The organism is Metabacillus sediminilitoris (assembly GCF_009720625.1).
In the GTDB taxonomy this organism is placed as follows: domain Bacteria; phylum Bacillota; class Bacilli; order Bacillales; family Bacillaceae; genus Metabacillus; species Metabacillus sediminilitoris.
In genome coordinates this window covers 567,501-1,028,873 of sequence record NZ_CP046266.1, presented here as the reverse complement: position 1 = coordinate 1,028,873, position 461,373 = coordinate 567,501, and the positions used below count along the sequence as shown (strand labels likewise).

418 protein-coding genes, 48 tRNA genes, 8 rRNA genes, 15 pseudogenes, 3 riboswitches and 1 other annotated feature (1 of these 493 cut by a window edge) are annotated in these 461,373 nt (G+C 36.1%); of the genes and pseudogenes, 141 read left to right on the top strand and 348 right to left on the bottom strand.

Going from position 1 to position 461,373, the window contains the following annotated elements; all coding sequences use genetic code 11:
- Positions 1 to 192: 192 nt before the first annotated feature.
- Genes GMB29_RS05240 through GMB29_RS05230 form a run of 3 tightly spaced genes read left to right on the top strand, consistent with a single transcriptional unit; the run spans position 193 to position 2,384 of the window.
- Entirely contained in the window at positions 193 to 1,179 is a 987-nt protein-coding gene (locus GMB29_RS05240; protein WP_136355076.1) for a polysaccharide biosynthesis protein, read from the top strand.
- Positions 1,180 to 1,485: a hypothetical protein gene (locus tag GMB29_RS05235; protein ID WP_136355078.1), complete on the top strand. Its 306-nt coding sequence runs from the start codon at positions 1,180 to 1,182 to the stop codon at positions 1,483 to 1,485.
- Positions 1,482 to 2,384 carry an NAD-dependent epimerase/dehydratase family protein gene (locus tag GMB29_RS05230; RefSeq protein WP_136355080.1) on the top strand — a complete coding sequence of 301 codons (903 nt, stop codon included), beginning with the start codon at positions 1,482 to 1,484 and terminating at the stop codon, positions 2,382 to 2,384. The genes GMB29_RS05235 and GMB29_RS05230 overlap by 4 nt, the downstream gene beginning before the upstream one ends.
- Before the next feature lie 395 nt (positions 2,385 to 2,779).
- On the opposite strand, the pseudogene GMB29_RS27800 reads toward GMB29_RS05230, so the two are convergent.
- Positions 2,780 to 2,897 (bottom strand): annotated as a pseudogene (locus GMB29_RS27800) (IS4 family transposase); the annotation flags it as partial.
- Between the two features lie 292 nt (positions 2,898 to 3,189).
- Between GMB29_RS27800 and GMB29_RS05225 the strand changes: the two are divergent.
- The 4 genes from GMB29_RS05225 to GMB29_RS05210 all read left to right on the top strand — a co-directional run bounded on the left by GMB29_RS05225 (position 3,190) and on the right by GMB29_RS05210 (position 8,905).
- Positions 3,190 to 4,014 carry a glycosyltransferase gene (locus GMB29_RS05225; RefSeq protein ID WP_136355082.1) on the top strand — a complete coding sequence of 275 codons (825 nt, stop codon included), beginning with the start codon at positions 3,190 to 3,192 and terminating at the stop codon, positions 4,012 to 4,014.
- 709 nt (positions 4,015 to 4,723) lie between these two features.
- Positions 4,724 to 6,073 (top strand): glycosyltransferase family 2 protein, encoded by a 1,350-nt coding sequence (locus tag GMB29_RS05220; RefSeq protein WP_227551706.1) that lies wholly within the window; start codon positions 4,724 to 4,726, stop codon positions 6,071 to 6,073.
- Between the two features lie 1,246 nt (positions 6,074 to 7,319).
- Positions 7,320 to 8,183 (top strand): sulfotransferase family protein, encoded by an 864-nt coding sequence (locus GMB29_RS05215; protein ID WP_168733874.1) that lies wholly within the window; start codon positions 7,320 to 7,322, stop codon positions 8,181 to 8,183.
- A 257-nt stretch (positions 8,184 to 8,440) separates the two neighbouring features.
- Positions 8,441 to 8,905: a hypothetical protein gene (locus tag GMB29_RS05210; RefSeq protein WP_136355088.1), complete on the top strand. Its 465-nt coding sequence runs from the start codon at positions 8,441 to 8,443 to the stop codon at positions 8,903 to 8,905.
- Positions 8,906 to 9,454: 549 nt separating this feature from the next.
- On the opposite strand, the pseudogene GMB29_RS27930 reads toward GMB29_RS05210, so the two are convergent.
- From GMB29_RS27930 to GMB29_RS05190, 5 genes and pseudogenes are all read right to left on the bottom strand, one after another.
- Positions 9,455 to 9,587: pseudogene (locus GMB29_RS27930) on the bottom strand (IS5/IS1182 family transposase); the annotation flags it as partial.
- 29 nt (positions 9,588 to 9,616) lie between these two features.
- Positions 9,617 to 9,883: pseudogene (locus tag GMB29_RS27230) on the bottom strand (transposase); the annotation flags it as partial.
- A 242-nt stretch (positions 9,884 to 10,125) separates the two neighbouring features.
- The gene (locus GMB29_RS05200; protein ID WP_136355092.1) at positions 10,126 to 10,551 is read right to left on the bottom strand and encodes a hypothetical protein; all 426 of its coding nucleotides are present in this window, start codon (positions 10,549 to 10,551) and stop codon (positions 10,126 to 10,128) included.
- A 404-nt stretch (positions 10,552 to 10,955) separates the two neighbouring features.
- The gene (locus tag GMB29_RS05195) at positions 10,956 to 11,378 is read right to left on the bottom strand and encodes a hypothetical protein (RefSeq protein WP_136355094.1); all 423 of its coding nucleotides are present in this window, start codon (positions 11,376 to 11,378) and stop codon (positions 10,956 to 10,958) included.
- A 406-nt stretch (positions 11,379 to 11,784) separates the two neighbouring features.
- Positions 11,785 to 12,210, bottom strand: a complete 426-nt coding sequence (locus GMB29_RS05190) for a hypothetical protein (protein WP_136355096.1) — start codon at positions 12,208 to 12,210, stop codon at positions 11,785 to 11,787.
- A gap of 288 nt (positions 12,211 to 12,498) precedes the next feature.
- On the opposite strand from GMB29_RS05190, the gene GMB29_RS05185 reads away from it, so the two are divergent.
- The 5 genes from GMB29_RS05185 to GMB29_RS05165 all read left to right on the top strand — a co-directional run bounded on the left by GMB29_RS05185 (position 12,499) and on the right by GMB29_RS05165 (position 17,060).
- Positions 12,499 to 13,242: a sulfotransferase domain-containing protein gene (locus GMB29_RS05185; protein ID WP_136355098.1), complete on the top strand. Its 744-nt coding sequence runs from the start codon at positions 12,499 to 12,501 to the stop codon at positions 13,240 to 13,242.
- A gap of 196 nt (positions 13,243 to 13,438) precedes the next feature.
- Positions 13,439 to 14,545 carry a glycosyltransferase WbsX family protein gene (locus GMB29_RS05180; protein ID WP_136355100.1) on the top strand — a complete coding sequence of 369 codons (1,107 nt, stop codon included), beginning with the start codon at positions 13,439 to 13,441 and terminating at the stop codon, positions 14,543 to 14,545.
- Between the two features lie 56 nt (positions 14,546 to 14,601).
- Complete coding sequence (locus tag GMB29_RS05175; RefSeq protein WP_196305225.1) at positions 14,602 to 15,591, top strand: CgeB family protein; 990 nt, start codon at positions 14,602 to 14,604, stop codon at positions 15,589 to 15,591.
- Positions 15,592 to 15,606: 15 nt separating this feature from the next.
- Complete coding sequence (locus GMB29_RS05170; RefSeq protein WP_136355104.1) at positions 15,607 to 16,281, top strand: class I SAM-dependent methyltransferase; 675 nt, start codon at positions 15,607 to 15,609, stop codon at positions 16,279 to 16,281.
- A gap of 209 nt (positions 16,282 to 16,490) precedes the next feature.
- Complete coding sequence (locus GMB29_RS05165; RefSeq protein WP_227551520.1) at positions 16,491 to 17,060, top strand: sulfotransferase family protein; 570 nt, start codon at positions 16,491 to 16,493, stop codon at positions 17,058 to 17,060.
- Between the two features lie 64 nt (positions 17,061 to 17,124).
- Here the strand turns inward: GMB29_RS05165 and GMB29_RS27925 are convergent.
- A pseudogene (locus GMB29_RS27925) lies at positions 17,125 to 18,453 on the bottom strand (IS3 family transposase).
- Positions 18,454 to 18,505: 52 nt separating this feature from the next.
- On the opposite strand from GMB29_RS27925, the gene GMB29_RS27920 reads away from it, so the two are divergent.
- Positions 18,506 to 18,877: a class I SAM-dependent methyltransferase gene (locus tag GMB29_RS27920; RefSeq protein WP_136355108.1), complete on the top strand. Its 372-nt coding sequence runs from the start codon at positions 18,506 to 18,508 to the stop codon at positions 18,875 to 18,877.
- 134 nt (positions 18,878 to 19,011) lie between these two features.
- On the opposite strand, the gene GMB29_RS05150 is transcribed toward GMB29_RS27920, so the two are convergent.
- The 4 genes from GMB29_RS05150 to GMB29_RS05135 all read right to left on the bottom strand — a co-directional run bounded on the left by GMB29_RS05150 (position 19,012) and on the right by GMB29_RS05135 (position 22,189).
- Positions 19,012 to 19,674 (bottom strand): sulfotransferase family protein, encoded by a 663-nt coding sequence (locus GMB29_RS05150; RefSeq protein WP_136355109.1) that lies wholly within the window; start codon positions 19,672 to 19,674, stop codon positions 19,012 to 19,014.
- A gap of 89 nt (positions 19,675 to 19,763) precedes the next feature.
- Positions 19,764 to 20,735: a CgeB family protein gene (locus tag GMB29_RS05145; RefSeq protein WP_168733877.1), complete on the bottom strand. Its 972-nt coding sequence runs from the start codon at positions 20,733 to 20,735 to the stop codon at positions 19,764 to 19,766.
- Between the two features lie 11 nt (positions 20,736 to 20,746).
- Positions 20,747 to 21,238, bottom strand: coding sequence for a hypothetical protein (locus tag GMB29_RS05140; RefSeq protein WP_136355113.1), 492 nt, complete (start codon positions 21,236 to 21,238; stop codon positions 20,747 to 20,749).
- A 189-nt stretch (positions 21,239 to 21,427) separates the two neighbouring features.
- Positions 21,428 to 22,189: a BMQ_0737 family morphogenetic spore coat protein gene (locus GMB29_RS05135; protein ID WP_136355115.1), complete on the bottom strand. Its 762-nt coding sequence runs from the start codon at positions 22,187 to 22,189 to the stop codon at positions 21,428 to 21,430.
- Positions 22,190 to 23,018: 829 nt separating this feature from the next.
- Here GMB29_RS05135 and GMB29_RS05130 point away from each other — a divergent pair.
- The 4 genes and pseudogenes from GMB29_RS05130 to GMB29_RS27210 form a co-directional block, all read left to right on the top strand.
- Positions 23,019 to 26,030 carry a coiled-coil domain-containing protein gene (locus GMB29_RS05130; protein WP_155443838.1) on the top strand — a complete coding sequence of 1,004 codons (3,012 nt, stop codon included), beginning with the start codon at positions 23,019 to 23,021 and terminating at the stop codon, positions 26,028 to 26,030.
- Positions 26,005 to 26,457, top strand: coding sequence for a M67 family metallopeptidase (locus tag GMB29_RS05125; protein WP_136355118.1), 453 nt, complete (start codon positions 26,005 to 26,007; stop codon positions 26,455 to 26,457). The genes GMB29_RS05130 and GMB29_RS05125 overlap by 26 nt, the downstream gene beginning before the upstream one ends.
- A gap of 315 nt (positions 26,458 to 26,772) precedes the next feature.
- Positions 26,773 to 26,955 carry a hypothetical protein gene (locus GMB29_RS05120; protein ID WP_136355120.1) on the top strand — a complete coding sequence of 61 codons (183 nt, stop codon included), beginning with the start codon at positions 26,773 to 26,775 and terminating at the stop codon, positions 26,953 to 26,955.
- A 138-nt stretch (positions 26,956 to 27,093) separates the two neighbouring features.
- Positions 27,094 to 27,248, top strand: a pseudogene (locus tag GMB29_RS27210) (sugar phosphate nucleotidyltransferase); the annotation flags it as partial.
- A 72-nt stretch (positions 27,249 to 27,320) separates the two neighbouring features.
- On the opposite strand, the gene GMB29_RS05115 reads toward GMB29_RS27210, so the two are convergent.
- From GMB29_RS05115 to GMB29_RS05095, 5 genes are all read right to left on the bottom strand, one after another.
- Entirely contained in the window at positions 27,321 to 27,581 is a 261-nt protein-coding gene (locus GMB29_RS05115) for a hypothetical protein (protein WP_136355122.1), read from the bottom strand.
- A 596-nt stretch (positions 27,582 to 28,177) separates the two neighbouring features.
- Positions 28,178 to 28,432 carry a sporulation-specific transcription regulator SpoVIF gene (locus tag GMB29_RS05110; protein ID WP_136355124.1) on the bottom strand — a complete coding sequence of 85 codons (255 nt, stop codon included), beginning with the start codon at positions 28,430 to 28,432 and terminating at the stop codon, positions 28,178 to 28,180.
- 131 nt (positions 28,433 to 28,563) lie between these two features.
- Positions 28,564 to 28,689, bottom strand: coding sequence for a YjcZ family sporulation protein (locus tag GMB29_RS05105; protein ID WP_136355126.1), 126 nt, complete (start codon positions 28,687 to 28,689; stop codon positions 28,564 to 28,566).
- A gap of 537 nt (positions 28,690 to 29,226) precedes the next feature.
- A complete protein-coding gene (locus GMB29_RS27595) occupies positions 29,227 to 29,352 on the bottom strand; it encodes a hypothetical protein (protein WP_264766591.1) in 126 nt (41 codons plus the stop codon).
- Between the two features lie 109 nt (positions 29,353 to 29,461).
- Positions 29,462 to 29,812, bottom strand: a complete 351-nt coding sequence (locus GMB29_RS05095) for a DUF1360 domain-containing protein (protein ID WP_136355128.1) — start codon at positions 29,810 to 29,812, stop codon at positions 29,462 to 29,464.
- A 329-nt stretch (positions 29,813 to 30,141) separates the two neighbouring features.
- Here GMB29_RS05095 and GMB29_RS05090 point away from each other — a divergent pair, with 329 nt between their 5' ends.
- The 3 genes from GMB29_RS05090 (at position 30,142) to GMB29_RS05080 (ending at position 31,696) form a co-directional block, all read left to right on the top strand.
- Entirely contained in the window at positions 30,142 to 30,363 is a 222-nt protein-coding gene (locus GMB29_RS05090; RefSeq protein WP_136355130.1) for a hypothetical protein, read from the top strand.
- 294 nt (positions 30,364 to 30,657) lie between these two features.
- The gene (locus GMB29_RS05085; RefSeq protein ID WP_136355132.1) at positions 30,658 to 31,134 is read left to right on the top strand and encodes a CotY/CotZ family spore coat protein; all 477 of its coding nucleotides are present in this window, start codon (positions 30,658 to 30,660) and stop codon (positions 31,132 to 31,134) included.
- 163 nt (positions 31,135 to 31,297) lie between these two features.
- A complete protein-coding gene (locus GMB29_RS05080) occupies positions 31,298 to 31,696 on the top strand; it encodes a CotY/CotZ family spore coat protein (RefSeq protein WP_155443836.1) in 399 nt (132 codons plus the stop codon).
- A gap of 158 nt (positions 31,697 to 31,854) precedes the next feature.
- Here GMB29_RS05080 and GMB29_RS05075 read toward each other — a convergent pair whose 3' ends face one another.
- Positions 31,855 to 32,358: a CotO family spore coat protein gene (locus GMB29_RS05075; protein WP_136355136.1), complete on the bottom strand. Its 504-nt coding sequence runs from the start codon at positions 32,356 to 32,358 to the stop codon at positions 31,855 to 31,857.
- Positions 32,359 to 32,747: 389 nt separating this feature from the next.
- Here GMB29_RS05075 and GMB29_RS05070 point away from each other — a divergent pair, with 389 nt between their 5' ends.
- Positions 32,748 to 33,701, top strand: a complete 954-nt coding sequence (locus GMB29_RS05070; protein WP_136355138.1) for an EAL domain-containing protein — start codon at positions 32,748 to 32,750, stop codon at positions 33,699 to 33,701.
- Positions 33,702 to 33,764: 63 nt separating this feature from the next.
- On the opposite strand, the gene fabI is transcribed toward GMB29_RS05070, so the two are convergent.
- The 11 genes and pseudogenes from fabI to mgtE form a co-directional block, all read right to left on the bottom strand.
- On the bottom strand, positions 33,765 to 34,538 hold the full coding sequence (gene fabI, locus GMB29_RS05065) for an enoyl-ACP reductase FabI (RefSeq protein WP_136355140.1): 774 nt from the start codon (positions 34,536 to 34,538) through the stop codon (positions 33,765 to 33,767).
- 71 nt (positions 34,539 to 34,609) lie between these two features.
- Positions 34,610 to 34,774 carry a hypothetical protein gene (locus GMB29_RS27590; RefSeq protein ID WP_235883153.1) on the bottom strand — a complete coding sequence of 55 codons (165 nt, stop codon included), beginning with the start codon at positions 34,772 to 34,774 and terminating at the stop codon, positions 34,610 to 34,612.
- On the bottom strand, positions 34,695 to 35,183 hold the full coding sequence (locus tag GMB29_RS05060) for a thiamine phosphate synthase (protein ID WP_319941510.1): 489 nt from the start codon (positions 35,181 to 35,183) through the stop codon (positions 34,695 to 34,697). The genes GMB29_RS27590 and GMB29_RS05060 overlap by 80 nt, the downstream gene beginning before the upstream one ends.
- A 390-nt stretch (positions 35,184 to 35,573) precedes the next feature.
- Positions 35,574 to 35,729 (bottom strand): annotated as a pseudogene (locus tag GMB29_RS27205) (bifunctional hydroxymethylpyrimidine kinase/phosphomethylpyrimidine kinase); the annotation flags it as partial.
- A complete protein-coding gene (locus GMB29_RS05050; protein ID WP_136355142.1) occupies positions 35,719 to 36,735 on the bottom strand; it encodes a thiazole biosynthesis adenylyltransferase ThiF in 1,017 nt (338 codons plus the stop codon). The gene GMB29_RS05050 and the pseudogene GMB29_RS27205, both read right to left, overlap by 11 nt.
- Positions 36,735 to 37,502 carry a thiazole synthase gene (locus GMB29_RS05045; protein WP_136355144.1) on the bottom strand — a complete coding sequence of 256 codons (768 nt, stop codon included), beginning with the start codon at positions 37,500 to 37,502 and terminating at the stop codon, positions 36,735 to 36,737. Before GMB29_RS05045 ends, GMB29_RS05050 begins: the two co-directional genes overlap by 1 nt.
- 4 nt (positions 37,503 to 37,506) lie before the next feature.
- A complete protein-coding gene (gene thiS / locus GMB29_RS05040) occupies positions 37,507 to 37,710 on the bottom strand; it encodes a sulfur carrier protein ThiS (RefSeq protein ID WP_136355146.1) in 204 nt (67 codons plus the stop codon).
- Positions 37,711 to 37,714: 4 nt separating this feature from the next.
- A complete protein-coding gene (gene thiO / locus GMB29_RS05035; RefSeq protein WP_136355148.1) occupies positions 37,715 to 38,833 on the bottom strand; it encodes a glycine oxidase ThiO in 1,119 nt (372 codons plus the stop codon).
- 11 nt (positions 38,834 to 38,844) lie between these two features.
- Positions 38,845 to 39,438, bottom strand: coding sequence for a thiamine phosphate synthase (locus GMB29_RS05030; protein ID WP_196305224.1), 594 nt, complete (start codon positions 39,436 to 39,438; stop codon positions 38,845 to 38,847).
- A gap of 318 nt (positions 39,439 to 39,756) precedes the next feature.
- Positions 39,757 to 39,866: riboswitch (TPP riboswitch) on the bottom strand.
- Positions 39,867 to 40,110: 244 nt separating this feature from the next.
- Entirely contained in the window at positions 40,111 to 41,958 is a 1,848-nt protein-coding gene (locus GMB29_RS05025; RefSeq protein ID WP_136355154.1) for a monovalent cation:proton antiporter family protein, read from the bottom strand.
- Between the two features lie 123 nt (positions 41,959 to 42,081).
- Positions 42,082 to 43,449: a magnesium transporter gene (gene mgtE / locus GMB29_RS05020; RefSeq protein WP_136355156.1), complete on the bottom strand. Its 1,368-nt coding sequence runs from the start codon at positions 43,447 to 43,449 to the stop codon at positions 42,082 to 42,084.
- A gap of 365 nt (positions 43,450 to 43,814) precedes the next feature.
- Between mgtE and GMB29_RS05015 the strand changes: the two genes are divergently transcribed.
- Together GMB29_RS05015 and prpE are read left to right on the top strand one after the other, a co-directional pair.
- Positions 43,815 to 44,990: an FtsW/RodA/SpoVE family cell cycle protein gene (locus tag GMB29_RS05015; RefSeq protein WP_136355277.1), complete on the top strand. Its 1,176-nt coding sequence runs from the start codon at positions 43,815 to 43,817 to the stop codon at positions 44,988 to 44,990.
- A gap of 86 nt (positions 44,991 to 45,076) precedes the next feature.
- Positions 45,077 to 45,805, top strand: a complete 729-nt coding sequence (prpE, locus tag GMB29_RS05010; protein ID WP_136355158.1) for a bis(5'-nucleosyl)-tetraphosphatase PrpE — start codon at positions 45,077 to 45,079, stop codon at positions 45,803 to 45,805.
- 111 nt (positions 45,806 to 45,916) lie between these two features.
- Here the strand turns inward: prpE and GMB29_RS05005 are convergent, their stop codons facing one another.
- The 4 genes from GMB29_RS05005 to GMB29_RS04990 form a co-directional block, all read right to left on the bottom strand.
- Positions 45,917 to 46,822 carry an RluA family pseudouridine synthase gene (locus GMB29_RS05005; protein ID WP_136355159.1) on the bottom strand — a complete coding sequence of 302 codons (906 nt, stop codon included), beginning with the start codon at positions 46,820 to 46,822 and terminating at the stop codon, positions 45,917 to 45,919.
- A gap of 14 nt (positions 46,823 to 46,836) precedes the next feature.
- Entirely contained in the window at positions 46,837 to 47,646 is an 810-nt protein-coding gene (locus tag GMB29_RS05000) for an NAD kinase (RefSeq protein ID WP_136355161.1), read from the bottom strand.
- A 66-nt stretch (positions 47,647 to 47,712) separates the two neighbouring features.
- Entirely contained in the window at positions 47,713 to 48,348 is a 636-nt protein-coding gene (locus GMB29_RS04995) for a GTP diphosphokinase (protein ID WP_136355163.1), read from the bottom strand.
- 367 nt (positions 48,349 to 48,715) lie between these two features.
- On the bottom strand, positions 48,716 to 49,093 hold the full coding sequence (locus tag GMB29_RS04990) for a UPF0738 family protein (protein ID WP_136355165.1): 378 nt from the start codon (positions 49,091 to 49,093) through the stop codon (positions 48,716 to 48,718).
- Positions 49,094 to 49,247: 154 nt separating this feature from the next.
- On the opposite strand from GMB29_RS04990, the gene GMB29_RS04985 reads away from it, so the two are divergent.
- The 4 genes from GMB29_RS04985 to GMB29_RS04970 all read left to right on the top strand — a co-directional run bounded on the left by GMB29_RS04985 (position 49,248) and on the right by GMB29_RS04970 (position 52,078).
- Positions 49,248 to 49,832: a CYTH domain-containing protein gene (locus tag GMB29_RS04985; RefSeq protein ID WP_136355167.1), complete on the top strand. Its 585-nt coding sequence runs from the start codon at positions 49,248 to 49,250 to the stop codon at positions 49,830 to 49,832.
- 11 nt (positions 49,833 to 49,843) lie between these two features.
- Positions 49,844 to 50,479 (top strand): lytic transglycosylase domain-containing protein, encoded by a 636-nt coding sequence (locus GMB29_RS04980; RefSeq protein ID WP_136355279.1) that lies wholly within the window; start codon positions 49,844 to 49,846, stop codon positions 50,477 to 50,479.
- Between the two features lie 293 nt (positions 50,480 to 50,772).
- Complete coding sequence (locus GMB29_RS04975; protein ID WP_136355169.1) at positions 50,773 to 51,207, top strand: globin domain-containing protein; 435 nt, start codon at positions 50,773 to 50,775, stop codon at positions 51,205 to 51,207.
- Complete coding sequence (locus GMB29_RS04970; RefSeq protein WP_136355171.1) at positions 51,191 to 52,078, top strand: ClpXP adapter SpxH family protein; 888 nt, start codon at positions 51,191 to 51,193, stop codon at positions 52,076 to 52,078. The genes GMB29_RS04975 and GMB29_RS04970 overlap by 17 nt, the downstream gene beginning before the upstream one ends.
- Before the next feature lie 549 nt (positions 52,079 to 52,627).
- On the opposite strand, the gene GMB29_RS26890 is transcribed toward GMB29_RS04970, so the two are convergent.
- Together GMB29_RS26890 and GMB29_RS04960 are read right to left on the bottom strand one after the other, a co-directional pair.
- A complete protein-coding gene (locus GMB29_RS26890; RefSeq protein WP_196305223.1) occupies positions 52,628 to 52,981 on the bottom strand; it encodes a hypothetical protein in 354 nt (117 codons plus the stop codon).
- 80 nt (positions 52,982 to 53,061) lie between these two features.
- A complete protein-coding gene (locus GMB29_RS04960; protein WP_136355173.1) occupies positions 53,062 to 53,367 on the bottom strand; it encodes a hypothetical protein in 306 nt (101 codons plus the stop codon).
- A gap of 214 nt (positions 53,368 to 53,581) precedes the next feature.
- Between GMB29_RS04960 and GMB29_RS04955 the strand changes: the two genes are divergently transcribed.
- Entirely contained in the window at positions 53,582 to 53,722 is a 141-nt protein-coding gene (locus GMB29_RS04955) for a hypothetical protein (protein ID WP_227551704.1), read from the top strand.
- A 480-nt stretch (positions 53,723 to 54,202) separates the two neighbouring features.
- Here the strand turns inward: GMB29_RS04955 and pepF are convergent, their stop codons facing one another.
- The 5 genes from pepF to mecA form a co-directional block, all read right to left on the bottom strand.
- Positions 54,203 to 56,029, bottom strand: coding sequence for an oligoendopeptidase F (gene pepF / locus GMB29_RS04950; protein ID WP_136355175.1), 1,827 nt, complete (start codon positions 56,027 to 56,029; stop codon positions 54,203 to 54,205).
- A gap of 137 nt (positions 56,030 to 56,166) precedes the next feature.
- Entirely contained in the window at positions 56,167 to 56,343 is a 177-nt protein-coding gene (locus tag GMB29_RS04945) for a hypothetical protein (protein ID WP_155443834.1), read from the bottom strand.
- A 73-nt stretch (positions 56,344 to 56,416) separates the two neighbouring features.
- Complete coding sequence (locus GMB29_RS04940) at positions 56,417 to 57,604, bottom strand: competence protein CoiA (RefSeq protein ID WP_136355177.1); 1,188 nt, start codon at positions 57,602 to 57,604, stop codon at positions 56,417 to 56,419.
- A 190-nt stretch (positions 57,605 to 57,794) separates the two neighbouring features.
- On the bottom strand, positions 57,795 to 59,306 hold the full coding sequence (gene cls / locus GMB29_RS04935; protein WP_136355179.1) for a cardiolipin synthase: 1,512 nt from the start codon (positions 59,304 to 59,306) through the stop codon (positions 57,795 to 57,797).
- A gap of 180 nt (positions 59,307 to 59,486) precedes the next feature.
- Positions 59,487 to 60,158, bottom strand: a complete 672-nt coding sequence (gene mecA, locus GMB29_RS04930; protein WP_136355181.1) for an adaptor protein MecA — start codon at positions 60,156 to 60,158, stop codon at positions 59,487 to 59,489.
- A 338-nt stretch (positions 60,159 to 60,496) separates the two neighbouring features.
- On the opposite strand from mecA, the gene GMB29_RS04925 reads away from it, so the two are divergent.
- Positions 60,497 to 61,177, top strand: coding sequence for a TerC family protein (locus tag GMB29_RS04925; protein WP_136355182.1), 681 nt, complete (start codon positions 60,497 to 60,499; stop codon positions 61,175 to 61,177).
- Positions 61,178 to 61,283: 106 nt separating this feature from the next.
- Here the strand turns inward: GMB29_RS04925 and spxA (GMB29_RS04920) are convergent, their stop codons facing one another.
- The 7 genes from spxA (GMB29_RS04920) to GMB29_RS04890 form a co-directional block, all read right to left on the bottom strand.
- Positions 61,284 to 61,679, bottom strand: a complete 396-nt coding sequence (gene spxA, locus GMB29_RS04920) for a transcriptional regulator SpxA (protein ID WP_136355184.1) — start codon at positions 61,677 to 61,679, stop codon at positions 61,284 to 61,286.
- A gap of 278 nt (positions 61,680 to 61,957) precedes the next feature.
- On the bottom strand, positions 61,958 to 62,536 hold the full coding sequence (locus GMB29_RS04915) for a GNAT family N-acetyltransferase (protein ID WP_136355186.1): 579 nt from the start codon (positions 62,534 to 62,536) through the stop codon (positions 61,958 to 61,960).
- 149 nt (positions 62,537 to 62,685) lie between these two features.
- Positions 62,686 to 63,624, bottom strand: a complete 939-nt coding sequence (locus tag GMB29_RS04910) for an ABC transporter ATP-binding protein (RefSeq protein WP_136355188.1) — start codon at positions 63,622 to 63,624, stop codon at positions 62,686 to 62,688.
- 1 nt (position 63,625) lies between these two features.
- Positions 63,626 to 64,669 carry an ABC transporter ATP-binding protein gene (locus GMB29_RS04905; protein WP_136355190.1) on the bottom strand — a complete coding sequence of 348 codons (1,044 nt, stop codon included), beginning with the start codon at positions 64,667 to 64,669 and terminating at the stop codon, positions 63,626 to 63,628.
- 20 nt (positions 64,670 to 64,689) lie between these two features.
- Complete coding sequence (opp3C, locus tag GMB29_RS04900; protein ID WP_136355192.1) at positions 64,690 to 65,712, bottom strand: oligopeptide ABC transporter permease; 1,023 nt, start codon at positions 65,710 to 65,712, stop codon at positions 64,690 to 64,692.
- Positions 65,712 to 66,641, bottom strand: coding sequence for an oligopeptide ABC transporter permease (opp3b, locus tag GMB29_RS04895; protein WP_136355193.1), 930 nt, complete (start codon positions 66,639 to 66,641; stop codon positions 65,712 to 65,714). Before opp3b ends, opp3C begins: the two co-directional genes overlap by 1 nt.
- A gap of 223 nt (positions 66,642 to 66,864) precedes the next feature.
- Positions 66,865 to 68,562, bottom strand: coding sequence for a peptide ABC transporter substrate-binding protein (locus tag GMB29_RS04890; protein ID WP_136355196.1), 1,698 nt, complete (start codon positions 68,560 to 68,562; stop codon positions 66,865 to 66,867).
- A 382-nt stretch (positions 68,563 to 68,944) separates the two neighbouring features.
- Between GMB29_RS04890 and GMB29_RS04885 the strand changes: the two genes are divergently transcribed.
- Both GMB29_RS04885 and trpS read left to right on the top strand, forming a co-directional pair.
- Positions 68,945 to 69,304 (top strand): DUF3899 domain-containing protein, encoded by a 360-nt coding sequence (locus GMB29_RS04885; protein ID WP_168733879.1) that lies wholly within the window; start codon positions 68,945 to 68,947, stop codon positions 69,302 to 69,304.
- Between the two features lie 109 nt (positions 69,305 to 69,413).
- Positions 69,414 to 69,621: a binding site (T-box leader), on the top strand.
- Positions 69,622 to 69,687: 66 nt separating this feature from the next.
- The gene (gene trpS / locus GMB29_RS04880; RefSeq protein WP_136355199.1) at positions 69,688 to 70,677 is read left to right on the top strand and encodes a tryptophan--tRNA ligase; all 990 of its coding nucleotides are present in this window, start codon (positions 69,688 to 69,690) and stop codon (positions 70,675 to 70,677) included.
- 159 nt (positions 70,678 to 70,836) lie between these two features.
- Here trpS and GMB29_RS04875 read toward each other — a convergent pair whose 3' ends face one another.
- The 4 genes from GMB29_RS04875 to GMB29_RS04860 all read right to left on the bottom strand — a co-directional run bounded on the left by GMB29_RS04875 (position 70,837) and on the right by GMB29_RS04860 (position 75,238).
- On the bottom strand, positions 70,837 to 71,592 hold the full coding sequence (locus GMB29_RS04875) for a YjbA family protein (RefSeq protein ID WP_136355201.1): 756 nt from the start codon (positions 71,590 to 71,592) through the stop codon (positions 70,837 to 70,839).
- 160 nt (positions 71,593 to 71,752) lie between these two features.
- On the bottom strand, positions 71,753 to 72,532 hold the full coding sequence (locus tag GMB29_RS04870; RefSeq protein ID WP_136355203.1) for a DUF2268 domain-containing putative Zn-dependent protease: 780 nt from the start codon (positions 72,530 to 72,532) through the stop codon (positions 71,753 to 71,755).
- Positions 72,533 to 72,860: 328 nt separating this feature from the next.
- Positions 72,861 to 74,102 (bottom strand): beta-ketoacyl-ACP synthase II, encoded by a 1,242-nt coding sequence (gene fabF / locus GMB29_RS04865; protein ID WP_136355205.1) that lies wholly within the window; start codon positions 74,100 to 74,102, stop codon positions 72,861 to 72,863.
- A 203-nt stretch (positions 74,103 to 74,305) separates the two neighbouring features.
- A complete protein-coding gene (locus GMB29_RS04860; protein WP_136355207.1) occupies positions 74,306 to 75,238 on the bottom strand; it encodes a beta-ketoacyl-ACP synthase III in 933 nt (310 codons plus the stop codon).
- Between the two features lie 307 nt (positions 75,239 to 75,545).
- On the opposite strand from GMB29_RS04860, the gene GMB29_RS04855 reads away from it, so the two are divergent.
- Entirely contained in the window at positions 75,546 to 75,845 is a 300-nt protein-coding gene (locus tag GMB29_RS04855) for a hypothetical protein (protein ID WP_136355209.1), read from the top strand.
- Positions 75,846 to 75,921: 76 nt separating this feature from the next.
- On the opposite strand, the gene GMB29_RS04850 is transcribed toward GMB29_RS04855, so the two are convergent.
- From GMB29_RS04850 to GMB29_RS04835, 4 genes are all read right to left on the bottom strand, one after another.
- Positions 75,922 to 76,104 carry a ComZ family protein gene (locus tag GMB29_RS04850; RefSeq protein ID WP_136355211.1) on the bottom strand — a complete coding sequence of 61 codons (183 nt, stop codon included), beginning with the start codon at positions 76,102 to 76,104 and terminating at the stop codon, positions 75,922 to 75,924.
- Positions 76,105 to 76,124: 20 nt separating this feature from the next.
- Complete coding sequence (locus GMB29_RS04845) at positions 76,125 to 77,078, bottom strand: BMP family ABC transporter substrate-binding protein (protein ID WP_136355213.1); 954 nt, start codon at positions 77,076 to 77,078, stop codon at positions 76,125 to 76,127.
- An 80-nt stretch (positions 77,079 to 77,158) separates the two neighbouring features.
- Positions 77,159 to 77,959, bottom strand: coding sequence for an NAD(P)-dependent oxidoreductase (locus GMB29_RS04840; protein WP_136355214.1), 801 nt, complete (start codon positions 77,957 to 77,959; stop codon positions 77,159 to 77,161).
- Positions 77,960 to 78,046: 87 nt separating this feature from the next.
- Positions 78,047 to 78,781 (bottom strand): lipase family protein, encoded by a 735-nt coding sequence (locus tag GMB29_RS04835; protein ID WP_136355281.1) that lies wholly within the window; start codon positions 78,779 to 78,781, stop codon positions 78,047 to 78,049.
- Positions 78,782 to 79,318: 537 nt separating this feature from the next.
- Here GMB29_RS04835 and GMB29_RS04830 point away from each other — a divergent pair.
- A complete protein-coding gene (locus tag GMB29_RS04830; protein ID WP_136355216.1) occupies positions 79,319 to 79,510 on the top strand; it encodes a YjzD family protein in 192 nt (63 codons plus the stop codon).
- Between the two features lie 122 nt (positions 79,511 to 79,632).
- Here GMB29_RS04830 and GMB29_RS04825 read toward each other — a convergent pair whose 3' ends face one another.
- The 10 genes from GMB29_RS04825 to GMB29_RS04780 all read right to left on the bottom strand — a co-directional run bounded on the left by GMB29_RS04825 (position 79,633) and on the right by GMB29_RS04780 (position 91,871).
- Positions 79,633 to 79,812, bottom strand: a complete 180-nt coding sequence (locus GMB29_RS04825) for a YjzC family protein (protein WP_136355218.1) — start codon at positions 79,810 to 79,812, stop codon at positions 79,633 to 79,635.
- Between the two features lie 451 nt (positions 79,813 to 80,263).
- Complete coding sequence (argF, locus tag GMB29_RS04820) at positions 80,264 to 81,208, bottom strand: ornithine carbamoyltransferase (protein WP_136355220.1); 945 nt, start codon at positions 81,206 to 81,208, stop codon at positions 80,264 to 80,266.
- Entirely contained in the window at positions 81,205 to 84,288 is a 3,084-nt protein-coding gene (locus GMB29_RS04815; RefSeq protein WP_136355222.1) for a carbamoyl-phosphate synthase (glutamine-hydrolyzing) large subunit, read from the bottom strand. The genes argF and GMB29_RS04815 overlap by 4 nt, the downstream gene beginning before the upstream one ends.
- A complete protein-coding gene (locus GMB29_RS04810) occupies positions 84,281 to 85,351 on the bottom strand; it encodes a carbamoyl phosphate synthase small subunit (protein ID WP_136355224.1) in 1,071 nt (356 codons plus the stop codon). Before GMB29_RS04810 ends, GMB29_RS04815 begins: the two co-directional genes overlap by 8 nt.
- A 352-nt stretch (positions 85,352 to 85,703) precedes the next feature.
- A complete protein-coding gene (locus GMB29_RS04805; RefSeq protein WP_136355227.1) occupies positions 85,704 to 86,864 on the bottom strand; it encodes an acetylornithine transaminase in 1,161 nt (386 codons plus the stop codon).
- Positions 86,861 to 87,643, bottom strand: coding sequence for an acetylglutamate kinase (gene argB / locus GMB29_RS04800; RefSeq protein ID WP_136355229.1), 783 nt, complete (start codon positions 87,641 to 87,643; stop codon positions 86,861 to 86,863). The genes GMB29_RS04805 and argB overlap by 4 nt, the downstream gene beginning before the upstream one ends.
- A 14-nt stretch (positions 87,644 to 87,657) precedes the next feature.
- On the bottom strand, positions 87,658 to 88,890 hold the full coding sequence (argJ, locus tag GMB29_RS04795; protein WP_136355231.1) for a bifunctional ornithine acetyltransferase/N-acetylglutamate synthase: 1,233 nt from the start codon (positions 88,888 to 88,890) through the stop codon (positions 87,658 to 87,660).
- A 28-nt stretch (positions 88,891 to 88,918) separates the two neighbouring features.
- On the bottom strand, positions 88,919 to 89,956 hold the full coding sequence (argC, locus tag GMB29_RS04790; RefSeq protein ID WP_136355232.1) for an N-acetyl-gamma-glutamyl-phosphate reductase: 1,038 nt from the start codon (positions 89,954 to 89,956) through the stop codon (positions 88,919 to 88,921).
- A 540-nt stretch (positions 89,957 to 90,496) separates the two neighbouring features.
- A complete protein-coding gene (locus GMB29_RS04785; protein WP_136355234.1) occupies positions 90,497 to 90,805 on the bottom strand; it encodes a metal-sulfur cluster assembly factor in 309 nt (102 codons plus the stop codon).
- Between the two features lie 298 nt (positions 90,806 to 91,103).
- On the bottom strand, positions 91,104 to 91,871 hold the full coding sequence (locus GMB29_RS04780) for a prolyl oligopeptidase family serine peptidase (protein WP_136355236.1): 768 nt from the start codon (positions 91,869 to 91,871) through the stop codon (positions 91,104 to 91,106).
- Between the two features lie 135 nt (positions 91,872 to 92,006).
- On the opposite strand from GMB29_RS04780, the gene GMB29_RS04775 reads away from it, so the two are divergent.
- The 3 genes from GMB29_RS04775 to GMB29_RS04770 all read left to right on the top strand — a co-directional run bounded on the left by GMB29_RS04775 (position 92,007) and on the right by GMB29_RS04770 (position 93,347).
- Positions 92,007 to 92,819, top strand: a complete 813-nt coding sequence (locus tag GMB29_RS04775; RefSeq protein ID WP_136355238.1) for a Cof-type HAD-IIB family hydrolase — start codon at positions 92,007 to 92,009, stop codon at positions 92,817 to 92,819.
- 180 nt (positions 92,820 to 92,999) lie between these two features.
- Positions 93,000 to 93,152, top strand: a complete 153-nt coding sequence (locus tag GMB29_RS26885; protein ID WP_168733880.1) for a hypothetical protein — start codon at positions 93,000 to 93,002, stop codon at positions 93,150 to 93,152.
- Positions 93,153 to 93,347, top strand: coding sequence for a DUF3813 domain-containing protein (locus tag GMB29_RS04770; protein WP_136355240.1), 195 nt, complete (start codon positions 93,153 to 93,155; stop codon positions 93,345 to 93,347).
- A gap of 54 nt (positions 93,348 to 93,401) precedes the next feature.
- Here the strand turns inward: GMB29_RS04770 and GMB29_RS04765 are convergent, their stop codons facing one another.
- Together GMB29_RS04765 and GMB29_RS04760 are read right to left on the bottom strand one after the other, a co-directional pair.
- Positions 93,402 to 93,923, bottom strand: a complete 522-nt coding sequence (locus GMB29_RS04765) for a BsuPI-related putative proteinase inhibitor (RefSeq protein WP_136355242.1) — start codon at positions 93,921 to 93,923, stop codon at positions 93,402 to 93,404.
- 11 nt (positions 93,924 to 93,934) lie between these two features.
- Positions 93,935 to 94,777, bottom strand: coding sequence for a YitT family protein (locus tag GMB29_RS04760; protein ID WP_136355244.1), 843 nt, complete (start codon positions 94,775 to 94,777; stop codon positions 93,935 to 93,937).
- Positions 94,778 to 94,955: 178 nt separating this feature from the next.
- Here GMB29_RS04760 and GMB29_RS04755 point away from each other — a divergent pair, with 178 nt between their 5' ends.
- Together GMB29_RS04755 and GMB29_RS04750 are read left to right on the top strand one after the other, a co-directional pair.
- A complete protein-coding gene (locus GMB29_RS04755; protein WP_136355246.1) occupies positions 94,956 to 95,813 on the top strand; it encodes a DegV family protein in 858 nt (285 codons plus the stop codon).
- A gap of 64 nt (positions 95,814 to 95,877) precedes the next feature.
- Positions 95,878 to 96,009, top strand: coding sequence for a DUF3941 domain-containing protein (locus GMB29_RS04750; protein ID WP_136355248.1), 132 nt, complete (start codon positions 95,878 to 95,880; stop codon positions 96,007 to 96,009).
- Positions 96,010 to 96,966: 957 nt separating this feature from the next.
- Here GMB29_RS04750 and GMB29_RS04745 read toward each other — a convergent pair.
- From GMB29_RS04745 to GMB29_RS04735, 3 genes are all read right to left on the bottom strand, one after another.
- The gene (locus GMB29_RS04745) at positions 96,967 to 98,616 is read right to left on the bottom strand and encodes a methyl-accepting chemotaxis protein (protein WP_155443833.1); all 1,650 of its coding nucleotides are present in this window, start codon (positions 98,614 to 98,616) and stop codon (positions 96,967 to 96,969) included.
- A gap of 9 nt (positions 98,617 to 98,625) precedes the next feature.
- Positions 98,626 to 99,594, bottom strand: a complete 969-nt coding sequence (locus tag GMB29_RS04740) for a BMP family lipoprotein (RefSeq protein ID WP_136355250.1) — start codon at positions 99,592 to 99,594, stop codon at positions 98,626 to 98,628.
- A 484-nt stretch (positions 99,595 to 100,078) separates the two neighbouring features.
- Positions 100,079 to 100,939 (bottom strand): CvfB family protein, encoded by an 861-nt coding sequence (locus tag GMB29_RS04735; protein WP_136355252.1) that lies wholly within the window; start codon positions 100,937 to 100,939, stop codon positions 100,079 to 100,081.
- Positions 100,940 to 101,122: 183 nt separating this feature from the next.
- Here GMB29_RS04735 and GMB29_RS04730 point away from each other — a divergent pair, with 183 nt between their 5' ends.
- The 4 genes from GMB29_RS04730 to GMB29_RS04715 all read left to right on the top strand — a co-directional run bounded on the left by GMB29_RS04730 (position 101,123) and on the right by GMB29_RS04715 (position 108,555).
- Positions 101,123 to 101,614 carry a YajQ family cyclic di-GMP-binding protein gene (locus GMB29_RS04730; protein ID WP_136355254.1) on the top strand — a complete coding sequence of 164 codons (492 nt, stop codon included), beginning with the start codon at positions 101,123 to 101,125 and terminating at the stop codon, positions 101,612 to 101,614.
- A gap of 275 nt (positions 101,615 to 101,889) precedes the next feature.
- Positions 101,890 to 102,053: riboswitch (SAM riboswitch) on the top strand.
- A 178-nt stretch (positions 102,054 to 102,231) separates the two neighbouring features.
- Positions 102,232 to 104,085 carry a bifunctional homocysteine S-methyltransferase/methylenetetrahydrofolate reductase gene (locus GMB29_RS04725; RefSeq protein WP_136355256.1) on the top strand — a complete coding sequence of 618 codons (1,854 nt, stop codon included), beginning with the start codon at positions 102,232 to 102,234 and terminating at the stop codon, positions 104,083 to 104,085.
- Positions 104,078 to 107,500, top strand: coding sequence for a methionine synthase (metH, locus tag GMB29_RS04720; protein WP_136355258.1), 3,423 nt, complete (start codon positions 104,078 to 104,080; stop codon positions 107,498 to 107,500). Before GMB29_RS04725 ends, metH begins: the two co-directional genes overlap by 8 nt.
- Positions 107,501 to 107,682: 182 nt before the next feature.
- The gene (locus GMB29_RS04715; RefSeq protein ID WP_136355260.1) at positions 107,683 to 108,555 is read left to right on the top strand and encodes an SDR family oxidoreductase; all 873 of its coding nucleotides are present in this window, start codon (positions 107,683 to 107,685) and stop codon (positions 108,553 to 108,555) included.
- Between the two features lie 105 nt (positions 108,556 to 108,660).
- Here the strand turns inward: GMB29_RS04715 and GMB29_RS04710 are convergent, their stop codons facing one another.
- The 3 genes from GMB29_RS04710 to GMB29_RS04700 form a co-directional block, all read right to left on the bottom strand.
- Positions 108,661 to 109,584: an IS3 family transposase gene (locus tag GMB29_RS04710; RefSeq protein ID WP_155443832.1), complete on the bottom strand. Its 924-nt coding sequence runs from the start codon at positions 109,582 to 109,584 to the stop codon at positions 108,661 to 108,663.
- Positions 109,485 to 110,051, bottom strand: coding sequence for a helix-turn-helix domain-containing protein (locus GMB29_RS04705; RefSeq protein ID WP_136359324.1), 567 nt, complete (start codon positions 110,049 to 110,051; stop codon positions 109,485 to 109,487). Before GMB29_RS04705 ends, GMB29_RS04710 begins: the two co-directional genes overlap by 100 nt.
- 72 nt (positions 110,052 to 110,123) lie before the next feature.
- On the bottom strand, positions 110,124 to 111,515 hold the full coding sequence (locus GMB29_RS04700) for an alpha-amylase family glycosyl hydrolase (protein ID WP_136353884.1): 1,392 nt from the start codon (positions 111,513 to 111,515) through the stop codon (positions 110,124 to 110,126).
- 484 nt (positions 111,516 to 111,999) lie between these two features.
- On the opposite strand from GMB29_RS04700, the gene GMB29_RS04695 reads away from it, so the two are divergent.
- Entirely contained in the window at positions 112,000 to 113,757 is a 1,758-nt protein-coding gene (locus tag GMB29_RS04695; RefSeq protein ID WP_136353882.1) for an alpha-glycosidase, read from the top strand.
- 80 nt (positions 113,758 to 113,837) lie between these two features.
- Here GMB29_RS04695 and GMB29_RS04690 read toward each other — a convergent pair whose 3' ends face one another.
- Complete coding sequence (locus GMB29_RS04690) at positions 113,838 to 114,710, bottom strand: AraC family transcriptional regulator (RefSeq protein WP_136353880.1); 873 nt, start codon at positions 114,708 to 114,710, stop codon at positions 113,838 to 113,840.
- Between the two features lie 105 nt (positions 114,711 to 114,815).
- Here GMB29_RS04690 and GMB29_RS04685 point away from each other — a divergent pair.
- Positions 114,816 to 115,087, top strand: a pseudogene (locus tag GMB29_RS04685) (MATE family efflux transporter); the annotation flags it as partial.
- 736 nt (positions 115,088 to 115,823) lie between these two features.
- Here the strand turns inward: GMB29_RS04685 and aspA are convergent.
- A complete protein-coding gene (gene aspA, locus GMB29_RS04680) occupies positions 115,824 to 117,263 on the bottom strand; it encodes an aspartate ammonia-lyase (protein WP_136353878.1) in 1,440 nt (479 codons plus the stop codon).
- Between the two features lie 29 nt (positions 117,264 to 117,292).
- On the bottom strand, positions 117,293 to 118,564 hold the full coding sequence (locus GMB29_RS04675; RefSeq protein WP_136353876.1) for a cation:dicarboxylate symporter family transporter: 1,272 nt from the start codon (positions 118,562 to 118,564) through the stop codon (positions 117,293 to 117,295).
- A 214-nt stretch (positions 118,565 to 118,778) separates the two neighbouring features.
- On the opposite strand from GMB29_RS04675, the gene GMB29_RS04670 reads away from it, so the two are divergent.
- A complete protein-coding gene (locus tag GMB29_RS04670; protein ID WP_136353874.1) occupies positions 118,779 to 120,050 on the top strand; it encodes an ATP-binding protein in 1,272 nt (423 codons plus the stop codon).
- Positions 120,050 to 120,970 carry a response regulator gene (locus GMB29_RS04665; RefSeq protein ID WP_136353872.1) on the top strand — a complete coding sequence of 307 codons (921 nt, stop codon included), beginning with the start codon at positions 120,050 to 120,052 and terminating at the stop codon, positions 120,968 to 120,970. The genes GMB29_RS04670 and GMB29_RS04665 overlap by 1 nt, the downstream gene beginning before the upstream one ends.
- 255 nt (positions 120,971 to 121,225) lie before the next feature.
- Here the strand turns inward: GMB29_RS04665 and asnB are convergent, their stop codons facing one another.
- Positions 121,226 to 123,076, bottom strand: a complete 1,851-nt coding sequence (gene asnB / locus GMB29_RS04660) for an asparagine synthase (glutamine-hydrolyzing) (protein ID WP_136353870.1) — start codon at positions 123,074 to 123,076, stop codon at positions 121,226 to 121,228.
- Positions 123,077 to 123,288: 212 nt separating this feature from the next.
- Between asnB and GMB29_RS04655 the strand changes: the two genes are divergently transcribed.
- Entirely contained in the window at positions 123,289 to 123,849 is a 561-nt protein-coding gene (locus GMB29_RS04655; protein ID WP_136353868.1) for a DUF2777 family protein, read from the top strand.
- Between the two features lie 857 nt (positions 123,850 to 124,706).
- On the opposite strand, the gene GMB29_RS04650 is transcribed toward GMB29_RS04655, so the two are convergent.
- From GMB29_RS04650 to GMB29_RS04615, 9 genes are all read right to left on the bottom strand, one after another.
- Positions 124,707 to 126,014 carry a CitMHS family transporter gene (locus GMB29_RS04650; protein WP_136353866.1) on the bottom strand — a complete coding sequence of 436 codons (1,308 nt, stop codon included), beginning with the start codon at positions 126,012 to 126,014 and terminating at the stop codon, positions 124,707 to 124,709.
- Between the two features lie 264 nt (positions 126,015 to 126,278).
- Positions 126,279 to 127,400, bottom strand: a complete 1,122-nt coding sequence (locus GMB29_RS04645) for an AbrB family transcriptional regulator (protein WP_136353864.1) — start codon at positions 127,398 to 127,400, stop codon at positions 126,279 to 126,281.
- 134 nt (positions 127,401 to 127,534) lie between these two features.
- On the bottom strand, positions 127,535 to 127,690 hold the full coding sequence (locus GMB29_RS26880) for a hypothetical protein (protein ID WP_168733840.1): 156 nt from the start codon (positions 127,688 to 127,690) through the stop codon (positions 127,535 to 127,537).
- A gap of 192 nt (positions 127,691 to 127,882) precedes the next feature.
- On the bottom strand, positions 127,883 to 128,854 hold the full coding sequence (locus tag GMB29_RS04640) for a tripartite tricarboxylate transporter substrate binding protein (RefSeq protein ID WP_227551511.1): 972 nt from the start codon (positions 128,852 to 128,854) through the stop codon (positions 127,883 to 127,885).
- A gap of 36 nt (positions 128,855 to 128,890) precedes the next feature.
- Complete coding sequence (locus GMB29_RS04635) at positions 128,891 to 129,568, bottom strand: response regulator (protein ID WP_136353862.1); 678 nt, start codon at positions 129,566 to 129,568, stop codon at positions 128,891 to 128,893.
- A 21-nt stretch (positions 129,569 to 129,589) separates the two neighbouring features.
- Entirely contained in the window at positions 129,590 to 131,188 is a 1,599-nt protein-coding gene (locus GMB29_RS04630) for an ATP-binding protein (RefSeq protein ID WP_136353860.1), read from the bottom strand.
- 141 nt (positions 131,189 to 131,329) lie between these two features.
- Complete coding sequence (locus GMB29_RS04625; RefSeq protein ID WP_136353858.1) at positions 131,330 to 131,686, bottom strand: YisL family protein; 357 nt, start codon at positions 131,684 to 131,686, stop codon at positions 131,330 to 131,332.
- Positions 131,687 to 131,860: 174 nt separating this feature from the next.
- Positions 131,861 to 132,769: a fumarylacetoacetate hydrolase family protein gene (locus GMB29_RS04620; protein WP_136353856.1), complete on the bottom strand. Its 909-nt coding sequence runs from the start codon at positions 132,767 to 132,769 to the stop codon at positions 131,861 to 131,863.
- On the bottom strand, positions 132,766 to 133,551 hold the full coding sequence (locus GMB29_RS04615; protein ID WP_136353854.1) for a TatD family hydrolase: 786 nt from the start codon (positions 133,549 to 133,551) through the stop codon (positions 132,766 to 132,768). Before GMB29_RS04615 ends, GMB29_RS04620 begins: the two co-directional genes overlap by 4 nt.
- A gap of 240 nt (positions 133,552 to 133,791) precedes the next feature.
- Here GMB29_RS04615 and GMB29_RS04610 point away from each other — a divergent pair, with 240 nt between their 5' ends.
- The 7 genes from GMB29_RS04610 (at position 133,792) to GMB29_RS04580 (ending at position 136,619) form a co-directional block, all read left to right on the top strand.
- On the top strand, positions 133,792 to 133,962 hold the full coding sequence (locus tag GMB29_RS04610; protein WP_136353852.1) for an aspartyl-phosphate phosphatase Spo0E family protein: 171 nt from the start codon (positions 133,792 to 133,794) through the stop codon (positions 133,960 to 133,962).
- 205 nt (positions 133,963 to 134,167) lie between these two features.
- Positions 134,168 to 134,389, top strand: coding sequence for a spore germination protein (locus GMB29_RS04605; protein ID WP_136353850.1), 222 nt, complete (start codon positions 134,168 to 134,170; stop codon positions 134,387 to 134,389).
- Positions 134,390 to 134,401: 12 nt separating this feature from the next.
- A complete protein-coding gene (locus tag GMB29_RS04600) occupies positions 134,402 to 134,650 on the top strand; it encodes a spore germination protein GerPB (RefSeq protein ID WP_136353848.1) in 249 nt (82 codons plus the stop codon).
- Between the two features lie 125 nt (positions 134,651 to 134,775).
- Entirely contained in the window at positions 134,776 to 135,378 is a 603-nt protein-coding gene (gerPC, locus tag GMB29_RS04595) for a spore germination protein GerPC (protein ID WP_136353846.1), read from the top strand.
- Between the two features lie 224 nt (positions 135,379 to 135,602).
- Positions 135,603 to 135,779 (top strand): spore gernimation protein GerPD, encoded by a 177-nt coding sequence (locus GMB29_RS04590; protein ID WP_136353844.1) that lies wholly within the window; start codon positions 135,603 to 135,605, stop codon positions 135,777 to 135,779.
- Positions 135,776 to 136,153, top strand: coding sequence for a spore germination protein GerPE (locus GMB29_RS04585; protein ID WP_136353842.1), 378 nt, complete (start codon positions 135,776 to 135,778; stop codon positions 136,151 to 136,153). Before GMB29_RS04590 ends, GMB29_RS04585 begins: the two co-directional genes overlap by 4 nt.
- A gap of 247 nt (positions 136,154 to 136,400) precedes the next feature.
- The gene (locus GMB29_RS04580; protein ID WP_136353840.1) at positions 136,401 to 136,619 is read left to right on the top strand and encodes a spore germination protein; all 219 of its coding nucleotides are present in this window, start codon (positions 136,401 to 136,403) and stop codon (positions 136,617 to 136,619) included.
- 307 nt (positions 136,620 to 136,926) lie between these two features.
- Here the strand turns inward: GMB29_RS04580 and GMB29_RS04575 are convergent, their stop codons facing one another.
- From GMB29_RS04575 to GMB29_RS04550, 6 genes are all read right to left on the bottom strand, one after another.
- Positions 136,927 to 140,328, bottom strand: coding sequence for an AAA family ATPase (locus GMB29_RS04575; protein ID WP_136353838.1), 3,402 nt, complete (start codon positions 140,326 to 140,328; stop codon positions 136,927 to 136,929).
- The gene (locus tag GMB29_RS04570) at positions 140,325 to 141,506 is read right to left on the bottom strand and encodes an exonuclease SbcCD subunit D (protein WP_136353836.1); all 1,182 of its coding nucleotides are present in this window, start codon (positions 141,504 to 141,506) and stop codon (positions 140,325 to 140,327) included. The genes GMB29_RS04575 and GMB29_RS04570 overlap by 4 nt, the downstream gene beginning before the upstream one ends.
- Positions 141,507 to 141,708: 202 nt before the next feature.
- Positions 141,709 to 145,431, bottom strand: coding sequence for a helicase-exonuclease AddAB subunit AddA (addA, locus tag GMB29_RS04565; RefSeq protein ID WP_136353834.1), 3,723 nt, complete (start codon positions 145,429 to 145,431; stop codon positions 141,709 to 141,711).
- Positions 145,424 to 148,912: a helicase-exonuclease AddAB subunit AddB gene (gene addB, locus GMB29_RS04560; protein WP_136353832.1), complete on the bottom strand. Its 3,489-nt coding sequence runs from the start codon at positions 148,910 to 148,912 to the stop codon at positions 145,424 to 145,426. Before addB ends, addA begins: the two co-directional genes overlap by 8 nt.
- A gap of 370 nt (positions 148,913 to 149,282) precedes the next feature.
- A complete protein-coding gene (gene lepB, locus GMB29_RS04555) occupies positions 149,283 to 149,789 on the bottom strand; it encodes a signal peptidase I (RefSeq protein WP_136353831.1) in 507 nt (168 codons plus the stop codon).
- Between the two features lie 17 nt (positions 149,790 to 149,806).
- A complete protein-coding gene (locus tag GMB29_RS04550; RefSeq protein WP_136353829.1) occupies positions 149,807 to 150,424 on the bottom strand; it encodes a TVP38/TMEM64 family protein in 618 nt (205 codons plus the stop codon).
- A gap of 163 nt (positions 150,425 to 150,587) precedes the next feature.
- Here GMB29_RS04550 and GMB29_RS04545 point away from each other — a divergent pair, with 163 nt between their 5' ends.
- Entirely contained in the window at positions 150,588 to 150,947 is a 360-nt protein-coding gene (locus GMB29_RS04545) for a YhjD family protein (RefSeq protein WP_136353827.1), read from the top strand.
- Between the two features lie 94 nt (positions 150,948 to 151,041).
- On the opposite strand, the gene GMB29_RS04540 is transcribed toward GMB29_RS04545, so the two are convergent.
- Entirely contained in the window at positions 151,042 to 151,611 is a 570-nt protein-coding gene (locus GMB29_RS04540) for a competence protein ComK (RefSeq protein ID WP_136353825.1), read from the bottom strand.
- A 525-nt stretch (positions 151,612 to 152,136) separates the two neighbouring features.
- Here GMB29_RS04540 and GMB29_RS04535 point away from each other — a divergent pair.
- The gene (locus GMB29_RS04535) at positions 152,137 to 152,373 is read left to right on the top strand and encodes an IDEAL domain-containing protein (RefSeq protein ID WP_136353823.1); all 237 of its coding nucleotides are present in this window, start codon (positions 152,137 to 152,139) and stop codon (positions 152,371 to 152,373) included.
- Positions 152,374 to 152,725: 352 nt separating this feature from the next.
- A complete protein-coding gene (locus tag GMB29_RS04530; RefSeq protein ID WP_136353821.1) occupies positions 152,726 to 153,340 on the top strand; it encodes a YflT domain-containing protein in 615 nt (204 codons plus the stop codon).
- A gap of 74 nt (positions 153,341 to 153,414) precedes the next feature.
- Here the strand turns inward: GMB29_RS04530 and aceA are convergent, their stop codons facing one another.
- From aceA to GMB29_RS04500, 6 genes are all read right to left on the bottom strand, one after another.
- On the bottom strand, positions 153,415 to 154,695 hold the full coding sequence (gene aceA / locus GMB29_RS04525) for an isocitrate lyase (protein ID WP_136353819.1): 1,281 nt from the start codon (positions 154,693 to 154,695) through the stop codon (positions 153,415 to 153,417).
- Between the two features lie 108 nt (positions 154,696 to 154,803).
- Complete coding sequence (aceB, locus tag GMB29_RS04520; RefSeq protein ID WP_136353817.1) at positions 154,804 to 156,393, bottom strand: malate synthase A; 1,590 nt, start codon at positions 156,391 to 156,393, stop codon at positions 154,804 to 154,806.
- A 209-nt stretch (positions 156,394 to 156,602) separates the two neighbouring features.
- Positions 156,603 to 157,874 carry a M48 family metallopeptidase gene (locus GMB29_RS04515; protein ID WP_136353815.1) on the bottom strand — a complete coding sequence of 424 codons (1,272 nt, stop codon included), beginning with the start codon at positions 157,872 to 157,874 and terminating at the stop codon, positions 156,603 to 156,605.
- 115 nt (positions 157,875 to 157,989) lie between these two features.
- The gene (locus tag GMB29_RS04510; RefSeq protein WP_136353813.1) at positions 157,990 to 158,298 is read right to left on the bottom strand and encodes an AzlD domain-containing protein; all 309 of its coding nucleotides are present in this window, start codon (positions 158,296 to 158,298) and stop codon (positions 157,990 to 157,992) included.
- On the bottom strand, positions 158,291 to 159,016 hold the full coding sequence (locus tag GMB29_RS04505) for an AzlC family ABC transporter permease (RefSeq protein ID WP_136353811.1): 726 nt from the start codon (positions 159,014 to 159,016) through the stop codon (positions 158,291 to 158,293). Before GMB29_RS04505 ends, GMB29_RS04510 begins: the two co-directional genes overlap by 8 nt.
- A 32-nt stretch (positions 159,017 to 159,048) precedes the next feature.
- On the bottom strand, positions 159,049 to 159,600 hold the full coding sequence (locus GMB29_RS04500; protein ID WP_136353809.1) for a helix-turn-helix domain-containing protein: 552 nt from the start codon (positions 159,598 to 159,600) through the stop codon (positions 159,049 to 159,051).
- 156 nt (positions 159,601 to 159,756) lie between these two features.
- Here GMB29_RS04500 and GMB29_RS04495 point away from each other — a divergent pair, with 156 nt between their 5' ends.
- Positions 159,757 to 160,497 carry an SIS domain-containing protein gene (locus GMB29_RS04495; protein ID WP_136353807.1) on the top strand — a complete coding sequence of 247 codons (741 nt, stop codon included), beginning with the start codon at positions 159,757 to 159,759 and terminating at the stop codon, positions 160,495 to 160,497.
- 110 nt (positions 160,498 to 160,607) lie between these two features.
- On the opposite strand, the gene GMB29_RS04490 is transcribed toward GMB29_RS04495, so the two are convergent.
- Entirely contained in the window at positions 160,608 to 161,333 is a 726-nt protein-coding gene (locus GMB29_RS04490; protein ID WP_136353923.1) for a GntR family transcriptional regulator, read from the bottom strand.
- A gap of 161 nt (positions 161,334 to 161,494) precedes the next feature.
- Positions 161,495 to 162,964: an N-acetylglucosamine-specific PTS transporter subunit IIBC gene (gene nagE / locus GMB29_RS04485; protein ID WP_136353805.1), complete on the bottom strand. Its 1,470-nt coding sequence runs from the start codon at positions 162,962 to 162,964 to the stop codon at positions 161,495 to 161,497.
- Between the two features lie 499 nt (positions 162,965 to 163,463).
- Here nagE and nagA point away from each other — a divergent pair, with 499 nt between their 5' ends.
- Positions 163,464 to 164,648, top strand: a complete 1,185-nt coding sequence (nagA, locus tag GMB29_RS04480) for an N-acetylglucosamine-6-phosphate deacetylase (RefSeq protein ID WP_136353803.1) — start codon at positions 163,464 to 163,466, stop codon at positions 164,646 to 164,648.
- Positions 164,649 to 164,712: 64 nt separating this feature from the next.
- Positions 164,713 to 165,459, top strand: a complete 747-nt coding sequence (gene nagB, locus GMB29_RS04475) for a glucosamine-6-phosphate deaminase (RefSeq protein WP_136353801.1) — start codon at positions 164,713 to 164,715, stop codon at positions 165,457 to 165,459.
- A 246-nt stretch (positions 165,460 to 165,705) separates the two neighbouring features.
- On the opposite strand, the gene GMB29_RS04470 is transcribed toward nagB, so the two are convergent.
- Positions 165,706 to 166,062, bottom strand: coding sequence for a hypothetical protein (locus GMB29_RS04470; RefSeq protein ID WP_136353799.1), 357 nt, complete (start codon positions 166,060 to 166,062; stop codon positions 165,706 to 165,708).
- 252 nt (positions 166,063 to 166,314) lie between these two features.
- Here GMB29_RS04470 and GMB29_RS04465 point away from each other — a divergent pair, with 252 nt between their 5' ends.
- The gene (locus GMB29_RS04465) at positions 166,315 to 167,085 is read left to right on the top strand and encodes an STAS domain-containing protein (RefSeq protein WP_136353798.1); all 771 of its coding nucleotides are present in this window, start codon (positions 166,315 to 166,317) and stop codon (positions 167,083 to 167,085) included.
- A gap of 84 nt (positions 167,086 to 167,169) precedes the next feature.
- On the opposite strand, the gene GMB29_RS04460 is transcribed toward GMB29_RS04465, so the two are convergent.
- The 9 genes from GMB29_RS04460 to GMB29_RS04415 all read right to left on the bottom strand — a co-directional run bounded on the left by GMB29_RS04460 (position 167,170) and on the right by GMB29_RS04415 (position 175,661).
- A complete protein-coding gene (locus tag GMB29_RS04460) occupies positions 167,170 to 167,964 on the bottom strand; it encodes an ABC transporter ATP-binding protein (protein ID WP_136353796.1) in 795 nt (264 codons plus the stop codon).
- Positions 167,939 to 168,934, bottom strand: a complete 996-nt coding sequence (locus GMB29_RS04455) for an ABC transporter permease (RefSeq protein ID WP_136353794.1) — start codon at positions 168,932 to 168,934, stop codon at positions 167,939 to 167,941. Before GMB29_RS04455 ends, GMB29_RS04460 begins: the two co-directional genes overlap by 26 nt.
- A 12-nt stretch (positions 168,935 to 168,946) precedes the next feature.
- The gene (locus GMB29_RS04450) at positions 168,947 to 169,954 is read right to left on the bottom strand and encodes an ABC transporter substrate-binding protein (protein ID WP_136353792.1); all 1,008 of its coding nucleotides are present in this window, start codon (positions 169,952 to 169,954) and stop codon (positions 168,947 to 168,949) included.
- 249 nt (positions 169,955 to 170,203) lie between these two features.
- Positions 170,204 to 171,760: a fatty acid--CoA ligase family protein gene (locus tag GMB29_RS04445; protein ID WP_136353790.1), complete on the bottom strand. Its 1,557-nt coding sequence runs from the start codon at positions 171,758 to 171,760 to the stop codon at positions 170,204 to 170,206.
- A gap of 201 nt (positions 171,761 to 171,961) precedes the next feature.
- Positions 171,962 to 172,375 (bottom strand): VOC family protein, encoded by a 414-nt coding sequence (locus GMB29_RS04440; RefSeq protein ID WP_136353788.1) that lies wholly within the window; start codon positions 172,373 to 172,375, stop codon positions 171,962 to 171,964.
- 234 nt (positions 172,376 to 172,609) lie between these two features.
- Positions 172,610 to 172,789, bottom strand: a complete 180-nt coding sequence (locus tag GMB29_RS04435; protein ID WP_136353786.1) for a small acid-soluble spore protein H — start codon at positions 172,787 to 172,789, stop codon at positions 172,610 to 172,612.
- Positions 172,790 to 173,118: 329 nt separating this feature from the next.
- Positions 173,119 to 173,730, bottom strand: a complete 612-nt coding sequence (locus GMB29_RS04425; RefSeq protein ID WP_136353784.1) for a LysE/ArgO family amino acid transporter — start codon at positions 173,728 to 173,730, stop codon at positions 173,119 to 173,121.
- 185 nt (positions 173,731 to 173,915) lie between these two features.
- On the bottom strand, positions 173,916 to 174,908 hold the full coding sequence (locus GMB29_RS04420) for a lipoate--protein ligase (protein WP_136353782.1): 993 nt from the start codon (positions 174,906 to 174,908) through the stop codon (positions 173,916 to 173,918).
- Between the two features lie 15 nt (positions 174,909 to 174,923).
- Entirely contained in the window at positions 174,924 to 175,661 is a 738-nt protein-coding gene (locus tag GMB29_RS04415; RefSeq protein ID WP_136353780.1) for an MBL fold metallo-hydrolase, read from the bottom strand.
- Between the two features lie 271 nt (positions 175,662 to 175,932).
- Here GMB29_RS04415 and yhfH point away from each other — a divergent pair, with 271 nt between their 5' ends.
- The gene (gene yhfH, locus GMB29_RS04410; protein WP_136353779.1) at positions 175,933 to 176,067 is read left to right on the top strand and encodes a protein YhfH; all 135 of its coding nucleotides are present in this window, start codon (positions 175,933 to 175,935) and stop codon (positions 176,065 to 176,067) included.
- A 75-nt stretch (positions 176,068 to 176,142) separates the two neighbouring features.
- On the opposite strand, the gene GMB29_RS04405 is transcribed toward yhfH, so the two are convergent.
- From GMB29_RS04405 to GMB29_RS04375, 7 genes are all read right to left on the bottom strand, one after another.
- A complete protein-coding gene (locus GMB29_RS04405) occupies positions 176,143 to 177,162 on the bottom strand; it encodes a LacI family DNA-binding transcriptional regulator (protein WP_136353777.1) in 1,020 nt (339 codons plus the stop codon).
- Between the two features lie 182 nt (positions 177,163 to 177,344).
- Positions 177,345 to 177,884: a DUF1697 domain-containing protein gene (locus GMB29_RS04400; RefSeq protein WP_136353775.1), complete on the bottom strand. Its 540-nt coding sequence runs from the start codon at positions 177,882 to 177,884 to the stop codon at positions 177,345 to 177,347.
- A 116-nt stretch (positions 177,885 to 178,000) separates the two neighbouring features.
- Positions 178,001 to 178,198: a YwbE family protein gene (locus GMB29_RS04395; protein WP_136353773.1), complete on the bottom strand. Its 198-nt coding sequence runs from the start codon at positions 178,196 to 178,198 to the stop codon at positions 178,001 to 178,003.
- Positions 178,199 to 179,153: 955 nt separating this feature from the next.
- Positions 179,154 to 179,918 (bottom strand): SDR family NAD(P)-dependent oxidoreductase, encoded by a 765-nt coding sequence (locus GMB29_RS04390; RefSeq protein WP_168733839.1) that lies wholly within the window; start codon positions 179,916 to 179,918, stop codon positions 179,154 to 179,156.
- 413 nt (positions 179,919 to 180,331) lie between these two features.
- Positions 180,332 to 182,563 carry a YhgE/Pip domain-containing protein gene (locus tag GMB29_RS04385; RefSeq protein WP_136353769.1) on the bottom strand — a complete coding sequence of 744 codons (2,232 nt, stop codon included), beginning with the start codon at positions 182,561 to 182,563 and terminating at the stop codon, positions 180,332 to 180,334.
- Between the two features lie 81 nt (positions 182,564 to 182,644).
- Positions 182,645 to 183,217, bottom strand: a complete 573-nt coding sequence (locus GMB29_RS04380; RefSeq protein ID WP_136353768.1) for a TetR/AcrR family transcriptional regulator — start codon at positions 183,215 to 183,217, stop codon at positions 182,645 to 182,647.
- A 117-nt stretch (positions 183,218 to 183,334) separates the two neighbouring features.
- Positions 183,335 to 183,841 (bottom strand): DUF3189 family protein, encoded by a 507-nt coding sequence (locus GMB29_RS04375; RefSeq protein WP_136353766.1) that lies wholly within the window; start codon positions 183,839 to 183,841, stop codon positions 183,335 to 183,337.
- 254 nt (positions 183,842 to 184,095) lie between these two features.
- Here GMB29_RS04375 and GMB29_RS04370 point away from each other — a divergent pair, with 254 nt between their 5' ends.
- Both GMB29_RS04370 and GMB29_RS04365 read left to right on the top strand, forming a co-directional pair.
- The gene (locus GMB29_RS04370; RefSeq protein WP_136353764.1) at positions 184,096 to 184,569 is read left to right on the top strand and encodes a hypothetical protein; all 474 of its coding nucleotides are present in this window, start codon (positions 184,096 to 184,098) and stop codon (positions 184,567 to 184,569) included.
- Complete coding sequence (locus GMB29_RS04365; protein ID WP_136353762.1) at positions 184,566 to 185,063, top strand: hypothetical protein; 498 nt, start codon at positions 184,566 to 184,568, stop codon at positions 185,061 to 185,063. Before GMB29_RS04370 ends, GMB29_RS04365 begins: the two co-directional genes overlap by 4 nt.
- A gap of 68 nt (positions 185,064 to 185,131) precedes the next feature.
- On the opposite strand, the gene gnd is transcribed toward GMB29_RS04365, so the two are convergent.
- The 3 genes from gnd to GMB29_RS04350 all read right to left on the bottom strand — a co-directional run bounded on the left by gnd (position 185,132) and on the right by GMB29_RS04350 (position 188,699).
- Positions 185,132 to 186,025 carry a phosphogluconate dehydrogenase (NAD(+)-dependent, decarboxylating) gene (gene gnd, locus GMB29_RS04360; protein WP_136353760.1) on the bottom strand — a complete coding sequence of 298 codons (894 nt, stop codon included), beginning with the start codon at positions 186,023 to 186,025 and terminating at the stop codon, positions 185,132 to 185,134.
- A 196-nt stretch (positions 186,026 to 186,221) separates the two neighbouring features.
- The gene (locus GMB29_RS04355; RefSeq protein ID WP_136353758.1) at positions 186,222 to 187,571 is read right to left on the bottom strand and encodes a GntP family permease; all 1,350 of its coding nucleotides are present in this window, start codon (positions 187,569 to 187,571) and stop codon (positions 186,222 to 186,224) included.
- A gap of 294 nt (positions 187,572 to 187,865) precedes the next feature.
- The gene (locus GMB29_RS04350; protein ID WP_136353756.1) at positions 187,866 to 188,699 is read right to left on the bottom strand and encodes a MurR/RpiR family transcriptional regulator; all 834 of its coding nucleotides are present in this window, start codon (positions 188,697 to 188,699) and stop codon (positions 187,866 to 187,868) included.
- 249 nt (positions 188,700 to 188,948) lie between these two features.
- Between GMB29_RS04350 and GMB29_RS04345 the strand changes: the two genes are divergently transcribed.
- Positions 188,949 to 190,292 carry a GntP family permease gene (locus GMB29_RS04345; RefSeq protein ID WP_136353754.1) on the top strand — a complete coding sequence of 448 codons (1,344 nt, stop codon included), beginning with the start codon at positions 188,949 to 188,951 and terminating at the stop codon, positions 190,290 to 190,292.
- Positions 190,293 to 190,399: 107 nt separating this feature from the next.
- Complete coding sequence (gene gntK, locus GMB29_RS04340; RefSeq protein WP_136353919.1) at positions 190,400 to 191,926, top strand: gluconokinase; 1,527 nt, start codon at positions 190,400 to 190,402, stop codon at positions 191,924 to 191,926.
- A gap of 228 nt (positions 191,927 to 192,154) precedes the next feature.
- On the opposite strand, the gene GMB29_RS04335 is transcribed toward gntK, so the two are convergent.
- Together GMB29_RS04335 and GMB29_RS04330 are read right to left on the bottom strand one after the other, a co-directional pair.
- Positions 192,155 to 192,790, bottom strand: coding sequence for an NAD(P)-dependent oxidoreductase (locus GMB29_RS04335; protein ID WP_136353752.1), 636 nt, complete (start codon positions 192,788 to 192,790; stop codon positions 192,155 to 192,157).
- A 405-nt stretch (positions 192,791 to 193,195) separates the two neighbouring features.
- Positions 193,196 to 194,521, bottom strand: coding sequence for a GntP family permease (locus GMB29_RS04330; protein ID WP_136353750.1), 1,326 nt, complete (start codon positions 194,519 to 194,521; stop codon positions 193,196 to 193,198).
- 467 nt (positions 194,522 to 194,988) lie between these two features.
- Here GMB29_RS04330 and GMB29_RS04325 point away from each other — a divergent pair, with 467 nt between their 5' ends.
- A complete protein-coding gene (locus tag GMB29_RS04325; RefSeq protein ID WP_136353748.1) occupies positions 194,989 to 195,411 on the top strand; it encodes a VOC family protein in 423 nt (140 codons plus the stop codon).
- A 160-nt stretch (positions 195,412 to 195,571) separates the two neighbouring features.
- On the opposite strand, the gene hemH is transcribed toward GMB29_RS04325, so the two are convergent.
- From hemH to GMB29_RS04310, 3 genes are all read right to left on the bottom strand, one after another.
- Positions 195,572 to 196,504: a ferrochelatase gene (gene hemH / locus GMB29_RS04320; RefSeq protein ID WP_136353746.1), complete on the bottom strand. Its 933-nt coding sequence runs from the start codon at positions 196,502 to 196,504 to the stop codon at positions 195,572 to 195,574.
- A gap of 53 nt (positions 196,505 to 196,557) precedes the next feature.
- The gene (hemE, locus tag GMB29_RS04315) at positions 196,558 to 197,610 is read right to left on the bottom strand and encodes a uroporphyrinogen decarboxylase (protein ID WP_136353744.1); all 1,053 of its coding nucleotides are present in this window, start codon (positions 197,608 to 197,610) and stop codon (positions 196,558 to 196,560) included.
- A 306-nt stretch (positions 197,611 to 197,916) separates the two neighbouring features.
- The gene (locus tag GMB29_RS04310; RefSeq protein WP_136353742.1) at positions 197,917 to 200,055 is read right to left on the bottom strand and encodes a transglycosylase domain-containing protein; all 2,139 of its coding nucleotides are present in this window, start codon (positions 200,053 to 200,055) and stop codon (positions 197,917 to 197,919) included.
- Positions 200,056 to 200,194: 139 nt separating this feature from the next.
- Here GMB29_RS04310 and GMB29_RS04305 point away from each other — a divergent pair, with 139 nt between their 5' ends.
- Positions 200,195 to 200,671 (top strand): antibiotic biosynthesis monooxygenase family protein, encoded by a 477-nt coding sequence (locus tag GMB29_RS04305; RefSeq protein WP_136353740.1) that lies wholly within the window; start codon positions 200,195 to 200,197, stop codon positions 200,669 to 200,671.
- 551 nt (positions 200,672 to 201,222) lie between these two features.
- On the top strand, positions 201,223 to 202,611 hold the full coding sequence (locus GMB29_RS04300) for a hypothetical protein (protein WP_136353736.1): 1,389 nt from the start codon (positions 201,223 to 201,225) through the stop codon (positions 202,609 to 202,611).
- 76 nt (positions 202,612 to 202,687) lie between these two features.
- Here GMB29_RS04300 and GMB29_RS04295 read toward each other — a convergent pair whose 3' ends face one another.
- From GMB29_RS04295 to GMB29_RS04250, 10 genes are all read right to left on the bottom strand, one after another.
- The gene (locus GMB29_RS04295) at positions 202,688 to 203,218 is read right to left on the bottom strand and encodes a chromate transporter (RefSeq protein WP_136353734.1); all 531 of its coding nucleotides are present in this window, start codon (positions 203,216 to 203,218) and stop codon (positions 202,688 to 202,690) included.
- Complete coding sequence (locus GMB29_RS04290; RefSeq protein WP_136353732.1) at positions 203,215 to 203,790, bottom strand: chromate transporter; 576 nt, start codon at positions 203,788 to 203,790, stop codon at positions 203,215 to 203,217. The genes GMB29_RS04295 and GMB29_RS04290 overlap by 4 nt, the downstream gene beginning before the upstream one ends.
- Before the next feature lie 436 nt (positions 203,791 to 204,226).
- Positions 204,227 to 204,676 carry an Lrp/AsnC family transcriptional regulator gene (locus GMB29_RS04285; protein WP_136353730.1) on the bottom strand — a complete coding sequence of 150 codons (450 nt, stop codon included), beginning with the start codon at positions 204,674 to 204,676 and terminating at the stop codon, positions 204,227 to 204,229.
- A gap of 169 nt (positions 204,677 to 204,845) precedes the next feature.
- The gene (gene ggt, locus GMB29_RS04280; protein ID WP_136353728.1) at positions 204,846 to 206,426 is read right to left on the bottom strand and encodes a gamma-glutamyltransferase; all 1,581 of its coding nucleotides are present in this window, start codon (positions 206,424 to 206,426) and stop codon (positions 204,846 to 204,848) included.
- 4 nt (positions 206,427 to 206,430) lie between these two features.
- Complete coding sequence (locus tag GMB29_RS04275; RefSeq protein WP_136353726.1) at positions 206,431 to 207,669, bottom strand: MFS transporter; 1,239 nt, start codon at positions 207,667 to 207,669, stop codon at positions 206,431 to 206,433.
- Positions 207,670 to 207,966: 297 nt separating this feature from the next.
- Positions 207,967 to 208,698, bottom strand: a complete 732-nt coding sequence (locus GMB29_RS04270; protein WP_136353724.1) for a hypothetical protein — start codon at positions 208,696 to 208,698, stop codon at positions 207,967 to 207,969.
- Positions 208,695 to 209,441 carry a hypothetical protein gene (locus GMB29_RS04265; RefSeq protein ID WP_136353722.1) on the bottom strand — a complete coding sequence of 249 codons (747 nt, stop codon included), beginning with the start codon at positions 209,439 to 209,441 and terminating at the stop codon, positions 208,695 to 208,697. The genes GMB29_RS04270 and GMB29_RS04265 overlap by 4 nt, the downstream gene beginning before the upstream one ends.
- A complete protein-coding gene (locus GMB29_RS04260) occupies positions 209,428 to 210,324 on the bottom strand; it encodes an ABC transporter ATP-binding protein (protein ID WP_136353720.1) in 897 nt (298 codons plus the stop codon). Before GMB29_RS04260 ends, GMB29_RS04265 begins: the two co-directional genes overlap by 14 nt.
- Positions 210,321 to 210,704 carry a GntR family transcriptional regulator gene (locus GMB29_RS04255; RefSeq protein ID WP_136353718.1) on the bottom strand — a complete coding sequence of 128 codons (384 nt, stop codon included), beginning with the start codon at positions 210,702 to 210,704 and terminating at the stop codon, positions 210,321 to 210,323. Before GMB29_RS04255 ends, GMB29_RS04260 begins: the two co-directional genes overlap by 4 nt.
- A 114-nt stretch (positions 210,705 to 210,818) precedes the next feature.
- Positions 210,819 to 211,463, bottom strand: coding sequence for a phosphatase PAP2 family protein (locus tag GMB29_RS04250; RefSeq protein ID WP_136353716.1), 645 nt, complete (start codon positions 211,461 to 211,463; stop codon positions 210,819 to 210,821).
- 146 nt (positions 211,464 to 211,609) lie between these two features.
- On the opposite strand from GMB29_RS04250, the gene GMB29_RS04245 reads away from it, so the two are divergent.
- A complete protein-coding gene (locus tag GMB29_RS04245) occupies positions 211,610 to 212,815 on the top strand; it encodes a M20 family metallopeptidase (RefSeq protein WP_136353714.1) in 1,206 nt (401 codons plus the stop codon).
- A gap of 62 nt (positions 212,816 to 212,877) precedes the next feature.
- Here the strand turns inward: GMB29_RS04245 and GMB29_RS04240 are convergent, their stop codons facing one another.
- Genes GMB29_RS04240 through GMB29_RS04230 form a run of 3 tightly spaced genes read right to left on the bottom strand, consistent with a single transcriptional unit; the run spans position 212,878 to position 215,554 of the window.
- Positions 212,878 to 213,591, bottom strand: coding sequence for an EcsC family protein (locus tag GMB29_RS04240; protein WP_136353712.1), 714 nt, complete (start codon positions 213,589 to 213,591; stop codon positions 212,878 to 212,880).
- Positions 213,592 to 214,821, bottom strand: a complete 1,230-nt coding sequence (locus GMB29_RS04235; RefSeq protein ID WP_136353710.1) for an ABC transporter permease — start codon at positions 214,819 to 214,821, stop codon at positions 213,592 to 213,594.
- Positions 214,808 to 215,554 (bottom strand): ABC transporter ATP-binding protein, encoded by a 747-nt coding sequence (locus tag GMB29_RS04230; RefSeq protein ID WP_136353708.1) that lies wholly within the window; start codon positions 215,552 to 215,554, stop codon positions 214,808 to 214,810. Before GMB29_RS04230 ends, GMB29_RS04235 begins: the two co-directional genes overlap by 14 nt.
- A gap of 1,277 nt (positions 215,555 to 216,831) precedes the next feature.
- On the opposite strand from GMB29_RS04230, the gene GMB29_RS04225 reads away from it, so the two are divergent.
- From GMB29_RS04225 to GMB29_RS04215, 3 genes are all read left to right on the top strand, one after another.
- The gene (locus GMB29_RS04225; protein ID WP_136353706.1) at positions 216,832 to 217,257 is read left to right on the top strand and encodes an HIT family protein; all 426 of its coding nucleotides are present in this window, start codon (positions 216,832 to 216,834) and stop codon (positions 217,255 to 217,257) included.
- Between the two features lie 93 nt (positions 217,258 to 217,350).
- Positions 217,351 to 218,430, top strand: a complete 1,080-nt coding sequence (gene serC, locus GMB29_RS04220) for a 3-phosphoserine/phosphohydroxythreonine transaminase (protein WP_136353704.1) — start codon at positions 217,351 to 217,353, stop codon at positions 218,428 to 218,430.
- Between the two features lie 148 nt (positions 218,431 to 218,578).
- A complete protein-coding gene (locus GMB29_RS04215; RefSeq protein WP_136353702.1) occupies positions 218,579 to 219,106 on the top strand; it encodes a tryptophan transporter in 528 nt (175 codons plus the stop codon).
- Between the two features lie 305 nt (positions 219,107 to 219,411).
- Here GMB29_RS04215 and GMB29_RS04210 read toward each other — a convergent pair whose 3' ends face one another.
- A complete protein-coding gene (locus GMB29_RS04210) occupies positions 219,412 to 219,603 on the bottom strand; it encodes a membrane protein YhzF (RefSeq protein WP_136353698.1) in 192 nt (63 codons plus the stop codon).
- A 216-nt stretch (positions 219,604 to 219,819) separates the two neighbouring features.
- Between GMB29_RS04210 and GMB29_RS04205 the strand changes: the two genes are divergently transcribed.
- The gene (locus tag GMB29_RS04205) at positions 219,820 to 220,173 is read left to right on the top strand and encodes a YtxH domain-containing protein (protein ID WP_136353696.1); all 354 of its coding nucleotides are present in this window, start codon (positions 219,820 to 219,822) and stop codon (positions 220,171 to 220,173) included.
- A gap of 234 nt (positions 220,174 to 220,407) precedes the next feature.
- Entirely contained in the window at positions 220,408 to 220,995 is a 588-nt protein-coding gene (locus tag GMB29_RS04200) for an HTH-type transcriptional regulator Hpr (RefSeq protein WP_136353695.1), read from the top strand.
- A 10-nt stretch (positions 220,996 to 221,005) separates the two neighbouring features.
- On the opposite strand, the gene GMB29_RS04195 is transcribed toward GMB29_RS04200, so the two are convergent.
- The gene (locus tag GMB29_RS04195; RefSeq protein ID WP_136353693.1) at positions 221,006 to 221,338 is read right to left on the bottom strand and encodes a DUF1878 family protein; all 333 of its coding nucleotides are present in this window, start codon (positions 221,336 to 221,338) and stop codon (positions 221,006 to 221,008) included.
- Between the two features lie 357 nt (positions 221,339 to 221,695).
- On the opposite strand from GMB29_RS04195, the gene GMB29_RS04190 reads away from it, so the two are divergent.
- Both GMB29_RS04190 and GMB29_RS04185 read left to right on the top strand, forming a co-directional pair.
- The gene (locus GMB29_RS04190; RefSeq protein ID WP_168733838.1) at positions 221,696 to 222,232 is read left to right on the top strand and encodes a DUF3267 domain-containing protein; all 537 of its coding nucleotides are present in this window, start codon (positions 221,696 to 221,698) and stop codon (positions 222,230 to 222,232) included.
- A 165-nt stretch (positions 222,233 to 222,397) separates the two neighbouring features.
- Complete coding sequence (locus GMB29_RS04185) at positions 222,398 to 222,583, top strand: hypothetical protein (protein ID WP_136353689.1); 186 nt, start codon at positions 222,398 to 222,400, stop codon at positions 222,581 to 222,583.
- Positions 222,584 to 222,730: 147 nt separating this feature from the next.
- On the opposite strand, the gene GMB29_RS04180 is transcribed toward GMB29_RS04185, so the two are convergent.
- Complete coding sequence (locus GMB29_RS04180; RefSeq protein WP_078435598.1) at positions 222,731 to 222,817, bottom strand: YjcZ family sporulation protein; 87 nt, start codon at positions 222,815 to 222,817, stop codon at positions 222,731 to 222,733.
- A gap of 142 nt (positions 222,818 to 222,959) precedes the next feature.
- Positions 222,960 to 223,046 (bottom strand): YjcZ family sporulation protein, encoded by an 87-nt coding sequence (locus tag GMB29_RS04175; protein WP_136353917.1) that lies wholly within the window; start codon positions 223,044 to 223,046, stop codon positions 222,960 to 222,962.
- Between the two features lie 267 nt (positions 223,047 to 223,313).
- Here GMB29_RS04175 and GMB29_RS04170 point away from each other — a divergent pair, with 267 nt between their 5' ends.
- The gene (locus tag GMB29_RS04170) at positions 223,314 to 224,198 is read left to right on the top strand and encodes a peptidylprolyl isomerase (protein WP_136353687.1); all 885 of its coding nucleotides are present in this window, start codon (positions 223,314 to 223,316) and stop codon (positions 224,196 to 224,198) included.
- A 59-nt stretch (positions 224,199 to 224,257) separates the two neighbouring features.
- Here the strand turns inward: GMB29_RS04170 and GMB29_RS04165 are convergent, their stop codons facing one another.
- From GMB29_RS04165 to GMB29_RS04150, 4 genes are all read right to left on the bottom strand, one after another.
- Positions 224,258 to 224,473, bottom strand: coding sequence for a sporulation YhaL family protein (locus GMB29_RS04165; protein ID WP_136353686.1), 216 nt, complete (start codon positions 224,471 to 224,473; stop codon positions 224,258 to 224,260).
- A gap of 111 nt (positions 224,474 to 224,584) precedes the next feature.
- On the bottom strand, positions 224,585 to 225,529 hold the full coding sequence (gene yhaM, locus GMB29_RS04160) for a 3'-5' exoribonuclease YhaM (protein WP_136353684.1): 945 nt from the start codon (positions 225,527 to 225,529) through the stop codon (positions 224,585 to 224,587).
- Between the two features lie 419 nt (positions 225,530 to 225,948).
- Positions 225,949 to 228,927, bottom strand: coding sequence for an ATP-binding protein (locus tag GMB29_RS04155; RefSeq protein ID WP_136353682.1), 2,979 nt, complete (start codon positions 228,925 to 228,927; stop codon positions 225,949 to 225,951).
- A gap of 11 nt (positions 228,928 to 228,938) precedes the next feature.
- On the bottom strand, positions 228,939 to 230,180 hold the full coding sequence (locus GMB29_RS04150; protein ID WP_168733837.1) for a metallophosphoesterase family protein: 1,242 nt from the start codon (positions 230,178 to 230,180) through the stop codon (positions 228,939 to 228,941).
- Positions 230,181 to 230,414: 234 nt separating this feature from the next.
- Between GMB29_RS04150 and GMB29_RS04145 the strand changes: the two genes are divergently transcribed.
- The gene (locus GMB29_RS04145) at positions 230,415 to 230,765 is read left to right on the top strand and encodes a PadR family transcriptional regulator (protein ID WP_227551508.1); all 351 of its coding nucleotides are present in this window, start codon (positions 230,415 to 230,417) and stop codon (positions 230,763 to 230,765) included.
- 104 nt (positions 230,766 to 230,869) lie between these two features.
- Here the strand turns inward: GMB29_RS04145 and GMB29_RS04140 are convergent, their stop codons facing one another.
- The 3 genes from GMB29_RS04140 to GMB29_RS04130 form a co-directional block, all read right to left on the bottom strand.
- On the bottom strand, positions 230,870 to 231,091 hold the full coding sequence (locus GMB29_RS04140) for a hypothetical protein (RefSeq protein ID WP_136353679.1): 222 nt from the start codon (positions 231,089 to 231,091) through the stop codon (positions 230,870 to 230,872).
- A gap of 852 nt (positions 231,092 to 231,943) precedes the next feature.
- Positions 231,944 to 233,197: an ABC transporter permease gene (locus GMB29_RS04135; RefSeq protein ID WP_136353677.1), complete on the bottom strand. Its 1,254-nt coding sequence runs from the start codon at positions 233,195 to 233,197 to the stop codon at positions 231,944 to 231,946.
- Positions 233,190 to 234,089, bottom strand: coding sequence for an ABC transporter ATP-binding protein (locus GMB29_RS04130; RefSeq protein WP_136353675.1), 900 nt, complete (start codon positions 234,087 to 234,089; stop codon positions 233,190 to 233,192). Before GMB29_RS04130 ends, GMB29_RS04135 begins: the two co-directional genes overlap by 8 nt.
- A gap of 119 nt (positions 234,090 to 234,208) precedes the next feature.
- Here GMB29_RS04130 and GMB29_RS04125 point away from each other — a divergent pair, with 119 nt between their 5' ends.
- A complete protein-coding gene (locus GMB29_RS04125; RefSeq protein ID WP_136353673.1) occupies positions 234,209 to 234,394 on the top strand; it encodes a YhzD family protein in 186 nt (61 codons plus the stop codon).
- Between the two features lie 223 nt (positions 234,395 to 234,617).
- On the opposite strand, the gene GMB29_RS04120 is transcribed toward GMB29_RS04125, so the two are convergent.
- Positions 234,618 to 235,394 (bottom strand): enoyl-CoA hydratase, encoded by a 777-nt coding sequence (locus GMB29_RS04120; RefSeq protein WP_136353671.1) that lies wholly within the window; start codon positions 235,392 to 235,394, stop codon positions 234,618 to 234,620.
- A gap of 222 nt (positions 235,395 to 235,616) precedes the next feature.
- On the opposite strand from GMB29_RS04120, the gene GMB29_RS04115 reads away from it, so the two are divergent.
- The gene (locus tag GMB29_RS04115; RefSeq protein ID WP_136353669.1) at positions 235,617 to 236,849 is read left to right on the top strand and encodes an ATP-binding protein; all 1,233 of its coding nucleotides are present in this window, start codon (positions 235,617 to 235,619) and stop codon (positions 236,847 to 236,849) included.
- A gap of 85 nt (positions 236,850 to 236,934) precedes the next feature.
- On the opposite strand, the gene GMB29_RS04110 is transcribed toward GMB29_RS04115, so the two are convergent.
- Together GMB29_RS04110 and GMB29_RS04105 are read right to left on the bottom strand one after the other, a co-directional pair.
- Positions 236,935 to 237,690, bottom strand: a complete 756-nt coding sequence (locus tag GMB29_RS04110; RefSeq protein ID WP_136353667.1) for an SDR family NAD(P)-dependent oxidoreductase — start codon at positions 237,688 to 237,690, stop codon at positions 236,935 to 236,937.
- A gap of 517 nt (positions 237,691 to 238,207) precedes the next feature.
- The gene (locus tag GMB29_RS04105) at positions 238,208 to 239,704 is read right to left on the bottom strand and encodes a coproporphyrinogen III oxidase (protein ID WP_136353665.1); all 1,497 of its coding nucleotides are present in this window, start codon (positions 239,702 to 239,704) and stop codon (positions 238,208 to 238,210) included.
- 218 nt (positions 239,705 to 239,922) lie between these two features.
- Between GMB29_RS04105 and GMB29_RS04100 the strand changes: the two genes are divergently transcribed.
- Positions 239,923 to 240,252, top strand: a complete 330-nt coding sequence (locus GMB29_RS04100) for a hypothetical protein (protein ID WP_136353663.1) — start codon at positions 239,923 to 239,925, stop codon at positions 240,250 to 240,252.
- A gap of 229 nt (positions 240,253 to 240,481) precedes the next feature.
- Here GMB29_RS04100 and GMB29_RS04095 read toward each other — a convergent pair whose 3' ends face one another.
- From GMB29_RS04095 to GMB29_RS04085, 3 genes are all read right to left on the bottom strand, one after another.
- A complete protein-coding gene (locus tag GMB29_RS04095; RefSeq protein WP_136353913.1) occupies positions 240,482 to 241,831 on the bottom strand; it encodes an amino acid permease in 1,350 nt (449 codons plus the stop codon).
- A 338-nt stretch (positions 241,832 to 242,169) separates the two neighbouring features.
- Positions 242,170 to 243,444, bottom strand: a complete 1,275-nt coding sequence (locus tag GMB29_RS04090; protein ID WP_136353911.1) for an MFS transporter — start codon at positions 243,442 to 243,444, stop codon at positions 242,170 to 242,172.
- A 117-nt stretch (positions 243,445 to 243,561) separates the two neighbouring features.
- Positions 243,562 to 244,479, bottom strand: coding sequence for a phosphatidate cytidylyltransferase (locus GMB29_RS04085; protein ID WP_136353661.1), 918 nt, complete (start codon positions 244,477 to 244,479; stop codon positions 243,562 to 243,564).
- Positions 244,480 to 244,582: 103 nt separating this feature from the next.
- Here GMB29_RS04085 and GMB29_RS04080 point away from each other — a divergent pair, with 103 nt between their 5' ends.
- A complete protein-coding gene (locus GMB29_RS04080) occupies positions 244,583 to 245,137 on the top strand; it encodes a hypothetical protein (protein ID WP_136353659.1) in 555 nt (184 codons plus the stop codon).
- A 39-nt stretch (positions 245,138 to 245,176) separates the two neighbouring features.
- Here GMB29_RS04080 and GMB29_RS04075 read toward each other — a convergent pair whose 3' ends face one another.
- On the bottom strand, positions 245,177 to 246,046 hold the full coding sequence (locus GMB29_RS04075) for a Cof-type HAD-IIB family hydrolase (protein ID WP_136353657.1): 870 nt from the start codon (positions 246,044 to 246,046) through the stop codon (positions 245,177 to 245,179).
- Between the two features lie 298 nt (positions 246,047 to 246,344).
- Positions 246,345 to 246,692, bottom strand: a complete 348-nt coding sequence (locus GMB29_RS04070; protein ID WP_136353655.1) for a YlbF/YmcA family competence regulator — start codon at positions 246,690 to 246,692, stop codon at positions 246,345 to 246,347.
- A gap of 557 nt (positions 246,693 to 247,249) precedes the next feature.
- On the opposite strand from GMB29_RS04070, the gene GMB29_RS04065 reads away from it, so the two are divergent.
- The 8 genes from GMB29_RS04065 to GMB29_RS04035 all read left to right on the top strand — a co-directional run bounded on the left by GMB29_RS04065 (position 247,250) and on the right by GMB29_RS04035 (position 255,037).
- Entirely contained in the window at positions 247,250 to 248,611 is a 1,362-nt protein-coding gene (locus GMB29_RS04065) for a YheC/YheD family endospore coat-associated protein (protein ID WP_136353653.1), read from the top strand.
- A gap of 35 nt (positions 248,612 to 248,646) precedes the next feature.
- On the top strand, positions 248,647 to 249,744 hold the full coding sequence (locus GMB29_RS04060; RefSeq protein ID WP_136353651.1) for a YheC/YheD family endospore coat-associated protein: 1,098 nt from the start codon (positions 248,647 to 248,649) through the stop codon (positions 249,742 to 249,744).
- Positions 249,737 to 251,110: a YheC/YheD family endospore coat-associated protein gene (locus GMB29_RS04055; RefSeq protein WP_136353649.1), complete on the top strand. Its 1,374-nt coding sequence runs from the start codon at positions 249,737 to 249,739 to the stop codon at positions 251,108 to 251,110. Before GMB29_RS04060 ends, GMB29_RS04055 begins: the two co-directional genes overlap by 8 nt.
- On the top strand, positions 251,097 to 252,158 hold the full coding sequence (locus tag GMB29_RS04050) for a YheC/YheD family endospore coat-associated protein (RefSeq protein ID WP_136353647.1): 1,062 nt from the start codon (positions 251,097 to 251,099) through the stop codon (positions 252,156 to 252,158). Before GMB29_RS04055 ends, GMB29_RS04050 begins: the two co-directional genes overlap by 14 nt.
- 47 nt (positions 252,159 to 252,205) lie before the next feature.
- Complete coding sequence (locus tag GMB29_RS26875; RefSeq protein ID WP_136353909.1) at positions 252,206 to 252,415, top strand: YheE family protein; 210 nt, start codon at positions 252,206 to 252,208, stop codon at positions 252,413 to 252,415.
- Between the two features lie 124 nt (positions 252,416 to 252,539).
- Positions 252,540 to 252,731 (top strand): hypothetical protein, encoded by a 192-nt coding sequence (locus GMB29_RS04045; RefSeq protein ID WP_136353645.1) that lies wholly within the window; start codon positions 252,540 to 252,542, stop codon positions 252,729 to 252,731.
- Positions 252,732 to 252,892: 161 nt separating this feature from the next.
- The gene (locus GMB29_RS04040) at positions 252,893 to 253,795 is read left to right on the top strand and encodes a PucR family transcriptional regulator (protein WP_136353643.1); all 903 of its coding nucleotides are present in this window, start codon (positions 252,893 to 252,895) and stop codon (positions 253,793 to 253,795) included.
- A gap of 129 nt (positions 253,796 to 253,924) precedes the next feature.
- Entirely contained in the window at positions 253,925 to 255,037 is a 1,113-nt protein-coding gene (locus GMB29_RS04035) for an ABC transporter ATP-binding protein (protein WP_136353641.1), read from the top strand.
- Between the two features lie 68 nt (positions 255,038 to 255,105).
- Here the strand turns inward: GMB29_RS04035 and GMB29_RS04030 are convergent, their stop codons facing one another.
- Positions 255,106 to 255,348, bottom strand: coding sequence for a hypothetical protein (locus GMB29_RS04030; RefSeq protein WP_136353639.1), 243 nt, complete (start codon positions 255,346 to 255,348; stop codon positions 255,106 to 255,108).
- Between the two features lie 339 nt (positions 255,349 to 255,687).
- Here GMB29_RS04030 and GMB29_RS04025 point away from each other — a divergent pair, with 339 nt between their 5' ends.
- Positions 255,688 to 255,906, top strand: coding sequence for an alpha/beta-type small acid-soluble spore protein (locus GMB29_RS04025; RefSeq protein ID WP_136353637.1), 219 nt, complete (start codon positions 255,688 to 255,690; stop codon positions 255,904 to 255,906).
- 159 nt (positions 255,907 to 256,065) lie between these two features.
- On the opposite strand, the gene GMB29_RS04020 is transcribed toward GMB29_RS04025, so the two are convergent.
- Positions 256,066 to 256,383: a YbjQ family protein gene (locus GMB29_RS04020; protein WP_136353635.1), complete on the bottom strand. Its 318-nt coding sequence runs from the start codon at positions 256,381 to 256,383 to the stop codon at positions 256,066 to 256,068.
- A gap of 249 nt (positions 256,384 to 256,632) precedes the next feature.
- Here GMB29_RS04020 and GMB29_RS04015 point away from each other — a divergent pair, with 249 nt between their 5' ends.
- The 8 genes from GMB29_RS04015 to GMB29_RS03980 all read left to right on the top strand — a co-directional run bounded on the left by GMB29_RS04015 (position 256,633) and on the right by GMB29_RS03980 (position 266,189).
- Positions 256,633 to 256,950: a hypothetical protein gene (locus GMB29_RS04015; protein WP_136353633.1), complete on the top strand. Its 318-nt coding sequence runs from the start codon at positions 256,633 to 256,635 to the stop codon at positions 256,948 to 256,950.
- A gap of 135 nt (positions 256,951 to 257,085) precedes the next feature.
- Positions 257,086 to 257,592: a universal stress protein gene (locus GMB29_RS04010; protein ID WP_168733836.1), complete on the top strand. Its 507-nt coding sequence runs from the start codon at positions 257,086 to 257,088 to the stop codon at positions 257,590 to 257,592.
- Positions 257,593 to 257,826: 234 nt separating this feature from the next.
- Positions 257,827 to 259,203: a Na+/H+ antiporter NhaC gene (gene nhaC / locus GMB29_RS04005; protein WP_136353629.1), complete on the top strand. Its 1,377-nt coding sequence runs from the start codon at positions 257,827 to 257,829 to the stop codon at positions 259,201 to 259,203.
- Positions 259,204 to 259,395: 192 nt separating this feature from the next.
- Positions 259,396 to 259,977: a hypothetical protein gene (locus tag GMB29_RS04000; RefSeq protein WP_136353627.1), complete on the top strand. Its 582-nt coding sequence runs from the start codon at positions 259,396 to 259,398 to the stop codon at positions 259,975 to 259,977.
- A gap of 164 nt (positions 259,978 to 260,141) precedes the next feature.
- A riboswitch (cobalamin riboswitch) is annotated at positions 260,142 to 260,317 on the top strand.
- A 129-nt stretch (positions 260,318 to 260,446) separates the two neighbouring features.
- Positions 260,447 to 262,732, top strand: coding sequence for a ribonucleoside-diphosphate reductase subunit alpha (locus GMB29_RS03995; protein WP_136353625.1), 2,286 nt, complete (start codon positions 260,447 to 260,449; stop codon positions 262,730 to 262,732).
- Between the two features lie 274 nt (positions 262,733 to 263,006).
- The gene (locus tag GMB29_RS03990; RefSeq protein ID WP_136353623.1) at positions 263,007 to 264,053 is read left to right on the top strand and encodes a ribonucleotide-diphosphate reductase subunit beta; all 1,047 of its coding nucleotides are present in this window, start codon (positions 263,007 to 263,009) and stop codon (positions 264,051 to 264,053) included.
- Positions 264,054 to 264,256: 203 nt separating this feature from the next.
- Complete coding sequence (sda, locus tag GMB29_RS03985; protein ID WP_227551505.1) at positions 264,257 to 264,409, top strand: sporulation histidine kinase inhibitor Sda; 153 nt, start codon at positions 264,257 to 264,259, stop codon at positions 264,407 to 264,409.
- A 307-nt stretch (positions 264,410 to 264,716) separates the two neighbouring features.
- Positions 264,717 to 266,189 carry a SulP family inorganic anion transporter gene (locus GMB29_RS03980; protein ID WP_136353621.1) on the top strand — a complete coding sequence of 491 codons (1,473 nt, stop codon included), beginning with the start codon at positions 264,717 to 264,719 and terminating at the stop codon, positions 266,187 to 266,189.
- Between the two features lie 173 nt (positions 266,190 to 266,362).
- Here the strand turns inward: GMB29_RS03980 and GMB29_RS03975 are convergent, their stop codons facing one another.
- The 5 genes from GMB29_RS03975 to GMB29_RS03955 all read right to left on the bottom strand — a co-directional run bounded on the left by GMB29_RS03975 (position 266,363) and on the right by GMB29_RS03955 (position 272,371).
- Positions 266,363 to 267,619 (bottom strand): DUF445 domain-containing protein, encoded by a 1,257-nt coding sequence (locus GMB29_RS03975; protein WP_136353619.1) that lies wholly within the window; start codon positions 267,617 to 267,619, stop codon positions 266,363 to 266,365.
- A 181-nt stretch (positions 267,620 to 267,800) separates the two neighbouring features.
- Positions 267,801 to 268,397: an undecaprenyl phosphate transporter UptA gene (locus GMB29_RS03970; protein ID WP_136353617.1), complete on the bottom strand. Its 597-nt coding sequence runs from the start codon at positions 268,395 to 268,397 to the stop codon at positions 267,801 to 267,803.
- A gap of 175 nt (positions 268,398 to 268,572) precedes the next feature.
- Positions 268,573 to 269,457 (bottom strand): YitT family protein, encoded by an 885-nt coding sequence (locus GMB29_RS03965; protein WP_406600335.1) that lies wholly within the window; start codon positions 269,455 to 269,457, stop codon positions 268,573 to 268,575.
- A 182-nt stretch (positions 269,458 to 269,639) separates the two neighbouring features.
- Positions 269,640 to 271,244 carry a catalase gene (locus GMB29_RS03960; RefSeq protein WP_136353613.1) on the bottom strand — a complete coding sequence of 535 codons (1,605 nt, stop codon included), beginning with the start codon at positions 271,242 to 271,244 and terminating at the stop codon, positions 269,640 to 269,642.
- A 140-nt stretch (positions 271,245 to 271,384) separates the two neighbouring features.
- On the bottom strand, positions 271,385 to 272,371 hold the full coding sequence (locus tag GMB29_RS03955; protein WP_136353611.1) for a Gfo/Idh/MocA family protein: 987 nt from the start codon (positions 272,369 to 272,371) through the stop codon (positions 271,385 to 271,387).
- A gap of 200 nt (positions 272,372 to 272,571) precedes the next feature.
- Between GMB29_RS03955 and GMB29_RS03950 the strand changes: the two genes are divergently transcribed.
- On the top strand, positions 272,572 to 273,432 hold the full coding sequence (locus GMB29_RS03950) for a Cof-type HAD-IIB family hydrolase (RefSeq protein ID WP_136353609.1): 861 nt from the start codon (positions 272,572 to 272,574) through the stop codon (positions 273,430 to 273,432).
- 139 nt (positions 273,433 to 273,571) lie between these two features.
- Here the strand turns inward: GMB29_RS03950 and GMB29_RS03945 are convergent, their stop codons facing one another.
- From GMB29_RS03945 to GMB29_RS03920, 6 genes are all read right to left on the bottom strand, one after another.
- Positions 273,572 to 274,138, bottom strand: coding sequence for a hypothetical protein (locus GMB29_RS03945; protein WP_136353608.1), 567 nt, complete (start codon positions 274,136 to 274,138; stop codon positions 273,572 to 273,574).
- 303 nt (positions 274,139 to 274,441) lie between these two features.
- Positions 274,442 to 275,284: a hypothetical protein gene (locus GMB29_RS03940; protein WP_136353606.1), complete on the bottom strand. Its 843-nt coding sequence runs from the start codon at positions 275,282 to 275,284 to the stop codon at positions 274,442 to 274,444.
- 188 nt (positions 275,285 to 275,472) lie between these two features.
- Positions 275,473 to 276,510: an FUSC family protein gene (locus tag GMB29_RS03935; protein WP_227551502.1), complete on the bottom strand. Its 1,038-nt coding sequence runs from the start codon at positions 276,508 to 276,510 to the stop codon at positions 275,473 to 275,475.
- A 324-nt stretch (positions 276,511 to 276,834) separates the two neighbouring features.
- Positions 276,835 to 278,457: a M20/M25/M40 family metallo-hydrolase gene (locus GMB29_RS03930; protein WP_136353604.1), complete on the bottom strand. Its 1,623-nt coding sequence runs from the start codon at positions 278,455 to 278,457 to the stop codon at positions 276,835 to 276,837.
- Between the two features lie 713 nt (positions 278,458 to 279,170).
- Positions 279,171 to 280,190: an HD domain-containing phosphohydrolase gene (locus GMB29_RS03925; RefSeq protein WP_136353602.1), complete on the bottom strand. Its 1,020-nt coding sequence runs from the start codon at positions 280,188 to 280,190 to the stop codon at positions 279,171 to 279,173.
- An 18-nt stretch (positions 280,191 to 280,208) separates the two neighbouring features.
- Positions 280,209 to 281,501 (bottom strand): globin-coupled sensor protein, encoded by a 1,293-nt coding sequence (locus GMB29_RS03920; RefSeq protein ID WP_136353600.1) that lies wholly within the window; start codon positions 281,499 to 281,501, stop codon positions 280,209 to 280,211.
- Between the two features lie 368 nt (positions 281,502 to 281,869).
- Here GMB29_RS03920 and GMB29_RS03915 point away from each other — a divergent pair, with 368 nt between their 5' ends.
- The 4 genes from GMB29_RS03915 (at position 281,870) to GMB29_RS03900 (ending at position 284,553) form a co-directional block, all read left to right on the top strand.
- The gene (locus GMB29_RS03915; RefSeq protein WP_136353598.1) at positions 281,870 to 282,196 is read left to right on the top strand and encodes a YnfA family protein; all 327 of its coding nucleotides are present in this window, start codon (positions 281,870 to 281,872) and stop codon (positions 282,194 to 282,196) included.
- 37 nt (positions 282,197 to 282,233) lie between these two features.
- A complete protein-coding gene (gene crcB, locus GMB29_RS03910) occupies positions 282,234 to 282,620 on the top strand; it encodes a fluoride efflux transporter CrcB (RefSeq protein WP_136353596.1) in 387 nt (128 codons plus the stop codon).
- The gene (gene crcB, locus GMB29_RS03905; RefSeq protein ID WP_136353594.1) at positions 282,617 to 282,985 is read left to right on the top strand and encodes a fluoride efflux transporter CrcB; all 369 of its coding nucleotides are present in this window, start codon (positions 282,617 to 282,619) and stop codon (positions 282,983 to 282,985) included. Before crcB (GMB29_RS03910) ends, crcB (GMB29_RS03905) begins: the two co-directional genes overlap by 4 nt.
- A gap of 521 nt (positions 282,986 to 283,506) precedes the next feature.
- Complete coding sequence (locus GMB29_RS03900; protein ID WP_136353592.1) at positions 283,507 to 284,553, top strand: flavin-containing monooxygenase; 1,047 nt, start codon at positions 283,507 to 283,509, stop codon at positions 284,551 to 284,553.
- A 114-nt stretch (positions 284,554 to 284,667) separates the two neighbouring features.
- Here GMB29_RS03900 and GMB29_RS03895 read toward each other — a convergent pair whose 3' ends face one another.
- Positions 284,668 to 285,159, bottom strand: coding sequence for a PCYCGC motif-containing (lipo)protein (locus tag GMB29_RS03895; RefSeq protein WP_136353590.1), 492 nt, complete (start codon positions 285,157 to 285,159; stop codon positions 284,668 to 284,670).
- Positions 285,160 to 285,465: 306 nt separating this feature from the next.
- Here GMB29_RS03895 and GMB29_RS03890 point away from each other — a divergent pair, with 306 nt between their 5' ends.
- Positions 285,466 to 286,659 carry a chromate transporter gene (locus tag GMB29_RS03890; RefSeq protein ID WP_136353588.1) on the top strand — a complete coding sequence of 398 codons (1,194 nt, stop codon included), beginning with the start codon at positions 285,466 to 285,468 and terminating at the stop codon, positions 286,657 to 286,659.
- A gap of 138 nt (positions 286,660 to 286,797) precedes the next feature.
- On the opposite strand, the gene GMB29_RS03885 is transcribed toward GMB29_RS03890, so the two are convergent.
- The gene (locus tag GMB29_RS03885; RefSeq protein ID WP_136353586.1) at positions 286,798 to 287,235 is read right to left on the bottom strand and encodes an AbrB/MazE/SpoVT family DNA-binding domain-containing protein; all 438 of its coding nucleotides are present in this window, start codon (positions 287,233 to 287,235) and stop codon (positions 286,798 to 286,800) included.
- Between the two features lie 224 nt (positions 287,236 to 287,459).
- Between GMB29_RS03885 and GMB29_RS03880 the strand changes: the two genes are divergently transcribed.
- The 5 genes from GMB29_RS03880 to GMB29_RS03860 all read left to right on the top strand — a co-directional run bounded on the left by GMB29_RS03880 (position 287,460) and on the right by GMB29_RS03860 (position 291,245).
- Positions 287,460 to 288,665: a sensor histidine kinase gene (locus tag GMB29_RS03880; RefSeq protein ID WP_319941480.1), complete on the top strand. Its 1,206-nt coding sequence runs from the start codon at positions 287,460 to 287,462 to the stop codon at positions 288,663 to 288,665.
- A gap of 1 nt (position 288,666) precedes the next feature.
- Positions 288,667 to 289,356, top strand: coding sequence for a response regulator transcription factor (locus GMB29_RS03875; RefSeq protein ID WP_136353582.1), 690 nt, complete (start codon positions 288,667 to 288,669; stop codon positions 289,354 to 289,356).
- Positions 289,357 to 289,410: 54 nt separating this feature from the next.
- Positions 289,411 to 290,349, top strand: coding sequence for a F510_1955 family glycosylhydrolase (locus tag GMB29_RS03870; protein WP_136353580.1), 939 nt, complete (start codon positions 289,411 to 289,413; stop codon positions 290,347 to 290,349).
- Positions 290,350 to 290,538: 189 nt separating this feature from the next.
- Positions 290,539 to 290,736 (top strand): Sec-independent protein translocase family protein, encoded by a 198-nt coding sequence (locus GMB29_RS03865; protein WP_136353578.1) that lies wholly within the window; start codon positions 290,539 to 290,541, stop codon positions 290,734 to 290,736.
- Positions 290,733 to 291,245, top strand: a complete 513-nt coding sequence (locus GMB29_RS03860) for a hypothetical protein (RefSeq protein WP_136353576.1) — start codon at positions 290,733 to 290,735, stop codon at positions 291,243 to 291,245. The genes GMB29_RS03865 and GMB29_RS03860 overlap by 4 nt, the downstream gene beginning before the upstream one ends.
- Positions 291,246 to 291,466: 221 nt before the next feature.
- On the opposite strand, the gene GMB29_RS03855 is transcribed toward GMB29_RS03860, so the two are convergent.
- The 16 genes from GMB29_RS03855 to phnG form a co-directional block, all read right to left on the bottom strand.
- Positions 291,467 to 292,057 carry a YdhK family protein gene (locus GMB29_RS03855; RefSeq protein WP_136353574.1) on the bottom strand — a complete coding sequence of 197 codons (591 nt, stop codon included), beginning with the start codon at positions 292,055 to 292,057 and terminating at the stop codon, positions 291,467 to 291,469.
- A gap of 175 nt (positions 292,058 to 292,232) precedes the next feature.
- Positions 292,233 to 294,647, bottom strand: a complete 2,415-nt coding sequence (locus GMB29_RS03850; RefSeq protein WP_136353572.1) for a heavy metal translocating P-type ATPase — start codon at positions 294,645 to 294,647, stop codon at positions 292,233 to 292,235.
- 91 nt (positions 294,648 to 294,738) lie between these two features.
- Positions 294,739 to 294,945, bottom strand: a complete 207-nt coding sequence (gene copZ, locus GMB29_RS03845) for a copper chaperone CopZ (protein ID WP_136353570.1) — start codon at positions 294,943 to 294,945, stop codon at positions 294,739 to 294,741.
- 228 nt (positions 294,946 to 295,173) lie between these two features.
- Positions 295,174 to 295,851, bottom strand: a complete 678-nt coding sequence (locus tag GMB29_RS03840) for an urease accessory protein UreH domain-containing protein (protein ID WP_136353568.1) — start codon at positions 295,849 to 295,851, stop codon at positions 295,174 to 295,176.
- Between the two features lie 381 nt (positions 295,852 to 296,232).
- On the bottom strand, positions 296,233 to 297,393 hold the full coding sequence (spoIIP, locus tag GMB29_RS03835; RefSeq protein WP_136353566.1) for a stage II sporulation protein P: 1,161 nt from the start codon (positions 297,391 to 297,393) through the stop codon (positions 296,233 to 296,235).
- A gap of 144 nt (positions 297,394 to 297,537) precedes the next feature.
- On the bottom strand, positions 297,538 to 298,536 hold the full coding sequence (spoIIP, locus tag GMB29_RS03830; RefSeq protein WP_136353564.1) for a stage II sporulation protein P: 999 nt from the start codon (positions 298,534 to 298,536) through the stop codon (positions 297,538 to 297,540).
- Between the two features lie 282 nt (positions 298,537 to 298,818).
- Positions 298,819 to 300,234, bottom strand: a complete 1,416-nt coding sequence (locus tag GMB29_RS03825; protein ID WP_136353562.1) for a SpoVR family protein — start codon at positions 300,232 to 300,234, stop codon at positions 298,819 to 298,821.
- Between the two features lie 249 nt (positions 300,235 to 300,483).
- Complete coding sequence (locus GMB29_RS03820; protein WP_136353560.1) at positions 300,484 to 301,341, bottom strand: PHP domain-containing protein; 858 nt, start codon at positions 301,339 to 301,341, stop codon at positions 300,484 to 300,486.
- Positions 301,342 to 301,364: 23 nt separating this feature from the next.
- The gene (gene phnL, locus GMB29_RS03815) at positions 301,365 to 302,084 is read right to left on the bottom strand and encodes a phosphonate C-P lyase system protein PhnL (protein ID WP_136353558.1); all 720 of its coding nucleotides are present in this window, start codon (positions 302,082 to 302,084) and stop codon (positions 301,365 to 301,367) included.
- A 20-nt stretch (positions 302,085 to 302,104) separates the two neighbouring features.
- Positions 302,105 to 302,716 (bottom strand): DapH/DapD/GlmU-related protein, encoded by a 612-nt coding sequence (locus GMB29_RS03810; RefSeq protein ID WP_136353556.1) that lies wholly within the window; start codon positions 302,714 to 302,716, stop codon positions 302,105 to 302,107.
- A gap of 14 nt (positions 302,717 to 302,730) precedes the next feature.
- Positions 302,731 to 303,921, bottom strand: a complete 1,191-nt coding sequence (gene phnM, locus GMB29_RS03805) for a phosphonate metabolism protein PhnM (protein ID WP_168733834.1) — start codon at positions 303,919 to 303,921, stop codon at positions 302,731 to 302,733.
- Between the two features lie 140 nt (positions 303,922 to 304,061).
- Positions 304,062 to 304,919 (bottom strand): ATP-binding cassette domain-containing protein, encoded by an 858-nt coding sequence (locus GMB29_RS03800; protein ID WP_227551499.1) that lies wholly within the window; start codon positions 304,917 to 304,919, stop codon positions 304,062 to 304,064.
- Positions 304,916 to 305,776: an alpha-D-ribose 1-methylphosphonate 5-phosphate C-P-lyase PhnJ gene (locus tag GMB29_RS03795; RefSeq protein WP_211091256.1), complete on the bottom strand. Its 861-nt coding sequence runs from the start codon at positions 305,774 to 305,776 to the stop codon at positions 304,916 to 304,918. The genes GMB29_RS03800 and GMB29_RS03795 overlap by 4 nt, the downstream gene beginning before the upstream one ends.
- Before the next feature lie 37 nt (positions 305,777 to 305,813).
- The gene (locus tag GMB29_RS03790) at positions 305,814 to 306,935 is read right to left on the bottom strand and encodes a carbon-phosphorus lyase complex subunit PhnI (protein ID WP_136353552.1); all 1,122 of its coding nucleotides are present in this window, start codon (positions 306,933 to 306,935) and stop codon (positions 305,814 to 305,816) included.
- Positions 306,936 to 307,562: a phosphonate C-P lyase system protein PhnH gene (phnH, locus tag GMB29_RS03785; protein WP_168733833.1), complete on the bottom strand. Its 627-nt coding sequence runs from the start codon at positions 307,560 to 307,562 to the stop codon at positions 306,936 to 306,938.
- Positions 307,549 to 307,986: a phosphonate C-P lyase system protein PhnG gene (gene phnG, locus GMB29_RS03780; protein ID WP_136353548.1), complete on the bottom strand. Its 438-nt coding sequence runs from the start codon at positions 307,984 to 307,986 to the stop codon at positions 307,549 to 307,551. Before phnG ends, phnH begins: the two co-directional genes overlap by 14 nt.
- 384 nt (positions 307,987 to 308,370) lie before the next feature.
- On the opposite strand from phnG, the gene GMB29_RS03775 reads away from it, so the two are divergent.
- The 5 genes from GMB29_RS03775 to tatC (GMB29_RS03755) all read left to right on the top strand — a co-directional run bounded on the left by GMB29_RS03775 (position 308,371) and on the right by tatC (GMB29_RS03755) (position 312,747).
- Positions 308,371 to 308,637 carry a hypothetical protein gene (locus tag GMB29_RS03775; protein WP_136353546.1) on the top strand — a complete coding sequence of 89 codons (267 nt, stop codon included), beginning with the start codon at positions 308,371 to 308,373 and terminating at the stop codon, positions 308,635 to 308,637.
- An 840-nt stretch (positions 308,638 to 309,477) separates the two neighbouring features.
- Positions 309,478 to 311,103, top strand: coding sequence for a flavin monoamine oxidase family protein (locus tag GMB29_RS03770; RefSeq protein WP_196305222.1), 1,626 nt, complete (start codon positions 309,478 to 309,480; stop codon positions 311,101 to 311,103).
- Positions 311,104 to 311,156: 53 nt separating this feature from the next.
- Complete coding sequence (locus GMB29_RS03765) at positions 311,157 to 311,699, top strand: RidA family protein (protein WP_136353544.1); 543 nt, start codon at positions 311,157 to 311,159, stop codon at positions 311,697 to 311,699.
- A 29-nt stretch (positions 311,700 to 311,728) separates the two neighbouring features.
- Positions 311,729 to 311,959 carry a twin-arginine translocase TatA/TatE family subunit gene (locus tag GMB29_RS03760; RefSeq protein ID WP_136353542.1) on the top strand — a complete coding sequence of 77 codons (231 nt, stop codon included), beginning with the start codon at positions 311,729 to 311,731 and terminating at the stop codon, positions 311,957 to 311,959.
- A 59-nt stretch (positions 311,960 to 312,018) separates the two neighbouring features.
- The gene (gene tatC / locus GMB29_RS03755) at positions 312,019 to 312,747 is read left to right on the top strand and encodes a twin-arginine translocase subunit TatC (RefSeq protein ID WP_136353540.1); all 729 of its coding nucleotides are present in this window, start codon (positions 312,019 to 312,021) and stop codon (positions 312,745 to 312,747) included.
- 665 nt (positions 312,748 to 313,412) lie between these two features.
- Here the strand turns inward: tatC (GMB29_RS03755) and GMB29_RS03745 are convergent.
- The 17 genes from GMB29_RS03745 to hmpA all read right to left on the bottom strand — a co-directional run bounded on the left by GMB29_RS03745 (position 313,413) and on the right by hmpA (position 325,559).
- Positions 313,413 to 314,279, bottom strand: coding sequence for a PhnE/PtxC family ABC transporter permease (locus GMB29_RS03745; protein ID WP_136353536.1), 867 nt, complete (start codon positions 314,277 to 314,279; stop codon positions 313,413 to 313,415).
- Positions 314,279 to 315,061 (bottom strand): ABC transporter permease subunit, encoded by a 783-nt coding sequence (locus tag GMB29_RS03740; protein ID WP_227551496.1) that lies wholly within the window; start codon positions 315,059 to 315,061, stop codon positions 314,279 to 314,281. Before GMB29_RS03740 ends, GMB29_RS03745 begins: the two co-directional genes overlap by 1 nt.
- Positions 315,054 to 315,842 carry a phosphonate ABC transporter ATP-binding protein gene (phnC, locus tag GMB29_RS03735; protein WP_136353535.1) on the bottom strand — a complete coding sequence of 263 codons (789 nt, stop codon included), beginning with the start codon at positions 315,840 to 315,842 and terminating at the stop codon, positions 315,054 to 315,056. Before phnC ends, GMB29_RS03740 begins: the two co-directional genes overlap by 8 nt.
- A gap of 22 nt (positions 315,843 to 315,864) precedes the next feature.
- On the bottom strand, positions 315,865 to 316,917 hold the full coding sequence (locus GMB29_RS03730) for a PhnD/SsuA/transferrin family substrate-binding protein (protein ID WP_136353532.1): 1,053 nt from the start codon (positions 316,915 to 316,917) through the stop codon (positions 315,865 to 315,867).
- An 87-nt stretch (positions 316,918 to 317,004) separates the two neighbouring features.
- Positions 317,005 to 317,727, bottom strand: a complete 723-nt coding sequence (locus tag GMB29_RS03725) for a GntR family transcriptional regulator (RefSeq protein WP_136353530.1) — start codon at positions 317,725 to 317,727, stop codon at positions 317,005 to 317,007.
- A gap of 335 nt (positions 317,728 to 318,062) precedes the next feature.
- Positions 318,063 to 318,491, bottom strand: a complete 429-nt coding sequence (locus GMB29_RS03720; protein ID WP_136353528.1) for a ferritin-like domain-containing protein — start codon at positions 318,489 to 318,491, stop codon at positions 318,063 to 318,065.
- Between the two features lie 45 nt (positions 318,492 to 318,536).
- Positions 318,537 to 319,043, bottom strand: coding sequence for a hypothetical protein (locus GMB29_RS03715; protein ID WP_136353526.1), 507 nt, complete (start codon positions 319,041 to 319,043; stop codon positions 318,537 to 318,539).
- A 1-nt stretch (position 319,044) separates the two neighbouring features.
- Positions 319,045 to 319,371 (bottom strand): hypothetical protein, encoded by a 327-nt coding sequence (locus GMB29_RS03710; protein ID WP_136353524.1) that lies wholly within the window; start codon positions 319,369 to 319,371, stop codon positions 319,045 to 319,047.
- A gap of 188 nt (positions 319,372 to 319,559) precedes the next feature.
- A complete protein-coding gene (locus GMB29_RS03705; RefSeq protein ID WP_136353522.1) occupies positions 319,560 to 320,336 on the bottom strand; it encodes a sulfite exporter TauE/SafE family protein in 777 nt (258 codons plus the stop codon).
- Between the two features lie 46 nt (positions 320,337 to 320,382).
- On the bottom strand, positions 320,383 to 321,510 hold the full coding sequence (locus tag GMB29_RS03700) for an MBL fold metallo-hydrolase (RefSeq protein WP_136353520.1): 1,128 nt from the start codon (positions 321,508 to 321,510) through the stop codon (positions 320,383 to 320,385).
- 175 nt (positions 321,511 to 321,685) lie between these two features.
- Complete coding sequence (locus tag GMB29_RS03695; RefSeq protein ID WP_136353518.1) at positions 321,686 to 322,255, bottom strand: sulfurtransferase TusA family protein; 570 nt, start codon at positions 322,253 to 322,255, stop codon at positions 321,686 to 321,688.
- Positions 322,256 to 322,306: 51 nt separating this feature from the next.
- The gene (locus tag GMB29_RS03690; RefSeq protein WP_136353516.1) at positions 322,307 to 322,606 is read right to left on the bottom strand and encodes a rhodanese-like domain-containing protein; all 300 of its coding nucleotides are present in this window, start codon (positions 322,604 to 322,606) and stop codon (positions 322,307 to 322,309) included.
- A gap of 26 nt (positions 322,607 to 322,632) precedes the next feature.
- Positions 322,633 to 322,992: a rhodanese-like domain-containing protein gene (locus GMB29_RS03685; RefSeq protein WP_136353514.1), complete on the bottom strand. Its 360-nt coding sequence runs from the start codon at positions 322,990 to 322,992 to the stop codon at positions 322,633 to 322,635.
- Positions 322,993 to 323,004: 12 nt separating this feature from the next.
- Positions 323,005 to 323,484, bottom strand: a complete 480-nt coding sequence (locus GMB29_RS03680) for a DsrE/DsrF/DrsH-like family protein (RefSeq protein ID WP_136353512.1) — start codon at positions 323,482 to 323,484, stop codon at positions 323,005 to 323,007.
- A gap of 66 nt (positions 323,485 to 323,550) precedes the next feature.
- Positions 323,551 to 323,778, bottom strand: a complete 228-nt coding sequence (locus tag GMB29_RS03675; RefSeq protein WP_136353511.1) for a sulfurtransferase TusA family protein — start codon at positions 323,776 to 323,778, stop codon at positions 323,551 to 323,553.
- Between the two features lie 82 nt (positions 323,779 to 323,860).
- Complete coding sequence (locus tag GMB29_RS03670; RefSeq protein WP_136353895.1) at positions 323,861 to 324,121, bottom strand: metal-sensitive transcriptional regulator; 261 nt, start codon at positions 324,119 to 324,121, stop codon at positions 323,861 to 323,863.
- A gap of 214 nt (positions 324,122 to 324,335) precedes the next feature.
- A complete protein-coding gene (hmpA, locus tag GMB29_RS03665; protein WP_136353509.1) occupies positions 324,336 to 325,559 on the bottom strand; it encodes an NO-inducible flavohemoprotein in 1,224 nt (407 codons plus the stop codon).
- Positions 325,560 to 325,779: 220 nt separating this feature from the next.
- Here hmpA and GMB29_RS03660 point away from each other — a divergent pair, with 220 nt between their 5' ends.
- On the top strand, positions 325,780 to 326,220 hold the full coding sequence (locus tag GMB29_RS03660; protein WP_136353507.1) for an RrF2 family transcriptional regulator: 441 nt from the start codon (positions 325,780 to 325,782) through the stop codon (positions 326,218 to 326,220).
- A 9-nt stretch (positions 326,221 to 326,229) separates the two neighbouring features.
- On the opposite strand, the gene GMB29_RS03655 is transcribed toward GMB29_RS03660, so the two are convergent.
- Positions 326,230 to 326,583: a DUF3889 domain-containing protein gene (locus tag GMB29_RS03655; RefSeq protein ID WP_196305221.1), complete on the bottom strand. Its 354-nt coding sequence runs from the start codon at positions 326,581 to 326,583 to the stop codon at positions 326,230 to 326,232.
- 152 nt (positions 326,584 to 326,735) lie between these two features.
- Positions 326,736 to 327,710: a M14 family zinc carboxypeptidase gene (locus GMB29_RS03650; protein WP_136353503.1), complete on the bottom strand. Its 975-nt coding sequence runs from the start codon at positions 327,708 to 327,710 to the stop codon at positions 326,736 to 326,738.
- A gap of 164 nt (positions 327,711 to 327,874) precedes the next feature.
- On the opposite strand from GMB29_RS03650, the gene GMB29_RS03645 reads away from it, so the two are divergent.
- Positions 327,875 to 328,114, top strand: a complete 240-nt coding sequence (locus GMB29_RS03645; RefSeq protein WP_136353501.1) for a YhdB family protein — start codon at positions 327,875 to 327,877, stop codon at positions 328,112 to 328,114.
- A 157-nt stretch (positions 328,115 to 328,271) separates the two neighbouring features.
- Here the strand turns inward: GMB29_RS03645 and GMB29_RS03640 are convergent, their stop codons facing one another.
- The 5 genes from GMB29_RS03640 to GMB29_RS03620 all read right to left on the bottom strand — a co-directional run bounded on the left by GMB29_RS03640 (position 328,272) and on the right by GMB29_RS03620 (position 334,665).
- Positions 328,272 to 330,017, bottom strand: coding sequence for a phospho-sugar mutase (locus GMB29_RS03640; protein ID WP_136353499.1), 1,746 nt, complete (start codon positions 330,015 to 330,017; stop codon positions 328,272 to 328,274).
- Positions 330,018 to 330,283: 266 nt separating this feature from the next.
- Complete coding sequence (gene glpK / locus GMB29_RS03635; RefSeq protein WP_136353497.1) at positions 330,284 to 331,777, bottom strand: glycerol kinase GlpK; 1,494 nt, start codon at positions 331,775 to 331,777, stop codon at positions 330,284 to 330,286.
- An 82-nt stretch (positions 331,778 to 331,859) separates the two neighbouring features.
- Entirely contained in the window at positions 331,860 to 333,401 is a 1,542-nt protein-coding gene (locus tag GMB29_RS03630; protein WP_136353495.1) for a bifunctional GNAT family N-acetyltransferase/carbon-nitrogen hydrolase family protein, read from the bottom strand.
- Between the two features lie 44 nt (positions 333,402 to 333,445).
- Positions 333,446 to 334,105: an HAD family hydrolase gene (locus tag GMB29_RS03625; RefSeq protein WP_136353493.1), complete on the bottom strand. Its 660-nt coding sequence runs from the start codon at positions 334,103 to 334,105 to the stop codon at positions 333,446 to 333,448.
- Positions 334,106 to 334,260: 155 nt separating this feature from the next.
- A complete protein-coding gene (locus tag GMB29_RS03620; RefSeq protein ID WP_406600334.1) occupies positions 334,261 to 334,665 on the bottom strand; it encodes a CBS domain-containing protein in 405 nt (134 codons plus the stop codon).
- Positions 334,666 to 334,893: 228 nt separating this feature from the next.
- Between GMB29_RS03620 and GMB29_RS03615 the strand changes: the two genes are divergently transcribed.
- Entirely contained in the window at positions 334,894 to 335,325 is a 432-nt protein-coding gene (locus GMB29_RS03615) for a disulfide formation protein C (protein ID WP_136353489.1), read from the top strand.
- 1 nt (position 335,326) lies between these two features.
- Entirely contained in the window at positions 335,327 to 335,797 is a 471-nt protein-coding gene (locus GMB29_RS03610; RefSeq protein ID WP_136353487.1) for a thioredoxin family protein, read from the top strand.
- Positions 335,798 to 335,903: 106 nt separating this feature from the next.
- Here GMB29_RS03610 and GMB29_RS03605 read toward each other — a convergent pair whose 3' ends face one another.
- Positions 335,904 to 336,308 carry a DUF5365 family protein gene (locus GMB29_RS03605; RefSeq protein WP_136353485.1) on the bottom strand — a complete coding sequence of 135 codons (405 nt, stop codon included), beginning with the start codon at positions 336,306 to 336,308 and terminating at the stop codon, positions 335,904 to 335,906.
- Between the two features lie 485 nt (positions 336,309 to 336,793).
- On the opposite strand from GMB29_RS03605, the gene GMB29_RS03600 reads away from it, so the two are divergent.
- From GMB29_RS03600 to tatC (GMB29_RS03585), 4 genes are all read left to right on the top strand, one after another.
- Positions 336,794 to 337,702, top strand: coding sequence for an RluA family pseudouridine synthase (locus GMB29_RS03600; protein WP_136353483.1), 909 nt, complete (start codon positions 336,794 to 336,796; stop codon positions 337,700 to 337,702).
- A gap of 206 nt (positions 337,703 to 337,908) precedes the next feature.
- Positions 337,909 to 339,345: an alkaline phosphatase PhoX gene (locus GMB29_RS03595; RefSeq protein ID WP_136353481.1), complete on the top strand. Its 1,437-nt coding sequence runs from the start codon at positions 337,909 to 337,911 to the stop codon at positions 339,343 to 339,345.
- Between the two features lie 102 nt (positions 339,346 to 339,447).
- Positions 339,448 to 339,678: a twin-arginine translocase TatA/TatE family subunit gene (gene tatA / locus GMB29_RS03590; RefSeq protein ID WP_136353479.1), complete on the top strand. Its 231-nt coding sequence runs from the start codon at positions 339,448 to 339,450 to the stop codon at positions 339,676 to 339,678.
- 116 nt (positions 339,679 to 339,794) lie between these two features.
- Positions 339,795 to 340,535, top strand: coding sequence for a twin-arginine translocase subunit TatC (gene tatC, locus GMB29_RS03585; protein ID WP_136353477.1), 741 nt, complete (start codon positions 339,795 to 339,797; stop codon positions 340,533 to 340,535).
- 71 nt (positions 340,536 to 340,606) lie between these two features.
- On the opposite strand, the gene GMB29_RS03580 is transcribed toward tatC (GMB29_RS03585), so the two are convergent.
- The 22 genes from GMB29_RS03580 to GMB29_RS03475 form a co-directional block, all read right to left on the bottom strand.
- Positions 340,607 to 341,185, bottom strand: coding sequence for a class D sortase (locus GMB29_RS03580; protein ID WP_136353475.1), 579 nt, complete (start codon positions 341,183 to 341,185; stop codon positions 340,607 to 340,609).
- Positions 341,186 to 341,311: 126 nt separating this feature from the next.
- Positions 341,312 to 341,890, bottom strand: a complete 579-nt coding sequence (locus tag GMB29_RS03575; RefSeq protein ID WP_136353473.1) for an NAD(P)H-dependent oxidoreductase — start codon at positions 341,888 to 341,890, stop codon at positions 341,312 to 341,314.
- Positions 341,891 to 342,008: 118 nt separating this feature from the next.
- Positions 342,009 to 342,974 carry a magnesium transporter CorA family protein gene (locus GMB29_RS03570; protein WP_136353471.1) on the bottom strand — a complete coding sequence of 322 codons (966 nt, stop codon included), beginning with the start codon at positions 342,972 to 342,974 and terminating at the stop codon, positions 342,009 to 342,011.
- A gap of 308 nt (positions 342,975 to 343,282) precedes the next feature.
- Positions 343,283 to 344,296, bottom strand: coding sequence for a siderophore ABC transporter substrate-binding protein (locus tag GMB29_RS03565; RefSeq protein WP_136353469.1), 1,014 nt, complete (start codon positions 344,294 to 344,296; stop codon positions 343,283 to 343,285).
- Between the two features lie 228 nt (positions 344,297 to 344,524).
- Positions 344,525 to 345,292 (bottom strand): iron ABC transporter ATP-binding protein, encoded by a 768-nt coding sequence (locus GMB29_RS03560; protein ID WP_136353467.1) that lies wholly within the window; start codon positions 345,290 to 345,292, stop codon positions 344,525 to 344,527.
- The gene (locus GMB29_RS03555) at positions 345,289 to 346,245 is read right to left on the bottom strand and encodes an iron chelate uptake ABC transporter family permease subunit (protein WP_136353465.1); all 957 of its coding nucleotides are present in this window, start codon (positions 346,243 to 346,245) and stop codon (positions 345,289 to 345,291) included. The genes GMB29_RS03560 and GMB29_RS03555 overlap by 4 nt, the downstream gene beginning before the upstream one ends.
- Positions 346,232 to 347,188 (bottom strand): ABC transporter permease, encoded by a 957-nt coding sequence (locus tag GMB29_RS03550; protein WP_136353463.1) that lies wholly within the window; start codon positions 347,186 to 347,188, stop codon positions 346,232 to 346,234. The genes GMB29_RS03555 and GMB29_RS03550 overlap by 14 nt, the downstream gene beginning before the upstream one ends.
- 670 nt (positions 347,189 to 347,858) lie before the next feature.
- Complete coding sequence (locus tag GMB29_RS03545; protein ID WP_136353461.1) at positions 347,859 to 348,248, bottom strand: ribbon-helix-helix domain-containing protein; 390 nt, start codon at positions 348,246 to 348,248, stop codon at positions 347,859 to 347,861.
- A 76-nt stretch (positions 348,249 to 348,324) separates the two neighbouring features.
- Positions 348,325 to 349,527, bottom strand: coding sequence for a Bcr/CflA family multidrug efflux MFS transporter (locus GMB29_RS03540; protein WP_136353459.1), 1,203 nt, complete (start codon positions 349,525 to 349,527; stop codon positions 348,325 to 348,327).
- Positions 349,528 to 349,696: 169 nt separating this feature from the next.
- Positions 349,697 to 350,689 carry an L-glyceraldehyde 3-phosphate reductase gene (mgrA, locus tag GMB29_RS03535; protein ID WP_136353457.1) on the bottom strand — a complete coding sequence of 331 codons (993 nt, stop codon included), beginning with the start codon at positions 350,687 to 350,689 and terminating at the stop codon, positions 349,697 to 349,699.
- Positions 350,690 to 350,828: 139 nt separating this feature from the next.
- Positions 350,829 to 353,066: an alpha-galactosidase gene (locus GMB29_RS03530; protein ID WP_136353455.1), complete on the bottom strand. Its 2,238-nt coding sequence runs from the start codon at positions 353,064 to 353,066 to the stop codon at positions 350,829 to 350,831.
- Between the two features lie 97 nt (positions 353,067 to 353,163).
- Positions 353,164 to 356,211, bottom strand: a complete 3,048-nt coding sequence (locus GMB29_RS03525; protein WP_136353453.1) for a beta-galactosidase, LacZ type — start codon at positions 356,209 to 356,211, stop codon at positions 353,164 to 353,166.
- A 28-nt stretch (positions 356,212 to 356,239) separates the two neighbouring features.
- The gene (locus tag GMB29_RS03520) at positions 356,240 to 357,064 is read right to left on the bottom strand and encodes a carbohydrate ABC transporter permease (protein WP_136353451.1); all 825 of its coding nucleotides are present in this window, start codon (positions 357,062 to 357,064) and stop codon (positions 356,240 to 356,242) included.
- Entirely contained in the window at positions 357,061 to 357,954 is an 894-nt protein-coding gene (locus tag GMB29_RS03515; RefSeq protein WP_227551702.1) for a carbohydrate ABC transporter permease, read from the bottom strand. The genes GMB29_RS03520 and GMB29_RS03515 overlap by 4 nt, the downstream gene beginning before the upstream one ends.
- 328 nt (positions 357,955 to 358,282) lie before the next feature.
- Positions 358,283 to 359,569 (bottom strand): ABC transporter substrate-binding protein, encoded by a 1,287-nt coding sequence (locus GMB29_RS03510; protein WP_136353449.1) that lies wholly within the window; start codon positions 359,567 to 359,569, stop codon positions 358,283 to 358,285.
- Between the two features lie 190 nt (positions 359,570 to 359,759).
- Positions 359,760 to 361,523 carry a sensor histidine kinase gene (locus GMB29_RS03505; protein WP_136353447.1) on the bottom strand — a complete coding sequence of 588 codons (1,764 nt, stop codon included), beginning with the start codon at positions 361,521 to 361,523 and terminating at the stop codon, positions 359,760 to 359,762.
- A gap of 20 nt (positions 361,524 to 361,543) precedes the next feature.
- Positions 361,544 to 363,094 (bottom strand): response regulator transcription factor, encoded by a 1,551-nt coding sequence (locus GMB29_RS03500; RefSeq protein WP_136353445.1) that lies wholly within the window; start codon positions 363,092 to 363,094, stop codon positions 361,544 to 361,546.
- A 265-nt stretch (positions 363,095 to 363,359) separates the two neighbouring features.
- Positions 363,360 to 364,691: a hemolysin family protein gene (locus tag GMB29_RS03495; RefSeq protein WP_196305220.1), complete on the bottom strand. Its 1,332-nt coding sequence runs from the start codon at positions 364,689 to 364,691 to the stop codon at positions 363,360 to 363,362.
- 130 nt (positions 364,692 to 364,821) lie between these two features.
- On the bottom strand, positions 364,822 to 365,997 hold the full coding sequence (yhbH, locus tag GMB29_RS03490; protein ID WP_136353441.1) for a sporulation protein YhbH: 1,176 nt from the start codon (positions 365,995 to 365,997) through the stop codon (positions 364,822 to 364,824).
- A 748-nt stretch (positions 365,998 to 366,745) separates the two neighbouring features.
- The gene (locus GMB29_RS03485; protein WP_136353439.1) at positions 366,746 to 368,641 is read right to left on the bottom strand and encodes a PrkA family serine protein kinase; all 1,896 of its coding nucleotides are present in this window, start codon (positions 368,639 to 368,641) and stop codon (positions 366,746 to 366,748) included.
- Between the two features lie 652 nt (positions 368,642 to 369,293).
- Entirely contained in the window at positions 369,294 to 369,776 is a 483-nt protein-coding gene (trmL, locus tag GMB29_RS03480) for a tRNA (uridine(34)/cytosine(34)/5-carboxymethylaminomethyluridine(34)-2'-O)-methyltransferase TrmL (RefSeq protein ID WP_136353437.1), read from the bottom strand.
- A gap of 68 nt (positions 369,777 to 369,844) precedes the next feature.
- The gene (locus GMB29_RS03475; RefSeq protein ID WP_136353435.1) at positions 369,845 to 370,750 is read right to left on the bottom strand and encodes an amidase domain-containing protein; all 906 of its coding nucleotides are present in this window, start codon (positions 370,748 to 370,750) and stop codon (positions 369,845 to 369,847) included.
- 135 nt (positions 370,751 to 370,885) lie between these two features.
- Between GMB29_RS03475 and mscL the strand changes: the two genes are divergently transcribed.
- Complete coding sequence (gene mscL / locus GMB29_RS03470) at positions 370,886 to 371,254, top strand: large-conductance mechanosensitive channel protein MscL (protein ID WP_136353433.1); 369 nt, start codon at positions 370,886 to 370,888, stop codon at positions 371,252 to 371,254.
- Positions 371,255 to 371,417: 163 nt separating this feature from the next.
- Here mscL and queG read toward each other — a convergent pair whose 3' ends face one another.
- On the bottom strand, positions 371,418 to 372,551 hold the full coding sequence (gene queG / locus GMB29_RS03465; protein WP_136353431.1) for a tRNA epoxyqueuosine(34) reductase QueG: 1,134 nt from the start codon (positions 372,549 to 372,551) through the stop codon (positions 371,418 to 371,420).
- Between the two features lie 134 nt (positions 372,552 to 372,685).
- Between queG and GMB29_RS03460 the strand changes: the two genes are divergently transcribed.
- Complete coding sequence (locus GMB29_RS03460; RefSeq protein ID WP_136353429.1) at positions 372,686 to 373,348, top strand: B3/B4 domain-containing protein; 663 nt, start codon at positions 372,686 to 372,688, stop codon at positions 373,346 to 373,348.
- 758 nt (positions 373,349 to 374,106) lie between these two features.
- Here the strand turns inward: GMB29_RS03460 and GMB29_RS03455 are convergent.
- The 6 genes from GMB29_RS03455 to GMB29_RS03430 form a co-directional block, all read right to left on the bottom strand.
- Positions 374,107 to 374,180: transfer RNA gene (locus GMB29_RS03455), tRNA-Gly, on the bottom strand.
- A 615-nt stretch (positions 374,181 to 374,795) separates the two neighbouring features.
- Positions 374,796 to 376,376 carry a response regulator transcription factor gene (locus GMB29_RS03450; RefSeq protein WP_136353427.1) on the bottom strand — a complete coding sequence of 527 codons (1,581 nt, stop codon included), beginning with the start codon at positions 376,374 to 376,376 and terminating at the stop codon, positions 374,796 to 374,798.
- Positions 376,354 to 378,174 (bottom strand): sensor histidine kinase, encoded by a 1,821-nt coding sequence (locus GMB29_RS03445; RefSeq protein ID WP_136353425.1) that lies wholly within the window; start codon positions 378,172 to 378,174, stop codon positions 376,354 to 376,356. The genes GMB29_RS03450 and GMB29_RS03445 overlap by 23 nt, the downstream gene beginning before the upstream one ends.
- Before the next feature lie 168 nt (positions 378,175 to 378,342).
- Positions 378,343 to 379,626 carry an ABC transporter substrate-binding protein gene (locus GMB29_RS03440; protein ID WP_136353423.1) on the bottom strand — a complete coding sequence of 428 codons (1,284 nt, stop codon included), beginning with the start codon at positions 379,624 to 379,626 and terminating at the stop codon, positions 378,343 to 378,345.
- Positions 379,627 to 379,717: 91 nt separating this feature from the next.
- Complete coding sequence (locus tag GMB29_RS03435; RefSeq protein ID WP_136353421.1) at positions 379,718 to 380,545, bottom strand: carbohydrate ABC transporter permease; 828 nt, start codon at positions 380,543 to 380,545, stop codon at positions 379,718 to 379,720.
- Complete coding sequence (locus GMB29_RS03430) at positions 380,545 to 381,447, bottom strand: carbohydrate ABC transporter permease (RefSeq protein WP_406600333.1); 903 nt, start codon at positions 381,445 to 381,447, stop codon at positions 380,545 to 380,547. The genes GMB29_RS03435 and GMB29_RS03430 overlap by 1 nt, the downstream gene beginning before the upstream one ends.
- A 547-nt stretch (positions 381,448 to 381,994) precedes the next feature.
- Here GMB29_RS03430 and GMB29_RS03425 point away from each other — a divergent pair.
- A complete protein-coding gene (locus GMB29_RS03425) occupies positions 381,995 to 382,408 on the top strand; it encodes a DoxX family protein (RefSeq protein ID WP_227551490.1) in 414 nt (137 codons plus the stop codon).
- Positions 382,409 to 382,486: 78 nt separating this feature from the next.
- On the opposite strand, the gene GMB29_RS03420 is transcribed toward GMB29_RS03425, so the two are convergent.
- Both GMB29_RS03420 and GMB29_RS03415 read right to left on the bottom strand, forming a co-directional pair.
- Positions 382,487 to 382,858: a helix-turn-helix transcriptional regulator gene (locus GMB29_RS03420; protein WP_227551487.1), complete on the bottom strand. Its 372-nt coding sequence runs from the start codon at positions 382,856 to 382,858 to the stop codon at positions 382,487 to 382,489.
- A 250-nt stretch (positions 382,859 to 383,108) separates the two neighbouring features.
- Positions 383,109 to 383,606 (bottom strand): annotated as a pseudogene (locus GMB29_RS03415) (ribulose-phosphate 3-epimerase).
- A gap of 112 nt (positions 383,607 to 383,718) precedes the next feature.
- Between GMB29_RS03415 and GMB29_RS03410 the strand changes: the two are divergent.
- Positions 383,719 to 383,906, top strand: a pseudogene (locus GMB29_RS03410) (DDE-type integrase/transposase/recombinase); the annotation flags it as partial.
- 83 nt (positions 383,907 to 383,989) lie between these two features.
- On the opposite strand, the gene GMB29_RS03405 reads toward GMB29_RS03410, so the two are convergent.
- The 14 genes and pseudogenes from GMB29_RS03405 to GMB29_RS03345 form a co-directional block, all read right to left on the bottom strand.
- Positions 383,990 to 384,154: a hotdog family protein gene (locus tag GMB29_RS03405; protein ID WP_155443830.1), complete on the bottom strand. Its 165-nt coding sequence runs from the start codon at positions 384,152 to 384,154 to the stop codon at positions 383,990 to 383,992.
- 44 nt (positions 384,155 to 384,198) lie between these two features.
- On the bottom strand, positions 384,199 to 384,333 hold the full coding sequence (locus GMB29_RS27585) for a hypothetical protein (RefSeq protein WP_264766590.1): 135 nt from the start codon (positions 384,331 to 384,333) through the stop codon (positions 384,199 to 384,201).
- A 261-nt stretch (positions 384,334 to 384,594) separates the two neighbouring features.
- Positions 384,595 to 386,028 (bottom strand): GntP family permease, encoded by a 1,434-nt coding sequence (locus GMB29_RS03400; protein ID WP_136353417.1) that lies wholly within the window; start codon positions 386,026 to 386,028, stop codon positions 384,595 to 384,597.
- A gap of 198 nt (positions 386,029 to 386,226) precedes the next feature.
- On the bottom strand, positions 386,227 to 387,699 hold the full coding sequence (gene gucD, locus GMB29_RS03395; RefSeq protein ID WP_136353415.1) for an alpha-ketoglutaric semialdehyde dehydrogenase GucD: 1,473 nt from the start codon (positions 387,697 to 387,699) through the stop codon (positions 386,227 to 386,229).
- Positions 387,700 to 387,817: 118 nt separating this feature from the next.
- A complete protein-coding gene (locus tag GMB29_RS03390; RefSeq protein ID WP_211091255.1) occupies positions 387,818 to 389,044 on the bottom strand; it encodes an iron-containing alcohol dehydrogenase in 1,227 nt (408 codons plus the stop codon).
- Between the two features lie 282 nt (positions 389,045 to 389,326).
- The gene (locus GMB29_RS03385; protein ID WP_136353413.1) at positions 389,327 to 390,112 is read right to left on the bottom strand and encodes an SDR family oxidoreductase; all 786 of its coding nucleotides are present in this window, start codon (positions 390,110 to 390,112) and stop codon (positions 389,327 to 389,329) included.
- A gap of 52 nt (positions 390,113 to 390,164) precedes the next feature.
- Positions 390,165 to 390,806, bottom strand: a pseudogene (locus GMB29_RS03380) (aldehyde dehydrogenase family protein); the annotation flags it as partial.
- 218 nt (positions 390,807 to 391,024) lie between these two features.
- Positions 391,025 to 391,339, bottom strand: a complete 315-nt coding sequence (locus GMB29_RS03375) for an NIPSNAP family protein (protein ID WP_136353411.1) — start codon at positions 391,337 to 391,339, stop codon at positions 391,025 to 391,027.
- Positions 391,329 to 392,534 carry an iron-containing alcohol dehydrogenase gene (locus GMB29_RS03370; protein WP_136353409.1) on the bottom strand — a complete coding sequence of 402 codons (1,206 nt, stop codon included), beginning with the start codon at positions 392,532 to 392,534 and terminating at the stop codon, positions 391,329 to 391,331. Before GMB29_RS03370 ends, GMB29_RS03375 begins: the two co-directional genes overlap by 11 nt.
- Positions 392,535 to 392,684: 150 nt before the next feature.
- On the bottom strand, positions 392,685 to 394,019 hold the full coding sequence (locus GMB29_RS03365) for an MFS transporter (RefSeq protein ID WP_136353407.1): 1,335 nt from the start codon (positions 394,017 to 394,019) through the stop codon (positions 392,685 to 392,687).
- A 197-nt stretch (positions 394,020 to 394,216) separates the two neighbouring features.
- On the bottom strand, positions 394,217 to 394,930 hold the full coding sequence (locus GMB29_RS03360; RefSeq protein ID WP_136353405.1) for a FadR/GntR family transcriptional regulator: 714 nt from the start codon (positions 394,928 to 394,930) through the stop codon (positions 394,217 to 394,219).
- A 1,578-nt stretch (positions 394,931 to 396,508) separates the two neighbouring features.
- Positions 396,509 to 397,210 carry a FadR/GntR family transcriptional regulator gene (locus GMB29_RS03355; RefSeq protein WP_136353403.1) on the bottom strand — a complete coding sequence of 234 codons (702 nt, stop codon included), beginning with the start codon at positions 397,208 to 397,210 and terminating at the stop codon, positions 396,509 to 396,511.
- 334 nt (positions 397,211 to 397,544) lie between these two features.
- Positions 397,545 to 398,903, bottom strand: coding sequence for a glucarate dehydratase (gene gudD / locus GMB29_RS03350; RefSeq protein WP_136353401.1), 1,359 nt, complete (start codon positions 398,901 to 398,903; stop codon positions 397,545 to 397,547).
- Positions 398,904 to 398,935: 32 nt separating this feature from the next.
- The gene (locus tag GMB29_RS03345) at positions 398,936 to 400,300 is read right to left on the bottom strand and encodes an MFS transporter (RefSeq protein WP_136353399.1); all 1,365 of its coding nucleotides are present in this window, start codon (positions 400,298 to 400,300) and stop codon (positions 398,936 to 398,938) included.
- Positions 400,301 to 400,651: 351 nt separating this feature from the next.
- Here GMB29_RS03345 and kdgD point away from each other — a divergent pair, with 351 nt between their 5' ends.
- The 4 genes from kdgD to GMB29_RS03330 all read left to right on the top strand — a co-directional run bounded on the left by kdgD (position 400,652) and on the right by GMB29_RS03330 (position 403,643).
- On the top strand, positions 400,652 to 401,584 hold the full coding sequence (gene kdgD / locus GMB29_RS03340; protein WP_136353397.1) for a 5-dehydro-4-deoxyglucarate dehydratase: 933 nt from the start codon (positions 400,652 to 400,654) through the stop codon (positions 401,582 to 401,584).
- Positions 401,585 to 401,599: 15 nt separating this feature from the next.
- Positions 401,600 to 403,063 carry an alpha-ketoglutaric semialdehyde dehydrogenase GucD gene (gucD, locus tag GMB29_RS03335; RefSeq protein WP_136353395.1) on the top strand — a complete coding sequence of 488 codons (1,464 nt, stop codon included), beginning with the start codon at positions 401,600 to 401,602 and terminating at the stop codon, positions 403,061 to 403,063.
- Positions 403,064 to 403,223: 160 nt separating this feature from the next.
- Entirely contained in the window at positions 403,224 to 403,370 is a 147-nt protein-coding gene (locus GMB29_RS26870) for a hypothetical protein (RefSeq protein WP_168733832.1), read from the top strand.
- A gap of 24 nt (positions 403,371 to 403,394) precedes the next feature.
- Entirely contained in the window at positions 403,395 to 403,643 is a 249-nt protein-coding gene (locus GMB29_RS03330; RefSeq protein ID WP_155443829.1) for a hypothetical protein, read from the top strand.
- Between the two features lie 121 nt (positions 403,644 to 403,764).
- Here the strand turns inward: GMB29_RS03330 and GMB29_RS03325 are convergent, their stop codons facing one another.
- From GMB29_RS03325 to GMB29_RS03130, 41 genes and pseudogenes are all read right to left on the bottom strand, one after another.
- Positions 403,765 to 404,607 (bottom strand): tyrosine-type recombinase/integrase, encoded by an 843-nt coding sequence (locus GMB29_RS03325; RefSeq protein WP_227551484.1) that lies wholly within the window; start codon positions 404,605 to 404,607, stop codon positions 403,765 to 403,767.
- A 210-nt stretch (positions 404,608 to 404,817) separates the two neighbouring features.
- Positions 404,818 to 404,891: transfer RNA gene (locus tag GMB29_RS03320), tRNA-Arg, on the bottom strand.
- Positions 404,892 to 404,902: 11 nt separating this feature from the next.
- Positions 404,903 to 404,993, bottom strand: a tRNA-Ser gene (locus tag GMB29_RS03315).
- A 3-nt stretch (positions 404,994 to 404,996) separates the two neighbouring features.
- Positions 404,997 to 405,071 (bottom strand) — tRNA-Asn (locus GMB29_RS03310).
- Positions 405,072 to 405,082: 11 nt separating this feature from the next.
- Positions 405,083 to 405,159: transfer RNA gene (locus GMB29_RS03305), tRNA-Ile, on the bottom strand.
- Between the two features lie 130 nt (positions 405,160 to 405,289).
- Positions 405,290 to 405,363 (bottom strand) — tRNA-Gly (locus GMB29_RS03300).
- 12 nt (positions 405,364 to 405,375) lie between these two features.
- Positions 405,376 to 405,449: transfer RNA gene (locus GMB29_RS03295), tRNA-Cys, on the bottom strand.
- Positions 405,450 to 405,458: 9 nt separating this feature from the next.
- Positions 405,459 to 405,533, bottom strand: a tRNA-Gln gene (locus GMB29_RS03290).
- Positions 405,534 to 405,812: 279 nt separating this feature from the next.
- Positions 405,813 to 405,888 (bottom strand) — tRNA-His (locus GMB29_RS03285).
- Positions 405,889 to 405,899: 11 nt separating this feature from the next.
- Positions 405,900 to 405,973, bottom strand: a tRNA-Trp gene (locus GMB29_RS03280).
- A 7-nt stretch (positions 405,974 to 405,980) separates the two neighbouring features.
- Positions 405,981 to 406,064, bottom strand: a tRNA-Tyr gene (locus GMB29_RS03275).
- A gap of 40 nt (positions 406,065 to 406,104) precedes the next feature.
- Positions 406,105 to 406,177: transfer RNA gene (locus GMB29_RS03270), tRNA-Phe, on the bottom strand.
- 53 nt (positions 406,178 to 406,230) lie between these two features.
- Positions 406,231 to 406,307, bottom strand: a tRNA-Asp gene (locus tag GMB29_RS03265).
- 76 nt (positions 406,308 to 406,383) lie between these two features.
- Positions 406,384 to 406,460 (bottom strand) — tRNA-Met (locus GMB29_RS03260).
- 20 nt (positions 406,461 to 406,480) lie between these two features.
- Positions 406,481 to 406,573, bottom strand: a tRNA-Ser gene (locus GMB29_RS03255).
- Between the two features lie 8 nt (positions 406,574 to 406,581).
- Positions 406,582 to 406,654: transfer RNA gene (locus tag GMB29_RS03250), tRNA-Ala, on the bottom strand.
- Between the two features lie 36 nt (positions 406,655 to 406,690).
- Positions 406,691 to 406,766, bottom strand: a tRNA-Thr gene (locus GMB29_RS03245).
- A 42-nt stretch (positions 406,767 to 406,808) separates the two neighbouring features.
- Positions 406,809 to 406,884, bottom strand: a tRNA-Val gene (locus GMB29_RS03240).
- A gap of 15 nt (positions 406,885 to 406,899) precedes the next feature.
- A tRNA-Glu gene (locus GMB29_RS03235) sits at positions 406,900 to 406,974 on the bottom strand.
- A gap of 43 nt (positions 406,975 to 407,017) precedes the next feature.
- Positions 407,018 to 407,133: ribosomal RNA gene (gene rrf, locus GMB29_RS03230) — 5S ribosomal RNA — on the bottom strand.
- A gap of 77 nt (positions 407,134 to 407,210) precedes the next feature.
- Positions 407,211 to 410,140 (bottom strand): 23S ribosomal RNA (locus tag GMB29_RS03225).
- Positions 410,141 to 410,443: 303 nt separating this feature from the next.
- Positions 410,444 to 411,993: ribosomal RNA gene (locus GMB29_RS03220) — 16S ribosomal RNA — on the bottom strand.
- The 16S, 23S and 5S rRNA genes sit together here with 18 tRNA genes alongside, the layout of an rRNA operon.
- A gap of 1,077 nt (positions 411,994 to 413,070) precedes the next feature.
- Positions 413,071 to 413,147, bottom strand: a tRNA-Asp gene (locus GMB29_RS03215).
- 76 nt (positions 413,148 to 413,223) lie between these two features.
- Positions 413,224 to 413,300 (bottom strand) — tRNA-Met (locus GMB29_RS03210).
- A gap of 20 nt (positions 413,301 to 413,320) precedes the next feature.
- Positions 413,321 to 413,413: transfer RNA gene (locus GMB29_RS03205), tRNA-Ser, on the bottom strand.
- A gap of 8 nt (positions 413,414 to 413,421) precedes the next feature.
- Positions 413,422 to 413,494 (bottom strand) — tRNA-Ala (locus GMB29_RS03200).
- Positions 413,495 to 413,511: 17 nt separating this feature from the next.
- Positions 413,512 to 413,588, bottom strand: a tRNA-Pro gene (locus GMB29_RS03195).
- A 6-nt stretch (positions 413,589 to 413,594) separates the two neighbouring features.
- Positions 413,595 to 413,671, bottom strand: a tRNA-Arg gene (locus GMB29_RS03190).
- Positions 413,672 to 413,804: 133 nt separating this feature from the next.
- Positions 413,805 to 413,893 (bottom strand) — tRNA-Leu (locus tag GMB29_RS03185).
- Positions 413,894 to 413,899: 6 nt separating this feature from the next.
- Positions 413,900 to 413,974 (bottom strand) — tRNA-Gly (locus GMB29_RS03180).
- Between the two features lie 13 nt (positions 413,975 to 413,987).
- A tRNA-Leu gene (locus GMB29_RS03175) sits at positions 413,988 to 414,070 on the bottom strand.
- A 12-nt stretch (positions 414,071 to 414,082) separates the two neighbouring features.
- A tRNA-Lys gene (locus GMB29_RS03170) sits at positions 414,083 to 414,158 on the bottom strand.
- Between the two features lie 27 nt (positions 414,159 to 414,185).
- Positions 414,186 to 414,261, bottom strand: a tRNA-Thr gene (locus GMB29_RS03165).
- Positions 414,262 to 414,303: 42 nt separating this feature from the next.
- Positions 414,304 to 414,379, bottom strand: a tRNA-Val gene (locus tag GMB29_RS03160).
- Between the two features lie 15 nt (positions 414,380 to 414,394).
- A tRNA-Glu gene (locus tag GMB29_RS03155) sits at positions 414,395 to 414,469 on the bottom strand.
- A 43-nt stretch (positions 414,470 to 414,512) separates the two neighbouring features.
- Positions 414,513 to 414,628 (bottom strand): 5S ribosomal RNA (rrf, locus tag GMB29_RS03150).
- 77 nt (positions 414,629 to 414,705) lie between these two features.
- Positions 414,706 to 417,635, bottom strand: a 23S ribosomal RNA gene (locus GMB29_RS03145).
- Between the two features lie 304 nt (positions 417,636 to 417,939).
- Positions 417,940 to 419,489 (bottom strand): 16S ribosomal RNA (locus tag GMB29_RS03140).
- A 444-nt stretch (positions 419,490 to 419,933) separates the two neighbouring features.
- On the bottom strand, positions 419,934 to 420,122 hold the full coding sequence (locus GMB29_RS03135; RefSeq protein ID WP_155443828.1) for a hypothetical protein: 189 nt from the start codon (positions 420,120 to 420,122) through the stop codon (positions 419,934 to 419,936).
- 294 nt (positions 420,123 to 420,416) lie between these two features.
- Positions 420,417 to 420,722 (bottom strand): annotated as a pseudogene (locus GMB29_RS27195) (glyoxalase superfamily protein); the annotation flags it as partial.
- An 818-nt stretch (positions 420,723 to 421,540) separates the two neighbouring features.
- Complete coding sequence (locus tag GMB29_RS03130) at positions 421,541 to 422,086, bottom strand: GNAT family N-acetyltransferase (protein ID WP_136359000.1); 546 nt, start codon at positions 422,084 to 422,086, stop codon at positions 421,541 to 421,543.
- Between the two features lie 253 nt (positions 422,087 to 422,339).
- On the opposite strand from GMB29_RS03130, the gene GMB29_RS03125 reads away from it, so the two are divergent.
- The gene (locus GMB29_RS03125; protein WP_227551481.1) at positions 422,340 to 422,606 is read left to right on the top strand and encodes a hypothetical protein; all 267 of its coding nucleotides are present in this window, start codon (positions 422,340 to 422,342) and stop codon (positions 422,604 to 422,606) included.
- Positions 422,607 to 422,766: 160 nt separating this feature from the next.
- Here GMB29_RS03125 and GMB29_RS03120 read toward each other — a convergent pair whose 3' ends face one another.
- The 3 genes from GMB29_RS03120 to GMB29_RS03110 all read right to left on the bottom strand — a co-directional run bounded on the left by GMB29_RS03120 (position 422,767) and on the right by GMB29_RS03110 (position 425,557).
- Complete coding sequence (locus GMB29_RS03120; protein ID WP_136359002.1) at positions 422,767 to 423,621, bottom strand: HAD family hydrolase; 855 nt, start codon at positions 423,619 to 423,621, stop codon at positions 422,767 to 422,769.
- A gap of 226 nt (positions 423,622 to 423,847) precedes the next feature.
- Positions 423,848 to 424,171 (bottom strand): hypothetical protein, encoded by a 324-nt coding sequence (locus GMB29_RS03115; RefSeq protein WP_136359003.1) that lies wholly within the window; start codon positions 424,169 to 424,171, stop codon positions 423,848 to 423,850.
- Positions 424,172 to 424,432: 261 nt separating this feature from the next.
- Complete coding sequence (locus tag GMB29_RS03110; RefSeq protein WP_136359005.1) at positions 424,433 to 425,557, bottom strand: ROK family transcriptional regulator; 1,125 nt, start codon at positions 425,555 to 425,557, stop codon at positions 424,433 to 424,435.
- A 218-nt stretch (positions 425,558 to 425,775) separates the two neighbouring features.
- Here GMB29_RS03110 and GMB29_RS03105 point away from each other — a divergent pair, with 218 nt between their 5' ends.
- The 4 genes from GMB29_RS03105 to GMB29_RS03090 all read left to right on the top strand — a co-directional run bounded on the left by GMB29_RS03105 (position 425,776) and on the right by GMB29_RS03090 (position 430,514).
- A complete protein-coding gene (locus GMB29_RS03105; protein ID WP_136359007.1) occupies positions 425,776 to 426,552 on the top strand; it encodes an SDR family oxidoreductase in 777 nt (258 codons plus the stop codon).
- Between the two features lie 42 nt (positions 426,553 to 426,594).
- Positions 426,595 to 428,124, top strand: coding sequence for an FGGY-family carbohydrate kinase (locus GMB29_RS03100; protein WP_136359009.1), 1,530 nt, complete (start codon positions 426,595 to 426,597; stop codon positions 428,122 to 428,124).
- Between the two features lie 138 nt (positions 428,125 to 428,262).
- Positions 428,263 to 429,615, top strand: coding sequence for an MFS transporter (locus GMB29_RS03095; RefSeq protein WP_136359011.1), 1,353 nt, complete (start codon positions 428,263 to 428,265; stop codon positions 429,613 to 429,615).
- A 425-nt stretch (positions 429,616 to 430,040) separates the two neighbouring features.
- Positions 430,041 to 430,514 carry a hypothetical protein gene (locus GMB29_RS03090; RefSeq protein WP_136359013.1) on the top strand — a complete coding sequence of 158 codons (474 nt, stop codon included), beginning with the start codon at positions 430,041 to 430,043 and terminating at the stop codon, positions 430,512 to 430,514.
- Between the two features lie 538 nt (positions 430,515 to 431,052).
- On the opposite strand, the gene GMB29_RS03085 is transcribed toward GMB29_RS03090, so the two are convergent.
- The 10 genes and pseudogenes from GMB29_RS03085 to GMB29_RS03035 form a co-directional block, all read right to left on the bottom strand.
- Positions 431,053 to 431,388, bottom strand: coding sequence for an IDEAL domain-containing protein (locus GMB29_RS03085; RefSeq protein WP_136359014.1), 336 nt, complete (start codon positions 431,386 to 431,388; stop codon positions 431,053 to 431,055).
- Positions 431,389 to 431,546: 158 nt separating this feature from the next.
- On the bottom strand, positions 431,547 to 431,960 hold the full coding sequence (locus tag GMB29_RS03080; protein WP_136359016.1) for an RrF2 family transcriptional regulator: 414 nt from the start codon (positions 431,958 to 431,960) through the stop codon (positions 431,547 to 431,549).
- Between the two features lie 166 nt (positions 431,961 to 432,126).
- Positions 432,127 to 432,261: a BA3454 family stress response protein gene (locus tag GMB29_RS03075; RefSeq protein ID WP_136359018.1), complete on the bottom strand. Its 135-nt coding sequence runs from the start codon at positions 432,259 to 432,261 to the stop codon at positions 432,127 to 432,129.
- Positions 432,262 to 432,321: 60 nt separating this feature from the next.
- Positions 432,322 to 432,717 carry a transcriptional regulator SpxA gene (gene spxA, locus GMB29_RS03070; RefSeq protein ID WP_136359020.1) on the bottom strand — a complete coding sequence of 132 codons (396 nt, stop codon included), beginning with the start codon at positions 432,715 to 432,717 and terminating at the stop codon, positions 432,322 to 432,324.
- Positions 432,718 to 433,127: 410 nt separating this feature from the next.
- The gene (locus GMB29_RS03065) at positions 433,128 to 433,925 is read right to left on the bottom strand and encodes a peptidoglycan-binding protein (protein WP_136359022.1); all 798 of its coding nucleotides are present in this window, start codon (positions 433,923 to 433,925) and stop codon (positions 433,128 to 433,130) included.
- A 324-nt stretch (positions 433,926 to 434,249) separates the two neighbouring features.
- The gene (locus tag GMB29_RS03060; protein ID WP_136359024.1) at positions 434,250 to 434,708 is read right to left on the bottom strand and encodes an amidohydrolase family protein; all 459 of its coding nucleotides are present in this window, start codon (positions 434,706 to 434,708) and stop codon (positions 434,250 to 434,252) included.
- Between the two features lie 29 nt (positions 434,709 to 434,737).
- Positions 434,738 to 434,908: pseudogene (locus tag GMB29_RS03055) on the bottom strand (transposase); the annotation flags it as partial.
- A 4-nt stretch (positions 434,909 to 434,912) separates the two neighbouring features.
- Positions 434,913 to 436,256 carry a NosD domain-containing protein gene (locus GMB29_RS03050; RefSeq protein WP_136359026.1) on the bottom strand — a complete coding sequence of 448 codons (1,344 nt, stop codon included), beginning with the start codon at positions 436,254 to 436,256 and terminating at the stop codon, positions 434,913 to 434,915.
- Positions 436,257 to 436,805: 549 nt separating this feature from the next.
- Positions 436,806 to 437,024: a PfkB family carbohydrate kinase gene (locus GMB29_RS03040; protein ID WP_136359028.1), complete on the bottom strand. Its 219-nt coding sequence runs from the start codon at positions 437,022 to 437,024 to the stop codon at positions 436,806 to 436,808.
- 30 nt (positions 437,025 to 437,054) lie between these two features.
- Positions 437,055 to 437,534: a GH32 C-terminal domain-containing protein gene (locus GMB29_RS03035; protein WP_136359030.1), complete on the bottom strand. Its 480-nt coding sequence runs from the start codon at positions 437,532 to 437,534 to the stop codon at positions 437,055 to 437,057.
- A gap of 291 nt (positions 437,535 to 437,825) precedes the next feature.
- Here GMB29_RS03035 and GMB29_RS03030 point away from each other — a divergent pair, with 291 nt between their 5' ends.
- A complete protein-coding gene (locus tag GMB29_RS03030) occupies positions 437,826 to 438,026 on the top strand; it encodes a hypothetical protein (RefSeq protein ID WP_136359032.1) in 201 nt (66 codons plus the stop codon).
- 169 nt (positions 438,027 to 438,195) lie between these two features.
- Here the strand turns inward: GMB29_RS03030 and GMB29_RS26865 are convergent.
- The 9 genes and pseudogenes from GMB29_RS26865 to GMB29_RS03000 all read right to left on the bottom strand — a co-directional run.
- Positions 438,196 to 438,328: pseudogene (locus GMB29_RS26865) on the bottom strand (NUDIX hydrolase); the annotation flags it as partial.
- 33 nt (positions 438,329 to 438,361) lie between these two features.
- Complete coding sequence (locus GMB29_RS27790) at positions 438,362 to 440,890, bottom strand: glycoside hydrolase family 32 protein (protein WP_406600332.1); 2,529 nt, start codon at positions 440,888 to 440,890, stop codon at positions 438,362 to 438,364.
- A 30-nt stretch (positions 440,891 to 440,920) separates the two neighbouring features.
- Positions 440,921 to 441,967: pseudogene (locus tag GMB29_RS27915) on the bottom strand (glycoside hydrolase family 32 protein); the annotation flags it as partial.
- Positions 441,968 to 442,015: 48 nt separating this feature from the next.
- Positions 442,016 to 443,002: an ABC transporter permease gene (locus tag GMB29_RS03020; protein WP_155443826.1), complete on the bottom strand. Its 987-nt coding sequence runs from the start codon at positions 443,000 to 443,002 to the stop codon at positions 442,016 to 442,018.
- A 6-nt stretch (positions 443,003 to 443,008) separates the two neighbouring features.
- Entirely contained in the window at positions 443,009 to 444,565 is a 1,557-nt protein-coding gene (locus GMB29_RS03015; protein WP_155443825.1) for a sugar ABC transporter ATP-binding protein, read from the bottom strand.
- Between the two features lie 119 nt (positions 444,566 to 444,684).
- Positions 444,685 to 445,656, bottom strand: a complete 972-nt coding sequence (locus GMB29_RS03010; protein WP_136359219.1) for an ABC transporter substrate-binding protein — start codon at positions 445,654 to 445,656, stop codon at positions 444,685 to 444,687.
- A 197-nt stretch (positions 445,657 to 445,853) separates the two neighbouring features.
- Positions 445,854 to 446,000 (bottom strand): annotated as a pseudogene (locus tag GMB29_RS27910) (hypothetical protein); the annotation flags it as partial.
- Between the two features lie 368 nt (positions 446,001 to 446,368).
- Positions 446,369 to 447,343, bottom strand: a complete 975-nt coding sequence (locus GMB29_RS03005; protein ID WP_136359217.1) for a LacI family DNA-binding transcriptional regulator — start codon at positions 447,341 to 447,343, stop codon at positions 446,369 to 446,371.
- Positions 447,344 to 447,582: 239 nt separating this feature from the next.
- Entirely contained in the window at positions 447,583 to 447,864 is a 282-nt protein-coding gene (locus tag GMB29_RS03000) for a hypothetical protein (RefSeq protein WP_136359215.1), read from the bottom strand.
- Positions 447,865 to 448,122: 258 nt separating this feature from the next.
- Here GMB29_RS03000 and GMB29_RS02995 point away from each other — a divergent pair, with 258 nt between their 5' ends.
- Positions 448,123 to 448,365, top strand: a complete 243-nt coding sequence (locus GMB29_RS02995; protein WP_136359213.1) for a hypothetical protein — start codon at positions 448,123 to 448,125, stop codon at positions 448,363 to 448,365.
- Between the two features lie 334 nt (positions 448,366 to 448,699).
- Here the strand turns inward: GMB29_RS02995 and tatC (GMB29_RS02990) are convergent, their stop codons facing one another.
- The 8 genes from tatC (GMB29_RS02990) to GMB29_RS02955 all read right to left on the bottom strand — a co-directional run bounded on the left by tatC (GMB29_RS02990) (position 448,700) and on the right by GMB29_RS02955 (position 456,961).
- Entirely contained in the window at positions 448,700 to 449,428 is a 729-nt protein-coding gene (gene tatC, locus GMB29_RS02990) for a twin-arginine translocase subunit TatC (RefSeq protein ID WP_406600331.1), read from the bottom strand.
- A gap of 80 nt (positions 449,429 to 449,508) precedes the next feature.
- Positions 449,509 to 449,694: a twin-arginine translocase TatA/TatE family subunit gene (tatA, locus tag GMB29_RS02985; protein ID WP_046514233.1), complete on the bottom strand. Its 186-nt coding sequence runs from the start codon at positions 449,692 to 449,694 to the stop codon at positions 449,509 to 449,511.
- Positions 449,695 to 449,886: 192 nt separating this feature from the next.
- Positions 449,887 to 451,113: a NosD domain-containing protein gene (locus tag GMB29_RS02980; protein ID WP_136359209.1), complete on the bottom strand. Its 1,227-nt coding sequence runs from the start codon at positions 451,111 to 451,113 to the stop codon at positions 449,887 to 449,889.
- 1,023 nt (positions 451,114 to 452,136) lie between these two features.
- On the bottom strand, positions 452,137 to 452,310 hold the full coding sequence (locus GMB29_RS27905) for a hypothetical protein (protein WP_155443824.1): 174 nt from the start codon (positions 452,308 to 452,310) through the stop codon (positions 452,137 to 452,139).
- Positions 452,291 to 453,724, bottom strand: a complete 1,434-nt coding sequence (locus GMB29_RS02970) for a glycoside hydrolase family 32 protein (RefSeq protein WP_136359207.1) — start codon at positions 453,722 to 453,724, stop codon at positions 452,291 to 452,293. Before GMB29_RS02970 ends, GMB29_RS27905 begins: the two co-directional genes overlap by 20 nt.
- Positions 453,725 to 453,736: 12 nt before the next feature.
- On the bottom strand, positions 453,737 to 454,570 hold the full coding sequence (locus GMB29_RS02965; protein ID WP_136359205.1) for a carbohydrate ABC transporter permease: 834 nt from the start codon (positions 454,568 to 454,570) through the stop codon (positions 453,737 to 453,739).
- The gene (locus GMB29_RS02960) at positions 454,567 to 455,508 is read right to left on the bottom strand and encodes a carbohydrate ABC transporter permease (RefSeq protein WP_136359203.1); all 942 of its coding nucleotides are present in this window, start codon (positions 455,506 to 455,508) and stop codon (positions 454,567 to 454,569) included. Before GMB29_RS02960 ends, GMB29_RS02965 begins: the two co-directional genes overlap by 4 nt.
- A gap of 73 nt (positions 455,509 to 455,581) precedes the next feature.
- A complete protein-coding gene (locus tag GMB29_RS02955; RefSeq protein ID WP_136359201.1) occupies positions 455,582 to 456,961 on the bottom strand; it encodes an ABC transporter substrate-binding protein in 1,380 nt (459 codons plus the stop codon).
- Between the two features lie 213 nt (positions 456,962 to 457,174).
- On the opposite strand from GMB29_RS02955, the gene GMB29_RS02950 reads away from it, so the two are divergent.
- Positions 457,175 to 458,161 (top strand): LacI family DNA-binding transcriptional regulator, encoded by a 987-nt coding sequence (locus GMB29_RS02950; protein WP_136359199.1) that lies wholly within the window; start codon positions 457,175 to 457,177, stop codon positions 458,159 to 458,161.
- Between the two features lie 144 nt (positions 458,162 to 458,305).
- The gene (locus GMB29_RS02945) at positions 458,306 to 458,473 is read left to right on the top strand and encodes a phosphate-starvation-inducible PsiE family protein (protein ID WP_136359197.1); all 168 of its coding nucleotides are present in this window, start codon (positions 458,306 to 458,308) and stop codon (positions 458,471 to 458,473) included.
- Between the two features lie 140 nt (positions 458,474 to 458,613).
- On the opposite strand, the gene GMB29_RS27580 is transcribed toward GMB29_RS02945, so the two are convergent.
- From GMB29_RS27580 to GMB29_RS02855, 19 genes are all read right to left on the bottom strand, one after another.
- The gene (locus GMB29_RS27580; protein ID WP_264766589.1) at positions 458,614 to 458,745 is read right to left on the bottom strand and encodes a hypothetical protein; all 132 of its coding nucleotides are present in this window, start codon (positions 458,743 to 458,745) and stop codon (positions 458,614 to 458,616) included.
- Positions 458,746 to 459,039: 294 nt separating this feature from the next.
- Positions 459,040 to 459,121 (bottom strand) — tRNA-Leu (locus GMB29_RS02940).
- Positions 459,122 to 459,140: 19 nt separating this feature from the next.
- Positions 459,141 to 459,229 (bottom strand) — tRNA-Leu (locus GMB29_RS02935).
- A 17-nt stretch (positions 459,230 to 459,246) separates the two neighbouring features.
- Positions 459,247 to 459,320: transfer RNA gene (locus GMB29_RS02930), tRNA-Cys, on the bottom strand.
- Between the two features lie 10 nt (positions 459,321 to 459,330).
- Positions 459,331 to 459,405, bottom strand: a tRNA-Gly gene (locus GMB29_RS02925).
- Between the two features lie 63 nt (positions 459,406 to 459,468).
- A tRNA-Gln gene (locus GMB29_RS02920) sits at positions 459,469 to 459,543 on the bottom strand.
- Between the two features lie 18 nt (positions 459,544 to 459,561).
- A tRNA-His gene (locus GMB29_RS02915) sits at positions 459,562 to 459,637 on the bottom strand.
- A gap of 11 nt (positions 459,638 to 459,648) precedes the next feature.
- Positions 459,649 to 459,722, bottom strand: a tRNA-Trp gene (locus GMB29_RS02910).
- A gap of 5 nt (positions 459,723 to 459,727) precedes the next feature.
- Positions 459,728 to 459,811 (bottom strand) — tRNA-Tyr (locus tag GMB29_RS02905).
- Positions 459,812 to 459,826: 15 nt separating this feature from the next.
- Positions 459,827 to 459,899, bottom strand: a tRNA-Thr gene (locus GMB29_RS02900).
- Between the two features lie 37 nt (positions 459,900 to 459,936).
- Positions 459,937 to 460,009, bottom strand: a tRNA-Phe gene (locus tag GMB29_RS02895).
- A gap of 159 nt (positions 460,010 to 460,168) precedes the next feature.
- Positions 460,169 to 460,245, bottom strand: a tRNA-Asp gene (locus GMB29_RS02890).
- A 2-nt stretch (positions 460,246 to 460,247) separates the two neighbouring features.
- Positions 460,248 to 460,324: transfer RNA gene (locus GMB29_RS02885), tRNA-Met, on the bottom strand.
- A 25-nt stretch (positions 460,325 to 460,349) separates the two neighbouring features.
- Positions 460,350 to 460,425 (bottom strand) — tRNA-Val (locus GMB29_RS02880).
- Between the two features lie 16 nt (positions 460,426 to 460,441).
- Positions 460,442 to 460,516, bottom strand: a tRNA-Glu gene (locus GMB29_RS02875).
- Between the two features lie 17 nt (positions 460,517 to 460,533).
- Positions 460,534 to 460,625: transfer RNA gene (locus tag GMB29_RS02870), tRNA-Ser, on the bottom strand.
- Positions 460,626 to 460,629: 4 nt separating this feature from the next.
- Positions 460,630 to 460,704, bottom strand: a tRNA-Asn gene (locus GMB29_RS02865).
- A gap of 18 nt (positions 460,705 to 460,722) precedes the next feature.
- Positions 460,723 to 460,838, bottom strand: a 5S ribosomal RNA gene (gene rrf, locus GMB29_RS02860).
- 124 nt (positions 460,839 to 460,962) lie between these two features.
- Positions 460,963 to 461,373, bottom strand: a 23S ribosomal RNA gene (locus GMB29_RS02855); it runs 2,519 nt beyond the window's last position.

Here is a 461,373-nt window from a genome sequence, read left to right as displayed (position 1 = left end):
ATTAAAGTCTAGAGATTATTTTTTAAACGAAAAACCCGATAAAGTATTGTATTAAGAGATACAAACAGGGTTGAGTATGATTTTAACAGAAAGAATGGGGATTTCTGTTTTCTATTTAGAAGCTGGTAACCTCTTTTTAATCTCGAAGACCGGCGGATAAAATAATAAAAATAATATTAGGAGGCATGGAAATTGTTTAATAACGAAATCATTTTAGTTACAGGCGGGACAGGTTCATGGGGACATGAACTAGTCAAACAGTTACTACCTTTAAACCCAAAAGAAATTCGTATTTTTTCAAGAAATGAGTCTAATCAATTTGCCATGAAACAAGAGTTTGACCATCATCCAAAATTGCGGTTTATTATTGGAGATATAAAAGAGAAACATGCTTTAATCAATGCTAGTCAAGACGTTGATTATATTTTTCATTTGGCAGCTTTAAAGCATGTACCTGTATGTGAAGAACAACCAATTGAAGCATTAAAAACAAATGTTATTGGAACACAAAATGTCATAGATGCTGCTATTAACGGCAATGTCAAAAAAGTTATTTATGTTTCAACGGACAAAGCTTCAGACCCTTCTAACTTCTATGGGTTATCAAAAGCCATGGGTGAGAAACTAATTATTCATGCTAATACTTTAAACACGAAAACAAGGTTCGTATGTATCAGAGGAGGAAATGTATTAGGTACAAATGGAAGTGTCATACATGTGTTTAAAAAGCAAATTCAAGATAAGAAAAAGGTCGGAATTACAGATTTAAATATGACGCGTTTTTTCTTAACTGTAGAGGATGCTATTAAACTAGTATTTAAAGCAACTTTTGAAAGTATCGGCGGGGAAATCTTCGTTATGAAAATGCCTACATGCAGGATTGTGGATCTTGCCCAGGTATTAATTGAGGCTTCAAATATAAAAAGTGTTGAGATTGAGATTCTTGGTATCCGACCAGGAGAAAAAATTCATGAATTACTTCTTTCAGAATATGAAAGTACAAAGACGGTCGTATTTGACAATGAATATTTCATTATACTTCCAGCTATTTACATTAAAGGTTTAAAGGAGCATTATTCTAAATTTAAATCTGTAAATATAAAAAATTATAATTCCAGTACAGGTTTAATGACTAAAGAAGAAATTAAAGACATGTTAATGAAGGGTGGGTTTATTTAGATGAAAGTATTAATTCTTGGTGGAAAGTGTATGTCTGGACATGTAATGAAAGAATATTTAAAGCAAAAGCCCCAGTATGATATACACTACACATCAAGAGTAATAAATGATAAAAACAGCCTTGTTAATGATCGGTATTATTTAAAATCTGCAACAAACATTTCAAAATATGCGCTTTTAAAAAAGATAAAAGAAATCTTTGTAAAGGACAATGTAAAAATCATTCCTGATGAATGCTCGAATACCCAATTCCCGCTTACCAACAAATGGTTAATATATTTAAAAGATTGGATATACAACCTATGAATCTACAGCCGCCTAAGTTATTAATTACAGGAGCAAGTGGTTTTACAGGTCAGCACGCATGTATACATTTCTTGAAGGCAGGGTTTGATGTGACAGGCGTTACAAGAAAAAGCTCTTTGAATGGTATTGGAATTAATACAGAATATTATGATCTTACCGATAATGAACAAGTTAAACAATTAATTGAAAAGGTCAACCCTCAATACCTCCTTCATTTAGCCGGAAAAAACCATGTAGGGCAAACATGGATAGATCCTATCTATTCATTGGAAGCAAACGCCATGTCCACTGCATATTTACTCGACGCCATTCGTCAAAAGAATCCATCTTGCAAAATCGTTGTAATTGGATCTGCCCTTCAATTTAATCCAACAGTCATGTCTACACTTACCAACCCCTATAGTTTAAGCAAAACTCTTCAAATACTCATTGCTCAATCATGGGCAGTTCTATACAATATGCATATTGTCATCGCCAAACCCTCCAATTTAATAGGACCCGGTTTATCAAACGGGGTTTGTTCAATTTTCGCAAAAAAAATAGTAGACATGGAAGAAAATAAATCTGAAAGGATTCTTGAAGTGAAAAATGCAAAAGCACATCGTGATTTTATTGATGTCAGAGATGCTGTTTCTGCTTACGAAATTCTACTAATGATGGGAGAACCTGGTGAAGTATATGAAATTGCCTCTGAAAAAAGCCGCTCTCTTGAAGAAATCATTAATATGTTTAAATCTTTAACCACAGTAGACTTTGAGATAAAATCAAAAATGAATCAGATAGAACAGCAGGTTAATATTATTTCTGATAAACTAAAGAAATTGGGTTGGAAACCTGCCATTCCATTTGAATCATCTTTAAATGATATTCTTAATTTTTATCGCAGCAATAAAAATTAATCTAACATTCTTAAAAAAAATTACAAATGATTACAACATAAACATAGGGGGGATTTTATTCTAAGAAAAAAATGCAACACTCCAGCCTAATATATAAACTCATAAACGCGAAAGCTAAACATTTTCGTCAAAGCCTTTTTTTAAACTAGAGTTTCAGACTGAATAGTATTTTGGAATGTATGCATACTCTCTCCCTTTTAAAACAGCAAAGTCTGAATCCCCTCATTCTATCATGAATTTACTTTTTTCATTATTCCTTTGTGTTACTTAAAAATTTAAATATAGAAATCAAACATTTTATCCTTTTTGCTTCGTAATTTCTTAAATAGATAGTAGGACACATACTTCTAGGTAACTAAGAAATGTTTAAAAAAACGAGATGAATAATTTGCATAATCTACAAGAATCTCGAGCTGATTTATGTCATGTTCTTTAGCAGTTGTACACTGCTTTTTCTGGATAAACGGTATCCTTATCCATGAAACCGAGTCGTAAATGTAACTTTACAGTGGCATATTCTTCCCACTTTCAGCTGTGCTTTTTTATAAAGAAAAATTAGATCGCTACTTCATAGAAAATGATTAGCGATCTTTTATTATGAAATGGTCCCCATATATACCAAAAAGATGATAACTCCTATAATTGGTACTCGAACCCAAACGGATTAAGCTATACTTATCCGTTTTAGCAAAACTTGGTTATTTCGAGGCATTAAGAAATAATAGGAACGTACTAGCCCGAACATCCGAATTCTATTCCGAATACAATATATTGTATTATCAAAAAATGTTGAAGGAGGTAAAAAATGAATCGAAATTCAGTTGATATCTTAACAATTATGTTAAGCTGGAATAGAGCGGAGTTACTAGAACAAACAATTAAATCTTACATTGAAACTGTTTCGGTTTCCTATACTTTAATTGTTGTTGACAATGCCTCCAATTCTAAGACTATATTAACTCTCAAACGTTTAGCTGAGCTATACAACTTTAAAGCTATTTTTCTAAAAGAAAATAAAGGAGGTCTTGCTTTTAATCATATATTAAATACAGTGAATATTAATAAATACCGATATATACACTTTTCTGAAAATGATTTAGAATACAGACCCGGCTGGGATAAAGAGTTAATAAGCAAATTAGAAACATTTCCGAAATTGGGACAAATTTCACCATATTCATTGACTCCAGAAGTTGAACAAGGGGAAATATGGGGTAAGCGACCTGGAAAGCCATTCCGTAAAGGGGGCAAACTAATATATATTTGTCCAAATACCGGTACAACATGTCTGGTAAAAAAAATCTTAATTAAACGAGGACTTCGTTGGAAGAATATTCAAAAAAATAAATGGAAGTTACCGGCAGATGCAGCATTTTCCGCTGGTGTTAAAAGAATGGGGTATTTTGCGGCTTGGAATGATCGTTATCTAGCAAAAAATTGGGGACACAATATTACTCAGTTTCAAAAGGAAATTGATTATTATGTTAAAAATTATTCGGTAAAGAGTATTAAGTTAAAAGGTTTTATCGATCGTTTAAGAAAACATGGTTATAAATTAATTATAAGTCCTGACAAGACCTATAAAATAAAGCCAATAAATAAAAACTCTGTCAATAAATTGGACACTTAACACAGAGAAAATTCTCAATTTGTTTTACTTTGTTTTTAGTATCTTTTTTATCCAATAAGAGATAAAGAGTTGTTTAATAAATGGATCCTTTTATAATTATTCAACTTACAATATATTCAAAAATGCTGTTTTTTGTTAGTTTGGTTGTTTTCATGAAAAATTAATAATTTCTAAATAACACTGTAAAAAGATTCAATTCATGAGTAGTCATAACAGCTCCTTTTTACTTATACTAGTGATAATCCTATGATCTCTGGGGATCTGTTGATATTCCTTTAATTGATTACGTCGTCAGAATGGTAATTTAAATTTTCTATTGGAGGCTGCTGCCTAATAACTGGTTTTAAAGCAGTAATCACTAACTCTTTGGTCATCCGCTTGTCTATCTGTCAACTATGATTCTTCTTGAAAACAAATCCATGACTATACTAAATAGATCCATCCTTCTCTTGTCAATATAGGGTGATATCTATTACCCAAGAACTTCCCTGGCTCATTGACCTTAAACTGTTGATTTAACAGGTTAGGAAAGATTAGAAGTTTATGTTTAGAATTGGTTGTTGCTTTATATTTTTTATTTTTTTTGAGAGGAATTGTTTTCTTTCAACATACGTGTAATGGTTCTCATCGGTATGAAAACTATTTATAACTGTAAAAATCATCATTGTAGAAATCGCCGGTTTTACCGGAGGAAAGGATTGTGCTTGACATGTCTCTCACAAGTATCATTATTTTGACATTAAATAACTTGGAGAAAACGAAAAAGTGTTTAGTAAGTATTCGTAAATACACGCATCAACCTTATGAATTGATCATTGTTGATAATGGCTCAACAGACGGTACCATTCAGTACCTTAAAAAGTTTCCGGATATTAAACTTATTTGTAATAAACAAAACAAGGGGTTTGCGGGCGGCTGCAACCAAGGGATGAAGTTGGCTAAAGGAGAGCAATTGCTATTGCTGAATAACGATACTATCGTGTCCCATCATTGGTTGGATAACCTGCTAAAGGCCCTTTATATTAGCCCGCGGATAGGAATGGTCGGGCCCTTGACGAATTCTACCAATCCCCCAGGTGTAAAAAAACCTGCAAACGTGAACTATTCTAATGAAGTCCAATATCATCAACTTGCTTCACGATTTAATCAACATGATCCCTCCAAATGGAAAGCTATGCAAGTCTTGTATGGTTTTTGTTTACTGCTAAAACGTGAAGTATTTGATAAAATAGGATTGATGGATGAACGCTTTACTATAGGAACTGCCGAAGATAATGACTTTTGTCTCCGCGCGACAAGAGCCGGTTATACTCTACTTCTTGCCGGGGATACACTGGTTCACCACGATGGACATGCGAGTTTTAAGAGAAATCAGATAAATCTTCGACGGATACAATCAGAAAATATACAGAAATTCGTCCAAAAATGGGGGATCCAGCCCAGTGCCTTGGTACGTTCACAGCTTGATTTTATTCCAGATGGTTTGCTCGTTAAAGGTATAGGACCAGCAATTTATTATATTGATAGGCAGTTGAGACGTCCCATTAAAGATCAGGAAACATTGAATTATTTGAAATTTAAACAGTCCGATGCCATCAGTGTCCCCAATCCAAAAATTCAGAGATATCATGTGGGGGAAAAGATTGATAAAGAAGTTTTTTCCAAAAAAATCCTTAATAACTTCTTGGTTAAGTCCAATGATCGGGACGAAATTTTTCTTATTCAGGATGACTGTAAAAGATTGATTAAGGATAAAATCTCCCTCAATTATTATGGTTTCCTCCCCCAGAAAATTATCACTTTGCCAAATCAAATTATCGAATCAATTCAAAGTGGCAAGAATCTTGAATCAAAAATCGAATTTGAGACGCAACTGCCAAACCTTAAAGTTTTCAAATGTTTTAACACTTTTTATTTATCGATGAACAACTCTTTTTACCCTATTAAAAAAGTAAGTCTGGAGAAGTTAAAATTGGCTCCAAATAAAGCGATTAAAATATCCCCCCAAATCTTATACAAATTCCCTATTGGTAAGGAAATTGTTTATAGCTGGAGATAACATCAAACAGGTTTCCTTTAACAACCTTTTGTGAAGGAAACCTATTTTTCCATCTTGGACCATCCATGAGCAGAAAGAAAGAGATTTTCATGATATGAAAATCCATGAATCGTTTTTCATCTTTTATTATGGAAAAGAAGTGTTTAACTATTATTATCCTCTCTCCTCCCCCATCACAACAAGTCATTTTTTTATTTACCCATATACTTGATTATATTTATCAAAAGTTACTAGGTATTATTTAAGAAACACTTTTCAAAGAAAATCATTTAAAAAAATTATCCTATAAGCTTTTAGTCTATTTTAGGAAACAATTTATAGGGACAGCTTTTGACAGATCCAGTATGGAAAACGTGTTAAAAAAATATATACCTTTATCGAATCAATAGTCACAAGTTTTTAAAGGAATGAGAGGGAAATATGGTATTGTTCTAAGTTAAAAGATTTAAAAGAAATACCGCATGATGTTTTGTCCTATTTTATTGAAAATATACTAGTTTTGGGAATTGGCAAGGGGAAATTTGTAAATTGATAAGTGATTATATGATCAATTCCTATTTTCATTTAAAAATTTTTTATCTAGAAATTCTTGACCTCTCTTAGTCGAGATCGGGCAGTTGCCCCTTTTGTATTTGAACTTCCTAATTATAAATATCAACATTAGAATGTACATTTTTGATTGTTTAAGAATGTAATTCCTTCATATTTCTTTAGAAAGATGGTCTTTAGATTAGTAGGTGATCAAATTGGAAGTGCTGACTTTCACCTGTATATGATCGATTTTATAGAAATCTCTTATTTGCATATTTGGTAGTGGGCATAAGAGATTTTTTCTTTTTTTAAAGCCAAAATTGGTATTTTACCTCCTTGAACATAGCTATTATTGATTCGTTTCTGTTATCAATTTTAATTGGGAAACGAGAAATCGGTAATAAAAAATTTCAAAAAGGGATTGAATAAACAATTGCTTTTTAAACTGCACTTATTTCTTATTCCCGTATTTTTTAAAAGTTGTTTTTTTCATTGCTTGGGTAGAAGCTAACTTTACGTAATTTACGTTTGCCGGCTGCATAGATCTTCCTTGGTACAAACCATTGGGAGAAAATCGCTTTTTATATTCACTGCATAAACACATAAAACCACCTCACCTTTATAGTTCTATCTTATTCTTTTATCGACAGGCTGCTTCTACGCTTGTCTAGTAGGGAATTAAAAAAGTTGGAACCTAAGGGGGAATGACATTAGTTTGAATCTTATCATTTTGCGGCGCTTGTCTTATACAAGACTGCTGGATTTTTCATATCATATTCTATTAGCAACAATAATATTAGAGAAGGAGCGAAAAAAAATTCGAGAAAATAAACATTTAAGAGAGATTTTCCATGGACCAGTCGTCATTGGAGGTGTAGGCGGAAGCGGGACCAGGGTCGTTGCAGAAATAATGAAAGAACTAGGATATTATATAGGCCCTTTAAATAAGGCGAATGACAATCTAGAATTTGCAAAGTTATTTGGGTCCCCTGAATGGTTTAAAAAGAATCATAGAAATAATAAACAAGTTATCTTCAAACGACTAATAAACTTTGAGGAAAGCATGTTGACATCCCTAGAAACGAATCATTCCAATTCTATAGGCTGGGGATGGAAAAATCCGGTAACGCATATTTATATAGAATTCTTGGCGAAATATTTTAAGAAGATAAAATATGTACTTGTTATACGCAACGGGTTGGAAATGGCTTACAGCAGCAATCAAAATCAGTTTTACAAGTGGGGAGACTTATATAACATTAAACCAGGTACCAAAGCGGATCCAAAATCCAGTCTTCAATATTGGTTTGCAGCAAATGAAAAAGCGATACGACTAGGACAGGAACTCTTCAATCACAACTTCTTGGTTATTAACTTTAATGATTTATGCATGAATCCAGAGAAGGAAATCAGGAGCCTTATTTCCTTTTTAGAATTAGATCAATCAAAATATAACATCGATCAATTAGCAAAATTGATTCACCCTCCCCACTCATTGGGAAGACATAAAAAACGTGATTTAAGTAGTTTTACAGAAGGTGAATTTGATTTAATAAGAAAATTAGGATTTACAATATAAAATCTACGAAAAAAATCCTCTGCTAATGAAATAGTAGTTTATACTCTCATTTCCTTTATGTATAGATATTATGTAAAACTACCATCAATGGAGGAGAACTACTGTTTAAATGTAATAAAAGATCAAAGCTAAAAGCGTATGCCATTTAGCTGGTATACGCTTTTTGAATTAAAAGATAAAGACAAACATACACGCAAAAAAAATGAATTCTCATATAGTAGATTGTATTAAAAAAACTACTGGAAAGAAGGTTATTTATGGCTATATTTCGAACTGGACCGTTTCTTGTCCCCTCTCAAACACAAAATGGAAGCCCTATTAATACGGTAGTAGTGATGCTTACAAATCAAACGCAACGGACCCTTAACGCAGTTTTTAAAATCAACCAAGTTGCCTTGAATCCACAGCCGCTTCCGCCTTCTGGCTCGCCTATAACTGTGCTTCATCCACCCCAACGGGTCAGACTTCAGCCGAATCAAGCAAAGTCTTTTGCCGTACCTATCGATGAGCAATCTGAGACCATTTCGATCACTCAGAGTAATCCCGGTTCAACAGCGTTAATCGTCACTGTACGCGGTGATGTTGCGGGAAATGGAAGAGGAATTATTGCCTCGGTTACCGGAGGATTTGCCGCTCCCGGCGAATCACTCACCATTTCAGAACCAACAATGCAAATCCGCCATGATGAATTTGTAAAGGTCCCTATTAGGAAGAGAAAATAAAATAAGTTAATCCAACGCCAATTTCTTATTAAAATAAATTATTAACAAAAAACAACCTCCCGAATTTTAAACATTTCACTGTCACTGTGGTGTTATATCAATAAAATGGACAATACAAACAAGGAGAAACGATCAATATATCCAGGAGTTTTACAAAGGAATCGACAGGAATTAGTACGAATGTAGGACACTCGCTAGACAAAAAAACTGAGCATTGCTCGGTCAGATTGATGAGAAAGTACGTTTTTTTTAAAACCTATACTTTTTTCAATTACTCAATAAGTTATTAGGATAAAAACTGAAATATTTTAACTAAAAAAAGATCGCCTACACCTTATGCTAGTTTTGCTAGGTGAGTAGCGATCTTTTTATATTCTGACAAGCTGCGGTGTTAACTCGCATTCCGTAAACCCAGTAACCTGCAGTAACGAAGCCCGTGCAGTTCTTTTGAATCTGCAAAGCTTCACTCTACTTTTCCCTATCTGAATTTATAAAGTAACTTCCTGATTTTGAAAGAGGATTGAGATGAACCTGATCTCTATGTTCTTACCAAACATATTGTGTAATGACTTTTTGTGTATTCTTCGATCTTGTCCAATCCTTGAGAAGTGGACATTTTACACTTTTTTGTGTCTGATTTGTACTCTCGATACCTTTACCTTGTCGTTGTACTATATAACAATTCTTCTTTGTTTAGACAGATATATTGATTGAATAATCAGGAACAGGATCAGTAAGTTTTAATCTTAAAAACCATCGGTAGGCTACATTTGTCTGAATTTCTTTTTTTAATTGGGCGTTCCAAACGAATGCCATAAAAATAGCCGATAAACATCATTTTGAAAAGCTAAATAGGTCGGAGGGGCACCCATTGTTTACAGGTAAGTATAGGCGGACTTTCTCTCTTATAAATAAAAAGTCTATGTATTGATCCACCTTTCTTAAAAGGTAGTCTTGTTGTACTAAATCATCAATCATTACAAATTCTCCTTCCTTATGAGATTCTCTTTTAGGACTGAACATCCTATTCACCATGTTTAATTATATATTTTCTACCCTATTAACTCGGTGAATAATTGGAAGTAATTAAAGAAAATTAAAGGCTGCCGAGGTTTCTCGGCAGCCTAACCGAGCATTGCTCGGTTTTCTCATATCAAAAAAGCTAGATTTTAAGAATTTGTCTGCCCGGGCAGATCCTATTAGCAGTTAGACAATATACGTTACGCTAATTTTACAGATACCACATCGATTTTCACTGCTGCACTTGTAACAGTGCTGTTTGTGATTGTTAATGTTGAATTGGCAGTAGTAGCTGTGAAGTCGAAATTGTAGAAGGCATATTGTCCACTTATTACGTTTGCCGCTTGGAATGACCGAGTTGGTTGCCCTGTAATATCGACGTCAATTGTTCCGTCTGTAGCTGGTGTCGAAAAAGCTGCTTGGAACGTATAGTTCTCACCTACCTGCAAAGGTAACAAAGGCTGCGAGATTGAATCACCGCTAGCTTGAAGATTAGCATTATTAGCTCCCAACAATTCATCTGTAGTTTCTGTTATAGCAGTGCCAATAGGAGACCAAAAGGGACCTACACCCGGTGGTGTGGATTGTTCAAATCCGCCATTTCGAACACGATTAACATTGGCCATATTTCATCCTCCTTTCTATATGAATTTGGAATAAAAAATGAAAACAGTAATTCTCTGTATCATTCATCAATCTATTCTAATCATGAGAATCCTGTCCATAATAATATATGCCATTATGAAAAAAGAGAGTTAGTCATAGAACTATCTTTAAGAAAAATCAACTATTTTACTAGTATGTTCTTGGAGAAATAGAAACAAAGTTAGCGTTATTCCCACAGGAGCCTATTCAGTAAGATGATTGGTGAAGGCAGGTATCGAGAATACTACAAAGGAATCGATAGGATAGATTCCTAATCATAGGACACTCGGTAGACAAAAAACCGGGCATTGCCCGGTTTTAAAAAAAGCTAGATTCTAAGATTTTTTCTACAAGCACAGTTCCTATTAGCAGTTATCCAAATCCGTTACGCTAATTTTACGGAAACAACATCTATTTGAAGAGGGGTACTGAGTCCAGTGCTTCTGATTGTTAATGTTGGGCTTGAAGTAGTAGCAGTGAAGTCGAAATTGTAGAAAGCATAATCTCCAGATATTACGTTTAACGCTTGGAATGATCGAGTTGGTTGCCCTGTAATTTCGACGTCAATTGTTCCCGCTCCAGAAGCTGTTGAAAAAGCTGCTTGGAACGTATAATTCTCACCAACCTGTAAAGGTAACAAAGGCTGCGAGATAGCATCGCCGGCAACAGCAAGAATAGCGTAATTATCTCCCAACAACTGATCTCCCGTTGCTGTTACAGCAGTCCCAGTAGCCGTCCAAAAAGGACCTACGGTTGGAGGTGAGGATTGTTCAAATCCGCCATTTCGAACACGATTAACATTGGCCATATTTCATCCTCCTTTCTTCATGAATTTGGAATAAAAAGTGAAAACAGTAATTCTCTGTATCATTCATCTATCTATTCTAATCAAGAGAATCCTGTACCTAATAACATATGCCATTATGAAAAAGGAGAGTTAGTCATAGAATCTATCTTTAAGAAAAATCCACTATTTTACTAGTATGTTCTTGGAGAAATAGAAACAAAGTTAGCGCTATTTCCCACAGGATCCGATTTAGTTGGATGATTGGTGAACACAGATATCGAGAGTACTACAGAGGAATCGATAGGATAGAGTCTTAATCATAGAAAACTCGGTAGACAAAAAACCGGGCATTGCCCGGTTTTCGAAAAAGCTAGATTCTAAGATTTTGTCTACAAGCTCAGTTCCTATTAGCAGTTATCCAAATCCGTTACGCTAATTTTACAGATACAACATCGATTTGAACAGGTGTTGCGACTCCTGTATTGTTTGTAATTGTTAATGTTGAATTGGCATCAGTAGCTGTGAAGTCAAAATTGTAGAAAGCATAGTCCCCAACTATTATGTTTACTGCTTGAAATGATCGAGTTGGTTGCCCTGTAATATCGACGTCAATTGTTCCTGTAGAAGCAGCTGTCGAAAAAGCTGCTTGGAACGTATAATTCTCACCAACTTGCAAAGGTAACAAAGGCTGCGAGATAGCATCGCCATCAACAGCAAGAATAGCGTAATTAGCTCCCAACAACTGATCTCCTGTTGCTGTTACAGCAGTCCCAGTAGCCGTCCAAAAAGGACCTACGGTTGGAGGTGAGGATTGTTCAAATCCGCCATTTCGAACACGATTAACATTGGCCATAATTCATCCTCCTTTCTTCATGGATATAGTAGACAGATATACTCTTAGCAACACCAATTATTTCTTCTATCAAGAGCAGCCTGTCTATTAATAAAATATGCAAACATAAAAAATGATTGATAGTAGATAATCCTATCTTTAGAAAAATCCACTCTCTTACTAGATTGATCTTAGATCATTCCAGAATTAATAAAAATTAAAGAATGTTGCATGTATGTTCGTCCAATCAAAGCTTTTTTAATCGAATAAGTTAGATTATCGGAAAAACTGCTTAAAGGAGTGAAAACTATGATCAAAAGCAAAAAAGCGGGTGATTTTCCTGATTTTCTAATTATTGGTGCCCAGAAATGCGGAACGACTTCACTATATAATTACTTGATTAAGCACCCTGAAATTTTAGAAGCGAGCAGAAAAGAGATTCACTTTTTTGATAATAATTATAATAAAGGTATTGAGTGGTATAAAAAGCAATTTCCTTTGGAAACAAGAAGAAAGCAAGGATATATAACCGGTGAGGCGACCCCTAAATATATTTATGATCCTAATGTTCCTCAAAGGGTTTATCATTATATGCCGAATGTAAAGTTAATTGTCTTATTAAGGAACCCAGTAGATCGTGCTTATTCAAACTACCATATGGACATAAATAAAAAATTGCCTGAACTGCTTCGCAATGAATCGATAAATGATTATATTTCATTTGAAGAAGCGTTGGAAGTAGATATTGGACAAATCTATATGAAAAGGGGAATGTATGCGGACCAACTAGAACGGTGGCTAAAATTTTTCCCAAAGAGCCAAATGTTGATCTTACAGAGTGAACAGTTTTTTTCTAATCCATTGAAGACATTAAAAGAAGTTCAACGTTTTTTAGGTGTACCCTATCGAGAAATATATGATTATAAAGTATACATGAAAGGAGATTACAAACCTATCAATACAAATACTCGAAAAAAATTACTATCCTTCTTCAAACCGTATAATGATAGACTCAATCAGCTCCTAAAGGTACATTTTCACTGGGATGAATAAAATTTTTAAATAGTAGTGACATTCTTTGGGATGACGACATTATTATGCCAATAATCCTTCATCTATAAGATAGTAAGAAAAGGAAGAGTATGAAAAAAAAATCCTATTAAATAGCATAGATATATGTACAAATGCACAATCGTTTGAGATACAAATGAATATACAGGTATAAATGAAAATCTGGGAGGATTTTAATTTGAAAATGATTGCATATTACCTTCCACAATTTCACCAAATTCCAGAAAATGATAAATGGTGGGGAGAAGGTTTTACTGAATGGACAAATACTCGTAAAGCAGTACCTTTATTTAAAGGACATAATCAGCCTAGAGAACCATTAAACGATTATTATTATGATTTAACAAATCCTGAAGTTCGTAAATGGCAAGCAGACATTGCAAAGCAACATGGTGTTTATGGATTTTGTTATTACCATTATTGGTTTAAGGGTAAGAAGTTACTAGAAAGGCCATTAGAAGATGTTTTATTGACAGGTGAACCGGAATTCCCATTTTGTCTTTCATGGGCTAATCACGATTGGATAAAAAGGAATCCAAAGGGAAAAAATCAAATATTAATTCCTCAAGTTTATGGAGAGGAAAATGACTGGAAAGAACATTTTTATTATTTATTAAAGGCTTTTTTAGACAAAAGGTATATTTATAAAAATAATAAACCGATTTTTTTGATACATTTTCCAGGACAGATACCAAATTGCAGCAAAATGCTATCTTATTGGAATAAATTAGCGAAAGAAAATGGATTAGATGGAATATATTTTGTAGAGACAATGAGTGGGCAACCCATCACAAACATTAACGGATTTGATGCTCGAGTTAAATTTGAACCTATGTATACGCTTAGTCATGGACTCCGTGCCACAACAAATGTGAAGGCATTACTTCAAGGGAGAAAAAAAGTGTTCAAACGGTTATCGAACAAAAATATAAGAATGAGGATCTTTGATTATGATATGGTCTGGAGAGACATTCTAGAACATACTATAGAAGAAAAGAATTGGGATAAGCCAATTTTTCCAGGTGCTTTTATTGACTGGGATAACACAGCACGAAGAAGATTAACAAATTCTATAGTTTTTGAAGGTGCTTCACCGGAAAAATTCGGGAATTACCTAAAAAAATTAATTCAACTAAACGTCGGAAATGAATTTTTGTTTATTAATGCCTGGAATGAATGGGGCGAAGGAACCTATTTGGAGCCCGATAAAAAAAATAAATATCAGTATCTTGAGCAAATAAAAAAATTAACTCAATGTATAAATAGTACATTTTGTGATTTCTGAAACATTAACGATAAATTAATACGGTTTATAACCAAAAAGTAAGAAGGATGATACTAATGAGATTAATGTTCATATACACAAGCCAAAACACCTTATCACACCTCGATTCAAATATCATCTCGGCTTTTAAAACGCTTGAGAAAAATTTAGAGGATTTCACTTTTGGAAGTGTTTTTTATAACAGTATGCAAGATTTGCTTAAGATCAGTCATAAGGTAAGATCTTTTCGTCCTGATGTTATTCTGAAATGTCACCCGAACGTTCCGGCTTCATTAATTAATATGCTAAAAAAATATGCCACTGTGGGGATATGGGTAGTTAATGATCCCTATAATCTTATGATTCATGAAAAATCAGTAAAGCCATATGATTTTGTTATTTCACAAGATGCCAGTTGTGTTTCCTTTTATAATCAGAAAAATAAGCCTTGTATCCACCTTCCGTTAGCTGTTAATCCCAAAAAATATCATCCAATGAAAGTTCCGGAAAAATATCAATATGATATTAGCTTTATAGGCAATGCATGGCCTGAACGCATTCCAATTATCGATAATTTAGCCCCCTTTCTATTAAAGAAAAAATTCATCATAATAGGTAAAAATTGGAATAAATTAAAAAGTTATAAAAAAATGCAGCCATATATCATAGATACATTGATTCCCCCTAGAGAAGTGGCAAAATACTACAATGGCTCTAAAATCATCTTAAACATTCATAGAGGCCATAATGATGTGAAAATGAATCATAAGAAACTTCCCGCTTTCACCCCGAATAATCGAACATTTGATATTGCTGCCTGTTCAGCTTTTCAGCTTTGTGATTGCAGGCAAGGATTAGACCATCTGTATAAAATAAATGATGAAGTGGTTTGTTATAACAGCTTAGAAGATTTGAAGAGTAAAATAAATGAATATCTTAAAAATGAAAAAGAACGGGAAAGAATATCTAATAATGCACTTCGCCGTACTCTTACTGACCATACGTATGAAAAAAGGCTGCAATATTTACTTCATTGTTTTTCAAAGGGGCAGCATCTTAAAAAATAATAAAAGGACTGATTCATGTTGAAATGGAACAACTACTATGGTCTGAATTTGACTGAACATGAAATTAAAAGCGGAAGTCATCGATTGTATGTAGGAGGAAATTGGGAAATAATTGGAAAATTACAATTTGATTTTTTGGTAAAGCAAGGATTATTACCGAACCATCAACTATTAGACGTAGGCTGCGGGAGTTTGAGAGGCGGTATTCATTTTATCAAGTATTTAAAATCAGGCAACTACTATGGAATGGACATTAATTCTTCTCTCATTAAAGCAGGCAAATTTGAATTAAAACGAGCAAACTTAGTTCATAAACAACCGAACCTACTAGTGGATGATACTTTTTCTTTTAAGAAATTCAATCAAGAATTTGATTTTGCAATTGCTCATTCTTTATTCACACACCTGCCGCTAAATGTAATTAAAGATTGTTTGCTTAATATGGAAAAAGTTCTTAAAAAAGAAGGAACATTTTTTGCCACATTTTTTGAATCAAAAGAAAAAAACAACAAAAAACCCATTAAACAATCCTCTGGGATTATCACCTATCCGAATAAGAACCCTTACCATTACCAATTATTCGACTTTGATCGATTGATTAAGGGCTCTTCATTAGAATTGAAATATATAGGGAACTGGGGGCATTCAAGAAACCAAAAAATGCTCTGTTTCAAGAAGAAAAGTCCCTAAATATGTTCCAAACTATTTTACAGTAGAAGATAGGTTCAAAAGTATGTAATTTAACTTTACTCTCTAACTTGCTATAAAATTATAAAATGAACATCATATTTGCATTGGAGATGATTACGATAAATAAAAGCTTATTATTTCTCATCCTAGGTCTCCATCGATCGGGGACTAGTGCAACAGCAGGTGTTTTGCATCAATTAGGGGTGAATATGGGAAAAAAGCTATTGGGAAGAACAAACGCAAATCCTAAAGGGCATTTTGAAAATCAGGAATTTGTTCTGATTAACAACCGAATCCTAGCAAGCGTCAATGGATCGTGGGATAGACCTCCTTCGCCTTTGAAAATTAAAAATAACAAAATGAACGAAAACCATATACGAAGGTTCATTAGAGAAAATAAATTACCGATCTGGGGCTTAAAAGACCCAAGAACTTTGCTGACTTATGATATCTGGAAACCCTATTTAGAAGAAACATCTGAGATTACTTACATTTTTGTTCATCGCCCTTTTGAAGAATCTATTATGTCTTTAGTACACAGGAACCATTTCAGTATAGAAAAATCGAGAAAAATATTGATTCCTTATTTAAATAATAAAAATAAGCTCAGAACAAGGTTAAAAGATGAAGGGGCAGATATAATAGATGTCAACTTTGAAAATCTATTAAAAAATCCGGAAATTTTTGTTGAAGAAATAAATAAGAGAACAAATCAAAAGCCTGATTACCATTTGCCAGCCGTAAAGAATTTTTTAGATACCAAGCTAAAAAAATTTTAATAACGTAAAAAGAGGTTTCTCTCAATTATGAACTGTTACCCTTAAAATGGACAGTTTAAAAAAGCTAGGCACATATGAGATGACTTCGGTATTGGTCTGGAGTCATCTCATATGTGCCCATTGATAACGATGACAATTGTATTCCACCATATACTCATCAATTCTTATTCTTAAATCCTCAAAAGACTCACAAGTAGATAACTCCAGTTCGTCCTTCATATGACCAAAGAATGATTCTATTGGGGCATTCCTAACAATTGCCTTTCCGAGATATAGCTGCTTTAATCCCATATCTCTTATCTTCTTTTGAAATTCAGGATGAGTATAATGAAATCCTTGATCGAATGTAAATAGCTATCTGGATGGCTCATAATATCAGTAAGACTTTTCAAGTGTTTCAAATTTTCATAGACTAATTCCATTCTTAATGAAGTTGACAAATAATAAGTTAATATTTCTCGTGTGGCCCCATCTTTAATGATAGACAAATAAGCCTTTTGGCCACGTTTATAATACAAATACGTTATGTATGTTAGTAAAACTTTCTGCGGTAAACCTGTGTCAAAATTTCGTTTCACTAAGTTTGGGCATGTTTTATGTTTTTGAGTGGCTTTAGCCACTTTTTTATAAGGATTTGGCAGGAGAACTTTGGTGAACAAATGAAACTTTCTCATGATTCTTCGTATTCGCTTATGGTTCATAACCACACCATAATCACTTTCTAAAATCATCTTTATCTGAAGAGCTCCTACCTTACAACGCTTTTGATTAAATACTTCGTTTATTAGTTAGTAATCAGCTTGATCTCTTTCTTCCTTTTGTTGACGCATTGATTCGGATTTTAGAAATGCATAATATCCCCTACGACTTACGCCAGCTAATCGACAAAAGTACGCAATCATTCGAGGAAAACTAAGCTCTCTGACTACCTGTTCAATTAATATGAAATTCTCTTTAGTATTTAACGTTTTTTCTTCTGACTCGCCTGCCTTTCTAGTTCGTCTAGCTTTTTTAAGAAAGTTAGTTCAGCTTCTAGATAGGCTATACGAGCTTCAGCTTTCTTTAGCTTTTCCTCTGATGAAAGAGCCTTTGTAGAAGGACGTCCTGTACTTCATTTACAACGACGTTCAGTGTAGAACCCTTTCCCACTCTATTCACGATATGTTTTTTTCCAACGATCTAAGCACTGTTGAGGCTTTTCACGACCAATTACATCCACATCAAATCCATTTTCAATGAAGATTTGAAGGGGATCTTTTCCCTCTAGGTTTTCTATGGCTGCCTTAATCTTAAATTCAGGATGATACGTAATCGACCGTTCAGAGACCTTAACTACATTTGGATTTACTTCTAACTGATTCATCTGCATCTCTGTGAAGATAATTTTACTCATAGAAATAACCTCGCTCATGTAAGTCTAATTGATTATAAACACAAATTGATTTATGAAAACAGAAAAACCCGAATATCGGACTTTTTTTTACAGTTCCAATATTCGGGTTATAGTTCATTATTATTTATTTTGTTATGGCCTTGATATTAATCCTTCACTTATAAGAGCAGGTCAGGAAGAAATTAAAAAGGCCAATTTATCTTATAAGAAACCATCTCTTATTGTAAATGACAGCTTTGAATTCAATGTTTTTAATAAAAAGTTTGATTTACAATTGCTCAATCATTGTTTCACATTTACCAATGAACATTATTCAAAGATGCATGATCAATATAAAAAGGTCCTTAAACATGGCGCTAAATTTCATGCCAATAATAGAGGATCGATTCAATGTCAATCCAGTCAACCAGGTAGATTCTGGTAGTGTTATCAGCCATTTAGATAAAGATCTGTATTATTATCATATTTCCATGTTTGAGTATTATCTATCCATTCTAATCGTGTAATAGGGTGGTTTTAACAAATTTTGATTTAGGCTTTGAGCCATTTTATTTTTCTTTAAAAATTTTTTAACTTTGAATCTAAAAATTCCCTCACCTGATTTAGCTGATGATCAGTAGGATTTCCGATTTTTTCATTGAGCTTCCTGACAAATGGCTCTGGATCATTTAAAAGATCCTGATAAGAAATATCAATGATGTTTTTAGAAGGAAGACCATAGGTATGCCGATAAAGATAAAGATTTTTCAAATAGGGGGTCAATATTTGATTCGCACGACTAATACTAATTCGATCCCTTTTTGTAAGGGAACTGACAGATGCTTTAAATGGCCGATGGACAAAAACGTAATAGATATCGGCCACTTCCTCTAAATACGGTTTCCAAACTTCAAAAGTGAACAATGCTCGCGGATCCTTTAGGCCCCATACTGGTTTCACATGGTTGATGAGAAATGCCTTGATCTTTGCATCTGGAAAATGGATTCCTGCTATTTTGTCCCGGCTGGGTGGGTTGTTCCATGTGCTGTGGGCAGCTTGCAGGATTTGTTGATTAATAGAAACAAATTCAGCATTTTCATAATGGCCCTTTGGATTATGGGCGGTAGCCGGAAGGAGTTTATCTCCCATATGTATGCCTAAATGATGCATAACCCCTGCAGTCGCACTTGATCCCGAACGGTGAAGGCATAAAATAAGGAAAAGCTTGCTTTTCTCTTCCAAACGAAACAGCTCCTTCTTACAGTGATGTAAGTTGATAAGTCACTTTATCTGTATACTTAAAAGAGAGCTATCCTGCTTGAATAGCTCACTTATAAGGTAGAATCTTTAATGATATCAATCATTTTTTCTATTCTGTGCTCAAATGTGTGCTCTTCTAATGCACGATTTCTTGCATTGTTTGCAATCCTTTGTCGTTCTTCTTCAAATTGCATATAGTAATCGATTTTTTTGACAAGCTCCTGATAACTTTCAAAAGATACAATTTCCTCATCTTCAATAAAATGATTCGGCAAATCCTCCTTGAATTCAATCAGTTGAAATGCCCCGCAAGCCGCTACATCGAACGTTCTGTTGTTTATGCTCTTGCCTTCAATGCCGAGCCGGTTCTGATTATGCCTTAAGTTAAATGGCCGGTGGGTGTTTAAGACGATTTTAGCGCCGTTATAATAATTTGCGGCAATGGCAGGTTCTACCCACCCTTCGAGGATTTTTAGCTTCGGGTTATTTTGAAACCGAAATAAAGGATTTTTCCATTTGCCGACAACTTGAATCTTGTAAGCTGTGTTCTGCAATAGGAGCTGGATATATTTTACTCGGTCCGGGTAAGGATACCCGACAAGACATATATCACTCCTGTATTTTGCTTCGACTTGCTTTGGTCTGAATACTTCCGGTGCTGCAGCAAGCGGCAAATGATGAGCGTGCTTGTGCCCTTTGTTTTTGTAAAATTCGAGCGCAGCGGAATCAATGGTGAACACAATGTCATAATAACCTGAAAGGCCCTCTGTCCGATTCATAAAATACGGGTCCTCTGTGAACCATACCACCGTTTTGACTTGTTGTTTTTTTAACCATTGAAGCATTTGGATCGGAAACTTGAAGCCTACCAGTGTGAGGGCAGCCTCTGGGTTGAATGATTTCACAAGCGACTGCAAAGCGGGCAAGCCGGCATGAATCTGAAAGAGTTTCACGTTATACTTTTTTTTCAACTCGCTTACTATCCATGCTTCAAAATGGTCATATATCCCTTTATAACTAGAAGTAATCAATAAAATTTTCATCATGTGATCACCTAAAAGTTAACCGTAATGGTATTTAATGCCGCAATTCCATTTTTGATTTCGTCGCAATAAAAAAATCCTTCAACTATGACAAATTTTTCTTCTTTTGATGTTGAAATCCACAGCTCGTTTGCAAATATTAGATTTTCGCCAGGTTCCAATTGCTTGCGATGGTTGGGTTTCAGCCAGTGTTCTCCAGTTTCTAAAGATTTTCCCTTCCAATTATCATCAATATAATGCCACGCTTCGGTATTCGTTCCATCAATCATAAGGGCCGTATGAGTTACTGATCCGATTTTGCCGCCGAGACGGACGTCTTGAGGAGGCTTAATGCGAATGCAGATCATCGGATTATTTAACGTTGCAGTACCTGTATTTTTTATGATCAAGTTCCCGATCACGTTAACTTCCCTCTCGTCTTCATCCATATCCGGAAGCATTACGGCATAGCTGAACCATGACAGCCCCTCGGCATATTCTAGCTCCTTTTTTTTCCAGAACAACGAGATCCCTCCTGATTCTACCGAAGATATTTCCTTACATTCTATGCTGTAAATCGGAGCACATGATAACAAACATATTCTAAAAACAATGAAAATTTATGGATTTCTATTGCTTCTTTCTGATAAAACATAAACAAAAAAGAGGAGCTGGAACTCCTCTGTAGTTTTTCACCTTATGTCCAGCCCTACTTAAGGAGTAGGTGTAGGAGATGGTCCCGGCCCTGGGAAGACTGTTGGACATTGAGGCGGGAATGCCAATGGCGGGCAGACAAACGGCATATCCGGCCGCGGTTGGCAGAAGTCTGCTGTAATTTCAAGTTTTACTAATGCCTCCATCTGTACGTTTTGGCATAAGTTGATTGAAATATCGAGTTGTTGGAACGCGAATTCTCCAGGTGTACCTGGTACTCTTTGGCAGATTAAGTTGGCATCACACTCAAAGTCTGTTATTTCACACTGAAGGAAAGTGCCAGGAGGTGCGCATAAGAAAAACTTCTCGGCAACAGCCCAAGCGATTGGAGCCGATTGACATACTTCACCTTGAGGGTTTGATACACGAACAACAACGAATCCCTTTTTCAGCACTTTCACTTTTTGGAGTGTAACAGTAGATCCATCCGGCAATTGGAACTGCCCAGTTGCACGTCCCTCAGGTTGTGGTATTTCTTGACAAAGTATTGCACCAGGCGCTAATGGATCAATAGGAGTTCCCTCTTCATCGGTAGGGAAACATTCTACTGTAAAAGTGCCGCCTAAAAATGCACAAGGGTCATCAAAACCAGGAGTTGGAGTTGGTGCTATAGCCCCACAATCAAAGCCAAGAGTTGGAAGAGCCGTGGCCCCAGTAAAGGCTAATAGCGGAACATCTACTTGGCGGGTAACCCAGTCATAAACTTTATTAACTTTGATACATAAAGTTTCCTGACCACCGCTAATTGAATTAAAATCCATTAATCTAACATCCTCTCATTTAAATAGTTAATTGGGTAGAGCCTACTGTATTCTATGCGAGTATCATGATGGTGTGCATAGGCTTTTGATTAACTTGAATTCCTTAAAAATAGTTACCGGCACATAAGGAGTGAAATAACGAAGATACAGTTGACCCATAGATAATATATTCCCAATGTAAATAGGTGTGCGCTAATCTTGAGGTGGTACATGCCTAATTTGTTCAGCGTTCCTTCATTAAAGATTAAGAGACAACAAGCAAAACTGGTTTTTTAGTGGAGTTATAGGATTGGATTTCGATTATAGATTTGTTAAGCCTCATGGTGGTTCTATTATATATAGCCAGCAATTAAATGATTTCCTAGAAAGATATTTAATTTTTATACTCGACAGTTACACGTTTTATCTTTACAAGCATAAAATGAAAAGAGATTGAATTGGGCATTTGCCTAAGGGGGGAAAAATAATGCCAAGTAGGAGTAAGTATGAAAAACTATCCCACTTACAGTTGCAGCAGAAAGTCATCCATCTTGAGTCAGAACTATCGATGTACCGAACAGATAATGAGTCGAAACTACGAAAGTACAATGAACGTGTAAACATAATGAATCAAGTCAACGACAGGTTGAGAAAGCAACTTCAGGAAGTATTAAATGACAGTGTGTCGTATAGTAAAGAGAGAGATGAATTGATTAACGATTATAATGAGCTGCTCCTGAAAAATGCTGCTTATCAAAAAAAAATAACACAGCTTGAGAAGAGCACTGGAAAAACGGAGTTTGTTGACGAAATTGAAAGGTTTGCAAGTGAAAATGAGAGGCTCGTCAAATTGACAGAAGAGTTAAGAAAAGAAACGGAATTCCATAAGGAGAACTCAGAAAGATATTTAAAAGAAAAACAGATTAGTGAAGCTGAGATAGAGAAGATGAGAAAGGATTTATCCCGCTTAGAGGAGTATAGTGAAGAGAAACATCAGTTAATTTTAAAAGAACAGGAACTGAAAAAGGAACTTCAACAGCAAAAATCAGCATTAAAGAAAGCTGTTGAAGAGAAGGAACAGTTCTATCAGGAAAAGCAAACGATGGAAAAAAGTATTGATGAACTGCAGAAACAGCTGATCGACAAAGAAGAAAAGGTGGAAAATCTTAAAAGAAAAGAGCTTTCCTTAGAGAGCCAGCTCGCTGAATTTAGTGTAGAACAAGGTCAATTAAATATAACTATTAAAACAATGGAAAATGAAAAACAACAATTGGAACTTACGCTTGCTAGTAAAGTTGAAGAACTGGAGAATGTGCTTCTAAAAAAAGCTGAGGTTGCCAAAGAATTGGAAATTGCGAGATCAGATCATGAACAGCTCCTAAAGAAATTTACGCAGATCGAAAACGAGGGTAAAATGTTTCAACAAAAAGAGGCAGATTTTAACCAGCAAATTGAGAAAATGGCAGCAGGTTTAGCCGAAGCGCATACGAAAATAAACGAGATGAGTAAGGAAAAAACTGAGTTGGAACTGGAACTGGAAAAGAATAATGGTTTTTTGGCCGAAGCGCGTACGAATATAAGCGAGATGAGCAAGGAAAAAAATACATTGGAACTGGAACTGGAAAAGAAAAATGGGGTTTTATCCGAAGCTTATAAGAATATAAGCGAGATGAGCAAGGAAAAAAATACATTGGAACTGGAACTGGAAAAGAAAAATGGGGTTTTAGCCGAAGCGCATACGAAAATAAGCGAGATGAGCAAGGAAAAAAATACGTTGGAACTCGAACTGGAAAAGAATAATGGTTTATTGGTCGAAGCTCATACGAAAATAAGCGAGATGAGCAAGGAAAAAAATACGTTGGAACTCGAGCTGAAAAATAAAAATGGGGTTTTAGACGAAGCGCATACGAAAATAAGCGAGATAAGTAAGGAAAAAAATACGTTGGAACTGGAACTGGAAAAGACTAATGGTTTATTGGTCGAAGCGCATACGAAAATAAGCGAGATGAGCAAGGAAAAAAATACGTTGGAACTCGAACTGGAAAAGACTAATGGGGTTTTAGACGAAGCGCATACGAAAATAAGCGAGATGAGCAAGGAAAAAAATACGTTGGAACTCGAACTGGAAAAGAATAATGGTTTATTGGTCGAAGCACATACGAAAATAAGCGAGATGAGCAAGGAAAAAAATACGTTGGAACTCGAGCTGAAAAATAAAAATGGGGTTTTAGACGAAGCGCATACGAAAATAAGCGAGATAAGTAAGGAAAAAAATACGTTGGAACTCGAACTGGAAAAGACTAATGGGGTTTTAGACGAAGCGCATACGAAAATAAGCGAGATGAGCAAGGAAAAAAATGAGTTGGAACTGGAACTAGAAAAGAATAATGAGGTTTTGAACAATACAACCGAACAAAATAAAAAAATTGCTCAGGAATTGGAAGATTTAAAACAAAAACAGGAACAATTACAACAGAAAAACGTATCCTATCTACAAACGATCACCCAATTGGAATCAGATAAGAATGCCGCTCTTGAGTCAGTTGGTCATCTTCAAACAGATTTAGCGAATGCAAAATCTCAAATAATGGAATTGGAATCGTTAAAAAATGAACTGTCAAATAGTCAGGAAAACCTTGTGGCAGAAGTGAGCAAGCTGGAGGAAGAGAAAAATCAGTTTGTTGAAGAAAAAACAGCACTGCTCAATAAAATTGCCAAACTTGAAGAGGAAAATGCTTCGTTTCATGACAGCATTTCGAAACTCTCTTCTCAAAGGAAATCCGACGAAAAGCGGCTTGATAAAATAACCTCCAACCTTAACGAAGTTTTTACAGAAACAAAACAGTTAGTTCGGATGACATCGTCGTTAAAACACCAATTGGAAGCAAAAACTTTAGAGCTTAATCAAATAAAAAAGGAGAAGGAGATGCTTATGCAAGAGGTAGTTCAGCTTAAAGAAGATTATGAAAGGTCTGAGGCACAGAAGAATGAGCTTGAAAATCAGATTGAAATCATGAGAACTGAGTTGCTGAAAGCTCAGAATTCATTGTCTCGCCTCGAACAATTCGAAACTGAAAAGCTCAAGCTGAAGGAAGATTTAGAATCAAAAATTGAAGAATTCAATATGCTGACTGATCACTATAAGCGTGAAAAAGAATCTTACCTGCATGTTCTTGAACATGTACAGGATCAGGTCAACGTGTATAAAGAAAAGTCCGAGGAATTTGATACGGAAAAAGGGTCGTGGTCCAAACAAATTGATGAATTAAAAACTGAATTAGCCCAAACAAAAGCTACGATTGTGAAAATGGAAGAGATGGAGCAGAATAACGTGAAGCTAGCCCAAGACCTACAAGCGAAAGAGATTGAAATCTATAAATTAAAAAAAGACAATGAACTTGCCCTTCACCGTCAGATGGAACAATTTAGAGATGAGATGAAATTATATCAAGAAAAAATTATACAATATGAGAAAGATCGGGAGATTTGGGAAAAACAAATGAAGCAAATGAAAGCTCAGTTTGCCGGTTTGGAATCAAACTTGGAAGAAAAGGAAAATTTTATTAAGCAGTATATCAAACAACCGCTTTCACAATCGATGCCTGGAATCGAAAAGCCAGCACAGCAAATATTAGCCCAGTCTGAACAGCTGTCACCTATACAAAACAAACCTGCTCCAAATCAAAGTCAACAATCAACTGACTGGTTTCAACGAATCGCGTCCCAACAGCAAGGTTCATACCAGCCTATCCCAAAAAGTCAGAATAACGCTTCCACAACAATGGACTTTTTCACATTACGAAGCAAAACAACTCAGCCCTCAGCTCCCGGACCCTATGGAAACCAATGGAATAAAGAATAACTTAAGCCATAAAGGCGATGCTGCTCAATTTGAGATTAAAAAAACGGTATATGAGGATATGATTTCTTATTGTCAAAAAGCCTTGCCTAATGAAGCATGCGGGTTACTTTCGGGCGTCAAAGCAACAGGGAGCACTGTATGGAAATTATTAAATGAATCCCTTAATCCCAATCGTTTTTATTTGTCTGCAGAGACTGTTAAAACGGCTGTTGAAAAAATGGAGGAAAATGGGGAAAAACTTTCAGGCATTTTTCATTCACACCCGAGTACACCCGCCTTTCCTTCATCACATGATATTAAAAATAATCCTTATCCCCACTTAGCCTATATTATTGTTTCATTTTATAAAGGAAAAGTAGAAGTGAAATGTTTTAAGATGGATGGCAAAACAGTAACACCAATGAAATTACTCGTTATTGATGAGTGAACTAGACGGCGGATCCAGCGGAACGCCGTTTTTTATTTTTATGTACTAAGTCAGGCTTCTGGAAAATAGCAGAACATCAGAGACGCTGTGAAGATCTTAGAGAAACATCACCTCACTCTATCTTTAGTTAAAAGAAATTGAGGTGAAAATGGTGTTGTTTAATAGGGTAGAATTCTCATCCTCCAAACACAGCAAACTTATTTCTAATACTATTTTCTACTCACATTTTTATTTGGGTTTTAGTTTGAACACGACATAACTAATAGAATCATATAATTTAATGTAGTGTACTTAAACGACTAGGAGGAATTCATTTTGCACAAAAAACAGGGCTTGCAAATTGTTAATAGATCCGTTTCAAAACAACATGAAAAAAACCTTTATATAGGGCATAAGACTAGTGACAATTATACTGTGCATGGAGGGGGCTATAAAAGACGGAAATTCGGAAATGGAGGATGCGGATGCGGCAGCAATCCTAAACAGGTGAGACGGTAAGCTAAATAATAACAAGAAATTACATTCAGGCTGCAAAACTGCAGCCTTTATTTATAAAATACACAGCCCTTTTCCAAATGGATATGGAACTGTTGATACAAAAAATGAATAAGCTAATTATGTGACTTAATACAAAGGATAACGGTAAGAAAAGCAATTATACCCGCAGCAGGATTTGGAGCCAGAAGCCTTCCAATTACAAAAGTCATTCCAAAGGAAATGTTTCTATTGGCGGTAAACCTGCTATCCATTATATAGTAGAGGAGGCTGCAGCATTAGGGATTGAAGAAATCTAATGAACGTTTCACGGAACAAAAATCTTCCGGTTGACTTTGGTCTTGGTGATGCTGTACTTCTTGGAAAGTTTACAACTCAATGTTGATTTCGTTTTTATAGCAACAAAACTTAAACTTCCTACCTTTTCCGCATGGACATGGATCGTATAATCTTTCTTTCATTTTAGCTTTTACAGCTTTTTTCAGTTGCGATATGTCAACAAACGGTTTCAATTTGATAAATGATTGAATACCGTAATCCTGACATATTTTAGCGATTTTTGCTGCCTGCAGTTCGGTAATTACTGAACACACAATTGGTTTTTCTTTTGTAAGCTTTAGGTTTGTCATAAATCTATCCCCCTCATCCCTTCAGTTAAATACTCTAATATATGCTATGCAATTTCTCTCTATACGGTACGAAAATTCATTGGGAGATTAAAGCCATCTGTAAATGTCCCTTTTTTTTAGGAATGTTAGTGCCTGTATCTGATCTTGTCACGTTTAATATTTTCCTCCATCCCATTTTTTTTCGGCGATTTTTCCAACAGAAACAGTTAATGTTCCTCAAATGAAGCATGAAGATCGTTAATTCAGACTTAATTTCTTATATGTATTTTGCAATGAGTCCAATACTAAGGATTCGTCCATTTCAGTAAAAAGTTGCTTGAACATATTAACGATCTGACATCAGAACAAAAAGCTCAAAAACAGAAAAAGACCAAAACTAAAAATGGTGTTTTAGCTCATACGATTCACAGTTTACAATTTGTAAATGGCTATATTATCTGAGCTGTTGATGCTTCACTTCCATATGGCTATGCGCTAGATCCTTCGCATATGGGGAAGGATCACCTTACAGATTTATTAAATCACTTATGTGATAAAACATCTTTCAATTCATGTTCAAGAAGGACTGACAGTACGATTGTCAGTCCTCTTTAACGTTATTTCTTATTAATCATATTTGAAATTGTGTTGAAGTCTAATTTTTCATCACCATTTACAATTGAATTCACAATCTTATCTTCTAGTTGTTTAGGTACCTTTTTATTGGCAATCTGTGAAACTTTTTGAATGACACTTCGAACTGTTTTTTCATCTTTAAAATTAGCATTTTGCAATGAATTTGCTAAAGCAAATACATCATTCATTTTGACACCAGTTTTTTGTTCAATGCTTTTAAAAAATTTATTCTCCATCGCTTTCTCCTCCTTCATTCATATGATATTTTATGGAGCTCTGGGCAAAACGTGCATATTTTAGTCTTAAAGGATAAAAAGTACGAGCGGTTACGCTCGTACTTTCTATTCTTTTAACTATGAAGGAAATTTTAGTTGTAGAATGAAGCACCGACAATGATTAAAAGAATAAACAATACAACGATTAAAACGAACGTGCTGCCATAATAACCGTTTCCGTAGTTACCGCCACCGTATCCGTAATATCCGTAACCCATATCCTTAAGCACCTCCCTTATCTTTATCACTTTCATGATATGTTAGGTCAAGCAAAAAGGTTTGGACGGATTAATGATAAAGTGAATTTAAAATTTTTTTTACTGGGGTGAATCCAAAAAAAACTCATTATAAGGACTATCACCTTAATTTTTTTATGTTCAATTATCCATTGTTCCATGTGTCGAGAGGCTTGTTCTATATTACATTAACAGCTTGTGGAAGAACGATCGTCTATGGAAGGAACTAATTATTCAGGCGAAACAAATCCGCCTACAATTGGTGTAGAGCCTTTATCAGTCACTTGGAAGTTATTTTATTTAGGGGGAAAGAGTTTGAATGACTTTACTACTCCTGGAGGAAAAAATCTTAAAATATAAATGGTTAGTTGCCAGACCAATCCAGATGGATAAGAATCTGGCAACCATTCTCTTTACACCAAAACACCCTTCTACTCTTCAGGTCTTTCTAATTTTCTATTAATCACTTTGTTAAAACGATTATATAAACTGACCATTCAATCCATTTTTATATTTATTCTATGAACGTCTTTTTTTCCCGCAGCCACAGCCTCTTTTTTTAACATTTTTTTGTTTCTCTAAACTAGGCTTTGATTGATTTGAATCTGTTTGTCTTTGGGAAGGATTCATGTTTACTCTTTTCATTTCATATCCCACCTTCCAATTATTTCTCTTGTACTTAACCTGGTAAAAGAATATCAGCGTCTTTATCTCATAGTATGTGTAAGATTAAAATTGTTTCTATGTTAATTGCCTAATCTATTAGTTTCATCACAACTGTTTCAATCATTCCAGCAGCACCAGCTATAGCCAAAATAAGGATAAGGGGCTCTGCTCCTTGAGGCCAAAAAATCCATGCTCCATATAAAAATGCTGAGCACCACATTCCTGTACACCAGTAACAGCTTAATAGCTCCCCAATCCATGCTCTTAATCCCTTTCCTTTAATTTCTAAAAACACTACAACAACACCATCATCATCTTTCTGTTCAACTTCTTTATGGAATGGGCTGCGAATAAATGCGGTAATCTTATCAAAAACAATAAGTCTCGTTAAACGAAAAGAAGCGAATGCAAAGATGATGATTTGCAACCAAGTAGTCATCTCCTCCACCCCTCTACATAATCATCCTTATACATTATGAAAAGATTACCGAATTATGATGATGGATATATTTCCTTTAGCAAATTTTTTAGATTTTACATATATGGCTAATCTTTTATCAAGATGGCCTTATTAGACAATTTGCTGAAAAATTAGGTGTAAAATTGTATGTTTGACTTATACAAAAGCTCGTGATTAAGCATTATATACAAGTAAAGGATCCCACATTTTTATCAGATTTATAGTTCCATACTGAATCCCTATTTAATATGATGTTAGTCTTATACAAAATTAGATGTATAGTAGGAAATTTAAAGGAGGACAAAACAATGAAAGCAACACCATATGCTTGGGCTACTATCTTTTTAGACCACGAATCAACTGAAAAAGAACATGTTGAATCACAGGAGAATGCTACAGAATATTTTTCATCTGAAACAGTGACATTAATCGTACAACTAATAGAGAAATTAGTCGATCTAACGATTACAGATAGCAACCGTGCTGCACAAGAAATACATCACCTATTAAAACAAGTAGATACACTTTAATTACCCGATTAAAACTTATAGTTTTTTGTCAATTTTTTAATGATAAGATTTCTTTGCAGGGGGCATGTTCCCCTGCTATTTTATTCCTTTACCCATTCATATGTTTAGAAGCACCGTATAACCTATAGGTTGTCCTACTTCTATTTCTTCTACCTCCCCTTAATCATATACCCAAATTCTTTTTAAATGATTGAACAAGAATAGACATATACCCACACCAACTACCCAATACCCACATAATCTGTTAAGGACTAAAGTCAAATAATTATTAATTATTAAGGAGATGACTTGAAAATGGGTTGCAAAGATAAAAGAGACCGCGACAATAGCTGTGTATGTGATGCAGTTGAACAAATTTTAGCAGAGCAAGAAGCTGTAGAAGAAATCACATGCCCGAATAGTTGCTTTAGTAACTTATTAAATCCTGTTGCAGGTACTAGAGATACAATTCCTTTCATTTTAAGTGACAAAAAAGGCGGACTGTTCAAAGCATTTGGTAATGTTGGCGGATTTGTTGGTGACATGACTTGCTTTAAAACAATCTTCTTCCGTGTAGAAGCAGTTAAAGATTGCTGTGCAACATTATCATTACTTCGTCCGGTTGATATTAATGGAAACACAGAAAGCGTAACAGATCCTTGTGATGAAGACTTCTTTGGTCTTGAAAAATCAGACTTCTGTATTGAAGTAGACCTTGATTGCTTCTGTGCGATTCAATGCTTATCACCAGAATTAGTAGACCGCATTGTTGACAGAAAACATCATAAATAATAACCCTTAAGACTGCTGAAACCGGCAGTCTTTTTTAGTTGTGAAAGGTTACGCTAAATCTAACCATGCACTACTTGTCGTGAAATAGGCAGATTCCCTAACACCTTTTTGCACATTGATACTTATATTAATAGTAAGAATGTTAAATGGGAGGGTAGAAAGAATGAAAAATAAAAATTGTGTATGTGATGCTGTGGAAAATATTTTAGAACAGCAAGAAGCCGTTAAAGACAAATGCCCTACTAGCTGTTATAGCAACCTCCTAAATCCAGTGAAAAGTCTTGGCGATACAATCCCGTTTGTTTTATTCTCTGAAACAGGTAAACTTTTCAAAGCGTTTGGAAATGTAGGAGGAAATTGCTTTGAAACGAACTTCTTTCGAGTAGAACATATCAGTCATTGCTGTGCAACACTACAACTTTTACTTCCACTTGATTGTCATGGTCAACATGCTCATGAAGTATGTGATGTTCACAAGCTAGTAAAAACGCGAAACTGTGTTGAAGTTGATCTAACTTGCTTCTGTGCGATTCAATGCTTATCACCTAAACTTGTCAAATAGCCTGATGACCTAACTAACTCGTTCAGATCTAAAATGGCATAAGCTGCTCATGAATCAAAGGTGTACTTTTCCTTTGATTCATGAGCGGTGCTTATATCCCCGAGGGAGTGGAGCTTACGTAAGGAGGCATTAACCAACTAATTTCTAAGTCTCAGCATTTAAAAGCCTAATAAATTAATTGCTTTAATTTGGTCAATCTTTATTTCTATTGGCTTTGCATGTGTTAAGGAACGAATTGTTACCATTTCATTTTCTTCATTCATAATAACTCCGCGATACGTTTCTTCTGTCGTTACAATCTGGCATAACGTTCGTGGCATGTTTTTCGGCAAATGTGTAAAGAACTCAATTTTCTCTAATACACTCATTTGTGTTAACGGTTTTCTTTGTTTTCGATACTGTTTGACAGATGGTTCTTCCTGAGCGAGTTGTTCCACACCAGCAAATTTATTCTCTTCAACAACTTCTTCTTTTTCAGCAAGATCGAATTCCTTTTGTAAGGTTTTTACTGGTGCATCTGCAATTGCAACTGTTGCAGAAGATTTAGGCTTAGTTTTTTTAACGACAAAAGATTGCATGTTAACATTAATATCTTGATTTTCAGGTTGAACAATATACATAAGAGGTTTCATTTGATACTTTTGTTTTTGCTTATTACTCATTACATAACCTCCAATTACAAAAGAATGTGAACACTCAACATGATATGCAAAGGTTCTAGGTAATGTGCCTATTTGTTTCAATAATGACAAAAACAATCAAATGAAAACGAATGAAAAATGTAACATATCTGCTGTTCCTACTTCAATGAACAAGTTTTTTAGCGCTTTTAGCTAACTATTCAATAAAAATAAGTAATCTTTACATTCAATTTACTCTAACTTAACATTTTCTTGTTATTGTCGAATTACGCATAAAAACTTTATTGACCTACTAAAATTTCCCCCTATATCTACCATATATTTAATAGTAGAAAAAAAGAAATATTTTAATCAACAACACGACAAATGAACACGAACTCTCAGTTTTTTTATATCAAAGGAGAAAAGCGATGAACAATGTTAAGACAGACACAACTAATGAAGGAGCAATTTTAAAGGATGAATTTTTGAATATCCTTGAAAAAAAACAGCTCACCATTCATTTTCAACCAATTGTTCATTTTCATAGTCAGCAAACATATGGGTTTGAGGCACTATCACGAGGACCGCTGCATAGTTTTTTTCATCGTCCTGCACATCTGTTTTCATATGCAGAAAAAGAAGGATTCTTATACTCATTGGAAAAGATTGCAAGAGAGCGTGCTTTTGAGGAAAGCAAAGGCATGTCAAATGGATCAAAATTGTTTATAAATTTAAATTCACAAGTAATATATGATCATCAGTTTAATCCAGGCCACACGATTTCTTTGCTGCATCATTATGGGCTTCAACCTAATAATATTGTTTTTGAAATTACAGAAAGAAACGCCATCCATGACTTTGCCGCTTTTCGGAATGCTTTACATCATTATCGTGAACAAGGATTTCAAATTGCAATTGATGATGCAGGAGCAGGTTACTCATCTTTACAATCAATATCTGAATTAATGCCTGACTACATAAAGATTGATCGTTCATTAATATCAGGAATCGATTCTAACGACGTAAAATCAAATATCTTAGAAGCCTTTGTATCATTTGCCAAGAAAATGAACAGTGAAATCATTGCTGAAGGTATCGAAACAGAAGCTGAACTCAAAAAGGTCATTGACTTAGGCATTGATTACGGACAAGGTTTTTTTATAGCCAAGCCAAATAACCCCATTCCTTCCATAACGAACACTGCGAAACAAAGTATCAGCTTGATTAAAACAAATAGTAAATCGAGATCTGTCATGATTGATATTTCCGATGAAATCATCCTTGTGCAAAATGGAATTGTCCTTAAACGCCAGCCTGCTAGTAGTCTTTTGAATGGAAAGATCATAAAAAGTAAAAATGAGGCAGAGGATTATATCAACTAATGAATATGAAAAAACCTAATCCTTTAAAGGATTAGGTTTTTATTATCGTCATTCCATCATTGGTTAAGCAATAATATGATAGCCAGAATCGACATGGAGATTTTCACCAGTCATACCTCTTGAAAGATCACTAAATAAGAATAAAGCTGTATCTCCAATTTCTTCTGGTGTTGTTGTTCTACGTAAAGGTGCACGTTCTTCGATTTCTTTTAGGATTGTATTGAAATCGCTAATTCCTTTTGCAGATAATGTACGGATTGGACCAGCAGATATTGAATTCACACGAATTCCGTCTTTTCCTAGATCGCTAGCTAAGTATCTTACACTTGCATCTAGAGATGCTTTCGCAACGCCCATTACGTTGTAGTTTGGTAATACTCGCTCTCCGCCAAGGTAAGTTAATGTCACAATGCTGCCACCTTCAGTCATTAGCGGTCTTGCTTCTTTCGCTACAGCAGTTAGTGAATATGAGCTAATGTTATGTGCAAGTAAGAAGCCATCACGTGTTGTATTCATATATTCTCCTTGCAGCTCTTCTTTGTTAGCAAATGCAATACAGTGTGCAACACCATGGATCGCTCCAACTTCTTCTTTAATTGTCCCGAAGCAAGTTTTAATTTCCTCATCATTTGTAACATCACAAGGTAAAACGATCGAATCGTTTCTTTCTAACGAATCTGCTAATTCACGAACAGATTTCTCTAAACGTTCTCCAGCATATGTAAAAATTAATCTTGCTCCAGCAGTATGTAAAGAACGTGCAATCCCCCAGGCGATGCTTCGTTTGTTTGCTACTCCCATAACGACAATATTACGTCCATTAAGTGATAAGTTCATATATATCCTCCTAATATTAATACAAGTTATTAGTACCTGGTTATAATTATAGCATCAAATATAATAAAGTGCTATGTTACATAGGTTTTTCTTAAGAAATTGTTGTGATTACACTTTACGAAACTCTGCTGCTGCTTCCCTAGGTGCCCTTGCTTACTAATTGAACTGATAACCGCTACACCATTTGCACCAGCTTGATAGACGAAACCTGCATTCTCTAAGGTAATCCCGCCAATTCCGATAATGGGTAATTCCGCTAGTCCTGATGCTCTTATTTGTGTTATTAACTGCGTGCGGGCCGACAACTGCTTGTGCATCAGTTTTCGTCTTTGTAGTGAACATTGGACCGACCCCAATATAATCAGCACCATCCTTTACTGCTTGATTTGCTTCAGCAACAGAATGTGTCGATATCCCTAACCAGCGATCATGTCCAAGCTTTTTCCTTACCAAAATGGGATCACCATCATCTTGACCGATATGAACGTCGTCGGCAGAAAGCTCTATGGCAAGCTCAATATCATCATTTACTATAAAAGGAACTTTATACAACTTACAAAGTTTTCTTAAACGTTTTCCTAACTCTATGTACTCCTGGCTTTGTAAACAGACATCACCCTTTTCCCTATATTGAAAAAGAGTAATTCCCCCTTAATCGCCTCAACTAATGTTTTTTCAGGATCAAAATCACGCCAATTCACTAAAACCCATTATAAAATACAGGCGTAATGCCTCAGATATATTCAACAGTACTTCCTCCTTTTACGTTTAAATACTTTCCCGGGCTTAGTGCCGTCCAACCTTTACTCGCTGAATTTACGTATCAAACTCAAATTTTCATCTAAAAAAATAGACTGACACTTTACGTTTTCCTGCCGTACTTTCTGACATAAACCAGTCAGTAATGCAGGCAGGATTGCAAGAGTCAGTCTATTTCATTAACTTGATACTTTCACTTTATTATATGCCCAATGATTTGTTGGACCGTGGCCACTGCCGTTTGGGATAGACACCTTAAACACGAAGCGCATTTTACGCCGTGATAGCGGTAATGGCAGTCATTCCAAATACATCGACCTCTTTAAACGTTTTTATATCCGCTTGAATTCCTGCACCTCCGCCCAAATCAGAGCCTGCAATTGTTAAGGCACAATATACAGCCATTTTACTCCCCAAAACTCTAGCCAACATAACGATGATAAATCTTTTTCGCTTCAGAAATATCCTTTGTTCCATGAATAAGTGCACGACCATCCTTGAAAAGAACGATGCGGTGATCACCGAATGTAAATGACATTAAAAACGGATTTTCTAAAAATGCATCTGCAATGGGTTTAACTCGTTCAGAAATGCTTTCAAATGAAACTTGCATTCCATTCGTTGGCCTAATTTGCACGGTATCTCTTCCACAAAGAACAGCTGCTTTCGTTTCTCTTTCCGCTGTTAAATATGGATAGACTGGGTTAGTACCACATGTCGGACACGCATCATTTTTTAGTCGATCCATATTAATGGATGAATATTGATTTTTCCATAGATCAAATGATACAAGCTTGTTTCGTCTGTTTTCTTCATCACCAACAAGTAGTTTTAGAACTTCTGTTGTTTGATGTGATGTAACCATACTCACAATTGGTGAGATTACCCCTACCGTATCACATGTTAGTCCATTAAAAGGAATATGCTTTAATAGGCAATGCAAACATGGTGTTTTATTCGGAATAACGGTAAAAGAAAGACCATAGCTTCCGACACAGCCTCCATATATCCATGGAATATTGTGCTTTAATGAGACATCATTGATTAAAAGTCTTGTGTCAAAGTTATCAGTAGAATCTACAATGACATCGACACCATTGATCCAGCCTTCAATATTTGCTGATGTTACATCCTCTACAAATGCTTGTACCTCAACTTCAGAATTGATCTCATGTAAATGTGTTTTTGCAGCAATCGCCTTTGGAATCCGATTAATCGCATCATCCTCAATATAAAGCTGCTGTCTTTGCAAATTGCTCCATTCCACATAATCACGGTCAATAATCGTTAATTTCCCGATTCCCGCCCTTGCGATCATTTCTGCATTTGCTGTTCCTAGCGCACCTGCGCCGACAATTAACACATGCTTATTTTTGATCTTTTCTTGACCGCACTCGCCAATTGGAGAAAATAATATTTGTCGTGAATAACGTTCCATTAACTTGTCATCATTCCCTCTGTCGGGCTGCTCGCTGTTGCATATTCTTTTTTAGGAATTCTTCCAGCCTCATAGCCTAATCGACCAGCTTCAATTGCTAGCTTCATCGCAATGGCCATTTTCACTGGATCCTGTGCAGCAGAAACAGCTGTATTTAATAAAACACCATCAGCTCCAAGCTCCATTGCAAGTGCAGCATCTGAAGGCGAGCCAATACCTGCATCTACGATGACAGGAACTTTCGATTGTTCAATGATAAATCTTAGATTTAAAGGATTCAAGATCCCTTGTCCGGATCCAATTGGTGATGCACCAGGCATAATCGCATGGACACCTAATTCTTCTAATCTTCTAGCTAATACAACATCATCCGAAGTGTATGGTAAAACAATAAAGCCTTCTTCTAAAAGCATTTCACTAGCCTTTAATGTTTCAACAGGATCTGGAAGCAAAGATCTGTCATCACCAATGACTTCTACTTTTATCATGTCACATAAGCCGGAAGCTTTTGCAAGCTTTGCAATTCTTACCGCTTCTTCAGCTGTTTTCGCACCTGCAGTATTAGGTAAAAGTGTATATTTTGATACATCCAATTGTTCTAAAAAATTTGGCTGTGTTGGCTCAAAAATATTCATTCTTCGTACTGCAAACGTTAAGATTTCAGACTCAGACTGTGCAACAGCTTCCTTTTGAATATTAAATGAAGGGTATTTTCCTGTACCTAATAATAATCTTGATTGAAATGTTTTGTCAGCTATTTTTAACATAAAATCATCCTCCTCCTACAAAATGTACGAGTTCAACCTCATCACCGTTTTGTAACGGAGTTGACTCGTAATGATCTTTTAATATAATTTCTCGATTATGCTCAACAATGACTAAGCGATCTTCTAATTGATAGAATGCTAGTAATTGTTGAATCGTCCCTACATCAAAACTTAACTCTACTAATTCACCATTTAATTTAATGGTCATACTTTCACCTCATTGCTTGCAATTGTGGTCTAACTATTGAAAACGTATTGATATAATCCTCATTTTGTTGTCTGCCTAGAATAAGATCCCTTACCATCTCACCTGTCTTCGGTGCTAAAAGGATACCATTGCGATAATGGCCTGTTGCAAAATAAATGTGTTCTCCATTCGGATGCTGGCCAATATATGGCTTTCCATCATGTGATTGTGGCCTCAACCCTGACCAAGTTTCATGTAGCTGTGAGGAAGCAATGCTTGGCATGATCGGTGTTATTTTTTCAATAAGCGACTGGATTCCTCCAATTGTCGGTGCTGTACTCCAATCATCTTCAACCATTGTTGCGCCGATAACGATTCTTCCATCCCCTTTCGGGACGATATAACAATGGTCATAAAAGATCGTTTTTTCTAAACTTATTTCGCTGCTTTTAACAGAAAGACATTCTCCCTTTACAGGCTTCATTCCTGCATTTACACCTAATTGCTTGAAGAAATGTCCACTCCACACGCCATTCGCTATCACGACTTTGTTAACACTAAAATCAGCTCGTGGAGTTGATAACGTATAGCCATTCTTTGACGTTTTTTTAATAGCATGTACAGGTGAATTTTCTAAAATTGTTGCTCCTAGTAAACTAGCAGACTTTGAAAATGCTGCACAAACATGTAGTGGTGAGACATGACCATCCTCTTTTATGTATAATGCCCCTTTAATACTCGTTGAAAGGGTTGATTCATGTTCAAGCACCATCTCTTTTTCATGCCATTCTACTGACTTATAGTAGCTTGCTGCTTCTTTTAAAGAATCAGCTTCATCATCATTCATGGCGATTTTATACATCCCTTTATCAACAAGCCCAATATTGATCTGTGATCGTTCTGAAAGTTCATATTGTAAGCTATGATATAGCCGTTGACTTTCTTTCGCAAATTGATAAAAAGCGTCATTTTTTTCAAGCTCAGAATTCGCTCCAAGCATACCAGCTGCAGCACTTGTTGCCCCTGTGCCGATTTTATGACTTTCTAAGACTAGGACAGAAACACCTTCTTTTGCTAAGTGATAGGCAATTGATTGACCAATGATGCCACCGCCGATTATTCCTACCTCATATTGTTTGTTCATGGTATTCCTCCTTAGGCAAAACTCGCTTTTATATTCTGTATGGCACGAGCAGGATGCTCACTTCCAATAACATATGACATAACAGCAACTCCACTCACTTTTATGCCTTTTAACTTTGGAATGGTATCCGGAACGATCCCGCCAATCGCAATCACTGGAATTTGGATATGTTGACATATGTCAGCTAATTGCTTTACTCCGCGTGGCAATAAAGCTGCTTTTGACTCAGTTGCGAACACATGACCAAACAATACATAATCTGCTCCCGCTCTTTCACATTCCATCGCCTCTTCAAGAGAATGAACTGAGCGGCCAATCCTTAATGCAGGTTCAAATTCCCTCACTCTTTCGATTGGAAAGCTATGCCCTGGTAAGTGCACATTAGGAATTTGATTAAGTAATGCGACATCAAGTCGGTCATTGATTACAAGCTTACGTCTTGGCACACCGCCATCAATTAATATTGCGACAATTTTCAGAATTTCAGAAACAGGTTTTGATTTTTCACGAATGTGGATAAAGTCTGCTTGTTTGTGAATCATTAAAATACGGGCAGTCACATCTTCCACTGTCTGTTTTCCATCTGTAATTACATGAATTTCCACTTTTCTCACCTTGATTTAATGATTTTTTTAAAATAAGGCTGTTTTCTCATACTTTGTTGGTATTTACCAAGTAGTGCAGTGTGGTTGATTGCAGCGAGAGATGCACGATGACCGTGGGGCGGGCGGTGAGCCTCCTCGGCGTAAACGCCTGCATGAGTCTCACCTGTCCCGCTGCACCCGCAGGAGTCTCGTAATCTGCTCCAATCAACCTTAAATAGTTTTTTCGTTCTAAAAGCAACAATCTCTTAGAAGAAAGTCTAAACCAAAAACAAAAAACCACTTTCCAAAATAAGAAAGTGGTTTATACACATAGTTATAAATATGCCGTATCCACTTCCCTACGCTGGTATGAACCAGATCAGGTTATAAGGGTCTTAAAGAAGCACTTTAATCTCAGCCCATACTATAGGGCTCCCCTAGCGGTTAATCATTATTAAGTTTTTTGTCTAGCTCCTGCGCCGCAGCCCCGAAGCACAGGACGTGCAAGTGCAGTCAATGCGACAGGATGTCGCGTTATTGACTGCCTCGAGATCATAAGCCACTCATGAATTGAAGGCAAAGAACGCCTTCTATTCATGCGCGTCTTATTTGCCTGAGGCTGAACAAGGCGCATCCGCTTTTCTCATATCTCTATCATACCAAATGATTAATAACTTTCAAGAGTAAAAGTTGTTATCTAAGCTCAAGCTCACGTTTTAACTCCTTCACATACTCTCTTGATCCTGTCACAATGAGACGATCCCCAACTTTCAGATCAGTATCTCCATGCGGGACTATGGAATCCTTTCCACGGAAGATTCGCACAAAAATAATATCGCCTGTAAACGGGAAATTTCGAAGTAAAATGTTGTTATATTTCGCGTTGCTTAAGTTGATTTGATACAGCATTGATTCCTGATTTGTTAAGATCTTCATCACACCTGGAGCTTCAATGAGTGCTCGAAGCATCGTTTTTGTAGAAAGTAATGTAGAAAACACATCAATACCGTGCTCTTTCAGTTTCATATCTAATTCTGGGGAAGCAACGCTTGCAATGATTCGATTCACTTCCTCTTCTTTTGCAAACAAAGCAATATCAGCATTTCTTTGTTCATCACCTGTTGCCACAACGATGAGGTCCACATCAAATGCATGTTGTTCTTTTAATGTTTCCACTTCAAAATCAGTGATTTCTTTTATTTCAAACATAGATTCAGCGATTTGCTTATCGATTTTATCTTGCTGTGTATGAAAGACAATTGTTTCATATAATTCGGGGTTTAGCTCTCTAGTAACAGGTAAGGATGTTTGATTTGCTCCAATAAATGCAACCTTAATTTTCGCCTGTTCTGTTTTATGTTTTGGGAAGAGCTTTTTAAAGAAAATCGGCGTAAAAATACTTGTTATGACTGCAACTAAAATAAGAGCTCCCGAAATTTCAGGAGTAATAATCTCCATACGTTCACCAACCGTTGCGGCGGCAATCACTAATGAAAGTGTTGAAGTTAAGAGAAATCCTGATGCAAGTGTTGTTTTGAGATCATACCAGCGTTTCAAGAAGAATATTGGTATGATTTTAGAAATTAAAAGTGCAATCAATAGTAAAGGAATTAATAAAAAGATTTTCGGATCTTTAAACAATGCCCAAATATCTAAGTCTACTCCAACCATCACAAAGAAAATCGGGATTAAAAACCCATAACCGAACGAATCAAGCTTCTGTACCATTTCCTTATTTGGTGATAATAACGAGACAAGAACACCTGCTAAAAATGCTCCAAGAATATTCTCAGCACCGATTGTTTCAGAGATGGCTACCAAAACAATAATAAGCGTAAATACAGCACGAGTACCGATCTGAATTGTTCCCTTTGACATCGTTTCAATAAACGAGCGATGCTTAAACGATTTTCCTAAGAAATAAAGTAATACACCTGCAGCAAATAGAATTAATAACAGCCATGTATTACTATCTCCTCCACCGTAAATTGATGCAAATACTGCTAGCAAAATCATAGTGACCAAATCAGCAATGACAGCGACTAGTAAAATAATCTGGCCGATATTTGAATTCATGATGCCACCTTCTTTTAAAGTCGGCACCACTACCCCAAGAGAAATAGTTGAGATAATAAGCGTCATTAAAAACGCGTTGTCTATTAACCCAATCAGGACAAAGAGATATGAAAGCAATAAGGAAAGGACAAAAATACCAGCAAAGACGATCGATGCTACAGCAAATGTATTTGGAGCATCTTTTCCAGATGGAAGCTTTTCCTTCTTTTTTCCTTTCGCGAAAGCGGAAAAGTCAATTTCAAGCCCACTCAAAAACATCAAGAAAATAAAGCCGAGCATTGACAATGTTTCAAGCCACATATCCTGTGATACAATATCGAATCCGCTTTTCCCTATAATTAATCCGACAATAATTTCAGCCACAACAACAGGCATAAAATTCATTTTAAAACGATGTAACAAAATCGGAGTAATAAAGGCTGCGAGAATAACAATAACTAATGATGTAACAGATGCTCCATGCATCAAATCCCTCCTCTTAAGAAAAGCTAAATGGCCTTATCGGCGAATTTCAAGATATATCATCGATCTCAAAAAACATATGCTATTCCGGCGAAATCACAGCTATGAAATTTTCCTGGCAATTTCCTAAATCAAGTACTGCATAAACAAAGTAGCCATTCCAAAATAGATTAATATGCTTATAATGTCATTAATAGTTGTAATAAAAGGGCCTGAAGCAACAGCAGGGTCAACTTTTAACCGATGCATAATGAGCGGGATAAAAGCACCTGCAATAGTTGCTACCGTTAATGTGGCTAGAATGGATATGCCTACTAATAATCCTAAAAAAATATCTTCCTGCCAAATAAAAACAATCAATGTAACCACTACCCCGCAGATTGTTCCTGTAATGAGGCCGGTTCCAGCTTCTCTTACAATCATTTTAATCGTACTTTGATCTTCTAAATCACCGACTGCAATTCTTCTAACAGCTACAGCTAATGCCTGGGTACCAGTATTACCTGCCATACCCGCAATTAACGGGATAAAAACAGCTAATATCGCTACTTTATCTAGTGTTTCCTCAAATCTTCCGATTAGACTTGCAGTAAACATCCCTAAAAACAAGAGAATAATCAGCCATGGAAGTCGTTTTTTTGCCGCTGTTAATGGTCCACGATCATTTGAATCTACATCAGAGATCGCTGCAAGCTTCGAGTAATCATCACTCGCTTCTTCATCAATGACGTCAACAATATCATCAACAGTAATGATTCCGAGTAAATGCCCTTGAAAGTCAATAACAGGTACAGCTAAAAAGTTATAGTCCTTCATTTTCCTGGCAACTTCTTCTTGATCCTCCGCTACACTAACAGAATACACACGTTCATTCATTACCTCGGAAATCATTTCATCTGGTTCATTGATGATTAAATCTCTAAGGGAGATCACTCCAACAAGTTTTTTATCCTTGTCAATAACATAGATGTAATAGATGGTTTCAGCATTAGGTGCTTCATTTTTTAATATTTGCATTGCAGAATGAACGGTTTGATTGGCGTGAATGGAGATATACTCGGTCGTCATAATACTTCCTGCCGTATACTCCTCATAATGAAGGAGCTCTCTAATTTCTTCAGCTGCCTCATCATCCATAATCGTTAAATAACTTGCAACCTGGTCCTTATTCAGTTCATTTAAAACATCTACTGCATCATCTGCATACATTTGTCCAAGCATATTTGCGGCAAATGTGGGATCCATTTCAGATAAATACGTCTCATATTGATCATCTTCATCTTTAATATTCTCAAAGACAGCAGCCATTTCTTCTGGAGAGAGGTATGTATACAAGGTTGACCTGTCGTGCTCATCTAGTTTCACAAAAAACTTTGCCTGATCATATGGATGAAGCTCTAAGTAAATCTTACGAAATTCATCCACACTATGACTTGATAAAGCAGAAAGCAATGCTTCCTCTTCCAATTCTAGTTTTTCTCTTTCATCAGACATGTTTAGCCTCCTCCTCTCAGATGTAATAATTTAGTTATTTAAAAAATAACTTATTCATGTAAAATAGAGAAATGTCTATTGCATTCGACAATTTTATCGATCATTCTACATATTGCACAATTCCTTATTTATACGATAATATTCTATATGATAACAGTAGAACTTTACAATTAATTCAATAACATTGGTATGAAAAATTTTGCTTATTTACAAGAACCTAATAAATCCTTTTTAAAAAAGTAATTTGGTGAATGACCAATGAGTATAAATGATTCTTTGCAAATTGTTCACATTTGATTAAGATGGTTAATGATACAATGACAAAGATATTATCTTCAACCTATAAGATTAGAAAGGGATCGAATATGACAAATGAAAAATCCCCTCAACAACAAATAGATTATACATTAATATTTATTATGTTTTTATTAGCAATTGTAAGTACAGTTGCGATTAAAAGTGCAGAATTGACCTTACCAGAAACTCTGCAAAGTATAAATTTCTCACTTAAACAAATACAGTGGTACGTAATAGGTATATTTGCTGTTGCCATGACAATGCTTATTGACTATGATCGCTTTAAACAGCTCTCATGGTATTTATATGGCTTTGGGCTCTTACTGTTACTTGGTCTCGAAATATTACCTGCTCCAATTGTTCAAACGATTAAGGGTGCAACAAGTTGGTATAAACTTGGACCTCTTGGTAACTTCCAGCCATCAGAACTAATGAAGATCTTTATGATTATCGTACTGAGTAAAATTATTGCTGATCATCGTGAAAAATACTCAAGAAATACTGTAAAAGATGATTTTATTTTAATAGGAAAGATAGCAGCAGCTGCAGCTCCTCCGGTCCTTCTTTTAGTAAGACAGCCCGATATGGGGATGACAATGGTATTTTGTGCGATTATTGGTTCACTCATTTTAGTATCAGGAATTAAATGGCGTATTATTTTAACAGCTGTTATTTCCGTTGTTACTGTGATGGGTACTGGTATATTTATTTTTATTAAATTTCCTGATTTTTTCCTTAAATATATATTGGGCGGACAAGAATATCAGCTTAGCAGATTTTATGGCTGGTTAAATCCATTTGAATATGCAGGAGAACAAGGTTTCCAACTTGTAAAATCTTTACTTGCAATTGGCTCAGGTGAACTAATTGGAAAAGGCTATCAAAATCTAGAAGTTTATCTACCAGAGGCACATACTGACTTTATCTTTGCCATTATCTCTGAACAATTTGGATTTATCGGAGGGAGTATTGTTGTTTCACTCTTCTTCTTATTAATTTATCGAATGATTCATATTTCATTAGAAAGCAATGATCCATTTGGCAGCTATTTATGTACGGGTGTAATAGGTATGATTACATTCCAAGTTTTCCAAAACATTGGGATGACAATCGGTTTACTCCCAATCACAGGTCTTCCACTGCCTTTTGTAAGCTATGGAGGCAGCTCGCTCGCAACCTATATGGTCGCTATCGGAATCGTCCTAAATGTCCGATCACGTACAAGAAAATACATGTTTGACTAAAAAGATGGTACCCTATTAAATGGGTACCTTTTTTTGACTGAACCCGTTTAACCGGAGATTAGTCCATTTTATAATGAGGTGAGTCAATGAATATTGATGTTGTTGGTGATATCCATGGATGTTTTGCTGAATTTGAGGCGTTAACGAAAAAGCTTGGGTATGATTGGTCGTCAGGGATTCCGGTTCATCCTAACAATCGAAAACTCTCATTTGTTGGTGATTTAACAGATCGTGGACCTAACTCCTTAAAAGTAATTGAGGTTGTTTATCGTCTGATAAAAGAAAAGAAAGCTTTTTATTCACCAGGAAACCATTGCAACAAACTTTACCGTTATTTTTTAGGAAATAAGGTGCAAGTCACACATGGACTTGAAACAACGGTTGCTGAGTATGATGCACTTACTAACAGTCAGCAAGAAGAGATAAAAAAGAAGTTTATTTGGCTTTACGAGTCAGCACCACTTTACCAAGTTGTTGATAATGGAAAGTTAATTGTAGCACATGCAGGAATTCGCGAAGATTACATAGGAAAGATGGGAAACGCTGTAAAAACATTCGTATTATATGGCGATATTACAGGCAAAACAAATCCAGATGGTACACCTGTACGTCGTGATTGGGCACAGCATTACAAAGGAAAAGCATTTATTGTCTATGGTCATACACCGATCAAAGAACCAAAACGTACAAATCAAACAATAAATATTGATACAGGAGCTGTTTTTGGTAATAAACTGACTGCCTATCGTTATCCAGAAGATGAGCTAATGTCTGTAGATTCCACCTTACCTTATGATGAATCAAGATTTAGATAAGCAACCTTCATGCATTCTGGCTGTACATGCACATCAACTACTTATGGCAGCGGATAACTATAACCCTGAGACTTGCAACTTTAGTTAGGGTTTAAATAGTAAAAAACCCACTTACTTTCGTAGTGGGTCTTCATGAATTAATCTTTTCATATCATTTGGCAGCTGTGCTGAAAACTGAAACTCTTTTTCTAACAATGGATGCAGAAATGAAAGGTGGGAACTATGAAGTGCTTGTCGTTTAATTTCAGTCTCATCTCCACCGTATAATGTATCACCGCATAATGGATGTCCAATTGATGAAAGGTGAACCCGAATTTGGTGTGTTCGGCCAGTTTCGAGAACTAATTTTACATGTGTTTTGTTTTCAAAAGAATTCAGTACTTGAAAATGTGTAACTGCTTCTTGACCATCTTCACAAACTTCCCGCTCAATGATACTGTCTTTTTTACGGCCGATCGGCTTGACAATTGTTCCATTTTGCTGATCGATCACGCCATGAACAATCGCTTCATATGTACGATGAATGTCCTTTTTCTTTTGCTGATCTGAAAACAAGGAATGAGCAAATCGATGCTTTGCAACAAGCATCAAACCTGAAGTATCCTTATCTAATCGATTAACAATATGAATCGTTGAAGGAATTTGCTGTTGTTGATAATAGTTGATTAATCCATTTGCTAACGTACCTTTTTGATGTTCCCGAGACGGGATAGAGGGAACATATGGCGGTTTATCAACTACTAAGCAATGATCATCCTCATACACAATTGTAAAAGGGACATCATCAGCTACAAGTCCTCCTCCTCTTTCTTCTTTTGGAAAAATAACAGTAAGAACATCATCTTCCTTAAGATTGTAACGAACGGTAACATGAACCGCATTAACGAGGATATCTCCACCATTGAATTTAATATCTGTTAATGCTCGTTTCGAGATTTTCTTTTCTTTAATAAAATCCAACACAAGCTTTCCAGCGTCCTTCTTTGTGATCGTCCATTGAAGTTGAAATAATGTCATGATCAAAAACCTTTCTACTTATTACGTTCAAAATCGCCTACAAAGGAGTCACGTACTCTTCGCCAAAATGGAAATGGTTTAAAACGGGCAAACCTTACATTTTCACTAGCGACTCGACATTGAATTGATTTTACATCTTTATGCAAAAGTGTTAAATGATCAATCGTAATCTGAAAATCCACATCATTCACTGGCTTTAACATACATGTATGATGTTCTGGCAAAATTAGCGGTGAACCAATTGTACGAAATACCCGATTATTGATTGATGCCATTTCCGCTATTTGAATTGCACGAATAGAAGGATGAAGAATTGCTCCACCTAATGCTTTATTATAAGCAGTACTTCCTGATGGAGAAGACATACACAGCCCATCGCCTCGGAATGTTTCAAATGGCTGTCCTTTAATTTCAACATCCATCACAAGCGTCCCTTCAATACTTTTAACGGTACACTCGTTCAGTGCTAAATATCTTGCCTCACGCCCGCCGTCATTATGGCGGATGATCACTTCTAAAATTGGGTATTCAACGATAGAGTATGGAGTTTTCGCAATCGCAATTACTAGCTTTTCAATATCATCAGGGACCCAATCTGCATAAAACCCTAGATGCCCTGTATGTACGCCAATAAATGCTGTTTTATCTAATCTGCTCCGATATCGATGAAATGCATATAGAAGGGTACCATCCCCACCAACAGATATAACAATGTCCGGTTGATCTTCATCATATTCTAATTGAAAATCTAATAAATAGGTTTTCATCTTTTGCATAATTGAGTTTGAATTCGAATCAGTCCTTGATGAAATGGCAAACTTCATATATTTATTCCCCTTTATTTTTAGATTCATGTTTTATCCATAAGAATTAACATGACATGACTGCAATTATGTATGTTTCTTATCCGTTTTCATTGAAAAAATAACTTGTGCTTCTTGTATTTCTCCCCTAATTTGAGACATTTCTTCATCTAAAGAATAAGCAGCCTCAGCAGCACGTTTTAATCGAATTTTTATATCATCAGGTATATTACCGCTATATTTATAATTTATCGAATGTTCAATCGTTGCCCAAAAGTTCATTGATAACGTACGAATTTGAATTTCAACAAGTATTTTCTTCTCACCCGTTATTGTTTGCACAGGATAACTGGCCACAACATGATAGGATCGATATCCGCTTTCCTTTTTACTCGTAATATAATCTCGTTCCTCTATGATTTCTAGATCATTTCTACTTTTTAGCATGTTGACGACTACTCGAATATCATCTACAAATTGGCACATCATTCGGATTCCGGCAATATCCTGCATATCTTTTTCTAGGTTTTCCATCAGAATCCCTTTGCGCTTCGCTTTATCTAGTATACTTGCAATTGGTTTTACCCGGCCTGTTACAAATTCGATCGGTGAATGCGAATGTTGTAATTCATATTGAGATCGTATCCCTTTTAATTTTATTTTTAGTTCGTCAACTGCTTGATTGTAAGGAGCTAAAAATGATTTCCAGTGATTGTTTTGCATATAAATCCCCCTTATTCCATCCCACATTGTACACTTACGCAAAAGCAAGCGTACCTTTTTCAGCCCCGATAGGCATATGAAGCATTGGATCAGAGACGAAATGTTAATCGCAGTAACTGTACTAGAATGTCCTGATCTTCGGGGCTAGGAGGTGGAGCTCGACACTAAAGATTGGTATACTTATTGTCCTTTCGTTTTCAAAAATAGATTGATCTATTATTTTGGCTGTTTTCGCAAACTTTGTTGCTATTTACCAAGTAGTGCGGTACGGTTGATTGCAGCGAGAGCTGCTCGCTTTCGCAATCTGCTCCAATCAACCTTAAATAGTTTCTGTTTTAAAAACAACCAATTTCTTAGAAAAGAGCCATTATTTTAAAGAAAATAACTCGACAACTTTCTTCTCCATATCTTCCCCATAGTTGGCATTTCCCTTAATATTTTCTAATAAATATTCTAATTCATCAAAGAAATCAACTAATCGTATTTCTTGTTCGTTTATTTTTGCAATCACATCTAATTGTTTATCTTTTGCTTCCTTTAAGTTTGTCCATATTGTATGTGGTAAACCAGCATAGACAAATTCATCAGCTGTTTCTAAAATATAGATAAAAGCCAATTGATCCGAATCAACCAGCATCTGTCCCTTTGCTACTAAATTTTCAAGACCTGTTGGCAAAGAAACAGGCTTTAAAACAAGCTGATTATTATCAATTACCGCTTCAGTTAATTCAATTCTTTTATTCATAAAAATCTCCTTCCATTACACAATCCAAGATTATTTTACCATATAAAAAACTCCTATGATAACATTGCGAGTTGTTTTAATTCAGGAGATAATAAAGAAAAGCGGAAACGACTGTTCTGCCCCGACAGGCATACAAAACGAGAGGAATTTTATTATGTCACAGGAAATTGAGATAGAATTTAAGAATTTACTTACTGAAGCAGAATTTCATAAAGTGAAAGCTGCTTTTCAAATCGAGGATAAAGAATTTATTTTGCAAGAAAATCATTATTTCGATACTCCGCAGTTTTCTTTAAAAGAACTTGGATCTGCTCTAAGAATTAGAAAAAAAGAAGAACAATTTGTTGTCACGTTAAAAGAACCAGCAAATATTGGGCTATTAGAAACACATCAATTGATTACAGAAGAAGAAACTTTTGCCATGATCAAAACAGGAAAAATAAAAGCTGGACAAATAGTCGAAAGGCTTTTACATTTAGGTGTAGATGCTAACACGTTGTCTTATTTTGGAACACTTACAACATCTCGTGCTGAAAAAAAGTACCGTAACGGTTTACTTGTCCTTGATCATAGCCGATATTTATCAGTAGAGGATTTCGAACTTGAATATGAAGTACAAGACGAAGATACTGGGAAAATTGCTTTTGCTGAACTATTAAAAAATCTAGACATCCCCGTTCGTCATACAAAAAATAAAATCCGCCGGTTTTATGAGCAAAAATACAATGAAATGGGGTGAGATCTGTGGATATAAAAATGAATTACTATAAAACATTATTAGAGCTGCAAGCATTGCAAAATTTTGATAATCAATCAGACGAAAATAAAACGTCTGTTTTCGAAACAGATTTTAAAGACTTATTGCAGTCATTTTTAAACACATCTACTGAGGACAAATTATCTAAACAATCTACACCTTCAATGGATGTTCTTTCAAAAATGATGAGGAATTCCACCTCTACAGTGGAACAATCTTCCTTAGACGTAAAATCAACAGCTCCAATTTCAAATGGAAGCTTGGATGAGATTATAAGCTCTACGGCTGAAAAATATGGAATTGATGAAAAACTAATTCGCGCTGTCATTCAGCAAGAATCCGGATTTAAACCAACAGCAAAAAGCCCTGTAGGCGCTATGGGATTAATGCAGCTCATGCCTGCAACAGCTCGATCTCTCGGAGTCTCGGACCCCCTTGATCCAGCCCAAAACGTTGAAGGCGGGACAAAATACTTAAAACAAATGCTAACTCGTTACAATGGAGATGTTCCACTAGCCTTAGCAGCATACAATGCTGGACCTGGGAATGTTGATAAGTACGGCGGAATTCCTCCATTTAAAGAAACTCAAAACTATGTAAGAAAAATCACATCAACTTATCAAGTATAGCCAATCTATAATGATTGGCTTTTTTGTGAATACAAAACACTGCTTTCTCTGGTAGAATCATGCATCCCTTTTCTTTCATACATACCTGTCGTAAACATATAATAGGACTAAATATGTACTAGTTAGAGCTGTTTGTTTGAGATATATAGTTACGCTTGTTAAAATAAATATACATTGCATGAGCAATGGTGAAAATAAATAATTTTTCTACTAATCAGTCATTATTCTATACACACTAATTGAAATTTTTATAGATCCAGTTCATAATGCAAAACAAAAAAGGAGTTATCAACATGACGAATCAAAACTTAACACCATATGAGGCGATAGGCGAAGAAACACTTTCACACCTTGTTGATTCCTTCTATGGAAAAGTACAAAAACATCCTTTGTTAGCTCCAATCTTTCCCGATGACTTTACAGAAACTGCTCGAAAGCAGAAACAATTTCTCACTCAATATTTAGGTGGACCTCAACTTTATACTGAGGAACATGGTCATCCTATGTTAAGAGCAAGGCATCTTCCGTTCCCGATTACACCCTCAAGGGCAAATGCTTGGATCAGCTGTATGAAAGAAGCTATGAATGAAGTTGGACTACAGGCTGAATTAAAAGAATTTCTTCTTCATCGCCTGCAGCTAACTGCTCATCATATGGTGAATACTGCAGAAGTTGACGATACTAGCAAAGGTAGAAAAGAGGTAAGTGACTATGGTAACCAATCGTGAGAAAAAGGACACTTCTCTATTTTTCTCACATTGTAGCGGGCATCCTAAAAAACCATTAGAAATTTATATGTTTGTGGATCCATTATGCCCGGAATGTTGGGCTTTAGAGCCCATTATTAAAAAACTGCAAATTGAATATGGACGCTTTTTTACATTAAGACATATCATTAGTGGAAATCTTGCTACATTAAATATTACTAAAAGAAAACGTCCTGAAAAGCTTGCACAAGCATGGGAACAAACAGCTGGTCGAACAGGAATGTCTTGTGATGGTGATATTTGGTTGAAAAATCCAATTGCCACTCCATATACGGCATCATTAGCAATAAAATCTGCTGAATTACAAGGCAGACGTGCCGGATTGCTTTATTTACGAAAGTTACAGGAACAATTATTTATTGAGAGCCAAAACGTCTCGGATAAAACAATGTTAATTAACATTGCTGAACAGGTTGGATTGGATGTTGAAGAATTTAAAAAGGATCTTCATTCACAAAGTTCTGCAAAAGCATTACAATGTGACTTAAAAATCACATCGGAAATGGAAGTACAAGAAATCCCAACCCTTGCATTTTTCAGTGAAGATGTTGAAGAGTTAGGATTAAAAATAACCGGTCTTTATTCTTATGAGTTATACGTCCAAGTTTTGCAAGAATTAATTGGAGATACAATGAAACCATCACATACACCTCCATTGGAAATCTTTTTACAACATTATCAATTCGTCTCATCAACTGAAATTGCTACCGTATATAATAAGACACTTGCTGAGGTTGAAAAAGAACTAAAGAAACTTGTCCTTTCACAAACAGTTGAAAGAATTCAAGCTAAGTATGGTACTTTTTGGAGATATATTAAGAATCATTATTGACAGAATTATTACGAGGGCCAATTCAAAATTGAATTGGCCCATTTTACAGCTTTGTTTTCTTTGAGTAGAATATCAATTAACTAATCTAGCTCTATGTGAACTTCATTCTTAACAAAAGAAAAGCACAAAAAGACCTTGTACAAAGTACAAGGTCTTTTTCTTATGTCTTAACGACAACAAAGGGGATGGGAGAAATTTTTCACGGTCAAACAAAGGGGTAAATGTTTGTATGTGATTAATTTCACATCTATAATATATCAAATTATGTCGAGTTTTGACAAGTACTAAATATGCTTTTCACAAAAATGTAACAATGATAAGCGCTTTATTACTGAAATGATTACGTAAGATTATTTACTATTATGCACTCACGAATGTTTTAACATAATGAAATAATGCTTTTTTCAACCCGATATACTAAAATCAATGCTTATTGAAGCATGTTGATACACTAAGTTAGAATCTCTACCTGACTTTAGATAGACTGAATAAAAGTCTTTATTTAGATCTAAAAGTGTATATGTATGCAATAGGAAGAAGATATATTAATTAATATCTTCCCCATATTCTATTACTCTTGTCTTTATTAAATAATTTGACTTTTGATTCTCTCTCAATTTTCCGATCAGATTCTTTGTAACGATTTGTCACCTCAACTAGATTTTCAACTGCCGATTCAAATTCCTGACGAGTTAATTGTTTATTAGCAAATGATAAACATAGCAATGAAAATGCAATTGGCATCGTATCCACTTGAATATTTACATTAACATCTACATCTGAATTTCCACTATGATCAACAGAAGAAGATAGTTTAGATCGATTATTGTTAAAAGAACTTTCCTTTGATCTCATTAAACTATCGAAATAGTTAAATGAGCGATTTTTATTCTCGTTTTCCATTTAACCCCTCTTCTCAAAGACTCAATTAGAGGTATTATTAAGCAATAATACCTCCAGCCATTTAAAAAACTGATAAGAAATTAGTCTTGGTTTTGTTCCTGTTCTTGATCTTGATCAGCTTCAGCACGCGAACGAACTCTAGCTTTTGAATCAGAATCCACATCAATATCAATATCAACATTAGCGTTCCCACTGTTAAAAATCTTAGCATTTGCCTTTGCTTGGTTAAGATTTTTATCAGTGTTTTTTAATTTGTTATCACTATCTACATCCGTATCTACATCATTTTCATTTTCGAAATCAACATCTGCTCTTGCTTTTGAATCACTATCTGCTTTTGAACGGCTATTGTTTTCATTTCTATTTGGAAACCATGGTGAGCTCATATACTCTCCCCCTTTCATTTTGTTACTTGCAGTATATTCAAACTTAAGAATGTGAATTGGACTAGTTTACTGATAAAAACGTTGTTTTTTAAAGCAGTATAATATGAATCCATTTAACCCTATACATAAGCGGACATCCATCTTCATATAAAATAGTAAATAGCCCTAAGGAAGGTGTGCATATAACGTGAAATGGATTTTACTCGGCATAACGATGACATTAGGATTGTTTTTTGTTAATTTACTAGGTTTCATGAATCTTTTACCGCTCTATATTACATCTCCTTTATTATTCATCTCAATTTTCATTACTCTTTACCTTGTCAATCATCGAAAAACATTTAAAGGTTTTTAATTTAAATAAAAGGCTGTTTTCCATACTTTGTTGCTATTTACCAAGTAATGCGGTGTGGTTGATTGCAGCGAGAGATGCTCGCTTTCCGCGGGGCGGGCGGTGAGCGCCTCCTCGGCGTAAACGCCTACGGGGTCTCACCTGTCCCGCTGCACCCGCAGGAGGCTCGTAATCTGCTCCAATCGACCTTAAATAGTTTTCGTTTTAAAAACAACAATCTTTACAAAAAGAGCCAAATAAAAAAAGGAATGCGTTTTATATAAACGCATTCCTTTTTACTTGATTCTTTAGATTAGTTTCAATCTCTAGATACAGACTGGCCCTGAAGCACAAGATGTGCAAGTGCAGTTTCAGTGCGACAGGAGGTCACCTTCGTAACTGCCTCGGGGTCATAAGCCACTCATAAATAGAGGCTAACACGTCTTCAATTTATCCGCGTCTTCTGCCTGTCCGGGCTGATTAAGTTGCTTCCGCTTTTCCAAGTTAATTATTCACTTTTGCTAAAAGCTCTTCCATTTCATTAAGCTTTTCTTCAAATACTTTGCATGCTTCTTCTATTGGTTTTGAAGATGTCATGTCAACTCCAGCTTTTTTGAGAACCTCGATTGGATAATCAGAGCTTCCGGCTTTTAAGAATTCAAGATAACGGTCGACTGCTGGTTGACCTTCTTCAAGAATTTGGTTGCTTAATGCTGTCGCAGCACTGTAGCCTGTCGCATATTGATAGACATAGTAATTGTAGTAAAAGTGAGGAATTCGTGCCCATTCTAATCCAATTTCCTCATCCACGACAATATCTTCACCAAAATATTGTTTATTAAGATCGTAATAAATTTTCGTTAATAACTCAGGTGTTAATGGTTCACCCTCTTGGGCTTTTTGATGGATAATATGCTCGAATTCAGCAAACATTGTTTGACGGAAAACGGTTCCTCTAAAGCCTTCTAAGAAATGATTTAATAAATATAGTCGTTCCTTTTCATCCTCAATGGTATTTAATAAGTAATGATTTAGCAGTGCTTCATTACATGTTGATGCAACCTCTGCTACAAATATAGAATAATTACCATAAGGATATGGTTGATTTTTACGCGTATAGTAGCTGTGTACAGAATGACCAAATTCATGTGCAAGTGTAAAGAGGTTATTTACATTATCCTGCCAATTCATAAGGATATAAGGGTTCGTACCGTACGCACCGGATGAATAGGCACCGCTTCTTTTCCCCTTATTCTCATGGATGTCAACCCATCGATTTTCAAAGCCTTCTTTTAAGATGGAATTGTATTCTTCACCGAGCGGCTGAAGTCCTTTTAAAATATAATCCTTTGCCTCATCGTACGTTACTTCCATTTTTACATCTTTTATAAGTGGTGTGTATAAATCATACATGTGCACTTCTTCAAGCTTTAATACTTCTTTACGAAGCTTTACATAACGCTGTAATAGATCTAGATGGTCATGTACGGTACTTATTAAATTTTCATACACAGATTCAGGTATGTTATCACTGCTTAATGCTGCTTGTCTTGCTGATTCATAATTACGAACCTTTGCACTGAAATTATCTTTTTTCACTGTGCCGCTTAATGTACTTGCAAATGTGTTTTTAAAATCACCATATGTTTTATAAACAGCTTTAAATGCCTCTTCACGTACTCTAGGATCTTCGCTTTCCAAGAAACGAACATATCTTCCATGAGTAATTTCAACCTCTTCCCCATTCTCGTCTTTAATTGTCGGGAATGTAAGGTCAGCATTATTTAGCATACCAAATGTATTACTTGAAGAACCTAACACTTCTGATGCTTGTGCTAATAATTCCTCTTGCTCTGCAGACAGTACATGTGGACGCTGGCGATTGATTTCATCAAGTGAGTGTTCATAAAGCTTTAGCTCATCTTTTTCTTGTAAGAATTGTTTTATTTTTGCTTCATCAACTGACAGAAGCTCTGGGACAATATAAGAGCTTAAGCTTGATGCTTGTGTATATAAATTTCTTGCACGATCATGTAACGCTTGGTACGTTGAATTTGTTGTGTCCTGATCATATTTCATGTGTGCATATGTATACAGTTTACCAAGGCGTTCCATTACTTTGTCTTGATATGTGAGTGCTTCATATAACGTATCTGCGCTTTCAGCAAGTTTGCCTTTATAATCTGCTAACTTAGGCAATGCAGACTTAATTTCTGTAAATTCTTTCTCCCATGCTTCATCAGATGAGAAGATGTCTTCTAATCTCCAGGTATCTTCTTGTTTAATCTCACTTCTTGTCGGTAATTTTTTTACAGCCGTTTGTTCAGACATTGCGTTTCCCCCTTTAGGATAAGTTGCAAATGCGGAGCTTGTGTTAATAGTACTTATTAGCATAAATGCTGTTATAAGGACTATTGTTCTTTTGTGCTTCATCTTTATCCTCCTGACGTCTAAATCTCTGTCATAGCCTACAAGATATCATTGAGATCAAAGTCAAGCGGATTTTCAGATGAGTATGTATGTGCCCCGTTATTTCTATCTTCACCCTGAGTAGCTTCTTTTGTCAAATAGTATGCTGCCGCACCTGCCCCTAACATTGAAACGGTGAACAGAAATGATTTGCCTTTACGTTTCTTATTAAACATATGATCACCTCTCTGCTAATATCTCCCTTTTAATTTGTTCAAAAAATGTCTCGCTATTCATAAGAGGACATGTTTATCGAAATTTATTCATAACTTTATTATCACTAATCAATAATTCTTCAACTCTAGTTGTCCACGTAATTGACCTTTCTTTTATAAATACATTTTTCTGTGTCTGCTTTAAGAAAGAAAAATGACAAAGATTGAGTAAATAATCTTTTATCGCAAAGGAATAATGAACATCTATAAATGGGAGAGAGCGAATAGAGATCGTTCCATCCGTAACTTTTTCAGCGAAATAATGATAGATATCACGAAAGGTAAACGCGCATTTTATAGGGAGAAGATCTATGTATATTAATATCCACCCTTGCCATACATAAACAGGTGATTCAATTAAGTAGGTTGAGTTAAGTGGAAGAAAGGCTAGTGAAGGTAAATAAGAAAGCGGTAATTGCCTTGTTTGGTAAAGAAAATGATTGAAAGATGCCGCATCCTTTGATTTATAACCGATAGTCTTCATGCGAAAACGTCTAATTTTATTTATCCATGCTGGCATTATCCTCGCCTTATGATTATATTGAGTAAATAATTCATGAAAAGATATTGAATGAGTGGGGTATGTTTGATGATTTCCTATAATAGACCGAGGAGAAAAAGGGATGATGGTATGTAAAATGATAAAGGCTTTTAAATCTGGACTATAAGCAATAATTGCAGGCGGTTCACTCAATTTAGTCTTGCGGGCGAAAAGCCATTGAAAGGAAGAAAGCTGAAAAGCATAAGATCCAGTTCTTTTTAATGTTTTTGCTCCTGCTATCCAAAAATTGATTATATTTTGCTCTTTGTACTTTAAAGACCTTTTTAGAAGTATACTTGGTTCTATCACAGAACATTGGTATTCAATCACATTTCGTTTCTCCCCCTTTTTAAACAAAATATCAGGACGTTGCTTTATCCTGCTTAGATATGGTTCAAGCTGTACATCGTCAATACTTGATTGAGTTTGCAGCCATTCATATAATTCAAGCTTCCCTCTCATGTGATACTCACTCTCAGCTTCGCTTTTCAACAAACAGCTTGTTGATTTTTTATGCGCAAAATGAGCCTTAATCACTGAGCCTATTTTCAACTCAACTTGATTTGAACAAACAGGACAGTAAAAATTAACTTGTTGTCTTATTTTTTTCAACCTTTCCTTTGACCACTTATTTTCTGCAACATTAATCATACTCCCATTGTTATCATAGGCAACAAACAAGCGTTCATCACTCCCCCATTATTTAAACCTACTATTTTTCAAATTCATTTCTGGCGTTTTACCTGTTACCACAATAGCCAATTTGTACCATGATTACACTGTTTTATCAAATGGGCAAAATTATCTTTTGTCAAAGGAAAATAAAAAAAGACCAGCTATTCACCATGATGGAATAACCAGCCTCGTTCTATTATAGCATTGGAGATAATAGTCGTGCTGTTGATTCAAAGATCTTTTTATAAAATTGGCGCTTTGCAAATTCCTCTTTAATAATCTCATGTGACTGTTCAATATCGTTCAAATACTCATTAACAAGTGTTTGAGTACTTCCTGTTCGATAAAGAAACGCATTTACCTCAAAATTCAAATGGAAGCTTCTCATATCCATATTTGCTGTCCCAATCGAAGCTAATTCATAATCAACAATGATAATTTTACTGTGTAAAAAACCTTTTTCATATTCATATACTTTTACACCTGCTTCAAGCAATTCAGGGAAATAAGAGCGGGAAGCGTAGTATACTATTTTTTTATCTGGCTTATAAGGTACGATTAACCGAACATCAATGCCGCTAAGTGCTGCTACTTTTAGTGCTGAAAGGATATCTTCATCTGGAACAAAATAGGGTGAGGCAATCCAAATTGACTCTTTTGCTGAAACAATCATTGAGAAAAATAGATTTTTTATAACATCCCATTTATTGTCGGGTCCTCCGGCAATAATTTGAACACCGCCAGTTTGTTCCGGCTTTTCTAATGGAAATGTTAAATATTTATGTGATAATAGTTTTTCATCTGTCATGTAATACCAGTCCTGCAAGAAAATCATTTGCAATGTTCTTACAGCTTCACCCTTTATTAAAAGGTGTGTATCACGCCAATAACCAAAATAACTGTCTTTCCCCAAATATTCATCCCCAATATTTAAACCGCCAACAAATCCAACAGAACCATCGATCACGATTATTTTTCTATGATTGCGAAAGTTGATTTTATTATTTAAGAACGGGATACGTACTGGTAAAAAAGGAATCATATCAATGCCTGCTTTACTCAATTCCTTGCTATAACTCTTTGAGAGCTTCCAGCTGCCGACAGCATCATAAAGAAAGCGAACTTCTACTCCTTCTTGTGCCTTTTTAATTAATGCATTTTTTAATTTTTGTCCAACCTCATCATGTCTCAGTATGTAATATTCAAGATGGATGTGGTGCTTTGCATTTTTTATCTCATGAAAGATATGTTCAAATGTCTCATTTCCATCTGTTAATGCTTTTGTTTTTGTCGCAAATGAGATTGGGCTATGACCTAACCGATGTGCTAACTTAAACAATAACTGCTGATGATCACCCATTATATTTATTTTTTCTTGATAAGATGAATGATTGCCTTCAATTTCTAAAAAAGCTTTTTGATCAGTTAGTGCTTTTTTAGCAAATAAGCGTCTTTTCTTAATATTCCTGCCAAAGAACAAATAGAAAAAGAAACCTAGTAATGGGAACCCTCCAAGTACAACTAACCATGTAATTGTATGTGATGGATGCCTGTTTTCTAAAAAAATAACGATACATATGGAGATAATAGACAGTGTAAAAATAACACTTACTGTCCCGACGATCCAATCTCCCCAGAGGTTTTTCGTCAGCAAAATAATGGAAGCTAAAAATGCAATAAATAAAAATAATCTAAATGTATTTTTCATTGGTTTCACCTTACTTATTTCTTATTCTAACTTCCCATTTTTATCTGAAACAAAACCTATTTATTTCTTGGTTTTAAATAATGTATTCCTTATTGTGTTACTGTAACAATTGTTTTACCCTATTTCACCATTTATTTTTGTAAAAAGAAAGCCGATTTCTATAGAAATCGGCTTTTCTCATTAAGCAAAATGCTTCTTTATTACTTTTAAGGCGTGCTCTTTCGCAATGACCTTTCCGTACTCTTCAAGGCGATGAATCGTTACTCGTGATTCTTGTCCATATTCAAGTATGATACTTAAAGTATTTTCTATTTCTTCATCCAAAACCTCGTCATTAAACTCAATGAATAAATAATAGTTACCATCAAGTGAATATAGATGATTTTTCATTCCAGTTAATAATGAATATTTAGATAGAGAAATTAAATTTTCCAAATCATCAAACTTTATAACAAATTGAAGCTGTTGATCTTCCTCTTCAATTAGTTCATCTTTTGAAGTGCCTGTATGATTAAAATTTTGCTCTAAAATCGCTGATACATTATCATCAACAGGAATTTCTTTTAGTTTATCATCAGAGAATGGGAGTTCAATTTTTTGTCCATCTTTTGCCACTTGTGCTTTTGTTACAATAACTTCCAGCCCTTTATCAAGTGCCTGAATTTGAATCCAAAGTGGCCCTTCAACCATAAACTCCTCTTCTTCATGAACTTCATCCATCATTTCCCAAAAAAGTTCTTCACTGCGTTCGCGATTATACCATATTTCATCACGATCAAATCCACGCTCTTCTATATCTAAATACGAAATATAAAACTTTACAGTATGTTCGTTTATGCGCTCTATCTCCATTTCGCAAACCTTCCCTTCTATATAATATGTTGAAGGGACAACCCCCCTCAAGGGCAGTTGTACTTTACTACACTTTACCCAAAAAATTCTATTTCTAATCGTAGGTAAAATGTTTGTGTAACCTCCATCAGCGAAAAGCCACACCCAATTATGAAAAGAACCTTCCATTTATGAAAGAATCTTGTACTCCTATTTTATGATAAAAAGAGTTGAAAGGAAATAAAAAAACTCTGAATATATAAAAACAGTTAATTTACCTATATGATTCTTTGATCATATTTTATGAATGATTTCATATACTTGTACGAGCAGTCAATAAGCTGAAAGAGGGATAAAATATGGAACAAGAATTTTTTTTATCACTACTCGTAATCATCGGAATTGATCTAGTATTGGGTGCTGATAATGCAGTGGTAATTGCTATGGCATGTCGTAATTTACCCGTTGTTCAGCGAAATAAAGCGATTATATTAGGGACAATGCTTGCAATTGTTATTCGAATTCTCATTACATTAATTGCTGTCTACTTATTAAAAATTCCATTTTTACAACTAATTGGCGGCGTCTTCCTCCTGTACATAGCTTTTCATTTAATTACAGGTCGAGAAGATGACACAAATAAAATAAAAAGCCATGGATCATTATGGAAAGCTATCCAAACAATCGTTATCGCTGATTTATTAATGGGATTTGATAATGTTATTGCGGTAGCCGGTGCTGCACAGGGGCATATGATCCTTGTGGCGATTGGATTATTCATCTCAATTCCTATCATCATATGGGGAAGTAAAATTATTCTTGTCTTATTAACCAAATACCCGTTCCTTATTTATGTTGGTGGCGGATTACTTGCATTTACAGCAGGAAAAATGATTATTGAAGAACATCAACTTCAAACAATTTATATGACACATCCAACAATTGCTCAAAGTTTACCATTCTTAACAACATCGTTCATTCTTTTTGCCGGAATCCTTTATCAACAAATTGTTCAGGTATTTTCCCAACGGAAAACTTAAGTTAGAGGGAAATACATGAAGAGGCATATTCTAATGACTCTCACAAATCTAAGCCTTTGCTTAGATTTATGTTTACATTAAAATTTGCCTCTCTATATCTAAATATTTAGTTAACTAAACGCTGTGCTTCTTGTAGCTGGAAAGTTCGAACACGACGTGGAAGAAAACGACGAATTTCATCCTCATTGTAACCAACCTGAAGTCTCTTTTCATCAATAATAATCGGTCTGCGAAGAAGACCTGGATTATCTTGAATAAGATTATATAAATCTTGTAAAGGCATTGTTTCGAGGTTGACATTTAACTTTTGGAAAACCTTTGAACGAGTTGAAATGATTTCATCTGTTCCATCCTCAGTCATTCTTAAGATTTCTTTAATTTCTTGAATTGTCAAATGCTCTGAGAAAATATTTCGTTCTGTGTATTCAATTTCATGTTCTTCTAACCATGATTTAGCTTTTCTGCAAGATGTACAGCTTGGTGATGTAAATAATGTAACCATTATTATCCTTCACTCCTCTAAGTATAGAATGAGTTAATATCATCCAAATCGTATATGGAAATTGAAATTACTTTAAAATAAGAATTCCTATTCTGATTATACTATAAAAAAGTAAGTATGCATATAGTTATTGTGTGACAAAACCATTACATTCATCATAAGTGCTTAATAGTACTGAATCAATCATATTGTTAGAAAATATGACATATTTCAAATGATGACTTATGTACGAATGATAATAATCATTCTATTCCCTCAATTTACTTTTTCATTCTCAATTACGCTTGTTCATCGAAAATATTTTGGCTTGGGCTATCCTCGTAAAAAGTTAAAACTTCACTTGCTGGATCATATGATTCACCGTAAAGCTCTTTATCTTTAAACGTATGAATCAAATTATATGTTCTTATCATCGCATCATAGATCATCTCTTCTGACTCATTATGCGGAGCCCAATAAAGTATTTCCATTTTATTCACTTCATTTGTTGCAAGGGAACGACGTTCATAACCAATTGATTGTGCGTGTTGAAAGTTCTCTCTTTTATAAAAATTTATTCTTTTTTCAGTATCTGTATCCTCATAATTAATCGGTTCAACTTCCAGAATGATTGGCTTGCCTTTTTTCTTTAGCTTTTCTAAAAGCTTGTGGCCAAGACCTTCACCCCTGGCATTTTTTGAAACAAAGATATAATCAATAAAAATAAAATCATTAAGCTCTGCATACATCATTACATGGTTTTTACCTTCGTCTTTATGATAGATATCACCCTTTTCTTTAAGTAACATCTCCATATGCTTTTTTGACTTCATTTCTTCAATTGGAAAATATTGATTTAATTTTTCATACCAGTTCATCATTCTACTCCTTATTACAACCTTCATTATATTCTTCTGGTTTATATATTCCCTTCTTTCTTAAGAATAAACACCTATTCACCTAAATAAATTTCTTCAATCAAAAAAAAGATTGCCCCGTTTAAAATCGGGGCAATCTTATTCCATCATTATGAATGCTGTTGTTTATATTTCTCAAATTCTGCTTGTGAACACATTACAAAGTGACCTGGTTTCACTTCACGGAATTCAACTACTTCGTCTGGTGTGTAATTGTGCATGCTTGGATCATACGTTTTTCTTACACGAGTCCGTTCATAATCTGGATCTGGAAGCGGGATCGCAGATAATAATGATTGTGTATAAGGATGAATCGGATTATTGTAAAGCTCATCAGCATCTGCAAGTTCAACTAACTTTCCGAAATACATAACACCAATTCGATCACTTATATATTTAACCATTGAAAGGTCATGAGCGATAAATAAATAAGTAAGCCCTTTTTCCTTTTGTAGGTTTTTCATTAAGTTTACAACTTGTGCTTGTATTGATACATCAAGAGCAGAGATTGGTTCATCTGCAATGATAAATTCAGGCTTAACGGCAAGAGCACGTGCAATCCCTATACGTTGGCGTTGTCCACCGCTAAACTCATGTGGGTAACGATTTGCATGTTCTTTGTTTAAACCAACCGTTTCAAGGAGTTCGATGACTCTGTTCATTCTTTCTTTTTTTGACTTTGCAAGACCATGAATATCAATTCCTTCAGCAATGATATCGGAGACCTTCATTCTCGGATTTAATGAAGCTTGAGGATCCTGGAAAATCATTTGCATTTTTCGGTTGAATTCCTTTAGTTGTGCCTTTGACTTTTTGCCGTGGACATTTTCACCGTTAAAAATGACTTCACCGTCAGTAGCATCATATAAGCGAATAATCGTACGACCTGTTGTTGATTTTCCACAACCTGATTCACCTACTAAACCTAAGGTTTCACCTTTGTAAATATCAAACGAAATATTATCGACTGCTTTTACTTCGTTCGCTTTACCAACATTAAAATATTGTTTTAAATTTTTAATTTCAACTAATTTTTCAGTGTTCGCCATTTTAATTTCCCTCCTTTTTTTCAGGGAATTGACGTTGACGTCGTTTTACTGCAGCAGGCGGCTCAACCTTTGGCGCATCCGGATGTAATAACCATGTTGCAGCATAATGTGTATCAGATACTTTAAACATTGGCGGCTGCTGTTCTAAATCGATTTTCATTGCATATTCATTACGTGGTGCAAACGCATCGCCTTTTGGCGGATTTAATAGATCTGGCGGTGTACCTGGAATGGCATATAATTCTTCATCTTCTGCATCAAGACTAGGCATTGAGCTAATCAATCCCCAAGTATAAGGATGTTGTGGATTGTAGAAAACTTCATCAACTGTTCCAATTTCAACAATTTTCCCACCATACATAACTGCAACACGATCAGCAACATTTGCTACAACACCTAAATCATGGGTAATAAAAATAATCGACGTATCAATCTTCTTCTGTAATTCCTTCATTAGCTCAAGAATTTGCGCCTGGATTGTAACATCTAATGCAGTTGTCGGTTCATCTGCAATTAATACCTTTGGATTACATGCAAGAGCAATTGCGATAACAACCCTCTGTCTCATCCCACCTGAAAATTGATGCGGGTATTGATTAAAACGGACTTCAGGTTGTGGAATGCCTACAAGTCTTAATATATCAATCGCACGATCCTTTGCAGCTGCTTTACTTAAATTTTGGTGCTTCACAATTGGCTCAATAATTTGTTTTCCAATTTTCATTGTTGGATTTAACGATGTCATTGGATCCTGGAAAATCATCGAAATGTCTTTTCCACGAATTTTTTGCATCGCTTTGTTGGATAATTTCGCCAAATCCTTACCATCAAAAAGGATCTCACCGTTCTTAATTTCTGAATTTGATTCAGGTAACAGACGCATTATTGTTTTTGTTGTGACTGATTTACCTGAACCAGACTCACCTACAATTGCTAGTGTTTCACCTTTAAATAAATCAAAATTAACTCCACGAATAGCTTGCACTTCCCCTGAATACGTGTGGAATGATATATGCAAGTCTTTCACTTCTAAGATTTTTTCCATTTATTATTCACCTACCTTTTCTAGTCGCGCATTTTCGGATCTAAGGCGTCACGAAGACCATCTGCAATCATGTTAAAACAAATCATAATGACACTAATAACGACTGCAGGAATAATCATTTGATAAGGGTATAACTGTAGTACTTTAAAACCGTCGTCAATTAACGTTCCTAATGACGCTAATGGCGGCTGTAAACCGAGACCAATAAAACTTAAAAATGCTTCAAAGAAAATGGCATTTGGTATTGTAAACATCGTATTAATGATAATAACACCAGCTAAATTTGGAAGCAGATGTTTCCAAATAATTTTACCGTTTGAAAGTCCAAGTGTTCGTGACGCTAAAACATACTCTTGTTGTTTTAATTTCATTACTTGTGCACGAACTACCCTGGCCATACCGACCCAGCCCGTGATTGTTAAGGCGATTGTAATTGATAAGATACCTGGATCTAACACGATAATCATAAGAATAACAACGACAAGGTTAGGTATCCCTACTAATATTTCTGTAATACGTTGCATAACATTATCTGTACGTCCGCCGAAAAAGCCTGAAACAGCTCCGTAAATAACGCCTATTACCATATCAATAACCGCTGCTAACACAGCAATATATAAGGAAACTTGTGTACCAACCCAAACACGAGTAAAGATGTCACGGCCTAAGCTGTCGGTACCAAGCCAATAATATTCATCAACATTCTTTTGCTCATAGGCATTATAGACGTCACCATTTTTCCGTTCTAAATCACCGTCAAATGGCAGCCAGCTAATATTTTCTAATACAGGAATTCTTGGCGGTAAATTATTATGTTTTAAATTTTGGTCACTATAGTTATATCCGCTTAAATGAGGACCAACAAGAGCCATAATTGTTAATAATGCTAATACGACTAAACTAACAATCGCAGCTTTATTCTTTTTAAAACCTAACCATGCATCCTGCCAAAAATTTAAACTTGGTTTAGAAATTTCTTCACTCTTTGATGAATCTATGTGTGCGGGTTCGATCATGTCTTTTGTTAATTTTTCTTGTGTCATTATTTTTTCCCTCCCGCTAAACGAATCCGCGGATCAATTATTCCATATAGAAGGTCAACGATTAAAATAACTACTACAAATAGAACGGCAAATAAAATTGTTGTTCCCATAATGACAGGATAATCATTAACAGTAATAGATTTAACAAATTGCTCTCCAATTCCAGGGATACCGAATATTTTTTCAATAACAAGTGAACCAGTCATTAAACTAACTACCAACGGACCTAAAACGGTAATGACAGGAATTAATGCATTACGAAGCGCATGTTTAAAGGCGATATCAAACCAGCTTGCACCTTTAGCTTTTGCAAGGGTAATATAGTCAGATTCCATAACCTCTACCATTTCTGTTCGTACGAAACGGGCAGTCGTTGCTAATGGAAACATGGCTAAAGCAATCGTAGGTAGAACTGAATATTCCGGCCCGCGCCAGAAGGCAACGGGGAACCACCCTAGTTTTACTCCAATGTAATATTGCAAAAGGCCTGCAAATACAAAGGATGGGATTGATTTTCCAAGGACTGCTATTAATGTAGAACCGTAGTCAACCCATGTATTTTGACGGAGAGCTGAAATCACTCCTAAAATGATACCAAAGATCGATCCAAAAAGAATCGCTTGAAACCCTAGAGTTGCTGAAGGACCAATGCTATTCATTAGGATTTCTGTTACACCAACATTATCAAATTGAAAAGATACCCCTAAATCTCCCTTCAATAAATTTACGATATAGTTCATGTATTGAACTGGAACTGGCTCGTTTAGGCCATACTTGTTTATCATGATAGAAAGCTGTGCTTCTGATAATTTACTAGCATTTGTAAAAGGTGTACCAGGGATTATTTTCATGAGGAAAAAGGTAAAAGTGGCAATTAAAAATAGAGTAATGATCATATAAATAACGCGTTGAGTTAAGTATTTAACCATTTCATTTGCACCTCCTAAAGATTTTGAATTTTCTTCAATATTCGACAATTTCCTTTCAAGGGAAAGAGAGTATATTTTTACAATATACTCTCTTTTAATAGAAAAACTTGGCTTCTTATAAAAGAAGCCATCAAATCGTTTTTCTTATACTTCCCTTAAAAAGTGTTACTTTCAAAGGACAATGAAAGCCATTGTTGCCCTATCAAAAATAACTAAATCAACATTATTTTACAGAAGTCCATTTGTAGCTATACTCAGGACCTACTAAATGATAAGTAAAGTTGTCAATTTTATCATTAACTAATAGGTTAGATGAACGTTGATATAGTGGAGCAATTGCAGCATCTTCTTCAAGTAAGATTTTTTCAGCATCTGCTAAAGCTTCATAACGCTCAACTGGTTTTTGAGCTAGTGTTGTTTGTGCATCTTTCACTAACTGATCATATTTTGCATTTGAGTAATCCATTTTGTTATTACCGCCGCCTGTTAACCAAAGATCAGAGAATGTCATAGGATCTAAATAGTCAGGACCCCAACCAGCTAATTGAAGATCATAATCCTGAGAATTTTCGCGATCTAGACGTACACTGAACGGTACACTTTCAACTTTAATTGTTAAACCAGTAAGATTTGTTTCTAATTGGTTTTTAATGTATTCAGCTGTTTTCTTAGCTGTTTCAGTATCATCTGTTAAATATCTAAGTTCAACTGAATCTGTTCCAATTGCAGCTAAACCTTTTTCCCAAGCTTTTTTCGCTTCGTCAAGGTTGTATGGTAATAGTTCATTTCCATTAATTTCACGGAAGTCTTTACCTGTTTCATCATTCTTAACAAATTCGTTTGGTACTGCATAGTTCGCAACGATTGAACCGTTGTTTAATACACTGTTAACGAAATCTTCTTTATTAATTGCTTGTGCAATTGCTTTACGTACATCTACATTTTGTAAAGCTTCATTATCTTTTTGGTTCATTTTCAACCAGAAAATTGTTGGTTCTAACCATTTAACTAATCTTTCATCACCTTCATATTGAGGTACGATGTCAGATGAAAGTTTAGGAGTGATATCTGCTTCACCTGTTTCAAACGCATTTGCAGCAGCTTGAGATTCTTGTAGCACATTCCATTGAACTTTTTCTAACTTAACTGTTTCTGCATCCCAATACTCTTTATTTTTTGTATATGTCCATGAAGAATCTGTGCTTCCATCCCAGCCACTTAACGCAAATGGACCGTTATATACTAGGTTTTCAGCAGTTTTAGCGTAGTCAGCCCCTTGTTCTTCAACAAATTTTTGGTTTTGCGGATAGAATGTTGGGAACGCCATTAATGATAAGAAGTATGGAATTGGTCTTTCCAAAGTAACTTCAAGAGTTTTCTCATCAATTGCTTTAACGCCTAAAGTGTTAAGATCAACTTCTTTTTTCTCTGCACCAGCAGCAGAAATTTCAGCAGCACCTTTGATTTTTCCATCCATCATATATGGACCATATGGTGATGCATTTTTTGGATCAATTGCACGTTGCCATGCATATACGAAATCGTTAGCGGTTACAGGATCTCCATTTGACCATTTCGCATCTCTTAATTTAAATGTATATACTGTTCCATCTTCACTTACTTCTGGTTCGCCATCAGCCATACCAGGTACAACTTCTTGATTTGGATCAAGACGATATAAACCTTCATTTACGTTATTTAAAGTAGAAAAACTTACAGTATCTTGAGCCATAACACTATCCATCGCTGGAATTAATGCTGATTCCAATGCTTTTATTTCTTGTGCTGCTGCTTTCCCCTCATCAGCACCATTTTCTTTCTCGTCACCAGCTGAATCACCGCCGCCATAATTACATGCAGCTAAAAACATGCTAAGTATGAGTGATAAAGCTAAAAGTAGAAAATATTTTGACTTTTTCATACATTTGACCCCCTTCTATGTATATAAGTTGTACTAACAACTTTATTATACAAGTATTCAAATAATTGTGCATTTATTTTTTTAATAAAATTTACACGAATGCAATAATATTAATATTTCTCACTTAAAAAATAGTTCTTTTTTCCTATTATTTTAGGTTGATTTTTCCCCATTCTCGCTCAAACACTTTACCGCATTGACTTAAAAAAGGGAACAAAATCTGACAAATCACTTTACAATTTTTAATTATTCTTATTAAAATAACTTTTAATCGAATTAATTACTAAAAATCTGTTTTCTAATATAACTTTCTCACGGTTTCTAGCCCCTCCTTTCATTTGTTATAATCAAAACATAAGAAAAATAGAAAAGAGTGATTGTGTTGCCCTATATAAAAATTCTCACATTATTTATTGTTTCTTTAAGTACGACAATATTACTTTCTTTTTGGATTTACCATAAATTAACTTTGCTGTCATTTATTAATATCTCATTTTTCATTGCCGGAGCCTTTCTGTTCCTTTCACTATTAACGATTACAGTTAAGGGAGGCTTTTTCGACGGCATTACATATGGTTTCCGTCGAATGTTTGTAGCAAAAGGAAAAGAGTTATCGAAACAAGAGGTAAATGACATGACACCCGTCTCCGAAATGTTGAATTTCAATCACCTCCCCATGTTGATAAATGGAATCCTAATGGCGATAATCATGATGATCGCTCTGGTTACTTACTATATATAGTTTATATAATGAAAACCGTTTGCAAAAAACAACATCGTTTCTTATAATATAAAGAAATGCTAAAATTCTTAATCTCACATCATGTGAAGATGGCTTATGAAAATTAAATAGTTTAGCGATGATGAAGAATAGTACATATATGATTCAATTAAAGAGAGCCTGTGGCTGCTGTGAACAGGTATTGAACGATATGGAATGGACTTTTGAGCTTCTGTTCAGAATTTAGTACGTGCAGACGTTTTCTTGCGTTAAAGAATGAAGTGATTTCTACTACTATAGAAATAAATAGGGTGGCACCGCGGTCCATCGTCCCTATCAAAGGGATGAGTGGGCTTTTTTGCGTTTATTTAAATATTTACACAACGAATTTAGGAGGATTTTCAATGAAAACAATTTTTTCAGGTATTCAACCGACTGGTTCGGTTACATTAGGTAATTATATTGGAGCTATGAAGCAATTTGTTGAACTTCAGGAAGATTACAACTGTTATTTCTGTATTGTTGATCAACATGCGATTACCGTTGCACAAGATCGTCTTGCTCTCAGAAAAAATATTAGAAGCCTTGCTGCTTTATATCTTGCCGTAGGGTTAGATCCAGAAAAAGCTACACTTTTTATTCAATCTGAGGTACCTGCACATGCCCAAGCAGGATGGATGCTGCAATGTGTTTCATATATCGGAGAGCTTGAGAGAATGACACAATTTAAGGATAAATCTCAAGGAAAAGAGGCCGTATCAGCAGGGTTACTAACATACCCGCCATTAATGGCAGCAGATATTCTTCTCTATAGTACTGATCTTGTCCCTGTTGGCGAAGATCAAAAACAGCATTTAGAGTTAACTCGTGATTTAGCGGAGCGTTTCAATAAAAAGTACAATGACATCTTCACAATTCCTGAAGTACGGATTCCAAAAGTAGGGGCACGTATTATGTCACTTGCAGATCCTACAAAGAAAATGAGTAAATCAGACGCAAACCAAAAAGCGTTTATTACATTATTGGATGAACCAAAACAAATCGAGAAAAAAATTAAAAGTGCTGTAACAGATTCAGATGGCATTGTAAAATTTGATAAAGAAAATAAGCCAGGTGTTTCAAATCTTCTGTCGATCTACTCGATTTTAAATAATGAACCGATTGAACAAATTGAAGCAAGATATGAAGGCAAAGGTTATGGTGATTTTAAACAAGATGTTGCAGATGTTGTAGTCAATGCATTAACACCAGTTCAAGAAAAGTACTATGAGTTAATGGAATCTGATAAACTTGATGAAATTTTAGATCATGGTGCTGAGAAAGCAAATGCTGTTGCAAGTAAAATGGTTAAGAAAATGGAAAATGCAATGGGACTTGGCCGTAAAAGAAAATAATCTAAGAGAAAAATTTTATTTTTCTACTATATAATTTTGTTTTTTGCCCTTGTCTTTCTAAAGATAGGGGCTTTATTTATTTCCATACAAAAACAAAAAAAAACGATGTGAAAAGTTTTGTCTTTCCCTTCACATCGTTTCTTTTTTTACTAGTAAAAACTAATTTACTTTTGATTCGTGTTCCATATCCCAAAGCTTTTCAAAGAAAGGTTGTCCCTTTATTAAATGTTCACATAATTGGATATGCTTTGGTGACCAGCCATGTAATGTTTCTTTATACAATTTTTGCCACACTTCATCAAATTCTCTTTCCTGAATGTCTCCATACATCGTTGGATTCCACTCAGTATACCAGTATTTTACTTCTGCAGCATTTTTCGTTGCTTGCAATTGATCAAGCGCCATGAACAATAGCTGTTTTAACTGTCTTTCTTTCCTTGTTAAGCCGCGCATATGCTCTGGTGATAATGATAAAATATGATATTCCTTATCATCTAGATCCTTCTTGATAAATTCCGTAGAATATTCTTCAGCCTCAACATCTTTCACCATTTCAAAAACAAGCTGTTCCTGCCGTGGAATAATCCGGCTTTTGCGGATCGGAATGGTATAGCCGATTGTATCGACTGCAAGAATTCCAATTCCATCTGTCACAACAAAGCAGTAGTCTAGTTGAATTCTTTCATGGTTCTTTCTTATATAAGCCTTTTGAAAAATATCTTTTAATAGACCAGGCGGTAACTCCGATAAGTTATTTTCTATGTAGTCAAAAAGTAAGGAATTAACCTTTAAAAGGGGGACCTGATCAAGGAGTTCAACACTATCATCTTTTCTCCATTCGTGAAAATGACAGACATTGTACCCGTTCTCTTCACCTTCAAACCAATTTACCCAAACATCATGAAGAAATAACATTTTTTTACCCCTCACTTCAGTACCATTTGTCAAACAGTATAGGCAAAAATTAGATAAATTATTCCATTCATTTCCGACAAAAAATAGATTTTTTAGGACTAAAACCAACAATTAACCTGTCTTTATTCATCACTATGATATTAGCAAGCATAATATGAACTTATTCTTTAAAATCCTTCATAAATGCTTCAGCTGGCAAACCTAAAAGCTCCTTAGTGTTTTTACCAGTATATTTCATATATTTTTTTACAATGTAATATCCAACTGCATACCCAAGCATGTTTGGATAAAATCCTGTTCCAAACATCAATTGAGAGAATTTGTGACTTTCCCTCGATACCTCCCTTTGAGGTGTAATTATTCTTTCAAGAAATCGTTCACACTGGCTGTCTGAATACAATTTTGTCCATGAAGCAACATCATTTTCACCAAGCATCTCTCGAACAGCATTTTCCGCTAATCCTTCCATGATTACTGTATCAATAATCGTAAAATCCTTTTCTTGCTTTTTTACAGCTGCTAAACGGCAAACATGATGATATTCATGAATAAATAATGAACTGATGTCTCTTTTATTTGTATTTAATGAAAGAAATAAAAACAGTTTATTGTTAAAAGCCAATCCAGATCTGCCTTTATACTCCTTTTGAATCCTCCGATTATGATCATCACATGGAAAAATAAAAATTGGAATATCAGGCCCATTCCACTCTTTTTGCAGCTTTTTTTCTTCGTCTTTAATGAAGGTAATAATTTTATCTTTTTCTACTCTTTCAATCCATTTACCCATTCCGTGACTATTTTTATACATACCAAAGAAATGTAAATAGTTAGCTACTTCTTTTTCAGTTAATTTATGAAAATATGGACACAGCTTTTTAAATATCTCCTCTTGTTGTGAAGCATTCTTTAACCAGACAATCGTATCAATTACGCTCATTACGATCACTCCTTCCACTTGCTATCTTATGTAGCAAAAGACAAGGAGGTTCATTATGATATGGCTATGAATTGACTATGTAATAAAAAACCATCCTAAGTGAATGAAAAGTAATGCTTTATGTTTGAAAGAGTGTGTCATTATTTTTTGATAGAAAGTGCTTAAGAAAAGTTCTTCATTCTGTTGAGGATAGGCAAAACCTAACTAAGATTGCTTTGAAGTCTAAACCCATGTTCATTACATAAGAAAAGTCCTTCATTCTATCAATGAAGGACTAAACTCTTTTTATATGCTTGCACCTTATAACGGTACCCCGTTTATCCGTGCATTACGCATCATATTTTTTAAAGATAATTGTTGCGTTATGTCCGCCGAAGCCTAATGAGTTGCTTAATGCTACGTTTACTTGCTGTTTTCTAGCCTCGTTCGGTACGTAATCTAAGTCACAATCAGGATCTGGTGTTTTTAAGTTGATTGTTGGCGGAATAATTCCTTCTTTAATTGCTAATACACTAAAGATTGCTTCAACTCCGCCAGCAGCTCCCAATAGATGTCCTGTCATTGACTTAGTTGAACTGATTGCAAGCTTGTATGCATGCTCCCCAAATACTTCTTTAATTGCTAATGTTTCAAATTTATCATTATAAGGAGTACTTGTTCCATGTGCATTGATATAATCAATGTCTGACACGGTAAGTCCACTACCTTCAACAGCTTGTTTCATCGCTCTTGCACCGCCTTCTCCATTTGGAGCTGGGGCAGTGATATGGTATGCATCACCTGTCGCAGCATATCCAATGATTTCAGCGTAAATTTTTGCTCCTCGAGCTAACGCATGGTCTAATTCCTCAAGAACAATAATTCCCGCACCTTCACCCATAACAAATCCATCACGATCTTTATCAAATGGACGGCTCGCTGAATTCGGATCTGGATTTGTCGATAATGCTTTATTTGCAGAAAATCCAGCAAATGACATTTCTGTTAATGGAGCTTCTGTCCCGCCAGTAACCATAACATCTGCTTCTCCTCGTTGAATAACACGATAAGCATCACCGATTGAATTTGTTCCTGTAGCACAAGCAGTAACCGTACAAGAATTAAAACCCCTTGCTCCTAATGCGATCGATACTTGTCCAGTCGCCATATCAGGAATAAGCATCGGTACAAAAAACGGACTTACTCTGCGAGCCCCTTTTTCTAAAAGCGTTTTATATTGTTGCTCAAAAGTTTCCATTCCACCGATTCCAGAACCGATCCACACTCCAACACGTGGAGCATTTTCATCAGTAATTTCTAAGTTTGAATCTTTTACAGCCATTAAAGCCGCAGCTACAGCATATTGGGTGAAACGATCCATCTTTCTTGCATCTTTTTTATCCATAAATTGTTCAACATCAAAATCCTTTAATTCTGCACAAACTTTAGCTGGGTAATCATCAGGATTCACACGTGTAATTGGCCCTATTCCTGATACTCCTTTTATTGCATTATCCCATGATGTTTGTACATCATTTCCAATTGGAGTTAATGCTCCTAAACCTGTTACAACAACTCGTCTTTTTTCCATGAAGAGTGCACCTCACCTTTAACGTAAGTTTACATATAAATCTAGTATGAACTTATTCAAAGTATTTCCTTTTTCTAAAATCATCGAAGACCATCTTGCACACTCTAGAATAGCACAGACGTGAAAGTGCTTTGAGGGCGAGTAAAGGCCGTTTTGACAGCTTGAGTTTTAGTTATATTTAGGTCCGCCTTGAACTTTTATCCTTAACGTCCCCAACGAAGTGCGATTGCACCCCACGTTAATCCACCACCAAAACCAACCATCACGAGTAAATCGCCATCTTTAATTTTCCCCGCTTCTAATTCTTCTACTATCGAGATTGGAATGGAAGCAGCAGAAGTGTTACCATATTTATTAATTGTTTTAGACATTTTTTCGACAGGTAATTCTAATCGCTCTCTCGATGCTTCCATGATTCGAATATTTGCTTGGTGTGGAATTAAGAAATCAACATCTTCCTTGCTTAGTCCGGCTTTTTCCAGAACATTTACACTTGATTCACCCATTTGTCTAACTGCAAATTTAAATACTTCTCTGCCATTCATAATGATATGTTCATCTTGATATAAATGTTTACCGCCAGTTCCATCAGCTCCAAGCTCAAAGGACAAAATCCCTTTCCCTTCGCTTACTGGTCCAAGCACAACAGCTCCGGCACCATCACCAAATAACACGGCAGTGTTACGATCTTCCCAATTGACTATTTTTGAAAGCTTTTCAACACCTACTACTAAAACGTTCTTATAGGCATTTGTTTGAATAAACTGACCACCAGTGATCACGCCATACATAAAGCCAGCACATGCTGCACTAATATCCATTGCAGCTGCATTTTTTGCTCCCAGCTTTTCTTGAATCATACAAGCTACAGATGGAAATGGTTGATCAGGCGTAACAGTTGCAACTAATATTAAATCCAATTCCTCTGAACTTATCCCTGCATTTTCAAGTGCTTTCTCAGCAGCTAAAAATGCCATATCAGATGTATCCATTGCGTCATCAGCAAAACGGCGTTCTTCTATACCAGTTCTTGTACGAATCCATTCATCAGATGTATCCATTATTTTTTCTAAATCAAAATTTGTAACAATCTTTTCTGGAGTGTATCGTCCGATACCAATTATCCCTGCATTCATATGTAGCAACCCCTTTATAGAAAGATAGGTATTAAAATTTACCCCGCTTTCACTGGCAGTTTGCCTCCGCCTTTACGTTTTCATTTAACAAAAGCAGTGAAGGCGGCTAATAGCTGTCCGTAAAAGTCCGATAAATCTAACTTAATATCAAATATTATGATCTGGTACTAATTCTATCTTATTCACATTTTTTTTTCAATATTAATGTTTTTGTACACATGACTAGAACCGCTAAATAACACGTACATAAATTAGTAGTAAAGCGAGTTTATCAGTGATAAAAAACATGTAACATGGGGGTGAAAAAATGGAATTCAAAGATCAAACTCAAAAAATACATTCAAAAGAAGACACCAAAGGAGTTGATCATATTGAAAATGACAACTCACCACCTATTGATCGTTTCAACCAACTTATGTTTGGATCTAGAGCTTCAAGTAGAATAGAAGAAAGATCTCATATAAAAAAAGATGATAATCCAAATGAAGAAATTGATTATTTCACCTTATTGGAGCAAATTGACGATATTATGGAATCACTAAAGAATTTGAAACCAATTCTCAATCATCTTTCCCCAATAGTAGACTTTATAAAAAAGAAAATATAAAAAGCTGCCAATGGCAGCTTTTACTATCTTTTTCTTCAATTGTAATGACTTGTCATTTATTTATGTTTCTTCATTATTACTGTGCGTCTTTTTTCCCTAATTCATAAGCTTCTCCCATCACTTTCGTGAAAAGCTCCATCATAGGCTGAATCGTTTCCAATGATAATTCAATACCAGATCCTTCAAATTTTTCTTTAGCCTCTGGCAAGTACTTCATTGCGATTTGCATAAATTCCATTGCTTTTGGATGCTGTTCCATTCTCATCACTCCTTTCAATGTTATAACTGATTTGGAAGTAGTCCACTTTTTTTATATTCTTCAATGTGTTCATTCAGGTTTGATTGAAATTCTTGATCAACAAGAGGACTGAACTCTCCCATCGAGATGACACCGTCTTTGAAGTCGAAATAAACCTCACCATTTTCTAACTCGCCTTTATTAAAGGATTTTGCCACATTTACATATAATTCGTCAATATGCTGGACAGTACTTGTTAACACAGTTCTATTGCCTAAATCAGCCTGATCATTGACATATCCGATCGCATATAAACCTTCTTCTTTTAGGCGCTCGATCACTGGTATATTATACCCGTCCCCTGCAACGTACACAATGTCGACATTGTCATCGATCATTTCTTCTAAAAGCGGCAATGCATCTGCTGTGTTATTCCAATCTTGCACATACTTAATATTGACATGAACATTTTCATTTTGAAAATATGCACCTTCAAAAAAGCCATCAATTTCCGGCTGCCACTCGAAAGCAGCTAACACGCCTATTTTTTTTGTATTTGTCATTTCACCTGCAACCATCCCGCCAAAAAAGCCCATTGCATGTGATTCGAAATTAAGACTTGTTATATTTCTACCTGATACATCAGAATTAAATAAAACAAAATGAATATCCGGATAATCTTTACTAATCGCTTGAAATGAACCTGCAAATTCGCTGCCATGACCAAAAATAAGATTTACATCATTTTGTTGAAATTCCTCAATTGCATGACGAATCTTAATGTCTTCGTTCATACCTTCTTTATAAAATACATCTACACCTAGATCTGATTGAATTTTTAATAGCCCTTCATAGCCTTTCATACCCCAAACTTTTTCATCAATTGTTTCCTGAACAAGTAAACCGACCTTTTGAAGATTGCCAGTTGTTGTAGGTTGTCCACAACCATAAAGCGAAAAAAGTAATATGAGGATAAGTCCGAGCTTTTTGTACATCGGCAACCACTTCCCTGCGTTCTTTACTAAGGTACTTATCCATATTTATTTTAGCCTTACCTTCTTGATATGTACAAGGCTTACATTTTAAGAATCTGATTAAACTTTTCTATACAGGTAACCTGATCCATTAGACCTTCTTCAATTGAAGTAGGTTCTTTCATGTATATCGTTTCATTTTCATCGTGCTTGGGAATGTATTCGTTTTTTCGAAACTCTAGTAAAAAAGACGATTCTTTCTCTTGTTTTACGTCTGCATGTATAAAATACGTTGTTCCTGATTTAACATTCTCAAGTAGACCCCAAATCGATTGTATGGCATCTTGAATAAATAGGATAGGTTCATCAATTATCAACCGATTTTTTTTGTTTCTTTCATGATCAACTAAATATTGATGAATTCTTTCTGTTGAAGGTTGAAAGGGACCATATAAACAAGGGAGTTTAATATATGACCGTGTTTTTAAATGCTCATTAAGATAATTCTCACAGTATTTAATATGTTCTATTCTTGTATCCTTTTCATCTTGATTTCTTGAGGCGATATATACGTACGGAATTGAAAATAGTTGCGCAAGTTCTACCGATTTCATTACATTTACTCGATCTTCGTTCATTAATGAATCTTCCCTACTATCGTCACAACAGTGAAGAATCATATCAATCTCATTGTCGTCATCTGTTTTTTCATATACATTCGTGATATGCAATAATGCATTTCTTCCGATCATCAGTAATCGTTCTTCTAACATTTTTCTTTGATATGGATCTTTCGGTTTTGACAAAATAGCTTTTACTTCAACCCCTTCACTTATCAACCGTTCACATAGTCCAAAACCAATATACGAGTGCACGCCAAATACAATAACTCGTTTAAGCATGATGTTCCCCCTTATAGACAGTTATTGTATCGTATGCTTCTTAACATAAAATTAGTCCCTACTACTAAGAATAGGGACTTTTCTCTCCTATAAAACTTTTTCATTTTCTTTATAAAACTTGATGATTGATTGGTTAACCCTGTAAGGATTGTCACCGAGATGATAAATAAGTTGGATCGGGCTTCCCATTTTTTTTCTTAATTCTTCATACTTTTTACTATGATCCTGTGAACGATATGTGCTATTATTCATTTTTTGCCAAATCCTTACTGGCTTCCTTGATGTGGAATTAGACATTGATGGAAGATTTAACGTATTAATTTTTTTCGCATCAATCCCATAAGCTAATGATATTTCTTTCAATAAACGTTTATAAAAAAACTTATTCTCTTTTTCCTTTATAAGATGGGTTTGAAGGTCAAGGCAAGGATTCATCATTGCGACAGAGCGAATCTTATCAGGTATCAATTCCATTAATTGTAAAGCAGTAAGTCCCCCCATGCCATCAGTCAACAGGTGAACACGTTGATTAAGAATTTCCTTTTTCATAATTAGATGATATAGCTGCTTTGCCATTGTAACTGCACGAGGACTGCCCCAATTACTTCCGAATAAATTTGAATGAAACAGCGTGTAGCCTTGATTCATTAATTCTGAAATAAGTTGGTTTCGTCCATAATGCTGATGCCAAAAACTTGAATTTTCTTCTACAAAATCCGAGCGATCACCTAATATTAATATTCCAAACCCATTAGGTTTTTTAGGTAAATGAACGACATTCCATTCTGTTTCAATCTGAAAAAAGCGCTCCGTAATACACATCACTTGCCCACCACCTTTCTTTTGTTGACTTATATCTTCTATATAATGTATGAATTCTCTATTAAAATGGATAGGGAACTGTCACAGTTGTTCAAAATATAGACGTTCAACTTGATAAGAAAAGCGCATGCGCCTCGATCAGCCCCGACATGCATAAGACAGGCCATAATAGAAGGCGCTTTTTGCCTTCAATTATGGAACAGCTTATGACTCGAGGGGCTAGGCGCTGGAGCTAGACACCGAAACTAAGTACAAAACCTTAAACTTTCTTATCCTTTAGGAAACATTGATTTTATTTTAATTACAATTATGCATGATCCCTTTCATTCATTCAGATTCTAGCAGAAAAAAGGAACTTAAATTCTGCATCTCTGCTACAATGATTTAAGAACAATGGCTGCCATTGCAAGCCAGTTATTTATTCATACCCAACAGTGGATGAAAAAGCACCATCTCTGCTTTAAAGTCTCACTTTATTATTGAAATTACATGTGTTAATATATAATTAGAATTCGTCTGGAAAATGAGGTGAATGCTTTGCGTTTCTTTTGGACATTTTTTTGGGGTTTTTTATTAATACATATGGCATCATATGTTATTAATTCAATGACTGGCGGTCATTATGACTTTGGGTCTGCATCAATTTTAGCAGTGATTGCAATCGTTGTCATATTATTTATAACAGCTGTGATCCCAAACGAACCTAATCCTAATCATGATCATCATTAAAAATTAAATGTATTAATAAGTCTTTTCGACTTACATTCAAAAAACCCTACATCAATTTGTAGGGTTTTTTGAATATAAACAGATTTCATTACAAAAATGAGTAGCAAGCTTCTGCTTTCTAATTACGGTTTTCGTTTATATGTCCAATGACGTTCATCGTTTGCGGTTTCAGGGAAGCGATCTCCAGCTTTCAGTCTGATTTGACCAGGATTTTTCACACCATCCCCATTTTCTCCTACTTCTACATAGATCCCGTTATTAGGTGCCTTTTGACCTGATCTAAAGCGATGTTGTTGGCCCATTTAATTCCCCTCCTCTCAATGTTTATCTGTAGTATTTCCATACAAGCCTCTTTCATGAATACACTTAGTGGAAAGTTATCAAGCAGAATTTGATGGTTAACATTACCTAGGAAGAACTAAAAGAATTGTCAATAAATGATTCTTCCTAAATTGTACTTTTCGGCTTAATTTCGTGTAATGATGCATTTTTTAAGACCAACAATAAAATGACCTGATACATGAAGTATCAGGTCTTAACTATTTATTAATTAGGCCGTTTTCGCAAACTTTGTTGCTATTTACTAAGTAGTGTGTTGTGGTTGATTGCAGCGAGAAGATGCTCGCTTTTTAGCGCGGCGGGCGGTGAGCATCCTCGGCGCAAACACTTGGTATGCGTCTCACATGTCACGTTGCTCCAATCAACCCTAAATAGTTTTCATTTTACAACAATGTCTTAGACAAGAGTCATTAATTATAAAAGTAATTCCTTCAAAATCGCCTTTTGAACATGCAAGCGATTTTCAGCTTGATCGAATACGGCAGAATGTTCGCCATCGATAATGGATGCAGTAACTTCCTCTTCGCGATGTGCTGGTAAACAATGAAGGAAACTGTAATCGTCTTTTGCATATTTAACTAACTCATCATTTACTTGGAATTCTTTAAAAGCAACTAAACGTTCCTGTTGTTCACTTTCTTGACCCATACTCGCCCATACATCAGTATAAACAATATCAGCATCTGTCACGGCTGCAATCGGATCATTCGTAACGATAATCGTTGCTCCAGTTTCCTTTGCAATCTCTTGTGCTTTCTCAACAACTGTTTGATTTGGTTCATATCCTTTTGGAGTAGCAATCGTAAAGTCCATACCGACTTTTGCAGCTCCGATCATAAGGGAATGTGCTACATTGTTCCCATCACCTAAATAAGTTGTTTTTACCCCAACAAACTTTCCTTTTAAACTGTAAATTGTTTTTAGATCAGCTAATGCTTGGCATGGATGAAACATATCTGTTAGTCCGTTTATAACTGGTATGCTTGCATTATTCGCTAATTCTTCTATTTTATCATGGCCAAAAGTACGAATCATAATAGCATCAACATATCTAGACATAGACTTTGCTGTATCAGAAACTGGTTCTCCACGTCCTAATTGTAATTCTTGAGTATTTAAATTTAGTGCATGGCCTCCTAATTGGAGCATACCTGCTTCAAAGGATACACGAGTTCTTGTTGATGATTTTTCAAAAATCATTGCTAATGTTTTACCTTGCAACACATTTTGAATTGGATTTTCTTCAAGCTTAAATGCTTCCTCAATTAAGTTAAGGATTTCTTCTTTGCTGTAATCAAGTAATGTTAAAAAATCTCTTTTTGTTGTCGTTTTCTTCACTTTTAGTCCCACGTTATTCATGGTGTGATCACTTCCTTATTAATTAACTTTTGAATTGCTATTACATCTTCGTCTGAAGCATTGATCGATTCTAAACATGCATAAAAAGTATTAAGGTTTGTAAATAAAACCATACCTTTTTCTATTGCTGTTTGGCGATCAAGTTTTGCCTCTTCAAGAAGTGATACAAAAATTACTTTATCTCCTTCAACCCAAGAAGAAAAATCACTTATACTTACTTGAAGTCCTACTTGCTTAGCTGCTTCAATTGCCTTTGTATTTTCATGATCAAAATAAACACTTGATACATTTTGTAAATCTTTTTGAAAAATCTTTTTGTATACACTTTGAAGATTATGTCCTATACACATACCTTCACCAGTTGCTTTCATTTCCGGTCCTAATGTAATATCGACATCTGGATGAGCATGGCTAGAGAATATTGGATATTTTACAGCTACCCAATCCTTTATTTCAGCTTGTTGAATTGAAAGCTCACTTAACGTTTTTCCACATAGTAAGTAGGTTGCATGTTTAATAACTGGTATTCCTGTTACTTTACTAATAATTGGGGCTGTTCTACTTGCGCGTGGATTTACTTCAAGAACAATGATTTTATCTCCATTTATTAAAAATTGAATGTTCATGATTCCACGATAATTCAGTTTTTTCACGAGAGCATTGGCATATTCTTCGATCACAAGTTTATGTTTTTCGGATATGCTTTGTGCTGGAAGTATCGCTAAACTATCTCCAGAATGAACACCGGCTGGTTCAACATGTTCAATATAAATTGGTATAAATGCATTTTTCCCGTCTGCGATCAGATCAATCTCACCTTCAAGACCTTGTACGAACTGATCAATTAATATTGGGTAAATCATCGTCGTATTTTCAGAAAGTAATGCTGTTAACGTTTCTTCATTATGAACAACAACCATCCCTTTACCGCCGATAACATAAGATGGTCTTAACAGGATCGGATAGCCGATTTCGTTGGCACCTTTTCTTGCTTCTTCTGCATTGTTTGCAGTTAAGCCGGCAGCATGTGGAATCGAAAGTTCGTCAAGTAATTGATAAAATTTGTCGCGATCCTCTAATGCATCTAGAGTCTCAGTATTTGTTCCTAATAATGGTACACCTGCAGCTTCTAATTGCTCCGCAAGATTAATGGCTGTTTGACCACCGTATTGAACGATAACTGAATTAATTTTTTCTGAGTCAACGATATTAAGGACATGTTCGAGTGTGATAGGTTCAAAATAAAGTCGATCAGCTGTTTCAAAATCTGTACTTACTGTTTCAGGATTATTGTTAATCATGATCGCTTCGTATCCTAATTGCTTTAGTGCCTTTATTCCGTGAACAGCACTATAATCAAATTCAATCCCTTGACCGATTCGAATCGGACCTGAACCAATGATTAAGATTTTTTTCTTATCAGATAATGTTGGTTGTTCGTTTTCACCGAAATAAGTTGAATAAAAATAATTAGTCCTTGCTTCAAATTCTGCTGCACATGTATCAACATATTTATAGGAAGCTGTAATTCCATTTTCAAGACGAAGCTTTCTAATATCAGCTTCAGGTGCATCGATTAATGCAGCGATCGTTCTGTCTGAGAATCCTTTTTCCTTCACTTTTGCAAGCAATTCACCATTTAATGTGGAAATGGATTGTTTTTTCACTTGTTGCTCAAGGTCGACAATTTGTTTAAAGCATGATAAGAAGTAAAGATCCATTTCTGTCAATCGATGGATTTCTTCAATTGCCATTCCTCGTCTAATCAGCTCCATAACTGCAAAGAAGCGGCGGTCATCTGTTGTTTTCATTAATTCGATTACAGCATCTGACGGTATTTCCTCGAGCTCTGGTAAATGTGTTCCGATATTATCTAATTCTAATGAATCACAAGCTTTTTGAAGAGCTGCCTCTAGATTTCGTTCGATCGCCATAACCTCACCGGTAGCTTTCATCTTGGTACCGAGCTTGCGATCTGCTTTATTAAATTTATCGAACGGCCATCTAGGAAACTTTACGACAACATAATCTAGTGCTGGCTCAAAACTAGCATACGTACTCATTGTTAAAGGATTTTTTAATTCATCTAATGTATACCCAACTGCAAGCTTTGCTGCAATTTTTGCAATTGGATACCCTGTAGCCTTTGATGCTAGAGCAGATGATCTGCTGACCCGTGGATTTACTTCAATGACATAATATTGCTTGCTTTTTGGATCTAAAGCTAATTGAATGTTACATCCACCGACCACACCAAGAGCTGAAACGATTTTTACAGCAGCTGTTCGAAGCATATGATAATCTTGATCTGTCAAGGTTTGAGATGGAGCGACAACGATTGAATCACCTGTGTGAACACCAACTGGATCAATGTTTTCCATATTACATACAGAAATACAAGTACCCTTATGATCACGAATCATCTCATATTCAACTTCCTTGAAGCCAGCGATGCTTTTTTCAATTAAGCATTGTGTGATAGGGCTTGCCTGTAAGCCACTTTTCACAAGCTTTTGAAACTCTACAGCATTTTCTGCAATTCCTCCGCCTTTTCCACCAAGTGTGTATGCTGGACGGATGATAATAGGAAAACCGATCTTTTTTGAAAACTCAACAGCTTCTTCTAAAGTTGTTACAATGGAGCTTTCAGGGATTGGTTCATTTAAATCGTACATTAATTGGCGAAACTCGTTACGGTCCTCACCTTTTTGGATGGATGCAATCGATGTACCGAGCAGTTGTACACCATATTTTTCTAATACACCTGCATGGTGGAGTTCCATCGCTAGATTTAGACCTGTTTGGCCGCCTAATGAAGCAAGTAAACCATCAGGTTTTTCTTTTTCAATGATTTTCGTTACACTTTCAACTGTTAACGGTTCAAAGTAAAGGACATCCGAAAATTCTTCGTCTGTCATAATAGTAGCAGGGTTGTTATTCACTAAAACAACCTTATAGCCCTCTTCTTTCAAAGCTAAACAGCCTTGTGTACCCGCATAATCAAATTCTGCAGCTTGACCGATGATTATCGGTCCAGATCCAATTACTAAGATTTTTTTGATTGAATGATTTTTAGGCATAAAGTATTTCTCCTTTTGCTGCGGCGACAAGATCTAAAAATTCATCAAATATCCATTCACTATCAGAAGGTCCTGGATGCGCCTCTGGGTGAAATTGTGCTGTTAAAATTGGTAATGTTGCATGTGATAATCCTTCAATTGAATCATCATTTATATGATAAAATCGTGTGTTTAAATCCGTTTTCTTTAAGCTTTCATCAATAACTACATAGCTGTGATTTTGTGATGTCATAAATACTTTCTTCTGTTTTAGATCATAAACAGGCTGATTAGCCCCTCTATGTCCGAATAAAAGCTTCTTCGTTTTTGCTCCAAATGATAAGGCAATTAGCTGATGCCCCAAACAAATTCCCAGGGTTGGATAGGATGAAACGATTTCCTTTATTTGTGAAAAATAGCTTTCAAGCTTCTCTGGATCCCCCGGACCATTTGATAGTAAAACACCATCAGGTTTGAGTTCGGAAACTTTGTTCATCATTTTCAATGGGACGGTCGTAACTTTGCAGCCTCGCTTAACTAGGGATGTAAGAATTGATTTTTTATAACCGAAATCGATAAGTGCAATGTGCTTATCCCCGTCTCCATACGTTTGCATGGATGTTGAAGTAACTTCAAACACTCCATCTTCAAATATCGCACTTGGTTGTTCTTCCTTTTGAAAGGTTTGAGAAATAGTTGCAGCCATTGAACCTTGGCTACGAATTTTTTTCACAACAGAACGTGTATCAATATGGTGAATGATTGGTATATTCCACTTTTGCAAATATTCTTTAAAGCTGTATTGTGCTTCATAATGAGAATATTGTGATGTACATTCATACACTACAACAGCTTTAACTTGTGGTTGTTTACTTTCATCATCACTAATATTGATACCGTAATTCCCGATTAGCGGGTAAGTAAACACAACAATTTGATTCTTATATGATGGATCTGTTAACACTTCCTGATATCCAGTCATTCCTGTAAAAAATACAATTTCTCCGTTAATATCTTGAGGTGATCCATGCTCAAGTTCACCGGTATACACTGAACCATCCTCTAAATGGAGATATCCTTTCATCTGTTCACACCTCGTTTGTCTTAAGTGATAACTGTTAGGGATCTACACTTCCTGCCAGTCATTGTTCATCATTGGATAAATATTAATCATTTGGTATTTTTATTCAAAGTACTGTAAAAAAAATAGGTCTTTATTTTATGCTGTTTTTGGAAACTTGTTAGTCGTGCGGTGTGGTTGATTGCAGCGAGCGGATGCACGATGACCACGGGGCGGGCAGTGAGCCTCCTCGGCGTAAACGCCTGTATGAGACTCACCTGTCCTGCTGCTCCCGCAGGAGTCTCGCAATCCGCTCCAATCAACTTTTAAATAGTTCTCGTATTAAAAGCAACAATCTCTTAGAAAAGAGCCTTATTTAATGAGCAATAATAGATTGCTTATTTTCAGCAAATGTTTGGTTCATGATCTCAACTGCTTCATCTATCTCTTTCGTTGAAACAGTTAAAGGTGGAAGTAGCCGAATGACATTGGGTCCTGCTGATAAAACAAGTAGGTTATTTTCTCTTAATTGATCGATCATTTCACTTACTTGTTCATTACATTCTATACCAATTAGCAAACCTTTTCCACGAATATTTTTAATTTTCGGATGATTACCAATTATATTATATAATTTTTCAATTAGGTAATTACTTTTTTCTTCAACTTCATTTAAAAACTCATTATTTAGGATTTTTGTCATTGTTGCTTTCGCTGCTGCCATGGCAATAGGATTACCACCGAAAGTTGAGCCATGGCTGCCTGCTTGAAAGGTTGAAATCAATGACGATTTACCAATCATCGCACCAACTGGAATTCCATTTCCTAACCCTTTTGCCGATGTAATAATATCTGGTGAAATCCCATAATGTTGATATGCAAATGGTTTTCCCGTTCGCCCAATACCTGTTTGAACTTCATCAATAATTAATAATGCACCAATTCGTTTACATGTTTCAGTTACTTTTTGAATAAATTCTTGTTGAGCTGGTATAACTCCGCCCTCACCTTGGACAACTTCAAGCATAATGGCTGCAACGTCTGTTCCAAGATGATCTAATGCTTCTGTATCGTTATAAGGTAAATAAGTGAATGTTTCAAGCAGCGGACCAAAGCCTTGCTGAATTTTCTCCTGCCCGGTTGCAGACATTGTTGCAAAAGTTCTTCCATGAAAGGATTGAAGAAATGTCACAATATTTGTCTTCCCTGTATGCTTTCTGGCAAGTTTAATCGCTGCTTCGTTTGCTTCTGCACCACTATTACAAAAGAAAACGGCATCTCCATCACTATGTTCAATTAGAAGCTTTGCGACTTCTTCCTGGATTGGCTGATGAAAAAGATTTGACATATGCCAGTACTTTGATAATTGCTCTTGAACGGCAGCCATCACATCGTCATTTGCATGACCTAAGTTACAAACCGCAATCCCTGAGACAAAATCCAAATACTTCTTATCATGTATATCGGTTACCCACGAGCCCTTAGCTTCCTTAACGGTAATATTCCATCTTGCATAAGTAGGAAATAAATAACTCACGATGAGATGACCTCCATTTTTTCAACAATTTTAGTCCCTTTAAAACGATCATTTTCTACAAATGCGCTTTGCCCGCTTACAATCATGACTTCCTGACATATGTCAGAAAGTGTTGCAATGGCAGATTGTACTTTTGGAATCATCCCACCTGTAATAACTTCACTCTCAATAAGTGCTTCAATTTCAGTTGGCGTTATGTTTTCGATTAATTGTTTCTTTTCATCAAGAATTCCTGGAACATCTGTTACAAAAAGGAACTTTTCAGCCCCTATTGCATGCGCAATTGCCGCAGCCGCTAAATCTGCATTCACATTTAATGTTTCATGAGTCTCAGTACGAGCCAATGGTGCAATCACAGGTATATACCCATTTTCCATTAGCAATGAAACCACTTTTTCATTAACTTTTGTTACTTTACCAACTAATCCTAATTTTTCTTTATCTAAAAAAGCAGCTTGTAATAGTTCTCCGTCACTACCAGATAATCCAATTGATTTGAGTCCTTTTTGCTGTAAAAGATTTGTTAGATGCTTATTAATCTTTCCAGCTAGTACCATTTCAGCAATTTCTAAAACTTTCTCTGATGTTTTACGCTGACCGTTGACGAACTCTGTTTCAATCTTTAATGCATTTAACATATTTGTGATATCAGGGCCGCCGCCGTGAACAATCACGACCTTCCAGTTACCATCAATCAAATCTTTTAAACTTTGAAAAAATGATTCTGACAATTGATGAACTGTGCTTCCGCCACATTTTAGGACAACTGTTTTTGACATTTCGATCTCTCTCCTTATGTTCGATAACTCGCGTTAATTTTCACATAATCATAAGTTAAATCGCAGCCCCATGCCTTACCAGCTGCCTCTCCAACACCTAAGTTAACTGATATCTTTATTTGATCGTTTTCTAAATATGCTTTTGCTGTTTCCTCTGAAAAAGCTTGTGGACGATTATCTGTGAATAGGCAAATATCCTCAAGATAGATATCAATCTTTTCTAAATTTACCGAAGCATCACTATATCCGATTGCCCCAATGATTCTTCCCCAGTTTGCATCAGCACCATAAACGGCTGTTTTCACCAAGCTTGAACCAACGATTTGCTTTGCAACAGCATTTGCTTCTTGTTTTGTTTTTGCACCTGTTACTTCAACTTCTATAAGCTTTGTTGCTCCTTCACCATCTTTAGCGATTTGTTTCGCAAGCTCTTCACTGACCATTTGGAAAGCTGCTTTAAACTCATTCCATTGTGGATGTTTATTAGTTAATGGCTCGTTACCTGCTTGACCATTTGCCATAACAAGAACCATATCATTCGTTGATGTGTCCCCATCTACCGTGATCTGATTAAATGACTTATCTGTGATTTCCTTTAATACTTCTTGAAGCGAGCCTGAATCAATATTTGCGTCTGTCGTAACAAATCCCAGCATTGTCGCCATATTTGGATGAATCATTCCAGATCCTTTTGCCGCTCCGCCAATCGTTACGATCTTTCCATCAATCTCAACTTCATAGCATGATGTTTTCATAACTAAATCAGTTGTTAAAATGGCTTGTTGAAAGTTTACTGCTGCGTCTTTCGTTGCTTGAGGTTTTAACTCTGTAATTCCTTTATTAATTTTACTCATGTCTAAAAATTCACCAATGACTCCTGTTGAAGCAACTGCTACATAATGATTGTCAAGATTAAATTGATTTGCCGTTTTTTCTCTCATCTCGTATGCATCTTGCAGTCCTTGTTCACCAGTACATGAATTTGCATTTGCACTATTAACTACGATTGCTTGTAGAATTCCTTCTTTTGCAATACTTTCCTGTGTTACTTTTAATGGTGCTGCTTGAAAGTGACTTTGTGTATAAACAGCCGCACAATTTGCTGGGACTTCACTATAAATAATTCCTAAATCATTTTTAGAATATCGTAAACCCGCATGTACCCCATCTGCAGAAAATCCCTTTGGTGTAATAATCGACCCATCATCAATTTTTGTAATCTTTGAGATTTCTATTGTTTGTAACACAGTTTTTTCCTCCTAAGTTAAGTAGTTTTTATGGATAAATAGGTGCAAAATACAATCCTGTTGTTTCTTCGAATCCGTTCATAATATTAAAATTTTGTACCGCTTGCCCTGCAGCACCTTTCATTAAATTGTCTATGACCGATACAATTGTCACTCTATTTGTTCGCTCATCTACTTTTAAGCCAATATCACAGAAGTTTGATCCGTATACTTCCTTTGTAGATGGAAATTCATTCTTATTGCGAATTCGCACAAAAGGTGAATGTTCATAGAAGCTTTTATATACATCTAGTAAAGCTTCGGTAGAATATGAATCTGTTAAACTTGCATATATAGTAGCCATGATTCCACGTGTCATTGGCATTAAGTGTGTATGAAATGAAATACATGTTACCGCATTGTTTAAAACATGCAGCGCTTGTTCAACTTCTGGTATATGTTGGTGTTCATGTACTTTGTATATTTTTACGTTTTCATTGATTTCTGAATAGTGTGTTGCCTGTGAGGCATTTCTACCTGCACCAGATACACCTGTTTTTGCATCAACAATAATTGACTGCTCATTTACAAGCTTTTGCTTTACAACTGGAGCCAATCCCAAGATCGTTGCCGTTGGAAAGCATCCCGGATTTGCAAGCAGTTTAGCTTTTTCAATCTCAGCTTTATTTAATTCTGAAAGACCATATACAGCTTTTTCAAGTACCGATTCATCTACACAAGGTCGTTTATACCAAGCTTCATATTCGCTTTTCTTCTTCAACCTTAAGTCACCTGATAAATCAATGATCTTAACGTTTGATTCGATAAATTGAGGTGATAGGTTCCTTGATACACCTGGAGGAGTCGCAAGAAATAATACATCCACATTATTTTTCATTTCTTCTACATCGATATTTTTCAGCTTATGATCACTTAATTCATTTAAATGTGGAAACGAATTGATATATGGAACATCCACTTCTGAAGATGAATATAATATACATTCATCAACATGAGGATGTTTTGATAATATGCGATATAACTCGACCCCACCATAACCAGTTGCACCAACAATTCCGACTTTCACCAAATCACCTTCTCTTTAAATAGTTCGTTTTCCTAAATTATTTCTCCATTATAAGTATGTATAAAAATAAAATCAAGTGTATAAATAATATTTTTTCTTTTTTCTAAAAACTCCTTTCATGATAAGAACTTTATACTCTCAAAAGCTAAGTGGAAGAATCATAGATATACAACGGATTGCATATAAGATTCAAAAGCTGATTATCAACGAATTCTCCCTACTCATTAATGCTTTTAGTTTCCATTTCTACATATATGAGCAATTTCCTTTTTTAAGTTAAAAAAATTTTTCTTTTTGACAAATTTTTTTTCGTTCGAAAGATTTTTAATCCTCTTGGTTTTTTTGTATGAATGTTTGTTGGAGTTCGGATTTGATCCAAATGCGGGTCTTTATGGAGGAGTTTTTGATTTCCTTTTTACTTACTGAATTACTTTATTCTACACTTTTTTGGTTTAAAGACAGTTTCATTGGCATAAAAAATCTCTAATCTATACGAAAAAAACCATCAATGAAGGATATCTCATTGATGGCCTCAGGTCTTTAGCGAATTCCTAATGCAATTTTGGCAATTCTAGACATTTTGTCCTTTGTCCATGGTGGACTCCAAACAATATTAACTTCTACTTCCTTTACCTCTGGAATATCGTTAAGAACGGTTTTTACTTGATCAACGATTGTACCTGCTAACGGGCACCCCATTGATGTTAATGTCATTGTAATCGTTGTTAGTCCCTGCTCATCCATGTCTACATCATAAACAAGACCAAGATTTACAATATCAACCCCTAATTCAGGGTCTATTACCGTTTCAAGTGCACCATAAATATTTTCTTTTAATAATTCATCCATCTGATAAATCTCTCCTTCCAATCTTCTTCCAATTATTCTATTTTTAACAGTTGATTAGTAAACTTGTGATATGACATGATACATACCTTATTTTATTTTTTATAAGGCTGATATCTCATACTTTGTTGCTAGTTACCAAGTCGTGCGGTGTGGTTGATTGCAGCGGGAGGATGCTCGCATTTTAGCGGGGCGAGCGGTGAGCCTTCTCGGCGTAAACGCCTGCATGAGTCTCGCTATCTACTCCAATCAACCTAAATAGTTTTCGTTTAAATTCAACAATCGCTTAGAAAAGAGCCTTTTATAAATATCGTTCAAACCAATCAGTCAACGCCAATACACCTTCATGTGAAACTTTATGGCCTGCTATTGGATCTGCAATAAACCTTATTTTTTCAGGTTCCTTTTCATACATTGGTCTAATCTCTTTATAAAATTGATACGTAGGAGCAAATGGAACGGTCTTATCACATTCACCATGCCAAAACAAAAGCGGTCTGTTTTGTAATTTGTCTTTATGTAAGCTTAAATCGAATGGTTCTAATAGGGAAAGCTGCTCAGCAATTTCATCATTTGAAAGCGGAAGGTCTACCCCCTTTTCCTTTAAGAAAGATAACTGACCTTTTAAAAGGGTTGTGTAGCATGGACTTCCCATTAGACTAACAGCAGCTTTTATCCAATCATACTGTGTTAATGCACCTAATGTGGAAATCCCCCCCATTGAAGTTCCTGCTAAGCCAATCCTTTCGGCATCAATGAGATGGTTATGTTCAAAATGCTCTTTTATTGTATTAATTTCTTTAATTTCATTTAGGACAATTTTCCAAAAGCGAAAGCTTAATTCCATTGAATCGTATTGCCGGCTTCTTTCACCATGATACAGTGCTTCTGGTAACACAACTCTTATTCCCTTTTCTGCAAGATAATACGCATAATGTAAATTATTTTCCTTTACACTTTCAAAGCCATGGATAAAAATAACAAAAGGTATTTTTTTATCCTTTTCGGAATGATTGACTATATGTAATAGAGGAATATTTGCAATAGTTATTTTTTCAACAATTACCAAATTAAATGGCCTCCTAATTTATTTTGCCTCAAATTAATAGTAACATGTAGACACTAAACTTGGAAAAAAGATACACTGATAAAAGAACATAATCTTCACTTACTATACTAAATCATATGATGAAAAGGAGACTTTATGGAAACGAACCCTTTCTTAATTGCTCTGGACTTAGATGGAACGCTTTTAAAAGATGATAAAACCATTTCAGACTATTCAAAAGAAATTATTGCAAAAGCAAAAGCGGCCGGACATATCGTTTGTATTGCGACAGGAAGACCATTTCGATCGAGCTCCATGTATTATGATGAATTACAGCTTACGACTCCTATTGTTAACTTTAATGGAGCATATGTCCACCATCCGAAAAATGATCAATGGGGAACATACCATACAACATTGGATTTAAAGGTTGTCAAAGAAATTATTGAGGTTGCCGAAAAGCATAACATACATAATATGTTAGCGGAAATCATTGATGATGTGTATTTCCATTATCATGATGAAAAGCTATTAGATGTGTTTAGCATGGGAAATCCTGAAGTAAAAATCGGTGATTTACGAAAAAATTTAGGTAATGATGTCACAAGTATCCTCATTCACGCTGCTGAGGAAGATGTTGAAAAAATTAGAACCTATTTAACAGAAGTACATGCAGAAGTTGTTGATCACAGAAGATGGGCTGCACCTTGGCATGTCATTGAAATTATTAAATCAGGCATGAATAAAGCAATTGGCTTAGATCGAATTGCATCATATTATCACATTCCAGCTGAGCGGGTTATCGCTTTTGGAGACGAGGATAATGACATCGAAATGCTAGCATATGCCGGACATGGTGTTGCAATGGGTAATGCAATTGATAAAGTGAAAGCTGTTGCAAATAAAAAAACACGAACAAATGAAGAAGATGGAGTTGCTCATTATTTAAAAGACGTATTGTCTCTCTAAAAAAACAAGCGTCTGCCATCATTTAACAACACCTATTATGCACATGTCGACATAAAACGGAACTTGAAGCAGATGAAAAGTTAGCAGCAAAGAAAGGAATTGCCATTTATATATTCCCCCTTTTCGCACACAATAAAACAGACGTTAACAAACGTCACCAAAATTAAGGGGGGCTTTTTTATGGGTAAAAGTAACAAATCTAAACGTTTTGTTCAACAAGGCAAAGATACAGTTACTAAGCACGATGAGAGGTTCCCTTACCGATCAACATTATCAGAATCAGAAGACCGCAAAGCGAAGCAAGCATTCGAAACCTCAATTGGAGGGTTTTAAATGGGTAACCAATTGTTTCAACAAGCGAGAGAATCTGTTGCCTATGCACACTCTGTTGCAACAGGTAATGTGCAAGGTGATAAGTATGAAGCTATTATAAAAGCCAAAAATGCCTTATCATCAGCTTTTGTCAATTCGACTGAAGCTGAACGAGAGCAATTACGTGAGTTTCAACAAGTAATCGAATCGATTTAGAATGTAGGATTGCTCAAAAAGGAGCTGACTTTATTAACGAGTCAGCTCCTTTAATTATTTTATTATTTCAATGGACTCTTTTTTAGTCAATTCCTTGTTGTTAGCGGGGATAATCGATATTTGAACCTTATATACACCAGGTGTAATCTCTTCGGTGGAGTAATCCCATATCTCTTCCCATTTGATACTTTCACCTTGTTTAATAATGGCATATTCTAATGCTTGGGTAAACATCTTTCCTTCAGAATAACGATACACTTCTTGATTGTTTTCATCAGTAATAATAATTTCATACTTTTGACTAGTAGGAAACTCAAGTTTTTTAATTTCATTTGAATGATTTGTTAATGTGATGGCAATTTTAGCCTGGCGATCGATTATATCAACATCTACCTGCATGTCCAGCTTGCCATTTTCATTTTCCACCTCTGCATTACCTGATTCTTCTTTGTTTGCTTCTTCTTTGTCAGTTTCTTCTATTACGTTTTGATTGACTGTTTCCTCAGTAGCTGGATTGTTGGAACATCCACATAAGATCATGAATATCAAGCCAAAAATCATGGTGTATCTAGTCATAAAAGCACCTCTTAGTCTTTTCTAAAGAAGCCGAAAATACCTGTTGTTTGAATGATGTTTGTAAATGCATTAGGATCTACTTCTTTAATAATTCTTTCTAAATCATACAATTCATATCGTGTTATGACAATGATCATCATATCTTTAGGTTCATTTGTAAAGCCGCCTTTTGCTGGAACAGTTGTAATACCGCGAACTAATTTCGAGTGGATGGCCTGTTTTAGTGCCTCCGCTTTTTTAGTGACAACCATAGCCGTTAGCTTGACATGTCTCGTATGGATGGTATCAATTACCCTTGTTGTAGCATATAGGGCAACGAGCGTATATAATGCTTTTTCCCATCCATTTAAAAGACCCGCAGTAAAAATAATGATAGCATTCAACAGAAAAATATAGCCGCCAATCGGCTTATCCTTCATTCTTGATAGAACCATTGCGATAATATCCAGGCCTCCCGTCGAAGCACCATATTTCAATGTAAAGCCAACACCGACGGCTAAAATGACTCCTCCAAAAACAGCATTAAGTAAAATATCATCTGAAAGAGATTGTAATGGGATAAAGCCTAAAAAAACGGTTGTTGCTACAACACTAAGAAAGCTGTATAATGTAAAAGTTTTTCCTACCTTTAACCATCCTAAAATAGCTACTGGAATATTTAATAGTAATAATAATATACCTGTAGAGATGGAAAAATCAGTATAATCGATAATGGCACTTGATAGCAATTGAGCTACTCCGGTGAAACCACTTGAATAAACATCTGCAGGAATGAGAAATAAATTCAAACTTACTGCATTTAATAAAGCACCTAAAAGTACTACAATAATCTTTTTCGTTTCAGATTTAACCATCAATCATCATACCTCCCTGCTTACTTACACTCATTACTGTTGTTTTTCCCAATTTTGCCGAAAATGAACACAAAGATTGTATTTTAACTACTTCATGATTAAACTAAAAAATAAAAGGACACTAAGAAAGCTCTTGATCTTTACATATTAAAAAATGAAATTAAATGAGGTGTTTTTTATGAAAGTACACATCATAGCTGATAGTGCTTGTGATTTGCCAATAGACTATTTTGGGGAACGTAATATTTCGTTTCTTCCACTAAGTGTCGAAATGAACGGGGAACAGTTAAAAGATCAAATAGATATAAAACCAAAGCAAATATATGATGCTATGCGAGAAGGCTCCACGATTAAAACATCACAAGCCTCACCACTTCAGTTTAAGGAAGTATTTACTGATCTTGCTAGCAAAGAAGTACCGAGCCTATATGTAGCTTTTTCTTCAGAGCTATCTGGAACATATCAAACGGCAATGATGATCCGAAACGAGGTCCTTGAAGAATATCCAAACTTCGAACTTACCATTGTCGACTCAAAATGTGCTTCACTTGGACATGGTCTTGCAGTTAAATACGCATCAGACTTATCTGAAAGCGGACGTCCATTGGGTGAAATTGAAGCTGCCGTTAAGGATTACTGCAAGAAAATGGAGCATATTTTTACAGTTGATAATTTAGAGTATTTGGCTCGCGGCGGAAGAATTAGCAAAACATCTGCTTTTGTCGGAGGACTGCTAAATATAAAACCATTGCTGCATGTTGAGGATGGAAAACTCATTCCTCTCGAAAAAATTCGCGGGCGCAAAAAAGTCTTTCGACGAATTATTGAGATTATGAAGGAACGTGGTGTTAACCTTCAAAACCAAACGATTGCTATCAGTCATGGTGATGATCAAGATGCTGCAAATGAAATGAAAGCTATGATCGAAGAAGCTTTTTCTCCAAAAGACATTTATATAAACTATGTAGGAGCAGTTGTCGGTGCTCATGCCGGACCTGGTACCCTTGCCATATTCTTTTTAAACGACACGATTTAAATACACATAGTCGCTATTTATTAGGGAAAGCTAGAGCTATAATCGTTTGAAAGGAGCTCTATCAATGCCTCATACTAGTGATAATGATAAAAAAGCAAAAGATAATAATGCGTTACGTCACGAAAAAAATATGATGCGTGAAAAAAATCGACAACAAGGTGCAAATCAATATTCTAAAAAAACCGATCATAAATAATCTGAAAAGAAAAACTGGGATTTAAATCTAAAGGGTTCAGATAATAGGTATTTCACAGTTAAAACTTAATATCACCTGGGATGATAATTCTTTCGTCATAAAACTAAAAATCGCCACAAACTGGCGATTTTTTGCTTTATTTATATAGGTGTTTTGTCTATCATCAGTTGGATGAAGACCTGTTTGGGCGTGCTTTTATCAAGAATGAACATTCAACGGCTTGATGAAGACCTTTTTGGCATTGCTTTTATCAAGATTGGGCCTTCATTGACTTGATGAAGACCTTTTTGAGCACTTTTATCGAGATTGGGTCTTCATCGGCTGAATGAAGACCATTTTGTGCATACTTTTATCGAATTTAGACCTTCATCGGCTGGATGAAGACCTTTTTGTGCATACTTTTATCGAATTTAGACCTTCATCGGCTGAATGAAGACCTTTTTGTGCATACTTTATCGAATTTGGGCCTTCATTGGCTGGATGAAGACCTTTTTGTGCATACTTTTATTGAATTTGGGCCTTCATCGGCTGAATGAAGACCTTTTTGTGCATACTTTATCGAATTTGGGCCTTCATCGGCTGGATGAAGAACTTTTTGTGCATACTTTTATCGAATTTGGGCCTTCATCGGCTGGTTGAAGACCTTTTTGTGCATACTTTTATCGAATTTGGGCCTTCATCGGCTGGTTGAAGACCTTTTTGTGCATACTTTTATCGAATTTGGGCCTTCATCGGCTGGTTGAAAACCTGTTTGAGCGTGCTTTTATCGAATTTGGACCTTCATCGAATTAATGATGACCTTTTCGGGCTTGAGATATACTTTTAGGTCGATCCTTTATGGACAACCAGGTATTTTCCTAAGTGAAACATATTACATTGTATAGTCAATAAAACTTTATCAAAAAAAAGACGAGCATCAATTCACTCATCTTTTCCTTAAAATGTATTTACTTCTTCCTATAATTTAAATCTTCCAAGAGTATTGTTTAAATCATCCGTTAATTCTCTTAAAGAAATGACCTTTTCAACATTTTTTTCAAAGGCAGCTAATTGTTCAGTTGTTGATGCGGATATTTCTTCATTTCCAGCTGCAGTTTCTTCAACTACTGCACTAATGTTTTCAACAGTGTTTAAAACTTGTTCACCAAATTGTTTGGATTGATTGACTCCAGTTGCTAGTAAGGTCATTCCCTTTATCATTTCTTCTACCTTTGTTCCAATGTTTTCGAACGCTTTTGTCGTTGTTTCCATGGAATCCTGTTGATTTTCAGCAATCAATACACCTTTACGTACAGAATCTGAAATGTGAGAGATCCGCTCTTTCATTTTGGCGACCATTTCAAAAATATGTTTCGTTGAAGATGTTGACTCTTCAGCAAGTTTGCGCACTTCATCCGCTACAACTGCAAAGCCTTTTCCTGCTTCACCTGCACGTGCCGCTTCTATCGCTGCATTTAATGCTAGTAAATTTGTCTGATCAGCGATTCTGCTAACTGTTTTCGCCATATTTTCTATTTCTCCAGCATATTCAGTAAACGCCTTTGTTGCTGAATCAATCGTTTGGCTTGTTTGCATATTTTCTAACATTAACGAATGTTGTCTATCCATTGCATTTTTTCCAGATGTGATGGCAGTAACAGCTTCCTCTCCAAATAATACAGATTGCTCTGATCGATTTACATTTTCTCTAAATTCCTTGTCCATGTGTTCAATCAATGAAACGGCATCTTGTAAATCACTTGAGATCGATTGTGTACCAATCGACATTTCGTTTGTAGAGATCGCTACTTGGTTGCTAATTTCTGTTAAGCCTTTATTTTCTGTTTCAAGATCTTTCGCAAATCCTTCTACATCCTTACTCACAGTATCAATTGCAGAGAGTAATGTTCTTAATTGCTCAACCATTTTCATGAAAGATGTATTCAATTGACCTAATTCATCTTTCGCTTGATAATGGATTTCTTCAACTACTAAATGACCAGTTGATATTTGTTCCGCATTGTGTGCTAACTTTTTCAATGGTCGTGTAATGGAATTTGTCATTAAAATGGCAATGAAAGTCGATAACACAATTAATATCAAACACCCAACAATGGAAGAAATGATAACAAATGAGAGTTGTTTTTTTAAGTTTTCCTGTAAGAGAATATATTGTTCATTTGCATACGCATTGACAAGATATAGGTCGTTCCCTATGCCATCAAGTCGAATTGACTGGCGCTTTACTTCAGCACTTGCCTTGCTTTCTAATGCTGAATTCGCTTGTAATTTCCACTGCTCATATTTCGTAACTAATTTATTAAAAACCGTTTTACTTTTAGGATTTGTGATCTTATTCTTTAATTCTCCTATTAATCTATCGCTTTTTTCTATGCTTGTCAGCACCTCTTGCTTTTGAGCATCAGAAGGTGTAATTGAAAAATTGTTTAAGCCTTGTTTTGTTGTTTGGAACTCGCCGGCAAGCTTTTCGATATTTAATAGAACCGGCACTTGGTCTTTGTTCGATGATTGGATCGAAAGCATATTAATAATGATAAATGCAACAATCAAGATAGCCAATACTAATACAGTAACAGAATTAATAAGTAGTTTTTTCTTTATTGTCATAATGCCCTCCTAGCTGCCACTCGATAGTTTTTCTTTCCAGTCTTCAATCATTTGCAATTGTTCTTGTGTGTATTCTTTTACTCTAAGTGGCGCTAAGTCGACTCCATTATCCTGTATACCTAGAATAACGTTGCCCTTAGGTACTTCACCATCTTTGACAAGCTGTTCTGCAAGTTGGTACAATGCCACATCAACATTCTTTAACATTGATGTAATAACTGCTTTTTCTGCATAATAATATTGATCGCTATCAACACCGATTGCAAAGACTTGATTCTTTTGCGCTTCTTTCAGCATACCGACACCTGTAAATCCAGCTGCTGCATATAAAACATCCACGTCATGACGAATCATATCCCTGGCAATTTTAGCTCCTAATTGATCATTTCCAAAATTACCAGCATAGGTAATCTCTATTGAAATATCTGGTTTGACTGCTTTTGCACCTTCAACAAAGCCCTCTTCAAACTTTTTAATTAGCGGAACTTCGTCTCCGCCAATAAATCCAAGCTTATTCGTTTTCGTTGATATTGCGGCAACCACACCTGCTAAATAGCTGCCTTGATCTTCTTTAAATGTAATAGACGTTATGTTATTAAGTTCTGAAACAGCGTCTATGAGAATAAATTGCTGTTTCGGAAATCGTTTTGCCACCTTTTCAAGGTCAGCCTGAACCATAAAACCTAGACCAACAACAATGTCATTGCCATCTTTCACTAAGTCTACTAACCCTTTTTCATATGTACCTGGTTCTTGAAGCTCGCGATAATCAAATACAATGCCTAATTCATCTCTTGCTTTTACAAGTCCATGAAAAGCTGAATCACTAAACGATTGATCTCCTAACCCTACATCTGAGAGCATAATACCTATTTTCACTTTTTCATCTACTTTACTTGCCACTTCTTGTTGTGAGCATCCAGTAATGACAAGGATCAAACAAAAAAATAATATCGATATTATTTTTTTACAATACATTTTAAAACCTCACTTTATATTTCTTTATACTTTCAATGTATTTATCGGCATGATTCTTTTCTATTTCATCATTATGTCAAAATAATTTTTTCAAAAGACTATTTTCGCATACTTTGTTGCTTTTCAATTACATTTACACGAATAACCTGGATTGATTTCCGCCCGCGGGTACTCGCATTCCGCGGGCGGTCTCAGGAGCCTCCTCAGTGCTTTTGCACTTCCAGGGTCTCCTAAGGCACACTTCTCCCGCAGGAGTCTCGCATATTTACAACAATCAACAGCTGTTCGTATTTTTTACTTACCAACAATCTTTACGAAAAGAGCCTCAAAATCATTTTCCAAGGAGACAAAAACCACATAAATATAGTTGTATCATCTACGAATGCCAGGCGAGACCTTGAGAGTTAAATCAGAAATATGTTTCTTAATAAAAAAACGGCCCTCACTTCTTAAGCAGAAATGAAAACCGTTTTGATTTATTTACTTATGAGTCAGACTGTTCATTAAAATACGTCCAGCCCTCTTTTTGATAAACTCTACCTTGCTTCATTAAATGACCAAGTGCTCGTTTAAATGCTGCTTTACTCAATTGAAATCGTTCTTTAATATCTTCTGCATCACTTTTATCGGAAAAAGGCATGGCACCGCCTCTTTCTTGCATGTAAGCATATATTCTTTCTGCATCAACGCTTAATGCCTCATGCTTACGTGGTAGTAGGGATACATTGACAGTACCATCTTCCTTTACATCAATTACACGTCCTGTCACTGTCTCCCCTAATCGCGGTTCAACCGTTCGCTGTGATGAATGAATAAAACCCTTATACCCTTCCTCTGTCAAAATAAAAGATCCGGCAACGATCATTCGGTACACAGTTCCTGTCACTTCTTTATTAAATACTGCTCGATCAGCATCTTTAAAGTATGGTTCAACAATTTCCTCTGTGGCCAGCCTTACAAAGAATCGGCCATTTTTCGATACTTTCAAAGTACAAAAAAGCTTGTCACCTGCTTCAGGCCATACTTCTCTTAAATATGGAAGATGATCTTTCGCAACAAGTGCATCCTTGCTTAACCCAATGTTAACAAATGCCCCCATGTCATCTACTACATCTACTACTTCGACCCAAGCATATGTATCCTCTGTTATAAGCGGTTTTTTCATGGTCGCATATAACCTGTCCTCAGCATCTAATACGAAAAAGACTTCAAGCTTCTCCCCTACCTCTATTTCACCAACGACTTCATTATTATGTAAAAGTACACGTTCATTTCCATCCGTTAAAAAATAGCCATAATCGACTTTTTCATCTATTGTTAATGTTGCAAAAGTTCCTGGCATCATAAAATTGTCATCTATCCTTTCTTCTACCATTCTTTAGTATGTTTCGTTCAAATAAATAGTGTTTAACTATAACATAGTTACCCTCTATTAGCGAATCGCTTAACAATCACGTTGTAAATAGTTGTGATCATTGTTTTATTTTACTATAATCTAACCATATTATATACGTAATGGAGGATGATTATGGCGAAAGATAGTTCATTTGATATCGTTTCAAAAATTGAATTTCCAGAAGTAACAAATGCAATCAGTATTGCCCTGAAAGAAATTGCAACACGTTATGACTTTAAAGGAAGTAAAAGCAATATTTCATTAGAAAAAGAAGAGCTTGTTTTAGTGTCTGATGATGAATATAAGCTTGACCAATTAAAAGACGTCTTACTTTCAAAATTAATTAAACGTAATGTACCAATAAAAAATATTTCGTACAAAAAGATTGAAAATGCTTCAGGCGGTACTGTTCGCCAAAGAGCCGAATTAGTTTCGGGCATTGATAAGGATAATGCGAAAAAAATCAACACGATCATTAAAAATAAAGGATTAAAAGTGAAAACACAAATTCAGGATGATCAAATCCGTGTAACAGGAAAAAGCAGAGATGACCTTCAGGCAGTAATCGCTGCAATTAGGGAAGCAGATTTACCAATAGATGTTCAGTTCATTAACTATCGATAAAGCAAACACGGAGTGCCTTGTTCAGCATGGCCATATATAAGAATCCCTGGACTTCGCTAAACGTCAAAGAACCCAAAGACAGTTTCTACAACACTATTGCAGAAACTGTCTTTTTTAAGATTGCCCTTAAAAAAACGAAAAATGAATGTAAATTTAACCAAAATATCATTTACCTATTGATATTTTTCAAAATATTAGATAAATTAGGTGTAATACATTTTTAGAAATGCGCAAGCGATTTGTTAAAGAACAATTTTAAAATACGTTAATTTCATATCTTATCAAGAGAAGCTGAGGGACTGGCCCAATGACGCTTCAGCAACCGGTCAATTTCGAGTGTAGGTTTGGTGTATTGAGTGTTTTAAACACTGCATCTTCCTCCTCCAAAGGCCAAGGTGCTAATTCCAGTCAAGCATAGTCGATGCTTGAAAGATAAGGAGAAGCTTAGAATCATTCAGCCTTCTTCAAAAGAAGGCTTTTTTATTTGAATGAATAGGAACGGGAACTGCTAACATTTTATGAAGTCGACAAGATTGGTTCATGGCATAAATTCAAGGAAGGCTTGCTCGTTCCACCCTTTAATTACACACATATTTACTCGATCGGAGGCTTTTTTTATGAGCTTTTTAGAAGACCTTAAAAGTAAGATATTAATTGGAGACGGTGCGATGGGAACAATGCTATATTCCCACGGTGTTGATCGTTGCTTTGAAGAATTAAATCTATCTAAACCTGATGATGTAATACACGTGCATGAGGCATATATTCAAGCTGGTGCAAATCTCATCCAAACAAATACTTATGGGGCAAATGATATAAAACTCTCTCGTTATGGGCTAGAGGATGAAATTAGACAAATTAACAAACAAGCTGTTGAAATCGCTAAACGTGCAGCTGCAGGATCAACATATGTTTTCGGAACGATCGGCGGTGTTCGAGCATTTAAGAAAAGTGCTCACACTCTTGAAGAAATAAAACGAAACTTTAGAGAACAGCTATTTGTCTTATTAAATGAAGATGTTGATGGATTATTGCTAGAAACCTATTATGATTTTGACGAACTGAAAACTGTCTTGCAAATAGCTCGTAAAGAAACGAATAAACCAATCATCACAAATGTTTCCCTTCATGAGCCAGGTGTATTACAAGACGGCACAACAGTAAAACAAGCCTTTTTAACACTTGAAGAACTTGGAGCAAATGTTATTGGTTTAAACTGCCGTTTAGGACCGTATCATATGCTTCAAGCTCTAGAGGAGGTACCGCTCCTAGAACATGCTTATCTCTCTGTATTTCCGAATAGCAGTCTGCCAGCATTAAATGAAGGACGACTCGAGTATGAATCAGATGAAGGATATTTTAAGGAGAGTGCTTTAAAGTTTAGAGAGCAAGGTGCTAGACTTATCGGCGGCTGCTGTGGAACAACGCCTAAACATATAAAAGCAATGGCTGAAGCAGTCTCACATTTAGCCCCAATTACAGATAAAAAAGTGAAAATTCCGAAAGAAATTCACATTCAATCGACGTCAGCAGACAAAGACACTCTTGCTCCGCTACAAGAGATTGTTAAGGAAAAACGCTCTGTCATTGTTGAGCTTGATCCGCCAAAAAAGCTTGGAATGAGTATATTTCTCGAAGGTGCACAGGCTCTGCATGATGCTGGTATTGATGCACTCACACTTGCTGATAACTCCCTTGCTTCACCACGTATTAGCAATTTAGCAGCAGGATTGCTTGCAAGGGAAAAAACGAATGCACGAACCTTAATTCATATTACATGTCGTGACCGAAACTTAATTGGCTTACAATCTCATTTAATGGGCTTACACACATTAGGCCTTTCAGATGTATTAGCGATTACTGGTGATCCATCTAAGATTGGAGATTTCCCTGGTGCTACATCTGTTTATGATGTATCATCCTTTGATTTAATCAGTTTAATCAAACAGTTTAATGAGGGTGTTTCCTATTCGGGTAAACCATTAGGTGCAAAAACAAATTTCTCAGTTGCCGCTGCGTTTAATCCAAATGTTCGCCATTTAGACAAGGCTGTTGTACGACTTGAGAAAAAAATTGCCTGTGGTGCTGATTATTTTATTTCACAACCGCTCTATTCAAATGAACAAATTGTTCATGTATATGAAGCAACTCGAAATCTAAAAGCACCGATTTATATCGGAATTATGCCACTAACATCAAGCCGTAATGCTGAATTTATTCATAATGAAATACCTGGTATTAAACTCTCTGATTCGATTAGAGAAAAAATGGCTGAAGCTGGTACTGACAAGGAAAAAGCTCGACAAGAAGGCCTTGCCATCGCCAAGGATTTGATCGATACTGCATTTGATCTATTTAACGGTATTTATCTCATTACCCCATTTTTACAGTATGACCTTACAGTGGAGCTTACAAATTACATCCATGAGAAGGAAAAACAACTGGCTGAAAGGAAGATCACACATGTGTAGCATCAAAGATGAACTAAAAAAACGAATTCTTGTTCTGGACGGAGCTATGGGAACAATGATTCAAGCTGCAGATCTCACACCTGAGGATTTTGGCGGTGAAGATTATGAAGGGTGTAATGAATATTTAACCTTAACTGCACCCGAAACAATTGAAGCCATTCATAAAGCATACCTAGAAGCAGGCTCAGATATTATTTCTACAAACACATTTGGTGCTACTGCGCTTGTATTAGATGAGTATGAGCTTGGTTCTCTTGCACTTGAACTGAATATTGAATCAGCAAAAATCGCTAAAAAAGCAGCCGAACACTTTTCAACTCCAGAAAAACCCAGATTTGTTGCCGGTGCTATGGGACCAACAACAAAAACATTATCTGTTACAGGTGGTACAACATTCGATACATTAGTCAGCAACTATGAAGAGCAAGCAAGAGGATTAATTCTTGGTGGTTCTGATTTACTTTTACTTGAAACAAGTCAAGATATGCTTAATGTAAAGGCTGGATTCATCGGCATCCAAAAGGCCTTCGAAAATACTGGTAAAGAATTGCCTTTGATGGTTTCAGGAACAATTGAGCCAATGGGAACTACCTTAGCTGGTCAAGACATTGAAGCATTTTATATTTCCTTAGAACATATGAAGCCAATATCAGTTGGGCTAAACTGTGCAACAGGTCCAGAATTTATGACAGATCATATTCGTACTTTATCAAGCTTAGCCAATACGGCTGTAAGCTGTTATCCAAATGCAGGATTACCTGATGAAGAAGGAAATTACCATGAATCACCTGAATCTCTTGCGAAAAAGCTCACAGGTTTCGCAGAACAAGGCTGGCTTAATTTTGTTGGTGGCTGCTGTGGTACAACACCAGAACATATTAAAGCAATTTCTCAAGCAGTCGCAAATATTACACCAAGAAGCATCGAAAATGTTTCGCACGGCCACACTGTTTCAGGTATTGATGCTCTGCTTTATGATGACGGTATGCGTCCCCTATTTGTCGGTGAACGTACGAATGTAATAGGTTCCCGTAAATTCAAACGGCTGATTGCTGAACAAAAATTTGAAGAAGCATCAGAAATTGCAAGAGCTCAAGTAAAAAATGGTGCACATGTTATCGATATTTGTTTAGCAGATCCGGACAGAGATGAACTCGAAGACATGGAGGCATTCATTCAGGAGCTCGTTAAAAAAGTGAAAGCACCACTTGTTATTGACTCTACTGATGAAAAAGTAATTGAACGTGCATTAAAATATTCTCAAGGAAAAGCAATCATCAATTCAATCAATCTTGAAGATGGTGAAGAACGGTTCGATGCCATCGTTCCCCTTGTGAAAAAATATGGCGGCGCATTGGTCGTAGGGACAATTGATGAAATAGGTATGGCTCTAACAGCTGAAAAGAAACTTGAGGTTGCAATCCGTTCACATGATCTGCTCGTCAAAAAACACGGACTGAAATCAAGTGATTTAATTTTCGACCCACTCGTCTTCCCTGTTGGAACTGGTGATGAACAGTATATAGGATCTGCAAATGAAACAGTTCGCGGTATTCAATTGATTAAAGAACATTTGCCAGAATGTTTAACAATCCTTGGTGTAAGTAATGTTTCATTCGGTCTTCCACCGGTTGGGCGCGAGGTATTGAATGCTGTTTACTTATACCACTGTACACAGGCCGGACTGGACTACGCTATCGTTAATACTGAAAAATTAGAACGGTTTGCATCCATTCCAAAAGAAGAAATTGAATTAGCAGAAGATTTATTATTTAAAACGACAGATGCATCATTAGCAAAATTCACAGAATTCTACCGCGGTAAGAAAAAGGTTGATAAAAAACCTGTTCAATCACTTCCGTTAGAGGAACGATTAGCACAATACATTATCGATGGAACAAAGGAAGGACTTATTCCTGATCTGGAATTAGCACTTAAAAAGTTCCCTGATCCCCTTTCCATTATTAACGGGCCGCTTATGGCTGGAATGGCTGAGGTTGGTGTGTTATTCAATGACAATCAGTTAATTGTTGCTGAAGTTTTACAAAGTGCCGAAGTGATGAAAGCATCTGTATCATTTTTAGAACAATTTATGGACAAAAAAGATGATAGCGGAAAAGGAAAAATTTTATTAGCAACCGTTAAAGGTGATGTTCATGATATCGGGAAAAACCTTGTCGATATTATCTTAAGCAACAATGGCTATAAAGTAATTGACCTGGGAATTAAGGTAACACCGCAAACACTCATCCAAGCTGTAAAAGCTGAAAACCCTGATATCATCGGACTATCAGGTTTATTAGTAAAATCAGCACAGCAAATGGTTATTACGGCACAAGATTTACATGAAGCAAAATGTAATATCCCAATTTTAGTAGGCGGAGCTGCCCTTTCAAGGAAATTCACGAGAATGAAGATTGCTCCACAATATGATGGTCCTGTAGTATATGCGAAAGATGCGATGGATGGATTATCTTTAGCAAATCAATTGCGGACATCACCAGAGTTATTTGCCGAAAAAGAAGCAGCAGCTACTGAAGAAAGGAAACCAAAAAGCAGTACTTCACAGGCCGTTGTTGAATTATTAGAAAAACGAGGAAACTTAAGTGAAGCACCTATTTTCTCACCTGTTGATACAAAGCGTCACATTTTAAAAGATATTGATTTGCCACAAATCATTCCTTATGTGAATTTGCAAATGTTAATTGGACATCACCTTGGATTAAAAGGAAAAGTTAAGGAATTGTTGAAAAAGAAAGATCCTAAAGCAACAGAATTATTTGAATTAATTCAGGTGCTGCTTAAAGATGGCGCAACGAATCAATGGTTTAAACCAGCTGCTGCCTATCAATTCTTCCCTTCCTACAGTGAAGGAAATAAGCTGCATATTTTAGATCCAAATAACACAAATTCAATTTTGGAAACTTTCGATTTCCCAAGACAGGAAAAACTGCCATATCGCTGTATTTCTGACTATGTTCGTCCTAAGCAAGAGGATGGCTTTGATTATGTAGCGATGTTTGCTGTTACAGCAGGAAGTCAAATCCGCGAGCTTGCACAAGGATTTAAAGAACAAGGCGACTATTTGAAAAGCCATGCTGTTCAAGCCCTTGCATTAGAGCTTGCTGAAGGACTAGCTGAACGGACCCACCAACTGATTCGAGACCGTTGGGGCTTCCCGGATGCACCAGACTTCACAATGGATCAACGCTTCTCAGCAAAATACCAAGGACAGCGTTTTTCATTCGGCTATCCAGCCTGTCCAGATCTAGAGGATCAAGCAAAATTATTCAATCTCTTAAAACCTGAAGATATTGGAATCAAGCTGACTGAAGGGTTTATGATGGAGCCTGAAGCATCTGTAACAGCCATTGTCGTTTCCCATCCGGAAGCAAAATATTTTAATGTTATGTAAAACTTTTTAAAGCTCTGAAACTTCCTGTTTCAGGGCTTTTTGTTTAGGAATCCTCTCAATTCATTCATCTCCTACAATTATTGGCGTACATCACAGCAATTCTCATCTTACGTTTAATCATACCTTCATTCGGGAATAACAAAAACACATCATTACACTTAAAAATAGGAGGTTTTTTTACATTGTCTACAAAGCAAAATCAACCAAAACAAACATTGCCGCCGCAACATCAAGATGTACAGCCAGGTCATGAAGATATGATGAATCCTGCACCAAAATTTGATGACTCTTCCTATAAAGGTAGTGGAAAATTAAAAGATAAAATTGCCATTATCACTGGAGGTGATAGTGGAATTGGTCGAGCTGTGGCCCTCTTTTTTGCAAAAGAAGGTGCAAATGTGGTGATCTCATACTTAGATGAACAAAAAGATGCTGCTGATACGAAAGAACTTGTTGAAGAACAAGGTCAAAAATGTTTACTTATCTCTGGAGATATTGGCGATGAATCTACCTGCCAAAACATTGTTTCAGAGACTATCAACACATTTGGAAAAATCGATATTTTAGTCAACAATGCAGCTGAACAACATCCACAAAAAGGGATTGAGGATATAACAAGTGAACAGCTTGAAAGAACATTTCGCACAAACATATTTTCACAATTCTATTTAACTAAAGCTGCCCTACCGCATATGAAAAAGGGTAGTACAATTGTTAATACTTCATCTGTGACGGCTTATGCAGGTAATGAACAGTTAATTGATTATTCAGCGACAAAAGGAGCTATTACTACTTTCACCCGCTCATTAGCACTGTCTTTAGCAAGTAAAGGCATTCGCGTAAATGCTGTTGCACCAGGACCTATTTGGACACCATTAATCCCATCAACCTTCACAGCAGAACAAGTCAATACATTTGGTGCTGATACAGCATTTAAACGTCCTGGACAGCCTGAAGAATTGGCACCAGCATACGTTTTCCTGGCAAGTGATGACTCATCCTACATGACGGGACAAATGATTCATGTTAATGGCGGAAGAATTGTCAATGGCTAGAAAAGCATAATTGCCTTTAGCACCAATTAGTAAGAAACAGCATACCGCTGTTTCTTCACAAAAAGAGCTGACACTGAAGAGCCCCCCGAAAGTTAGAGTTTTATATTAAGCAACTAATTGGCTGGTATGGATACGGTATTGAACCGGACTCATGCCTGCCAATTTTTGTTTTATACGCTTATTATTATAATAATTGATATATCTCTCAATTTTCTGTTTTAATTCCTCAAATGTGCATAGTGCTTCTCCATAATACATTTCTTGTTTCATTAATCCAAAAAAGTTCTCCATCGGTGAATTATCTAAACAATTTCCTTTTCGTGACATACTCTGGAAAACTTTATTTTCCTTGAGTTTTTTCACCCATTTTTTATGTTGATAATGCCAGCCTTGATCAGAATGCATAGTAGTTCTGTATTTTGAATTTTTCACAATTTCTAGTATTTCTTCTAGAGGTTCTAGGACTAAATCTAGTGTTGGGTGACTACTTATCCCATAAGATAGAATTTCGCTATTGAACATATCCATGAATGGATTAAAAAAAAGTTTTCCATCAGAACACTTAAATTCTGTGATATCTGTTGTTATTTTTTGATGGCATACATTTGTGCGAAAACGGCGATTAATAAGGTTCTTGGCGACAGTTCCAATATTCCCTTTGTAAGAACTATACTTGCGTGATTTTCGTGTAAACTTATTTCCTTTGAGTCCGAGTTTCTTCATAATTCGTTGAACCTTTTTGTGATTTACTTTTAATTGACGGTTTTTCAATTCTAAATGAATACGTCGGTAACCGTAATTGCCGTCATGGTCCTCGAATATGGATTGAATACATTCTTCAAGATTTTGATCGGGATTCTCTTCCTTCATTCGCTTTATATGATAGTGATACGAAGATTCAGGAATATCAACTATCTGTAGAACATCTTTTAATCGGAATTTTTCTTTGAGTTCGAATGATAACGCTGCTTGTGCTTTTCTAGATAGCTTTCCGGATCCATCTGAAAAGCTTGTAACTTTTTTAAGTATTCTACCTCTAAGCGAAGAAGTTCATTTTCTTTCTCCAATTTTTGTTCGTACGTCATTTCTTTTTCTTCTGCAGGAATTTTACTTTTTTGGTTCTTGGATTTATCAGACATGGGCGGTCTCCCTTTCGCTCTATCCAGGGCTTCAGTGCCACCTTCCAAAAAAGCTTTCTTCCATGAAGCTATTATTGGAGGATTTGTTAACCCAAATTGAAGGGCAGTTTCCGTCTCTGAAGAACCTGTACTATTCATAAAGCTTAATACATCCAGCTTGAATTGAACAGGATATGTTTCCTTATACTTCTTCCTCATCAACCCATCTATCCCAAATTTCTCGTATACTTTTACCCACCGCTTAATTGGAGAACTGCTTTTTATATTATGTTTCTTTGCCAAAAGGTCATATCCTAATTTCCCTTCTAGATACTCTTTTACGAGCATTAACTTAAATTGCTCACTATATTTAGTCATAAAAATACACCCCAAATGTTAGATTTCACTCTAACTTTTGGGGTGCATTACACACCTGTCAGCTCTTTTCTGTTATAGATGATTCCGTTGTCCTCGTTTTTTTGCAATAATCAAAAACAAGATAAATAATAATGGAACGAGAACAAACACACTTATAAGTGGTATGTTTATACCCGTTTTATCTTTGATTTCATAAATTTCTGCTTGTTCCCGATCAATGATAAATTCATATTCCCCATTAGCATCTTGTACTGTATTACCTGTTAGTAAACCTCTCAACTCTTTATTACTGACGATTTCAGCAGCTGATACCTTTACTTTTTGTGAAGCTGATGTATTATTTATAACAATAATGACTGTCTCATCTTGAAATGATCGCTTAAAAAGAATCATCCCATCTTTTTCATATAAAACTTCATAATCACCCTTGGTTAAGGACGGGAAACTGTCGCGAATTTTCGCTAGTTTACTAATGTAATCAATTAATTCTTCCTCTGGTTGAAAATTCATTAATGGTCTGTTTTCCGGAGGTTTGCCCCCATCTATGGCAATTTCAGTACCATAATAAACAACAGGTGTGCCTGGAATGGTATACATATAGGAAAATGCTATTTTCAATCGATTTCCAGGATGTTGGTTATTTTCAATCGCATTTCTAGTAAAGCGGACAGTCTTGTTGTTGTCAATAAATGGACTATTCGAATGTGATGATTCTACAACCTTAGTAACATCAGCAAAAGGCTGGTCGACATTTGCAAAAGCAGCTGAAGCTTCTTTATAAAAATGTTCATTTAAAATAGAATCGAAACCTGCTTCTAAGTAATTTGCTATCACTTTCTCTTGATTGTCTCTTAATGAACCTATTAAGTAAAAATTCTCGCTTTTCTTTCCTAATTTAGACTGAAAGTCTTCCCAAAACTCAGTATCAATTGTATCAGCATCGTTTATATAATAACCATCTATCTTCGTTTCTTCCACCCACCACTTTGCCTCTTCAATAAGTACGTCTTTTGAAACAGAATGAGCTGATTCTCCTTGATTGACCATAAAGTCTAACATAATCTTCATATCTCGCTTATGAGCTTCAGCAATCAAGCCCTGCAAATCTTCAAAGCTTCCAAAATGTTCATCAACTTTTCTATAATCCTCTACAAGACCGCCTGAATATGGACTCTCATCAGTTGCAAAAATAGATGATATGATTATTGCTGTAAATCCCATCTCTTTTATGTAGTCTAATCTCTTAATAATCCCTTCAAGATCTCCCCCATGATAGGCAGACGGATTTTCTGGATCCGCATCAACTCCATCATTATGTGGATTCCCATTATTAAATCGATCAATTTCAATGTAATACATTAATTCTTCCTGCCATGTTTTTTCTTCTTTTTCAACTGCGTTTACTGGAATCGCATAAAAAAGAAGAAACGGAATCAGTAATCGTTTAATAGCTTGCTTACACATCTCCGTTCCCCCAACATTCACAATGATATTTAAACCAATCCTATTAAGAGTACGCTTTCAATACAAAAACGTCAAACTGCAATGGGTTAAAATTTTCTAAAAGTGTCGATTATATTAGAAAAGCATAAGCGCCTTGTTCAGCCCCGACTAGCATAAGACGATTAGGAATAGAAGGTGTTCTTTACCTTCAATTCCTAATTGGCTTATGACCTCGAGGGGCTAGGCGCTGGAGCTAGACAAATGAAAAGCATAAGCGCCTTGTTCAGCCCCGACTAGCATAAGACAATCAGGAATATAGAGTAGGTGCTATTTCCTTCAATTCTTGATTGTCTTGTGGCCTCGAGGGGCTAGGCGCTGGAGCTAGACAAATGAAAAGCTCATGCGCCAGGTCTGTGCTTTCTATACGGCGCGATCTCAGGTAGCGTTGCTTAAAAGTAAAACATGGATTTAACTTTAAAAAAACTAGAACTCGAGTGGAGGAACCATGCTTAAAGAAGCCATTTACCATCGACCAAAAAATCAGTTTGCTTATGCATACACTGACAATTCATTGCATATCCAACTACGAACAAAGCGCAATGATATTGACGTTGTTTCTTTAACTTATGGTGACCAGTTTGAATTTGAAAACAATCATTGGAAGCGTCGTTCACTTGACATGCAAAAAAGTGGAAGTGACGAGTTATTTGATTATTGGGTGGTTGAGGTCATCCCTCCACAACGTCGATTGCGATACGCCTTTCATTTAAAAAACAATGAACAAGAGCTTTTTTACACGGAAAGAGGGTTTAGTGATTCGATTCACGATGATTTTTCAGCCTATTTCTGTTTCCCATACCATCACCCTTCAGACCGCTTTGCCGCACCAGACTGGGTTAAAAATACGGTATGGTATCAAATTTTTCCTGATCGCTTTGCAAATGGAAATGTTGAAAATGATCCTAGCGGAACGCTGCAATGGAATAGTACAGAACCAACAACATCTTCTGTATTCGGCGGTGATTTTGAAGGTGTTTTGCAGCATCTCGATTATTTAGTGGATTTAGGAATTACCGGAATCTATTTCACGCCTATTTTTAAGGCTCGCTCCAATCATAAATATGACACGATTGATTATATGGAAATTGATCCACAATTTGGTGATAAAGCTACGTTTAAACGGTTAGTGAATGAATGTCACAAACATGGCATAAAAGTCATGCTAGATGCTGTATTTAATCATTGTGGCGAAGATTTCCCTCCTTTTTTAGATGTCATAAAAAATCGAAACAGTTCAAAATATAAAGATTGGTTTCATCTCATAACAACAGATCAAGATCATCCAACCTATCATACCTTTGCATTTGAAAAAACAATGCCTAAGTTAAATACGCAGAATCCTGAAGTGAAAAAATATTTGGTAGAGGTTGGGCAATATTGGGTCAGAGAATTTGGAATTGACGGCTGGAGATTAGATGTAGCAAATGAAATCGACCATCAATTTTGGCGGGAATTTAGACATGCTGTAAAAGCAATAAACAAAGATGTATATCTTGTAGGAGAAGTATGGCATGATGCAATGCCGTGGCTCCACGGTGATCAATTTGATGCTGTTATGAATTATCCGCTTGCCAACTTACTTCTTCGCTTTTTTGCTTATGATGCGATTGGTGCCGAACAATTTAGTCAAGAACTGCAGGGCTATCTTCACCAATACCCGAGATCTGTTCAAGAGGCGGCTTTTAATTTACTTGGAAGTCATGATACACCCCGTCTTGTAAACCTGGCAAGAATGAATAAACAAAAAGTAAAGCTATTGACAGCCTTTCAACTAAGCTTTACAGGCTCACCTTCGATTTATTATGGTGATGAAATTGGTCTAACTGGTGAGCAAGATCCAGGTTGCAGAAAGTGTATGGTATGGGATAAAAATGCACGTGATCTTGATATGCTCAATTTTTCCAAAAAATTAATTAGCTTGCGAAAAACTTATCCGATTTTAGCCAATGATGGACTCTTTAGCATATTAGAAGCGAGTAATGCACAAAATACGATTTGCTATAGCAGGGAAACAACTAAGCAGCTTTTTATAGCAATCATGAATAATCATCCTGCAAGGCAAACACTTGAATTACCATTAAATTTGATTGATCAACACATTATTAATCTCCTTACGATGGAAGAATTTGCAGCACACTCAACTAAAATTACGATTACTCTTGATTCATATGATTTTGCTTTTTTACTGATCTATAAAAAATAGAACTAGATATAATGCTATAAACGTCCTGAAGTTTTTTGCTCTTCCTAAGGCGGGATATGCTTTTATAAAGGAAGATCCATTTAACCCCTACGATCTTTTCTATGAATGACATTTCGATACTCGAGAGGGCTTATGCCCTCTATCCGTTTAAATAGCTTAGAAAAATAGGTTGAATCTAAAATTCCTACCTCTTTGGAGATACTCGCCACTTTTTCATCGGTTGTTGCTAACAATCTTTTCGCTTGATTTACCCGGTATTGATTTAAATACATATTTGGGGTAATACCAATGATTTTTTGCATACAGCGTGTAATATAGTCAGGATGAAAATGAAGAGCATTTGCAATAGCCTCCATTTTCACTTCCTCTTTATAATGTTCTTGAACATATTTGACTGTTTCTTCTACAACCCGTTTAGCTGCTGTTGGTATTTTACATGCTTCTTTTTGCAAATGAATAAGAAATTCCTGAAAATACAGCTGCTGTCGTAGTTGAAAATCGGATGTTTGATGATTTATTTTCGTTAAATTATCAAAGATTGTTTCAACAAACGTAACATTCTCAATTTCTCCTACACATGGCAAGCAAAAACGATATGTGGCAGGATGAATAAAATCACCCTCCTCAACATAAATTTCAGCCCAATTTTCAATACCTGCTTCAACAAGTTCATAATTATTCGGCATCATAAAGTGAAGCCAATAATATTCTGTTTTTACTTGGCAATCTTTATGACCAAAGTGCTCAAATCCAGGTACTAAAATGATGTATTGTCCCGCCTTAATTGTATAAGGAATATTATCCTCTGTAATAAACAATTCTCCCGATTTTACATAGATCAAGTCAAAGACTGTAAACACCCGTTTAAAGTGTTTTGCCCCTTTTTCAAATATGGCATATCCCCCTTTAATCAAAATAGGGAAGGGTGGAATTTTACATTCAATGTAGGACATATATCTATCTTCCTTCTAGTCGTATTTTCCCAAAACTTATCGTTATCCTCTCTTTCTATTATAATGCAACAACTATAAACTTAATAAGGATTAATAAACGTTCCTATGAAGGAGTTGATTATAATGTCTTTAACGAGACAAGATCGTAAAATGACATTATTCGCTCTAACTTGGCCAATTTTGAAGTATTGCTGCTTATGTTAAGTTAATATTCTGATCATGCTGTCGCTGCCGTTGGTGTATCAAATCAAATCTTATATCTACTTATCGTGAAGTTTGGATTTATTGCAACTGGCACAACAATTCTTGTTGTACAATTTTTAGGTACAAATCTTGATAAAAAAGTAAAAGAGACTTCTTCAGTCTCACTTTCTGCATAACTTCTAATAAGTATGATCATTAGTATATGGGAAGGGTTATTGATTTAGCATCGATCGCGCCTTCATAAATTTTATCGATTCCTGGTATCGGATCCATATCTGTAATCGAATTTGTTAATTAACTCTAAACTGATTAATCATTGCTTTATTAAGAACTCGGATGTATGAATGGAGGTTAAACGAAAAGAAAAAAACGGAAAATTAGAGAGGATTGAAGTTAAAGCAGAAGCCAATATGCAAGACACACACTAAAATAAGCCGACCTAATGAGGCGGGCTATTTTAGTGTGTGCTTTAATCATCTATAAGTTTTTCTACTATTTAATATTTGTAACTATCTACCAGGAAATTGCACCATAAATTCTATCTCATCAACCTTCCATCCTTGCTCTCTAAGAAGGGATATAAGCTTTTCCACTCTTCAACAGAAGAAGAGGACGTTCCATTACTGCCATTTGCATTAATAAATTTTCCATCCCGACATATAAACTGTGAAGCTCCCGACTTATAAGTTTAAAAAAACACAAAGTTACCTGGCTCAGGAACTGGTACTGTTTTATTATGCTGCGATGGAGCTGTCCCATATAAATCAAATCTTATTTGGCCAATATCATACTCTAACAATCCAGAACAATCAATCCCCCTGAAGCTCCCGTCCTCCCTCCCCATACATAAAGGTAATCCAAGGAATTCTTTATGGGAGGTATTTTACACAATAGCTTTTCACCAATAAATTACTCTCTATCAAACAACGCAGCCCCAGAAATGCCTGGATTTGTCATCTCATAAGGATTTAATATAAGATCAAGTTCTTCCTCTGTTAAAACATCATAAAGCAGGCATAGGTCACGTACAGATTTACCTTCTATAACCGCTTCCCTTGCGATACGTGCTGCCACTTCATATCCAATATGCGGATTTACAGCAGTAATAATCCCTACGCTTTTTTCCACATACATTTTTAAACGGTCTTCGTTTGCTTCAATACCTGCCAGACAATAGTCTGTAAAGGCACGGAATGCATTGTTCATAATGCTGATCGATTGAAGCAAGTTGAACACAAGTACAGGTTCCATCACATTTAGTTCAAGCTGGCCTGCTTCAGATGCTAGGCATATTGTATGGTCATTGCCAATGACCTGAAACGCTACTTGGTTGATCATCTCGGGCATAACCGGATTAACTTTTCCCGGCATAATGGATGAGCCTGGCTGACGGGCCGGCAAGCTAATTTCCGCAAGCCCCGCACGAGGGCCTGATGCCATTAATCGTAAGTCATTCGCGATTTTAGACATATTCATCATACATACTTTCAACGCAGCAGAGACTTCTGTATAAGCATCTGTATTTTGTGTCGCATCAACAAGGTGCTCCGCCCCAACAAGCGGCAGGCCGCTAATATCTGCCAAATGCTTAACAACACTTTCGATGTAGCGAGGGTCTGCATTTAATCCTGTTCCCACCGCAGTTGCACCCATATTTATTTCATATAAATGCTGGCGCGATTGTTGGATGCGTTTAATATCACGCTCAACTACACGGCTATATGCTTCAAACTCTTGACCAAGACGGATTGGAACCGCATCTTGGAGATGTGTTCGTCCCATTTTAATGACATGGTCGAATTGTTGCGCCTTTTTCTTAAAAATCGTAAGCATATCTTGCATCGTATTTAACAATTTTTCGAGTAAATGAAGGGTGGCGATATGAATCGCAGTCGGGAATACGTCGTTCGTTGATTGCGACATGTTTACATGGGTGTTTGGACTTAATTGAAGAACATAGTCCCCTTTCTCTTTTCCAAGCATTTCGAGTGCACGGTTAGCAATGACTTCATTCGCATTCATATTCATTGACGTACCTGCACCGCCCTGGATTGGATCCACGATAAACTGATCATGCCATTTTCCTTCGATCACTTCGTCTGCTGCCTCAACGATCACTTTACCAAGACCTTCATACAAACGTTTCGTATCCATATTTGCTAATGCCGCTGCTTTTTTCACAGTAGCCAACGCTTTAATTAAGTCTTCATGAATACGATAGCCTGTAATCGGAAAATTTTCGACAGCACGCAATGTTTGGATCCCATAGTATGCAGTCTCAGGTACTTTTTTTGATCCTAAGAAATCTTTTTCAATACGTACCTTTTGATTAGTATTGATTGTTGACATGGTGTTTCCTCCTTTATTTTCAGGCAAGTTTATGCTACGTTTGATTGTTTAACTGATTCAACGTAATGGTTTGCTTTTTCTTGGTCAAATTCACCTTCCCACTTTGACATGACAATCGCCGCTAATGAGTTCCCCACGACATTAACCGCTGTTCGTACCATATCTAAAATACGGTCGATACCGGCAATAAACGCAACCCCTTCGAGCGGCAGACCCATAGAACCAAGTGTTGTTAAAATGACAACAAATGACGCACCCGGAACGCCGGCCATTCCTTTTGACGTTAACATTAATACTAGTAATAACGTAATCTGTTGTGTAATTGATAGATTAATACCATACATTTGTGCCACGAAAAGTGAAGCTATTGCTTGATAAATCGATGAGCCGTCTAAATTAAATGTATAGCCTGTTGGAATAACAAAAGAAGTAATCGATTTTGGACAGCCAAATTTCTCCATTTTGTCCATTAGCCTTGGTAATACAGCCTCTGAGCTTGCCGTTGTAAATGCCAAAATCAGTTCTTCTTTTAACACTTTCAAGAGAACAAAAATGTTTGTCCCGGACATTTTCGCAATAATACCAAGAACGACGAACACAAAAAATACCATCGTCACATAAACAGCAAGCACTAATTTCCCTAATGGAATTAATGTTACAATGCCAAATTTAGCAACGGTTACACCGATCAGTGCAAACACACCAAACGGGGCAAACTTCATCACTTGGTTTGTCACCCAAAACATTGCTTCTAATACACCTTCAAAAAAGCCAAGGACAGGTTTTCCTTTTTCTCCTACTGCCGCAATTCCTAAACCAAAAAGCACAGAGAAGAAAATAATCGGCAACAAGTCACCTTGGGCCATGGATTCAAATATGTTTTTCGGAACAATATGAACAATCGATTCCGCAAAACCCTTGCTTTCAGCTGTTTTCGTCGTTTCTTCATAATTTGAAATATCACTTTTTTCAAGATTGCTTGTATCTAAACCAGAGCCCGGGTGGAACAGGTTTGCCGCCAGTAATCCAATAGCAATAGCGATTGTGGTGACAATTTCAAAATAAAGTATGGTCTTCCCGCCCATTTTTCCCAGTTTTTTCATATCGCCGACACCTGCGATTGAGACCACTAATGCAGCAATGACAATCGGAACAACAATCATCTTAATTAAATGAATAAAAATGTCTCCAATCGGCACCATAATGGCCATGACTGTTTCATTCCCGTGAAATACTGCACCGACAGAGATACCTAGTATAAGTGCAACAAAAATTTGTGTAGCTAAGCCAAACTTTTTCATTTATATTACCCCCTTATGTTAATCGAATTTGTTAACGCTTTCATTCTGCGATTATCTTTAGTTTATATTAAGACCTACTGAATCCTACTGAAACCTACTAAAACCCACAAGGACAAATGTGAAAATAATAAATTTCAGTTAAAACCCTTTCCTCTTTTTTACCATTTCAGTACAATGTGTTATGTTTTTATATAGTGATTGAGGGGGGACCGTATTGAAAGAGCGTATATGGATTTTACTATTGATGATGATTGCGGTGCCTCTTGCGGGTGAATTCAAGTTTTATCCATTTGACGATACATTCAGAGTCAGTTTGGGGACGCCCGCCTTTTTCTTGTTTTTGTTATGGGGAAGAGGTATTCATCCGAATATTGCAGGTATGTTGACTGGGATGAGCGTGTTTGTTTTTCGTTTCTTGCTGGCTGTTGGGATAAGGGACATATCCGTTGAGGAAGCGATGTATCTTCATTTTCCGGCCTTTTTCTATTACGTTATATACGCGCTCCTATTTCATTGGACGAAAATGAACGAACGGCACGATCAACCGTTTATGATTGGGTTTTTAGGGGTCGGAATTGAGATTATTGCAAGCTTATCGGAAATGGTTTTCCGTTCTTTGCTGGCATATAATCAGGACATATCCTTGCTTGCCATAGAACAACTCGTGATCATCGCCTTTATTCGAAGCTTTTTCGTTCTCGGCTTTTTTAATATTTTCAAGCTGAGAGAGGCAAAATTGGCAGAAGAAGAGCAGCGTATGCAAAAGGAGAAAATGCTGCTTTTTATTTCAAATTTGTATGAAGAATCGGTTCATCTGAAGAAAACAATGCAAAATGCAGAAGAAATCACTCGCATGTGTTATGATTTTTATCGTCGGTTAAAATCAGGGGAGGAAGGCGGCCGTGATGCACAAACAGCGCTGCAAATCGCCGGCCTCGTGCATGAGATTAAAAAAGATAACCAGCGGATTTATGCGGGGGTTTCGGAACTCATTTCTTCTGAAAACATGCAGGATTATATGAATATAAAACAGCTCGGTAACATCATGTTAGTGTCCAATAGACGATATGCAGAGTCCCTTGGCAAAGATGTTTCATTTACCTTACATGTAAATGGAGACCACCCTCCCTACCATGTATTTATGGTCTTATCTATAATCAATAATTTGTTAACTAATGCCGTGGAAGCTATTAGAGAAGAGGGATACGTGTCGCTGCATATTAAAAGAAAAAATCAGTTCGTTGAGTTTAGCGTCAGTGACAATGGTTCTGGCATTCCACCAAGGCTGAAGGAAATCATTTTTACGGAAGGCTTTACAACGAAATTTGATGTGTTTGGAAACCCTTCGACGGGTATCGGTTTATCGTATGTAAAACATACTGTTGAAAAATGGGGAGGACATATCATGCTTATGGATAACGATATAGAAACTGTATTTATCGTAAGAATTCCGATAGAAGCGATGATAGAGAAAGGGTTAGTGTGATGAATTATTTCATAATAGATGACGATCCTGCCATTCGAGCAATGCTTGCAGAGATTATTGAAGACAAAGATTTAGGAAACGTGGTAGGAGAAGCAGAGGACGGATCATTAGTGGATAATGGCTTGTTGACTTTAAAAAAAGCAGACGTTATTTTAATTGATTTGTTAATGCCTATAAGGGACGGAATTGAAACGATCCGGTCTCTTGCTGATGGTTTTCAAGGAAAGATTGTTATGATTTCTCAAGTAGAAGCGAAGGAACTAATTGGAGAGGCGTATAGTTTAGGGGTAGATTACTACATTACAAAACCGCTGAATCAGCTTGAAATTACAGGCATATTAAAAAAAGTAAACAAGCAGGTGTTGTTGGAACAATCGATCCGGGGCATTCAAGAAACGTTGAACTTATTTACAGGCCACCCTCAGTCCCCGTTCGCTCCCTCCTCTCATAAAAAAAATATCATGGAAGTCGGACGTTCCTTAATTTCCGATTTAGGAATGATTGGGGAAAGCGGAAGCGAGGATTTATTAAAAATTTTAAGTTTCCTGCAAAATGAAAAGCAAAGACTCGGTTCTGTCTACACTTTTCCATCTTTAAAGGAAATTTTTGCTGGCATCGCTACTGAAAAGCTGGGAGAGCAAGCGAAAGAGGCTGAAATCCAGAAAGAAATGAAAGCTTCAGAGCAGCGTGTCCGCCGTGCTCTTTACCAGGCGCTCATCCATATCGCTTCATTAGGGTTGACAGATTATACGAATCCAAAATTTGAAGCTTATTCTTCCACATTTTTTGATTTCTCGGAAGTCCGTAAGAAAATGCTGCAGCTAGAAGAAAAAAACGAAAAAGTAAGTAACCAGAGCCGTATTAACATGAAAAAGTTTATCCAAGCGTTGTATATGGAAGCTAGACAGCTGGTGGAATAATAATCCTTATAAAGCGATCCTTCAATTAGTTGGAGTTTTGTTCATTTACTATTAACAGGTAAACCAATGTACATATTACTCCATAAAGTTTCTGTTAACCCAGCTCTTTTCACAGGGACAAGGATTTGTTCAATTGATTCATCAATAAATTATAGAGATCTCAGATGTGGCACTTGGATGTCAAAAAGCTTTGCCAATTTAAAAAAGCTCTATTTGCAAGTATGCAAAATAGAGCTTCTTTTAAATTGCTAGTTCCTACCGTTCATCAATATCAATCGAATATTTCTCAAACCAAACATGGATTTGCGCGAGGTGAGCGAGAAGCTGCGGACCTGACATTAGCTGCCCAAACCATGGTACTTGAAAAGCCTTTCCTTCAGAATCAATAATGTCAGTGAGTTCTTTCTTATTTAATAAAACATGTAAGATTGAATCCTTTTTACTTACTAGTGATTGTAGCCAATTCTTTACTAATCTTGTATACTCTGGATGATGAGTTTTTGGATAAGGACTTTTCTTACGATAAAGAACTTCATTAGGAAGGATCCCCTCAAGCGCCTTCCGTAAGATTCCTTTTTCACGGTCACCATGCATTTTCACTTCCCAAGGAATATTCCAGACATATTCAACAAGACGGTGGTCAGCAAATGGAACACGGACCTCTAAACTAGCCCCCATACTCATTCGATCCTTTCGATCTAAAAGATTCGCCATAAACCAATGCATATTTAAATAAAAAAGCTGCCGTCTTTGTGCTTCGATTTCTGACTCGCCTTCAAGAAGTGGTGTTTCATTGACAGTGTCTTGATACCGCATTTGCACATATTCATGCAAGTTTAATTTTTCCTGCCATTCAGGCTTTAATAATTTGATTCTCTCATCAGTTGAACGCATCCAAGGGAAAGCAGGGCTTGCTAAGTCTTCCGGTCTTCTGAACCAAGGATAACCGCCAAATATTTCATCAGCACACTCTCCTGATAACCCAACAACAAAATCATTTTTGATCTCCCTGCAAAACCAAAGCAGTGATGAATCGACATCAGCCATTCCAGGCAGATCACGAACAACAGTTGCTTCAATTAAATGGTCTACTAATTCTTGTTGAGTAATCACACAGCGGTGATGTACGGTATCAAAGGTTTCATTTACCTTTTTAATCCAAGGACCATCTGAATTAGGTTGAAATTCATTCGCTTTGAAGAATTTTTCATTATCTTGATAATCAATTGAATAAGTATGGAGATTGCCTTTCCCTTCATTTTTAAAATGTTCTGCTGCGACTGCTGTAATTGCACTTGAATCAAGACCACCTGAGAGAAATGTACATAGTGGTACATCTGATACAAGTTGTCTTTTTACAGAATCTGTAAATAAAAAGCGAACCTTTTCAGCCGTTTCTTCTAACGTATCTTCATGTGGTTTACTTTCAACATTCCAGTAGCGCCACTTTTTTAATCCATCCTTTGTATATGTTAATGCATGTGCAGGACGTAATTCATCAATTCCTTTAAAGACACCAATACCAGGTGTTCTTGAAGGTCCAACGCCAAATATTTCAGATAATCCGGTTTTATCCAAAACAGCCGAAACTGATGGATGAGCTAAAATAGCTTTTAGTTCCGATCCAAAAATGAGAGAACCATTTTCTTCTTTAAAAAATAATGGTTTTACTCCTAATCGGTCTCTTCCAATGAATAATTTTTCCTTAGAAGTATCCCAAACTGCAAAGGCAAAAATACCATTTAAATGGTGAACACATTCTTCTTCCCACTCAATATAAGATTGAAGTAACACTTCCGTATCTGAGTGTCCTTTAAACGAGTAGCCTTTAGCTAAAAGTACCTTACGGATATCTTCTGTATTGTAAAGTTCACCGTTATAGCAAATTGTATATAAATTCCCGTCTTTCATCCGTGTCATGGGTTGCTTTCCACCTTCTGGATCGACAACAACTAAGCGTTTATGACCGAATAATACGTGATCTTCTCCCCAAACATTTGTATCATCAGGACCTCTTTTTGCTAATGTTTCAGCCATCTTTCTGATTACACCTTGTTCAGAGCGAATATTCCCCTTAAAGCAAATCCAACCAGTAATCCCACACATTGTAACATCATCTCCCTAGGGTTTTTTTCTTTGTTCTCTCTACTTAGACCCGATAGCCATACCAGATTGTATTGTATGCCCATCGAAAACAATTGTTGATTTGTCCATGATAAATTGCCCATGCATAAACTTTGTTACTTTTGTCTAAAACGTTGATAATAGGAATTTAATTGTCAGCATTGTTATTTGTACATCATTGGAGGGTACGATACATGAGTCCGTACAAACGAACAGACTTATTATTTAAGCAAAAACGATCACATTTAATCGGCTTAATTGAAAAGGCAGAAAATCACTTTGTCATATTTGATGATATGAATGATGAGGTTCATTTATTAGAAGAGATTCAAGATCACCATATTGAGATTCTGAGACCTAATGGTTGGGAAGCTGGAAAATGGATAGGACTTGGAAGGGTAGAAACGCAAATTGGAATGCTATCCCTAAAATGCGGTGACACAGTTCGTATTAAGAAAAAACTTCCACTTGCACTAGATGAAATGCTAAGAGAATTACCTGATGAGACATTTATTCAATTTATTCATAAATTGAACACCCTTTCATTTTCACCGTTTGATTGTATCTATTCTTACAATCAACTTTTATTTCTGGAATCACAAATGAATAAAAAAGGTGTCTCCTTTTATCAATTTGATAATGAAGACGGCATTTGTGCAGTTCAGCATCATTTCGATCGCGGTGTATTTTCCTCTGACCGATTAGAAATAACAACGAGTTTAGGTGATAGAAGCCTTATTTGTTCAATGTATTAGGAAGTGTGGCTATATGATTTAGCTTTTAAATACAGCCTTACATAAAAACACCTAAAACTTCGAAGATCATTCAAATGATTGCATCAGAAAAGTGTTTTTTTTGAAATGATGAGGGACAATTTCACCTAGTTTTTCTGGGGTTTAGGCCTTCATACAGACTATGAAGGACTTTTCCACCTGGTTTCTCTGGAGCTTGGGCATTCATACTGCCTATGAAGGACTTTTCTACCTAGTTTTTCTGGAGTTTGGGCCTTCATACTGCCTATGAAGGACTTTTCCACCTGGTTTCTCTGGAGTTTAGGCCTTCATAATGCCTATGAAGGACTTTTCCACCTGGTTTCTCTGGAGCTTGGGCCTTCATACTGCCTATGAAGGACTTTTCCACCTGGTTTCTCTGGAGTTTGGGCCTTCATACAGACTATGAAGGACTTTTCCACCTGGTTTTTCTGGAGTTTGGGCCTTCATATAGACTATGAAGGACTTTTCCACCTGGTTTCTCTGGAGTTTGGGCCTTCATACAGACTATGAAGGACTTTTCCACCTATAATTACTGGAGTTTAGGTCTTCATAATGCCTATAAAGGCTGTTTCCACTTGGTTTTTCTAGAGTTTAGACCTCCATACAGACCATGTAAAAACGTTTCCCCTTGAATCCGCAAGAGTATTGTTCTCATAAAGAATGAAGGACATTTCCCCATTAAGAATAGTTGGAGAAATGTCCTTAAAGTGACAGTCTTATTCGATTGTCCTAAGAATTAATTGTGGTAATAACCGTGTGTACAAGCTTTTTTTCTAACCTTGCTTTTCCCTTTTCACACCACACAGGTTAACCGGAAGTATTACTCTGACGATAACCTATTAAAATGTAATAACTCCCATCAATAGTGCTGCTGCAATCATAAATAAACTTGATCCTAGTGCCCACTTGAAAATGAACTTTTGGTGATCACCAAACTCTACACCTGCCATTCCAACAAGTAAATAAGCGGAAGCCATGAGCGGACTCATTGCATGTACGGGCTGCCCTAATATTGAAGCACGAGCAATCTCAACCGGATCTACTCCATATGAAGCCGCAGTTTGTGCCAGGATCGGTAATACACCAAAATAATATGGATCATTCGCCATGAAATAAGTAAAGGGAATACTAGTTACTGCTGTAATGACCGCAAAATACGATCCTAATGATTCTGGAATGATATCTACTAAGCTGTTCGCCATTGCATCAACCATTTCAGTACCTGATAATATTCCTGTAAATATCCCTGAAGCGAACACTAATCCTACAACTGCTAGGACATTTCCTGCATGACTCGAAATTCTTTCTTTCTGTTCATCTAATTTTGGATAGTTAATCATTAATGCGATAACAAATGCGATCATAAACAAAATGGATAACGGTAGTAAAGATGTAATCAAACAAACGAGTAATGTAATTGTTAGAGCAAGATTTATCCATAACAGTTTAGGACGTTTAACATTGTCTAATTCTATAGTTGCACTTTGTTGACTAAAAGCAAGTAACTCTTCTTTTGAATATTGAATCTCTGCAACTCCTAACCTTTTACGCTCTTTTTTCCCAAGAACAAATGCTGTGAATAATGTCCATAAGGCCCCACAAATCATTACTGGGATAATTGGTGTAAAGACATCCTCAACATTCAGCTGCAGTGCTGCAACCGCTCGAGCAGTCGGGCCGCCCCAAGGAGTCATATTCATCACTCCAAATGAAAGCATCGCAATACATGTTAAAATGAGCGGATTCATCCCAATTCGTTTATAAAGCGGCAGCATAGCTGATACTGTTATCATATATGTTGTAGTTCCATCTCCATCAAGTGCTACCATCATTGAAAGAATAGCTGTACCTATAACAATCTTTAGTGGATCACCCTTTACTATTCCTAGGATCTTTGAAACAAGCGGATCAAATAATCCTGCATCGATCATAATGCCAAAATAAAGTATAGCAAACATTAACATGACACCAGTTGGTGCGACTTGCTTAACACCTTCAAGCATCATTTCACCGATGCCCTGGCCGAACCCTCCAAATAATGCAAATAAAATTGGAATCGTAATTAATGCAACTAATGCGGACATTCGCTTTGTAATGATTAAATACATAAAGACGACGATCATGGAAAAACCTAAAAATGCTAACATAGTATTCCTCCCCCTATTTCTTAATGTGGTATTTATTTAATCAATCATTTATCACAGAATGACAAACGATTAAATGTTTCGAATATTTAGTTTCATTATAAATGAGAGAAATGATTATGTAACCGTTTACAAATTATTGGTTATTAAATTCTTAATAGCTATTTTGTTCATTTTGTTCATACGTTGAAAGTTTCTCCTAACAAAGAACACTTGAATGATTTCAAGTGTTCTTTGTTAGGACAGGCATTATCTTTTACATCCTAGCTAAACTGACTTTATCGATCTTTCATCAACTTTCTGTTTACCAAATATCTTCCGTAAAAAAATCGGTACAATAAACAAGATGAAAAAAACACGAAATAACTGGTAAGCAGCTACCATTGAAACATCTGCATGAACTGTATGTGCTGTAACCCCCATTTCAGGCAATCCGCCTGGAGCAATACATAAAAAAGCAGTTGTCATGTCGATGTGATATAGCGTATGTAAACAATATGATAAACCGAAAGCAAATCCGACAATCATGATTCCCGATACGAATGAATAGGGAAGTAATTTCCTCCAATTTGTTAACATATTTATTTTTATGCCAAGCCCTAAATAAACACCTAAGCAAAGCTGCGCAATTAGGATAAGAACGGTAGGAAGCTGTGGAATTTCAACACCACTAACAGTTAAAATAGCTGATGTGAGCAAAGGTCCGATGATCCATGGCGTTGGAAACTTTATGGCAACTGAAAGCAATGTAACAGTTAAAACAATGGCAATGATGATCAGTATCTGAAAGAAGCTGCCATATTCCATTTGCGTCCCAATATCATTAGATAGATTACTAGTAGCTGCATCTCTAGAGAAAGCATGAATTGAAAGCGCTGGTACAGTAAAAATAACGGTTAACATTCTAATTGTTTGCATAAAGGTTACAATCGTAGGATCTGCCCCTTTTATCTCCTCACTTAGGACAGCCATCTGTGATAAACCGCCGGGTGTCGTCCCCATTACCGCACTCGGAATGTTGATTCCTGTTACTCTAGAGATAAAATAGGCAACAGCTAGTCCAAAAACAACCATTAAAACAGTCATGATAGCCATAGTTGGGAGATGGTTTACAATTTGTCCAGCACTTTCAAGTGTAAACGATAGTCCCATACTATAACCTAATAACATCTGGCCCCCATTTTTAAAACTTACCGGCCAAAATAACTTTCGATTTGTTTTAAGCTTCCAAATCAAAATAGCTGTTAATGGCCCTAACATCCATGACAATGGTAAATGAAAGAGTGTAAAGAAAACACCTCCTACTAAACCACATAATAAAGTTTCAATAAATTGTCGCTGTATATGTTGTCTCCTCGTCATAAATCTTTTAATGGAAGAAAAAGTCATGTTGCACCCCCTTATGTTTAATCATGAAGTTAATAAGAGGCTCGCTCATCATTGTCTCCCCACTAAACCATCAGTCAAAAGACGGTAAATGTTAGACAATATTCCTGAGCCAGCCTCATTTTAATCGTATGGTACTAACTTATATCTTCAATAACTTGATCGTTAAAATACACAACATGTGAAAGAATTTTAAGACCTTTAATCTTTTGAATCGATTGTTTTGCCTCAATCTCATTATCAAATTCAAACATTTTAATACGTTCCCCTGTATAAACCGTTAATACCCACATTAATAAGTTCCTCCAATAATAAATTAAAAAGTAACGTAGTATAAATTGTAGTTTGGCTTTTAAATCATGAATTATTTTCTGCAATGTTTATACTTTTGCCAATATCATAGTTTTATTAATGGACGAAGTAAATAATACAAATAATTATTTTATTTAATTCAATTACGCATTTTTGTTTATTTTGTTCACGGATTAAGAATCTTGCTGATCTACTCCCATTAGTTGCTTGTACAACTTACTTTGTTCTTCAAGAAATTTCGACGTTTCACTACTATTTTTATAAAAGTCTGTCCACATATTCTCATCGAGCATTGTTTTCCATTTTTCCGTTTTTACCATTTTTTCAATTGTCAGATCCCAAAATTTGATTTCTTCCTTTGTCATATTAGGAGGTCCCATAATGCCGCGCCAATGTTTGAAAACTAAATGAATTCCTTCTTCTGACCAAGTTGGGACATCAGGAAATTCGTCTAATCTCTGTTCAGATGAAATTACAAGCAGTCTTACTTGACCGGAATCAGCATGTTTTTTCGCTTCTAACAATGACATTGTCGCAACATCTGTTTGTCCATTTAATAAAGCCTCAACAACTTGATCACTATTTTCATAAACATAAAAATCTAGCTCTTTGGTTAGTACCCCGGCTTGTTTACTTGCTAATACAAATGAGAGCTGATCGTCATTGCCAAGTCTTGGAGAGACACCTATTTTATATGCATGTGAAGATGCTTTTAATGTTTCCATTAAACTTTTTGCACTTTTAATACTTGAATCCTTTGGTACTACAACTGCTTCCCATTCTGTAGCCAACGTGGCAATTGGGGTAAAATCATTATAAGTCATTTTACTTTGTCCTAATAAATGATTTGTAATGAGCAAACTCGAATTAATGGCCAGTACATGATCTTCTTGTTGTTTTGTGAATTTCCAGCCTACCTCTCCGCCAGCTCCAATTTTATTAATGACACGAATATTTTCTGAAATGACATTTTCACTTTCTAAGGTGCTTTGTACGGCTCTTGCTGTTAAGTCCCAACCACCGCCTCTAGAGCTTGGTGCAATGATTGTTACTTCTTCTGACAGTACATCCTTGTCATTATTTACTGAACATCCAATACATCCAATAACAAAAAGCATGATAACGGCTAACACTTTATTCCTCATTGTACATTCCTCATCCACATTAAAAATCTTAGACGATTATTCTGATAGGTAATATTTTCGCTCAGGTCGACCGACAATACCATATTCATGTTTAGCGGTGCAGACATTTATTGAAACGAGATATTCTAAATATCTTCTTGCCGTTGTTCGCGATGCGCCCATTTTTTCTCCCATTTCCTCGATGGAAACACCAGCTTTCAGCTCATTCATTACTTCCCTCACTTTCTGTAAGGTAAGACGGTCAACACCTGATGGAAGATCTTTTTGATCGATCATTGCCTGATTTGTCATCCCAAAATATCGATCAATTAATGATTGATCAATCTCTTCCCTACTTGAAAGTAATTTTTTCTTCTTTTTATATGCTTCTATTGTTTCAATAAATTTTTCCAATGTTACTGGCTTTAATAAATATGTAAAGACACCATGTCTAATGGCTTTTTCAAGCATCGCTTTTTCTGTAGCGGCCGTTACCATAATAATATCAACTGTAGGATGGTTCTCTCTAATTTCCGATAATATATCTGTTCCAAGTTGATCTGGCATATATATATCTAATAAAAGCAAATCAACTCGATTGTTCCGTAGAATTTCTATCGTTTCCTTTGCATTTAAAGCTTTTCCAATGAGTTTTACACCAGATACTTTTAGTAAAAATTGTTCCTGTACTTGGGCAATTCGAAAGTCATCCTCAGCTATAACTACGTTAATCATGTTGCTCCTCCCTTTCCCATGTTACGAAATCTGTTTTGGAAGATACACAGTAAAAATAGCTCCTCCATTTTCTTTATTCTTCACTTCTATTGTTCCGCCTAATAAATCTATAATGTGCTTTACATTGAAAAGTCCATATCCTCTATTTTGACCTTTAGATGAAATTCCTAAAGAAAACAAGGAATCTATTAAACTTTCAGATACACCTTTCCCATTATCAGAAACTTCAATAATGATATCGTTTCCAAGACTTATTATTGAAAAAAATACCTTCTTTTCATTCTGATTCATAACAGCATCAAATGCATTATCGATAAGATTTCCAATAATTGTTACGAGATCTGTTACCTTTATATAATCAGGTAATGGTTCTATATAACTTTCATCATCAATTTCAAAATTAATTTTCTTTTCCGATGCTTTTCCAAGCTTTCCTAATAAAATAGCTTGAACATTTGGATCATGTATTTGATTAAAAATAATTTGATTTCTGTACATATAGAAGGAAGATTCCTTTTGAATAAATTCGAATGCGTCATTATAACGCTCTAATTGAAGTAACCCTGATAATAAATATAATTTATTTGCATATTCATGTGTTTGAGCGCGAAGTCCCTCTGAATATTCACGAACTTCTGAAATGGTATCAATAAGCTTTTTTAATTCCGTTTTATCGCGAAAGCTAGAGACTGCTCCTACAACCTGCTCATTATCAAAAATAGGGATTACATTAAAAATAAATAATTTTTCATTAATCGGGATCTCAATATTATGAATGTTTTTTCCTCTCTGTACCACATCATATATTTGAATGGTAGGAAGCACAAGATTGACATGCTGGCCTATAAAGTCATCTTCATTAAGATTTAACATTGTTCTTGCCGAATTGTTAATTAAAGTAATTGTTCCATTATGATCAATCGCAATAATTCCTTCTTTAACAGATAACAAAATAGCATTTCGTTCCCGATATAATGAAGCTATTTCATGTGGTTCCAATCCTAGTGTATCTTTTCTTATACTTTTCGTTAAAAAGATACCTCCTATCATTCCTATGAGTAATACAATCAATGATGCGATGACAATGGTTCGAATTCTACTACTTATATTTTTATAAATATCTTTTTCTAAAAACTCTACAGATACTGTTCCAATTACTTTCGTATAATTTCCATAGTCCGCAATAATAGGTACTTTACCTATTAACACTGACTCTCCATCCCGTTCCACCTGGAAATTGTTAGCGCCTCCAAAAACAAGTGCATGATAATTTGTATGATCTGAGCTTTTCTTACCAACTTGAGTTTGATTTGTATGCGAATAAATGATTTCTTCACGATTTTCAATCATGATATTCGCTGCATCAACTTGATCTTTTACTTGCTCAGCAATTGGCCGAAAAAGGTCTTCTAGCTCATTATTTTCAATTGCATCTCTTAATTCAGGCATTAGAGAAATTGCCTTTGCCGATTGTAATGCTAACTGTTCGACTCCATTCCTTGTTTCAACTGATTGAATATAAGCAAAAATACTTGCGAGGAGAATAATGATTAATAGTATTAATGCACAGATTAATCCTAATACTTTTGTTTGTAATGGTATTTTTTTTAGATTATTCATCATTTTAAACCCTTTTTTAGAAGTAAGTTTGTTCATGAAGTTCATTTTTCATATCTACATTAATAGAGTACACCATTTGATTCATCTTAAAAAGAGCAAAAAAAAATGCCTCCTCCATTTGGAGCAGACACTTCTTTACTCTCAAGCAAAAGGGGCAAAGCCAAATGGTAAACGAAGACCTAATGAGATCGTTAAAATAAGGACAACGATAAAAATAATCCAAAACACTTTTGTTGGTTGTCCTTTTTTCGTTTTTGTTAACACCATTTCCATCATACCAATTGTCACAATTCCTAAAATAATCTTTCCAATATACTCACCATTTAGCTGTATACCTGAAGCAATCATAATTCCTGTTACGATAATTAAGATATAAAATAATCTTAACACCATCTGAACAATTTTAGCTGGCTTTTCTTTTTGAGATTTTAATAGTGAATGAGCTACGAAGAAAAGGATGATCGCAACTACCCATGTCGTAATATGTGCATGTGTCATAAATATTTTCCTCCTTAAAAGATCAAAGACAACCCTATCTTAGCATAATTTGCTAAAAAAATTAATGAACGAATCTCGAAGGTTATGGTGATTGTGTCTATTTTTTGAAAACATAGATCCAATGAGGACAAAATGAAAGAGGCTCAGATACCAAGCCTCTGTTTATTCTAACAATCATGATGAAGATTTGATTCGATTTTCTAATACTCCAATACCCTCAACTTCAATTTCAATTATATCACCCTGCTGTAAATACTTAGGTGGATGAAAACCATTACCGACCCCTGCAGGTGTTCCAGTCGCAATAATATCACCTGGTTCAAGAGTTGTCCCTTGAGAAATCGTTGAGATAATATGTTCAATACTAAAAATCATATCCTTTGTATTTCCATCTTGACGAATTTCATTATTTACACTCGTTTTAATTTTAAGGTCATAAGGGTTTTCAATCGCTGATTTATGAACAAGATAAGGACCAATCGGGCATGATGTATCAAGGCTCTTCCCTAGGAAGTACTGCGTATGCTGTTTTTGAAGATTCCTTGCTGTTACATCATTAACGATCGTATAACCAAACACATAATCCATCGCATCTTCCTCGTTAATTTGCTTTCCTTTCTTTCCAATGACAACAGCAAGCTCACCTTCATAATCAAGTTCTTTCGTAATATGTAAATGCGGGTCAATTTCATCCTTGTGGCCAATGACAGAGGTTGGTGCCTTTGTAAATAAAAGAACATGTTTTGGTATATCCTCTTCACTTCCCATTTCGATAACATGGTTTCGATAGTTTTTTCCTACACATAAAATATTTTTAGGTGGATTTGGTATTGGTGAAAGTATTTTCACATCCGCCAAAGGATAAAGATAGCTTTCAGATCCTTCTTTCACATTAATTTTATCAACAATTTGCTTAACATTTTGTACAAATTTGTCTCCCTTTGCGACACATTGCAAAAGAGTATTTGGAAAAGATGAAAGCTCAAATATATCTTTCTCTGCCTTTCTTAAATCGATAATCTTTTCACCGTGTACAAGCCCAATAAATTGTTCATTATGGATCATAGCTGTTACGAATTTCATGTAGCCCCTCCTATTGGTGGATATAGTTCATTTGTATTGTTATCAATCTGCTTTGTTAATTCTTTTATAGGTATTGTAAGAATATTCGATAAACACCTACAAATTTCCTTCAAAAATAATGGTGATGTTTGTCGTTTTGCAAATGGACCACTGTGCTGCCAAGGACCATCTGTTTCTATTAAGAGCTGACCAATTGGTATCTGTTTAACCATTTCTATATCTCTTTTACGATAGCAAACTTCAGGTGTAACTGAAACATAATACCCTAAAGAAATTATTTCGTTAATAACATTACTTGGTGCTTTTAGCCAATGAAAATGTGCTTTTTGAATTCCATGCTTTTTTAAAAATGATAGGGCAATTTCCGATTCTTTATGGACAGCATGGAGTGCTACAGGTAAATTCACCTCTTTTGCAACCTGTAAAAAAGCTTCCAAAACATAGTAAAATTCATCCGCTGAATAGTGCTCTAAAAGTTCATTTTTCTGATAAGTTGGCAGACCAATTTCACCAATTCCTGAAAGCATGTGCTTTTCACTTTTAATTAAAGCTATTAATTCTTCTAATTCCTGTTTAGTTGGTGGCGGTGCTTCTGGGTGGTGTCCAATCGCAGCGCGAACAAAATGTGGAAATTCTTGTTTTAGTTTTAAGATCTCATAGCTTGAACTTAAATTCGTTGCGACTGCTACAACTCCGTCAATTTCACGCTCTTGCCAAATAGAAATAGCATTCTTAATGACATCACGTTTATATTGATCAAGATGAATATGTGCATCAATCATTGGGAATCCTCCTACGAAATTTGTTTGAAGTGTGATGTATAAACACAATTGATTTTTGTCAAATCCCTATGCCTAAACCCTTATATGTAGAATTTTGTATTGTTTTTTGTTATTTTAGCGAATGTGATTTTTTTCAAATGATCCGTTGTATAATAGCCTTGTCCTAAATGAAGGACGATTTTTTGTTCCTTGGTGAATCATATCATGCTTAAAAATTAAATGAGAGATGGAGACAGAAAAATGGTTAGCAATGAAATAGAATTAATGAGAAAGAATTTAATTAATATGGCCATGAAGCATGGTGTAAACGCTATCGAAACGATCGAATGCAGTCAAAAACTCGATATCTTGTTACTAAAAGAAATTAAATGGAATAATGAGCACTATTTTATTAAAAAGGAAAACAAATAATAAAATGATAATAAGCCTAAAAGGAATGGAAAGATTACTCTTTCGCCTTTTTATGATCAATTTTCATAAGCATAAGGATCGAATCCTTCACATTCATACTCCTCTGTTAAACAGATAATTTTTCCACGTTTATCACACATTTACTGATAAGATTCATAAAGTATATCAAAGCAAACTTCAATTTTAGATAAAAGGAATGTTTATTATGCCAGCTATTGTAGGTGCCTTTAAAGTAAATAGTGTAGGTACAAGTAGCATTGTTCATATTGGAGATGTGATAACCATTTCTCCATATAGCGAAGTTAAAACCTTTGCTGGTGCTGGTTCCTTTAACACTGGAAATGGACTTAACATTTACAATCAAAATTCAGTGACAAATACGTATGATAATGATGTTATCGATCAACCGATTGCTGGAAATTTATAAGGAGTGTTGGCGATGAATTTTTATATTAATCAAACCATTTGTATTAATTATTTACGAGTCGATGCTGTCAGCAATTCTTCAGTCTTACAAATTGGTAGTGCTGGTATTATAAAGCCCCTATCAAATCTTTACAACACAGGCGGTTTCACAGAACCTGCACCACAAATTGAAACTGAAGCGCCTAGTGGAGTTGTTTCTGAAGAAGAGGCAGAAGAATCGTTCGTGCCCCTTACCTCACCTGCGATTCCTCCATTTAGGTAACTTCTATTACGGAAGTTTTCTGTCCACTCATGATTAACAAAATAGGCATTCACCCACTTTAAGCTTTTTGCATATCATGTTAGTATCAACTTTTTGTGCTAAGAAATAGAGGTGGGTGATGTAGTTTGTATTATAACGAAATAACGAAATACTTACAGCAACTTCATCAATATGTCCAACAACAGGAACAACAAATCCAACATTTGAATGAAATGATGCGCGGACTAAAAAAAGATATGGAAGAAATGAAGAAACAATCTTACACAAACATTGATAAAATTGAATATAAATTTGATCAATTAAAAGTTGAACATCTTACTGGTACACTGAATATTGGGCTAAATCCTTCTGATCCCGGGCAGATTGATAATTTTGATGTCCATCAAAATGGGATGAATGTAAATGGAGTACAACAACAATTAAGACAACAACTTTTTCAGCAATGCAGTGAAGAAGTGAATCAATTTTTAAATAATGATTGTAAAAGTCTAATTGAACAGGCAGAACAGCATTATGATTTACGACTCGATGATCCGCATCGCAGGCATATAATTGAGGACATTCGCAAACAAATTGATAGTCGCATCCATTACTATATCAATGCGCAACCATTAACAGAGCAAGATTCCCTATTAGATAAAAAACAAGAAATCCTCCTACATGTTAAACAAGATGTTGAAAATTCTATAAAGCACTTTTTAGATCATCTCCCGAAAGATTCGTCATAGAAAACGGCAGCCGCCTTGTTCAGACACGCAAGATTAGGAAGGACATTGATTGATTGATTGATTGATTGATAGTTGTCCCCGAGATTATTACAAAAATGACGTCCTTTTTCAGTTACTGCACTTACACGGCCTGTGCTTCGGGTTTAGCGGTGAAGATAGACTTTAGAAATAGAAAAAGAATACTCTGTCACTAGAGCTAGTCAGACATAAGGAGTTGGTAAAAAATGAATTTCACAGTTGTAAATCGATGCCTGCAAGTTGGAGCGGTCAATATTATCGGAGTATCTAGTTCTTCTGTCTTTTTAATTGGCGATACAAATACTATTACACTTTCATCTACTTTTGATACACCACCTGAATCTCTCATCATCGGTGCTTATGTACCGTTGGCACCACAATGATTAGTCGATACTCAAAAGTCAATACAGCTTACGTTAGTTCGATCGGGATTAGCTCTGTTTTTCAAATTGGCGATTCTATGGAAATAACACCAGAAGTAAATGTATTGGCAGTCCAACGTGAAGAAGAACGGCATTTCGGAACCGAAGGCGATCTATCACAATATCCGATTTTTCAAGAGGAAATTCCTCAACCTATTTTATATGAACGGTTAACAACAAATTTCTTTCATGAAAATCCTTCAATTAATGTAAACAGAATCGATATTTTGGCTATATCCAGTTCATCTATTGTTCATATTGGATCAACAAAAGATATTACATGTGTGAATCGAACAAAACATATCCGTCATTATAAAGAGAATCCCCATCGGTAGACGGAGCTTTATCCACCGCTACTAAGCAGCGAGACTAAACATGCTAAGATAACTCATCCTGTGTCCTTTGCCTGACATGGACGTCCTGCTAATCCATCGTCAGGCATTTTTGGCAGTTATTATGGCTAAAGGCTAGAGGTGGTACTGCGCATTTAGTATATTTTTCACTTTTCAAGTGAAAGACGAACATTCCAAAAAACAGATGCATAAAGTAAAGTACCATTGAATTTAAAAAGGATGTTTTAATATGCCCGCAATTGTAGGTCCGATCAAGATTAATAGTATTGGTGGCGGAGTGGTTAACTTCGGAGATTCCTTTTATCTATCTCCTAAAAGCCAGTCAAAAACAGCCTCAGGCTCTGGCGGGGGAAGTACAGGAGATTTTCATATTATTAATAATGGCATTAGCGTCACAAATATGATTGATCCTGATGTTACAGATCAAAATATGGTGGCTAACAATTAGACATGAAAAAGCGCCTTCACGTATTATCACAACAGGCAGTCAAATACATGACATTCCTCTTTAGCATGTATTTATTATCCCCTGAGTGAGTGATGATGGGCGCTTTTTCTTTGTAAAAATACCTTACATTAGACTTATGAAAGACTGTTCATCTGCATTCTTATCTTGTTTTGGCCTTCTTTTCCGTTCTTTTCAACTTTCGTCTTTTATAGGAATATTAGAATTATAAAATACAAAAAGCCTACCCACATTTAATTGGATAGACCTGAAAACACAATAGCTTGAAATAGACATCCTACGAAACAGCTTATAAAGATTCTAAATAAACTGTTGAGCCTTTTCCTGAAGGCTCGGCCGGTTCAACTATTAATTTTCTTGGCAACCTTGCACGAAGTTCACCGACATGGCTTATGACGCCTACTGATAAGTTTTGAGCTTGGAGCTTTTCAAGAGCTGTGATAACTGTATCTAGCAGATCAACGTCAAGTGTTCCAAATCCTTCGTCAAGGAAGAAGAATTGAAGTGGATATTCTCCACGAAGCTGAATTTGCGTTGATAGTGATAATGCTAACGCAAGTGATGTTAAGAAGGTTTCTCCACCAGATAGTGTTGAAACAGGTCTTCTGACCCCGCCATTTGCATCATCTCTCATGATAAAGCCGCCTTGAGAGTCAACCTCAATCGCATATCGACCGCGTGTTAACATACTAAGCCGTTCTGACGCATCGCGGCTTACTTGTTCTAGCTGTTCTTCTGCAACATATTCAACAAAGCTGTTACCTTTAAAAACGGATTGGAGTTTTTCAAGCTTTTGCATCATATCATCGAGATCTTTTTGCCGATTTTCTATTTCCATAAAACGCTCATGCTTTTCTAACAAAACTTGAAGAGCATTTGCTGCTGCCCCTTTGTTCGCAACCGCTTCGTCAACCTGCTCTTTTAGTTCCATTTTTATTTGTTGAATTTGCTCCCAATCCTCTAATGAAAGCTGGTTTCCTGAAAGTTTTTCTTCAATACGGCGCAGGTCTGTTGTTAGCTGTTTTACTTTATCGGTATATTCCTCTATTTTTGTCTTCATTTCCTGTTTGATCTCAGCAGATAAAATGGAAGCAAGTGTTTCCTCGACCGTTTTGAATGAAGTCTCTTCACATGCTGATTTCCATTTTTCATAAGCCAATTGGAGTTTATGTGATGTTTGATCAAAGGATTTTTCACAAGCAGCAAGCTCGCTTTGCAGCTGATGCAGCTGACTAGACTTCTGTTGCCATGCTTGATACATGTCATTTTCTTTTGAAGTTAATTGCTTTAATTGTGCTTCTGTTTCCTCAATTTGTAAGCTTATTCGGTTTTCTGAATCAACTTCATTTAGCTTATCCTGCTTTTCACTAATAAGCTCCTCCCGATTTTTGATTGAGGCTTGTAATTTTATTTCTTGTTCAGATAGTTGCTGATTTTTATGCTCATGTTCTTTTACAAGCACTTCTTTTTCTTCAATAAATGAAATGCTTTTTTGAATTCGTTCATTTAATAGTTCAAATGCTTCATCTTTTTCTACAATTTCCTTTTGCAGCTGTTCAACCTTTTCAAGTGGAATGGTTGGAAATTGATCAGAATAGGCTGTTCGCACTTCCTCATATTTTTGTTGATTTGCTTGCTGAACCCGAATCCATTCATCCCCATCCTGTGATGCCGTCTTGATGAAATCATTTCTTCTCATTTCTTCCTGCTGTAACTCACGAATTTGTTTCATCATTTTTTCTATTGATGCTCTTATTTGCAGAAAATCTTGCGTTATTGCTTTGAATTCACCTTTAAATGTCTTATATCCTTCTTCAACTGGCAGCTCTTGATTGTTTGAAAACACCTTGTTAATTTGTGCTTCTTTTATTTGTTTAAGCTCATGAAGATATGAAAAATCATTCATTAATTGTTGGGAAAGGCCTTCAAGCTTTATTTTAATGGCATGGCTTTCCTGACTTAAGCTTTGTAAACGCTCAAGCTCTGCCTTTATTGCATCAGATTGCTTGTTGGCAACATCATTATCAACTTGATCAATATGAATAGGGCTTGGATGACTACATGATCCACATACAGGACAAGGCTCTCCATCACTTAGCTGCTTAACTAATTCAATCGCTAGTTTTTGACTTTTCGCTTTTTCTTCCTTCTCTAATAAGGCATCTAATTGATACTTTACCGTTTGAATGTATCCAGCATGTTCCCGTTCCCTTTCAGATGCTAGAAAATAAAGCTGGTTTAGACGAATAAATTGTTCTTGAAGTTGCAGTTTTTCTTTGGTTATTTTTTCCGTTAACACAGTTACCTTTTGTTTTTCTTGCTGAATGGCTGCTGTTTTTTTATTAACTTGTTCTGTTGCTTCCCTTACTTTTTGCTGAATTTGTATAACCATCTGCTTTGCTTCTAAGGCAGCACGAATTTGTTCTCGATCTTTTGCCATTACTGTTTTGGTTTTTTGTTCATCCTTTAATGCTTGCTGTTTAAATTTAGCTTTCTCAACAAAACTCTTTGCTTCTGCTAATTGTGTATTGTTTCTTTCCTGCTGCTTTTTTAGTTCAAGCCTTTTTTCCTGTAGATTATTTAATTGGCTTTTATCAGATTGAAGCTCTTCCTCTACTTTTTGCAATTGTAGAAGTTTTTCTCGTTTTGCTACTAAAATCGGCTCCTGTGTAGCTTTGTTTTGACGGATTTCTTCATATGAACGACTAATCGTCTCATACTGCTCCTTTACGACAACATACTGTTTTTTTGCCGAGGCAAGATTAATTTCTGCTTCTTTTTGCTCTTGCTGCAGCGCTTGAAGAGCCTCAGCATATGGACGCAGTGACTCAGCTTCTTCTGCCTTTTTCAGCTGATTTTGTATGTCGTCGATCGTATCTTCTTTTGCTGCTAGTATAGCTTTTTCCTTTTCAATTTCCGCTTTTTGCTGTTGAAGTTGCCAGATTCCTTGCTTTTTTTCATGATCCTTTGTAACAGTTTCTAGCTCTGTCTGACGTTTTTTCAAAAGCAATTCTGCATCTTTCAGACGATTTTCAGCATCCTTCACAGCCTGTGATGAAGCATCCCCTAAGCCTTTCTTCTCTGCATCAAGCTCGTCACGATTAATTTTTGTTGATGTGACTCTTTTTTTCAATTTTTTCATTAACTGATCGCCATATTGTTCAAGATGAAATAAACGCTGAAGCATTTGGCGTCTTTCCGCACCTTTTAATGAAAGAAATTCAGCAAATTTCCCTTGTGGAAGCACTACTGCACGGGTAAAATCATCGATGGTTAGGCCGAGTAATCCATAAACTTGTTCATTTACATCCACTGCTTTATCTGCAAGAACAACCCTTTCCTCACCAGCTTCGATTAAACGACAAATCGCTGTTTTCACTCTTATTTCATCTGTTCGTTTGAAAACACGTTCAACAGTATAACATTTCCTCCCAGATGCATTTTCAAGCTCAAAAGTAAATGACACCGTCAATTGATCTTCTGCATGATTTAGTATTCCGTACGTATTATTCATCGCTCGTTCCACTTTTCCATACAAAGCAAGTGTCATCGCATCTAAAATGGAAGATTTTCCACTGCCCGTCGGTCCAAAAATCCCGAAAATTCCACCATCACATAATGAATCAAAGTTAATAATCTGTTTTTCTCTGAAACTATGCAATCCGGAAACAGCTAACTCGATCGGTTTCATGTCTCATCACATCCTTCAAGATCATCATCCTGTTGAACTAGCTCTAAGAAAAGCTTCACTAGCTCGGGTTCAGGTTTTGCCCCACCTGTTTGCTTTTCGTAAAACTGTGAAAATAATTGATCAATAGGCAAATTAGCTTGTCGTGTTGCAGCAACCTCAAGCTCTTTTTGAAAAACAGGGCGAATATGAATGAAGCCAGGATGCCATTTACGCAACCGATGGATTTCTTCAATTGATAGAGTCGAAGTTAAATGGATTTCTAGGTCGATCCATGCGGAAGCATCTCTACCTTCCTCTAACCAACTATGCACCTGACTTATTCCTTCAGTTGCCTTCCACTTAACAAGCGGTTTTCCTGAAGATAACGGGATTTCTCTCATCTCAACTGGCTGACCTGGATCTGCCTCTAAAATAGTGACCGACTTCGCATAGCCAATTTCGGAAAAGCTGTAGGCAAGCGGTGAACCAGAATATCTTGTTAACGTGCTTGCACGTTTTATGTTTTGCGGGCGATGTAAGTGCCCTAATGCAACATATTGTGCCGCTTCCGGCATACTTGTTGCAGCAACCGTGTAAGCTCCTCCAACCTCAATTGGACGTTCTGAATCAGATGTGCTTCCACCTGCAACATGTATATGACTCATAGCCATGTTTACAGTATTTGGTTGGAATTGCTTACTCATGATTGAAAAAAGCTCGCGAATTCTTTCATCATATTTATTTCGTAAAAGGACTTCATCATGTGTTTCTGACAGTACTTGCTCAAGTCTAGCTTCTGAAGGGTATGCAAGCGCTGCAACGATCATCTGCTGCTGTGCATGCGGAACATTCACTTTTAAAACCTCATGGCTAGGATAACCGATTAAATGAATTGAATGGTTCCCAGCTAAAGGAGATGCTGCAGACAAGCGATCTGGATTATCATGATTTCCAGCAATCACAATGATCGGACGTTTCCCTTTATCAGATAAACGCGATAGTCCATCATAAAACAACTGCTCAGCAGCTGCAGGTGGATTTACCGTATCAAATGCATCACCAGCCATTAGAATGGCATCTACTTTTTCTTCCTCAACGATCTTAACGAGCTCGTCTATAAATTGTGCTTGCTCTGCTAAACGACTTCGCCCTTCCAGCGATCTGCCTAGGTGCCAGTCAGCTGTGTGCAATATTCGCATTTGTTATAACTTCCTTTCAGACAGTATCTAGGCTTGTTGCAACTGATATCATTCACAACAAGCCTGTTTTTACTAAACAAATATGGAGTACCAGTGCTTGATTGAAAGCAGCGATTCTAAAAATGAAAACAACGGTATTTAAAAGTAGTCAGCAAAAATTTACATATATTGAAAAGTTAACCAAGAGGGTTCCGTCATCTTCCTACATGTCAATTAAATAGCCGCCGTCAAAGAAAAATAAATATTTTTCATTAAGTGGTCGATGGATAATGTCTTCAATTGCTTTTGTATATAAAGCAATTTGAACACGATAACGGTCTTTTAAGATTTGTTCCGCTTCTTCAATTCCCTTTGGAAAACGATCTTGGATTGTATCTGTTTTATAATCTAATAAAACGGTGCCTTCTTCATCTTCAAATAAACAGTCAATGACACCTTGTACTAAAATCGGTTCATCCACCATATCGTCATATAACTTCTCTGCTTGCAGGGCATAACTAAATGGAACTTCACGATAAACCTGTTTAGCACCTAGTAGTCTTTGCCCTATTCTTGATTCGAAAAATTCAACGATTTGCTCACTATTAATCACTTCAGCTAATTCTTTTGAAAGGATCTCTTTAGCAACTAGCTCCTGAATTTTTGCTGCCACATCGTCTTTTGTAACCGGACCATCCAGCTTCATATGCTGCATGACCGTATGCATAGCTGTTCCACGCTCCGCTGCAGAAACCGACTTACTTTGCATAAAACTTGGTCGGTTATATAAAAAACCTTGTGAGGACTGCCTTCTTAGCAACTGTTGATCACTATATTCATCCTGAACTTCCCGTTGTCTTTTTAATTCTGATACTGATTGCTTTGAACGGTTCCGAGTTGCTGCTCTGTATGGATAATCCCAAGTAAGTTGATCTTTTACTTGTTGTTTATGTTCACTTTCAATTGAAACGATTTCCCCGTGGCTAATTGCTGTTAACAGTTCCTGATTTAACTCTTGCTCAGCCTTAAATGTTTCAACTAATTCCTCGCTCTTCACCATTTCAATTGTCCATTTTGACGGATGCTGTGAAAGCTCTTCATTGAAACAATGTTGCCCTTCACTAAGTGCAACACTGTCACGGTGGCGAACTAAGGCCGGTCCAATCCAATCTAGGTAGCTTTTCGCCTTTGCCCGTTCGAAATCTGGTAACAGCCACTCTGAATGGGAAAGCTGATTACGCCAATCGGCTAACTTCTTATCAGGACTCTTTAAAGTGCCGAGTAAAAAAAGCTTTTCCTTTGCTCTCGTTAACGCAACGTACAACACCCGCATCTCTTCAGCGAGAAGTTCCATCCGCATTTTCTTTTTTAAAGCAATATAAGGCAGCGTTGGATAGCTTACACGTAATTTAGGATTGATCAATTTTGTTCCAAATCCTAATTCCTTATCAAGTAAATATTTTTTATTAAGATCCATCATATTAAATTGCTTTGAAAGCCCCGCAACAAAAACAATTGGAAACTCAAGGCCTTTACTGCTATGAATCGTCATTAGCCGTACGACATCTTCTTGCTCCCCAAGCGCACGAGCTGCACCGAGGTCATCACCACGCTCTTGCATTCGTTCAATAAACCGTAAAAATCGAAAGAGACCTCTAAACGATGTCGCTTCATATTGGCGGGCGCGGTCATAAAAGGCACGTAAATTTGCTTGACGCTGTTTTCCCCCTGGCATTCCACCTACAAAATCAAAAAACTTTGTATCACGGTAAAGCTGCCATATTAAGTCGGAAACGGCTCCTTGCCTTGCTCTATCACGCCATTCTTGTAAAAGCTCAACAAAGCTATTCAATTTTTCAAATAAATTTTGGTTCATCAATGAACCTTTTGCTAAAAATGCCTTCAAAGCGTCATAATAGGTTCCCTTTTTATCAAATGTACGAATAAGTGCTAACTCATTTGCATTCAAACCAACGACAGGTGACCTAAGCACAGAGGCTAATGGGATGTCCTGAAATGGATTATCAATTACTTTTAATACAGATAGCATAATCGCTACTTCTGTCGCTTCGAAATATCCATTAGAAAGATTTGCATATACAGGAATTCCCGCCTGTTTAAACTCTTCCATAATTTGTGGTGCCCATGGCATTGAGCGGAGGAGAATGACGACATCGCGATATGTGATAGGACGAGTTCCTCCGATGTTACGATCATAAACTTGGAATTGTTGATCGATAAGTAATTTAATCTTTTTTGCCATTAATCTAGCTTCAAGCTGAACGGTTTCTAGTTCTTGTTCATCAAATAAACCAGATTCCACACCCTGTTCTGTGTCTTCATCATTTCCGCCGCGTTCAATTAGCAGCAGCTCCGTACTCATCAACTCATTTTCAGGATATGTTGCACCAAGCTTTAACTCTGCATCATGATCATAAACAATTTCTCCGACCTTCTCGCCCATGATTTGCTTAAATAAATAATTCGTTCCATCGAGTACTTCTGCACGACTTCGGAAGTTTTTTGACAAATCAATTCGCATTCCCGTGCTGTCAGCTGTTTGGGTAAAACGCTTGTACTTGCTTAAGAATAGAAACGGTTCTGCCAAGCGGAATCGATAGATCGACTGTTTCACGTCACCAACCATAAATAAATTCCCTGAAGCTTCCTCATCTTTTGTGACAAGCTTTAAAATCGATTCTTGAACAAGATTTGTATCCTGATACTCATCGACTAAAACTTCAGCAAATTGCTGTTTATAATACAATGCTGCTTCACTCGGTTCATTTTCCGCTGGCTGGAGAATTTGTAAGCAATAATGTTCTAAATCGGCGAAGTCAACAATCCCTTTTTCTTTTTTCATTCCTTCGTAGCGGTCTGCAAATTGTTTGACAAGAGATACAAGCTTTGTCACTACTGGTTTTAAATGCTCGAAGTCTAACAAGTAATTGGTAAGAGATCGTGAAAACATGTCATCTCGCAGCTTATCAATTTGATCCTTTGCTGCTTTACGCAATGATGTTACTTGATCTGTTAAGAATTTATCATACTGATCACCTTTGACAATCTTTGCTCTTGAAGGTTTAAACGTCTTGATTTGCTCACTTAGCTGCTCCCATGAATGCTTTACTCTTAAAAGCTCTGAAACTTGTTTCAAGTCATCATCTAGGTTGGCCGCTCGCGGTGCTGGCCCACCGGGAAGTTTGGTGATTTCCATTGCTTGCAAAAGCTGTTCCTTTGCTCCTTCTAGCTGCATAGCAATATCCTCCAATAAATATTGGACAAATGGCAAAGATTCAACTTTTGTTTCTTCACTAAGATCATACTTGGCTGTGAGCTGGTCCAGCCAAACAGCTGGTTTCGGATGTGAGCGTGAAAAAAAGTAAAGCTCGCGGATTAATGTTTGCAATTCAACATCATTTCGGTCAGATGTGTAGCGATCAACAAGGTCGAAAAAGTCCTCGTTACCCTCCTGGCTATACTCTTCCTCAAACATCTCATCAAGCACTTCATCAATCAGTAATTGACCTTCTGTCTGATCCGCGATGCGAAAACTTGGATCAATGTTAATCAAATAATAATATTTTCTCACAACTTGCAAACAGAACGAATGAAGTGTTGAAATGGACGCCTTGTTTAATAATGTTAGCTGTCTGCGTAAATGGAGGGAGGATGGGTTTTCCTTTAATGCTTTTTCCAGTGCTTCCCCAATACGGCTTCGCATTTCAGCTGCAGAGGCGTTTGTAAATGTCACAACAAGCAGTGCATCAACATCAACTGGATTTTCTTTGGAAATAATTTTTCGAATAATTCGTTCTACTAATACGGCTGTTTTTCCAGATCCAGCTGCTGCTGCAACTAAAATATGCTGTCCGCTTGAGACAATTGCCTTCCACTGATCATCTGTCCATTGGCTATTTTCGGGCTTTGAAGTCATCTCACTCATTGCCTTTCCCCTCCTCTCTCATTCTTTTTAATACATCATCATTTTTTTCACTTTTTAATATGCGATATTGATTTTCCGATAAGGATTCATCAAATTGGCAGACAGATTTATATTCACAGAATGTACATGGCATTTTGTCCTTTAACTTATAAGGACTAATATCAATAATTCCGTCCGTGATATCCGTTCCGATCTTTTTAAATGTTGAACGAACGTGATTTCTTAATAGATCAAACTCATCTTTACTTGCTATTGATGAAGTGGAACGAAATCCACCTTCTTTTTTCAAACCCGCAGCAATAATGTTTGACGTACTGCCTTCGCTTAAATTGTTATCCATTAAACGGACTGCTTCCTCATCACCAAGCAATAGTCCTTTCATTTTAAACTTCTTAAAAATTTCATCATCAAGCTTCTCCTCCGATAACAGTGTATTTGCCTGTATCATTGGATCATGAACATGAAAATATAAAACACCTGCTGGAGTAGCTTCTACACCTAACCATTTACTTGAATTAGATATGATGACATCCAAGTAAGTAAGCATTTGCAGGGCCAAACCGTAGTAAACTTCTGATAACTGAACATTTTTATCACTTGATTTATAATCAACTATTCTCAGGAGTACTCCATTTGAGCCTGTTGCTTTGTCCACTCGGTCAATTCGACCTGCTACCTCCATCGTACAGCCATTTGGCAGGGTGAAGCGAATAGGCGGAAGTTCGCCGCCTTTTCCAAAACCAAGCTCTAAGCCAATGGGTGCAAAGCCGCTAGCCTTCGCATGATCACTTAAAATTTTTGAAGCGCGAGCAAGGATTTTTTGTAACTTTCTTTTTATATAATGATAACGATTCGAGCTAAGCAAAATCTCCCTTTGGAGGCGTGGTGCAAGCTTTTCAACCGCATCATTTGCAAGCCGTTCACATTGCTCCTTTGTCAGTTCCTTCCAATCTTTGTTAAGCTCTTGTAATCGGTCGGAAATAAGTTTGAGGGATGAGTGAAACATTTGACCGATATCTGGAGCTTCCAGCTTAAAGAATTGTCTTTCTCTTAGCTTTAATCCGTGTGTAGCAAAATGTGAGAATGGGCAGCTAGTAAACTGCTCCATGCGCGACACGCTTCCTTGGATATGTTCACCATACAATTCGCGGCTTATTGATGTTTCCAGTTGTTCTGGCTTGTTTTCATAAGATAAGCTGCTTAACACTCTTTTCGTTAATGTCTGATTTTCAGATGTAACAAAATGGTTATAGGCATCCCACCAAATTGGGAGAATTGGATATCCTCGCTTCCATGATTGAAGCTGTGAGGTGACATATGATAACGTCACATTTTTATTTACTATAAATAAAAGCTGTTCTTCTAAAGATAGAACTTCAGGCTCATTAAGAAGTCGACGCTTTTCAATCGTTGGAAACATCTCTTCAATACGTTTCACAATAACAGATGGAAGCAAGGATTTTCCTTCTTCATCTGCCATTGGATAGGATAAATAGAGCTTTTCAGATGGACTTGATAACCCCATATAAATAATGAAGTTTTCATCAAGGAGCTGCTGTCTTGCAGATGGAGCAAGATCGATTCCTTGATAGTGTAAAGCCTCTCGATCATCCTCAGTTAATATACCTTCCTCTTTCGGTCTTGCAGGAAGAACGCCATCATTCGCTCCTAAAATGAAAGAGCATTTAATATGGAAAAATCTCGATCTCTCAAGATCTGCTATTAAAACTTGATCAATGGCAGGCGGCACGAGAGAAAACTTCATTGATTCGAGCCCTGTTTCAAGAATCTCTGCAAATAGTTTTATGGACACTTGTTCATCTTTTAGCATTTCAACAAATTCATCTAAGAGACTAATAACAGCCTGCCAAGCTTGATCATGCTCTCTCGCTTCTAACAGGAAGCCCTTTTCTTCGGCATTCATACGTAGACTTTCCATTTTTTCTGGTATCTGTAAATCTTCTAAATAAAGATAAAGCGCCTCGGCAAGTGCTTGTCCTGTTTTGCTTCGTTTTAGTCTTTTTTGCAATGTTGTAATTGGTTTAACAACAATGTCTCGAAGCTTGTTCAGTTTTTCTTCCATTTGCTTTTCTTCATCTGTTACAACAAAGTCATCCTCAAGTGTATAAAAGCGGCGATAACGGAAACGTTCATCCTTTGTCCACCTTGACCCTTGAATCCCATAAGAAAGAACATAGTTTTCTAAAAGATCCATTTCCTCACGCATTGTTTCTTTATTCACTTCGAAAGGAAAAAGTAACTCTGTTTTTATTGCGCGAAAAACAGCTTCATATCGCCAATGACCATTAATGATTTCTAACGTAGAGCGAATGAGCTCAACTAAGGGATGGTTAAGCATAGAACGTTTTTGATCTATGAAAAAAGGAATCTCATAATCACGAAACACTTGTTCAATGACATCACGATAGTCGTTTGAATTCCGAATAAGCAGTGCAATATCACGATAACGATACTGTTCCTGTCTTATTAATTTGTGGATTTGCCGCGCAATCCCTTCCACCTCTGAGCGGCGATTTGCAGCTTGAAAAATCGTCACATTCGGATGATCCTCAAACACACTTGTTGGCCGAGTATCGAAACATTTTTCTACATGTTTTAAAGAGGGATGATGATAACGATGCTGTTCCCTCAATAACAGCGGTTCGTCTACTTCCATTCCTTCTTCGAGGGCAAGCTTGTGTAGTTTATTGTATGTTTTACCTGTCATTTGAAATAGGTGCAGCTCATGAGGCAAATGCTCTTCATATGGCTTGTCAGCTGTGAGAGAAATTTTCACATTCGCAGCATGCTTCATCAATGCTGATACAACTTCATACTCCTGTGGTGTAAAACTATGAAATCCATCAATATAAAGATCTGCAGAGCGCAAATAGTCAGAATCTTGCACTTTCTCTGAAAGCAAGCGTAAATAATCCTCTGAATCTACATATTTTTCACTAAGTTGAATTTCTAGCTGTTTATATAATAAAGCCATATCATGCAGCTTATCTGTTAATGATTTTTTATCTTGATCAGTATTGGCACTTGTTAAGTAATTCTCAAGTTCTTGCGGTGTGAGACAATATCGTTTAAATTCAGTTAACATCACTTCCAGCTGTTCAATAAACCCATTCTTATCACTAGCCTTTGTGAATACTTTAAATTCCTGTTTATATTGTTCAACTAGCTTTCTTAACATCATTTGAATTCCTGTGCTTGAAAGATGATGACGTGTCATTCCGCCGGTTTCCTGGAGAATTCTCCATGCTAAACGACTAAAACTAAAGGTTTGGGCACGAATCATCCCGCCTAAATTAGGCGTTTTTATTAATTCATACTCTGCTCCAAAAGTCATCTGATCAGGAACAAGATAGATAATTGGACGACCCATTGGTTCTTCAAATAACTTCATTCTTATTTCATTTAAGATTGTTTCTGTTTTACCGCTCCCTGAGCGGCCTAGAATAAATTGAATGCTCATGCTTATTCCCCGCTATCAATTAATATTTAAGAAAAAGGCAAGAGCCAGTTCAGCAATGTATAAACTGGAGAACTCCATATAGATGTTGCCTTAGCATACAAAGAGTGTGACGTTCACTGCCCATGAAAGCTAAGTACAAAGAACTATATCCTCATTCCTTTTAAAAAATAAATACCACAACTAAACAGTGTGGTAAAACATGACTTATTTTGTTTTTATCTATCTCTTATATTTTACTTTACTTTTTAAGTAAATTCCATTTAACGCTCCCTGCTTTGTATCCAAGAAAGCTTTCATTTGAATAAAAAATGCTAACCCATAAGACAATAACTTCTTCTTTCCGAGAAGTTAATTCTATTGTGAGTTAGCATTATTTTCGATCACCGGCAGTCCCAATTACATCATCCATTTTCACTAAACCAAAATGACGGCTATCCCTGCTTTGAAGACGATTATCTCCAATGACAAAGATATATCCTTTTGGAATTTTAATATCATTTGTAATTTCTTCAAGTGTGAAGTTTCCTGTTAGTTTAGTAACATTAGAATTGTCCTTTAAAGGTAAAAATGGTTCGTTAACTGCCTTGTTATTGACATAAAGCTGATCATCCTTGTAATGGATTTCATCACCTGGTAGACCAATCACTCTCTTTACATAAATCTCATCACTGTTCGGTGGATAGAAAACAACAATATCGAACCTCTTTAACGGAGTAAAATACACTCCCAACTTATTAATAGATAGCAGACGTCCTTCCTCATACGTCGGCTGCATTGATACACCTTCTACTTTATATTCAACAAAAATCAGGTTTTTCAATAAAATAGCTACTAAACAAACACCTACAGTTGTAAAAGCAATTCGCCGTTTTTTCATAAACCCTCCTACAACATTTAGCGACCTCTATTTTTTACAGTTGATGACATATTTAAACGTTTTTCAACTTGTTTGCCAACAATCCATAATAAAAAGATGACAAGTCCGACAATAATGGATCTAATCGGTTGTGTGAATAGAGCTTGTATATCTTGACCAATAAAACTAACCATAAAAATCATAACAAACTTACCTGATAAGACCGCTAAGATAAATTGCCAAACATTTATTCTCGACATCCCGGCAACAACATTAATCGCAGCGGAAGGTGTAAATGGAAAACATAAAATGAGAAATAACGGGCTAAACCCTCTGCGCTCAATCCAAGTTAATAACTTTTTTATTGCCTTTTTCTCTTGCAAACGTCTAAAAAATCTCCACTTCCCTAACTTTCTCATAATGATAAATACAATAATAGCACCTGAACAAGCCCCAATCCAAGATAAAAAAAATCCCAGCCAAAGTCCGAAGGAATTTACATTCGCGACAATGAATACAACAAGTGGCAAAAATGGGAGAAATGATTCTATCAATGGTAATAAGATGGCAAAAAAAGGACCTAGCGAACGGTACGATTCAAATAACTGCATTAAATGCTCTAAAGTAAAAAATTCCTGTAGTGTCTCCGGGTTCATATTATGCTCCTCAATCTAATCCTTTGGTATCTATTTTACATATTTAACACATAATTTGAAACCCTATCCAGTATCCAATATTAAAGGGATGGAGACTTGCGAAATTTTTTTAGATCATGTATGATGAAATAGAACAAACGTTCTGTTTTAAGGGGGTATTTCTTTGACTAGGATACCGAAAGATATTCGTGAAATGATTGAACAATCCATCTATTTACCAATGGCCGTTACAATCTTTAATCGCGATCTATCTATCATTCAAAAAAGTCCATTTAAATTACATCGTCCATACTTAGCAATTGTTGAGGAATCATTAAGATTAGTACAAAATGATCTAGCTGCAGTTAGAAAAGAGCTGCATAAACGAAACATAAAAGTTCATGAGGTAGAGCGTGATGAAGCATTCACCTTATATTCTTTCCTCTATAACGGCTATGAAGAAAAACATAATTATTTTAATCCAAGAATACGTAACAAAGTATCTGAACTAATGGAAGATTATTTATTCAAGCCACAAAAATAGAATCATGTACATGTCATAAAATGGTCATCATAACAGACTAAAGACACCTTCTCTAGTATGAAGGTGTCTCCGCTGAAACCTTCATGGAAAAACATTATAATTTGCGAGTAATTTCCCTAATGATATGATCATAGAGTGTATTAACCTCTTTCTCACCATTCGGAAAGAGAAGCATGTTTAATTTTCGTTGCTCTTGTTCAATTCGTGAAGAAATAATCGTTGAAAGATACGAAGTTCGAAAAAGCTGTTTTTCAAAAGAACCTTGTGAAATAGGAATCGTGATTTGTTTACCATTTTTAAATGTGATCATTGTGTTATCATGTTCTGCTCTTGAATATTCTTTAACATAGTCATGTGAAACCCAAATACAATTAGGTCTTGTCGAGGATGTAGTGGGGAAAAAATAAATTGAATTTGCTGGGTCAATCACAATTGGTGATTTATGGGTGACACGTATAAGGTCTTTAGTCCCTTCTTTTCTCCCTACATAGCTGCTTCCAAAATATCGGCAACTATCATCAATGATCTCTATTGGACGCTTTTGTACAATCAGATCATCTTCATATTCAAGGATTTGAGAATACATATTACTAGAATCGGGTAAGATAGCCATTGTAAAACGATTGATAATGTAGTTGTCGACATAATTCTTAATTGAGTTCAATTTCTTCACTCCTCATACGATATTAGTAGGTAATATATACCATTCACAATCTAGCATGTACTTCCTAGAATTTCTATAATATTTACAAAAAATCAATAAAAAAATGACTTCTTTACATGTTTGTAAAGAAGTCATTTTTCAAAAATCTGTTCCGTAACATCCATAGATTCATTTTTTTCATCTAAGATCTCTATGCCAACAAGTGGATTTAAAGCAGTCGGAGAGATCTCAACTTCCCTATCTTTCGTCATCATTTCACACCCTTTCTAACAGTATCCCCAAATCATTGGTTCGCATACATTTTATCATGCACAAGAAATGCAGGATAACCATCTGACAGTTCTACATGTTAACTTGGAAAGCATGTTTGTGCTGAGCCGTTTCGAGTCCTATTCTATATATCACATTCATACCTTACATACAAAAAAAATTATTCCTATTAAATTTTTAAAAATTCTTACTATTTAGTTGATTTCTTCTCATTAATTCCATACAATATAAAAAAGGCATCAGGGGTGATCTTTAATGAAAAATAAAAAATCTTCTTACACTGAGATCATGAAGTCCCGAAACACAATGAAAAACGTTCCATCTGAGCATCCTGTATTAGACATGTATATTCAAATGATTATTGATGAGGCGCTGTTTATCAGGAACAAAGCATTGCTTGAAGAACGCATTGATGATGCACTTGACACAAAGAACAGATCATTATTTATGAGTTTATCAAAAGAATACAAGGTTTTACGTAAATTAGGATAAAGGCCGCCCCTATGGCGGTCTTTATTTTTGTTTCATCATTATTAAATTCTTCTGAATGTCTCAAAAACGCGAGGTTAATTACTACCTAGTGTAGGTTTTCTTTATCCCCCACAGATTCGCAGCGAGACTTATCACGCTAAAAACCCCCTTTGGCTTTCGCCAGACTTAGACGTCCTATCCTTCAGCCTGATCTTTACAGGCAAGTTATCTCCCATCTATTTCCCTGTGAATCTCTTCCATCGTGAAATTGAAGTTGTTTTTACTACCTGAAGATAAAAGGAAAGTTTAAGATTCTCTCCTGCGGGTACATAGTTGAATAAGTTCGATCATACAAATTAGGAGGAGATAATAAATGGACAACCAAATTACTAAAAACGTTGTGGGAGTATATGATACAGAACAAGAAGCGATTTTAGCTATAGAGGATCTGCAAAAACAAGGTTACAATTCAGAGGACATCTCCGTCATTAGTAAAAATCGAGATGATGTCGATGCGATTACAGATGAGACAGGTACAAAGGCTGGTGAGGGTGCAGCAACTGGTGCAGTAGCAGGCGGTACACTTGGAGGCATAGGCGGATTATTGGCTGGAGTTTCGGCTCTTGCTATTCCTGGTGTCGGACCGATTGTAGCAATGGGACCAATTGGTGCAGCCTTAACAGGAATTGTCGCTGGAGCTGGAATTGGCGGGTTATCCGGAGCTCTAATCGGCATGGGAATTCCAGAGGATGAAGCAAAAATGTACGATGAATCTGTAAGAGATGGTAAGATCCTAGTACTTGTTGAAAATAGAGGTGACTTTGTAAAGGATAGAGGACAAAATATTTCACGAGAAATAGATTCAACTCCAATTAACGGAAGCAACATTCGTCCAAAGGATGCCGATATGTATGAGGATCGTGATGTTTCCCTAAATAATCCTGATAATCGAGTGAATACAGGGACAAGCATAGATAGGAAATGGTAAGTGATCATACTAAAAAAAGATGATATGAAAGGAGTCCTTCTTTTTGAAGGACTCCTTTCGCGCCTACTTGTTAATCAAGCCTCCGTAAACTGCTCCGCCTCAGTAGATCCCTTCAAAGCAGTCGTCGACGAAGTCCCACCAGAAATAGTCTGTGCCACTTCATCAAAATATCCTGTACCAACCTCACGTTGATGCCTAGTTGCCGTGTACCCAAAAACTTCACTTGCAAATTCCTCTTGTTGAAGCTCAGAATAAGCTGCCATCCCTCGGTCACGATAGCCTCGTGCAAGTTCAAACATGCTATGGTTTAGCGCATGAAACCCTGCAAGTGTGACAAATTGGAATTTGTAGCCCATTTTTGCAATTTCTTTTTGGAAGGCAGCAATCGTATGATCATCAAGCTTTTTCTTCCAGTTGAAAGAAGGCGAACAGTTGTATGCTAATAATTTTCCTGGGAATTTTTCATGGATTGCATCAGCAAATTTTTGTGCTTGCTCAAGGTTTGGTTCAGATGTTTCACACCAAATAAGATCAGCATATGGAGCATATGAAAGTCCCCTTGAAATTGCTTGATCAATACCAGCTTTAGTACGGTAAAACCCTTCTATTGTACGCTCACCTGTTATAAATTCATGATCAGCAGGATCAACATCACTTGTGATTAAATCTGCTGCATCCGCATCTGTACGAGCAATAATAATGGTAGGTGTTCCCATCACATCAGCTGCTAATCGAGCTGAGATGAGATTTTTCACAGCTGTTTGTGTAGGCAATAATACCTTTCCGCCTAAATGTCCGCATTTTTTCTCAGATGATAATTGATCCTCAAAATGAACACCTGCAGCACCTGATTCAATCATTGACTTCATTAGTTCAAATACATTTAGCTGACCACCGAAACCTGCTTCTGCGTCTGCAACAATTGGTGCAAACCAATCGATATCTCCCTCACCTTCAAGATGTTGAATCTGGTCAGCACGTTGAAGTGCTTGGTTAATACGTTTTACTACATGTGGAACACTGTTAGCCGGGTATAAGCTTTGATCAGGATACATATTTCCAGAAAGGTTTGCATCTGCTGCAACCTGCCAGCCACTTAAGTAAATTGCTTTTAAGCCAGCTTTTATTTGTTGAACCGCCTGGTTTCCAGTTAAAGCACCTAATGCATGAATGTAATCCTCAGTATGAAGATAGTTCCATAATTTCTCAGCACCACGTCTAGCAAGTGTGTGTTCAATATCAATCGAACCTCTTAAGCGAATAACCTCTTCTGCGGTATATGGACGAATAATGCCTTCCCAGCGTTTATCAAGTTCCCAGCTATTTTGTAAAGCTTCCATTCTTTGACCGTTCATTTCCATTCCCCCATTATGAAAAATTTCATTGTTTATTCAAAATATATATCTATTTCAATATGAAAACTCGGTTAAAAGACGATAACATCCCTTTTTCAAGAAAAACAGTTACAGTTTTTCATAGCTTGGTAAAGTTAAAAAATCAACAAACTGCTCATTTTTTATAAGATCATCAAATACTTGAATAGCTTCAAAATATTTACCGCTACTAAACTTATCAATCCCTACTTCCTGCCTAATCTTACACACTTCTTCCTTTTTTAACTGCTCGTATAGGGTAAAGGTCAGCTTCCGTCCATCTTCTAAAATACCTTTTGGATGCCGGATCCATTGCCAGATTTGCGCTCTTGAAATTTCAGCTGTTGCAGCATCTTCCATTAGATTATGAATTGGTGCAGCCCCCCTGCCGCTTAGCCATGATGCAATGTACCGAATGCCAACATCGATATTTGTTCTAACCCCTTCTTCTGTTATCGTTCCATCTGGTACTTCTAATAAATCTTCTGCTGTCACCTTCACATCCTCCCGTTTACGATAAACTTGATTTGCTGTTTTCATATGTTCATCAAATACATCCATGGCAACTTTAACAAGTGCTGGATGTGCCACCCATGTACCGTCATGTCCATCTGTTGCTTCTCTTTCTTTATCAGCACGTACTTTAGCAAATGCACGTTCATTCGCTTCAGGATTGTTTTTTACAGGGATTTGTGCAGCCATTCCTCCCATTGCATGTGCGTTCCGCTTGTGACACGTTTTGATCGCCAGAAGGGAATAGGCTCTCATAAAGCCAACAGTCATGGTCACTTGTGCACGATCTGGCAGAATAGCAGATTCACAGTTACGTAGTTTCTTTAAATAGCTAAAAATATAATCCCAGCGGCCACAGTTTAACCCTGCTGAATGCTCTTTTAATTCATATAAAATTTCGTCCATTTCAAAAGCTGCCATGATGGTTTCAATTAAAACAGTTGCTTTAATCGTTCCTCTTGGAATGAATAATTCATCCTGTGCAAAACAGAACACATCATTCCACAGCCTTGCTTCAAGATGACTTTCCAATTTCGGTAAGTAAAAGTATGGACCGCTTCCTCTTTTTATTAATTCCTTCGCATTATGGAAAAAGTATAATCCAAAGTCTACTAAACTAGCAGAAACCCTTATTCCATCAAGCTCAATATTCTTTTCTTCAAGATGCCAACCTCTTGGTCTCACCTTTAAAGTAGCAACTTCATCCCCTAACTGATATGTTTTACCGTTTTCATTTTCAAGCGAAATGGTTCTGTGCACAGCATCACGTAAATTAATCTGACCTTTTATCATGTTTTGCCAACTAGGTGAAGTTGCATCCTCAAAATCAGCCATAAAAACTTTTGCACCAGAGTTTAATGCATTGATAACCATTTTGCGATCAACTGGTCCAGTGATTTCAACACGTCGGTCTTGTAAATCATTCGGTATGGACGCCACTGTCCAAGCCCCATTACGTATGTGTTTTGTTTCAGGTAAAAAACCCGGAAGCTTGCCGTTGTCGATCTCCCTTTGTCTTTTATCTCTTAGTTGTAATAATTCACGTCTTCTTGTACCAAAGTTTCTTTCAAGTTTTTCAATAAATTGCAACGCCTCAGATGTTAGTACATGTTGAAATTCTTCCTTCATTTCTCCAACAATTTTACAACCTGTCATTTTTGTTGCCATCTTTGAAAGAACACCTCACCTTTTATTGTTATAATACAGATATTTGTTTCTGAAATTAATATATAACAGATGATCAAAAAATGGAACTATTTTCTTTAAAAAATTCAAAAAAAATTTTTGACAAGCTTTTTAACGATTGTAAAAAGACTTAAAAGAAAAAAAGGAACCTAGTTTTATTCACTAGATCCCTTCTTGTTATACTACAGTTGTTATTCATGATTTGAATTTTTATCGCCATGCTCCTCTAAATAGAGAATCCGTTCAAACATTGTCGGATGCGTATATCGGAAAATTTTTACTAATGCAGGCGGATTTACTTGACTAAGTCCAGCCTTTGACAGTTCTTGAAATGAACGTACCGCTGCTTCATGGTCATTTGTCATTTCAATTGCATATATATCAGCAGACTTTTCTTGGTATCTCGAAACCGTATTTGATAAAGGACTTGAAACAAATGTTAGCATTCCTAATAAGATTAAAAATAATGGAAAGGCCGTTAACTCTTTAATTGAATGAATTTTTAAAAGTGTTCCGTAACGTCTAATCACCATTTTCATTAAAAGATGAATAAAGAATAATCCAAACAAGCTTAAAAGCAAATAGCCGGCAATTCCAACATAAATATGGTTCATCACATAATGCCCCATTTCATGAGCCATGATAAACAAGATTTCGTCTTCATTTAGTCTATTTAAAGTCGTATCCCAAAGGACAATTCTTGAATTGGAACCTATTCCTGTTACGTATGCATTCAATGCATTTGTTTTTTCAGACATATTCACTTCATAAACATGTTCTGCAGGTATATCTGCCTTATCAGCAATAGCTAAAATTTTCTCTTCAAGTTCTTTGTTTTGTAATGGATAAAAGTCATTGTATAGAGGATCAATTACCACTGGTTGAACAAACATTAGAAACAACGAAAATGGTATCGAAAGCAGCCATGCATACAGCCACCATCTTTTTTCAAATCGTCTTATCAGCCAATATACGACAATTACGATAACGGTCATTAATGCATAATTCACCCAAAAATCAATCACTTGGTCCTTCATCCATGATGAAAAGGATTGGGTTGTGATGTTATATTCCTTCGACTTTTGATAGCCTATCCATTCAACAGGAAAAGACAACACGGTTACATATAAAGACAACCAAAAAAAGTAAACAGCAGATTGCAAGCTGAAAAATTTTGAAGTTGCATTCGACCATTCCTGCATTTTCCTAGACATACCCGTAATGAGAAAAACAAATAATAAAAACCATTCAAAAGGTACCGTTACAAAGTAAAGAAAGTTTTTTATCGTGGAATAATCCTGTGATAAAATCAGCTCGCGTCCAGACATAAATGTTGCCGGATCTGCAGAAGTTCCCTCAAAAGACGCCGGTATACCTGTTTTAGAAAAGACAAATAAATACCAATAAACAAATAATCCGTATATAAAATACAGTAAAATTGATCCTGTCAACCATTTCCTCAACTAGCCATCCCCCCTTGAACAAGCTCTTATATCTAGTGTAGTTTGGTGCTTATTTAATTAGAACAGCAAAGGAAGGGTTTTTTGATCATTCATGTACCTTCATCAGATGCCTATTCTACGAAAAAAACATACTATACAAAACAAGCGTGCCAATTGAACCCATTACAACCACAATAACATTTGCACCAGTAAACGCAATGGAAAAAGCAGCAATTGCACCGACAATAGTAAACATAAGATTATCACTGAAGAGGAAAATTCCTGGTACAATTAACGCACCCAATGTTGCATACGGAACATTCTTAAGAACATTTTGGACAAATCCCAGTAAATTTAATTGACTTAATGCAACAAGCGGAATCATCCGTGGTATATATGTAACAAGCCCCATCCCAATGATCATTAACAATATCGTCTTATCCATGCTGGTTCTCCTCATTTGCATATTTTATATAAAACATTTCCACAATGACCGCTGATACCAATGTTGATAATACGATTGACCAGCCCGTTGAGATGATTTGTGAGGCATAAAAGAGCGAATTAATAATAGCACCTGCTACTGCTAAATATAAAACCTTGCGGTGTTTTTTCATTGAAGGTATTAATAATCCGACAAACATCGCGTATAAGGCGATACCCATACTTTCTTGAACGGTTGCAGGAAGGCTTGATCCGATTACAAAGCCGATACCTGAATTCACAACCCAGCTTGCATACGATATGAACATCAGCCCCATCATATATCCTGTCGAAACTGTTCCTTCTTTTGTTGATGCAACTGTAAATGTCTCATCAGTTAAGCCAAATGAATAGAGCATTTTTTTCCATATTGAATCATCTTCAACTTTTTCGCTAATTGATGCTGACAGTAAAAAATGACGGATATTCACTATAAATGTCGTAAAAATAATTTCAATAATTCCTGTACCTACTGCTAGTAAACTTAAAGAAATATATTGAGCAGCACCCGCAAATACAATTAAACTCATCAGTACTGTTTCTGCTAATCCTAAACCGGAAGATTTTGAAAGCAGCCCAAAAGTTAGAGCAACTGGTATATAACCGATTGCAATACTGATCCCAGCTTGTAAACCTTGAAGAAAACTAGATTGCTTTTTTATAAACGTTGTTGTCGCCAATTTTCTGCCCCTCCTTTTCACGATTTTGTCTACTATGAATAGTAGATCAGTAAATAACAGCTTGTGGTTTTGTCTGTATGATTCGCATAAGTATGTATGTGATCGGCTTGAAAGCGCATGGAATCCCCTTTTTTCAATATATATTCTTCTCCATGTATTGTAATCGTTGCCTCACCGTCACACACAAGAACATACTCTTCAACACTTCCATGATGACGTTCAGACTTGTGAACACATCCTTGTAATAATTCTATGTAATAAATCTCAAACTTTTTGGAAGCATCAAACGGAAAATACGGATATACTTGATACAGTTCATTACTTTCCGGAACTGCAGCCTTCTTATTAAGACGAACAACAGAAACTGTCGGTTTTTTTTCCTCCACTAACGAAGAAAAAGAAACTTGCAGACCATTCGCTATCTTCCATAATGTATTAACTGTTGGACTTGATTCCCCTTTTTCAATTTGTGAAAGCATCCCCTTGCTGACTCCTGTTAGACCAGCAAGTTGATCATAACTATATCCTCTAAGTTTTCGAATATTCTTTAGATTTTCAGCTATTTGTGTTTGAATTGATTTCATTCTTTCTCCCATTGTTCCGACGTTGTATAATATAGTATACATTTGTATAAAATAACAAACAACCATCAATTTACTATACATTATATATAATGGCTTTCTTTCACCATTACATTTACGGTAAATTTGTTATAGATATAAACTTTCGAGGTGAACAATGTGTTAACAACTTATTTTCAGAAGATCGAGGAAAAATTAAAGCAGGTTATCCAAACTGAAGCAGATTCAATGAATAGAGCAGCAACGAAGATATCAGAGTGCATCCAAAACGGCGGTATTATTCAATTGTTTGGTTGTGGCCATTCACATATGCTTTCAGAAGAGGTTTTTTATCGTGCAGGTGGACTAGCAGCAATTAAGCCGATTTTAATCGAGCCACTAATGCTTCATCAAGGGGCGGTAAAATCTTCGCAATTAGAAAGACAAAATGACTATGCATTAACATTTATGGAACAACAAGATATTAAGCCAAATGATGTCGTAATCGTTATCTCAACCTCAGGTGTTAATCCAGTGCCAATTGATGTTGCCTTACTAGCAAAGGAAAAAGGGGCATTCGTCATCGGAATTTGTTCATTTGACTATGAAGATCAGCCTTCAAGACACAAAAGTGAAAAGCGACTTGCACATGTTGTCGATCTTGCAATCAATAACTTTGCTGTAAAAGGTGATGCCATTCTTACTTATCAACATGTTGATGTACCTTTTACACCGACTTCCACGATCACTGGTGCTGCCATTTTAAATGGTATCATGGCTGAAGCAATTAAAAAAATAGTTGATAACGGCGTTAAGCCGCCAATTTTTTTAAGCGGAAATATTGAAGGAGCAGATGAACATAATCATGCATTAATTGAGAAATATTGTGCACGTATTGAGTTGCTAAAAAAAGAAGTTTAATTCTTTTCAAAAACGGACCAAGCGTGTAAGCCTTCGTTCGTTTTTCTAATCAATGAAATAATTTCTGGTAAAACAAAAAAGCTCTACCTGTATCAGAGGCAGAGCTTTTCTTACTTTCTTTCAATATCAATTTTAAACTTATATTTATCCGCTCGATAGGAAGACCTTACAAGTTCCAGCGGTGTGCCATTTTCTAAAAATGTTTCACGCTGGATGAGGAGAACAGGGACACCTTTTTTCACTTGTAATTGCTTACTATCTTCATCACTAATCAATGCGGCTTCAACGGTTTGAGTTGCATGACCTATTTTTAATTGAAGTTCGTCCTCAATATAGGAATACAACGATTTCTCTAAAATATCCGGCGTTAGTCCAGGGATAAGTTTTACTGGTAAATAACTTGTTTCGAGGGCAATCGGTTCTTCATTAGCTAAGCGAAGTCTTTTAATTTTATAAATGAGTTCGCCTTCTCCCAGAGATAGCCTTTCTTGAATATCCTTTTCTACCGGAAAAATCTCAAAATGTAATAATTTCGTTCCCGGTACTAATTGGCGAGCTTTCATATCTTCTGTAAAACTTGTAAGGCCTTGTAAATTTTGCTCAAACTTTTGGTTTGATACAAATGTTCCTCGACCTTTTTCCCTAAATAGAAAACCTTGATTAACTAGGTTCGTAATTGCCTGCCTCACAGTCATTCTGCTTATTTGAAAATTTTCTGAGAGTTCCCGCTCCGATGGTAATGCATCTCCTGGCTGGAGTTCTTCAGATTGTATCGTTTGCTTTATATGTTCTTCCACTTGATAATACAACGGCAGTGGAGATTTTTTGTCAATCACATCAAGAGCTCCTTTCAAATTCATTGCTAAAGCCATTATATAAATAGCCCTACTTTTTGACAAATGCATAAAGCAATTTGTAATTAATAGATTTTAGTGTTTATCTACAATAAAATGAAAACTACCTGAGAAAGTCATCAGGTAGTTTTCAGCTTGTCATTTCAACTTTTCCGAATTTTTTCGATTTCATCTGCAACAAATTGTACTTGTGTACCAACAATCACTTGAATGCTTTGTGGACCAACAATATTTATTCCTGGAATACCAGTAGATTTGATTTTTTGTTGATTGACTACATCCATATCTTTTACTTCAATTCTTAAGCGTGTTACACAGTTATCAACAGATGTAACATTCGCGTCTCCACCTAAGCCATCATAGATTTTCTCAGCCATTGCCGCAAATTTATTATCAGCTTTTTCAGTGCCCGCTGTTTCATCTGTCACATTATCTTCTTCTGTATCTTCTTCTGTATCTTCTTCCCTTCCTGGTGTTGCTAAGTTAAATTTCGTAATTAAGAAGCGGAATAATACATAATAGATAACCGCAAAGACAAGGCCTTGTAATAATAGCATGAATGGCTGATTAGCAAGTGGCAGTCTTGAGCTTAACACAAAGTCAACTAAACCGGCACTAAAACTAAATCCTGCAGTCCAATGGAAAAATGCCGCAATTGCTAATGAAATTCCTGTTAATGCTGCGTGAACAACATAAAGTGCTGGTGCAAGGAACATGAATGAGAATTCAAGTGGTTCCGTAACACCTGTAAAGAATGATGCAAAACCTGCCGCTAATAAGAGCGAAGCAGCTTGTTTTTTTCGTTTCGTTTTAGCTGTATGGTACATAGCTAATGCTGCTGCTGGCAATCCAAACATCATGACAGGGAAGAATCCAGCTTGATACATACCTGTGATTCCTTTTGTACCGGTACCAGCCCAGAAGTTCCCTATATCATTAATACCAGCTACATCAAACCAAAATACTGAATTTAGCGCATGATGCAAGCCTGTTGGAATTAATAGTCGATTAAAGAAGCCATACAATCCAGCCCCGATGAATTCCAATTTACTAATCCACGTACCAAATGTTACTAAACCTGTAAAGATCACTGGCCATGCGAAGAATAAGATTGCTGATACGATTAACATTGAGATTGCCGTCATGATTGGAACAAGACGTTTTCCACTAAAGAAAGAAAACGCTGCTGGCAATTGTACATGACTAAATCGGTTATACATAATTGAAGCAACAATCCCTGAAAGAATCCCTATAAATTGATTTCCTATTTTTGCAAAGGCAGGGTTCACATTTTCTATGTCAATACCTTGAAGCATCGCAACAGAATTTGTAGATAGCAACGTTGTGACAACTAGAAAAGCAACCAAACCGCTTAATGCTGCTGAGCCATCTTTATCTTTAGACATCCCTAATGCTACACCTACTGCAAATAGGATGGCCATATTGTCAATAACAGAAGAACCAGCTTTGATTAAAAAAGCTGCAAGCGGGCTGCCTGCCCCCCATCCTGCTGGGTCAATCCAATAACCAATCCCCATCAATATAGCTGCGGCTGGTAATACGGCTACAGGTAACATTAATGAACGGCCAATTTTTTGTAAATATTTCATCATACTAATTTCCCCCCATCTTTTTTCTGAAGATTTTTTAATTAGGCTGTTTTCGTAACCTTTGTTGCTTTTAACAAAGGGCAAAGAATCGTTGATTTTTTGTTACAGGCTGCTCGCTTTCCACAGAGCGAGCGGTGAGCCTTATCGGCGCCTCGCACCTTCCGCTCCAATCAACTTATCAATGTTTACTTCACAAAATGTATTTATAAAACAACAATCTTTTAGAAAAGAGCCTTTAATAAAAACTAAAAAAGGATAACTTCTTACTACTAAATGTAAACCATTCCTTTAAAGGGTATACTTCTTTTTAGAAAACACTTTTCTTGAAAGCGTTTCACAGGAATATAGTAACACCTAATCATCTAGATGTCTATACCAATTTTTGTTGTTTTTCGCTGGAATATCACGAAAACAAATAAGTTTACTATTAACTGGTATAGACAACTTTATTTTTAAATGATATTCTCAACTTAACAGTTAGAAAAAGAAGGAGTACATTCATATGAATTCATTTTCAGCAAAAGTAATTCTTCAACAAGGAACAATTTATGCAGAAAATCAAGTCATTCAAAATGGTTATATTAAGATAGATGACGGTAAAATTATTGAAGTTGGATCTTTAAATCAACTTCCGAACACATCTGAGTATCAAATAATAAATGTTCCTGACAACTATAGTATTATCCCAGGCATGATCGATGTCCATATTCATGGAGCAAATGGCAGCGATACAATGGATGCTACGAAGGAAGCGTTAGATGTAATGGCATCAACACTTCCGCGTGAAGGAACAACTAGCTTTTTAGCAACAACGATGACAGAGGATACAGATGCTATAGATAAGGCATTACAAAATGCTAGTGATTATATTAATTCCTTACAAACATCCGGTCAGGCAGAAATTATCGGCATTCATTTGGAAGGCCCATTTATTCATAAAGAAAAAGCTGGTGCACAGCCAATTAAGCATATTTTACAGCCAAATGTTGATCTCTTTAAGAAATGGCAAGCACTCGCAGACAATCATATTAAGCTTGTTACCCTTGCACCTGAGCAACCAGGTGGCAGTGAACTTTTACATTATCTTAAAAATCAAGGCATTGTCGCTTCTATGGCTCATTCCGAGGCAACATATGATCAAGCAATAGAAGCGATCGAAAATGGTGTTAGTCATATCACACACCTTTTCAACCAGATGACAGGTCTGCACCATCGCGATCCAGGCATTGTTGGCGCAGCATTTCTAAACAAAGATGTTATGGTCGAAATTATAGCTGATGGTATTCATGTACGACCAGAAATGGTGAAACTATCCTTCAATCAAATTACTGATGAACGCATGATATTAATAACTGATTCAATGAGAGCGAAATGGCTGGAAAACGGGGTATATGACCTAGGAGGCCAAATGGTAACAGTAAAGGATGGGAAAGCTTTACTAGATGAAGATACCTTAGCTGGTAGTGTATTAAAAATGAAGGATGCTTTTAAAAATATTCAAGAATTTACAAATTGCACTATAAAAAGCGCCATAAAAATGACCTCGGAAAACCCTGCAAAACAATTGAATCTATTTAACCGCAAAGGAAGCATTGCCCTTGGAAAGGATGCGGATATTGTTGTACTTGATGAACAGATGGATGTATTTATGACTTTATGTAATGGAAAAATCGCATTTACAAAGTAAATAAATCAACCTCGTCTTTATGAACAGCATTGAAAAATAATGAAATTAATGGGAGATGAGAACTTTGAAGATAATTGAAGTGAAAGACTATCAAGAAATGAGTCAGGCAGCTGCTGAATATATCATTAAAAAGATAAATCAATCACCTAATTTAACGCTTGGTTTAGCTACTGGAGGAACACCAAAAGGAGTTTACGAACATTTAATTGAGGATCATAAGCGAAATGGTACATCATATGCTCATGTTACTAGTTTTAATTTAGATGAATATATCGGGCTTTCAAAGGAAGATCATAATAGTTACTATCAATACATGTATGAAAACCTATTTAAGCACATTAATATCAATCCTTCATCAACAAATATCCCCTCTGGCGTAAATTCAGATTTACAAGCAGAGTGTGCTGAGTATGAAAGGAAGATTCAGCAACATGGCGGAATCGATCTTCAGTTATTAGGTATTGGCAGTAACGGTCATATTGGGTTTAATGAACCTGGAACTTCCTTTCAATCAAAGACACATGTTGTAGATTTGGCTCCATCAACAAGAGAAGCAAATGCTCGCTATTTCGACAATTTAGAAGAAGTTCCAACACAAGCCATTACGATGGGGATCAATACAATTGTAAAAAGTAAGGAAATCTTGCTTTTAGTATCCGGCAAAGCAAAGCAAGATGCGGTTGTTAAACTGTTTAATGGAGATGTAAGCGAAAGCTTCCCGGCATCTATTTTAAAAGAGCATCAGAATACGACTGTAATTGTGGATGAAGAAGCTTTAAACGGAATAAAAAATGTGAAAATATTTCAATAAATGATCTCGTTCAGAACGACACTCCAATTGTTTGACATTTGAGATGCCATTCATTTTGCGTGTTCCTTTATTGGGACAATCAGTTTCAAACACATATGATTCCTAGTGTTTAATAACAAATATAGATTTATATAAGAGTCCTTCATCAACTTTATGAAGGACTCTTCTTTTACCTTTTAAATGAAATTTGGCCTTCATCTGCGTTATGAAAGACTTTTCTTTTACCTTTCAAATGAAATTTGACCTTCATCTTAATCGTCTCCGTATCTCTGCAGCTACATTAGTAGGATCATCTAATTGAAAGATGACATATTTATATTTTTCATGTCCGTTCAGTTCTATCATAATTAATGGTTGTGTCCTTTCATAAGAAAGGAAATACCATTCATTTGCATACTTAAAACTACCTTCATAAATATTTAATAGAGAAATTGAAGTACCTGGCATTCTTAGCATCCATTGCGGGGCTTGAAAATGATCTACTAAAACATTTTCGATCGTATGATATGGCATTTTTATTTTTCTTTTTAAAGCTAAGTATGATGTTAAGCCCGTTAGTATTAAAATAAGTTCTTCATTATCAAAATGAATTCCTCTACCCATATTAACACCTCCACTTTACATAATCACTTCTCATCATTATTTAAGTTTATATGATGTGTAGAATGAGGATAACAAAAGTTTTTGTAAATCCGTGTAAAACTTTCAATTCGGAAATTTAGAAGAAAAACTAAGTACAAGTAGAAAAAGATTGCTTGTTATAAACCTCATTATTATTTTCCTTTACATTCATGTTTTAAAAGTACAGGTATGATGGTATATAATTAATTAAATTGTATACAAGGTGGAAAAACGATGAATCGACCAATACCCATTAATATATCAGGTACAGAAGCTTTAAATAGTATTGGAGAAAATATTATTATCGCTGATAAGGAATTTACTATTACATGGATGAATACAAAAGCAACTGTATCTCTTACAGCAATTGCACCATTGTTTGGTCTGACAAAAGCAGAGGACATGATCGGATTAAAGATGGATTATTTTCATAAAAAACCTATTTACCAACGAAATATTATGAAAGAATTGCAGGAAGGCCATAGAGCAAGAATTAATATTCGTGGAAAATTTGTTGCTGATATCGTCATTACAACTATTAAAAGTAATAATAATCCAGAACAAATTGAAGGCTACATGGTGATGCTAATGGATGTCACCTTACAAGCAGAGGAAGAAATGAAAAAAGAAAAGTTAATCAAGGATTTATCAGCCCCAATACTAAATATTTGGGAGAAAACGATTGCCTTAACGCTGGTAGGTGAATTAGACTTATCTCGTGGAGAAACCCTCATATCAACTGTTTTAGAGGAATGTGTTTCTAAGGGTATTGAATATGTCATGATCAGTCTAAGAGGGATTAACAGTTTTGATGACAGTGTTAGACAAAATCTCCAAAAATTATATGATTGTTTGAAATTAATTGGAGTAGAATTTATTGTTGTCGGAATAAAACCAAAATTAGCCCTGAATATTCGAGAATTTAGAGATATCCTTACATTTAGTGATGCACATGCCGGTTTAAAATACATAATTAGTTGCCAAGGTAAAAAATTGGAAAGATAAATAAATTATTGCATATTCATACTTTTTAAAGAATAAAAAAGATCCTGCCCCTCTTCGCTTAATGCGAAGTAGAGCAGGACTTTTTTATATAAGCAAAGCTTTGTCAGATAATGTACCGCCAGATTTTATTTTAGAGAATTCTTCAAGCAAGGAGGTAACAGTGAGTCCTTGTTTTTCCTCTCCTTCTGCTTTAAACACAATATTTCCTTTATCCATCATAATAAGACGATTTCCTAAATCAACTGCCTGTTGCATGTTATGTGTAATCATTAATGTTGTTAAGTTTCCATTTTCAACAAGCTTTTTTGTTAAACTGGTTATCAGCTCTGCTCGTGATGGATCAAGTGCTGCAGTATGTTCATCTAATAATAAAATATCAGGTTTAGTAAATGTTGCCATTAGTAATGAAAGTGCTTGGCGTTCACCACCAGAAAGAAGACCAACCTTAGCTGATAAACGATTTTCAAGTCCTAATCCCAACATCTCTAACTGTTCCTTAAAATACATACGTCGCTTAGATGTAACACCAGGTTTTAACGTACGTTTGTGAACACGGGAATACGCTATCGCCAGGTTTTCCTCTATTGTAAGCGTTGGTGATGTACCAGCCATAGGATCTTGAAAGACACGTCCGATATATCTTGAGCGTTGATGTTCACGTACATGATTCATCAACTTATCTTTTATCAGAACATCTCCTTCATCTGGAATCAGTCGGCCGGCAATCGCGTTTAGTAATGTTGATTTCCCGGCACCATTACTACCAATAACTGTGACAAAATCACCCTCATTTAAATCTAATGACAGATGGTTTAATGCCACCTTTTCATCTACTGAACCTTCATTAAAAACCTTATAGATCTGCTTTAGTTGTAGCAACACTTACACCCCTCTTTCTGCGTAAGTTTCTTTTCCGTTGGTCCTTTTGTTTCTCAATAATTTGCGGGATAACTAGTGCACCGATAACAATAAGTGCGGTAATAAGTTTCATGTCACCTGTGTCTAAGAAATTCACACGAAGCGCCATTGCGACAATCAAACGGTAAATAATCGCACCAATAATAACAGCCACAGTTGCACGCATGATCGTTTTCACACCAACAATTGCTTCACCAATAATGACAGAAGCTAAACCAATTACGATCATACCAATTCCCATACCTATATCACTAAATCCACCATATTGAGCTACAAACGCACCTGAAAATGCAACAAGTGCATTTGAAAGTCCAAGACCAACAATTTTTAACATGTCTGTATTCGCTGAAAAGCTTGTAATCATATTTTGATTATCACCAACTGCGCGAATCGCAAGACCTATCTCTGTTTTTAGGAAATAGTCTAATAAATATTTCATAACTAAAATTAAAACGAGCATCGTTACAACAATTGACCATGTTTTTGGAATAAATCCTTCTAAGCCAATTGATACGAAAAGCTGCTGTAAAAAGGCATCAATCCCAAGCTTATTCCAGAAATCCAAAATAAGTGTAAACACAGTGTCTTCTTGTAAAAGTGGTACATTTGATTTCCCCATAATTCTAAGATTAATCGAATATAGGGCAATCATCATTAAAATCCCCGCTAATAGTGGGTTAATATTTCCTTTCGTATGCAGCAACCCTGTGATACAGCCAGCTAAAAAGCCAATCATTAATGCGACTAATGTAGCTAAGAAAGGATTAACACCATTAACAATCAGAACAGCGCTTATTGCAGCACCTGTTACAAAGCTACCGTCGACTGTTAAATCTGGGAAGTCTAATATTCGAAATGACAGGTATACTCCTAGAGCCATAATCGCATAGATTAAGCCTGACTCTACTGATCCAAATAGGGCTGTAAACATAACTTATCACCTTTATTCAATAATTTCTGCTTCTTCTTTCCATTCTTCCTTAATCTCAATTCCCATATCTTCTGCTGCTTTTGCGTTAATTTGTAATTTCAGCTTTTGTGGATATTGAACGGGAAGCTCACTTGCTTTCTTCTCACCAGTTAAAATACTTGCAGCCATTTCTCCCGCTTCAAAGCCGATATCATAGTAGTCAAATCCGTATGCCGCGAATCCGCCACGTTTTACAGAATCTAATTCACCGACAAATAACGGAATGTCTGAATCACTTGCAACACCTATGACACTTTCAAGTGCTGAAACAACCGTATTATCTGTGATTACGTATAATGAATCTACTTTTCCAACTAATGATTCTGTCGCTTGCTTTACTTCTGCTGATGTTGATACAGATGCTTCTACAACTTCTAACTCAGTGCCTTTCATCGCCTCTTTAACAAGGTCAATTTGTGCAACAGAGTTTTGCTCACCAGAATTATAAATCATTCCTACTTTATTACCTTCGATATTTTCATTAATGAATTTAACTGTATTTGGAATCGCATCTGGGTGTGTGTCTGTTGTACCAGTAATGTTTGCACCCGGCTCTTCAAAGCTTTTTACTAAACTTGCTCCAACTGGATCTGTTACAGATGTAAAAACAATCGGAATATCAGATGTTGCATTTAATGCACTTTGAGCACTTGGTGTTGAGTTAGCGAAGATTAAATCGACTCCATCCCCAACAAAGTTTGTTGCAATTGTTTGGCTATTATTTTGATCACCTTGGGCGATTTGAACATCATATTCAACTTCTAATCCCTTTTCCTTTAAAGCTGCTTTAAATCCTTCTAATGCTGAATCAAGTGATTGATGCTCAACAATTTGGTTCACACCAATTTTATAGGTTTTTCCACCTTCTGAACCTGACCCCTGACTTGCTCCTTCTTTTGAACTATCATTATTGCCACAGCCTGTGATTGCTAGAAAGCTAGCTAACATCAAACCTACTCCCAATTTCATACCCTTTTTCATGAAATAATCCCCCTTTTAGCACTTTTGTCCTGTTATGCTTTTACGCTTTTATTGATTAAATTATACAATAACTATTAATTAGTTCAATATATTTCGAATATTTTCATAATATTTTTTTCTTTAAAACATCGTTTATTTTCAATTAAACAGCAAAAAACACAGATATGATAAGGATATCTGTGTTTTTCTTCTTAGTGACAATTTATTATTCTTAAAAAAATTAATTCGTTCCATAATTCTATTAAAATACTATTTTTGTAAAATTTGTTGTTTAAGAGCTCTTCTTAAAATTTTACCTGTCGTATTTTTAGGAAGTTCTTCTAAAAATTCGATAGAACCTGGAACTTTATACTTCGCTAAATGTTCTTTACAGTATTCAATTAACAATTCTTCTGTTAACTCATTGTTTTTTACAACAACAAAACATTTAACAGCTTCACCAAGATTAGAGTCAGGGACACCTAATACAGCAACCTCTACAACATCACGATGACTGTATATAACCTCTTCTACTTCACGTGGATACACATTATATCCGCCAACGATAATCATATCCTTCTTACGGTCAACTATATAGAAATAGCCTTCTTCATCTTGTCTTGCTAGATCACCTGTATATAGCCATCCATCACGAATCGTATAAGCTGTTTCCTCTGGCATTTTATAATACCCTTTCATGACATTAGGTCCCTTTACGATGAGCTCACCAACTTGATTCGGCTGACATTCTTCACCTAATTCATTAACAACTTTATTTTCTACATTGATAATACTTGTACCAATCGAACCCGGTTTTCTAGGTCGATCAAGCGGGTTGAAACATGTCACAGGCGACGCTTCAGATAAACCATATCCTTCTGAAACAATAACCTTGTATTTTTGCTCAAAGCCCTTTAATAAAGCAACTGGCATAGAAGCACCGCCAGATATACATAATCTTAATGTTTGTACATCTTCCTGACTTGCATTCTCATATTGAAGTAAAAAATTGTACATTGTTGGAACACCAGCAAACAATGTTGCATGATAAGTTTTAATTAAATGTGTAATCACTTGCGGGCTAAATCTAGGGACAATCAGTAATGTAGCACCGTTCATTAACGGAGCATTTAAAGCTACGGTTAAACAGAAAACATGAAACATTGGCAAGGCTGTTACAATTACGTCATTTTTAGATATTTTCAAATAGTTCGCAGTATCAATTGCATTACTGTATAAATTTTTATGTGTAAGCATAGCTCCCTTGGGCTTTCCAGTTGTACCTGATGTATATAGAATAACCGCTACATCTTCATCTTCCAACACTGGGCCATCAAATTGGGAAGAACTTGTTGAAAGTAGTTTTGTAAATGATACCATCTTATGGAAGATTGATAGCTTTGTAATATCTAGCTCTTCTTTGTTTTCACTAAGGGGGGTTTCACACACAATGATATGCTCAATCATTTGTATCCGCTCATGTAGGTTTTCTAATAATGGAATGAGAAGATCTAATGTAACCACTGCTTTTACATCCCCATTATTAATGATATAAGCGATTTCATATGGTGTATAAATTGGATTTACTGGAATGATGGTTGCTCCTACTTTTAATGCCCCATACAATGAAATGACAAAATACGGTGAGTTTCCTAAAATAATGGCTACGTGATCGCCTTTTTTAATTCCTAACTCTCGTAAACGATTCGCAAATTTGTTAATTTCTCCCTCAAGTTGCGAATATGACGTTTCAGTCCCTTCAAAAATAAACGCTGGCTTATCGCCATACTCTTTTACTGTTTGTGATAACCGTGAAGATAAATTCATTTTACCACCCCTCAGCCAAATGAATGAATTATCATTCATTTTTATTTGAAAAACATCCTCTTATTAATTATATGGAATAACAATTGATAAGGCAATCTGTGGGATGGATTTCATTTACGCATGATCCGAATTTTTCAGGCTATTTATGATAAAGAGGTGATCTTTCTTACATGTCACCTCATGACTGGAAAGATTTTAATCTTACGCATTCGCCATCTTACTCATATCCATATATAATACATTCCAGCGATGACCATCCAAGTCAGTAAATCCGCAGCCATACATCCAGCCTTGATGTTCTGCAGGTTCGCCAAAGATTTTCCCGCCAGCCTTTACCGCTTTATTTGCTAATTCATCTACTTCTTCTCTGCTTTCCGCACTAATAGAAAGTAAAACTTCAGTAGCTTGCTTTGTGTCAACAATTTCATGGCTCGTAAAATTTTTAAAAGCAGCTTCATGAAAAAGCATCACATTAGCTTGCTGATCCCCGATAATTAATTGCGCTTGATCACTTTGACCATGAGACTTATTAATTGTAAAGCCTAGATTGCGATAAAATTCGATTGATTGGTCAATATTTTCAACAGGTAAATTTATCCAAAAATCTTTTATCATCATTCTTTCCTCCTTTTATCAGACGGATAAGGATTTAACACAACATTTAAATAATATTATTTCTTTTATTTATAATATAGTACCCTCTCGCAAGGTGAATTTTTTGTATGTATTATCCGTAGTCGTCTATAGTAGAATACCTCTATTATAGAATAAATAGAAAAATAATAATAAAAAAAAAGAGTAAGCCTAAGCCTACTGTCTTTTTTTATTATTATTTTCATGATTATCTCACTATTGTTCATTTAAGCTAGATACAGAAACACTTTGTTTTTCATTTGGATTGTCAAGTGGATGAATTGTAGCTGTTCCATTTTGCTGATCGACATGTTCAATATAAATATTTTGTCCATTATAGGTTACATTAGCCATTGTCGCTGAAGAAGCAATTTCTTGTGCACGTTGTGAGTCCATTGTTGCAACCTCCCTTCATTTTCATCAACTATAATATTTGATCCAAAAGTTAAAGTTATACATCATTTTTGGTTAATTTCCCAGATTGTTAAGTAAACAACAGTCATTTTAATTTTTGATGATAGTTATAATGTCGTATTGTGATTAAAGGAATATGGATCGATCACGCCCTTTTATGTGAGTTCCCATCTTGGTCAAAGTATAAGGGAACCGGGGGTGTAAATGCAGCATCAAGTTATTCTTGTTCCCGATGATTATTTTATATATATGAGGAACAAAAAGGGAGTCATTCGAAGAATGACTCCCTTTTATAAAAGATGAATAATACACTAAGAAAGTAATGTAGAAAATAAATAAATAGCTGTTGCCCACATAATGAGAGCCGAAACTTTGTTAAGAATCATGATAAAGCTTCCTGAATGATTTAACCTTCCAACTTGCCTTCCGACTAATGCTAAAGTAAAAAACCATATCCAAGAAGTTGCAATACACGCTATAGTAAATGCAACCTTCCCAATACCTGTGTATGATAATGAACTTGTTCCAATTACACCGATTGTATCCATTATAGCATGCGGATTTAACAGCGAAACGGAGGCTGCAAATGCAATTTGCTTTTTTGGAGAAAGAGCCTTATCAGCAGTAGAATATGTAGCAGGTTTGCTTTTCCAAGTCATAAAGCCCATATAAAATAAAAAAATAATTCCAACTACTAATAACAGCAATTTAACCCAGTAGATACCCAAAACAATAACTGATACACCTAATACAGCTAAAGATATAAGGATTGAATCACATATTGAAGCAGTAATAATAACTGGTAAAGTTTTATTAAATTCCTTTTGGGTTGCACCTTGATTAAAAACAAAAACATTTTGTACGCCCAATGGAAGAATTAATCCAAAAGCCAAAATAACACCATGTATAACAGCATTTATCATGAATCGTTCAATCCTTTCTATCTCATACTTTATTATACTATCATTTAGTCAGAGTAAATCTCTTCATTCTTTTTAGATTTTTCGAAAAAAAAAAAAAAAAATTAGTAAACAAATAGGAAGAAAAATAAAATGAGTTTAGAGAAGATCTCCAAACTCATCTTTATTTCCGATTTTATTTAGTATTCTTAATAGATAAGATTTAGAAAATCAGCTTTTTCAATATTTCCGAAATATTTCTTTACATCGATCTTTTCAAGCGCTTTATCCATTTCACCTTTATCGTACCGAGCACCTGCCAATGCTGCTTCAATTTCTTCAACATCCTCTACGCCAAAAAAGTCTCCATATATCTTACAATTCTCGATAATTCCTTTATGCACTTCCAAGCGTACATCAATTTGCCCTACTGGGAATCGGTGTGAATGCTGATAGTTAAATTTAGGGGATTTTCCATAGTTCCAATCCCAATTCTGGTAGCGTTCTTTTGAGATCTCATTGATTTTCCCCCAATCTTCCTCAGTGAGATTATATGTTGGTATATTCTCAGCTCCATCAAATATATTCCGCAGCAACAGTTCTCTAAATTGAGTAATTGTGATTTTTTCTTTTAAATACTCTCTAATATTGGCGACACGGCTTCTAATTGATTTAATGCCTTTAGATTCGATTTTGTCTTTTTTCACTTTTAATGCTGAAACAACGCTATCAATTTCTGAATCAAATAATAATGTACCATGCGAGAACATCCGACCTCTTGTAGAAAATTGAGCATTTCCAGAAATCTTGCGCCTATCACTTGCGATAATATCATTTCTTCCACTCATTTCAGCCTTAACGCCCAGTTTTTCAAGTGCTTTAACAACTGGTTCAGTGAACTTCTTGAAATTGTGAAAACTATTTCCATCATCTTTTGTAATAAAGCTAAAATTTAAATTCCCTTTATCGTGGTAAACAGCACCGCCGCCTGATAGCCTTCTAACAACATGAATATGATTTTCTTCAACATATGCCGTATTGATTTCTTCAATCGTGTTCTGATTTTTACCAATGATAATCGATGGTTCATTTATGTAAAATAATAAGTAGGATTCATTTGGATCTAAATACTTAAGTGAATACTCCTCAATCGCCAAGTTGATTCTTGGATCTGTTATTCCTTTATTATCGATAAAAAACATGTTTAACTCCTCCAGTTAATCGTTGTTCCACTCATAACCTGAACTTGCCAGAACAACCTGTCCTTTAAAATCTTCACTAGCTTCTTTCACTAAATTATCGTGCTCACCGAAATGAGGTAAATGTGTTAGTAGCAGTTGCTTTACGTTAGCAGCTTCCGCAATATGTGCTGCTTCCTTACTATTCATATGTCCTGCATTTGTACCATCTTGATCCGCATAAAAATTGGATTCGGCGATAAGAAGATCTGCACCAGTTGAAAATGGTATAAATGCTTCCTGAAAACTAGAATCTGCCGTATAAACAATTGTCGACTTCTGATCAGTTATCCTCATTGCAAAACAAGGTGCAGGATGGATGGTACGTAAAAATGTAAGTGTAAATGGTCCAATCATTAAAGATTTATGAGGATCGTACACAATTCCTTTTGTTGCATCTTTATAGGTTAACCTATTAAAAGCTTGCATATCTAATGCATGTCCATAGATAGGTAAGGTCTTTTTAGTCCCCTTTAACATAGAAGTCACATAGTTTGCATATTGTAATGGACCAATATCTGCAATATGGTCATGGTGATAATGAGAAAGGATAACAGCATCTAACTCATCTATCGAAATGGTCTCCTGAAGCTTAGACAATACAGCACTACCGCAATCAACTAATAATTTGTAACCATTTGATTCAAGTAAATATCCTGATGTTGCTTCATTCGCAGCGGGAAAACCTCCCCAGTAGCCAATAACCTTAAGTTTCATGAGCTTTTCACCCTTTCAATTCTCCATTCTCTTCACTCATTACCCTATTATACAAGACGAGTCCTGAAAAGCGAAAGCAGCCTGGTCCAGAGCCGAAAACACTGATATAAAAAATGGACTATTTTCACAAAAACGACTAAATCCCCTAATTATACGAAAATTTTCAAAATTCAATCGAAAATTGTTACAAAACAGGTGTTGACACATTCGTATCTGTTATAATACAATACTGTTATAATACAACGAATCAAAATCAACGGGGGGATTTAAAATGATCATGAAAATCACTGAATTTTTCAGAAACTTACCTAAAAAACAATGCAAAGAGTGTGGCAACGATATGGAAGAACAACATGAGTGTTATGGCAACATCTGCAATGAATGCTTACATGTAACAGATCTTTAATAGGTGCCAAAACTACTGTACTATTACAATAGCAAACATCATAAAAAAGGATGGCGATTTATTCGCCATCCTTTTTTATGATGTTGCAACTAGCGTTCTGTTCATCATCGATGATTCACGAATTGCTAGTTTTGAAGAGTATTCATGTTTTTCGATGGATCGATACTGTTTTGTATGTATTTTCTCATACATAACATCCATCGATTTTATCGCCATTTCTTCTACAGGCGGTATAACTGTTGTAATCATCGGATCCAATAATTCCGAAATTTTCATATTATCAAATCCTACTACAGCGATATCCTCTGGAATGCTCCAACCATGTTTTATTGCTTCTGAAATGAACCCTGCTGCTACAAGGTCTCCACCAGTAAATATAGCTGTTGGAGTAACCTTCATATTCACTATCTTTTTAAAAATTTGTTTCCCATCGTTTACAGTTGCACTCTTTTTAAAGTGAGCGCTTTCATTAAAACTGCAGCCTGCTTCTGTTAAGGCCCGTTTAAACCCTTGTTCTCTTGCCTTCATTCCATCACTTTCTATTCCTGTTGAACAATAAGCAATATGTCTATGACCCCTTTCAAGCAAATGCTTGGCAACTAAATAGCCACTATTCGCTTGATTCATGTACACCATCGGAATTTGGGCATGCTCAACCATTTCATTGCAAAGTACAATGGGACCAAAATGTAAGTAAGAGTCAATAACTGACAATTCATTTTCAATTGATGTCAATATGACGCCATCAACCTGTTTAGTTTTAAGCAGATCGAGATACTTCCGCTCTTTATGTTTAGAGAATTGAGTTTGACAAATGATTAATTGATAGTTTTTAGCAGATGCAGCCATCTCTAAATATTCGACAAGCTGACTAAAAAATGGTGTCGCTATTTTTGGAATTAATACAGCAATAATTCCTGTTCTTTGATTTCTTAAGCTTCTTGCAGCAGAGTTTGGAACATACCCCAAATGTTCCACAGCCTGCTGAACTAATCTCTTTTTCTCATCAGAAACATATGGATGATCATTTAAGACACGAGATACAGTCGTTCTTGATAATCCTGCCAGTTTCGCGACATCTTCTATGGTAGACAAATTTCTCCCTCCCCATGGCTCTATGTTGCCCACCTTGTTTGACACCTGAAAACGTTTTCAGGATTAATTATATGAAAATATTAATCATATTTCAACCTTTTTTTACAATAAATCCTTCATCCCTAGGTATTTGTATGTACAATGATCAATATAACGATCGTTCTGCACACCTAACCTTAGGATCACTTCATAGCGTTTACCATAGCATCGAGCTTCTTTATTGTTTTCCAATTGCGTACTGTTGCTGAAACTCCTAACTTTTGAATCTGAATTGGCAGCTTTGCACGGTGGAAACTTTTCCGTAAATAGACATAAATCTCCTTACCATTTATGTAACATTCTTCTGTTTCACTTTTAAATGCGAGTAACTGTTGCATACTTGCCTTAGTAGGCTCTGTCTCCAACAGTGCTAAGTGCATACTCTCCCCTTCAGATATCGAGTTTACAGCGTAAGGACAATTCTTAATTATTTCTTCCCACTCTGGAGATGACCGTAAGATAACAGGAACTAAAAATCCAAATTCACTTTTTATCACTTGTTCAATTTGTAATTTTAATTTTTCGGGCTTATCTTCAGACTGAAATACAATGTTCCCACTTTGGATGTAAGTTTGAACATGTCCTAAGCCTATACTTTTTAAGGAATTTCTTAAATCTTGCATCTTAATTAAATTGTGTCCACCTACATTAATCCCTCGTATCAATGCGATATAGATTGTCACTCAAACACCTTCCATTTTCTTGAATTGTGTAGTGCATGATTAACTATCCTTATTTTACCATCATCCTTCTTTTAAAATAAAAAAGGTGGTCAAAAATTGACCACCTTTTTTATTTATCATTCAGTAACAATTTCCTTCACTCTGCCCACGATCCCATTCTCTAGCATTACCTTTATACCATGTGGATGTGTTGCTGAATTTGTTAGTATTTTTGAAACAACACCTTCAGTTAATTTTCCTGATCGTTGGTCTTGTTTTTGTACCACTCTTACCTTTGTCCCTTGTTTAATATCTTCTCTTTTGGTTCCTGTCATACAATAATAACTCCTTTAGTTTCCTACTAGGTATAGCAAATCTATTATGGATCACTAGCATATATAAAGCAAACTTCAAAAAGACATTAAATTACATAACAAATGGAAAATATCCCTATAGAAGTCTTACAAAAAACTAAATATGAATCCTAGATTGCTTTTAAAAACAATCTGGTCATTCATCGCTTTCATACTATTGTTATATAAGGCTCACAATAAACATAGCAATTTTTCGTAATTCGAAGGGGTTTTACCTTATAGATATACTATAAAAAAGAGGACATTTGAAAGGATGTAGGTAGATATGAAATCCAAATCTACTTCGAAGATTGTATTCAAGAGTTTACTGAAATGATGCAAGTATCGAACAATATCTATAAAAGCTGTTTTTCTTATATTTTTTACTGCTCAGCCAAAAGTAGATAAGCAAAAAGTTATACAACAAAAGGTACACCAAATAAAAGAGTATTTCCCCTACAACAATCTAATTAGGTTCATCTTATTGCATCATAATTCTTTTCCCTTACTCCAAGTTTCTTTTAACTATTTCTCACAAAGCAATAATGTGAATGTTTTAAACGAAGAAAAAAGTGTATCCTAGAATTCATCTAAAGAATACACTCTTTTTCTCCTATCTCGATCAGCTTCTTTAATTTCTCAACGCTATCATTTAAGGAAAGGGAGTAATAGTTGGTTCCTATTTGTTCGATCATGATAAGTTTCGTTGTTACCGTAATTTTCGAATTATGGTAATTCATTGGACGGAAAAAGTTCGATTGTTCTGTTATTTCATTTACACTTACTCAGCTAACAATAGAATAATATCCTGTCCTGCTGAGTCACTTAAATATGAAATAATGAAATTCCTTAATACATCAAATGCTTGCTGCCCCATCATCATTCCTCCTTATTTAAGGTATGAGACCTGAGAAATCCTAAGAGAATATTAAATAAACTATTCTTTTCTTGCAATTGACTTTGCTATTTTTGCAGCTAGACTTCTCGGTAGGAATTTCGCAGCTATTGTACCCGCTTTATTCAGACCACCTGTTACAACAACGCGCTTTCCATTCAATAAAGCATTGTAGCCTTGTTTCGCAACAATTTCTGCATTCATTGCTCTACTAAACATTTTTGTTCCCTCAACATTAGCTACTGATCCGAAGTTGGTTTTAGTAGGACCAGGACAAAGTGTTGTCACCATAACTTTACTGTCTGATAATTCTTCTACTAGTGCTTCAGAGAACGAAAGCACATATGCTTTTGTTGCATAATAAACAGCCATCAAAGGACCTGGTTGGAATGCAGCTGTACTTGCAATATTTAATATCTTACCATCCTTTTTTTGTTTCATTTTTGGTAACAAGTAATAAGTTAGTTCCGTTAACGCAGCTACATTTAATTGAATCATATTCAATTGTTCTTGAATATCCAACTGATCAAAATGACCTAATAAACCAAAGCCAGCATTGTTTACCAATACGTCAATGGTGATTTCTTGCTTATCCATTTCCTCAATTACTTCTTTTACAGCATTAGGTTCACTTAAATCTTTTACAATAACCTTTATTTCAATGTTTTGAAAAGACTGTTTGATTTGCTCCATTTTTTGTTTATTTCTTGAGACGATTACGAGGTTATATCCGTCTTTTGCAAATAATTTAACAAATTCATACCCTAATCCACTAGTTGCACCTGTTATGAGAGCTGTTTTCGGCATGTTAACTTCCTCCTAAATACAGATTTTAAATGTTTAAAATAAAGGCTATTTTCTAAGACATTGTTGCTTTTAAATCGAAAACTATTTAAGGTTAATTGGAGCAGATTGCGAGACTCATGCGGGAGCAGCGGGACAGGTGAGACTCATGCAGGCGTTTACGCCGAGGAGGCTCACCGCCCGCCCCGCGGAAAGCGAACATCTCTCGCTGCAATCAACCTCCGCATTACTTGTCAAATAGCAACAAAGTTTGCCAAAACACCAATAAAAAAAAAGTCTTCAGTAGTCAATCCAATAAATACAGGGTACTTAAAATGACCGTTTCACTTTTTAATCTTTCTTCTCTCATTCATAAATATGGTGAGGATTTGAATCCTCACCATATTTATCCTTCTAATCCAATAACTAAACCTTTTTTAAATGTGTGCCATCTCCTCATTACTTGCTCTATGATTTTCTTTTTTCAACTTCCAAGAAAAGTAGATAATTGTCCCACTTACAGCACATAGTAAAAATCCGACTAATACAAGTGCTTGTGACCACATATAAGCAAAATCCCCGCTAGAAATGACGGCTTTAAATCCCGCAACAGAGTACGTCATCGGCAGCCATTGATTGATTTTCTGATAAAGATCAGGAATTAATTCTAACGGAAATGTTCCTGCACTTGTTGTTAATTGAAGAATTAGTATAATGATAGCAATAAAGCGACCTGGATCAGCCATTGTTGTCACTAAAAACTGTACGATTGAAATAAATGTTAAGCTTGTCAAAATACTAAACAAAACAAACAATCCAACACTTTTTACTTCTATCCCTAATCCGAATAAGAGAACAAAATCTGCAAGGATTGCTTGAATTACTGCTACCATGAAAAGAATGCTAAATTTGCTTATAAACCATGAGAATCCAGATTTAGGAGCTGCTGATGGTTTACGCAGCGGAAAGACTACTGTTAAAAGTAATGTTCCTACAAACAATGCTAAAGATAGAAAATAAGGGGCAAGCCCAGTACCATAGTTCGGTATATCATTTACTTCTTCTGTCTTTACATCTACAGGATCTGCAATCATATCATATTGTTCATCAGAACCTTTCACATCTTTTGTTTCATCTGCTGCTTCTCCAAGCTTCGTCGAAAGCTCACTTGTTCCATCTGAAAGTTCTTTTAAACCATCATCAAGTTGGTCGGCTCCATCAGCTAATTTTACGGAACCGTCTTCTAAAGCTGTCGAACCATTTGCTAGCTTACCAATTCCATCTTCTAGTGCTTCACTGCCAGTTTTCAGCTGAGCTGATCCTGTTTTTGCTTCAGTAATTTTATCTCCAAAATTCCCGAGCCCTGCTGTGATTTGTGATTGGCCATCATTTACTTGGACGGCACCATTGTATAACTTTTCTTGTCCCAAAGTTAATTGATTAATTGCATCTTGTACAGAAGTTGTACCTTCATAGAGCTTTTCAGTATTGGCCGGTAATACACTAACACTTGTATGAAGCTCACCAGCCCCTGCTGCTATTTGATTTAGACTTGTAGATAGCTGTTTCCCACCTTGATCTAAGGTGTTAAGATCGTCCGCTAATTTTAATAGTTCCTGCTGCTTATCTTCAGGTAATGGCATGCCTTGTAATTCTATCAGCATATCATTTACTTCTTTTGTTACTTGTGATAAATTTTGCGACAAATTAGCTGCTCCTACACTTGCATTAGATGTTCCATCTGCAAGCTGCTTTGTCCCTTCAACTAGTTTTGGTGCTTGATTATGAAACTCCTCTGTACCAGCTGTTAAAGTTGGGAGCGATTTTTGTAATTCCTTCATTCCTGATAATGAATCATTTAGGCCTGTTACTAATTGTGCTGTCCCTGATTCCGTTTTTACGGATCCATTATATAACTCATTTTGACCTTGTTTCATTTTCGACAATCCATCATCTAAGCTGCCTATGCCATTTGTAAGCTCAGATGTACCTGTTGATGCTCCATGTAAGCCGTCTTTAAAGGTAACTGATTTTTTTACTAATTCATGTAGACTTTTATCAAGGGTTTCAGAACCTTCTTTAAGCTTTCCTGTACCATTATTTAGTTCATTTGCTCCATTACTTGCCTCGCCAATTCCATCTGACATTAACTCAATATTATTAAAAATCGTTTCTGCATATGTTTTTGTTAATGAAGTGGCAACTTCTTCTTTTATTTTCGCAACAGCACTTTCTCCAATTTGTCCTGAAATAAAGTTATAGGCTTTGTTTGTTTTGAATGACAGTTCTAAATGCTGCGGATGATCGGCTTGTAAAGTTGTAGCATTGCTTGAAAAATTTTCGGGTATTTCAATTGCCATGTAAAACTCATGATTTTCTAGGCCTTTTTCAGCTTTATTCTTATCAACAAAATGCCATTCAAATGTAGGGTTTTCCTTTAAGTTTTTAACAAGTTCATTTCCAACTGCTAGTTCTTCTCCTTCATACGTTGTGCCATTATCATTATTCACAACAGCAACAGACAACTCTTCAAGCTTTCCGTAAGGGTCCCAAAAAGCACCAAGGTACCCGCCGCTATACATTAACGGAATAAATAAAACCCCAATTACAGCAATCATCACTTTTTTATTTTTAAATAATGCCTTCCATTCGTTTTTTATTAAAGACATATGTTCATTCCTCCTCAATGGATAATTCTAAAAATGACTATTTTGTTCATTTAGTCAATACTAGCAAAAAAGAGAGGATTATCAGATTGATAATCCTTTCAATATATATTGTTCTAATACTTTTGCAATTTTTTCTTTATCAAGCGGTTCATGATTTTTTTCCCAATCAAATATTAATGAAACGTATAATTTTAATAAAATAAAAGCAGTTAACTCTGGATCACATGGTTGGATTTCCTTTTTATCAATTGCAACAATGATTTTTTGTTTAATATAATTAAGTACCATCGCTTCAACCTTTTGTACGCCTTCTTTTACCATCGGAGTTCCCATTTCATTGCTTTCTTGAAAAATTTTTATTGTTAATTGATGTGACTTACGAAATTCTAAGATACGATAAATGGCACGATGGACATTTTCGAAAAATGGGAGCTGTGAGTTAAATGCATCTTCCGCAGCTTCTTTCATATCTAATAAAACACCATCTAGGATTTCAGAAAATAATTCTTCCTTGTTTTTATAGAACGTATAAATCGTGCCCTTTCCAACATTAGCTAGTCGTGAAACTTGGTCCATTGTTGTTGCTTTATATCCGAATTGCGCAAACGATTTAGTTGCTGCTTCCAAAATAAGTTGCTTACGATTTATACTCAATTTTTTCACCCCTAAGTCGAAAATGACCAATTGAATAATTTAGTCAGTTTTTATAGAAGTAATATATCATGATCATAAAATTTTAACAATGAAATTTTATTGGATATAGCGAAAATTTTATTTTCCAAAGGCATTATCTAGAATTTCAATCTTGCTGGTAGTCGCTTTTCCCATATCTTTTGTATGTTGAACAAGCTTAATGATGTCTTTATGTGCCTTTTTTGCTCCTGAAATTAATAAGGGAACACCAATAAAATGGATTTTTAATCTCCTTGAAAATAAGCCTCCAAACGTCATAGCTAATGGTACTATAGGAGATGTATTTGAAAAGATGATCTTTTCATCAAGTTTCCCGGTGTCATTAAATAGTTCAAACACACTATACATAGCTGGAACAATTACTTTCGATGAACCTCTACCTAATGTATACACTTTATTTCCCTCTTCATCATTGCCATGGAAAAATAACTTCCCCATATCTTTCGTTGTTAATTTATTAAAAACATCAATTTTTAATATCTCATCCTTTGTAGGTTCTTTATGATCAGAAAGCTTGTTCAAATGATAGGCAGCTGCAAGTGCTGATGAATGTGTCCCGCCATAACAGTTGTATATATAGATCAAATATTTCACACCTTTTTTATTATTATTAGAACTATTTTATACGAAAACCTCCAGGTCTATTACTCTTAGCAGCCTCCAAGAAAAGCTGTATGTACATTATTAATGAAACGATTTTATATGATAGAAAAAATTCAGAGCATTAACAGATCGTAAGTTGATCGGACTACCCAATACTAAACCTTCTATATAAGGTTTACAGTATATTATTTTTTTATTTGAGAATGCTAGGAATAAAATCTTCTTAGGAGGTTTCTATGGGGTTTGTCATCTTTTTTTTCATTTCATGGCTTATTGCCACAATTTTGGCGGTTATCCAGAAAAAATTATCACTTGCAGAAAATACCTTTGTCTTCTTAATTATCCTTATTTTCAATATTAACTTTTCTTGGATAGTTGTAGAGGAATTAAAGCTGATAACCTATTCTAAAGATGGTTTTGATTATACAGCATTCCTACTAAATCGAAGTGTTATGATCCCTCTTTTATTAGTCATTCTAGTAAATCTTTTTCAATTCAGAAAAAGTACGATGAATCGTATCATTTTAATCCTGGTTACTGAAGCAATATTACTTTGTTTTAGTATTCTCTCTACCTATTTTAAAATAACTGAATATACTAGTTGGAATTACTTGTATGATGCAATTTATTATTTGTTTCTTCAATTAATAGCGGTTTTCTCTTACAAATTATTTGTAAGAAACTCGCAAAACGTGGTGAGTGAATCATGATATTATGGGAGCAGTTTGATACAAACGAAATCTATATTTTAGTGATGTTAGTTATCGTTTATTCAGCTTTATTTCTTTCCCCTAAAAAATTACCTCGTTATTTGACAATCTTCTTTTTAGTGTGGGGATTCACTATCTCCTCTTTATTCGATTTTACCATCGGCGGAGGATTGATGGATTTTTATAAAGTGAATGATTCAAATCAATATGAATTATTTGACTTTATCATGTTTTTCTTGTTTGCACCATTCAGTTACTTTTTTGTATATTTTTATAAAAGATTAAACATTCACCCCCGGCGGTTTGCTTTTATTCTTTATATCATTGGATGGAGTTTATTAGGCTTGGCAACAGAAAGGATATCTACATTGATGAAAGTAACCGACTATCAGAAAGGGTATCATATTTACTATTCAATGGTCGTATTTTTAATTGTTCAAACAACAACCGCTTTATACTATGAGTTAATTAAAAAACAAGAACGGAATCAATAATTATTCAAATAACCTAAGAGGCGCTATCCTTAGTAAAGGATAGCGCCTGATTAATATATATTCGTTTTTTATTCTTTCTCTACTGCATGTCCGCCAAATTCATTACGTAATGCCGCAACGATTTTTCCAGTAAATGTATCATCTTCTAGTGAACGATAACGCATTAATAACGACATTGCGATAACTGGTGTAGCTGCTTGAAGATCTAAAGCTGTTTCAATTGTCCATTTTCCTTCACCTGAAGAATGCATAGTGCCTTTAATTTCATCCAATCTAGCATCTTTTGAAAATGCATTTTCAGTAAGTTCCATCAGCCATGAACGAATAACTGATCCATTGTTCCATACTCTGGCAACCTTTTCATAATCAAAGTCAAAGTCACTTTTCTCTAATACTTCAAATCCCTCACCAATTGCCGCCATCATTCCATATTCAATTCCGTTATGGACCATTTTAAGGAAATGACCGCTGCCTGCTTTCCCTGCATATAAATATCCGTTTTCCACTGCAGTGTCTCGGAAAATAGGTTCAACTACCTCCCAAGCTTCAGGATCTCCACCAATCATATAGCAAGCTCCATGGCGAGCACCTTCCATACCGCCAGAGGTACCTGCATCCATAAAGTGAACACCGCTTTCCTTTAACTCATTGTAGCGGCGAATCGATTCTTTATAGTGAGAATTACCGGCTTCAATAACAATATCTCCTGCACTTAAAAAAGGTTTAATTTCACTAATAACGGAATCTACAACAGCATGTGGAACCATGATCCATAGAATTCTAGGTGTTTCCAAAGCTTGAACAAGTTCCTTCAAGTTAGATGTTGCTGTTGCTCCATATGTACTCATTTTGTCAACTGCACTAGGGTTTACATCAAACGCAACGACTTCATGATTTTGATCCAATAAATTTTGACCTAAATTCAAACCCATTTTCCCTAAACCAACTAAACCGACTTTCATATTTAAAGCCTCCTACTATTTTTTCCGTCTCTATTAAGTGATTATAGAAAAAAATTTCCCTTAAAACAATCTTTATCAAGAAATATTTTTCAATAATAATTCAAAATTATTTTATCATAGTATGCTCAATAAAGGTAAGCTTCTACTCTCAGTAGAAGCTCACCCACTTTTTTCTACTATAATAATTAATACTCAATCAGACGAATAAATCAAGGATTACGATAAACACTAACGCAGCGACAGATATGATTGTCTCTAAAGCTGTCCATGTCATTAATGTTTCTTTTACTGTCATTCCAAAGTATTCTTTAATCATCCAGAATCCTGCATCATTCACATGAGAGAGAATTAACGAACCAGCACCAGTAGCCAGTACTAATAATTCAACATTCACTCCTGGAACAAGCGCAGCGATTGGAGCAACGATACCAGCAGCTGTCATCATTGAAACAGTCGCAGAACCAGTTGCGATACGAATCATAGCAGCAATTCCCCATCCAAGCAAAATCGGTGAAACATTCGCCTGTTGAGCTAGTTCTGCAATATAATCACCAATTCCAGAATCAAGTAATACTTTGTTAAATGCTCCACCCGCACCGATTACTAAAAGAATTGATGCAGTCGGTCCTAGACAATCATTTGAAAACTTAAGAACTTTTTCTCGATTAAAGCCACGGAAGAAACCAAGGCTAAAGAAAGAGTAAACGGTTGCAATTAAAAGTGCAGTGATCGGATCACCAATGAATTTAAATACAGAGAAGCCAAAGCTATCTGCTGGTAAAACTAATTCTGCAATCGATGAAATCAACATAAGGATAACAGGTACCATGACAGTAAAAACTGTGTTAAAAAATCCTGGAAGTTCTTTCACATCTTTAGGTTCAGTTAATTGTTCTGCCATTTCTTTTGGAACCGATTTATGAATTTTCGCTCCAATAAATTTCCCGTAAACAGGACCTGCTAGAATAGCAGTTGGTAAACCTACGATAATAGAATACAAGATTGTAATACCAACATCCGCTTGGAAAATATTCACGGCAGCCATTGCAGCTGGATGTGGTGGAACTAGACCATGTACAACAGAAAGTCCTGCTATTAATGGAATACCAATCTTAACTAATGACATGCCAGTTTGACGAGCAATTGTAAATACTAATGGTATTAAAAGAACAAATCCTACTTGGAAAAACACTGGAATACCAACGATAAAACCAACAAACATCATTGCCCAATGGACATTTTTTTGACCAAATTTACTAATTAATGTTTGAGCAATTCGCTCAGCACCGCCTGATTCAGCCATCATTTTTCCAAGCATCGTTCCTAATGCAAGTACGATTGCTAGGAAACCTAATGTATTCCCCATTCCTGCTTTAATTGAGTCAATAATACCTGGAGTTTCTGCTCCATCTCCGATAAGTGGCATGCCAGTTGCAAGCCCTACACCAATAGCCGTTATGATTAGCGCTACGAATGGGTTTAATTTCGCCCAAGTTATTAGTAATAAAAGTGCTACGATTGCGGCTAGTACGATTAAAATTAACATATTATAAATCCTCCTTGATAACTATTAAACTTTTATTGAAAGCACTTTCATTTGATAGGTTGATTATACGGAAAATATTTTTTTGTTTCAATACTTTTTTCGAAAAAAATTTTATTTATTTTTCCTCCATAAGAAAATAATTTTCAAATTTAACTTAAAAAATAACTAATAAGATTGAGAAAACCCATTCAATAGCATACAAAAAGCCGCGAATTTCTATCATTCACGGCAAATAAATTATTTTCTATTTTATTATCAATAATAGGGAAATTTTTTCTTCCAGATTCGTAAAAACTATTCAAACAATTTTTTTATAGGATTTTTATTTTTTCCTTTTTGTGCCTTTATAACGTTTGTATATAATGCATCGATGAGACTCATTTGAACAATTCTTGAGTAGACATCATCCGAACGAGTTTCAATGCTGCTTGAAACTGTACGTAAAATAATGTCAGCCTTCTTATTAAGTGGAGATCTTGTAAGGTTCGTAATCACAATCGTCTTAGCTCCAGCTTCTTTTGCTGCATCCAATACATTCATTGTTTCCGTATTTGCACCAGAGTCTGAAATAATGACGGCAACATCATTTTCAGATAACTGTGATGCCGCTCTCACTTGTAGAAAGGGATCCGTATAGGCAACCGTAGTAATGCCGGAGCCAATAAATTTATGATGTGCATCTAATGCGACAATCCCTGAACTACCTGTACCATAAAACTCAACACGATTTGCACTTAATAATACATTAACCGCTTTTTTGATCGACGAAAAATCCATCATCTGAATCGTATCCTTAAAGGTTCTGATACTTGTATTGAATATTTTCTCTGTCACATCTCGTTCATTATCTTGTTCCTGAATTTTCTCTTGAACCATTTCTCTTATTGGTGAGGCAATTTCAGATGCCAACACAATTTTCATGACTTGATATCCTTTAAAACCAAGTCGTTGACAAAAACGGAAGATTGTCGATGTGGCTACTCCGATATCATCAGCAACTTGTGTAATCGATTGATGGGTCATTTTATCAGGAAACTGCATAATATAATCAGCAATCTTCTTTTCCGTATCACTAAATTCCGGATAAATTGTTTGGATTCTCGAAAGACATTGTTGAGGCTGCTCCATTTTTTCACCCCTTCCATAAAATAACGTTACTATCATTATAACTAAAATTCTTCAAAAAGAAATTTTTTCTTGAAAACAATTACATGGAAAATGTTTTTTTGTATAATATATATAGTCCGGAAAAAAATTTCTTGTTTTCATCATGAATGGTAAAGGGTACATCTTTAGGAAATTAAAAGGAATACTATGTATTAAAAACGCTCTCAACAATCCTATTGTTGAACTATTTAGAATATCGGAGGATTAGTAATGTCCGAATTCACACTTATAATTACTGCAGCAGCAGGGATATCATTGCTTCTTTTCTTAGTCATTCGAACAAAGCTGCATGCTTTTGTTTCATTGCTTCTTGTGAGTTTGCTTGTAGGTATTGCGGCGGGATTGCCCTTAGACGAGGTCATTCAATCCATACAAAAAGGAATGGGTGAAACCCTTGGATTTGTTGCGATCGTTGTTGGCTTAGGAGCAATGTTTGGACAAATTCTTGAAATATCAGGCGGTGCTGAGCGTCTGGCTCAAACCTTTATGAAAAAATTCGGACAAGACAAAGTTCCTTGGGCATTAGGTGTTACAGGATTTCTCGTCGGAATACCCGTCTTTTTCGATGTTGGTTTTATCGTTTTAGTACCAATTGTTTATCGTTTAGCAAAGAAAACGGGACGTTCCCTCTTGTATTATGGGATACCATTATTTGCCGGACTATCTGTTTCCCATAGCTTTATCCCTCCAACCCCTGGTCCAATAATCGTGGCAAACCTAATTGGAGCTGATCTTGGATGGGTTATTTTATTTGGAATCATTGCAGGACTCCCGGCAATGGTAGTCGCAGGTCCACTGTTCGGAAAATATATAGCAAATTATATACATGTTACAGTGCCTGATTATATGACGATAGAAGAAATGGAAGACGATCAAGGATTACCGAGTTTTGGACTTATTATAACAATTATTTTAGTCCCCCTTGCTCTTATTCTTCTTAATACATTATCAAGTGTTCTCTTACCAGAAGAAAATATTATCCGTTCAGTATGTGAATTTCTTGGACATCCATTTGTCGCTTTACTAATTACGACACTGCTAGTCTTTTATTTTTTAGGTATCAAACACGGCTTCTCAAAACAAGAAGTTCAACTTATTGCAAGCAAGTCTCTTGAGCCCGCGGGTATGATTATTCTCATTACAGGTGCTGGAGGCATATTTAAACAAGTTTTAATGGATACAGGTGTTGGGAATGTATTAGCAGACTCCATGGCAAACTCACCACTGCCGCCAATTGTTCTAGCATTTCTAATTGCTACAATTATTCGAATTGCCCAAGGATCTGCAACCGTTGCCATGGTGACATCCGCAAGCTTAATCTCACCGCTTATTACGACGCTTGGACTTACAGGCCCTATTCTTGGTTTGATGGTCATTTCCATAGCCGCCGGGTCAACGATAGCGTCCCATGTAAATGATTCAGGATTCTGGCTAATAAACAGGTATTTAGGTTTGGATGTAAAAGAGACACTTCGCTCATGGACAGTAATGGAAACAATCATTTCACTGATTGGATTTGCGATTGTGTTTTTTATTAGCTTATTAATAGCTTAGTCTATACAATTAAAAAAGAACATCAAAAGGATGGAGAAAGTAATAAGCGGTTACAATATTTCACAATACATAGATTTGGAGGAACTAACATGAATCAACTAGGCTATATGATAGGCGTTGATATTGGTACAACAAGTACGAAAGCCGTCCTATTTTCAAAGGATGGAACAGTCATTTCACATCATACGATTGGGTACCCATTATTAACCCCAACTCCATTAACTGCTGAGCAAAATCCAGCAGAAATATACGAGGCAGTAAAAGGAACAATCAAAGAAACAATCAAAAAAAGTGAGATAAATTCAAACGAACTATTATGTATTTCGTTCAGTGCAGCTATGCATAGCGTCATCGCGATTGATGAATCAGGAAAACCTTTGTCGAATTGTATCACTTGGGCTGACAACCGCAGCACAAAATGGGCGGAAAAAATTAAAGATGAATGGAACGGACATAGTATTTATATGCGTACAGGTACACCAATTCATCCGATGTCCCCTTTAAGTAAAATTCGCTGGATAAAAGAAGAAAAGCCTGAGATTTTTGAAAAAACGTATAAATTTATCTCGATGAAAGAATATGTATTTTATCAATTTTTTAAAAAGTTTGTTGTTGATCATTCTATTGCTTCTGCAACTGGTATGCTTAATCTACAACAACTTGATTGGGATGCAGAAGCACTTCAAGTAGCTGGAATTACTAGAGAGCATTTATCCGAACCTGTCCCAACGACCTATTATCTTCAAGGACTTGAAGATAGTATTGCAGAAGAGCTTGGTATCCTCTCCTCTACTCCCATCGTAATTGGTGCGAATGATGGGGTCCTATCGAACCTTGGTGTAAATGCCATTGAACCAGGAGTTGTGGCGGTTACAATCGGGACAAGCGGTGCGATCCGAACAGTAACAGATCGACCTGTAACAGATCCGAAAGGGAGAATTTTCTGCTATGCCTTAACAGAAAACCATTGGGTTATTGGCGGTCCAGTTAATAATGGTGGAATGACCTTCCGCTGGGTACGTGATGTCATGGCTTCCGCAGAAGTAGAAACAGCAAAAAGCTTGGGAATTGACTCATATGAAGTCCTAACAAAAATTGCTGCACGAGTTTCTCCGGGAGCAGATGGATTATTGTTCCATCCATACTTAGCTGGTGAACGTGCTCCATTATGGAATGCAAATGCAAGAGGATCATTCTTTGGCTTAACCTTGCATCATAAAAAAGAACATATGATTCGCGCTGTTTTAGAAGGTGTCATTTTCAATTTATATAATGTTCTTTTAGCACTAGAGGAGCAAATTGGGGTTCCAAAGAAAGTGCAGGCAACCGGAGGTTTCGCCCGTTCTGAATTATGGAGACAAATGATGGCAGACATCTTTGATCAAGAAGTGACTGTACCAGAAAGTTTTGAAAGTTCTTGTCTTGGAGCTGCCATTCTTGGTCTTTACGCCTTAAAAGAAATTGACTCATTAAATGTTGTTTCAGGTATGGTAGGAGCCACTCACAAACACCAGCCAATAAAAGAACATGTCGAGGTATATCGTGAATTAACACCTATTTACCTTCGTATTTCTCGTAAATTAAATGAAGAATATAATGCAATTGCAGAATTTCAAAGAAAAACATTAGGTTAATTTGAAGATTCAAGTTCTTTTATTTTAGCCCCAGACAATAAATGCGGATAAAGAAAGGTAATCTATACCTTATCTTTATCCGTATTTTATATCTAACTGTCATTTCGAATTTAACCTCTTTCTGCGATGGGGCAACAAACAGGAAAACTATTCTTATATAAAAAAATACAAAAGAATGGGACTTTCTTAATTGAAAGTCCCGTTTGTTTATCCTTTACTTTACACTAATCAGTTAGAAATAAAGGGGGTTTTCCTTACATATTTCTTATTGCTAACCTCATTAATGATAAATTTTGCTATATCAGTATTAGTAATACTTGTACCTGCCATATCCGTTAAATGTTCCTTTATATGACCAGTTCCTGAACCTTCAATTACAAATGGTAGACGTACAAGTGTCCATTCTATATCACTATTTATAAGGATGTTTAGTTCCTTTTTTTTATCGTTCATCATCTTAGGAAATAGGATTTCAAATATTTTTGCTCCAATTTTATTTAACAATTTCTTGTTGTCACCTCGTATGTTAAGAGATGCTCCTGTCACGCCAATATATCTTCTAATGCCAAAGTCATTCATTATCAACAGGACATTATTAGTTACACTGCTGTATAATGGTAAATCCTTTACAGGTTGTCCCAAAGTATTTATAACAATATTACAATCTTTGAGTAAAAAACGAATAGTATCTATGTTTTGAGCATCCCCTTTAATAATCTCAATTCTGCTATCGCTGCCTTCTAACTTATCTGGGTTCCTGACAAGCATACGAACTTGGAAGCCTCTTTCTAACGCTTTTTTTGCAATATAACGACCGACTTTGCCTGTCCCCCCAAGAATGGCAATTTTAAAAGATTTTTCCAATAAAATACCCCCATTGAAAAATATGTTATTAACTTTATAAGAAGATATACGTTAAGATATTATCTTAGTTTCAAATTAATAGTTTTAACTTTCATACTTTACTATTCAAACCGTTAATAATCCTTACAGGGAAATTCTGATAATCAAGTTTTTCTAAATCTCATGGATTGAAATATCAACTTTCAACTATCAATTCAGAAGCTTAGTCACTTATATAAAATAATCCATAATCTTTTGTATTAACTCGCTTTAATCCATATAGTTATGTTATATAACATTTGTCAAAATAAGTTCTTATACATTGTCATATAAAAAACAAGCCATAGAGTCTCCTCTATGGCTTGTTTTTTTGTCTATAATGATTAGATTACCCCTTATATTGTTTTAACACTCCCATATAATCCTTTAAAGGAACAAATCAAGTAATAAGGCTCCTCCGAAAGCGATGAAAGATAACAATGTCTCTAAAACTGTCCAAGTTTTAAATGTTTCTTTCACACTTAAGCCTAAATATTCTTTTACCATCCAGAAACCTGCATCATTTACATGTGATAACATTAATGAACCAGCTCCTGTTGCGATAACAAGCAATTCGAGATTCACACCTGACATATGCTCAATAACTGGTGAAATGATACCAGCAGATGTCGTAAGAGCAACCGTTGCAGATCCAGTAGCAATACGAATTAACCCTGCAATAAGAAACGCTAATACAAGTGGCGAGAGAGAAAAGCTTTCGGACATTTGAGCAATTGTTGTGCCAACTCCACTGTCAATTAAAATTTGTTTAAAGCCGCCACCAGCACCAATGATTAAAACAATCGAACCAACCGGAAGAAGACATTCTTCTGTTAACTGCTTAATTTTATTCTTATCCATTCCTTGTTGTTTTCCAAGGAAAAAGAATGCCGCAAAACATGCGATTAATAAGGCAATGATCGGGCTGCCAATCAATGTTAATAATTTCTCAACTCCACCTGGCAATGGCAAATATGGTGCAATAGCTGATAAAATCATTAAAATAACAGGTAATAAAATAACAAAAAACGAAATTCCTGTGCCAGGCAAATTTTTCGATAATGTTGTAACTCGAATTAACTCTGGTTCACCTTCTGGCACCACTCGTTTATGAACCCATTTTGCAAATACTGGCCCTGCGATTATTGCGGCAGGAATTGAAATAATAAGTGCGTAAAGAAGGACTCTTCCAAGGTTTGCATCGTAAATACTAATCGCAGCCATTGCACCAGGATGCGGCGGTACAAGTCCATGTACAATGGATAAACCAGCAATAACTGGTAGCGCAATCAATAATATGTTTTGTTTTGTCGTTTTATGAATTGAAATAACAAGAGGTAATAAAATCAATATTCCTACTTCAAAAAATACTGGAATACCGATGATAAAACCTGAGATTAACATAGCCCATGGTAACTTTTTCTCACCAAAGACACGAACAAAGAAATCTGCAACTTGCATACCAGCACCAGAATCCGCCATCAGTTTTCCTAAAATAGTCCCTAATGCTAAAATTCCGACAAGGTGACCTAATACACCGCCGACACCTGTTTCATAAGTACTAACAATTTTATCCATAGATAAACCTGAGCAGATTGCTAAAAATAAACTTGCAATAGTTAAACTAATAAACGCATGCCATTTAAACACAGATACACCGATTACAACAATGGCAATTGCTAATAAAGTAATGATTAACAAATACATTTCCATTCTAAACTCCACACTTTCTAATTAATCTTTTACACTGCTGGAATAACGTTAAGTGATCACTCATCTGCTGAAAGCACTTTCTAAAAACATTAAAAAAATACTTTAACGATCAATGATCTGAGTAAATTAACAGATCATGATAAATCCTGCCAAGATAAACGCTTTCAAACAACCTTCTTTTTTGCTAACACTTTTTCTTAGTATTCGATAAGAAATGTATGTTAGTCAGAATTTGTATATTTTAATAGAATTTTGTCGTAATAAAATCATTATAAAGAAATTTTTTTCTTAATTCAATAAATATGAAAGAAATTTTTTCTCGAATAATATGTTGAAGAAAAAACTTTCCACAATTAATTAGTGAAGCTTTTCATGATATAGTTACCAAATTGAGATTCAGAGGAATTATTTTTTTTATGTCGAAAATGAAAAAAGAAACTATTAGCTACAAGGGAGGTTATTTCTTAATGAAACCGAGAATAAGCGTCATTACTTTAGGTGTAGATAATCTGGAAAGATCATTGAAGTTTTATCGTGATGGTCTTGGTCTGCCAACAGAAGGTATCATTGGCGAAGAATTTGAACATGGTGCCGTGGCCTTTTTCGACCTACAATCAGGCTTAAAGCTCGCAATTTGGAATCGAAAGGATATAGCCCATGATTCTAATCTAAATCAATCGGTGCCAAGTCCTACAGAATTTACGATTGGACACAATGTTAATAGTAAAGAAGAAGTCGATGAAGTGATGGAACTGGCAATGAAGGCTGGTGCTACGATCACTGTTCCTGCACAGGATACATTTTGGGGAGGATATTCAGGCTACTTCCAAGACCCGGACGGCCACTTATGGGAGGCAGTATGGAATCCGCATTTAGAAGTAAAAGAATAAAGTTATTGCAGGTTGTATTGAAGCTGCTCACAGGAGAAGTATTAAAAATGTTCCAAAATATGTTGTCACTCCTATTTAGGATCGCACATAAAAAAACAGTGGACCTGAATTTATCATCATCCACTGTTTTTTGTGAAAACGTCTAATCAACTTTTATATTCTAGTTACTTTCTTTCAGCTTTTTAAGTACAACTGTAGCAAGGCAATCAATAAATTCTGGTTGAGCATTCGGCATTTCAGGGCGATAATAGGCAGCTCCAAGCTCATCTGTTACAACCTTACATTCGTAATCATTATCATATAATACCTCAAGATGGTCAGCAACAAAACCAACCGGAGTATATACAAAGGTGTTATAGCCTTTGTTATATAAATCTCTTGTTAGATCTTGAACATCTGGTCCTAACCAAGGTTCGGGCGTATTTCCTGCACTTTGCCACCCAATTGCATAATCTTTTATTCCCGCAGCCTCTGCAATTAGCTCAGCTGTTTCTTGTAATTGCTGTGGATATGGGTCACCATATGTCGTAATTTTTTCAGGAAGACTGTGAGCTGATACGACAAGTATTGCTGTCTCCCTTTCATCAGCAGCCATGCTCTCATATGTTTCTTTTACCCGATTAGACCAGTACGTAATAAATTTCGGCTCAGTGTACCAGCTCTCAACAGATTTGATTGAAATACCAAACTTTTCTGCTTCTTCTTTTGCACGCCCATTATAGGACTTAACACTGAAGGTAGAAAAATGCGGAGCTAATACAATACTTACAGCTTCTGTGATTCCATCTTCATGCATCTGTTTTACAGCATCTTCAATAAAAGGTTCAATATGCTTTAGTCCAATATATAGTTTAAACTCTATATCATCTTGAACTTCATTTAAGTGCTGCTCAAGCTTCTCGCCTTGTTCAACCGTTATTTTTGCTAGCGGGGAGATTCCACCAATTGCTTCGTAACGATCTTTTAAATCTTGAAGCATCTCTGGTGAGGGCTTTCGACCATGACGGATATGTGTATAATAGCGTTCAATATCTTCTTCTTTGTATGGCGTTCCATATGCCATGACTAATAGTCCCATTTTTTTCTTGTACAAAGTGATTCACCTCTAGTTTGTCTCAATCTTCGTCCAGTTCTATAAAAGTGGTGTTATAAGCTAACTTTTACCTTCTTTGAGTAGTCGTGAATAAACGTCGTTAATTTCTTTAATGTCTCAGGATTCACATCCGGGAATATACCATGTCCCAGGTTGAAAATATATCCATCTTGCTGCATTCCCTGTTCAAGGATCGCTGCTGCTCTTTCTTCAATCACTTCCCAAGGTGAGAGTAAAATCGCTGGGTCAAGATTACCTTGCAGTGTTTTCGTTAATCCCATTGCACGAGCCTCTTCAACTTGAAGTCTCCAATCAAGCCCAACCACATCAAGAGGCAAATCATGCCATTCCTTCGCAAGATGACTTGCCCCAACACCAAACATGATTAAAGGCACATTTTCATTTTTCAGCTCACTGAAAATTCTTTCCATTGCTGGTTTAATATAGAAGCGGTAATCTGCTACATTAAGCGCACCAACCCATGAATCAAATACTTGTATTGCACTGGCACCTGCTTTTATTTGTGATTTAACATATGTAATACCCATTTCAGCAAGTTTATCCATCAGGGCAAACCATGCTTTAGGTTCGGAATACATAAAAGCTTTTGTTTTGTTATAATTTTTAGAGGGACCGCCTTCAATCATATAGCTTGCTAACGTAAACGGAGCTCCAGTAAATCCAATTAGTGGAACTTCCAGCTGTTCCTCAGTAAGGAGTTTAATTGTATCTAATACATATGGAATATCACTTTCAGGGTCAATCTCTCCTAACTTTTCAACATCACTTAAGGAGCGAATTGGATTATCAATAACCGGGCCAATCCCTGTTTTAATTTCAACATTTACCCCAATTGCCGGAAGAGGTGTCATAATATCTTTATAAAGAATTGCAGCATCTACATCATACTGATCAACAGGCAATTTTGTTACATATGCACAAAGTTCAGGCTGATGTGTAATTTCAAAAAGGCTGTATTTTTCTTTAATTGCACGATATTCAGGCTGTGACCGCCCTGCTTGTCTCATATACCAAACCGGAACATAGTCCGTTTTTTGCCCACGACACGCTTTTAGGAACGTATCATTTATTCTTTTATCAGCCATTAAAAACGTCCACCTTTCTACTCAGAAATGTGTAAGCTCTTGTATAACCTTGAGCATATAATCTTTTGATTCCTAAGGCTAGACGTTGGAGCTAGACCTACACATTTTGTATCAATATTTATACTTTTTCACTTATTACACTAGGGAAAAACCCTTTATTAAATAATACTTATTATAATATAATATTTATTCTATGTTATAACCTTACCACTTTCAACTATACCGCTTTCAATTCCTGTTGTATAGCTATGATGAATAAATGTCGAAAAATAGACGAAATACTGATATATAGGGACTTCCTATCTATTAATTTGCACTAAAAAAGCGGGGTTTAACGAATTCTGTAGCGACACCTTCCTGTTTCGTTTGGACATTATATGGAGCCACTTTATATACATTATTGGAAAAAATATTCACATAAGGAATTTCAAAATATCCCTTTCCAGTAACTGTCCCAACAAGCTTCTGTTCTTTATCCGATTGTTCGTAGATTCGATACTCAACACGATCATCCTCCTGAGCATCCCATTCCAGAGTTAATGTAATTAATCCCATAGGCTTGAATGTATACTTTGCCTCAACATTGTCGATATTTTCGATCCTAATCGGGCTTCCTAAGTCTTTTACTCCTTCGGGAACTGAAAATGCGACATTTTGATCCCAATTCGCATCTGTCAAAATATCTTTAAATAATTTGGTAGGATATGCACTACCGTGTTTAAGATAATGTTGGTCATCTGTCTTATCATAGCCCATCCAAAGTGCACCAACGACATTTTCAGTAAACCCAACAAACCACGCATCCTTGGCTGCACCTTTTATGTTCGGGTAACTTGTTGTACCTGTTTTTCCAGCTAATTCTCCATGAAAAAATCCGCTCTTTGCTGTCCCCTCACTTACTACATGCTGGAGCATTCTTGTCATTTCCCATGCTGTTTGCGGCGAATACACTTGTTTTTCATCTGGTAAATTTTCTGCAATTACTTCGCCATCTCGATTCGTTATTTTATCAATAAAGTGTTGTTCACTGTATTTCCCATTGGCTGTAAAAGTACGGTATGCATTAGCCATTTGTACAGGTGTTACACCTTTCGACAAACCGCCTAATGCGATGGCTAATCCCTCATCTTTTATCGAAATCCCTACTTTTTTTAAGTACTCTTTACTTTTAGGGATTCCTAACTCAGATAAGGTCCATACTGCTGCGGCATTTTTCGATGAAATGATGGCATCAAACATTGTTACCTTACCCTCATAGTGATGATCATTATTTTCTGGTGTGTAATTTTCATATGTGATCTTCTGATCTTTCAATAACGAATAAGGGTGGAAAAGATTTGATTCGATAGATGGTGCATAAACAGCGATTGGTTTAAATGTGGAGCCAGGTTGTCTGGTGACATTTAATCGATTTAGCCCTTTAGGTACATAATCCCTTCCTCCAATGGCTGAGATAACACCGCCTGATTTATTATCAATAAGAATAAATGCACCTTGTACAGATTGATCTGTTCCTGGAAAATACTCATTTTTTTGAAATAAGTCATAAGCAGATTTCTGAAGTTCAACCTGAAGTGGGACTGTAATCGTATATCCTCCCCTAAGCATTTCTTCATTTGAAAGGGCATATTTTTCTTTTGCTTCGTCAAACACCATATCAATATATGTTGATAACCAAGGCCTTTCCTCTTTTTTGTTTACTTGCAGCTTCACTGTTTTCCCATGTGTTCTCACTACTTCATCATAGGTAATATACTGTTGATCACCCATTAAACTTAAAATGACATCTCTGCGTTCTTTACTCTTTTCTACATTTAAGATCGGAGAATAGGTAGAGGGTGCTTTTGGTATTCCTGCTAATAACGCACCTTCTTCTAATGTCAGCTTCGAGACATCTTTATTAAAATACAATTTAGCTGCAGACTGAATACCATATGCACCATGTCCAAAATAAACTTGGTTTAAGTACATTTCTAGTATTTTTGCTTTGCTATACCGTCTTTCTAAATTTATAGAGATAATCGCTTCTTTCGTTTTTCGAAGAAAGGATTTATCATTTGTAAGAAAAGTATTCTTTGCTAATTGCTGTGTAATCGTGCTGCCGCCTTCTACTTTTCCTCCTGCTAGAATATCCCTATAAAGTGCCCGGCCAATTGCTCTAAGATCAATACCATTATGCTCATAAAACCGTTGATCCTCAACAGAAATAAATGCTTGTTGTACATGATCTGGAATCTCTGAAATATTTACAAGCTCCCGATTTTCTAAGAATAACTTTGTAATTTCATTTCCCTCTATATCAACTAACTTCGAAGCAGTGTTCATAACTAATTTTTCTTCATCAATCACGTAATTCCCCATAAAAATGATAAATAAATATCCTAATAAAGAGAGGATTGCTATCAAGCATAAACTAATTACGGGTAAAAAAAGCTTTTTTCTCATCCGATCACCCCTTTATATTGTTAGTATTGTTAAAAATAGGCAGGTATATGTGATAAAAACCAAAAATGGTTTTCCTTTTATAATTAATTGGTATATTAAAGGTAAAGGACAGCATATTTAATGGAGAGGTGATGAAATGATGAAACTATACATAACCTATGGAACTGTTGATTTTTTGGCTAATCTACTAAAAAAACATCCAGATAAAAACCTGCGACTCTTATCAAATAATCAAACTGCAGCTCTTTTACATGAAACAAAGGACACTTCCATTTTCAATTCCCCTATGAAATATGATGTATTACATTCAACAGGAAAACTTAGTAATGGATTTTATGCAGTGTTTAATAATATCCCAGTTACATTTGAAGGAAGACCACTTTATGAAAAAAAGTTTATTGACCGTGCACTCCTAATTGAAAAACAGGCTGGAATCTCAGCTATACGAGTACTTCGTCCAATAAAAGGTGATACCTACGTTATGTTAACCTTTTGGAAAAACGAACAATTCTTTACTGCTTGGCATGAATCAATTGCAGGAATTGAACAACAATCTACATTCCCACGGCCTTCCTACCTTACAAAGTACACATCTGTTGAAGATGAGAGCAATTAAGTGAGCCTTTCCTCTGCATGTTTAGCAGGGGATTTTTTTATAAATTGGCTGTTTTCGCATACTTTGTTGCTATTTACCAAGTAATGCGGTGTGGTTGATTGCAGCGAGAGATGCACGATGACCGCGGGGCGGGCGGTGAGCCTCCTCGGCGTAAACGCCTGCGGGATCTCACCTGTTCCGCTACTCCCGCAGGAGTCTCGCAATCTGCCCCAATCAACCTTAAATAGTTTTCGTTTTAAAAACAACAATCTTTACGAAAAGAGCCTATAAATCAAATAAGAATTTCCCCTTTATCAAAGTTATTCTCTCCTTCAGTCACCTATCCAAATAGTAAATTATAGCGATCCAACAATGGATTTTGACAACATGTGCATATCTGACAATATTTCCTTGGAAATGACAACTTGATTCTACATAACAATACCCCAATTTTCTAGATGATCTTTCCTCCGAACTACATATATAATTTTCTCACCTATATCACAATTGTTTTGCTCATTCATATTGTAATAGAAAAACCTATTATAGGCTTTTGTTGAGGAGTGAATCAGGTGGAGGTAGATATTACACTCGTACATTGGATTTATGTCACATTTATAGTAGCCATCATTGGCTTTATGCTCTTTCGCCGCGATACAACCATTGTATGTATAGTTGGTATTCTTTCACTGGCTGCTGTATCAACATTTTCAATTAGTGATTCTGTAAGCAGCCTTTTTAATAGCTTTATCTTCGCAATAACAGAACTATTACCAACCATTCTCGTCATTTCCATTATTGTCGCAATGAGTAACATTTTAACGATTTCAGGTATTAATGAGGTGATGATTTCACCTTTCTCTAAAATTATTAAAAATCCAACAACAGCATTCTGGACAATTGGTATCTTAATGATGCTCATCTCATTTTTCTTTTGGCCCTCCCCTGCCGTTGCTCTAATAGGTGCTGTATTATTACCTGTTGCCATTCGAGCAGGTCTCCCCGCTCTCGGCACCGCCATTGCTATGAACTTATTCGGGCATGGAATTGCACTTTCGGGTGATTTTATTATTCAAGCCGCACCAAAACTTACTGCTGATGCAGCAGGAATTCCTGTCGGAGATGTTATTCATGCTAGTATTCCGCTTGTGCTAACAATGGGGATCGTGACAACCGTCGTTGCTTATCTTTTTTTAATGAGAGATATTAAATTAAATAAAACGTTTAGAACAATTGAAACCTTTGCACCAATTCAAGGATCAGATGAAAAGCTCTTATCAATGACTGCAAAAAAAATTCTCGCCTTACTAATACCGATTATTTTTATAATCGACGTTATTTTAATGTTCAGATTGAACTTACAAGGTGGAGACGCAACAGCGTTAATCGGGGGAACTGCACTGCTCATATTGATTTTGACAACTTGCTTAGCACATAAAAAGACCGGGCTTGAAAAATCAACAGGTTATCTAATCGAGGGTTTTCAATTTGGCTTTAAAGTATTTGGTCCCGTTATCCCAATTGCAGCATTTTTCTACTTAGGTGATGCAGGTTTCTATACCATCATTGGGGAATACCTACCAAAACATTCTGAAGGAATTGTCAATGATTTGGGTGTTGCACTAGCAAATATTGTACCGTTGACACCTGAAGTTGGTGCAATTACATTAACTGGTGTCGGTGTATTAACAGGGCTTGACGGATCTGGCTTCTCAGGCATTTCACTTGCCGGTTCAATCGCTCAATTGTTTTCTACAGCAATTGGAGCAAGTACAGCAACCTTAACAGCTCTCGGCCAAGTTGCTGCAATTTGGGTTGGTGGAGGTACATTAATTCCCTGGGCATTAATTCCGGCAGCAGCTATTTGTGGTGTGGACCCGTTTGAACTCGCACGAAAGAATTTACTGCCAGTTTCAATTGGCTTGGCAGTGACAACGATTGTAGCTATGTTTTTAATTTAGATAAACAAAAAATCTAACAAAATCTCAAATTAGATTTTGTTAGATTTCTTATTTTATCTATTCTTTTTGTCAATCATCAGGTAATAAATATCGCACCATATCCCATAGCCCCAATTATCACAAAAGCTGGGTGAACCTTCCATTTCTCTAATAATAAAAAACTAATAATGATCAAAAAAAGCGTTTGCCAAATTCCAGTGTCTGTGTACGAAGTAAAAAAGAAATTTAAAGCCATTACTCCAAGTAATACCGCAATTGTTGGTCTAATAAATGAGGTCATTCTTTTCACTTTAGGAGAATCTTTAAATTTATATAAAAATCCCAATAGAACAATCATTAAAATAAGTGATGGTGCAACCGTAGCAAAAATCCCGATAAAACCACCTAATACTCCACCTTGTTCATATCCAATATATCCGGCCATCTTTGTTGCAATCGGGCCTGGAAGAGCATTTCCTAACGCTAGTACTTCACTGAATTCATTCACCGTCATCCAACCGTATCGATCAACAACCTCATTTTCTATTAAGGGAATAGAAGCGGGGCCACCTCCATAACCAAGAATTCCTGGAATGAAAAATGCAAGGAAAATTTCCCAATATATCACGATGCATTCCCTCTTTCTACTTTTCGATCTTTTTCACGACCTTTATCCTTCATTACAATAGCTGCAAGCAGCAATACACCAATTAAAATAGCCGGATGTAAACCTAAAAATTCTAATAATAAAATACTCACAAAGACTAGGATGATCGACTTCATCCATCCTAACGACTTTTTAGAATTTTTTAAAAAGTCCCATGTTAATGTCGCTAACATAACCCCCACCACTGGTACAACCGCTGCCGTCATTCCCTGAACCCATGGATAATCTTTTATCGAAGATATTGTCGTCAATAATACAATCATTAGTAAAATCGTCGGTAAAATCGTCGAAAGTGTCGCATTAATCATTCCAACTATTCCAGCTACTCTATAGCCAATATAGCCCGCCATCTTAGTTGCAATTGGACCAGGCAACGTATTGCCTAATGCTAAGACATCTGCAAATTCATCATCAGTCATCCATTTATACTTATCCACTACTTCTTTATGAACAAGAGGTATTGATGATGGTCCTCCACCATACCCCAATATTCCAACCCGAAAAAATGCTAAAAATAACTGCAGCTGTTTCATATCCTCACCCTTTACGATGCAAAATTTTTATTAACACAAATTACATTCTCATTCATTTACGAAACAACTAATATTTGATCAAAGGAAAACATTTTCATATCCCCCATTCTTTCTAACTTTCTACCATGAGTATGATGTGAGTTCAAAACATATGTTAATATTTTTTCATTTGTTAGTTTTATTTCGATATAAAACTAACAAACGGAGTTTAATTTTGTTATTTTAGATTATATAGTAAATATTTGAGCTTTACTATAGATTTATTTGAATATTTTTATATAATTTCATTATTTGTAAGTTGGAAGAAATACATCATTATTTGAACTCTAATACATGCCTTCTTTATTTCAAACGCAATCTTAGTTTTTCTCCATAAAAAAAGATTGACCTATTCAGCAGTCAACCTTCAAAATCAACATATATTAGATAAATGAAATTACAATTTCAAGCCGCTGCGGCTTTTAAAGCGTCGAAGCAATATATGGCTTTCTACTCTTGTGATTCCTTCTAGTGAATATAGCTCTTTGTTAATAAACTTTTCTAAAGCAATAAAATCATCCACTAAAACATGCATATGCAGAGTACTCGGACCAGTCATTTGATAACAGCTTGACACACAAGGATTATCCGCAAGTTTTTGAGCAACCTCTACTAAGTATGCCGGTTCACAATCAACCTCAAAAAAAGCAGAAACATTCTTTCCCATTTTTTCTGAATTAATAACGACACTAAACTTCTCAATGACTTCATTTTTTATTAATTGGTTAACCCGTTCACGTACAGATACCCTTGATAAATCAAGTTCTTTTCCAATATCAGAATAAGACATCCTTCCATTAACTGTAAGCAACTCTAATATTTTTCTATCAATATCATCTATTTTCAATTAAGACCCATCCTTTAAGAAAATGAAAGTGAATGTATGCTTAAGCTAATAGTAAGCTTACGAATACCATACAATATTGATAGAAAAATTCCAAGACTGTTATCAATAGTAAGTAGAAAAGAAAAAGAACCCGCACATATATTTTAGTACGGGTACTCATAAAAATCATTTATCTTCCAACAGCTGCGCCATCACTTCTTGGATCGACACCACCATAAACAAAGCCTTGTTCATCAATTAAGATTGCATTTGCATGTCCCATACTCCCATCAAATTCACTTACTCTGTTTACATGATGTCCTGCTTTTGCTAACTGTTCGATGACGTCAAGATTTACACGCCCTTCAATTTTTAATTCTTGTGTGGCTTCACCCCATGTTCTGCCCCATACAAATCTAGGCTCGCTAATTGCCTTACTAGGCTTCATCCCATAGTCGATCATTCTAGTAATCATCAATGTTTGTGTTTGCGGTTGTCCTTCCCCGCCTTGCGTACCGTATAAAATCCTTGGTTTTTTATTTTTAAAAGCCATTGCCGGCATTAGTGTATGGAAGGTTCTCTTTCTTGGCTCAAGACAGTTTACTTGTGATGAATCTAGTGAAAAGAAAGAACCTCTATTTTGAACAACTATTCCGGTATCACCGGCAACTATTCCTGAACCAAATTCAAAGTATAGACTTTGAATAAAGGAAACAGCATTCCCTTCCTCATCAATAACTGCAGCATGTGCTGTATCACTGCCGATCGACTGCGTTTGAATATCTCGTGCCGTAAGTGGATGAATCGAATTTGCCATTTCTTTTGCGTAAGATTTACTTAATAACTTTTCAATAGGAATTGAGTGGAAATCAGGATCAGTTAGTACTTTATTTCGATCTTCAAAACTTCTTTTTAATGATTCTACTAATAAATGATAATATTCATATGAACCTTCAGGAATCGTTGCTAGCTCGTAATTTTCTAGTATATTAAGAGCCATTAATCCAACAAATCCTTGGGAATTTGGCGGCACTTGATACATATCATATCCTCGATATGTTGTTGTTAATGGTTCTGTCCAGCTACCTTGGTGACTTCCTAAATCATCACGTGTTAATAAGCCGCCCTTTTCCTCAAGGCTTGAAATAAAACGAGCTCCAAGCTCTCCTTTATAAAAGCCATCTCTCCCATTTACAGCAAGCTCTTTTAATGTTCTAGCAAGATTTGTTTGAACAAATCTTTCATTAATAGCAGGGATTTTATTATTAGGTAGAAAAATAGCTGCTATATCCCGATCTTCTCGAAGCATACCCTCATTTTTTACAGTATTTTCATACTGATCCTTTGATAAAGGAAATCCTTCTAAAGCATACTCAATAGCAGGTGCCAACACTTCCCTTAACGAAAGTCTGCCGTATTCCTTCAGCACTGCATCCCAACTATCTACCATTCCAGGAATCGTAATGACACTTTCTATTCCTCGATATGGAATTGCTTGCTTCCCTTTAAATGCTTCACAAGTTACATTTTCACCTGATCGACCGCTACCATTATATGCTCGTACCTCTTCATCTTTCTTACTATATGTAAGCCAAAAAGAATCACCACCAAGTCCAGTCATATGCGGGTATACTACAGCAAGACAAGCACTAACAGCTACAGCTGCATCAAACGCATTTCCCCCTTTCTGAAGAATAGTATTTCCAGCCTGTGATGCAAGATAATGCGGACTAACCACCATGGTTTTTGAACCTACAATTTCGCTATACATTTCTTTACCCCTCCTTAACTAAACTGTTTGGTACGATTTTCGAATGAGATCGAACTGGTAATTTTAGTCGATTATCCGTAAAGATAAACATAATTGCTCCGATGATCAATAATCCTCCTGATAGATAAAATCCCCATTCTAAGCTTCCAGTGCGATCAGCGAAATATCCTGTAATATATGGTGCGAATATAGAAGAAAGCATTCCGCTAAAATTAAAAAATCCATATACTCTTGAATACATTGAGGATGGTGTAATATCTGCCATATACGAGATTAATACAGGATCTAGTGCTAATTTCCCAAGCAGCCCATAGAGTACTAATCCAACTAAAAGGAAAGAATAGGTTTCGATATACGGAATAGCAAATTGGCATATTGCTCCCGCAAACGCTAATACGATGATTAATGGTTTTTTACTTTTAATTTTATCTGATATAAAACCAAAAAATATGGCACCAGGTATAGAAGCCCACGGTACTAGTGAAGCAATGATTCCTGTTTGGGAAGCATCAATTCCTCGTGAAGTTTGTAAATAATATGGCAGCCATGTCAACATGCCAAAAAATCCATATAAAGAACAAAAGATTAGGATATATACTAAAATATGATTCTTAGTAAACAACTGTTTGACAGTTCCTTTTTCATGTTGCTTTTTTTCTTGTTTCCGCATTTTATGTTGATTATCCTTAACAAAAATTCCTATTAAAATGGCAACAATTACTGTTGGGATGGCAAATACGTAAAATGGAAATTGCCATCCTTTATTTAAAGTATAGGTAAAATAACTAGATGCAATAAAACCAAGTGATATACCAAAAGCCATTCCACTATTAATTAGGGCTGAAATAAGGCCTCGATATTTTTTAGGTGTAATACTTGATGATATCCCGTATTGAGATCCATAGTATGTGCCTTCCCCAAGACCAGTTAAAGCACGCATCAATAAGAAAATACCAAAGCTTGCAGCTATTCCACTTAAGTAAGTTGCTACTCCAAATAAAAGGTAACCTACTACCAACACTTTAACTCGTCCAAACTTATCAGCTAAAAATCCAGTTGGAATTTGCATGAGGGCATATGCCGCAAAAAACACAGTGGACATTAATCCTAGCTGAGCTTTATCTAGTCCCCAATCTTCCCCGATGCTACCCATCACTGGTGAAAGAATATTTCGATCTGCATACATAAATACCCAACCTAAAAAGAAAAGAAAGATAACAAAAGCAGGATGTGTTTTTTTCATGATTTTACTCCCTCCATTTCTAAATGATGAGCTGATTATAACAACAAAAATTCAGAAAATTCGGGTTGTTGTGATATTTCCTCACATGGTTTTTTCTCAATTCGGAATAATACTAGGTAAAAACATATACATTTCGAAATTTTTTTGATGATAATACCTACGAAACGGAATGATGATTCGATACTCATTTCATCATCAATAACTATTAAAAAACTAGCGATAAATAAACAAAAAACTCGTAAATCTTAATGGTTTTCTAAACGAAGACCATTAAGATTTACGAGTTGAATAAACACATTATTCTGTTACAAACTGAACATCACCCTCAACCTCTACATCTTTTGGAACTTGAATATAAATGACGTTTTCACCAAAAACATCATATTCATCTTCAAAAGGATCAAAAGGATCTTTACTATTCCTATTCTCAGCAAATTGAGTGATTGTAAACTCATGATTAAACTTTCCTACCTTAATATCTACCTGATTGGGATCACTGATCGATAAGGTGTCTCCAGCTATATCTAATTTGTAAGATTTCATTTCATTTGTAAAATCAATCTTTTGCATGATCGTTCTAGTAGAATATTGTGTAACTTCTACTTTTTGATCATTGCTATCTTTTCGTTTAACTAATGTAAAACCAGTGTTATACTGTTCACCCTCTCCAATGATTTCAAGCTTATTTCCTTCATAGGGAATATCCCAGCTTTTTTTCACTTGAACTCCCTCAATGTTTTCACGATCAATCTGTTTTCCTTCAGAAGCGGCGAGCGTTAATTGTTCACTTGACCTCTGAGCGTGTATTAATTCTTCATGATTGCTAACAATTTCATTCGAAGATTTCTCAGTTGGAATGAGATAAAATATGACTGCAGCTGCTAGTAGGAGAAATCCATACAACCCCAATACCCAATTCACGTTTATTTTTCGAAAAATGGATGCCTTTTTTATCACATTAATGGTTGAAAAAATAACCGCAATGATAATAATCAGCAGGATAAAAGGAACAATGGTTGTTAAGATCATTGTCTCACCTCCATCTTATTCGACAGAAACATAGAACCAAATAAGAAGATACATACGGCTAAAATGACTTTCAATAAAAAGAAACCAAAGGAAGATTCCATCGCATAAAAGGTAAAAATCTCAACGATGAGAGGCGCCTCCCCATCTTTATTTATTCCTAAGAATGCATAGCCAAAAAATAGAGCCGAAATGATGACAGCAAACCACTTACTTACTTGCACTAGAATACCAATTAAATAACCTAAGGATGCGAATAACAATACATACAACATACTGACAATCATCCCCAGCAGTAATTCTTGAAAACTAATCATTGTTAACATGACATTTCCTTCATCTACTATGAAAAACATCACTACTTTTAATAATATCCCCGCTAACATAGCAGTAATGCCGCCAACAAAGCTTGCTAACAGTAAAAAGCACATATTTGAAATGTTGCTGCTCATCCGATTGGCTATAAAGACAAAATCATCATTACGATACGCTTTTGTTGTCATAATAATCGCACTAATAAAAGCCCAAATCATTGTAAAAATAATAATAAGATTCCCATTGTAAATGCTGATATTCAGAGACTGTCCATTAAAATCAGTATAGTAATTACTGATGCCGTTCATTGATAAAAGCATGCCTATAACCTGTATAATGACTAATGAAGAAAATACACTTATAAATGCCTTTAGCTTATATACAAACTGCTTTTTCACGATATCAAATAGCTTAACGTCAGTTAAAAACATCATCAATGCCTCCAATCGTTTTGCTCGTTAAATAGGTACATAAATCATCTGAAGCAACTGAGACTATTTCTATCCCTTTTGATCTAGCATTCTCTTTCTCGGAATCTTTTAAATGATTTTCGACTACTGCATAAATATGATCAATACCAATCCGTTTTTGGAAAAGTATATCCTTGTTACGAACGAAATCTAAAACATCTTCCGTTTTACCATTAAAGGCAATCGCATATTCTTTTAAATTCTCGACTGACATATGTAACCGTGTTTCACCATCCTTTATGAGTAACACATCTTCTATTAAATCCTCTATTTCATTTAATAGATGACTCGATAAAATGATGGTTCGAGGATGATCCAGATAGTCTTTTAGTAAAGCACGATAAAAATCTTTTCTAACAGAAGCATCCATTCCAGTTGTCGGTTCATCGAAAATCGTTAACGGACATCTTGCTGCAATGCCTAAGATCATATTAAATGTACTTTTCATCCCTTTAGAGAGGTTTTGATGGCTTTGCTTGGGATCAAATGAGAAATACTGAAAAAGACGATCTGCAAGACCTTGATCCCAATTTTGATAAAAAGTTCCTGCAGATTGGAGAATGTCTTTTAGCGTTAACGAGTTAGAAAAATTTATTTGATCATCAAGATAGATTCTATTTGCTGAAACCTTTAAATTGTTAAATGGTTTTTCAGAAAAAACGTGAACTTCACCAGCTGTTTCATGAATAAATCCTGCGATTATTTTTAGAAGTGTTGTTTTCCCTGCACCATTACGGCCGATAAGACCTGTAATTTTATTCTCTTTTATTGTAAAAGAACATTCATTTACAGCTTTCTTCTTTCCATATACCTTTGAAACTCTATTGCACATAACTACATTCATTCCAATTCCCCCCTATCCTTGTATGCAGCTTGAATCAACTGAAGCAATTCATTTTCACTTACATTTAAATGCTCTGCCTCAATGACAATATCTTTTACTAACCGTTTTAATGTTTGGTTTTTTCTTTTAGAAAGAATCATTTCTTTTGCGTTTGTTGCCACAAACATTCCAAGTCCTCGCTTTTTATATAAGACCGATGCATCAGCCAATATATTTAACCCCTTAGCAGCGGTTGCTGGGTTAATATTAAACATGTCGGCAAGCTGATATTGTGAATATATTTTTTCATCTTGTTGGATGTTCCCACTTAATATCTCTGTTTCTAGCCATTCTGCAATTTGCACATAAATAGGTTTTGATCCACTTGTGTTTAGAAACAAGCGCGAACCCCCCTTCAACTTTCACGTCTGACTTAGCACATTACTGATGTAATGTACTATATAACATTTTCCATAAATATGCAATGTTTGGAATTTATTCAATAAAAAAAGACGTTACAGTGCAACGTCTTTTTGTACTTTTCTTTCTGAAATTTTCGTATGTACAATCTTATCAATCGCGATCATTCCAAGTAAAAATATGCCGCCTGCGATGAAACCGCCTATCACGTCAGTAATAAAGTGTTCACCTTCTAAAAGTCTGCTTAATCCAATTAATAGTAGCAGGATACAGGCACTGCTAATTATTGTTTGTTTCATTCTTTTTGAATGACTAGCACCCGCTAAATAATAGGCAATCATTCCAAATAATAAAAGTCCAACCATCACATGTCCGCTAGGAAAACTAAAGCCGTCCTCCATATGGTCGACAAAAGATGGCCGTTCTCTTTCAATTAGTGCTTTTAAGAGCTTGTTGCCAATATTGCCGATAAGTACAGATGAAAAGAGAATGACAGGTGGTACAAAACTTTTTGTAATAAATGCAAAAATAATCATGAATAGAAATAAAACAATAATAATGCCAGTTGTAGATCCTAGCATTCCGATCCATTTTAAAACGCTAACCATTCCTAGATCATGTATGCTATATACTGCTTTTCCAATCGATGTGTCCAGTGCCACAAATGAATTTGTTTTTATCAAAATAACTAATCCAACAAATAACACTGTTAATAAACTTAATAAATAAACCTTTTTCACATTTTTCCTCCCAGCAAAATTAAATTTCTTGAATTTTTCCAATTTTTTAACTAAAATCTAGCTAATATCAATACCCTTTATTTTAATACATTTTTTATTTACTAATAAATGCTTTTTATAATCTTTTAAGAAGAAGGTGGAGAGTTATGCTTGATCATTTATGGTCTTTATTGGATAAACATTATTCAGAAATGATTGAAATTCGTCGTTATTTACATATGCACCCTGAATTATCTTTTAACGAAATAAAAACGGCAAATTATATTGTGAATTATTATAAACATCTCGGTGTGGATGTAAGGGAAAATGTTGGCGGGAACGGGGTTGTTGCTACTATCAAAGGTGATTTGCCAGGTCCAACGGTTGCATTACGAGCTGATTTTGATGCCCTGCCAATTCAAGATGAAAAGGAGGTTGAATATAAATCCACTGTACCTGGAGTCATGCATGCATGTGGCCATGACGGTCATACAGCTGCATTACTTGTCTTAGCAAAGGTGCTTTATAACAATCGCCATCATATAAACGGCAATATTGTCCTCCTTCATCAGCATGCTGAAGAATATGCACCAGGTGGAGCTTTGCCGATGATAAACGATGGCTGCTTAGAAGGTGTGGATGTCATTTTCGGTACACATCTTTGGGCGACTGTACCAGTTGGAACAATTCAATATCGAGTTGGTCCGATAATGGCAGCAGCTGATCGATTTCAATTGACAATCCATGGAAAAGGCGGACATGGGGCACAGCCTCATAAATCAAAGGATGCGATTTTAATTGGATCACAAGTCGTGACGAATTTACAACAAATTGTTAGCCGGAAAGTGGATCCTATTCATTCAGCTGTCGTGAGTATTGGATCCTTCGTAGCAGAAAATGCCTTTAATGTCATTGCAGATACTGCAAAATTAATTGGTACAGTGCGTACATTCGATGATCATGTTCGAACACAAATTGAGCAAGAAATCGACCAGATCGTCAAAGGTACATGCTTAATGAATAATGCACAATATGATTATACCTATTTTAGAGGGTATCCTGCTGTTGTAAACCATGAAGCAGAAACAAAATTTCTAAAAGAAATAGCAGAACAGGTGCCTGGAGTCAATCATGTAGAAGAAAGTCCATTAGACATGACCGGTGAAGATTTTTCTTATTATTTACAACATGTAAAGGGAACCTTTTTCTTTACTGGAGCAAAACCAGCAAATGAAGAACATGCTTATCCACACCATCATCCAAAATTCGATATTGATGAAAAAGCGATTCTCATTGCAGCTAAAACATTATGCAAAGCAGCAATACAGTATCAGTTAGATACAGTTCAAGATCAACCAGTATCAATAACATAATGTATGAAAAGAAAAACCCATGAAATAAGGATGGTTAGACCGTCCTTATTCATGGGTTTTTCTTACGAATGATTTGAAAAAATCCTCAACCGATAGCAATTCATCGCACATTCGCCAAGCTGTTGTACGAGGTGATAATTTGCAACACCGCCAACGACGGCACCAATACCTGGCAGTATTTGCATGAGCTTAACAAGGTCGATGTAATCTCTATATTCCTGCTGAAAAATTCGCCAGTCTAAATCCTTTATTTCATGTTTTTTCGTTTCCCAATTCTCAATCTTTTCAAGGGTCTCTTCTTTATGTGTTTCACTAGAAAAGGCTAATTGAAATACATATAGGAGAAATAATCGTTCTTCATATTCCTTCGTGTTATAGCCATAAATACTTGCAACTTCAAATAAAAACTTCATTTTAATACTTAAAAACAAAGGAAAATCTGCTAAACCTAATAAAAGACCGCCAGCACCAGTTGATGCACCTTCAATTGCAGCTGTCTTCTTAAATGTTTCCAACGATTTCTTCACTAACATTTCCCGTTCTTCAAAGGTATGGTTTTCAATTTTTTTAGGAAATGTCGTGATATTGGAGCCTATAAGTGTTGCTTGAACCATTTTTTTAATACTTTCTGTAATTGTCTGATGAACCTTCTCCGGAATAAGGTTATTGATCTTTACCTGGGCTTTTTTTGAGGAACGTTCTAACAAGGATGGTTTTCTTAATTGCTTATGTTTCCAACGTCTAGCCTCTTCTTCCATTTGCGCTTCATAGTTCATTTAGTAAACATCCTTTTCATTCTTCTTTACTCTATTTTTCATGTAAACAAGGACAAACAGACTAACAAATAACACATTTAAAAGGATTGTCACAAGAAATATCGTAATTGTTGAGAGGAGCAACGTAACTATCGCAAATACAATTGCTTGGAAAAGTAAAAAACCATAGATCACCTTAACAAAACTATCAAGCTTATCGGCTTCTGCATTTGGATAAAGAGCTGGAAGCTCTAATAAATCGAAATGCTTATATAGGCTCATTATTTGAATTCCTGTTAAAAATGAAAAAACAATGACAACAATAACATTTCCAACAAGTTGTTCATTAATAACCGATAAAATCACAGACCCAATAATCGTTAGACGTACGAAGATTCCAAAATAATCTCCAGAACGCAGTAAAGCTCGTGAAAATAAATACTTGTACACGTTTCCTTGTTGATAAGTAATTTGTTTTAAGATCCAATCGAGATATTTTCTTCGTTTTGCTCTTTTTTTCAATTTTGGTACATCTGTAAATAAATTAGCTAGTTTATAAAAGGATTGTTTCTTTTCTTCTTCCTTTTTAATTAACTGATCCCATTTAACAGTTTTTGACTTAACATGCTTGAAAAAATAAGCATCATACCCAGCCATTATGAAAAAAATTGCTATCACAAACAAATATTGTTGTGAAAAAATAAAATAAATACCACATAAATTAAGCGCAAATCGTACAACTAGGTCGCTCCATTTGGCAGATGAGTCAGTTAAAAATCCCATTTTCCAACTCATCCGTAAATTCCAATATTTTACGATCAGCAATAAAATCAAACTAATAATCAATATACGTCCGTTTGCCTGAGTCACTTTAAAATAAAGTGGTGCAAACAAGATGATTGCAACAATGATGACAAAACTTTGTGTAATGAAACTGTAGGAAAATGCTTTTTGAAAATAATGCTTCAGCTTATGTTCCATCGGGAGCAGAAACATCATATCAGCTTCTTTCATCAACGTTCGAACGTGTGAACTAATAACGATTAACGTGAACGTAATTGTCATAATGATGAGTGCTGGAAAATGAGGTGATAATGTCTCAAGCCATCTTTGATATGTTAAAGCCCCACCTGCAGCTAAAAATATAAACACAAAAAGCAGGTGATCATTTAACATATATTTCAAATAAGATCTTGTTTCATTTATATGATGATTAATCCGTGTTTTCCAAATCTCTTCAATGCTCTTCATCTTGATCTTCCTTTGTTAATTGAATATACAGATCATCAAGAGTTGCATCCCTCATTCCAAATTGCTCCCGCAGCTGCATTAATGTGCCTTTTGCCCGAATTTCTCCATTATGTAGAATAATAAACGAATCACAATAGCGTTCAGCTGTAGCAAGTATATGTGTTGACATTAGAATACCTGAACCTTGTTTTTTAGCCTTTTCCATCATTTCTAATAGTGAATTAATGGCTAGCGGGTCTAAACCTACAAACGGTTCATCAATTATATATAAAGAGGGTTCAATTAAAAACGCACACATGATCATAACCTTTTGTTTCATACCCTTTGAAAAATGTGCTGGAAACCATTTTAATCGTTTCTCCATTCGAAATTCTTTTAATAATGGATGAAGACGTTTTTCAAATGTTTCTTTATCTAAGCCATACGCCATAGCCGTTAATTCTAAATGTTCATGTAGTGTTAACTCATCATATAAAATAGGTGTTTCAGGAATAAAACTAAATTGTGAACGATATGATGCAGCATCATCAGCAAATGTTTTATCATTAATCCAAATTTGGCCTTTATGTGCTTCCATTAACCCAATAATATGCTTTATCGTTGTACTTTTCCCTGCACCATTCAACCCAATCAAGCCAACTATATTACCCTTATCAACTTCAAATGAAATATCCTTCAAAACAGGATATCGAGTATATCCACCAGTTAAATGTTCTACTTTTAACAATGTCATGAATATGGAACTCCTTTTTCTTTTTATATTAACACACGAAAGGCGGAAGCGCCTTGTTCAGACCCGACAAGCATTGACGAATAAGATATTCTGTCCCTAAATAATCCCTCTTTTTATTTGAGAAATCCCCTGCATAATACACGTCAATCCGGACATCATAATTAGTGAGGAAGGGATAGCTTGTCAGAACGAAAACCTTATAAATGAGGTGTTAGTTAAAGACAACTATTTTTACTCAAAAGGGAAAAATTATTTTTAATCCATTGCAGTACTACATTTCGAAATGAGGTGTCTACGGGCCGTAATTCTCTTGAATTAGACGCTCGATTGTAACATCATTTTGCAAATGAGGTGTTTGTCAAAGACAATGTCGAATTCTCTTATTGTTAGGAAGTAAAAACACTTAACAAGGGGATGGTTGTATTGGACAATGGTGATGATCACATCAGATAACATATAAATAAAATGTTAAATGAGGTGTTTATCAAACGCAATAATCTTCTCACACAAGAAGTTATCGTGTAATTCCATTTTGCTATACAACTTACGAAATGAGGTGTCTACGGGCCGTAATTCTCTTGAATTAAACGCTCGATTGTAACATCATTTTGTAAATGAGGTGTTTGTCGCAGACAATATCATTTTCTCAATTTGTTAAGCTTTATTAAAACTTAACAAGGGGATGGTTGTATTGAACAATGGTGATATCACATCAAATAACATATAAAAAAATGTTAAATGAGGTGTTTATCAAAGATAATATCCCATATACTTGAGTTTTTAATTCCCTTCTTCAGGAACAGGGTGAACAGACAATTCACCCTGTTCTTTTTTCATTTATTTCAATATGGTAAAATACGGTCATACATAAACTAGAAAAGCGCAAGCGCCTTGATCAGCTCCGAAAAGCATAAGACAAGCCAGAATAGAAGGTGCTCTTTACCTTCAATTCTGGATTGGCTTATGACTCGAGGAGCTAGGCGCTGGAGCTAGACAACGAAAAGCGCAAGCGCCTTGGTCAGCCCCGACATGCATAAGACGATTAGGAATAGAAGGTGTTCTTTACCTTCAATTCCTAATTGGCTTATGACTCGAGGGGCTATGCGCTGGAGCTAGACAATGAAAAGCGTAAGCGCCTGTTTAACGCCAATAGCAGTCACCCAAAATAAGAAAAAAACTTAACCTTTAGTACCATTTTAAAAAATAACATAAATGCTTTTCAAAAGATGTTGAAAATTGTTTAAATTCTAAAAATTTTTACGAAGGGTCGTGCAAAGTTGAGTAATTGTATTTTTTGTAAAATTATTAATGGTGAAATCCCAAGTTCAAAAGTGTTTGAAAACGAGCATGTTGTAGCTTTTCTTGACATTAGTCAGGTAACAAAGGGGCATACACTAGTTATTCCAAAAGTACATAAAGAAAATATTTATGAATTAACACCAGAGATTGCTAGTAAATTGTTTGAAGTTGTCCCACAAATTGCAAATTCAATTAAAAAGCAATTTAAACCTATTGGATTGAATTTGTTGAATAACAATGGTGAAAAAGCAGGACAATCTGTTTTCCATTATCACATGCATATCATCCCTCGTTATGGAGCTGGTGACGGCTTTGGTGCTGTTTGGAAAACTCATGAAGATCAATATACACCAAAACAACTTAATGAAATAGCAACATCAATTAAAGAAGGAATGACAAATTAATTCGACAAATTTCACAAAGATGAAAATTTTCAGTCTATATTTCCATACTTTTTCATGATAGGATATGAATATTATTTTAAGGAGGGCAAATATATGAGAGCTTATAATTTTAATGCAGGTCCAGCTGCTATTCCATTACCAGTGCTTGAAAAGGCACAAAAGGAACTTGTGAATTTTCAAAATACTGGGATGTCTGTCATGGAGCTTAGCCATCGTAGTAAAGACTATGAAGAAGTTCACAATCGTGCTAATTCTTTACTAAGAGAGCTTCTTGGTATTCCTGATACGTATGAAGTTTTATTTTTACAAGGTGGAGCAAGTTTACAATTTACCATGATTCCTATGAACTTTCTCCCTGAAAATAAAACAGCACATTATATTTTATCAGGAGCTTGGTCTGAGAAAGCTCTAAAAGAGGCTAAACTTTTCGGAGAAACTCGTATTTTAGCTTCCAGTAAAGAAGAGAATTACACCACTATTCCTTCATTTTCTCTAGAAGGTGTTGAAGAAGATGGTGCATACGTTCACATTACATCAAACAACACGATTTATGGTACACAGTGGAATGAATACCCAACAAGTCCAATTCCATTAATCGCTGATATGTCTAGCGATATTTTATGTAAAGAAATCGATGTTGAGAAATTCTCACTTATCTATGCGGGAGCTCAGAAAAATTTAGGCCCTTCAGGTGTTACTGTCGTGATCGTCAAGAAAGACTTTCTAGAAACAGCGCGCACGAATGTTCCTACAATTTTAAGCTATGCAACTCATTCAAAAAATAACTCTTTATTTAATACACCGCCTACTTTCGCCATTTATATGCTTTCTCTAGTATTAGAATGGGTAAAAGAACAAGGCGGAGTTAAAAGCATTCAAAAATTAAATGAAGAAAAAGCTGGATATATTTATTCTGCTATTGAAGAGAGCGACGGTTTTTATAAAGGTCACGCAACAAAAGGTAGCCGTTCATTAATGAATATTACATTCACTTTACCTAACGAAGAATTAACAAAAAAATTCCTTCAAGAAGCAAAGGATCGCAATTTTATTGGACTTGCGGGTCATCGTTCTGTTGGCGGATGCAGAGCATCTGCATACAACGCTGTACCAAAAGAAGCATGTGAGGCATTAGCTAATTTTATGAAGGAATTCAAAAACCAACATAAATAGGTCTTTATGATTAAAACGATCTTTAGAAAAAATCTGTACGTTTATTTCTTTACCTGATATAATATGAAATAACATTCCTTTGCAATAGGAACATAGATCACTATTGAAGGGAAAAATACAAGAGTTTAGAAGAGGAGAGCCAGAGAAAATGAAAACAAGAATTTTAGTTACACTATCGTTATTTGCTGCAATTGGGGCTGTACTTCACATGGTAATGCCACCTTTCTACAATGGTATGAAACCTGATATGATGTTAGTCATGATGTTTATTGGAATTATTTTATTTCCTAGTTTAAAAAATGTAACATTACTAAGTATTGTTACTGGAGTCCTCTCTGCTTTAACAACGACGTTTCCAGGAGGACAAATTCCTAATATTATTGACAAGATCATTACTGGATTCGTATTCTACGGAATATTCCTAGTAGTTAAGAAAATTGCACAAAAAGTAGCTACAGCAACTGTACTAACAGTTATTGGCACAATTATCTCAGGAACAATCTTTTTATTCTCTGCATTAATGATTGTTGGATTACCTGGCGGTGTTGCTTTCACAACATTATTTTTAACTGTTGTTCTTCCAGCAACATTATTTAATGGTGGAGCAATGATTGTGATACTACCAATTGTTCAAGCTATTTTTAAACGATCTAATCTTACTACCATTACAGAATAACCTATAGCAAAACAACAACCCGATCACAAGTGATCGGGTTTTCTATTTCTATGGCTTTTTTCTAAGAGATTGTTGCTTTTAGAACGAAAAACTATTTAAGGTTGATTGGAGCAGATTGCGAGAATCCTGCGGGTGTTGCGGGACAGGTGAGACTCATGCAGGAGTTTACGCCGAAGAGGCTCACCGCCCGCCCCGCTAAAAAGCGAGCATCTCTTGCTGAAATCAACCACACGGCACTACTTTGTAAATACCAACAAAGTATGCGAAAACAGCCATTTCTATAAATGATTTTTAAACCTAATTACTTACTGAAAGAAGATTAATATGATACCTATCAGCAATGTGATCCCCCCTGCTGAAGTAAGAACCGTTACCTTTTGCATCACAATCTTCTTAGGCGGATAAGATGCTGATTGCTGCATAAGTTTAAAATAATAAAAGGCCCCAATAAATAACAATAAACTTATAAGAAAAAATAACAAAATAATCCCTAACATGCTCATCCCCCTCCAAGAAAAGTGTAAACCCCTACTTGCACTGGTCCGATCTTTATCTTCCTACTGGAAGTCCAAACTCTATATAAATTATTATGCTTGCATGTCGTTCTCTATGTATAATGTTTAAGTAAGAACACTTTGGGTAATTTCTAAAGAAGGATGTTCGTTAAATATGTAGAAATGTAACTATATCCTTTCATAATTGGAGTGATAAATATGTCAAATAACAGATCATTTTTGTACGGAGTACTAATTGGTGGATTAATAGGCGGAATCAGCACCTTACTATCTACACCTTCATCTGGAAAAGAAATACGCGGGCAACTTTCAAATAACCGAAAAAAGCTCGAGGAGACAATCCGACAATTAAAAGACGATAGTATGGCATTAAAGGATCAAATCATCATTACTGCAAAAGAAAGTTCAGAAGTTATAAAAGATGTCTCAGCTGATTTAAAAAGAACAATTAATCAATTTCAACAGGAAATTGAGCCTCATAAAAAAGATTTACAAAAGGAAATTGAAGAAGTTGAGCAAAAAATTAAACAGCTTGAGAAATCATTACATTAACCGTATACCTAAATTTAGTATTTGCCCTTCCAAATCTATCTAATTATTTTTGTTTTCAAGTAAATTGTGTGCAGGTGTTTTTATACCTGCACACTTTTTTTATCCCTCAAACCATTGATAAATAAGGAATTTTATAAATTTTTAAAAATTTCGTAAATTTATATCTTTATTAATCTTTATTTTATTGGCATAATAGAAAATAAAACATTTAGGGGAGAGTAGGGGTGACCGGTGATGAAGCATAATGAAAAGGAATATACAGTAAAGGAAGCCTTATTATTCAGTCAACGCGTTGCGCAGATGAGTAAAGCATTATGGAAATCGATTGAGAAGGATTGGCAGCAATGGATAAAGCCGTACGATTTAAATATCAACGAGCACCATATCCTTTGGATAGCAGATCATTTGAATGGGGCATCAATTTCAGAGATTGCTAAATTCGGAGTTATGCACGTATCTACGGCATTTAACTTTTCAAAAAAGCTTGAGGAAAGAGGATATTTAGAGTTTTCTAAAAAAGCGAATGATAAGCGAAATACGTATATTAAGCTTACAAAGCAAGGAGAAGAAGTTCTTGCACAGCTTTTAGAAGATTTTAATCCGGATAGAAATTCCGTTTTTAAAGGGGCCCTCCCCCTTCAAAATTTGTATGGGAAATTTCCTGAGCTGTTGGACATGATGTGTATCATTCGTAATATTTATGGAGATGATTTTATGGAAATATTCGAACGATCCTTCAATAACATCGAGGATTCACTTTATGAAGAAAAAGGAAAGTTAAAAAAAGAGCCTAAAGCTGAAGAGCTTTTATCCTCAAGGTAAATTTCCAAACCTACTTCATCAGGACTAAAAAATCTGACATTAATGAGCTATATAAACCTTGTTTTGACATAGCTTGAACAGTTTCAAAGATATCAAGCTTAGGGTTTAATTGACCTGCAAACTGCGTAAGGAGATCAGTAAAGATCACTAATCCTTGCGCTTTTTGTTCTTCATGTAAATAACTTAATTCATTGCAAAATGTAAATACTTCTTCAATTTCTCGTCTACTTAATCCTTTTTCCATGACTAACCGATAAAAAGGAAAATGATTTGGTTCAATCATTTGCAAAAGTAATGTTTGATAATACTCTAATGTTTCCAAACGCTTTTCTAAAGAATCCATGCCAATCCTCTTTTCTCTTCAAACATTATTGTCCTTAATTGTATAGTATTTCCTTACTTTTAGAAAGACTGGAAAATATCTAAATACAGCGTTTATTTGTAACTCAATCAGTTTCCTAACCTAACAATAGTGAAATAGAACTAATCGCAGATGAATTGCTACTAACTAAAGTGTAAAGATTCCAGCCCCGTTTATTTCTACCTATACAGAATAATAACTAAAATTCAGTGAATTGTCCCCATTTTAACATTTTCCCTACTTAAGCGTTTACATTTATTTTTTCATATTGATTTTTTTTTCTTACCATCGTAAAGTATGGAAGTACTATGTATTGACCTTAGAATGGACGGTGGAAAGATGAACTGTTGGAAAACCATAAACCTTTCAAAGGACGTTGGTTCCCATCGCATGATATTTATCTCTATGTTAACAATGGTCTTTGTCTTTATTTTAACCTATTTACCTATTAATTTACTATTACCAAAAGATCATCTGAATGACGAACATTTTTTATTGTTTGTTCTATTATTGATTAGCATGATTCCAATTCATAAATTATTACATGCATTCCCTCTCATTTTAAGTGGATGTCGTGTTTCATTAAAAATAAAATGTTATTATATGCTGCCAATATTACAAATCAGAACTTGTCATGGCATTAACAAAAGAACAATGATCTTATCTTTACTCTCGCCTTTTCTAATTTGTACATCTGTATTCCTATTTTGCAGCCCATATTTTCCAGCATATGTTCATTATTTATGTATCGCTCTAGCCTTTCAGATTGGCCTGTGTGTACCTGATTTTATTTTTATCAAGCATATTATTTCCGCACCTAAAACGTGCTTTATAGAAGAATTTGAAGACGGTTATGAAGTACTTGTAGAAAAATAAAAAGCTGAAACCCTTTCATCATAACTTTATCTTTACATGATTTATTCCAAAAGTGATAGGAATCTATCTATCTGTCACTTTTTCCCTGCTTTCTCCACTGTAAGCTATCTTTTTCATAAATAGTTTGGTAATCTAATATGTATAATGAGGGAAGGGGGATCTCAAATGTTAATTTTCTTCATTTTGTTTGCCATCTTTATCTTGTTTTATATAAACAAGCTTACTAATACTTTATGCTTAGTTCGTGAGATTCCTGAAGATCGTCAAACAAAGGTTTTTAGAACAATCAATGTTCTTATCACTATTTTGCTAGTTTCCTCATACATAGAAATTTTATTTGCTAAACATTAGTAAAGCCACAGCGCTTACGTCTCTTAAGAAAACGAAGCGCTGCAGCTCCAAGACATGTACATGAATTATTCAGTATGAAAGCTGACAGGGTAACCTGTCAGCTTTTTTTTACCTTCTTTTATCCACTAATACAAACCTATTCTTATCTTATAACCATGCTGCACCAACAATGATTAACAAGATGAACAAGACAACGATTAACGCGAAACCACCTGCATAAGCTCCTCCGCCCATTTCGACACCCCCTTTATGTGTAAGTAAGATATACTATGCAACTTTGCCTATTTTCGGAAAGGCGTTTGTCACTTAAATGAATGATTGTTTGGTTTACTATTTTATTTTTCCTTCATTTGGTTGGTGACGTTTCAACGTTTAATTAATATAAATAAGCAGCACCAATAATAATTAACAAAATAAACAACACAACTAGTAATGCAAAGTTGTTTGAATAACCTTTACTCATAATCATTTACCTCCTTTATCTTTACACTATATCCTATTGTTTTTTGCTTTTATTGATTGGACTTTCGCCTAAATATACCTATATTATTGGAGACAAACTGAAAACACTTTTTGAACTTGGCACAATATGGTATAGTATTTCTTGTACTATCAAGGATGTGAAGATAGTACAGGAAAAGTAAGGCTTTCAGCCATTAAAAATTGGCGATTCACTAAGTCTTTTCGATTTAAAATTTTTAAATATCTTAACTAGGAGTTGTATCAGAAGATGAAAAAGGTAGCAATTGCTCTAGCAACAGCAGCAAGCCTATTAGCATTAAGCGCTTGCAACAACGCTGATTCAGAAGTTGTAGTTGAAACAAAAGCAGGAAATATTACGAAAGATGAATTTTATGATGCAATGAAAGCTCGTTTCGGTGAAGATGTTCTAACAGAGCTTGTTCATGAAAAAGTATTAAGTGAAAAAATTGAAATATCCGATAAAGAAATTCAAACGGAGTTTGATAAATTAAAAACTCAATACGGCGATCAATTTTCAAGCATTGTTGAAATGCAAGGTGAAGATGTCGTAAAACAAATGGTAAAAGTTGATTTATTAAGAAAAAAAGCAGCTGAAAAAGAAGTAAAAGTAACAGATGAAGACTTAAAAACATACTACGATACATTGGAAGGGCAAATTCATGCCAGCCACATCTTAGTTGCTGATGAAGCAACTGCTAAAGAAGTGAAAGACAAGCTTGCAAAAGGTGAAAAATTCGAAGATCTTGCTAAAGAATACTCGACAGATCCAGGTTCTGGCCAAAACGGCGGAGATTTAGGCTGGTTTGGTAAAGGAGCAATGGTAAAAGAATTTGAAGATGCTGCCTTCAAGTTGAAAGAAGGCGAAGTAAGTGAGCCTGTAAAATCACAATTTGGATTCCATATTATTAAAGTGACAGAAACGGTAAAGCCATTTGAAGAAATGAAAGAATCTTTAACAGAAACCGTTCGCGAACAAAAAACACAACAACCCGATGTTATTCAATCAGCGATCGATAATGCAATAAAAGACGCAAATGTTGATGTGAAAGATAAAGATTTCAAAGACCTCTTTAAAGCAGCAGCGACAGAATCAGAACCTCAAACTGAAACTGAAACAGAAGAAAAGAAATAACATAAAAATGAACTCGTTTCTATCTATAAAAATAGGGCCATCAATGATGGCCCTGTTTTTCAGCTTGCTGATTGATCATTCTGAAGCTGTTGCTGCTTAATCAGATCCTGCTTTTTTTGCCGTTCCTGCTCAATTCGATCAAGATACACTTGTCCTTCTTTCTCAATAAACTCTTCATCAATCAACTTATCTTCTCGAGACGTTTTAAAAGCCATGTATCCACTAACAAGGATTCCAATAATACACACATATATCCACCATGGTAATATAAGCATCAATGCTTCCCCCTTTTATAACTTGTACATCTTTTTGGCCACAAGCCCTTTTACAGAAAAATATGAAAAGAAAGCAGCTAATATTCCATGTGGATAGAAAAAATTATTTTATTATTTATGAAAGGTTGGCTTATAAAAAGAACGATTATCTAAAGCAAATACTCTCTCTGTGTACTCACCAGGCTTAACACGTTCAAGTGCACGGTCTAGCATGTTCATCTTCGCATCAAGATTATCGATATAATGAAGGATTTCAGCTTCTTTTATCATCGGTGGCTTTGGACTTCCCCATTCAGCCTTACCATGATGACTTAACACTAAATGCTGAAGAATAATGACTTCTTCACCTTCAATTTGTAAATGCTCTGCCGCCTTAGCAATTTCATTTACCATAATAGAAATATGTCCAATCAAATTCCCCTCGACAGTATATGTCGTACTTATTGGACCGGATAATTCTGTTACTTTTCCTAAATCATGAAGAATAACACCTGCATACAGTAAATCCGTATCAAGACTTGGATATAAAGCAGCGATTGATTTTGCTAAATCAAGCATTGAGACAACATGGTAGGCTAAGCCTGATACAAATTCATGATGATTTTTGGTTGCTGCTGGATATTCAATAAATGCAGCTCCATGTTTTTTCATCAAATATCTCGTGATACGCTGAATATTTGGATTTTTCATATCAAATATATATTGGGTAATTTTATCATTCATTACGTCCTTCGAAATTGGTGCCGTTTCTAAGAAATCTGCAATGTCGACGATCTCTTCTTCATGCTTTGGACGGATATTTCGAATTTTCAATTGATTACGACCGCGGTAATGGTGGATATCCCCAAAAACTTTCACAATACTTTGCGGGGAATACATCATCTCATCCTCCGTTGAAGCATCCCAAAGCTTCGCTTCAATTTCACCTGATGTATCCTGCAAAATTAATGTTAAAAATGCTTTACCGTTACTTGCAATCCCCTTTGTTGAAGATTTAATTAATAAATGGACATCTACTTGTTCCCCAACATCAAAATGAAGTATTCCTTTTGTCATAATCAAAGCTCCTCTCAAATTCTAAACATTCTATTTACATTTCATTCACTATGGAATACGAAATTTATCAACACACATAACACCACATCTAGTGACTTTCCCCATGCTAATAAGTTCAATCTTCAAATCAGCGTTTTGAATGGTGTTATAACTCCGCTCTCACTTCTTAGTTGGCTGAACTTAAAGTGAGGGTATATTGCACAATATGTTAAACAGCTTACATATCGACATTTTTAAAAATAGTATAGCATAGTTACAGAGAACACGGTTTCAAATTAAGCAAAACATATCACACGCATTGAAGCCAGCTTCCTCGCATTTTCACTGACCATGATATCTTTCATCGTTGCAACATCCCGCCTTCACTTGTAACTACGTTATTAAATTCATGCTTGTTAACACATAATAAATTGAAGAGGTCAGCTGGCACTCATTTTCGAAATATTAATCATATGTTTATCTTGATAGTTGTTAGCAATATGCTGATGACATGTAAAATAAATGACTTGGTTTTCCTGCTTTAGTTCTTGTAATAACTGCATGATATTAGCCGTACGTTGGTGATCAAAATGGACAAAACCATCATCAATAATGATTGGTAAATGTATTTGATCATTGATCGTTTTAATGAGTGCTAAACGAATGGATAAATATAATTGCTCTGCAGTGGCCTGGCTAAGTTCCTCAGCAAAAAATCTCATCCCATCTGCTCGTTCAACAATAAATGATTGCTTGTTCTCTGGCAAATAAACATGCTTGTATGTATTCGAGGTCAACGTTGAAAAGTACTTCTCGATATACCCTAATAAAGCAGGTAATCTTAATTTACGATGACGTTCTACAGTCTGGTATAATAAATCCTTGGCTAGAGCTTTTATGACCCATTGCTCGGCGTACTCCCTTACAACAGCCTTTTCGTTTTCAAATGAATGTCTAAGCCTCGAATAAATTCCGTTTTCCTCCATATCCTGTATTTTAATTAATACACTGGAAAACTCTTGTTGTACTTCCTTTTCCTTTTCTACAGTTTGATCGATTGTTTTTTCTAGTTCAACCAATTGTTCCGCCATTTCCTCATCGCCGACGATTGAAAAAGTTTCTAGCTGTATATTCTTTTCAGTGGAAAGCTGCTTTTCAATCCAGATTTTTTGTTTTTCTAATTCTTCTCTGTTTTGATGAATTTTTGCCAGCTTCCGATATTCATCCTCATTATCTGTGCCTACTTTATTCATTAATTCATTTTTCTTGTTTTTCAAAAAGAGCATTTCATTTGTTAAGGTGTTAATCGAATCCTCTGTTTCAGCTTTTCTCTCCGTTAGCTTTAATAGCTTCTCATTCTTTGTTTCTTCTTCGTGAGCAAGCTTGGTTAATTCAAAAACCACTTTTTCAATTGAATCATTTTTTAATTGACAAGCTTCCATTATTTTAAGAACTTGATTTTCATAAGTTGCCAGTTCTTCTTTTAATAACTTCTGCTCAACAATCAATTGCTGCTTTTGCAGGATTAATTTTTGAATATGCGCTAATAGCTCAAATGCTTCTAATAATGCCTCTGGTGTCGTATCTTTCACTACCTGCAGCTGTACTGCCAGTTTCGATGATTTTTCATTACATTGGAATTGATCCTCTTCCCAATCTTCATAAAGCTTAATAATCCTGTCGTACGTCCGCTCCTGCTGCTTTAATAGAAGCTTCTCATGATATAAAGATTGCTTAATTTTATTATCCTTCTCAAGTAAAACCAATAATTCTGACAAGGACTGTTGCTCTGCACCATCATCTTTTATTTCCTCCTCAAGTGTATGAAGCCTATTTGTTAAATGATCGATAAGCGGATCTTCTTTTACTCTAATCCGTTGAAGCTGGATGAGAGCAAAAATCATTGCAAGGATCAAAATTCCAACTAATAGCCAGCTTTGTACGATCAAAAACCATCCAGAAGCTATAAGGAGGAGGAGTGCTAAACATCCGATAAAGAATGAACGTTGATTCTTCTCTTGCTTAAACTCATTTTTACGAATTTGAATTTGATTTACTATTTGTTGCTGTTCATTTTTAAGGTGTGTACGGTTTAATGATTCACTTTTGGCAATTTCATTATCTAGCGAAGTCCTTTCCTCATCAGATAATATATCTTTTTGAAGATCGCCGATTTTCCATTCAGATTCTTCTAATGCACGCCTTGCAGATTCAAATTGATCATCTAACAAGTTCTTTCGTTGTTTGAGCTGGTGAGCCTCAGCAATAACCTTTTTAATTGCTTCCTTAATTGGAACAGTTGCGTGGATTGTAACCATTTGTTCTTCTTTTAGATGAGGATATAACCTTTGTTTATACAGTTGGATTTCGTGATGAACCTGTTCAATTCTTTGCTCCTTTTGGAGACTATTTTTCTTTTTCTCTTCATAAAGCGGCAGTTGTTCACGTAAGGATATAATGACAGGCTGTAATTGTAATACCTCCTGCTTGACTGAAAGTTCTTCTTCTTCACGCTTAATTTCTTCATATTTACTCCGTAACGAGTGCAGCTGTGCCTCCATTGGTTGAAGAGTAACGACATAATACTCAAGTTGTTGTAATCCATCCTCAGGGAATCCCTTTGTATCTGGAAGAATCTGCAATTGTTCTTTACACCATTCTCTTTCCCTTACAAGAGGAAGAACAGATTGGATCTTTTCAAGTTCTCTTTGCTTTTGATCTAATTGCTTCTTAGTTAAAGCCAATGAAGTAAGCTGTTCTTCTAAAGAATCTCTCTTTATGATAAGTTGTTGATATTCATTGTTTTTCCGTTTCGCCTCGTGAAGCTGTGTATGACTGTCTTTTAACTTTGCAAGTCCCTCATTTAATATTGGCCTTTTTCCACTTGGCTTAAAAATCATTTCTTGTTGTTTCATCAGCGCATGTTCGATTGTAAAAAGAGCCTCTGCTCCATAAATACTTGAGAGAAAAAGAAATTTCCCAATATGATCAGAATTCATTTTTTGAATTTGTTGAAGTCCATGTATGTCAAAGGAGAATATCGAACGATATGTATCACGATCAATCCCACTCAGTATTGTTTGTAAATACTCATCCCCATCCACAACTTCTCCATCTTCAAATTCAATTCTTACTTGTCCACCAGTTTTACCATGCCGTCTAATTATTTTTAATTGAGTGTTATCATCAGTGCGAATCACTATATAACCGCCATAAGCTTTCCCTTTTTTGGGCTCATAACGATTTTCACTTTGTTGTTTCGTTGGAAAGCCAAAAAGGATACTATGAATAAATGACATGATCGTTGATTTACCTGCTTCATTTTCACCGTAGATGATTTGCAAGTGGGAATTCTCAAATTTAAAGCATTGATCCTCAAACTTTCCATATCCATCAATCTTTAGTTCTACAATTTTCAACTCATCTCACCTCACTTTGAATCATTTTGCTGCAGAAGCTCTCTATGAAGAAGTTGCTCGGCTTCTTTTAATAGCTGCATCTGTTCTTCCTGACTAAATTCTGTTATATATTTTCTATAAATATGGTGCTGTGTGAGGGGCTCAATAACAGCATCAAATGATTGATAGTTTTCAACTGTTGTGTGTAAATCTGTGAAAAATGATGCGAGCTTATGTTTTTCTCCAATGGGTTGCAAAGTTTCGTTTTGAATTTTTACGGTCCATACAAAATAATTGTTTTCACCTTCTGCTTCATTGATAACTTCCATAAGATCTTGAATGGTTTGTGAAAATTGTAACGAGTCTGCCAAGTTTCCTGTTCCAGTAAGAATAATTGTTAAACAAGTAGAATGTTGTTTTTGTCGATACTGTTCCTTGTGACTCTCACATTTCTTTATTAACTCAGAAATATGACCGATTCCGTTTATCGAGATCTCAACCTCTTCCCATATCACCTCTTGGGCAGGAATAAACGAAGCAGTAGAGTCTTCACCATTCATTTCTACATGATAAAACCCTTTTTCACCTAATTCTTTTCGGTGTCGGCCTTGAATATTTCCAGGATATGCAATAATCGGGTTGTTTTTATGTAAAAGCTGACGTTTATGAATATGCCCTAAAGCCCAATAGTCAAAATCCTTCGTGATAAGTTCATTTACCGTAAAGGGAAAATAAACATCATGCTCGTTATTTCCTTCAATTGATCCATGAAGCATGCCAATATGATAAACAGATGTGTGATCTTTTTTCATATATTGTTGTGTCATATTTTGGGTAACGGAACGAGATGGATAACTGTAGCCATAAATATAAGCAAGGGGAATCTTATTTTTCTCGAAAACTTTCATTTCTACTTGTTTACTAGAAAATACGTGAACATTTTCAGGCCACTCTAGATCAAGCCATTTCCCCCCCATATGATCATGATTTCCATGAATAACATATACATCGATCCCAGCTTCATGCAGTCGTTCAAATTCCTTTTTTAATTTCAGCTGTGCTTTTAAACTTCTTTCCTCTTCGTCATATAAATCACCAGCAAGCAAAACAAAATCTACCTGCTCGTTTATTGCATATGTTATTAATCTTGAAAATGCTAAAAATGTGCTTTCCCTCATTTTTTCAAACAAACGAGTTGGTAGATGTTTTAATCCAACAAATGGACTATCTAAATGCAAATCTGCAGCATGGATGAATGTAATTGAATCCTTCATAAATGTCCCATCCTTTAACTTTCTCCAATATGTATACATATTCATTTTACCATCGATAAAATACGAATGCACGTTCTGCAAGACCTGAATGTCCATATTTTTATTAATTTGTTATTAGATTAGTTATTGACATTATTTTACTAGTCATTTGCTATATCAATAAGGATATATATCAGTAACCGATATATCATAAGTGGATATAATAATTTACTGATATCTAAGAGGACCACACATTTGTTTAAAAAAGATCCTTTATCAACTAAGGCTTTAACTGATTCTACTTATTACATTTTATTATCACTTCTCGAGCCAAGACACGGTTATGCACTAATGAAGTATATTAAAGAGTTAACAGACGGATATTTTACTATTGGTCCTGCAACAATGTATACGCTAATAAAAAAGTTACAGGATCAACAACTAATAAAGCTTTTTAAAGATGAACATGACCGTCGAAAAACATATGTTGCAACAGAAGAAGGACGACGAGTTTTACAAAATGACTTAAAGAAAAGGCAAGAAATGGTCACTCACGGAAATCTTGTTATTCAATTATCAGAAGTGAAGAATCATAATGACTCATAGTAAGAGACGTTATATGTTATTGTCATATGGCCTATCCTTTAGTAAGAACGAGAGTATGAAAAATCTAAGTGATAAATCAGCACAAGGCTGGTTTCTTGATTCATTTACTCCACTAGGGTTTCGATTGAAACAAGGTGAACCAAAACGAACCTTTTTGTGCATACTTTTATCGAATTTGGGCCTTCATCGGCTGAATGATGACCTTTTTGTGCATACTTTATCGAATTTGGGCCTTCATCGGCTGAATGAAGACCTTTTTGTGCAGCTTTTATCGTGATTGGGCCTTCATCGGCTGAATGATGACCTTTTTGTGCAGCTTTTATCAAAATTGGGCCTTCATCGGCTCGATGAAGACCTTTTTGTGCATACTTTTATCGAATTTGGGCCTTCATCGGCTGAATGAAGACCTTTTTGTGCAGCTTTTATCAAAATTGGGCCTTCATCGGCTCGATGAAGACCTTTTTGTGCATACTTTTATCGAATTTGGCCCTTCATCGGCTCGATGAAGACCTTTTTGTGCATACTTTTATCAAAATTGGGCCTTCATCGGCTCGATGAAGACCTTTTTGTGCATACTTTTATCGAATTTGGGCCTTCATCGGCTGAATGAAGACCTTATTGTGCATACTTTATCGAATTTAGGCCTTCATCGGCTCGATGAAGACCTTTTTGTGCATACTTTTATCAAAATTAGGCCTTCATCGGCTCGATGAAGACTTATCTATTCAGTTGATTATCAACATGTGACAGAGGAAACCCAAGTGGATTATGAACGTGTATTTATAGCTGGGGGGCTGGACATATGGATACGGAGTGGGTAATATTCATATTTTTTCTGCTAATCCAGGAACAAAAAAACCATTTATTCAGATTCTCCCTCAAAAGTGGAAAAATATAAAAATGGAATTGGGGTACTAGGAAAAATCCCTTTTTTGTAATAATTGCACTCCTATTATTAACACTTGTACAAAATTTCATTATCCAAAAGGATACATCTCTCATTTTTGTCAATATCGTTACTACTTTGACGACTGCATTGCTTATTATTGGAGTACCTGTAATGATGACATATCTTGCTTTTTTTATCAGACAGAGAAAAGCCATCGATAGATCATAAACTTTAAGAGTGGGGGGAAGTAATATCTTAATTACTTCCCCCCACCCTTATTTCTTAATCTTTACTTATCCTTCGACAACATTAACGCTCTTTTCAAGTCTTTAAAAGATGAAGATTTGCCGTAAATAAGGACGCCGCCCTTATATACACGAGCTCCAAAAATAGCTAAAAGGATGATTGACACAAGAAGAACCGTGATAGATAACCCTATTTCCCAAGCAGGGATATTTAACATTCCTACCCTTAAAAACATAATCATTGGTGTAAAAAATGGTATGTATGAGCTTATTGTTATAAAAGGTGCAGCCGGATTTGACAGCCCAAACATAGCAATCATAAATGCTGCAACAATTAAGAAAATCATTGGTGAGATTAATTGCTGAACATCCTCAATTCTACTTACAAGTGAACCAAGGAAAGCAGCTAGTGTTGCAAATAGGAAGTATCCCAGTATCAAATAAATCCCTGCATAAACGAATGTTGAAGTGGGAATGGCACTAAATCCTAATGCGCCGCCTGTCATCGCATTTAATTCATCGATTTTTGCACTAATTGATGCATAACCGACACCAAGTATAACGAGCATTTGTGTAATGCTTAATAATCCAATTCCAATTAATTTAGCGAACATTTGCTTTACTGGGGATACACTTGAAATCAAAATTTCCATAACCCTTGAAGATTTTTCCGTCGCTACCTCTGTAGCAATCATACTTGCGTACATGATCACCGAAAAATAAATGACAAATAATAATACATAAACAAGCCCTCTTGCTTGGTTTAATTCCTCTTCCGTTTTCGCATTATCTTCAAGAGCCACTTTGTGCAGCTCAACAGGTGTGAATAATTGGTTTAACTCATTCGAATTTAAACCCAGCTGTTCTCTTCCTATGTCTTGCTTTGTCTGTTGAAGAATTTGTTCGATTTGCGTGTATACTTGACTATCTGTCATTAACAATGTTTTTACAGTTGCTGTTAACTGTTGATGGGGATCAGATGATAAAATAATCATTCCATCTACTTTTTCTTCTTGCACTTGTTCATCTAGTTCAGCTTCTGATAATGTAGATTTTTTAATATGAATTGGTATTCCTCTTGCTGTAATATTTGTTTCAAACTTCTCATAGTATTCATTTGATTCATCAAGGACAGCGAACGTTTTAACTTCATCACCCTTATTAAAAGCCTCTATGATAGTAGAAATATTTGATAAACCTAAAAGAAGCAATACTGTTATGAATGTAGTGATAATAAATGATTTCGTTTTTATTTTACTTAAATATGTATGTGCAACCATTATCCAAAACTTATTCATATGATGCACCTACCTTCGCTATGAAAATATCATTTAAGGAGGGTTCTTCAAGGGCAAATTTACGGACAAAGCCTTTGTTTTGAAGCGCTTGAAAAATAACACTGGATACTTCCTCACTTTGAATTTGCAACTCTGCTCCTTCAGTCGTTTTCTTGAATTTTGTCACACCTGGTATATCTTCAAGAAAGTTCATATCAAAATCACCTAGTACAAATACATTTTTCTTTCCAAAGGATCGTTTTATCTCCCGAAGTGAACCATGCAAGACAGGCTTTCCTTTATGCATAATGCATAAATGCTGACAAAGTTCTTCAACATGCTCCATTCGATGACTTGCAAATACGATCGATGTTCCTGACTCTTTTAGATCAATAACAGCTTTTTTTAAAAGCTCTACATTTACTGGATCAAGTCCACTAAATGGTTCATCTAAAATAAGAAGCTTCGGCTTATGGATAACAGCAGCGATAAATTGAATTTTTTGCTGATTCCCTTTTGATAGCTCCTCAACCTTTTTATTTGCATACTCAGGTACTTTAAACCTTTCAAGCCAATAATCCATCTCATGTAAAACTGCTTGCTTTGTCATCCCTTTTAATCTACCTAAATAAATAAGCTGATCCTTTACCTTAAGCTTTGGATAAAGACCGCGTTCCTCTGGTAAATAACCGATTAAATCACTTTCATCATATGTAATTTTCTTGCCGTTCCATGTTATTGACCCATCGGATGGATTTAACAACCCTAAAATCATACGAAAGGTAGTCGTTTTTCCAGCACCATTGGCTCCTAGAAATCCAAATATTTCTTGATCAGGAATGGATATCGATAAGTGATCAACCGCTGTATGTGGGCCAAATCGTTTTGTAACACCATCAAATTTTAAACTCATGATCATCCTCCTCTACTTTAGAATTACGAATCCCCTATGAAAAGGTTTCATACAAATGAAGGAAAAAGCAGGATAAGTAAGAATTTTATATACATAAACTATTAAGGGGGTAGTGGTAAATGTGTATGTACTATTTAACAGCTTTCGACAAAAATGGAGAAAAACTTTTAGATGAAAGCTTTGAAGCTCAAACTGATAGGGAAGCAAAAGAAATTGGCGAGAGAAAACTGAAAGAGAAAAACTTATTTAAAAAAACACATCGATGTACGTCTTCAGCTGGAAAACTTGTATTATTTGGACGGTGATTAGGAAAGGGCCGATCCATTCGAATCAGCCCTTTCTTTATCTATCATCTAGCATGCGCGCCTTATGCCTGTCAGGGCTAACCAAGGCGCTTCCGCTTTACTTGTCTAGCTCCAGCGCCTAGCCCCTCGGGGTCATAAGTCACTCATAATTGAAGGCAAAGTACACCTTCTATCCATGCGCGCCTTATGCCTGTCGGGGCTAACCAAGGCGCTTCCGCTTTTCTTATTTCCCACTAAAATGTGGGATCCGCTTCTCTAAAAAGGCGGCGACTCCTTCACGATGATCCTCAGTATTTCTCATTTCTAGCTGATTCATTGTTTCTAAATTAAGTGTTTCTACTAAATGCTGCAATTCTTGGGTACTATAAATCATTTTTGAAGCAATCATCGCCTGTATAGGGCGCGCTTCCATTTTAGTTTTCATAAAAGTCAATTGTTCTTCAATATCTCCCTCATATATCTCATCAACAATCCCTAGCTGTAATGCGTCGTTTGCAGGTATCGATTTTCCTTCCCAAATGATTTGTTTGGCTTTATGTTCTCCGAGTCTTTTCTTTAAGAAAAAGTGACCTCCTCCATCAGGAACAAGACCAATGTTAATGAAATTCATTGCTACCTTCGCACTTTTTTCAAGTTTTACATAATCACATGCTAATGCAAGGCTTAGTCCTAAACCAGCAGCTGCTCCATTAATAAAACTAACCGTTACAGCTTTCATTGTATAAAGGGTTACAATCATATTTTTTATTTGATCCATAACAGGGTGGAACATCGATTCATCTGTGCTTGATAGCATTGTCTTTAAGTCTCCGCCTGAAGAGAACACCCTGCCTTTTCCTGTTATAAACAATAGATTTACACTGGAAGCAGCAACCTCTTTTAGAGCTTTTGTAATCTCATCTATCATTTTTATATTCATTGCATTCATTGATTCTGCTCTGTTTAAAAATAAAGTAGCTGTCTTCCCCTCGATAACTAATTCAACCGTTTTATATTGCATTCATCTTCACCCCTTATTATTCTATAAAAATATTAATTCGGAAAAGTGTTATATAATTCCTTCTTTTTATATATGAAACAAAGCTTCTAGTCATTCACTTAACTAAATGATAAAAAGGAAAATTTTTTCTGAATTATATAAGAAAAATAGAATACCCCAAACGAGATAAATATAGTACTATGGGAAATAAAAAGCTAAATCGCTACGGAAGGAAGTTCCATTTTGATAGAAACATTATTAGTAAATTTCCTTTTTTTACTTATTCCCGTCCTAATCTTTCTGTTATTCTTCGAAGATAGAATTAAATATTATAATAAACCCATCATGCTCTCCCTCTCATCCGTTTCGATGATCTTATGTATGACCTATCCTATTTACTTAGATAGCGGGTTTATTTTTGATTTACGGTATATTCCCTTTATCATTGTGGCTCTTTTTGGAGGTTACAAAAATGCTTTTATCCTTTATCTTATTCTCAACATCTATCGCTTTATTATTGGAGGAGACGGTTTTATTCCATCGTTTCTGTTTTCGACCTTCATTTTTGTGCTAGTTTATATAAGTAGTAGAAAATATGTTCAATTACAATCACGAGCTAGAATTTCCCGTGCAGTACTCATCTCTTTTTGCACTATGATGTTCTATCTTGTCACATTAAGTTTACAAACATCATTAAATCAAGAATTTTGGACATTGTCTTTTTATGCGCTAACAACACATGTCGTGATGATGTTAATCCTAATGATCTTAATTGAGAGAGTTATCTCGAATATGGAAACAAGGGAAGCATACCTGCACTCAGAAAGATTACATGTAATCAGCGAGTTAACGGCAAGTGTTGCCCATGAAATAAGAAATCCCCTTACTGTGACTAACGGTTTTCTGCAGTTATTAAAACGATCAGAAACGATTTCGCCATCAGAGAAAAGCTATATCGAGTATTCATTGCTAGAATTAAACCGAGCAGAAAAAATTGTGAGTGATTTCCTTGCATTTTCAAAGCCTCAATGTGAAAACATGCTGAACTCAAATTTTAAAGATGAAACAGATTATACACGCAACATTTTATTGCCTTACGCACACATGCATAAAGTTGATATACAACTCACCTTTCAAAATACGTTGATGAAAAAAATCGATAAAAATCAGATTCAACAATGCTTAATCAATCTATTTAAAAATGGAATTGAAGCGATGAAAGAGGATGGCGGTATCCTTTACATTGATGTTTCCGAGCAAAAGAAAAAAATAATCATTAAGATTAAAGATACTGGTGTCGGTATGACAGAAGAAGATATCTCACTTCTAGGTAAGCCATATTATTCAACAAAAAAACAAGGAACTGGTCTTGGTATGCTTATGGTTTATAGTACAATCCATAAACATAGGGGCCACATCGATGTAGAAAGTGAAAAAGGAAAAGGTACTACTTTTACAATAACATTTCCTTTATAATTCAAATAAAGATAAAATAACGCCCAAGAATATGGGCGCTTTTTTATCTTTATGACACGTAACATTCATATACAAAGTCAATACATTATTTAACTTTGAAACTTAGGAAGCCATCATCAACAGGTATTGTTTGCCCATTAATTGCACTAGCACCTTCACTAAATAAAAACACTACGACACTTGCGACTTTCTCAGGTTTAATAAGCTTTCCACGCATATGCTGGGCTGCCAGCATATTTTTCATCTCTTCATTATTTCCAAGTATCGGAGTATCAATAAACCCTGGTGCTACACCGACAACGCGAATACCATAATGGGCTAATTCTAATGCACCTGATTTAGACATCATGACAACAGCGGCTTTCGCTGCATTATAATTAAAGCTTCCAATTGCAGCGGCAGTTCCATAAATAGATGCTGTATTTACGATGGTACCCTTTACATCTAATTCAACCATCTTTTTCGCTCCGTAGTACATTCCATAATATACACTATGTTGGTCAACATCGATTACACGATGATATGACTCTGGGTCCATTTCTAAGAAAGGCTTTACTAGACCTATGCCAGCATTGTTAAAGATTCCGTTAAACGTCCCGTATTTCTCAACCGTCCAGTCAATTAGAGCTTTCACTTCTTCTCCCTTAGATACATCGATCTTATAAGAAGCAGCAATACCAGAATTAGCTTCAACTTCCGCAACTACTTCCTTTGCTCCATCTTCATTAAAATCAGCAACAACGACTGAAGCACCCTTCGCCGTTAACTGCTTGACCGTTTCTTTTCCAATACCGCTTGCACCACCAGTTACAATAATTACTTTACCGTTTAATTCTGTCATCATGTATAACTCCTCTCTAAAGATCAAATAAAATCTTTCATATTCTAACTCTTACCCAAATCGGAGACTATTAATCCGTATAGTGAACGAGTACTTACAATTTTTATATAATGGCTGTTTTAGCAAACTTTGTTGCTATTTACTTAGTAGTGCGGAGTGGTTGATTGCAGCGAGAGATGCTCGCTTTCCGCTCCAATCAACCTTAAATAGTTTTTTGCTTAAAAAACTACTTAAAAACAACAATCTTTTAGAAAAGAGCCTATATAATAAAGCGAGACTTTACCTACTCTGAAATGGACATAAGCCCTATTTTTTATTATTTGTATTTTAAGTTTCTCATAAGGACGGATTGAGAACCTCATTTGTCACCTCTTGAAAATTTCTCTCTTCGTAAAATCTGAGTGCAAATGAAAAACTACTAATTTAACCTAAAAAAACAAGTGTTAAACCCCTTGCAGTTTTACACTTGTTTTTTATGTTTTTTCACGTATTTGAACTACTTACTAAATATAAATAGTTACCTCTTAAACAATTCTTCTAATATCTTGATTTTTTCTTCCGTATAATGCTCAAATCCATCATTATATGATTTAGGATCTTTTGGATTCGCGAAATGTATAATTTTCCTTGTTACAGGGTCAACAAATTTACTTGCTGCACCACAGCCGATGCCGATAATTGTTTGTTGCTCCTCCATGATCATAATATTATAGATACTATCTTGCCCTTTTAATGCATACCCAACGTTTTCTAAGTTTCCAAGAATATTTTTTTGACGATATAAATAGTATGGTGCATAGCCATGTTCATTCGTCCATTCCACAGCATGATCCATCATCGTACTTATTTCCTCACGACTAGCTACTTTATATTTATGTTTATTTTTCGTCATTTCTGATGCACGTTTAAAAGATAATGTATGAACAGTCAATGATTCTGGCATAAGCTTAGCAGATTCCGATAGTGAGTAATCAAATTCTTCCACACCTTCGCCAGGTAAGCCAATAATTAAATCCATATTGACATTATTCATACCCATGCTTCTTGCCAAGTGAAACTTTTCTATTGTTTCTTCAACTGTATGATGACGCCCGATTGCTTTCAATGTCTCTTGGATATACGATTGCGGGTTAATGCTTATACGGTCAATTTTCCATTTGTTTAAGACATCAAGCTTTTCCTTCGTTATCGTATCAGGTCTTCCTGCTTCAACCGTTATTTCTCTGATATTTTCTACATCTGGAAAAGATTCTACCATTTCCTCGTAAAGCATATCCATTTCTTCTGCTGATATACTTGTAGGCGTCCCTCCACCATAATAAACCGTTGTAATTTTAATTCCTTTTTCCTTTAACCAATGCCCAATTTCCTTCATTTCATAATGCAATCCACCTAGAAATGAAGTGACAGATCCCTGGCGGCCATTTATAGCATAGGCAGGAAACGTACAGTATGCACATTTAGTTGGACAAAATGGAATCCCTACATAAATACTCACTTCATTTGAAAGGGAGTCAAGGTCCGGTATAACCTGTAATTGCCGATCGACAATTTGTTTCATAAGCTGAACTTTTTCATCTGAAAGAAGATATTCTTCTTTAAACATACGATGAATCTCCAGCTCAGACATACCCTCTTGTCTTTTTTTATGATATAGCTTAGTAGGTCTGACACCTGTAAGAATACCCCACTTTTGAATCATTCCTGTATAATCTTGAAGGATCGTTAAATACACATATGAGAGTGTATTCTTCACTTGTCTTAATCGATCCTTGCCCTCTAAGTGAGCCTGTAGCTGTTTTTCTCTTGTTGCTGTAAATTCCTTCCCATCTTCCGTACGCAAATACCCTTTAATCCAAATACTTCCATTTGTCTCTTCAAATAAAAACTCTGCTTCAAGGGTTGAATCACCTTCTGTAAAGCAGAGCTCAGTTTCTTCAAAAAATAGATTCCCTATTAATCTTAATGGTCTATGGAAACGCTCATCATCTATACCTTTAATATATATTTTCATTTGTAATCACCTTATCTTTAATAAAAACTTCTTTAAGTGTACAAAAAAAATCCCGTACCGGTCAATGTTAGATGTTAGGAATACGTACTGCGTTCCAAAAAGTCAAATCCACTTATGAACAGGAGCTGGTCTAGCTTTTGAAATAACTTTTGTCATATTCTTATTTAGGACAAACATACAATGATACAAACACTAAATGAATTTGGAGGCAGCAACCGTTGAAAAAAATTGCTCCTATTTTTATGGTCCTTGTATTAATAGCTATCATTGGATACTTTGACTCTCCTTTATTTACTGAAAAGGAAGATGCGATCTCAAGAATCCCTATGCCAACAGATGAAACAGCTTCAGCAAATGCTTCAAATGAGCAATCTACCGAAGAGTCACAACAGCTACCACTATTAGAAACAAAGCTCGTAGATATTACAGAGGAGGATGGATTTGTTGTAGAAGTGTATCGTGAATATGAAGTGATTAAAGATGAAGAAGGTAATATAATTGAAAGTACACCAACAGAAAATTATCAGTATTTAAAATATAAAAAATAGACTAAAGAGAACATAAAATGGTTCTAATTTCAATAAAAATACCTTATTATGCTGATTTTCCCATAAAAAAGAGCCTATCTTAATTAAAAATAGGCTCTTTTCCTCTTTCACTTCTTTGTAGAGGTATTCCATTTTAGGTTAAGAAAAAAACTGTGAAAACAGATTTATTCTTAACTATTTATCCGATTTCTTAACCTTCACGGTCAATCGTTAGCTGGACTGCTCTGTTTTAAGCCACCTTCTTAATCCGTAACTTATATATTACAATCAGCAAAATAAACCAAGCAGGTGTTATGAACAAGGCAACTCGTGTATCCTCAGCAAGTGCCAGCACGACAAGAACGAATGCTAGGAAAGAAAGAATTAAATAATTGGAAAATGGATAAAGTGGTAATTTAAAAGTATTCACTTTCGCTAGATCTGGTCTTGTTTTACGGTATTTCAAATGGCTAATGACAGTAATTCCCCATATAAAGATAAAACATACAGTAGAAACACTTGTAATCAGCGTAAATACTCCTTCTGGCATGAGATAGTTCAAAACAACTCCAATTAGAATGACAACTGTTGAAAAGAACAGTGCATTAGAAGGTACCTTACGGGAAGTAAGTTTTGTAAATGGTACTGGTGCATTTTTTTCTTTTGCAAGTGAATATACCATTCGGCTAGTGCTAAAAATGGCGCTGTTACATGCAGAAGCTGCAGATGTTAGAACAACAAAGTTGACGATACCACCTGCTGCAGCGATACCAATCGCCACGAAAACTTGGACGAATGGGCTTTCTGTTGGATTAATGGCGTTCCATGGATAAATACTCATTATGACAATAAGAGCGCCAATGTAGAAGATAATAATCCGAATAGGGATATTATTAATTGCTTTAGGAATTACCTTTTCTGGATCTTCCGTTTCTCCAGCTGTAAGTCCAACAAGTTCAATACCCACAAACGCAAATACGACCATTTGGAATGATAGGATAAATCCATTTATACCATGAGGGAACATGCCGCCGTGACTCCATAAATTCGTGAAACTAGATGGTCCTGAAGGAGTAGAAAAGCCTTTAATAATCATGAAAATACCGATTATTATTAGGGCTAAAATAGCAATGACCTTAATTAATGCGAACCAGAATTCCATTTCACCAAAAAGTTTTACCGTTGCAAGATTCATAAATAACAAGAGGACAAGCGCAATTAGCCCTGGCATCCACTGTGGTACAGCAGGAAACCAATACTGTGTATAGAGTCCAACTGCTGTTAAGTCGGCCATTGCGATTGAAATCCAGCAAAACCAATAAGTCCAGCCGGTGATAAATGCTGTCATATTCCCTAGATAATCTTGTACAAAATCAACGAAAGAATGATACTCCAAATTCGATAGGAGCAGTTCTCCAAGTGAGCGCATGATTAAAAAGCAAATGATGCCTGTAATTATATAAGCAAATAATATCGACGGACCTGCTAAATGAATAGATTTTCCTGCGCCAAGAAATAATCCTGTTCCGATAGCCCCGCCAATTGCGATTAATTGTACGTGCCTATTTTTTAAACCTCTCTGCAATTTTTGTTCTTGCATATGATTTCCCACTCTCTGCTTTTCTAGGTTGTTTGAAATATATCGTGATGTAATTTCTTCAATAATCGGAAAATCACCATTCATTATCCCGATAAAATTTTATCATACTCTCAGTTAATTTTACAGTATGGAGAAAACGCTTACATTAACTTTAAAAATAAGCTTATTTATAAACTAAATGCTCCAATCATCGAAATAAAAAATGCGTTTCTAATTTTTTCTAGAAACACATTTCGTTTTATTATGAATATCTCTTTTTGAAATTGATCTTCACGCCAAAAAAGCAGCAGTATATACCAATATACTCTTCCCTGACAACTCAATTAGGGAGAAATTCATTAATCCATATTAATCTCTTTTTGTGTCCCTACATTAAGTGTTTGTTTTTTCATAACGATCACAAATAAGCTTGCTAATGCACAAAAGATTCCTGCAAGAAAATAGGCCCAAGTATAGGAGTTAAATAGTTTATAAATTAGTCCTCCACCATAAGCTGCTACGGCTGCACCAGCCTGATGTGCTGCAAATATCCACCCATAAACAATTCCACTTTTCTCAACCCCGAAGATCTGCCTTGAAATACTGATCGTTGGCGGAACAGTTGCTATCCAATCTAATCCATAAAATATTGAAAAAATAACTAATAGAATAATAGAACCTTCATTAAGTGCAAAAGGTAGTAATAGTAGTGATGCTCCTCTTAGACCGTAATACCAAAACAATAGCCAGCGGTTATCAAAACGATCTGATAACCAGCCTGATAAAGTTGTTCCAATTAAATCAAATATACCCATGAAGGAAAGCAGAGAAGCTGCTGTAACAATTGGAATGCCGAAACTAATACAATATGATATGAAATGCGTCCCTATCAATCCACTCGTTGAAAGTCCACAAATAAAAAAGCTTCCTGCTAATAGCCAAAATTCTTTCACTCTCACCGCTTCTTGCAAAGAATGAAAAGCCATTAGAATAGGGTTTTTCTTATGCAGTACACTAGATTCTTGTATTTCTTCATCCATGCCATATGGAAAAGTGCCAGCTTCTTTCGGTGTGTTTTTCATAAAAAATAAAATAATAACGAGCATAATAAAGCTAAGAATCGCAATTAAGCAAATCGCCCACCGCCACGAATAATCCTCTACAATGATCGCTAATACAGGCAGCAATAATAACTGACCAGTCGCCGTACTTGCTGTTAATATACCAACTGCAAGCCCTCTTCTCTTTACAAACCAACGATTTGACACATATGTACTCAAAACAGTTAAAAATAAACCTGATCCCAATCCTATAATAATTCCCCAAATGACAACAAGTTGCCACGAATGCTCCATATAAAAAGTAAGAATGATTCCTACTAACATAGTTGCCATCGCATAAATCATCATTTTCTTTAAACCAATAACTTCGATTAATGCGGCCATAAATGGACCTGATAGTCCATATAAAAACAGACTTATCGCAAATGCTAAGGAAATAACGGAGCGATCCCATCCGAATTCATTTTCAAAAGGGACAATAAATACCCCTGATGATGACCTGACAATACCAGCTACAATAATAGAAAAGAATGCAATAATTAATATAATCCAGCTATAATGAATCCGATTCAGGACCATGTTTTTCACAGAAATACCTCCTTGATGACACACGCTAAATGGAAATGATATTGTAGGCTTGACAACTTAAACAACGTTGCCAGTTTCACCATACAAGCCAGCTTATTCTATTTACATAAAATCAAAATAATAACGAATGACATGAAAAAACACCGGTGCTGTATATGTTAAGCTATCTACTCGATTCAAATAGCTTTCTTTTAATGTATCGAATTTTTCACGATCTCCTATTAACAAATCTCGCTTTAATACTGAGATTGTTAAACTTCCAAAAAAGCCGCTTAAGCTAATGAGTACACCTGATAAAATACCAAATTTCAAATCAAGTGGTGTTAAATAAGGATAAATGAGGAATGAAACAATCGTTGTTACAATAGCTGCTCCGATAAACCCTTCCCATGTAATCGTAGGATTTGCTGACGGCACAACTTTTCGTTTTCCGATATACAATGAAATGAGATAATGGATAACATCATTCACTTGTGTTAAAACGACTAAGAAAAGCACAAGGTTTGCACCATACTCCGGTGTCGCAAATTGATAATACGCTAAGTGACTTAGCCCAAATACCATCAGCATTAAACCCCATTGGGTTGAACTCACTGAACGCAGAAAACCGCTTGTTCCTTTTCCTAATAGTCTTGGTAATGGTAAAAATAAAAACACATAAAGTGGTATAAAAACAATAAACATCCCATACCATCCTATATAGATCCAATAAAATTGTAATGGAATCGCAAGGTATGCCCATAGAAATAATCGCCGATCAGCTTTCCTCGTTTTTTTCATCATCGAAAAATATTCTTTTAACCCAAAGAAGCAAAGCACCATCAACGAAAGTAACGAAACAACTGGATTAAATAGTGTAGCTAAACAAAAAACAACAAACATTCCCCACCATGTTTTCACACGTAATAAAACAGCGGAAAAGTCCTTGTTTGGTTCTGACTTTTTCATGACAAAAAACACAATATTAACAAATGTCAATCCTAAAAAAATGATAGCCAATGTCCAGAGAGTTGTAACCACGTACCACACCTACTTAAGATAAAATAAATATAAAATAAAGCCACTAAGAATATTGTATACTTAAGGATAGAATAAACTGGAAAATTATTAAAGAGGGAAATCTATGATACATAAAAGTTATGTTTATATCTTACTGACAGATACGGGGACATTGTTTACAAAATCAATTAAAAAATATACAAAGGCTCCTTATAACCATGCCTCCATTTCTTTTGATCCTGAGTTAAACGATATGTATAGCTTCGGGCGGAAAAAACCAAATAATCCGATGCAAGGAGGATTTGTTAAAGAAGATATTTTTACTGGTACTTACAGTAAGTACCCAAATACAACTTGTGTGATTTATAAGTTAGAAGTAACTGATCGTGATATTGAAAAAATGAAGCGTGTGTTAAATATATTTATTAAGAATCAAAATAAGTTTCTCTACAATTTGATTGGTGTGTTAGGTGTATCAATAAATGAGCCAGTTGAATTTAGCAATTCCTACTTTTGTTCGCAATTTGTAGCAGAAGTATTTCATCGCTCCGGAATTAAGCTTTGGAACAAATTACCTGCGTTAGTGACACCTGATGATTTTAGAAAAAATGAGCAGCTTCTCTTTGTGTATGAAGGCAAGTTATTTGATTACGAGCCAATAAAAAAACGGATCAAATAGGAATAGGGGATGACTTTATGTCTTCCCCTTCTCATTTATTTACTTATCTATTTTAATTTTTCTTAAGAATTCTTCTCGCTGCTGCTTTCTAAAATGCTCTTTCACCATATAAGCAACACCTTGTTGATTATTAGAACGTGTCACCCAATCTGCTACGCGCTTTACTTCAAATGGAGCATTCCACATTGCAACACCTAAACCTGCTGAAGCAATCATTTCAATATCATCTTCAGCATCGCCAATAGCCACTACTTTTTCTAACGGAATATTAAGATGATTTACAAGAGTGCGTAATCCGTTTTCTTTAGAAACACCCTTCTTTACGATCTCAATTTTCTTCGGTTGATTTACTCTAACATCAACTGTGTTAAAAGCATTAATAATTAACTTTGCTGCCTCTTCCTTTTCCTCTTCTTTAGAAAAATGCACATCAATCCTTGTTCCGGCTACTGGTTCATCACGGAGTGAATCTCCTAATGAATCGACAAATTGAACAGGATAAAACATCGAATCAGATGTATTAAGGATTGATTTACTAAGTAAATTTGATGCTATTTTTCTTCGATTTCCTATCGAAAAACGTTCATGAGTAATTCTAATATTACACTTAAAATTTTCTAGGACTTGAACGAGATTAAACGTCATTTCTTCAGAAATTCTCTTTTCAAATATTGGCTCATCAAGATTCTCAGAAATAAATGCTCCCCCATGTGTAACTAATAAAGTATCTAGTTTTAATGCTCTTGCAAGCTTTTTCGCTGATTGAAAATGCCTGTTTGTGACAAGTGTCACATAAATCCCTTTGTTCTTAACATAGTCAATCGCTTCTTTCGTTGACGGTTGGAGGCGGCCGTTCGAACGAAGCAATGTTCCATCAATATTTAAAGCAAGCAACTGATAATGAGTCACTGTGGTTCCCCCTTCTACAGATGTCAAAACCTATTATGAGGTTATGTCCCTTTCAGTAAAAATAGAACAAAAGTGGGAATATGCGGAGAACTTTGTGGTTGCCGAAGTCCAAACGTGCAAGCTCTCGAACAGCCCAGACATGAATGAGAAGCCTTTTTATAGAAGTTTTGTCTTTATTCCAGAATCGTTAGGCACTGATAAAAGGGGTGTTCTGCTTCTTACCCAACAAAAAAACAGAATAGGCATCGATCCTATTCTGCTTACATTGATTCATCTCATTTAGTTTGTATGTAAGCTTTTAAAGGCTGCCATACATTTCTTCAAGTGGTTTCATAATGATTTTGTTTAACTCTGTTACAACCATACTTAAGCGTTGTTCTGCTGCCATAAGTTGCGCAATTTTATCATGTTGCTGCACAAGCTGAACAGATTTTTGTGCTTGTTGAATTTCTTCTTCTGAAATTTCTTCTCCAGACATTTGCTTTTGTTGTAGGTTTAATTGAATATTGCGGAAGTTTTCGAACATTTTGCTTGCTGATTCATCTGCATTCACTTCATCATAAAGTCGTTTTAACGATTTAAATTCATCACTTTCACGTAAAGCTTTCTCTAAATTGTATGCAACATCATATAAATTTTCTGACATATGATAAGCCTCCCTTCTCATTTTGCCCCATGTTGGCTCTTTCTTTCTTCACTATACCAAACTATGTTTAAAATTGCATTTTATCCTAAAATAATCCGAAAAGTCCATCTTATAACATCCATCAGTGTGTGTTTTCTTTATCTCCTGCTGGTGGTTAGTGTGATATGCCGTTACTAAGGGGGACTATTTAAAATAAGGCTGTTTTCACAAACTTTGTTGGTATTTACCAAGTATTGCGGTGTGGTTGATTGCAGCGAGAGCTGCTCGCTTTTTAGCGGGGCGGGCGCTGAGCCTACTCGGCCTAAATGCCTGCATGAGCTCACCCTGTCCCGATGCTCCCGCAGGGATCTCGCAACCCGCTCCAATCAGCCTTAAATAGGTTTCGCTTTAAAAGCAACAATCTCTTAGAAAAAAGCCAAAAATAAAGAAAATTGCTTATATCCATTTCAATTCCTTACTTCACCTATCTTGTAACAAGATCATACGATACGTTATAGAACACTTGCCTATGAACATCATTGTGCTTGTCCGTAAGGCGCTCAAATGAGGGATTCGTCATGAAATATAAGTCAATTGAGATTTCACCTTTGTTTAATTCATCTAAGCCTTATTTATGTGAAATGAGTGAAAAACTAAGACAGCATCTCGGTCTTCCCAAAAACCTCTCCTCACTGAAAATTAGTTGTGGAATGCATACTGTAACATGTCCAATCGTAATTATAAATAAGGAACGTCTTTGTCTATCAATAAGTGATCAAACCCTCCACGAACTTAACTTGCCTATCCATACGTTTTTCCTAAAAGGAAAACTAGTTGATCCACACCAGCTGCAGCTTGGACCTGTAGTCGGCTTGCTAACAGAAATTAAAAACACAAATCTTGGTGTACGCTTTGGCACAATTCATGAATTTTGTAAGGAACTCGCTTTATATTGTGAAGCAAATGGAATTTTCTTTTATATTTTTTCTTTATCAACATACAGCAAAAAGCATTTAATGGGATTTATTCATCATCAGAATGAATGGATTGAAACGGAGGTTCCTTATCCAGATGTCGTTCATAACCGTATTCATTCCCGAAAACTTGAACGTTCTAAAACCTTTTTACAGGTGACTGCAGAATTGGTTGAGAGAAATGTTCCTTATTTTAATGATCGCTTTTTAAATAAATGGGAAGTTCACCAAATCTTAGCTGCAAATGAACATCTTATCCCATACTTGCCAAAGAGCCGGTTATTAGAAACAAAAGCAGACTTAATGAATATGCTCGCAGATACGAAAGATTTAATTATAAAACCAATTAATGGCAGTCAAGGTAAACGGATTTTTAGGATAATAGAAAAAGAGAATGGAGCATATCTACTTGATTACACAACTTTTTCTGGTGAGATTAAGAAAGAATACGATACATTTCAGCAATTATTTTCTACTCTTTACCCAAAATTAAAAAGAGAAGGATTTCTGCTTCAAGAAACAATTCAGTTACAAAACTATCAAAATCGTACACTTGATTTTCGATTTTTATGTCATAAAAAGGATTTTCAGAAATGGAAAGTATCCTCAGCAGTAGCCAGAGTCTCTGCAGATAACCAGTTTGTTGCAAATTTAGCAAGGGGTGGAGAACTGTTTCAACTAAAAGAAGTGATAAATGAGCTTTATGGTGAAAGTGATAGTCATCATCTTCGAAAACTACTAGCTGAGCTTTCCCTTGAGATTGTTAATGTCATTTGTCTGCATGCAGGTGGTGAATTTGGAGAATTTGGGATTGACCTTGCGCTTGATCAAGATGGCCATCCATGGATTATAGAGGTAAATACGAAACCTTCAAAATCAGAGGATAGCCAAAACACAACAAAAATTCGTCCATCTACACGCGCTATCTTAAATTATTGTTTGTTTCTATCACAGTTCGAAGAGTAGTTTTATTATGTAGTTTGAGAAATGGAGTGTTCGTATTGGAACCAATATCGTTAGGCTTTTTAGTTGTGAATAGAAAACATGAAAATGGTTATACGACAGAACTTGCAAAACGAGGTCAGCAATTTAACATAGAATGTGTTAGGTTTGAACCTACCTCTATTGACCCTTCTACATTGATGATTAGTGGAGAAAAATTTGATTATTCAATACAAAAATGGGTAAGTGACACATTTCCTATCCCTTCTTTTATTTATGACAGATGCTTTTACAATCGAAAAGAATCAATAAAAAAAAGTAAGCCAATTGTTAATTGGCTAAAGAAAAATCCTCAAGTCACCTTTTTAGGATTTGGATTACCAGATAAATGGAGAATTTTTTCTTTGTTACAAAGTGATCCGATCATTAGCAGTTATCTACCTGATACTGAACTCGTTTATCATGCTGAGCAAATACTCCGCCGCTTAAAGATTGATTCTTCATGCCTATTAAAACCTGTCACTGGTTCACGAGGAAATGGAATAATCGCTATAAATCAAACCTCTGAAACGATAACATTGACATACCATAAAGGTTCAGATAAGAAAACAAAGATTTTTTATTCGACAAAAGAACTTTCCGGATGGTGTGAAAAGCTTTTACATCAACAAACCTACATTATGCAACCCTTACTCTCACTATATGATAGCCATGGTTATCCCTTTGATATTCGCTTATTTCTTCAAAAAAATCAATATGGTAAATGGGAGCTAGTCGGAAAAGGTGTTCGCAAGGGCTATTACGGTTCCTTCCTTTCTAATTTAAATGCCGGAGGAGAACCATTAACATATGAAGAATGGTCCTCAAGTTTAACACCAAAACAAAAAGTATTACTTGAAGATGAGCTAAATACAATCATTAACCAATTACCATTACTATTAGAAAATAAATGTCATCGCTTATTTGAAATTGGGATTGATATTGGCTATTCAAAAGACGGGTCCGTTTGGATATTAGACATGAATTCAAAACCTGGCAGAAAAACACTGATTGAAACAAATCCACAATTGGCAGAAAAACTTTATCTTGCTCCATTCCATTATTGTCTTCATTTATTAAAACAAGACAGCCAAAAAGGAGTTGAAATAAATGAATAAACTTTATACCATCCAGACAACAAATTCAACAGATCACAAAATTCACTTACCAATTACAACAACTATATTTGGTCGTATTCATACTGTCTCGTTTGGAACGTTATTTCTTCCTTGTGAAATAACTTACAGTGATGAATTAAATCAAAGTATTCTTTTGCCACAAGAATTAGCTGATCAATTGCATTTTCCAAGTGAGGGAAAAACAAATCTTATCTTCAACGAAGGCACACTACACTTAGGTCCCTTAATTGGCATATTCACTGCTGGATTTACTGAATCAACTCTTCGTCCTATCGGAGAACGTTCACTCTTTTTTGCAAAATTTTTATCCCTTGATCAATCAATTGGACTGTTTACATTTGTATTCGGTGCACATCATATTAATTGGGATGACGGTACAATTACAGGGTATACATATGGGAAGAATGGTTGGCAACAAGGCACCTTTCCATTCCCAAATGCTGTATATGACCGCTTGCCAAATCGGCGTATTGAAAACCATCAAGCACTTAAACTAGTTAAAAAACGGTTAACAGAGGAATATGCGATTCCGTGGTATAATCCAGGCTTTTTTAATAAATGGGCCATTCATAAGCTCTTGATTCAAGATAGTCGTGCTGCAATATACTTACCGGCAACATTCCACACTCCTACTATTAGTCAAATGGAAGAGATGTTAGCAACCTACCAAAGTATATATTTAAAGCCTGCAAACGGCAGTTTGGGTTTAGGTGTCTATCAGATTATGTATTCAAAGGAAGAGAATCAATACTATTCCCGTTACCGAGATGATAAAGAAATTAATCGCTTAAGAAAATATCCTTCGCTCGAACATTTCTTAAAAGCGGCATTTAAAGATAAACTTCTTTCAAGCTATTTAGCGCAACAAGGAATTAAGCTTATTCGGCTAGATGGAAAGCCGATTGATTTTAGGGTGCACACAAATAAGGATGAACATGGAGCTTGGAAGGTAACTGCACTTGCAGCAAAGGTTGCGGGAAAAGGAAGTGTAACGACACATATAAATAATGGCGGAGTTGTAAAAACCCTAGAAGAAATCTATGAAAATCCACAAGAAAGAGTACGTGCCCTTCATGATTTGACAGAGGCAGCGATTATCTTAAGTAAATGCATTGATGATAATATAAAAGGATTTATCGGTGAAATAGGTTTTGACTTTGGTATTGACCAATACGGAAAAATATGGATGTTTGAAGCTAACTCAAAACCTGGAAGATCCATTTTTTGCCACCCAGAACTAAGGGATGCTGATATCCTCTCACGAAAGGCTTCTCTGGAATATGGGTTATTTTTGGCAAAAATGGCCATCTTCCATCCTGAGGAATTGATCCATGAGGAAATATAAGTACTTTCCCCTTGTCGGCATTCTTGCTAGTAAAGGAAAGAAGAACAATACTTTTCGCGGTGAACTAGCTTATTTTAAATCTATTCAAAAGGAACTTATGTCATTTGGGGGATTATCATTTGTTTTCAGAACAGATGATGTACATGAAAATTATGTTAATGGATTTGTCTATTATGAAACAAAAGAAAAATGGGGGAAGATTTCCTTCCCCTTTCCTGATCTCATCTACAATAGAGTTGCTTTAAGAAAAGAAGAACTAACACCTCCGTTTTTAACACTTTTTCATTCATACACTCAACAAAATAAGCCCTTTTTTAATCCGAGCTTTTTTAATAAATGGGATAGTTATCAAGCTCTTTCCAAGTCAAAACGATTAGTACCTTATTTACCTGAAACATGGATGTACACCACCATAACTGATTTATTATCAAAATTAAACATCTATCATTCTCTTTTCCTGAAGCCGGTAAATGGTCATAAAGGAAAAAATATTCATCAGCTTACCTTTGAGAATGGACAATATTCTATTTGGTCAAATTCAAATATGAGCAAGTATACCTATGATGAATTCACGCTATTTTTTGGCAAGCATTGGAAGCAAAATCAATATCTTATCCAAAAAGCCATAAAAACAGATACAATTGATGACTGTAAATTTGATCTAAGAATCCTTTGCATATATGAGAATGGATCCCATAAAATTTCAGGAATTGGTGTACGTAAAGCAGCTAAGAACTCAATTATTACACATATCCCTAACGGGGGCTCTATTGTTTCCTTTCAGGAAGTTAAGCATAAATGTTCTCCCCTTCAGCTAAACTGGTTAGCCGAAACAGTTGGTGCTGAACTTGCAAGATTCTATGGTTTTATTGGTGAATTTTCTATGGATATCGGTTTAACACCAAATGGTAATCCCTTCATTTTTGAAGTGAATTCCAAACCAATGATTTTTGATGAGAATGCGATCCAAACAAATCGAATCACAAGATTAGTAGAGCTCTTCAATGAGTTGGCTAATACTACCATTACATACAAGAAGGATTTTTAATTTTTGCGCCGTATTATTCCTATATATGTAAGAAAGGAATGATAAGGTTGATTACCCACTTCCAATATAAAGCACTATTTAAAAAAGCAAACTTACCTGGATGGCGAATTTCCTTTTATTTTAGGGGAGCACACTACGATGGCATCTATCATAAAAATGGACAAATTGAATGGGGAAGTGTACCTCCTCCTTCAGAAAACGAAACAGACATTCAATCCCAAATCCATGAATTAATGCTATTTCATGTATATGATTAATCAAAAGATCATTTATCTTCTGGGCTTATGACCTTAAGGAAGCTGCTGAACGCTAAACTCCTTAAACGATGCATGATAAAAGAACCTCACGCACAAACTAACGTGTATGAGGAGGTTTTAAGCGATGACCAAAAAAGATGAAGCTGTTAAACAAGATCTAAATTATGAAGGAAAAGACAAAGTATATTTAGATATTGACCGAATGATTAATGAAGGCTTATCCGGCGGCTCCGTTCATATGAGAGATGACACAACAAATATTGAAGAAGCCAGAGATCTAGTACAGGAAGATCCCCCAAATTTAGAAAAGCGCTAGTGCCTTGTTCAGGCCCTGCAAAAACAAATAAGGCTGCAATGATCATTGCAGTCTTTCCTTTTTATCCTACTTATCCCTCAATCATGATCTAGAAATTAAACTTTCATGCTTACAATTTCTTTTTTATAATGAAAGAATCAATGCATAAAAGGAGTAACTGAATGCTAGAAAATCTTATGCGTCATTATAAAGAGGCTTTTACGACAACATATAATCCAAAGGACACAACATATGAATGGTTTCAAACCGAGATTGGACAAATTTTTGGTATTCTTAAAACTTCTTTAAACGATAAAGAAAAAGACCTGCTTTCATCCTTGTTTGTCCCTGTAGTAAATCAAAATAATAGTCACTTTACAGCTGCTCAAAGTAAATGGTTTGATTATTTATTTACAAATACACACACACATCAATGCCCATTACCATCAGAACAAACAACACTACGATTTTACTATTATTATTTAAAACAACCGATAGATGATAAGCAGAGCTTTGAAGAAGCAATTAAGGGTATTATGAATTCGGATCTTGTCATTTGGTTGAGTTACTCACATGGTATTATTATCGAGGAAAAACCTTCTATTCATTTTGAAGTTGAATTATTGAAGGAAGTAACAGCTATGTTAACTGCTGATTTTTATGTAGAGCCTTATTTATATATGGGTCAGTTACAAAAAAACGATCTTGATTTGAAAAATAAATTTATGCTGGAGCAAAACTGCTTCCAAACATTGTTTCACTCCGATATTCGAAAAAAAGCCAGCACTTTTTCTGAAGCATTACCTTCGCTTATTATGGAGGATCCTACTACTATTATCAAAAAAGATATCCTTTCTAATCAAGTAATTGAAGCGCTAGAAGACAAAGAGCTTCTTCAGACGATTGATGCATTTTTATATGCTAATTTAAATGCTTCATCAACAGCAAAAAAACTTTTCATTCACAGGAATAGCCTTCAATACCGATTAGAAAAGCTACTAGAAAAGACAGGGTTGGACATTCGGACATTTTCAAATGCTGCTTTCATCTACATTGCCATCATGCTAGTGCAAAACAGAAGTTAAGATAACGCTTACAAGTTGCACAAAAGAAGTTCTTATTTTTTCATGCAACTTGTACGTTTACACTCTTTCATGAAATCCCTTACAATCTAAGTATATTAAAACGCTTTCAAACCTGGGGAGGAATTATTCATGGCAGAGTTAAAATTAGAAAATATTTATAAAATTTATGACAATAAAGTAACAGCTGTAGAAGATTTTAACCTACACATTAAAGACAAAGAGTTTATCGTATTCGTAGGGCCATCTGGTTGTGGTAAATCTACTACACTTCGTATGGTTGCAGGATTGGAAGAAATCTCCAAAGGCGATTTTACAATAGATGGAAAACGCATGAATGATGTTGCGCCAAAAGACCGTGACATTGCGATGGTATTCCAAAACTACGCGTTATATCCGCATATGAACGTGTATGATAATATGGCATTTGGATTAAAACTTCGTAAATTACCTAAAACTGAAATCGATCAGCGCGTAAAAGAAGCTGCAAAAATTCTTGGCCTTGAGCAATACTTAGATCGTAAACCAAAGGCATTATCTGGTGGTCAACGTCAGCGTGTAGCACTAGGCCGTGCAATCGTTCGTGATGCTAAAGTATTCTTAATGGATGAACCTTTATCAAACCTTGATGCTAAGCTTCGTGTCCAAATGCGCGCTGAAATTTCAAAGTTACACCAACGCTTACAAACGACAACGATTTATGTAACACATGACCAAACAGAAGCTATGACAATGGCTACTCGTCTAGTTGTTCTTAAAGATGGTATCATCCAGCAAGTTGGTACACCTAAAGAAGTATATGATAAGCCAGAAAATGCATTCGTTGGCGGATTTATCGGATCACCTGCAATGAACTTCTTCAAAGGTACCCTTTCAGATGGTAAATTCTCATTCGGTAAGAAATCTGTCACTGTTCCTGAGGGTAAAATGAAATATCTTCGTGAACAAGGCTATGTAAACAAAGAAGTTCTTTTAGGTGTTCGTCCTGAAGATATTCATGATGAGCCAGTTTTCATTGATGCTTCACACGGTACAAAAGTAACTGCTAAAATCGAAGTTGCTGAGCTAATGGGTGCAGAAACAATGCTTTACTCTGAAATTGATGGGCAAACATTTGTCGCACGTGTTGATTCACGTACAGATGTAAAACCAGGTCAATCACTTGATTTAGCACTTGATATGAACAAATCTCATTTCTTTGATGTTGAAACAGACAGCAGAATCCGCCCAGCTGGGGAAAAATAAGAACTATCCTTTTTACTAGGACGCTTATGATGATTCACAATCATAAGCGTCTTGCTTTTTCATTAGATTCACTCGTTGATGGCATTTGTTTCTTCATGATCACATAAAGGGCAAAAAAAATAATGCATGCATTTATGGTTTTCTAAAGAACGAATATTCCCATCAAAAAGCTTCATAATATCAATATCCATATATGCACTATAATCATCAAGGTAATCCGTGATCTTCCCCTTATCCTCCATGATCGATTGACAATTTGGACATAATATTACTTTCGATTCTAACCCATTGCATAAAGGACATAAATCCATCATTACATCTCCTTATTCACTACTTAGTACTAGAATCTCACATCTCAACATTTTTATGTAATAAGAAAAGCGCAAGTGACTTGTTCAGCCCCTACAAGCATAAGAACTAGACAGTAAGCGTAAGATCCTTTTTAAAATACATTAAGAAATATTTACCACAAAAAAGCAGAATATATTTTTTGTAAAAATCCATAATACTTAGTAACAACGGAGCACAAATTGTAAGAACTTATATAAATGGGTTACGCCGAGAAAGGCTATGAGATCATAATGATTTCATATTTTGGTGCAATTCCAACTAACCCAGCCAATAATTAATAATGAGGAGATGAATGACAGATGGCACAAAACAATTCAAACAGCAATTCGTCTAATCAACTTTTAGTACCAGGTGCATCACAAGCGATTGATCAAATGAAATATGAAATCGCTTCTGAATTTGGTGTAAACCTAGGTGGAGAAACAACTTCTCGCGCTAACGGTTCTGTTGGTGGAGAAATCACAAAACGCCTAGTATCAATGGCTCAACAATCTATGGGCGGTTTTACTCAACAATAACAATTAAATATATTGGCTAAAGAGGCTGACTTTTAGTCAGTCTCTTTGCAATTTAGAAAAGCGTAAGCGCCTTGTTCAGCCCCGACTCGAGGGGCTAGGCGCTGTAGCTAACACCAAAACTAAGGTAAAAATTTTATACTTTATATCTTAAAAAATATTTTATACTTCCACTACTACAGCTGTTCCATAAGCAATAATTTCAGAGGCATTTTGCATAACAGAAGAAGATTCCAATCTCATGCCGACTATTGCATTAGCTCCATTTGCATTTGCATTTTTAACCATTCTTTCAATAGCCTTTTCTCTAGCCTCTTCCATCATTTCAGTATATTCTTTTAGCTCGCCGCCAACAATTGTCTTTAACCCTGCCATGATATCCTTGCCGATATGTTTCGATTGAACGGTACTTCCCTTCACAAAACCCTTATATTCGATTGTCTTTTTACCAGGTACTGATTCAGTAGTTACAATAATCATTTGATCATCCTCCCTTTTCACATGAACAACTACTTTTACTATATCTTTTTAAGAAGAAAAGATGAATATTTTTTAAAGAAAAGTCCCTTCCCTCCCTACTATCTTTCCTATTCATTTTATAAATAATCGATTACGGGACTATTTATCTATTTTTCAATCATTGTGTTTCCTATCCTTGCAATAGAGGTAAGTAATCAATAACTAATAACAAACGAAAAAGATAACTCTTATATTCTGGAGGTAAAAATAATGAATAAAGTATTAACATTAAATTTACATTTAAAAAATCAATTACGAATTGACCAAGTTTTAACAATAAACCAACTAGCAAAGTCCTATGATGGAAATGTTTATTTCCTTACCGAAAGAAAGCACATTATTAATGCAGCAAAATTCCCATCATTAATTGCTTATTTATTAACAGTTAAAAACGGCCAATCATTAAAAATGATCATTGATGGTCCCTACCCGCAAAATGTCTTAAATAGAATTGAGGAAATTAGTTTATCAACAGCAATTAACCAAAAAGAACAACTGTTACAGCCTGCACTAAAAATAAAACTTTAATGGCAGTATTTACATAACAATATTGAAAACAGGAGGTCAAAACATGTTAAGAACGATTTTTATGATTGTCGGAGCGATTGTTGTCATATCCTTTTTACTTAACCTAATCTTCTAATCTTTGAAAGGATGATAAAAATGAAAGCTTTCCAGCATTTAGTAATAGCTTTTGATGGCTCTGAAGATGGGAAAGATGCTTTAGAGCTGGGGATTCATATCAGCAAGCAGCTCCATTCAGAACTATCTGTCGTTCAAATAGAAAAAAATAATCCATCTCGTGAAAATGCACTTGAAGAAAATATGGGATACCTCGCTAATAATAGTATCTTTCCAATTGATGATATGAGGAATTATCCAGCAGTGCCTCAACCAAAAAATCATGCTGATACAGGGGAAGCAGACAAAAAAACATTAGCATTTAAAAGTGAAACGAGACGACTATTAGATCATCATCATATTAAAGGAGATGTAACTGTCCTATATGGTGAGCCATCTGAAGCGATTATTTCCTTTGCAACAGATCATAATGCAGATCTAATCGTCGTAGGAAGCCGTAATATGAGCGGATTAAAGAGATTACTATTCGGAAGTGTGAGTGAAAAAATTTCACAACGTTCTAATATACCTGTATTAATTGCAAAATAAACCTAAGGAGGTAGACGACAGTCTACCTCCTTTTATCGTCAAACTATTTAGTTAAAATAGTATTTCAATAAAACAGATTATGCCAAATCCCTTTTACACAACCCTAAAATTCTAGTTATTCAGATACTCTTTCACGCGTTATCCATAATTAATATTGACATAAATTATTAGATTGATATAATACTTTTATGCAAAAAAGCATAAAAGCGTTGATGCTATAAAGGAGTATTTTATATGACAAAAACGAAGGGTCATTTTCTATTTAGAGAAACAATTTTCATCTTATTGCTTATTTTAGCCATCATTATTACTAGTTTATTTGTTTTTAAAATAGAACCACATTTTGCTCTTGTTAATTGTATTGTGATTATCACATTTCTCGGTTTATTAAAGCGCATTTCTTGGAAAGAGCTAGAAGAAGGAATGGTTAAAGGTATTCAAAGTGGTATACAGCCAATCATCGTTCTTGCCTTGATTGGAACTTTAATTGGTGCATGGATGAGTAGCGGAACCATTCCGACCGTTATGGTTTATGCGTTAACAATCATAAATCCAGCCTACCTTCTCATTACTTCTTTATTTTCCTGTATGCTTATATCAAGCCTTGTCGGAAGTTCCTTTACTACGGTAAGTACTGTCGGAGTGGCGCTAATGGGTGCAGGCATTGCAGTTGGCTTACCAGTAGAATGGGTTGCTGGTGCTGTCATTTCAGGTGCTTGTTTTGGTGATAAAATGTCTCCCATGTCAGATACAACAAATTTTGCATCAGGTGTCTCAAAGGTAGAAATTTTCACCCATATTCGCCATATGACAAAAACAACAATTCCTAGTATTGTGTTAACAATTGTGATCTTTTTTATACTTAGTCGAATCGCTTCTATTGATACAAAAGCACTTACAGAAATGGCAAATATGATAACGATCATAGAAGATCATATTCAAATAAGCAGTATTACTTTATTATCACCATTATTGGTGATCATACTCGCTATTCGACAAGTTCCCGTTATTCCATCATTAATCTTTGGTATCATTACAGCAGGTATCACATCAGTAGGTCTTCAAGGAATAAGCATCGGTGAATTTCTAACAACTTTACAATATGGAACATCCTTTCCAATTGAAAACGAACAAGTGGCAAACATGATGAACCGGGGTGGACTGCAATCAATGATGTGGTCGATTTCTCTCATATTGATCGCTTTTGCTTTTGGAGGTCTTCTAGATTCATTACAAATTATTCCTACTCTATTAAACGGAATGATTACCCGAGTAAAATCGAAAGGACAACTAATTCTTACAACTGCCTCCTCATCTTTTGCTGTAAATCTTTTAACTGGTGAACAATATTTATCAATCCTTATCCCTGGTCAATCTTTTAAGGGCTTGTATGACAAAATGAACATTGATCGAAAATATATGTCACGAACGCTTGAAGATGCGGGTACTTTAATTAATCCATTAATACCTTGGGGTGTCAGCGGTGCCTTTTTTGCCCAAACACTCGGAGTTCCTGTTCTCTCATACTTACCATTCGTATTCTTTTTATATTTATCACCACTTTTTTCGATTTTGTTTGGTTTTTTAAGTAATAAAAAAACTCAAGCATAATAAAAAGGCCATTTAATATGAAAGAAAAAGCAGTCTAAATCATCACTTGGTTTTAGAACTGCTTTTTTACATTCTATTTTAATGATTTCTCATTTGCGTTCCTCACCTTAGTAAAACCTATGAATAATCAATACTAGAAAAATCAGCCACTTCCATCCTTTTCATGTATAATTAGGATAAAAGGTGATTTGCATGCTTACTAGATTATTCGGTAACAAATATCATAATTTTTGGACATGGTTCATCAAACACTCGGACGAATTTTTTCATCTAGATGAAAATAATGTTGAACCCTTATTTAAGAGTCTTAGTAAACAGCTAGCAAAGATTAATCGAGATTTAACATTTGAATTTAGTGTTGAATTAATAGATGGAAAACGTGAATTTATCATAAGTGCTGATGGTATTTATTCAACCTTCCCAGATGTAATTAACCTTGTGGAAGCAGCTCCTAAGCTAGACCATTTTATCATTACTGCTTTTCGTCAAAGAGGGAAGGAATTCACGATTCAATATAATGAGGTTGAATTAGATCCAGCTGATATATTTTTTTCATATGAAGCTTACAGTGGTGATCAAATTGATATCGTTCTGTACATAAAGGGCTACACAGATAACCAAGATTTGGATGGAGCTGTATTTATCCTTCTGGATACCTTAATTGGCGAGTATGATGTTGCTACTAAAATTAGACATATTGATTTTCTACCTTTCGAAGAAAATCTTACGATTAAACCAATTCTAGAACTACCTGATATAGTTGATCATATCTAATTTGTTAGAAGTCTCCTAGAGACAGGGGGCTTCTTTTCATATGCCTATCGATATTTTTCGACAATTAAAAAGTATTGGTTGCTTAATTTGCAAGTCTGCTATATCATGTATATAGAATATAGTTACTACATATTGATAAATTCATACTTTTTAAAACTATATATTGTATTTAGCGAGTAAGAGGTGCCAATTTGGCTAAAAGGGAATCTGGTGTAATTCCAGAACTGTCCCCGCAACTGTAAGTGTGACGAACTGAGAAAACCACTGTACATCAAGTATGGGAAGGACTCATAGTAGGATGACCATAAGTCAGGAGACCTGCCTTAAACTTGCCAAAGTTTCAATTTCTTCGGGGACTGAGAAGATGGAACGATAGAAAGTCACCATGGGTTATTACTCTCCTATTCTTCTTATCTGTCGTTTTATCTCCTTTTCCCGAGAATCAAAACGAATAGTTGGAGGAATTATTATGAGTACAACTGCTACACCTATAATCATTGATGATAATCAAGAACAAGAAGCATTTGACACGAACAAACTTACATCATTTATTAAAAACATACATCAGCTTTTCCCTTCACTTCAAATAGACGATTATTTAATTCGAATCGAAAACACTATTCTCCAAAGGGATTCGTATACGTCTGAACAACTCACAAATTTACTGATATTAGAAGGTTTAGCAAATATTAATGAACATGAGCCTGAATGGACTTACTTTTGCGCTCAAATTTACTTATCAAAGCTTTATAAAGAAGCGGCTAAAAATCGAGGTTATGACAAAGAGCATAAATATGGAAGCTTCACACATCTTATTAAAACGCTTGTTTCAAAGGGTCTTTACCATTCAAAACTTCTAGAGCAGTATTCAAGAGAGGAAATTGATCAGATAGGCACCTTTATTCAACCGGAAAATGACCGACTGTTTACATATATTGGTCTTCGCACATTAGCAGATCGCTATTTAACACGCGATTTTTCAAAGAAAATCTATGAGCTTCCACAAGAACGGTTTTTAATCATTGCGATGACATTGATGGCTGGCGAGACGAAAGAACATCGACTAGAGCTTATCAAACAAGCTTACTGGGCAATGAGTAATCTTTATATGACAGTAGCAACCCCGACACTATCAAATGCTGGCAAGCCTATTGGACAATTATCCAGCTGTTTCATTGATACGATTGATGATAGTTTACAAGGAATTTTTGATAGTAATACGGATATTGCTAATTTATCTAAATCGGGCGGCGGGATAGGCGCGTACCTTGGAAAAATTCGCAGCCGCGGCAGTGATATTAAAGGTTTTAAAGGTGTTTCATCTGGCGTCATTCCATGGATGAAACAACTCAACAACACAGCAGTCAGCGTTGATCAACTAGGCCAGCGTAAAGGTGCGATTGCCGTATACTTAGATGTTTGGCACAAAGATATCTTCTCTTTCCTAGATGCCAAGCTAAACAATGGTGACGAACGGATGCGTACACATGACTTATTTACAGGTGTTTGCATACCAGATGTTTTTATGGAGCAGGTTGAAGCTCGTGGCGATTGGTATCTCTTTGATCCACATGAAGTCCGCAAAGTGATGGGATATAGCATCGAGGACTTCTACGATGAAGAAAAAGGAAATGGCAGCTTCCGTGAAAAGTACTGGGAGTGCGTTAACAATGAATCACTAACAAAAGAAAAAGTTCCAGCAATTGAAATGATGAAACGTATCATGATTAGCCAATTGGAAGCTGGTACACCATATATGTTTTATCGTGATGAAGTAAATAGACAAAATGCAAACTCACATCAAGGCATGATTTACTGCAGTAATCTCTGCACGGAAATTACGCAAAATCAGAGCCCGACTACTGTTGAAGAGCAATACACAGAGGATGGAAAAATTATTACAGTAAAAACACCAGGTGATTTTGTTGTCTGTAACCTCTCTTCTATTAACCTTGCAAAAGCAGTAATGGATGATGTATTAGAAAAACTCATTCCGATTCAAGTAAGAATGCTAGACAATGTTATTGATTTAAATACAATTCCTGTGCTTCAAGCAAAATTAACAAATGAGAAATACCGCGCAATCGGTCTTGGCACATTTGGCTGGAATCATTTATTAGCTCTCAAACAAATTAAATGGGAGCATGAAGAGGCCGTTCAATTTGCAGATAAACTATATGAAAAAATTGCCTTTCTCACCATTCAAGCAAGTATGGAGCTTTCGAAAGAAAAAGGTGCATATTCTGTTTTCAAAGGCTCTGATTGGGAAACTGGAACATACTTCGAAAAAAGAGGCTATTCCTCAGCTGAAAGCCAATTAGATTGGAATTCACTATCAGAGGCAGTTAAATCATACGGAATTCGCAACGGTTATTTAATGGCTGTCGCACCAAATGCATCAACATCGATCATTGCTGGAAGTACGGCCAGCATCGATCCGATTTTCCAAAAAGTATACTCTGAAGAAAAGAAAGATTACAAAATTCCAGTAACAGTACCTGACTTAAATCCAACAACTACTTGGTTTTATAAATCAGCTTATTTTATTGACCAGCACTGGAGCATCAAACAGAATGCAGCAAGACAACACCATATCGACCAGTCGATTTCCTTTAATTTATACGTACAAAACACAATCAAAGCAAAAGACTTATTAAACCTCCATCTATCAGCATGGAGAGAAGGTTTGAAAACAACCTACTATGTACGCTCAACATCTAGCACTATTGAAGAATGCGATTCTTGCGCTAGTTAACTAGAAAAGCGGAAGTGCCTGTTCAGCCCCGACAGGCATAAGGCGCGTATGAATAGAAGGTGTTCTTTGCCTTCAATTAATGCGTGACTTATGACCCCGAGGGGCTAGGCGCTGGAGCTAGACAATACCGAAAAGCGGAAGCGCCTGTTCAGCTACGACAAGCATAACAGGAATATATTAAAATCAAATTTCACATGAAGTTCCTAGGCACAAATTGACTAGGAGCTTTATCTATCTCTAGATAACCTAACCTTTTAAAAAGGAGCACATAAACATGCAGAACATAACCTTGAACAAACGTAAAATTATGGACGCTAATGCACCAAACCGCTCAACGGCAATCATCAATGGTGAAAGCTCCAATGTATTAAACTGGGATGATGTTGCTTACCCATGGGCATATCCACGCTATAAAAAAATGCTCGCTAATTTCTGGACTCCCTTTGAAATCAATATGGCACAAGATATAAAACAATACCCAGCCTTAACAAATGATGAAAAAGAAGCTTTTTTGAAAATAATCGGACTGCTTGCTCTACTTGATAGTATTCAAACTGATTATGCTGGAAAAGTTGCAGATTATATTACGGACTCAAGCATCAATGCACTAATGATCATTCTTGCCCAGCAGGAAGTTATTCACAATCATTCTTATTCATATGTTCTATCGAGCCTTGTTCCTAAACAAACTCAAGATGAAGTTTTTGAGTACTGGCGAAATGAACCTGTTTTAAAGAAACGAAATGACTTTGTAACTAGTGGCTACCAAGAGTTTGCGGAACAACCGACAGTTGAACATTTATTAAAATCAATTGTTTATGATGTCATATTAGAAGGACTCTTCTTTTATTCAGGTTTTGCCTTCTTCTACAACCTTGCACGTAATCAAAAAATGGTCGCGACAAGTACGATGATTAACTATATTAATCGTGATGAACAACTTCATGTCGACTTGTTTGTGCAAATCTTTAAAGAAGTTTTAAACCAATATCCGGAATATGCAACAGACGAGCTTGCTGCTTTTGTTAAGGATACATTCATCCAAGCAGCTGAATTAGAGATCGAGTGGGGAAAATTTATTATTGGTAATAAAATGGATGGATTAAATATGCAGGATATCGAGGATTATATTAAATTTTATGCAAATGTTCGCTGTCATCAACTAGGATATGAACGACCTTTTGAAGGCTATCGCACAAATCCTCTTAAATGGATAAAAGCATATGAGGAAGTAGATTTAGGAAAATCAGATTTCTTTGAACAAAAATCCAGACAATATACAAAAGTAAATCATGTTGATAATGGATTTGATGATTTATAATTCTAACGATTAATCAAACAAAAGTTTTCTCACCATTTGCATGGTAAAACCTCAATTTTTTGATAGTAAAAAACAATCCATTCGTACTGTTTTTCTCACTTACCGCTAAGTCCTCGTTTAATGTTGTGAACTTAGTGGTATGTAGTAGACACAGACTAAAATAAGCATCCTCTGTTCTTTTAGGATGTGGTTAGGAGGTTGGATTGAGATTTTCAACTTTGTCAGACAAAACACTTTTAAAAAGCTATCATGAGGCAAGCAAATTGCAAGTTTGTGAAGATTTTATAAAAATGCTAGAAAAAGAAATAGATGCAAGAGGACTTTCTTTGCTTAAACCAACCAACAAAATAAAATAATCCTTTTTACAGTTGACTTCGTAAAGTGATGATTACTTTTCCATTACTTTGAGTCAACTTTTTTCATTGCAAGAATATCCCATACGACTTTTGCCTTTTATTTTTGAAGTAATCTTACAAATATGGACTAAATTTGAAGGATATGATTGATATTTAAAATAAATCATATATTAAAACGCTTACATAAGGTTATTACAATACTTTGTTTAATGATATAATCATGACCGTTAATAACGGACGGGACTTTTATGAGAGTTAAAAGTCATTTATTTTTTCACAATTAAAGATAGAAGAAAGAGGTGCAGTTTTGAACACACAAACATTAAAACAACAATGGTTTGGGAATATTCGGGGTGATATTTTATCAGGGATTGTTGTTGCATTAGCCCTTATACCTGAAGCAATTGCGTTTTCCATTATTGCGGGTGTTGATCCAATGGTTGGATTGTACGCTTCATTTTGTATTGCCGTCGTAATTGCCTTTGTAGGTGGAAGACCTGGGATGATATCTGCTGCAACAGGTGCAATGGCATTAGTTATGGTTACGTTAGTAGCTGAACATGGACTCCAATATTTACTAGCTGCAACCATTTTAACGGGGATTATTCAAATCATTCTAGGTGTTCTAAAAGTAGGAAAACTTATGAAGTTTATTCCACGTTCTGTCATGATAGGGTTTGTTAACTCTTTAGCGATTTTAATTTTCACGGCACAATTGCCGCACTTCGTTGGGGAAACATGGGTTATGTATGTAATGGTTGCTGTCTCTTTGGCAATTATTTATATACTGCCCAGATTTACAAAAGTAGTTCCGTCACCGCTTATAGCCATTATTGTCATGACTATTTTTGCTATTTTATCAGGAGTATCTGTTCGGACAGTAGGCGATATGGGAGAATTAACCCAAACTTTACCATTATTTTCAATTCCAGAGATACCGTTTAATTTTGAGACACTACAAATTATTTTACCTTACTCAATCGCATTAGCTCTTGTTGGCTTATTAGAGTCTCTCTTAACGGCACAAATTGTTGATGATATGACAGATACAGAAAGTGATAAAAACAAAGAAGCTAAAGGCCAAGGTATTGCCAATATTATCGCTGGTTTCTTCGGAGGAATGGCTGGCTGTGCAATGATTGGCCAATCAGGAATCAATATTAAATCCGGCGGCCGCGGCAGATTATCTACATTAGTTGCCGGCGTCTTTCTCATGATTTTAATTATCTTGCTAAACGATATCTTGGTGAGAATCCCAATGGCTGCTTTAGTAGCTGTTATGATCATGGTTTCCATTGGAACATTCGACTGGTCTTCTTTAAGAAAACTGCACATCATACCTATTTCCGATTCTGCCGTTATGATTGTAACTGTAGTGACCGTTGTGCTTACACATGATTTATCAAAAGGTGTTCTTGCAGGTGTTTTACTAAGTGCTGTCTTCTTTGCTGCTAAAATTTCAAAAGTATATGTAGATTCAAAGCTCGATAAAAAAAGCAGTAAGAAAATATACAGTGTAAAAGGGCAATTATTTTTCGCTTCCGTGACAGATTTAGTCTCAAACTTTAATTATAAAGAAGAGATCAGTCATGTGGTGATCGATTTTAGTCAGGCACACATATGGGATGATTCTGCAGTAGGTGCAATTGATAAAATTGTTTTAAAATATAAACAAAACGGTACAGAGGTTAGCATTGTGGGACTGAATCAAGACAGCTCAACTCTTGTTAAAAAGCTAGCCGTCTACGATAAAACAAATGCTAATGTTGCGAATCATTAACAAAGCGTAAGTGCCTTGTTTCATCAAACTAAACATCTTTATACCTTTTAATGAGAAAAAGGAGCGTGACTTTTGAAATCACGCTCCTTTTCTATTGATGTATCTAAGCTTCTCTTTCTTACTTGAAAGAACACCAAATTTCCATAGTAATCCCTCTTAAGCATAAAAACACGTTAAAATAAAGTAGAGAGAGCTTGTACACCTGTTAGGATAATCCCAATGATGAAACCACAAACAGCTCCATTCACTCTAATCCATTGTAAATCTTTTCCGATATTATTTTCCATCATCGAAATAAGTGTTTCATTGTCTAGTTTATCTAAATTTTCTTGGACTAGATTGCCGATCTGTGCATGATTTTTTTCAACTAGAACGGCGATTTGTTTTCGAATCCAATGGTCAATCTCGTTATTTTTTTCCTTTAGCATGTCTAGTATGCGATGTGCGAGAGGCATAAGATATGTATCAATGAAATTGTCGGCTTCTACGAATTCAAGTCCAAGTTGTTTTATTTGTTCAAGGCTATTCTTAATTGTTTGATCAGGCTCCCAATTTGCTAAAAATTGATTTTTCCATTTTTCAGCTCCATTTATTAATTCCTCGTTAGCATCCAAGCCTAAAATCTCTTTCTGTATATAAAGAATTAATGCTTTTCTATTTGGTTCTTCCTCTTTTTGCAAATTACTGACAACACTTAATAAGAGATTTTTTATAATCGTACCTAGTTTTTCTTCACTTAGAATATTTTGAATAGACTTAAGGGCAAATTGCAGAATGCCATCTACCTCAATCTTATTGAGCATATTCATTGAAACTGTACCTAATTTTTGACTTGTCTGTTCATGATTTAACCAAGACTCCGCCTTTTTTAACAAAAAATCCAATGATTTCTTATCAAATTGTTCACTAAGGAGTTTTTCGCTGATTATACCAAGAAGCTTTCTCATTTCAACTTTGGAGAGATTAGAGATTAATTGTTTTTTAATAAAAGGTGCCAGCTTCTCTACATCTATATAACGAATCAATCTCTTTAGCATTTCGACTAAACCTTTTTGAAAAGCTTCCTTTTGTATTTCTTTTTCTACAATTGGAAACAGCTTCTCCGAAAATTCAACAGATTTTACTTTCTCTTGAATACTTTCTTTAGAAAGCCAGTCATTTTTCAGCATCTTTACTAATGCATTTGTTAGTCGTTGACGATTATTTGGCAACAGTGCTGTATGTGGGATTTTTAAACCGAGTGGATGTCGGAATAAAGCTGTAACGGCAAACCAGTCTGCTAATCCGCCAACAAGCCCTGCCTCAAAGCCGCCTTGTAATAAATCTACCCAAAATGTACCTTGAAACGGGATTGTTGCGATGAACCCACCCCCCATAATAATTAATGATATCCTAGCGATTTTTCTTGACTCATTTTTTTTCGTTGACATATTTTTTCCCTCTTCTTTACTTAATCTACTATTTACTATAACGAATCATTTGGAAAAATAAAATTATTTCATCTTGTTCCAATTATCAAGAAGAATGTTTGTTTTCTTATAATATCTAGTATACATTAAGAACTAAAAAATACCCTTCTGAGAAAATGTGAAGGGTATGTAAATAATTTTATTAGTTTGTCCGAGGATTCCTAAACTTTTTCACTAAGTAATAAACCCCAGCCATTAAAAGGGAAAAGCTAATGATCGGGATTAAATAGGGACGGGCAGCTTCCTTTATATACATCCAATTACTTCCTAATTCTATCCCTAAATATAAAAAGAATACCGTCCATGGAATCATAGCAGCTAAGGTGTAAACGGTGAATTTCCATAACGGCATTTTAGCAATCCCTGCAGGTATACTAATCGCATGCCTGACAACAGGAATAAACCTTGCACCGAAAATAACGCCAGATCCATACTTTTCAAACCAGGCCTCTGATAAATCTAAATGATGCTTCTTTAATAAAAGAAATTTACCAAACTTCTCAAGAAAAGGCCGGCCTCCATAGCTCCCTATCCAATAAAGAAATAACTGTGCAATTGTTCCGCCAATCACTCCTGCAGCAAATGCTCCAAAAAAACTGACCTTTCCAAGCACGATTAAATATCCACCATATCCTAACACAATCTCACTCGGGATAACCTCTAGCATTAAACCTAGCGCTATCCCTAAATACCCCAGGCTTGTCAGCCATTCTAATACATTCAGAATCGCTTCTTCCATATGTTCACACCCTTACTTATTTTTCACGTCCAAGCAGCACTTGTCCTTATATAGGTATGAAAGATGAAATAGAAATAGCCCAATCATTTTAGAAAAGCAGGACAGTGTAAGGCAGATAGCAGCCCGTACAAAAAAAACTCTGCGGTACAATCCTCTCCACAGAGTTCCAACATAATTAATGAATATCTTTTTTCTTAAACCTTCCGCCCCGAACCTCTGCAATGTTTGCCACTGCTAAAAAGGCAGAAGAATCGATGTCTTCTACGATCGATTTTAATTTTGCTTCCTCTAAACGGGTAATAATACAGAATATAACTTTCTTATCATCACCTGTATATGCACCTTCACCATTAAGATATGTTACACCACGGCCTAAACGAGCTAAAATGGCATCACCAATTTCGCGGTGCTGATCACTAATGATCCAGGCTGATTTTGATTCATCTAGTCCCTGTATCACAATATCAATTGTTTTGTAAGCAACAAAATATGCAATCAATGAATACATCGCTCGATTCCAGCCAAAGACAAATCCGGCACTTCCAAGGATAAAGATATTGAAAAACATAATAATTTCGCCAACTGAAAATGGTAATCTCTTATTCGCTAAAATGGCTAAAATTTCGGTTCCATCTAATGAACCGCCATAGCGAATAACAAGTCCAACACCAATTCCTAGAATAATACCACCAAAGACAGTTGCTAAAAGGATATCCTCAGTAAAAGCGGGAACAGGATGAAAAAGTGCTGTAGCGATTGAAAGAATGGTAATTCCAAACAAAGTAGATAGTGCAAAGGTTTTGCCAATTTGTTTATAACCAATGAAGAAGAAAGGAATATTAAGGAGGAAAATAAATAGACCAAGATTCATCCCTAAAAGATGAGAAAGAATAATTGAAATCCCGACAATTCCTCCATCAATTACCTTATTAGGAACTAAGAAAATCTCTAAACCGACAGCCATTAAGACTGCACCGACAAAAATAAATAATGCTCTTCTAAATATTTTTGTTTTTGATAAACCTTGATGTTTAATCTGTCTTTGTACGTCGATTGGCATTTCTGTCATAAACTTCCCCCTTTTTTGCTAATTTCTATGTATCTACGTTTATTTCCTTCTATTATAACCTATACCCTCTTTATCCCCCTACAAAAAAAGCTTGAAGCCGTTGAAATTTTAACGTCCTCAAGCTATGCCATCATAAAGGTATTTAACTTTTCCTCAAGGACTATGAGACAACTTTAATATGGATCAGCTTCATGCCCTTTTTTCACAGCTTTTTCAGGAGCATGATCTCCATCTTTGTTGCCAAGCGGCTTTTGGCTAGATCCCCCTTTTGACGCATGAGCTAAGCCCTCTCTTAACCTGCGACCATACTCTTCATCTGCTTCCTCAGCAAGTGCAATCATTTTATCTTGAATTCTTTGATCACAATTAGAAAGATCGTTTACAAGGTTTGAGATTAATTCATCTTTTTCCCATTGCTCAAATCTACGGTATGTATCACCTGCTTGTTTTGTATTGCTTTGACGGTCAATAGACTGACGGACCAAGTTCCCCTCAATTTTTGGTGTATATTCTTTTCCAGCCTGTTTCGCTTCTTTTAATCCGCCCAAAATTGATGGTTCGTAATTAATATGAGGATTTTGACCAGGAGCACGATCGACTTTATATTGCATTTGACCGCCACTTTGATTCGTTGCCACACGTTTTTTCGGTGCATTTATTGGTAGCTGTAAGTAATTTGCCCCTACGCGATGGCGTTGCGTATCTGAATAAGAAAACGTCCGCCCTTGCAGCATTTTGTCATCGGAAAAATCAAGTCCATCAACAAGAACACCTGTCCCAAATGCCACTTGTTCTACTTCTGTAAAATAATCTTCCGGATTTTTATTTAAAACCATTTTTCCGACTGGCAGCCATGGAAACTGATCCTCCGGCCACAGTTTTGTATCATCAAGGGGATCAAAATCCAATTCTGGATGGTCATCATCGCTCATAATTTGGACAAGCAGCTCCCACTCTGGAAAATCGCCACGCTCAATCGCTTCATATAAGTCTTGAGTGGCATGATTAAAATTAGTCGCTTGAATTTCACTTGCTTCTTTTTGGGTTAAGTTTTTAATGCCTTGCTTTGGTTCCCAATGATATTTCACAAGTACTGCTTGCCCCTCACTGTTTACCCATTTATATGTATTAACACCAGAGCCCTGCATCATACGATAATTTGCTGGAATCCCCCATGGTGAGTAAACAAACGTGACCATATGGAAGGTTTCAGGAGAACTGGAACAAAAGTCAAAAAACCTTTCTCCATCTTGAATATTTGTAATTGGATCTGGTTTAAAGGCATGAATCATATCCGGAAACTTTATAGCATCACGAATAAAGAAGATTTTCAAATTATTCCCAACTAAATCCCAATTTCCGTCCTCGGTATAAAACTTGACAGCAAATCCACGTGGATCTCGAAGCGTTTCTGGAGAATGACCACCATGAATAACAGATGAAAAACGGACAAATACTGGGGTCTTTTTCCCTTTTTCTTGAAATAATTTCGCTCTTGTATATTTCGAAACATGTTCTTCACCAGCTGTTCCATATGCTTTAAAATAACCGTGTGCACCAGCACCACGCGCATGAACAACACGCTCAGGTACACGTTCTCTATCAAAGTGGCTGATTTTTTCAATAAAATCATAATTTTCTAAGGTAGCAGGTCCGCGATTTCCGACCGTTCTTATATTTTGGTTGTTTGTAACGGGATGCCCTTGTCTGTTTGTGAGCGTATCATCATTTTCAGCATTTGTTTTTTGATGTTCAAAATCTGCACCATTATCTATCATCCTTTACCCTCCTCGTCATAAACAATGGTTTATTATGGTAATCCATCGTTCCACGTATACTATCCCCCTTTTTCTACTAAATATTCAAAAAGGATCGCCTCTCACTGCTAATGGCAGTTTGAAACGATCCCTTCTATCATTTATTTATCTGCAGGATAAACCAAACCAATTTGTTTTCTGCTATCTTCTAAAATTTTTGCCGTTATTAATGTATTTTGATGAGAATTCACCTCTGATTGGTCTTTTTTGTTTGTTACCACTTCGACAAATTCCTTCACTTCATAATACATATCATCTGAATCCTGAGGTCTTGATATATCCTCAACAGTACCATCCTTATAGTGGATTTTCACCTTTTCTGGTGTGTTTATTTTATCGAAAATGATACTTCCATTTTCCCCCTGTATTTCTGATGGCACATATGAGTTAGTTATTTTAGAGTACATAATAACGGCATCCATATCATCGTACGTTAGTAAAATACTTCCCTCACCGTCAACACCCGACTCAAGCATATAGCTTGTGGCTTGTACTTGCTTTGGTTCCCCAAAAAGCGCGACTGCTGGATATACACAATAAATGCCGATATCCATTAATGCTCCATTGGAGAAAGCTGGATTAAATGCATTTAAGACAATTCCTTCTTTATATTTATCATAACGAGAGGAATATTGACAGTAGCTTGCAAAATAACGTCGCACCTTTCCTATTTTATGTAGATTTTCTTTTATGGTATCAAAGTTCGGTACTAACGTTACTTTCAAAGCCTCCATTAATACGACTGAATGCTCATTAGCAACTTTGACCATCTCGATAATTTCCTTTGTGTTTGAAGCAATCGGTTTTTCACACAGAACATGCTTGCCATTTTGCATACATAAAATTGCTTGTGATGCATGTAGTGAATTAGGGCTTGCAATATAAACTGCATCAAACTCTTGACTACTAGCAAATTCAGTTAAATCAGTATATATATGTTTAATGGATGTAAATTTAGCAGCAAATTCCTCAGCCTTTTCATTTGTTCTTGAATAAACTGCTGTTAATGAAAAACCTTCCACTTTACTTGCTGCTTTAATTAATCTTTCCGTTATCCAATTCGTACCGATGATTCCAAATCTAATCATAAAGATTCTCCTCCATATTCCTTCATCTATTGGAAAGTATAACTTTTTTTGACAAAAAGGAAAAGCATTTAACGAATGCCCATATTTTTGCACATTTTTCTAATGATTGTACAAAAAATATGTCATAATAGATAATTGAGTAATGAAATAATCTATACATACATGTCGAGAAAAACAAACCAAAAAGGAGACTGGAAAAGATGAAAAAATTAATTGCAATTGACCTTGATGGGACATTGTTATCGTCTAATATTGATATTTCAGAGGAAAATGTTCAAGCGATTCAAAATGCTCAAAAAGCAGGACATATCGTTATGATTTGTTCTGGACGTGCACCAGAAGATATTAAAACGGTTATTGGTAAAACCCCGCTCCAATGTCCAGTTGCAGGCAGTAATGGCGCGATGGTACTTGCTGACGGAAAATTATTAAGTCAAATTTCAATCAATAAAGAAACAGTGAAAAAAGTAGCAGCAGTTCTTGATGAATATAAATATCCATTCAAAATCTATACAAGCCAAGGTATCTTTATTGCTTCATCATGGACAGAACGTATGCTAGTGTTTTTAGAAGAAAACAAAGAAATAACGAAAAACTTAACTCCTAAAGAATACAAACTAATGACTGAACAGCCTAAAGAAACAGAATCAATTAAAATATTTGATCAATTAGAAGCTGTATTAAAAATCGAGAATATTGCGATTCAAAAGTTCTTCGTACCTACTCTAGCAGGAAAAACTGAACTTACTGCAAGATTAAAGGCGTTCGAAGGCATTTCAATTACTACCTCAGGTCCATTTAATATTGAGGTTATGGATACAAATGGAAATAAAGCCAATGGTATTCAAGTTATGGCTGAATACTTTAACATACCGATTGAAAATACAGTTGCAATTGGGGATAATTTCAATGATGTTCCAATGTTAGAGGTAGCCGGTCTTTCTGTTGCCATGGGAAATGCAGATCCAACCGTAAAAGATTTGGCGGATGTCGTAACATTAACAAATAATGAGCATGGTGTTGCACATGCCATTGAGAAGTATGTGTTAGCTGCTAAATAAAAAGGTAAATACAGCTACAGGCAAATAAACTTGTTATTTAATTTTGATGTACTTTAAACACTAATTCCTGAAAAATAAGGCTTGAGTGAATATATCCTCAAGCCTTATTTTTTATGCCTCTTCATCTAACAATGATACATTAAGTACGTACTACATCTCTTAGTCTTAAGATCAACTTTGTGAACCAGTAAGTAATAAATACGATCCCCAAGTCAATTAAATAAAGATAAAAATGATTCATTCCTTTTCTAAATTCCACTAACCCCAAAAATCTTTCAATACCAGCAAAACCAAATGCAAATATTGCACTTAACAATAATGTAGACAGATAGAAATTTTTATTGTGATTTGTACAATATTGATATAGCAGCAAGAATCCTACAGGTAGTACCGATGCAGTAATGTTTGTCGCGATTGGCAATACAGGTGTTAGAAAATATGTATGAACAAAGTAACCGTTTCGCCCAAGGGCAAGATCAATATAGCCCCAAAGCATATGGATTGTATATCCGAAGAATAATACCTCAAAAATTCTTTTTCTGTCTAACATAAAATATAGCAATATGAGTGGAATGACTAATAAAGAAATGACTACCCAGAACTGCCAAGTCTCGAAATTAGAATATTGATTCCAGTATGAAGAATATAATGAGTTTAACTCATCACTTTTTTCATATATTTGTTCCCAATACTGCTCGTTATCCACTAGATAAAAAACCTCCTATTACAAAGCCATACATCTTTGTTTTTGAATCAGGCCTATTACAAAACAATTTTTGTAAAAGTTTCTTTATAAATAAGATTCTCTTTAAGGTCTATCTTATTCAATTATCTACATGTTTTTAGGCTTAGGAGGATATCTCCTAAATTAAGATCTCACTAGGGGATTTTCCGAAAAATAAAAAATCGAGTGAATATCCTCTGTGGTTATTCACTCGATTTATCCTGTTTTTCCTTGAGGTATGTTTACAAGCTTTATTATTTTTTGCCCCACCGTCTCTAACTTTTTTTATTCTTCTTCAAAAATAATCGTAAATAATTTTGTAGAGAAAAGAAACATGAAGACATGTAGTGGAAATAAAATAATAATTGTTCGTTTGTGTTTAAATACTTTATTTAAAAGCAAAATGTAATCAATATAAGAAATAAAGAGAACGCCCATTAGATTGGAATATTTCCACTTCATTTTATACGTGATGAGAGTAACTGCCGTTAAAAAATAGGAATAAAAAGGGACAATGGAAAAATGTTTATTCCAGGTTTGAATGACACCATCTCCCATCTTCAGCAATTTAAATACGGATAGGATAAAGAAGACATTCATATTGTAGGTATACATCGACATAAAGGAGGTAATCCACTTAACAATTGGCTGTTCTTTTTTTAATAATTGAAACCACTTGTCACTTCCTATAAAACATACAAGTAAAAATAAGAAAGTATACGTTGTCTTCCACCAGTTATTACGAAAAATCTTCAAACGAACAAAAAGAAGTTCAATCAAAACAAAAAAGATTGAAAAAATCAATTTCCATTTCCATTTTAATCGAAATGCTGTAATGGCTGTTGCAGCAATTGGAACATATATAGCTTGTGAAAATATTGCACCCAAATAATTATCGAGTTTTTTATTCTTTAATATGTTCGGATAATATGTATAACCATGGAATAAGTTCAGAACAAAAAATTCAAAAAGATATGCAAACCCAATGTTTGATAGGAATAATACAAAATATCTTTTATCCCTTTTTTTAATAAAAGTAAAACCTAACACGATTACGTGCATAATTAATAGCACAATAAATGGCTTTGATTTTCTATTTATTTTCCTCTTAAATGGATTTATTCTCACTATTCTACTCCTAATTGATTAGCTAGATAGTAGTTAGTTTAATTCTCTTTTACCGTAATTATTCAAGAGAAAGCGATCTGCCTACTTTTCAAATTCTGCGACACGCTTAACCCTATCAAGGAAATCTGTCACAATTTTATCAGTAGCGAACACTAAAAATAATTTCACAAACCATTTTATGATTGTGTTCATAAAATGGTTTTCTTTAAATAACTATCCAATAGTTTATTAAATCTTTGTAATTGAAAAGCATACTCAAATACTGAAACTCCAACTGATATAATTCTCATTTTATTATCTGGGTCTTCTTTGTAGTTATTTAAGAGTTTTTCAAAAAATAGCTTTAGTTCTTCTTCGTTTATTGAGATCGTATCAGAATCTTCAATTTTTACTTTTCCTTCATATTTCAACAAATAATACTCATGGCATTTAATGAGATGTTCGAGAAACTGATCAAATAGCTGATTCTCTTCATCGTTTGTTTTACTTTGAAAGTAATGTTCATCAATCACTTCCAATACAGCTTCACCTTGCTTTATTGTCTTCAACATTTGTTTGAACACGACTATTTCTCTCACATTCAAAGGATTTATTTTAGCCATTTTCTCTCGTTCTTCATCGAATATTTTGTATTGTTCCTCGAGTTTTTCTCTACTCTTTATTAACATTGCCCAGTTTTCTTTAAATGTTTTTTCGGTTAGTTCATCTGAAATGGCTGTTCTAAGCAGCAAGGATAATGTCTGAAATGCTTCCTGTACTTTTTGATAATAAATTTGTTTAAATTTTGGTGGAAATAATAAGGCATTGATAAGAAATGCAGTAAAAATTCCGATCATCATAATCGTAAAACGATTCAATGCATACAACCAATCCTCATTCCCAGGAGCAGTCATGATTGCTAAAACAGTCACTATTGTAAGGGAAATGATGTTGCCTTCCATTTTAAGTTTCAAACTAATTAAAATAACAAATATTAAGACAACACCTATCGTAAGAGGTGTTTGATCCAAAAACTTTACTGCTAATAAAGCAATAATCGCGCCAAATGTATTTGTCATTAACTGATCAAGCATTTGTCTCCATGTTCGATAAATAGAAGGCTGCATTGAAAAAACAGCTGCAATTGCAGCAAAAACAGCCGGCTCTAATCCAAAGAAATAACAAATATATAAAGCAAGTGTAACTGATATCCCCGTCTTTAGTGCTCTAGGACCTAAAGTAATCACAATAAAAACCCTCCAAACCCAAAAAACATCTATATTATTGTTCTTTTATTTTAGTTACTTTAAAATGACTATAATACCTTATCTTAGCACCTAATTTAAACTTTTTAAAATCTCTTTTATCCCTATCGCATACCCTTAGGATCCTTTTTTAGACCAATCTTTATGAATAGGTTTGCACAATGTAAGGATCAATGTTTTCAACCTTCATGGTTTTATAAAAGGTACAGCATGTTGAAACGAATTTAAAACATGAAAAAGCCAACTGTTTAAGTCGTAATCATTCGACCTTACCAGTTGACTTTAAAGCTTTTTTCATCAGTCTTGTTAACAGACATTCTCCAGCTTACTAAAAAACATACTCTTTATTAAGCTTTCAAGCATGAATGGAGTATGAATAAAACCACTATCTATATGGAGACGCTCCGTACGTTGATGTGCATCTTTGCCAAATGGCCCTATATTGAGAACCGGTGCTTGAAGTTGGAGCATCTCTCCAAACGGGATTGTGTAAGAATCTCCCCAGACAGGTGCATTCCTTTCAAAAATCGTTAAACCATCTGCATCATCTTTATATTGAACATAACTTAAATCACAAATCCCATTAAAGTAGTGAATTTGACTAAGTTCCAACTCAAACTTGCTTGCAGCCTCCTTCATTAATTGCACAGATTTAATAATTAACGGATCATTTGACGAATTGACAGCTGGGTAATATGGCGGTGCAAATAATAATATGATAGCCGGAGCTAGTTCTTGGCATTGAATCATCAATTTATCAGCAATTCTGATCGACTTTTCCCGTTCATCCCATTCAGGATTCTCGAGTATTTCCCTCTTTATTTGTTTAATAAACGTTGTTCCGAACTTCTCTACAGCATGCTCAACTAAATTCTCATATCTCAATACTCTAACATTACCAACACCTTCAATTTGTTCACGCCGGCAAATTGCTCGATAGGCATCATTGCACCTTTGCGCCGCTTCTTGTGCAAGTTGCTCAAATATTTCCATTATATCTTGAGCGGTTCTTTTCAATATAAATATATTGTAAAGTGCTGCTGCACTATATGGTGTTTGTGTTGAGTATTGCATTTTTAAATCTTTTTGCTGGAGTGAAACTGGTAATGGTGTGCTTTCACCAAGATCACTTTCACAAAAAAGAGGGTTCCACTCTATAAGCTGTGTAAGATATGAAGCGATATAATTAGCTGTTATTCCTTTCAGTGGTTCACCAACATGTGTTTCTTTTCCATAGAAAAGAGCTGCAGGCATGATCTTTCCCATTGATCCAGTATAAATATAATGTTTGTTATCACCAGGTTTTTGTGAAAATGATGGCTCACTATTTAGAAACAGTTTGTATTTAAGATTATATTTATCCCGAATGGCTACAAGTTGTTTTACCGCTGCTCGCATACCTGACGAATTCACTTCTTCATCAGGAACTGATAACAAAAGAAGGTTGATCGGCCACTCTTCAACACTTGCTTTTTCTATGAGAGCCATATGAATAGCAAGCCCCATTTTCATATCCATTGTCCCTCGACCGAACAAATACTCCCCTGACTCTAAATCAGCTCGAGCTTCTTGGGAAAGATCATCTTTTCGATTATGAAGGATCTTTGTTAACTCCTCTGGTTGACAAGCATATGGTTCAAGATCACCATATTCATCTGTTTGAACCGTGTCAAAATGACTTATTAAGACAATTGTCTCTTCTGCATCTTGATGCTTGTATAATGCACCTACAAAACACCTTCCAAGGTCTGCTTTATGAAGTGATAAGTGTTCAGGATTTTTTTTGAAATAATCCAGCATTCTTAGCTTTTCTTGAAGCTTACTAGTAAATGTTCGTTCCCCCTCTGTTAGAGTTCGACTATCCCAACTGACAAGTTCACATAACAAGCGACGAAGTGTTTCAGGATTTCCCCATAATAATTGTCTCATGAAAAATCCCCTTTCCAATTTTTTATGAAAATTGTAGAGATAACCAACTTGTTCCGCCGTCTCGCTGAAATCTAACATGATTAAATTAAAATAAGTATCCAAATCATTCATATCGATTCTATTCTTTGTCAACACTTCTATCTTTCATTCATAAACACTTAGAAAACAAGAATATTCAGAATTATATATATACCTTACCTTCTAATGCTTCATTTTCCCTTAATGTTGTCATTTTTCCTCACATACATTCTATCCATTAAAATGAAACGTACATAGAAAGCAGTAAGAAGTCTTGTTATTGAATAAAAAAGAATGGTTATGAAATTTGATGTAGGTATTGCAACAGAGTTTAATAAAAAGGCTCTTTTCTAAAAGATTGTTGTTTTTTAAGCAAAAAACTATTTAAGGTTGATTGGAGCAGATTGCGAGACTCCTGCGGGTGTAGCGGGACAGGTGAGACCCCGCAGGCGTTTACGCCGAGGAGGCTTACCGCCCGCCCCGCGGTCATCGTGCATCTCTCGCTACAATCAACCCCTCCGCACTACTAAGTAAATAGCAACAAAGTTTGTTAAAACAGCCAATAAAAATAAGGATAACTTTAGTAGGAGACTTCCATTTAAACAGCCTTTTGTTGTTTGAGTAATAGCAATGGATGAAACTCATCCATTGCTAGAAATATATATTAAATGATAGAAATGTAAAAGAAAAAATAATTAACTAATGATGGCTTTACGCTCAAAATGATCTAAAAATGTTTCAACAATGAATGGGTCAAAATGTTTCCCTTTTTGTTCGTAAATAAAAGATAGTGCATCCTCTGTCGTCCAAGAGTCTTTATATGGTCTTCGGCTTGTCAATGCATCGTAAACATCGACAACTGCTACAATTCTCGCTTCTAAGGGAATATCCTCACCACTTAATTGATTCGGGTATCCTGTTCCATCCCACTTTTCATGATGATAAAGAATAATATTCCGTACAATATCTTGATTAAAAATTAATTCTGAATGTAATTCTTTCGAAAATTTATTAACGATATCGACACCCATCAAAGGGTGCATTTCAATTATTTTTCGCTCATATGTTGTCAATGGACCTGGTTTATACAAGATTCCTTCAGGGATACCGGATTTTCCGATATCATGGAGAATACTTGAATGAATAATATGATGTACGGTATTTTTTGGAATCTTTAAATGATGTCTTTGAACATGTTCTGTAATTAGCATTTCGGTTAATTCCTGTACTCGAAATAAATGTTCTTCAATGCCCGGGTCACGAATTTCACAAGAAATAGCTAGAACCTTAAGTAATTCTCTCTGTGTTTCTATTCGTTTATTTTCTGAGAGATAAATACCTTGCTTTAATTGTTCTAATTCACGAAAAACACCAACAAAGTACACATCCATTCCAACCTGTATCGGAGAAATCGTGATTGACGAATGCCAGATTTCACCGGACTTTTTTCGATTGACAAACACACCTGACCACGGCTTACCTTCACTTAACATCTTTTTTAGTGATGTGTAGGTTGACTTTGGTGTCATCTTTGACTTCATAAATCGAGCATGTTCGCCAATTATGGAATCCCCTGAATAACCGGTTACCTTTTCGAATTCCTTGTTTACATTAACAATAATATGCTTGTAATCGGTAATAATAACCGCATCTCCGAGCATTAAATAACTTTCAAGTTGAAATGGCAACTCTTCAATCTTGGTCAACTTCTCCATTCCTCTCTCTTAAGAGTACTAATTCATTTCATGTGTTATAGTTGTAAGACTATCCGCAGATAAGGCAACCTCTTCAAATGCCTTTCCGATTTCATTTACTACGTTAACAAAAGAAACGAGTTCATGTTCAATCTTGTTATTTTGACGTTTTGTTTCACTCATCGTTTTAAGGATTTCTTCAAAGTGCATATCTGTTTCTTTCATGCTATTGCTGCCATTCGTTACTGAATCCCTGATTTTCCCGAGCGATTGTGTTAACTTTTCGACTTGAGAATTTGTATTAAGAATTAAATTAGCTACGTTCGTAACCGATACCTTTGTCTCTTCAGAAAGCTTTCGAACTTCATCTGCCACGACTGAAAAACCTCGGCCATGTTCGCCGGCTCTAGCGGCTTCGATCGCAGCGTTTAATGACAATAAATTTGTCTGGTCTGCAACACTAGTGACAATGTTAACAATTTCCTGCATTTCTTTACTGATTTCTAATAATACCTGTACATCTTTTGATATGTCATTTACCGCACTAGAAATACTTTGCATATTAGCATTTTGTTTACCTAACTGCTCTTTTCCATCTTCAGCACGTTCTTCAGCCAATATAGATAATTCTGTTCCTTTATTTGCAAGGGATACAATTTCATAAGATTGAGCTTCCAATTGGTGAAAAGTTGCATTCGTTTCTTCAGAAATGGCTGCAAGATTTTCTGATGCACTTGCGACATTTTCCCTAATCAAGATCTTTTGCTCTTCGTTTTGTCTTCTTAATCTATCAGATTCAGCGTCATAGGCTTCAAGAACCAATTGTTGTTCAAGATTTAATATTTTTGATACAGCCTTAATTGCTAAATAATAGTCTTCTTTATGTATAAGCTTCTCTTCAATAATTTCAACTAATGAAAGGAACAAATCCTGAAAAGCACACATATACCACTTTGTTTTTAACCCGATTCTCACGTGTATTTGTGCAATTCGGATTCTCTTTTCAAAATATTCTCCATCTATTACACCATCAAACATTTCTGCTATATGTTTAGTTAGGGTTTTTTTCAATCTTTCAATTGAACTATGATCATTTATAATCTTAAATAAAGATGGTTCATTCTCTAAATTGCGATAAAACCCTCCAACAATTTTATCAATATTTTCAGCTACAAACGGTTGTAAAGCATGAATAATCTCCAGATCTTCTTTTGTTAGTGCTATCATCTGAATTTGCTTCTCAATGTCACTTCCCGGAGAAACGTTAATAGCTGCTTTCCCATTTGTAATTTGGATCCTATCATATGATTGTTTCACTTTTTTAAAAAACATAGTTATATCCCTCCTACTTTCTACCTAACCCTTAACAAATATATCATATATAAAATAGGATTATTGTAATAGTAAAGGTCAATATTTAACAATTCAAAGGCAATTCTCCAACTAAGATAATAGGTTTAGATGTGAAAGATTGATTCTGGACAGTAATAGCAGATGCATGGAAATGAAATCTATCAATTTTTTAAATAAAACGATCACCTTCCCCTTATAATCTATCAACTTAAAAGAAAAATCGTACATTTGATAAAAACCGACACGAACAAGAGACATATCGAAGTAACTACTCTCCTTGTGATTTGATATGTTATCATATGTAAAAATGATACTATTTAAGTGAACGTTGATTGTAGGTGTTAAAAGTGTTTACTATCATTGCATTATTTCTTCTAGCTGGAATAACTGAAATTGGCGGAGGTTATCTTATCTGGTTATGGTTACGTGAAGGAAAGCCATACTATTTTGGAATAGGTGGTGGCATAGCTTTAGCTCTATATGGGGTGATCGCTACGTTTCAATTATTCCCTTCTTTCGGCAGAGTGTACGCTGCTTATGGCGGTGTTTTTATTATTTTGTCTGTCCTTTGGGGCTGGGGAATCGATAAAAAAGTGCCCGATACATATGATTGGATAGGTGCCTTTATTTGTTTAATTGGTGTATCCATTATGCTTTGGGCTCCGAGAAATTGAACTTATTTAATATAAACGTTTAGATTGGTGATTTCCTATGTCTTTATTATTCGTGATAATTGGTGGGTTTTTAGGTACTATTTGCAGATATTCTGTTGGAGAATGGCTATACACTGAAAATGGATTTCCGTTAGCAACACTTTCTGTTAATCTTATCGGTTGTTTTATTCTAGGGTGGTTTTTAACATTTGTTAATCACAGAAAAACAATAAACCCAGCATATACCTTTATTTTTGGAACAGGATTTATCGGTTCCTTTACAACATTCTCAACATTTTCAGTAGAGACCATTCAATTGTTCCTAAAGGGACTTTATGTTACTGCACTGGTTTATGTGCTCTCAACAATGATACTTGGTCTACTATTAACCTTCTTAGGCAGTAAAGTAGCTCTTTTAAATCGAAAAAGAGGTGATACTGTATGATTTGGTTAATAGGACTAGGTGGATCTTTAGGTGCGGCTTTAAGATTTTTATTTGGCAGTTTTATTAGTAACAGAACAAAGAGAATGTATCCATTTCCAATGGGTACATGGCTTATTAATATTTCAGGATCATTTTTACTTGGCATAATTGCTAATTTGCATCATTCAAATCAACTATCTGATTGGGCTTGGTACTTTATCGGGGTGGGATTTTGTGGAGCATATACAACCTTTTCAACATTTGGATACGAGACAATCACGCTTATATACTCAAATAAAATAAAAATAGCCATCCTTTATGTCGTATCATCATTTGGATTAGGGGTTATTTCCGCTGCAATTGGTTTCTTTTTCATTCCTTCCTAAAGATGCAGTTTTACTGTAGAAGTAAGTGTGTAAAGCACTTGAGCACCATTTCTAAATTGAATGGTGCTGGTCGTGAAACATGCCTTTTTAAGATTGGCGAGTGTCCAATGCGAAATTTGTCTGTTAAACGTTATCGAAAATATAAACTGGACTTGCAAAGAAGTCAATTTTACGACCGTAGAAAGCATTAAAGGGAGTGCATAAATCACTCCCTTTACGGCATAGAACTGGTAATAGACTCTATTATTAGAGCGAGAACACCTAAAACTACGGTCATTAAAGTTGAACTAAATAATATTCTTTTACTAACCATCATTAGTAGATGTTTTTCTACTATTCCTTTTTATTTATACCCTCTCTTTTAAGTTAGTAGAATTTCCACCATTCAATCCATGACTATTTTACCCTCTCTACAAGTTCTTATTTCTCAATTCTTATAAAAAAATTAATTTATTCATAACATCCGGATTTATGCTATAATTTGGAAATTAATACGAACTTATTATAGGGAGAGATAAGTCATGATTTATGATGTTATCATTGTTGGTTCAGGCCAGGCAGGACTATCTATGGGTTATTATCTGAAACAAACAAAGTTAACATTTCTTATTTTAGATAAAGGACTTACGATTGGTGAGGCCTGGAAGAACCGTTATGATTCATTAACATTATTTACACCAGTTTCATATAGTTCATTGCCTGGTTTGGAATTAGACGGTATGCCAAATCACTATCCTACCAAAGATGAAATGGCAGATTATTTAACGAAATATGCAGAAACATTCTCACTACCAATCCTCCTAAATACATCTATTTCCAAACTAGAACAAACAGCAACTAACTTTTTGCTAACAACGAATCGCGGGGACTATACGGCTAAGCAAGTAGTTATTGCAACAGGACCTTTTCAACATCCTTATATCCCAGACTTCTCACGTTTACTTTCCGATCAGGTTCTCCAACTGCATTCATCAAATTATAAAAATTCTAAACAATTAAAACAAGGTCCTGCATTGGTTGTAGGAGGAGGAAATTCTGGTTCACAAATTGCTGTTGAGTTATCAAATGATAGAAATGTCTATTTATCAGTTGGGCATAAACTGAAATTCCTGCCTCAAGATTTAGGTAATAAAAGCATATTTTGGTGGTTTGATAAACTTGGAATATTAAAGGTACATACAAACAGTAAATTCGGAGAATTTTTTAAGGAAATGCCTGACCCTATTTTTGGATATGAATTAAAATCTTTACTTAAGAATGGAAAAATCACATTAAAACTAAGGGCAAAATCTGTGGTAAATGATCATATCGTTTTTGAAGACAATAGTAAAATAGAAGCAGCAAACATCATTTGGTCAACTGGCTTTAATGGAAATTATGGCTGGATTCATACACCAAGTGTATTTGATAAAAAGGGAGTTCCTATTCACCAAAGAGGTGTAACATCAATAAGAGGATTATTTTTTTTAGGCCTGCCTTGGCAATACAGAACAGGATCAGCCCTCCTTCAAGGTGTTGGAAGGGATGCTGAGTATTTGATGCAACAAGTATTATTAAATACAAAATAGATTAATTAGTAGTTTATCTATCTATCATCTCCCTCGCATCAAGTTTCTTTCTTATATGTAACTTTTGCGAACATGAAAAAGCTGCCCTTTTGCGGCAGCTGAATGTTATTCGATTTATACTTCTGGTGTTGGTGTAGGTCTTGCATAACCATCTTTGTACATTTCATCAATCTCCGAGCGAATCTCTTTTATGCTTTTTCCTTCTTGGTAATCAAGAATGGATTGAGCAGCGATCTCTAAACAAACTCCACATTTTGTTCCATGATCATCCCACACGATAGCACCACTTACCTTATTCTCAAACACAAAGCAATCATAATTATTTTTATGATTTGCAGATTCTCCACAACCACAGTAGCATGGAATGTTTTCAAGCAACTCCTTATTTTTTGCTGCAGCAGTGTAAATAATTTGCATATCCTCAGGTTTATCTTTTAGAAAATGAGGGATTTCGCTTATACCTTTCGTTTCCTCTTGAATATCATAGCTAGTATGTTCTTGATGACTGGCATGTTCGCCCATATTTTCTACAACTTTTGATTGTCCAGAACAAGCAGATATTATAAATGTTGATAGTATACTAATGAACAAGATTTTAACCTTCATATTTCACCCCTATTGACTTTAGTCATCTTATATTTTCAGCGAAATTCTTTTTGGAATCAAGGGATAAAACAAAAATCCATTCGTGGATGTTAAGCACGATTATGGAATCCGCGATACTAGCATCCTTATGAACTGAACTCTCTTTGTAGTTGTAATCACGTCCATGTTTTTGAATCACAGAAAGTTACATGTAAATTTTTTGTAAATATTAGCTTTTAGACGAGAAAAAAGAAAAGTGAATGATAAAATGATTAATATCGAACGTTTCAAAGAAATGAATGACTAATAAAGAAGGTGAACTCACTCATGAGACAAGCTAATATGCATCATGTATTTCGTTCATTGTTTGAAATTCTTATTGTTTCAACGAGGCTCGGATTAACATCCTTTGGTGGACCAATCGCCCACTTAGGGTACTTTCATGAAGAATATATCCGCAGAAGGAAATGGATGGATGAAAAAAGCTATGCAGATCTAGTTGCACTTTGTCAATTTCTACCTGGACCAGCCAGTAGTCAAGTAGGGATTGGGATTGGCGTTATGCGTGCTGGAGTTTTGGGAGGGATTATTTCCTTTATTGGGTTTACGCTTCCCTCTGTCTTAGCACTAATCATCTTTGCTTACATTCTTCAGGGATTAAATGTAGCAGATGCTGGTTGGATACATGGATTAAAAATCGTTGCAGTTGCTGTTGTCGCACACGCCATCTTAGGAATGGCGCAAAAGCTTACTCCAGATTTAAAAAGGAAGGCACTTGCTTTATTTGCATTAGTAAGTACACTTTTATGGCAAACTGCATTTACACAAGTAGGAGTCATACTTATTGCTGGATTAGCTGGATTTTATTTATATAGAAAAAACACAGATCGTGATGATTCAAGAATCGAATTTCCAATTTCAAAAGGTACTGCCATTTTTTGCTTAACATTATTTTTCGGATTACTTATTCTTCTGCCAATTTTAAGTGAAGTATCTTCTTTAAATTGGATTGCTATGTTTGATAGCTTTTATCGATCGGGTTCATTAGTCTTTGGTGGTGGTCATGTCGTTTTGCCTTTATTAGAACGTGAATTTGTACCAACAGGATGGCTTAGTGAAGAAGCATTCTTGGCTGGTTATGGAGCAACACAAGCTGTTCCAGGTCCACTGTTTACATTTGCTGCCTATCTAGGTACAGTTATGAATGGATGGCAAGGTGGTTTATTAGCGACCATTGCAATTTTCTTACCTGCGTTTCTGCTTATTTTAGGCACATTACCTTTTTGGGATGTATTACGTCGTAATCCTAAAATAAGAGGAGCATTAATGGGCGTAAATGCAGCCGTTGTTGGAATCCTTATTTCTGCTTTTTACGACCCTATCTGGACTAGCAGTATTCTCACTCCAATTGACTTCGCTTTAGCTGCGGTACTATTCAGTATGCTAGTCTATTGGAAGTTACCCCCATGGATTATCGTCATAACTGGAGCGGTTGGCGGATCGTTGATTACATTAATCTAATACTCGAAATCAAAAAAAGCATCATTTTGATGCTTTTTTCATTATAATTGAAACTTTTATTCGTTCAATAACATGATAATACTCGTACATTAGTTTCCAATATATTAATGTGCGTGTGTACCCTTTTAAGTTAATACTCTAACCTTTACCATCTGGAATTAAATTAAATTTCTGTTCCTCTTTATTTATGGTCACACTAAATACAGCTTCTGAGTTGATATGACATAATCTTCTGATCTCTCTTGGTATATGAACAGTTCCGTTTTGGCTAAACACACATTGACTTTCGTAATCATATCCTTCCTTATTTGTTATTACAATTTTTTTATCCTCTAAAAAAATATTTATTATATCGCTAGGTTTAAGATTTATTTCACTTCTTATCCAATTTGGAATATATACCTGTCCAGTTTTGGTTAATTTCAGCTTATTCAGTTCAATCACCTCAGGATTAATGTTTATTTGAATAGAATAATTAAAAAGTGTGAAGAAAATATGCATTTTCAAGCAATTAGCATTTGTATTGAATGATATGATGTTACTGCTAATGAGAAACAATAAAGTAATATCATTCAATCTGCATACTTTCTCAACATTTTCGCATTAAAATATCCCTATACTTGTAAAGGTGAATGAATATGAAAATCTCAATTAAATTAGGCTTATGGTTCTTTATTTGCATTTTCATCATTGAAACTTGTTCAATGGTTTATTTACATCGTAATGTCATACACTCTCTTGTCAACGAAGAACTATCTTCATTAAGGGCAAGAGGAAATAGCCATCGTGATGTTCTAGAAATGTCATCTGATAATGCTACTCTTCATCACATTGGATTAATGGAATCCCAAACAGATACAGAAGTCGTCATTACAAATACAGACGGTGATGTATTAGAATCATCTAAAGCAATCGATGATGATATGAAAAAAATATTAAGTAAAGCGACTTATGATATACCAAGAAACGGACTGATATTACAATCAAACTTGAAAAATGAAAAATACATTGCAACGGTTTCATCTTATGATGGAGGAAAACAAAATCAAGGATATGTTTACATGTTCAAAAGCAAAAATCAGATTCATCATTTTATTTCACAATTGAATAATCATTTCTTTCTTGCTGCGTTATTGATCTTATTTTTTACGCTGATAACGATTTTCTTTTTATCTAGAGCTTTAACAAGACCCCTTGTTTCGATGAAAGAAGCAACTAGTAAACTAAGTATAGGTGATTTTTCTGTTTCTCTTCCTGTTACTTCAAATGATGAAATTGGTGAATTATCAAAATCAATTCAAACACTGGCTAATGACTTGAATTATTTAAAAAAGGAAAGAAATGAATTTTTAGCAAGTATTTCTCATGAACTTCGCACTCCTTTAACCTACATAAAAGGTTATGCCGATATTGGAAGAAGAAACACTTTAGATGAAACAGAAAGAATTAGTTACTTAAACATCATTCATGAAGAAGCGGATCATGTAAGTGATTTATTACAAGAATTATTTGAACTTGCAAGGATGGACCAAAATGAATTTTCTATTTCAAAAGAACGTACAAATATTTGTTTATTCATTCAATCTATATATGGTAAGGTACTACCTGCATTTAAAAGTAAAGGAATTCATTTACAGGTAGATTGTAAGAAGAATGTTTTTGTTGAAATTGATCCTATACGCTTTGAACAAGTCTTTTTAAACCTATTAGATAATTCTCTAAAATACTCTAAAGAGAATACAATTACTACGATTGAAGTATTACAGGAAAACAATAACATAATCATTTTTATCAAAGACCAAGGAAAGGGAATTCCTTCTGATGATTTACCATATATCTTTGACCGCTTATACCGTGTTGATAAATCTCGATCAAGGCTAACTGGTGGTTTTGGTTTAGGCTTGGCTATTGTCAAAGAAATAGTGGAGGCTCATAATGGTGTAATTTCAGCTGAAAGTATAGATAGTAAAGGGGCATGTTTTAAAATCATATTAAAGGAGCAATAAAATGAAAACCGTTTTACTAATTGATGATGAACAAAGAATGCTTGATTTATTATCTTTATATATATCTCCTTATGGTTACAAGTGTATAAAGAAAGTCTCAGGTAAAGATGGCATAAAGTTTTTAGAGCAGGAAAATGCCGATATTGTCATTCTTGATGTCATGATGCCAGAAATGGATGGTTGGACAACCTGTGAAAAAATAAGACATTTTTCTAATGTGCCTATCATTATGTTAACGGCTAGAAGTGAAAAGCAAGATATCGTCAGAGGCTTAAAAACTGGAGCAGACGATTATTTATCAAAACCTTTTAACGAACAGGAATTGTTAGCAAGAATCGAAGCAGTGATTCGTCGGACTAGTGGGCATAAAAATGAAGAAGGCCATATTACTTTTAAAGGTTTAACTTTAAATAAAGCAACCTTCGAACTGAGATTTCGTAATGAAGGAATTACATTAACCCCAAAAGAATTTGACCTATTAGAGTTATTTTTGAATTACCCAAATAAGGTTTTCTCACGGGAGCATCTCCTTACAACTTTGTGGGGACTAAGAGCCGAAACAGAAGATAGAACAATTGATTCTCATATAAGAAACGTCAGGGAAAAACTACGTCATGCAGAATTTCCAGTTGATAAACATTTAAAAACTGTTTGGGGAGTGGGGTATAAATGGAGTTCAGAGGCATACTGATGACTCCGAAAGTTATTTAGCAATAGCACTGATCTAGATCTTGGAGGTAAAAAGGTGAAGATTAAAAGAAGGATTATCTCTCTATTTTTTATAAGTATTTTTCTAACAGCATGTAATGAAGTAGAGACAAAAAACTCAACTCAAAATTCAGAAACTTTTGAAGAATTAAAGGATATAAAAATAGAACATATTCACGGGATGGGGTACGCAGGAAACAATAATGATTTATATTTCGCCATTCATGATGGATTAGTTCGACTTTCACACAATAAATGGTATAAAACAAGTGAAAACAATCATGATTATATGGGATTCCAAGCTATTGATGAGGGGTTTTACTCAAGTGGGCATCCTGAGCAAGGATCTAATTTAAAAAACCCACTTGGATTAATCAAAAGCTCAGATGCTGGAAGATCTTTTAAAAAACTTGCTTTTTACGGTGAAACAGATTTTCACTATTTAGCTGCGGGGTACACTAGCCATACGATATACGTCATTAATGAAATGCAAAATACAGAATTAGAAACAGGCTTATATTACACAGATGACGAAGGAGAGAATTGGATAAAAAGTGACATGAAAGGAGTTTCTTTTAACTCTATTGGTAACATCGCTACCCATCCAACAAAGTCAAATATGATTGGAATCTCCACTGATAATGGCTTATTTATTTCAGATGATTTTGGCAGCCAATTCAAGTTAATTTCAAATTCTAATCCAGTTACTACTTTACAATTCGACGAAAACTCAATCTATTATTTTAGTTTAAATGAAAATGATTCTACACTTATCAAAAAAGATCTTGCGACTCAAAAAGAGGTTAACCTTTCCATACCATCTGAAATTAATCAAGACAATCCAGTTATGCTTATTGCTTCAAACCCCAAAAATAGAGACGAGATTACAGTAATTACCTATAAAAATGACATATATCAAACCATAGATAACGGCACCTCTTGGAAATCCTTAATGACCGATGGGGAAATTAAATAAGAAAATACGGGTACGTTAAACTAACATTGGATTATAGTAAGTAAGGTGTAAGTTTTGAAAAAAAGTGTGATTCTCTTTATATAAAACAGAATCGAGCTAAGAGAATATGAATTTAAGAGGAGAATATATCGATGAGGAAACTAAATGAGAAAAGTATTAGTACATTATACGAAAGAGGAGGACAAGTAAATGTCTGATCGCGAATTGCCCCCTAACACACCACGCTGGGTGAAAGTCTTTTTTATCATTGCTATCGTTTTAATTCTGTTGTTTGTAATCATGAAAATCACTGGCATCGGTGGTGATCACGGTCCTGGTCGTCACTTTTCGTCTTATGGGTCTAGTAACTATTTTTCAACAGTAGAACATAAGGTACACCTAACATGATCATGTTACCTAGTATCCGCAAATTAGCACTATTGGTACATATCATTTCCACTGTTAGCTGGATCGGTGCGGTTGCTGTATTCCTAGCTCTTTCTATTTCTGGTTTGAACAGCCAAGATAATCACATTGTGCGTGCCGCCTATCTCTCGATGGAGCTAACAGCCAGGTTAGTGATCGTTCCGTTAAGTCTCGTCTCATTGCTAAGCGGACTTGTTCAATCACTTGGAACTAAATGGGGCTTATTCCATCATTATTGGGTTTTAGTAAAATTCCTGCTAACCCTCCTTGCAACCATCGTCTTGATTTTGCAACTGAAGCCAATTAGTTATATATCGGATATAGCCTCAAACACTACATTAACAAGCGACAATCTTCTAGAGGCGAGACTCTCCCTCGTTGTCCATGCTGGTGGCGGTCTTCTGGTGTTGCTTGCTGTCACAATACTTTCTGTGTATAAACCTCGGGGCATGACTCGCTACGGGTGGCATAAACGAAATGAGCAAAGTTAAGAGTTAAATCTTTAAGGAATGGATCTATATTTATTTTGTAATAATCAACATTTAAGTAAAGGTACTTAATTGAAAATCAGGTCAAATAAAAGGTATTCGTTATTATAGATCTATATCATTCAACGAAATTATTTTTCTTGAGACTTTAATATTAAAGAAAAAAAGGCTTATCTATTTTGATAAGCTCTTTTTAAGTTAGCTTTTATTCAATTAGCTAAAATTTATTTAGATGACAGTTCACTTTCTGTTACCCATTTGTGATTTTTTACTTTTTCTCCTCCATTTGTAGGAGTGTAATCCACCATATACACAGTAGTTTCTTCAGCTGAATCAATTTCAGCTGTTGCACCTTTCATCCCTTCCATATGATCTGCGTTTAAGACAACTTCAGTTCCTGGTTCGAATTTTTCATCCCCAGCATTTTCAATTTCTTCGTGAATAACCCATTTATGATTTTCTACTTTTTCCCCACCAGTAGTCGGAGTATATGAAACAACATATGCTGTGGTTTCATAGGCTCCAACAATTGTTGCTTCAGCACCCTTCATCCCTTCCATGTGGTCTGTTTCAAGGTTAGCTTGACTTCCAACTTTATAGGTAGGATTTTCTGCCTCTTTCAAACCTTCTGGAACTTCACCTGAGCCAGAATGGTTCATCTCAGAATGGTCCATCTCCGTACTTTCTTCAGTACTTGAATTCGTTTCAGTATTCGTATTTTTATCTGATTTAGTTTCCTCATCATTACTTGCACACGCTGATAACGTAAATGCTAAAATCAATGAAACAATTCCCATTCCAATTTTTTTACTCATTATTATCCTCCTCAATATCCACTTTAATAGATCTAACAAAAGAGTAACAAAATAATTTGCAGAAAATATGCATATTTTTCTTTTTTCTTAACATTGTCCTAAACAAAAAGTTTCCCTGTTTCCTATTTCAATAAACATCAAGCCCCTTAGCAAAGAGGAGTTGTTGTATTTCTCATTACAACTTAATTCTTTGGAGGCGTAGAGCATTTATTACAACAGATACTGAACTGAAAGCCATAGCAGCACCAGCTAACCATGGAGCCAAAAGACCAATTGCTGCAATTGGAATACCAACTACGTTATATGCAAATGCCCAGAAGAGGTTTTGTTTGATATTTCGAATGGTTTTTTTACTCATAATAATTGCATCTGCGATCGTATTTAAATCACCACTTATTAGCGTAATATCAGCAGCCTCCATCGCTACATCTGTTCCTGTACCCAAAGCCATTCCAATATCAGCAACAGCTAAAGCTGGGGCATCATTAATTCCATCGCCAACCATAGCTACCTTTTTTCCTTCTTTTTGAAGTTTCTTTACTTCTTCGGCTTTACCTTCAGGGAGAACCTCAGCAATAACATGTTCAATTTTGACCTGTTTTCCAATAGCCTCTGCTGTTCTTTTATTATCACCTGTAATCATAACAACATTAATATTCAAATCCTTTAATCGTTGAATAGCCTCTATTGATGTTTCTTTAATTGTATCGGCTACGGCAACAATACCGATGTATATTCCATCAATGCTTACAAGCATAGCTGTTTTTCCAGTGTTCTCAAGGCTTTCCATCGTCGGTAATGCTGTTTCTATATCAATGTGTTCTTTTGTCATAAGCCTGCGGGTTCCAATAAGAATTCTTCTATTATCTACAATAGCTCTTACACCATAACCTGGGATTGCTTCAAATTCTTTTACCTCTTTTAGACCTATATTTTTTTCTTTTATCCCCTGAACAATTGCTTGAGCCAAAGGATGTTCAGACTGATTTTCAGCAGAACCAATAAGTGATAAAAACTCTAGTTCTTCAAAGTCTTCATGTAAAATGACATCAGTTAATTTTGGAGTACCATTTGTAACTGTTCCTGTTTTATCTAGAATTACTGTGTCTATAAGGTGTGTCTTTTCTAGGTGTTCTCCTCCTTTAAAGAGAATACCAAACTCAGCAGCTCTCCCTGAACCTGCCATAATTGATGTAGGTGTAGCTAAACCGAGTGCACAAGGACAAGCAATTACCAATACAGCAATTAATTTTTCTAGAGCTTCCGCAAAATCACCTGGACTAATCCAAATATACCAGATCAGGAAAGTGACAATAGCAATACCTACAACAATAGGGACAAAGATTCCTGAGATTTGATCAGCAAGACGTTGAATCGGAGCCTTCGATCCTTGAGCTTCTTCTACAACCTTAATGATTTGGGAAAGGGCTGTATCTCTTCCTACTTTCTTTGCTTTTATCTTTAAAAAACCATTCTTATTGATCGTTGCACCAATAACTAAATCACCAATTGTTTTATCAATAGGAACACTTTCGCCTGTTAACATGGATTCATCTATCGCAGATTGCCCTTCGATAATTTCACCATCCACTGGTACTTTCTCACCTGGCTTGATATATACGAGGTCACCAACTTGAACTTCTTCAAGTGGTAATTCTTTTTCAACTCCATCTCTAATAACAATTGCTGTTTTTGCCTGAAGACCCATTAACTTTTTAATTGCTTCTGATGAACGACCTTTTGCTTTTGCTTCAAAAAGCTTTCCTAAAAGAATCAAGGTAATCAAGATAGCACTTGTTTCATAATAGAGACTCACCATGTGGGCATGAGAACCTATGGATGCTATCGTTAAATATAAACTATAAAAGTAAGCAGCTGATGTTCCTAGTGCAACTAAAACATCCATATTTGCACTTTTATTTCTTAATGCTTTATAGGCACCTACATAGAATTGCTTTCCAATGAAAAATTGGACTGGAGTGGCAAGAACTAATTGCACCCAAGGGTTCATTAATGCATCTGGTAGGTAGATAAAAGACGTAAAAGTGAAATGGCTAACCATCGCCCACAATAGTGGCAAAGAGAGGATTAATGAGAATATAAACTTTCCCTGTTGTTTCTTGATTTCCTTTTGGCGATAATCTTCGTTATCTTCTTTTTCCTCTTTTGAAATAGCTTTATATCCTAATTTCTCAACACGTTTAACAATTTCTTGTGTGCTTATTAATGAAGGATTATATTCCACTGTTGCACTTTCTAAGGCCAGGTTTACAGCTGCCTTTTTAACACCTTCTAATTTGTTTAGTCCTTTTTCAATTCTTGTTGCACAAGCAGCACATGTCATACCAGTAATATTAAATTCTTTTTTCTCTTTTACTACATCGTAGCCGAGCCCCTTAATTTTCTTTTGAAAGTCTTCTTCAGACACAAGTGTAGGGTCATACTTAATCGTTGATTTTTCAAGTGCTAAATTTACATTTGCTTCTTTAACACCGTCCATCTTATTTAGGCCTTTTTCAATTCTTGTTGCACATGCAGCACATGTCATTCCTATAATTTGATAATTTGTTTCTTTAACCTCACTACTCATTTACATCACCTCTTCTTTCATACGGGTGGGGGGTATAATTTTTTGTGAAAGATAACGTGCTATTGTAGCACGTTATCTTTTTCTTAACTTATTATTTAACTTCGTAGCCTTGATCATCAATTGTTTCTTTAATTTTACCTAGGGATACCTCAGAAGGATTAAATTCTACATCAACTTCTCCAGCCTTCAAATTAACTTTTGCTGACTTAACACCATCTAATTTTCCAACGCTTCCTTCAACTGAATTGACACAATGACCACATGACATACCATTAACTTTCAATGTTGTTTTTTCCATTCTTAATCTCTCCTTTAAAAATTTTTATATGATAAAGTACTTAGCAGAATGAGCAGAAACTAATTGTAAGATCACACTACACAAAACTAATATTTAATATAACCATAGACTAGCGGCTTTCTCTTCAAGAGCTCTAAATCTTTTTTCCATTTATCACCTCTCTACAACAAATATACTATACCCCCCTACCCTATGTAAAGAGTAAAAAATTATTTTTTCGCCCATTTTTTATAACCAATAGGTTATTGAATCGATTATTCCTACAAAAGTCATGAAGACACCTGCAATTCTTTGAATAAGAGTACCTAACTTCCTCCCTTTTTTCAATAAAACTCCACTTCCTCCAAGGTACCACATAAGAAAAATCGTTGCGAGTAATGGAAGAACTGTTCCTAAAGCAAACAAGGTAGGTAGAATAACCCCATATGAACTGGACAAAACAACTGGCATCAGGGATATAAAATATAAAACAAACATAGTTGGGCAGAATGCGAGAGAAAAACTAAATCCAAGCAGAAAAGAACCAAAAGGATTTTCTCGCTTACCATTCTTTGTTAATTCAAATAATTTTAATGACCATTTTGGCTTTATTAATCCAAGCATAACTAAACCCACTACAATTAATAAGGGACCCATCAATTTACGCATCCATGGAAAATAAATTGTTAGATATCCCTCGATCTCCCTACCAAACACCCATATTAATAATCCTAATAAAGAAAAAGCAACCACCTTGCCAAAAATAAAACCAAAGACATCTTTCCAAACTATTTTCCTTTGGAGTGAACGATTGCCATACAGTGTTATGGCCCTAATATTCCCCACAAATTGACAAGGTGCAAGAGCCCCTACTATGCCGAGAACAAATGCAAAGGCGATTGGAATTCCATCTAAGCTATTTGCCATATTAAAAAATGGTTAACTTAACCATGAGCTTAATTTGATAAAGAAAATATACACATTAGATCTCCTCATATTGTTATTGACTCTAGATTATTACATAATTGTGCAGAAATTATGCAGGATCAATGGCTATAAACTCTTCGGTATTAGGATAAGGCTGTCTTTATTAGATATTATTAAGGGACTTTCTGAATTGAAAATAGAAAGTCCCTTTTACTTTATAAAAGTCATTTTAATAAATTTTCTTTATAAAAATATCCGATTGAAAAGATAAAGCCTGTAACAAACAAAGCTAAGGTAAATATTGAAATACCTGTTAGATAATTAGATGTTAAAGTTGTAATGAAAGTAAAAAATAACCACTTTAATGATGTTGGTAAGAAATTAACCATTTCCGTTTACCTCTTTTACTTCGTTTGACTTCCAATAATAATCTGCAAAAACATCCGTAAATGCATCCACTGTTCTATCAAGTTCATTCAGATTATTATCTACTCCCCCTATTTCAACTAACATCGCCTTATCTGAAATATCCTGATTATAGACACCATTTCCTTCACTTTTCGATTTAAGAAATACTCCCCTGCTAATACCTGGGTACTTTTTCTCTAATTCCTTATGCAATTCTTTTGCTGTTTCAAGATTTTCTAAGTAGTTTTTGTGTTCTTTTCCTACTACAAAGTACAGTCTTGCATAGTCTCTTCCGTTAATTTTTTTGGTTGTTATACTTCTTCGAGCGGAATCACGATGTATATCAATAAAGTAATTTAGATCATTCTTTTGATTAGAAACTGCTTCTTGAACAATATCTCCAGAAACTGCATACGCTTTAGTAGATCTTAAACCTTTTTCATGTAAGGTTTGAGTCATATTTGTTGTATCATGAACTACACCAATTCCTTTGTTAATTAAATTTTCACTCATCCGTTGTCCAAGGCCTATGACATTTGCCCTTTCGTCGTTACTTGTTGCTTCATCTGGTATGTCAGCGTCCTTTAGCAATGGAAGAAATGATTCCCAACTGTGTGTTTGATAGATATAAACTGTTTTATTCTTTGGAGGATTTTCTTGAACAACTTCATTATTTGAATGATCTTCTCTTTCTTTTAATATCTCCTCAGCTACTTTTCGTTCTTGTAGCAAGACCTCAGTTGGTGGTGCAGATTCATGTGGAAGAGTAGTTAAGTCTGTTCCTTCTCCAGCCACAACAATTTCAGTATCATATAGCCTTAAACCTGGTAATTCGCTACCTAGAAATGTTCGAGCATCTGTTGGTTTAACATTAGTTGCTATTTGAATAGCTATTCTAGATGTATCAGATAAAGTGAATAGTTCTTCTTCACCCTTTTGATAAAAATAATGATTTTCAGCTCTAAGGAAATGGGCAAAAACATCATTGCTGCTTAAGTTACCAATCGTGTTTTGTACAGCACTTGAATTCACCTTCAAATTAGTGATGAGCATAATAATTATTATTAAGTAAATGATGACAATTCCTAATATCGGGTAGAATAGAAATTTTGGTGGTTCTTTTTGTTTATTCATTTTTTGGACAACCCCCTTTTTTACATACTATGATTAAAAAAGAGAGTGTATAGCTAAAAAAATATTTCATTTATTACAAAAAAACTTACAGTAATGATTGAGGTATTTACCGTAAGGTTTTCTTTAATAAAGTATTACGTTATGTTAATGTATATTTTCCCAATAATATTGACTTATGATATTCCCCAATACGTCAGCAGTACGATAAAGTTCCTCTAAGTTATTATCAACTCCACCAATTTCAATAATTACACTATTAGGCAATAAATCCTGATTATAAACACCGTTACCTTGTTTTTGACTTTTTATTATTATCCCCCTTGAGAGTCCTGGATAACTTTTTTCAATTAATTCATTAATACCCTTTGTAAAATTCAGGTTATCCTTATAACTTTGATGTGCACTTCCAATAACAAATGAAATCTTTGCATAGGATTTTCCGTTAATATTTATAGTCGATAAACTTCTTGGTAATGCATCGCGATGAATATCAAATGTCATTTCCAGGTCTGGATTTATTCGTTTTTCTTCTATTACAATTTTACGAGACATTTCATAAGAACTATCGAATTTTAAATCTCGTTCATAAAGCATAGTTATTATATCCACATTGCTTACCCTATTCCAGATGCCATTACTTTTTAAACGTCTTCCTAATCTTTGACCAATTAATGATACATTTAGCTTAGAATGGTATGTTTTCTCAGGAGTTGTTCCATTTTTAAAATAAGGTAAGAAAGATTCCCGATTATGGGAAAAGTAAATGAATGCAACTTTTCGACCAAATGTACTATGTAACTTTTCATTACTGATATTAGGCTCTTTTATTTTATTTTCATCAAATGCATCAATCTTTCTTTGATCAAGTGCTGCATCCTTTTGAAGTGCTGCTTTATCTGGAACTATTTCCCTTGAGTTTATCTCTTCTGATGTATTTTCTGTTTTTGAGTCCCTATTATCTGAAAGGAATTTTGTTATCCCCTTAATGTCCTTTTCTTCATTGTTGTCATTGATAACCTGTTTTCTTGTTATATCGTTTGGCTCTTTTCCATGTAGGTAAAAAATATACATTAGTAAACTAACAAACAATGTTATTGAAGTAACCAATAATAATTTTAAAGTCTTTCTGCTTAAATATCTCACTGTATTCCCTCAAGTAATTTTATAGTCTAGATACAATTTTTATCGGATTCTTTTGCAATATATTAATATATATTCCTACATCCCTTTTATTAATTTCAAACAATTTACAATATCTTGATGAATAAGTTCAGAAACTTTTTTCATACCATCACAAATATATCCAATCCAGTTTTTTAGTTTTAGATTTTGCGATTTTCCCTTCATAGCTTCCTCAAAATTAATAAAGCCTCCTTTTTTAATTTACGCAAAAAAAGCCACTGAACACTCAGTGACTTTCCATCCTTATATATATTTCCTTGAAACACTCTTCCCATCATATGAAAATAACACAGGCTTACCTTCTAACACACTCTCCATATGCACTGGTCGACCCCAAAGCTGGAACACATATGGTAATACCTTTTCTAAGTATTTTAAGTCTAATTCTATATCTTCATACCAGTGCTTTAAATAGAGTTCATTATTTTTCAGATAATCTCCATCATTAACAGTAATATATGGGAACCCGCCATTTACACGCATACTTACAAGCTGATCTCGTACTGTTTCCCACTCTTTATCGACAATTTTATAATCACGGCCCTGTTTTTGAAACAAATACATATCTTCGCGCATAACAAGGTCCTTTGTTAAATAATTTCGTATAAACGATATATCAGATTCTACTTCACGTACTTCAAACATTTTTTCTCGGCCAGATCCAGGTGTAACACCAAACATTTTCATATCTTCTGTCGGGTTATTATAGCGTTCTTCAATATCTTCAAAAATCTTTAGCCCTAAGTAATACGGATTAATGCTCGTTTTTGACGGCTGTACAACACCTGCGTTCAATTTGGCAAATTCAATGGATTCATCAGATGTTAAATCAAGCTCCCGAAGGATTCGTTGATGCCAGTATGAAGCCCAGCCCTCATTCATGATTTTTGTTTCTAGCTGAGGCCAGAAGTATAGCATTTCTTCCCGCATCATTGTTAAAATATCACGCTGCCAATCTTCCAGCTCTCGACTATATTCTTCAATAAATAAGAGAACATCCTTTTCTGGTGATGGCGGCAATTTACGCTTTTTCTTTTTCAATGAACGATTTACTTCTTGTTTTCGATCAAGATTCCAAAGATCATCATATGGCGTAGCGTTTCGTTCCTCTTCCTCTTCTATCTCAATATCATCGATTGACCAAGCTAATTTCGGACGAACAAGAGACGGATCGATATGTTCTTGAATCGAAAGCACCGCATCTAAAAATGTTTCAACTTCCTGTCTTCCATGTTCAATTTCGTATTGCTTTATTCGCTCTGCAGTTGCAGCCATGCTTTCAACCATCTCACGCTTTGTATTGCTAAATCGAGCATTATTTTTAAAGAAATCACAATGAGCCAATACATGGGCGACAATTAATTTATTTTGGATAAGCGAGTTTGTATCTAATAAAAATGCATAGCATGGGTCAGAATTTATGACGAGCTCATAAATTTTACTTAATCCTAAATCATATTGCAGCTTCATTTTATGGAATTGCTTTCCGAAACTCCAGTGAGAAAAACGTGTAGGCATACCATATGCGCCGAAAGTATAAATAATATCAGCAGGACAGATTTCGTATCTCATCGGATAAAAATCTAATCCAAACCCCTTTGCTATTTCAGTTATTTCTCCTATCGCATATTCAAGAGCCTTTTGATCAGCTTCTTTCATAATCTCCCCCCTAAGCTATTCTTACAATATTGTATGAGCAGAAGTTGGGATTCATGAGGCTGTATTTAAATATATGAACAAACAGTTTCACAGCAAAAAAAAGATACCCTCGGAATGATTATGTTTACTCGCCAAAACAGAGTAAATCCTCGTGGAGAAAACAACTATACTCGCCAAATCATAGATGTCAACCAATATAAAAAAACAGTGTAATTTCTAATGTGAAATTCACTGCTTTTCAACATATTTTTATAATTGCTGAAGTACTTTTTTCCTTTCAATCAATTGATTGAAGTGCTCATATCCAATATTTTTCGAGCCAATTTCGTTAGGCTTTTCTCCATAAAAACCATGAAAATCTGATCCTCCTGTTTGAATAAGGTCCCACTTCTCAGCCAATACCCTTGCTTTCATTTCATCTTCTTTGTCATGTAAAGGGTGTAGAACTTCTATTCCTTCAAGTCCTGCATGTACCCACTCATTAACAGCAGAGTAATTATTGAATTGACCTGGGTGGGCGAGGATCGGTACTCCACCAGCTTTCCTTATTACTTGAATCGCATCAAGCACATCAATGTAATCAATTGGAACGAAAGCCAAGCCTTTTTCTCCAGTAGAATCTGCTCTTTTGAATAGTTTTTTATAAAGATTACCATAAATTCGGTCTGTATACCCTTTATTTAGTAAAACATGCATTATATGTTGTTTATACACTCCTGTTCCTTCTTCACAAAGGGCAAGTACCTCTTCCCAGGTAATCTCATATCCAGCCTTTTGTATAAGTGACACCATTTGCCAAGAGGCTTCATGCCTTTTCGCCACTAGTGGATCACACAATTGTTTGATTGCCGGATGTTCAGGAGTAATAAATAATCCTAAAATATGTGCACGACGGTTTCGCTGAAAATCATATGCTGAAATCTCAATACCAGGAATAATTTCTACCCCTAATGACTTCCCAATTTGATTTGCTTGAAAAAGACCTTTCGTTGTATCGTGATCAGTAATGGCTAAATGTTTGACACCTTTGGCTTTCGCAAGTGTAATAACTTCCTCAATCGAAAGAGAATTGTCTGAGATATTTGTATGACAATGTAAATCAATCATTATTTGATCAGCTCCAATCGAAATTATTCAGCAACAGCCATTTTTTTGTACAAGACGCCATTTTCTAGGTGGTAATGTGAGTCAACAACCTTTTCCATAAATTCTAAATCATGAAATATCCCGATCATGCTTGTTCCTGATTGTTTTAGCTGCTCAATCATTTCTTTTACTGATTGTTTGGAAGCATCATCTAATGAAGCAGTTGGTTCATCAAGCAATAACAACTTTGGTTTTTTCACCATCGCTTGAGCCAAATTTAGCCGCAGTTTTTCTCCTCCGCTGAATGTCTTAGGAAAAGAGTTCCACAATGATTCTTGTAATCGAAAATGAGACAAAATATTTTTTGCCTTTTCTTCTGCTTCTTCCCCTTCTATTCCCATTTCAAGAATCGCATCCATCACAACTTCTAATGCAGTCACACGCGGCATGACATTAAGAAATTGCGAGACATAGCCGATTTCTTTTTTTCGCAATGCGATCATTTCACGTTCTGTAGCTTTAATAATATCAATCGGTCCGAACTGATCTGAGTGAAAGATGAGTTGTCCTCCTGTTGGAAGATACGTTCGGTAAATGGTTTTTAGGATCGTTGATTTGCCGGCACCGCTTTTACCCGTGATGCCAATAAACTCACCTTCATTTAAGTCAAAGCTAATATTCTTACAACCTACTATATGTTCTCCGTGGAGATAATGCATCGTAAAGGTCTTTTCTAGCTCCTTCATGCTTAAAAGCTCTGCCATTTCATTCCCTCCCTTTCCTATTACGAATATTTCAAAATGAAATTTTCTACATCATTGAGATCACTGATACGTTCCTCAATAAGTTTCCGCTCCCAATTCCACCACTCAATTTTTAAAAGTTTTTCAGCTATCTCTTCTGAAAAACGTCTTTTGATTGGTTTTGCCGGTACCCCTACCGCAATCGTATAGGCTGGAACATCCTTAGTAACGACTGATCCAGCACCTATTACAGCACCTGTACCGATTGATACCCCTGGCATGATGATAGCTCCATGGCCAATCCATACATCATGACCAATATTCACATGATGCTCTCTTCGCCAATTGAAGAAATCAACATCATCTTGTTCACCTAGTTCATATTGCGTTAGTCGATACGTAAGATGATGTTGTGTTACTCGCCACATTGGATGATTTACTGGATTAATACGAACATGGGAAGCAATTGAACAAAACTTTCCAATCGATGAATAAATAATTTCTGAATCACCTGAGGTGTAACTATAATCACCAAAAGATGATTCTTCTATTTTTGTATTTGGACCAATTTCTGTCCACTCCCCTATAAAACTATTTTCTACTTTAGCACTTGGATGAATACTCGGTTCTACTCCTAATTGTTTATGCCCCATTAGACATTCCCTCTCTATATTCTTCCGCTGACAGAGAGCGGCAGTTGATAATTCATTTGACAAACAACTTTTCCATTAACAAGTACCATTTTTAAGACTGGCCGTGATTGGTCCTCACCTACAATTAATAGATCCGCTTTTTTCCCAACTTTAATGGATCCTACTTCATGATCAATATATAATGCCTTTGCAGGATTTAAAGAGACCATGTTTATTGCTTTATTGATCGGCATGCCTTCAGCGTGTAATTTAAAAGCTGCATGTAGCAATGAAGAAGGGTAATAGTCAGAGCACAATATGTCTACAACATTGTGTTCCAAAGCTTCCATAGCTGAAAGATTATTACTATGAGATTTTCCTAGTAATGCATTAGGTGCTCCCATCACGACGTATAACCCCATTTCTTTTGCCTTTTTCGCAACATGAAGTTCGATAGGGAATTCACTAATCGTTGCATTCCATTCTTTTACAAGGTCCAGTTTTTCAATTGTGTCATCATCATGGGAAGCAATGGGGATCTGATGCTCACGTGCTAAATCAGCTAATTCTTTTAATATATGATCTTCTAATTTTACCTGTTTTAGACTTTCTTCAATGATTTCCATCGCTTCTTCCTCTGAAAAACGGCGGTGGTCTATCAATAACTTTTTATGAATTTCAATGTCGCGAAATTGTCCTTGTCCTGGGGTATGGTCCATAAAAGAAAGCTGATCAATTTTATGATTCATAATTAATTCTTTGACTTCCTCAACTGCACTTATATTTGTAATTTCATATCGTAAATGTGTTCGATGACGAATAAGAAACGCACCTTGTGCTAACCGATTTATTCCTTCTACTACGGATAAAACTGTACTATTTTTTCTAATAAATTTTTTTGCATTCTCTTCAAGCAATGAAAGAGAATGATAGATTGTTGTAATTCCCTCACCAACAAGCTTTTTCTCTAATTCATAAAAAGAAACTTCAAGCGGGAAGGTGGTGCTCGGTCTAGGCTCGAGCTCCATTTCAATGGCATCACTATGTGAATCTACCAGACCAGGTAATAACCAGCTTCCGTTCGCATCAATATCCTCTGGCTGTATTTCTGGAGGTAAGCCTTCTAAAATTTGTGTGATTTTATCATCCTCAATGAAAACCGTTCCGTTATATATAACTTTTTCAGGTGTGACAATATTTGCTGAATAAATCTTTAGCGTGTTCATCATAATTCACCTCAGCCTTTTTGTGTGATAAGTAAGTTTTGTGTCTAATTTAAAACTTATTAGCGCTAGATCTCTACGAAGACAGGACATCCAAGCCGAGAGAAGCCACAGGGTGCTGTTCTAAGCTTTTACATCTCGCTTTATAAAAGAGAATGGACCAATTGCTGTGTATAAGGATGCTGCGGGTCCTCTAAGATTTGATCTGTCAGTCCTCTCTCAACGACTTTTCCATGACGCATGACCATAGTGCGATCTGCAAGCATCCTAATCACACCTAAATCATGTGAAACGACTATCATTGCCACACCTAAATCTCGTTGGATTCTTCGAATTAAATCTAGTACTCTAGCCTGTACCGATAGATCTAAACCTGTCGTTACTTCATCTAGTAAAAGAATCGGAGGATTATTCGCCAAAGCCTTCGAAATCTGCACTCTTTGCTGCATTCCGCCACTAAAATTTTTCGGAAGTTCATCCATTCTCGTTAATGGGATTTCAACATGTTCCAATAACTGCTTTGCCCGATCACGAATGGTTCCGACGTGAAAAGTACCTGAGGCAATTAATTTTTCTGCGATATTCCCTCCGCTTGAAAAAGACATTTTCAACCCCATATATGGGTTTTGATAAACCATGCCCATAATATAATTTCGAATGTACCGCTTTTGTTGAGCAGATTCTGTAAATATATTTACCTCACCATCTTTATACGTTGAAATAGTGGCACTTCCAGATGAAATAGCATCATCAAAGTATAAACTCTTCACTAACGAGCTTTTTCCAGATCCACTTTCACCAACAATCCCTAATATTTCTCCTTTATACAATTCAAAATCAACATTCATACATGCCCAAACACTTCCACAATGTGGACAGCGATTATCTTCTTCATGATTCATTTCAGGTGTTTCACAATTTGAACACCCTTTGCCATATCTTTTATTTAAGCCCTTTACGACAAGTTCGGGTTTTTCCTTTTGTACAGCATCAATCATCATACGAAAGACCCTCTTTCATTTTGTTTCGTTTGACAGTATCCAGTATCAGAGCACTGATATCGTTTTTTTCCTGTCTCAGCATCATAAATTTCATCTAGAAATACATCTTTGCTTCCACAAGATTGACATGTTAATCCATCAAAATTTTCTACCTCGAATGGATAATCATCAAATTCCAACGGCTTCACATCTGTGTACGGAGGGATGGCATAAATCTTCTTTTCTCTGCCTGCACCAAATAAAAACAATCCATTTGCTTGGTGTAATTTTAATAAGTCATAGCGTGGAATTGGGCTTGGGTTAAAAATATACCTTCCGTTGACCATGCTTGGATAGTCGGCTCCAATCGTGATTTTCCCCCATTTCACGATGTCCTCGTATAATCGAAGCCAAATACTGCTGTAATCCATTTCGGCATGAAGTCTTTTCGTATCTTTTTCTTTTGCTTCCACTCTTCTTAAAGGCTCAGGGAGCGGCACTTGTAATACTAAAATTTGATCCTGTCTTAAAGGAATTTCGGGAATCCTATGCCTTGTTTGAATGATAGTGGCTTCCTCTGAATTTTCAGTTGCCCTTACATTTGAACATGTCTCGACTAAACGCTTAATGCTAACAGCATTGACACTGTCATCATGACCTTGGTCAATTACTTTTAACGTATCTTTTTCACCTATTAAAGAAAGAGTGATTTGTAACCCTCCTGTCCCCCATCCTCTTCCAATCGGCATTTCTCTGGATGCAAACGGAACTTGATAACCAGGGATTGCAACAGCCTTCAAAACAGATCGTCTTATTTCTCTTTTTGAACCTTCATCTAAAAAGGCATAATTGTACGTATGTGCAACTTCCATTTTCATTTCACTTTCCTCCCTCTCGATTCATTAATGAACACTATTAAAATGGATTAAAAGTTACAGCCTGTTCTATTGTTTTGTTATTTTGTTTTGTATTTTTTGCTTCTCTAATCCGGTCCAGCTTAGATTGGAATGTAATATAGTGCGGCAGTTTTAAGTGTGAAACAAACCCGTGAGCTTCAACGCTATCAATATGCAACAACACAAATTCCTCGTCTTGTGTTGGTGAAGTTCCTTCTGTCTCCAAACTTCTTTCAAGAATCGCCATGGCAATCGCCTTTACCTCGTTTTGCCCGAATGTTAAGCCATAGCCAAGTAAAAATTCGACATTCCCTTGTTCATTTTGAGCAAACGAATTAATCGTTTCTACTTCCGTTACCATGATTTCGCCAATGTAAATCGAATCATCTTCTTCACCATATGGATAAGGTATGTAAACATCGGTATAACCAACTCTTAATTCTCCAATTGTTGGGTGAACAACTCCATATCCTCTCATACTGCTATAAGCAAATGATGTCATGGCACCTGTTTCGCCCCTTGAAAGAATTTGCAGTCTCGCAGAGCGTGAGGCAGGAAAAATAAGCTTGTCTCTCGTTACATCAAATGGCTCCACTTCTTCGCAGCTGTGGTTGCCTACTAATCCTTCTTGCTGCAGCAAATCTGTTACTTTCCCATATGTCGTGATATCCTCTCCGTCAACCTTAGAAGATAGTTCAAAATCCGCTAAAAATTCCTTAATGACGTCCGTTTCTTCGTTTTTTAAATCAAAGTTTAATAATCTATGAGTATAGTCATATGTTGGACCAAGTATTTGACCTCCAGGAATATCTTTAAAAGATGAGGAAATTTTTCGTAAAACTCTCATTTCACTTGGTTCAACAGTCAGAGAGTAATGATTTCTTGGTAATGTTGAACGATATGCTCTTAATAGAAAAGCTGCTTCTGCCGGATCCCCTTCGGCTTGTTTTAAAGCTAATGCAGCATATTCAGGGGCATAAAGACCGCCTTCCCCCATAACACGATCAATTAAAAGTCGAAACTGTGCTTCAATTTCTTTAATATTTAGTACTCCATCAGCATTTTTTAAGCGATAGTATTTGGTGAGATCATTTGCATGTTCAATTGCTTTTTGACCACCAGTCACAGCTACATAACCCATCTACAATTCCTCACTTTCTAGTAAAGTAGTTCTAGGTATTGCCATCATGTCCCCATCTCTTGTTGTTAAAATGATGTCGATTCCTAATGGGAACTCCTTTGTAGCTTTATTACGTTCCTCAATCCATTTAGCTTGTAATCCGTCAATGTAGACTGTTTGCTCTGAGGCAATTCCTGGTCCACTCATCATTAGTTTTCCTGTGGCAGCAGGTATTTTTGTTACTTCTTTTACACATAGAACAACTGTTGCACTATCATGTGGATCCAAAAGTGTACCTTTTTTTACTTGCTGCATCATTTCAGTTATGTTTTCAACTACTTCAGGATTTGTAATAAAGATATAATCAGCATCTTGTATGGAACTTCTTTTACTATACGTTTTCCACTCTAAGGATCGTGTGATCGTTTCAGCATGGTTTGAAAGAACATAAAAGTTAACTTCACGATCGATTAATGTAAAAGCAATACCTTGAAGGACACTCGCAAATCCTTCCAATTCGTTTATGGGAGCAATTTCTTCAGAGATAGATTGGATTTTCCCAGGTCTTGACATGCAATCTAATAATTTTCGGAAAATTTGTTGTGTACCATGGACCATATCAAATGTCTCAAGATTAGCTTTTTGCATTGTAATCCTCCATCGTATCAAATTGGACTTTCGTTGTTGCAGCCCTTGCTGCTTCTTCATATATTCTTTGCTGGATATATTTCTCTTCCATTTCCAATTCAGTTAGCAATTTGCTTATGATTGGTAGTTGCGCATTTAAAGCAGCATCCACGACTGCGATTTGATAGGAACGCTCTGGATTCTCACCCATAATAATGCCGAATCCAGCATGATGATCAATCGAAACCGAACACTCCGTTACAAGGACTTCTCCCATATAAAACGGTTGTTTTGAAACTGAATCTCTTGTTTTAAGCATGACTAATCCAGTTGAAGGTGCACGGACAATATTTACATTTGTTATTTTTTCAATAGCTTCCGTCCATTTTGTAAGAAACTCATGTCTTCCTTCTACGAGGATTTTCGTCAACCTTGATTTTTTCATCTCGATTACCTCCTATTTTTCAACAGCTCCAAGTGATACCTAAAAGGTAACTTATTAATGAGTTACAATGGTTAAGCTAATGTAAATACTATATAAATTTTTAAGAAGGCTGTTTTAACAAACTTTGTTGCTATTTACTTAGTAATGCGGTGTGGTTGATTACAGCTCCAGATGCACGATGACCGCGGGGCGGGCGGTGAGCATCCTCGGCGTAAACGCCTGCGGGGTCTCGCACTTCCTCCCCAATCAACCATAAATAGTTTTTTGCTTAAAAAAACTAAAGCTCTCCTATAGTTTAAGAACATTATTTCACAATCAGTGTTTTGGAATAAAAAATGACCACCTACATTAAATAGAGATTACTCCTTTATTCAAAATGACTTAATGAATCTTTTATATAACGACTTCCTTCTTTACGCAAAAAAGCGTCCAGATCCACGCGCAATATTTGACCTTTTAAATTCACTTGAGCAATCCTCAAAAGGAACTCAGCTGCAGCAAAATGGGGAAAATGTTTTTAAATTGGTTGAATTTGATACAAAACAGGAAAAAATAACAATGGAGTTAAGAATGAGAAGGAAAGTTGCACTTCGCGGTGAAGTGATTCTAGCCGATATGGAAGAAGTGCAGCCTAATCATGTTATACATTAGAACGAATCTTCGAGCTTTTATATATTGATTTTATTGATAAGTTCAGAAAAGGAAATAGCGAAGATGCAATAAACAATATACTCAGGCTTCTAGAAGATTAAAAAGGTGACCAAATTTGGTCGCCTTAACTAAGTTTCAGATATTGTATTATCTACTTTTACAAATTAGATGAATAGATCATTCATCAACTTTAACTTCTGTCACATTACAAATGTCTCAACAAAATAAAAAACCTTCTCAGGTATAATACAAGGTAACCATGCATTCTTTCTTAAGAAAAGCTTTCTTTGTAATACATAACTAAATGATCTTTACTTTATTTATCCTTACCAATCAACAATAACAGCTTAAAATTCCTTTTCTCATTCATAAATTCCTCTAATAATAATTAAATAAAAATCCCCTATTTTCTTCGTAAGGATTATTTTCAATAAAAAGTTTTAAAACTCAAATTATTAAAATAAAAAGTAATTTCTATTTGGACTGTCTCACTTAAAGGAGATGTTTCCCTCATCGGGCAACATTCATTTTAGAACTTGTTAATTCTAATCGGAACATCATGGTCAATTACATTATTTCCTCAAACATTACTTCTTCAGACTCCCCCAAACATCTGTTATGTAACAAAATCTAACATAAATCTTATAATTCCAGCAGAAATTGAAATAGTATTGAAAACTAGTAGTTAAAAAGGTCCTTTTTTATACCATTTTCAAAAATATTGTCAAAAAATTCGAAAAACTCCGTCATATTTCCTTACATAAATACAGACTTTGGAATTTCCCTAAAATATAATCAATCTATCAACTATCAATCTAGTAAAAGAAAAGGAGATAAATTATGGAAAATAACCAAGGTAAAGGCATGACAAGAAGAGATTTTCTTAACCAAGCTGGTAAAGTTGGTGGAGCAGTTGCAGTTTGGGGCGCAATGGAATCTTTAGGTTTATTGGGTCACTCGTTAGCAAGCGCAAAAGAATTCAACGCTCCTAAAAGAAGTGATTTAACTATGGCAAATAAAAATGGTAAAAAAATTATCATTTTAGGAGCAGGCATTGCCGGAATGGCAGCAGCTTATGAATTGGGTAAAGCTGGATACAACTGTAAAATACTTGAGGCAAGGGATCGTACTGGTGGCCGAAACTGGACAGTTAGACAAGGTACTACAGAAACGGAAATTAATGGTGTGAAACAAACATCTAAATTTGATAAAGGACAATACATGAATGCAGGCCCTGCCCGTATTCCACAACATCATGTAACACTAGATTATTGTAGAGAACTGGGAGTTGAACTTGAAGTATTTGCTAATTCAAATGAATTCTCGTACTACTATCAGGAAAATGCAGGTCCTCTATCCAATCAGAAAATACGTAAGGGTACTGTAAAGTCTGATACTCGAGGCTATGTTTCGGAATTATTAGCTAAAGTTGCAGATAAAACATCGTTAGATTCTCCTCTTACAAAAGATGATATTGAAAAATTAACAGCATATCTAAAAAGAGAAGGTGATTTATCTACAGATTATACATACAAAGGTTCTAGTCGCCGTGGATATAAGGAATTACCTGGTGGAGGTCATCAGCCTGGTACAATAGATCAACCTTATTCCTTTAGCGAGCTTCTTCAATCAGGGATGATGAATAATATTAGTGGAGATTATAGTTTTCAACAACAGCCTATGATGTTCCAACCAGTTGGAGGGATGGACCAAATTCCAAAGGCTCTTGAAAAGCAGTTACCTGGAATAATAACATTCGGAGCTGAAGTACAAGAAATTAGACAAACAGCAAATGGTGTTCGGATTGTTTACAAAACAAAAGCTGATGGAAAAACAAAGGAAATCACAGGTGATTATTGTATTTGTACAATCCCACTCCCTGTATTAAAAAATATTTCAGCTGATTTTACTGAACCAATGAAAAATGCAATTAGAAGTATTAATTATGCAAAGACTGGGAAAATTGGTTTTCAATTTAAAAATAGATTCTGGGAGCAGGATGATCGTATTCTTGGTGGCATTACTACAACGAATATGGATATTTCACAGATTTGGTACCCTTCATATGGCTATTTATCACAAAAAGGTGTATTAATTGGCTATTATAATTTTGGTCAAAATGCAGTAGATTATGGAGATCTATCCCTTTCACAGCGGCAGGCCCGTGCTTTAAATCAAGGAGCAAAGATACACCCTCAATATTCAAAAGAATTTGAAAATTCCTTCTCAGTAGCATGGCATAAAATTAAATACAATGAAGGTGGATGGGCAGAATACTCCGCATCTGATCTTAAAAGCTACTATCCAATTTTAAATGAGCCACAAGGTCGAGTTCATCTTGCTGGTGAACATCTCAGTTATTTAACTGGATGGATGGCAGGTGCATTTGAATCAGCAAGAATTGTAGTTAGCAGAATTCATGAAGACGTACTAAAAGAAGGTAAGGTTCCTTCTAAAGTAGGATAAACAATTGATTTATTTTAACTATCCATGTTTCAAAGATTAAAGGAGCTGACTTTATGAAAAAGACAATTAAATCAATCATTGCCACTACAGTCATTGGGACAAGTTTAATTGTAGGATTCTCTTTTGCCTCAGCAGGTAGTGAAAAAGACGCATTGAAATCCAAGGAAGTAACCTTCTTTGGATCTCCAACTTCTGCAATTTCTAGTTCAGTTAATGTACCACACAATTTTAATCGGTTATCGTTTAGCGGAACTGTCCCACCTCTTCTAAATAAAGATGGAAAAACTACATACGAAAGATATGGTGATACAGAAACTCAAGCAATCGGAATCTTAAAGAAATTTGAAACAGATTTAGAAGCTAAAGGACTTTCCCTTAATGATGTAACATATCTGCGAGTATATGTTGCTCCAGATCCAAACAAAGGAAATAAACCAGATTATCAAGGATGGTTTGATGCTTATGCCCAATTCTTTAATACAAAAGAAAACCCAGTGAAAACTGCTCGATCTACTGTAGGTGTGGAAAGTTTAGTTAGTCCCGATTTTCTCATTGAGATTGAAGCAGAAGTAGCTTATAAAAATACAAACAAGTAATAACAGATTATTTGATAGGAGTGAATTTAATGTTACAAAATATCGGTGTACCAGGCTTGATTTTAATTCTAATAATAGCACTTGTAATCTTTGGACCTTCTAAATTACCTGCGATCGGTCGAGCTTTCGGAAATACTTTATCAGAATTTAAGAATGCGACAAAAGGTTTAGTATCAGATGATGAAAATGAGGAAAGAGATGAAAAGAAAAACACTGGATTAACCGCTATAGAAACGAAACAGGATAAATCAGTAGTTTGATTATGATGATGTAGGCGGGGAAACTCGTCTACTTCTTTTTTTAACAGGAGGCGTCCATCATGGAAAACAAAGAACTTAATCTCATTGGACATTTAGAAGAACTTCGTAAACGAATTATCATAGTTTTGTTAGCATTCATTATCTTTTTTGTTTGTGCATTTGTTTTTGTCCAAGATATTTATAATTGGTTAATTAGAGATCTTAATGAGAAATTAGCTGTACTAGGACCAAGTGATATTTTATGGGTGTATATGATGATCTCTGGTGTTTTTGCAATAGCATTGACAATTCCTGTAGCTGCATTTCAGTTATGGAAATTTATAGCTCCTGCTCTGACAAAAGACGAGAGTAAAGTAACTTTATTCTTCATCCCAGGATTATTCATATTGTTTATTGTTGGAATCTGCTTTGGATACTTGGTATTGTTTCCAATTGTATTAGGATTTCTAATGAATATTTCTGCAGGGCAGTTTGAAACGATGTTTACAGCAGATAAATATTTTAAGTTCATGATTCACATTAGCTTACCTTTCGGCTTTCTATTTGAGATGCCGTTGGTAGTGATGTTTTTAACGAGACTAGGAATACTTAATCCAGTGAGGTTGGCAAAGGCGAGGAAAGCTTCCTATTTTGTACTCGTTGTGGTGTCAATCCTTATTACTCCTCCTGATTTTATCTCAGATATTCTAGTTATTGTTCCTTTACTTCTTCTTTACGAATTGAGCGTTTCTATTTCCAAGATTGTTTATAAGAAGAGACTCGCAAGGGAATTGGAATTGACAGTGTAATTCATTATTATGTTTTTATTCAAGAAGATCCTTTTTTAATTATATACTGTATTAAAAAAATAAATAAACAATTAATACTATGTCCATTAATTAAAAAAGAAAAAACACTATCATCCTAGCGTTTTTTCTTTTTTATTCTCGAGCAGTCAATTGTCCAACAAACTCAACATCATCCACCTTCCAACCTTGCTCTTTAACATAAATCAGTGATGTTTTGACAATAACCGTTTCTGTATTTGCAACACCTTTAAATTCCGTAGTAAGCTACTCAAAAATGAATAGCTCATTCCTAACACACTAATCGCAAGAACAGCCGGTATTTCTATGAATTTTCCTCCTATTTTTACCGCACTCATTGCCCTTCTATTAGTGACTTCAAAAATTATTGGGGACATTATTGTTATTGTCGGTATGTTAATGATCGGGCGTTGTTCAGAACCTAATGGAAACATCATGGGTCACTCCATTTATAAATTTGATGGTTTAGATGTCGATATGTACGTTAATTTACTATTATTTTATATGATAAACTCCAAAAATGCGCTATCCTTTCTATAAAACTACCGTTTTATAACAATCTATTAGAAAAGAGCCTTTAAAGAAGAACATTTGGGTAAAAGAAAAAGCACAAGTATGTCTTTCCTGTGCTTTCAAATCGAGTAAAATTATAGTTTGATTTGTAATTTGGATTTAATTCTTGTAGCGATAATTTCTAATAGAACAGCGAAGAATAAAATGAAGTACGTAATTGTTCCTACTTCTCGTAAATCAAGATAAAAGCTGCTTGCCATAAACATATCGAAACCAATACCGCCAGCCCCTGCAGCAGCACCCATTGCAATTGCCACACCAAAGTTGATTTCAAATCGTAAAAATGTCCATGAGATCAGGTATGTTAAGGATGACGGAATAACAGCCTGAAAAACAATTTGCCACCAGCTTGCACCGCTTCCTCTTAACGCTTCGATCACACCTTCATCTAACTCTTCAAATGATTCAGAGTAAGCTTTTATTAAGTATCCAATTGAATGGAAGGTCATCCCGATAACTGCTGCGACACTGCCTAATCCTGCCGCGACAGCAAAGATCAGTACCCATAAAACAGTTGGAACTGCTCTAATAAATGCAACAAAGCCTTTAATACTATTCGATACTCTAGCTGTTGACAAGTTTTGTGCAGCAAATAATGCTAAAATCAGAGCTATGAACGCTCCTATCAATGTTGTTAATAACGCCAGTCCCATTGTAACTAGAGATTGGTATATGGCTTCTGGAAATGTAAAATGGACAAAATGAGCCTCTAAGAACATCACTTTAAGATTAGTAAGTGTCATGAGAATACCATCAAATAGATTGATATTCTTATAATCAAAGGTTAGAAAACCATAGATCGTCAATAAAATCAGCATGATCATCGTTAATCGAATAGTGATAGTAGCTTTATTGATTCGTTTAATTTTTATCCGTTTATTTAACGAATTTAGCTGGAAGCTCTCAGTATGATCAACTTTACTATACTCACCAACTCTCATTATAAAATCACCCTTCTTACATAATTTGAAATGAATTCAATTGTTAAGATGGTTACGACAATTGTCAAAACAACTAAACTTGCTGCATTATAATTTAAGCTTTTATAAAACAAGTCGAAAGAAAAACCGATGCCTGTTCCCGTGAGGATTCCTACTAATGTAGCACTGCGTATATTTGTTTCAATCATAAATAATACCCAGCTAATAATTTGGGGAATGCAGGAAGGGATGACAGAATGTATAATAGTTGACGTATAGCTTGCACCTGTTGACGTAAGCGCCTCAACAGATCCAACTCCAACTTCATCAATTGTCTCCATAAACGCTCTTGTTAAAAAGCCAAAAGAAACAAAGAATAAAGCGAAATAACCAGTTAATGAGCTTTGTCCAAATGAAAATAACAAAATCATTGACCATGCTGCCACATCAATATTTCGAAATAAAGTAGCTATTCCTCTGCTAAATGTACTTAAAACCCCATTCATTCTTGTTGTCTTTGATCCAATAATGGCAAACACAATGGCAAAAATAGCAGCTACTGAAGCAGCAGCAATTGATATTAATACCGTTTCTTGAAGTTTTTCTAAAATGCTTGGCAGTTTCTCAAGTGATTCCATCGTTGGGTAAAAATTAGAAATTCCCCATGTAATTGCATTCGGAATCGAATTCAAACCAGCTATAACATCAAATTCGGTAATCAGAATTGAACCGTATGAAACAAGGAGTAATAAGGAAATAACAAGAAGTGACTGTACTCTTTTCTTAACGAAAAAATTACCCAACGTGTTTCCCTCCAAAATCCATGATAAGTTCGCCTGCTTCAGAACCGTAAATGCCATGTATTTCTTCATTTGTGATGTCACTTGGGGATCCATTGTAGACAACTTTTCCTTTGCTAACCCCTATAACTCTGTCTGAATAAGAAAGAGCAACATCAACTTGATGCAAATTAACGAGAACAGTAATCCCCATGGTAGTCGAAATATTTTTTAAGTGATCCATAATAACCTTAGATGCATTAGGATCCAAAGAAGCAATCGGTTCATCACACAATAACAATTTAGGATCTTGTATTAACGCTCGTGCAATCCCTACACGCTGTTTTTGTCCACCGCTTAACTGATCACATCGTTTGTACATTTGATCTTCTAATCCTAATATCTTTAATAAGGATATAGCTTGTCTTTTTTCTTCTTCACTATAAAATCCTAAGGCCCCGCCAATAACCGTTTTGTAACCAAGTCTTCCGTGCAGAACATTTTCAATAACACTTAGCCTGTTAACAAGATTATAGTGTTGAAAAATCATTCCTATTTTTGTGCGTAACTTTCTAAGGTCTCTTTTCTTCAAATCTAAAACATTTACATTATCAAATAATATTTCTCCTCTGTTAGCATCAATCATACGATTCATACAGCGAAGGAGAGTAGACTTCCCTGCTCCAGACGGACCAATAATGGAAATAAACTCTCCTTCATTAACAGAGAAGTTAACATCTGATAACGCTAATGTATCTTTACCATATTGTTTTGATACATTTTTTAACTCTAATAACGTTGTCATAGTTAACTCCCTTTATAAATGTTTATTTAGATAATTCTCTAATTGGATCAAACCAAGCATCTTCTACTTCTAAGAAGCGCTCTTTATCCGATTTCGTGAATAATCCAGTTGCATCTTCAGGTACAAATACCTTATCATTATTTGCCATTTCATCAGATGTAAAGGCATCGATTAGAGCTTGTTTGTCTTCTTCACTAACTGTTTCAGTATTTACTGCAAAAGGAGCATTTAATACTGGTGTTACTGAGATAATGTTAAATTCTGCACCTGGAACTGTATTAAATGGTTCAGCAGCATCAGCTTTAACTTTATAAGTTGCTCCCGGCGTATTTGCTTCCCCATCTGCTAATTCTACATAGTTGCTTACACAAGTATCACAGAATGCTGCAACATCGGCTTTATCTGACAATAAGTTAACTGCTGAACCTTGATGTGATCCCCCATAAAGAACTTCACTAAAGAATTTCCCACCCTCAAGAAGGTCTTCTGGTGTTAAATCCTTGTACTCATCTTTTTCACTAAAGTGAGAAACGATTCCATCTGAAGGAACTTTAAATCCAGAAGTTGAACTGTTAGATACGAAAGAAAACTTTTTATCTACAATGTTATCAATAGAATACTCATCGCCATTTTTATAAGCATCTTCATTTCCTTTTTTAACTGCTAACCAGCTATGATAAACAGCGTCCTCTAATGTTCCTGAAGCACCACTTGGAACAACTAATGGTTGAACTTTATCATTCTTAGCATTTGCTTCAATATAACCTTGCGCACCCATAAAGGCTAAATCAGCGTTACCTGTTGCTAATGCTTCAATCGCAATAATATAATCTGTCGTTGTTTTATGCTCTACTTTTTTCCCTGTTGCTTCCTCAATAACTCTACCAATTTCATCACGAGCATCTTTCAAATCTGCTCCAGATTCATTTGGGTACCAAGCAATAGTAAGAGTATCGTCACCACTTCCACCAGCTGCCTTTTCCCCGCCGGCTGCTGTCTTCTCACCACCAGCTGAACATGCTGCGGAAATTGCTGCAATAAGTAAAAACATAATCAATAAGAGAGCTTTTTTCATTTGACTTTCCTCCTTAAATTTTAATTTAATTTATTATCATCCCCGAAGGTATGAATTCCATTTCCAGTGTTGATTCATTTTGAATAGCTAAAATTCAACTAGGCATTTATGCATATCGCCTCTAATTCTTGCAATACTGTACTCTATCGGATTACCGCCTGGATGATTCATGATGCTTTCGATTTGAATAATCGGGATATTTTCTGGAATTTCTAAGATTTTTGCATCCTTAAGCATTGGCAGAGTTGCCTGAAAGATTGATCTTGAACGAATAGGCCGCACCTGATAATTGTCTGATAAAATGCGATAAAGTGATGAAAAATTTTCTAAGCAGCTTTCCAGATTGGGAACCTCCTCTTCAGGCATGACAGTTGTTGTGATAGAAAGAGGCTGTCTATTAATTAATCTAAGAATTTCCAATCGATAAATAGCTTGGTTATTTGTTAAAAAAAGGTTCTTTTGTTCCACTTCTGTTGGCAAGCCTTTTTCCCAGCTAATTAATTCACTTTGATGTTCAATCCCTAAGTGTTTCATATTGTCAGAAAATCGAGTGTTTGATGACAATACATATTGAATTGGCCTTTGAATTGGATTTACATAACAGCCCCTGCCTTGAAAAGGCGTAATCCAGCCTAAATTCGTAAGCCTTGCAAGTGCCTGTCTTACAACATGACGATTTACCTTAAATTGCAAACAAAGTTCATTTTCTGAGGGGAGTTTCTCATTTTCTCTGAAAACTCCAGATTGAATATGATCAATGAAATACTCGGAAATTTCCAAATGACAAGGCTTGTCCTCTTGTAATTTCATCTCTGCCTAATTCTCCTTTTTATTTCCTTCGACAATTCCACTCTAACTTATCGACAAGTTTGTTTGGTTAAGCCAGGGTAAAAATAGCATGAAATTTCTGCTCATTTTGTAAATTTGATTTTAATAATTGCTGATTTTCTAAAAAACCCCTTTACATTTGTCATATTCTATACAAAGAATTCATTTAGGAATTATAAAAAAATAATGTGGAAGGTAATAAGATTTCAATGAGGAAAAATGAAAGGTATTCTTTCTAATTCTCCCCAAGGCTATAAGCCATGGGAAGAATTAGACTAATAAACTATGGAAGTATTTCATAGTTTATTAGTTAACTCTTATTTTACTTTTACAAAATAGTATAAAAACCAGACCGCATGATTTTGTTCATCCGCTGCTGCTCTGCGGAAGGCTTCTTTAATTCTTGGATTGGTAGATTCATCCGCAATATCCAGGTAAAAATCAACAGTTTTCTGCTCATCCTTTAACGCAAATTCTAAGCAGCTTTTATAGCTATTTGGACACTCTTCTACAATTTTTGGTTGAGGTTGGCGTCCAGTTAAGTTGCCATATATTTGGACAAACTGTTGAAAATGTTTTGTCTCATCTTGACGGATTTCAAGTATTTGCTTTTTTACCTCTTCGTTAGGTGCCAACTCTGCTATCTTTGAGTAACAATTGATCGCACTATACTCTCCATTGATTGCTTTTTCAATATGAGAAATTAACTTATTCGTTTGTCTAGTTAAATCATAATAATGATACATATTGTACCTCCTAATTTAACTACTTTATTCTATTAGTAATGATTTTTAATTTTCTGATTCGTAGAAAGCAAGATTAACAGATACATGTGTTGGATAATCTCCTTCATTTGTGATAGCTAATAGATAGTTTGATGAATAATGCAAAATCCTTTCAAATAACGCAGATTCCACAGGTGCTCCAACCTGTCCATTGCCATACATAGGAATGAAGGTTTCTTCCATTATTTTTCCTCCATAAACTTCTTTTGCCCCCAACAAAAAGGATGTATCAGCCTTTATCTGGGAACGATCATCTAGATTAACAGGTTGAACCCTTTTTCTTCCTGGGAAAAAGCTTGGATTCTTGATCATTTTAATTCCTAGTTGCTCTCTTCCGCTAATGATATTTTGATTTGTAATATGAGTGATTCGATCATTACTAGTTGTTATTTGTAAATATAATGTCCTATGTGCAGGAATGATCGCACGATGTGAAACGGTGAAAGCCTGACCTGCAAAAACAAAGCCTAACCAATAAGACGCACTTCTAAATTGATAGCTTTCGATCGCCATTTCATATCACCTCAAAAACTCTAATTCTTACTGGATATTCTTTTGTTTTAGCATATATTGTTAAATCGTCTTCAGGATTTAAATTGTAGGTTATGACTTCACCTGGGGAATGGAAGATATATTCGCCGCTTTCCAGCGTAAAATTTGGATTTATTGAATGGAAAAGATATGTACTTGCGTCATTGACAACAATTAATTGTCTCCTTCCCTTTAAATTTTTCTTTCCTACTCTTAAAGGTGTTGACTCTGGCGCAATCGTTATTTTTCCCACTCGTGCATCTTTCGTCCAATAAAGTTCTTTTGAAACAGAATAGTTAGGATTGTACATTATACTTTCCCCCCTTATTAAAAAACCGTAATTTTTTATTTATCCTTATGATGGTATGATTGCAATCTATAAGTGATTCCAACTGATTCAATGAAAAAAAGAAGTACTTGATTTACAAGTACTTCTTAAGTAGCAACAAAAAAACAATACTGCATACATGTTATATGCACTCAGCTGCAAGTATGAACTTATAATAGATCCAACCAAATTTTCATTGCTGTTGTACAAATTAATAGCGCTAAAAAAAACTGTAACACTTTTGTATTTATCTTCTTCCCTGCCATGGCTCCTAGAGGTGAAGCGATAACACTTGCAATAACCATAATAAAAGCTGGGAAATAATCAACTTGACCTGTCGTAATCTTCCCAACAGTTGCACCAATTGATGAAATGAACGTAATGGCTAGTGAAGAAGCAATGGTCATTCTTGTTGGAATCTTTAACACGACTAACATGATAGGAACTAACAAAAAGGCCCCAGCTGCTCCAACAATACCAGCCCCTATACCTACGATTAGAGCGAGTAAAGCCGCAATCCATTTATTAAACTTCACCTGATCAAGCGGAATATCATCAATCCCTTTTTTCGGAATAAACATCATAAGCGCGGCAATTAACGCTAATATACCATATATGAAATTAATACCACTCTCCGACATTAACTTAGAACCATATCCACCTACGAAACTACCAATTAAAATACTAACGCCCATATAACCAATTAACTTCTTATTTAAATAGCCGCCTTTTCGATATGCCCAAACACCACCGATTGTCGCAAATAATACTTGAACAGCGCTTATCCCAGAGACTTCATGTGCAGTAAATGCTGCTAAGCCGAATAAAGGAGGGATATATAAAAGCATCGGGTATTTAATGATGGAACCGCCAATTCCCAGCATTCCTGAAATATATGAACCTATAAATCCAATTAAGAAGATTGATATAATAAATGTAAAGTCCATTAATATGCCCCCTTTGAGCAAAGAGAGTCCAAAATGTTTCCCTTAGTCATCGAACAGCACAACGGTTTGGTCCAATTTCCATTTCACGTTGTTTTTCTTCATCAGGGGTCATTTTCCCCATATTTGTTTGACGAATTTCTTGGTAGGCATTTGGCTGTGGCGGCAGGTTTTCAGTGACTAGCTTTCTAAATTCATTATCGTCATCGATGTTCAAACCATGATTTTTTGCATATAGTGTACCTAATTTTTCTGATACACTTCCATCATCGTTTAATTCATCAATCATCATGAAATGTGCTGGAAGAACGATCAATTCTTCAGACAACTCTCTGTAACGTTTGTAAAGACTTTCTCTTAAATCTCCAACCCAATCTTCCGCCATCCCAGCTAGATCAGGTCTTCCAATTGAATCAATAAATAAGATATCGCCTGAAAGTAAGAACTTCTCATCTATTACAAATGAAGTTGACCCAATGGTGTGACCTGGAGAATATAAAGCTTGAATCGTTATCTTTGTGTTTCCAATGACAACATCATGTCCATCTTCAAGCGGTTGGTACTCAAACGTTACATCCTCTGCATCCTTTGGCGGCAGCCAGTATGTTGCGTTTGTTTTTTCAGAAATGATTTTTCCACCTGAAATGTGATCTGCATGAAGATGTGTATCAAAGACATGAGTAATTTTTACATCCAACCCTTTTGCAAAATCCAGATAAATATCTGTCATTCTCGTTGAATCAATAATGGCTGTTTCACCATTTGAAACAACCATATATGATAAGCAGCCTTTTCCGATACGGACAAATTGATAAATTTCTCCGCCATTTTGTAAATCGCCAATTTTTACAGGTTCTAAATGTTCACTCCAAGCCTTCATTCCACCTTTTAGGTAAGAAACTGTAAGTCCGGCTTCTGACAACATTTCAGCTACCATGATAGATGAACCTTCTTTTGCACAAACAACTAAGATATCTTTATTGGCAGGCAGCTTATCTATTATTTCTTTGACACCATCAAGTAAATCAAAGTAAGGAACGTTTAAAAAAGCGAAGTTTTCTCCTTCAATTTTCCAATCTTGAAAGTCACTTTCATTACGAACATCTAAAATAAATAATTCTTCTTTATTAAATACCTTTTTTGTTACTTCTTTTGAAGTCATTACATTTACAGTCATCTCTCAATTACCCCCCAAGGTATAAAATCGTGTAAAAAAATAATGCTGTTTTCGTAAACTTTGTTGATTTACCAAGTAATGCGTTGTGGTTGATTTCGTTTTAAAAGCAGCAATCTCTTAGAAAAGAGCCACAAATAAACAGAACGTTCGTGTTACATCCACAGCATAGCAATTTTTAAATACTCGTCGTTTCCCCAGACCACTGACTCATGCCCGGCACAACATTAATAACGTTCGTAAATCCGTTTTCTGTTAATTTTTGTGCAGCAAAATCACTACGACTTCCAGTACGACATACAACATAAATAACATCATCTTTGTTTAATTCATTATATCGATTCTCTAGTTCCCCCAAAGGAATCGTGATGGAATTAGGTATATGATTAAATGCATACTCTGCTGCTTCCCTTACATCTAGAACAACAATGTTCTCATTTTCTTTCAATTTCTTTTCTAGTTCTTCGTTATTCGCAACTACTGGGTGTTTTCTATCGATGGTGTCATCACTTGATGACTTTCTAATATAATGCCTTAACACGTCTCCCTCTTCAATTGTGCCTAAATACTGATGTCCCGTGCTTTCAGCCCATGCTTTCATGTCTGCTTTTGATCCTTTATCTGTAGCTTGAACTTCCAAAACGAAACCATCCTCTAGGGTATTTATTGCTTTTTTGGTTTTTACTATCGGCATTGGACACGCTAATCCTTTTGCATCTAATACTTCATTTGCTTTCACGTTCTCCATATTGAAGCCTCCATTTAATACCCAATAGGGTATATTAATTTTCAAAAAAATTTATTTCTCTACATTTCCTTCCCACGCAAGCATACCACCAGTCATATTAATGATTTTAAATCCATGACTTTCAAGGAATTTAGCAGCTTTACCGCTTCTTCCACCAGAACGGCACACCATCGTATACTCTTTTGATTTATCTAATTCATGCATACGAAACTCTACTAATCCTAATGGAATATTTACAGCTCCCGGAATTTTCCCTTCAACTACTTCATCTACTTCACGTACATCAATAATAGCAAGTTTCTTTCCTTCATTAAGTAATTCTTCTACTTCTTTTGCAGTCATTTCCTTCACGTTATGCTCCTCCTTAAATATTTCTATTAACTCCAAGCACTCATGCCGCCTTTTACATTTGTCACTTGTTTAAACCCTTGTTTTTTTAATAACTTACTAGCCTTGTTACTTCTCATTCCACTTTGACAGATGACAACTACCTCTTTTTCCTTTGATAGTTTATTTGCATTTTTGGCTAATTGATGAAGTGGAATATTGTTAAAGCCGCGAATATTGTTTACCCTGAACTCTCCTGGAGTTCGTACATCAATAAATTGTTTATTTTTATCAGTCAATGCTTTTTTTAAGTCTGTTGTAGATATTTGTTTCACACCTTTTGCCGGCAAAAGACGCTTGATAAAATAGAAAATAACGAGTGCGAGAATGATAACATTCAAATAGTCCATCATATTATCTCCTTATATAAATAAATTTACATTACCTTCTTGAGCGTCAGCTAAATATGCAGCAACTCCAGCATATTCAATTTGATCTAACAACTCTTCTTTCTGTAGACCTAATAAATCCATAGTCATTGTACATGCAACTAACTTAACATCTTGCTCTTGTGCCATTTCAATCAATTGAGGTAAAGGTACTGCATTATGCTTTTTGATTACGTTTTTAATCATTTTAGGACCCATTCCCGCAAAGTTCATGTTTGATAAGCCCATTTTATCTGCCCCTCTTGGCATCATTTTCGCAAACATATTTTCCATGAAACCTTTTTTAATCGAAATAGCTTCATCTTTTCGCAATGCATTTAATCCCCAAAAAGTGTGGAAGATAGTCACTTCATGATCATAAGCCGCTGCACCATTCGCTATGATGTATGCCGCCATCGCTTTATCATAGTCTCCGCTAAATAAGATGATTGTTGTACTTTTCTTTTCTGTCATAACTCCTGTTCCTCCTCAATATAAATTTACCTTTACCCGTATTGGTATAAAATCAATTAAAAAAATTTACCCTTTTTTGATCCAAAATTTTAAAATATTATTTTCTTCTTCATGTTTCAAAAGCTCATGTCCACCTGATTTTGCCCATGCAGTAAGATCATTTTTTGCCCCTTTATCTGTTGTATGAATCTCTAACACTTGTCCTGATTCCAATTCAGTCATCGCCTTTTTTGTTTTCACAATTGGTATTGGACACGCTAATCCTTTTGCATCTAAAACTTTATCTACTGTCATTTTATATTCCTCCTATATTTTTATTTACCTTTACCCCTATGGGTATATTAATAAAGTAAAAAAAGAATGTCAACCAAAAATATTATCTGCTTTTTACAAGGAGGTTGACTGCTTCTTTTATTAATTCATCCGTATTTTGACCGTTTTTCTCTGCTTCCATAACACATTCTACTAAGTTTGAACTTACGATCACTCCTACTGTTCGATCCACAGCGGAGCGTACAGCTGACAGTTGAGTGATGACTTCTTTACAATCCTTGTTCTCTTCCATCATTTTCAAAATCCCTCTAAGCTGTCCTTCCATTCTTTTTACTCTATTTTTAATTTGATCATTGTAGTCCATAGGATTCTCCTTTCTAGTTTGGCTGTTTTTAATTTTATTTTTATCGTTCATAAGTAGTCAGATAAGCAAAAGGAGCTAACTGATAAGGTTCATATTATACCCATACAGGTATAATGTCAAACGAATACTATCATACTTTTTTTCAAGATCAAAGCAGCAAAAAACGCATTCTAATGGAAAAACCATTTAGAATGCGCTATGTTCGACTATTTATTTAAGCAGTCTGATCCGCTTTTAAATTTATGGAAGGACCGAAAAATTCAAAATGAATATTTTCTTCTTTTACACCTAGTTTTTCAAGATTTTCAATTGTATTTTTCATGAAAGCTACCGGTCCGCAAACATAAAATGATGCTTCCTTCTCTTCCACAATTGTTTGAAGTTTATTGAAATCAACATAGCCTTCTTCATCAAATTTACGATTTTCTCTATCTGACGGTGTTGGATTTTGGAATACGATCACTTTTTTTGCATTAGACAACGAATTTACTGTTTCCGTTACTTCTTCTTGGAAAGCTTGAAGTGCACCATTTTTTGCTGCATGGATAAATGTTACATGTCGATCAGGTTGCTGATCAGCAATTCTTTTTAACATACTCATCATTGGAGTGATCCCTACGCCACCACTGATAAGATATACAGGAGTGTTATCCGTTTCATTTAATACAAAGTCACCTGCTGGAGCAGTTATCTCCACTTCGTCTCCTTCATTTACATGTTCATGTAAATAATTTGACACCTTTCCTAGTGATGAAGGTTCTTCCCCTTCTTTTTTCACAGATATTCTTAAATGGTTCTCACCTGGTGCGTCTGATAAGCTATATTGACGATTTAATAAGTACTCTTCACCTTCAACTTTTAGACGGACAGTAACGTATTGACCTGGTTTAAAAGTTGGTGTGCTTGAGCCATCTGCAGGCTGTAAATAAAAGGAAGTGATAACTGAACTTTCCTTAATTTTATTTACAACTTTAAAGGCCTTGAAACCTTCCCAAGCCTGAGCTTTTGCCTCATTATACATTTCTTTCTCAACATCAATAAATACTTGGGCAATGACTCCATATGCTTCAGCCCATGCGTTAATAATTTCAGGTGTAGCCGCATCACCTAGTACATCTTTTATTGCTTTAAGTAAAAATTCGCCGACAATTGGATAATGTTCTTCTTTCACACCAAGACTGCGGTGCTTATGAGCAATTTGCTTCACAGCTGGTATTAATACTTCAAGCTGGTCAATATATGTCGCTGCAGCATATACAGTATTGGCTAAAGCTGTTTGCTGACGGCCTTTTTTTTGATTTGCATGGTTAAAAATATTCAATAGCGCTGGGTGTGCTTCAAACAATTTTTCATAAAAATATGTGGTGATTTCGACACCTCGATCAGCAAGGATGGGTGCAGTAGACTTTACGATTTTAATCGTATTTTCGGATAACATAAAACCACTCCTAAAGTAGTATTTAAAATATATCTTTATAATAGTCCTCCATTTTCATTAAAGCAATATTTCAAATACATCTTTTATAAAGTTGTCACAAATACAAAAGAAAGTGAATTTGTTGTTCACAATTATGCCTGTGATTTACATGATACCGCAAACTAAGCTTTTAAAGGAATTTGTGGTAAGATAAAGTATATTAAAAATGTGAGGTCTTTTTATGAGATTAACAAATTACACCGATTACTCACTAAGAGTATTAATATATTTAGCCACAAAGCCAAAGAATGAACTCTCCAATATTAAAGAAATTGCCGAAGTGTATAATATTTCGAAAAACCATCTTATGAAGGTCACTTATGAACTTGGTAAAATGAAGGTCATTGAAACAATACGCGGACGCAATGGAGGAATCAGGTTAGCTCATTCACCTGAAGACATAAATATTGGAGAAATCGTCCGTAAAACCGAAGAAGATTTTCACATTGTAGAATGCTTTGACAGTAATCACAATCAATGTATCCTCTCACCGGTATGTAGTCTAAAACATGTTCTTAACAGTGCATTACAAGCATACTTGGCAGTTCTTGATCAGTATACTTTGGCTGACTTAGTGAAAAATCAACATTCCATATTAGAATATTTCCTAAATCAAAAGTAGAAAGTGTTCCTAGAAACTAGGAGCACCTTCTACTTTTTCTATATTCACAGTAATAAGTTTTGCTGTTTTCGGATTAAACACAACATCTACATTAGCAATAAACACTTGATTCTTTTGCTTCACTTTCACATGGAAAATATCCTTTGATTCCTCTTCATTGACCACTTCACGTTTTACATACCTATAATCAACTAGTTCTGCATCAGGGTACTTTTCTTTAACAGATGAAATAGCAATCTTGCTCCACTTTTCATAGTCAATTTCCTCTACATTTTGTTCACCATATGCTTTCATTCCTGCTGTGAAAATCAATGTTAACGCTACGAATGTAAAAAGAATTTTAGATAGTGAAAACGGCTTCATAATTTCCTCCATACCTGAGACTTTTGACATTTGCCGGACAGTGTTCCCAGGAAAATTCACATGCTCTACTTGGGATTACTTCCGGTTAATGCTGGCTGAAATTAATTTGCCCAAATTTTCAACTTATATTCAAATTTGCACATAAGAATAGATCACTGTAAAAATTCCCTTTTTGCAAAATTTGCTAAAATCAATCCAACCTCTTTATTCTTTTCCCATTCTTCTTCCAAAACACATAATGGCGGATTTGTTTCCTCTACAAGATAACTTAGCTCAAGTGTTAATGCAGGTCTTTTATATTCTTGAATAAACCAATCCGTATATCCGCCGCCAATTGCATTTGCAGGTGGATAGGATATTTCATAATCTGTCTTTTCAGCCACTTGTTCAATTAGCTGATAATCACGATGCAAATGCTGTAGTTCATTAAAGTAATACCAATAAATCATACGGCCTGAGGTGTGGTATGATACAGAAACTAATGGCTGAGTATTTTTAGTAAAAGTCAAAAGCGCCTTCACTTCGCTCGCTTCAAACGGCTTTTTACCTTTGTAATGTGAATATGAAGCATGTGGTTGATCACCTTCAATTTGCTCCCAACCTGCTGGATATTGTCGATTTAAATCCACACCAAGTCCGTTAGCTTTCCATCTAGAAAAGTCTTGATCCCCTTTATTCATATCTAGATACACTTCTTGTAAAAGAAAAGGAAACTCTGCAATTCCCTTTTGTTGAATCATTACACCATCTGGATTAACCATCGGTACAAACCAAATCGCAATCTCATCCAAAACATTTAGATTATGTCCATATAAGGATATGCCTTTTTGATAGGCCATTGCATATTGATCAATCATTTTCATGATGACATGTGTAGTCAGCCATTCCCGCCCATGATGGCTACCTGTAACCAGAACGGAACGCGGTCCCTTCCCTACCTTAATCGCTAAAATTTCTCGTTCAAATTCTGAGTGACCGATTACTTTCATTTCCAACCCATATGTTTTTGCTAATTGCTGCAAATGCCCCCTCATTCTTTCATAAGAATACTTTTCAGTTGCAACTGCATGTCCATGGCATATACCAATTAGGAAAATTAGGAAAAGGATGGTTAACCTTTTCTTCATTGTATGTAAACACCCTTTTTATTTTTAGCGTGCCGTTTTATTGTTTTTTTATGTGGGTAATGACTTCCAAGCCACTAATGACAATAACACCAAGTTTTACACAGTAAGAAAAAAAACAAATCACACACAATAATCATATCTCCTTAAGAAGGAGGGAGTCCAAATTGAACAATGTTGACTACGATAAAGCATTATATTACACACATCGTTCACAGTGGGATAACCTACTCATATTAATGGTTCGCACGAAGGACGATTTCTTATCAAAAAAAATTGAACATTTTTTACATGCATATAACTTTGAAAATGACTACAAAGAAGTCGAGAAACAGTTATATTCATTACTAAGATATATTGATCATGCTGTTGAATATCCAGAATTAGAATATGTTCAACAAATATAACTTCACACATAAATCGTGACTTTCATCAGGGGAATTTATTACTACTGATGGTTAACCAGAAAGAGGCTGACATTCTAATTATCCTTAATGTCAGCTTCTTTTTTCTTGATTTTAGGTGGCAAAAAAGCGGACAACTGCAGTTGTCCGCCCTTTTATCTTATTTACTTAATTCATGAACCAAATTATTTACAATTTCCATCACACCAGCTTCTAAAGCAGCCAATTGTTGTTCACTTTGTTCTAGTGTCTCACTATTAACCCCGAAGTAAAACTTAGCTTTTGGCTCTGTTCCAGATGGTCTTACACAGAACCAAGAGTTATCCTCCAGGATGTATTTTAATACGTTAGATCCTGGCAGATCAATTTTTTCGGTTGTGTCAGCTTGTACATTTTGACGTTCACTTGTTTTATAATCTTCGATTGTTGTGATTTTTTTACCGGCAACCACAGTTGGAGGATTTGTTCTAAAGGAATGAAGAATGCCTTGAATTTGTTCTGCCCCTTCTTTTCCTTTTAGTGTAAGTGATTGTAAGCCCTCTTTGTAATAGCCATAGTCTTTAAAGATTTCCAGTAATCCTTGATACAGTGTTAAGCCTTTCTTTTTATAGAAAGCCGCAACCTCAACAGCTAATAAAGCTGCTTGCACCGCATCCTTATCACGTGCAAAATCTCCGATCAAATAGCCGTAACTTTCTTCATAGCCAAACTGAAATTCATATTGTCCAGTTCGTTCGTACTCATTAATTTTTTCACCGATAAATTTAAATCCTGTAAGAGTATCAATTGTATCTAAACCAAATGACGTCGCAATATCACGGCCGATTTCTGATGTTACGATTGTTTTTAATACGACACCATTACCAGGTAATGTTCCGTTCGCTTTTTTCTCAGATAGTAAATAATGTAGAAGAAGCGCACCAGTTTGGTTACCAGTTAACACCACATATTGACCTTCATTATTTTTCACTGCTACTCCAAGTCTGTCTGCATCTGGATCTGTACCGATAAGAAGATCAGCATCGATTGTTTCTCCGTCACGAATCGCTAATGTAAATGCATCATGCTCTTCTGGATTAGGTGATTTAACAGTAGAGAAATTTGGATCTGGCAGTTCTTGTTCTTTAACTACTGTGACATTTTCATAGCCAAGAGCTTTTAATCCGTTGCGAACTGGCTTGTTAGCCGTTCCATGTAAAGGCGTGAAAATGACTTTTACATCAACTTCTTTTGAAAGGCCAGGATTAACAGAAATCGTTGTTAGCTTCTCTGTATAGGCTTGGTCAATTTCCTCACCAATCATTTTGATTAGTCCTTGTTCTTTTAACACAGCCTCATCTTGAACCTTAATTAGCAATTCATCTTCTACTTGATTGACATATGAAATGACTGTATCAGCTGCAGCAGGCGGCAATTGTCCACCATCTTCACCATATACTTTGTAGCCATTATATTCTGGAGGGTTATGACTAGCTGTAATAACAATACCTGAAAATGCATTCAAATGACGAACAGCAAATGATAATTCAGGAGTAGGACGTAACTCTTCAAAAACGTATGTTTGAATTCCGTGAGAAGCTAACGTCTTAGCAGCTTCCATCGCGAATTCGGGTGACTTATGGCGAGAATCATATGCAATTGCTACACCGCGCTTTTTTGCTTCCTCACCAAAAGAATCTATGTAAGTTGCCAAGCCTTCAGATGCTTTTCGAATCGTATATAAATTCATACGGTTTGTACCTGGCCCGACCTCACCGCGCATACCACCTGTTCCGAATTCTAATTCCTTGTAAAAGCAATCTTCTAATACTTTTTCATTACCTTCAATTTCAGTTAATAAAGTTTTCAGTTCTTGATCTAAGTCTTGCTTATTTTTCCAACGTTCGTAGCTTAGTTCCCAGCTCATCTTGACCTCCTGGTTTGTTCATACATTGTATTCTCTTGAAATAATCATTCATATTTTAACATATTTTAGGACTTTCTACATGATTGAATTTCTACAAATTCTGCAAAATTCATGTTTATTATCCCTAGATGTTATTTCAAAACAATTTCCGGACGATTACTTTAATTATTTAAGTAGATAATATTAATAATATAATTATTCACATATAGTAAATTTTCGACATCTGTACCCTTTAATTTATATAGTAATTAACAAAAATTAACCGACTATTTAAACGCCATTGCCGCCTTCACTGCCTTTTTCCAGCCACTATATAATTGATCTCTTCTTGAATCATCCATATGTGCTTCAAACCTCGTATCCATTTTCCATTGTTCAGCTATTTCTTTGCGATCATTCCAAAAGCCTACGGCGAGTCCTGCTAAATAGGCTGCACCTAACGCTGTTGTTTCATTTACTAAGGGGCGCTCAACGGGAACATTTAATAGGTTGCTTTGAAATTCCATTAAGAAATTATTTTTAACAGCTCCGCCGTCAACACGCAATGTTTTTAATGCAATTCCTGAGTCTGCCTCCATTGCACCTAGTACATCCTTTGTTTGATAAGCTAAAGCCTCAAGTGTAGCACGAATAAAATGTTCCTTTGATGTTCCTCTAGTAAGGCCAAAAACAGCTCCTCGAACTTCACTATCCCAATATGGAGTACCAAGACCGACAAAAGCTGGAACAACATAGACTCCTTCCGATGATTCTACTTTTGCCGCATAGTCTTCGCTATCCTTGGCATTTCTTATCATACGCAGACCATCACGTAACCATTGAATCGCTGAACCTGCTACAAAAATACTTCCCTCTAAAGCATATTCGACCTTCCCATTCAATCCCCATGCAATCGTTGTCAGTAAACCGTTTTCTGAATGGATCGCATTTTCCCCTGTATTCATTAGCATAAAACAACCTGTACCATATGTATTTTTTGCCATGCCTTCTTCAAAGCACGCTTGACCAAACAAGGCTGCTTGCTGATCACCTGCCATTCCTGCGATAGGAATTTCTTGTCCTAAAAAGTGAAAATCAACTGTTGAGGCATAAATCTCTGAGGATGGACGAACTTCAGGAAGCATTTCTTTCGGAATATTCAAGATTTTTAGTAGCTTATCATCCCACATTAAATCATAAATATTAAACATAAGTGTACGTGAGGCATTTGAATAATCCGTTACATGTTTTTTCCCACCCGAAAGTTTCCAGACTAACCACGTATCAATCGTTCCAAACAAGAGCTCACCCTTTTCTGCTCTTTCACGTGCCCCTTCTATATGATCTAACATCCATTTCACTTTCGTTCCTGAAAAGTAAGGATCTATCAATAACCCAGTTTTCTTTTTAAAGGTATCCTCAAATCCTTGCTGTTTTAATTCATCACAAATTTTTGATGTTTGCCGTGATTGCCAAACGATCGCATGATAAATCGGTTCCCCTGTTTCTTTATCCCAAACGACAGTTGTTTCTCGCTGATTTGTTATACCAATACCAGCTATTTGCTCTGGTTTTACCCCTGCTTCTAACAAGCATGATGCGATGACAGCTAATATTGAACCCCAAATTTCATTTGCATTATGCTCAACCCAACCTGGTTTCGGAAAATATTGAGTAAACTCTTTTTGAGCAATATGAACAATCTCACCAGATTTATTAAACAAAATCGCTCGTGAACTCGTTGTTCCTTGGTCAAGTGCCAGCATATAAGATTTCTCCATCACTCTGCTCCCCCTTACATCATAGTTACTAAAAAGCTGACTCTTTTTAATTTTCATGAGTCAGCTCTTCAATGCTTGATTTTTAATCCTTTTTATAATGAATTGCGTAAATGTCTTTTCGACGATCCTTCAATTGGTTAACAGTTCCTGATTGACGTTGACGTCTTAAGATTTCTAAGTCAACATCACCAATTGCTACCATTTCAATATTTGCATTACATTCATTTACAATCCCATCACGGGCAAATTCAAAATCTGAAGGTGCAAAAATTGCTGATTGGGCATATTGGATATCCATATTTTCTGTTTGCGGAAGGTTCCCAACTGTCCCAGCAATCACTGTATAAATTTGGTTTTCAACAGCGCGGGCTTGAGCACAATAGCGAACTCTTAAATAGCCTTGACGATCTTCTGTACAGAAAGGAGTGAAAATGATCTTTGCTCCTTTATCCGTTGCGATTCTGGCTAGCTCTGGAAACTCAATATCGTAACAAATTTGGATGGCAATTTTTCCACAGTCTGTATTAAACACTCTTACTTGATCGCCGCGGCTTATTCCCCACCATTTTCTTTCATTAGGAGTGATGTGCAATTTGTATTGCTTTTCAATGGTTCCATCACGTCGAAATAGATATGCGATATTATAGATTCGGCCCTCTTCCTCCACCACGTGTGAACCGCCAATAATATTAACATTATAACGTACAGCTAACTCCGTGAATAATTCAATATATTCCTCCGTATATTCTGTTAGACGTTGAATAGCTTTACTTGGTGTTTTCTCATCAAGAAAGGACATAAGCTGTGTCGTGAAAATTTCCGGAAAAACGGCAAAATCTGAGCCTGCATCAGAAGCAACATCTGTGTAATATTCAACCTGCTTTGCAAATTCATCAAAGGAATCAATTTGTTTCATCATATATTGAACAACACAGATTCGTACTGGATTTGATGTTTTATAATATCGTTTTGGATTTGGCTGATAATCAACATTATTCCATTCCATAAGTGTTGCATATTGGAAGGAAGCTAAATCATCTGATAAATAATTTGGATTTATTCTCATTAAGGTAAATTCATTTAATAATTGAAATGAGAGTACTGGATCATATATTTTATGTAAAGATACTTGCTGTACATATTCTCTTGGTGTCAGTTCATCTGCATACTTATAATAATTTGGGATTCTTCCCCCAATAATAATACTTTTTAAGTTTAATCTTCTTGCTAAGTCTTTTCTTGCCTCATATAAACGATGGCCAATCTTCATACGTCTGTAGCTTGGATGTACCATTACTTCAATACCATACATATTGTATCCATGTGGATCATGATTCGTTATGTAACCATTATCCGTAATATCATCCCATGTATGTCGATCATCATATTCATCAAAGTTAATTAAAAGACTCGAACATGAACCGATGATTTTCCCTTCAAATTCAGCACAAAATTGTCCATCTGGAAAATGATCAAGATGGCTTTCTAAATGCTCCCTTTTCCATGGTTCCATTCCAGGAAAGCATTTTGCCTGAAGCTTTATAATGGCATCAATATCGCTTTCTTCGATATTTCGTATGATCATTTTCTTCTCAAATTTGGATAAATCTAGTTTTTCAGACATAAAGCTTTCTCCTTTAGAATTATAATTTGTAGATATAATTCCCTTTATTGTTCATTTAAAAACGAGATTAATTGTTTTAATTCCATATGTGCCATTGATTCCAAGCTGTGATCTACCTCGCAAAATTCTAAACCCTTTGTAACAGTGTTTGGGACTGTCACACATTTCATTCCCGCTCGCTTGGCTGCTAAAGCTCCATTTGCAGAGTCCTCAAAAGCAATGCATTCCTCAGGATTAACCCCAAGACATTTTGCTGTTTCTACATAAAGAGCAGGATCAGGCTTTACATGTTCAACGTGATCCGAAGTTCGAATGCATTCAAATCGATCTAACAACTGAAGCCTTTTTAAATGGGATGACACCCATTCATAATTCGAGCTTGATGCCAGCCCAATCTTAAGACCGAGTGATTTTGCAGCATCTAAATAATCAATCACACCTGGTCTAGCATGTTCCTGCATAATCCTTTGGGAAAATCGTTCTTTTTGCAATTTTTTTAATTCATCATGATTAAACGTTTTTTTCGTTTGTTCTTCAAGATATGAAAAGGGATTAAAGGATGTTATTGTCCCAATCAATTTTCCCCACACTTCTAAAGGTAATTCACTTTGATGCTCTTTGAAGATTTCATTTAATACTTCATATTCATGTGTTTCGGTATCTAATATTAATCCATCAAAATCAAAAATAATTGCTTTTATCATCGAATCATCTCCTTTCCATTAGTATACAAAACATGAATAGCTTTTTCACTTATCTCATTTTTTGTTTTTAGCTGCTTTAAAAAGGATATTTTAATGATAATTTGTATATGATCTCGCACGTAAAAAAAGGTCTGACACGTAGTCAGACCCATTTGTTAATTTGTTTTAGTTGGTTCAGAAATATTTGTTAATGCAGCTCCTGCCGCTTCGTCAGACATTTGGTCTGTTGCTAAATCACCTAAGGCAACAATCCCGACTAACTGATTGTTTTCAACAATAGGTAATCGGCGAATTTGATGCTGTGCCATTACCTTCGCTGCTTCAGCTGCAGTCATTGAAGTATGACCTGACACAAGGTTTGTCGTCATAACATGCGAAACTGGTGTATCGCTGTCTCGTCCTTCTGAAGTCGAACGAATCGTAATATCACGGTCTGTAATGATTCCTTTAAGTTGACCATTATCAACTACCGGGATAGAACCAACATTACTTTGACTCATAATGGCTGCAGCTTCCTTAATCGATTGATTTGAAGATACAGTTTCGACATTCGTTGTCATACATTCTTGAATTGTATTCAATATAATCCTCCCCTTTCGAATATAGTATGGACTGTTGTACTAAGGTTTATATGTAGCATTTTTTTCAAATATAGCTTGTGAATAAAATGTAAATAGTAATAATGAATGATGTTTTTATCGATTCACATCAATCGTTCACAAGCCTATCTCATTTACAGTCCAAGCTATTCAGACTATAATTTAAGAAAACACTTGTGAGGGTATGATATGTCAAATACGAATAGTAAGAAGGTTGAAAATTTATTATCCACTGCATGGGTTGCTTCATTTATCGCAACATTAGGAAGCCTATATTTTTCAGAAATCATGCAATATACTCCTTGTGATCTTTGTTGGTATCAACGTATATTTATGTATCCATTAGTAATTATTTTGGGAATTGGCGTATTTAAAAAGGATGCATCAATTGCACTTTATACACTCATTCTCTCAGGTATAGGCGGATGCATCTCCATCTACCATTACAGCATTCAAAAAATCGATTTCTTAGGTGAAAATTCAATATCCTGTGGTATTGTTCCTTGTACTGGTGAATACATAAACTGGCTAGGATTTATAACGATTCCATTCTTGGCACTTATTGCATTTATCATCATTTTCGTTTCAAGCTTACTACTATTAAAAAAGGCAGGTCGTTAAGATGAAAAAAATAATCATTTTTGGAGCAATTATCCTTGTTTTATTCGGGGCTTTAGCCTTCATAACAACTTATCAAAAGAATGAAAAAGCGGAAGGAAACGTATATGGTAAAAGTGATCTCCATACAGCCACCATCGATCAATTAGATGATCCGAACTATCAAAACATTATCCTCCCTGATGAGTTAGAAAAAAATTTGGAAAACAAAGAAGATACAATTGTTTATTTCTTTAGTCCTACATGTGAACATTGTAAAGTAACAACACCAGTTCTCATGCCTGTTGCTGATGAAGTTGGAGTAGAAATCAACCAATATAACATATTAGAATATGAAGAAGGTTGGGATCAATATGGAATTACAGCGACTCCAACACTTGTTCATTACAAGGATGGTAAAGAAGTTGATCGAATCGAAGGATCAAACTCAGAAGAAAATTTTCGTACATTGTTAACAGAATGGAAAGCGGAATAATAAGAAAAGCAGAAGCGTTTGGTCAGTATTTTCATTAGCTTTTCAACAAAGCTCAAAACAACAAAACGAGGTTCTATACTCTCATGTATAGAACCTCGTTTTTCAATTAAACCACCCAATCATTTGCTGGCTTAATAAATTGACTAAATTCTCCTTCTTGACTCTCAGCATTTTTAAACTGAGAAAAAGAAAACGGAAAAAAGTATCCATATTCATTTAAATGACAACTATTCCGTTCAAACATTTCACGATATTTTCTTTCATCTTTGCAATGATCAATATGATTGAGCACTGATATGACGACTTGCAGACTGGAAATAATTTGAAACGCATCTTTTAATGTACCATTATACATTTGATCTGCTGCCTGTGGTTGTAATACCTTTTGTCCTTTTAATGACTTTATTTCTTGATCAGGAAAAAACTTAGGAAAAATTTCCGTATATATTTGTTCAACAAGTTCATCAATATGACGTTCTTGTTCTTCTGTTGACGCAACAACAACCTTCACTTCATATCACCCTTTATTCCATTCATTCTTCTCTATCTTTTACTATTGTAAGCATACCACAGTACTTTTCGACATTGCAGAGGTAAGTGTTACCGGAACTAGATTGTACATCCAATCTTTGTTTTGTATACTAAGAAATGCGCAAGCGCCTTGTTCAGCCCCGACAAGCATAAGACAGGCCATAATAGAAGGCGCATTTTGCCTTCAATTATGGAATGGCTTATGACTCGAGGGGCTAGGCGCTGGAGCTAGACACTGAAACTAAGACAAAAAACTTACACTTCTTATGCTTCTAAAAAAAGCGCAAGCGCCTTGTTCAGCCTAGGGCAACCTGCGTAGAATAGCAAAAGAAATTGTTATTTACCAAAAATTCTAGGTTAGCGTATGAACTCTTGCAGTACTGAGCTTCATGGCTAGGAGGCACTTAGAGCAACAAACATAAAAACAACGTTAATACTAGCTATATATAAAGGATTGGTGGCCAATTGAAACGAATAGGTGAATGGTTAGAAATAGACATTACGAAAGAGTGGGCTAATAATACCGTGTATCATGTCCTTTCGAAAGAACTCGGTGCATCTAAAGCGATAATCAAAAAGTGGAATGCTGCATCTTCCATCAAAAAAAATAAGCAGAAAGCAGATGTCAATCATAAACTGGAGCTTGGCGATCGGCTATATTTACATCTTTTTGGAGACGAGGATTATGGTGTCATACCTGAGTATAAAATAGTCGATGTGTTATATGAAGACGATCATTTATTAATAGTCAATAAAGAGGCTGGAATTGATACACATCCAAATGAACCAAATCAAAAAGGAACGTTAGCAAACGCTATTGCTTCCTATTATCAAATGAACGGATTACAAATTAGAGTTAGGCATATTCATCGTCTTGATAAAGATACGTCAGGAGCCATTATTTTTGCTAAACATGATTTATCACACACTTTGCTTGATCAAGCTCTTGAATTAAGAAAAGTTAAACGTACATATATCGCAATAGTGGAAGGAAAATTTGCGCAGACAAAAGGGATAATTGATCAACCTATTGGAAGAGATCGACATCACGCTACACGGAGGAGAATTTCTCCAAATGGGCAAAAGGCCATAACACATTATCAAGTAGAGCAATATTTATCAAGTAAAGACTTGTCCATTGTATCACTCCAACTTGATACGGGAAGAACTCACCAAATCAGAGTTCACTTAAGTTCCATGAACCATCCGATTATTGGAGATGTGTTATATGGTGGAAAAAAAGGACTCATAAACAGACAAGCGCTTCACGCTGCAAAGGTATCACTAACTCATCCATTAACAGAAGAGGAAATTGAGGTTGAGGCTAAATTTCCTAAAGATATTCATTCAATCATCACAAAAGCACAGCTATGACAATCTCTCTAGTAAAATAAAGAAAAGTCCCTAATTTTGACATTATAATCCATTTGAACTATATAGAATCTAGTTAATTTAACTCAAATTGCTGAGTTAATGAAACATTAACAATTTATCAACAAATAGTTAATGTTCACTTGGTAGTTTTTAATTAGACATACAACGATGACACCCACCCAAACAATTTCAAGGAGGTATCTTCATTGAATAGCAAAAACATGAACCGTAGGGACTTTTTAAGGGTCGGAGGTATGAGTACAGTTGCATTGTCTTTAGGGGCTACCGGTGTCTTCTCACTTGTTGGTAATAAAAAAAGTTTCGCTTCATCAAATGCAACTACTAGAGGATTCGGTGGTTATGGTCCATTAGTGAAGGATCCAAACGGAATACTTGATCTACCACAAGGATTTCAATACCGTATACTTTCTGAGGAGGGCGGCAAACTTTCTGATGGACGGCCCATTCCAGCAATGTTTGATGGTATGGCTGCTTTTGCAGGACCTCATAATTCTACTATTTTAGTAAGGAATCATGAGCTAAGTGGTAATACAAAGTATCCAGTTGAAGGAAAGAACCCTTATGATAAGACCAAAACAGGCGGCACGACAGCTCTAGTTGTTACTCCAGATCATAATGTTGTAGAAGAGTATGTGACATCAGCTGGTACAATTCGTAATTGTGCTGGAGGAGCAACACCATGGGGTACTTGGTTAACTTGTGAAGAAACAATGAATGAGGGCCATGGCTATGTGTTTGAAGTAGACCCGAATGATCCTGAAAACAAATTATCCAAAACACCGATTAGAGATATGGGTGCTTTTTCTCATGAGGCAACAGCTATTGACCCTGTAACTGGTTATGTTTATCTTACTGAAGATGCTTCAAAAAGCTTTTTATATCGCTTTATTCCAAACGATACGAGCAAAAAACCAGGTGCGCTGCAAAAAGGCGGAAAGCTGCAGGCAGCTGCGATAGAAGAAGTTGGAAATACAAATGCAAGTTCTTTTAATCAAGGCCAGAAATTTGGAATTGTTTGGAAAGATGTAGATCCTGAAAAGCCAACTCTTGAAGCTGAACAAAAAGGATGTATTATCTTTAGTCGTCTTGAGGGTGCATATTTTGCAGGAGGCGTATTCTGGTTTGATGATACCTCTGCAGGTGATGCGAGGAAAGGCCGAGTATACCGTTATATCCCAGCTACAAACACGTTAGAGCTGTTTTATGAATCCTCAGATGCCAATGATCTAGAGTCACCTGATAATATTTGTATTACACCGTGGGGAGATTTATGGATTGCTGAAGATGGTGCAGATTCTGACCGCATGATTGGTTTAACTCCAGAAGGAGAAGTGTACGTTTTCGCAGAGAATAAATTAAATAATAGTGAATTAGCAGGCCCTGCTTTTTCACCAGATGGAAAAACTTTCTTTGTAAACTGTCAATCTCCTGGAATCACATTTGCCATATGGGGTCCTTTTGCACGACGTAATTCTGCAAGACAACGTCAAATGGGTCATGCTGCACCACCTGGCAATTATGCTCCAATTGTTTCGGACAAACTTATTCAATTTGCTGAAAATCAAGGGATGTCTATTCTTGAAGCAGCTGCACTACAACGAAATGGCATGCCTATTACTTAAATAATTTGAAAGCTTATACATGCCTTTATCATTTATTTTTATTAAAGCTCATTACTATTAAAAAAGCCTTTTTTATACAATCTTATAAATTGGAGGTTTCATATGTTTCAAAACATAGGAATACCCGGGCTTATCCTAATCCTAGTTATAGCTTTAATTATATTTGGTCCTTCAAAGCTTCCAGAAATAGGACGAGCTTTTGGATCAACATTAAAAGAGTTTAAAAAAGCAACAAATGATCTTGTAAACGGTGATAGCAAGGAAAATGATAGCTCTGAAGAAGGAAAAAAGCTTCAAGCTATTGATAACACTAAAAGCAAAACAGGTAGTTAAACAATGGAAGATGTAGGTAGGTCATTAACCTGCTTGCATCTTTTTCTCATAAATACCTATCCTACATAGTGATCTTAATATCCATTTTTGTTTTCTTTTTGAAAGGAGCTAAACTTATGGATTTAACTGAGAAGAACGTGATTGAACATTTAGGTGAATTACGAAAAAGAATCATTATTACCATGGTTTTCTTTCTTGTTTCGCTCCTTGTATCTTTCATTTTTGTTCAAGATATACATGATTTCTTAGTAAAAGATTTACATGATAAATTAGCCATATTAGGCCCTGGAGATATCCTCTGGGTTTATATGGCAATAGCAGGAGTCTCCGCTATTACACTTACAATCCCTATTGCAGCTTTTCAAGTATGGCTATTTGTTAAACCAGGCTTAAGAAAAGAAGAACAACGGGTTACTTTAACATTTATACCAGGAATTTTTATTTTATTTATTTTAGGGATCGCCTTCGGTTATTTCTTACTATTTCCTAGCGTACTATCCTTTTTACAAAATCTAGCAGGAGACCAATTTGAAACATTTTTTACTGTTGATAAATACTTTCGTTTCATGATTAACCTTACTTTACCTTTCGGTTTTTTATTTGAAATGCCCGCTGTTATTATGTTTTTAACAAGGCTCGGTATTTTAAATCCAACAAAGCTTGCGAAATCAAGAAAGGTTTCTTATTTTGTATTAATTGTTATATCTGTATTAATTACTCCCCCTGATTTTATATCAGATATTTTAGTCATTGTTCCATTAATCCTTCTATACGAGTTTAGCATCACACTATCAAAAGTTGTTTATCGAAAGAGATTTTCACATGACGAATCTTCTATACAGAAATCTTTCATTTGAAATTTTTCAAGAAAATGAAACAGCCTGAATCTTATACTTGGACTCAGGCTGTTTCAAATTGAAAGAGGCTTTTAAACTTTCTTTACTTTTGCATAAATAATATATCGTTGTGGAGCATTACCAACATAGCTAAATGGATAACAAGTTGTTAATAATAATTCTTCGGCATCGTTCTGTAATGTAATAATACTTGTATCATCTGCTTCCACAATTTTCGTTTTTGTAATTTCATATTCAAAGTTTCCATATGGCAGGACGATTTCTAGTGTATCACCAATTTCAAGTTCTCCTGCTTTTCGAAACACGGTATCTCGATGACCTGACAAGACAATTTGTCCATTTTCATTTGGGTAGTAACTGCCTTTATAATGACCAACGCCTTTTTCAAGATCGTCAGGATCTGTTCCTTCAACTATTGGCAAATCAGCTTTCAATTTTGGAATTTGCAAGATGCCAACTGCTTCCCCAATTGGCGGTTTAAACGTTCCATCTTCTTGTTTATATATGTCTTTACTTGGAGGAGATTTGACGATAGCATTTGCTTCATCTAATGATTTAGAAGTTTGCATCTTTGTATCAAATATTTCCCAAATAGCATAACTGACAATACAAAGACCAACAATAATCAATAAATATGACAACTTCTTCATCTAGCTTTCCACTCTTTTCTCTGTTAATAGTTTGATTATATCACAGAGATAACGCCAAATATTAACAGAGTACATTTAATTCATTTATAATTTGTAATATTTATGTAAAGTTGGAATTTCCCACTTTTATAAAATATCAACAACACTCTTTGCCTCTTTCAACATTGTCAGGCGTGATTCTTTATTTACATGCGGGACGGAATAAAAAAATTTATGAGCAATAACAGTCATCCCACAATATTCAAAAATACCTACATCCATTGCCGTTTCCATCGATGAGACAAGTTGGCTTGGTTTCATAAATTCTTCTGTTTTGCTCGTTGTTTGAAAAATAACTGCTTTCTTGTCTTTTAATAAACCATCTACCTGCTTTTCAGAAAATCTAAAAGCAAATCCATTTGTAAATACACGATCAAAGTAACCTTTCATAATGGCTGGCATCCCACCCCACCAAGTAGGAAAAATGAAAACAAGATTTTCTGCCCAGGTTATTTCATTTTGTTCAACATGTACTTCTTTAGGAAGTTTCGTTTGATAAAAATTCGTATGATTATCCTCTGTTAAAACGGGATCAAATTTAAGTTTATATAAATCCCGAATTTTCACTTCATGGTTTTTACTTGTTAAATGATCTTTGATTTCATTACATATTGCGGCGTTGAAACTATCTTCACAAGGATGAGCCAAGATAATCAGTGTATTCATACGATCCTCCTATAGTCTTTTTCTAAAAAATACAGCAATTCCATTTAATTAAACGTTTGTTTATTACCTTTTTTCAAACAATCAATGGTGTATGGGTCTTATTCTAACCAAAAGTCCATTACTTCGTTTGTTCCGACTTTTTCTTCCCCCACCAGCCTTTTTTTCGGAAATACAAGGCAATTCCACAGCCTAATCCAAAGATGACAAACAAGACATAAAAATATCCATTCTCCCATTTCAATTCTGGCATATTTTCAAAATTCATTCCGTACAAGCCTGCAATAAACGTCATTGGAATAAATATCACACTTACTAGTGTTAATGTTTTCATAATCGTATTCGTATGATCTGCTTTTAAGGAGAGTTGAAGGTTGAATATACTTGCCATGTTTTCAATAAAGGTATCAAGAGCACTTATAATTCGTGAATAATTATGTTGCAGGTCTTGAAAATAAAAACCTGAATCCTCATTCGTATAGGGAAATTCCGATTGACCAATCGATTTAATTGCACTTTCTTGGGGCTCGATAATTTGTCTCAAATCATGCAATTTTACTTTCCAGCGATAAGCTGTTTTTCCAATTTCATTTTCAAATGGATCCTTAAAAACACTTTTTTCTAAGGCTTGTATTTCATCTGCAATCTCATCAATAGCATGAAGAAACTCATGTGAGGCTTTTTGAATAATTTGATACAAAATATAACCGGTATGTGACATATGCTCTGGATTTTCTTCCAAGTCTTTAACAATTTCCGATAATAAATGAAGATTACTGTCTTGTTCACGGGTAATGATGAAATTTTTCCCAACAAGAATATTTATTTTGATAGGCTGATAATTCTCTTCAATTGAAAAGATTGAAATAACGGCTTCATTTTTATAAATATTTACTTTGGGAATCTCATTAAATGTTTCCATAAAGCGTTTTGCTAACGGATGTATATGCAGCTCTTGAAGGATTGAATCAAACGTTTGTTTAAATGATTGATTTTTAATATGAAACCATATAATTTCGTCTGAAGTTGGAAGTATAAAAGACTCAGCTTTCTCTAATTTCTTCGTTTTTCTATTGTATGTAAGCATGTCTTTCCCCTTTGCATATAAAATCCATCTTTTAATTTATTATTTGTAAGGAATAAAATTTAATGCAAAGAACAAAAATCCACGCACCTTGAACAATCATAATCCGACCAGAGAGAAGGTGTTTTTTACCTTTTATTTTTATTTCTAATTGGCTGTAGACTCGTAAAGCAACAAAAACCCTATAGCTGCCTATTCGCCTTTTATTATATAAGAGTAGACGATTTTTCATATGAATTGCATTGAAACAACAAAAATAGGGCTGCCATAAAGTCAGTTTTTACTGACTTTATGGCAGCCTCCTTAATAATTTATTTTAATTCAGCTAAAACTTCTTCGATTTTTGCAAGCTCAGATTGTAAACCACCGCCGCTTGTGTACCAAAGCGGACCATCTAAGTATACAATATGTTTGTTTTTGTAAGCTGTCGTTTGTTTAATGATATCGTTTTCCATGTCAGCTTCAATGGTAGATTCGTTACCATTAGTTGCTGCTGTACGGTCAATTACGAATAATACTTGTGGATCAAATTCTAAAATTGCTTCGAAACCGAAGTTAGAACCGTGTGAAGAAGCTTCAATATCTTCAGTTACAGGTTTGAAACCATATAAGTCATAAATGTAACCAAAACGAGAGTTTGATGCAAAACCAGATAAGTTTCCTTCATTGTACATAGTAACTAATGAAGTTTCATAGTTACCAGCTAAAGCTTTGATTTCTTCAAAAGCTGAATCGTATTTAGCAAGATATTCTTTAGCCTCAGCTTCTTTACCGAACATTTTAGCTGCGGTATCTACTGAAGCTAAGAAAGAGTTCCAGTAATCGTCTTCTTGAGTACCGATGAATACTACAGGAGCAATTTCTTTTAATTCTTCATAGAATGCAGATTGGCGACCAGAGATAAAGATTACATCTGGCTCAAGTGCTGCAATATCTTCAAGTAATGGGGCTTTTAAAGTACCAATGTTTGAGTACTCATCACTTGAATATTTTTCAAGATGAGATGGTAAGCTAGTGTCTTTAGCAACCCCAACGATCCCTTCAACACCAAGTGTATCTAATGTATCTAACATACCATAATCAAACACGACGATTTTTTCTGGCATCGATTCGAATTTAACATCTTCAAAGGTAACTGTACCTTTTTCTTCACTTTCAGTTGAAGCAATTGTTGGAGATACAGTCATTGGATAAACTGGACCTTCCTCCTCTGTAGCTGCAGACGTTTCTTTTTGTTCTTCTGTTGCAGCTTCTTCGTTTGAGCCACAAGCAGCAAGCATTAATAACATAGCTAAAAGTGCAATAGCCAAATACCATTTTTTCATATGTCTTACTCTCCCTTTTATTTAAATTATTTTATTAATAATGAGAATCATTATCGTCAATACTGTCCAGTAAAATTATTTGGAAATTTTTTGAATAAAAATTGCATTCAATTACCCAAAATTGAGCATATGTAACAATTTTGCCACTTCCTAAAAAACATTACCCGGAGAAAAAGTTGCACTGATCAAACTTTTCTCCAGGATGCTCCTTTGGAATATTCAGTTGACTTACGTATGTGAATTGAAGTATACACAAATACGGCATCCATTTTGTTCTTGAATAGGAATATCCATATCGTAAATTTCGCGCAGTGCATCCGAATTAATAATCTCATGCGTTGGCCCGTTTTTCACAAGCTTACCGTTTTTCAACGCGACAATTCGATCTGAATAAACAGACGCGAAATTAATATCGTGTAATACAATGACAACGGTTTTACCAAGCTCATCTACAAGCTTACGTAAAATCTTCATGATTTGAACAGAGTGCTTCATATCTAGGTTATTTAATGGCTCATCTAGTAAGACATAGTCGGTATCTTGAGCAATGACCATCGCGATAAACGCACGTTGTTTTTGACCGCCAGATAATTCATCTAATAGTTTATCTTGCATGTCTGTTAAGTTCATATATTCAAGTGCTTGATCAACAAATTTATCATCTTCTGCAGTAAGGCGTCCTTTCGAATAAGGATAGCGCCCAAATGAAACAAGTTCACGTACCGTTAATCGAACATTAATGTAGTTTGCTTGCTTCAAAATCGAAACGCGCTTCGCAAACTCAGCTGATTTCCATTTTTCCACATTATTTTGATCAAGTAATACTTCCCCTGTATCTGAATCTAATAATCGGCTTACCATAGAAAGAAGGGTAGATTTACCGGCACCATTCGGCCCGATAAATGAGGTAATCGTCCCCGGCTCGATTGTGACAGATACGTCTTCTACAACAGGCTTTTTCCCAAATCTCTTTGTTAATCCCTTGATTTCAATCATCCTGCTGCCCTACTTTCCTTTAATAATAAGTAAATGAAGTAAATACCGCCGATAAAGTTAATAATGACACTTAAAGTTGTACGTAATTCAAAAATATGTTCAACAAGGAACTGACCGCCGACTAAGGCAATAATACCTAATAAGCTCGCACCTAAAATTAAAACAGAATGCTTATACGTAACTAAATATTGATATGAAAGATTTGCCACGATTAAGCCAAAGAACGTAATCGGACCAACTAGAGCTGTAGATGTCGCAATTAAAACCGACGATAAAATTAAAACATTCATTAACATACGGTCATAGTTGACACCAAGGTTAATCGCATTTTCACGGCCAAGTGACATAACATCCAGCTTATCCATAATGAGATAACCGTAAATAAACGCAATGATTAATATAACGATTGCAATATATAATAAGTCAGCCTTTACGTTTGTAAAGTTACCGAATAAACGCGTTTGCAGACTTAAATATTCCACTGGATCAATCAATACTTGTAAAAATGTCACAAGACTTCCTAAAAGCGTTCCTATAATCATCCCCATTAAAAGGAGTAAATAAATAGGATGCTTATCTGCACGGAATAGGAAACGATATAAAATGAGCGCAAATAATACCATTGCAAATATCGCTGCACCGAAATTTAAATATTTATTTAATACCCAAATCGACATTGACCCAGCAAAGAAGTAAATTAACGTTTGTACGACTTCGTACATCGAGTCAAGTCCCATTACAGAAGGTGTTAAGATGCGGTTATGTGTAATTGTCTGGAACACGACTGTTGAATACGCAATCGCAATTCCTGTAACAACCATTGCCGCAACACGAATCATACGTCTTGGAAAGGCGTAATCAAAACCGCCCTTTATATCATAAAATCCGTAAAGTAAAATACAAATAATTGCTAATACCGCTAAAAATATTAACTTCGTACTATTTTTTCGCATATGCTCTCCCCCTAAATAACATAACTAAGAAGATCGCACTACCGATTACTGCCACAGTTACATTAACTGGAATCTCATATGGGTGAATAACAATACGCCCAATAATGTCACATACTAACAGAAAGAAAACCCCTAATACTGCAGTATGTGGAATTGTTTTGCGTAAATTATCACCTAAATAAAGAGATACAATATTAGGCACAATTAAGCCTAAAAACGGAATAATTCCGACAGTTAGTACGACAGTTGTAGAAATAATCGCAACAAGGATAAGACCTATATTTAATACAAGCTTATAACTTAAACCTAGGTTTTTCGCAAAATCTTCTCCCATACCAGCCACTGTAAATTTATTCGCATAAAGATACGCTAAAATAACCGCTGGAATACTTACATATAATAGCTCATAGCGACCAGCAATAATGAGTGTGAAACTCCCCATTAACCAAGAAGAAATATTTTGAATAAGATCTGCTTCGTATGCAAAAAATGTCGTGATAGATGACAAAATATTTCCGTACATAATCCCGATTAACGGAACGAAAATGACATCTTTAAATTTAATACGATCGAGAATCTGCATAAAAATTAATGTTCCCACTAAAGCAAATACGAAGCTAAAAATAACTTGCTGAGTATACGAAACATTCGTAAAGAACAGCATTGAGATTAAAATACCTAGTTTTGCTGCATCTAACGTACCTGCAGTCGTTGGCGATACAAATTTATTTCGACTTAAAGACTGCATAATTAGACCCGCAATACTCATTCCAGCTCCCGCCAATATAATCGCCAATAGACGAGGCACTCGACTGATTAAGAAAGTTTGTGTCTTATCCGAATCCCAATCGAGCAAGTCACTCACCTTGATATCAATCGCACCGATAAATAGCGATATACATGACAGGACTATAGTTGCAATCATTAACATCCATAGTCTCATTTGTAATCCTCATAACGTGTTTATTCTCAGACGACAATAGAAAACGATTATCATTCTAAGTGCAAATTCATGTATATATTAAGATAAATTTTAAATCAACCCAGAATTGTTATGCTTACTTAGATAAGATAGGAAAGTAAATGAATATTTTTATTTAAAAACTTTTGATACTAGGACACCTTTACTCACAGCACTCAGTGTTCCTGCATCAGGTAAAACAAACTTATTAACCGTGGTAAGCTGCAGCTCTTTAGAATTTAAGTATTTTCATCAGTTAATGAAAGAAACCCTTTGGGATTATTCAACCACTCCGATAATATCAAGCCGCATGTTAACACATTAGTGCAATTTAGTCTTGGCTTTCCTTAGATCACTTGACTGTATACTAGTCGTATTCATCATTGGTCTTTCTATTAAAAATATCGTTTTTTCTATCAAAATATGTAAGACTGCATTCCATTGAGATTGATTATCAACTTCAATATTTAATGTAACACAAAAAATAATAAGTGAAAAGTCTTATTTTTTTAAAAATACATTTATTTACCATTTCTTTTTTCAAAAAAATGATATTTTTTTATATAAAAAAAATGAGAGGATGAAACCATTGATTTCACCTCTCATTTTACTTTTCTCTGAATGATTGCTACATTGCGTAAGTATTTAATACTTAAAGTTGGTTGATTAACCTTCTAATCGTTTCAGAGATATCTATGTTTTTTTCAGTACAGTAATTCTTAAGCCTGTTGTATGACTCTTCATCTAATCTAACATGGATAGAGTGATTATATTTTTCGGAGTCTAGCTTTTTAGGTCGTCCTCTCGTTAATTTCCTCTTGTCAATCCCATCCTTCCAAACATTTATTATCACATACCCATGCTTGGCAATCCAATGATCACAATCATTTTCCTTCCACATTTTTTGTGCATTGCTGATAAATTCCTTTTTAAATGCAGCAAGCTCATCACCTTTTAATTGTTTCATAATTGCTTTTTCCATTGCTTTATGCTCGATAAATTGCTGAAATTGTTCATATGATCTAAAAGTTAATTCTTTCATTTTCCCTCTCCTGATAAGCCATTTAGAATGTGTCTAAGATGATTTTATCAACTTTGTAGCTGTTTTGACTCATTTTTTATTTTTTTCTAACTAAAATCATATAAGAAAGAACTGCTCCTATACTTGAGATTAACATAACAACTCCCATTGGAACAGCAGTATTCTCCCCTGCTATTCCTACAAGCGGGGCCGCAATTGCACCTACTATAAAATTTGTTACGCCCAATAATGCAGATGCACTTCCTGCTACTTTTCTATTATTTTGTAAGGCAAGAGAGTTACTTGTCGTACTAACAATTCCAACACTTGAAACGGTTATAAACAATGATGGAATAATAAAGATAAGTTTTACTTGTAAGAAGATTAGTAGTAATAAAGTTGATCCCCCGACGAGAGACATTGATATGCCAACTAACAATAAGGTTTTTTCATTTATTCGACCTGCAAGTCTACCTGTTAACTGACTTGCAATCATGATCCCCAGTCCATTCATTGCGAAGATTAAACTATATGTATCTGCAGATGCACCATATACGTGTTGAATAACGAATGATGAGCCAGAAATATAAGAAAACATCGCTGCAAAAATAAATCCATTAGAAAGTACGTACCCCATAAAGTGAGAATTCGTTACAAGCTGACCAAAGGTTTTTATTGTATTTATGAAGCCGCCTGAAGAACGATTCTGTTGATCCAAGGTCTCACTTAAACCAAAAAATACAAGGAGAAATGCTATCATACCAATAATTGCCAATCCGAAAAAAATGGATTGCCATGGAAACCATCTTAATAACTGTGCACCTATAATCGGTGCTAATATCGGTGCCATCCCATTTACAAGTGCCAAAAGCGAGAAAAATTTAGTCATTTCAGATCCAGAATACAGATCACGAACAATAGCTCTTGAAATGACCATCCCTGCAGCACCTGCTAATCCTTGGATAAATCTAAGCAAAATAAATAACTCCATCGATTGACTAAATGATATAAAAATAGACGTTATCACATACAGTATCATTCCTAGTAATAAGGGCTTTCTCCGTCCATATACATCACTCAATGGGCCTGTAATAAGTTGACCTAAACATGCTCCTAATAGAAAGAAGGTAAGGCTCAATTGAACAATCGAAACTGACGTATTATACTCATCCATTAATGTAGGAAAGGATGGCAAATACATATCAATTGATAATGGACCAAATGCTGCTAGCGTCCCTAATATGAGGGCTATAAATGCTCTTCTTTTTTGCGGAACGTTTTTTCTTTGTTCAATATTCATATCGTTTCCTCTCAATCCTTTTTGTTCTACAAAAAATAGTAATCCTTTTTGGGAGTATTCACAACCTTTTCGTTTTTGGCGAATAAAAAGACTGACTACCACCATTAGAACTTCAAAATGTATGAAGCCTAAATATGATATAATCAGCCTTTATTATTCTTATATATATTTATTTTTTCAGAATCTCTTCTATTCGTACAAGTTCTTCATCTGTAAAAGAAAGATTATTTAATGTCGCAACATTTTCTTCGATTTGACTTACCTTGCTCGCACCAATTAAAGCAGAAGAAACACGTCCTTCTCGAAGAACCCAAGCTAATGCCATTTGGGCTAGATTTTGCCCTCTTTCTACGGCAAGTTCATTTAGCTTTCTGACACGATTTAATACTACATCAGTTACTCTGTTTTTATCTAAAAATGTATTAGCTTTAGCTGCTCTCGAATCAGAAGGGATACCAGAAATATATTTATTTGTTAACAATCCTTGGTCTAATGGACAAAAAGCGATCGACCCTACTCCATTTTCAAACAATACATCCTGCAAGCCATCCTCGATCCAACGATTAAACATTGAATATCTCGGTTGATGAATAAGCAATGGTGTGCCAAGATCATTTAATATCTTCACCGCTTGGGCTGTTTGCTCTGCATCATAGTTAGAAACTCCAACATACAATGCTTTACCTTGACGTACAATTTGATCAAGAGCGCCCATTGTCTCTTCTAATGGTGTGTTTGGATCAGGGCGATGGGAATAAAACACATCAACATAATCTAAACCCATTCGTCTCAAACTTTGATCAAGACTTGCAATTAAGTATTTTTTTGAACCCCAGTCACCATATGGTCCATCCCACATATGATAACCAGCCTTTGTTGAGATGACCATTTCATCCCTATAAGGAGCAAAATCTGTTTTTAACATTCTTCCAAACATCTCTTCTGCGCTTCCTGGCGGAGGACCATAGTTATTAGCTAAGTCAAAATGAGTGATTCCTAAATCGAATGCTCTACGGAGCATTGCTCTTCCATTCTCATATGTATCAACTCCACCAAAGTTATGCCATAATCCTAATGAAATAGCCGGTAATAACAAGCCTGAATTTCCAACTCGATTATAAGTCATGTTACTATAACGATTATCATTTGCACTATATGCCATTATGTAACCCCTTTCACACTAACAATCTTTTTATATTCTAACTTAATCAATCATTTTTTCATATTAATATATCTTATTAAAACCATTTTCATGAGAGGAACAATTAGCCCTGCTCACTCTTTTGAGCATGGGCCTTTGTTTAATTCTTATTCTCTTGTTCTCTTAAATAATATATGACAGATTGATAATCGCCGCCGCGTTTAGCGATATTCCGATTCGATCCATTAAATTCAGTTGGCAATGATAAACCACGAAACATTAATTCGTCTCCATAGAAGGATTCTTCTTTTCCATCAATATTGTAAAACATCTTCTCATCTAATCCTTTAAGGATGACAACTTGCTCCTTCTTTGGATTTGGTGTCGCCAAAACTTTATACCATCCAACCAAAGCTTCTTTTTTATTCTTAGAAACGATCATCCAAGCTGTTTCATTGTTTTCAAAAGGGCTGAGAAGTCGATAAAAATCTCCATCTCGAATTAAACTTCGGTGTTTTCTATAAAAATTTATTTGTTCTTTAATGACATTTTTCTCAACATCACTTAATTCAAGAGGATTAAGTTCATAACCAAATGTTCCAAAATAGGCTGTGTTGGCTCTTGTGTCGATTGGAGTATTTCGTAATGTTTGGTGATTAGGTATAGCTGAAACATGTGATCCCATACTATATATTGGGTAAACCATCGAAGTACCATATTGAATCTTTAATCGTTCAACAGCATCAGTATCATCACTAGTCCAAGCTTGTGGTGCATAATAGAACATTCCAGGATCAAATCGTCCACCACCACCTGCACACGACTCAAACAATACATTTGGAAATTCATTCACAAGCTTTTCATATAGGGAATAGACACCCAATATATATCGATGAAAAAACTCTCCTTGCCGATCCGTGCTTAGAGCTGCTGAATAAGCGTCAGTTATATTACGATTCATATCCCATTTGATGTAGGAAAGTCCTGTCTTTCGAATAATATCCGCCATTTTGTCATAAAGATATTGAACGATTTCATTCCTTGAAAAATCTAATACAAGCTGATTACGTCCAAACGTCAAATGCTCTCCCTGTCTCCCTACAATCCAATCAGGATGTTCTAAATACAACTGACTGTTTTGATTGACCATTTCCGGTTCAAACCATAGACCGAATTTCAATCCAAGGCTATTCAGCTTTTTTCCCAATGATGTTAAGCCATTTGGCAGCTTTTGTTCATTTTCAAACCAATCACCTAGTGAAGATGTATCATCATTTCTTTCGCCAAACCACCCATCATCCAATACAAATAATTCAATACCTAACTCTTTCGCACTTTTTGCAATAGATACAAGTTTATCTTCATCAAAATCAAAATAAGTTGCTTCCCAATTATTAATTAAGATCGGTCTATCTTCTGTTTTCCATGGATCTCGCAGTAAATGATTACGATAAAGATCATGGAAAGTTTGACTCATTCCGTTTAATCCATTCCATGAATAAACCATAACGACTTCTGGAGATTGGAAGCTTTCCCCTTCCATTAGCTTCCATCTAAACTGATGGGGGTGAATTCCCATCATAACTCTTGTTGCTTGATAATGATCGACTTGCACTTGAGCCAAGAAGTTACTACTATATACAAAATTAAATCCATAGACCTCATTCTCATGTTCAGTTGTTTCGTTTCTCTTTAATGCAATAAACGGGTTATCATGATGTGAACTTGCCCCTCTTATACTTGAAATCGAGTGTGTTCCTTGGACAAGCTGCCTTTCTTTAATATGCCTTTCTCTAGACCAAGTACCCGATAAATGGATCATCGTAAAAGCATCATCAGGAAAATCTATGGAAGCACTCATTATTTTTCGAATATAAAAATCGTTATTTCCTATATTCTCTATCTTTGTATTTCTCGTTATGACAGGATCGTTATGATAAATCGTATAAACTAATAATAGATTCGCTCCAACCTTTTCATCTAATAATTTAATCGTTAGTGTCGTAGCTTCATCTTTATCAGCATATGTTGCAGGAAGTCCATTAAGTTTTGGTTTACCATTAGATATTTCATATCCCTGATATTTAAACTCGTTTCCAAGTCTCCCATCATTTGTTTCAATTTCTATTGCTGCATCGCGAAAATCCCCTTTTCCAGCAACAGGATATTCCTGTCTAATCGTTTCTAACGTGAAAGCTGGATCATCAAGATCGTAATGACAGCTTGCCGGTGTTGGTACATCTTTCACATGTAAATGCGAGAAGTCTTCCCGGTGTCGAAGAGCTCTCCCGAAGTAAAGTTGACCTAACCCCCCATTTTTAAGGACATGAAAAATATAGCTTATCTTTCCATTCGTTAAATGAAATTGATTTCTTTGATCATTCACATAGATATACATGTATATTTAACTCCTTTACTTATAAAAAAATAAAATAGGAAAGAGCTTGTAAGTTTCAAGCTCTTTAACTACTCCATATCCTTTTTTCATTTTCCACTTATATCCGTTGAATCATAAATTCAAATTCCATATCGTTATCAGCATTAATAAGGTGTTCATCGTGAACCGGAGCTCCCCAACTATCATCACCGCCAACGCCCATTTGCCTGCCTGCAACTGTAACAACAGTATAATGTACATTAGGTAGTTCATAATGATGTTGGGCATTTTCAAGCTCGAAAGCTGTATATGGTGAAATTGTACATTCAAATGGATCGGCAACAGCTGAAATTTTTATTCCGTTACCACCTTTGCTAATCAGGCTTACTCTTCTTACGCCTGTTCGGTTACCTGATTCTTGCGGCTTGACGTATCCTGACACATTATCGGATACTTGGTTTTTAAAAATACCTAATCTTGCCCCCATTGACCGATCAGAATAATTCTCTTCTGGACCCATCGCAAACCATTCAAGTTGATCATACTTTGCTGGAATCTTGAATGATACTGCAAAAATCGGCATTTGAGGAAGACCTTCCGCTCCATGATAAACAGATTTGACACGTATATTTCCATCTGGGTAAACAAAATATTTTATTGTCACCACTACATCATTGCTAATTGAAAATTTATAAGTAAAAGCAACACTAACAAACTCTTTCTCTTCCAAAACATCAATTCCAACACATTTGCGTGCAAGGCTTGCAGCAAACCAGCAACCAGAATGGAAATCCTGTGAATAGCCCCTGTCATTATCTGTAGTAGCCCTCCAAAATAAAGGTACAGGAGGATTCTCAATCATTTCTCTTCCCGCATAGTTTAAGGAAGTAAGGCTTCCTGCCTGCTTGGAGAACATGACGGTGAAATCCCTGCCATGTATGCCAATGTTTACATCACCTTTTACAACACGTAAATCACCTATAGATTTGTCTGCTTCTGTCTTTTTATCGCTTCTCTTAAACACATACTGTCCAAAAGCAACCTCATACCCTTCTTTTGCCCAAAGCATATTCTCCTTAAGCTTAAAAGAAACGTGTATGCAATACTCGCCCGCATCTTGTATCAAATGACTCGGAATATCAAATTCTACTCTATCCTTACTTAACGGCCCTACATTAAGAGTAAGCTTGTTTTGATAGAGGTTCTTTCCATCCAAGAAAAGGGTATATTTCAATACATAATCAGATGTATCAGTGAAAAGATTTTCATTTGTAATTGATACACCTGATCGATCAGCGTTAAGCTTAACGTTTTGGTATAAAAACTTAACTTCTTGCATCTTAGGGGATAATTCTCGATTTGCATATACTATGCCATTTGTACAAAATCCATAGTCTGTTGGACGATCGCCAAAATCGCCCCCGTAGGCTAAATATTCCACCCCAAATCGGTCTTTCTTCATAATTGATTGATCAATATAATCCCAAATGAAGCCGCCTTGATACATTGGAAATTTCGTCTCTAGATCTGTGTATTTATACATTCCGCCTAGTGAATTACCCATTGCATGCATATATTCACAGCTAATATACGGTTTTTCTGGATTTTCCGTTAAATATTTTTCAATATCTACCGGTTTTGCATACATGCGGCTTTCCATATCGCTTGTATCATTATATTCACGGTTATGGAATACACCCTCATAATGGACGAGACGGCTTGAATCAACTGATTTGAAGTATCGCGTCACATTTAGAATCACCTCACCAGCATATGATTCATTCCCACATGACCATATAAGGATAGAAGGGTGATTTTTGTCCCTTTCAAACATCGATATTGCTCGATCCAATACTATGTTCTGCCATTCCGGCTTATTTCCGGGGATATTCCATGAAGGTTCAACTGCCCCCATCTTTTGCCACGAACCATGAGTCTCCAAATTCATTTCATCAATAACATAAATCCCATATTCATCACATAACTCATACCAATAGCTTTGATTCGGGTAATGAGAAGTACGTACTGCGTTAATATTATGACGCTTCAATGTTTTGATATCCCACAGCATATCTTCCTTGGTAATCGATCGACCAGTCCGGCAATTAAATTCATGGCGATTCACACCTTTAAAAACAATACGTTTTCCATTTATCTTCATAATCTTGTCTACAAGTTCAAACCTTCTAAAGCCGACTTTCTGTGGAATGACTTCTATTAAATTACCTGAATCGTTATATAGTTGAATGTAGAGCTTATATAAGTAAGGATGTTCAGCGCTCCATAGCTCCGGATTATCTACTACCATAGAAAGGGAACAGTCATTCTCTCCCAAGTTATCTTTTTCAGTTGCTATTAACCTATTATTTGCATCGTATAATTCTGCAATGACCTTTGAATTCTTTGGTGTAGAAGATAGGAATTTAAGATCCGCTTTAAGTGAACCGATCGAAAAAGATGAATCTAATTCTGCATGTATATGAACATCATAAGCATGAATTTCAGGGACAGTGTATAGATATACATCCCGAAAAATCCCAGAGAATCGCCAGAAATCCTGGTCTTCAAGCCAACTACCTGTACTACGTTGGTATACCTCAACAGCTAGCTTATTTTCTCCATCATTTAGAAAAGGTGTAAGCTCAAATTCGGATGGTGTGAAGCTATCTTCACTGTAACCAACAAATTCACCATTTAACCACACAAAGAACGCAGACTCTACACCTTGAAATGAAATATAAACAGGTTTATTTTTCATCTTGTTCGGTACATGAAAAAACTTTACATAGCTGCCTACCGGATTATGGTCTGTCGGAATTTCGGGAGGACGGATATCATTATGACCGTCCCATGGATACATTGTATTTACATATTGCGGTTGTCCATAACCTTGTAATTGAATATGTCCCGGTACAGTAATATCGCCCCATCCTGCACATTCAAAGTCAACTTGGTAAAAATGTTCTGGACGGTTATTCGGATTAATTGCATAGTTAAATTTCCAGTTTCCGTTCAAGTCATGTCTCATATTCATAGGATTGGCATTTCTTGCCTCATCTATTGAGTCATAGTACAGATGATCGGAATGTGCTTGAAGTCGATTTACTGCAAACACATTCACATCTGTAAGCCAATTAATATCTGGAGTTTTTGCCATTATTGTCATGCATCCTTTCTATAGCAATCTTGTAACACTATTTAACAGAACCCATCATGCCTGCAACGAAATGCTTTTGCATAATAAAGAATATAAGTGCCGCAGGTAAAGTTGCTATTACAATCGCTGTCATAATGATCCCGAAATCCGGAGAATAACTTGATCCAAGATTTGAGATAAGCAATGGTATCGTTTGATTCTCTGGAGATTGCAAGACAACAAGCGGCCATAAATAATTATTCCAACTAGCCATAAACGTAATAATGGCAGCAGCTGCATACGTTGTTTTCATTGTAGGAACATAAATTCTAAAGAAAACACCTAATTCACTTAACCCATCTATTCTACCTGCCTCTAGAATGTCTTTCGGGAACATCTTTGTACTTTGTCTAAAGAAAAAAATGAGAAATGCTGTTGTAACTGACGGTAGAACAGCTGCAGTTAGTGTATCGATTCCAAAAAAGGGTACTGTTTGTGATATAGTCCCAAATAAACGGAATAGTGGTACCATTAATGCTGCAAAAGGAATCATCATCGAAATGAGTAAAATATTGAAAACGATATCCTTTGACTTGCTTTTATAGATTTCAAATCCATAGCCTGCTAAAGATGCTATTAATAATGAAAGAATCGTTGTAGTAATGGAAATCTTTGCTGAATTCATTAATGCAGGAATTAGATTTACCGTCTCTATGAGATTGTTAAAGTTTTCCACAAAGTGGCTTCCTGGTAATAATTTACCCTTTGTGACGTCTACTGATTTGTTCGTTGCACTAACAATCATCCATAAAAATGGAAAAACGGAGATGATGGTAGCCAAAGTTAAAACAATATAACTTACAACTCGTTTAAGGTTACTCATTTCTTATCACCTGCCACTTTAAACTGAATAATTGAGAAGATAACAATCATTATGACAATAGCGTATGAGACTGTAGCCGCATAGCCAAAGTCAGGTGTATATTTGAAGGAGAGATTATAAATATATTGTGAAATCGTAATTGTCGAGTTCCCCGGTCCACCTTGTGTAATATTCATTACTTCGTCAAACAGCTGAAGAGTTCCAATTGTTGACGTTATTGAAGTGAATAAAATGATTGGCTTTAACATAGGAATCGTAATTTTAAAGAATTGCTGAAATGCTGATGCTCCATCCATTTTTGCTGCTTCGTATATGGAATGATCGATATTTTGCAGGGATGATAGATAAAAAATCATATTATAACCTGTCCAACGCCAAGTGATTGCCACAATAATGGCTATTTTTGCCCAGAAAGGATCTGTAAGCCACTGAATTGGTTCTGTAATAAGATTTACTTTTAGTAACATCATGTTAATCAAGCCATCTGCACCAAACAAATACTTAAAAATGACCGAATATGCCACAAGCGATGTGACACATGGTAAAAATATTGCGGTACGAAAAAACCCTTTAAATCTTAGTTTTGGATTATTTAATAAAACAGATAAAAACAAGGCTAGTAAAATCATAACCGGCACTTGAACGATAAGATAAACCACTGTGTTTTTTACAGCAGCAATGAACGTTGGGTCTTGAAATAAACGAAGATAATTATCGAATCCGTTAAAAGTCAAATTCGTTCCAGTACCTGATTGAAAGGACATAATTAACGCCTGAATCATCGGGTAAAAATAAAATAAGCAAATCATCAATGTTGCGACTATAACAAAAGACCAACCAATTACAACATTTTTCAAACGATTATTTTTAATGAATTTTGCTGTTTGGATGTTCGGATTTGTTTTTGCTGTAATCAATTCAGTTCAACTCCTAACCATCTAAATAAAGCGAGACTTATCATACTTAGTACGCCACTGCCTGTGGCTTTCATCTAACTTGCAAGTTTTGTCATCTGTCGGTCATGTGCGATCAATTATCTTCACCATGCTTCTTTGTCTGACGGAAACTAAGCTAGATGGATGTTACTGCCCGTTAATGTGAATAAAAACACCTCGGAGCTTCTCACCTGATGCATTTAATAGCTCCGTTTTTGAGAGTCCCGAGGCTTTAATCTCTTAGTATATTCATCTAAATATAGTAAGAGTAATAGCTTGGTAATTATTTTATTTGTGCTTCTGCTTGCTTTTGAGCATCTTCTAATACTTTGTCAATCTCTTTGCCACTAAGGTAATTTTGCATTTCAACAACTAAGATGTCTTCAATTGCATAAGTATGCAAGCCATAGTTTACTTGAGGGATCTGTTCAGTCCATGCTGAGAAGTCAGAAATAATTTTTTGGCCTCCAAAGAATTCATCAGCAGCTATATATGCTTCACCTTTTGCAGCTGGTGTATAGCTTCCAATTGCACCAATCTCAGTCACAAGATCCTGATACAGGTCAGCATTTGACCCAAATGTTTTTGCCAGGAAATCAACAGCATTTTCTTTACCTGGAACATCAAGAACATACCATGAGCTACCGCCTAAGTTTGATGCATTTACAGAACCTTCGATACCAGGAAGCTTAGGAAATGGCACAACTGCCCACTTTCCAGATTGAGATGCTTCAGCCTTTATAGAAGGTGTAATCCAGTTACCTGTTGGAACTGAAGTAACTTCTCCACTATTAAACGCTGCTAAGAATTGACTCCAGTCAGACACTGGTGACACGATATCTGCATCTAAAATCTCTTTGTATACTTCGAATGCTTTCTTAAGAGACTCATTACCGGCTAAGTTAGGTGTAACTCCGTCTTCCTTCAAATACCATGAACCACTAGACTGTATCATCATACGAATTTGCCCAAGGTCATTCGGGTCAAGTGTTAACATTTGTTTACCTGTCACTTCTTTTACTTTTTTACCAATTTCAATGTACTTTTCCCAATCAATATTTTTCAAATCATCAACTGTATAACCAGCTTCTTCTAAATAATCCGTTCTAACGTATAAACCAGTTACTCCGGTATCGAACGGAAGCCCATAATTCTTTCCATCTACACTAGTTGGAGCAATTTTATATTGAGCAAAATCTTCAGTATTAAATGCATCTGTTAACTCATGGAATGAGTCAGGATAAGCTTGAAGAAAACTTTGAGCACGATAATCTTCAATCAAAACGATGTTTGGTAATCCCTTTGTCGTTCCTGAGCTTAAGCTAGTATTTAGCTTCTGAATGATATCATCTTGAGCATTTTCTATAATCTTTATATCAACTTCTGAATTTTCCCCTTGATAAGCTTCTTTAGCCAATTCCATCGCTTTAATATTAAAGTTTGGATCCCAAGCCCAGACTGTTATTTCGTTTGAATCTGCTGTTTCTGCTGATTGTTTTTCTTTTGATCCAGCAGAACATGCAGTTAACAAAAATATACTAACTAAAAATAAGACAAATACTTTCTTCATCGTAATCCCCCTCATTTATATTTACCTCTCTGTAAGCGCTGTCTATCTTACAAAGATAATGTTAGCATCTGATTGGGGCTTCCTGTTAGGAAGATATTTTTCTAAATTTGTTTTTTCTTTGTGTCTTGAATACGCTTTCTTTTTTCTGGATTTGTACTTTCTTTAGAAATTAGAAAAATTTTTTCTAGCGTTAACACGGTATTGTGATTCTAATTTTTGTACCCTTTCCAAGTTCGCTCGATATTTCCACTCCATACTCCTCACCGTAGATTAGCTGGATTCGTTCATGAACATTACGGACACCAATTCCTGTGAAATGCTGTTGTTTCCGGTTTGTATTTGGTAGATGATCACCTAATACAGATTTCATTCCATCGCCGTTGTCAAATACTTCACAAATCAATGTATCTTTTTCGTTCCAAACAAGTACATTTATACACCCCTCTGCTTTACGGTTAAATGCATGAAAGAATGAATTTTCGATAAAAGGTTGCAGGATCAGTTTAGGTATGTGATATTCCATGCAATCTGGTGCAATGAAATAATTCACTTTAATCCGATCTCCATAGCGTTTTTGATTAATTAACACATAATTTTTTAAATTATCAATTTCCTGTTTAACAGAAATGGTTTCGCTGCCATTTCCAATTGTATTCTGCAGCAAAGAAATCAACGAATTTATTGTTTCATCAGCCTCTTCTTTGCCTCCTTGTTGAACCAAGAATTTTATAGAAGTAAGAGTGTTGTATAAAAAATGAGGATTTATTTGTTGTTGTAATGCAGCAAGTTCGGCATTGCGTTTTTGTTTTTGGGATAACACGAGCTTCTCCACATAATCATGGAGTTCATCAAGCATTGAGTTAAAGGCTTTTCCGATTTGCCTTGTTTCATATGTTCCTGATACAGATACATATTGATCAAAATCATATTTGGAAGCATTCGCAATCTGCTTTACTAATCTCGATAACGAATTCGTCAATCTTCTTGAGATAAAAAAAACAATAATAAGCGCTATAATAACGATTCCCATCGAAATCATGAAAATAGCCTTCTTATCTATTAAGTCACCAATTGCAGTCTTCTTATCAATCAAATTAAACAAATACATATCAAAAGACGGAAGATACTCTACAAATATAATCTGTTCCTGTCCCATGAATTTTCCAGTAAGGTAATTATTTGAATCCTCTTTCCTTTCTTTCGCATAGCTCAATAGTTCTTCTGCTTTTTGACCGATTAACTTCGTCTGGTTACTTGATACGATGACTCCAGATTTGTCTAGTACAAAAACATTATTACCAGGACTTGTATAGCTGTTATAAAACTTTCTAAATTCCTTTTCTTGAATGGCAAAATACATGGCGCCATATACATTACCTGAAATTCGTTCCATTAACGCCTTTGATGCGACAATAAACTGTTCATCCTCTGTCGTTTCCCCAAGATCTTGACGAAAGTCATATTGATACATAAGCCGCTTAGGTTCTTTAAGCGTATGTCGCGTAATATCATTGCCTCTTAACTCCTGATCCGTAATTGGCCAGTACGTTCTATTTGTAGAGTAGCTTATCCCATTAATTCCAGTAACAATAATTCCTATTTCATATGCATCCACATTCGATTTTACGCGCTTCATTTGCTGTTTTATATTAAAATAAGCGTTCATTTTCTCCCTATTGGATTGTTCCTCAGTAAGAATATTCTTTATTGTTCCACTTTGCAAAAGATTATTTGAGGCAATGACAACAGAATAATGAAATGATTCAAAACGGTCTATAATTTGATTCATAACTTTTGCGTTTGTGATACTAAATTTATCGATAAAGAATCGCTCAGACATCCGAAAGGTTGTCCAGGTGATAATAACTGAAACAGTTATGATACTAATAACTGTTATAAGAAACATAATGATGAATAATCCATTATGCTTAAAGTGATCCTGTAAAAATTTCATAATCTATCACATCGCTTAATTCATATATTTTTTCTTCTATATTGACTAGGGGACAACCCCTTTATTTTCTTAAAAACTTTACAAAAATAACTGTGATCAGAATATCCAACAATCTCGCTTATTTTAGAGATTGTTATTGTGTCATTAATTAGTAATTTAGAAGCTTCTTCGATGCGGATTTTATTTAAATATTCAATGAACCCTTCATTATTATGAGTAGCAAAGTAATTTGATAAATAAGAAGGATTAAAATGAAAATGCTTTGCAACACCTGTAAGGCTGAGCGGTTCTGCAAAATGTTCATCAATATATTGCAGGATCATCTTTATATTCGAATTGTCTAAATGGCTGCGGTTAGATAAAATACATTTTTTTGACTCTTCTATAAAAAGGTTTAATAGTTTGACTGCTTCATCAGCAGTACTAGATTCCTCAATAGAATTAAAATAGATATACCTAGCATCTTCTAATTCTTTTACTTCATAACCTAAGTTACTAAGAAGAATGGTGATATTAAAAATAATGTTTCCAAAAAAAGATTTATATTCAAAAATATCTGTCGTAAAACACCCTGATAATTCAGTAACATGATCCACTAAATAACTAAATGCAGAATCAAAACGTTTATGCATAAATTCATTCGTAAATCGATCCAAATTAAAAGGGGAACATTTAGGAGAATCCTTTGGCAAAGCTTGTTGGGTCAATATTTGTTGATTTGGCAAATAATAAAGGTATTGCAGCAATTTTTTTAAACTTTCTTTGTAGACCATTCCTACTTTGGAAAAATCCGTGAATTCTTCACTAAGTACAAATCCAATGTAAGGCTCCGAATCTGAAATTTGATTGGCAAGATCAATGACTAGCGGAATTTGATCTTTATTTATATTAATAAGGAAGACATTTACACTTTGTTCAGCAGTAAAAGAATAGTGGACAACATGATCTAAGTTTTTCTCGATTGCTTTTGTGATATTCTTGTTTATATTAGCTACATATTCTACGTTTCCTTTAGAAGGATGACGCTTATAATCAACCCCTAATAAACAGAAATATCTATTTGGGAAGGCTTTCAAAATTAACTCTGAATGATCGTCTGCATCATAACCTGATATGAGCTTTTCAATGATTTGTCCAACAGTTAAAGTGTTTTCTAACTCCTTATTAACCAATTGTATTGAAGGAATTCTACTTGCTGCAGTTCTTAATACTTTTAACAGCCCCTGAGCATTAAGCTTCGGCTTTAATATATAATCAACAGCACCACTTTGAAAGGTAGAGCGAACATAGTCAAACTCTCCAAAACTACTTAGTATAATGATTTCAATATGAGGATATTTCGTTTTTACAATTCTCGTTAATTCTTCCCCATCCATGATTGGCATGACAATATCTGTGAGAATAATATGCGGGCTTGTTAATTCAATTAATTCCAGTGCTTCTTGACCATTTGATGCTTCGCCTACAATTTGAAAACCTTCTTGCTCCCAATTTATATAATGCTTAATTCCTTGTCTAATTAATATTTCATCGTCTACAATGATCGTTCTGCAAAGTTCCCCAGCCTTCAACGCTATCCCTCCAATAGATTTAATGAATGTACAAATATCTTTATATTATCCATCTCAAAGCGGGAAAAGTCTTTAGATCAAATAACTACATGTACAAAGTAATTAGAAGTATTTTATCATTTTATTTTAATCTTTGTTGCCTTTTCTTTAATTGGAAAAAAGATAGAAACAAATCAAGTACACCCTTGTTCTGAAATTCACCTTTTCAATAATGAAAAAAGCCTATTTTGATTAAAAATCAAATAGGCATGTATTGTTTTTTGATTTACTCTATTCCATCAGACTCTTTCTTTTCTAGTACTTTTACTCTTAATTGCAAAATTCGTTTATCATCCATTTCTTCAACAGAAAAGCGAATGTTTTCAAATTCAATTTCAGGTTTTTCAATCTCATTAGGAATATATCCTAACTGTCCAATAACAAAGCCACTTATCGTATCATAATCCTCTGATGGGAACTCGATCTTTAATAAATCTTCAACAACATATAAATTTGTTGTTCCAGGTATCAAATACGTATGTTGATCAAGCATGGTAATCTCTTCGTCATCTATTTCACGATCATCATACTCGTCGAAAATATTTCCAACAATTTCTTCAATGACATCCTCAATTGTTACGACTCCATCTGTTCCACCGTATTCATCAATCGCAATCGCCATATGAATATTATACATTTGCATCTGTTTAAACAATTCATCTATTCGTTTAGATTCCAAAACAAAATATGGATCTCTAAGCAATTCCTTTAAGTGAAAATTATTTTCTTCACAGTTTTCTATAAATTGTATTAAATCTTTTACATGCAGGATTCCAACAATATGATCTATATCACCTTCATACACAGGAAATCTTGTGTATTTTTCGACATTCACTAATCGTACTGTTTCTATTAAGCCATAGTTAAGTGGGATTGCAATGATATTTGTCCGATGTGTCATAATATCAGATACTGTTTTATTATCCAATTCAAAAATATTATTGATCATTACTTTTTCTGCTTCCTGAATTGTACCTCTTTCCTTCCCGACATCAACCATCATCCTAATTTCTTCTTCTGTTACATTTTCATCTTCAGCATCTGGATCAACACCGAATAGTCTGACAATAAAGTTCATTGAGATCGTTAATAATTTTACAAAAGGAGATGAAATTTTGGATAGAAACGTCAGAGGTAAAACCGCAAAGTTTGAAATTGGTTCTGCCTTTTGCAATGCAAGCCGCTTTGGTACAAGCTCACCTAAAACCAAAGTAAAGTAAGAAAGAACAAGGGTTATCACAATAACGGATATTGTCCCGAGAACTTCTTTGGAAACAGGAACTCCCCATTCATACAACAATTCAGCTAATCTTCCGGCAAAGCTTTCGGCAGCAAACGCACTTGCTAAGAATCCAGCTAATGTAATACCAATTTGAATAGTAGCAAGAAAGCGGCTTGGTTCAGATAAGAGACTATGCAGCAATTTTGCTTTTTTATCTCCACTTTCAGCCAGGAGTTTTACTTTATTATCATTTAATGAAATCAATGCAATCTCTGATGCAGCAAAAAATGCATTGACGATGATAAGAACGATTAGAATGAATATTTCAATTGCCAATAACACCAACCTCCGGATCGAGCAATTACGTTTTAGCATACCCAGTACGATAAGCTTATTCTCCTTCTTAGTGTTTAAAATTACCTAATAAAAAACCCCACCAATACTTGGTAAGGGCTAAGATTATTTATTACGCGTACAACTTATCGTCTTCTTCTTTTTTGAAGAAACTTTTCATCGCTTGGAAAACATCTGTCTTTTGTTTGAGGATATAGTAGCGGAAATTCTCATCATTGATATTTTTATATGCGGACATTAAGGTTGAGTGTCGGTTATACTGATTGACTTCACCATAGCCAAAAATATTTGATACCTTCATAAGTTCACCGACTAGTTTTACACATCTTGCATTGTCAGAAGTTAAATTATCACCATCTGAAAAATGGAATGGGTAGATATTAAAGCGTGTCGGATTATATTTTTCCTCGATGACTTCAAGTGCCTTGCGATAGGCTGACGAACAAATAGTCCCACCACTTTCACCTTTTGAAAAGAAATCCTCTTCAGTGACAATTTTTGCTTCAGTATGATGTGCAATAAATTCGATTTCAACTTTCTCGTATTTCGTGCGAAGAAATCTTGTCATCCAGAAGAAAAAGCTTCGCGCCATATATTTTTCCCAAAGGCCCATACTACCACTTGTATCCATCATGGCTATCACGACTGCCTTTGATTCAGGCTTTACAACTTCATTCCAAGTTTTATATTTTAGATCTTCAGGAAAAATTGGGTGAAAACTATTTTTCCCAGACATCGCATTGCGTTTGTAAGCAGATAGCATTGTGCGTTTCTTATCAATATTCCCCATTAATCCAGTACGTCTAATATCATTAAATTCAATATTTTCAATAACAATTTCGTCTCGTTCTTTTTGCTTTAAATTTGGTAGTTCCAGTTCTTTAAATAGTGCTGCTTCAAGTTCAATAATCGAGACTTCCGCCTCGTAATAATCCTCTCCAGCTTGGTCTCCTGCTCCTTGACCCTTCCCAGGTCCTTTTGCATCAGCTTGTGAACCATCTCTTGCTACAACATCACCTACCTTGCTATCTCCATCTCCTTGGCCAACATGCTTATTTTTATCATAGTTATAACGAATTCTGTATTCGTCCAGTGAACGAATAGGGATCTTCACAACGTCCTTGCCATTTGACATTACGATGCTTTCTTCAGTAATTAAGTCTGGAAGGTTGTTGCGAATAGCTTCTTGAACTTTTTCTTGATGGCGCATTTGATCATCTTGGCCTTTACGATGGAGGGTCCAATCTTCTTGTGAGATAACAAAATTTTGTTCTTCTTGACCTGACATTTTACAATTCCCCCTCCAATAAATAATATTTTTCAAAAATTGTCACAATACATGAATTTTTCGCATACATTAACGTGGATAAATCATTTTAACGCCCAATTTGTCTCCTATATAAATGGATTACTCTATCCTATGCGGCAACTTTGATTTATTGACAAAAAATTTAGAAAATATGCGTAGACATTTTAAAATGAGACAAGTCCCTACTAAAGAAGAAACATTCTTTTCCAAAGACATAAATATAGGTGAAAACAAACAAAGCTGACAATTAATTAGTTGTCAGCCACAAATGTCAAAACTTACTTTACTCCCTCATCAACGGGCAGTATTTTCTCCACCTCTTAGTCTTAAGTTATTCTATAAGTGAAAAATTAGATAGGTAACTGTCCGTAAATGTCCGATTAGTCTCGCTAGCCATCAGTGGATAATGCCACACTGATGGCAGTCCCCGCTTTCCTCCACATTAACGGGCAGTATTTTCTCCACCCCTTGTTTACGTTATTCTATAAGCGAAAAAATAAGATAAGTAACTGCCCGTAAATGTCCGATTAGTCTCGCTAGCCATCAGTGGATAATGCCCCCACTGATGGCAGTCTCGCTTTTCCCCACATTAACGGGCAGTATTTTCTCCACCTCTTGTTTACGTGATTCTTTAAGTGAAAAAAATAAGATTGGTCACTGCCCGTAAATGTCCGATAAGTCTCGCTAGCCATCAGTGGATAATGCCCCCACTGATGGCAGTCTCGCTTTACCTATTTAATAAGCTTCCAACATATCGCAGTAGATCATTTGCTGATGTTGAGTTATAGCCGTGTTCATCGATTAATCTTGCTACTACTTCATTGATTTTCTTAAGCTGCTGTTCATCAGGGGTTTTAGATGAAGTTGTGATTTTTACAACATCTTTTAAATCGGCAAATAATTTCTTCTGGATTGCTTCACGTAAACGTTCATGGGAATTGTAATCGAATCTCTTTCCTTTTCTGGCAAAGGCTGAAATTCGGATCAATATTTCTTCACGAAACGCTTTTTTCGCATTTTCAGAAATACCTATTTGTTCTTCAATTGATCTCATTAACTTTTCATCAGGATTCATTTCTTCACCTGTTAATGGATCACGAAGCTTATTTTTATTGCAATATGCTTCAACATTGTCTAAATAATTATCCATTAGTGTCTTAGCTGATTCTTCATAAGAGTAGACAAACGCTTTTTGCACTTCTTTTTTCGCCATATCATCATAAAGTTTACGTGCTACAGATATGAAATTTAAATATTTTTCTCGATCCTCATTTGAAATAGAGGCATGTTGATCAAGTCCTTCTTTAAGAGCACGTAAAACATCAAGTGCATTAATTGATGGTATTTCTTTACGAATAATTGTTGAGGAGATACGGTTTATGACATAACGCGGGTCTATACCGGACATCCCTTCATCATTATATTCCTTACGGAGTTCATTAACATCCACCGAATTAAAGCCTTCAACACTTTCTCCATCATATAATCTCATTTTCTTGACGAGATCAATATCTCCTCGCTTCGGTTCTTTTAAACGAGTTAAGATTGTAAACATCGCAGCTACCTTTAATGTGTGTGGCGCAATGTGAACATCTGATACATCACTTTCTTTGATCATTTTTTCATAAATTCGTTCCTCTTCCGTTACTTTTAAGTTATAAGGAACAGGCATGACAATAATACGGGAATGGAGAGCTTCATTCTTTTTATTAGAAATAAACGAACGATATTCTGTTTCATTTGTATGTGCGACAATCAATTCATCTGCCGAGATTAAAGCAAAACGACCTGCTTTAAAATTCCCTTCTTGAGTTAAAGAAAGTAAATGCCATAAAAATTTCTCGTCACATTTTAGCATCTCTTGGAATTCCATCATTCCTCGGTTTGCTTTGTTTAATTCACCGTCAAAACGATATGCACGAGGATCAGATTCAGACCCATATTCTGCAATCGTTGAAAAATCAATGCTGCCAGTTAAATCTGCAATATCCTGTGATTTCGGATCAGACGGACTGAATGTTCCAATCCCTGTACGCTTATCTTCTGACAGGAAGACACGTTCAACCCTTACATCTTCAATTCTTCCACCATATTCCTCCTCTAAGCGCATAACATTTAACGGAGAAAGATTCCCTTCGATACGGATACCATATTCATCATAAAAATCTCCTCTTAGATGATGTGGAATAAGGTGCAAAGGATCTTCATGCATCGGGCATCCTTTAATCGCGTAAACTGCACCTCTATCTGTTAAAGAGTAGGCTTCTAATCCTCTTTTAAGCATTGTTACAAGTGTAGATTTACCTCCACTTACCGGACCCATTAATAATAGAATCCGTTTTCGAACATCTAATCGTTTTGCAGCAGGATGAAAATATTCTTCAACTAACCGTTCAAGAGCATCTTCTAAACCATACAGCTGGTGATCAAAGAACTTATATTTTCGTTTGCCATCAACTTCTTCGATCCCACCATCTTTAATCATATTGTAAACCCTGGAATGAGCCGATTGTGCAACCCAAGGCTTTTCCTTAACTATATCCAAATACTCTACGAAGGTTCCTTCCCACTTTAAGCGCTGTTCATCTTCCCTGTACTTTTCAATTTTCTTTAAGATATCCATAAGGACCTCCTTCATCTTGGTCGTTCGTCTCGCTTAATATCTCATGCAGATTAATACACTTTATGCGAGGATGTCCTTTAACATTCTTCTTAGATGCAAAAAAAAGGTTCATACAACCATCTAGAAAAGTAGATAAATTTTATAAAAAAAGGGCTTACACATTCACATCAACTATTGATTACGTTATAATGAAACTAGTTTGAAAAGGGAAAGCTATCCATATACTTAAAGTAGTGAATGATTTTTAGGAGGCATAAAAATGAACACAATCTTAGTTATAGGTGTTAGCTTAGCGTTCTTAACAGCAATTTTTACTGCTGGATATGAAAGCAAACCAGGCGTAAAAAAGTAAACAGAAGCGATCAACCTAAGGTAATTAAAAAAATGCTCTAAACCCAAGAATGGGACAAAAGAAAAGCACCTCTTATGTTGTATAGGTATCCTATATTACATGTGGGGTGTATTTTTATGTGTAAAAAAGGAAAGATCAAGATTGGAGAGAATGTTATTTTCGAAGTTATATTTACTTTTTTAATGAGTGAATGCGGAAGTTTAAAAAAGGAGGTGCAAATCAATTTCGATTGCTCCTCCAAACACATTATTATTTACTTTTTCCCCTCTTTAGCCAAACCGGCTATCCAAGTGGTATTTATTATTTTAATCCAGGATAATCTTGTTGTCTTAGCGCTTCATAAATTAAAATGGCTGCAGTATTGGAAAGATTCAATGAACGCACATTTTCTGTCATTGGCAAACGTAAGCATTTATCCATATTCGCCTCAATAACATCCTTAGGCAGTCCAGTTGTCTCGCGTCCAAACACAAAGAAATAATCTTTTTCTACATCACTATAATCAAATGTTGTGTGTGGTTGCTTACCGAATTTTGTTAAAAAGAAAAATTCTGCATCTTTGTGTGCTTCAAATAATTCATCTAATGAATCATGATAGACAACATGAACAAATTCCCAATAGTCTAATCCAGCTCGTTTTAACATTTTATCATCCGTTGAGAAGCCTAATGGACGGATTAAATGAAGAGTTGTATTAGTTGCTGCACATGAACGTGCAATATTTCCTGTGTTGGCAGGAATCTCTGGTTGATATAAAACTACATGTAAAGCCAATGTTTTCACCTCATCAATTTCTAAAAGGGAGCTTAGTGAAGCTTTGCCTTATTTTACTATTAGATATTATACCATTATTATTTTGAACTCGTATCATCAATGATTCGGAAAAACATATACTTTATGTTTGGTGTGTAAGCTGTAGAATCCTCATATGACCAATATCGCATCCGGCTATTATACGTTTGGGCATTCACTAATGGCATATTTTCTTGGTCCTTGGCCACAACAAATGTTGTGTGATCATAGCGCCCATCTCCCTGAAAATCATAGCAAATAACATCCCCTGGCATTAATTGCTCAGCAGACTCTACTTTTTCAGCTCTTAGTCCAGCTTTAGAATTTGTTAAAAAAATTCTCATTGAGTTCGCAACAGACCAGCTATAGCTCCAATTATTGTGCTGCATCCACCAGCCTGATGATCGATTTGGATATCCTCTCATTGAAGCTCCACCCGCGTGAAGGCATTGTGAGATAAAATTCGTACAATTTACTTCAAAGTTTATATAGGCAGGATTTGGACTATTCCACCAACGTTCAGCATATTGTACAGCTGCAAGGCGATCATATGTGAAGGACTCCTTGCTTCTTGCTTCTTCAAGTTCAATAGCAGGAACATAATCATTGCTGTTTTTTTCAATAAGATGGTCATCTACGATTTCATCTCGATAAAAGCGTGCCTTTCGTTGTTCAATACGTTCCTCGAGATAAAAGGAATCTTGTTGTTTGTTTAACCATTTGAAGTGACATGTATACAAAGCATCCTTTAAATCATGTGATACTTCTTCCACTTTTATAATTTTTACCTTTGCGCTCCCCTTAACAATCTCAGTCTTTCTTCTTTCACTTAATTGTTGTTTTCGTTCGAGTACTTGTAAATCATAATCATTTCTTTGATCCCTTACTTTCTTCTTATTAATAAGCATATCCAGCTTCATTTCATTCCACTCAGAAAGAATTTGCTTCAACAACTTCACCACCATCCCTTTTTATTACAAGGTATGTATAAGCAGGACAGAAATGTCGCTAAAATATTTTACATAGGGATCTTTCGATTTGTCCTCACTCACAAATATCTTTATACTAATAAAGAACTTATCTAAGAAGAGGTGGTATATATGTTACAAGAGTTTAAAAAGTTTGCCTTAAAAGGGAATGTATTGGATTTAGCGGTAGCAGTTATTATTGGAGCAGCCTTCGGTAAAATTGTCACTTCCCTTGTTCAAGATATCATTATGCCGATCGTTGGACTACTTATGGGAGGAATCAATTTCAGCCATTTATCGATAACTGTAGGAGAAGATGAGATAAAATATGGAGTATTCATTCAAACGATTATCGATTTTCTCATCATCGCCATTTCAATCTTTTTTGTCGTTCGTTTCTTCAATCGTTTTAAGAGAAAGGAAGAAGCCGCAGTACCTGCTGTAGATACGAAAGAAGAGTTATTAAAGGAAATTCGAGATTTATTAAAAGAAGGAAAGTAATGACTTATAAGCTGTACAGTTCATCAGGCAGAGTGATGAACTTTCTATTATTGTAATTTTTATCGAATTAAATTTGATCGATTATTCCTCGAAGTTGATAAAAAGAAGCTTCCTATATAAAAAATGGCTGACAACATGTAAATGTTGTCAGCTTTTTTTACCGTTAATTATTCAATAAAGCAAGACCCTTAGTAATTTCAGCTTTTACATTTTCATCTTTTTCAAGATCGTAAGCCTTCGTTAACTCTTTCTCTACGTCTTTTTCACCAATTTTTCCAATTGCCCATGCAGCTGTACCGCGAATGACTGGTCTTGGATCTTGATGCATTACTTTTATTAAGTCTGGCAATGCCGTGGTGTCTTTAAAGTGGGCCAGTGCTAAAATGGCATTACGTTGAATCGGTTTTTTTCCTCTCCACGAACCAGATATGTGCCCATATTTCTCTTTAAATTCTCTGTTACTTATTGTTAAAAGTGGTTTTAACTTAGGCTTTGCGATTTCAGGATCTGTCTCCATTTCCTTATGAAAATGAAAGTCCTTTCCTTTATTGACAGGACAAACCGTTTGACATGTATCACACCCATAAATACGATTTCCAATCTTTGTTCTATATTCATCAGGTAAAAATCCTTTTGTTTGCGTTAAAAATGCAATACATTTTGACGAATCAAGCTGCCCGCCTTGTACGAGTGCACCAGTCGGACAAACATCTAAGCATTTTCTACAGCTCCCACACTGATCCTCCATTGGTGTATCTGGAGGAAACGGGAAATTTGTAATCATTTCTCCTAAATAAACATATGATCCGAATTCAGGTGTAATAATGGCACAGTTTTTACCGCTCCAGCCGATGCCGGCTCGCTCTGCTACCGCCCTGTCTGAAAGCTCTCCTGTATCAACCATCGATTTCACTTGGATATCAGGCACCTTTTCTTTTAAAAATGCCTCCAATTTACTTAAACGATCGCGAAGGACTGTATGATAATCCTGTCCCCAAGAAGCACGGCAGAATATGCCACGGCGGTCTTCTCTCGTACTTCTCGGAGCATCTTTCATCTTAGAAGGGTAAGCAAGCGCAATGGAAATAATTGAACTAGCTTTTGGCAAAAGCTTTATTGGCGTGACCCTTTTCTCAATGTCAGACTCCTCAAAACCAGATTGATAGCCGAGTTCCTGCTGCTTAATCAGACGTTGCTTGAGCTCCTCAAACATATTTGCACTTGTAAAGCCGATCTTATCAATACCGATCTCCTTACTATAAGCAATCACTTCTTGCTTAAACTGTTCAATATTCATTGCTTTCCCTCCCTTCGATAGTTAAAAATGCCTGTACATGTACATGGTTTATCAATCGATGAATAAACCGGATCTAACGATTTGTCCCTCACACTATGGTAAAATAATTGCACTACCATTTGGAGGTTTAAATTATGGAAATTCAAATTTGTGATGAATTAAAGCAGATCATTCCAGATTTTAAAATCGGTGTTGTTCACTATCAAGATATTGTCGTTGCTGATTCCCCGCAAATGCTAAAAGGTCGATTACGATTATTTCAAGAATCTCTTTACTTTGACTATGCTGATAAAAAAGTGACAGAGATTCCAGCAATAAATGAATGGAGAACATTATTTAAAACAGTTGGTACAGATCCAAGCCGTTATCGTCCATCAAATGAAGCGTTATATCGACGCGTCCAAAAGCAGCAGTTTCTTCATACTGTAAACTCAGCAGTCGATATGAACAATTTCTTGTCTCTTCAATATCAAATTCCTTTAGGAATTTACGATGTAAAACATGTAATTGGTGATGTTAAAATTAAAATTGGTATGGATCATGACTCTTATGTAGCCATAAATGAGCGTGAAGTATCACTGCATCATAAGATCCATTCAGCAGATCAACAAGGACCTTTTGGAAGTCCGTTCGTTGATTCAAAAAGAACAGCTGTTTCTACTAATACAACGGAAGCTCTGCATCTCATTTATTTACAGCCATCTCAAAAGAATGAAGAGTCAATCCAATTATTACAAGCATTATCAAACATGTTTACACAAATACATGGCGGCAATGCAAAATATATGATTGTTTAAGTAGATGCTGTAGAGCTTCTACTTTTTTTGTTTTTAATTAGTTTTAGTGTCTAGCTCCAGCGCCTAACTCCGAAGCATAGGACGTGCAAGTGCAGTCAATAGATAAGGGCCGTCGCACTTTTATTGAAGACCTTTTTCTACCTCTCTCGACGATTTTGGGCCTTCATCTCTCGTATGAAGACCTTTTTCTACCTCTCTCGACGATTTTGGGCCTTCATCTCTCGTATAAAGACCTTTTTCTACCTCTCTCAACGATTTTGGGCCTTCATCTCTCGTATGAAGACCTTTTTTCTACCTCTCTCGACGATTTTGGGTCTTCATCTCCCGTATGAAGACCTTTTTCTAGCTCTCTCGACGATTTTGGGCCTTCATCTCTCGTATGAAGACCTTTTTTCTAGCTCTCTCGACGATTTTAGGTCTTCATCTCTCGTATGAAGACCTTTTTTCTACCTCTCTCGACGATTTTGGGTCTTCATCTCTCGTATGAAGACCTTTTTCTAGCTCTCTCGACGATTTTGGGCCTTCATCTCTCGTATGAAGACCTTTTTTCTACCTCTCTCGACGATTTTGGGTCTTCATTTATGACTGCCTCGAGTCATAAGACGCTCCTTATTGAAGGCAAAATACGCCTTCTATTTTGGAGCGTCTTATACTTGGCGGAGCTGAGCAAGGCGCTTGCGCTTTTCTCATAAAAATAAAAAACGCAATACTTCGTTTTCCAAGAAACGAAACACTGCGTTGTACACGATTTTTATGTATGGAGCGGGTGAAGGGAATCGAACCCTCATCATCAGCTTGGAAGGCTGAGGTTTTACCACTAAACTACACCCGCTTGAACATGTAATATATTTTAACAATTTGGCAAACATAAATCAACAATTATTTTCAATTATTTGTCGAACGCTGTCGATTACAGTCGCAAAATTCACTTTCTAAGTATATTACCTATATAGTTATAAATCAAGGGGTTTTTTTAATTCTTTTTACACAACATATGACTAAAGTTTGAAAGTCAAAGGAATTTGGCAAAATAGTAAGAAAAAGGGGGGTGTTCCCGTTTTCTTTGAAATGTTACCGATTCCAATAACTTTGTAAAAAAATGACTTTCATTCCATAATAATAGTAGACAATTGAAAGGGGATAACCAATATGAAAAAACTAGTAAATTTACTAAAAGAAGAATATGAAATGTATGTAGATGCTTACGCACGAATGTCTAAAAGTGTTCAAAAAAAATCGAATAAACATATTAGAAGAGTGAAATAATCATGATCATCAAGAACACAGTATTTAAAGCAACTTATAAAATTGCTCTTATGATGTCACCACAAACATATCAAAGTGATCCACTAACCGATTCTCATCAGTAAATAGAGAAGTGGTTTTTTATTTATTCCATTAATAAAGGATGACTTATGATGAGTCACCCTCTACTAACATGCCCTATTCATTTTGTCATGACGGATAATCTGTATTCATTCGGTGTCAGCCCAACCATCTTTTTAAATACTTTGCTGAAATATTTTTCATTTTGATACCCAACTTTAAATGAAACCTCATATATTTTCAAATGAGGATTTTCAAGCAATTCTTTGGCTTTTTCAATACGGATTTTTGTTAAATAATTTGTGATCGTTTCATGATATTCCTGTTTAAACTTCCTTGAAATATATTCTCGACTTAAATAAAATCGATCAGCAATATCCTGTAACGTTATATCTTTTTCATAGTTTTTCCTTATAAATAATTCAATTTCTTGGATACTATTTTTATATTTTTGGTATTTAACCTGATTTAAATAATGGATTAACTCATGAAATTCCTTCCTCTTCTCCTCTTGGAATCTCGTAAAAGAAAAAGAACCGTCTTTATCCCAATAATCATTTCCATTATAAAAGGAAATCTGCTCGTTAATCTCATATTCCTTCAGCCAATTATTCCTTAAGAGCACGAATTGATTTTCCCATCCTTGTATTTGTTCAAATGAAAGAATATGGTTTGATTGAAGGGTAAGGAAAATTCGGTTTAAGACCTCATCCATCTGCTCATTACTTCCGCTTTGTAAGGCCCATGTAATTTCCTGTGTATAATCTAAAATATGAAGAATTGGACTAGCAGAAATGTCTAGATATGAAACCATCTTCTTTTTAGTCGCCTCTATTAAATTATATTTTAGCATTGTTTGCAGGGCAGATTGATATGCTTCATATAAGTGATGTGAGGGTTTTCCAACTGCAAGCGTTATTTTTATATTACAGAATTTATAAATCGTATCGTGAATTAATTCAACTAAGACATGCGTATTTTTTACATCCCAAAAAATCATTACAAGTTCATTTTCTTTGTCAATATTTCTAAAACATACTCCACTTTGTTTTCGTCGTATCATTTCATTACATATATTTAAGATCGTAAAAAAGGCTAAGTCCCGGTCACCATCGAAATTCTTTGAAATGATAGATGAAATTGAAAGTAAAGAGAATGTGTACTCTACTTCTGTAAGATTGATACCAAATTCCTTTTGGATTTTCATGCTTGCATCAGAAGGAATCGATTTATTCGTAAGCAATTTTGTAAATACATGATCCCAATATAATGGTTTAACTTCATTTATGACTCTTGTATTTTCGATTGTCGACTCTCGCTTTAAAGCTTGCTTCTTCCATTCCTTTATTGCTCTATCTAATGTTTCATTCAGGATATCGGGTTCAATCGGTTTTAAAATATAATCAAAACTTCCATACGTAATCGCATTTCTCATATATTGAAAATCATCATAGCCGCTTACGACAATTGTTTTGCTATCAATCTCAGAAGCATGCAGCCATTTTAAAAGATTAATTCCATCAATTTTTGGCATATTCATGTCTGTAAAAATAATTTCAGGACGATGCTTCAAAATAATTTCTTTCGCTTCCTCCCCGTCTTTCGCTTCAAAAACCTCTTCAATACCAAAGCGGTCCCATTCTGCTAATAACATTAACCCCTCTCTAACGTGTTTCTCATCATCTATAATAATCGCTTTCACTTAGTCCACCTCCTGTTTCGATTGGCAATTTAATCGTGACAAGAACTCCCCCATTTTCATGATTTTGAATTTGAAATGCAGCTTTCTCGCCAAAGTAAAGTTTTAAACGTAAATATATATTTTTTAAACCTATACTTGGTCGTTCATGTTTCATTTTTTGTTTTTCCTGCAAAAAGGACTGATAAATTTCAATTAGCCGATGTTCACTGATCCCCTTCCCATTGTCAAGAATCGTGATAATAAGATGATCTTCTTCTCTTTTTCCTTGTATACATAATTGACCAATTGACTCACTACCGCCATCAAAACCATGCTTAAAATAATTTTCGATAATCGGCTGCAGGAGCATTTTTGGTATGAGTATTTTTCCATCTTCCTGATCAAATTGAATTGTATACTCAAATTGTTCACCAAATCTCTCTTTCTGCAATAATAGAAACGCCTTAATGTAATCAATTTCTTTTGTTAATGGGACCATATCTTCATCGATATTCATTCCATATCTCATGATCTTTGATAGATGTGTAACAAGAGTATAAACTTGTGGAACATTCTTCTTTAAAGCCAATGTTCCAATTGATTGCAGAGCATTATATAAAAAGTGTGGATTGAGCTGCGATTGCAGGGCCTTTAATTGATTTGTTTTGTTTTCAAGCTCCAGCTTATACTCCCTGTTGATTAAATGGTTGATCTTCCCAATCATCTCTTTAAACCGCTCGCCAAGAACGCCAATTTCATCATTTCCTAAAGAATCGAATTGAACATTCATATTACCACTTTCAACCTGCTTAATATTTTGCAGCAGAACCCGAATCGGAGATGTAATTTTAAAAGACACAAAAAATGTAGCCATCACAACAAGACATAAACCTATTACACCGAATAAAATATTTATTTTTGCTACACTCAAGGCACTTTCAAATACAGATGTAAAAGGAATTCGCTTAACCATGATCCATCCACCTGAAGAATCAGATAATTTATCATAGATCACTAACCCATCAAATGATTCGTCTTTCCATTCTAGTGTTCCTTGCCTATCAGTTGAATTTACTAATCTAGATATCCATTCTTGATCCTCTGAAATTTCCCGATTAGAACGAAAAATAAGCTCTCCTTCTGGACTAATGAGATAGAATTCTTCTTTGTCTTTCACATACAGTTTTTCACTGATGTCTAGAATTTGGTCAGGTGCAATATCTAAAGAGATATAACCTAGCACATTCTTGGAAGGTATGTCGATTAACGCACGATGCAAAGTGAAGACATCCCTTGGTTTCTGTTTATAATCCATATTCGTTTCCTCTTGCAGAATATGCATTGGCTCAAGATAGAAACGATAAAGACTATTCCTCGCCTTTTCGAAATTTTCCTTTTCAAATTTATTTACTGAAGATGAAAAGATCACAGCAGATTTTTTAGAAACAGCCACATTTCGATTTTCTTCCAAAAACGCAATGTTCACTTTATTAATATTTCCCTCTGCATAAAGGATTGTTAGAATAACATTTTTAACTGTTTCTCTCGAGAAATAATCATCATCATTAACAGGATTACGCAGGTATTTCATGAAATCATTGTTATTATAAAATGAGAGCGTCAAATTTTTTAATTCACCTATATAGCCTTCTAGGTTTAATTTCCCTTGATATAATAGATTCACATTTTCTTCAACGAACTGATCCTTTAACGACTCTTTCGTATATAAGTAAGTAATAACGATGGAAGATCCAAATGGAACGATTGTAATAACTAATAAGAGAACAATAAGCTTATTGCGAATGCTCGTTTTTAACAATGATGAACCTCCAATTTGTTAAGCTTTTTATTATTATAAATGAGTGAGCACGTCTAGGAAACAGTAAGCTGTAACCGCTTATTTTCCCTGCTCTCATCTTTTGTAATACTCTTTAACCATGAATGGAAAAAAGCATGCCTTTTATAGACATGCTTTCCTTTCTTCACTTTACTTCATACTATCCCAAGTCTTTTGGAATTTTTCTAAAGCTGTATCATAATCAATTTTTCCAGCAGCATATTCTTGGATTGTTGCAGCAAATTCTTTGTTTGCTCCATCTGGCCATCTGAACCAATTCCAAGGAATTGTTTTTTCTTCTTTAGAATATTTTAAGATGTCTTGACCTAAATCACCTAATCCTGAAGCTTCAATATTATCAAAAGCAGGAATAAAGGCAAATTCCTCTGTAATATAACGTTTACCTGTTTCAGATGATACCATCCAGTTTAGGAATGTTTTTGCTTCTTCTAAATGCTCAGAATTTTTGTTAAGTACCCAGTTATTTGGTACACCGATTGGTAATTTATCCGCTGTCTCTTCATCATTTAATGGAATTGGTAGGATTCCCATATTGATCTCTGGATTAATCTCATAAATCATATTTTCTGTCCAGTTACCTTGTTGTAAAATTGCCGCTTCACCTGAAGCAAATAATGTAACTTGTGTATTGTAATCAGTTGTTAATGGGTTACCATTCGCATATTTGATTTCAGTATCGATTACATCTTTAAATTGTTTAAACTGCTCATTGCCTACAAAAGTATTCTTTCCATCATACAATCCTTGAATAAATGCAGATGGATCTTCCTGTTGTGCAAAAGGAATATTCATTAAATGCTGCCCAATTACCCACCACTCGCCGTAACCAGCTGAGAATGCTTTAATTCCAGCAGCTTCAAGCTTTTTAACAGCAGCTTTTAGATCAGTTAGAGTTTTTGGTGCTTCTGTAATTCCTGCTTTTTCAAATAAATCTTTGTTATAGATAAATCCATATCCTTCAAGGTTAACTGGCATACCATAAAGTTTTCCATCAGTATCTGTCATTGGTTCCTTACCAATAGGAAGTACATGTTCAGCCCATGGCTCACCAGAAAGATCTGCTAAATGCTCTTTCCAAAGTTCTAATTCTTTAAATCCGCCGTTGTTAAAGATATCTGGCTCTTCACCAGAAGCAAACTTCGCCTTTAAAGCAGCACCATAATCCGCACCGCCCCCAACACTTTCAAGCTTAACTTTAATGTTTGGATGTTCTTTTTCAAATTCATTGATCATTGCTTGAAGCGGTTCAGCAATTTCGACTTTAAATTGGAAAAGATTTAACGTAACAACTTCTCCATCACCCTCAGAACCAGCATTCCCACTTGTACTTTCTGACTTATTGTTTGACGTACACCCTGCTAGAATCCCTAAGACTAATAGCATTGAGAGACATAATAGTAACATCTTCTTCATTACCAATTGACCTCCTATAAATATATGATTTTATTTATCTATTTATATAAATGAATGTACCTAGGAAACTAGCTGACATTCATTATATAACCTACTTAATAGAACCTGCTGCAATTCCTTTAATAATGTGTTTTTGTAAGAACAGGAAGAAGACAATGACTGGTGCTATACCCATAACCAATGCTGCTAGACCCATATCCCACTGTTTTGTATATTGTGCAAAGAATGAACTAGTAGCTAACGGAATTGTTCGTAACTCAGCATCCTGTAAGACAAGAAGCGGTAATAAATAATCATTCCATATCCATAATGTATTTAAAATGATAACGGTTACAGTTATCGGTTTTAATAAAGGAAAGACAATTCTCCAAAACACTCCAAATTGACTACAACCATCAATTCTTGCAGATTCTTCAATCTCTTGTGGGATTGTCTTCACAAAGCCGTGGTAAAGGAATAGTGATAATGAAACCCCAAAGCCAAAATACATAATGACAATTCCAGGTATGCTATTCATAATTCCTAGCATTCCACCAAGCTTCATAAGTGGTATCATAACTGTTTGGAATGGTATTACCATTGCTGAAACAAACAGGATAAATAAAAATTTACTTAGTTTTCCAGGTGTTCTTACCATCTTCCAAGCTGCCATTGAACTAATTAAAACAATTCCTGTCACACTAAAAACAGTGATGATCAATGAATTCAAAAATGCATCTTGGAAACTAATAATCTCCCAAACCTTTGCATAGTTGCTAAACAAAATTTCTTTCGGCAGAGCCGCTGCATCAATTAATATTTCTGAAAATCCTTTAACTGAGTTTACGATGACAAAGTAAAAGGGGACTAGAAAAATCAAGCCAAGAATAATGGCGAAGATTTCAAGCAAAAATATCCGCTTCCCATAATTCTTTTTCATTATGCTTCTACCTCCCTTTTCTTCGTAAACATTACTTGGAATGTTGTAAATAATGCAACAACTACAAAGAATAAAATTGACTTCGCTGTTCCTAACCCATATCGATTGTTCTGGAATGCTTCTTGATAAATGTTAATCGCTACTGATTCTGTTGAATTAAATGGACCTCCACCTGTTAAGGAAAGGTTTATGTCAAAGATTTTAAATGCCATTGAGATTGTTAAGAAGAAACAAATTGTAAATGCCGGTAAAATTAATGGAATAATAATATTCTTTAAGATTGATAAGTTTGATGCACCATCCATTTTTGCCGCTTCTAACAATGATGTATCAACACCTTGTAGTGCAGCGATATAAATAACCATCATATAGCCGCTTGTTTGCCAAGCAAATACAATAACAATTCCCCAAAATGCTGTTGTCTCATCACCTAACCAAGGTAGTTTAAAGAAATCAAGATTGGTCAAATTGCCAATCGATGCAAATCCTTTAACAAAGATAAACTGCCAGATAAATCCTAGTAATAGTCCACCAATTACATTTGGAATAAAAAATACAGTTCGTAAAATATTTTTCGTTTTTAATGCTGCGTTGAGCAATAGCGCAAAACCAAATCCGAGGATATTACTGATTAAGACCGCTGCTATCATAAACTTCACCGTAAACATAAACGAATTGAAAAACTTTGGGTCATCCGTAAAAATCCTAATATAGTTGTCCAAACCAACCCATTCAACTGCCGAACTAACTCCATTCCAAGAAGTAAATGAATAATAAATCCCCATTAAGAATGGAATAATCTGAACCAAGATAAAGAATAAAAGTGCAGGTCCTACAAATGCAGCATAACCTAATCCCTTTTTAAAGTTAACTTTCCTTTTTGCCTGTAATTCTGGATTCACATAACTCTCCTTAGGAGCTGTATGTGTACTGATCTTGGCATTCACTCCATCAACACCACCTATCAACATTTTTGCAAACGCTTACTTTCTTTCATTATATAGACACTATTCCTATGTTACGATCAACAAAATTGACTAAAATGGTGCACAATCTTGACATTAGGCAGCTATCTGGTGAATAGATCCTTTTTAAGTGCTTGTACTTCACATGATTTTAAGGAAAATCCTAATCATTTATTGAACCGCTTGTCCACCTTATAATAAAATTGAACTATTTCTTTATGGGTTAAATCTGCTATACCCTCAATCTCACTCTCTATCTTAAGAACCAATTTTTAACATAATGAGTAAAAATGACTTGAAATTGAACAACCACAACACTACAATACGTAGTGTAGAGAAGGGAATTGTTTACCTATATTGATATGTTAACTACTATCCGTGATATTTACATAAACGTATATTTTCTATCCTGAGAATTTATTTAGGAGCAATCACTTCATTGCAAATCTGTAGTAAAAAATTAGAAAAGCGGGTGACAAAACAAATGAAAATGTATCCAGAGTTAGGGGCTTTATTATTAAGGGTTGTTTTGGGTTTCACTTTCTTTCTTCATGGTCTTTCTAAATTCCAAGGTGGAATTGGAAATACTTCTGGATTTTTTGAAAGCATGGGTATACCTGGTTTTATCGCTTATATAGTGGCATCAATAGAATTAGTTGGTGGAATAGCCGTTATTGCAGGAATCGGAACAAGAATGATTTCCCTTTTATTTGTTGTCATCATGGCAGGCGCATTATTTGTCGTGAATTTATCGGAAGGATTTCTAGGAGGATATGAATTAGACCTCATCTTACTGGTCATTGCGCTTTATTTCGTTTTAAATGGAAGTTCGTGGTTTTCACTCGATTCAAAATTATCTATAAGCAAGAACCAAGATATAAATAACTCAATCAACTAAGTAAGGCATGTAAAGGGCAGCAATCGTTAAGTTAATGGCTGCCCGTTTCTATGTATGACAAAAGCTTGAATATAAGTCTTATATATCTTGTTCACTTTTCATATATTGTGATGGGGTAAAAGAAGTGAACTTTTTAAAAACCCTTGTAAAATAATTTAGATCATTGAAACCAACCATAAAGGCAATTTCAGTGATTGAGATATTTCCTCTTTGCAGATATAGCTTCGCTTCCTCTACCCTCCTTTGATTTATATAATCAATGATCGTCATGTTCATATCCTGCTTAAACTTTCTCGAAAGATGTGAAGAATTCACATGTAATATTGCAGCAATTTCATTTAGCGATAAAGAATGATCTAAATGTAAATGAATATAATCTACAGCCTTTTTTACGACCGGACTAAGATGTCGAGTTGAATTTTTGATTACAGCATCACAATACTCATTCATCATAATGGCAGCCAGATTTTTTAATTGCGGCAGATTTGGAGATCTTTCAATCAAAATAGCAAATTGTGATACAATTTCTGTGGATGTTGCTTGTATTTTTTGTGATTCTCTTCATCTCTTTGCCCATCATTTCATGGAAACGAAAGAAGGGGTGATTTAAGTTTAATATCATAATTTTAAAAGGTAGTAACTTAGAGGAACTTTCTATTCCTTTTAGTTACCTCGTTATTATAGTACTCCTTTAATGGGTTCAATCACAGCTTTTCGATCTGATAGCAGAACTTGCTACTATTACATTGGCTCCTGCTTCGACACAGAGTCTAGCCGTGTCTGCATTAATACCACCGTCTACCTCAATTTCAATTGATAGTCGACGTTTTCTCATTTATTTGTGAAACTTGTTCAATTTTCGGCAATACACTTTTAATAAATTCTTGCCCGCCAATCCCGGATTCACTGTCATCAATAAGATCAAATTAATATCTTAAAGAATATGTATAACTTGATTGATCGGAGTAGCAGAATTTAATATAACACCTGCTATAATTCTATGTCGGTTAATTAATTGAATGGTACGATATAAATGAGGACATGCCTCAACATGAACCGAAATAATGTCAGCGCAAGCTCTTACAAATGAAGGAATATATTGATCGGGATTTTCAATCATTAGATGAACATCTAACGGTATTGTTGTGACAGGACGAATCGCTTCTACGATAAGTGGACCAATGGTGATATTCAGCACAAAGTGGCCGTCCATCACATCAACATGAATATAATCGGTTCAGGTGCAAAAACTTCAAAATATCTGCTAGTAATCTCCTAAACGTTACTAGTACTATAAAAAAAAGATGAGTGTGAAAGTCAAAGGTCAATAGATGTACCTATATCGTGCAGTTGATTTTTATTTAAGCAAAACAAGAGATCATAAGGCTGCAAAGTGCTTTTTCAGAAAGCTTTGCGGTCTTTTCATGTTTCAAAGCCCCGTGATATCTCAGTAGATAAGAACCCAGCCTATCCTATGGCGATTAAAGAGTTAAAAAAAAGATAAATTTAAGAACCAGCGTCTTTATACGACGCTGGTTCTTGGTATTGAAGTTTTGTACATCAAAACAGAAGTCAATATTTTCAAAGGGTCTTTTTTGTTATGGAAATAGTTCCAATTAATCCTCCATAAACTGAATTATAAGACTGTATAAAGTCTTCTTTTACCTCTATTTCTAATTCACATTCTCCTTTATTTCCTTTTACCACTTCAACACCTAGCATTTTCCACACTTTTCCCTCTGCCATTGATTTTACCCGTGAATCTATTCTCCTCCTTTTTCAAGCATATATTAGTCATTAAAGTAAACAATTTCTGAAAGGATTTTATAACCTTGAAACTTCTTGAAAGCTTCTCTTGCCTCTCTTACTGTGTCAAATTCAAATATTCTAATGTTTTCTTTTGAATAGACAGTGATTATCCACATAAAAAAATCCCCCAAGAAAAAATAGTTTGCTTATTTGCTTTATAAATAGCTAGATAGGTTTAATATATAACTAAAGTTTTTTATGATTATAGTTTAATAGTCTTTATAACATAGCTGTTATATGGCAGTGTATCAGTGTATCTATTCTTCTGGAAGAAGTATCGATACATAGTGTGCAACTCTACATTGAACCTATTACGTTTTCCTATATATTTTTTCTCCTTTGATTTTTAAAATAAAAATTTTTTATCTAAACAGAGATTACATAAGACCTGTTAGACTATATACACCGATGACAAAAAAGACAGCTACAGTTTTAATAATCGTTATAGCAAAGATATCTTTATAAGCTTGACGATGAGTTAAACCGGTTACCGCAAGCAAAGTAATGACGGCACCATTATGAGGTAAGGTGTCCATCCCACCAGCTGCCATTGCCATCACGCGATGCATGACCTCCAACGGGATATTAAATGCATTTGCAGCCTCTATGTACTTCTCTGCCATTACACTTAACACGATACTCATTCCACCGGATCCGGAACCTGTAATCCCTGACAAAACATTGGTTACGACCGCACCATTGACTAACGGGTTTGCAAAAGTGTCAGAAAGGGCGTTCTGAATGCCAGCAAAGCTCGGCAGGGATGCAATAACTCCCCCAAATCCATATTCGGATGCCGTATTCATTGTAGCAAGCAAAGCACCGCTTATCCCTACATTCATACTCGCATTAAAATTTATTTTTACCGCTTGGAAATTAAGTACAATAGTAGTTAGTATTCCAATGAGAAGTGCCATTTCCACGGACCAAATGGCAAGTACCTGCCCCATGTTAACGCTTCCAAAACTCTTCAAACCAATGTCCGCAAAATCAAAGCCATTTGCATACCATTGAGGAATGGAGGTAGTAAAAAATTTATTCATGACGCCTACCAATACGAGCGGAAGGAAAGCCAGCCAATCTTTTGCACTGATTGTTTCTCCTGAAATCATGGTCGCAGGTGCAGTCTCACTGGTTGCCGCCATTTCGGAAGCCGCATCTCCATCTTTGCCGTAATAACCCTCTCCAGCCGCAGCTGCCTTACGTCGGCGGCTTTCCAGATACAGCATACCAATGGTGAAAATGAACAGTCCTCCAATCACTCCTAACGTTGGTGCCGCATAGATGTTAGTATTAAAGAAACTCGTCGGAATGACGTTCTGTAGCTGTGGTGATCCTGGAATCGCATCCATTGAAAAAGTAAAAGCACTGAAGGCAATCGTAGCAGGGATAAGTCGCTTTGGAATATTGGCTTCTCGGAACAAATGAGCTGCAAAGGGATAAACACCAAATACGACTACAAACAGACTCACACCACTGTAAGTCAGAATGGCTCCCATCAATACTATGGTCAGAATGGCCTGCTTGGCCCCAACAAAACGGACAATGATCTTAGCAATTTTCTGAGCCACGCCAGTCATTTCGATTACTTTACCGAAGATGGCTCCAAGCAAGAAAACAGGAAAATATAATTTCACGAAGCCCACCATCTTTTCCATGAATATATTGGAGAAGAATGGCAATAAATAGCTTGGTTCTGTTAAGAAAACAGCAAACAAGGCACATAATGGGGCAAATAGGATAACAGAAAACCCTCGATAGGCAACAAACATGAGTAATCCCAGAGCTGTTAGAATAATCATCAAATCCATAATTCATACTCTCCCTTTAAAGTGAAAATGATATAGGATCTTATAGGCCAATATATTTCCTGTTTTGAAGATGAGCATGATGCAGGGAAAATGTGTGAGCGATTCTTGCCCCTCTTCAAAAAACATGTACTAAAAACTTGATGAATAGAAGTCCCCCGCCAAAGGCGGGAGATTCTATTTAATATATAAAGCTATCTATTATGCTTTTACAAATACCGTTTTGATAGAAGTAAAGAACTCAATAGCCGCCTGTCCTTGTTCCCGTGAATGTGAACTGGATTGTTTCATTCCACCAAATGGAGCTTGAAGTTCAACCCCGGCTGTTTCCGCATTTACTCTTACAAGGCCGGCTTCCATTTCATTAATGAAGGAGAACATGCTGCCGATATCTTTCGTATAGATAGATGCACTCAAGCCAAATTCTACATCGTTTGCAAGTTCTAATGCTTCTTCAATATTCTCGACTTTAATTAATGCAAGAACTGGGCCGAAAATTTCTTCCTGAGCGATAATCATGTCATTTCTCACATTTTCAAACACTGTAGGCTGTACGTAGAATCCGTTTTCCCTTCCATTTTCCTTCGGTCTTTCGCCACCGTATAGAAGCGTAGCTCCTTCTTCTTTTCCTTTTTGAATATATGATAGTACTGTGTTTAATTGATTTTCGCTAGCGCAAGGTCCCATCCACGTATCCCCTTGCATTCCACATCCAACTTTTATTTCACTTACTTTTGTCAGAAGTTTTCCCTTAAACTCATCATACACGTCAGCCTGGACGAAAACGCGGCTTGTTGCTGTACACTTCTGCCCGGTTGATTGCAGACCTCCACTAATTGTTCCCTCAACTGCAAGATCAAGATCTGCATCGTTTAAAACAATGACAGGATTCTTCCCACCCATTTCGAGTTGATATTTTGCCCCGCGAGCAAGAGCTCCTTGTCCAACTGCTTTACCTACCGTATTAGATCCTGTAAAAGTAATTCCGTTAATATCTGGATGGTCGATAATACCCTGACCAATAACACTTCCCTGGCCTGTTACCATATTCACAACACCAGCTGGGATACCTGCTTCCTCAAAACACTCTATTATTTTAGCAGCTGTAACAGATACTTCCTGCGCTGGTTTTAGGACAGCTGTGTTTCCGTAGATAAGCGCCGGGGCCATTTTCCAAATCGGAATCGCTACCGGAAAATTCCATGGTGAGATAACGCCTACAACACCAAGAGGAACACGTGTTGTAAACATAAGCGCTTCACTATCCGTAGATGGAATGACGTCACCAATTTTTCTCATCCCCTCACCGGCATAGTAGCGAAGGATAGCCACCCCACGGGCAGTTTCTCCTTTTGCTTCTGGAAATGTTTTTCCCATTTCTTTTGTCATCGTTTCTGCAATCTCGTCAAGGCGACCTTCCATAATAGTCGCTACTTTATATAAATAGTTGCCCCTTGCTGCTCCTGAAAGTTTTCGCCACGCCTTTTGCGCCTGTTTAGCCGCTGCTACTGCCGCATCTAAGTCCTCTTTAGAGGAAGACTGCACGTAACCGACGATTTCATTTTTGTTTGCTGGGTTAATGCTACTGGCCACTTCATTTGTTGACGAAGCAGTCCATTCTCCGTTTATAAAGTTCATATAAGTTTTTACGTTTTTTTCAATCACTTTTTGCATATTCAATTCCCTACCTTTCTCTCTATAGAATTTTTTCTCATTTTGGCTTGAAATTCCCACTAACTAGTTAATACATTGCATTATAGTAAAAGTGATTATAGACCGCATATCCCCTACCTTATATATGGGAAAGAACATTCGGGAGAGGTATTGCTTCTCTCTTTTCCGAGAACTCTTCTAACTGGCCATAATAGGCATTTTCAATAATTAATTGAATATCTTTAGGTTTTGTAAGTCTAGGATTAATGTTTACATTTCCACTCCTCATTGAATCCTCTACTAATTTTGGTAAATAATCCAATGAAACTCCTAACTCCTTTATATTAAGAGGAATGTTCATAGCTTGATTCATTTCGATAACAGTCTCAATTGCTTTTTCTGCAGCCTGCGAAGTAGATAATCTGCTAACATCCTTTCCTAAAGCTATCGCTATATCTTTATACTGATCTGCACATGCCCGCAGATTAAACTTCATAACAAAAGGCAATAGTGCTGCATTCGCGACTCCATGCGGAATATTGAAAACTCCCCCAAACGTATGAGAAATAGCATGTACATTCCCCAAGCGCGACTGAGAAAATGCGACCCCAGCAAGCATGGAGGCTACCAGCATTTTTTCCCTGCTTTCAATATCCGTTCCTACAAAGTAAGCTTTTGTTAAATTTTCGCCAATCATTTTAATGGCCTGCATGGCGTATGCCTGGCTAACAGGGTTAGCTGCCTTGGATGTATAAGCTTCAATTGCGTGAGTTAATGCATCCATCCCTGTTGCTGCTGTAATTTCTTGAGGAAGGTGTAGAGTAAGAGTTGGATCAAGTATAGCGAGAGTTGGAAATAAAAGCGGACTAAGCACGCCTAATTTAAAAGAAGTTTCTTTATTGGTTACAACGGTTGAATTCGTTGTTTCACTTCCTGTTCCTGCCGTAGTCGGTATTGCAATGATTGGAAGTGGAGGAATCTTAATCTTTCCCACCCCTTCATAATTCAATATATGGCCAGGATTAGTAGCCATCGCTGCTATTCCCTTAGCAGTGTCAATACTGCTTCCACCACCTACAGCTAGTACAGCATCACTTTTATGTTGCTTAAGATAATCGACACCTCTATGAATTGTTTCAGCCGATGGGTTCGGCTCTACCTCATCATAAATTTCATAATCCAAGTTTGCAGCAAAGAGAGATTTCTCAATTCCTTCTAAAAGATTGGCAGCTCTTACTCCTTTATCTGTTACAATGAGTACCCTAGCCACACCTAACTCCTTTACCAATTCTCCTGTTTTTTCAGATATCCCCTTGCCGCACTCCACTCGTGTTGGCATAAAATACTTATAAGGCATCAAAGACATAACTTATAACATCCTTTCCACAAAAATTTTTTTAGGTTTATAATCCCTTTTTAAAATAAATATCAAAAAATTACGAATATTTAGATTTCTTTACATGCATTACTTTTAAACTAAATACCTTAAATTGATAGATTACTTACCATCAGTTTAAGTTTTTTACACCAGAACCGAATTCTTTGAATGCAAGTCCTCTTACTTGATTTATCCTTGATAAAGTATTAATAAGATGTTTAAATAAACTCTGCCTTTTCAACCTCGATAAAAGCTAGACTAAACACTCAACTAAATGGATGTAACCATCCCACCATCGACAAGTACAGAACTGCCCGTAATATATGAACTTGCGTCTGATACAAGAAAAGTTATGACTTGTGCAAATTCTTCAGGTGTTCCATACCGTTCCAGAGGAATGGTCTTAATCGACTGTTCTGCTGCTGCTTCTCGGGAAATCCCCTGTTTATCAGCATTCATCTGATCAATATGGTCCGTTCTTTCTGTTGCAATTCTGCCCGGTGCAACCGTATTAACTAAAATATTATAAGGTGCCAGTTCTACAGAAAGTGTTTTAGTCAGACCAACGATTCCTAAACGGAATGTGTTAGAGAGAATGAGCCCTGGAATTGGCTGCTTAATGGAGGTGGAAGCAATGTTAATAATTCTTCCACCTCCCTTCTTCATGTCCGGGAGCACTTCCCGAATAATCCGAATATAGCTAAAGAGGTTCAATTCGAATGATTTCTGCCAATCTTCATCAGAAATCTGTTCAAACTTCCCTCCAGGAGGACCACCTGCATTATTAATCAAAATATCAATTGAGCCAAAGGTTTCACGAGTAAACTGTACCAATGAACGGATATCCTCAATATTCGTAATATCGGCACGATGATAGGCAACCCGTCCTTTTCCTATCTGCTGTAGTTCTTTCTGTACCTTTTGTAGTTTTCTTTCCTCACGGCTCGAAATGACCACATTTACACCCTCTTGCACCAACTGTTCAGCGACTGCTCTTCCAAGCCCCTGACTTGAGGCAATTACAAGCGCAGTTTTCCCCTTCAGGTTCAAATTCATATACTCTCTCTCCCTTTATATTTTTATATATTCTAAGTTTAATAATATAAATTTAAATACTAGTAAGATATATACAAGAATTTACTTTGTTTTTTAGAAAGGTTGTCTTTTTTATCTCAATAAATGATTTGTTAAACACGTTCTTCATTTTCAAATTTATGATATACCTGTGTAAACCTTTTAAAAACACTGTCTTAATCGACGAAAAGAATTCAATTGCAGCCTGTCCCTCGAGAATGAGAACTTGATTGCTTCATTCCACCAAAAAGTGCTTGGAGTTCAACCCCTGCCGACTCAGCGTTGATTCGAACTAAACTGCAATCAATAACGAATGAATGTGAGAATATTCCCAATATTTCTGGTGAAAATCGAGGCACTTAACCCATATTTCACATTATTCGCTAACTCCCAAGCTTCCTTGATTGTTTCAACTTTAACTAATACTAGTACCGGACCAAAAATCTCATCTTAAGCGATTGTCATCAATATAAGACAGTACGGTTCGTAACTGACTTTCGCTCGCGCATGGCCCCATCTATGTATCTGCTTCTAATCCATTTCCAATTTTCAACTGTGAAATTCGGGCAAATAATTTCTCTTTAAAAGTATCGTATACATCCGATTGAACAAATACTCGTCTAGTAGCCGTGCATTTCTGTCAAGTAGAACGCAGGCCGCCGTTTATTGTCATCTCCACGCACCATTAATGTAATTTAAATATGTTTTTTCCTTTACCATTGTCTCCATCATCATCACACCCAGCTGTATTTTTTGTATGAGGAGGGAAGGAGGGTTATTTTAACTCTAAAATAACCCTCCAACTATAGCAAAGCGCCTTTACACATTCGACAATAACTCTGCCTTGCTACATAGGTAACAGAATGCCACATTTTCCATGCATCACTTCTTCGTTTACTTAATCGGGGAAAAATTAGCTGCATACATCAATTTAGATTCTTGTTTTTCTAACATTGGAAAAGCTACTGGAACAAACTTTTCCAACCAGTCAACGTCTTGATAAAGTGCTTTTCTATTTTCTGCTCTTTGGTCCAAGCTATCATATTTCCAAATATGAACAATTTGATTCAATTCACCGATATCTGTATACCACCAACCAACTAACGTTGTGTACTTTGAAATAATCGGCAATCCAACTTTCTCAAAATGATTTTGGTATTCATGAACTTTTCCTACTTTAATTGTGTATGTTCTCATCTCATAAAACATAATATTCTCTTCCCTTCTCTATAAAGTTAATCTTTTGAAAGTTCCCATGGTAAGCGCCTTCAATAATTTGCTTAATATCATTTGCTGTTGTAATTCGTGGATTCGATAGCGTATTCGGACTTCTCATTGAATCTAAAATCATTCGTGGTAACAATTCTAAATCTACCCCAAGTTCTTTAATAGTTTTTGGAATACCAATTGCCTCATTAATCTTAATTACTTCTGTAATTGCCTGTTCAGCAGCTTTTTCTAATGTTAAGCTCGCTACGTCTGCTCCAAGGGCAATTGCAATGTCCTTCATTTCACTTTGACAAGCAAGCAAATTAAATTCCATTACATATGGAAGTAATGTAGCATTTGCAATCCCATGTGGAATATTGAAAATTCCGCCAAATGTATGCGAAATGGCATGCACATTACCCAAACGGGATTGTGAAAAGGCCATTCCCGCCATCATCGACGCCATAAGCATTTTCTCCCTGCTGGCGATATCTGTGCCTACGTAATAAGCACGTAACAAACTTTCCCCAATGAGCTTAATTGCCTGAATCGCTAATGATTTACTTACAAAATTCGAACTTTTTGATGTATACGATTCGATTGCATGTGTAAGAGCGTCCATTCCTGTTGCAGCCGTAATTGATGAAGGTAGTTTTAACGTAAGCAAAGGATCTAATATAGCTACTTTAGGAAATAAAAACGTACTCATAATAACTGTTTTAAATAATGTATCTTTGTTCGTGAAAACGGCTGAAGCCGTTACTTCTGCTCCAGTTCCTGATGTCGTTGGTATTGCGAGAATCGGAAGTGGTTGGTTTTTAATCTTATTGATTCCTTCATAATCAAGAATACTTCCCGGATTCGTAGCCATTGCTGCAATTCCCTTTGCAGTATCAATGCTACTTCCTCCGCCTACCCCTAGCACAGTATCACATTGATGCATTTCTAGATATTTGATTCCTTGTGTCAAAATTTGTGTGCTCGGATTTGCTTCTACTTTATCAAAGATCTCATAACTAATTTTGTAATGTTGGAGCGAATCCTCAACTTCCCTTAAAATTCCTGCCTGCCTCACCCCATAGTCGCTAACTACGAGGACTTTTTGTTTCACATAAGGTTTTAAAATTTCCCCTACCCGTGAGCAAATTCCCGATCCGAATTCAACTCTCGTAGGAATTGAAAATGAAAAACTCATATTTTCCTCCTGCCTCTCTTAAATTAAATATTTCACATCGGAATTATGTGGTTAGGTGGTCCTACCAGAAAAAGCTTATTGTTATCCTACCATCAATCTTTTTTGATTTCAATATAATTATGCTGTAACTTAGTATAGATAATAAAATGGCTAAGCTCCAATTTTTTTGTTGAAATTAATAAATAAAGAGGCTATAGCTAAAATTAATCCAAAGGCAACGAATAACAAAAGAGCAATAAAATACGATCCTGTTAGTGAAAGAGTAAAACCAATATAAATCGGTGTAACAATTCCGGCGATATTACCAGCTGTATTCATACATCCTGCAATAGTACCAACATGATTATGCTGAGAGATAGTTGCTGGTATTGTCCAGTATAGGCCAGCCCAGCGCAAGAAAAAGAGCGCTGTAGAAAGTAATACGATAGCTCCTGTTAATGAAGTCGTAACCCCTAATCCTAATAATAAAATACATATTGCTGTCATAAAACCGCCGATAAATAACAACGTGTGCATTACTGTATTATCGTTTCCACCTTTAGAACGCCAAAAATCAGCAATCCATCCACCAATTAATTCACCAACTACACCAAAACCGAAAATGATTAAAATTGAACTACCAATGATTTTAATGTCCAAATTTTGTGTCTTTTCTAAATAGCTAGGTCCCCATGTCATCAGACCATAAAATACTGTATTTAAGGAGTAATATCCGATACACATAGACCAAAAATTACGATTTTTAAAATAATCGGTTATTTTGATTGCTAAATTTGAATTTTGGTTATTTAAGTTATATTCTACTTCTAAAGCTTTCTTGATATATTCTCTTTCTGTTTTATTCATTCGTGGATTCGTATCTGGTGTCCCTTTTATTACCTTCCAGACTAACCAGCTAACTACGATTGTAAGTATCCCCGCACCAATTAATGCTCCTCTCCATCCACCAAACCATGCAATAAAAGCGATAATAATCGGTCCACCTATGGCTGTGCCGAGTGATGAACCACTATCAAGTAATGTCGCCCCTCGCCCTCTTTCTTTAGAGGTTAACCAAATAGACTGTAATTTTGAACCGCTTGGATAAAGTGGAGCTTCTGCTATTCCAAGTAGTATCCTCAAAAAAATCAATGATTTACTCCCGTTTACAAAACCTGTTAAAGTTTGTACAACTCCCCATAATAGTGTAGCCCCACAAACTAATTTGTCTGGTCGATATCGGTCCGCAATCCAACCAGAAGGAATTTGCATTAAAGCGTAACCCCAAAAGAACGAGCTTAAAATAATCCCTATTATAGCAGGATCAAGTTCTAGGTCTTTTTGAATAAGAGGCATCGCAATAGACAATACTGCGCGATCTACATAATTAATGGCACACAGAACAAGAAGCATAATAAACACATGCCACCGAACATTAGTTGCTTTCACGTAATCCGTTGTAGTCTCTTTCAAAGGCCCTGATGAACTAATCTTTTTTGCAAACATAACCTCCACCCCTTCTCCCAACCTCTTTGATACCGCTTACAAAAATAAAATTATTACCTCCTTTTATATCATATAGGATTCAAAAAAGAAAAAACTTCAACAGTTCCCGGTTAGGTGGTCCTACCAGAAGCTGCTGAAGTTATTTTATCATCCCTTTTCTAGCAATTCAATAGTTTATTTCAAAAGTAATGAACTAACTACCTTTTTCTATTTAATACACTTCTATATTTCTTAACATTCTCTAGATGTGTAATCATCTCTTTGTGTGCACGCACTGGATCCATATCCTTGATGGCTGCATATATTCTTTTGTGTTCGTCCATTGCAATCTCATCTTGACCCGGTATCATTAATGCATCAGTACGAGATTCATATAATCCGTTTATAATGTAATCAGAAATCAAACGTAGTGTATGAACCATCATTGAATTGTGACTTGCTTCTGCCACCGCCATATGGAATTCAAAATCTTCTTCAGCAGCAACTCTTCCTTTCTCAAAACAACTTTCTAATTTATCCAACGCGGCTTTTATTTTATCCAATTCTTTCTTGCTTCTTCTTTCAGCCGCATAGTAAGCAGCCTGACTTTCAATGCTTTGTCTAAGTTCAAGCAATTCAATAAGTGATGAATCTTCATTTTCTAGTAATGCGTTTAAAAGCTGAAACACTTCTTCTTGCTCATTCGTAACCAGGAATACTCCTATTCCGGGTTTTACCTCTACCACACCTTTAGACTCTAAAACACTTATGGCCTCACGCACAACCCCACGTGATAGAGAAAATTGTTTTGCTAAATCTCTTTCTGGAGGGAGTTTATCCCCCGGTGAAAATTCTCCTTTTTGTACGGCGTTTTTTATTTGTTCAATAACAATTTTAGAAGCTCTATCTTTCTTTATAGGATTAAAACTCATAATTCACCTCGATATAATACGCAATAATAGAATAAAATATTATAAATATTTAATACCATAAAGGCAATGAAAATAATTAATATTGTCAGAAAGACTTTTATTTACTACATACTAAATCTTTATGATAACAATAATAATAAGAAAAAAGAATTAAATTAAGTATGCTATTTTCATGATGCTTCTTAGATAAGTATGTGCAAAATTATAACATATATTTCTCTAATGCCATAGTTCATTAAAAAACGGAAAAGAAGCAATTAAGCAGTTCTTACAAATTATCCTAAACCTTTTCTGATTGTTTAGTCAAAGGTCCCTGTACAAATAAAATCATTCTATCTATTAAAAATAAGTGAGAATGCTAATAAACTTTGCACCAACACATAAAATTGGTATTCAAAAATAATTTGAAATATTATATTTCATAGTCATTAATAAAGTGAACAAATAATAAAAAACACCCTTTTTTATTTTCTGAAATTTACCTATCTGAATAAATAAATAAATAAGTAAAACACTTACTGACAAAATTTAACTTTGTTTATAATTAACTATTTTTTAAACTTTAATAACAAGTAAAGAACCTTTTCAAAAATTTTGAGGAGTTTGTCGATGACCATGAACGTATCTATTTAGCACTTAAGGAATGTAATCTAACAGAACAAGAGATGGGCTTCACATATCCAAAAAAGTTTAGAAATTCTAATGCATCATTAAATAAAATATTTGAGAACTAACTTAGTTTATTTTAGAGTATTTATGAAAATAAAATTTAGGTTCCAGCAAAAATAGGGATGTGGTGAAAAACCGCTAATATTCTTTTTGTTAGAATATCTTTATAAATCTTTAGTAATTATATGAAAAAATTAATACGCTCGGATAAAATGAAAAAGCTTGTAAATCTTAATTAATAACATTTACAAGCTTTTTTCATTTCTAATAAGAATATGGTGCTACTATATTGTTACATCCCAGCCTCTACATTCAAAAAAATAAATTGTTATGTTTCTGACGAATCAATGTTACAAGAAGTCTAACTTAGCTTTAAAGGAAAAAGTTATTGTTTTAGCTGGGAACTTCCTCGTTCTTTTTATCTTTCTTTTCCAATGCAAGGCTCCAGATCGTAAGAAGAACTCCGGCCAAAACCATAATTGAAGCCATCCATGGTGTGTGTTGCAACCCTATAATATCCGTTACTGCTCCTCCGACGTATGCGCCTAACGCAATTCCACGTTAAATGATGCGATATTAAGAGATGAAGCAACATCCTTCTTCTCTACAACATGGGTTTTCCTTATTCAAGTAGTATATCTTTTGGTCTTATTTTTAAAGGAAATAGTATGATGACTTATGAAGGGTAGGATTAAGCAGTTGTTAAGTAACAACTGCTTAAGAAGGTAAACAAACATAACACAATAGCTGAAAGAAAATGGCTAGGATAGTCTCCGAGCCATTTTCTTTCATACGTTATTCAAATTCAAACCAGAAAAAGTATAAAGCACAGTTAAACTAGTCGGATTTTCTGTTCATTAGGGATTTAACCAATTCTGGCTAATTATCGTTGAATAATGGAATTTCTAATTATTCACCTTTCAAGTTTTTCAATACTTTCTTTCTTACAAAATCAAGATGACTGTACATACTAGCATATGCCTCAACTGGATCACGTTTTTCAAGCGCGTTATAAATATCAATATGATAGTTTAAAGTTTGAGCTAGATTTCGATCTTCTAAAGGTATCTGTTCTAATACTTTTTGATGAAAATTTTGTAATGGGTCAATAATTGCTTCAAAAAGAGGAATATTGGCCGCAAGAGCAATAATTTTGTGAAATTCTTTATCGATCTCTGAGGAATCCTCTGATGGGAGTGATTTCATTTCTTCGATAAGGTCTCTTAACTTTGCTAGTTCTTCATCTGTTATTTTTTCAGCTGCTAATGTAATTAAACCTAGTTCTAATGCGACCCTTGTTTCAATTATTGAAGAAAGATCCGTTGCTGAGAGCGCTAACATCATTGAAAATGGTTTACTTCCAATCTTATCAGAAAAAAATGTGCCATTTCGGGTTTTTCGATTAACAATTCCTAATACTTCTAAAGAGGTCATTGCTTCTCTTATGACAGGTCTACTCACATTACAGATTTCCATTAATTCTAATTCCGACGGAAGTCTATCTCCTGGTTTTAGTTGGCCTGTTGTTAGTAAAGAGATAATTTCATCAATTACCTGGTTTGAGAGTGTTTTGCGACTAAGTGATTTAATATCTACACTTTTATTTTCCATCTTGATCCTCCTTTCTCGAATTAATATTGTATGACAAATTTAATAAAAGCGTAATTCAATAAATGAAAGTTGTCAAGATTGGGATACTTCTCCGTATAGCGTTCTGCAATTTCTAGAGAAAATTCATCTACAACTTTTTGTAACTAATCATAATAGAAGATACATATTTTCAAGAATTTAACCCATTTCTTTTTTATTGAACCGCTTTTTACTATAATTGAACCAACTTTCCATTTGATTGAACCATTACCATCATTCAATCGATCGTCTTCCTTTTGAGGAAAAAAATAAAAAATGCGCTACTCTTAGAGCAACGCACGTATAAACAAGAGAATTATCTTACTAAACAAGGATTTTTAGGGTCAAACTTCCATCCTGGAACTAGGTATTGCATCGCTAAAGCATCATCACGAGCACCAAGTCCTTTTTGAAGATAAAGCTGATGTGCTTTTTCAATCTGATCCATATCCACCTCTATTCCAAGTCCAGGTTTTGAAGGAACATCTACCATTCCACCAACAATTTTAAAAGGTTCTTTTGTCAAACTTTGACCATCTTGCCAGATCCAGTGTGTATCTATCGCTGTAATTTTCCCAGGAGCCGCCGCAGCAACATGTGTAAACATCGCTAATGATATATCAAAGTGATTATTAGAGTGTGAGCCCCAAGTCAATCCCCATTCATGGCACATTTGAGCAACACGTACAGAGCCCTGCATTGTCCAGAAATGTGGATCTGCCAGAGGGATATCCACTGATTGAAGCTGGATCGAATGCCCCATTTGTCGCCAATCTGTTGCAATCATATTTGTTGCGGTAGGGAGACCGGTTGCTCTTCTGAATTCCGCCATCACCTCACGAGCAGAATAGCCATTTTCTGCCCCACATGGGTCTTCAGCATAAGCTAATACATGATGCTGATCGCGGCAAAGCCTAATTGCATCCTTTAACAGCCAGCCGCCATTTGGATCAAGTGTAATTCGAGCTTCTGGAAAACGTTCTGCCAACGCAGTTACAGCTTCTATTTCTTCTTCCCCGCGCAGGACGCCGCCTTTTAATTTAAAATCATTAAACCCATAACGAGAATGTGTGGCTTCTGCTAAGCGAACAATGGCTTCCGGTGTTAATGCTTCTTCATGACGAAGGCGGAACCAATCTTCCTCTGCTTCTGGGTCACTTAAATAAGCAAGATCAGTTTTATTGCGATCGCCTACATAAAAGAGATAGCCGAGCATCTCAACTTTATCTCGCTGCTGACCTTCACCGAGTAAAGCTGCAACAGGGACACCTAAATATTGTCCTACTAAATCTAGAAGTGCAGCTTCTAATGCCGTGACAGCATGTATGGTAATACGAAGATCAAATGTTTGCAGGCCGCGTCCACCGCTATCCCGCTCTGCAAATTGTCTACGAACAGTATTTAAAATATTGTTATAAGTTCCAATTGACTGTCCAATAACCAATGGTTTTGCATCTTCTAGCGTTTGGCGAATTTTTTCACCACCTGGTACTTCACCGACACCTGTATTTCCTTTGTTATCTTTTAAAATCACAATATTTCGTGTGAAATATGGAGCGTGCGCACCACTCAAATTTAGAAGCATGCTATCATGTCCTGCAACAGGGATGACAGTCATTTCTTTAATAATAGGTGCACCTGTTTCGATATTTTCTTTTACTAATTGCGTATTCATATTCTTCTCTCCCATCAAAATAGATTAGTAGATTAAGATTTTAAATCGACCCGTTTAATTTCACCAACAAGGAATAAATAGCTGAAGATTGCTACAAGTGCATTCGCACCGACGAAGACAAGCGCTCCGTTGAAGGACCCAGTTGTGCCAATAATATATCCGATAATGATTGGTGTCGTAATCCCTGCGATATTACCAAATGTATTAAATAGACCTCCACTCACACCAGACATTTCTTTTGGTGATGTATCTGACACGACTGCCCAACCCAGTGCTCCAAATCCTTTGCCGAAAAACGCTAAAGCCATCACAAAAATAACGACCCATTGAGCCTCAACATAATTGGCGGCAACCAAGCTCATTGACAAGACCATGCCAATAACAATCGGTGTTTTACGAGCAATTGTTAATGAAAACCCTTTTCGTAATAAGAAGTCTGAGAACATTCCACCAAGAATACCACCCAAAAACCCACAAATGGCTGGAAGAGAAGCAATAAATCCTACTTCTAAAATCGTCATCCCTCTTTCTTGGACAAGATAGACAGGGAACCATGTAAGAAAGAAATATGTTAGAGTTGTAATACAATATTGGCCAAGGTAAATCCCTAACAGCATTCGGTTGGATAATAGTTTCCTAATATTATTCCAATTTGCCCCTTTCTCTTCCTTCTTTTTTGTTTCGGCTGTTTGATCCATATTAATTAAAGCTCCACCTGCTTCGATATAATCGAGCTCAGCCTTATTAATACGTGGATGATCTTTTGGACTATAAATTGATTTGAACCAGATGAAGGCAACGATGATTCCAAGCGCACCCATAAAGAAGAATACATATTCCCACCCAAATTGATATGTAATATACCCCATGATAGGTGCAAAGAGAACGGTTGCAAAATACTGTGCTGAATTAAATGTGGCTGCTGCTGTTCCACGTTCATGGCTTGGGAACCAAGAAGCTACAATCCTGCTGTTTGCTGGAAATGATGGTGCCTCAGCTAGACCAACCAGGAAACGGAGTCCGAATAAAACCATTACTGCTGTACCTGCAGTTCCGAAAAAACCGATAAATCCTTGTAAAAGTGTAAAACTTGACCAAAGGAAAATACTCCAAAAATAAACCTTTTTTGAACCAAATTTGTCAAGCAGCCATCCTCCAGGAATTTGTCCCGCCACATATGACCAAGCAAACGCTGAGAAAACATAGCCCATCATGACTGAATCTAAACCAAGCTGACTAGACATATCTGTTCCAGCAATTGATAACGTTGCCCGATCAGCATAATTAAGAGCAGTGACTAGAAATAACATAAAAACAATAAACCAACGTGCACGTGTTTTCTTTTGAGTTGTAGGAATCAATGGTGAAGTACTAATAACTTTTTCAGGTGCGCTCATAAATTCACTTCCTTCATATTGATTTTTGACATCGCTTACATAAAACCAATCTAAAGCTCCCCATCCTATTGTCGAGCATTCACATAAGTTCTCACACCTTTTTTAGAAGATTAAAAATATAATATTTTTGTCTAATAGTAAGACAAATAAAATTGGTTGTCAACGGCTTTTATGCTGTAAAAAAATTATGAATCGTACCTGTGCGGTTACATATTAATCTGAAAGAAATCGGCAAATTTGGCAATAAAAATTTGATTTATTTGAAAATAAAAAAAATACAATTGACCTATTCGTTCATTTGTCTTACAATAAAACAAACAAATCAAGATCAAACAAACTGGGGGTATGGAGATGGAAAAAATTCGTAAAGCACCAAAAGGGATTTTAGGTTTTCCAGTAGCACCATTTACAGAAAACAATAAACTTGATGAACAGAAACTTGCTCAAAATATTAAATTTCTACTAGACGAAGGACTTGAGGCCATATTTGTTGCCTGTGCAGCTGGAGAATATCCCTCTCTAACCAAAGAGGAATATGAAACAATGGTTGATGTAGCTGTAAGTGTTACAAACAAAAAAGTTCCTGTTTACACTGGTGTCGGTGGAAATATTCAAACTTCTTTGGAGCTTGCAAAGATTTCTGAAGATAAAGGAGCCGATGGCTATTTGATCTTACCTCCCTATCTTGTAACAGGTGAACAAGCAGGTATGGCAAGTTACTTCAAAACGATAGCTGAAAGTACAGACTTAAATGCAATTGTCTATCAACGTGATAATGTGGCATTTTCAATCTCCACACTGGAAGCGCTTGCGGATGTTCCCCAGGTCGTCGGTGTGAAAGATGGATTAGGAAATATAGAGTTAAATACACTCTTGACCCAAACGTTTAAAAATCGCTTTGGCTGGCTAAATGGTATGCCTTTGGCTGAAGTAACAATGCCTGCCTATGTACCACTTGGCTTTGATTCTTACTCGTCTGCAATTTCGAACTATATACCTCATATTTCAAGGATATTCTATCAAGCAGTCTTGAAAAATGATCAAGTTACAGTTGGTGATATTTATCAACACGTCATTTTGCCAATTAACAATATTCGCCGTAAACGAAACGGGTATGCAGTATCTCTCATTAAAGCTGGTATGGAAATTATGGGTATGCCTGTTGGCCAAACAGTAAGAATGCCAATCCTTCCAGTAGAAAAGGAACACTATGCAGAAATGGAAAGAATTTTAGAAAATGCATTAAATCGTTATCCAAAAGAATTGGTAACTCAATCTTTATAGAGAGGTGGACTTAACATGACAATAAAAGTGGAAACGAAAAGATATCTTAATTTTATCAATGGAGAATGGACTCCTTCCGTAACAAGCGAAGTAGAAAGAAGTATGAACCCAGCAGATAAAAATGATGTGATCGGCTTAGTCCAAAAATCAACAAAAGAGGACTTGAACAATGCGGTGAAAGCTGCAAAACTGGCAAAGGATGCGTGGCGAAAGCTTTCTGCTTCGCAGCGTGGCGAGTATTTATACAAAGCAGCTAGTATTCTAGAAAAAAGAATCAACGATATTGCTGAATGTGCAACACGTGAAATGGGCAAAACACTTGCCGAATCAAAAGGTGAAACAGCAAGAGGTATTGCTATTTTAAAGTATTACGCTGGTGAAGGTATGCGTAAAGTCGGAGATGTCATTCCATCAACTGACCCTTCTGCTCTAATGTTTACGACACGCGTACCACTTGGAGTTGTAGGAGTTATTACACCATGGAACTTCCCAATTGCGATTCCTATTTGGAAGATGGCACCTGCCCTTGTCTATGGAAATACGATTGTTATAAAACCAGCAACAGAAACAGCTGTTACTTGTGCAAAAATTATCGAGTGCTTTGAAGAAGCCGGATTCCCTCCTGGCGTTGTTAATATGCTGACAGGACCAGGAAGCGTTGTCGGTCAAGGTATTGCCGATCATGAAGATGTTAACGGAATTACCTTTACAGGCTCGAATGGAGTCGGGAAACAAATTGGTCAGTCAGCATTAGCACGCGGCGCAAAATACCAACTTGAAATGGGCGGAAAAAATCCAGTAATCGTTGCAGCTGATGCTGACCTGCAACTTGCTGTAAATGCTGTTATCGACGGTGCTTTCCGTTCAACTGGACAAAAATGTACAGCAACAAGTCGTGTTATTGTGTTATCAGATGTTTACCAGGAATTTAAGAAGGCTCTTGTAGAGAAAACAAAAGAAATAACAATTGGCAATGGTTTAGATCGGGATACATGGATGGGTCCTTGTGCAAGTGAAGGTCAATTAAATACAGTTCTTTCTTATATAAATAAAGGCTTAGAAGAAGGCGCAACCCTACTAATTGGCGGAAAACGTGCAGAGAAAGGTACACTAGGAAATGGTTATTATGTAGAACCGACGATTTTTGAAAACTGTTCACAAGACATGGCCATTGTACAAGAAGAAATATTCGGTCCAGTTATTGCTCTTTTAAAAGCGGAGTCTGTAGAAGAAGCCCTTCAAATCGCAAATAATGTTGAATATGGCCTTAGTGCTTCAATTTTCACAACAAATATTCAACACTTCCTGTCCTTTATTCAAGATATGGAAGCTGGATTAATTCGAATTAATGCTGAAAGTGCTGGTGTAGAATTACAGGCCCCATTTGGAGGAATGAAAAATTCAAGCTCTCATTCACGCGAACAAGGTGAGGCTGCTAAAGAGTTTTTTACATCAATAAAAACGGTGTTTGTAAAATAAAGATGATCAAACAATGGAACTTGCCAAAATTAGATCTTCTATAGTTATAGTTTGTGTGCGGCTCTTTATTTTTTGTACCCTTGTCCTGGTTAATAGACATGTAGTTTAGCTGATTAATCGTCTAGGAAGAAGAAATAATATTTATTATGGAGGGTAGCAAATGTGGGTCATCACGCAATATTCAAGAGGTAATATTTCAATGTATGAATTTAAAACAGAACAAGAAGCAAGAGATAGATTCAATATGATCCAGGGCAACAAAATTCTTTCTGAGGTTATTTACTATAATGATCCAAGTTTTCAATAATTATTGAAAGGAAAAACGAGATCAATGATCTTAAGGGGTATATTAAAACTTAGTAATAAGATAGATGCTCATCGCCAGGATATTCCTACATTAGTGCAAAATAAAGGTATTTCTCACCCAGACGTTATCACCACAACACAAAAATTATCAGAAGAAATTGAAATAATGCAACATATCATTGATTCTATTCAATCTATAAAAAATAATCATACTAGGAAAAGTGATAACGAATCGTTAAAGCAAGACTTAAGAAATATCAATAAGTACCGCTAAAAGATTTTACAGAGATCGTTAACAATCTCATATTTTAAAAAATAGAGATTCATGAGTGTATAAAACATGAACCTCTATTTTTTACTATTTTCCCCTAATAGGACATTAAAGTGAGTATCTATTAAGAAAAAGCTTGATCTATTGCATTTATAAAATTAGGCTCAAAATCACCTGCATATCGTTTTGTGACATTAACATCTCTATGTCCAGCCAATTTTGCTACTGTGTGTATATCAATCCCCTTATTGATCAGCTTCTGACAAAACGTATGTCGTAATTTATGTGGATTAACATCATATTTTTGTAACATATATTGTACTGCTCTAGTGGATATTCTTTTATTAACACTTGAAATAAATAAGGCCTTACAAATTGTTTCTAAAGAATCTATATAATCTTTAAGATGTTTACTTAATTCTTTTGATAGTGGAATCTCTCTATCAATGTCACCTTGTTTGTTTCTAACGATTAAGGTGCTATTTTTTTCTTCCATTTTTATATCATCTACATTTAGAGCACACAACTCAGAAATTCGAATACCTGTGTACAATAAAGTATAAACAATTGCTGTGTTTCGAAGATTCCCATCTGACTCAACATCCTTTAATAATTGCTTTTCCTCACTTTCTGCAAGTGATTCAGGTATTTCATTGTCCTGAATTTTTTCTTTACGTTGGACATCAATAATTATTTCTGATTTCTCCAAAAAGCGTGAAAAAACACTTATTGCGGCAAGGTATTTTTCAATTGTACCTGCACTTTTTTGCTGTTTTTCTAATTCATACATAAATAATTGAACATCATTCTTTGAAATCTGATCAAGAACTTGATTTCTAGTTTTTAACCATGATTGAAATTTTTCAAGTACCCCTACATAAGTTTTTATTGTACCATCAGCTTTCCCTTGTGCAATTTGCCACTTTGAAAATTCAACTATGATATTCTCTGAGCCAGTGTCTTTCAAATCAATCACCGCCTAATTTTTAGAAAAGTATGAATCTAATTTTCATTATACAATAATAATTCATGTCACTCAACTTCTGTGAAATATTGGAGGCAGAAAGCTGGTAAAATGACTTTTGAGAGACAATGAAAATAAACAAATTAAAAAAGCGATTGCTTTATAGCAATCGCTTTTAATATAGTAGGACAAAATTAAGATTTCTAGAGACTACGCGCCTTAGAGGATTCGAACCTCTGACCGACAGCTTAGAAGGCTGTTGCTCTATCCTGCTGAGCTAAAGGCGCATGAAATAATATGGCGGAGAAGGAGGGATTTGAACCCTCGCGCCGCTTACACGACCTACACCCTTAGCAGGGGCGCCTCTTCAGCCACTTGAGTACTTCCCCATATGGCTCCGCAGGTAGGACTCGAACCTACGACCGATCGGTTAACAGCCGATAGCTCTACCACTGAGCTACTGCGGAATAAAATAAAATGGTGGGCCTAAATGGACTCGAACCATCGACCTCACGCTTATCAGGCGTGCGCTCTAACCAGCTGAGCTATAGGCCCATTTTGTCTAGCTTCGGCTCCTAGCTTTTCGGCCGCTTCGATCTGTTCCCACAAATCCAAAACCAGGATTTGCATGACCAGCTCTCCATCGTCTCTCAAAGCTGAACAGTCGCCTACGCATTTCACATTTTGGAGCGGGTGAAGGGAATCGAACCCTCATCATCAGCTTGGAAGGCTGAGGTTTTACCACTAAACTACACCCGCATATCGAAATATTGGAGGCACCACCCGGATTTGAACCGGGGATAAAGGTTTTGCAGACCTCTGCCTTACCACTTGGCTATGATGCCTTATAAATATGGCTGGGCTAGCTGGATTCGAACCAACGAATGACGGAGTCAAAGTCCGTTGCCTTACCGCTTGGCTATAGCCCATTGATTAGCTTCATGCAAAACTTCCAGAATATGCTGCACGAAATATCGTCGACTACTAAGTATACTTTAAAGCAAGATAAAAACTACTCACTCAGTATCGCCTTTATTTAAAAAAACTATTCTAGCATGCAAAACCCGCAAGATAGTTATTCTTCTAGGAAATAGTCACTACCAAGTCAATTTTAAAACTTAATAAAATCTGTACAATTTCATCAAATTTTTCTTTCTAACAACTCTTATGTGTAGCGCTAATTGAAACCTATTCCCTCTAATAAAAAATGGGGCGACTGATGGGAATCGAACCCACGAATGTCGGAACCACAATCCGATGCGTTAACCACTTCGCCACAATCGCCATTATAAAATTGGCAGGGGCAGTAGGAATCGAACCCACATCAAAGGTTTTGGAGACCTCTATTCTACCGTTAAACTATGCCCCTATTAAAATGGTGGAGGGGGGCAGATTCGAACTGCCGAACCCTAAGGAGCGGATTTACAGTCCGCCGCGTTTAGCCACTTCGCTACCCCTCCATATGATTTAGAAGAATACAAATCAGATTATGTTTAAAGGTGGCTCGGGACGGAATCGAACCGCCGACACATGGATTTTCAGTCCATTGCTCTACCGACTGAGCTACCGAGCCACACACAATCTATTTCCATGTCATTAGTAGTTGTTACTCCTACTGGAATAAAATGGCGGTCCGGACGGGACTCGAACCCGCGACCTCCTGCGTGACAGGCAGGCATTCTAACCAACTGAACTACCGGACCATTTTGGTTCCACTTAACAGCACTACTATGTTTCCTCGCTAAGAAGAATAACCAACGTAGCATCGTCAACTAAAATTGGTTGCGGGGACAGGATTTGAACCTGCGACCTTCGGGTTATGAGCCCGACGAGCTACCGGACTGCTCCACCCCGCGACAATAAAGAGAATTAATTATGGAGGAGGAAGGGGGATTCGAACCCCCGCGGGCTTTGACACCCCTGTCGGTTTTCAAGACCGATCCCTTCAGCCGGACTTGGGTATTCCTCCATCATAAGTGGAGCCTAGCGGGATCGAACCGCTGACCTCCTGCGTGCAAAGCAGGCGCTCTCCCAGCTGAGCTAAGGCCCCATAAATTAGAATATCCAAATTCTCCATTAAGAAAAATGGTGCCGGCGAGAGGACTTGAACCCCCAACCTACTGATTACAAGTCAGTTGCTCTACCAATTGAGCTACACCGGCATAATTAAAATATTGTTGAATTAATTTATTTGTACTTAATAATGGTGGAGGATGACGGGATCGAACCGCCGACCCTCTGCTTGTAAGGCAGATGCTCTCCCAGCTGAGCTAATCCTCCAATGAAAGGTGTAAATGGTGACCCGTACGGGATTCGAACCCGTGTTACCGCCGTGAAAGGGCGGTGTCTTAACCGCTTGACCAACGGGCCAATTATAAATTGACAAAATAATAGCCCCAACTAAGGGGCTTTTGCCTGGCAACGTCCTACTCTCACAAGGGGAAACCCCTAACTACCATCGGCGCTGAAGAGCTTAACTTCCGTGTTCGGCATGGGAACGGGTGTGACCTCTTCGCCATCGTCACCAGACATTTAGTTTGAAGGTTGTTCCTTCAAAACTAGATAACGATTCACAATTCAATTCACTTTGTTTAACGCATATATATTAGGTTAAGTCCTCGATCGATTAGTATCAGTCAGCTCCACACGTCACCGCGCTTCCACCTCTGACCTATCAACCTGATCATCTTTCAGGGATCTTACTAGCTTGCGCTATGGGAAATCTCATCTTGAGGGGGGCTTCATGCTTAGATGCTTTCAGCACTTATCCCTTCCGCACATAGCTACCCAGCTATGCCTTTGGCAAGACAACTGGTACACCAGCGGTGCGTCCATCCCGGTCCTCTCGTACTAAGGACAGCTCCTCTCAAATTTCCTACGCCCACGACGGATAGGGACCGAACTGTCTCACGACGTTCTGAACCCAGCTCGCGTACCGCTTTAATGGGCGAACAGCCCAACCCTTGGGACCGACTACAGCCCCAGGATGCGATGAGCCGACATCGAGGTGCCAAACCTCCCCGTCGATGTGGACTCTTGGGGGAGATAAGCCTGTTATCCCCGGGGTAGCTTTTATCCGTTGAGCGATGGCCCTTCCATGCGGAACCACCGGATCACTAAGCCCGACTTTCGTCCCTGCTCGACTTGTAGGTCTCGCAGTCAAGCTCCCTTGTGCCTTTACACTCTACGAATGATTTCCAACCATTCTGAGGGAACCTTTGGGCGCCTCCGTTACATTTTAGGAGGCGACCGCCCCAGTCAAACTGCCCACCTGACACTGTCTCCCAGCCCGATAAGGGCTGCGGGTTAGAATTTCAATACAGCCAGGGTAGTATCCCACCGACGCCTCCACCGAAGCTAGCGCTCCGGCTTCTCAGGCTCCTACCTATCCTGTACAAGCTGTACCAAAATTCAATATCAGGCTACAGTAAAGCTCCACGGGGTCTTTCCGTCCTGTCGCGGGTAACCTGCATCTTCACAGGTACTATAATTTCACCGAGTCTCTCGTTGAGACAGTGCCCAGATCGTTACGCCTTTCGTGCGGGTCGGAACTTACCCGACAAGGAATTTCGCTACCTTAGGACCGTTATAGTTACGGCCGCCGTTTACTGGGGCTTCGGTTCAAAGCTTCGCTTGCGCTAACCTCTCCCCTTAACCTTCCAGCACCGGGCAGGCGTCAGCCCCTATACTTCGCCTTGCGGCTTCGCAGAGACCTGTGTTTTTGCTAAACAGTCGCCTGGGCCTATTCACTGCGGCTTTTCGCAGGGCAAGCCCTGAAAAAGCACCCCTTCTCCCGAAGTTACGGGGTCATTTTGCCGAGTTCCTTAACGAGAGTTCTCTCGCTCACCTTAGGATTCTCTCCTCGCCTACCTGTGTCGGTTTGCGGTACGGGCACCTCTCACCTCGCTAGAGGCTTTTCTTGGCAGTGTGGAATCAGGAACTTCGGTACTATATTTCCCTCGCCATCACAGCTCAGCCTTTGCGACAACGGGATTTGCCTCGTTGTCAGCCTAACTGCTTGGACGCGCTAATCCAACAGCGCGCTTACCCTATCCTTCTGCGTCCCCCCATTGCTCAAATGGTGAGGAGGTGGTACAGGAATTTCAACCTGTTGTCCATCGCCTACGCCTTTCGGCCTCGGCTTAGGTCCCGACTAACCCTGAGCGGACGAGCCTTCCTCAGGAAACCTTAGGCATTCGGTGGAGGGGATTCTCACCCCTCTTTCGCTACTCATACCGGCATTCTCACTTCTAAGCGCTCCACTAGTCCTTCCGGTCTAGCTTCACAGCCCTTAGAACGCTCTCCTACCATTGTTCGTAAGAACAATCCACAGCTTCGGTGATACGTTTAGCCCCGGTACATTTTCGGCGCAGAGTCACTCGACCAGTGAGCTATTACGCACTCTTTAAATGGTGGCTGCTTCTAAGCCAACATCCTGGTTGTCTAAGCAACTCCACATCCTTTTCCACTTAACGTATACTTTGGGACCTTAGCTGGTGGTCTGGGCTGTTTCCCTCTTGACTACGGATCTTATCACTCGCAGTCTGACTCCTGAACATAAGTCTTTGGCATTCGGAGTTTGACTGAATTCGGTAACCCGATGGGGGCCCCTAGTCCAATCAGTGCTCTACCTCCAAGACTCTCAATTTCAAGGCTAGCCCTAAAGCTATTTCGGAGAGAACCAGCTATCTCCAAGTTCGATTGGAATTTCTCCGCTACCCACACCTCATCCCCGCACTTTTCAACGTGCGTGGGTTCGGGCCTCCATTCAGTGTTACCTGAACTTCACCCTGGACATGGGTAGATCACCTGGTTTCGGGTCTACGACCACGTACTCTTTCGCCCTATTCAGACTCGCTTTCGCTGCGGCTCCGTCTCATCAACTTAACCTTGCACGGGATCGTAACTCGCCGGTTCATTCTACAAAAGGCACGCCATTACCCATTAACGGGCTTTGACTACTTGTAGGCACACGGTTTCAGGATCTCTTTCACTCCCCTTCCGGGGTGCTTTTCACCTTTCCCTCACGGTACTGGTTCACTATCGGTCACTAGGGAGTATTTAGCCTTGGGAGATGGTCCTCCCTGCTTCCGACGGGATTTCACGTGTCCCGCCGTACTCAGGATCCACTCTGGAGGGAACGAAGTTTCAACTACAGGGTTGTTACCTTCTTTGACGGGCCTTTCCAGACCTCTTCATTTACTCCGTTCCTTTGTAACTCCGTATAGAGTGTCCTACAACCCCAAGAGGCAAGCCTCTTGGTTTGGGCTAATTCCGTTTCGCTCGCCGCTACTTGGGAAATCGCGTTTGCTTTCTCTTCCTCCGGGTACTTAGATGTTTCAGTTCCCCGGGTCTGCCTTTATCACCCTATGTATTCAGGTGAAAATACTACTCCATTACGAGCAGTGGGTTCCCCCATTCGGAAATCTCCGGATCAAAGCTTACTTACAGCTCCCCGAAGCATATCGGTGTTAGTACCGTCCTTCATCGGCTCCTAGTGCCAAGGCATCCACCGTGCGCCCTTAACAACTTAACCTTTGACATTATAAATGTCATTTTAATCATTATTAAGAGAATCACTAAACTAAGCTTTAAACTCAGTGAATTACTTGAATTGTTATCGTTATCTAGTTTTCAAGGAACAAAGCACAGGATGTGCAAACGCATGCGTTGCCACAGGACGTGGCGCCTTTAGCAGGCGATCCTTTAAAAAGGAACTTATCGTATGCATAATGTTTTTAATCCTATGTGTATCATCATTGAGAGATAGTTCTCTCAAAACTAAACAAAGTCAGAAACGTCTTTTTAATGAAGTAATAAAACTTCATATTATCCTTAGAAAGGAGGTGATCCAGCCGCACCTTCCGATACGGCTACCTTGTTACGACTTCACCCCAATCATCTGTCCCACCTTAGGCGGCTGGCTCCTTACGGTTACCCCACCGACTTCGGGTGTTACAAACTCTCGTGGTGTGACGGGCGGTGTGTACAAGGCCCGGGAACGTATTCACCGCGGCATGCTGATCCGCGATTACTAGCGATTCCGGCTTCATGCAGGCGAGTTGCAGCCTGCAATCCGAACTGAGAATGGTTTTATGGGATTGGCTTGACTTCGCAGTCTTGCAGCCCTTTGTACCATCCATTGTAGCACGTGTGTAGCCCAGGTCATAAGGGGCATGATGATTTGACGTCATCCCCACCTTCCTCCGGTTTGTCACCGGCAGTCACCTTAGAGTGCCCAACTAAATGCTGGCAACTAAGATCAAGGGTTGCGCTCGTTGCGGGACTTAACCCAACATCTCACGACACGAGCTGACGACAACCATGCACCACCTGTCACCACTGTCCCCGAAGGGAAAGGTATATCTCTATACCGGGCAGTGGGATGTCAAGACCTGGTAAGGTTCTTCGCGTTGCTTCGAATTAAACCACATGCTCCACCGCTTGTGCGGGCCCCCGTCAATTCCTTTGAGTTTCAGTCTTGCGACCGTACTCCCCAGGCGGAGTGCTTAATGCGTTTGCTGCAGCACTAAAGGGCGGAAACCCTCTAACACTTAGCACTCATCGTTTACGGCGTGGACTACCAGGGTATCTAATCCTGTTCGCTCCCCACGCTTTCGCGCCTCAGTGTCAGTTACAGACCAGAAAGTCGCCTTCGCCACTGGTGTTCCTCCAAATCTCTACGCATTTCACCGCTACACTTGGAATTCCACTTTCCTCTTCTGCACTCAAGTTCCCCAGTTTCCAATGACCCTCCACGGTTGAGCCGTGGGCTTTCACATCAGACTTAAGAAACCACCTGCGCGCGCTTTACGCCCAATAATTCCGGACAACGCTTGCCACCTACGTATTACCGCGGCTGCTGGCACGTAGTTAGCCGTGGCTTTCTGGTTAGGTACCGTCAAGGTACCAGCAGTTACTCTGGTACTTGTTCTTCCCTAACAACAGAACTTTACGACCCGAAGGCCTTCATCGTTCACGCGGCGTTGCTCCGTCAGACTTTCGTCCATTGCGGAAGATTCCCTACTGCTGCCTCCCGTAGGAGTCTGGGCCGTGTCTCAGTCCCAGTGTGGCCGATCACCCTCTCAGGTCGGCTACGCATCGTCGCCTTGGTGAGCCGTTACCTCACCAACTAGCTAATGCGCCGCGGGTCCATCTGTAAGTGATAGCCGAAGCCATCTTTCAATGTCGAACCATGCGGTTCGAAATGTTATCCGGTATTAGCTCCGGTTTCCCGGAGTTATCCCAATCTTACAGGCAGGTTACCCACGTGTTACTCACCCGTCCGCCGCTAATCTTTGGGAGCAAGCTCCCTCAGATTCGCTCGACTTGCATGTATTAGGCACGCCGCCAGCGTTCGTCCTGAGCCAGGATCAAACTCTCCAATAAAGAGTTGATATAGCTCTTAAAATTTGTACTATATAGTACGTTTTTGTTAATTAGAATTAACGTTGACGTTCTGCTTTGTTTAGTTTTCAAAGAACTATTTCGACTGATTTAAAACATATCAGCGACAAGGAATATCATATCAAACATTTTCATCTTTGTCAACTTCTGCGAAAATTATTTTTAAAAGAAAAACATTGTTTCAATTAATAATTTTCTTAGTAGCAACAATTAATATCTTATCACTTAACTTCGTAGAAGTCAATAACAAATTGCTCAATCACTTTTTGACTTTTCAATGATGTCTCAGTGGAGCTTTCTTATATTACTATCGTTTATTATGAAAGTCAACATTTTTCTAGACATAGTTTTTATTTTTTTTGATTTCACCATTTATATAGAGAATAGATCTTTTAATATTGTACTAATAAGCAATAATTTCTTTACTATAGACTCAGTATTTAACGCTTTTTGATAAAACTTAACTTCTTCACTTTAGTTAAATCATCTAAAGAGTAACTTTGTTTCAGTTGTTCAATGACAGGGTATAGAATTTAAAAAATGGGAGGTTCTACAATGGTTATGAATAAACTAAAAAAAATGCTTAAGGATCCTAAAGTAAAGGAAGCAATAACCGATAAAGTAATGCCGGCTATTAAAAAAGAGATCAAAAAAAGAAAATCAAACAAATAATAACTATTAGGATTTTTACATATTTACATCTGTAATGAATAGTAAACATAACTTACAGGTTCAGTTATAATTTAGAAACTATATTAAAATTCTTAGTTATTAAAAAGTTTATTTATTAATAACCAAGTGAATTGCTAGAAATTTCAATTTAATTTGATTCGCTTTTTCACCTGAAAATGTAAACCAATTTCTAGGTAGACCCAATTAAATAGCTGCTTACAATGTACCTTAAAAATACTAGGTCTAGAATAATAAAAAGAGCGGTTGCTTATTAGCAATCGCTCTTCATTCGTAAAACAGCATATTAACGTTAATCATTTATGATTTAAATCTTACGATTTACACAATTAATTTAATTTTAGCAGTAGCTAATCTATTAGCAAAAAATGGCGGTCCGGACGGGACTCGAACCCGCGACCTCCTGCGTGACAGGCAGGCATTCTAACCAACTGAACTACCGGACCATTTTGGTTGCACTTAACAGCACTACTATGTTTCCTCGCTAAGAAGAATAACCAACGTAGCATCGTCAACTAAAATTGGTTGCGGGGACAGGATTTGAACCTGCGACCTTCGGGTTATGAGCCCGACGAGCTACCGGACTGCTCCACCCCGCGACAATAAAGAAAATTAAATATGGAGGAGGAAGGGGGATTCGAACCCCCGCGGGCTTTGACACCCCTGTCGGTTTTCAAGACCGATCCCTTCAGCCGGACTTGGGTATTCCTCCATCATAAGTGGAGCCTAGCGGGATCGAACCGCTGACCTCCTGCGTGCAAAGCAGGCGCTCTCCCAGCTGAGCTAAGGCCCCATAAATGTTTTAAATAATGGTCGGGAAGACAGGATTCGAACCTGCGACCCCTTGGTCCCAAACCAAGTGCTCTACCAAGCTGAGCTACTTCCCGAATATATGGCGCGCCCGAGAGGAGTCGAACCCCTAACCTTTTGATCCGTAGTCAAACGCTCTATCCAATTGAGCTACGGGCGCATTATATAATATTGTCTAGCTGCGAAAGCCAAACCGTACGGCTGTTTCACTTCTTCCTGGAGTTAAATTACAACTCCTTCTCAGAAGCTCCAACATTAATCACTTTAAGCGGGCTTTCTCCGCTTTTCTATATTGGTGCCGAGGACCGGAATCGAACCGGTACGGTAGTCACCTACCGCAGGATTTTAAGTCCTGTGCGTCTGCCAGTTCCGCCACCCCGGCACGTATTGGAGCGGAAGACGGGATTCGAACCCGCGACCCCCACCTTGGCAAGGTGGTGTTCTACCACTGAACTACTTCCGCAATATTTAAATGATGCGGGTGAAGGGACTTGAACCCCCACGTCACAAGGACACTAGATCCTAAGTCTAGCGCGTCTGCCAATTCCGCCACACCCGCAAGGTGTGTAAATGGTGAGCCATGAAGGACTCGAACCTTCGACCCTCTGATTAAAAGTCAGATGCTCTACCGACTGAGCTAATGGCTCATTTCAATAAGATTCTATTAAAATAAGTGGTGCCGGCGAGAGGACTTGAACCCCCAACCTACTGATTACAAGTCAGTTGCTCTACCAATTGAGCTACACCGGCATAATTAAAATATTGTTGAATTAATTTATTTGTACTTAATAATGGTGGAGGATGACGGGATCGAACCGCCGACCCTCTGCTTGTAAGGCAGATGCTCTCCCAGCTGAGCTAATCCTCCAATGAAAGGTGTAAATGGTGACCCGTACGGGATTCGAACCCGTGTTACCGCCGTGAAAGGGCGGTGTCTTAACCGCTTGACCAACGGGCCAATTATAAATTGACAAAATAATAGCCCCAACTAAGGGGCTTTTGCCTGGCAACGTCCTACTCTCACAAGGGGAAACCCCTAACTACCATCGGCGCTGAAGAGCTTAACTTCCGTGTTCGGCATGGGAACGGGTGTGACCTCTTCGCCATCGTCACCAGACATTTAGTTTGAAGGTTGTTCCTTCAAAACTAGATAACGATTCACAATTCAATTCACTTTGTTTAACGCATATATATTAGGTTAAGTCCTCGATCGATTAGTATCAGTCAGCTCCACACGTCACCGCGCTTCCACCTCTGACCTATCAACCTGATCATCTTTCAGGGATCTTACTAGCTTGCGCTATGGGAAATCTCATCTTGAGGGGGGCTTCATGCTTAGATGCTTTCAGCACTTATCCCTTCCGCACATAGCTACCCAGCTATGCCTTTGGCAAGACAACTGGTACACCAGCGGTGCGTCCATCCCGGTCCTCTCGTACTAAGGACAGCTCCTCTCAAATTTCCTACGCCCACGACGGATAGGGACCGAACTGTCTCACGACGTTCTGAACCCAGCTCGCGTACCGCTTTAATGGGCGAACAGCCCAACCCTTGGGACCGACTACAGCCCCAGGATGCGATGAGCCGACATCGAGGTGCCAAACCTCCCCGTCGATGTGGACTCTTGGGGGAGATAAGCCTGTTATCCCCGGGGTAGCTTTTATCCGTTGAGCGATGGCCCTTCCATGCGGAACCACCGGATCACTAAGCCCGACTTTCGTCCCTGCTCGACTTGTAGGTCTCGCAGTCAAGCTCCCTTGTGCCTTTACACTCTACGAATGATTTCCAACCATTCTGAGGGAACCTTTGGGCGCCTCCGTTACATTTTAGGAGGCGACCGCCCCAGTCAAACTGCCCACCTGACACTGTCTCCCAGCCCGATAAGGGCTGCGGGTTAGAATTTCAATACAGCCAGGGTAGTATCCCACCGACGCCTCCACCGAAGCTAGCGCTCCGGCTTCTCAGGCTCCTACCTATCCTGTACAAGCTGTACCAAAATTCAATATCAGGCTACAGTAAAGCTCCACGGGGTCTTTCCGTCCTGTCGCGGGTAACCTGCATCTTCACAGGTACTATAATTTCACCGAGTCTCTCGTTGAGACAGTGCCCAGATCGTTACGCCTTTCGTGCGGGTCGGAACTTACCCGACAAGGAATTTCGCTACCTTAGGACCGTTATAGTTACGGCCGCCGTTTACTGGGGCTTCGGTTCAAAGCTTCGCTTGCGCTAACCTCTCCCCTTAACCTTCCAGCACCGGGCAGGCGTCAGCCCCTATACTTCGCCTTGCGGCTTCGCAGAGACCTGTGTTTTTGCTAAACAGTCGCCTGGGCCTATTCACTGCGGCTTTTCGCAGGGCAAGCCCTGAAAAAGCACCCCTTCTCCCGAAGTTACGGGGTCATTTTGCCGAGTTCCTTAACGAGAGTTCTCTCGCTCACCTTAGGATTCTCTCCTCGCCTACCTGTGTCGGTTTGCGGTACGGGCACCTCTCACCTCGCTAGAGGCTTTTCTTGGCAGTGTGGAATCAGGAACTTCGGTACTATATTTCCCTCGCCATCACAGCTCAGCCTTTGCGACAACGGGATTTGCCTCGTTGTCAGCCTAACTGCTTGGACGCGCTAATCCAACAGCGCGCTTACCCTATCCTTCTGCGTCCCCCCATTGCTCAAATGGTGAGGAGGTGGTACAGGAATTTCAACCTGTTGTCCATCGCCTACGCCTTTCGGCCTCGGCTTAGGTCCCGACTAACCCTGAGCGGACGAGCCTTCCTCAGGAAACCTTAGGCATTCGGTGGAGGGGATTCTCACCCCTCTTTCGCTACTCATACCGGCATTCTCACTTCTAAGCGCTCCACTAGTCCTTCCGGTCTAGCTTCACAGCCCTTAGAACGCTCTCCTACCATTGTTCGTAAGAACAATCCACAGCTTCGGTGATACGTTTAGCCCCGGTACATTTTCGGCGCAGAGTCACTCGACCAGTGAGCTATTACGCACTCTTTAAATGGTGGCTGCTTCTAAGCCAACATCCTGGTTGTCTAAGCAACTCCACATCCTTTTCCACTTAACGTATACTTTGGGACCTTAGCTGGTGGTCTGGGCTGTTTCCCTCTTGACTACGGATCTTATCACTCGCAGTCTGACTCCTGAACATAAGTCTTTGGCATTCGGAGTTTGACTGAATTCGGTAACCCGATGGGGGCCCCTAGTCCAATCAGTGCTCTACCTCCAAGACTCTCAATTTCAAGGCTAGCCCTAAAGCTATTTCGGAGAGAACCAGCTATCTCCAAGTTCGATTGGAATTTCTCCGCTACCCACACCTCATCCCCGCACTTTTCAACGTGCGTGGGTTCGGGCCTCCATTCAGTGTTACCTGAACTTCACCCTGGACATGGGTAGATCACCTGGTTTCGGGTCTACGACCACGTACTCTTTCGCCCTATTCAGACTCGCTTTCGCTGCGGCTCCGTCTCATCAACTTAACCTTGCACGGGATCGTAACTCGCCGGTTCATTCTACAAAAGGCACGCCATTACCCATTAACGGGCTTTGACTACTTGTAGGCACACGGTTTCAGGATCTCTTTCACTCCCCTTCCGGGGTGCTTTTCACCTTTCCCTCACGGTACTGGTTCACTATCGGTCACTAGGGAGTATTTAGCCTTGGGAGATGGTCCTCCCTGCTTCCGACGGGATTTCACGTGTCCCGCCGTACTCAGGATCCACTCTGGAGGGAACGAAGTTTCAACTACAGGGTTGTTACCTTCTTTGACGGGCCTTTCCAGACCTCTTCATTTACTCCGTTCCTTTGTAACTCCGTATAGAGTGTCCTACAACCCCAAGAGGCAAGCCTCTTGGTTTGGGCTAATTCCGTTTCGCTCGCCGCTACTTGGGAAATCGCGTTTGCTTTCTCTTCCTCCGGGTACTTAGATGTTTCAGTTCCCCGGGTCTGCCTTTATCACCCTATGTATTCAGGTGAAAATACTACTCCATTACGAGCAGTGGGTTCCCCCATTCGGAAATCTCCGGATCAAAGCTTACTTACAGCTCCCCGAAGCATATCGGTGTTAGTACCGTCCTTCATCGGCTCCTAGTGCCAAGGCATCCACCGTGCGCCCTTAACAACTTAACCTTTGACATTATAAATGTCATTTTAATCATTATTAAGAGAATCACTAAACTAAGCGTTTAAACTCAGTGAATTACTTGAATTGTTATCGTTATCTAGTTTTCAAGGAACAAAGCACAGGATGTGCAAACGCATGCGTTGCCACAGGACGTGGCGCCTTTAGCAGGCGATCCTTTAAAAAGGAACTTATCGTATGCATAATGTTTTTAATCCTATGTGTATCATCATTGAGAGATAGTTCTCTCAAAACTAAACAAAGTCAGAAACGTCTTTTTAATGAAGTAATAAAACTTCATATTATCCTTAGAAAGGAGGTGATCCAGCCGCACCTTCCGATACGGCTACCTTGTTACGACTTCACCCCAATCATCTGTCCCACCTTAGGCGGCTGGCTCCTTACGGTTACCCCACCGACTTCGGGTGTTACAAACTCTCGTGGTGTGACGGGCGGTGTGTACAAGGCCCGGGAACGTATTCACCGCGGCATGCTGATCCGCGATTACTAGCGATTCCGGCTTCATGCAGGCGAGTTGCAGCCTGCAATCCGAACTGAGAATGGTTTTATGGGATTGGCTTGACTTCGCAGTCTTGCAGCCCTTTGTACCATCCATTGTAGCACGTGTGTAGCCCAGGTCATAAGGGGCATGATGATTTGACGTCATCCCCACCTTCCTCCGGTTTGTCACCGGCAGTCACCTTAGAGTGCCCAACTAAATGCTGGCAACTAAGATCAAGGGTTGCGCTCGTTGCGGGACTTAACCCAACATCTCACGACACGAGCTGACGACAACCATGCACCACCTGTCACCACTGTCCCCGAAGGGAAAGGTATATCTCTATACCGGGCAGTGGGATGTCAAGACCTGGTAAGGTTCTTCGCGTTGCTTCGAATTAAACCACATGCTCCACCGCTTGTGCGGGCCCCCGTCAATTCCTTTGAGTTTCAGTCTTGCGACCGTACTCCCCAGGCGGAGTGCTTAATGCGTTTGCTGCAGCACTAAAGGGCGGAAACCCTCTAACACTTAGCACTCATCGTTTACGGCGTGGACTACCAGGGTATCTAATCCTGTTCGCTCCCCACGCTTTCGCGCCTCAGTGTCAGTTACAGACCAGAAAGTCGCCTTCGCCACTGGTGTTCCTCCAAATCTCTACGCATTTCACCGCTACACTTGGAATTCCACTTTCCTCTTCTGCACTCAAGTTCCCCAGTTTCCAATGACCCTCCACGGTTGAGCCGTGGGCTTTCACATCAGACTTAAGAAACCACCTGCGCGCGCTTTACGCCCAATAATTCCGGACAACGCTTGCCACCTACGTATTACCGCGGCTGCTGGCACGTAGTTAGCCGTGGCTTTCTGGTTAGGTACCGTCAAGGTACCAGCAGTTACTCTGGTACTTGTTCTTCCCTAACAACAGAACTTTACGACCCGAAGGCCTTCATCGTTCACGCGGCGTTGCTCCGTCAGACTTTCGTCCATTGCGGAAGATTCCCTACTGCTGCCTCCCGTAGGAGTCTGGGCCGTGTCTCAGTCCCAGTGTGGCCGATCACCCTCTCAGGTCGGCTACGCATCGTCGCCTTGGTGAGCCGTTACCTCACCAACTAGCTAATGCGCCGCGGGTCCATCTGTAAGTGATAGCCGAAGCCATCTTTCAATGTCGAACCATGCGGTTCGAAATGTTATCCGGTATTAGCTCCGGTTTCCCGGAGTTATCCCAATCTTACAGGCAGGTTACCCACGTGTTACTCACCCGTCCGCCGCTAATCTTTGGGAGCAAGCTCCCTCAGATTCGCTCGACTTGCATGTATTAGGCACGCCGCCAGCGTTCGTCCTGAGCCAGGATCAAACTCTCCAATAAAGAGTTGATATAGCTCTTAAAATTTGTACTATATAGTACGTTTTTGTTAATTAGAATTAACGTTGACGTTCTGCTTTGTTTAGTTTTCAAAGAACTATTTCGACTGATTTAAAACATATCAGCGACAAGGAATATCATATCAAACATTTTCATCTTTGTCAACTTCTGCGAAAATTATTTTTAAAAGAAAAACATTGTTTCAATTAATAATTCTCTTAGTAGCAACAATTAATATCTTATCACTTAACTTCGTAGAAGTCAATAACGAATTGCTCAATCACTTTTTAACTTTTCAATGATGTCTCAGTGGAGCTTTCTTATAATACTATCGTTCTATGTGAAAGTCAATATATTTCCGGTTATTTTTTTATTGTACTAATTTATATGGAATAAAGGTGTTAGATAGAGTAATAGAATAACAATTAATGAATGTTAGCAAAGAATCTAAGGATGTCCAAAATAAATTTTAAACTCCTCAACTTCATCCTGTAGTTTAACTGCTACATTTGTAAGCGAGCTTGCAAACAGATGTAACTCACTAATAATAGAAAATTGCTCTTCAACAGCAGGTCGATTTGTTTCATTTTCAACGCTTGACTCGATTGATTCTTTTGACTTTTCAACAGATATCATTATTTCATTACCATCTTCGGCAACTTGTTCAAATATTGTGGCGGCAGCTTCAATGTTGGTAATCACTTCTTATTTAAATGTAATCTCTACATTCGGAGTTCTTTCTCCCCTTCACTAACTTGTATATTACCGTTATTAATCAATTTGTTAGTACTATCTATATCCTTCATTTGTGACGAAATTTGAATGATTAGAATTCAGCTGTTATTTGTTCTATTGAATTAGCTACCTCTTGTGTATTGTTCATTTTCATTTCAGAACCAGATATACCCTTATCTTTAAAGAGCATATGTATTAGATGCTCTCAAAAAATACAATCCGATTTCCGAATGGATCAATGATAGTAAGCTCTAGAGTATTCCATTGGGTTGTTTCGATGCCTGGCCGAGAAATACTTGTATTACCTTGAAAGAAGCTGAGTATGTAATAAACCTATGTTTTCTACTTCAATTCTAATTGCAGCTCCAGGACAGCAATCTCCATGATGTTCTGAAAGATGTAGAATACATGATTAAAAGAAATTTGCATGTATAAAGGCATTCCGGCCTCAAATTGATGCTCCAAATCCAATCCTAAAAATCTAAAGTAGAATTCTTTCGCTCAAAAATTCGAAGGATGGGCATGATACTTTTCATCGTTATTTTGGAAGTCTTCATATTAGTTATCACCTTACATTCTATTAAAATATGATATAATTAAAAAAATTAAAAATCATATTTCATCTTCACTATTTGATTTTTAAAATAAAAACTAAGGATGGTTTTTCATATTAAATTAGGTCAAAAAGTAATCTATAATCAGCAGATCCATTATATGTTTTTTGATCATGGGAATGATTTAGTTGAAATCCAAAGTGAAAATAAAAATATCGTTTTAGTTAAATTACGAGACTTAATATATAGGGTAAAATAATTGCGGTCATCTTCTAAGAAGATGACTTTTTTCTATTGAAACAAATATAGACAAAATTGCTTTTTAGATAATTGTTGTGAATAGGATTATTTGTTCATTGCACAATATATACTAACATTTGAATAATAACCTATTCAAAATAGTGGATAGTATTACTTAAGGATTGTGATAGTTATAATAAATAAAAAACCAATTCTGTCTTTCACTTCATTAATTTTATCTCCTTTTTCCTTGTTAATGTTAGGGTTGATTATTCCATGGGAACCTTTAATGGACATTCATACTTATTTTGATGACATATCCATGTTTGCAGCCTTAATCGGGACTTTATTTGATATTTGGGCTATGATTAAAAAGGAAAGAAAAAGTCTTGCTATAATAGGTTTAATTTTGAATGGCATCCCTTAGCTCTTTTTATTCTCATTATGATTATGATGCTTCTCTCTTTTGTTGTGGGTATTTAAACCTTGCTATTTCGTGTATCATAACCCGGCAGTTATTGGATTTCACTCATTAAATCTCCCCATCATAACAGTGTTATAGAATTTTCCATCAGAAAGGATTTTGTCTCTTTTTAATACACCTTCTATTTCAAAGCCTAGGTTTTTATAAAGTTTTATCGCTTTGCTGTTTGTTTCTAAAACATTCAATGTCATTTTCTTTATTCCGTTTGAATCAGCCCAAGAAATTGATTCTTTTAAAAGATTCTTCCCAATTCCATATCCCCAAACCTCTTTTAATACGCAAACCCCAAATTCAACTTTATGTGAGAATCTAGTTAAATAAATGCCTTCACATCTTGAAAACCCAACGAGCCGATCATCAACTACTGCAACTAAAAATAAGTTTCTTGGTCTTTCAGTATCCGTCTTGATAATCTGTTCAAAACCAGTGACATCTATGAACGCCTCCCCTTTTTCTCTATCCAAATTTTCGGTTTCTCCATCAATTTGCACTCTTAATACTGACAAATCCTTTGCATCTTTAGCAATTGCAGACCTTATCGTATAGTTAATCCGATTACTATCATATTCTCTATTGTTAATTATCATTGTTATACTCCATTCACCTATATTTAATATAGAACGTGAAAAGGTGTTGCAATATATTCATTTTCTTCTTAATCTTTAAAATCCCTTCTTCCCGCTATCCATGTATCTTTTGCTGAAAAACACATGTGATTCAATTCATTGTTACACGTACACGTGTTTAATCAATTTTCAGTTATATCTTGTTAACCCTTGGACATACTTAATGTTGTTAGTGGGAAAAATATCATTGTTTAAATAAAAGGAGGAATCAACTTTGTTAAACGATAAGGAAAATTCGATACATACGGAAATGGAAAATCTTTTTAAAAGCAGTTGTGGAACATGGGAAAACTGTACGGAGTCAAGCATTCAAACGTTTTTAACACAATGTCAAGATAAGAATATAGACCCTCAATATTGTATGAGCTGGGTTGAACAACATAAATCACAAATACCTGACTGGCAAGCCGTTTCAAAAGTATCTCTTGGCTGGGTTAATCAGCATACTTCAACTGGATCTCCGATTTCATTTACTGATTAGTATTGTCATCGCTCAGTGGATAGATTATTAGCTCTCCACTGAGCGATGACAAAGTTTATGTCTGAAATGACATTGCGATTAGCGCTAATAATTGACTTTTAGCCGTTTTAGATACAAGCAAAAAAAGCTCTACTCCAAATTGAAGTAAAGCCGCTAATTTTTACAGTCCAAATTTTGATTTAAGGTATTGATAGACACCATCTTCATCACAAGTGAATTCCGTTATCTCATCAACAATCTCTTTAATGTGATCTGGTGCATTTTTCATCGCCACTGCATAACGAACAAACCGAAACATCGGCAAATCATTGTCACTATCACCAATAGCCAATGTTTCATTCTCAGATAAATCAAAGTGCTTTAACATCTGTTGAATCCCAGTTGCTTTATTCACGTTCGCCACCATCACTTCGACATTATGGTTAGACGATATTGATGTAGTAAAGTCTATTTCTTTCTTTATTTTCTCAAGCTCATCTTTCCATCTATTAATATGTTCTTTCGTTCTAGCGAAGAAATAAAACTTTGAAAATTCATTTCCCTCTATTTTATCCGTCCAAGCAATCTCCTCTTTAATCGCTTGTTTACGTGATAACCACTCATTCATCCCAACACTTTCTGGCTTGGGATCCCTTATTTCATCAATAACATACTGTTTATCTCTTTTTAAGGTAACACGTGAAGTACCATAAGGAAAAAGCTCATAGTACACCTTGTGTTCGCTTGCTTTCTCCATAATCGTTTCCACCAAATCAAGTGAAAGTGAATGTTTAAATACCTCTTCTTTTCCTACATATCCTGCCATACCATTCGATGTAATGACACCATCTACTTGAAATCCTTCAGGTACAACTTGCTCTATTTCATTAAATGCTCTACCTGTAGCTATAAAAACAAATATTCCCTTGCTTCGTACCTCATCAATTATTTCTTTGGTAAGAATACTTACCTTGTTTTGATGATTTAATATTGTTCCATCCATGTCTAAAAATATTGCCTTTGGCTTTGGTAACACTGGTATTCCTCCTATTTTATATAAAACTAGAATGATAGTATTTAATCTTTGGTCTTCCTACTATCCCAATTATTTCATAATAATTCCTTACTTTAAAGAAGGATTCGCCATTTAGCAATCACTTTTATATGTATAATATTGTACTATCTTAGTTGGGATTTATATCGATTCCATGTGTTACTAGATATAAATCCCAATAAGCCCCGGCATATGCATAGGGCTTTTCTTATTCCTTCATTTCGATAATGTTCGGATCATCATCCTTACGTGCTGCATCCATAAGAATAAATACCGCCGATAAAATATGCATAATCATGCCGACAACAGGGATCCATCCGATAGCTGACGTGACAATTCCGATAATATTACCATGTGCTTTAACTCCAACTTTATTCGAAAATACCAATACGACAATATGAAAGACAAGCATAACTAATAATGGTATCCAAGCCAACCCTAATACAATACTTCCACCTAAAATAGGTATACCTAAAAGTGCTTCAATTCCACCAGAAATCCACTTTAACGTTTTGACTGTTTGTTTGTTCATCGTCAAACCACCACCTTTCTAGATAAATAGTATCCTTCCCTTTAATTTTCTAGAACCTCAAAGTAAATTTTTATTCTACGGTTATCTCGAATAATTTGTTATAGGTTACTCTTAATTAGTGTTATTTAAATATCTATTAGATTTCATACAAAAAAAAGAGGATGGTCTTTTTGCACATGACTATGTCAAAAACCATCACATTAATACTTGAGATTATTTTAATTTGATTTGTAAATCATCTATGATGATACATCTACATCATTAAATTGCATTCAAAAATGATTGAATAAATGGTATCGCTGCTCCGATAGGAACTCCATTTTCTGGTGAACGGCTAAGAAAAATAAACGGCTCATTACTTGGGAATGCAGTCTTTTCATTAATTTTTTCATGAAGAATGTCAATATCCTCTTCTTTTAAATATGGAGATATATGTCCGCCTAGAATAAATTCTCTGTTGATGACAAGATGGATATTGTTTATCGAAAATGCTAGATAATCTAAAAAGGTATTCCACCTCTCTGCATATGAAGGAATACTTGATCGTACCTGTTGGAAGAAAAAATCTAATGATTCATCTTCTTCAAGAAGTGCATGAACTGAGCATAATGTTTCCATGCATCCTCTCTTTCCGCAGTAACAAGCGGCACCATTTGGATCAATCGTCATATGTTCTACTGTACCGCTATGCCCTTCTTTTCCCATTTCTATTTGGCCATTTATGATAATGGCTCCTCCAAGGTGCATGCCAATCGACAAATAGACTGCATCTCCAATATCATTCCTTACCCACAATTCTGTCGTTGCCGCACACTTCGCATCATGTACAAACATACAAGGATAATTGAGATACTGTGAAAAAACATGAATATCCAGCCCTGTACAATTTAATATTTTTCCGTACGTAATTTTTTGTCCATCAATCGATGTTAATGCTTGTACTGCTAAGCCGATACCTAGAACCTGCTCTTCTTCTACATTAAGAGATGAAATAAACAATTGTACAGCATGGCTTAACTCTTTGTAATAACTGTCTACATTGGAAAAATGGAGAGAAAGTTCCGTTTGCTGAAAGGCAACACCACGCAAATCAATTGCTAACATTCGTACTGTCTTTTTCTGAATTTCTACACCAATGCTAATTCGAGCCTGAGGGCAAATAGCATAAGCTACTGCACGCCTGCCAACGGAAGATTTAAATTGACCGCTCTTTTCAATCAGCTTTTCCTCTTCCAAGCGAACTAGATTTTGGGTTACAGTTGGTAAGCTCAAATGAAGCTGATTCGCTATTTCTTGTTTAGAAAGCTTCTCATTTTGATAAATGAGATGGTAAATCAATGAGTAATTATTCTTTTTTATATCTTTAAATGTGATGCTATTATCCATGAAAGAACCTCATTACATAAAATGATTTTATAAAAAATCTTTATTTAATTCCGTTTAAATATATCACAGGAATTGAGGCAACTTCAACTTTGGCAAGATGTATTTTGACAATTTTTAATTTTGCGATGTTGACGGTAACAAAAAAAAGTTTTATTATGTAAATACATTTTATAAAATAGTTTTACAAAATAAATTCACAAAAGGGGAAGGTAATAAATATGGGTATTATTGAAAAAATGAGACTGGACGGCAAGAAGATTTTTGTAACAGGTGGAGCAAGGGGAATTGGCAAAAGTGTTGCAACCGCCTTCGCTGAAGCTGGAGCAGACCTGGCAATCGTCGACCTTGACATCGATGAAGCAAAAAAGACCGCAGCTGAACTCGAAGAAAACAATAAAATTAAAGCGATTGCAATCAAAGCAGATGTCACAAAACCAGAAGATGTAGATGCCATGATTGAAGAAATTCTGAATGTTTTTGGACGTTTAGATGTTGCCTTCTGTAATGCCGGAATTTGTATGAATATTCCAGCAGAGGAAATGACGTACGACCAGTGGAAGAAAGTCATTGATATTAATCTTTCTGGTGTATTTTTAACGGCACAAGCTGCTGGAAAAGTGATGTTAAAGCAAGGCGGCGGTTCTATTATCAATACTGCTTCTATGTCAGGACATATTGTGAACGTACCACAGCCGCAGTGTTCCTATAATGCCTCTAAAGCAGGTGTGATCCAGTTGACAAAATCTCTAGCAGTGGAGTGGGCAACTAGAAATGTGCGCGTCAATTGTATTAGTCCTGGATATATCGGAACTGAACTTACATTAAATTCACCAAGCTTACAACCATTAATCGCACAATGGAATGAAATGGCACCGCTTAAACGAATGGGTAAACCAGAAGAACTTCAATCCATTTGTGTGTATCTTGCAGGAGACACTAGCAGCTTTACGACAGGATCTGACTTTGTTATTGATGGCGCTTTTACTTGTATCTAATAGATTGAAAGATTCAGATTTTTTAAGAAAAGGAGACTATCTATGAACTACTTACTCGGAACAGATATTGGAACATCTGGTACCAAAACGATCTTAACGGACACTGATGGCAATTTAATTGCTCAAGATATACAAGAATATGATGTATTGACCCCAAAGCCTTTATGGGCGGAGCAATGGCCTGATGTCTGGCTGGATGCAGCGAAAGCTTCTATTAAAAATACGGTACAGAAATCAGGAATTCCAGCTGAAAAAATTCGTGCTATCGCCATTAGCGGTCTTTATGGAGGTTCCGGCATTCCCTTGGATGAAAACATGGAACCTGTCAGGCCGTGTATGATTTGGATGGATCGCAGAGCAGAAGAAGAAACAAAGTTTGTCTTAGATCATATTGGCGAAGAAAAACTTCGAGAAATTACCCATAATGGAGCCGATCCTTATTATGGGTATACAAAAATTTTATGGATGAAAAAACATGAACCGGAAAATTGGAAGAAAACAAAGCTCTTTCTCCCGCCAAATGATTATGTCATTTACAAACTGACCGGAGAAATCGCCATTGATTATTCCTCTGCGGGAAATATCGGCGGCATTTTTGATATGAATAACAGAACCTGGTCGAAAGAAATGATGGATGCAATGGGTATTCCGCATTCTATGATGCCAGAAAAAATCGTGGAATCAACAGATGTTGTTGGCGGATTAACAAGAGAAGCTGCAGATGAATTGGATCTATCTGAAGGGATGCCAGTAATAGCAAGCGGGATTGACTGCGGTGCCGCCAATATCGGTCTCGGTGTATTTGAATCTGGTATTTATGCAGCAGCAATTGGAACATCTATGTGTGCAGCATTAATCTCGGATAAACCGGTGAAAGGAAAAGATCTGATTGTATGGCCATATTTATATGATGCCAAAAGACTTTCCTATTATTTTGCTGGGGGGGCTACCGCAGGAGCAATTGTGAAATGGTTCCGACAAACGATGTGTCAATTTGAAATCGAAACAGAAAAAGCTGGCGGGAAAAACGCCTATGATGTTTTAAATGAACAGGCAGCTAACATTCCCGTTGGAAGTGATGGCCTGATTGTCCTTCCTTACTTTATGGGAGAAAGAAGCCCGATTTGGGATTCAGACGCCAAAGGAACAATTGTTGGACTTTCATTGGCACATACAAAAGCTCATATTTACCGTGCATTTTTAGAAGCAGTTGCGTTTTCTCTAAGAGATGCAATGGAAGCAACTGGTGATAACCTTGGCGAATACATCTTGCTTGCCGGTGGTGTGACAAAGTCTAAATTGTGGAGACAAATCTTTGCAGATGTGACTGGCTATCCAGTTGTCTGTCCAGTTCATGATGTTGAAGCGAATATGGGAGATGTCATGCTTGCTGGAATTGGAACAGGTCTTCTCACTTATGAAGATGTGAAGAAATGGCAGGTTTTAGATGAAAAGATTATGTCAAATAAACAGAATCATGAAAAGTATAATGCCTATTACAATGTTTACAAATCTGTCTATCATCATTTAAAGGATGATATGAAAACGTTGACAAAACTTTCCCATTCATAATTTAGAGCGTATGCCGTAATAAAGCGAGACTTATCTAGAATCTTTACGGGCAGTTGCTTCGCTCGAATCCGAGTTGGAGTCTTACTGCCTGTTAAGAATGGAATAATCAAAATGGCAGAAAAAGGATAGGTGATGCAAATGAATAAATGGAAAAAAAGAATCGGATATGGAGTTGGAGATTTAGGGTGCAACCTTGTCTTTAGTACAATGGCCTCTTACCTCTTGTTTTTTTATACGGATGTCTTTGGAATAACAGCTACAGTAGCAGGTACTTTGATGTTAGTAACAAAATTAATTGATGCTTTTGCAGATGCTGGTATGGGATTATTGGTTGATCGAACGAAAACGAGATGGGGGCAAGGAAGACCATATTTTCTGATAGGAGCCATTCCATTTGCTATATTTACTGTCATGACATTCATCGTTCCTGATTTCACTATGTCGGGAAAAATCATCTGGGCCTATGTCACTTATACCTTGTTGAATATTGCATATACAGTAGTAAATATTCCATTAAATACGATTGTACCAAGACTAACCTCTGATATCCATGAACGAAACTGGTTAGTATCAACAAGAATGATTTGTGCATTAATTGGAACCGCTTTAGTAATGTCCATTTCAATGCCGCTCGTCAATTTTTTCGGACAGGGAGATACACAAAAAGGTTTTTTAATTACAATGACCCTTTTTGGTATTGTAGCGGTGTTAATATTTGTGTATACCTTTATGAATACGAAAGAGGTCGTTCCACCTACCGTTCAAACTGGGAAATCCTCTTTTAAACAAGATTTAAAAGGATTGACAGATCAAGCATATATTTTCTTTATCTTGAATTTTCTCTATTTTGCTCTATTTGTGATTCGAAATACGACTGTAATCTATTATTTCACCTATAATCTCGGACGTACGGATTGGCTGACGTTTGTAGGACTATTCGGGATTCTCTCTGGTCTGCCAATGCTGCTTCTTTTACCTTGGCTGCAAAAGAAGATGCCGAAGAAAAATGTACTGCTTTTAAGTACAGCCATTTATATTGTTGGAGATTTAATGATCTATTTTGGAAAGACATCACCCGTTTTACTTATTGCGGGGCTGGCAATCACAGGTCTTGGCATTTATGGCATCTTTGGTACAACATTTGCCATTCAACCCGATGTTATTGATTATTCGGAGTATAAAAAGAATAAAAGTATTCCTGGTATGATTGCTGCTTTTCAAGGCTTTTTTGTAAAAGGAAGCCTGGGACTAGCAAGTGCTTTTATAGGTGTGCTCTTAAGTATGGGTGGTTACGTTCCAAATACCGCACAAACAGCAACTGCATTACAATATATTGAAATAAGTTTTATTTGGATTCCATTGATCATTTGTTTGTTAATTGGAGTAACGATGTTGTTCTATAAACTGGATGATCAACGGGCAGAGATGAGTAAAGAACTTGAGCGTCGCCGTACAATGTTAGATCAAAATCAACATGTTGTTAACCTCTAATAAAGCGCATTCATTGAGATGTAATTAAAATATGATGAACGGATCAATGGATAAATGGGTCTAGTCTAGTACCTATATTTCTTATTAACGCTCCCCACTTAGCAAAGCTCAACTGGGGAGCGTTCAATTTTTCCGAAACAATTTGTCGTTATGTTAAAGAACTTAATAAGGCAGGGAAATTAAAATGGTAAAAGATTCTATTTTCGAGTGCTTTCGTGAAAAATGACGGATGAATTGACCGTCATTTTCTTTATTTATCAGGGGAAGAATTATGATGGTTTTGGCATTACATTTAGCATAATTTTTTATTATGGATAACTGTTGCGGCAGCTCCTTTTTTATTGAGCTAAAGGTGCAGAATAGTTAAATAACGAAGGAGATATAATAAGTTAAATAATATCTTTGGAATAAAGGGGGGTATTAATATGTCAATGAAAAATCAGTGGTTACTTAATATTGCAATGATAATACTCTCTTGGCTTACAATGCCTTTGTTGGGATGGCGGAATATAAAGAGATACTTACCATCTTCTATCCTTGCTGTTCTAATATGTAGTTTGGATGCTCAAATTGGAAAACGACGCAGATGGTGGTCTTTTTATAATAAACCACAGTCCTTTATTCAAAATGAATTTCCTTTTCTTATAGGTCCAATGTTGGTGATGTCTTTATGGTCATTAAACTGGGCATTCGGAAACTTTAAAAAATTTATTATGTTAAATGCGATTGGCGAAGCAATTTTTGTATCTCCAATTACTAGGTTATTTACAAAATTAAAACTTTATAAATTAGTTCAATTAAACGAATTTCAGTTCTTTCTATATTTCTTTTACAAGGTATTTTTCTTATATGGATTTCAATACCTTTTTGAAAAATACAAAAAAACCAATACTTATTAAAGTAGCGGGTGCTTTACTTTAACAAGGAGTAAAGTCTTTTTCTTATTCAAGTAACGAGTGCTTTACTTAAAGATTTGGCTGCTAAAAAAACAGCCTTTTTCTTATTCGACTAACGGTGCAGTTTAGTTAAAGATTTCATAATCTTTCAGTATCTAATTTCTAGCTATTGTTTGGTAATCCTTCTACATTATGGCAATAAATATATTCATTCATTCAATTTATTCCATAGCTCCATTCATTTAATGTGAACGACGATTGTCCCACCTTTTGAAAATATCTTCATTCAGGTATTCCTTTTAAAGCATATATAGTATTCAATTAGAATTTTGTTATTTAAAAAAACTAAAAAACCTCAGAAATAGTTTCTGAGGTCTAGGTGAGTTTTCCACTTTACTTTTTGAAAATACCCGCTGGAATTTCGTAAGATTGTAAGCGATCTTTTGATCGAAAGTTTTGGAATTAGCCATGATTTCATCGATTACCTTTTTCATAAAGCTTTTGATTTTACAGGTTAATAATTAAAAAAGTCTATTTACGATTAATACACTCCATTAACTAGCTGCTTCATTGAGTTTAATTTGGCAGAGAGTTCCATAAACCAGTCTTCATCCCCAGTTGATAAGGCCAAGTCTATTAAAAATAGAACTTGTTCCTTGTTTGTCACTTTAGATACAGGAAGTCTCTTAACCCTTTTACGTAAAATTGGAATTGTCTTTCCAATCACTTCATTATCGTCACTTTTAACAACTGTAACTTTAACTACTCCTTCCGAGAAATCTTGGGATTCAATATAACCAATCAGTAGTTCCCCATCATGTAATTTTCCTTTAATCCAATCACCTGTTTTTAGTGTGGAATTATTATTTGATGACATCCTTTTTCACCTACTTACATTATTTTAGAATTAAAATATGAACAACCTTCTCATTTTTAGAAACAGCCATTAGGAAATCTCCGCTAAACGAATCTGTAATATTTTTTATTACATTTCAATTAAAAAGAAGTCTGCAGACTTTCATCTGTTACAGCTGCTTATGACTCTTGATTAACCAGGTCAACAACTTCTTTTAACGTATAATCCTTTAAAAACTTACCCAAATGTTCTTCTGCACCTATAAAAATGGTAAATAGGACACTTTGCATATTCGCTCCCACAATACACTGTTTATTTGAGTCAGGACATTTAGGCTGAAGAGCACCTTCAGACGTTATCTTATATATATCCCAAAGATTAACTTCACTTAATTCTAGAGCAAAAATAAATCCGCCGCCGGTTCCTTCTTTTGATTTAATAAATCCATGTTTTTTTAACAAACTAAGCACTTTACGAATGCGTACAGGGTGAACACCAGCACTCTCTGAAATAGCATCGCTTGTTGACATCCGGTCTGGCTGCAAAGCAAGATATGTTAAACTATGAACGGCAAGTGTAAAATCACTATTCATGGCCTGCCTCCTTAGAAATGATAACTCTAATCACCTTTTTACTATTACATGTATTTTGTGCATTTTTTATTAATTAACGTACTGCAATACTAAATGTTACAGTTTGGATTGTCAAAGCATTTGATTATTAGTGCTGCAATTCCTAAGAATAAGTTTGCTATAAAATTTATATATTCCATTGTTTTTTGACTTGTTCAAATGCTAACTGGTTAATTAGATCCCATGGCATTTCTTTTTTCACAATGACATTCGTTTGATAATTTCTTTCTTTATAATTGACCGTAACGTATACTTCCATCATCTTTTTCTTCCTCCTTTCAAAATAAATATAAAATTTTCGAAGTTAACAATAAATCGATTATCAATTGGCGAATTTTCTCAATTCCATGTTCATAAAAGTTCGAAGCCTGCGAGGTAAAAAACGACGAATTTCTTCTTCGTTATATCCAACCTGCAATCTTTTTTCGTCCTGAATGATTGGTCGGCGCAACATTTGCGGGTACTTCATGATCAATTCATAGAATTCGTTAAGCGGAAGTGCTTCAATATCTATATTTAATTCCTGAAAGGTTTTTGAATTAGTAGAAATAATCTCGGTAGTCCCCTCTTCTGTCAAACGAAGAATAGATTTAATCTCATCTATTGTAAGGGGCTGAGAAATTATGTTTCTTTCAACATAGGCAATATTATGTTCCTCAAGCCAAGCTTTTGCTTTTCGGCAAGAAGTACAACTTGGTGATGTATACAGATTAACCATACTTAACACTCTCCTTAAAATAATGATTAATTTTATAAATTGTTTCAGGTATTAACAGTTCAAAAATGTAATAATAAACATTACAGTTTAGATTCAAATTCACAAAACATATAAAACGTTATTTAATGAGTACCACTTCCACACTCATTTCTTATCGACTATACTGTAACTTTAATCTTTACAGTTAAATTAGTCAACTGTAAATTTATGGTTTGTTTCGTATTTGTGATACGATTTTTGCTCGTTCAGTCATTGCTGATAAGATAACTTCAGGATTTGTGTTAATTTTTTTAGTTTTATAGTGTAGGTCAAAATAGACCTACAGTTGTGAATCATAAAGTTAATTACATTATATAAGAAATATAAATGAAAGGATAGGATTTAGCTTAACGCTGAACCCTATTTTAGAATCATTCGATTACTTTTACTTTCACTTGCTTCCTTCCCCATTTTAAAGCATTCTCTTCTTTTGCTATAAACACATCGATTTCATTACCATCTATTGCCCCACCCGTATCTGCAGCAATAGCTTGTCCGTACCCTTCAACTTCAACTATTGATCCTAAAGGAATAACATTTGGGTCGACTGCAATTACTTTACCATCATCATATGCTTTTAAATTTATTCCCATTCTCGTCGTTCCTGAACATCCCTGACATGTTGCTGTATAAGCTGTGCTAGAAACAGTTAATTCCTTTATATTTTGGCTAGCTTGATTAGCTCGTTCATTCAATTTCGTAAGTGTCCTTGGACCCGCAATTCCATCAGCTGTTAAACCTTTTTGCTTTTGAAAATTAGAAACAGCAACTCTCGTCCCATTACCATATATCCCATCAACAGGTGAACTGTATACACCCCATGCCTTTAATAGACTTTGTAAATTAGCGACAGGTTTACCGATATCTCCATTACGAAGGACCTTTACTTTCTGAAATGTTTGCGGACCTGCAATACCATCGATCTTTATTCTCGATTCTTCTTGAAATTTTTTCACCGATGCTTCTGTAATCGGACCGAAGTAGCCTGTAGCCGTGTGATATGGGTAGACTCCTTTTGCCATTAATAATTCTTGCAGCTCCTTTACATCACTATGACTCATCCCTTTAGCAAGTGTGCGATCTCCCACTGCTGCTTCACCTTTGATCGGGATCAAAACACCTATTATAAATACTAGAGCTGTGATCACCGTATACAATGTTCTATACATGTTTTTCCTCCTCAAATATTTCTACAACTAGATTATTCGTCATTCTATTAATCTTGTAGGTATAGAGAAGGAAAACAAATCTAAGGTACTAGAAAATTGTCAGGTTATGTAATATATAGGGTGGTTTGTTAATCCCTTCCTTTTTTATAGCTGTTTTGGTGTAAATTATACAAGACATATAACAAACCGTTTGTAAAAATGTACTTTTTCGAAAGGCACAAAAAAACGTCAATACTTTGATTGCTCAAAACATTGACCTATATGCTTACTTATAGACCCAAGATTGGAAACAATCCAACTGTGGGTATTTCATTTATTTACTCTTCACCTTGCCGGTTTTAATAAATCGGAATACCATATTGGTTCAGTTGGCTTCGTTTCCACAACTAATTTTCCTTCCTTAAAAACAAAGCGACAAGCAGGCTGCTTGCTTACCATGTCAACGATGTTATCTACAGGTAATACAATAAAATTAGCTTTATAACCAACTTCAATTCCATATTCTTCTTGTAGCCCAAAAGCTTTTGCTCCATTATAGGTTATCATTTGAATAATTTGAGCTATTTCATGTTCTCCAGTCATATGAGATAGATGTGCCCCCATATGAGCTGCCTGTAGAATATTTCCATTACCGAATGGATAAAAAGGTGTTTGGATATCATCATGAGCAATACATACATTCACCTTTGAAGCATTCAACTCTTTTATTCTCGTTATCCCTCTTCCTTTTGGATAGTGATCAAAACGTCCTTGCATTGTACAATTTATTAATGGACATGACACAACAGATAATTTCGCTTGTTTTACTAGGTAGTAGCTGTAAACTTACCTGATTGATAAATCCTGGGATCAATTCCTGCATAGGCCACTAACTTTTTAGGGTGACTAAACTGCCTGATTTCCCCGATTTCGGAAATGAGTGTAGCCGCAATCTTACATCCTACTCCCGGTATGGCACGGAGAATCTCATAATCTTCAAACTGTAATTTATGCTCCTGGCGTTGGAGTGGCTCTGAATGCATTTACAATCTTGTCCATAACAACCTGTGCATCACTTCCCGAATCAAGAATCGTATTTTGAAGCGATTCTTTTTCTACCAATACTGTTGTTACGGTAAGCGGCTTTGATGCTTCGGTAGTCAACAAAGCGTCTACTTGCGCAGAGAAACAAGAATCACTTATCTTGGCATGAACCTCCGTGGCAACAACATGATTATTAGAAATATAATTTCCATTACCCGAAACAATACGTATGATTACAGGTGTTGTACCTACCGGCTTGATGTTCTGAGTATTAATTACTTCAGAAAAGTGATTAGCAATTACAGAATTATTATTGCCACTGATATAGAGAAGACCATACAAATCATCTAAACCATTGTCTATTCCCAGAAAAGGAGTCCAAGGTTCATGGTCACGTAAAAAGTGATTTGAAGAAACCAAGTTTTCCGAACAATTTTCCCTGAATACCACCATTCCTGGATAAAATGAATGAAGTCTATTATTTGTGATACTGGAACGTGTCACACCATCAAAATAGATACTGCTCGCACCTCGTGGAAAAACATTATTCGCTGTAATCAAAAGTCCACCAAAATTTTGAGCGTAAATTGAATATCCTTTAAAACCGGCTCCTATCAAGTTATCGGTTATTTTTGAAGCCTGTCCCCAACCTCGTAGTTCTATACAGTTACCACATTCAGCTATGAAATTATCATGTATAGTCAGTGCATCTGCATGATAAATAGTAATTCCATGCTCTAAATACACAAACCCCATGCCTGTAATCCGAAATGAGTCACAAGCACTTGCAACATAAATACCCGTTTTCCCGTTAGTGTATGTGTTTTCCGGATTTGTTTCTCCTGAACCATCTTTAATAAAATGCAAACCATCAATACAAAAGTCAGAAAACTCCACCGAACTTATTCGGGGATTTCCACTTCGTTCAACATAAAATGCAGCTCCTTTATATTCCTCGTCATTTACTTCTAGGGGAATATCTACGAGTATGCGACTTCCTCCCGGCCACAATTCATGTAAATCCGCCCATTCATTCTCAGAAGTATTAAAACGAATACTCGAAGATGTAAACCCGTGTCCAGAACCCATAATTTTAAGATAACTGATGTCTATAACTACTTGACTGCCAAGATGATAATCTCCCGGTGGAATATAGATAACCGCACCCGGCTTTCCGCCTTTATTCACATCAGTGTCCGTTTGCCTACTTTTAATATCTGCTATAATGCTATTGATTACCTCACCAATATCCTCATACGGATTACCGACAGGCCACTCTGTTACGTCGTAATAATTTTTACTAGCCATAAATAAATTCTCCTATCAATTTAGTGTGTTTGTTCATAAACTACTTTTTCCTTGATATAGCTGGAAGTAAAGCCTTACGAATTCGTGCTTTTCCTGCAGCTTTTCTGATTATTTTCGCTCAGAAGGATTATTACTTGACAAGAAAAATCAGTATTTTCCTAAAGACGTTCAGATTCTTCATAAGACTTTATGAACTCACTCAATTCTTATCCACCTTGTGTCATTACCCAAATAATATCAAAGGAACGTGCCGCATCAATGATACGAACAACTAAAGCACTCAATAATACTGGCTGAAGCCATGTGGAGCTTCTTTGTATAGTAATCGAGACAATGGAGCTGGACCTGTTCCGTAAATAACTCATTGGAAATCGGCGATGCCCATTGCTCAAATGCAGTTTTTCGTGTAATCTTATCCATGGGTTTGTCCTTTATTTTGGATTTGGATGGATTACTGCCTCCAATCCATTATAAAGGATTTTTTTATGGAAAAGATTACTTATGGAGTATTCAGAATTCTTTTGGGCGAGATGTAATTTTAATACGACGCTAGTGATTTAATACATCTAAAAGATATTCACCAAATGCATCCTGCCCTACTTTTCCAATAAATTTTGATTTCCCCCCTAAACGAGATATACTTGCTGATACATTTAAAGGGTCTCCACCTGGTTTTCTTATAAATTCCTCTATTTCATTTAATTTGTACCCCTTTTCTGCTGGAATGAAGTCACTTAACACTTCACCTATTGTAATTACTTTCCCCATTCCCTCACCTCTAGATAATCTCCCACTTTATCAATCTATCAATGCAAGTCGTACCTTCAGAATGAAACAAACTCGTTCACCCAATTCTTTTGAAAAGAACAACGAGGTAAATACATGATCACCATCATTCACAAAGATTTCAATTGACGAAATATCTAAGATGATGGTTAGGTTCACTGGATTAGATAAATCAATTAACTGACTTCTAGTAAAATCATTTTTCGCTCCTAAATTTACAATGGAATATTCTGTGTTTCTGCGATCTAAGACCATTACATTTCGACTCTTATTAAAGGTCAGTAATAGTTTTTCATTTTCACCTTTGAAAAATTCTGTCGTAAACTTATTACCCTTTTGCATATCAAATTGGACTTCCATTTGTTGACTACTGCCATCCATACTACTATTCTCGTAATCTCTACTTATGGTGAAGTTTTGAAACCCAACTTTATTTTTTTGATACGTTTCAATAGTATGATATGGCTTCTGTATAAGCTTTCCAACTATCACTGATAGTTCTCACGGTAGTGTCATGGAACCATTCCGTACCTATAGGGTACTTTTTAGTGTTTATAGGAACTTTTTAAAACCTTATTGCGGTCTATGACAGCTACGATGTTATTGCACCTAATTTTGGTTATAGGAAGTGTAAGGAGTTATGTGATTTCTTTCATTAGCCACAGGGAAATAAAAAAATTGGTAAACAAGAAGAGATCTTACGAATAAAAAGCTATAAAATAACACCGGTATTTTAGAAAGAGACTGACTTATTTTTGCGAGTCAGTCTCCAGGTGATTAGTTGTGACACTTAGTCGTGGTATTTCCACATTTGTTGCAACGCTTTTTGTGGTGGTGATTATTATGCCTGTGTTCATCACAATCATCATTATGGTGGTCTTCTTCGCACTTATTGCCACGTTTTTTATGATGGTGACAATCATCCTTGTCCCTATCACAATGTCTGTCACATTTCGGACTTTCCATCTCAGATACCATCATTAACCCATATTCCAACTCATTTACAATCCGAGTAGTTCTACCCGTAACTTCTAATAGCAAGGTAGGAGCTAGCGTGCCGCCAAAGTGAGCGAATTGGAATTTAGGCGGAAGTAAACCAACCTCCAGAATCGGAATACCTTGTAAGTTAAAATTATCAATAAAGCTAAGGTCAGAAAAGTCTGGAAGAACAAGCTATAAAAATATACCTTAACTTGGTAATACGTATATCTAAGTTCGTTTCCTCCTTCATTTCCCTAATAGCTGCTTCAGATACTGTTTCCCTCTTCTACATGTCCTGATGGAATCCCCCATAGTTAGGGGCATCTTTTATTCCTTCATTATTTAACCTTGTTTTTTACATGATTAAACACAACAGTTGAATCCCAAACATTTAGTCCAAAGTATCCCTCTTTATAGGTTTGGTCGTTTTTGTCAATGACAAGCTTGCCATCTAAATAGGTCTTAATGCTTTCACCTGCGGTTACTACTTTGAGATGATAGCTTTTATTTGCTTCCAGTTTAAGCTTTCCATCATTGTTATAGGTGCCAAGGTCATGACCAACACCATTAACAAACTTGATTAATTTGACAACATTATGTTTTACATCAACATTGACAGCATACGCATTTTTCCCTTCTGAATCGGAACGAAAAACTAATGCACCTGCACCGACTAAGTTACCAACTCTATCCTTATTAGGATCATTTGGATGTGAGTCCGTATCAAGAATTTTTATGTCTGCTTCATACTTAAAATCGCTTCCTGCTTCCTTTGATAAAGTGAAGGCATCCCCGCTGCTTTGTCCCTGTTTTCCAGCAATCGTATCTGCCCAGCTGCCATTTACTGCTTTCCAACTTTTTATGGTTGATTTAAAGCCGCTTTTTTTCCAGATGCTTTTTACAGGATAAATATTTAAGGATTTCAATGTAACATTGCCATCCTTACTATAAATTTTAACTCCTTTACTTGTTGGACTAGGGAAGATTTGGTCAGTAATAACTGTTTCTCCATTGTTGCCAAACACTTCTACAGCCGAACGATCGACAAAAATATGCATTTTCACTGTTCCATCTGACACAGATAGTGGACCATCATGCATGTCTACGATACTGCTGCCGTAATCAAATGAATCAGATTTTGTTCGGTCAACAAATAATTGCTTGTTCGCAACGTCATAGCCTATTTTTGTATGCTCATCAGCAGAGCCTTTACGCACTTCAAATCCAAATTCAGTTGACTTTGTATTAGATACATCAAATTCAGCAATCATTTCAAAAGCATCTCCCGAAAAATCATCTAAAAGATTGCTCTCATTTGAAATCACTTTATTTTTATAAGATACTTTCTTGCTATTGTCACGAATTGAATTGATCGAAACCGGCGTTTGTTTTAAACGCACACCATCTTCCGTTTGAGTAAGCTCCATCTTACGAGGCAAGCTCATTGAACTTCTCCAGGATGATGTTGGTGTATTGTTGGCGTAGTGCCAGTTGCTCATCCAGCCAAGCCAATATTTCTCGCCATTCTCACCCTCAATTCCGCTCCATTCGACTGCAGCATAGTAGTCTGCTCCGTAATCAGTCCATAATACCTGATCAGACGGATTCTCATTTTTGAATGTTTTTCCGTCAAAACTGCCGACAAAATATTGCATACCAGACCCGCCAGCAGGGGCTCCATCATTTAAACTTACTTGCAGCACCCACTTTGTTTTTGTCGGATCGCCATCAATTGGCAATTCAACCAAAGCAGGACATTCCCAAATACCGCCGTTGCTGCCCTGTGTAGAAGGAATCCATTCACCTGAAACAGCCGTCCAGTCTGTAAGGGTTCCGCTCTGCTTAATTTCAGCTTCCACAGGTTCTTTTGCAACATTGTCAACTTCTGTAGGCATAGGGCCCTCATTATAAACATGAACATCATCTAAATTTATATGACCCCAGCCGCCTTCAGCTTGGTCAACCACTTTCATATAGAGCACTTCACCGATATAATCAGAAGCATCCCATACGTATTTGTTATACTTTTCATCATTAAATTTCGTATTTGCCTGACGAATTAATTCTTTATTATCAGAGGCTCTCACTAATGATACATAGCGATTGCTAATGTCATTGCCACCGCCTAATAAGAAATTAATTTCACCTGATCCACCCAGCTTAAAGTAAGAGGAATGCAGTTCACCTGTTGCATCGTCTCCACCCTGAAGATCTGAAAATCCCCATAAATGATAGTTTCCTTCATGGCCAAATGGACCGCCCCAATAGGATGCTGTATCTGTCACATGATCATTTGTAAATGCATTTCCTTTGATTATATTCCAACCAGTTAAATCATCTGTTTCAAAATCATGGTTTTTGATTTCCTTCTCATTTGTTATGATATTCTTATTTAGTTGAACATTTTGAAAATTCGTTGAGGAATTCCAAATGTTCAATCCTACATATCCAGATGAAAATGTTGTGTCATTGATGTCATGAATGAGATCACCATCTACATATACTTTAATGTTTTCTTTGTACGTACTTACCTTTAAATTGTAAGACTTATCTTTATCAATATTCATTGCTTTTTCAGTTAAGACTGATATCTTTCCATTTTCAATTTTCATTAGTTTGATCGTATCATTCAGTGCATCAATATTTGCAACATAACCATTCTTTGCATCAGCATCTGCGCGGAAAACGAGTGCGCCTGCTCCATTTCCTCCTTTATCTCCAGAAATCATGAGATCTGCTTCATATAATAAGTCATCAGCCGTTTGACCGCTCATAATAAACGCATCGTCCGCAGAGCTCCCATTTTTCCCGGCTAACGTATCTTCCCAAGTGCCACCTATAACCTTCCATTTTGACAGGTTCGTCACAAAATTTGATTTATTATTAAATTCAACATTTCTAAAAGCTGCTGTAGAATTCCATGCAGATAAACCATAGTAACCGCTTTCGAAAGTTGGATCATTTGCTTCAATAACAAGCTGATCGTTTACAGCAACTTTGATTTGGTCCCCATTGGTATCTATCTTTACTTGATAAGTCGTTGAGGTTTTTAGAGTTAATTGTTTGCGAGCAATTTCTTTCGTAATACCATCTACATTTTTACTTAATGTGACAACATCATTTTTTGCATCCAGGTTGGCCACATATCCATTCTTCGCATCCTTGTCAGCGCGAAAAACAAGACCGCCAGCGCCTTCTCTCCCATTCTTTTCGTTAAGGGTGATATCGCCATTATAGCTAAAAGATCCGCCTGCTTGCGAAGACATCGCATAAGAGGTGCGATCAAGACTATTCGCTTGAATCCCGCCATCTGGACCAAATTCACTAGCAAACTCCCAGTCTTTTAAATTAGGTGACGTATAAAACATGACCTTATTCTTTGCTGCTAATGACATCACCCACTGGCTTGTATCTTTATGCCAGAAAACCTTCGGATCACGCCAATCAGGGATAGGTGGATTAGGCATTACAGGGTTCCCTTCATATTTTTCCCACGTTCTTCCTTTGTCAAGGCTATAGGCAAGACTTTGAACCTGACCTTTTTCCCCTGAATGAGTAAAGATTGCAACCATTGCTTCTTTTCCAAATCCTGCTGTATTGTTCCAATCGATCACAGCACTTCCTGAGAAAATGTCACCGTTTTCATCAGGTGATAAGGCAATCGGCAAATGCTTCCAATGCACAAGGTCTTCACTTACTGCATGACCCCAATGCATCGGTCCCCATGTCGTCCCATAAGGATAATACTGATAAAACAAATGATATTCACCGTCATAATAAACCATTCCATTAGGATCATTCATCCAGTTTGCTTCAGGGGAAAAATGAAATTGATTACGAAAAGGTTCTTGATAATACCCAGAATCCTCTGCAGCAGAAACACTTGTAAACGGACAACCAAGAACAGTTAAACTGATTAGAAGCGCAGAAATCTTCCTTTTTATAGACATTTTCATATAAACTCCTTTATCATTTTAATAACAAGGTGAAGTTCATGCTGCACTGCTTCCTCTTAAACGATCTAATAAAACTGCTGCTACAATTACACCGCCTTTAACAACTAGCTGCCAATAATAATTTACATCCATTAATGTTAATCCATTACTAATCACCCCCATGATTAATACCCCTATGATCGTTCCTTGTATTCTGCCCTTACCTCCAGTTAAGCTTGTTCCGCCTAAAATAACTGCAGCAATCGCATCTAATTCATACATTTGTCCTGCAGTTGGCTGGCCGGAATACAATCTTCCTGCTAATACGACGCCGCCTAAACCAGCTAACAAGCCGCTGATGGAATAAACGTTTATTAATGTTTTTTCAACCTTTATGCCTGTTAATCGTGCAGCTTCTTCGTTTCCGCCGATAGCATAAATATGGCGTCCAAACATTGTATACTTAAGGACAAAAAACATTACGCCATATACTAAAAGCATGATATAGATCGGGGTAGGCACTCCAAAAATAGCTCCGCCGCCAATGAATTTAAAGGTTTCATTTTGCAAAACAATTGGATAGCCGCCACTTATGACATAAGCAAGACCGCGAACATATGTAAAGCTTCCTAATGTCACGATAAATGATGGCAATTTCGTTTTTGCTGTAAAAAAGCCATTTATAAGACCTACTGCATAACCTACTGCTGCACCTGATAACATCGCAAGTATTGGGTTAACTCCTGCAGCAGAAACCATAACTGAGATAACGCCAGATAGAGCAACTGTAGAACCAACTGATAAATCAATTCCGCCTGTTAAAATAACAATTGTCATTCCTGCAGCTAATATCGCAATAATGGAAACCTGCTTTAATACATTTAACATATTGGCCGTATCCAAAAAGTTAGGTGCTGTAAATGAAAGGACAACACATAATAGTAATAGAATCATAATCATCCCTAAACGATTCCATAGTCCATGAAGGATATTTCCTACTTGCAGGCTTTGTGGTGGTGAAGCTGATTGAATATTTCCTTTCATTTTTCTCTACTCCCCTCTAGTAGCTAAATACATAATTTTTTCTTGTGTCGCTTCTTCTCTCGAAAGTTCCCCCGTTAATCTTCCTTCGCACATGACAAGGATTCGATCACTGATTCCTAGTACTTCCGGCAGCTCAGATGAAATCACCAATACGGCTAAGCCTTCATCAGCAAGCTTTGAGACAATTTTGTGTATTTCAGTTTTTGCCCCAATATCAACGCCCCGAGTTGGTTCATCAAGTAGTAAAACCTTAGGTGCAATGGACAACCATTTAGCAATGACTACTTTTTGTTGATTGCCTCCGCTCAAGTTTGAGACCTGCTGTTCTGGAGAGGCAATTTTTATATTTAAGTCTTTTATAAACTGGTCGGCACTTGCATTAACCTGTTTCCACCGAACAATTCCTGACTTAGAATGCTTTTTTAATTCTGCCATTAAAAGATTCTCTTTTACTGACATTGATAAAAATAATCCTTGTTCCTTCCGACTTTCAGGCACATGGGCAATTCCATTTGCAATCGCATCGATTGGTGATTTTATATTAACAGTCTTGCTATCTACGACTATTTCCCCGCTTTTCAGCTCCGATGCACCAAATAGAGCCCTAACCAGCTCTGTTCGACCTGCACCTACAAGTCCTGCTAAACCAACAATTTCACCAGGGTAGATTTTAAACGAAACTTCTTTTACAATGGTATGATCCGAAACATTTTTCAGCTCCAGAACAGGGGCAGCCCCAGATGATACTGTTTTCTCAGATGCTTTCGTACGATTAAATAAATCTTTTAAATCACGACCTACCATTAGCTTTACAAGGTGGTCGGGATTTGTCTCTTCAATCGGACCGCTTGCAATCCATTCGCCATCGCGTAATACTGTGAAGCGATTCGAAATCTTAAAGATTTCATCCATCCTATGAGAAATATAAACGATCGCAACTCCTTGTTTTTTTAAATCACCAATAATTTGAAACAGCTTTGTAATCTCTTTATCTGTTAGCGAGGCTGTAGGTTCATCCATGATCAGAACCTCTGCCTTAAAGGATAATGCTCGTGCGATCTCGACCATTTGTTGTTGGGCGACACTCAAGGTTGAAACGAGTTGACGGGGATTTAGATTAGATCCCATAGAATTGAGTACTTTCTGTGCACGTTCATGGACATCGTCCCATTTGACCATTCCTAGTCGATTTCTTGGAAAAGGCGAACCCATTAAAATATTTTCACTGATTGTAAGATTAGGAGAGAGGTTTAACTCCTGGTGGATAACACTGATCCCTCTGTTCCTTGCATCAACAGGATCCTTCCATGCTATAGGTTGATCTTTAAAATAGATGGTCCCGCCATCTTGATCAGGAGTATGGATTCCTGCAAGGATTTTCATAAATGTTGATTTCCCAGCACCGTTTTCTCCCATTAATGCGTGTACTTCACCTGGATAAAGTTCAATCCTCACATTGTTTAATACCTTTACACCTGAGAATGTTTTACTTATCCCTTCCATATTCAGTACCGGCATATTTATCTTGTGGTGTTTTTTTATTAACATCTCTTTAATAGCCATAATTTCATCCCACCCCTTATTTAAAAAGGGTCTGACCCCACACAACAATACTCATATATAATCCTTTTCATAAATTTTTAAATTATATATTATGTTAGTGGGGTCTGACCCTTTGAATCTTACCAACCCTGATAAGAATCTAATGTATCTTGAGTTACAAGCTTAACAGGTACTTTAATAAGCTCTTCAACTTCTTCACCATTTTTCACTTTCATTCCAATTTCAACTGCCTTTTTCACCATTTCGCTTGGTGATTGAGCTGAAGTCGCCATAATAGAGCTTCCTTCTTTAGACATTGCTTCTGTCGCTTCAGGAGCACCATCTACACCTACAATAAAAAACTCATCCTTCCGTCCAGCTTGCTCTTGAGCAATTTCTACTCCGATTGCTTCAGGGTCATTGATCGCAAATACAGCGTCAATTGATCCAGACGGATTCGCTTGTAAAATACTTTCCATAACGGATAATGCTTTTTCACGGCTTCCTTCACCATTTTGCTTTGCAACTACTTTAATTCCAGACTCTTTAATCACATCCTCAAATCCTTGAATACGATCTGTAACGGCTGAAACTGGAGGTCCATCGATTATAACAATGTTTCCTTTTCCATTTAATTGTTCAACCACATATTCACCAGCAAGCTTACCTGCTTGGTAGTTATCCGAAGTGACTGTTGAATTAACACCGCCATCAGCATTCGTATCAACTGCAATTACTGGAATGCCAGCATCCTTTGCTTGTTGGACAGCTGCAGCAATCCCTTTCGAATCAACAGCATTTAATAAAATGACATCTACCTTTTTTGTAATAAAGGTTTCAATTTGAGAGGTTTGTTTTGCCAGATCATATTCAGCGCTTTCGACAAGAACCTCTGCACCTAATTCCTTCCCTGCTTCCTCGGCACCCTTTCCCATAGCAACGAAAAATGGATTTGCTAAAGTACCTACAGTTAATCCAATTGTTAACTTATCGTCACTGTTTTCCTGTCCAGTGCTATCACTTGAAGTTTCACTTGCACTGGTGCATGCAGTCATTAAAGCCATTACAAGGATTAAAACTAGTACAAATAAAGTTTTTACATTCTTTTTCATTGTGAGCCCCCCAGGAATTCATTTAATTAATAAAAATGATTTTCATAGCATGACAAATATTGAAAATTACAATTGTTAACGCTTACAAATATATTGCTGCATCACCTCCCTTAAGCGTTCTATAATGAGTCGTTTTCCTTAAAAATGTGCATGAATCATTTTGATTAATCTTGTTGATAGGAACTTCTATTTGTTAGCATCGACACCGTTCCTCTGAATAAAGATGTTGGAATGTCCTGCTCATATTTCCAATTTTTCATCTACCCGAGCCATAAACGGCGTCCCTCAGGAAGATTACTCCAAGAAACAGCTGCATAAAAATCGGCCCATAGGACTTTACTCGGGTCACAAATAAACTGATGAGAGTTGAGGCTAATAATGATAGATTCAACGCCTCAATTCGTTCCTTTCATATTTAGCAGCTGATTAAACCACATTTGACATATGTAATAAATCGTATAGGCAGTGAAACTTCCAATGAATAAAATGGTAACTGGATAAAAATAGAACAGAGCAATCCCTGCTCCAATAATGATCAATAATAGAACAGGTAAGACCAGGTTCAAAGCTAAAAAAGTTTATCAATTGAAACGTTTCCAATTAAAGCTAAAAAAATTTATCGGTTTCAATTGAAACGTTTCCAATTAAAGCTAAAAAAATTTATCAGTTTCAATTGAAACGTTTCCAATTAAAGCTAAAAAAATTTGACCTGTTAGGTCGTTTCTCCTTCTCTGTACATGACCGGGATTCGATAAATCTCATGTTCTAGCCTCTCTCCTTCAACCTTTCTTAAGAGAAGTTTCACAGACATTCTGGCCATCTCTTCGACCGGCTGTCGAATCGTTGATAGAATCGGGTGAAACAGCTTATTATTTTGAATTCCATCATAACCAATTACTTTTACATCCTCGGGAGTTCGTATTCCATATTGTTTAGCTTTATCAATATATTTGGCGGCTAGTAGATCAGTATTAGCAAATATGCCGGAAACATTAAGAAGTTCTTTTATTTTAAAGAAATTTCCGAAAAATTCATCATCATTATAAACAGCATCATTCTCCTCATAAATGATATATTCAATCCCTTGAGCATTTGCTTCTTCGATAAATCCCTTTTTCCGAAGTTCGACCTCACTGTAGGCAGAACTAGTGATTCCCAGATACGCCGCTTTTTTTGCTCCTGCCTTTACAAGTTCTTTTAAGGCAATGCGGCCGCCAGTATAGTTATCTGAAGTTACACATGTGATTTTTTTCCCAAAATGACGGTCAATGCTGATAATCGGAATATCGGTGTTCACGCTATCCTCGATGTCATTATAAGTAATTCCAATAATCCCTGCTACTTTATTCTGAGTGAGCATATCCAAATAATAAAGCTCTTTGTCAGGTCTTCCTCCACTATTGCAGAGCATCAATTTAAAACCTTCCCGATCAAGCTCATCTTCGATATAATAGGCCAGTTCCGAGAAAAACGGATGCCAAATACTAGGGAGTAATAACGCAACCATTGTTGATTTTTGCATTTTAAAGTTTCTTGCAACTTCATTAGGTGTGTAATTTAATTGTTTGATCGCAGCATTCACTTTCTCCCGTGTTTCGTTCCTTACATTCGGGTGATTGTTAATGACTCGTGAAACAGTGCCAACTCCAACTCCTGCCAGGTCTGCAACATCTTTTAAACTTGGCACTACAACTACCTCCAATATTAAAGCGATTTCATAAACTTATGATATCACTAGTTTGGAAACGTTTCAACGGTTTTTTAAATTAATATTAAAAAAATGGTTGAGAATATTCCTCCTCAACCATTTTCCCTATCAGATATGCTATTTTGAACCTTTTGCCGACCCTCTGCCGCATCACTAAGGGTAAAATTGTAAATACGACCTACATTTTTTTCCTCAACTCTATCTCCGTCTACAAGAACTTATTCACCTACACTCAATCGGTGTAATTGTTCCACAACAGGAATCCCCGTTCCGGAAACACCTACGAATCCAATCGAGAGACTAGAGAGTTTCTCCGTCGTCCCTTTACCGAAAGTCTGTGCAGTCCTCATCTTATATTCCGGAATTTCCTCGTTCATATCAGGACCGACAACGCTGACGGACGTAACTTCAGTGAAGTTTCCATCCCTATTAACCGCTCTTGCCATTATACGACCATCAGGGAGCATAATGGCAATGATTCCCGGAAAATCGGTATCCAACCAACCCGAAAGTCCCTTGAATAGATCTTCATCCGATTCGTCATCAAAGGATGAACAAACGGAAAATCCAGTTGGATAACTATAAATTTTTAAAATCACCATTTTTTTACGTTTCGCTTAACCAATCAAAGCCTGTAAAATTTCCGTTGACCAAGTCACCCGTCTGCCTCACGTACAGAACAAGCATGGTAAGGTACTACTTGTATTCGATTTAGACAATTAAATATTCTGACAACTAAAGGAGGAAAAACAACAATAATGAAAAAATTATTCACTAAGCGTCCAGAAACCATTGATTTTAGGACCTTTTGTTCTAGTGGTTCACCGGAATACGTTTCCGCCAAAAAGAAGCTAAATGAACTATTTAAGCAGCACCAACAAAATAGCATCAACAACCGCCGTACGATTACCGCTTATTCCCTCGCTATTAATCCACTAACTTTATTCGATATTCATTTTCTTTTAGCAGCTGGCTGTGTTGTTCTTGTGGCTGTTCTTTGATAAGAAATTAGCCGAGAACGGCGTTATAAGCCTTGCCGCTATATTATCTTGAACCTTGAAAATTGGCTTTCCTGCTGTCGCTTTCATCTCTATTCTTGTTCTCATTTCTAAATTTGGGATGTTCTTATAACTCACATAAATGTTGAGGTCAGTAAAAGAAAAAGGGGAAAAGGAGCAAGTAACTTCCCCTAGCCCTATAAAGTTAGGGTGTGAGTTACTTTTTTACGTATAGGGGGCCAGAGCAAAAAACGCGAATTTTGTATGTTAAGCAAAGTTAAAGACTTAAAAAAGCTGATTCCTCACCTTATTTTAAGGAATCAGCTTTTTATATTTATTAAACAGATTCGTATACCTCATTTTTTTCTTCTTTAGTCCTTTGCTGTCTTTTATAAACAAATTTAGATAAGCTGATACTACTTTCATATAAGAGTAATAAAGGTATAACCACCAGGATATCTGATAGAAAATCTGGAGGCGTAATCAAAATTGAAACGAAGATTAACAGAAAGTATGCATATTTCCTATTTTTTTGTAAACGGTATGGATTTATAATTCCTAAACTTGTTAAAAACATAATGACAACAGGAAGTTCAAACAGAAATCCAAAAGGCAAAGTCATGTGAAGCAAAAATTGGAAATATTTCTCCGTTGTAAAGAAAGTAGTAAACATATCATTAGATAGCGACATTAAAAAATTTAGTACAAGAGGAAATAGAATAAAGTAACCAAAACTAATTCCTAATATGAATAGAATAAATAGTCCTGGAATATAAGCGATGGTAACTCTGCGTTCTTTTGGTGTTAACGCTGGACGTACATACAACCAAGCTTGGTACGCAGCAACTGGTATAGTAGCTGTAATAGCAACAACGCTTGCAATCATTAAATAAACGAGTAAGATATCACTCGGTCCTAACAGAGCCAGCTTAAATGGCAAGTCTTTAACTAACACATGATAAATATCTTGGACATATATAAATGCTAGGACTAAAGACAGCAGAAAGGAAACTATAGTGATAATAATGCGTTTACGTAATTCCTCAAAGTGCTGAACTAAGCGCATGTTTTGATCTTCCAACCTAATCACTCCATGAAAAAGAAGATGTAAGACAGAACCTACATCTCCTATTATTATTTGGTTAGTCATTCTTTCTTATTAGATGTTTCTGAATTTGAGTCATCTGTTACAAGATCTCTGGTAGACTTTTTAAATTCCCTTAATGTTGAGCCAAATGCTCTTCCGATTTCCGGTAACTTAGAAGGTCCGAAAATAATAAGGGCGATGATTAAAATTAGTATTAATCCTGGTCCGCCAATATTTTGAAGCATAATTTTCCCTCCTAATTTTTAAATAATTTTTTTAGACGCTTATAATCATTTTTAGAATAGCTTCAGCAAAAAAAGTCGTTTAAATCAATATTCTTACCGAGTTTTTTAAATCCTTGATTAATTTTAATTACAGTTGAAAATCTCGGGCGAATCGTTGCCGTACCCCAAATAGAGTAATAGCAGAGCAATAAATTACCAAACGATTGTTGTATTCGAACTAGCTTTATCTACCTCTAACGATGACGCAGAATGTACAATACGTGTATCCACACATGAACCATTGACTACAACTTTTCGATTCGAAGAAATACCATAAATCTTGGTATTAGTCACCCAGTTTCCATTACCACCCATAATTAGGATACGAGTGTTATTTTCTGGTTGAGCAGAATTGATAGTTGACGCAGTGATATGATTATCATTTCCATTAACATGAATCAGTCCATAAAAACCATCACGCCCAATAGGGTCACTTTTCCAGTTACCTGCACCATCTCTGAGCGCTTGCACTTTCCCAGAAAACAAATTTCCATTTCCTTTAATAATAACAGCACCAGTGTAGTAGCTTTGGATATTATTTCCTGTAAACGTACAGTCATTGGCTCCTATAGCTTCTAAACATACATGTCCATCAGGATAGATGTTGTTACCTACAATATTTGCCCAGTTAGGATTTTCTAAAAATACACTTTTTCCTAACGGTTGTGTTCCAAAGTAGTTATTGGCTACTAATAATTGCTGAGAAGCACCGACCGAAAGAAGTCCATTACGAACTTCTGAAATCCAACAGCCTCTTACTGTGCATGCGTCAGCTCCATTTAATCGTAAACCTGTATCTACGTTGATAGTTGAAACACCAATAATACGAACTGCATCATTATCTTGGTCGATATTAACAGCAATTTGACCTTTATCTGTTCCACGACCTTGAATCAAAAAGCTTTCCAGTTGAATCGAAGATACTCGTGGTGCTCCAACGCGTCTTTCAGAAACGATAGCTGTTTGACAGTTATTACCTAATACAAGTTTACTTCCTCCACCTGGATGAGTTAGACCTGTTTGTTCTTCGGGGTCGATATTCGAACGTGTACCTGCATTAACGCCTCTGATTGTCACATAAGAGCGATTAATTTTAATTGGAGAATGAATCCACATTTCTCCTGCTGGTAATTCAATGACTCCTCCAGATGGAGGCATATTATTAATAAGATTATTAATAATTGGTGCGTTGTCAAAATTGGGGTTATTTAACTGTGCTCCATAATCTACTGGGTAATAGATCGTTTCGTTGGCAGCACTTACCTTTGTTGCCTTAAAAGGAAAACCGCTTAAAAATGTTAAGAAAAAAACAGATAATCCTACTACAATGTTCCGTCGTTCTTTTGAATATGACTTTTCAATAGATATATTTGTTTCCATATTATCTCCCCCCTAAGGGATTTACGTATTTTCAAAACTTTTATAAGAAATAGGCTATAAAATACTTGATAGAGGGCTTTTATAAGCAAAAAAATTGCCACCCCCTGCCACATGCATCCCTTGAAGGAAAAGTACCCGTAGTAAACCCAAAATTACAAGGGCTTCCTACTATGCCAGCACGTTGGACAATGCTTATAGAGTTAGCCCAACAATGGATGATCGAGCAACGGGTAGACTAACTATTTGTTTAGCAGACTCCTTGAACTAAATCAGCAATCGGCGTTAGCGAACTCTAGACAAACCGAACTTGCCAATGGTTTAAAATGGAAAACAAAGGGCTTATTTGACATGTCTTCTTTTTGTTCCCTTCGCCTTTGATATCCTTCTGTTAAACCATTGCGGAGTGATTGCGTGGGATCACCACCTAAATAGTGGATAAGTTCTTGATACTTATTTAGTTTTCATAGAACTTTTGACACTACCGGAATTTAATTAATAAGAACGATTTTCATAGCAAGACAAATATTGGAGATTGAAATTGTTAACGCTTACAAAACTGTTCCTGATCCCCCCCCTTAAGACGTTCTATTATGAGTCATTTTCCTTAAAGATGTGCGTGAATCATTTTGATTAATCTTGTTGATAGGAGGTTCTATTTGTTAGCGGTTTCAAAGATGTGGTAAGTAGAAATGGTGATTTTTCGTGATTGGATTGAAATTGTTAACGCTTACAAAACTGTTACTGATCACCCCCTTAAGACGTTCTATTATGAGTCATTTTCCTTAAAGATGTGCGTGAATCATTTTGATTAATCTTGTTGATAGGAACTTCTATTTGTTAGCGGTTTCAAAGATGTGGTAAGTAGAAATGGTGATTTTTCGTGGTTGAATACTCTGTTGAATTGATTAAATTTGGATGTTCTTGATTGACTTTGATTATATTATGCTTCTCGAAAACTGTCAATATATTGGAGGAATTGAGTAAATTATATTAAAAATGTTAAAGGTTAGTTGAAGAACCAAGTTATTCAAATGAAAAATTATAAAAAACATAGTTTAATACAATTCTAAATCCAATATTCTCTGCAACTGCAATAGAAGGCTTATTTACTTCCATACCCCATATATGTTTAAATAAAACAGCCCTGTTGTTAAACAGTGCTGTTTTATTTCGTTTATTAAGAACTAAACGCCTCATAACGAACTTCTTTTAATTGGGCTCCTTTTCCTGAAAGGACAATGCTTGTTCCTTTTTCTTTTTCATATGCCGTAAATGTTGCGACTTTTTCTCCCTTATTCACAAAGATTTCAACTGAATGAAGATCCACATAAAATTCTAGTGTGTTTTCTTTATTGTTAAAACAGTCACGTACGGTAATTGGTTCACTATCTCCATAATCAGAAGTAATCACAACAGAATTGGATGATGGATCCACACTCACGCGTGTTGCTGTTGTTTCTTCCTTGTTTAATTCAACAACAAACGATTCACTCTTAGATAATAGGGATAGGGATAAATATCCTGTTCTTCCGCTTTCAATGTGCAAGTCCTCATTTAATGAAACATGTTCATGAACAGCAACAGGTGTGAAATAATCGTCATGGCTAATATAAGCTTGTTGAATCAATGTGTTGTTTTTGATGTGTAACTTTCTTGGTAAACTCATCATGCCGTTATAGCCGTACTCTTTTGGTGGTGTTGCTTTTGTCCAACGATGCATCCATCCAATTAAAAGTCTCTCTCCGTTTTGACCGTCCGTTGTTTGTGGTGCGTAAAACGTTGCATAATCTAGCAAGCCCTTTGCCTCAGGAGTGAATGCTCCGTTTTCAAAATCCATGTGTCCAATCAAATAAGACGTCTTTTTCTTTACTTCTCCGTCAAATTCAGGGTCGCATGGCATTTCTGAGAAAATTAGCATATCTTTTCCGTCTAAGTGGAAGAGATCTGGACATTCTAGTAACGTATTTTCTTCAAATGGCATTTGAAAAATAGAAGAATGAAAGCTCCACTGAAGTAAATCTTTTGATTGGAACATGATGATTTCACCACGACGTTTCGCGTTTCTTACCGCTAATACACAGTAGTATACCCCGTTACGCTCTAACACTTTAGGGTCTCTGAAATCACAAATGAGATACCCTTCTGGCAATTCTTTTTCGCCAATCACGGGATTTAATTTGGATTTCTCGAAATGGATACCATCCTCTGACACTGCAACACACTGACGTTCAGCAATTTGTGATTCATCTTTATCAAACCCTAAGTTAGGATCAATATGACCTGTATAAATGAGATAGAGCTTCCCATCCTTTTCAATCGCACTTCCAGAAAAACATCCGTTTGCATCATACACTTTGTCATTGGCCATCGCTACGGGAAGGTACTCCCAATTGACAAAATCATTTGTTGTTGCATGACCCCAATGCATGTCATTCCATACAATGTCATACGGGTAATACTGATAAAAGAGCTGGTATTTCCCTTTGTAGAATGAAAAACCATTTGGGTCATTGATCCATCCGATTTCTGGTGAAAAGTGAAAAAGGGGTCGGTTATTTGTTTTATGTTTGTTTTCTTTGATATAGTCGTTTGCTTTTTGCAGTCGATTCATAGGGCACCTCTTTTATTTAATTCCACTTTGCATGGAACCTTCCACAATGTATTTTTGGAAAATGATATAAAGAATAACGATTGGAATCGTTACGATTGTTAGTGCTGCCATCATGTGACTTGTGAAAATGTTATACTTGTCTGCAAAAACCGCATTAAGGGCAACTTGAATTGGCATCAAATCTGCGTTTGATAACGCCATAACCGGCCATAGAAAATCGTTCCATGATGCTAAGAACGTTAAAATTCCAACTGTAATATACATATTTAAGCTTGACGGCATGACGATTCGGAAGAAACATCCGACTTCACTTAGTCCATCGATTTTCCCTGATTCAATCAATTCACCAGGGAAGGATAAGAAATGTTGTCTGAATAAGAAAATGTTCATCACATTGATGATAAATGGCAGCAAATAACCTGGAATCGTGTTGATTAATCCCATTTCATTTACCACTAAAAACAATGGAAGAATGGTCGCTTCAATTGGCACAATCATAAGAGCGATAATAAAAATTAAAATCCAATCTTTAAATGGAAATTTAAATCTTGCTAGAGCATAACCTGCCAATGAATTGATGGTTAATCCTACAACTACTGTAACGGATGCATAAATCAAACTATTTCCAACGTTTTTAAAGATGTTATAAAAACCTAATAACTCTACATAGGAATCAAACGAAAGATCAGAAAATTTTGGAACAAAGGCAAAGATTGTATCAATATCTTTGTAAATCACTTCATCGATTTTAAATGAAGAAAGAATCATCCAAATAAGAGGAAGCAAAAATTGTAATGCCACAAGAGACGCCAAGATATAAAACAAGGTTTTCTTTACAATTTTCATGCTGTTTTCTCCTCTCTAAATAGCTTTTTAATAATGATTGAGATAACGACTAAGAAAATCGTGAATACTAATGTAACAGCACTTGCATATCCAATGTTTCGGTGACGGAATCCATACTCATAAATGTATTGCAAAATGGTAATCGTTGAGTTATCCGGACCTCCACCTGTCATAACCATCGGTTGAACAATGAGTTTAAACGCCTGAATCGTGGTTGTAATCACTAAAAACATTAGAATGGGTTTTAATGTCGGAATGGTAATAAATAAAAACTTTTGGAACGCATTGGCTCCGTCAATGTCCGCTGCTTCATAAAGGCTTCCATCAATATTTTTAAGTCCTGCTAAAAAGATCATCATTTGATACCCACACCCTGACCATGCAGAGATCGCAATGATCGTATACATTGCTTGAGACGCACTTGAGAGGAAAGGCTGCTTTGAAATCCCAACATTTTCAAGGAGTTCATTAATTAATCCAGATGTTGGGTTTAACATGACCGTCCATAGGATTGAGATGACAACAAGAGATAAAACAGCTGGTGAAAAATAGGCGGTACGGAAGAACCCTACGCCTTTGATTTTTTTGTTGACAATGAGCGCAAGTCCAAGTGCCATCGATAGTTGCAGAGGAACAACAAACACCACAAACTTAATCGTGTTCATGAAACTTTGGATCAACACTTCATCTGTTATCATTCGCTTAAAGTTTTCAAGCCCAATAAATTCTTTGTCGTTTGGTTTTAATAAATAGTAATCCGTAAACCCGTACGTAATCGCTAGAATAATTGGTAAGACAATGAAGAGAATCGCAAGAATTAAAGCAGGTGTTAAAAATCCGAAAGCGGACACGATATCTCTTTTTTTATAATGTTCGCTTTGTCTGAAGTGTTCGGTTGTATTTCTCACTTTTACAAAACGTTTGATAAATTTCTTCATGGTTCACACCCCTTTTAAAAAAGTGTAAGAGGTGAGGTGACGTCATCACCTCACCTCTTACTTTTACAAACGATTATTTTTTGTACTTTTCAAATTCTATTTCAATTTTCTTCACTGCATCGTCTAAATATTGCTTGATCGTCGCTTCATCTGTCGTTTTGTTTTGAGCAATTTTTAGAATGACGTCTTTTGCAAAGGTTTCAGAAAGATAAGGATATCCAGGTGATACAGGACGAGATTTGTTTGTGTTTTCCGCTTGATACTTTAATACTGTCCATGCATCGTTGTGATATGGGTTGTCTGTATTTGTATCAATCGCGTCAACGGAATTGATTCTTGTTGGAATGGAACCGTTTTTAGCGAAATATTCTTTTGATGCTTCGTCGTTATTTAACCATTCCATGACTTCAACGATTTGCTTGATGCGCTCTTCGTCTTCTTCTTGTCCGTTACGAACAAATGCCCAAGAACCTGATGGTGTGTATAATCCGTCGAAGTCTTCACTCATTTTTGGATAACGAACGGTTTTGAATTTTAAATCAGGATAATTATTGATAAGTTCATTTACATACCAGAATCCACTAACAGATAGTGCTGATTTTCCTGTATGGAATGTTTTTTCGGATTCTGTCGCACTAGCAAGTACTGGTTCAGCAAATAATTGCGCATACTTTGTTAATGCTTCTACACTTTTGTCGCTGTTTAATACGCCATCAACTGTTACACCATCTTCAGCGACGATGTTTGCATCATTTCCCCAAAGAAGTGGTGTGAAGTAGTATGTTCCTAATTCATAGGCACCTGCAGTAATGTCTGTTAGTAATAAACTTACAGGTACTTCATAATTTGCAAACGCTGGATCATCCGACGTTTTTGCAAACTCGTCCACTTTTCTTGATAACTCAATAAATTGATCCCATGTCCAGTCTTGATCAAGTGAAGGAACTAATGCTTTTACATCTTCAGGTAATGCATTGATCATGTCTTCGTTATACATGATGGCTACGCCTGAGTCTGAATAACCCATTCCGTAGAATTTCCCGTCCACTGTTCCTTGGTCGATGATCGCTTGCGTGAATCCATCTTTAAATCCTTCGCTCATGTATTCATCTAGTTCACCAAGTAATCCTGAATCAACGTAAGCCCCAATATCAGGTCCGTCTAATGTGAAAATATCAGGCATTTCATTTGCTGTAATTGCTGCATTCAGCTTATCTATGTAGCCTGAACCAGCTCCTGCACGTGTGATGTTTTGTATTTCGACTTTTGGTCCGTCTGGATGAGCCTCATTGTAGCTCTTTACTCGGTCAGCAAACATCTTTCCTTCTGGATGATCTGCTGCGGCTTGTGTCCAAACAGTGATTTTTTCTTTGTCGCTAGCCTGTTTTGAATTACATCCTACTAATGAGATAGCAAAGACTAATGCTGAAACTAACAAAATTAACTTTTTCATACTGCCTTTTAACCCCCTAGATTAGAATATTCCGTGAAAACGTATTCACGCTTTCTTATTTCATGTTATAACATCAAAAAATGTGTGTCAACATTTTTTTACAAACGCTTTCATTAATCCGAAATATATATTATACTAAAAAAAGTAATTCCTTTAATTAAAAATATTCATATATAAAGAATACGTTTTCTCAGCGCTTGAAAGGAGCCATGTATGAGTAAACTTACGATGAAAGAAATTGCGAAACTTGCAAATGTTTCACAAGCCACTGTATCACGAGTGATCAATGGTAATAAAAGCGTCAATGAAGAGGCTGCAAAACGAGTGCTCAAAGTCATTGAAGAAGTAGGGTTTATCCCAAATAATGCTGCCCAAACATTAAAAAGAAGCCACTCAAATATTATCGGTGTCTGTGTGACCGAGACCTTTAACCCATATTTTGTTGAATTGATTGATACACTAGAACTTGAAGCGCGTAAACGTGGATACAATATTCTATTGCACAACTCAAAACACAATCCGATTACCGAATGGGAAAGCATCCAAAATTTCATCGCCCGACAAGTAGACGGAATTATCCTTGTCCCAAATGGTGAGTATAATATCCAACGATTGAACAAACTTGCTATCCCAACTGTAATCATAACGAAAAATCGAGAATCTCTAGATAGTATCGGTCTTGATCACATGCAAGCTGGAAAGATTGCTGGCGAGAATTTTATCTATGCAGGTCATAAAAAATTTGGGTATATCGGGACGGTTCCTGATGAGAAGTATTTGGGCTATAAAAGTGTCTTGTATGAAAACGGTTTTGAGTTAAACAGTTTAATCAATGTTAAACAGACCTCGACAAATAATTTTTTGATACAACAAGACATAGAAGCATATTTTAATCAGGCTGACCGCCTCGATTTCACATGTGTCTTCGCTGCAAACGATATCATGGCGCTTGAATTCTTGAAAGCTGCTCAAAAAAGGGGAATCCGTATCCCTGAAGATATCAGTTTGATTGGCTTCGATGATACGTATCTTGCTAAAATCATGGGGATTTCCAGTATCCATCAACCAATCGAAGAAATGGTCAAAACTACCATTGAGATTCTTCTCAATCGAATTGAAAACGAAGTCTCATCAGAAAAGATTAATATACAATTAGCTCCCACATTAATTGAAAGAAAAAGCTCTAATTTTAAAAGATAGCAATATCACTTTGGCTGTAAAAAAGGGAGTCATAATGTATATTAAGATTTCATTAAATATCAAAAGCATTTTTAAAAGGCAACTCCCTATTATTGGGTTAGTTGCCTTCTTCTAACATCATTAAGTAATCCTAGTGTTAATTCGATGCGATACTTTCTCTACATTGGCAATACAGCAATGCTCCGCTTAATTATTGTTGATCACCACGACCCATTCAATACATTAATACATGCTTTCGTTATCCTCATTTTAATTTTGAGCTACTATATTATTAACAATACACCTGCCAGGAAATCCCTCAATAATAAATAATTGGTTAGAATTCGATGATGCTATGCTCGTTATCAATACGAATACGTTGTTAACATGTCTTCAATGTAAAATTTTTTATGGATTAAAGATTCTTTTTACCCCTAAGTATAGATAATCGCGTATTTACAACGTTTAGGGTATTACAGTATAAAAAATCCCAATTTCATTAAATCCTGAGCTCTGGCTACATGTTTGAATTTTGCAATATCTACTCTGATAATAAGTGTTTTAGGAGTAATTTGAGCGATTTTCTTATTTTGGTTATAATTCATGATAGGCCTCCTAGTCATGATAGATTTGTCCTTTTCGCTGGCCAGCTTTGGGACATTTTAATCATACCAAGAGGTCTTTTTGATACTCAAATCTCATTTTCATTCATTACAGGAATGCTTGCCCGATTGTTCAGTAACCTTGAGACCAACCTGATTGGTAGTCATAATTGATTATACTTTCTAAAATTTTTTATCCACACGATTAGCAACTCACTTTATTAATATAAAACACAAAAAAGCCAATACTCTGATTGCTCAAAGCATTGACTTTACAAGTTTTTCGAAATTATTAGATACCAGTGGTCGGGGTCGAACCGACACTCCTCACGGAACACGATTTTGAGTCGTGCGCGTCTGCCAATTCCGCCACACTGGCAAATCAAAAATCATTTAAATGGTGCCGAGGACCGGAATCGAACCGGTACGGTAGTCACCTACCGCAGGATTTTAAGTCCTGTGCGTCTGCCAGTTCCGCCACCCCGGCAAGGGTGTAAATAAAAATGGAGGCGGCAACCGGATTTGAACCGGTGATAAAGGTTTTGCAGACCTCTGCCTTACCACTTGGCTATGCCGCCTTCATAAAACTGGAGCGGAAGACGGGATTCGAACCCGCGACCCCCACCTTGGCAAGGTGATGTTCTACCACTGAACTACTTCCGCGACTTGCTTATATAATTTGTATACTCTAGCCTATGCAAGAGTTTCAAAAATGTGTAATAAAAATGGCTGGGCTAGCTGGATTCGAACCAACGAATGACGGAGTCAAAGTCCGTTGCCTTACCACTTGGCTATAGCCCATTGAATTAGTTGTTTAAATGGGGCGACTGATGGGAATCGAACCCACGAATGTCGGAACCACAATCCGATGCGTTAACCACTTCGCCACAATCGCCACTATATAATTGGCAGGGGCAGTAGGAATCGAACCCACACCAAAGGTTTTGGAGACCTCTATTCTACCGTTAAACTATGCCCCTATAAATGGTGGAGGGGGGCAGATTCGAACTGCCGAACCCTAAGGAGCGGATTTACAGTCCGCCGCGTTTAGCCACTTCGCTACCCCTCCATATATGTGAAACAGTGCCGGCGAGAGGACTTGAACCCCCAACCTACTGATTACAAGTCAGTTGCTCTACCAATTGAGCTACACCGGCATGCTTTTTTGACTTTAGGACTGTTATACACTAAAGGTGGCTCAGGACGGAATCGAACCGCCGACACATGGATTTTCAGTCCATTGCTCTACCGACTGAGCTACTGAGCCAAATTGTTTTCGGCTTCCGCTAAGCTTCAAATCTCTTCGTCAACTCCTACACTCACATCCTCACGTATTTACATACGCTCCGGTGTTCGCTTAGTCGTTTCCTCGACCTTTTCGCTTATCGAAACCCTTTTACTTGAGATAAGTGTTTTATTAAAATAATGGCGGTCCGGACGGGACTCGAACCCGCGACCTCCTGCGTGACAGGCAGGCATTCTAACCAACTGAACTACCGGACCATTGGTTGCGGGGACAGGATTTGAACCTGCGACCTTCGGGTTATGAGCCCGACGAGCTACCGGACTGCTCCACCCCGCGACAATAGTAATACATATAAACTTTATGGTGGAGGATGACGGGATCGAACCGCCGACCCTCTGCTTGTAAGGCAGATGCTCTCCCAGCTGAGCTAATCCTCCATATGAAAGGTGTAAATGGTGACCCGTACGGGATTCGAACCCGTGTTACCGCCGTGAAAGGGCGGTGTCTTAACCGCTTGACCAACGGGCCAATGTATATATAAATAGTGGCGGAGAGCAAGGGATTTGAACCCTTGAGACAGCTTTCACCGCCTACACGATTTCCAATCGTGCTCCTTCGGCCACTCGGACAGCTCTCCAAAATGGCTCCGCAGGTAGGACTCGAACCTACGACCGATCGGTTAACAGCCGATAGCTCTACCACTGAGCTACTGCGGAATAATTATAAATTTCAAAGCCTGGCGACGTCCTACTCTCACAAGGGGAAACCCCTAACTACCATCGGCGCTGAAGAGCTTAACTTCCGTGTTCGGCATGGGAACGGGTGTGACCTCTTCGCCATCGCCACCAGACATTTGTGACAAATATTATTATACTATTTGAGAAGAATATTTCAAGTGTTTTTTTACTTTTATATTCCTTCAAAACTAGATAACGATTCACAATTCAATTCACTTATGTTTAACGCATATATATTAGGTTAAGTCCTCGATCGATTAGTATCAGTCAGCTCCACACGTCACCGCGCTTCCACCTCTGACCTATCAACCTGATCATCTTTCAGGGATCTTACTAGCTTGCGCTATGGGAAATCTCATCTTGAGGGGGGCTTCATGCTTAGATGCTTTCAGCACTTATCCCTTCCGCACATAGCTACCCAGCTATGCCTTTGGCAAGACAACTGGTACACCAGCGGTGCGTCCATCCCGGTCCTCTCGTACTAAGGACAGCTCCTCTCAAATTTCCTACGCCCACGACGGATAGGGACCGAACTGTCTCACGACGTTCTGAACCCAGCTCGCGTACCGCTTTAATGGGCGAACAGCCCAACCCTTGGGACCGACTACAGCCCCAGGATGCGATGAGCCGACATCGAGGTGCCAAACC

Excerpts from the sequence above, each read along its gene's own strand:
- GMB29_RS04645 (WP_136353864.1), bottom strand. The coding sequence starts at position 127,400 with ATGACTTTTTCTTCCATTAAAAGATTTATGACGAGGAGACAACATATA.
- GMB29_RS03375 (WP_136353411.1), bottom strand. The coding sequence starts at position 391,339 with ATGTTTTATGAGATGAGAACATACACAATTAAAGTAGGAAAAGTTCAT.
- GMB29_RS03775 (WP_136353546.1), top strand. The coding sequence starts at position 308,371 with ATGAATCTTTTATATAACGACTTCCTTCTTTACGCAAAAAAGCGTCCA.
- hemE (WP_136353744.1), bottom strand. The coding sequence starts at position 197,610 with ATGGCTGATAAAAGAATAAATGATACGTTCCTAAAAGCGTGTCGTGGG.
- fabF (WP_136355205.1), bottom strand. The coding sequence starts at position 74,102 with ATGGAAAAAAGACGAGTTGTTGTAACAGGTTTAGGAGCATTAACTCCA.
- GMB29_RS03010 (WP_136359219.1), bottom strand. The coding sequence starts at position 445,656 with ATGAAAAAGAATGTAAAAACTTTATTTGTACTAGTTTTAATCCTTGTA.
- GMB29_RS02970 (WP_136359207.1), bottom strand. The coding sequence starts at position 453,724 with ATGAATCGACTGCAAAAAGCAAACGACTATATCAAAGAAAACAAACAT.
- GMB29_RS04875 (WP_136355201.1), bottom strand. The coding sequence starts at position 71,592 with ATGTTATTTCTTCATGATGTTTGGGTAAATTGGTTTGAAGGTGAAGAG.
- trpS (WP_136355199.1), top strand. The coding sequence starts at position 69,688 with ATGAAAACAATTTTTTCAGGTATTCAACCGACTGGTTCGGTTACATTA.
- GMB29_RS04055 (WP_136353649.1), top strand. The coding sequence starts at position 249,737 with ATGAATAAACTTTATACCATCCAGACAACAAATTCAACAGATCACAAA.
- GMB29_RS03975 (WP_136353619.1), bottom strand. The coding sequence starts at position 267,619 with ATGTCAACGAAAAAAAATGAGTCAAGAAAAATCGCTAGGATATCATTA.
- GMB29_RS03860 (WP_136353576.1), top strand. The coding sequence starts at position 290,733 with ATGATCATGTTACCTAGTATCCGCAAATTAGCACTATTGGTACATATC.
- metH (WP_136355258.1), top strand. The coding sequence starts at position 104,078 with ATGTGTAGCATCAAAGATGAACTAAAAAAACGAATTCTTGTTCTGGAC.
- asnB (WP_136353870.1), bottom strand. The coding sequence starts at position 123,076 with ATGTGTGGGATTACTGGTTGGATTTGCTTTAAGGGGAATATTCGCTCT.
- GMB29_RS03570 (WP_136353471.1), bottom strand. The coding sequence starts at position 342,974 with ATGCTTACATACAATAGAAAAACGAAGAAATTAGAGAAAGCTGAGTCT.
- GMB29_RS02980 (WP_136359209.1), bottom strand. The coding sequence starts at position 451,113 with ATGGAAACAAATATATCTATTGAAAAGTCATATTCAAAAGAACGACGG.
- GMB29_RS03825 (WP_136353562.1), bottom strand. The coding sequence starts at position 300,234 with ATGAAAGAAGCTGATCAAAAGGCTCTTGAATATGCGATAGGAGAAATA.
- GMB29_RS03660 (WP_136353507.1), top strand. The coding sequence starts at position 325,780 with ATGAGATTAACAAATTACACCGATTACTCACTAAGAGTATTAATATAT.
- GMB29_RS03715 (WP_136353526.1), bottom strand. The coding sequence starts at position 319,043 with ATGGCGATCGAAAGCTATCAATTTAGAAGTGCGTCTTATTGGTTAGGC.
- GMB29_RS03900 (WP_136353592.1), top strand. The coding sequence starts at position 283,507 with ATGATTTATGATGTTATCATTGTTGGTTCAGGCCAGGCAGGACTATCT.
- phnM (WP_168733834.1), bottom strand. The coding sequence starts at position 303,921 with ATGAACACGCTAAAGATTTATTCAGCAAATATTGTCACACCTGAAAAA.
- GMB29_RS03435 (WP_136353421.1), bottom strand. The coding sequence starts at position 380,545 with ATGAAAAAGAATTATGGGAAGCGGATATTTTTGCTTGAAATCTTCGCC.
- GMB29_RS04995 (WP_136355163.1), bottom strand. The coding sequence starts at position 48,348 with ATGCAAAACAATCACTGGAAATCATTTTTAGCTCCTTACAATCAAGCA.
- GMB29_RS03050 (WP_136359026.1), bottom strand. The coding sequence starts at position 436,256 with ATGGCTAGTAAAAATTATTACGACGTAACAGAGTGGCCTGTCGGTAAT.
- GMB29_RS04910 (WP_136355188.1), bottom strand. The coding sequence starts at position 63,624 with ATGGCGAACACTGAAAAATTAGTTGAAATTAAAAATTTAAAACAATAT.
- GMB29_RS03840 (WP_136353568.1), bottom strand. The coding sequence starts at position 295,851 with ATGGCAAATAGCTTAGATGGAATTCCAATCGCCTTTGCATTTGTTCTC.
- GMB29_RS05145 (WP_168733877.1), bottom strand. The coding sequence starts at position 20,735 with ATGAAAATTTTATTGATTACTTCTAGTTATAAAGGGATATATGACCAT.
- GMB29_RS03920 (WP_136353600.1), bottom strand. The coding sequence starts at position 281,501 with ATGTTTTTTAAAAAAGTGAAACAATCATATGATAGGATCCAAATTACA.
- GMB29_RS04960 (WP_136355173.1), bottom strand. The coding sequence starts at position 53,367 with ATGAGCTCACCATGGTTTCCAAATAGAAATGAAAACAATAGCCGTTCA.
- GMB29_RS02955 (WP_136359201.1), bottom strand. The coding sequence starts at position 456,961 with ATGAAAAAGTTAATTTTGTTAGTTTCAGCATTAGTCTTTGCTATCTCA.
- GMB29_RS03630 (WP_136353495.1), bottom strand. The coding sequence starts at position 333,401 with ATGTCTGAAAAACTAGATTTATCCAAATTTGAGAAGAAAATGATCATA.
- GMB29_RS03610 (WP_136353487.1), top strand. The coding sequence starts at position 335,327 with ATGAAAAAAATAATCATTTTTGGAGCAATTATCCTTGTTTTATTCGGG.
- GMB29_RS05165 (WP_227551520.1), top strand. The coding sequence starts at position 16,491 with ATGGGAAAAAAGCTATTGGGAAGAACAAACGCAAATCCTAAAGGGCAT.
- GMB29_RS04010 (WP_168733836.1), top strand. The coding sequence starts at position 257,086 with ATGAAAGCTTTCCAGCATTTAGTAATAGCTTTTGATGGCTCTGAAGAT.
- GMB29_RS04195 (WP_136353693.1), bottom strand. The coding sequence starts at position 221,338 with ATGGATTCTTTAGAAAAGCGTTTGGAAACATTAGAGTATTATCAAACA.
- GMB29_RS04770 (WP_136355240.1), top strand. The coding sequence starts at position 93,153 with ATGGGTAACCAATTGTTTCAACAAGCGAGAGAATCTGTTGCCTATGCA.
- GMB29_RS04135 (WP_136353677.1), bottom strand. The coding sequence starts at position 233,197 with ATGAATAAGTTTTGGATAATGGTTGCACATACATATTTAAGTAAAATA.
- pepF (WP_136355175.1), bottom strand. The coding sequence starts at position 56,029 with ATGTCTGAACAAACGGCTGTAAAAAAATTACCGACAAGAAGTGAGATT.
- GMB29_RS02960 (WP_136359203.1), bottom strand. The coding sequence starts at position 455,508 with ATGAAGAAATTTATCAAACGTTTTGTAAAAGTGAGAAATACAACCGAA.
- GMB29_RS03725 (WP_136353530.1), bottom strand. The coding sequence starts at position 317,727 with ATGAAATTACAAGAGGACAAGCCTTGTCATTTGGAAATTTCCGAGTAT.
- GMB29_RS03400 (WP_136353417.1), bottom strand. The coding sequence starts at position 386,028 with ATGGATTTGATGATTATTCTAACAGCTCTGGGATTACTCATGTTTGTT.
- GMB29_RS03370 (WP_136353409.1), bottom strand. The coding sequence starts at position 392,534 with ATGAGTTTTTCATTTTCAATTCCTACGAGAGTTGAATTCGGATCGGGA.
- GMB29_RS04785 (WP_136355234.1), bottom strand. The coding sequence starts at position 90,805 with ATGGATGAATTATTAAAAGAAAATATTTATGGTGCACTTGAAACGGTA.
- aspA (WP_136353878.1), bottom strand. The coding sequence starts at position 117,263 with ATGTCAACAATCAATACTAATCAAAAGGTACGTATTGAAAAAGATTTC.
- GMB29_RS04695 (WP_136353882.1), top strand. The coding sequence starts at position 112,000 with ATGCTTAAAGAAGCCATTTACCATCGACCAAAAAATCAGTTTGCTTAT.
- GMB29_RS04065 (WP_136353653.1), top strand. The coding sequence starts at position 247,250 with ATGAAATATAAGTCAATTGAGATTTCACCTTTGTTTAATTCATCTAAG.
- mscL (WP_136353433.1), top strand. The coding sequence starts at position 370,886 with ATGTTACAAGAGTTTAAAAAGTTTGCCTTAAAAGGGAATGTATTGGAT.
- GMB29_RS03485 (WP_136353439.1), bottom strand. The coding sequence starts at position 368,641 with ATGGATATCTTAAAGAAAATTGAAAAGTACAGGGAAGATGAACAGCGC.
- GMB29_RS04150 (WP_168733837.1), bottom strand. The coding sequence starts at position 230,180 with ATGAAGGATTCAATTACATTCATCCATGCTGCAGATTTGCATTTAGAT.
- GMB29_RS03925 (WP_136353602.1), bottom strand. The coding sequence starts at position 280,190 with ATGGAGAAGTTGACCAAGATTGAAGAGTTGCCATTTCAACTTGAAAGT.
- GMB29_RS04620 (WP_136353856.1), bottom strand. The coding sequence starts at position 132,769 with ATGAAATTCGTAACAGCTATGATCCATAATGAACAATTTATTGGGCTT.
- GMB29_RS04635 (WP_136353862.1), bottom strand. The coding sequence starts at position 129,568 with ATGATTAACGTAGTTATAGCTGAGGATGACTTTCGAATTGCCCAAGTA.
- GMB29_RS03505 (WP_136353447.1), bottom strand. The coding sequence starts at position 361,523 with ATGAAATTTTTACAGGATCACTTTAAGCATAATGGATTATTCATCATT.
- GMB29_RS03095 (WP_136359011.1), top strand. The coding sequence starts at position 428,263 with ATGAATAAATGGAAAAAAAGAATCGGATATGGAGTTGGAGATTTAGGG.
- GMB29_RS04265 (WP_136353722.1), bottom strand. The coding sequence starts at position 209,441 with ATGTTTTTAACTGACGTTAAGCTATTTGATATCGTGAAAAAGCAGTTT.
- GMB29_RS27595 (WP_264766591.1), bottom strand. The coding sequence starts at position 29,352 with ATGAAAAGAGTAAACATGAATCCTTCCCAAAGACAAACAGATTCAAAT.
- GMB29_RS04530 (WP_136353821.1), top strand. The coding sequence starts at position 152,726 with ATGGACAACCAAATTACTAAAAACGTTGTGGGAGTATATGATACAGAA.
- GMB29_RS04550 (WP_136353829.1), bottom strand. The coding sequence starts at position 150,424 with ATGAACCCGGAGACACTACAGGAATTTTTTACTTTAGAGCATTTAATG.
- GMB29_RS04105 (WP_136353665.1), bottom strand. The coding sequence starts at position 239,704 with ATGAAAATATATATTAAAGGTATAGATGATGAGCGTTTCCATAGACCA.
- GMB29_RS04270 (WP_136353724.1), bottom strand. The coding sequence starts at position 208,698 with ATGATCTTAACAACCATTGTTCCTTTTATCCTGCTGATTATTATCATT.
- GMB29_RS04310 (WP_136353742.1), bottom strand. The coding sequence starts at position 200,055 with ATGAGAAAAAAGCTTTTTTTACCCGTAATTAGTTTATGCTTGATAGCA.
- GMB29_RS27920 (WP_136355108.1), top strand. The coding sequence starts at position 18,506 with ATGAAAACAGAAAAACCCGAATATCGGACTTTTTTTTACAGTTCCAAT.
- GMB29_RS03525 (WP_136353453.1), bottom strand. The coding sequence starts at position 356,211 with ATGACAATAATGGCAAAAACTCCAGATATTAATTGGCTTACAGATGTG.
- GMB29_RS03540 (WP_136353459.1), bottom strand. The coding sequence starts at position 349,527 with ATGAATATTGAACAAAGAAAAAACGTTCCGCAAAAAAGAAGAGCATTT.
- tatC (WP_406600331.1), bottom strand. The coding sequence starts at position 449,428 with ATGCGCTTAGTTCAGCACTTTGAGGAATTACGTAAACGCATTATTATC.
- thiS (WP_136355146.1), bottom strand. The coding sequence starts at position 37,710 with ATGACCATTAAATTAAATGGTGAATTAGTAGAGTTAAGTTTTGATGTA.
- addA (WP_136353834.1), bottom strand. The coding sequence starts at position 145,431 with ATGAGTGAGATGACTTCAAAGCCCGAAAATAGCCAATGGACAGATGAT.
- aceA (WP_136353819.1), bottom strand. The coding sequence starts at position 154,695 with ATGAACGGTCAAAGAATGGAAGCTTTACAAAATAGCTGGGAACTTGAT.
- GMB29_RS04765 (WP_136355242.1), bottom strand. The coding sequence starts at position 93,923 with ATGACTAGATACACCATGATTTTTGGCTTGATATTCATGATCTTATGT.
- yhbH (WP_136353441.1), bottom strand. The coding sequence starts at position 365,997 with ATGTCAGGTCAAGAAGAACAAAATTTTGTTATCTCACAAGAAGATTGG.
- GMB29_RS04700 (WP_136353884.1), bottom strand. The coding sequence starts at position 111,515 with ATGTGTAAGCAAGCTATTAAACGATTACTGATTCCGTTTCTTCTTTTT.
- GMB29_RS04355 (WP_136353758.1), bottom strand. The coding sequence starts at position 187,571 with ATGTTAATTTTAATCGTACTAGCCGCAATCGTAGCACTTTTATTACTA.
- gntK (WP_136353919.1), top strand. The coding sequence starts at position 190,400 with ATGATAGGCGTTGATATTGGTACAACAAGTACGAAAGCCGTCCTATTT.
- GMB29_RS04445 (WP_136353790.1), bottom strand. The coding sequence starts at position 171,760 with ATGAATTTATCTTCACGGTTATCACAAACAGTAAAAGAGTATGGCGAT.
- GMB29_RS03890 (WP_136353588.1), top strand. The coding sequence starts at position 285,466 with ATGAGACAAGCTAATATGCATCATGTATTTCGTTCATTGTTTGAAATT.
- GMB29_RS03530 (WP_136353455.1), bottom strand. The coding sequence starts at position 353,066 with ATGTATATCTATGTGAATGATCAAAGAAATCAATTTCATTTAACGAAT.
- GMB29_RS04470 (WP_136353799.1), bottom strand. The coding sequence starts at position 166,062 with ATGGGTAGAGGAATTCATTTTGATAATGAAGAACTTATTTTAATACTA.
- GMB29_RS05095 (WP_136355128.1), bottom strand. The coding sequence starts at position 29,812 with ATGACTACTTGGTTGCAAATCATCATCTTTGCATTCGCTTCTTTTCGT.
- queG (WP_136353431.1), bottom strand. The coding sequence starts at position 372,551 with ATGAATATTGAACAGTTTAAGCAAGAAGTGATTGCTTATAGTAAGGAG.
- lepB (WP_136353831.1), bottom strand. The coding sequence starts at position 149,789 with ATGAAAAAACGGCGAATTGCTTTTACAACTGTAGGTGTTTGTTTAGTA.
- GMB29_RS04510 (WP_136353813.1), bottom strand. The coding sequence starts at position 158,298 with ATGGATAAGACGATATTGTTAATGATCATTGGGATGGGGCTTGTTACA.
- GMB29_RS05015 (WP_136355277.1), top strand. The coding sequence starts at position 43,815 with ATGACAAATGAAAAATCCCCTCAACAACAAATAGATTATACATTAATA.
- GMB29_RS04590 (WP_136353844.1), top strand. The coding sequence starts at position 135,603 with ATGAATTTCACAGTTGTAAATCGATGCCTGCAAGTTGGAGCGGTCAAT.
- GMB29_RS27905 (WP_155443824.1), bottom strand. The coding sequence starts at position 452,310 with ATGAGGCGTTTAGTTCTTAATAAACGAAATAAAACAGCACTGTTTAAC.
- spxA (WP_136355184.1), bottom strand. The coding sequence starts at position 61,679 with ATGGTTACATTATTTACATCACCAAGCTGTACATCTTGCAGAAAAGCT.
- GMB29_RS04450 (WP_136353792.1), bottom strand. The coding sequence starts at position 169,954 with ATGAAAAAGGGTATGAAATTGGGAGTAGGTTTGATGTTAGCTAGCTTT.
- GMB29_RS04990 (WP_136355165.1), bottom strand. The coding sequence starts at position 49,093 with ATGAATAAAAGAATTGAATTAACTGAAGCGGTAATTGATAATAATCAG.
- GMB29_RS04825 (WP_136355218.1), bottom strand. The coding sequence starts at position 79,812 with ATGGGCCAACAACATCGCTTTAGATCAGGTCAAAAGGCACCTAATAAC.
- GMB29_RS03425 (WP_227551490.1), top strand. The coding sequence starts at position 381,995 with ATGAAAATGTATCCAGAGTTAGGGGCTTTATTATTAAGGGTTGTTTTG.
- GMB29_RS04350 (WP_136353756.1), bottom strand. The coding sequence starts at position 188,699 with ATGGAGCAGCCTCAACAATGTCTTTCGAGAATCCAAACAATTTATCCG.
- GMB29_RS03115 (WP_136359003.1), bottom strand. The coding sequence starts at position 424,171 with ATGAACAAACAAACAGTCAAAACGTTAAAGTGGATTTCTGGTGGAATT.
- prpE (WP_136355158.1), top strand. The coding sequence starts at position 45,077 with ATGAATATTGATGTTGTTGGTGATATCCATGGATGTTTTGCTGAATTT.
- GMB29_RS04035 (WP_136353641.1), top strand. The coding sequence starts at position 253,925 with ATGGCAGAGTTAAAATTAGAAAATATTTATAAAATTTATGACAATAAA.
- GMB29_RS04345 (WP_136353754.1), top strand. The coding sequence starts at position 188,949 with ATGTCCGAATTCACACTTATAATTACTGCAGCAGCAGGGATATCATTG.
- GMB29_RS04500 (WP_136353809.1), bottom strand. The coding sequence starts at position 159,600 with ATGAAATCAATTCAAACACAAATAGCTGAAAATCTAAAGAATATTCGA.
- GMB29_RS03730 (WP_136353532.1), bottom strand. The coding sequence starts at position 316,917 with ATGAAAAAAGCTCTCTTATTGATTATGTTTTTACTTATTGCAGCAATT.
- GMB29_RS04245 (WP_136353714.1), top strand. The coding sequence starts at position 211,610 with ATGCTTGATCATTTATGGTCTTTATTGGATAAACATTATTCAGAAATG.
- argB (WP_136355229.1), bottom strand. The coding sequence starts at position 87,643 with ATGTCAAAAACAGTTGTCCTAAAATGTGGCGGAAGCACAGTTCATCAA.
- GMB29_RS03880 (WP_319941480.1), top strand. The coding sequence starts at position 287,460 with ATGTCATCTGATAATGCTACTCTTCATCACATTGGATTAATGGAATCC.
- GMB29_RS03065 (WP_136359022.1), bottom strand. The coding sequence starts at position 433,925 with ATGTATAGAACATTGTATACGGTGATCACAGCTCTAGTATTTATAATA.
- GMB29_RS04890 (WP_136355196.1), bottom strand. The coding sequence starts at position 68,562 with ATGAAAAAGTCAAAATATTTTCTACTTTTAGCTTTATCACTCATACTT.
- spxA (WP_136359020.1), bottom strand. The coding sequence starts at position 432,717 with ATGGTTAATCTGTATACATCACCAAGTTGTACTTCTTGCCGAAAAGCA.
- cls (WP_136355179.1), bottom strand. The coding sequence starts at position 59,306 with ATGAAAAATACATTTAGATTATTTTTATTTATTGCATTTTTAGCTTCC.
- GMB29_RS03520 (WP_136353451.1), bottom strand. The coding sequence starts at position 357,064 with ATGAGTAACCTTAAACGAGTTGTAAGTTATATTGTTTTAACTTTGGCT.
- GMB29_RS04330 (WP_136353750.1), bottom strand. The coding sequence starts at position 194,521 with ATGGAAATGTATTTGTTAATCATTACTTTATTAGCAATTGCCATTGTT.
- GMB29_RS03855 (WP_136353574.1), bottom strand. The coding sequence starts at position 292,057 with ATGAGTAAAAAAATTGGAATGGGAATTGTTTCATTGATTTTAGCATTT.
- GMB29_RS05190 (WP_136355096.1), bottom strand. The coding sequence starts at position 12,210 with ATGGCCAATGTTAATCGTGTTCGAAATGGCGGATTTGAACAATCCTCA.
- GMB29_RS04605 (WP_136353850.1), top strand. The coding sequence starts at position 134,168 with ATGCCAGCTATTGTAGGTGCCTTTAAAGTAAATAGTGTAGGTACAAGT.
- GMB29_RS03675 (WP_136353511.1), bottom strand. The coding sequence starts at position 323,778 with ATGACAGTAGATAAAGTTTTAGATGCAAAAGGATTAGCGTGTCCAATA.
- GMB29_RS03560 (WP_136353467.1), bottom strand. The coding sequence starts at position 345,292 with ATGATTGAAATCAAGGGATTAACAAAGAGATTTGGGAAAAAGCCTGTT.
- GMB29_RS26885 (WP_168733880.1), top strand. The coding sequence starts at position 93,000 with ATGGGTAAAAGTAACAAATCTAAACGTTTTGTTCAACAAGGCAAAGAT.
- opp3b (WP_136355193.1), bottom strand. The coding sequence starts at position 66,641 with ATGGTTAAATACTTAACTCAACGCGTTATTTATATGATCATTACTCTA.
- GMB29_RS04170 (WP_136353687.1), top strand. The coding sequence starts at position 223,314 with ATGAAAAAGGTAGCAATTGCTCTAGCAACAGCAGCAAGCCTATTAGCA.
- GMB29_RS03800 (WP_227551499.1), bottom strand. The coding sequence starts at position 304,919 with ATGATGATTGATGCTGTACAAAAGGAAAAACCCGAACTTGTCGTAAAG.
- GMB29_RS04845 (WP_136355213.1), bottom strand. The coding sequence starts at position 77,078 with ATGTACAAAAAGCTCGGACTTATCCTCATATTACTTTTTTCGCTTTAT.
- GMB29_RS04420 (WP_136353782.1), bottom strand. The coding sequence starts at position 174,908 with ATGTTTTTTATCGATAATAAAGGAATAACAGATCCAAGAATCAACTTG.
- GMB29_RS03850 (WP_136353572.1), bottom strand. The coding sequence starts at position 294,647 with ATGAGTAGTGAGGTTAAAGAAACAAATTATCAAATTATAGGAATGACA.
- GMB29_RS03685 (WP_136353514.1), bottom strand. The coding sequence starts at position 322,992 with ATGGACTATTTGAATGTTATCATTCTCGCACTCGTTATTTTCTATTTT.
- GMB29_RS04775 (WP_136355238.1), top strand. The coding sequence starts at position 92,007 with ATGGAAACGAACCCTTTCTTAATTGCTCTGGACTTAGATGGAACGCTT.
- GMB29_RS05075 (WP_136355136.1), bottom strand. The coding sequence starts at position 32,358 with ATGAGTAATAAGCAAAAACAAAAGTATCAAATGAAACCTCTTATGTAT.
- GMB29_RS03015 (WP_155443825.1), bottom strand. The coding sequence starts at position 444,565 with ATGGCTATTAAAGAGATGTTAATAAAAAAACACCACAAGATAAATATG.
- GMB29_RS03705 (WP_136353522.1), bottom strand. The coding sequence starts at position 320,336 with ATGGACTTTACATTTATTATATCAATCTTCTTAATTGGATTTATAGGT.
- GMB29_RS04585 (WP_136353842.1), top strand. The coding sequence starts at position 135,776 with ATGATTAGTCGATACTCAAAAGTCAATACAGCTTACGTTAGTTCGATC.
- GMB29_RS04040 (WP_136353643.1), top strand. The coding sequence starts at position 252,893 with ATGCTAGAAAATCTTATGCGTCATTATAAAGAGGCTTTTACGACAACA.
- kdgD (WP_136353397.1), top strand. The coding sequence starts at position 400,652 with ATGGAAAAAATTCGTAAAGCACCAAAAGGGATTTTAGGTTTTCCAGTA.
- yhfH (WP_136353779.1), top strand. The coding sequence starts at position 175,933 with ATGATCATGAAAATCACTGAATTTTTCAGAAACTTACCTAAAAAACAA.
- GMB29_RS03745 (WP_136353536.1), bottom strand. The coding sequence starts at position 314,279 with ATGAGAGTTGGTGAGTATAGTAAAGTTGATCATACTGAGAGCTTCCAG.
- GMB29_RS05200 (WP_136355092.1), bottom strand. The coding sequence starts at position 10,551 with ATGGCCAATGTTAATCGTGTTCGAAATGGCGGATTTGAACAATCCACA.
- GMB29_RS03105 (WP_136359007.1), top strand. The coding sequence starts at position 425,776 with ATGGGTATTATTGAAAAAATGAGACTGGACGGCAAGAAGATTTTTGTA.
- GMB29_RS03555 (WP_136353465.1), bottom strand. The coding sequence starts at position 346,245 with ATGCGAAAAAATAGTACGAAGTTAATATTTTTAGCGGTATTAGCAATT.
- GMB29_RS04835 (WP_136355281.1), bottom strand. The coding sequence starts at position 78,781 with ATGTGTATTACGGAGCGCTTTTTTCAGATTGAAACAGAATGGAATGTC.
- GMB29_RS03695 (WP_136353518.1), bottom strand. The coding sequence starts at position 322,255 with ATGGAGAACGTGAAAGCAAATGAAGTATTAGATGCAAAAGGATTAGCG.
- mecA (WP_136355181.1), bottom strand. The coding sequence starts at position 60,158 with ATGGAGATAGAGCGCATAAACGAACATACTGTAAAGTTTTATATTTCG.
- GMB29_RS03075 (WP_136359018.1), bottom strand. The coding sequence starts at position 432,261 with ATGATGGAAGTATACGTTACGGTCAATTATAAAGAAAGAAATTATCAA.
- GMB29_RS04870 (WP_136355203.1), bottom strand. The coding sequence starts at position 72,532 with ATGAGCGTAATTGATACGATTGTCTGGTTAAAGAATGCTTCACAACAA.
- GMB29_RS04615 (WP_136353854.1), bottom strand. The coding sequence starts at position 133,551 with ATGATTGATGCACATATTCATCTTGATCAATATAAACGTGATGTCATT.
- GMB29_RS04165 (WP_136353686.1), bottom strand. The coding sequence starts at position 224,473 with ATGCTTATATTACCATGGTGGATATATGTGTGTATTATTGGAATCCTT.
- GMB29_RS03895 (WP_136353590.1), bottom strand. The coding sequence starts at position 285,159 with ATGAAGGTTAAAATCTTGTTCATTAGTATACTATCAACATTTATAATA.
- tatC (WP_136353540.1), top strand. The coding sequence starts at position 312,019 with ATGGAAAACAAAGAACTTAATCTCATTGGACATTTAGAAGAACTTCGT.
- GMB29_RS04580 (WP_136353840.1), top strand. The coding sequence starts at position 136,401 with ATGCCCGCAATTGTAGGTCCGATCAAGATTAATAGTATTGGTGGCGGA.
- phnG (WP_136353548.1), bottom strand. The coding sequence starts at position 307,986 with ATGAAAAAATCAAGGTTGACGAAAATCCTCGTAGAAGGAAGACATGAG.
- GMB29_RS04730 (WP_136355254.1), top strand. The coding sequence starts at position 101,123 with ATGGCGAAAGATAGTTCATTTGATATCGTTTCAAAAATTGAATTTCCA.
- GMB29_RS04855 (WP_136355209.1), top strand. The coding sequence starts at position 75,546 with ATGGAATTCAAAGATCAAACTCAAAAAATACATTCAAAAGAAGACACC.
- GMB29_RS04750 (WP_136355248.1), top strand. The coding sequence starts at position 95,878 with ATGCCTCATACTAGTGATAATGATAAAAAAGCAAAAGATAATAATGCG.
- GMB29_RS03545 (WP_136353461.1), bottom strand. The coding sequence starts at position 348,248 with ATGAAAGAATTAACTTTTAGATCATATGAACAATTTCAGCAATTTATC.
- phnL (WP_136353558.1), bottom strand. The coding sequence starts at position 302,084 with ATGGCAGAGCTTTTAAGCATGAAGGAGCTAGAAAAGACCTTTACGATG.
- GMB29_RS04185 (WP_136353689.1), top strand. The coding sequence starts at position 222,398 with ATGTTAATTTTCTTCATTTTGTTTGCCATCTTTATCTTGTTTTATATA.
- GMB29_RS03345 (WP_136353399.1), bottom strand. The coding sequence starts at position 400,300 with ATGAGCGCACCTGAAAAAGTTATTAGTACTTCACCATTGATTCCTACA.
- GMB29_RS03510 (WP_136353449.1), bottom strand. The coding sequence starts at position 359,569 with ATGAAGAAAGTATTTGTCTTATTTTTAGTTAGTATATTTTTGTTAACT.
- GMB29_RS02965 (WP_136359205.1), bottom strand. The coding sequence starts at position 454,570 with ATGAAAATTGTAAAGAAAACCTTGTTTTATATCTTGGCGTCTCTTGTG.
- gucD (WP_136353395.1), top strand. The coding sequence starts at position 401,600 with ATGACAATAAAAGTGGAAACGAAAAGATATCTTAATTTTATCAATGGA.
- GMB29_RS04070 (WP_136353655.1), bottom strand. The coding sequence starts at position 246,692 with ATGTCAGAAAATTTATATGATGTTGCATACAATTTAGAGAAAGCTTTA.
- GMB29_RS05080 (WP_155443836.1), top strand. The coding sequence starts at position 31,298 with ATGAAAAATAAAAATTGTGTATGTGATGCTGTGGAAAATATTTTAGAA.
- GMB29_RS04860 (WP_136355207.1), bottom strand. The coding sequence starts at position 75,238 with ATGAATGCAGGGATAATTGGTATCGGACGATACACTCCAGAAAAGATT.
- GMB29_RS04050 (WP_136353647.1), top strand. The coding sequence starts at position 251,097 with ATGAGGAAATATAAGTACTTTCCCCTTGTCGGCATTCTTGCTAGTAAA.
- GMB29_RS03795 (WP_211091256.1), bottom strand. The coding sequence starts at position 305,776 with ATGAAAATGGAAGTTGCACATACGTACAATTATGCCTTTTTAGATGAA.
- GMB29_RS04850 (WP_136355211.1), bottom strand. The coding sequence starts at position 76,104 with ATGGAACAGCATCCAAAAGCAATGGAATTTATGCAAATCGCAATGAAG.
- GMB29_RS04725 (WP_136355256.1), top strand. The coding sequence starts at position 102,232 with ATGAGCTTTTTAGAAGACCTTAAAAGTAAGATATTAATTGGAGACGGT.
- GMB29_RS04745 (WP_155443833.1), bottom strand. The coding sequence starts at position 98,616 with ATGACAATAAAGAAAAAACTACTTATTAATTCTGTTACTGTATTAGTA.
- GMB29_RS03575 (WP_136353473.1), bottom strand. The coding sequence starts at position 341,890 with ATGAATACACTGATTATCTTGGCTCATCCTTGTGAAGATAGTTTCAAC.
- GMB29_RS03970 (WP_136353617.1), bottom strand. The coding sequence starts at position 268,397 with ATGGAAGAAGCGATTCTGAATGTATTAGAATGGCTGACAAGCCTGGGG.
- tatA (WP_046514233.1), bottom strand. The coding sequence starts at position 449,694 with ATGCTTCAAAATATTGGCGGACCAGGATTAATACTAATTTTAATCATC.
- thiO (WP_136355148.1), bottom strand. The coding sequence starts at position 38,833 with ATGAACAAACAATATGAGGTAGGAATAATCGGCGGTGGCATCATTGGT.
- crcB (WP_136353594.1), top strand. The coding sequence starts at position 282,617 with ATGATTTGGTTAATAGGACTAGGTGGATCTTTAGGTGCGGCTTTAAGA.
- GMB29_RS04370 (WP_136353764.1), top strand. The coding sequence starts at position 184,096 with ATGGGGTTTGTCATCTTTTTTTTCATTTCATGGCTTATTGCCACAATT.
- GMB29_RS04945 (WP_155443834.1), bottom strand. The coding sequence starts at position 56,343 with ATGTTTAATAAGAAACGTAAAGGCAAATCATTTCTGTTCACCGTTTCA.
- GMB29_RS04020 (WP_136353635.1), bottom strand. The coding sequence starts at position 256,383 with ATGATTATTGTAACTACTGAATCAGTACCTGGTAAAAAGACAATCGAA.
- GMB29_RS05170 (WP_136355104.1), top strand. The coding sequence starts at position 15,607 with ATGTTGAAATGGAACAACTACTATGGTCTGAATTTGACTGAACATGAA.
- GMB29_RS04210 (WP_136353698.1), bottom strand. The coding sequence starts at position 219,603 with ATGTTAGGGATTATTTTGTTATTTTTTCTTATAAGTTTATTGTTATTT.
- GMB29_RS04575 (WP_136353838.1), bottom strand. The coding sequence starts at position 140,328 with ATGAAACCGATCGAGTTAGCTGTTTCCGGATTGCATAGTTTCAGAGAA.
- GMB29_RS03995 (WP_136353625.1), top strand. The coding sequence starts at position 260,447 with ATGAGTACAACTGCTACACCTATAATCATTGATGATAATCAAGAACAA.
- GMB29_RS04260 (WP_136353720.1), bottom strand. The coding sequence starts at position 210,324 with ATGAATGTAGTTATGTGCAATAGAGTTTCAAAGGTATATGGAAAGAAG.
- GMB29_RS04600 (WP_136353848.1), top strand. The coding sequence starts at position 134,402 with ATGAATTTTTATATTAATCAAACCATTTGTATTAATTATTTACGAGTC.
- fabI (WP_136355140.1), bottom strand. The coding sequence starts at position 34,538 with ATGAACTTATCACTTAATGGACGTAATATTGTCGTTATGGGAGTAGCA.
- GMB29_RS03865 (WP_136353578.1), top strand. The coding sequence starts at position 290,539 with ATGTCTGATCGCGAATTGCCCCCTAACACACCACGCTGGGTGAAAGTC.
- GMB29_RS03355 (WP_136353403.1), bottom strand. The coding sequence starts at position 397,210 with ATGGAAAATAAAAGTGTAGATATTAAATCACTTAGTCGCAAAACACTC.
- GMB29_RS04810 (WP_136355224.1), bottom strand. The coding sequence starts at position 85,351 with ATGAAAGGATATCTCCATTTAGAGGATGGTTCAGTGTATACCGGTGAA.
- GMB29_RS05225 (WP_136355082.1), top strand. The coding sequence starts at position 3,190 with ATGAATCGAAATTCAGTTGATATCTTAACAATTATGTTAAGCTGGAAT.
- GMB29_RS03330 (WP_155443829.1), top strand. The coding sequence starts at position 403,395 with ATGATCTTAAGGGGTATATTAAAACTTAGTAATAAGATAGATGCTCAT.
- GMB29_RS04535 (WP_136353823.1), top strand. The coding sequence starts at position 152,137 with ATGAAAAATAAAAAATCTTCTTACACTGAGATCATGAAGTCCCGAAAC.
- GMB29_RS04200 (WP_136353695.1), top strand. The coding sequence starts at position 220,408 with ATGAAGCATAATGAAAAGGAATATACAGTAAAGGAAGCCTTATTATTC.
- GMB29_RS04925 (WP_136355182.1), top strand. The coding sequence starts at position 60,497 with ATGGAACAAGAATTTTTTTTATCACTACTCGTAATCATCGGAATTGAT.
- GMB29_RS05105 (WP_136355126.1), bottom strand. The coding sequence starts at position 28,689 with ATGGGTTACGGATATTACGGATACGGTGGCGGTAACTACGGAAACGGT.
- copZ (WP_136353570.1), bottom strand. The coding sequence starts at position 294,945 with ATGGAAAAAACAACATTGAAAGTTAATGGTATGTCATGTGGTCATTGT.
- GMB29_RS03110 (WP_136359005.1), bottom strand. The coding sequence starts at position 425,557 with ATGGATAATAGCATCACATTTAAAGATATAAAAAAGAATAATTACTCA.
- GMB29_RS04455 (WP_136353794.1), bottom strand. The coding sequence starts at position 168,934 with ATGTTTACAGCCCTATTTGGATCAGTAGAGTCAGGCTTAATCTATGCG.
- GMB29_RS26880 (WP_168733840.1), bottom strand. The coding sequence starts at position 127,690 with ATGTGGGTATTAACGGTTTATACAGGGGAACGTATTAAAATGTTTGAA.
- GMB29_RS03640 (WP_136353499.1), bottom strand. The coding sequence starts at position 330,017 with ATGAGCTGGGAACTAAGCTACGAACGTTGGAAAAATAAGCAAGACTTA.
- yhaM (WP_136353684.1), bottom strand. The coding sequence starts at position 225,529 with ATGACAAAAGGAATACTTCATTTTGATGTTGGGGAACAAGTAGATGTC.
- GMB29_RS04425 (WP_136353784.1), bottom strand. The coding sequence starts at position 173,730 with ATGATAAATGCTGTTATACATGGTGTTATTTTGGCTTTTGGATTAATT.
- mgtE (WP_136355156.1), bottom strand. The coding sequence starts at position 43,449 with ATGTCTGATGAAAGAGAAAAACTAGAATTGGAAGAGGAAGCATTGCTT.
- gnd (WP_136353760.1), bottom strand. The coding sequence starts at position 186,025 with ATGAAAGTCGGTTTAGTTGGTTTAGGGAAAATGGGTTTGAATTTAGGT.
- GMB29_RS03580 (WP_136353475.1), bottom strand. The coding sequence starts at position 341,185 with ATGAAGAAGTTGTCATATTTATTGATTATTGTTGGTCTTTGTATTGTC.
- hmpA (WP_136353509.1), bottom strand. The coding sequence starts at position 325,559 with ATGTTATCCGAAAATACGATTAAAATCGTAAAGTCTACTGCACCCATC.
- GMB29_RS05085 (WP_136355132.1), top strand. The coding sequence starts at position 30,658 with ATGGGTTGCAAAGATAAAAGAGACCGCGACAATAGCTGTGTATGTGAT.
- GMB29_RS04095 (WP_136353913.1), bottom strand. The coding sequence starts at position 241,831 with ATGCAAGAACAAAAATTGCAGAGAGGTTTAAAAAATAGGCACGTACAA.
- GMB29_RS03360 (WP_136353405.1), bottom strand. The coding sequence starts at position 394,930 with ATGAGTTTTAATCCTATAAAGAAAGATAGAGCTTCTAAAATTGTTATT.
- GMB29_RS05050 (WP_136355142.1), bottom strand. The coding sequence starts at position 36,735 with ATGGAACGTTATTCACGACAAATATTATTTTCTCCAATTGGCGAGTGC.
- GMB29_RS05025 (WP_136355154.1), bottom strand. The coding sequence starts at position 41,958 with ATGCATGGAGCATCTGTTACATCATTAGTTATTGTTATTCTCGCAGCC.
- GMB29_RS26890 (WP_196305223.1), bottom strand. The coding sequence starts at position 52,981 with ATGGAAAACGAGAATAAAAATCGCTCATTTAACTATTTCGATAGTTTA.
- GMB29_RS03365 (WP_136353407.1), bottom strand. The coding sequence starts at position 394,019 with ATGTTTGCAAAAAAGATTAGTTCATCAGGGCCTTTGAAAGAGACTACA.
- GMB29_RS03650 (WP_136353503.1), bottom strand. The coding sequence starts at position 327,710 with ATGAAGAAAAGGTTAACCATCCTTTTCCTAATTTTCCTAATTGGTATA.
- GMB29_RS03390 (WP_211091255.1), bottom strand. The coding sequence starts at position 389,044 with ATGTCTTTGATGCCTTATAAGTATTTTATGCCAACACGAGTGGAGTGC.
- GMB29_RS04120 (WP_136353671.1), bottom strand. The coding sequence starts at position 235,394 with ATGCAATATAAAACGGTTGAATTAGTTATCGAGGGGAAGACAGCTACT.
- GMB29_RS03100 (WP_136359009.1), top strand. The coding sequence starts at position 426,595 with ATGAACTACTTACTCGGAACAGATATTGGAACATCTGGTACCAAAACG.
- GMB29_RS04290 (WP_136353732.1), bottom strand. The coding sequence starts at position 203,790 with ATGAAACAGCTGCAGTTATTTTTAGCATTTTTTCGGGTTGGAATATTG.
- GMB29_RS03875 (WP_136353582.1), top strand. The coding sequence starts at position 288,667 with ATGAAAACCGTTTTACTAATTGATGATGAACAAAGAATGCTTGATTTA.
- GMB29_RS04970 (WP_136355171.1), top strand. The coding sequence starts at position 51,191 with ATGGTAACCAATCGTGAGAAAAAGGACACTTCTCTATTTTTCTCACAT.
- GMB29_RS04000 (WP_136353627.1), top strand. The coding sequence starts at position 259,396 with ATGCTTACTAGATTATTCGGTAACAAATATCATAATTTTTGGACATGG.
- GMB29_RS04815 (WP_136355222.1), bottom strand. The coding sequence starts at position 84,288 with ATGCCTAAAAATCATTCAATCAAAAAAATCTTAGTAATTGGATCTGGA.
- GMB29_RS04755 (WP_136355246.1), top strand. The coding sequence starts at position 94,956 with ATGAAAGTACACATCATAGCTGATAGTGCTTGTGATTTGCCAATAGAC.
- GMB29_RS05210 (WP_136355088.1), top strand. The coding sequence starts at position 8,441 with ATGGCTATATTTCGAACTGGACCGTTTCTTGTCCCCTCTCAAACACAA.
- GMB29_RS03670 (WP_136353895.1), bottom strand. The coding sequence starts at position 324,121 with ATGGACTACAATGATCAAATTAAAAATAGAGTAAAAAGAATGGAAGGA.
- GMB29_RS27580 (WP_264766589.1), bottom strand. The coding sequence starts at position 458,745 with ATGAATTATAACCAAAATAAGAAAATCGCTCAAATTACTCCTAAAACA.
- GMB29_RS03790 (WP_136353552.1), bottom strand. The coding sequence starts at position 306,935 with ATGGGTTATGTAGCTGTGACTGGTGGTCAAAAAGCAATTGAACATGCA.
- GMB29_RS03405 (WP_155443830.1), bottom strand. The coding sequence starts at position 384,154 with ATGGCAGAGGGAAAAGTGTGGAAAATGCTAGGTGTTGAAGTGGTAAAA.
- GMB29_RS03680 (WP_136353512.1), bottom strand. The coding sequence starts at position 323,484 with ATGACAGAAAAGAAAAGTACAACAATCATCTTATTTAGCGGAGACTAT.
- GMB29_RS04125 (WP_136353673.1), top strand. The coding sequence starts at position 234,209 with ATGTGTATGTACTATTTAACAGCTTTCGACAAAAATGGAGAAAAACTT.
- GMB29_RS03475 (WP_136353435.1), bottom strand. The coding sequence starts at position 370,750 with ATGGTGGTGAAGTTGTTGAAGCAAATTCTTTCTGAGTGGAATGAAATG.
- GMB29_RS03930 (WP_136353604.1), bottom strand. The coding sequence starts at position 278,457 with ATGAGACAATTATTATGGGGAAATCCTGAAACACTTCGTCGCTTGTTA.
- glpK (WP_136353497.1), bottom strand. The coding sequence starts at position 331,777 with ATGGAGAAATCTTATATGCTGGCACTTGACCAAGGAACAACGAGTTCA.
- GMB29_RS04215 (WP_136353702.1), top strand. The coding sequence starts at position 218,579 with ATGAAAACAAGAATTTTAGTTACACTATCGTTATTTGCTGCAATTGGG.
- GMB29_RS04110 (WP_136353667.1), bottom strand. The coding sequence starts at position 237,690 with ATGACAGAATTAAACGGTAAAGTAATTATTGTAACTGGTGGTGCAAGC.
- GMB29_RS02945 (WP_136359197.1), top strand. The coding sequence starts at position 458,306 with ATGCGATACTTTCTCTACATTGGCAATACAGCAATGCTCCGCTTAATT.
- GMB29_RS04650 (WP_136353866.1), bottom strand. The coding sequence starts at position 126,014 with ATGTTAGCATTTTTAGGTTTTTCCATGATCGTCGTCTTTATGTATTTA.
- phnH (WP_168733833.1), bottom strand. The coding sequence starts at position 307,562 with ATGCAAAAAGCTAATCTTGAGACATTTGATATGGTCCATGGTACACAA.
- GMB29_RS04465 (WP_136353798.1), top strand. The coding sequence starts at position 166,315 with ATGAATCGACCAATACCCATTAATATATCAGGTACAGAAGCTTTAAAT.
- GMB29_RS02950 (WP_136359199.1), top strand. The coding sequence starts at position 457,175 with ATGAGTAAACTTACGATGAAAGAAATTGCGAAACTTGCAAATGTTTCA.
- GMB29_RS05045 (WP_136355144.1), bottom strand. The coding sequence starts at position 37,502 with ATGTTAAAAATAGCTGACAAAACATTTCAATCAAGATTATTATTAGGT.
- GMB29_RS04665 (WP_136353872.1), top strand. The coding sequence starts at position 120,050 with ATGAATTATTTCATAATAGATGACGATCCTGCCATTCGAGCAATGCTT.
- GMB29_RS04915 (WP_136355186.1), bottom strand. The coding sequence starts at position 62,536 with ATGAACTGGTATGAAAAATTAAATCAATATTTTCCAATTGAAGAAATG.
- GMB29_RS03770 (WP_196305222.1), top strand. The coding sequence starts at position 309,478 with ATGGAAAATAACCAAGGTAAAGGCATGACAAGAAGAGATTTTCTTAAC.
- GMB29_RS03720 (WP_136353528.1), bottom strand. The coding sequence starts at position 318,491 with ATGTATCATTATTATGATTTAACTAGACAAACGAATAAGTTAATTTCT.
- GMB29_RS03615 (WP_136353489.1), top strand. The coding sequence starts at position 334,894 with ATGTCAAATACGAATAGTAAGAAGGTTGAAAATTTATTATCCACTGCA.
- tatA (WP_136353479.1), top strand. The coding sequence starts at position 339,448 with ATGTTTCAAAACATAGGAATACCCGGGCTTATCCTAATCCTAGTTATA.
- GMB29_RS04570 (WP_136353836.1), bottom strand. The coding sequence starts at position 141,506 with ATGCGAATATTGCACACAGCTGACTGGCACCTAGGCAGATCGCTGGAA.
- GMB29_RS05125 (WP_136355118.1), top strand. The coding sequence starts at position 26,005 with ATGGAAACCAATGGAATAAAGAATAACTTAAGCCATAAAGGCGATGCT.
- gudD (WP_136353401.1), bottom strand. The coding sequence starts at position 398,903 with ATGAATACGCAATTAGTAAAAGAAAATATCGAAACAGGTGCACCTATT.
- mgrA (WP_136353457.1), bottom strand. The coding sequence starts at position 350,689 with ATGGCATATAGTGCAAATGATAATCGTTATAGTAACATGACTTATAAT.
- phnC (WP_136353535.1), bottom strand. The coding sequence starts at position 315,842 with ATGACAACGTTATTAGAGTTAAAAAATGTATCAAAACAATATGGTAAA.
- GMB29_RS04975 (WP_136355169.1), top strand. The coding sequence starts at position 50,773 with ATGACGAATCAAAACTTAACACCATATGAGGCGATAGGCGAAGAAACA.
- serC (WP_136353704.1), top strand. The coding sequence starts at position 217,351 with ATGAGAGCTTATAATTTTAATGCAGGTCCAGCTGCTATTCCATTACCA.
- GMB29_RS04905 (WP_136355190.1), bottom strand. The coding sequence starts at position 64,669 with ATGGAAAAAATCTTAGAAGTGAAAGACTTGCATATATCATTCCACACG.
- GMB29_RS04390 (WP_168733839.1), bottom strand. The coding sequence starts at position 179,918 with ATGCCGAAAACAGCTCTCATAACAGGTGCAACTAGTGGATTAGGGTAT.
- GMB29_RS27585 (WP_264766590.1), bottom strand. The coding sequence starts at position 384,333 with ATGTGGATAATCACTGTCTATTCAAAAGAAAACATTAGAATATTTGAA.
- GMB29_RS04030 (WP_136353639.1), bottom strand. The coding sequence starts at position 255,348 with ATGGATTTATGTCCTTTATGCAATGGGTTAGAATCGAAAGTAATATTA.
- GMB29_RS04175 (WP_136353917.1), bottom strand. The coding sequence starts at position 223,046 with ATGAGTAAAGGTTATTCAAACAACTTTGCATTACTAGTTGTGTTGTTT.
- GMB29_RS04630 (WP_136353860.1), bottom strand. The coding sequence starts at position 131,188 with ATGAATAATCTAAAAAAAATACCATTACAAACAAAAGTATTAGGATTA.
- GMB29_RS04130 (WP_136353675.1), bottom strand. The coding sequence starts at position 234,089 with ATGAGTTTAAAATTTGATGGTGTTACAAAACGATTTGGCCCACATACA.
- GMB29_RS05185 (WP_136355098.1), top strand. The coding sequence starts at position 12,499 with ATGATCAAAAGCAAAAAAGCGGGTGATTTTCCTGATTTTCTAATTATT.
- GMB29_RS03040 (WP_136359028.1), bottom strand. The coding sequence starts at position 437,024 with ATGGGGAAAGTAATTACAATAGGTGAAGTGTTAAGTGACTTCATTCCA.
- GMB29_RS03700 (WP_136353520.1), bottom strand. The coding sequence starts at position 321,510 with ATGACTGTAAATGTAATGACTTCAAAAGAAGTAACAAAAAAGGTATTT.
- GMB29_RS04625 (WP_136353858.1), bottom strand. The coding sequence starts at position 131,686 with ATGACACATGCACATATTACGACATGGGTAGTTGCGATCATCCTTTTC.
- GMB29_RS03965 (WP_406600335.1), bottom strand. The coding sequence starts at position 269,457 with ATGCCAATCGACGTACAAAGACAGATTAAACATCAAGGTTTATCAAAA.
- spoIIP (WP_136353566.1), bottom strand. The coding sequence starts at position 297,393 with ATGAATAAACAAAAAGAACCACCAAAATTTCTATTCTACCCGATATTA.
- GMB29_RS03565 (WP_136353469.1), bottom strand. The coding sequence starts at position 344,296 with ATGAAAAAATGGTATTTGGCTATTGCACTTTTAGCTATGTTATTAATG.
- nhaC (WP_136353629.1), top strand. The coding sequence starts at position 257,827 with ATGACAAAAACGAAGGGTCATTTTCTATTTAGAGAAACAATTTTCATC.
- GMB29_RS04610 (WP_136353852.1), top strand. The coding sequence starts at position 133,792 with ATGGTTAGCAATGAAATAGAATTAATGAGAAAGAATTTAATTAATATG.
- GMB29_RS05110 (WP_136355124.1), bottom strand. The coding sequence starts at position 28,432 with ATGGAGAATAAATTTTTTAAAAGCATTGAACAAAAAACTGGTGTCAAA.
- GMB29_RS04180 (WP_078435598.1), bottom strand. The coding sequence starts at position 222,817 with ATGGGCGGAGGAGCTTATGCAGGTGGTTTCGCGTTAATCGTTGTCTTG.
- GMB29_RS04740 (WP_136355250.1), bottom strand. The coding sequence starts at position 99,594 with ATGTATTGTAAAAAAATAATATCGATATTATTTTTTTGTTTGATCCTT.
- GMB29_RS04235 (WP_136353710.1), bottom strand. The coding sequence starts at position 214,821 with ATGAAGAGCATTGAAGAGATTTGGAAAACACGGATTAATCATCATATA.
- GMB29_RS03130 (WP_136359000.1), bottom strand. The coding sequence starts at position 422,086 with ATGATAATTAACAATAGAGAATATGATAGTAATCGGATTAACTATACG.
- GMB29_RS03550 (WP_136353463.1), bottom strand. The coding sequence starts at position 347,188 with ATGAGACTATGGATGTTAATGATTGCAACTATAGTCCTGTCATGTATA.
- GMB29_RS03765 (WP_136353544.1), top strand. The coding sequence starts at position 311,157 with ATGAAAAAGACAATTAAATCAATCATTGCCACTACAGTCATTGGGACA.
- GMB29_RS03950 (WP_136353609.1), top strand. The coding sequence starts at position 272,572 with ATGAAAAAATTAATTGCAATTGACCTTGATGGGACATTGTTATCGTCT.
- GMB29_RS03625 (WP_136353493.1), bottom strand. The coding sequence starts at position 334,105 with ATGATAAAAGCAATTATTTTTGATTTTGATGGATTAATATTAGATACC.
- GMB29_RS03820 (WP_136353560.1), bottom strand. The coding sequence starts at position 301,341 with ATGATTGATTTACATTGTCATACAAATATCTCAGACAATTCTCTTTCG.
- GMB29_RS03955 (WP_136353611.1), bottom strand. The coding sequence starts at position 272,371 with ATGATTAGATTTGGAATCATCGGTACGAATTGGATAACGGAAAGATTA.
- GMB29_RS04080 (WP_136353659.1), top strand. The coding sequence starts at position 244,583 with ATGATACATAAAAGTTATGTTTATATCTTACTGACAGATACGGGGACA.
- GMB29_RS05115 (WP_136355122.1), bottom strand. The coding sequence starts at position 27,581 with ATGACAAACCTAAAGCTTACAAAAGAAAAACCAATTGTGTGTTCAGTA.
- GMB29_RS03990 (WP_136353623.1), top strand. The coding sequence starts at position 263,007 with ATGCAGAACATAACCTTGAACAAACGTAAAATTATGGACGCTAATGCA.
- GMB29_RS04735 (WP_136355252.1), bottom strand. The coding sequence starts at position 100,939 with ATGATGCCAGGAACTTTTGCAACATTAACAATAGATGAAAAAGTCGAT.
- GMB29_RS03385 (WP_136353413.1), bottom strand. The coding sequence starts at position 390,112 with ATGAATTTGAACCTGAAGGGGAAAACTGCGCTTGTAATTGCCTCAAGT.
- nagA (WP_136353803.1), top strand. The coding sequence starts at position 163,464 with ATGAATTCATTTTCAGCAAAAGTAATTCTTCAACAAGGAACAATTTAT.
- GMB29_RS04440 (WP_136353788.1), bottom strand. The coding sequence starts at position 172,375 with ATGATAAAAGATTTTTGGATAAATTTACCTGTTGAAAATATTGACCAA.
- GMB29_RS04325 (WP_136353748.1), top strand. The coding sequence starts at position 194,989 with ATGAAACCGAGAATAAGCGTCATTACTTTAGGTGTAGATAATCTGGAA.
- GMB29_RS02995 (WP_136359213.1), top strand. The coding sequence starts at position 448,123 with ATGAAAAAATTATTCACTAAGCGTCCAGAAACCATTGATTTTAGGACC.
- GMB29_RS05175 (WP_196305225.1), top strand. The coding sequence starts at position 14,602 with ATGAGATTAATGTTCATATACACAAGCCAAAACACCTTATCACACCTC.
- addB (WP_136353832.1), bottom strand. The coding sequence starts at position 148,912 with ATGAGCATTCAATTTATTCTAGGCCGCTCAGGGAGCGGTAAAACAGAA.
- GMB29_RS04365 (WP_136353762.1), top strand. The coding sequence starts at position 184,566 with ATGATATTATGGGAGCAGTTTGATACAAACGAAATCTATATTTTAGTG.
- GMB29_RS04690 (WP_136353880.1), bottom strand. The coding sequence starts at position 114,710 with ATGTCCTACATTGAATGTAAAATTCCACCCTTCCCTATTTTGATTAAA.
- GMB29_RS04760 (WP_136355244.1), bottom strand. The coding sequence starts at position 94,777 with ATGGTTAAATCTGAAACGAAAAAGATTATTGTAGTACTTTTAGGTGCT.
- GMB29_RS04045 (WP_136353645.1), top strand. The coding sequence starts at position 252,540 with ATGACCAAAAAAGATGAAGCTGTTAAACAAGATCTAAATTATGAAGGA.
- nagE (WP_136353805.1), bottom strand. The coding sequence starts at position 162,964 with ATGATGAAATATTTACAAAAAATTGGCCGTTCATTAATGTTACCTGTA.
- GMB29_RS05090 (WP_136355130.1), top strand. The coding sequence starts at position 30,142 with ATGAAAGCAACACCATATGCTTGGGCTACTATCTTTTTAGACCACGAA.
- GMB29_RS04955 (WP_227551704.1), top strand. The coding sequence starts at position 53,582 with ATGACATTAGGATTGTTTTTTGTTAATTTACTAGGTTTCATGAATCTT.
- GMB29_RS04240 (WP_136353712.1), bottom strand. The coding sequence starts at position 213,591 with ATGAACTATGAAGCGCAAATGGAAGAAGAGGCTAGACGTTGGAAACAT.
- aceB (WP_136353817.1), bottom strand. The coding sequence starts at position 156,393 with ATGGCAACAAAAATGACAGGTTGTAAAATTGTTGGAGAAATGAAGGAA.
- GMB29_RS05230 (WP_136355080.1), top strand. The coding sequence starts at position 1,482 with ATGAATCTACAGCCGCCTAAGTTATTAATTACAGGAGCAAGTGGTTTT.
- GMB29_RS03460 (WP_136353429.1), top strand. The coding sequence starts at position 372,686 with ATGGAAATTCAAATTTGTGATGAATTAAAGCAGATCATTCCAGATTTT.
- GMB29_RS03960 (WP_136353613.1), bottom strand. The coding sequence starts at position 271,244 with ATGATAGATAATGGTGCAGATTTTGAACATCAAAAAACAAATGCTGAA.
- GMB29_RS03710 (WP_136353524.1), bottom strand. The coding sequence starts at position 319,371 with ATGTACAATCCTAACTATTCTGTTTCAAAAGAACTTTATTGGACGAAA.
- GMB29_RS04705 (WP_136359324.1), bottom strand. The coding sequence starts at position 110,051 with ATGACTAAATATAGTGAGCAATTTAAGTTAATGCTCGTAAAAGAGTAT.
- GMB29_RS04305 (WP_136353740.1), top strand. The coding sequence starts at position 200,195 with ATGAAACTATACATAACCTATGGAACTGTTGATTTTTTGGCTAATCTA.
- GMB29_RS04840 (WP_136355214.1), bottom strand. The coding sequence starts at position 77,959 with ATGCTTAAACGAGTTATTGTATTTGGCGTGCACTCGTATATTGGTTTT.
- GMB29_RS04275 (WP_136353726.1), bottom strand. The coding sequence starts at position 207,669 with ATGAAAAAAACACATCCTGCTTTTGTTATCTTTCTTTTCTTTTTAGGT.
- GMB29_RS05135 (WP_136355115.1), bottom strand. The coding sequence starts at position 22,189 with ATGGATTTTAATTCAATTAGCGGTGGTCAGGAAACTTTATGTATCAAA.
- GMB29_RS05195 (WP_136355094.1), bottom strand. The coding sequence starts at position 11,378 with ATGGCCAATGTTAATCGTGTTCGAAATGGCGGATTTGAACAATCCTCA.
- GMB29_RS03655 (WP_196305221.1), bottom strand. The coding sequence starts at position 326,583 with ATGAAGCCGTTTTCACTATCTAAAATTCTTTTTACATTCGTAGCGTTA.
- GMB29_RS05070 (WP_136355138.1), top strand. The coding sequence starts at position 32,748 with ATGAACAATGTTAAGACAGACACAACTAATGAAGGAGCAATTTTAAAG.
- tatC (WP_136353477.1), top strand. The coding sequence starts at position 339,795 with ATGGATTTAACTGAGAAGAACGTGATTGAACATTTAGGTGAATTACGA.
- gucD (WP_136353415.1), bottom strand. The coding sequence starts at position 387,699 with ATGCAAAAAGTGATTGAAAAAAACGTAAAAACTTATATGAACTTTATA.
- GMB29_RS05005 (WP_136355159.1), bottom strand. The coding sequence starts at position 46,822 with ATGACATTATTTCAACTTCAATGGACGATCACAAAGAAGGACGCTGGA.
- GMB29_RS04015 (WP_136353633.1), top strand. The coding sequence starts at position 256,633 with ATGAATAAAGTATTAACATTAAATTTACATTTAAAAAATCAATTACGA.
- GMB29_RS05000 (WP_136355161.1), bottom strand. The coding sequence starts at position 47,646 with ATGAAGTTTGCCATTTCATCAAGGACTGATTCGAATTCAAACTCAATT.
- GMB29_RS04395 (WP_136353773.1), bottom strand. The coding sequence starts at position 178,198 with ATGACAGGAACCAAAAGAGAAGATATTAAACAAGGGACAAAGGTAAGA.
- GMB29_RS04385 (WP_136353769.1), bottom strand. The coding sequence starts at position 182,563 with ATGTCTTTAATAAAAAACGAATGGAAGGCATTATTTAAAAATAAAAAA.
- crcB (WP_136353596.1), top strand. The coding sequence starts at position 282,234 with ATGTCTTTATTATTCGTGATAATTGGTGGGTTTTTAGGTACTATTTGC.
- GMB29_RS03420 (WP_227551487.1), bottom strand. The coding sequence starts at position 382,858 with ATGAATGAGTATTGTGATGCTGTAATCAAAAATTCAACTCGACATCTT.
- GMB29_RS03810 (WP_136353556.1), bottom strand. The coding sequence starts at position 302,716 with ATGGGGCATAAACAATTAGGAGTAGAACCGAGTATTCATCCAAGTGCT.
- GMB29_RS05220 (WP_227551706.1), top strand. The coding sequence starts at position 4,724 with ATGTCTCTCACAAGTATCATTATTTTGACATTAAATAACTTGGAGAAA.
- GMB29_RS04675 (WP_136353876.1), bottom strand. The coding sequence starts at position 118,564 with ATGAAAAAGTTTGGCTTAGCTACACAAATTTTTGTTGCACTTATACTA.
- argF (WP_136355220.1), bottom strand. The coding sequence starts at position 81,208 with ATGAATAACGTGGGACTAAAAGTGAAGAAAACGACAACAAAAAGAGAT.
- ggt (WP_136353728.1), bottom strand. The coding sequence starts at position 206,426 with ATGTATAGCGAAATTGTAGGTTCAAAAACCATGGTGGTTAGTCCGCAT.
- GMB29_RS04985 (WP_136355167.1), top strand. The coding sequence starts at position 49,248 with ATGTCACAGGAAATTGAGATAGAATTTAAGAATTTACTTACTGAAGCA.
- GMB29_RS03020 (WP_155443826.1), bottom strand. The coding sequence starts at position 443,002 with ATGAAAGGAAATATTCAATCAGCTTCACCACCACAAAGCCTGCAAGTA.
- GMB29_RS04190 (WP_168733838.1), top strand. The coding sequence starts at position 221,696 with ATGAACTGTTGGAAAACCATAAACCTTTCAAAGGACGTTGGTTCCCAT.
- GMB29_RS03080 (WP_136359016.1), bottom strand. The coding sequence starts at position 431,960 with ATGAATAGTGATTTTACACTTGCCGTTCATAGTTTAACATATCTTGCT.
- GMB29_RS26870 (WP_168733832.1), top strand. The coding sequence starts at position 403,224 with ATGTGGGTCATCACGCAATATTCAAGAGGTAATATTTCAATGTATGAA.
- GMB29_RS05235 (WP_136355078.1), top strand. The coding sequence starts at position 1,180 with ATGAAAGTATTAATTCTTGGTGGAAAGTGTATGTCTGGACATGTAATG.
- GMB29_RS03760 (WP_136353542.1), top strand. The coding sequence starts at position 311,729 with ATGTTACAAAATATCGGTGTACCAGGCTTGATTTTAATTCTAATAATA.
- GMB29_RS04415 (WP_136353780.1), bottom strand. The coding sequence starts at position 175,661 with ATGAAACTTAAGGTTATTGGCTACTGGGGAGGTTTTCCCGCTGCGAAT.
- GMB29_RS04655 (WP_136353868.1), top strand. The coding sequence starts at position 123,289 with ATGAGTCCGTACAAACGAACAGACTTATTATTTAAGCAAAAACGATCA.
- GMB29_RS03440 (WP_136353423.1), bottom strand. The coding sequence starts at position 379,626 with ATGAAGAAGATGTTACTATTATGTCTCTCAATGCTATTAGTCTTAGGG.
- GMB29_RS04640 (WP_227551511.1), bottom strand. The coding sequence starts at position 128,854 with ATGAGGAATAAAGTGTTAGCCGTTATCATGCTTTTTGTTATTGGATGT.
- GMB29_RS04205 (WP_136353696.1), top strand. The coding sequence starts at position 219,820 with ATGTCAAATAACAGATCATTTTTGTACGGAGTACTAATTGGTGGATTA.
- GMB29_RS04435 (WP_136353786.1), bottom strand. The coding sequence starts at position 172,789 with ATGGACTCACAACGTGCACAAGAAATTGCTTCTTCAGCGACAATGGCT.
- GMB29_RS03085 (WP_136359014.1), bottom strand. The coding sequence starts at position 431,388 with ATGTCATCAAATAATAATTCCACACTAAAAACAGGTGATTGGATTAAA.
- GMB29_RS04025 (WP_136353637.1), top strand. The coding sequence starts at position 255,688 with ATGGCACAAAACAATTCAAACAGCAATTCGTCTAATCAACTTTTAGTA.
- GMB29_RS04230 (WP_136353708.1), bottom strand. The coding sequence starts at position 215,554 with ATGACATTGTTAAAAGTAGAACATTTAACTGGTGGATATACTCGATAT.
- GMB29_RS03135 (WP_155443828.1), bottom strand. The coding sequence starts at position 420,122 with ATGATATCTGTTGAAAAGTCAAAAGAATCAATCGAGTCAAGCGTTGAA.
- GMB29_RS03620 (WP_406600334.1), bottom strand. The coding sequence starts at position 334,665 with ATGACAACGAATGTCGAAACTGTATCTTCAAATCAATCGATTAAGGAA.
- opp3C (WP_136355192.1), bottom strand. The coding sequence starts at position 65,712 with ATGACACAAGAAAAATTAACAAAAGACATGATCGAACCCGCACACATA.
- GMB29_RS03090 (WP_136359013.1), top strand. The coding sequence starts at position 430,041 with ATGTCAATGAAAAATCAGTGGTTACTTAATATTGCAATGATAATACTC.